Origin of the sequence: Coxiella endosymbiont of Amblyomma nuttalli, assembly GCF_018107685.1 — a bacterium.
Taxonomy (GTDB): Bacteria; Pseudomonadota; Gammaproteobacteria; order Coxiellales; family Coxiellaceae; genus Coxiella.
In genome coordinates this window covers 1-461,373 of record NZ_CP064834.1, presented here as the reverse complement: position 1 = coordinate 461,373, position 461,373 = coordinate 1, and the positions used below count along the sequence as shown (strand labels likewise).

The window sequence follows — 461,373 nt, the reverse complement described above, 5'->3', positions numbered from 1 at the left end:
GCAATTAATCCTGTAATTGCTGTTGCTTTAGGAAAGAGTTGGAATGTAAGGAGAGCAAAAAATAATTGAGAAACAGTAGCTTCTGGATAACATTCTGCATAGAGACAGAGATCGGCTAGCAAGCCAACAACCAGATAAATCAATACAAAAGTCGTGATAACCAGAACCGTCCGCCGTCGATTTTGGCTTAGTAACCGACGCCAATTAACCACTATTTTTTGACAATCGTGAATAGAACTCATGACCATAATAATTATAATTGCACCTTATAATTTTCTTGTTCCTGTATTTTCTCTGGTGGTAATTGCCAATAAGGAAAATTAAAATCTAATTTACCGGAAAACAAACTAACGATTATCAAAGGAAAAAGCATTCTCTTTTTAGCATTATAGCGTTCAATACTATCATTATAAGCCTGTTTCGCATAAGCCAATTTATTTTCTGTACTTAAAATAGCCTCTTGCAATTGTAGAGCGTTTTGATTAGCTTTAAGATTTGGATATTGCTCAAAAACAAGATGTAAGCCTGATAAAATTGTGGATATCCTATCCTCAGCCTTCATACGAGCATCATCATTCCCTGCCTGTTTGGCAATCTGCGCCTCACCGCGCAATACAACTACATCTCTCAAGGTAGAGCGTTCGTAATCCATATATTTCCTAACTACGTTAATCAGTGATTCAAAAATCTTGTGACGACGATCTAGCTGAATATCAATCTGCTTATTATTATTACGGATGGATTCTATCATAGTAATCAAACTATTATACACAAACGCCCCATAGACAGCGAACAGGAACATTATCGTTAAAATAATGGTAAAAAGAGTCATATTAACACTCTCCTCTTACTAATAAACACATTACAATTTATATCTACCTATAAATGAACTATGGTAATATAATCGCAACTTAATCAATACGCAACTGGTATAAGTATGTGCCGTTTCTTGTTATATCTGGGTGGGAAAGTTCCTTGTGCATAACAAGTGAACTACACTTTGAATAAGGAGACCTTTGTCTCTTTGTCTTATCCAGGAAAGCAAAAATATTCGAATTTTTCTCCCATTAAAAGTATTAGTTACAGGGTCATTGATCCAACTTTATTATTTTTACATAACTATTTTTACATACCAATTTTTTTACATACCAATTAATCATTCAAACATAAAAGAATTTATGAAACTTTTCAATTAGTTATGGTTTACTATTAATCAAGTTTTATACTAGTTGTACAATTTTGCACTGTATGACTGGATTATCCTGCTATATGACTTAATCATTTGCAATAAAGATTTTTCCTTTCTTTATTTTTGAGAACTTTCTTAGGAAGCTCTGAAATTCTATAAATAAAGTAAAGAGTTTCTTGTTTCTTTCAAGAAAAATCTTTTTTAATTAAAAATTAATCGATAAGATTCATAACTTCCTTAAAGTTTTATTGGTAACGATCAGATTTTAATCTTCTACATTTTATAAAATAAGTCGGAGGCCAAACATCCTACACTAAAGTCAAATATAGAAAAATATGAATATGAGTAAAAGTACTTATGCTAGGGTATTAATAGTTTATAGTTTAGTATTGACTCCCAAAAACTGATATTCTTTTTCCATAGCAAGTGAAATCATGTATTAGTCTTAATATTTCATTCCTCTGATTGATTTACGTAATAATTCTAAGTTCTAAAAAACGTTGGTATTTTCTTAACATTGTCTTTGATACTTCCTTATCTTGTCATGCCACAGGAATCCAAGTTTATATTTTGTCTTATCATTTATTTTTATTTTTGTTTAGACAGCACTTTCCAATGCATTCAACGAATGAGATTCTCTAGGTATCTCTATTGCATCTTCAATAAAAAAATCATTCCGTCTCTTTTTCTCTATATAGTACCACATAGATAATATTACCAATATAATTTAAATTGTTCATGCGTTTCTGAAATTTCTTTATATTAATTCTTCCATAAATAAATAATAACATTATAGATAAAACAATCATTATATAGATAAAACAATTTTTATATCTCTCAAAATAGAGATTGAATCAGAATTCAATATTCGTTTTCGAATACATCGAGAAAAGCCTCCTCATCAAGCATAGGAATACCCAATTCTTTCGCATCACTGTATTTACTACCAGGATTTTTACCAATCACTATATAATCGGTATTTTTTGAAACAATGCTGCTAACCTTTCCACCAAAACGTTCAAGTTTTTCTTTTGCATCATGTCGAGTTAAGGATTTTAAACTACCAGTTAAAACGAAAGTTTTTCCAAAAATACTAGATTGTGTAGTTATTCGCTCTTCTGGCCAGTAGATACCTAACTGCATTAACTTATTAATTAACTCAATATTATGTTTTTGACGAAAAAATACTTCAATATTTTTAGCTGTCGTGGGTCCGATGTCTCGAATAGCTTGTAAATCTTCTATAGAGGCTTGCATTAAAGATTCAAGTTTGTGAAAACGACGAACCAATATACGTGCGGTAGTTTCTCCCACATTGCGAATACCTAGAGCATATAAAAATCGAGAGAATGTTGTTTTTTTACTACGTTCAATTGCTTTTAGGAGATTAGCAGCTGATTTTTCACCCATGTACGGTAATGCAGCAATCGTCGACTGTTTCAATTGATAAACAGTAGTAATATCTTCAATTAATTTTTTCTGTAGAAATAATTCAACTAATTTATCACCTAATCCCTTAATATCCATTGCTCGACGTGAAGCGAAGTGTTTAATTGTTTCGTGTAATTGAGCACGACAATATAACCCCCCCATGCATCGTGCTATAGCTTCATTGTCAGGCTTAATAACTTCTGCATGACAGATTAAGCAATACGATGGTACTTCAACTATTTTAGCATTCTTAGGACGCTTAGATAAAATAGGCCCCACTACTTCGGGAATAACGTCACCTGCTCGACGAACAATAACAGTGTCACCGATTCGGACGTCTTTTTTTTTCAATTCGTCAAAATTATGCAAAGTACTATTACTTATCGTTACTCCCCCAATGAAAACTGGTTTTAAACGAGCCACTGGTGTAACAGCACCAGTACGCCCTACCTGAAACTCGATTGCTTTTAACAACGTCATTTTTTCTTGAGCAGGAAATTTATAAGCGATAGCCCATCGCGGTGCGCATGAAACAACACCTAATTTTTCTTGCAATGCTAAAGAGTTTACTTTTAAGACAATACCATCTATATCAAATCGTAGTTTCTCACGAATTTTTACCAAATATTCATAATAGCGAAGACAACCATTGATCCCCTCAACTACTTTTATTTCAGAGGCAATTGGAATACCCCATTCTTTACAGCACATCAACACATCACTATGCCTTCCAGGTAGCTTTCTATTATCTTTTAAAATACCTAAGTGATATCCAAAAAAAATCAGCGATCGTCTGGCAGTAATCCGAGGGTCTAATTGGCGTAAACTACCAGAAGCAGCATTTCGAGCGTTAACAAATGTTTTATCTCCGCGCTTTTTAGCTTCTTGATTAAATGTCGCGAAACCTTCCCGAGACATTAATACTTCACCACGTATCTCAACCTGATTTGGATAGTTGCTGCCACGCAATTGTAAAGGAATAGTGGAAATAGTTCTGGCATTTTGCGTCACATTCTCACCAATGAAACCATCGCCCCGAGTAGCGGCACGAATCAACGCACCATTTTCATAGAATAAACTTAACGCTACCCCATCTAGCTTAGGTTCACATATATATTCCAGGGAGCTTGCAGTTTTTAACCATTGTCGAATACGTTCATCGAACATGCGTAATTCTGCTGCATTAAATACATTATTTAATGACAGCATTGGAATTTTATGCTGGGACTGCTCAAAGATGGTGAGCGGTCTAGCTCCAACCCTCTGGGTTGGAGAAGTTGAAATAATAGATCCTGGATATTTTTCTTCTAGTTCTTGAAGTTCGCGAAAAAGCTGATCATAAATCATATCTGGAATAGTTGGACGCGACAAAACGTAATAGCGATAATCGTGCTCGTTAATTTCTTTTCGCAATCGGTTAATTTTTGCATAAATCTCTGGCGGAATCATCACTTTCATGTACTTTACGATCCAACTTTTATTTACATAATATTTTTATTTACATAATAAAGAAACCAAACGTCCATTCTGATCTTTAAAATGATACACTTGTGTCTGAATAAGCTATTTTATCCAAGTTTAGTACAGTAATTGTCATATTGTTAATATCTTACCATCCAAATTTTTACCTAACTTAATAATTCAATTGACGCACTACGTAAATGTAAAACGTTAAATGTAAAAATAATTGAATCTAAGACAGTCTAACGAAAGACAGAATAAGTCAAACTATTAATTTTAGAAAATCCAAAGATGTTTGATCTATTTGATGCTATTTTATTTGATACTATTTAAAGATGTTTGATCCATTTATTGAGACACTAAAACAAATAAATCAATATCTCAATTCGGTTTTATTCTAGGATTTTTTGTGAATTTCTTCAATACACCATAAAACACACTCGGCGACACCTCGGAATGATCCATGACCACGCATCTTGGAAGGTTTTCTGCTGGATATATCTACCATTCCGTTTCTCAGCGATCGTAACACGTTATCTACATTAATTTCAAGTTTATCGTTAGAATAATGTTCTGGATTTAAAAGGCTCCTTCCAGAATATCAATTTTCTTTATGCTGTTCCCACCATCTCTATTGCTTCTTGCACGTTAACTGATACAACGCAAGAGACGCCGGGTTCCTGCATAGTGATTCCCATTAAGTAGTCCGCCATTTCAATTGTTGCTTTGTTATAGCTAATTACTAGAAATTGAACTTCTTTCGACATTTCTCTAACAAGCTGACAAAAACGACCGACGTTAGCATCATCCAACGATACATCTACCTCATCTAATATACAGAAAGGCGCTGGATTTAAGCAAAACAAGGAAAAAATCAACGCAATCCCTGTTAGTGTCTTTTCTCCACCAGATAGCATACGTATTGTCACACCACGTTTGCCAGGCAGTTGTGCACGTACAATTATATCCGTCGTTAATAAATCAGCCTTTGTCATCTCCAACGTTGCTTTCCCGCCCCCAAAAATCTGTGGAAATAGTGCTTGTAAATGGTAATTAACTTTATCATAAGTTTCTTGAAATTTTGTTCGCGTTTCGCGATCAATTTTTTGAATTGCATTTTTCAACATCGTTAGTGCTTCCGTTAAATCAGTATGCTGCCTATCCAAATAACTCTTGCGTTCGTTTACCCTTTCGTATTCTTCAATTGCCACGAGATTAATTGGACCCATACGTTGTATACGTTGGATCAGTCGATTTGATTTCTCTTTCCAAACGTCAATTGCTGCGTTTGCTGGTAATGCAGCAATTACTTGCTCATAATCAAAATTATTTTCATTTAATTGCTCTTGGATGGTTATTTGTTGCACATTAAATAATTGGCGTTGCATACGGAATTCTTCTAATTGCGTTTGCACTTCATGCAATGAATTTTGAATAAGTAAACGTTTTTGTTCCAGTTCACATAAAATATGATTAGATTCTTCGAGTTTCTTTTCAACTCCTCGTAATTCTACTTCAATGGCCAGCTGTTTTTCCAATGTATGCTGGAGCTTCTGATTTAAAGCATTCAATAGTCGATCCCCCTCACATAAGTATTGCGACAATATCTCCCGGCGTTCAATGAGTTGTTTCGCTCGTTGTTGATTATGGATCACATTTCGTTTCAATAGATTTAATTGATTTTTACTACCCATTAAACGAATTTCTAATTTATCAGCTTCCTTACGTTTCTGATGAGCGTTTTCACGTCGCTCTATTAGTTGCCGATGATAATAATCATGTTGACGTAGGATATCTTCTCGTCTCTTTTCCAACGAGCCTATAGAACTACTCAATGATTGAGCTTTACTTTTAACAATTGCAAGTGCACATTCATCACGTTCAATGCGCTCTTTCCATGCCATAATGGATTCTCTTAAGCAATTTTGTCGTTGCTGCATTCCAACTAATCGCGTGCGTTTCTCACTTAAGGTTATTTGAACTCGAGTGATTTCAGCACTTATCTCTTGAGAGAACCGATAGGTGATATCACGATCAGTTTCTTGTTTTTCTACTTGAAGTTCACCTGCTTTTAATAACATTTCGAATTTATCGCAATTTTCTCGTTGTTCAATAATTTTATTTTTAAAATGTTGAACTTGTTGTTTTCTAAGTAAAAAACTATTTTGTACATCACATATCTTAGAAACTCGAACCCAATGAGCACCTAACCAAATCCCATCTTTGGTAATAATGGATTCATTTTCTTGAAGTGAAGTCTGTAACTGTTTTGCTTCTTCTATAGTTTCTACGATATAAATACCAGCTAACCAATGTTGAAGCGACCAGTCACTACTAACCTGACTAATTAAAGTAGGTGCTTTATTAAACGAATTGGTTTTTGAAGGCACACTTTTTTCTACTAACGTGATCTGTCCTTTTGATAAATCTGCTAAGGAGTGAAGAAAAGAAGTAACGTCATTCACACAAATAGCATCAAAATAATTACTTAATACCGTTTCCACAGCCACTTCCCAGTCAGTGTTTATTTTGAGTTTTTCCATAGTCGTAATTTTTTCTTTAATCTGTGACTGTGAATTCATTTACTTATCTGATTATCATCATTTTTTAGCGCCGCTTTTTGTAAGGTTTCCATGGAAGTAGCGCGTGCTTCCATTGTTTGCAAGTCGCGACGCAGAGCTTCTAATTCCGCGCGAGTTATCTGATTAGTTCTTCGTTGTTTAGTAATATCGTTAGTAAATGACTGTAATTTTGATTGCACTTCACTAAGTGTTCGATTTAATGACTCGGAACATACTGTCAATGACTTAATTTCAGTTCGCAACTGCTCTGACTGAAGCTGATTTAAATTTTTTTGTAATTGTTCTCTATGATTTTTTAAATCAACTAACTGATGTTCATAATGCTCGTGTTTGGTTCGGATAACTTCCGCTTGATTCATTAATGTGAAAGCTTCTGCTTGGAAAGCTTCCCATATTTCTTGCCAGCGAGCTACATTTACTTCACTTTGAACTAATGCATTTTCTGCTTCATCAGTTGCTGATTGAATATCAGATTTTCTTGATTTTAATCGTTGTATTTCTATTTCTAATTCAGTAAGTTGAGTGTCACAATCGAAAGTATTATTTTTTGATTCTTCCCATAAATTTTTATTTTCTTCTAATTCAATTTTCCATTGTTGCGTTTGTTCTTGTATGTCTTTTATGCGTTGCTCTAAACAGATAATATCAGCACCTAAACCATAATAACGCTTTTGGACGGCATTATGTTCTTTATTTACTTCAATCAATTGCTCGCGCGATTTTGCTATTTCAGCTTCGATATGAAATTGATCACTTTTTTTCTTCCAAGTAAATATTTTGTTGATTAATCACCCGATCATATTCAACTAATTTTTGCTCTAATTTTCTCCATCGTAAAGCTTTAATTTGAGCACTCAATAAGCATTCTTACTCTTTATAAATTTTGTAACTCTTAGCTGCATTGGCTTGTCGTTTTAAATGTTGTAATTGTTTCGCAAGTTCTTCGCAAATGTCGTTAATGCGATCCAAATTTACCTGTGTGTGATACATCCGATTTTCTGTTTCACGACGTTGCTTTTTATATTTTGCAATACCTGCAGTTTCTTCAATATAACTGCGTAATACTTCAGATTTTACTTCGATAAGATTGGAAATCGTACCTTGTTCAACAATCACATAACTGCGAGGACTAAGACCAGTGCTAAAAAAAAATATCTACAACGTCCTGACGATGAACACGTATCTTGTTAATAAAATAATAAGATTGTCCATCACGTCCCATTTCTCGACGAATAGTAATTTCAGTATATTTACCGTATTTGCCACCGACACGACCACTACTATTATCAAGATAGAGTTCTATGGAAGCCTTTTTGAGTGGTTTGCGCGACCTTGTTCCATTAAAAATAATATCACTCATTAAGCGTCCGCGTAGTTGTTTGGCAGATATTTCTCCAATGACCCAACGTACGGCATCCACAACGTTTGATTTGCCACAACCATTAGGCCCAACTATGAGATTGAGCGACCCATGAATAGGGATTAATGTAGGGTCGACAAATGACTTAAATCCTGCGAGTTTAATAACTTTTAAGTACATAAATGGCTCTCTTTTATCCTGTACAATTATTAGGTTATCAAAATCTCTTCTATATTCCTTTGCTGTGATAAACTACTATTTTCTTTGTTTTCTACCATCTATAAATGCTTAATTTTTCGTCAATTCCGTAATTGTTTTCTGAAACCTATACTAAGAAAGAATTAAAATTGATTTGAAAGGATAACATAGCACAATGAATCTGGTAGAGTGTTTTAGTATTTGATTGTCGAGTTAATTATTATTGAAGATGTCTTTTTTAAAAAAGCACCTATAAGACACTTCGGAAGCGCAATATTGATAATGCCATTATTCAACGACATAATTCTTCCAGATATTTCATTATGACTAAGCGATTACGATTTTTAAATAAAAAATAAAAGATTTACGCTTTCAGATATCTTTTCCCTTAAGTTTTACGTCAACCAATTGCACTAATGATTGGTAATTGATGGTTTATTTTCTAAGATCCTCAGCAGATTTGCTTATCATTTCCTACCAATTTTTTTAATGCCGGTGCCAACGTAAACATCACCAATGACATGGCGATGGTAATGATACCAATTTTCATGAATAAGTGGTTGTAGATCGATAATGAAAGATAAGGATCGATCGAAATATGTTGAGGAATGCTCGCAATACTTGCAACTCTGCCAGCAATGATGCTGGCAATTGAAGCGCATAGGAACCACAAACCCATGGTAAATCCCATAAATCGTTGCGGAACAAAACGAGCAACTAAAGACAAGCCAAGAGCGCTCACTAAAAGCTCACCCATGCTTTGCAGCCAATAAAATAAAACCAGCCATATTCCTGAAATAATACCATGATGATTAAACAAAATACCGATAGGCAATACCAGAAAAGCTAAACCCGATAGAAAAGTCCCTAACGAAAATTTTGCCGGTAACGACAAATCACAGTTACGACTATACATTCTTTGATAAATCAATGCCATCACAGGACTCATTGTCATTACCCAAAAAGGATTAAGCATTTGAAATTGTGCAGGTTGAATAGGAATACCTAGTATTGAGTGGTAAACATTTCGTAATGCAAATAAGGATAAGGAAGTTGGCATCTGAAAATACGATACGAAAAAGACAACACCTTGGGCGAATAAAATAATGAATAATAACATACCCTGCCGCTCCTCCGGAGCAGCTTTAGCGGTTAAAGTGCAATACACGAGGAGCAATATGACAGTTCCTATCGGAAGTAACCAAGACACCATTTGGTAATATTGTAATAAGAAATAAGTAGCACCAATAAGTGCGATAGTACCCATTAACACATAAGCAAAATAATCTAAACGCAAGGATCTCTGATCCGGTTTTGAGCCATAATTGATTACAGTTTTCCGCATCACGAAGTAGTTCAAAATAGCGATGACTAACCCAGCAAAACACACTGAGAAAGCAATGTGCCAACCAAAAAATCGGTTAAGAATAGGTGTCAAGTTCATCGAAATCACTGATCCGATATTAATTGCCATGTAATATAAAGTAAAACCACTATCCAAATTATATGGTGTTTCTCCGTAGACTTTAGAAAGCAAACTTGAAGGGTTAGCTTTGAATAAGCCAACACCAACAGCAATCCAAGCTAGAGGTAACGTCAGATAAGTTTTCGATACCACTGGTATAGATAACAACAAATAACCGATGGATAAAATAACCGCGCCAAGTAAGATGGTCCGTTTTGTGCCGAGCACTTTATCGCCCACATAACCGCCAAGACAGGGAAATAAAAAAACAAGCGCACTAAAGGCAGCGAAGAGAAAATCAGCGTGACTATCCTGGAAACCAAGTCGCTGAACCATATATAAAACTAACAGAGCTTGCACACCGTAATAACCAAAACGCTCCCAGATTTCAATGAAAAAAACTAGATAAAAAGGTTTAGGTTGATGAGTAAACGTTCTTACAGACATAAAATCCTAATCAAAATAATTTTCAAGAACCACTATATACGAATTTATTTAAAAACCCAACTGTGTGAGCAACTGGTATCCATTAGCACTGGTCCTATTATGTGATTTGTTTCTGGATTGCCTATTTTATTATCGAGAAGTAGGTAAAAAACCGAGAATATAATTTTAACGATGTGAAGATATAAGAAGTAGCTTTATGTGGAGTTCGATAATTACTACATGGGATGCCATTAACATTGATGTCTACCGTATTCAGTGTAAATTGGTAAACTTTGTCGTCAAAAGTTATAATGTAAAAGGAAAAATGGCAAAAAGATAATCCACTAAAGGACCGCGCGGCAATAACAATCAGCATTTTCATTAAGTAGTGGATTTTTATTAAAAGTACAGTGAGCACATCTTCTGCTGAAGTTTCTTCCTCACATTTCCTTAATATTTTAATATAGACACTCTCTATTTGCAGGGAAACTGCTTAATAAATAGTCATCACTTAATGATATATCTCCTAATTCCCTTTAGTTAGGGTTGGAAAATTTGGTAAATGAAGGAGATAGGCAAAACATAAACATGTTTTATGGCATCTATCGAGAGATTTAGCTAAAAAGTGAATATCACAGAGATTGCGACATAGATAGCACATGTATATTTAGTACCTACTTTAAAAGATTGTTATGCTGATTTAGGAACGTACGGTACATGCCGAATAAAAATTTATTCCTTAAAAGGTTAACGATTAATTGTAAATCTAAAAGAATAGTTACCGATAGATTCACATTATCGAGATTAGGCTAGATAAGTATAACTTTAAATCTGAACTTACAAAAATATAACATTAAGATAAGACAAAGCAGGATTATTGAGTAATAGTTGCCACAACATGAAAAGAAAAAAAATCGTCTTGGTTTCGTGAAAGATACACGGATCAAAGAAAAATCAATTGCATTTTCACAGAATGACGTTGAACTCTTGTGAATCACGTTTATATATTCACGCTATGTATCTGATATCTTGCAGAGTTGCCAATACTCCAACTATATGTTTCTTCCATCAAATCCATATCAAAATCGGTTGTCCCTATCATGAACTAATGTGAATGGCAAAACTATAACACCCACTATAGCACCTAATTTAATCAAGCAATATAAATATCAATGGTATAGCAATAAAAATTTAGAATTACTTAACAAAAAATATTACAAGTTACGTACCATTACTTAGAACATGTCGCTAATTCAATGCAAAGATATACTTTGTTAAGTACTACTTACTAGATCATGCTGACTCCATCGGTATAAAGCTAATATCTCAAGTAAGCCGAAAAATTTTTTCTGATTAATGGGCAAGAAACATGGTTAGAGAACCGAATGTAAATGTAAAGACAATTTGGTTATTTTATTGTTTTACGTATGAGGAAAATCTTCTTAGGATAAGTAAGCTCTATTTGATAAAACCATTCATCAATAATGACGACTAACATCTAAACGACACAAAACCTACTCTTACTAAGAATAAAGCAGGAGGACAGTAATTACGCTCAAAAACTGTTAAGAAATATACTATTTGACTGAAAGTTTAGTTTCTATCTATAGCACTATGAAAATACAATCCATGAGGTACCACACTAGATTTATCAATCATATTATTAACTATATCATTAACAAATGGTTAAGAATATTTACCCCTACGAGTAATCATAATACTGGATCTACTCCAAATTATTGATGGTTTACGCATTAACTCAACAGTATAGATATACAGCATCAACATTATTATCCAAAAGATAGATTGTCAGATATCAGAGATCATAAAGTAATTTAAACTCAAGCCAAATAATCCCAAGAGAAGTGATAAAGTACTTAAAAAAAAGTCGATAAAGCAGTATCTATTCCAACCGTATGCAACATATGATGACAATGATCACGACTCGCAGTTAGGACAGGTTTTCGTTGTCGCAGCCGTAGTACAATTACATTGATTAGATCGAAAATAGAAAATGCCATAATCCATAACACTATCATTGGATTAACTAAAGTAGCATTTCGCTGAGATAACTCAATAGAAAACCATGCTAATAAAAAAGCGATAAATGTGCTTCCCGAATCACCCATAAAAATAGCTGCATGTTTCCACCAAGGCAATCGCATATTAAATCCTAAAAAAACTATAAGAAGCACAATCAAAGTAAACAGCAACTGAAAATCTGATACAGCGTTTAATTTGTCGCTTAAAAATAATAGCATTAGCAATTGTCCTAACCCAACACTTCCTACAAGACCATCCTGACCATCGATCATATTCACTGCATTAATGTTGGCGAGGATAATCAATACGGTCACTGGAATTGCCCATAAACCGATTTTCAAATCACCTAAAAAAAAACAAATTACCTGAATAAGCAAGAATTATATTTCCCCAAATAATCATGAATAACACTGCGAACAATTGCCCACATAAGCGAAATTTTGAACTTAAATCACTAATCATCCACTACACCTATTAAAATCAAAACACTACCGCCCGCAAGCATACCTCGACAGGGCACCAAAGAAGTTGAAAGCATTAATAGCACAAAATAAAAAGAAAAAATAGCGCCATACCGCCAATTAAAGGAACCTCTTTTTTATGGTATTTTCGACTATTCGGTCGGTCAACAAATCCAATGTGTATCGCTAACGGTCGTAATAGACAAATACAAAATAAGGAAGTTAAAGATGCGACGATACCGCCCTTGAGTAGTTCCATAAAACTACCCTACTAAATGTGCATGGCGAATACTAACAAGTAGTGATAGGGTTATTCAAGAATTTTCCTCAAATCTTTATATTCTATCTTACTCTATATGCTATTTTAATTTCCCACTCGGGAGTATAACATGGCCAACTTAAGACCTAATTTAAGGTGATGTTTACAATATAAGCGAAACGACTAGCTTTACCAATACCGATAACAAACGCAATATATTTTCAATATATTTCTCCGTGAACTCTCCTCCTTCATAGATAATCTAACGCAGTAGTCAAAACGGCATTGGTATCCTATGACTGTAAATAGCTACTAAAACAGTTACTACGGCTGCGACGTGTTCGATGATTTCTAACGATAGTATTTTTATTGAACTAAAAATGTCACTTAAATTTTAAGAACACTGCTATTTAAATTTAAAATAAAAAAACAATATATATTCTCCTTGTTAAAACTGTTAAAAACTCCTTACTTTTTTTGCTGACCTCTCACGTTAGCAGATACAATTGCTGCTAGAGAATGGTTAATCATTTGCAATATTTGTAAAGGATTGTGGGATTGCGTAACAGATCTTCCGATAACTAAATAATCGCTGCCTGCCTTAAGCGCTACTTCTGGTGTCATCGTTCGCTTTTGATCGTGTTTTTTGTTGTTCTTTAGACGAATACCAGGCGTTACCAATAAAAAATCCTCACCGCACTGATGACGTAAAAAAGATGCTTCGTGAGCTGAGCAAACCACTCCATCTAATCCTGCCGTTTTAGCTAAAATTGCCATCCGAGAAACCATTGTAGAAACATTATCCCGAATGCCTAATGCTTTTAAATCATTATTATCTAGGCTCGTCAAGATAGTAACGCCTAGTATTAATGGTTTTTTGTTTGAATCCATTGATTTTAAAACATTTACCACGTTTTCCATCATTAAGCGTCCACCTGATACGTGAATGTTAATCATCCAAACTCCCAATTCTGCAGCAGCCAAACAAGCATCAGTTACTATCTGAGGAATATCATGAAATTTCAAATCCAAAAAAATACGATAACCCTTGTGTATTAATTTCTCGACAAAGGATGGTCCATAACGCGTAAATAAAATACTGCCAATTTTGAGGTGACATAGGTTAGGGTTTAACAGATGAATTTGTGCCCAAGCCTGACTAATTGTATCTGCGTCAATACTAACGATAATTTTAGGCTCTGATTTCTGCGTCATCTTAATTACCTTCTAAACCTTGAATTGGACGTACCGTATTCCAATGATGGCAACTTGGACATAACCAATATAACATTTTTCCGGAAAACCCACATTGTGAACAGCGATATACGGGTTTATTAACCAATAATTTTTTCATAAAATTTTGTAGAATTAATAATTTTGCTCGTGTATCACCCGTTGAATTTAACAGATACAACCCCACCAAATGCGTCAAGCCACGAAGCGATGGCTGTCGCTGTATTTGCTGTGCAATAAATTCAATTGCTACCTTTTTTCCATGTTGATGTTGTAAATAATCCGAAATGGTTAACACTAGCGAAATTCTTGGATATCGTATTAAACAATCTTTCAAATAAACAACTAATTTATCTTCCTCATTAATACGACGATAACATTCAGTCATTAGTAAAACTACTTCAGAAATATAATCGGGATTTTGCTCGACAACACGTTTATAACAACGAATAGCTTCTTTGTAATATCCTCTTTCTGTTTCCAAACGAGCTCGAATCAAACTGGCACGCACGCAATGATGATCAATCACCTGTGCTTGTTTTAAACAGTGCAATGCTTGTGGAGTACGTCCTGCATCAATCATTTGCTCGGCTAATTCGCAATGATACTGTGCAATAATGTCATGGACAGGTTCTCCTTGAGACAATAATTTTTGAGCTGTTTCAATAGCTTTATACCAATCTTTTTCTTGTTGATAAATATGTAACAAAAATCGTAGACTTCCTTGATTTTCCTCACTCATCTCAACCAACTCAAGAAATAATCGTTCAGCGCGATCTAATACCCCTGCCCGTAAATAATCCTGCCCTAACTCTAATAATGCATGAAACCGATGATTTTTCCCTAACTGAGGACGAGCAATTAAATTCTGGTGTACACGGATAGCTCGATCCACTTCTCCCCGCCGCCGAAACAAACTTCCCAATGCTAAATGAGTTTCAACAGTATCAGTATCCACTTCTAACAATTTAATAAAAACATCCACAGTCTTATCCGGCTGCTCATGAATTAAATAATTTAAGCCTTTGAAATAATCCTGTCGTAACGTAGGTGACAATTTATCCGTATTGCCAAGCAATGCACGCCGCCCTGCACACCACCCTCCGACGGCCGCAATAGGCAATAACAGAAACAGCGTTTGTATAATCACTAGGTATATATCCTCAACGGACATTGTCTGTAAATTCTGAAGTTCCTGTACAATGTATCTCACTTGTAACTTCAACTATTGAGAAGCGTGCTTATTTTTATAAGCAAAACAGTGTATCAGTATCAATCACACCAATGTCATCCAATAAATGATGTCAATCAAATCAATCAATACAAAAGATACAGAAAATATATCGCATGGTAGACATCTTAATTTATTCTCGACGACTGAAAATTTCTCATATCCCATACCATCGAAAAAATAATTCCGAATACCTTTATATGGCGAAGGTCAAAGGATAAGAACAGAGCACTCGCCATTTAGATCTCAAATTAAAAACCGGGATAAAGCACATGCTGAATGAAATATTAAATAGAATATTTAAAGCGCTACAATTTATCCTATTCTTCTTGCCTATTTTGTTTCTTACTTTGCATTTGCTCTTTCAGCAAATCTCCAAGAGTAGTCTTGGTAGATACATCTTCTACAGTGCGCCTATCTTCATTAGAACGATCTTCTACTGCCTTGTGAGATACATAAATGAGGCGATTCTTACGATCCACATCAATGATTTTAACAGCTACTTCATCGCCAACGTTAAGCTCTTGTGTGAGGTCTTTTACATAATTATAAGTATAATCCATCAATCGCATTACACCCAATACCTGATCAGCCAATTCTAGAGTGGCCTGCTTACTATTCACTTCTTTAATCTTCACTTGAATAACAGCATCTTTATTGTAGATATCTAGAAATTCCATCATAGGATCGCTTTCTAATTGCTTGATACCTAAAGAAATGCGCTCGCGTTCCGGATCGATTCCCAGGATAACTGCCTCAATTTCATCGCCTTTTTTATATTGACGAATCACCTCTTCCTCGTTTTGTCTCCAAGAAATATCAGAAAGATGAACTAGACCATCAATACCACCTTCTAATCCAATAAACATCCCAAAATCAGTGATAGAACGAATTTTTCCTTTAATTTTCTCGTCTTTTTGATGTTTTTCGGAAAATTCTTGCCAAGGATTGCGCTTGCACTGCTTAATCCCCAAAGAAATGCGACGACGTTCTTCATCAATATCAAGCACCATGACTTCAACTTCTTCATTGGGCTGCACAACTTTGCTAGGGTGAATATTTTTGTTAGTCCAATCCAACTCGGACATGTGTACCAAGCCTTCCACACCGTCCTCTAGCTGAACGAAGCAACCATATTCCGGGATATTAGTGACTTTACCATATACTCGCGAACCTACAGGATAGCGACGTCCGATATTTAACCACGGGTCATCTGCTAATTGCTTCATACCAAGAGAAACACGATTTTTATCGCGATCAAATCTAAGAATTTTAACGCGAACCTCCTCCCCTATATTTAGTAGTTCATTCGGATGTTTAATACGTTTCCATGCCATATCAGTGATATGTAGAAGACCATCGACACCACCCAAATCAACAAATGCTCCATAATCGGTAATATTTTTAACCACACCTGTCACTTTTTTACCTTCTTGCAGTTCTTCCAAGCGTGCTTGTCGTTCTGCACTAGTTTCTGCCTCCATTACTGCACGACGAGACACAACTACATTATTTCTACGCTGATCCATTTTAATAATCTTAAATTCAATTTCTTTACCTTCTAAATAACCATGGTCACGAACAGGTTTTATATCAATCAATGAACCTGGTAAAAAGGCACGAATTGAATTAATTTCTACAGAAAAACCACCTTTCACACGCTCAATAATTTCACCTTTAACCATTTCTCCAGTCCGATAGGATTTTTCAAGTTTAGTCCAGGCTCTCACATGACGGGCTTTTTCTCGTGATAAGCGAGTTTCACCAAATCCATTATCCGGTGTTTCAATAACAACATCTACTTCATCACCTACTTGTATGTCTTCATGGCGAAATTCTGAAGCTAAGACAATACCTTCAGATTTAAGTCCAGCATTCACAATGACTCGATCTTGTCGAATCTCAACGATTGTAGCCTTAATTAAGGCACCAGGACGTAGATCAGTTTCAGTCAAACTTTTTTCAAACAGTTCAGCAAAATTTTCACTCATGTATGTTAACTTAATGATTAATAGTCAATTAATAGTCAATCAATTAATAGTCAATTTTCTTACCCATAGGTTTAAAGTAAGGCCCCTTTATCCAAGAGTTGCTGCTTGACACATCTCATGACTAACGCAAAGACTTCATCGAGGCTCAGGTTAGTAACATCAATCACCACTGCATGATTTGCAGGTTTTGTTGGAGCAATGGATCGACTAATATCACGACGATCACGCTCTTCTAAATCCTCCTGGATGTCGCGCAGCCTAACATTAATCCCTTGATCTTGCAACTGCTTACAGCGTCGATAGGCCCTCACGGCAAGGTCTGCGTTAAAAAAAAATTTGAGAGATGCGTCTGGAAAAACGACTGTTCCCATATCACGCCCATCCGCCACCAGTCCGGGCTGACGTCGAAAATTACGCTGATACTGAAGCATGGCACTTCGCACCAGGGGAAGTGTTGAAGCCCTAGAAGCCATAATACCGCATTCTTTAGAACGAATGGCCTGAGTAATATCATGTCCATCACAACTGACTTTTAATCGAACTTTCGGCTGTTTATTTGGTTGATAACTTGCAATCATTACCTGCACTCGTTTTAAAAGAAAAGCCACAGCCTCTACGTTGGATAAAGAAACATTATAGTAAAGCAAAGCCCATGCAATCACCCGATAAATAATTCCACTATCCAACACATACCACCCTAATGCCTGAGCTACCATCCATGCGATTGTCCCTTTACCCGATCCAGAAAGTCCATCGACAGTAATAACAGGTGCCTGTTTCTCGCTGCTTTCCGCAAAGACCTCTTGTTTACCTGAGATGAAATTACTCCCTACGCTTAAATTTGTTAAATGTGTTGCTATTTCATGATAATATTTCTCTTTAGTAAATCCCCGCATCATCTAACGGAAAGCTGATCTTGACATATTCTGCACATTTTACAACCAATCACATAATTAATCAAAATAACTGTAAGCAATAATCAGTGATCTTTAATTATGTTCATTACTAATCGCATCCTGTAGCTGATCTAATCATCAGGAATTTTCCAAGAATTTTCACAGAAACGTCTACAATTTTGTACACTTTATGAATTTCACTTACTTCTTAAAGACAGGAAAGTAAGTTTTGCTAAAACATGAGAAACGATTTCACTTTTAACATCTTCTTTTTTTAGATTTTAAAAGAATGTTAATTTTTCAATAATATATTTTTTACTATATAGATATACTGATTATTGCGAACTGTGTTTATTTGCATTTAATAAACCTAACTATTACCTATAAAAGTATGAAATGAGCATTAATAAAAAACATTAATGAAAAATAGTAAACCTAAAGATTTCTTTTTCTGTCAGTAAATTATTGCTAAAAAATCGTACACCTTATTATGGGCATTATTATGGGCATTGTTTATTATGGGCATTGTTTTAAAATGTGCTTTAATTTAAATTACTAAATTTTTAACTTCACCAGTAATCGATAAGGTGTTGTTTTCAATGTATAATCCATTAATAAACAAAAAGAAATTGCGGCACAGAGCATTTGCCATATATCAAAGCATACTCTTGTTCTTTTTTGTTTTTTCTTTCTGAGCCTATTACAACCTGCGCTTATAACAGCCTCTTACTGAAACTCACTATTTTTTATTTTAGACATTCTTCATGCTTTGTAACGCATTTAGAAATACTGAATAAATATCTCATATTTGTATCTAGTAATCTTACTATAAGTATCTATTTTCAGAAAGTCTGTGCCCAATTTCTTTTTGAATAAATTCTCATGTTTAAGGCTAATCTCTTTGTAATCATCTAAAGAGGGCAAGCACTACTTTCTTTTTTACTCTTCTCCTGAACAACTCAGGCAAACCTGAATTAACAATTCCTAGGCCTATCGAAGTATCATTGAGATGGATTTAATCTCATCAGATACTGATTCCATACGCTACCTTTTGTGTAAGGTTTTAATCACATTTTGACAAAAAATACAGATTAAACTTGAGTGTTTAAAAGCTATGGCAGCTATTCTGTAACTATTGCCTTAATATTCATTCCAATATCATTTGCTAATTCAGTAAAATTAGGAAAAGAAGTTCCCACATTATCGCAATGTCGAATTTTTGTAGGATTTTTCGCTATTGCACCTGCAATTGCAAATGCCATTGCTATACGATGATCTTGATAGCTATCAATTTCACCACCCATTAAAGTTCCTCCTGTGAGAATCATACCATCTGGTAAGGGTTTTACCTGAATACCTATTCTTTGGAGTCCATCTGTCATGGCTGCAATACGATCTGTCTCTTTCATACGCAGCTCTTTAGCACCACGTAATACCGTTTGACCCTTGGCTGCAGCGGCTGCAATTAATAAAACAGGTAATTCGTCAATGGCAAGTGGAATTTGTTCTTGTGGAATTTCAATACCTCTTAACTTAGCGTAACGTACAGTGATATCTCCGATAGGTTCACCATTCTTTTCATTACGATTTATAATCTCAATATCCGCACCCATCATTTTTAATAAATTAATTACACCCAATCGGGTGAAATTAATTCCTACTTCCCGTAATAAAATGACTGAACCAGCTGTAATCGTTGCCGCAACAATAAAAAAAGCAGCCGAAGAGATGTCACCAGGGATAGAAACTACATTCGCTTTTAACGTACCACCTCCAGATATACAAACTGAATTATTTTCTATTCGAATAGGATAACGAAAATGCTTTAATAATCGCTCGGTATGGTCACGAGAAGAAGCTAACTCTTTAATACAGGTTTCTCCCTTCGCATATAAACCCGCTAATAATAAGGATGATTTAATCTGAGCGCTTGCGATAGAAAGCTGATAACGAATCCCCACTAAATTTTGATGTCCATAAACTCTCAAAGGCGGAAAATTTTCAGTAGAATCAATTTTTGCTCCCATCTGAATTAAGGGATCAAGAATCCGTCCCATAGGACGATGCTGTAATGACTGATCGCCGGTCAACATCGTATTAAAAGATTGCCCTGCTAATAAACCTGTCAATAATCGAATAGTTGTTCCTGAATTACCGCAATATAAGACATCAGGTGGTGCCCTTAAACCATTTATACCAACTCCATCAATCAACAAAATATTTTTATCACTAATAATTTCAATCAGAACGCCCATCTGTTGAAAAGCATTAATAGTGGCTAAATTGTCTACTCCCATTAAAAAACCATTTACTTGTGTTCGACCTTGCGCAATAGCGGCTAACATTACTGCCCGATGTGAAATAGATTTATCTCCAGGAATATGAATTTCCCCATTTAAGTTTTTTGACGGAGTAATTTGATAATCCATCTTATTTTTAACCGTATTGTTTTTCAAACTTTCGCATAAAAGCTGTTAATGCATCAATACCTTTTTCAGGCATGGCGTTATAAATACTTGCTCTCATTCCACCTAATAATCGATGTCCCTTTAGATTAACTAATCCATGCTTCGCTGCTTCTTTTAAGAAAAGTTCATTAAGATTTTCATCAACTAAAGTGAAAATGATATTCATTCGTGAGCGATATCGAGGATCAATCGTATTATGATAAAAGTCACTTTTATCGATCGCAGCATATAATTTGTCCGCCTTTCGTTTATTTTGTTTCTCTATTACTTCTATACCCCCTTGCTCTTTTAGCCATTTAAAAACAAGTCCCGACATGTACCAGGCAAATGTCGGTGGTGTGTTTAAAAGAGAGTAATTTTTTGCATGTAATGAATAACGCAAATAACTAGGCGTCAATGGTAACGGTTTTCGTCCTAATAAATCCTCACGAACAATAACAAGAGTTAACCCCGCTAGACCCAGATTTTTTTGTGCGCAGGCAAAAACTAAACCATAGCGCGATACATCGGAAGATCGTGAGAGCAAATTAGACGACATGTCACAAATCAAAGGTAAACTTGTGTCAGGAATACAATGAAATTCTATACCATTGACCGTTTCATTATCTACATAATAAAAATAGTCAGCGTTATCAGGGAGATCCCACTCAGCTTGATCAGGAATTCCTGTATAACAAAGATTTTTAGCATCCGCGGCTAAATATACATCACAATAAATTTTTGCTTCTTCAATAGCAAGTTCTGACCAGACTCCTGAAGCAATGTAAACCGCTTTTTTATGAGTTTCTAATAAATTCATGGGCACCATTGAAAATTGTAGCCGAGCACCCCCTTGTAAAAATAGAACTTGATAATTTTCAGGAATCGCTAATAAATTTCGAATATCATGTTGACTTTCTTCAACAACTTGCTTAAATTCTTCGCTTCGATGCGATACTTCCATAATCGATATGCCGGTGCTATGCCAACTCAATAGTTCATTACGTGCCACAAAAAGCACTTCTTCCGGCAACATGGCTGGTCCAGCTGAAAAGTTATAGATACGAGATACAGATTCCTTGATAGATCCCTTGTATTTGGAATGAATTAATTTATTAATTTCTTGTTTCTCCCCCCCCTATTAATTCAGGGGAAATTGTTTCCATACCCACTAACGATTCATCTTTCGTAAGCTGAATCAATCGCACACCTTGAGTATTGCGTCCCATTTGAGAAATTTCATTGGCACGAGTCCGAACTAATGTACCTTTATCACTAATAAGCAATACATCATCATTATTAAGCACCTGTGTTGCTGAAACGACTTTTCCATTACGATTATTAATACGAATCGCAATAACTCCCTGACCACCACGACTAGTCAACCGATAATCATCTAATATCGTGCGTTGTCCATAACCATGTATCGTCGCTGTCAAGATATTGCGGTTTGGTTTGACAATAATCAATGCAATAACATTTTGCTCTGGTTTTAATTTAATACCTCGCACACCACATGCTGAACGACCCATTTCACGCACCTCTTTTTCGTGAAAACGAATAGCTCTCCCAGCATCTGTCATGAGCATCACTTCTTGCTTACCATCGGTAATATCCGCACCCACCAAACGATTCCCTTTACTTAACACTAAAACAATTTTACCATGCATGCGTGGATGGGAAAATTCTGATAAAGAAACTTTTTTTACCGACCCTTGTGCTGTTGCCATAAAAACATAATGCGAACTATCGTAGTAGCGAATCGGTAAAATCGCTGAAATGTGTTCATCTTTCTCTAATGGGAGCAGATTAACGATAGGTCGACCACGGGCTGTCCGAGTACCTTGTGGAACTTGATACACTTTGAGCCAATATACCTTCCCTTGCGTCGAAAAACATAAAATCGTATCATGCGTATTCGCCACTAAGATATTTTTCACAAAATCTTGTTCTTTCACAGCCGCTGCTAACTTACCACGACCCCCTCGACGTTGTGCTTGATAACTACTTAAAGATTGTGATTTAATATAACCTTCATGAGAAAGTGTCACCACCATGTGCTCTTCGGGAATTAGATCTTCACTGGTTGGTTCGTATTGTGTGTCAATAATAGTCGTTCGTCGTTGATCACCGAATTGCTTTTTCACCTCCACTAATTCATCACGGATCACATGATGCAGTTGATCTGAATTAGAAATAATTAAAATTAATTTGCTAATATGATCCATAATATTAATGTATTCTTCTCGGACTTTTTCAGTTTCAAGTCCGGTCAAACGATGCAATCGTGAGTCTAAAATCGCTTCTCCCTGTGCTGGAGATAAACGATAACCTTCTTTTTTCAATCCATATTCAGATGCTAAATTATCAGAACAAGTATGATTACTACCTACCCTTTTCAACAATTTTTCAACAGCTCCTGGCTTCCAGATCTGTGTTAATAGATTTTCTTTTGCAAGAACAGGCGTTTTTGCCCGTTTAAGCAGTGTGATAACTTCATCAATATTAGAAAGTGCCACTCCTAGTCCTTCCAAAATATGCGCTCTTTCTCGTGCATTACGCAATTCAAAAAGAGTACGGCGTGTTACGACTTCACGTCTATGTTTTAAAAAAGCGTCAAACAATTGTTTTAAATTCAATATACGAGGTTGACCATTATCCAATGCTACCATGTTGATGCCAAAAACAGTTTGTAGCTGTGTTTGCGCATATAAATTATTAAGTACCACTTTGACATTATCACTACGACTAATCTCAATAACCATTCGCATACCACTTTTATCGGACTCATCGCGCAATCCCGCAATACCTTCAATTTTCTTTTCTCGCACCAATTCACCGATTTTTTCCAATAAACGTGCTTTATTTACCTGATAGGGTAATTCGTACACCACAATTGAAGAACGTCCATTTTTCGTAGTTTCAATTTCAACTTTCGCACGTATACAAATGCGACCGCGCCCTGTTTTATAAGCTTGAATAATACCACTACGACCATTAATTATTCCTGCTGTAGGAAAATCAGGGCCTGGAATATAACGCATCAATTCTTCAATAGTTAAATTCGAATTATCAATTAAAGCCAATGTCGCATTGATCATTTCACTTAAATTATGTGGCGGAATATTAGTAGCCATTCCTACCGCAATTCCTGAAGAACCATTAACTAATAAGTGAGGAATTCGGGTGGGTAGCACCAAAGGTGCCATCTCAGTTTCATCATAATTTGGGGAAAAATCAACAGTATCTTTGTCCAGATCCGCCATTAAAGCGTTGGCAAAACGAGACAAACGAATCTCAGTATAACGCATAGCTGCCGGCGCGTCACCATCTACCGAACCAAAGTTTCCTTGGCCATCCACGAGTAGGTAACGCAAGCTAAAAGGTTGCGCCATCCGCACAATCGTGTCGTATACCGCTATATCTCCGTGAGGATGATATTTACCGATCACATCACCTACAATACGTGCAGACTTTTTATAAGGTTTATTCCAATCGTTTCTCAATTCGCTCATCGCATATAGTACACGACGATGCACCGGTTTCAGGCCGTCCCGTATATCTGGTAGCGCACGACCAACAATGACGCTCATCGCATAATCAAGATAGGATCGCTTGAGCTCATCTTCAATCATGATTGGTACGATTTCTTGTGCAAAGTCCACTGCGAATGCTACCTATTTTTTCTTTGAAAACAAATGATTACTAATTTAACAAAATGAAAAGCATTGTATCACATCTAAACAGTCTTGATAAGTAAAGACATAGACTTAAAGTGCACTTAATTCACTAGACTGATTTTAAAACCCTAATCAACCTAAGGTTACTCTCTCTTCTTTTGATAACATAGAGAACAAAGGAGTAAAAAGATGCATTATTTTCCAAGAAGCAGTAGAGGAGGGATAAAACTTAAAATGTTGCGAAATATATTGGATCGAGTGGAATCGATCTTATAGAGAGCAATATAACGCAAACCACAAAAATATTTTGAAACATCCTTATGTTGAATTAGATGATTCGGCAAAGCTCAAAAAATCCCCGATACTACTTCTATCAAATGCCATAATTCAGGGATACAAAAGTTGGATAATGGAATGAGATGATAGGACTTCAATTTAGATGGTGCTCCTCACCATAAACTTAAAGAATTTAGTGATATGAGTAAGTAGGTAGATTATTTTAGGCATAAATATTTTTCTGTTGCCCAATGAATACTGATATTTCAAGATCATGGGTGTTAAAACATTAAACTAATTACTGAATATATCTTTGAGAAAACAAAATATTTTTTTTCAACCTAATTATTGAGGTATATCACTTAGAGATTGTTTGCCAAAAATTGAAGTTCGTGCTACAATTTTAGCGGTATGAACTTATTTGTAAAATAATCCCTATCAATTAGACTGATGTCTATCTTTTCCGTTAATATACCTTCTTTGTATCAAAAATAAGAAGTGTATCCTTAATGGAAAATATCGATTTACTAATTAGTGCACGTTGGATTTTACCTATCGCTCCGGAAAACAAAATTTTGGAAGCCCATACATTAGCGATACGCGGCGAATATATTGTAGCTCTTCTTCCTTTAGATGAAGCTAAAGAAAAATATCATGCTGAACAATATTTGAATCTGAAAAATCATGTTTTAATGCCTGGCCTAATTAATGCACATACACATACACCAATGAATCTCTTTCGTGGATTAGCAGATGATCTTCAACTTTTTCATTGGCTTCAAAAATATATTTGGCCCGCTGAAAGAACACTGATCAATAATAAATTTGTAAGAGACGGTACACAATTAGCTATTGCAGAAATGTTACGTGGAGGAACAACCTGCTTTAACGATCATTATTTCTTACACAATACGATTGCTGAGACGGCCCATAAATCTGGTATTCGCGCCTGTGTAGGTATTTTAATAATGAATGTTCCTACAAAATGGGCAAAAGATGAAAAAACCTATTTAACTTGTGCAGAAAAAACCTTATTGCAAAAAGAACATCGCTCCCTAATTACCTGGACATTAGCACCTCACGCACCTTACACAATTAGCGACACTGCACTCATGCAAATTGAAAAACTATCGGATCAATATGACCTGCCCATTCACATGCATCTCCATGAAACAAGAGATGAAATCGCACAAGGACTAAAAGAATACGGCAAAAGACCGCTCACACGTTTACACAAACTTGGTTTATTATCACACCGATTAATCGCTGTACACATGACGCAACTTACTTCAGAAGAAATTGAGCTCCTCTATCATAAACGGATAAACGTCGTCCACTGCCCTGAATCTAATTTAAAGCTTGCCAGCGGCATAGCTCCTGTTGTTCAATTATTAAAGGCCGGAATCAATGTAGCGATTGGGACCGATAGTGCTGCCAGTAATAACGATCTAGATTTATTTGGTGAAATGAGAACGGCGGCCTTTGTAGCAAAAATACTGAACACTGATCCTACTCAATTGCTTGCTGCAGAGGTTATAAAAATGGCAACGCTTAATGGGGCAAAAGCGTTAGGACTCGGTGATAAAGTCGGCTCATTGGAAGCTGGGAAATTTGCTGATATCATTGCGATGGACTTAAGTTCTTTTCTAACACAACCCGTCTTTAATCCCATGTCGCACTTGGTTTATGCGATGAGTCGACTACAAGTGAGTGACGTATGGGTAGCAGGTAAACAACTTTTACGAGAAGGTAAATTTACAAAATTAGATATCAAGCGCATACTTGAAGATAGTTCAAAATGGACTGAAAAAGTATTACCTTTCAAAGCAGTTGCAGAACTGGAAACTGTCAATTGTGTAATGTAAATATCACTACTTAAAGAATCATAATCGTTTTGAAATTAGCCTACAGGATGAGCTACAAAATAAGATCAAAATGTACTTACCCCGTTGAAAATTGAATCTATTAATCAGCTATCCAAACAAACTTAATCTATTATTGAAACAACTAATTTTATATCATTTGAAATGGGTGTTTCAACTAATTGATTATACGGAAGTTATGAACGCCATTAGTTGTTCAGCATTTGCTATTACGAGCTCCCACCTTTTTGATTTGATACCTAATGGACAAGGACTGGTGATGTCACCACATCACAAGCAAATCCTTGAAAAATTGCTGTCTTTGCATCGGCTTCAAAACATTTTCCGGAAAAATACAGATTATTTTATTAATAGAGAGTGTAAATCATATATTCCGCATCCTGTGTATATTATAGGTTGTCCTTTACGTTACAATAGGTAATCTCAGTTTCTGAGAATTAATTAACTTCGATTGCTACTGAATTTCATTCAGTGACGACAATATTAGTGTGGACACGTCATATAAAGCACAAAAATTAATCAAGGTGATTTCAAAAAAGATATCTTTAAAAGAAAAATTCGCCATCTATTTTGTATAATACTTATATCTCGTGTTAGCCTGTAAGGACTAACCTACCGACAGCTTTATCGTGTTTTTCTGTCCTAGTCAGTTACACTTATTCATTCTGGTTCTATCGGAAATGTTGTTATAGAAAATGTTGTTTGTTTATTTAATAGATTGAAAATTAAATGCGGTGCTAATCCACAAAAACTTTCAAAATTGGATGAATGATTTGCGATTATCTAAGTCAATTACCACGATCAAAATAGGTGCATAATTCATAATTGTATTATTGCTTAGTTTTGGAAATGCCTTTTAGATTCGTTGGATTGTATCACAAACCATTACTGCTTCTTTAAGTTCTAAATCTCTTAATGTAATACATGGCTTTTTCTAATTCTCATAGATGTTTCGTCAATTGTCTCATGATATGGTAAATACTCCTTGCTGTTTCTTTTTCTACTGCTTATACCTGATCAATAAGCCGACTTTTTATAAAAGGCGCACCTTCAATAATTGCACTTCAATAATTTCAGTAGTAGCTTTGGAATACTCTTTGGGGTAACATGTTGTTTTTATCGTAAACTACCTAAAGTGTTCATCCTATTTTCTTCTTCCATGGTCTTATTTATCGAATCAGTAACACATAACACAACCGTATGCAAGAGCTCTACCTATGCACATTTTCTAGACACACCTTATATGTTTGAATCAATGAACGCTTAGAATGCAAAAACCTTTTTCTTAGTATCTACGGTTACTACCAAAGAAACTTCTAAAAAAAACATCCAACATCTCACGCTAAATTAATTCCTATTAACGTGTTAAAGTGTCCAAGACGTAAATCCCCAATAATTTCTACGCATTCTACCGTCTCAATATTGTAGTACGCATAATAGGCACATATTGCATGATCGGAAGAATATTCTGTTAAATCTTTTCTGCCCATTCATTTAGTTAACATAGCTACTAAACATACTCGTTCTAAGAAGTGTGCTTTTTAATTTCTGATAATAAATCATCAATCCAACATGACAACTAGCCAAATTGCAATTTCGGAATTCGTTAGTTAGGCCAATCAGTATTATCAATAGTTCTGTATGCTTCAAAGATAATATAATAATAAATAAGCAGCTAAACTTTATGTTTGTTAAACTAATTTTGAAAGTTCCTTTTTTCATATTCATATATTCTAATTTTTATTGCTGTGATGACTTTTAAATATGTTTGAGTACTACCTAAATATAGCAATATGCAGGAAATAATTTTGCATCTCCACGAATATAGAATACAATAATTACTCATCGTTGGTATAATTGATATGCTGATGCTTGTTATTAATTACGCTATATCATAACAAGCAGTTAGAAACTTCTTTCTTTAGGAAACTACTTCCTTTTGGTGAAGGACAATGAGATAGTGAACTCACTATAAAAAGAAAATATATTAAATGCCATACTAACATGAGAATCCTTACCATTTTGAGATTTTCATCATTATAAAAACTCTAGATGAGCATTTGTCTATTTTCTCAATCAGCATTCTGTAGTTATTGCAAATATTGTTGAATAATTTTTATCATCTAGCATTGAAATTTTAAGATAATACTTTCATAAACAGCACACTCATAGTGCTTTGAATTGTTCTAAAAAACATCTATTACATCCCTCGATACCTGCAAATACGAAATATGAAGGAAGATAAACATTATTAATCTGATTAATACATTATTAATCAGATTAATACTTATAGACAATAGACTTTTAAAGTGTTTTAAAATAGATTGTAGATTATTTTCTTAAGTGGCAAGCACGGAACCCGTTATTCCTAAATCAATGTGATTCTTGATAAGTAGCTCGTACGTGGTTTGTACTAATTTGATGTATGTATGATATTCTTGACAAGTACAACAAGTTATATATCACTTCCTACGTATCACCTCCCACCTACTACGAACGACTTGGTAACGTTCTTTACAAAGAATAGTCGCAAAACACGCTGTTGAGGAAGCATCAAAACGCATTATTGTCAGTAAAGACTAAAATTCTAATTGATCCGGTGTTTCAGCAGGATACGCATACCAACTTTGCATTTGATTCAGTCGAAGTCTTCCACATCTGTAAGGTTTAAGTGAGATATAATCGAAAGCTTAATGTATCAAAATAGCAAGCGTTTTAATTTTCTTCCTAAGTATGGACTGGCTCCTCGGGAGGGACTCGAACCCCCGACAAAGTGATTAACAGTCACCTGCTCTACCAACTGAGCTACCGAGGACGTTGCAGAATAAAGTCGTATATTACTGACTAATGCATCGGGAATCAACTGAGCTATTGATCGAGTATCGTTGCCAATCTGTTCATTGCTTTAGTTAATTTTTTCTCGCTCACCGCACAAGAAAGACGAATATGATTTTTAGCACCGAAAGCGCTACCAGGCATCACTACTACATTAGTTTTATCTAATAAATAGGTAGATAATTCAATATCGGATTTTAATCCAAGTCGCTGTATCGTCAATGAGAGATCTGGAAAAAGATAAAACGCACCATCTGCTGGGATGCAACATATACCTTTCATTTGATCTAGTGTTGAAAGCAAAAAATCGTGGCGGGATTTATACGCTTCATACATATAGTTAAAATCTTGACGCTCATAGCCTAATGCACTAGTGGCAGCTGCTTGGGCAATTGAATTGGGAGAGGAAGTACTTTGTGATTGGATTTTTTTCATTGCTTGGACAATACGTTTAGCGGCAGCAGCATAACCAATTCGCCAGCCGGTCATTGCATAGGCTTTTGACATGCCATTAACAACGATCGTACGTTCACGTAGTTCAGGGCATATGTTAACTATATTAACAAAACGATTTTTCCCCCAGAAAATATATTCATAAATATCATCAGAGAGAATCAAAATCTGTGGATGCTGTAATAAAACATCTGCCAAGGCTTTTAATTCACCTTCTGAATAAGCAACACCAGAAGGATTGCTCGGGCTGTTCAGAATTAATAAACGTGTTTTTGGTGTAATGGCTTTCGATAGTTGTTCGGGAGTAATTTTAAAATTTTGTATAATTGTTGTTTGAACGATTACTGGCTTTGCTTCTGCTATTTCTACCATAGGCGGATAGCTTACCCAATAAGGAGCTGGAATAATAGCTTCATCGTTCGGATTAAGTATTGCCATAATAGCATTATAAATTGATTGCTTGGCTCCGCTACTCACAATAATTTCATTGGGTTCATAGTCTAAGTGATTATCGCGCTTTAATTTATGAGTGATAGCAGCTTTTAAGACTGGTGTGCCATCTACGTTAGTGTATTTTGTGAATCCTTGATGGATAGCATCGATAGCGAAGCTTTTGATAAAGTCTGGAGTATCGAAATCGGGTTCACCAGCACTAAGACTGATTATGTCACGCCCTTTGCTTTTTAATTCACGAGCTAAATCCGAAATAGCTAAAGTAGCTGAAGGTTCAATTTTCTGGGCTCTCACAGATAAGATGGCATTCACGTTTAGACTCCTTAAAGATTGCTTGGTAGAGTAGCGAAAAATAAACTTATAAACAATGAGGATACTAGAAAGGTGCAGTTTTGCAATTTTGATCGGCAATCTAAGTTTCGAGAAAAGTTCATCCAATATATTCTCAATCTTCAACGTTGAATAAAAGTCTTCAATGTTGAATAAAATAGAATAAACTTTAATAATATTTATTCCAATTATTTTATATTTGCACTACTTATTCACTAAGTGTTAAGTGTGTTAGAGAGTTAAGGAACATAATAATGGTTAAATAGAATAATGCAGCTTGTATTTGAGTAGCGATGGACTTTATAAAAAGAAAAGAAAAACTGAGTGATTAACGATGATAAGTAAGGCTTTGTTTCTTCCGTAAACTATCTAGGCATATTGACTATGCCTGACAAAGTAATACAATTGAGAACCAAGCCTTTCGCTCGTATCATTGTCTCTTTTTATGTATTAATTAAAAGTAATCGATGCAATGAGACAGAGTAGATTTTCTGTCTGTTTTTTTATCTCAATTAAATAAGAAAAATTTCTCTCACACGAAATGTGATAGGCCAGGGACATAAATAAATAAATAATATCGGTCACATATGTGCAACACACGTCTTAATTATAAGGATTTGTTAATTTGACATGAACATAATTAAAGGTGTATGCGTAGAAAATAGAAAACGATCATCTCGCCTATGAATATAAAAAGGTTTTTATCTTAAAAATAACAAAAGAGATTTTGATTTCGTTGCTACTAAATTAAATAATTAGTTAGTATCTAGTTAATGTTATTAGAAAGTAGGTTTAGATTTGACATCAAATACGCATGATATTCAGCTGAATTTATGTAAAAATCCGAAATCCGAAAATCAAAAAGTCATATTATCTTTTTTAAGAACATTTGCTCTAGACAATATACAACCATATGTCATATATAAAAATAAATAAGGGCATTAGATAGTTACAAATCTATATATCCTAAATACTTAATAGTATATAATAAGATAAAATAAACACATGATTGTGGGCATAAAAGTCGCAAATCCACGCATAACGAGTAACATGAGGAAACTCACAATAATCAAAAGACTGTTAAAGAACTTAGCATATGAGTATGCTGCTTTTTAAAAAGGAAAAATTCTGGGAAAAAATCACTCGATAAAAGATCGCCCCTATATTCTGATGGCTGCTGGAAAGATAAGCAGCAGCATTTTTCAACTCTGTGCAGTATCATATAGTCCTTCTCTAGCCATCACATCTTAATTAATTATTATTGTAGTTAGTTTCTAAATATATTTCGAAGAAAGAAAACTGAATCAATGACGCAAAAAAGTTTGAATAAAAATCTATTGGCTTTTATTATATTACTCATGGCCCCCTTGAGTGGGGTAGGTATTGATATTTATACGCCTTCATTGCCTGTTATTACCCACTATTTTGCTGTTAAGGCGTCTTTAATTAAATTAACGTTAAGTGTTTATTTATTGGGATTAGGATTTGGTCAATTTATTTTTGGTATCTTATCAGACAGCTTCGGTCGACGTCGATTATTACTATCAGGAATGATAATTTATATTCTTGTTTCTGCTAGTATTGCAATATCTTTTAATATCAGCATGCTGCTCACTTTGCGTTTTTTACAAGGATTAATTACCGGCGTGCCCGCGGTCATTTATCGCTCTATTATGATGGACTGTTTTAAAGGTTCTTCATTAAAACAAATAACAGGGAACGCTTCCATTATATGGGCGCTAGGCCCTATCATTGCACCTTTAATTGGGAGCTATCTACAGCATTATTTCAACTGGCAGGCTAATTTTTATTTTTTGTGTATCTATGGATTTATTTTGTTATTATTAGTTTACTTTTTCTTACCTGAAACGATTCTGGAATTTACTCCTTTTATTTTTAATATCCACGTAAAGAATGTGCTTCAAATTCTTAAACATCGTTTGTTCATGATGATAGCCATTACAATCTCGCTCGGCTCTTCAGTACCTGTTATTTTTAATGTTGTTGCTCCTTATATGATCCAAACTATTTTAGGACATACTGCTGTATTTTATGGTCATATCGCTTTATTTACGGGTTTAGCCTATTTTATAGGCTGCCTTTCCAATAATTGGATTATCAAAGAATATTCCCTCAAAAACGTAATATTAACAGGATTAATCACAGTCAATATAGGCGGTTTAATCAGTGTATTTTTAGCTATTTTTTATGGCATGCATTGGATTACGATTTTATTTCCTATGCTTCTCATTTATTTGGCCTACGGGTGGGTTCAACCAAATGGTTTTATTAGAGCTATTAGTGTATTCCCTAGAGCTTCAGGGACAGTGAGTTCTTTATGGGGGTCGTTGATATTGATCACCTCTTCTTTTATCTGTTCATTGGCTATTCTTTTAGAAATACATAATTTAATACAGTTTTCATTAGCTATTTTTGTATTGGGATTAATTTATTTAATCGTAAATCTTTTATTCATACATCCTTATTTTTCGGAAGAATATTAATTTTTTTAGAATCCATAATGTTCGTTATTGCTACTTGGCTTTAAGATGTAGGATTTTTTTAGAGGCTTTATTTTAATAAATTCAAAAAATCTTTGGAATTACTAATAGCCATATCGATTTTGGTGACGCTTCATTACGATCACTGCAATACCCAATACCACAGTACATGGTATTCACTGCATTACCTTAATCACATCCAAAATACATTCATTCTATAAAAATTTCTAATGTGGATAACGTGGATTTTTCATTAATAATTAACGATAAAACAAAAACAAAAAATCTTACCACTTATCCTATTGTTTGTTTTGTAAGATATCGTAAGGTCTTTTATCATGGTGTTTATAAGACTTCGACCGCAGCCATACATATATATATATTCGGATTAAAAGGCAATTTGTGTTAATAATTCCCGAACAATTTCAGTGTAGCTGATGAAAAATACAATATTACCAGGGTATCAAACATTCAAATGATAGTACAACAAGTATCCAATTATCGTTAAACTTTTAGTAGCTTAGAATTACTTAATTGGTAGCTCATAAGTCATCTAAAAATAAAACTTTTATATTGCTGTTTTCCCATTTCCTGAAACTATATAACACTGATATATCCTTTGAAGAGCAATATTGTTGTATAAAAGGAATGCTTATATTCTCTATACAATACGATACTATTATAAGAATCCTGATACCATCAATTTGATATGAACAAATTTCAGTTGTAATGAAAATTTCAATTGTAATGAATTAGTTGCCGATAGAAAAGAAAAATCCCATTTAATTATTTATCTATGTAAAGTGGTTACATGGGAGTCAATAGCGACAAAAGGCTGTTTAGATTTTGATTCTAAAAGAACGAGTTTGAACGTCGTTAAAAATTAAAAATAAAAGAAAATGAGAGGATTAATAATAAAATTTCCCGGTTGATTAATTTTATTTTTGTCAAAACAAAATTTTGCTCCATTTGCTTACAAATTTAGAAAAGCAATCATAAAAAGAGACTAATTTCTTTGACAAAGTCTATGACATATTGTTTGACTTTCAAAAGCCTTATCTTTCAATCATAAAACCCACACAGAAAATACAACATGACAAACAATCAATAAACCATAATTTTTCTTTTTCTATTTTGTAGCATAATAATCCTGTCGCGTAAGATTAAAGTATTTATTAATTCCCTTCTTAAATTATCGATTAACGATCATTTAAAATTATCAACTTTATTAGCTTCGAGATTGATCCTGGATATCACCTTACTGAGCCTGATTGGACAATTCTAAACGTAGGTGCAAATCTTGTTTATGAAAATTTTCAAAGATGGGTCTAATAGATGGTTAATGTTCATTATGATTCTAGATGTTATTACTAAGAAAGATTATCAAGTGCAAGTCATCATTGTAAACGACGATTAGCGATTACTGTTTATTCAGTAGCGTATTCATTTTATTTGTTATTTTTAGTATTGCTAAAAGATTGTCACTAGTTCATCTAGTATACCTTTTAATGTATTCTAGCCGTGTATCGTGTATTTCGAGTATCGATTGCATCGTATTGGGATTCGAAAATTAATATAAAACCAAACCCCACTTAAAATATCTACGTTATTTTTCTCTACGCTATTAGATTTTAATGCTGTAAATTTTCTTTTGCATTCAATCGTTGTAGCCATTTAATTATTTCATAGAGCACGCTCACTAAATGCTTCAGACAAAATTCAAAAGCATGAATATTAATCACATGATCAATACTCATGGAGTGAGAAAATTTATGAATTACTTTTTCGATGACATTGTTAACTTGTTCTTTTAAAGGTAACATCGTGCTTGCGGATTCTTTTGAACAAATAGCATTAATGAAATCAAATAAGCTTGATATTTGTCGATGCAGCTCAATCAAATCTTTTTTTTTATAAAAATCATGCAATTGTGTGGATTCAGTGAGAAGCGTTTGGCGTAACATATAGATATTTCTCAATAATTTACGTTCTAATAAAAAAATAGCTTGATAAATTGAACATTTTTTCTTCACCCGTGTATCTTCATTCAATGCTTCTTGTAACAATGTATTTTGCTTCGAAATATGAGTAATCATGTCATTTTCAATTTTTTCCTGTTCAGCAAGAGATTCTTGCGTAAGTTCTTTTGTAATAAATAATTCATAAAGCGCATGGAACTGTTTCAAAGTACTTGCAATGCTTAATCGGAGAAGCTTCTTTGCATGTGAGGGAAATACAAATCGAGTAATTAACACCGCGATTACGATACCAAGAAAGATTTCCAGAATTCGATCCCCAGCGGTTTTCAAAGTTGGTGTTCTTGAATCTAAAATCATGATCATTGTTGTCGCGCCCAAGAGGCCAAACTGGCTAATATCTGTTGAACTACTGGCTAAATAAGAAAAAATAGTAAGCAGTATCAATAATAAAACGTAAATGAGCGTGGGATGATTGCCCAATAACAAAAGAGCAGTTGCTGCTAAAAGTGCTCCAACTACTGTGCCTAATAAACGAAGATAAGACTTTTTTATTGTTCCCCCAATTCGGATATTAGTCGCCATCACAACTAGGATAGTAATCAGTACCCATTGTGGCATCGATAAATGCCACAGATCACCAATGAAAATACCGATTAAACAAGCTAAAGCTGTCTTCAAACTTGCAACAAGTCGTTCTCGTGATAGATAGTGAATTCCTACTTGCAAACATTTATAAATTGGAATCTTCATAACATTTAATGAAATAAGAAACGAACTCATCTTTTATAAAAACAAAATAGTATTGCAAAACAGAAAAGCTTTCTGCTTTTTTAGACAGAAAGCCTGTATAATATAATTCTGAAGCCACATTTGTAGAAATCTTATCATGCTATTTCTAAATAGCAATCAGAAATTTAATAATTCTTTGATACTATTGCCCTACTATTATTTCATGATTGACTTCTCTTGATAGAATTAGAGCTGTGATAACACAAAACTCATAACCACAAAACTCATAACTTAAATAGACCCGATTATTTATTTAAATTTATTATAAAGTAACTAAAATGACGCTAACTCCAAACCGATTCCAAACCAACTTCAGATCAAAAAATCAAAAATTAAAATAGCAATGTAACGTCGCACTACGGCTGCATATAAAAATACCGAATATGTAATGATATAAAAGGTACAAAAAGGAGCAAATACCATTGTCATATTCTTACACTCTGATACACGAGATGTTATCAAAATAAGTAAAAATTTGACTAAATTAATACCAAGGTAAGTATTCTAGTATCAACCTATTTGGAAAGAATTTACGGCATAATGAGTATTAAGAGATGTAAGAAAATGCACACTCCCAGGCGCACAAAATAATACCAATATCAAACGAGATAATATTGTCGTGTTATGAAACAAAACTAGTCTGACTGGTTTCTCGAAATTAAGTACAACTAAGAGTTTACAACTAAGAGTTATATTTAAGCTAAAATTAATAAAACTAACACTTATGCTATGATGACAGCATATTGTTCGTTTTATGTAAAATAATAGTAAACGACTGAGTGGGGAGAGAGAGTAAACTTTTCTAAAACTTTGCTAAAAGTTATTCGAAAAATAAAAAGCGAGCCATAGCGTCCGTACCACACCTATCATTGTACCATTACTGACTGGCTTATTTATTGTAGAGCACTTATATGGTATATGTAATGTGGTTTAGAACCTAATATTCAAATTCTACCTTGCCATCACCGAATAATTGGCTAAGATGATGCAGTAAGTTACCGCTAGGTTTAATTTTCCAGGTATCTCCTAAAGCGAGCTTAACAGCAGCAGTTTCGCCCTGATAAGCAATAGTAATAGAACATTGCCCACCGATATAAGATTCAATGGCAGATGGCAATTGAGAAAGTAGATAATCAGTCTCTGCACTACTTATTCGAATAAGTAACCGTTTAACCATCCGCTCATGTATTTGATTTAAAGTTATCAGTGTATTAGCCATCAATCTAAAACCGCCTCTATACGTATCTTTCCCTACTGAGCCTCGAACAACCAAAATAGCATTATGGTCTAAATTCATAGCAACTTTTTGATATAAATCACTAAATAAGATAATCTCAATTCGCCCTGTCCGATCCTCAAGAGCAAGCACGGCTATGCGTTTTCCACTGCGTGTTGCTATCATACGGATTCCCATCATTATGCCCACAACAACAGCATTTTCTGAGATATGCAACTGACTGATAGACGTGGCTCCAACGATTTTCATTTCCTTTTCATATGCATCTAAAGGATGACCAGTAACGTATAATCCTAGAGTTTCCCTTTCCCCTTTTAAACGTTTAGCAGTATCCCACTCAGACTTTATAATGTATAGCTCAACAACTGCTTTCTCATATGCATTCCTAAATAAATCATGTTGTCCAAATTCTTTATTTCTATTTTTTTGTTCTGCTGATTGAAGTGCCAAATTTAATGATTCACTCAAAGATGCACGAGAAACACCAAAATCATCCATTGATCCTGAGCGAATTAGAGGCTCCAATATACGTCGACTTACTTTACGCAAATCTATACGATGACAAAAATCAAAAAGTCCACTAAATTTACCTTTTGTTTCTCGACATGCCACAATATGTGAAATAGCTGCTTCTCCAACCCCCTTAATTGCTCCTAACCCATATTCAATTTGCCCTTTCATATTAACCGTAAAATAATAATGCCCTCGATTAATAGTCGGCGCTAGTATTTCTAAACCCATGTCATGACATTCATGAATAAGACTAACCACCTTATCGTTGTTATCCATATCCGACGATAAAACTGACGCCATAAACTCTGCGGGATAGTGTGCTTTCAACCACGCTGTTTGATAAGTAATTAATGCGTAAGAAGCAGAGTGCGATTTGTTAAAGCCATAGCCTGAAAATTTTTCTATTAAATCGAATAGTTGAGTTGATAAATTTTTATCAATCCCTCGCGCTTTAGTGCCTTTCATAAAGATGGTACGTTGCTTCGCCATTTCTTGAGGTTTCTTTTTTCCCATAGCATATCGCAAAACATCTGCAGCACCTAATGAATAACCCGCTAATACTTGCGCAATTTGCATTACTTGCTCTTGATAAAGAATCACACCGTAAGTAGAACGCAAAATCGATTCTAGATCCGAGTGAAGATAATGCACTGCTTGTTTACCATGTTTACAAGCAATAAATGTATCCACCATCCCAGATTGTAAAGGCCCTGGACGAAATAAAGCAACCAGTGCCATAATATCAGCAAAATTATCGGGTTGAAGCCGATGAATTAATTCTTTCATACCACGAGATTCTAATTGGAATACAGCAGTAGTCGCGCAACTCTTTAGAAGAGTATATGTACTTTCATCCTTCAATGAGATAGTGCTAATATCAAGCAATGATTTATTTTGTACTTTTCTTTTAGAATTAATATCTCGCACCGTCCAATTAATAATAGTTAGTGTACGTAAGCCTAAAAAATCAAATTTAACTAAACCAATTGCTTCAAGATCATCTTTATCAAATTGCGTCATCAAATGATTGCTATCCGGCTCAGAATACAGTGGAACGAAGTCAGTTAGTTGAGTTGGAGCAATAACTACGCCACCAGCATGCTTGCCTGCATTACGTGTGAGACCTTCTAATTTCATTGCAAGATTGATAAGACTTTTTATTTCATCATCCTCTGCATATCGCTTAGCCAGCATTGCTTCTTGTTCGAGTGCTTTTTCTAAAGTCATACCTAACTCAAAAGGTATTAGTTTCGCAATTTTGTCGACATAACCATAAGCTAAACCTAGCACACGACCCACATCTCGTAATACAGCACGTGCCGTCATCGTCCCATAAGTAATAATCTGAGCCACTGCTTCAGTCCCATAACGTTCTGCTACATAATCGATAACGCGATCTCGACCTTCCATACAAAAATCAATATCAAAATCTGGCATAGAAACACGTTCTAAATTCAAAAAGCGTTCAAATAGTAATTCATGTTCTAACGGATCTAACTCTGTTATGCCCAGTGAATAAGCTACCAATGATCCTGCACCAGAACCTCGACCAGGACCCACAGGGATATAATGTTGTTTTGCCCATGCAACAAAATCTGATACAATTAAGAAATAACTGGAAAATCCCATTTTAGTAATAACGGTGATTTCGGTTTCTAAACGATCATCGTAACTCTTTCTTGAAAATATTTTTTTCGTTTTTAATTTAGCTAAACGTTCTTCCAATCCTTTCTTAGCCTGCTGATGAAAATAATCTTCAATTGTCAAATGACCAGGTACAGGAAACTTAGGTAAAAATACTTCGCCGAACTTCATTTGGACATTACAGCGTTTAGCAATTTCAATAGTATTTTCCAATGCTTCAGGAATATCTGAAAAAAGTGTCCACATTTCTTCAGCATTTTTTAAATATTGCTGATCACTATAAACACGAGGTCGGTTAGTATCTTCCAGTAAATAACCTTGATTAATACATACTCGTGCTTCATGTGCTTCAAAATCTGTTTGATGCAAAAAACGGACATCATTAGTAGCCACGACAGGTACGTCATGGATTAGCGCCAATTTAACGGCGGCACAAATATAATCTTCTTCTTGCTCACGTTTGGTACGTTGTAACTCAAGGTAAAAACTATCAGGAAAATAGTCTAACCAACGCATTAAACGTTCCTCTGCCAGAGAACAACGATTTTGTAACAAGGCTTGGCCAACATCGCCGTGGCGTCCACCTGATAAAATGATTAACCCTCCTCTTGCTTCTACCAACCATTCCCAACGAATTAATACTTGATTACACGTGCGACCTTCGACATAAGCGCGAGATAATAACTGGATCAGATGATGCAAACCAATGGAATTTTGACACAGAACAGTCAGACGAAATATTTCATTACCTTCAATTAATAGCAATTGAGAGCCAATAATAGGTTTTATACCTCTATTAAATGCAGCACAATAAAATTTAACGAGGGCGAAAAGATTAACTTCGTCAGTTAATGCAACAGCCGACATTTTTAAATCAGCAACACGTTGCAATAACTGATTGACGCGTACAACGCTGTCAATAATTGAATATTCACTATGAACAGATAAATGAATAAATGAATTCATTGATTATTTTCCATATTCTCATATTATTTCATTATGTTACAATAATACATCATGCCAAGACCTGGTAAAGACAAATAAATTAAGAAACTGTTCTCTGCTGAATTGAGTCCCGAATTAAATCGTGGGAATGACTAGGATACACTTGGTAGTAACGTATTAATTTTTTTTGTTCACGGTGACGTTTTAAAGCTAATGCAATTAATTGATCCAATAAATCACGACAAGGTAATCCTGTCGCTTCCCACATTTTTGGATACATGCTAATATTTGTAAATCCAGGAATAGTATTGATCTCGTTAATCATCAATTTATTTTTATTCGATATAAAAAAATCTACCCGCGCCATTCCAGAACAATGCACCACTTTAAAAGCATCGATTGCCATCTGTTGAATGCGTTTGATTATTATCTTAGGTAAATCAATTGAAGTCAGTGTAGTTGCTCCATTAGAATCAATATACTTTGCTTCATAAGAATAATACTCATGATGAAGAATAATTTCCCCAGGCAAAGAGGCTTTCGGATGTCCATTACCCAATACAGCGCATTCAATTTCGCGTCCAAGAATGCGTGGCTCGATGATAAGACGATCATCATAAGTAAAAACCATTTCAATAGCTTTTTTAAATTCATGCTCTGTTTTTATTGATAATGTACCGATCGATGAACCAAGACTCACAGCTTTAACAAAAAGTTCTAGTGTATGCCATGCAGTAGCTAGTTTTTGATACAAACCTTTCCATCCATCTGATGAACGAAGTGCATACCAGTCAACTACTGGAATACCAGCTGCTCGCAACAAACTTTTAGTAATATCTTTTTGCATACAGATAGCAGAGCTTTGCATATCTGCCCCTACATAAGGCAGATTCAAAAGCTCAAAAAATCCCTGCAATGTACCATCTTCTCCTTGAGTACCATGTACCATTGGAAAAATACAATCTACTAGATGGCGTTTGTTGCTATTCAAAAACTGCCATGACTGTTTCAACTCTCCTAATGTTATCGTAATTGGTAATGCCAGTCCTACCTTAATCAAATCTTCTAAATTGCAATTCAAAAATTCTTTATATTTATCAATTAAATACCATTTACCTTGCTGATCAATAAACACTATAGAAATGATATATTTATTGAGATCTAATGCTGCAACAATATTTTTTGCCGACTGAATTGAAATTTCATGTTCGGTCGATTGACCTCCACAAATCACTGAAATATATAATTTTTTAGTCACCTCCGCTCCTGGTAATTTAGCGTGTAAAAATAATAGGCAATCACTCCTTAATTTGTAAAATATCTTTCTGAATTTAATATACTATCAATTAATAACAAATTTTAAACGATGAATGACAATTATAAACGCGCTTTCGTTCTATAAATCTTTGTAAGACACTGCAGTAAAATCATACTGAGAGGGTTTTGTCATGTTATAGTATTTCTCGATCCTGTATAATAAAGATCTAACACCTTGAATAATTACTTCCATACCATACAGCAAACCAAGTTAAGTTGAAAATCTTCCATTAACAATGGATCTCATCAAATTTTAACAGGTAACTAAGCAATCGGGGAAACCATAAAGGAATTATTGTTATACTTATCGTGTAGCGCATTTTATTCATAAAAACCGTTTATCTTTTCTTGATCAATCGCTGATAGTTATCAGCTTCTCACTTTCAAGATACAATCACCATAATCGTTATCAAAAGAATATAAAGAAGATTTTTAAATACGCATTTAACCATTACGCTCCTTCTTTCTTCAGCGGATGCTTTTGAAGTTTTTGTGGAGAATGCACATATTCTTCCATGTCATTCCCACTCAATTGTCGCTGGTGGCTTATCGGTAATATCATAAACCACCCGAGATATTTCTTTAATTTCATTGAGGATACGACGAACTACTTTAGATAAAAAATCACAGGGTAATTCTGCCAATTGCGCAGTCATAAAGTCTATAGTTTTTACTGCACGCAAGGCCACTATATAACCGTAATGTCGAGCATCACCTTTAATACCAACAGTTTTTACAGGTATAAATACCGCGAATGCCTGGTTAAGATTATGATAATAATCGTATTTTTTTAGTTCCTGAATAAAAATTGCATCAGCGCGTTGTAAAATATCGACATATTCTGGCGTCACTTCTCCCAAAATGCGAATCGCCAAACCCGGGCCTGGAAATGGATGTCGATAAATGACGTCTCGAGGTAATCCTAGTGCTAGACCTAATTCTCGAACTTCATCTTTAAATAATTCGCGCAACGGTTCGATTAGTTGTAAATCCGTTGTTAGCGGTAATTCAACTACATTATGATGCGTTTTAATAACATGACCTGTTCCGGTTTTCGTCTTTGCCGATTCGATAACATCAGGATAAATCGTTCCTTGCCCCAACCAATTAATACCTAGCTTTTTAGCTTCTGTTTCAAATACACTGATAAACTGTTTGCCTATAATGTTACGTTTTTTTTCAGGATCAACAATGCCTCTTAAGGCTTGCATAAATCGTGCTTTCGCATCAATATGAATAATTTTAATATCCATATATTTTTTGAAGATTCCTAAAATTTCTTCTGTGTCATGCAGACGTAATAGACCAGTATCTACTAAAACACAAACTAATCGATCACCAATTGCTCTATGAATAAGAACTGCAGTAACGGCAGAATCAATACCTCCTGATAATCCAACTATTACTCGTCCCTTACCTATTTTCTTCTGAATATCCCGAACATAATTTCCAATAATGTTTTTTTTCGCCCAATTGAATTCACAACGGCAAATATTACTGACAAAATGTTCTAAAATAAGGTGTCCTTGTGAAGTATGAGTTACCTCAGGATGAAATTGCAAGCCGAAAAATTTTCTCTCAAAATTGACTATCGCGGCAAAAGGTGAATTATCGGTGCTTGCAACAGTTTCGAAATCAGGAGGTAATACCGTGACAATATCACCATGACTCATCCAAACATCTAGTAAAGGAGTACCATCAGGAGAAATATGATTTTTAATACCTTCGAACAGTAAAATAGGATTCAATATGCGTAGTTCCGCATGTCCAAATTCAGCTTTTGTCGCGGTCTCTACTTTACCACCTAATTGGTAAGCCATGGTTTGCATACCATAACAAATACCAAGCACAGGACAACCAATTTCAAATACAATCATGGGGGCACGCATGGTGTGATTCATGGTGACAGTCTCTGACCCTCCTGATAAAATAATTCCATTGGGACTAAAATTGCGTATTGTTTTTGCATCAATATCACAGGGCATTAATTCACAATATACACCAATTTCACGCACCCGCCGCATAATGAGCTGAGTATACTGAGAACCAAAATCAAGAATCAGAATCCGGTGTTGGTAAATGTTATTGAACATAAACCTTTTATTCTTCAATTGAATAATTTGGTGATTCTTTTGTAATTGTTACATCATGCACATGACTTTCGCGTACACCTGCATGAGTCATTCGAACAAACTTTGTTTTTGTACGTAATTCATCAATATCTTTGCAACCAGTATACCCCATGCCTGCACGTAAACCACCGACTAATTGCTGGATCACTCCACGCAAAGGACCTTTATAAGGTACACGCCCTTCAATACCTTCTGGCACATACTCTTCCTCTTGTTTATTATAAGACTCTTGAAAATAGCGGTCGAAAGAACCATAAGTTTTAAGCATCGCTCCAGTAGAGCCCATACCCCGATAAGACTTATATGAACGACCCTGATATAAAACCTCCTCTCCAGGTGCTTCTTCGGTACCTGCCAATAGTCCTCCGATCATCACGACGTGCGCTCCAGCCGCTATGGCTTTACAGATATCACCGGAGAAACGAATACCTCCATCAGCAATAATAGGAATATCATCATTTTTTAATTCTGCAGCTATCGAGGCAATTGCCGTAATTTGCGGCACACCAATACCTGCCACAATCCGAGTAGTACAAATGGAGCCGGGCCCTATTCCCACTTTAACTCCATCGACACCCACATTTGCTAACGCCCTGGCGGCTTCAGCAGTGGCAATATTACCAGCAATGACCGGTATATCCGGATAATGTTTCTTGATCCATTTTACTTGTCCAATCACTCCTTTCGAATGTCCATGAGCCGTATCCACTACAATCACATCAACACCTTCTGTAATCAATGCCGCTACACGTTCCATAGTTTCTTTTCCCGTTCCAACTGCAGCACCCACACATAATTGTCCCGAAACTGTCTTACAAGCATTAGGATTCTGTTCTGATCGTAAAATATCTTTCACTGTAATCAAACCGCGTAATTCATAATTTTTATTGATGACAAGCAATTTTTCAATGCGATGTTGATGAAAAAGATTAATGATTTCATCACGCGAAGCCCCCTCTTTGATGGTAATCAACCGACTTTTCGGTGTCATTAAATTGGCTACTTTTTGTTGCATATCCAACTCGAAACGAATGTCGCGATTGGTAATAATACCTATAAGTTGTTGGCCTCTCACCACAGGTAGACCAGAAATATTATATTCATTAGTGATTTTCTTAAGTTCACCGATGGTACTGTCCGGTGAAACAGTAATAGGGTCAAAGACAACCCCACTTTCAAATTTCTTAACTTTGTGAACTTCGCTTGCTTGCTGCACCGGACTCATATTCTTATGGAGTATACCAAGTCCCCCTGTTTCAGCCAAGGCAATGGCCAAGCGTGCTTCTGTAACAGTATCCATAGCGGCTGATAATAGCGGAATCTTGAGAACAATATCGCCAGCAAGTCGTGTAGCTAAGAAGACGTCTTTTGGCAAAACTTCGGAATAACCAGGAAGTAATAAAACATCATCAAAAGTTAGCGCTTCCTCATAAGTTTGTTGCATAACACCTCACCCTAAGGTCAGAATCTTAGCTGTTTCTTAATAGGTTGTCGAGCTTAAGTAGATCACAATCCGGCTATAATCATTACTAAGCTCAATACTCCTAATTTGCACCTGATTGTGTGATTGATGCATTTAAACAAGTAATGCCTAGAATTAATCTACAATTATCAAGAATCCAATCTTTTCTTCCCAGAAAAGATACAAAAATAAGATGAAAAATTCCGAAAGAGAATATAATTATTGAAGTGATTCCCCCACCAATACTGCGAGCCTTGCTGCCGTTTGACGAACAATGATTTCATCATTACCTTCTACCATTACTCGGATTACCGGCTCTGTGCCTGATGGACGCAATAAAACACGGCCAGTGCTATTAAATTGCTTTTCTACTTTCGCCACGGCATTTTTGATAATAAGATAACGTTTAACATCTAGAACTTTATCAATTGGTACATTAACTAACGTTTGCGGCCGTTTTACCATTATTCTTTTTAACTCAGCAAGCGGCTTACCAGTCTGTTGCATAATTCGTAAGATTTGTAAGGCAGTGATAATACCGTCTCCTGTTGTCGTAAATTCTAAATCAACAATGTGACCAGATGATTCACCACCTAAAAGCCAGCCTCTTTGTTGCATCAGTTCGAGTACATAACGATCACCCACCGACGAACGCTCAAATACAATATTGTGCTGTTTCAATGTTTGTTCTAAACCTAAATTACTCATCACAGTGCCAACGACACCGAGTGGACGATCTTTTTTTAAATGAGCATAATTAATAGCTATGATACATAACAATTCATCTCCATCAACTTTAATACCTTGGTGATCTACCATAATCAGTCGATCGCCATCGCCATCAAAAGCAATACCAACATCGGCTTTGTGTTGTATAACACTTTTTTGAAGTTTCCGCGTATCTATTGCGCCACAACTTTGGTTAATATTAAATCCATTTGGTTCAATATTAATTGAGATCGAAGTCGCGCCAAGCTCATGGAAAATAGCAGGTGCAACGAAATAGGTTGCGCCATTAGCACAATCTACAACAAGCTTTAAACCTTTTAAAGAAAATTGAGAAGGAAATAATGTGTTTTTACAAAATTCAATATAACGACCATATGCTTCACTCATACGCGCAGCTTTCCCTAAACGCGCAGCTTGCACAGTACGCATCGGTTTGTCGATTTGTTTTTCAATAATCAACTCTAGTTCATCTGATAATTTAAATCCATCTCTATTAAAAAATTTAATTCCGTTATCAGGATAACTATTATGTGAAGCGCTAATAACAATACCAGCATCAGCACGTACTGAACGCGTTAAATAAGCAAGAGCTGGTGTTGGCATCGGACCCGTAAGCTTAATATTAACTCCAGCTGCCGACAAACCGGCTTGAAGCGCCGATTCAATCATATAACCTGAAATACGCGTATCTTTTCCAACTAAAACAGTGGCTGGTTGGCTGTTTGCCAATACTTTACCTACAGCCCAACCCAATTTAAGCATAAATTCTGCATTAATGAGTGAGTTTCCTACTTGTCCACGAATCCCATCCGTTCCAAAATACTTTTTTTCCATTTTCTTTTTCTCTATTTGTACTTAAAGTAAAGAATAAATAATTCTTGATACTTATCGCTTGTTATCGTTCCATTTCATCTCTGCTATCATTCATCTCTGTTAATTCTTTTTGCATAAACCGCTATTTTTACCGCTTCTCGGCTTGCTTTTACATCATGTGTGCGAATCACTGAGGCACCTTGATAAACAGCTAATGTATCCGCAGCAATGCTTCCAAAAAGCCGGCCCGTTGGTGGTTGATTAATAATATCTCCCACCATTGATTTCCGCGACCATCCTGCAAGGATAGGTAAATTTAGGGAAGTTAATTCAGATAATTTGTTTAGTAAATAAAAATTTATAGTTAAATTTTTCCCATAATTACCTTGACCAAAACCTGGATCAATAATAATACGATCCTGCGAAATACCTGCCATTGAACAACGCTCAATCGCATTTTTCAAGTCATGTTTAATATTCTTTAAAAAACTGGAGCAGGATAAGAAACCTGACTTTCGTATCGAATTAGGAAAATGCATGAGGCATACTGGTGTTTTTAATTCTGCCACTGTCACTAAGGCCTCTTTTGTTTGCAAGGCACGTTGATCATTAATCATATCAGCACCGGTTTTGACCGCTTCTAACATCACCTGAGGTCGGCTTGTATCAACAGAAATCAAAATATTGAAATGTTTTTTGATTGCATCGACAGCAGGTATAAGACGATCTAATTCTTTTTGCAGAGATGGTGAATCTTTGTCGAGATTCACAAACGGATTTGTTGCTTCTGCTCCAATATCTAAAATATCAGCGCCTTCTGCTATCATCTTTTCGGCAGTATGTAACACGGAATTTAAATCTGAATGAGGATTATAGAATGAATTAGGAGACACATTAATAATTCCCATAATCGCTGGTTCAGCAAAAAAGATACGGCGGCCATCACACAAACGTAAATGGAATTGCTTTTCTTTCAACATTCTCATTCTCGTAATTAAATTAAGAAATTAAATTTGAGTGTCTTTAGCTAGAGTTGAAGTTGGTTGCTCTACTGATATTTTATCTTCAGCTAAAGGCATTTCTTCTTTTCTATCCTCTTTAATATTCCCATTTTCTTCTTTCCAATCTTCTGGTAGAGACAATGCTTGTCCTGCCAAAATTTCTTTGATTTGCACTTCACTAATAGTTTCATATTTAATTAACGCATTCGCCATTAAATGCAGTTGATCTATATGTTCTTCTAAAGTTTTCTTAGCCGTACTATAAGCCCCATCAATAATTCGACGAACTTCACAATCGATTTCCTTGTTTGTTGCTTCCGAAATATTTCTACGTTGCGTAACAGAGCGCCCTAAAAAGACTTCACCCTCTTCCTCACCATATGTCAAAGGTCCCAACTTTGATGATAGGCCCCATTTGGTTACCATACTACGCGCGATTTCTGTGGCTTTTTCAATATCATTAGAAGCACCTGTCGTAATGCGATCTTCACCAAAAATAATTTCTTCAGCGATACGTCCACCAAATAATCCTGCTAATTGGCATTCCAGTCGACGTTTCGTCATGCTATAGCGGTCCTGTTCAGGTAAAAATAGTGTGACACCTAAGGCACGACCTCTAGGAATAATTGTAATTTTATAAACAGGATCATGCTCAGGCATGTGTAAACCGACAATCGCATGACCTGCTTCATGGTAAGCTGTCAATTTTTTTTCTTCATCATTCATTATCATCGAGCGACGTTCTATCCCCATGATGATTTTATCTTTTGCGCGTTCAAACTCGATCATACTAACCTCTTTTTTGTTTTCACGCGCGGCAAAAAGAGCAGCTTCATTGACTATATTGGCTAAATCCGCACCGGAAAATCCAGGTGTTCCTCGAGCAATCACAAAAGCTTCCACATCAGATGCTAACGGCAACTTATTCATGTGTACCTGGAGAATGCGTTCACGACCTTTAATATCCGGTAGTGGTACTACTACCTGTCGATCAAAACGACCAGGGCGCAATAAGGCAGGGTCAAGCACATCCGGTCGGTTAGTCGCCGCCATAACGATGATACCTTCTTTCCCTTCAAAACCGTCCATTTCTACTAAAAGCTGGTTCAAAGTTTGTTCTCTTTCATCATGTCCACCACCCAAACCGGCACCTCGATGACGACCAACAGCATCAATCTCATCTATAAAAATAATACATGGTGCTTGTTTCTTGGCTTGATCAAACATGTCTCGGACACGTGAAGCACCAACACCCACAAACATTTCCACAAAATCCGAACCCGAAATCGTAAAAAAAGGCACCTTCGCTTCGCCAGCGACAACTTTAGCTAACAACGTCTTGCCTGTTCCTGGTGGCCCTACTAAAAGGACACCGCAAGGCATTTTTCCACCTAAACGTTGAAATTTAGCTGGATCACGAAGAAAATCAACTAGTTCTTTAACTTCTTCTTTTGCTTCTTCAACTCCAGCGACATCGTTAAAAGTCACTTTAACCTGATCTTGATTAAGCAATCGTGCTTTGCTGCGTCCGAATGACATCGGGCCACCACCGCGTGCTCCCCCTTGCATCTGACGCATAAATAAAATCCATACGAAAATCAAAATTAAAAACGGCAACCAACTGATAAGAATATGCAAAAATATACTCTGTTGTTTTGGTGGTTCACCTTTGACACTGATACCTTTCGCTATCAATTGATTAAGAAGGACTTGATCTTCCATCGGTAAATAAGTTGTAAAATGTTGATCATCTTTGGTAATGCCCTTAATTTCACGACCCTGAATAACTACACTATCTACTTTATCATTGTTAACTGCCCTAACAAATGTAGAATAACTATAAGGTTGGACCTCGGGCTGGTGTGCACCAAAATTACTAAAGACAGTAATGAGAACTACTGCAATCACTAGCCACAGCAGTAAATTTTTAACAATATTATTCAAATGTTACCTCGTATTTGCTTTATAATGCAATGCCTATCGATTATAGCCTAGAAACTCGGTAGCGAGTATATAAACCTCACTCGACTTTGACCGCGAGGCGCTTGGTTTTTGGAGTTTGACCTGCTTGAAGTATTGACGCAAGTCAGTCAAAAGTGCATCAACGTTAGAATACTGAAAAATTTTGGCTAAAAATGTACCCCCTTTTACTAAAAATTTCTGGGCGCACTTCCAAGCCAACTCTACTAAATGGCATGATTTCAGTTGGTCAATACTTTTAATACCCGAAACATTCGGTGCCATATCGGAAATAACAAGGTCTACATACCCATGTAATGTTTTCTTTTTTACTATTTCCTGTAGGCGATTAAAAATTTCTACATCATTAAAATCACCCTGTATAAATTCAACGCCAGCGGGAACTATCATAGGTAAAAGATCAATCGCGATAACTATGCCATCAACCCCTACCAATTTTTTAGCCACTTGTGACCAACTTCCCGGTGCGGCGCCTAAATCAATAACGTACATTCCAGATTTAAAAAGCTTATGTTTCTGGCATATCTGCAATAATTTAAATGCAGCACGAGAAGAGTAACCCTTTTTCTTTGCTTGTTTCACATAAAAATCTTTCCCATGTTCTCGAAGCCAGCGTTTATTACTTTGTGTCATTTTAAAAAAGTCCTAACTGTAATTTAGCTGTATCTGACATCATGCTACGGTCCCATGGTGGATCAAATACAATTTCAACATGGATGTCACTAATTTCCTGAATAGCGAGAATTTTTGTTTTTACATCTTCAATTAGCACAGTTCCCATCCCACAACCTGGCGCTGTTAATGTCATTTCGATGAACACGCGATGCGTCTTATCTTTTACTTTCTCAATATCACACGTGTAAACTAATCCTAAATCGACGATATTTACTGGAATTTCTGGGTCAAATACTGTGCGCAATTGACCCCATATTTTATCTTTAATGCTAATGTCATTAGGCAATTCATCCAAAAAATTATTGACTTGTTTACCTAAAGCATCTGCATCTTTAGCATCAATACGTGCAAGACTACCGTAAATATCTACCGTAAATGTACCTCCCAAACTTTGGGTAATCGTTACTTCAGTTCCTTTAGGAACCACAATTGACCTGCCTGAAGGAATCAGCAGAGCTACAGTATCTCGATTTAAAATAATAAGTTCTTTCTCATTAGTTGACATTCTTTTCTTCTTTCAAATAAAAACTTTCACCACAACCACAAGTACTAACGACATTTGGATTGCTAAATTGTAATTGATATTGGCCTAAATCTTTTTTTACATAATCGATCAATGTCCCCCTCATCATGTAAACATAATGAGAGTCAATTAAAATAGTTAAGTCGGTAGTAGTTTTTACGAGCACATCACCTTCCTTCGGTGAATCAATAAGTTCCGATTGATACATATACCCTGAACAACCCGTTTTTTTGACTGATACACGAAAAAGTGGTTTACCAGATCGTTTTTTCACTAATGATTGAATATGATGATAGGCTGCGTGAGTTAATGCAATAATAGGGATTTCCATTATTCAGTCCTTACAGTCATCTTTGTTTTATAACGCAAAGCAGCCAATGTTGTATGCCAACATAAAGTCGCGCATTTTACACGCATCGGAAATTCAGCCACACCAGCTAAAACTGCTAATTTGCCTAGTCGATTAGTATCGGAATTTTTTCCTGTCACTAAGCCATGAAATTGGGAAAATAAATTTTCAGCTTCTTGTATTGACTTGCCTTTTAACATCTCCATCATGAGTGAAGCCGACGCCATTGAAATAGCACAACCACTACCTTCAAAACAGGCCTCCTTAATAACGCCATCTTTTTCATGAAAGTAAACTGTTAGTCGATCACCACATAAAGGATTATAGCCTTCATGAGTATGTGTAGGCGCAGATAACGGGGCAAAATTCCGCGGATTCCGACCATGGTCAATAATAATTTCTTGATATAAATCACGTAAGTCGTGCATATTTTCCTCTATCTTCTTATCATACTATAAATTTGTCTCCTTAATATTGTTCTCACAAACCAATTTCATACACACTACCCTGTCAACCAAGTTTGTCCCATATCTGATCCGAAATAGGAAGAAAAAATCAGTACAATTATTTTTTCCTTTGAGTTTTCGACTCTATAGCATGATGTGCTTTCCCAAATATTTTAATTACTTGATGCAAGCCTTCTATTAATTGATTCACATCATCAAAAGTATTATAAACCCCAAACGTAATACGTGTCGTAGCCGGTAAATTAAATCGCTCCATTAGGGGCATGGCACAATGATGCCCAGCTCGCACAGCAATCCCTTCACTATCTAGAATAGTCGCAATATCATGGGGGTGTGCCTGCTCCATTACAAAAGAAATAACACCTGTTTTATGCGATGCATCACCAATTATCTTCAGCCCTGAAATTTTCAATAACTGTTTCGTTGCATAATATAACAATGCTTCTTCATGTGCCTGAACTTTTTCAAGTCCGATAGCAGTTAAGTAATCAACAGCTGCAGCCATCCCAATAACACCTGCCACATTAGGTGTACCTGCTTCAAATTTATAAGGTAATACATTATATTCTGTTTTTTTAAAACTAACATGCTTGATCATTTGGCCACCATATTGATACGGTGGCATCATTTCTAACCATTTCGATTGACCATATAACACACCAACACCAGTGGGACCGTATAATTTATGGCTTGAAAATGCATAGAAATCACAACCTAAATCCTGAACGTCAACAATCATATGCGGTGCAGCTTGCGCACCATCTAGTAAGATTGGAATTTCTTTTTGATGAGCTAATTGAATTATTTTCTTGACTGGATTAATAGTACCCAACACGTTAGAAACATGAATGAGCCCTACAATTCTTGTTTGTTTTGTTAATAACCTTTGATACATATCAAGATCTAATGTGCCATCATCTTTAACAGGAATGATTTTTAATTTAGCACCGACACGCTCACATAAAATTTGCCATGGTACAATATTAGAATGATGTTCCATTGCCGAAATTAATATTTCATCACCACGTTTAATTTGTAACCATCCAAAACTTGCTGCGATTAAATTAATGGATTCTGTTGTGCTGCGAGTAAAAATAATTTCGTGGCTGTATTTGGCGTTGATAAAGTTTTTAACTTTTTTTCGAGCATTCTCATAAGCGACTGTGGCACGTTCACTTAAAGCATAAATACCGCGGTGGACATTAGCATTGTCACAAATATAATAGCGCAATATAGTGTCAAGAACCGATTGCGGCTTTTGCGCAGTAGCACCCGTATCTAAATAAATAAATGGTTTTCCTCGAACACGTTGTTTGAATAAAGGAAAATCGTTTCTGACAGCTAATAAATTACAATTGCGCATGACAATGTCCCTGACAGCAAGACGTTGCCAACTGCTGAGTGATGCCTTTTTTCATGTACTCTGCGATTAGGGGATGCGGGAGTACTTCAATAATCTCGTTAGCAAACGCGTAAGTAAGCATATACTCAGCTGTTACACGATCAATTCCGCGACTTTGTAAATAAAATAGAGCTGTATCATTCAATTGACCCACCGTAGCTCCGTGGGAGCACTTTACGTCATCATTATAAATTTCTAATTCAGGTTTAGTATCAATTTCCGCTTCTGTAGATAAAAGTAAGTTTTTATTTGTTTGATGTGCCTCTGTTTGCCCAGCATTAGGATGAACGACGATTTTTCCATTAAATACAGCGCGCGATCGACCTACTACAATACCCTTATAATTTTGCTGACTGATACAACGGGAAACACGGTGATCGATACGGCTATGATTGTCAACATGATGACTATCCTTTAGATGATAAAAACCAAACAGTTGGCATGAAGCTCCTGATTCATCGAGTGAATAATTCAAATCATCACGGCTAAGTGATCCTCCTATAACTACATGACAACTCATCACTTGACTATCTTGCGCTTGATGAATCGTTGTATTAGCGATGTGAAAAGCCTTATTACCTTCTTGTTGTAACTTATAGAGATGAAGATTCGCTGAAGGTTTTACACGCACTTGTGTTACCAAGTTATTAAAATAAGTGACATCATGAGTTCCTTGATAATTTTCAAAAATGATCGCTTTAGCCTTTTCTTCAATGATAATCAGATGACGTGTTTGTGACATCACTAAAGGCTGAGTCGGCTTTGTTAAATAAATTAAGTGAATGGGCTTTTTAAGCTGACAATTTTTGGGCACATATAAGAACAAACCATCTTGAAAGACACTATCATTTAATAATGAAAATGGCGTCATTTCGTAATTGATTCCACTTATTAAATTTTTTATCGTCTCACGCTGCGTTGTTTTTAATGAGCTCAACAATACTCCAAAAGGGAGTTGAGATAAATCCGATAAAGCGGATGAAAAATGTCCGTTAACGAACACCACACGATATACATCATTCAAAATAAAATTGGAGATATCACAGTCAACGGGTTTATCGAATGAAAAATCCTGTTTCTCAATCCCTGCCACGTTGGTATACTTCCAATTCTCCACTTTACGATTCGGAAATCCTTGTGATAAAAAGACATCTAATCGTTCAGCTTGCCACACATATAACTGATCGTTATGTAAGTTTTGTAATGACTTTAAATAAGTTTCATTCCAAGTCATAACCAACTATACCCTTTTTTTTCAAGTTCAAACGCTAATGATAGATCACCTGATAATACAATTTGTCCATGTAGTAATACGTGTACGAAATCCGGCTTAATATAGTCTAATAAGCGTTGATAATGCGTTATTAGCAGGATGGCACGATTATTACTTCGTAAGCTGTTAACACCTTTCGCCACAATTTGTAAGGCATCAATATCTAATCCAGAATCGGTCTCATCTAAAATAGTCAGTTTTGGATTTAATATGAGCATTTGTAAAATTTCATTACGTTTTTTCTCACCGCCAGAGAAACCTTCATTAATGGAACGCCTTAAAAATTTATCTTCCATCTCAACTAATGATAATTTTTCTTTAACTAATGCCATTAAATCCATCGCATCAAGCTCTGACTCACCACGCTTTTTACGAATACTATTAACGGCTGTTTTTAAGAAATAAAGATTATTGACACCTGGGATTTCGACAGGATATTGAAATGCCAAAAACAAGCCTTGTGCAGCTCGATCTTCAGGCGCTAACTCTAATAAATTATTATCAAGGTAACGAACTTCTCCTGCTGTAAAAGTGTAATCTTCACGACCTGCTAATATGGCAGCTAAAGTACTTTTACCCGAGCCATTTGGTCCCATAATAGCATGTACTTCACCCGCATTAATCGTTAAATTAATGCCTCGTAGAATTTCGTTATTATCTATGTTTGCATGTAAGTTTCTTATTATTAGCATAGCTCCCCTTCACTATCCGTTAAGCTCCCTATGACTATTATTTTCGTGCTCCTATCATTTCTCGTGGATTATCCAACAGTCCCTTCCAGACTTACTTCCATCAATTTCTGCGCTTCAACTGCAAATTCCATCGGTAATTTTTGAAAAACCTCTTTACAAAAACCATTCACCGCCATAGATACCGCATTTTCTTTTGAAATACCGCGTTGACGGCAATAGAACAATTGCTCTTCACCAATCTTTGAGGTTGTCGCTTCATGTTCAATGCATGCAGTCGGATTTTTTGCTTCAATATATGGAAAAGTATGCGCGCCACATTGATCGCCCAATAATAAAGAATCGCATTGGCTATAATTGCGTGCATTGCTAGCTCTTGGTGATACGCGTACAAGTCCACGATAACTATTCTGACCACGACCAGCAGAAATACCTTTGGAAATAATAGTGCTCTTTGTATTTTTTCCGAAATGAAGCATTTTGGTACCTGTATCCGCTTGTTGACAATTAGTGGTGAGTGCTACTGAATAAAATTCACCAACTGAATTATCCCCTTTTAGAATCACACTAGGATATTTCCACGTAATTGCCGATCCCGTTTCAATTTGTGTCCAGGAAATTTTAGCATTTATTCCACGACAAACTCCTCGCTTCGTTACGAAGTTATAAATACCACCCCTGCCTTCTTTATCTCCTGGATACCAATTCTGTACGGTGGAATATTTTATCTGTGCGTTATCCAGTGCAATTAATTCAACAACCGCTGCATGCAGCTGATTCTCATCGCGTTGAGGAGCTGTACAGCCCTCTAGATAACTCACATAACTTCCTTCGTCGGCAATAATTAGTGTTCGCTCGAATTGGCCTGTGTTAGCGCTATTAATTCGGAAATATGTGGATAATTCCATCGGACACCGCACACCTTTAGGAATATAAACGAAAGAACCGTCACTAAAAACAGCCGAATTTAAAGTCGCAAAAAAATTGTCACGGTAAGAAACTACACTACCAAGATATTTTTCTATTAATTTAGGATGATTTTGCACAGCTTCCGAAAATGAACAAAAAATTACGCCAACCGCAGCTAACTTTTCTTTAAACGTAGTTGCTACAGAAACACTATCAAAAACAGCATCTACAGCTACACCTGCCAAGCGTTTCTGCTCATGCAGCGGAATGCCCAATTTATTGTAAGTTTCTAGCAATTTTGGATCTATTGCATCTAAGTTTTTAGATTTACTCTTTATTTTTGGAGCTGCATAGTAACTAATTGCTTGATAATCTATAGGATCAAGACATAAATGCGCCCATAACGGCAGTTTCATAGTAGTCCAATGCCAATACGCCTTTAAACGCCATTGTAACATAAAATTAGGCTCATGTTTTTTTGCTGAAATAAGTCGAATAACATCCTCATTTAGACCTGGTGAAATAATATCAGTCTCTATGTCAGTAATGAAACCATGTTCATAGGTTTTACTGACTATCTTTTGAAGATAACTCTGATTCGACATTTTAGTCCTCAAACTTTGATAATGGCTTTCTCATATTCGCTAAACTCAAACTATCTAACACTTCAAACAGTTTCATATTAATGAATTGCCAATTGTCCCGTAAATTACAGATAGCACCGTGTTCACATCTGTTTTTGCTACGACTACATTCTGTCATCGCTAGTCTACCGTCAATAGCAGCAATAATCTCAGCAATGCTAATCAATTCTGGTGCTCGTGCCAATTGATAACCTCCATTAACACCACGTTCGGAATTCACTAACTTGCTTTCATGCAAAAGCTTCAAGACTTTGCTAGTGGTTGCCGTTGAAAGTGGTGTCAAACTGGCAATTTCTGTGGCACTGAAACGCTCCACTTGTCGTGAAGCAAGAATTGACATTACCATCATAGCATAGTCAGCAAGCCGACTTATCTTTAGCATAGAATAATCTTTTTAATAATTTTCCCCCTTATTTGTCCTCTTTGTGTACCATAGCGTCGTGCCACTATGGAAATGGAAATAAAACATTCTAGATCTTTAGATTGTATCACTAGTAGGTATATCATTAAGCTTAATCACAGGTCACTATAGTTACTTTACCGACATGTTAACAATATAGTACCATACTTGTCCTATTTCGCAATCTATAGCGGTTGAATCAGATATGTTGACTTCGAAAAGTAAGGGTCGACTTCATACGATTGTCATCGTCTCTTTAGTAAGTGGCACTATAAACATCTTGTTGGCTATTTTTAAAATTTGCGTGGGCATTATTGGAAATTCACAAGCATTAGTTGCCGATGGGGTTCATTCTTTTGCAGACCTTTTAACAGATGGTCTTATGGTTATCGCAGGACATATGGGCGCTCAGGCACCTGATAAAGAACATCCCTATGGACATCGGAGAATTGAAACTATTAGCTCTATTGTTATTTCAAGCTCACTTATTATTGTAAGTTTTAAAATTGCTTTTGATACATTCCAGCATCTCATGCATTATATCCATTCAGATATACCCACTTTTTCAGTAATAATCACTGCGATCATTTCAATCATCGCGAATGAAAGTCTTTTTCACTATACCTTGGCGAAAAGTAATGAAATCCATTCTAATCTTTTGCGTGCCAATGCATGGCACAATCGCAGTGACGCCTTGGTTTCCTTAATTGTCTTAATCGGTATTATCGGTGCTCGTTTTGGTGTTTCTTATTCTGATTCCATTGGTGCTTTGATTATTGTGCTTTTGATCTTGCGAATTAGTATCAAAATGATATGTAACAATATAAAAGAGTTAATTGATACTGCTGTTGATGATGAAACACTAAAATTGATTGCGCATACCATTTCTACCATTTCTGATGTGGTATCTATCCACCAATTGCGAACACGTTATCATAGCGGTAGTATTTTCGTAGATGTGCATATTCAAGTCGCTTCGGATATCAGTGTATCAGAGGGGCACCATATTAGTGAAAAAGTACATGTTGTTCTTTTAAAGAATATACCGTATATAGCCGATGTGACAGTACACATTGATCCTGAAGACGACGCTTCTTCCATGCCATCGGTTATATTACCTAGCCGAAAAGAGGTTTATCAATTAGTTAAAATTCATTGGGAAAATTTACCCGGCTTTAAAGATATACGCCGTACTATTTTGCATTATCTTAATGGTAAACTTTATGTAGATATTTATTTGCCACTAACAATCATAGACAAGGAAAAAGAAACATTAACGTTGCAATATCAAAATGCGATTCATCGAGAAAAAATTATAGAAAAAGTCACTGTTTATTTTGAATAATGATTGGAAGGTCAAAAAAACTCACTGATTTTTTAATTTTTAAAATTACAGATTATTCAATTTTCTGCCGTCTAATCAGATCAAATCTTGCAGGAACTAGAATATTACAATACTTAGGTTCGTTTTAAGTTTGAGTGATTCTTTCGCTATTGTTACGCACTACATTGGCATCGATTAGATCCTATTAGGAAAATCCGAAATCGACGAAAAACATTCTCACTAAATTAATGAATACATTTGTAGAGCCAGAGTTGGCTATAACGTTAACTGCAATATACTAGGTTTTAACGATACATTTCTATTTTTCTGATCAAAATCTATTTTTAGCATCTTATTACGTATCGGTTTAATGACTAGATAATCAATCGTAGTTGGATACACCTTTTTATCATCCCATCACTGCTTTGTATTATTTATTTAAGCAACCTTATTTAACTGACTGAATCCACTCAATTGAAAACTTAATTTACCAAAGTTAATCAATTAATATTAACGTATGCCTTTATTTTATTTATAGTACGAGAAAATAAACGGTTAGCAATCCATGCATAATGTTATGTTATTAGCTACAAATCGAATTTTGTATCTATCACAGATATCAATTCTTAGAATTATTTTATCAAGCGTTGGTATTAACTCGGAATAACATTGACATTGCAAAAATTAATGCTTGTGGCTTTGTTTTTCATTAGACCGTAAGATGTTTCATCAACAACACTGGATAATATTACGAAGATAATATTACGAAAATGATTTATGCATTCAAAAGTAAATAGATGAACAGCGCATCGTAGTTATCGATGCTGAGTGTTACTTAAAAGTCCTTTTGCTAGAACACCGTAATTTGCTAATAAAAAAACAATAGCCATAAAAACGTACTGATCTATTTTTTAAGAATGATTACCATCAAACGTTACTTATCCTAGAAGTATCTAAAAATCGACTGTGGACTACAGTATATGAAAATGTTTTCCAACTTTATCCGATATTTTAAATAAATAGCAAAGAAACACCCACCTCAGGATTCCAAAATACTATTTATCGAGCACAATCTCTGCATCTAAAAATAATCATATTACTACTTGAAGATAGCAGTATCATAAATTGGATTTCAGCAAAATCACTTGGGTAGTATCAGCGGCAGTATTTCCATAATCGCCAACAACCAATATAGGAAAAGCACCACACTTCGCTCTAGAACCTTGTATATTAATGATAAAATTATCTTCCTAATTTGCGAGTCACTACTTCTCGAATATACATAGGTTCGACTTTTTCAGGCGGGAAAATATCACCTCGGATGAATTTTTGATTTGCAATTAATGCTACGGAGGCCGCATTAGGGTAAATATCAAAATATGCTTCTTTAAAAAGTACCTTTGGGAAATCAGTATAAATTTTCCAGCCATTCCCTGCCGCTATCCAATCATCACCAGCAAATGTCATCATCGCCGTAGGCGTAGGTTTACTCAATTGGTCCCTAATTACCGCTTGCATAATACCCTGATCATCAGCCTGATAGCTACCCCAATAAATAGAATCCATATGAGCGTCCAAACCTGCTATAATGCGTTCCCTTTTTATTTTTTCATACGCTGATTGCGCCAATGCCTGTAAAGTAGAAACAGGAATAACCGGTCGATCGATGCCATATGCAACTCCTTGTGCAATACCCGTAGCAATACGTACTCCCATAAAACTTCCTGGACCACAACCGAAAGCAATCACATCAACTTCTTGCAGTTGGATATCGGCCTCAATTAGTAATTCATCGATAAAAGTTAAAATGATTTCAGAATGCCGTTGCGGAGTAATGTCAAACCGCCATTTAATATTACCGTCCAACCAAATTGCGGCTGAACAAGCGGCTGTAGCAGTTTCAAGTGCTAAGATAATTGACATTGTTTACAGCGTTAGTTAAGAAATGATTTGGATAATAGCGATAGTAGTAGTGCTGCTTAAATGAACATAAGCTGAATTGACAAAGATTGCTATAAGTCAATCCACGATTCCACCATGTACTGCGATTTAGTAATAACACAGTGTTACTCCTCTGGTGAAATCTTAGATAGGATCGAGTGTAAACGTCAAATCATCATAATGAACTAGAAAAGCTATCACATGAATCTTTGCCAAACTCGTCAAACGAATATGTTGATATTCAATAAGACGTATTTTAAATTCTACTAACTTGCAGGAATAGGCTTTTAAAAAAACTAACATTATTCGCGATGCTCGCATCTGTGGCCGCTTGATGTCATGACATGATAAATCCATTTTGGACAGTAGACATTAAGATCGTTGAATATTTAGAAGAGATGGAATATGAGAAGAGATATATGCATTTTTTCTAGCGCTCTGTCTTATTTTTTACTACTTTTCATTGCTCTTCTTGTTGCTCTTGCTTCATATTACCGAAAAAGCTGAAGACACGTACCACAACTCACAATATTTGATATTATAGACCAAACGGCATACTGTCTTGCAATAACACACAACTTGCAAAGCTAAAATATTTCGTCAAACACAATACCCACCTTACACCGAAAGCTTCAGCATAGACCTATTAATACAAAAAGGCAAGTACGTCTTTTATTTCCTGATATGCTATCATTAATATCATGCAAGTCAAATTCAGTGAATTACCTTATTTCAAAGATGGAGCAGAATGTTTTGCACATTTTGCATATTTGCCGTATGCAGTTTTCCTAGATGGATGCCAGCCATTCGATCTGCAAGAGCGCTATAGTATTATTGCGGCTAATCCGAGAATACTAATAACTTCAACCAATACAGATATTTTCTCTCAAATACGCACTCATCTATATCATTTAAGATCAACAATACAAATTCCTGCAGCATGTCAACATTTACCTTTTAGAGTAGGAGCTATTGGTTATTTTAGTTATGATCTCGCACGACGATATTTCCCACTAAAAACACAAACCATTCATGATATTATGCTTCCGGTGGTAGTTATTGGGATATACGATTGGAGTTTAGTCATCGATCATCATGAAAAAAAAACTTGGGTAATCACCTTAGATGATGAACAATTAAAGTATATCAACACTCAGCTCTCTACTCCGCTAGTAGACGTACCATTCAAAATTTTCGGTAATTTTCAATCGAATATGACATTCCGCGAATATACAATTGCTTTTCAAAAGATACAACACCACATACAACAAGGTGATTGTTATCAAGTTAATCTTAGCCAACGCTTTAGCGCTACTTATTTCGGATCACCTTGGACAGCATATCGATATTTACGTCGGATAAATCCGACGCCTTTTTCTATTTATTTCAATCTTAACAATAATCAAGCGATTTTAAGTTTTTCTCCAGAACGATTTTTACGAATAAAAAATCGTAATGTAGAAACTAAGCCTATTAAAGGTACAGCGCCTCGCTTTAAAAATCTAGTAGACGATGCACATTCAGCGAAAAAATTGTTACATAGCGTAAAAGATCATGCTGAAAACCTAATGATTGTTGATTTATTACGAAATGATTTAGGGAAATGCTGTAAGCCTGGGACTATTCACGTACCAAAATTAGCCGCGCTAGAAAGTTTTCCCAATATTCATCATTTAGTAAGTACGGTAACGGGTCAACTCCGTGATAATCAAGATGCACTAGATGTATTACGTCATTGTTTCCCTGGTGGTTCTATTACTGGTGCTCCTAAATTACGTGCTATGCAAATTATAGAAGTACTCGAACCGCACCATCGTTCGGTTTACTGTGGTACAATTGGTTACATTGATATCAATGGTAACTTAGATTGTAATATCGCCATTCGTACATTGATTTGCGATCGTAATCATATGTACTGCTATGCGGGTGGCGGTATTGTAGCTGATTCCATCTTAGAAAATGAATACGAAGAATCAAAGATAAAAGTTCAACGATTAATACATACTCTATCAAAAAAATTAAAATTGAAATAACGAAATTTTATAGCTAGAAACTATCAATCTTATTGTCGATTTAGTAAAAATAACACCAAATAATCTTGGTGATCTTCATAGATTTATTCATTGAATTATCGCTCAAACAGATGATAATTATAGTAAATACTAGAGTTACTTTATCAAACAATACAGAACGTCACAACAAATAATCCGTTACTATCTACCTAAAGAATCTACAAATAATCCTAATATAAAATCCTAATGTATTAGGCAATTCAAACTATTCTTAGTTCATTATCTTAAATATACATTTTGTAATAAAGCATAAGTATAATAACAATAATAAATAGCGAAACAATAACGAAACTTTTTCTAGTATGTATTTCTGTTGTTACATTATTAATGCACATTGATAAATTTTTTTCTTCTTAATAGCAAGAAGAAACTTAAATACATTAAGCTTTTAAAAATCTTTACTTTAAACAAACAAATCTATAACTTCTCATACAGAAATGTAATTACAAACTAGTTACAAAAAATATCTGGAATATTTTGTTTTATTTAAAACTTTATTTGAGACCAATAAAAAAATCAAGTAGTTAAATATCCTTTGAGCTCAATTCTGAATTAGAAACTGAGAGATACTCAAATCCGATTTTTCAAATTTAATATTTTAATAATGTTGGCCCATTTTAACAATATTCAAATAACATTTTAGAGACATTTATCAGTAACAAAGATAAGAACGCACAATAAGCAAAATTGACTGTATTGCATTTCCAGATCCGTTTGAAACAAAAATAACACAACTGACTGAAGAAGAAAAAAACCAGAACTAGCCAAGCATTAGCTACTATGTTATTTGAAGAATTACCTATATTTGAATAGGCTCTACAAGTTTGCGATTAATTTAAAAAAAATTTCTGTAATTATTCCAATCAGTATAATTATTTTCTCTAATTTATCTTTCTGAATGTTAATAGCGATATTACTTAGTCATCTATAATTAAAGACTGGCTTCATAATTATTTATACTTAATATTAGCAGTAATTTTAACTATCTGTAGCTTTTAGAAAATACTATACTTATCTGCAGTCAGTGATTAATGAGAAAGTGTGTTTGAAAATCTTGGTTAAATAATCTGATTCGCTTTTAAAGATAGAGTAGAACACAGATGTTGTATTTAGTTGCATTCACTAATAAATCTGTAGTATAGATGTCTATAATATCCCTTATTTAAGGCTTTTCTCGTAATACGCTTCAATTTTCTTTAGAAATATTAGTTAATACAGAGATCCTCTTAATTTTATTTCATTCTTCTATCTCGTCATGTATCACCACTACTATTTAGTAATTCAGATAACTGGAGAATTGAGAGATCATTTTATTTAGGGTAATACCACTTACTTCATGAGTAGATTTCACACTAAAGTCAGATGCTAACTAAATTAATTAATAACTTTAAATTTCTTTTAACACAGCTTATATGCTCTTACTTCACTATAATTAAATATTTAGTTAAATATTTTTACTCTTTAAAGCATATTTCATGTAATGCACCTTGTTTATGGAAAATTATGCCGTCTTTATTTCTATCATGAATAAAAGCTCTGTTAACGGTCTTCCTGCTTAATTTCTTCTTTAAATAAACTTAGGAACTAATTAATTAAAACTTAAATTTAGTAAAGTTTATATTCTGTTAAATACAATTTTTATCAGTCACTAATTTTGAGTTAAAGATAATAGAGAGAAAATTTAGAGAGAAATTTCATGTATTTTAAAAAAACTCTATTTCCAAATATTACCTCTAGTAAGCTGGCGTTCTCCTTGCCATACTTAAGTATAAATACATACATCTTCTTGATATGAAAACTATCATCAGTCCATTTAATATTGATACTGTTTATACAGTCTCTCAACTCACTGATAAAGCGCGAATCTTCCTTGAAGGGTGTTTTCGACACGTATGGATCACCGGAGAAATATCCAATTTATCCCGTCCAAGCTCGAAACATTTATATTTCTCCTTGAAAGATGAGCGTACTCAGGTGCGATGTGCCTTCTTTCATAATTACAATCGTCAGCTAAATTTCTTGCCAAAAAATGGTTGCCATGTTTTGCTACAAGCACAAGTAAGCCTATATGAAACACGAGGTGACTTCCAATTAATTGTGGTGCAAATGCAAGCTACTGGTAGTGGCGCTGTGCAAGTAGCTTTTGAAAAATTAAAGCAACAATTAGAAAAAGAAGGGTTGTTTGTTTGTAAAAATAAAAAATCAATCCCTGCTTTTCCTACCGCTATTGGTCTTATTACTTCGCCCTCAGGAGCTGCTATTAGCGATATTTTAAAAGTGTTAAAACGACGATTTCCTAGTATCTCCGTAATCGTTTATCCCACTATAGTACAAGGTGAAAAAGCCTCTTTGCAAATAGTGCATGCTATCCAAACAGCCAATCGACGCAAAGAATGTGATGTGCTTTTGCTTGCACGCGGAGGCGGATCGATTGAAGATTTATGGCCATTTAATGAAGAAAGTGTAGCTCGTGCCATTTTTGATTGTAAAATTCCCATTGTTACTGGAATTGGTCATGAAATTGACTTTACTATTGCAGATTTTGTGGCAGATCATCATGCAGCTACTCCTTCAGCCGCTGCAGAATGTGTGAGTCCAAATTGCAAGGAATATTTACAACATATTCACTCATTGCAACAGCGCTTATCTCATTTAATTTACACACAGCTACGTCAACATCATATACAATTGCATTATTTAATGACACGACTGCAAAGACCAGAAAAACGACTAGAAACCCAACAACACCAGCTTACAGCACTAAAACATCGCTTAATAATGGCGATGGATTATGACCTAAGTTGCCAACGACAACATCTAGCATTTAAAGTGCAGATATTACAAACGATGAACCCACTAACAACGCTAAAACGCGGTTATGCAATCATCACTTATCAAAAAGAAATTATTCACAAAGCAACATCACTCAAGGTAGGAGACTGTATTGTAGTGCGTTTAGAAAAGGGAAGTATAGCATGCCGTGTGGAAGAAGTTCATGCAAAAATAAATCTGTCAACTCGGCAAAAGAAAATCTAAGATTAGTAATTTTTTAATTACACTTCCTTTTGGATTTCCGTCTTATACAGGCAATGACGGACTAAATAGCGATTATGTAAGGGTATGGTTTAATAGTTTTAATAACAACTAATAAAAATATAATAAAAATAGAGCAAATGGGGCAAAGGAAATTGAGATGATAAAACTCATTATCTGACGAGAGGGCCTCTCGCACATGATTAGTTTAAATACCTTCTCTCGCGCCTTTACTACTATATCAATATCACACCGCGGTAATAAATGCTTGCGGTGAAAAGGAGTAATAAATTAGATTCGACATCGATTCTTATAAAATAAATTGCAATTTCTTAATCTGCTCACCTACTGTGCTTCATGTACTATAACAAGAGGATTAATCAATCAGCCTCCACTTAGCCCCGTCAGAATATTTTTTTATACGTTTTTATATTTTTTATACTTTTTTATAGCTGCTTACTTAATTATTACAGTTTCCATCATTATCACGCTTGCTCATGTGTTATATACCTCATTACCCACTCGTCTACTAGCCTACTACTACGTTGTAAAAATTAAGCACTGCTTCTATCTTTAACAATGCCAAGATGTTTAGCTTTAGCTGCATCAAGGATAGACTTCTTGCACAACACCAAAAACTTGGCTGTTACATTATGAGATAAATACCGTAAACCTGGATTTTACTTTAATCCAATTGGAGACGCTAGATAAAAGGACTGATTTTATACTGATTTTATAAATAAAATACATTGTCACCAGTTTTAACATTCTTTGTATTACTGTCAAGATAATGCTTTTTTAAGTTTCACATATTTCAGAAACCTAAAATTACACTTCTACGATACAAATTCCTCCGTTAAAAACCTTACTGCGATAGTAGTCGTGTGTGTGTCTTTTACCGTCAGAACAATAAAACGCTGCCAGTTTCTTTATCGAAAACTAGAAAAATAGCTTATCCTTCAACAAGTTTTTAGAATCAGTTATTTCAATCTTTATAAGGATTTTGGCCTGTTTTTAATTTAATATGAATAGGAACACCAATAAAATTAAACGTTTTTCGGAAGTAATTAGAAAGATAGCGAACATAAGACTGAGACAATGATTGAGTTTGTTTGCCGTGAATAACAATTGTTAGTGGATGACGACCACCTAGATGTGCATAGCGCAACCGGATACGGCGACCTTTGACTAAAGGTGGCTCGCATTCTAAAACAGCTTTTTCCAAAACTTTAGTTAATTGTGTAGTAGTTAATGCTTGTTGTGTCGAACGATAAGATTCCTGAACAGCCCGGTATAGGTTACTAATACCGGTTCCCTGTAATGCTGAGATAAAATAACAACGAGCAAAATTAGCAAAAGACATACGTCTATCAATATCGTGTTTTACTTGTTGGCGCTGATTGGCTGATAAATCATCCCATTTGTTTACTACAATCACTAATGACATACCGATTTTTATAATTAAATTTAATAATCGTAAGTCTTGTTCACTGACACCTTCTTTAGCGTTTAAAACAAAAATAATCACATCAGTTTCGTGTGCAACTCGTATAGATTTAATAATCGAAAATTTTTCAACAAAATTCCGAATTTTGGCATGACGTCGGATGCCTGCGGTATCAATCAAAATATAATTTTCTTTATCATGGCGGAATGGAATGTAAATACTGTCACGTGTTGTTCCAGGTTGATCGTAAACAATGACTCGTTCTTCATCTAATAACCCATTAACTAAAGTAGATTTTCCAACATTAGGCCGACCAATCACGGCAATTTTAGTATATGATTCTTTTTCAACTGTTTTTCCTTTTTGTGGTAAATAATCCAAGATTCGTGTCATTAATTCTTTAATTCCTCGGCTGCTTTTAGTTGAAATTGCTTGAGGCTCACCAAATCCTAATTGATAAAATTCTCCACGTACTGCAAGTATTTCGTCGTAATCCGCTTTATTGACTACTAAAATTACTTTTTTGTTTTTTTTACGCAATCGCCCAGCTATAATTTCATCGGCAGGAACTAATCCTGTTTTAGCATCCACTAAAAATAAAACGAAATTAGATACATTAATGGCTTGATCTACCTGATTTTTTATGAGTGCAGCTATTTTTACATTTTCAATATCAAGTAAACCACCCGTATCTACTAGTGCAATCTCTTGAGAATCAATTATGATCTTTCCATATTGTAGGTCGCGTGTAACACCTGCTACATCAGCAACTAATGCCGCACGACTCTTAGTTAAATAATTAAATAATGTCGATTTGCCAACGTTGGATCGTCCAACGATAACGATTATTGGAAGCATAATTAAAAATATTCTCCTGCTATCGTCATCTCACGCTCCAGATTTAGTATTATTTAGTAGTAAATCTGGAACGTGAGATCCAAGATTCGTTGTTAAACTTAGCTATAGTTGAATTCTGAAATCAAAGATGAGTGGTCAAATTTTCATCGCTAAATAAGGATCATCAATGCCAAGTGCTTTCATTCCATTTTGTGCAGCTGTATAGAATTGCTTAGCAGATGCTTGTTTACCCATAGCTAAATAAATATCACCTTTAACGCTATCAACTAATGGATGATAAATGGGATTATCAAGGACTTGCAATAATTTTAGCGCTTTTTCCAAATGATTTTGCACTAATAAAATCCTTGCTGCCCTCAAACGCGCAATCTGTTTTAAACTCCGTATTAAGCTATTTTCTATCACCCATTGTAAATGAATTAACGCCCTATCTAAGTGATTTTTTTTAACGTCATCTTTTGCAACCAACAAAGCTGCCATTGCAGCGTAGGGAGTTTTAGCATATCCTTTCATAAGTTCATTAGTTAATTTTTGCGATTCATCCTGCTGATTTCGCAACGTTGCTGCTTGTAGTTTTGTATAGATCTGTGAAGCGCGTTCTGTTTTTTCAATTTGAAATCGATGCCAATACAGCCATCCAAAGCTAGTTAAAAATCCTACTACAATAATCGTGACAATCGCGCGACTACAATCACGCCACCATTTTTTTTTAATAATTTCTATTTGCTCTTTATCGGAAAGATATTTAGTCATCATGTTATTCTCTCGCGTAAAAAAGCAATCAACTCATTTGCTCCTAACTGTTTTTGTGGTAATTCTTCGCGCAAGTGTTTTAACGTCACTGTCTTTGTTTCTATTTCTTCATCACCAATAACAATCACCCATTTAGCACCACTTTTATCTGCTCGTTTAAACTGACTTTTAAAACTACCGCCACTTAGGTGAGTTTTAATTGAACACATCGGCAACGCATCACGGAGACGCTCAGCTATTGTAAAACATTCATAAACCGCTCGTTCGCTGTTGGCAACCAAATAGATATCACAATTAGCTATATATTCATATTCATGAACTGCTCGCAATAACAATGCTAATCGTTCTAAACCTGCAGCAAAGCCTACCGCAGGTATCGGCTTACCACCCAGTTGCTTAACTAATGTATCATATCGTCCTCCGCCGCAAACCGCATTCTGAGCACCAAGTTGATGCACGAGTTTATTAGTAAACCATTCAAAAACCGTATGAGTATAATAATCGAATCCTCTCACCAGTGTAGGATTAACAATATACGCTATTTTAGTACTATCTAGAATCGCCAATAATTGGTCAAAGCGCTGACGCGATTCATCATCTAGATAATCTTGAAGTTTCGGTGCTTCTGCAATAACGGTATGCAGGTGTGGGTTCTTGCTATCCAAAATCCGCAGAGGATTTATTGTTAGACGTCGCTGATCATCTTTATTGAACTCAGTGATGCGTGACTGCAGATAGGTGGCCAATTTTTCTCGGTATCGTGCACGCGACTCACGGGTACCTAAGGTGTTTAATCCTAACACCATAAATTTATCCAAGCCCAGCGTTTTCCATAGACGAAAACACATCAGAATTAGTTCTGCATCAATGAGGGCACTTGACATCCCATAAGCCTCAACACCAAATTGATAAAATTGACGGTAACGACCTTTTTGAGGACGTTCATGACGAAACATGGGCCCTATGTACCACAATCGCTGGGTCTGGTTATTGTGAAATAAACTATGTTGGATACCTGCCCGTACACATCCCGCTGTTCCTTCTGGTCGCAAACTAAGACTATCACCATTACGATCAAGAAAGGTATACATTTCTTTTTGTACAATATCGCTTATTTCACCAATAGTGCGTTTAAATAGGGCTGTTTGTTCCACGATAGGAAATCTAATCTCCTGATAACCATAGGATTTAACAAGCGAGTGGCAACTAGCTTCAAGAAAAGACCAATAAGGCGTGACCTCAGGTAACAGGTCATTCATTCCTCGAACAGCTCGAATTATTGTTCTCAATGATGCGTTCCTGAAAAATCATTATTTGGTACAAACCTTTCTTCTGGTAAGGTAGATGATACAGTAGAATTTAACGGTAAACTCTCCTCAGGTTGTGAAACTACTACGTGCATTTGGCTGATAATATGTTTTTTACCTTTCCACCAAATACTTACAAATATTGCTAAGGATAATAAAATTGCCATAACAATCAAGCAAACAACTTTTGAACTAATGATTCGCGTTGATCGCGCGATAACAGGGATGGTTTGGTGCCTTACCGGTTTTTCTTCCTGAGCCTTTTTTACCCGTTCAAATTCTTCTTCCAATGCCGAAGCGTCAAACGCAGCTATGACTTCATTCGGTGAAATACCTACGCAGCGTGCATAAGCACGCAAATAACCTCGTACATAAATTAAAGCAGACATGTTAGAATAATTATCTTTTTCCAATTCTTTCACTCGCTGAAGACTTAAGTGTATTTGTTTTGCTATTTCAATTTGGCTCAACTTTTTTGCTTTCCGTGCATCTTGTAAAAGCACTCCTGGCGTTTTAATGCCGTTAGCAAGTCGAGAATCAATCTTCGTCTCCATATCAACAAAATTTGCTTCCGTCATAGGCGGTCTTCCTATTAGTGATTGTCACCTTCTTCATTATAACTAAATTATAACCAATTTGATGCTTCTCTAGAAGATATCCTTTCCTTTCCTCTTTTTTGATAAAAACATAAAATCATTCTTTGCTCATCATTTAGTCATGTTAATTAGCTGTGTACATACACCTATAGAATATAATGATGAATATTTGATCAATTTTTCTTGCTTCTCAAGCCATTTATCCGTAATATCCGTCCAATGCAGAAATGGATATTTAACACAGCCATTGCACTACTAGCTTTTTATCTTATTAGTGTTACCACCATCGCAATGTCCACTTCTCGAGGTGGAACGTGGAATACCGGCGATCTCTTGTCTCATCATCAACAGAATTTTTGGACAGCAATCAGCCAACAGTTTGTTCTTGCAGAGCAGTACACAAATAACTATTATGTACGTAAACAAATTCAGTGGTTCTGTCAGCAACAATATTATCTTTCTGAGCTAACTAAAAATGCAAGACCTTATATTTATTATGTTTTTCAACAAACAAAGAAACGGGGTATCCCGCCTGAGATTGCGCTTTTACCGATGATTGAAAGCAATTACAATCCTTTCCTTTATTCAAAACGGGGAGCTACTGGTCTTTGGCAATTGATGCCGGGAACAGCGACCGGATTTAGTCTTCTTATTAATTGGTGGTACGATGGGCGTCGTGATGTAGTTGCGTCAACTAATGCTGCACTGAATTATCTCGAGTATCTGCATGATTATTTTCACAGCTGGCTTTTGGCAATCGCTGCTTACGATGCGGGTGAAGGAACTGTAGCAGTCGCTATTCGTTATAATCGCCTTCATAGACGTCCTACAGATTTTTGGTCTCTACCTTTACCTTACGAGACTCGGGAATACGTACCTAAATTGCTAGCTTTAGCTGATGTAATTAAAAATCACCAGTATTATGGTTTACAACTAAATCCAGTTAAAAATGGTCCTTTTTTTACCATGATATCCTTAAAAACTCGAATGAATTTAAGACAGTTGGTTACATTATCGGATTCTACATTAAATCTCATTCGTAGATTAAACCCCGGTTTTCGCCGCTCAACCACTTTTCTTCATGATGCGTACAATTTCTTGGTACCACTAGATAAAGCAAATCATTTAGAGCAAAGCCTTGTAGAGTTAGAAGCCAGTCGTTATCACAAACGACTTTTGGAGAAATGGGCATATCATCGTGTACATTCTGGTGATTCATTAAGTATTTTAGCCAATCGTTATCACACTAGTATTGCAAAGATTCGTCGTATAAATAAATTGAAAAGTGATATGATTGGTATTGGGAAAAATTTATTAATTCCGGAGGCAGAGGCAACTCCTTACATACCTATTCGTAGCAGTAGTATTTCTAAAGATAATGTTCCCGAATTAAGGTTAAAGTGAGCGATGTACATTGTAACAAAACGCAAAATTACAAAAAGATTTGTTGTGAAAAAATGATTACTTAATCACTAAACCAATGATTACTTAATCACTAAACCATAGTCTTGTTGCACTATTCCGTTATCATATTATTCTGTTATCATATCGGATGGGGAAGGTATCTTTATCGACAAGTGCTATCTATTATTAACTATGAATTAACTATGAACATGATTTCTAGATCGTATTTTCTCAATTATATGTCAGGAAATATAATTTGAATTGGCCAATATTTCAATGATGTAAATGCACCTTAAGAGTAGAATACTGTGAAACTTACGTCACTAAAAGCAATCATATTATGACACCTAGAATTTTAAATGGGCACACTTGTGCAAACAAGGTTAAAGCACATGTTAAAGAAGCCATTCGTTTACGACAGGAAAAAGGATTATCATTACCTGGGCTTTCTGTTATCCTAGTGGGTAATAATCCTGCTTCAGAGGCGTATATTTTTCATAAAGAACATGCTTGCCGAACAGTTGGTATTCGTTCAACCGTGTATCGTATGCCGGAAACTGTTACAGAGTCAGATTTAGCTGTAAAAATCGATGAATGTAATGCAGATCTAAACACACATGGAATTTTATTACAATTACCTTTACCTGAACATATTAATCACACTAATTTGTCTGAACGTATTTGTCCTAAGAAAGATGTTGATGCTTTTCACCCTTATAATCTCGGCCGTCTAATACAGCGACGCCCAGCTTTACGTCCTTGCACTGCTCATGGCATTATGACTTTATTAAAAGAGACTAGAGAAACGATTGCTGGTAAGCACGCTGTTATAGTAGGTGCTTCTAATATTGTAGGCCGACCAATGGCAATGGAATTGCTGTTGGCTAAATGCACAGTGACTATCTGTCATCGCTTTACAGAAAATTTAGCACAGCATATCAATAACGCTGATCTTCTAATAGTTGCTATTGGTAAGCCAGGCATTATCCAAAGTAAATGGATTAAACCAGGAACTATTGTAGTTGATGTTGGTTTTAGTCGGCTGAGTCCAGATAAAATTGTTGGAGATATTCATTTCGAAACTGCTAAAGAAAAAGCATCGTGGATCACCCCAGTCCCTGGGGGAGTTGGTCCAATGACGGTAGCTACTTTATTAGAGAATACGCTTTGGGCTGCAAATGATTTAAGTAAAAAGCACTACTGTAATTGATTTCTAGAACATAATGTCTATAGATCCGCTAATTATCTATAGATTCGCTGATATAGATTAAAATTAAGTAAAAAGCGTATCACTAAAGATTCTCATTAAAAAGCACTGTTTTTACCGTTTCTTCTTTTTCAAGATCGCTTAAATCCACTGTATTCTATTTATGATCAAGTTCCAAAGTTTTTTACTACTAATTTGTTGAAATGTATGACGAGTAGATTAATCTATCCAAAATCTATCCAGTCATACAGCAGTCAGAGCTTCGATGCTTTTTACAGACTCCTTTGAATAAAGTACTATTTTTACGATTATACTTAAATATCGATAAAAACTTCTATGAAATATGTAATATGAAATTTTAAACATAAATTATTTAAGTAAATAATCCTTAAGACTTAAAGTGTCCTTATAGGTTATTAGCACAAAGAATATTAAAAGAAAAGAGGGCTTTTGCCCTCTTTTCTTGATTCAAGCGTCTTTTCTTGATTCAAGCAATCGATAATCGATATGATTATCGATTGATTACATTAAGAACTTATAACCCAGTCCAACCGTGAATAGATTTGTAGCCGGCACAGTAGAGAAGCGGTTAGAAGACGCACCTCGGTAGCCTGGTACAAAAGTATATTGTGCATTCACGGACCAATTCGACGTAAAATGGTATTGAACACCGGCCGAAAATAACGGATTCCAAAAGTTTGAGCGAGAAGCAACATTAAATGGAGCTTTCAATGTTGGTAAGGCTGCACTACTTCGATTGTAAGTATAAGCAACCCCTAATTTACCGAAAACGTAGGTATTGGCATAAATAGGAGCCATCCCTTTGAATGCACCATAAGCTATACCGCTTTTAACATCGTAAGTTCCTGCAACTAGCGGTGATATTTTAACATCAGTAGTAAACTTCAATTTGGGCAGATAATACCATCCGCTTTCAATAGCGAAATATTGATTAAATTGGTAACCCAAATCCCCACCGAAAGTGAAGCCACCGTTGCCTCGAGAAGCGTTTCCTAAAACGGCCGTTTGCTTCGCAAAACCAACAATGGTAGAAGCATCCTTCAACCACGGGCGATAAGTGTAACCCGAATTACCTTCAACATAAATACCAGCATAGCTGGGAGCAGGTACATAATCAGAACCACCGGCTAACGCAGCGGAAGTGACACCGACGCTAGCAATACCAGCAGTAGCAAGTGTTACTAATTTTTTTACCGACATTTAAATTCCCCTAAATGTTTAAAGTGTTACTAAGTTAAGAGCAGATAATTCTAATAGCAATCTTTCACTTAATGCAACCCTTAAATAAACTTATTTTAAGGAAGATTGCCAACTTCAACTCTTTAAGGATTCATATCTTATCTAACTTAGATTAAATAATCTAGCTAGTTTTTTAAATTAATTGTAAAAAAAAATTATACATCCCAATACGCTGCTGGTCTTTTTAGCCAACGATGCAGTAAACGGTCAATGACATGAGGATAATGCTGTACAATCACATGAGACATTTTTTGTACAGATGGAAGTAGATGAAAATCCCGTGCCATATTTGCAATCCGAAAATGAAATAAGCCCGCTTGGCGCGTACCCAATAATTCTCCGACGCCCCGTAACTCAAGATCCTTTTGTGCTATAACAAAACCATCCTGTGAATCTCGCAAAAAAGATAAGCGATTTCGTGCATTATTAGACAGAGGTCCTTGATACAGTAAAACACAATGACTTTTGTCTTCTCCACGTCCAACACGACCTCGTAGCTGATGTATTTGTACTAAACCTAAACGTTCAGAATTTTCTATTATCATTAAGGTTGCATTCGGCACATTAACACCTACTTCAACTACTGTGGTTGCTACAAGTAAATTAATTTTCCCTACTTTAAATGCTGCCATCACTGCTTCTTTCTCATTTTTGTTTAATCGTCCATGAATTAAACCAATTTTTAAATTTGTTAATGATTGTTGTAGATGTTTATAGGTTGCTTCGGTTGTTTCACATTGCACAGTTTCTGATTCTTTGATTAAAGTACATATCCAATAAGCTTGTTTGCCTTGCTCACAAATTTTTTTAATTCCCTCGATAACCTTTTCACGGCGTGTATTTGATATTATTACCGTCGAAATTGGTCTCCGACCTGGTGGTAATTCATCAATAACTGAAATATCTAAATCAGCGTACATCGTCATTGCCAAGGTTCGTGGAATAGGAGTTGCTGTCATAATTAATTGATGTGGATAACTATTTTTTTCTGTTAAACCCTTTTCTTTTAAGGCTAATCGTTGATGCACACCGAAACGGTGTTGTTCATCAATTACAACTAATGCTAAATTTCGAAAAATCACGGCTTCCTGAAATAGCGCATGTGTGCCAACTACAACTTGGTGTTCGCCACTAGTTATTCTGTGCAAGGTTTCTTTACGCACTGCCTTACTTAAATTTCCCACTAAGTAGCCCACATTAATTCCCAATGGCTTAAACCATCGTTGAAAAACTTGATAATGTTGTTCAGCTAATAATTCAGTAGGCGCCATAACGGCGCTTTGATAGTTATTTTCTAGCACTTTCATTACTGACATTGCTGCTATAATAGTTTTTCCAGATCCGACATCACCTTGTACTAAACGCAACATTGGACTTGGCATAGATAAATCTTTATTAATTTCCTTAATGACACGTTGTTGTGCAGTAGTTAATGGAAAGAACAGAGCCTCACGTAATTTTTCTTGCCAGCTATTTGATTCTAAAATAGGTGCACGGTGAATTTTTATTTGCAATCGCAATCGTTGTAAACCCACTTGCTGTGCTAACAATTCCTCGAATGCCAAGCGCTTCTGTGTAGGATGTATTCCTGCCTGTAATAAATCAACTGAGGCTTCTTGAGGAGGACGATGTACATAAATTAATGCTTCCATCAATGTAGGTAGTTGGAACAATTTCCGCAACGATTCAGGTAATAACTCTTCAATATTATTAGCTTTTAAGTATTCCAGTGCTTGCGCCATTAAATGACGCCATTGCGTTTGTCGCAGTCCTTTTGTTGTTGAATAAATAGGGGTTAAGCAGTCCTCTAATGGCACTTCCTTGTCCATGATTTGATATTCAGGATGTTCCATTTCTAAACGTCCTTGATAATTTTTCCGTACACTACCGAAACAACGCAATGTTAGACCAACTTTCGTTAATCGTTCTTGCTGTTTTAAGTTAAAATGATAAAAGCGCAAAAGAAGTGAGCCTGTGCTATCGCGTATACAACAAATCAAATTGCGTCGACGCGTATAAGCTAGATTGGCTAATTGTATTTTTCCCTCAACAACTACTTGATCTCCATGGCGAACAGCTGCAATGGGAGTTAAATATCTGCGATCTTGATAACGCAGGGGTAAATGAAATAATAAATCTTGAATAGTATAAATATTTAAGTTAGCCAATAATGCCTGAATGCCCAATCCAACCCGTTTAAGAACAGTAACAGAAATGAAATCAACTTTGTTGTCCTCGTTCATTCGTCTAATACCATTATGGCATCAATTGCAATCAAAGAATTTTTAGGAAGTTGCTTAACGGTCACTACTGATCTCGCTGGATAAGGTTCTTCGTAATATTTTTGCATGATTTCATCAACAAATACAAAATGTTCCATATTAGTCAGATAAATAGTAAGCTTTACGATCTGAGAAAGATTTCCACCAGCCGCTTTAGCTATTGCTGTCATATTGCTAAAGGCACGATGGATATGACCTTTGCAGTCACCACGTGTTATTTCCATGGTTTCTGGATCTAGCGAAATTTGCCCAGAAAAATAAACGGTATTACCGACCTTAACAGCTTGCGAGTATATACCGATAGCTCGTGGTGCTTTATTTGTACTAATAATTTGTTTCATAACCCCTCATTTTATAAAAACGACGCATAATTTTTACTATCTGTTTTACTTGACGTAAACGACGCAACACTATCGACAAATGTGCGCGATCTCGAACAGTGATACGAAACATGACAATATAATGTAATCCTTCACGTTCTTCTACCATAATATCTTGAATATTAGCATCTGCTTTTGCCATCGCTAATGTTAACATAGCTAGCGCACCACGTTCATTAACGACTTGCACGTGAACTGACGTGGGAAATTCACCCCTTGCTTGTTCGGACCATCGAAGCGGCATAAATCGATCAAGACAGTGGCGTAATTTTGCAATGAAAGGGCAACGATCGGTATGTATTAAAATTCCACGCCCCGCATCAATAACACCTACGATTGGATCACCGGGTATAGGATAACAACAAGTAGCAAAATTAACGACTATCCCTTCTGTACCCTTAATTATTAAAGGTATTTCATTCGGTAGTCGGATTTTCGTTTCTGCTTCAGTCTCTTTAGTCACTGCTGCGATGCGTTGCGCCACTAAAGCCGCCATGCGATTTCCTAAACCAATCTCTTCCAATAAATCATCAAAGGATTTCAAATGTATTTCTTTTAATGTGAAATCAATAACTCGCTGTGATAATTTTTTTAATGAAATAGAATAGTCGACTAATTCTTTTTTCAATAATTGTTTCCCTAACGCAATAGATTCCGAACGGCGTTGTGTTTTTAAAAATTGACGAATGCTGTTCTTCGCTTTGCTAGTTATGACAAAATCCATCCACGCTGGATTAGGACGACCCCCGGAGGAAGTAATAACCTCGATGGTTTGTCCATTACTCAATGGTGTTGACAAAGGAGCTAAATGCCGATCAATTTTAACGGCAACACAACCATTTCCCACGTCTGTATGAACCGAGTAAGCAAAATCAATAGCAGTAGCGCCAGCAGGTAACTCTGTAATATCACCTTTTGGTGTGAATACGTAGACTTCATTAGGAAATAAATCCACTTTAACGTTTTCAATAAATTCTAGCGGATTTACCACATCTTCCTGTAATTCTAATAAACTCTTCACTAACGCTTCAGCTCGCAATTGCGATTCAGTAAGTGACGTATTCGTCGCTTTATAGAGCCAATGAGCGGCAATACCTGTAGTTGCCGTGCGATCCATTTTTGTCGTACGAATTTGTACCTCAATAGGTAACCCATAAGGGCCAAATAAGGTAGTATGTAGGGATTGATAAGCATTAACTTTTGGAATGGCAATGTAGTCTTTAAAACGTCCAGGAACTGGTTTAAATAATCCGTGAATAACCCCTAATGCACGGTAACATGAATCCACATCATCAACAATAATTCGAAAAGCGTAGAGATCCATGATTTCATTGAAGGGAATATGTTTATTTCGCATTTTTCGATAAATACTAAATAAGTGTTTTTCACGTCCAGTAATATTGTATGAAGATAAATTACTTTGACTTAATCCACCGTGCAGATTTTTTTCAATCAACGCTAATATTTTTTTTCGATTACCACGTGCACGTCGAATGGCATCTCTTAAAACACGATAACGCAATGGATAAAGTACAGCAAAACCTAATTCTTCCAACTCAACAGATACATCACGCATACCCAAACGTTTCGCAATCGGTGCAAAGATACCTAGTGTTTCCCTGGCGATTCGACGTCGTTTTTGAGAATGCAACGAATCTAAAGTTCGCATATTATGCAGCCGATCTGCCAGTTTGACGATAATCACGCGTATATCGCGTGCCATAGCCAGTAGCATTTTTCGAAAATTCTCAGCCTGAGCTTCAGCTCGACTGACAAATTCAATTTGGGTTAATTTACTAACACCATCTACTAATTCCGCTATTTCATCGCCAAATTTTTCAGAGATCGCTTTTTTTTCAAGAGGCGTATCTTCAATGACATCATGTAACAAAGCCGCAACTATAATTTGATCATCCATCTTCATGTCAGCCAATATGCACGCAACAGCAACGGGATGGCTGATATACGCTTCACCAGTTACGCGTCGTTGATCACGATGGGCGTCTGCAGCCACTAGGAAAGCTCGGTGAATTCTGTTAATTCGCTCATTACTTAAGTAGTCAAGTTTACAACGCAATTTTTTGAAGAGGCGCAATTTATTTTATCCTCCTTACACAGTCATCGAACATCACGATTTGCTAACTATCGCCACCTGCGGACTTGATTTGGGAATCTAAAATTAATATTATTGAGTTCACCCATTCTTTCTATGCATTCACTGTAAAGGATCGAATAGACATCATCAGAGGTGACATCTATAGAGTAAGTCGAAATTAAGACGCAATACTTGGCCTAGCTAGATGCCGCAATTAGGTACCACACTATTAGGATGATCCCTCGCAAACCTACCAATTTTCTGAGAAGCAAAAATCAAATCTCATTCTATTGTTTATCCTGGATCTTAAGGTTAGATTGCGTAACTCGGGAAGACGAATAGCATGAATAACCTAAATGTTAATACCTTCCTCTGAATCAGTTGGTTGACTTTCTGGAAAAAAAACTATTTTATGTTTAGTGATCTCTTCCGATTCAGGTTCATTTACCTCTTCTTGCGTGACATCATAACCAGCAGCAATCTCACGAAGCGCTATAACCGTGGGTTTATCGTTATCTATAGGAACCATAGGTTCCACAGCGCCTAGTTCTAAAAAATGAGCGCGTCTCGCTGCTTTTAACACTAAATCAAAACGATTTTCAACATGTTCAAGACAATCTTCGACAGTTATACGTGCCATGTGACCCTCTTTAATATTAGCTAGTTCAATAATCAAATTAATCTCACCCACTCCTCGATTTTAAGTTATAATCTAGAATTAGAGTAGTAATTCTTTTACTAAAACTACGGTTACATTGTAGGTGATGGTTTTAGGAAGTAATATACCGTTTTTTCAGTAATTCTTCCAGAAGATTAGCCAGTTTCTCTTCCTGAATTTCTAACTGTAACCGTGCAGCACTGATGATATGAACTAAATTTTTTAGTGCCTGATTAAAATCATGATTTACGACGATATAATTGAATTCAGAATAGTGTGTCATTTCCTCACGCGCTAGCGCAATCCGTTGAGTAATGACAGCTTTCTCATCCTGATGACGTTTCATGAGTCTCTCCTTCAGTATACTTGCTGAGGGCGGCAAAATAAAAATCAAAAGTGCCGGTGGAAATAAGCAATGAATTTGTTGTGCCCCTTGCCAATCGATTTCCAACAATATATCTTTACCAGTTTTCAACTGTTTTATGACCCAGTCTTTTGCTGTACCATAGTGATAACCATACACAGCAGCATACTCAAGAAAAGCATCTGCCTTTACCATTGCTTCAAAGCGATTTTCATCAATAAAAAAATAATCAACGCCCTCCTTATCACCATATCGCATCGGACGAGTGGTGTAAGAAATGGATACTTTAATTTCTTTTAATTTATTAACAAGAGCACGCACCAGGCTGGTTTTACCAGCCCCAGAAGGAGCAGAGATAACAAATAGATTTGCTTTATAAGGAGATTTATTCAATGTTTTGTACCTGTTCTCTCATTTGCTCAATCTGCACTTTTAATTCAACTACAACTTCTGAAACACACACATCTAATGATTTGCTACCTAATGTATTCACTTCACGATTTAATTCCTGCATCAAAAAATCTAATCTCCGTCCCACTACACCTCCGTTGTTTAGAATGTGTTGTACTTCTGTAAGGTGTACGTTTAGTCGTTGTAACTCTTCAGCCACATCTACTTTTTGGATTAGCCATAGCATTTCCTGTTCTAAACGATCTTTATCCAGATTAAGCGAGCACTCATCAAAACGCGTCATTATTTTTTTACGCGTTAACTGCATTAATCTCGGCATTCGTTTTTGGATAAAAAAAAGCTGTTTTTTCATTACACGCAAACGATCTTCAACAAACACCTTAAGACCATTACCTTCGCGACACCGTATATTTACACAATTAGTTAACGTTTTTTTCAATAAAATCATAGCTGTTTCATTTATTGTATCTATCTGCATTTCTTTCATTTGCAAGATACCGGGATAGGATAATATATCCATTACATTAATCTTCGCCCTCGGAAAGAAATCGATAACTATTTTGCTTGCTTTTGCCAATCGTTCGACAAATGGTTGATTAACGATAATTTCGAAAGGTAAATCCTGCCCAGGCTGAAATCGCAAAATCGCTTCGACTTTTCCACGATTCAAATATTTTTGCATCATTTCCCGTGCAATCTGTTCCAAATCACGGAAAATATCTGGCAATCGAAGATTGATTTCAAGATAACGATGATTCACTGTCCGAATTTCCCATGTCAAAATCCCCCATTTTGCTTCCTGAGAGCTTCTAGCAAAGGCAGTCATACTTGTGATCATATAGTGTATCCCGTTGACAGATATCATAACACAAGGTAGTTAAGATCCAAGGTTATTAACTCTTTAACCATATGTATGTAAAACATATTTATAGATAGGGGTTTTGTTTATATTTAGCACAATCTTGTGATATAAGGACACTCTGTATATCAATAAATCTTAAGTAAGAGGTTAATATGCGTCCTAGTAAACGAGCAGCTAATGAATTACGATCCATTTCTTTTACCACTCAATTTATTCAATATGCCGAGGGCTCTGTTTTAGTAAATATGGGTCAAACTAAAGTAATTTGCACTGCGAGTATTACAGAAGGGGTTCCACGTTTTCTTAAAAATAGTGAGCAAGGATGGTTAACGGCAGAATATGGCATGTTACCGCGTTCCACTCATAACCGTATGGATCGAGAGGTGATTAGAGGTAAACAAGGCGGACGTACTGTTGAAATTCAACGATTAATCGGACGAGCGTTACGCGCAGCATTAGATCTTAAATTACTCAGCTCTTATACGATTACTATCGATTGTGATGTTATTCAAGCAGACGGCGGGACACGAACAGCCGCTATCAACGGTGGTTGTATTGCCATGGTCGATGCTCTGCGTTATTTACAAAGAAAAGGTATTTTAGAAACCGATCCTTTGAAACATTTAGTCGCTGCTGTTTCGGTAGGAATTTATAATGGAATACCTGTTTTAGATTTAGACTATGAAGAAGACTCAAAAGCGCACACAGACATGAATGTAGTGATGACAGATAAGGATTTATTTATTGAAATTCAAGGTACTGCTGAAGGCAACACCTTGCATGCTAAAGAGCTTGATGCGCTAATTGAGCTTGCCCGTGAAGGTATTAAAATCGTTCTCCAAAAGCAACAGGAAGCATTGAGGTACAGTTAGTGGAAAGGAAAATAAATACCACTCTTCCTATCGGCGTTTTCGATTCCGGCATTGGAGGGCTTACTATTTTACATGAACTGGTAAATCACTTACCTAATGAATCTTTTCTTTATTTAGGCGACATTGCGCGACTCCCTTACGGTACCAAAAGTCAGGAAACTGTCGTACGTTACGCTTCACAAATGACTTCTTTACTTGTTACACAAGGAATCAAACTATTGGTTTTAGCCTGTAATACTGTCTCCACAGCTGCGTTACCTTACCTACAAAAACGATTTCCTGACATCCCCATTATCGGTGTTGTAGAATCTGGCGCACAAGCTGCTGTAAATACAACAAAAAATAATAAAGTGGCTCTGCTTGCAACCGAAACAACTATCCAATCAGGGATTTATCAAAGTACGCTTCGATCGTTAAATCCCGCCATAGTAATTGTTACCCAAGCTTGTGGGCTGTTTGTGGCACTCGCTGAAGAAGGTTGCATCGATGACAATATTGCTCTACTCGTAACACAAAAATATCTTGAACCAGTGATTAGTCATCATCATTACTGTGATTCAGTGATTTTAGGTTGCACTCATTTTCCTGTATTTATACAATCATTCTCAGCGATTTTTGGAAGCAAGGTTAAGATAATTAATTCGGCAACGGCAACAGCTAAAGCAGTACAATTGATTGTAAAAAAAATGAATCTGGAAAATACGACTCTTCAACCAACAATTTCTTTCTTCGTGACCGATTCGCCTCAACGTTTCATTCGCGTTGGTAAAATTTTTTTCGGGCGATGCATTGATCCTGAAACAGTACAGCTAATTGATGGGGCAAGATGAAAGTAGTGATACTATTTGGTAGTATAAACATTAATATGATGACAATTAATAATGAAAATTGTCCCAGTCTTTTATGATTTCTAATTTACTCACATTAATTTTAGTGTGTGTACCGGATTCATCAGCTTGTTTAGATATCTCTGTATTAGCAGCAAGATTTATCAGCTTTTGACAAGCTTCGATGTGCTCTAGTTAGTAATTTAAGGTAACACAAATGGTCGAGGAGTGAAGACCAATCAAAATTGCATCTACTCGCAATATTTTACTCAGTAAAGTATCATAAGAAAATCGTATTTCTAACTGCAATTTGATATTCAGTTTAAGTTAAATGGATCGTTTTATTTTTTATTCAGGTTCGTTCCTTGAGTCAGTGAATAAGTACAGAACTGTTAAAACTGCCGCGCTGTGTCGTGAGCAATTTAAATCTCATCTCACACGTAAGATAATTTACAAGTTTTGGTATCAATTAATTTGACTTATTCATTTGATTAAATTCTAAAACTTAACGTACAACACAAAGATTTTTTCTTGTTAGCAATCGCCAAACAGGTAGTAATGGGTAAGGCAGATAATAATAGGTAAGATAGATAATGTCTGTTACTATAGTATAGATTCAGATGTTATATAGCAAACAAATTCAGAAGGGTTGGCTTATGGTGGACACGTAATGGTTGTACATTTCTAAGACGAGAATTTTAATGAAACTAATATAAGTTGTATTTGTTATTTTTCTCTTTTATTTAATTTTTGTCATTCTCTAGTCTATCCTTGATCTCACGATAAAGTATGAAAATGAGTACGGAAAACTATTGGAGAAATGATTGGTTAGCACTGATACGTTAATAAAATCTGAAGAGGAAATAGAGAAAATAGAAGCAATAAGATGAACTAGTTTATTCATAACCTATTATTGGAACAATAGTTGACCGAAGTTTTGCATAAATCGTAATCAACAATTCAACAGAGTACAAAATGTCTTTTATTTTTTGATTATACTTCTTCTCTCCTAGTTGTATCCGACAGAGGATCATATGGCCAATTTATTTTGGGATAAAATTGGCCATATGATCTGTTTTATTGCAACAATAAATTTCCATACTACTAAAAAAATTTCCATACTACTAAAATCACTCTTTTCTACGTCATGGCAATAGCAATTGATAACCAACGGATGGAACTTGATCAACACGTATAGTCCTAAAACAGGTCTTTGTTTCCTAAATGCAAATAATATCTGTATCCTATTTTCGATTAAAAAACTCTTTACGAACACTGCATTAATACTGATTTATATTCAAGGTGATAATATGCATAGATTATGTTAAAAATAACATTATGAACCAAGCCATAGAAATAGCAAGATTATTATTGAATATCAAGGCCGTTACTTTAAATCTGGAAGCACCATATCGATATACTTCAGGCTTACTATCTCCTATTTATTGTGATAATCGTCTAATTATTTCTTACCCTTATAAACGAAAAATTATTGTTGATTCTTTTCTACATCTTATTGAAAAAAATCAATTGCGATTTGATGTTGTTGCTGGTACGGCGACAGCGGGCATTCCGCATGCAGCCTGGATTGCTGATCGATTGAATTTACCGATGATTTATGTTCGTAACAAAGCTAAAACTTATGGCAAACAAAATCGGATTGAAGGTCGTTTAGAAAAGGGACAAAAGGTATTAATTGTTGAAGATTTAATTAGCATAGGAGAGAATTCTATTGCAGCAGGGGCAGCGCTTCGTGAATGTGAAGGTTGGGTTACTGATTGTGTGGCAATCTTCTCTTATCAATTACCACAAGCGATACAAAATTTTTCAAAGGCTTGTATTAATTGCTATACTCTTTCCAATTTTAGTACCCTAATCGAAGTAGCCGTTAAGGAAAATTACATTAACGAAAAAGAAAAGAGAAAAGCATTAATATGGAATAAAAATCCTGAGAAGTGGAAACCTTAGTCCTTCGTGTGTTTATCTCACTCACAATAAATACTCTTCTACCGTATCGCCCCATATTTTTGCCATTCTGTATTTTGATTGTAGAATGGCAAAGTGCGGAGAAAGCTGAGATTGAGAAACAGTTTTTAAAACGGCAACTTTAAGGTACTGTCAATATTCAGCAATTGCGTTCTAGACATTTCCTCGATACGTTTCAATTCATCTTTTGTATTTGCTTCAAAACGCAAAATCAAATAAGGTGAAGTATTAGATGGACGCACTAATCCCCATCCATTTTCAAACTCGACCCGTAGACCATCAATAGTAATTACTTCTGCATCCTCAAACACTGCCTTTTCTGCCAGTTTTTGTATAAAAAAGGTTTTTCCTCTTCCAGCATCGACAATTTTAATTCAGGTGTGTTGACGGTATTCGGTAACACACCAAAAATTTCGCTAATACGTTGTGAGTTATGTGAAACGATTCGTAATAAGCGCGCACCAACATATATACCATCATCAAAACCAAACCATTCGTCTTTAAAGAAAATATACCCACTTATTTCACCAGCTAATGGCGCGTTCATTTCAAATAACTTCGCTTTAATCGCCGAATGGCCAGTGCGCCACATTATTGGATTACCGCGATATTTTCTAATGATTTCTGGCAGATGATTGGAACATTTTACATCAAAAATAATATCAGAACCTGGTAAACGAGGTAAAAGGTCCATTGCAAACAACATCAACTGACGATCAGGCCAAATAATCTCACCTTTTTCCGTTACCACACCCAAACGATCCGCGTCACCATCAAAAGCAAATCCTAAATCAGCGTTTGTGTTTTTCACCATATTGATAAGAGTAACCAAATTATCAGGAACAGTGGGGTCAGGATGATGATTTGGGAAATTACCATCGACTTCACAAAACAGTTCCACCACCTCACATCCCATATGGCGATATAACTTAGGCGCAATTTTACCAGCAACTCCATTACCACAATCTATAACTATTTTAAAAGGACGTGCCAATTGAATGTGTTGGACGAGATAAGTTGTATAGTCCTGAATAATATCAATATCTATCTTGCGTCCCATTTTTTCTTCCCTGAAACTACCTTCTTGAATGCGCATTTTAATAGCCGCGATTCCTTCCATCATTAATGTTTTTCCATCCAATACAATTTTAAAACCGTTATGATTTCCAGGATTGTGACTCGCTGTTACTACTATGCCAGAATTAGCTTCCAAACGATTCGTCGCAAAATATACCAATGGCGTAGGTACGACCCCTACATTTAAGACTGTTAAGACTGTTGAACCTGTCTTGCAAAGACCATGTATTAAGGCAGTCGTTAAAATTGTGGCCCTGACAGACGACCATCACAGCCAACGACAACAACCTTTTGGCCTCGTTCATGAACTTCACTGCCAATAGCTAAAACTAACTAAACCAATCGCATAAGCTAAATCCACCATCAAGCTATCATCAGCGACAGGGCCTCGGATATCATAAGTTCGAAAAAGATTGTCAGGTATTGTTGTAGGACTTATGTTTCTCGAACTAATATCGACCGGAACTCCCGAAACCATCTATACCTCGTTCAGTTTGTTCAAACTCATCAACCAATTCAAATTGAGCTTTTAATATCAGTACAATTACCAATTGTGCAATCCGTTCACCTGGTTGGATGGTATAAGTTTCTTTACCACGATTCCAACAAGAAACCATCAAAGGACCACGATAATCTGAATCAATCAACCCAACCAAATTGCCTAACACAATGCCATGCGTATGCCCCAAACCCGAACGAGGTAAAATGATAACCGCCACATTAGCATTGTCTACATGAATAGCTATTCCCGTACTAATCAAATGTGTTTCTCCTGGACAAATCTTAAGCGGCTTGTTTAAACACGCTCGCAAATCAATTCCCGCAGAACCAGCCGTTGCATAATTAGGTAAAGGAAATTGACTTCCCAATCGTTGATCTAAAATTTTCAATTGTATAGGTTGCAACATAGTACCTCTGATTATGAGGTATCAAATGTAACGATTATTCTTATGACATACAAGTCTATTTTTATAACACATAAGTCGTAATTAAACCTAGTATTACAAAAGCAGGTAATTTAATTAAACTTAGTAGTTATGTCAACCAAAAAAGCTACCAACCATGACTGCAACATTGCTTTGTGGAAAAGTATAGCAAGAATTTTCCGACACTAAATTGATTTCTGTAGTGTTAACAAGGGTATGACTTACAATATCGTGAAGGAATTAAAAAATACTAAATTGTTATCTCAAGTGGCAGTAGTATATTGGAGAAAACTGATTGATCACCGACGGAAAGCGTTTTCTTTTTGCCTAACTCTATAGAATAAAAATTTTGATAATCTCCATCGAATCATTCAGAGTAAAAGACTGTTCTACGGTCACATTAATTGAGTTTCTATCTACTATGTATCCCTCAGAGAAATCATCAAACGTACTTTAACTGCCAAAATAGAGTTGACAACATAATAATTGATCGTTGCTTATAAATCGGAATATCTCTGAAACTCAATCAAGCTTCCGACTACATGACTACAGAGCATTCTAAAAACCCATTTCCTTATATCTTAAACACGCACGTTTGCTCAGCTATGAGTAATTATTGGCACAAGTACATATTGTTCTACAAGAGAAATATTCTTTCAACACAGCGTAAGAGTTTACTCGAGATTATGAGAGAGCTAATATGATAATGGAATAAGATAGTGCCCATTTTAAAAACACTTAATCTGCAAATTTTATCCTCTACAAGTTTTCCTGATAAATTAAGTGTAGAGTGTGTACAGTAAGGTCTCTCTACACAACAGCACTCCATACTCCTCATTTTCAAACAAAAAGTTTGCATTATTAATCTATTTCTGGTATAAGAGCGACGATTCAATCATTACCAGTGTGGAGTAGGTTCTCGTGCCGAGGTTATGCCAAGTAACCGGGAAACGCCCTCAAAATGGGCATAATGTTTCTCACGCTAACAATAAAACCAAACGACGCTTTTTTCCGAATTTGAAAAAGCATCGGTTTTGGTTTCCCGAAGAAAAACGTTTTATAACTTTAACTGTTTCTGTTCATGGCATGCGGATCATCGATAAATTGGGAATTCAGGTAGTTCTCGAAAAAATCCGTGGACGCGAAAGAATGAAAAATAGTAAAAAATAATTAAGGTTTAAATCATGGCTGTCAGTGCGCGCGAAAAAATCATGCTTAAATCTACTGGGAGAACCAAAGCTGGTAAACCAACGGGTACCTTTTATACTACTTATAAAAACAAACGTAATACGACTAAAAAAATAACTGCCAAAAAATTTGATTTTCGTGCATGGAACCCAAAAACAGGCAAAAATGGCATGCACGTGGATTTTAAAGAAAAGAAAATTCCGAGATAAAATGGTTATTCACCATGGTTATTTCACCATTTTCAAGTTCATCTGCTAAGCTAAAACTTCACTTTTTTCTTTGTTTTTTTCTTTGTAAAGATTGATATTTCTTCAGTAGTTCTTCTTTAGATTCGTAAAAGTCTAAGGGGATACAATCTACTGGACAAACTTGTCGGCATTGTGGCTCATCAAAATGTCCAACGCATTCCGTACAACGATAGGAATCAATTTCATAAACTAGTTTTCCTATTGAAATTGCATCATTCGGACATTCTGGCTCACATATATCACAGTTAATGCACTCTTCTGTAATCTTCAGCGCCATAAATACTCATTATTATTTTTCTTTCTTTTTTGTAAATGATGGGCAACCAGTGGCGGTACAAAAGATGATACATCCCCTCCGGATTCTAAAATCTCTCTCACTAGTGTTCCTGATATATAACTGTAATCGACTTTTGCTGGCAAAAAAACGACTTCCATTTTCGGTGACAAACTCTGATTCATGTATGCTAATTGACATTCATAATCAAAATCTGATACAGAGCGAAGTCCGCGTAAAATAATGTTAGCGTGATGTTGTCTAGCAAAATCCACTAATAACCCCTTGAGTGGTATAGCTTGTACGTTCTCAAAATTTTTACATACTGCTTCAATTAAATCTAGACGTTCATTCCAAGTCAAATAGGGGTTCTTGCGGCTTGTTGGCGCACAAGCCAAAATTACTTTATCAAATAACGACAAAGCTCGCCGAATAATATCTATATGACCATTACTCAGAGGATCAAACGTTCCTGGATACACAACTATTTTCATTACTTAGGCTCATCATATTTCGAATAGAACATTGTGCTTTTAATGTCAAAAGAGACTTACCTGCGGGTAAAATCAAATTTCTCGTTATTTCAGCAAGTGGATAAAGAACGAATTCCCGCCAAGCAAGTTGAGGATGAGGAATAATAAGATCATCGCCTTGCATTTGAATATCTCCATACAGTAAAATATCTAAATCGATCACTCGTGATCCCCACCGCTCATAATTCCGTTGTCGACCTTGTTGTGTTTCAAGTTGTTGCAATTTCCTCAAAAGTTCATAAGGTGATAATCTAGTCTCAAAGGCGGCAACTGCATTGATATAATCAGGTTGATTTTGTGGGCCTAACGGCTGACTTCGATAAAGACTAGAATGAATTAATAAATTCGTATCTGGAAGTTTTTCCAAATCGGCAATAGCCATTTGTACTCGTTTTTTTGGATTATTGAGGTTTGCACCAATACCGATATAGGTAATTGTCATTGTATTTTCTCATTTTCATTCATCAACCAACCATTGTTGGCTTTTTAATCCCTTCTAGGAAGTTTGTTGTTATCAGTAAACGTTTTCTATGATCGATTCTCTGTTCATGCTAACAGTTTAAAAAATCAAGAGCAAATCAAAAAAATATTGTTCCATAATTATGATAGCGAAGTTATTCTACAATGATACCGCAGCAACGGCGTAAAGCACATCTTTACAATTAAGTGTGGCAACGTAGTTTAGTGTCTCGATCTATTGATGTAAAGTAAAGACACTGTATTGATATAACGCCACATCAATACAGCGATACAATAAAGAAAATAATCATCTAATGTTTCCCAAAGTACATCAATTTTGAATGCTAGATCGTAAGCAAATAAAAATCCGAGATTTAAGATTTTATTTCTACTATAATTTTACTATAGAATAATTCAAATAAGTTCTTATAACTAAAGATAATGCAGTTTTCTCTTATAAATTATTTAGAAAATTTTCTAAGAATCACTGCTTAATAAGATAGCTATTTCAAAATATTTGCATATCTATTTAAAGATGTGCATTGATAACAGCACCTTGGATGCAAACCCAACATGCGTGTTGCGACGGAGTGCTATCCAATAAGGCACAATCTTCGCACTCTAGCTTAGTTTAGAGAGAGTACAATGTATTAAAAGCACTGCATTCAGACTGATCTTATCTCACACAACGGAGAACGCTTTTTTCGCAATGATGCGAGATCGGTCTTTCTTTTATCTATGAAATAGTTTCTCAAGCCATTATTAATTAGAACAAACTACATTCTCTGTATTAGGGCCTGCAATAAGCTGAGTCTGTTTTGGCACACCTAGTTTCTTCATCTAATAGTTTCAGAGGATATCGTTCTTTTATGGCGATAACATAGGTTCGAATTCTATGGAGAATACTGATTCATAGTTATGGGCTTTGTTAAGTAATTTTCAAGATAATCGCATGATTTACTAGATTTATATTTTAGAACTCAATGAAACAAATAGGGTTTAATCACTGCATTACGGTAAATATGAAATCACATTAAAAATACCAGAGAGGATCTACTATAAATTGATGTAGATCACGCATGAAAAATTCATTAACAGAATGCATAACAGGGAAAAGTAATATTATAATTTTATTTCGAAAATCCTTGCGAAAAACTTTAACTTTTTAGCTTTAAAGAAATGTGTGCTTTTTAATAAAGTAGAAAAAACTTGTGCTGTTTTCATTAGAAACCAAATACACCAAACTCTTTGTTTTAAGCCATTTTCACCATAAATAATATCAATTGGAGGGAACATTATTTAGACAATAATTTGAAAAATAAAAAACCGACAAGCCTATTTATTGTATTTTTCTTCAATATAACAAACAGAAATTGTAGATGATTGATAATATTTGTTTTATTTTGAGGTCTATAAATACCTGAAGGTCTATTTAAATAACTATATTTTGCTGATCCTAAGCGTTTTTCTATATACTTAGTTACGTTATTTATAATGCGTTATGTGAAGTGAAGCATTTGACGCTAGCGGTTTTCCGCTACCTTTTCTGTTACAGTCTATATTCAATTGGTCTATATTCAATTATGATAGAAAATGTCGAATTGTAATAGAAATTGGTAGGATTCCACTTGTTTATTTAAAAATCCGTTGTTTTCTAAGTAATTCAAGTAACGAATCGTTAATAAATCGTAGATTATAATTACATCATCTAGGATATAAAATTATTATTCAACATCCATGATCCATCTCTAAGTGCAAAAAATGGAGGCGTAAGAATGTCTGATGTTTGGAATTATTTAGATAACAAATGATTTAAAGTAAAGAATAATGCAAATATTGCGTAATACCAGATAAGAACATTTGTACCGCAATAGTCGTTAAAATCATTCCCATCAATCGTTCGATTGCCGTCAACCCCCGTTTTCCTAAAGCCTTCATCAGAAATGGTGCACACAACATAATGACAGTAAATACTATAGAAGCAATAAGTACACCTAAAAAGACGAGATATAGGTGATAAGGGTCACGTGTTACAAACAATAAAACCATTGCCATCGCGGAAGGTCCAGCTGTCAATGGTATTGCCAATGGCACAATTAACGGTTCTTCAAAATCTTCTTTTACTGTCTTTTGTTCGGATGGAAAAATCATACGCATAGCAATGATAAAAAGAATAATACCACCGGCAATGCCTAATGCTGATGTTCTGATATGCAAGCCATGCAGAATATAACGGCCAAAGAAAACGAATAAAGTAAGAATAATGAATGCAATGGTAGATTCACGCAAAATAATGCGGATTTGGTCACGAGTATTATACTTTTGAAGAATAGCGAGAAAAACGGGAATATTACCTAAAGGATCCATCACAAGGATTAGGGTGGTTGCAATAGTATAAAGTGTCATTTCATCCTCTTGACTCTATAATTTGATTATCATCTGACGATTTCATCGTAGCATCTCGATCTCTATGCGCACTCACTTTCCAACAATCAATAATTCTTGTCTTGGAATGAGGGAGGGGTCTGATGATTCAAGCGTCAGAATTGCTGTATTAGTAATAACACTTTCTATCTTACACGATACCTGACAGAGCAAAATCTTAATAATGTATCTTGTCGATATAAAGCAAGGAACTTTGTAAAACCTTTTTCCACCATGTTATCCATTCTTCTCTAATATTCAACAACAGTAGAGCAGCAAATATACAGTATGAGCAGTGCTTTAACAACAACTAGACGCTTTAACAATAACTAGACGAAGAGGAAATAGCGTACTTGGATTATTTTATCGCTTGCACAGTACTTCTATAATCGTACGCAGACTATAAAAACGATGCCTATATAATTGTGATGCAAGAAGATTGTACATACTGAGATCTGACTAAAAGGTTTTAATATAACAACAAAATAAAGATTCATTGCCTATTCAGGTTGGTATAGGGAATATCGAGGAAATTGTCTGGGAACATCACACAGTGTCAGGACTTAAATTTAAAGATAAGTTTTCCTCCAAACAAATCATTAATAATTACAGACCATAATATGATAGAGGGACGATTAATGAATGCTATTCATGAACACGAGCGTCAAAGCACCAAAATGAGAGATAAAAGCAGCCAAAAAATAAAATTCTAAATGCTATTTATGCTAATTATCAAATTCAAAACTGTGATTTATCTTTAAAATATCGTCAAATATTATCATTATCTCTGCATGGGGTCTTGACGCTTGTCTAAATGATAGTAATATTTTTCAAGCGGATTAGCGGTTATTAGTTACTGGTAGTAAAGGCTTACTGATTTCATGCATGTAAAAAAACAAACAGCAATAGTGTCATTAGCTGTCATTATGGCTTTTAGGATGCTGGGTTTGTTTATGCTTTTGCCTGTGTTTGCGCTTTATACACACAAAATTGCACTAGCCACACCAACACTCATTGGACTTGCCCTGGGAATTTATGGTCTTGCACAAGCATGTTTTCAAATAGCATTTGGTATACTCTCTGATTACATTGGACGCAAACCTGTTCTAGCAGGAGGCTTGATCCTATTGGGCTTAGGTAGCGTAGTTGCAGCGGTTGCGCATTCGATTTATGGGGTTATTATCGGTCGTGCAATTCAAGGAGCAGGAGCTATTGGCAGCACCGCACTGGCTACAATTGTTGATTTAACTCGCGATGAAGATCGCAGCAAAGCTATGGCATTAGTGGGCATGATCATTGGATTTTCCTTTGCTGCATCTCTTATCCTAGGACCTATCATCAATGCATGGTTTCAGCTTAGTGGTATTTTTTGGGTGACAGTGCTACTTGCTGGATTCAGTATTATTCTCCTTTATACTACCGTGCCGACTCCACCGAGAGTCTTTCTTCATCCTCAGATTAGATCGAAGCAGAACTATTTTAAAAGAGTTTTGTGTAATACCCAGCTTTTACGATTAGATCTAGGTATCTTTTCATTGCACTGTATCTTAACAGCATTTTTTATAGGTATTCCAGTCATGCTAAGTCAAATCATTTGTTTGACAGAACAGCAGCAAGTGCTGTTGTATTTAATAATCATGCTACTCACTTTTATAGTAATCATACCGCTTGTCATCATTATGGAGAAGCAACGCAAATTAAAATCCTTTTTTATTGGTTCTACTATAGTTCTGGTGATTTGTCCGATTTCATTATGCCTTTTACCGCACTCATTTAGTTCGATTAGCATTGTTTTATTTTTCTTTTTCATCGCTTTTACCTTACTTGAAGCTATCTTACCCTCGATAATTTCCAAAGTCGCGCCTATTCCTTATAAAGGAACTGCAATGGGTATTTATTCATCAGCTCAATTTTTTGGTATTTTTTTTGGCGGTAGCATTGGCGGTTGGATTTTTGACCATTTTCATATCTTGGGACTTTTTACTTTTTGCACGATAATTGGTTCAATATGGCTAGCAATTGTCATCCTCATGAAACAACCTCTTTATCTATCAACTATTACTGTAAGGTTAAATAAACCACTAATCATAGACTTAGCAGTTATACATCAAGATCTTTACTTAATTGAGGGTGTTTCAGAAGTTGTCGTATCGCATTATGAGAATCTCATTTACCTTAAATTCGATAAAAAAATAATTAGTGAAAACGAATTGCGAAAACGAATCAGACAGAGTACCCTAGATACGGACTGATTAGCGACCACTTGTCACACTGGCTTATCTACGAATTTATGACTTGCTAAGCGCTCAGGATTTCGTTTTCGTTAAAATGACGAGAAATAATTCAGGATTGAAAACTTAGGAGATTACAATGGCTAGAGGTGTTAACAAGGTAATTTTAATTGGAAATTTAGGTCAAGATCCCGAAGTGCGTTTTACACCGAATGGAAATGCCGTTGCTAACGTGACATTAGCCACAAGTGCAAGTTGGCGAGATAAACAAACTGGTGAATTTCAAGAGCGTACAGAATGGCATCGTGTCGCTTTTTTTAATCGATTAGCAGAAATTGTGGGTGAGTATTTACACAAAGGCTCTAAAGTTTATATAGAAGGTAGTCTGCGCACACGTAAATGGCAAGATAAGAATGGCGTCGATCGTTATACAACGGAGATTATCGCCAATGAAATGCATATGCTTGATAGCCGTAGTGGTAATGGCGGAAATCATAACAATCAGCTGAATGAAGCAAGTGGATCTCATAAGCAAAAAAGTGGGTTTTCGAATACTCAAGCTTCCACACAAGCCTCCGTATCTGGCGACGATGCGTCATTTCCTAATTTTGATGATGATATTCCCTTTTAATAAAATCACTACAATAATATAATAGCTTCGCAGGCATGTGTGGAACAAAGCGAGTTTTCGTCTGCGAATAGTAAAAATTCAGTCTTGTGCGATGTCACTTTTCCTAACTTAAAATTGCTATGAGCGCAGTCGCTAACTGCTTTACGTGTAGAACATTCACAGTTCCATAAGCATAAGCCTGAGCCTAAGCCTATTAATGTATTTTACCATGGGGATCCACCTCGATTCCACCCCTGATCAATTCAAACAACTAAGTAAGCTATTAAATTGATTATTATGCCTTATTAGTAGTGATTCAACAGAAAATGATGGCTAGTTGTATGAAGTAATAGTTGTATGAAATAATTATTAGTGCTGTCAATTGGCTTAATTTATCGAAATTTATCGAATTGAAGGGATAGCAATATTAATATCAACTTCTTTTTTATAATCAATACCACTCAAGTCAAAGCCAAATAAGTGATAAAATTCTCTACGATAATCGGCAATATCAGAAATGATTTCAATATTATCGTTCCCAATTAGATTCCATAATCGTTCAACTGCCTTTTGTACATCGTCTCTCATTTCCCAATCATCAATACGAATACGTCCTTCTGAATCAGTTGGAATTTCATAATTATGATACAAACGTTCACTAAACAATCGCCATATTTGTTCGATACAACCTTCATGAATATTTTTTCTCTTCATTATCTTATAAAGCAACGTAACATAGAGTGGCACTACCGGAATAGCTGCACTGGCCTGTGTAACTAATGCTTTGTTCACTGAAATTAATGCTCGTCCATCTAATTTTGATTTTAACTGTATATCTAATTTCTTCGCTGTTTTTTCTAAATGAAGTTTAGCTCTGCCGATTGTACCATTACGATAGATGGCATGCGTTAATTTTGGACCAATGTAAGTGAAAGCAACTGTTTTGACGCCTTTTGCCAGACAATTATTTTTTAGTAAAGCATCTATCCATAATACCCAATCTTCCCCACCCATCACGGTTTCAGTATCTTTAATTTCCTTTTCATTCGCCGACTCGATGAAAATCTCACTCACTTCACCTGTCATGACGTTAACGGTTTTATTACAATATGGTTGACCAATCGGCTTTAAAACAGCATTAAATATTCTGCCGTTTTTAGGATGAATACGGCGTGGAGAGGCAATACTATAAATCACAAGATCAACATCGCCTTGCCAATCATTTTTAATTAAATCAACTGCTTTTTGTTTAATTGCTTTGGAAAAGGCATCACCATTAATGCTTTTAGCATATAACCCTTCATCATAAGCTATCTTTTCAAATGCAGCTGTATTATACCAACCCGCAGAAGCAGTGCGTTTTCCACTTATAGGCTGTTTCTCAAAAAACACACCGATCGTTTGAGCGCCAGCACCTAAGGCGGATACAATCCGGCTGGCCAGACCAAAACCTGTCGAGGCTCCAATAACTAATACTTTTTTGGGACCTTCACTTAAATACGACTTCTTTTTAACATAATCAATCCATTGCATTACATATTTCGCGCAACCTTCCGGATGTGCTGTTGTGCAAATAAATCCCCGAATTTTCGGTCGAACAACCATAATATATTCTCTCTTCTTCTATCTTTTTTAGCTATCAATCCTTATTACGTTATCACAATTTTTTCCTATAGATATAGCGAACGGTCCTTGAATTTCTAAAATTATAACATCACCTACGGTCATCTCAATTCAGGGAACCTCTGACTTTATTGTATAACTACTTTCCTAGGCAGTTAAATAATAGATAGAACAAAACGTGAGGAAAATAATGAAATTAAACACTCGACTTCTTAAAGATAATACACTTAAAGATGATACATTAGAATGACACGTTCTTTCACTTGGTAATTTAAATAGTCAAATCAAGCAGAAGTCGTTTATATTGTTATGTAACAAAGCCTTTAGTATCGATTAGTCTGATGTCGCTTAGTATTAAGAAAATCCATGATATTTCGTTTATACTTATTCAGCTTCAGCTGCTTCTGATTCTTTATGGTCAATTAATTGGACGACAGCCATCGGTGCGCTGTCCCCAACACGAGAACCGCATTTGAGTACACGACAATAACCACCAGGCCGATCTTTGTAACGGGGTCCAATTTCTTTAAAAAGTTTTACCACAGCAATATTGTCACGCAAACGATTAAAAGCGAGACGGCGATTGGCAACACTATCTTTTTTGGCTAAAGTAATTAAAGGCTCAACCAGTCGACGTAGTTCTTTGGCTTTAGGTAAAGTTGTCTTAATCAGATCGTGTTTAATTAACGATACAGCCATATTTTGCAGCATTGCAAAACGATGCTCTCCTGTACGATTTAAATATCTACCACTTTTACGATGGTACATTATCTATTTTTCCTCTACTAATAAACAAGCCGGAGGCCATCCCTCAATATTCATACTCAAACTTAAGCCGTTTTGTGCAAGAACGCTCTTAATTTCCAACAATGATTTTCTACCTAAATTAGGGGTCTTTAATAAATCATTTTCTGAACGCTGAACTAAATCTCCGATATAATAAATACTTTCTGCTTTTAAGCAATTAGCTGCTCGCACCGTTAATTCTAGGTCATCAACAGAACGCAATAACAGTGGATCAATCTTATTCTCTTTTCTATTACTACCATGATATTCTTCATGTTTTAGATCTACAAAGGCGGCTAATTGGTGTTGTAGAATGGTCGCTGCATAACGAATAGCTTCTTCTGGATTCAAAGTACCATTTGTTTCAAGATCAATGATTAATTTATCCAAATCGGTTCGCTTTTCAACCCGAGCATTTTCTACTGAATAGGTTACACGACGAACTGGACTATAAGAGGCGTCCAATAATAGAACACCCACAGGACGAGTTTGCCCTCCTCCATCCATACGAGTGCTCGCAGGATCATAACCACGACCCATGGCGACTTTAAGAGTCATATCAACTGCACCTTCTTTAGTCAAATGAGCAATAACGTGATTAGGATTAACAATCTTAACACCATGATCAGCTTTAATATCGGCAGCAACGACAGTACCTGCACCTTTCATACTCAAAATTAATTTAGCCTCATCACGATTCTCTAGCTTAATCGCAATGCCTTTCAAATTCAATAAGATATCAACAACGTCTTCGCGAATACCTTCAATGGAACTATATTCATGCAAAACACCTTTAATTTCTACTTCGACAATCGCTGCTCCAGGCATTGAAGATAACAAAATTCGGCGCAATGCATTTCCCAATGTATATCCAAAGCCTCGTTCTAGTGGCTCTAGAATAATGCGAAAGTAATTAATCGAAACAGTTTGAACTTGAATGTTTTTCGGTGTTAAAAACGACTTATAAATAGCTTGTTGCTGCATATCTATGGCCTCTCATTTTGAATAGAGTTCAACAACGAGGTTGACTTTAAATTCGGTAGGCAACTCAGCCACATCTGGCTGGTTTCTAAAAATACCCACCATATTCTTTATATCAACTTCAATCCAAGAAATCGGAACGCGTTGCTGTGCTAATTCCAATGAGGCTTTGACACGAAGTTGGCTTTTAGCTTTATTGTGAACTTCAATAACGTCTCCCGGTTTTACTTGATATGAAGGAATATTAACGATTGCTCCATTCGCTAAAATAGCTTTATGACTTACTAACTGTCTTGCTTCCGCGCGAGTTGTTGCAAAGCTCATACGATAAACCACATTGTCAAGACGACACTCTAACAATCTTAATAAATTATTACCGGTAGAACCTTTTAATCGATCAGCGCGTTTATAATAATTGCGGAATTGTTTTTCAAATACATCATAATAGCGTTTAATCATTTGTTTCATTCGTAACTGAATGCCATAATCGGTAGACCGACCTCTTCGTTGCCAATGCATACCTGGAATACGTGCGATATTACATTTTGAGTCGATTGCACGAATGCCGCTTTTTAGTTGCAAATCGGTTTTTTCACGACGTGATAGTCGACATTTCGGACCTAGATACCTCGCCATCATTAACCTCCTACACTCGCCGTTTCTTGCGTGGCCGACAACCGTTATGAGGTAGGCGTGTGCAATCCTGCAAGTTAATCACTTCTAAACCTGCTGAACGCAATCCTCGAATAGCCGAATCACGACCTGCGCCAGGACCTCTAACACGTACTGCAACTCGACGCATATCAAAATTTTCGCGAGCTACTCGACCAACTTCTTCTGAAGCTAACTGTGCTCCGTAGGGAGTCCCTTTCCGAGATCCTTTAAAACCAGTACTGCCTGCAGAACGAAAGCATAAAACATTACCTTGCAGGTCAGATACACTAATCATGGTGTTATTGAATGTCGCTTTAATATGAGCAATTCCTTCAGTGACCTTGCGATAACGTTTTTTTATCATAAAATACAACCTTTTCTTCTTCAATGATCAAACATCAAGTTCTCATAGGTTTACGCTTGCCTTTACGGATGCGTGCATTGGTACGTGTTCTCTGACCACGCACAGGCAATCCGCGACGATGTCGAATACCCTGATATGTGCCTAAATCCACTTTTCTTTTAATATCCATCGAGCGTTCACGGCGCAAATCACCTTCAACAGTACACTTACTCACTTCAGCACGTAAAGCTTCCAATTCAGTGTCAGATAACTCATTAACTTTCCTTCCTGAATCAATTTTAGTAGCCTTGCAAATTTCCAAAGCTCTGGCATGACCAATACCATAGATGGCTTGTAATGCTATCCGCGTGTGTTTTCGTACCGGAATGTTAACGCCCGCAATGCGAGCCACCATTACTACCATCCTGTTTCTACTCCAACTTATTAATATTTATCGATAAAAGATTTTCAAGCGTACTCTTTATTGCCTGGTAAATCAAGTAACGAAATCTTATTTTCCACCCTTTTGCCGTTGTTTGTGTCGAGCGTTAGTGCAGATCACTCGTACAACACCATCTCGTCGAATCACTTCACAATTTCGACACATTCTTTTTACCGATACTCTAACTTTCATTCAACCAACCTCGCTATCGAATCAGTCCAAATTTTGAACCTTTTATACCAGATTTCTTCATTAAAGATTCATATTGATGACTCATTAAGTGTGCCTGCACTTGAGCCAAGAAGTCCATAATAACCACTACTACGATTAGTAAAGAAGTTCCTCCAAAATAGAACGGAAGATTCCATGCCAAGATAAAAAATTGTGGTAAAAGAGCAACTACGGTTAAATAGATAGACCCAGCTAAAGTTAGTCGGGTCATTACCTTATCAATATAATTTGCAGTTTGTTCGCCTGGACGGATACCTGGAATAAAAGCACCTGATTTTTTTAAATTCTCGGCAGTTTCTTTCGGATTAAATACTAAAGCCGTATAGAAAAAACTGAAAAAAATTACAGCAACAGCAAAAATTACGCTATACACCGGTTGGGCATTAGAAAGTACTAAGGAAACATCATTCAACCAGCCTAATCCTTTTACCGACGACATAAATTTAGCAACCGCACCAGGAAATAAAATAATACTTTGTGCAAAAATCACTGGAATGACTCCTGCCATATTAATTTTCAATGGTAAATGGCTGCTTTGTGCAGCATACAATCTTCTACCTTGTTGACGTTTTGCATAATTAATAGCAATACGTCGTTGCGCACGTTCAAAAAACACTACAATTAAGGTGATCATTACTACCGCCATTATCAAAAGTAGTAAGGTCAATACTGACATTTGACCTTGCTGAACTTGGGTAAATACTTGTCCTACTGCTGCCGGAAAACGTGATGCAATACTCGCAAAAATAATTAAAGAAATACCATTCCCTACACCTTGCTCTGTCATCTGTTCGCCAAGCCACATTAAAAACAAAGTACCAGTAACCAGTGTGACAACAGCGGTAAAATAAAAACTTAAACTCGGGTTAATCACTGTACCACTATTCACCAGCCAGTTAGTCATAAAAATGGACTGTAATAAAGATAAAGTAACAGTCCCATAGCGAGTATATTGATTAATCTTACGACGTCCAGCATTTCCCTCTTTTCGCATTATCTGCATGGCCGGAGAAATTTGACTGTACATTTGAATGATGATAGAAGAGGAAATGTAGGGCATTACCCCTAAAGCAAAAATCGTCATCCGACTTAAGGCACCACCGGAAAACATATTAAACATTCCTAAAAAACCCATTGCGTGTTGCTGAAAGATCTGTGTTAAGCGAGCAGGATTAAGGCCAGGCACTGGGATGTAGGAACCCAGTCGATACACAACAATACCGATTAAAACAAACAACAAGCGACGTTTTAACTCGCTCAGGCCGCCTTGCGACAAAGATGCACCGAGTTTTTTAGCCATTATCTCACCTAGACTTTGTTACTTCATTTATAGGAATGCATTTGTTATTCTACCTGACCACCTACTGCCTCAACGGCAGCTTTAGCACCTTTAGTGATGCGCAAACCACGAATAGTCACAGATCTTTCTAATTTACCCGAGGCAAATATTTTAACGTACTTAATTTGGTTATTGATAATACCAACAGCTTTTAATACTTCGATATTTACTATACCAGAACTAACTCTATTTAATTCACGTAAACGCACTTCGGTTGACACCAAACTCTTTCGCGAAACAAAACCAAATTTTGGTATCCGACGCTGCAGCGGCATCTGACCGCCTTCGAAACCAACTTTATGATAACCACCTGAACGTGAGCGCTGACCTTTATGACCACGACCACACGTCTTGCCTCTGCCACTACCAATACCTCGACCAACTCGTATTTTGTATTTACGGGAGCCTAGATCGGGTTTTAAACTATTTAGTTGCATCTCGAACTGCCTCAACTTGTAATAAATAAGCAACTTGCTTGATTAGGCCGCGATTAACATAGGTATCAGCGACTTCTACCGACTGCCGAATATGACGTAATCCTAAAGCCTCAACACACTCACGATGACCTCGCTTTCGACCGAATTTGCTTTTCATTAAGGTAACACGTAATTTTTGTTCTTCCATGACTACCTACTCCGTAATCTCTTGAATGACTTTCCCACGCTTTGCAGCTACGGATTCTGGTGTTTCCATTGTCTTTAATCCTTTAAATGTCGCGCGAACTACGTTAATCGGATTTGAAGAACCAATACATTTTGATAACACATTTTGTACACCCATCACTTCAAAAATGGCACGCATTGCATTACCAGCAATTACTCCTGTGCCTTCTGAGGCAGGTAACATCAATACGGTTGACGATACGTGCGAAGCTTTAATGGAATGATGTAAAGTGTTGCCTCGCAGATGTACAGAGATCATGTTACGACGTGCACTTTCTGTCGCTTTTTGAATTGCAACCGGCACTTCTCTAGCTTTACCTAAACCAAAACCGACTTTACCTTCACCATCACCAGCTACCACCAGTGCAGAGAAGCCAAAAACACGCCCCCCTTTAACAACTTTAGCTGTTCGTCGCACTTCAACCAATTTATCTTGTATTCCGTCCGTTATCGTATCAGTACCTGCTTCTTGCATAAATACACCCTACTTTTTAGTATTCTAACCCGCCTTTGCGTGCCGCTTCTGCGAGCGCACGTACACGACCATGATATTTATAACCACTACGATCAAAAGCCACTTTTGTAACACCTACTTTTTTTGCACGCTCTGCAATAAGTCTCCCTACCATGGTAGCTGCCTGAATATTACCACCATATTGCAATTGACTTTTTATTTTTTCTTCTACAGTCGATGCGGTAGTTAATACGTTAGCATCAGTGTCTACAATCAGTTGTGTATAGATATGATTAAGTGACCGATAAACGCATAAACGCACTATACCCAATTTTTTGATTTTTTCTCGCGTTCGACGCGCACGGCGCAATCGTTTTCGTCGTTTATCCATTATTTCTTTTTTACCTCTTTAAGAACCACACGTTCATCATCATATCGTATACCTTTACCTTTATAGGGTTCCGGCGGTCTTATCGCACGAATATTTGCGGCCATCTGGCAAACCGAAAATTTATCAGCGCCTTTGATGATTATTTCAGTCGCGCTCGGGGTTTCTACAGAAAGGCCGACTGTCATTTCTATCTTAATTGGATGGGATAGACCTACTGTCACGTGAAGTATCTTACCCTCTGCTTTAGCCCGATAGCCCACACCTACCATCACCAATTTACGTTGAAATCCTTTATGAACACCATGTATCATGTTCCTCAGTATCGCTCGAGTTGTTCCCGCCAGTGCATTAGATGTCGTTAAATCATATTTATCACATATCGGCATTAATTGAAGTTCGTATTCTCTCCTTATAACTTTGACAGCGCGGTGAATGTTTTGCTTAAGTTCACCTAACTTACCTTTCACAATCACCTGTTGCGCTTCTATCTTCACATCAACGCCAGCAGGAATTTCAATCGGACTTTTAGCAACACGACTCACCATACATGATTTCTCCTAACTGACGTAACAGAGGACTTCTCCGCCCTCGCCTTGACGATATGCTTGACGATTAGACATGACACCCTTTGAAGTCGAAATAATTGAGATTCCCAAACCATTTTTAACCGTTGGTAACTCATCTTTACCGCTATAAACGCGTAATGCAGGACGACTGACTCGCTCAATATACGCAATAACGGGCTTCCCTTCATGATATTTCAATTCAATAATCAACAGAGATTTTATTAAACCACCTTCTTTACGATAATCAACAATATATCCTTCTGCTTTAAGAACCTCTGCAATACTTAATTTTAATGTTGACAAAGGTATTGTGACTGCTTTTTTTGCTACTGCTTGTGCATTACGTATACGCGTTAGCATATCTGAAATAGGATCCTGCATCATAATCACCAGCTCGCTTTTTTTAAACCAGGGACATCACCTCGCATCGCTGCTTCACGCAGATGGATGCGACATAATGCAAATTTTCTCAATATACCACGAGAACGACCACAATTACGGCACCGGATTCTCACGCGCACAGCGCTTTCATTTCTCGAGCTTTTTTGCAGTTGCAACATTGCAATTTCTTGTTCTTCTGGCCATCCTTTTCGAACAGTTTCTTTAAGCTCCAGCCGTTTTTTACGCGCTGATTGTGATTTTTGGATACGTTTTTTGTTTCGTTCAATAACACTCAATTTCGCCATGCATGCTCCTTAGTCCTTTAATGGAAAACCAAAGGCTTTTAATAAAGCACTAGCTTCCGTATTTGTTTTTGCTGTTGTAGTAATGGTAACGTCCATTCCTCTAATAGTATCAATTTTATCATACTGAATTTCTGGAAAAGCAGTTTGCTCACGAATTCCCAGACTATAATTTCCGCGTCCATCGAATGATTTTGGATTAAGGCCACGAAAATCTCGAATACGTGGAATCGCAATTGAAATCAGTCGTTTTAAAAATTCATACATGCGTTCTCGACGTAAGGTGACTTTACAACCGATCGGCCATCCTGCACGGATTTTAAATCCTGCTTCTGATTTACGCGCATAGGTCACTACCGGTTTTTGTCCAGAAATTTTCATCATATCTACTACAGCATGCTCGACGTTTTTTTTATCCGCGACTGCTTCACCAAGTCCCATATTAAGCGTAATTTTCTGAATACGAGGAACAGCCATGTTAGATTCGAACCCGAACTCCTTTTGGAGAGCTGGTATAATAGTTTTATTATAAAATTCTCGTAGTTCGGTCATAATTATACTCTATACTAGTTCTTAGGATGACAAGTAAATCACACATCGATTGTTTCACCATTCGATCTAAAAGCACGTACTTTTGATCCATCTTCCAAAATTTTTATTTTTACTCGATCCGCTTTTTTAGTCGCTAGATTATATATAGCTACGTTAGAAACGTGAATACTTAATTCACGTCTAAGTATTCCACCTTGTTTATTTTTATTCGGGTTAGGTCGAACATGTTTTTTAGCCAGATTAACACCGTCAATTAAAATACGGTCACTAGAAAAAACCTCCAATACCCTACCTCGTCGTCCTTTATCTTTCCCTGTAATTACAATGACAGTATCATCTTTTTTAATTCTGCTCATCACTATTAGCTTCTACCTATAAAACTTCTAAAGCCAATGAAATAATTTTCATAAATTTCGACCTTAGTTCGCGAACCACCGGCCCAAAAATACGTGTCCCAATTGGTTGTAATTGATTATTTAGCAATACAACCGCATTCTTATCAAACCGAATCAAAGAACCATCACTACGACGAATACCTTTGTGTGTTCGCACCACCACGGCGTGCATCACTTCTCCCTTTTTTACTTTTGCTCGTGGAACTGCCTCCTTAACACTAACTTTAATTACATCACCAATACACGCGTATCGGCGTTTAGAACCACCTAATACTTTGATGCACATTACACGTCGTGCTCCACTATTATCTGCCACATCAATAACAGATTGTGCTTGAATCATCGTTGGTCTCTCACTGTACCTACCGTTTCCACTCTTTCTTTGATTTTGAGCAATGTCCAACTCTTAGTTTTTGCAATCGGTCTACATTCACGAATAGTAACTACGTCATGTTTTTGACATGCATTATCCGGATCATGTGCGTGTATTTTCGTGGAACGTCTAATAAATTTCCCATACTTGGGGTGTTGCACACGACGTTCAACTAATACGACAATGGTGTGCTGCATTTTATTACTTACCACCGTACCAGTCAGGGTACGTACCATTTTTTCACCTTTGTTCATGCTTCAATTCCTTTTCTTTCAAGAGGGTCTTAATACAAGCAATATTACGACGTATTTGTTTGTAAAGATGTGGCTGTGACATTTCTCTCATGCGTTTCTGCATACGAAAATTAAACTGCTCTTTTATTAAACTAAACAATTCTTCTCTTAGTTCATGCACTGATTGATTACGTAAGTTATTAATATTCATTTATATTACTCACATCTATATTACTCACATCACCGTCCGTTTCACAAATAAACATTTTACAGGTAATTTTGCTACTGCACGAGTGAATGCTGCACGTGCAAGTGCCTCATCAACTCCTTCAATTTCAAAAATCATCCGACCGGGTTGTACCAATGCAACCCAATATTCAACACTACCTTTACCTTTACCTTGTCGCACTTCTAAAGGCTTTTTTGTAATCGGTTTATCCGGAAAAATACGAATGATGATTTTCCCGCCTCGTTTAACATGGCGCGCCACCGCACGACGTGCTGCTTCCAATTGACGTGACGTAATGCGCGCACACGCTGTTGCTCTAAGACCAAATTCTCCAAAGCTGACTTGGTTACCCCGAGAGGCAACACCTCGATTTCGGCCTTTAAAATCTTTACGATATTTTCTGTCACTTGGTTGCAGCATTTAACTGTACCCTATTTACGCTTCTTCTTGCATTGCCTGTATGACAGTTGCTTCTTCAATGGATACTTTTGGTGTATGTGATTCGCCTTTAAAGATCCACACTTTTACTCCAATTATACCATAGGTAGTTTTTGCAATAGTCGTACTATAATCAATATTCGCTCGGAAAGTATGTAACGGGACTCGCCCCTCTCGATACCATTCTGTGCGTGCAATGTCAGCACCTCCTAAACGACCACTGACACTGATTTTAATACCAAGTGCTCCTTGACGCATAGTATTTTGCACAGCACGTTTCATGGCACGACGAAACATTATTCGACGTTCTAACTGCTGAGCAATATTTTCTGCTACCAATTTAGCGTCTAATTCCGGTTTTCTAATCTCTTCAATGGTAATATGTACAGGAACTTTCATCACCCTCGACATTTCAGCACGTAATTCTTCAATTTCTCCGCCTTTCTTACCGATAATAACACCAGGACGTGCTGAATAAATGGCGATTTTTGCATTACGCGCAGGTCTTTCGATTTGAATACGACTCACGGAAGCACCCTTCAAACGTCTTTCTAACAATTGTCTCACCTTCAAATCATCATTTAATTGATCTGCATAATCTTTTTTATCTGCATACCATTTGGATGTCCAACTTGTTGTGATACCCAATCGCATGCCTCTCGGGTTTACTTTTTGACCCATTAGTCATTCTCCGCTTTCGAATCTGCTACTTTAATAGTGATGTGACAGGTGCGCTTCATAATACGGTTTGCGCGACCACGAGCACGCGCATGAAATCGTTTTTGCATTGGACCTTCGTCAACCATTACTGTTGACACCTTTAGCTCATCAATATCTGCTCCTGCATTATGTTCCGCATTGGCGATCGCTGAATCTAACACTTTTTTCATGATAGCTGCTGCTTTTTTGTGGCTAAAACGCAATAAATCAATAGCTCGTTCAGCAGATAACCCGCGAACTTGATTAGCTACCAGACGTGCTTTCTGGGCCGAAATACGAATATATTTTGCTTTCGCGCTTACTTCCATTATCCCCCTTCCTTCTTCACCTTACGATCACTACCTGAGTGTGTGCGAAACATACGTGTAATCGCGAATTCACCTAATTTGTGACCCACCATATTTTCTGAGATATAAATTGGCACATGTTGACGACCGTTATGAATTGCGATCGTCAACCCGACCATTTCAGGAATTACCATTGAACGTCTAGACCAGGTTTTAATAGGGCGTCTACTGCCTTCCTTTTGTGCTTGTTCGATTTTCTTCATGAGATGATGGTCTACAAAAGGCCCTTTTTTAGTTGATCTTGGCACGTCTTATTCCCTCTTTATTTTTTACGTCGATCGCGAACAATCATATTGTTTGTACGTTTGTTTCGACGCGTTTTATAACCTTTGGTTGGCTTACCTGTTGGTGATACTGGATGACGGCCACCCGAAGTTTTGCCTTCACCACCACCATGCGGATGATCTACCGGATTCATCGCAACACCACGAACAGTAGGCCGTCGACCACACCATCGTTTAGCGCCTGCTTTACCAAATGAACGTAAACTATGTTCTGAATTTGATACTTCACCGATACAAGCCCGACAAGTTGCCAATATCTTACGCATCTCTCCCGAACGCATACGAACAATCGCATAAATATTTTCCTTAGCAATTAGTTGAGCCGAGGTTCCTGCACTACGAATTAACTGAGCCCCCTTTCCAGGCTTTAATTCCACGTTGTGGATTGTTGTTCCCAAAGGAATATTCTGCAATGGCAGACAATTACCTGGCTTAACTGGTGCTGCTTTTCCCGCCATAATCTTAGAGTTTTTATACACGCCTTTGGGTGCAATAATGTAACAACGTTCTCCATCAGGGTATAAAATCAATGCAATATGAGCACTACGATTCGGATCATACTCCAATCGTTCCACGATACCTTCGATGTTTTCTTTATCACGATTAAAATCAATAACGCGATAATGACGCTTGTGACCTCCTCCGCGTCGTCGTACTGTAATGCGACCTTGATTGTTACGACAATTAATTCGATTTTTACTTTCGACTAACGGTGCATACGGTGCGCCTTTATGTAGTTCTGGATTTACAATTTTAACAACAAATCGCCTTCCAGGTGATGTTGGTTTAACCTTTATTAATGCCATTATTTTTTATCCACTCTCATTCATGTGTTGCGATATTAATAATCTCACTTCCTGGCATTAGCGTGACGTAAGCTTTTTTCCAATTTTTACGCCGACCGCGTGTCTGTCGACATCGTGTGGTTTTTACTTTTAAATTACAAATGCGGACAGATCTCACAATAACACCAAATTGACCCTCGATAGCGCATTTAATTTCCGGTTTGATTGCACTACGTGTCACCTTAAACACATACTGCTCTTTTGTTGATGCACCTTTCTCTGAAATATGCGGAGCAAGAAGGATTTTTAATAATCTTTCTTTATTCATGCGAATCTCTCCTCGAGTTTTTTCATAGCATCAACAGTAATTAATACATTTTCTGCGGCTACCAAGCTTACTGGATCTACGTGAACTGTATCGCGAACAGAAACACCTACCATATTTCGTGAAGCCAAATTGATATTTCGATCATTATCATTGATAATAATCAATGCATTTTCAACACTAAGATTTTTCAGTGATTGCTTCAATTCACGTGTTTTAGGTTTACTCAATTTCAAAGAGTCCACCACTATTAACCGTTTTTGTCGAATTAACTCCGACAAAATAGATACCATGGCTGAGCGATACATTTTTCGATTCACTTTTTGAGAAAAGTCACGTGGTTTAGCAGCAAAAGCAACACCACCTGTTCGCCATAAAGGACTTCGAATACTACCTGCACGAGCGCGTCCAGTGCCCTTTTGTCGCCACGGTTTAACACCACCACCACTGACTTCACGACGTGTCTTTTGTGCTTTAGTACCTGCTCGTTTCATAGCTAAATAAGCAGTAATCACCTGATGCACCAAGCCTTCTTTGAATTTAGAATTAAAGGTATCATTACTAACGGTAATCTTGTTTACCTCTTTAATCTTGTTTACCTCTTTTTGATAAAACGCATGCACTGGCAGTTCCACTAATTACCTCTACACTTCTTCTTATTAGATTTCGTAATCATGACTTTCCCATTAGGGGCACCAGGTATAGCACCTTTAATTAGTAGTAAATGGCGTTTCAAATCGATTTTAACGATTTCCTGATTTTGTACAGTGCGATACACACTACCCATATGTCCAGGCATTCTCTTTCCTTTCCAAACGCGACCTGGTGATTGGCATTGGCCAATAGACCCTGGTGCTCGATGAGATAAAGAATTTCCATGAGTAGCATCTTGAGTTTGGAAATTATGGCGTTTTACCGTTCCTGCAAACCCTTTACCACGTGTTAATCCTCGCACGTCTACTTTTTGATTTTCTTTAAAAAGATCTACCTTTAATTCATCTCCAACTTTTACATCAGTAAGCTCGTCATCTTTAAGACGAATTTCATAAAGGCCATCACCTACCTCAATACCAGCTCTAGCATAATGACCCGCTATCGCCTTGTTAATAGTAAAGGTAGTTTTTATACCTCTTGTCATCTGAAGAGCTCGATAACCATCATTGCCCAGTATTTTAAGCTGGGCAATTCGATTAGGCATCACTTCAACCACTGTGATAGGTACAGAAACCCCCGTTTCCGTAAAAATACGTGTCATACCACACTTTCGACCAATTAATCCAATAGACACACTGTTTACTCCAGTTTATACCAATATAGTGCCCATCAAAATAGGACTATAGAGCGCAAAATAAGTTCTACTTTGCCAAAGTTACTTCAAAAATGTTGATCTTATTGTTCTACACTTATTTGTACATCAACTCCCGCTGCTAAATCCAGCTTCATGAGCGCATCCACCGTCTTATCCGTGGGTTGAAGAATATCCACTAATCGTTTATGTGTACGGATCTCATATTGATCACGCGCGTCTTTATCGACATGCGGTGACACTAATACAGTATAGTGCTCAATTTTAGTAGGCATTGGAATGGGTCCACGAATAATCGATCCCGTGCGACGCGCTGTCTCGACGATCTCTCGCGTAGAACGATCGATAAGACGATGATCAAACGCCTTCAATCGGATCCGTATACGTTGATTATTATTAACGACTGCCATATAACTTCCCGAATTTACTCAATAATTTTCGTTACGACCCCAGCTCCAACAGTTCGACCTCCTTCGCGTACCGCGAATCGTAATCCTTCATTCATAGCAACTGGCGCAATTAACTCTACCGTTACTTTTACATTATCGCCTGGCATTACCATCTCGACTGACGGCAATGTCAATTCACCAGTCACATCTGTTGTGCGAAAGTAAAACTGAGGTCTATATCCGGCTAAAAACGGTGTATGACGACCCCCTTCTTCTTTCGATAACACATATATCTCTGCTTCAAACTTTGCATGCGGGGTAATCGTTCCTGGTTTTGCTAATACTTGGCCTCGTTCCACTTCTTCTCGTTTTGTTCCCCTTAATAATATTCCTACATTATCTCCTGCTTCTCCTTGGTCTAATAACTTTCGGAACATCTCTACACCCGTACACGTCGTCCTTGTTGTTGTCTTAATACCTACAACTTCTATTTCATCACCTACCTTGATTATTCCTCGTTCAATACGACCGGTTACTACCGTTCCTCTCCCAGAAATTGAAAACACATCTTCTATGGGCATTAAAAACGGTTTCTCTATATCCCGTTTCGGCTCTATAAAGTATTCGTCCATCGCTTCTACTAACTTCAATACCGACAGCACCCCAAGCTCACTTTCATTACCCTCTAGTGCCTTTAGCGCTGAACCCACCACAATCGGAAGATCATCTCCCGCAAAATCATAACTGTTCAAAAGTTCTCGTACTTCCATCTCTACTAACTCTAACAATTCCTTGTCATCTACTATATCTGCTTTATTCAAAAACACCACCATCTTTGGAACACCTACTTGCTTTGCCAACACAATGTGCTCCCGTGTTTGTGGCATTGGACCATCTGCAGCACTTACCACCAATATTGCTCCATCCATTTGTGCCGCCCCAGTAATCATGTTTTTCACATAATCCGCGTGCCCCGGACAATCTACATGCGCATAATGACGTCTCGCACTTTGATATTCTACATGCGACGTCGCTATTGTTATCCCTCGCGCCCGTTCTTCTGGTGCGTTATCTATCTGATCAAAAGCTCTCGATTCTCCTCCAAACTTCTCCGCCAGCACCTTCGTTAACGCCGCTGTTAGTGTTGTTTTACCATGATCTACATGTCCTATCGTACCCACATTTAAATGTGGCTTTTCTCTTACAAATTTTTCCTTTGACATGTTTTTCTTGCACCTCTTGTTAACTTAATTAGCTTTATTATTTGATAAGCGCCTCAGCGATATTAGTTGGCACTTCAGCGTATTTTAAAAATTCCATCGTATAAGTTGCGCGCCCTTGACTTAATGAACGTAAATCAGTTGCATAACCAAACATTTCCGAAAGTGGCACTTCAACATCAACAATTTTACCAGCTGAACTCTCATGCATACCCTGAATAGTTCCTCGGCGACGATTAAGGTCACCAACTACATCACCCATATAATCTTCAGGGGTAATAACTTCTACCTTCATAACGGGCTCAAGCAAGATAGGATGAGCTTTAGCAGCACCTTCTTTAAAGCACATTAAGCCTGCGATTTTAAATGCCATTTCACTTGAGTCAACATCATGGTAAGAACCATCAAATATAGCTACCTTAACATCAACAACAGGATAACCAGCAACAATGCCATTTTCCATCTGATCTCGAACACCTTTTTCAACTGCTGGAATATATTCTTTTGGAACAGCACCACCTACAATTTCATTTGAAAACTCAAACCCTGATCCTGGTTCTTTTGGCTCAATCCGTAACCAAACATGACCATACTGTCCACGCCCACCGGTTTGTCGAACGTATTTACCCTCCTGTTCTACTATTTGACGAATGGTCTCACGATAAGCTACGCGAGGTTTACCTACATTAGCTTCCACACCAAATTCGCGCCTCATACGATCCACAACAATTTCGAGATGTAGCTCGCCCATTCCTGCGATAATGGTTTCTCCTGATTCCTCATCGGTACGCACCCGAAAAGAAGGATCCTCTTGCGCCAACTTGCTTAAAGCAATACCCATCTTTTCTTGATCTGCTTTTGTCTTAGGTTCGATGGCTACAGAAATAACAGGCTCTGGAAATTCCATTTTTTCCAACCTAATTGTACGTCGCTGATCACATAATGTATCACCTGTCGTCACATTTTTGAGTCCTACGGCTGCAGCAATATCACCCGCACGTACTTCTTTAATTTCTTCACGCGAATTAGCATGCATGCGCAACAACCGTCCAATACGTTCTTTCTTATTTTTAACAGAGTTATAAACAGAATCCCCCGATTTTAACACTCCAGAGTAAACGCGAAAAAAGGTCAGCGTACCAACAAACGGATCAGAGGCAATTTTAAAGGCCAACGATGCAAAGGGTGCATCATCTGATGCCACACAAAATCCTTCAGAACCATCACCTTCTTCACCTCGAATAGCAGGAACTTCTGTCGGAGCAGGTAAATATTCAATAACAGCATCGAGCAATGCTTGCACACCTTTATTCTTAAACGCGCTACCACATAACATAGGCACAATCTCATTAGCCAAGGTGCGCTGGCGCAAACCTTTTCGAATTTCATTAGAGGATAATGAACCGCCTCCTAAATATTTTTCCATTAATTCTTCAGAAGCTTCAGCAGCAGTTTCAACCATCTTATCATGCCATATTTTGGATTCGGCCTTAAGTTCTACAGGAATATCTTCTAGTGCATAGGTACGTCCTTTATCAGCCTCGCTCCAATAAATAGCTTTCATTCGAATCAAATCAACGACGCCCTTGAAATTTTCTTCAGCACAAATTGGAAATTGTACTGGTACCGGAACGGCTTTTAACCTGTTCTTAACCTGGTCAACAACTCTCATAAAATTGGCTCCTGGACGGTCCATTTTGTTGATAAAGCCTAAACGAGGCACGTGATAGCGATTAGCCTGTCGCCATACCGTTTCACTTTGAGGCTCTACACCACCGACAGAACAAAAAACAGCAACAGCGCCATCCAACACACGTAATGAACGTTCCACTTCAATGGTAAAATCAACATGTCCAGGCGTATCAATAAGGTTGATACGATACTTTGGATATTGTTGATCCATGCCCATCCAATAGCAAGTTGTTGCCGCAGAGGTGATGGTGATACCGCGTTCCTGTTCTTGCTCCATCCAATCCATCACGGCACTGCCCTCATGCACCTCGCCAATTTTATGAGACACACCTGTATAATATAGGATCCGTTCAGTTGTAGTTGTTTTACCCGCGTCAATATGTGCCATAATACCTATGTTACGCATACGATCTAATGGAATTTCTCGAACTGCCATCATTTTTTCTCTTACCATCGATAATGTGCAAATGCCTGGTTGGCTTTCGCCATACGATGTACTTCTTCTCGTTTCTTCACTGCACCCCCTCGATTTTCTACTGCATCGAGAATTTCACTTGCTAAACGTAAAGTCATTGTTTTTTCATTACGTTGATTCGCATACTCCGACAGCCATCGCATCGCTAATGTTTGACGTCGTACGGCGCGAATTTCTACTGGTACTTGATAAGTGGAACCGCCTACACGTCGTGATTTCACTTCGACACTTGGCATAACATTGCTCAAAGCCGTTCTAAATGTCTCTAGCGCTACTGCACGTGCTCCTCCATCCATGCGAATATTTCCAAAAAAGTGTTTTTTACCTTCTCCGCTTTCTCCGTTACCATCAGAGAACTTCCCTTGCACCAGCCTCGCAACTACACCAAGTGCTCCATAGACAATTTTTTCAGCAACTGATTTTTTGCCATTACGCATAACTGCATTAATAAATTTGGCTAAAAGCTCGCTACGAAAAAGCGGATCAGGAATAATTTCTCGTTTAGGTGCTGCCTTTCTTCGTGCCATTTAAAGCTTCTCCACACTTACTCTTTTGATTTCTTTTCTCCATACTTTGAGCGACCGCGACGTCGTCCTGAAACACCAGCAGTATCAAAACTACCACGTACTATATGATAGCGTACACCAGGTAAGTCCTTTACACGTCCGCCCCGAATCAATACGACAGAGTGTTCTTGTAAATTATGACCTTCACCACCAATATAGGCGGTCACTTCAGCACCGTTAGTAATACGCACACGAGCTACCTTCCGTAAGGCAGAGTTAGGTTTCTTAGGCGTCGTAGTATACACTCGTGTACATACTCCACGTTTTTGCGGAGAACCTTCTAGAGCCGGCACATCACTCTTTTTAAGTTTTGCACGACGCGGGTTCCTCACCAACTGATTAATTCTTGACATCAACACTCTCTCAAAAAAGACAATCCTATTACAAATTAACTACCAGTATTTCTAATGTATAAGAGCGGGGATTCTAAATAAAGGTAGTTCTTCATGTCAAGTTAAATCGCACAGAAACGGCAATCTTAATACCTCCATCCAGAAGCTTAATTACAGAACCTATATTTTGAAAATTCTTGCGTCCTTCTTTTCTTACTTGACTAAATTAGGTCTGATCCAACACTAAACATGTCCTAGTGGCTAAAAACTATTAGGGTACATTTCTCCTGCATTGTCCCCTGTTCTTACATGCATGAGAACATTTTTCAGATAAACGACTTCAGTTTCAATTTCCCTCAACACCATCCATTAGTTTGTTTTGTCCATATATTGCACAATCAAATCGAAAAGGATACACAAAACAAACTAATAGACCATTCCTTTACTCTGTCCTTACCTTATTATCTTTCAATTCTTTGTTTTATAAGAGCTATTCCCCACCTTTACAACGTTGTTGATGATAGCTAAAACCTGTTCCAGCCGGTATTAAACGCCCCACGATAACATTTTCTTTTAAGCCTCGTAAATCATCACGTTTTCCTCCTACCGAAGCTGCAGTCAACACACGAGTAGTCTCCTGGAAAGAAGCCGCTGAAATAAATGATTCAGTTGCCAAAGAGGCTTTGGTAATACCCAATAAGATGGGTTTAAACTCAGCTCTTTTTCCACCTTTCTTAAAAGTCTTCTCATTTTCTTCTCGTACCCGAGTTCGTTCAATCTGTTCATCTTGTAAAAATTCAGTATCACCAGCGTAAGTGATTTTCACTTTACGCAACATTTGACGAACAATAACCTCGATATGTTTGTCGTTAATTTTTACTCCTTGTAAACGATAGACCTCTTGTACTTCATTAACTATGTAATTTGATAACGCATTGACACCCAAAAGACGCAAAATATCATGTGGATCTCTCGGACCGTCTGCAATAACTTCCCCTTTTTCTACTATTTCTCCTTCAAAAACACTTACGTGACGCCATTTTGGAATTAATTCTTCATGTATTGTTCCATCAGGAGCTGTAATAACAAGGCGACCTTTATGTTTAGTATCTTTTCCAAAGCTTATTACCCCAGAAATTTCAGCTAAAATAGCTGCATCCTTTGGTCGGCGAGCTTCAAATAGATCGGCCACCCGAGGTAAACCACCCGTAATATCTCGTGTTTTCGACGTTTCTTGTGGAATACGTGCTAAAACATCACCGATGCCGACCATCTCACCATCTTCTTTTGTTAAAATTGTGCCTTCTGGCAGGAAGTAGTGAGCAGGTACTTTTTTACCACCTGGCAAAAAGAGGTCGTGATTATTTTCGTCAACCAATTTTACCATTGGACGCAGTTCTCTACCACTGACGCTCCGTTGTTTAGTTGAGGTTACCACAATACTACTCAAACCGGTCAATTCATCGGTTTGACGATTCATCGTAATGCCATCTGCTAGATCCACAAAATGCAAAATACCTGCTACTTCAGTGATAATCGGATGAGTATGCGGATCCCATTGAGCTACCATCTGACCAGCTTTTACAGAAACACCATCATGGATAGTAATCGTCGCACCATAAGGTACATTATAATGTTCTCGTTCACCTCCCTGAGCATCTTGCACCACAAGCTCGCCTGAACGTGAAATTGCAACTAAATTACCGTTAGCTTGTTCAACAGTCTTCAAGTTTCGCAGTTTTATCTTACCAACCGATTTAACTTCGATACTATTAGCCGTCGTCGCTCTTGATGCCGCACCACCAATATGGAAGGTACGCATTGTTAACTGCGTGCCAGGTTCACCGATGGATTGCGCAGCTACCACACCAATTGCTTCACCCACATTAACTATGTGACCGCGAGCCAGGTCACGACCATAACACATTGAACAAATACCATAAGGAGTATCGCAAGTAATGGCGGATCGTACCTTAACACGATCAATGCTGTGCTCTTCAAGGATATCGACAAGTTTTTCGTCCAGTAATGTATCTTTAGCAATAAGTTCTTTTTGTGATTTTGAACTAGTTACAGAGTCTGCTAGTACACGCCCCAGCACACGTTCGCGCAGCGGCTCCACAACATCGCCTCCTTCAATATGGGGCATCATTTCAATGCTGGCATTAGTACCGCAATCATACTCTGTCACCACTAAATCTTGCGCGACATCGACCAAACGTCGCGTCAAATAACCTGAATTAGCAGTTTTTAACGCCGTATCTGCCAAACCTTTTCTCGCACCGTGAGTAGAAATAAAGTACTGTAAAACATTTAATCCTTCTCGGAAGTTAGCGGTAATCGGTGTTTCAATAATGGTACCATCGGGTTTGGCCATCAAACCTCGCATACCTGCCAATTGACGTATTTGCGCTGCTGAACCCCTAGCGCCGGAATCGGACATCATGTATATGGAATTAAAAGAATTTTGAATAACCTCCTTACCATGAGTATTTTTGACTTTCTCGATCGCAATTTTTTCCATCATCGCTTTAGCCACTTGATCGTTAGTACGTGACCAAATATCAATAACTTTATTGCGACGTTCGCCGTAGGTTACTAAGCCAGAAGCATATTGCTTTTCAATTTCACGAACCTCCTCCTCCGCTTCTGAAATAATGGCGCCTTTTTGTTCCGGCAGGACGAGGTCGTTAACTCCAATAGATACTCCCGAGTATGTGGCGTAATGGAAACCCATATACATTAATTTGTCTGCAAAAATAACAGTTACCTTAAGACCCAGATTGCGGTAACAGATATCAAGTAACTTTGTTACCGCTTTTTTCGTCATGGGTTGATCAATTAATACAAATGGTAGTCCTGCGGGAACAATCTGCCACAATAAGACACGACCCACAGTGGTATTAGTTAATAGCTCACGTTTTCCTGTCTGACCTATTTCATCTAAAATACTTTCTTTAATACGAACAGCAATGCGCGCGTGTAAAGCTACTTTTCCATTTTCATAAGCGCGAACTACTTCATCTACATCTGCAAATTTCATATTTTCACCTTTCGCATTTACGCGATCACGAGTGATGTAGTAGAGTCCTAGCACCACATCATGAGTAGGTACAATAATAGGTTCACCATTAGCAGGATGTAAGACATTGTTGGTAGACATCATTAACGAACGCGCTTCCAATTGTGCCTCCAGTGTTAGTGGCACGTGCACTGCCATTTGGTCACCATCGAAGTCAGCGTTATAGGCTGTACAAACAAGTGGATGTAATTGAATAGCTTTTCCTTCAACTAAAACGGGTTCAAATGCTTGAATTCCTAAACGATGTAACGTTGGCGCGCGATTTAATAAGATAGGATGCTCACGAATCACTTCTTCTAAAATATCCCATACTTCGGGCGCTTCACTTTCAACCATCTTCTTGGCAGCTTTAATTGTAGTTGCTAAACCACGGCGCTGTAATTTACCAAAAATAAACGGTTTAAATAATTCCAGTGCCATTTTCTTTGGTAAACCTGCTTGATGTAATTTTAAGGTAGGGCCAACTACGATCACTGAACGACCAGAATAATCTACACGTTTACCTAATAAATTTTGACGGAAACGACCAGATTTACCTTTAATCATATCTGCAAGCGACTTGAGTGGTCGGCGATTAGAACCTAAAATCATTCGTCCCCGACGACCATTATCTAGCAATGCATCAACCGCCTCTTGTAGCATTCGCTTTTCATTACGCACGATAATATCTGGAGCTTTTAGATCCAACAAGCGCTTTAATCTATTATTCCGATTAATCACGCGACGATATAGATCGTTCAGATCTGAAGTGGCAAAACGTCCACCATCGAGTGGTACCAGCGGTCGAAGATCAGGTGGCAGAACGGGTAAGACGGTCAATATCATCCATTCTGGCTTATTATTTGATTCCAAAAAAGCAATCAAGACTTTAAGTCGCTTAGTGAGTTTCTTCATTTTGGTTTCTGAAGTTGTACCTGGTAATTCTGCACGCAACGCTTCTACTTCTGTTGCAACACTAATGTCACGTAACAACCGTTGAATTGCTTCTGCGCCCATCAGCGCGATAAATTCGTCACCATATTCTTCCAATGCATCGAGATAAGCTTCTTCGGAAAGTAATTGCTGCGGTTCTAAATCAGTCATGCCAGGATCTACGACCACATAAGTTTCAAAATAAAGAATGCGTTCAATATCACGTAAAGTCATGTCGAGTAATAATCCAATACGTGAAGGTAACGACTTAAGATACCATATGTGTGCTACGGGAGAAGCCAATTCGATGTGACCCATACGATCACGACGCACTTTAGATAATGTCACCTCCACACCGCATTTTTCGCAAATAACACCACGATGTTTTAAACGTTTGTATTTACCGCACAAGCATTCATAATCTTTAATGGGGCCGAAAATTTTTGCGCAAAATAAACCGTCCCGTTCAGGTTTAAATGTACGATAATTGATCGTCTCCGGTTTTTTCACTTCACCATATGACCACGAGCGCACTTCTTCAGGAGATGCGAGTTTAATGCACAGCGCATCAAATTCAGATGCGCGCTTGTCATGTTTTAGTTGTTTTAATAAGTCTCTCACAAGACATTCTCCAATTATTCATTCTCTAAACTAATATCGATCGCCAACGAACGAATTTCTTTAATCAAAACGTTAAATGATTCCGGCATACCCGCATCCATTCGGTGATCTCCATCTACAATATTTTTATACATACGCGTGCGACCTGTTACGTCATCTGATTTGACAGTTAACATTTCTTGTAATGTGTATGCGGCACCATAAGCTTCCAACGCCCATACTTCCATTTCACCGAATCGTTGTCCACCGAATTGCGCTTTGCCACCTAATGGTTGTTGTGTCACTAAACTATACGAACCTGTTGAACGCGCATGCATTTTGTCATCCACGAGATGGTTTAACTTCAGCATATACATATATCCCACTGTTACTGGTCGATCAAATTTTTTTCCAGTTCGACCATCACGCAATACAGCTTGACCAGATGTTGGAAGATCTGCCATTTCTAATAAACGTTTAATTTCTTCTTCCGTTGCGCCATCAAATACTGGAGATGAAATTGGTACTCCTTTGCGCAAATTTTTCGCTAAAGTAACAATTTCGTTATCGTTTAGTATATCTAAGTCAAATTTCTGCGTGGTTGCAAAATCGTAAATAAGTTTAAGGGATTTACGCAACTGTTTGATATCAAAATCATTTTCGAGAAGATTACCGATTTTATTACCCAAGCCTTTTGCTGCCCACCCTAAGTGAGTTTCTAATACTTGTCCAATATTCATCCGTGAAGGTACTCCCAATGGATTTAGAACAATATCTACCGGAGTTCCATCTTCTAAATATGGCATATCTTCTACCGGCACGATGGTGGAAATAACTCCTTTATTGCCATGACGGCCTGCCATTTTATCACCTGCCTGAATCCGGCGTTTTACCGCTAAATATACTTTGACGATCTTAATGACACCCGGCGATAAATCGCCGCCTTGTATTAATTTTTCGTGGAAATGCTTCAGTTTGGCCTCGCGTGTTTTATGCAGTTCTTCATAATGCTCATGTGCTGCTTTTAGACGTTTAATAATGTTATCGTCTGACAGGTGGATTTCAAACCATTTTTGGCGTGACAATCCTGATAAATAGTCCTTCGTAATGCTTGTACCGTTCGTTAATTTAAGTGGTCCACCCAAAGCAACACTTTTAACCAATAATTTTTCCAGATTTTCAAATAATGCATCTTCACGAACACGAAGTTCATCGTTAAGATCCTTCTGCACTTTTGCCAATGCAGCTTTTTCAATATCTAAATCACGCTGATCTTTCTTAATCCCCTCACGTGTAAAAATACGCACATCGATGACAGTACCATTAATACCTGGCGTCACGCGCAATGAAGTATCTTTTACATCGGATGCCTTTTCACTGAAAATAGCGCGTAATAATTTTTCTTCAGGAGTAAGTTGTGTTTCTCCTTTTGGTGTTACTTTACCAACTAAAATATCACCAGAATTTACTTGAGCTCCAATATGAACAATACCGGATTCATCTAGTTTTGCTAAGGCACTCTCACCAACGTTAGGAATATCAGCCGTGATTTCTTCTGATCCTAAGCGAGTATCACGTGCAATACAGGTAAATTCTTGGATATGAATCGTGGTAAAACGTTCTTCTTCTACTAATCTTTCAGAAATTAAAATCGAATCTTCGAAGTTATAGCCATTCCACGGCATAAAGGCGACCAATAAATTTTGTCCGAGTGCAAGTTCACCAATATCAGTAGATGGACCATCAGCTAACACATCTCCCCTTTTTATTTTATCGCCTACTTCTACAATGGGACGTTGGTTGATGCACGTGTTTTGATTAGAACGGGTAAATTTCGTTAAATTATAAATATCAACACCGCTATCATCGTTTTCCGTTTCTTTTAAGTCTACGTGAATGACAATACGTGAAGCATCAACAGAATCCACAATACCACTACGTTTAGCAATAACAGCCACACCTGAATCTACTGCTACCGTGCGTTCCATGCCAGTCCCTACCAACGGTGTTTCTGGGCGAATCGTTGGCACAGCTTGTCGTTGCATGTTTGATCCCATCAGTGCACGATTGGCATCGTCGTGCTCCAAAAATGGAATTAACGCAGCGGCTACTGATACAATTTGTCGTGGTGATACATCCATATAATTAACTCTATCTGGTGTTGTTAATGTAAATTCACCTCTGTATCGGCAAGAAATTAAATCATTCACCATACGACCTTTTCCATCGATATTCGTGTTAGCTTGTGCGATATAAAAATCACCTTCTTCAATAGCCGATAAATATTCTGTTTCATCCGTTACCACTCCATTAATGACCTTTCGATAAGGTGTTTCCAAGAATCCATATTCATTAGCTCGTGCAAAAACAGCTAACGAATTAATTAAGCCGATATTAGGGCCCTCCGGTGTTTCAATTGGGCAGACACGACCGTAATGCGTCGGATGTACATCACGTACCTCAAATCCGGCGCGTTCACGAGTTAACCCACCTGGTCCCAACGCTGACACACGACGTTTATGGGTAACTTCTGAAAGCGGATTATTTTGATCCATAAATTGAGACAGCTGACTTGATCCAAAAAATTCTTTAATAGCCGCTGAAACTGGTTTTGCATTGACTAAGTCTTGAGGCATTAAGTGCTCAATATCAGCGAGACTCAATCGATCCTTTACTGCACGTTCCACACGAACTAATCCGACGCGAAATTGATTTTCTGCCATTTCGCCGACACTTCGGATACGTCGATTACCTAAATGATCGATATCGTCGACATCGCCTTTTCCATCACGGATATCTACCAATACGCGTAAAACATCGACTATGTCTTTTTTGGACAAGATGCTTGGACCGGTCAATTCTTTTCGTCCAACGCGACGATTAAATTTCATGCGCCCCACGGAAGATAAGTCGTAACGTTCAATTGAGAAAAATAAGTTTTCAAATAAACTTTCAGCAGCTTCTTTAGTAGGTGGTTCACCAGGCCGCATAATGCGGTAAATTTCAACTAATGCTTCGAGCCGATTATTCGTTGTATCAAGACGTAGTGTTTCCGAAACATATGGACCGCATTCAATCTCATTAATATATAATGTCTGTAATAAACAAAGATTATTAGCCCGCAATTTTTTCAATAAGTCAGCGGTAATTTCATCATTAGCATGCGCAATAATCTCACCAGTTTCTTTATTAACTAATGTCTTTGCAATGACTTTACCATACAAATATTCATCAGATAATTCTAACTTATCTAATCCTGCTTCTTCGATAAGATTGATGTGCCGCGCTGAAACCCGACGATTGGCTTCAACAATTACTTTGCCCTTATCATCTCTAATTTCGATCGGCGCTAGTTCTCTACGTAATCGTTGGGGCACTAACTCCAGTATAACGCTTCCCCGTTTATTATTAATATGTAAAAGGTTTGTCTGATAAAACATATCAAGTATTTGCTCAGTATCATAACCAAGTGCTCGCAGCATTACTGTCGCGGGTAATTTACGACGCCGGTCAATACGGACAAATAAACAATCCTTCTGATCAAATTCAAAATCAAGCCATGAACCACGATAAGGAATTAGACGTGCGGAATATAGTAATTTTCCAGAAGAATGTGTTTTTCCTTTATCATGCTCAAAAAATACACCAGGAGAGCGATGTAGTTGAGAAACTACTACTCGCTCAGTACCATTAATAACTAAACTTCCTGTTTCTGTCATGAGTGGAATCTCACCCATATAAACTTCCTGCTCTTTTACGTATTTAATGGTTTTTTTTCCAGCAGGTGCATCTTTATCATAAATGACTAATCGCATGCTAACCTTTAATGGCGCTGCATAAGTAGAGCCCCGTAATTTACATTCTTCAACACCAAAAATCGATTTTTCATCCAAACTATAACCGACGTATTCCAAATAGGCATGACCAGAATAGCTCGTAATGGGAAAAACTGATTTAAATGCAGCCTCAAGACCAGTATCTTCACGTCTTTCAGACGCGATATCTTTCTGTAAAAATTTTCGATAAGACTCTATTTGTGTTTCCAATAAATAAGGCATTTTTAGTACCTCGATCTCGCGTTTTCCTAAATTGATACGCGCACGCTTTTTCTCAGAATAAGAAATTATGACCGGATTTCTGCTTCTAACACTTATTTGTGCCATGAACACACCTCATTTACGAATGAATAAATAATACACATTTCAATTTCAATTTTTTCGTTTCATAACGGTGGGGACAACGAGTTGGAGGTAGAGCTGCTCAACAGATATTCATTCAATGAGCATTCCATTTCCACTTACTCATTATTCAAGCTCGACTTTAGCACCTGTCTCTTCGAGCTCTTTTTTGATCTTTTCAGCATCTTCTTTATTAACACCTTCTTTAATCACATTCGGAACGGATTCTACTAAATCTTTAGCTTCCTTCAACCCGAGACCAGTGATAGTACGAATCACCTTGATAACTCCAATCTTATTTTTACCGAAATTAATCATTTTCACGTTAAACTCAGTTTTTTCTTCATCAGCCACAGTTTCACCGTCTGTTGTGACAGGATCCGTAACAGCAACACTCACTGCATCAGAAATACCGAACTTTTCTTTCATTGCTTTAATTAAGTCGACTACATCAATCACACTCATTTTGGCTATTGCTTCCAAAATGTCATCTTTTGTTATTTGGACCATAATCATTCACTCCAAAAGTTTAAAATTACGACAGACCGTTTTTTTGATCTCGTACTGCCACCATGATACGAACTATTTGCGCGATAGGTGCATTAAGCGTACTAACAAATTTAGTCACCGGTGCTAACATAACACTAGCTAATTGACTTAATGTCTCATGACGAGACCGAAGATGTGCAACAACTTTTAATTGATCTGTAGACAGCAATTTACCGTCTAACGACAATGCTTTTACTTCAAGATATTCATGGTCTTTGGTAAATTCTTCAATTAAACGAGCAGCGGCTCCTAATTCTTCTTGTGAAAAAAACAAAACAATAGGACCAGTTATTACTTTATCAAGACAAGCATAAGGTGTTCCCTTGAATGCCAGACGTACAAGTGTATTACGACACACACGCATCGTTACACATTGATCACGTGCTGTTTTTCGCAACTCAGACATTTCAGAAACAGTTAGGCCACAATAATTAGCGGCTATTACAGAAGCAGCCTGGTTTGCGATACCTGTTAATTTCTCAACAATTGCCTTTTTCTGTTCGAGATTTAAAGACATTGTCTCCTCTCCTATTGTTGTTTCGAAAATAGTTTCAGTACTTCTGATTGCAGGGACAACCACAACATCACAGACGGTCACCATTTCTATGAACCTCTCTTAATAGCAGAGAGCTTTTATATCAAGGCTTGCGACTTTACGATAATTAACAAAATCAATAACCCATAACTGATGACCTATCGAGAAATTTTTACCACTGTATTACTTTCTTATCTGTTTCTGTGCCTGCAGATAATGTTTACCCTATCCTGTCGTCCAATCTACAATAACACCAGGGCCCATTGTGCTCGATAAAGTTAATTTCTTTAGATAAGCTCCTTTGACAGCATTGGGTTTTGAATTTTTCACATCTATAAGTAAAGCTAACAGATTTTGTTCCAAAGCTCTTTCTTCAAAGCTTACCTTTCCGATCGTGCAATGAATAATACCGCTTTTGTCGGTACGATAATGAACTTTACCTTGTTTTATATCTTTGACGGCGGTTACAACATCGTTAGTGACTGTACCTACTTTAGGGTTTGGCATCAAACCACGCGGTCCTAATATTTGACCTAATTTACTCACTACTTGCATGGTTTCAGGTGTCGCTATTACCACATCAAAATTAATGTTACCATTCTGAATCTGTCCCGCCAAATCATCTAATCCAACTATATCGGCACCAGCTATTTTAGCTCTCTCTAGATTGTCACCTTGAGCAAAAACTGCTACTCTAACAGTACGGCCTGTACCGTAAGGAAGCAGAGTAGCGCCACGAATCAACTGCTCCGATTTACGAGAATCAACACCAAGATTGATAGCCACATCGACGCTTTCATTAAATTTCGCCGTTGCACAAAACTTTATAAGTTGAATAGCTTCCGTAAGAGAGTACACCTTATTTTGCTCTACTTTCTCTGCAGTTGCTTTTTGTTTTTTTGTCCTTTTTTTCATTACCTTAATCTTCTTCTTCAACATCCATGCCCATACTACGTGCTGTTCCTGCGATCGTACGCACAGCAGCGTCTAGATTCGCAGCCGTAAGATCAGGTGCTTTCATTTTGGCAATTATTTCTAACTGTCGACGAGTCACTTTATCCACTTTATCAGTATTGGGATATGCGCTACTGCTTTTACCTTGTAAAATCAATTTCTTAAGTAATACTGAAGCAGGCGGTGTTCTAGTTATAAACGAAAAACTACGATCTGCGTAAACTGTAATCACAACAGGAATAGGTAAACCTTTTTCAATATTTTGCGTTTGTGCGTTAAATGCCTTACAAAATTCCATAATATTAACACCTTTTTGTCCTAGCGCAGGACCAACGGGTGGGCTTGGATTAGCTTCACCTGCTTTAATCTGTAAACGAATATAGCTGTTAATCTTTTTTGCCACTGTTTTTCCTCTAGGTAATAACGCTTTTCAATTCCCTATGATCGCATTATCGTTTTAATTTTTCTCAACTTGACCAAATTCTAGCTCTACTGGTGTTGAACGGCCCAAAATAAGCACCAATACGCGTAAGCGACTTTTCTCATAATTCACATCTTCCACAACTCCATTGAAGTCAGTAAAGGGCCCTTCAATAATCCGAACCAGTTCTCCCGGCTCAAAAAGCACTTTCGGTTTTGGCCTATTTTCTCCTTCTTCTACTCGTTGTAAGATTTGAGCAACCTCTCTGTCGCTAATAGGAGTCGGTTTTTCCGATGTACCCCCAATAAAGCGCAATACTTGTGGTACACTTCGCACTAGATGTGAAGTCTCATTATTTAAAGTCATTTGAAGCAATACATAACCAGGAAAAAATTTTCTTTGACTTCTCCTCTTTTTTCCTGAACGTATTTCGACTACTTCTTCAGTGGGAATAATAATGTCACCGAAGTAACCTTCCAAGCCTTTTAACTGGATATGTTCCTTTAGTACTTTGACAACGTAATTTTCATCATTAGAGTAAGTCTGAATAACATACCATTGTTTTTCTTGCCCTCTCATCAATTATTACCCTCTACTGTCCAGTCATCCAAGCAATAACCCACATAAAAGAGCTGTCGATCGCCCATAAAATAAGGGCTGTAATCATAACCACAATGATCACACCTAATGTAGTTTGAACAGTTTCAAGACGCGTTGGCCAAGAAACTTTACGCAATTCCGTGCGTGCTCCTTTTATAAATTCCCAAACTCTTTGCCCATTTCTAGTTCGTAAAACAATAGCTAACGTCATTGTAATCATGACAATACTAATAGTTACTCGAATTGGCCAGACAACACGTCTATAAAAAAAATCTGGAACAACCGCCCCGGCAAGGAGAAGAACGACTAACAGGCATTTTAAACCCTCAAATCGCGTCTTTTTTTCTGACGTCCCACTTTGTTGAGCCATATTCGTCCATCCTTCTACACTATTTTCCTAATCTGCTGCGACAACAAACAGGCCAGGAGGGAATCGAACCCCCAACCTGCGGTTTTGGAGACCGCCGCTCTGCCAATTAAGCTACTGACCTTCGTAATTAACCATTTCCCTCCAAACGCCTTCAATCGGATCCGTATACGTTGATTATTATTAACGACTGCCATATAACTTCCCGAATTTACTCAATAATTTTCGTTACGACCCCAGCTCCAACAGTTCGACCTCCTTCGCGTACCGCGAATCGTAATCCTTCATTCATAGCAACTGGCGCAATTAACTCTACCGTTACTTTTACATTATCGCCTGGCATTACCATCTCGACTGACGGCAATGTCAATTCACCAGTCACATCTGTTGTGCGAAAGTAAAACTGAGGTCTATATCCGGCTAAAAACGGTGTATGACGACCCCCTTCTTCTTTCGATAACACATATATCTCTGCTTCAAACTTTGCATGCGGGGTAATCGTTCCTGGTTTTGCTAATACTTGGCCTCGTTCCACTTCTTCTCGTTTTGTTCCCCTTAATAATATTCCTACATTATCTCCTGCTTCTCCTTGGTCTAATAACTTTCGGAACATCTCTACACCCGTACACGTCGTCCTTGTTGTTGTCTTAATACCTACAACTTCTATTTCATCACCTACCTTGATTATTCCTCGTTCAATACGACCGGTTACTACCGTTCCTCTCCCAGAAATTGAAAACACATCTTCTATGGGCATTAAAAACGGTTTCTCTATATCCCGTTTCGGCTCTATAAAGTATTCGTCCATCGCTTCTACTAACTTCAATACCGACAGCACCCCAAGCTCACTTTCATTACCCTCTAGTGCCTTTAGCGCTGAACCCACCACAATCGGAAGATCATCTCCCGCAAAATCATAACTGTTCAAAAGTTCTCGTACTTCCATCTCTACTAACTCTAACAATTCCTTGTCATCTACTATATCTGCTTTATTCAAAAACACCACCATCTTTGGAACACCTACTTGCTTTGCCAACACAATGTGCTCCCGTGTTTGTGGCATTGGACCATCTGCAGCACTTACCACCAATATTGCTCCATCCATTTGTGCCGCCCCAGTAATCATGTTTTTCACATAATCCGCGTGCCCCGGACAATCTACATGCGCATAATGACGTCTCGCACTTTGATATTCTACATGCGACGTCGCTATTGTTATCCCTCGCGCCCGTTCTTCTGGTGCGTTATCTATCTGATCAAAAGCTCTCGATTCTCCTCCAAACTTCTCCGCCAGCACCTTCGTTAACGCCGCTGTTAGTGTTGTTTTACCATGATCTACATGTCCTATCGTACCCACATTTAAATGTGGCTTTTCTCTTACAAATTTTTCCTTTGACATGTTTTTCTTGCACCTCTTGTTGTTAGTTTTGCTAAACTACAACTCTAAGCTCCAGTTTCAGTCTTGAGCCCACAACCGGACTTGAACCGGTGACCTTTTCCTTACCAAGGAAATGCTCTACCGCTAAGCTATGTGGGCTAAGCGGGTGATGGGGATCGAACCCACGCTATCAGCTTGGAAGGCTGAAGTTCTACCATTGAACTACACCCGCTGTACTCTAGAAGATAGAAAGGATGGTAAGTCGATCACTAAATCCCTGTCCTCTCTATCTTTATGATATATTCATATTTATATCTATGTTCTCTGTCTGATATGGAGGGGGTAGGATTCGAACCTACGAAGGCACAGCCGTCAGATTTACAGTCTGATCCCTTTAACCACTCGGGAACCCCTCCCGTATCTAGCAATTAAGTATCGAAAACGAAAAAACTTCCCACCCCCACTCAGCTATCCAAGCTCTGGAACACAAATTACCTCAAAAATCAAGCGTGATATTGTGCGTAACAACTTAACAGATGTCAACCAGAACGGCAGAGAAATATTTAAAGCACTAATTCACGCACGAGATGTAACCCAATCAAAATAATGCACTATTTTAATAAGTTTTCCTACCGCTAAACCAGCCTTATAATCCTCTCCGACTGGAATAGAGCATAAGTTCCAGCTTTTACTTTTAGCTTGCTCACAACGCCTCTCTGAGCTAATTAACCCATCTGTCTTGATAAACCTGACGTTGGTTGTAAATTTATTGAGCAAAAAAGATAAGCCTCGACCGGTTACCTTAACATATGCTTCTTTCAATGTCCAAAGACGATAAAATTCCGCTAGTTGCTCCTCAGCAGGTAATTTTCGGAGATCAGTGCTTTCTTCCATGGAAAAAAATCGCTCGGCAATTTTATCGATATGAATATCTTTTCTCATATACTCGATATCAATCCCCACTTCTTGATCCCACGCTACAGCATAAAGAGCTATTGAATGTGAGTGAGAAAGATTAAATTGCAAAGCGGAATTATCTACTAAATAAGGTTTTCCATACTCATTGTAACGAAATCGCAGAGGTATCCACAGTTCTAGTACGTATTTTGTCAAGATAGCATGTAAGGTGGTGTGCGAAGTAATAAAACGCTTGCGATGCTTAGCTTGCAAAAAACGATCTGCTCGCGCTTTTTCTTCGGAAGATAACATATTTAATCCTCTTTCAATGTCATCTGCAGACCATGTTTCTAAAAAAACGCGCCAAATATGGACTTCATTTTTCTGTAAAGTTGGTACTTGATCAACCTTGTTCCAAATTTTCATCATAGTTTCACAATTGACTCAACCGAATCCTAACACATTAAATTAAAAGTAAGTAGTCATGTAAATTGCGAAGTGTGTTTGATTTCTGTATAATTCTTTGCTATCATTCAATAGAGGCAAGATGTTATGCGTAATTCTTTAAAAACTTATCAATTCAGACCTAGACAACATACTATCCAAAGTTTCACCATCATTCGCTTCATGAGTAGGGTTTATTTATGGATGATGTTTGGATTGGCTCTTTCAGCTAGTATGGCCTATTATCTGTTTTCACACAATGGTTTATTTTATAAGATAATTTATACACCCAGTTTATTTTTTGGGTTAATCATTGCTCAGCTTAGTGTAGTTATTGGCTTGACGTGGCTCAATCAGAGACTCTCTGCCAAAACAGCCACATTTATTTACATATTTTACACTTTACTAACTGGCACTACTCTCAGTGTCGTTTTGTTTATGTATACTAAACAAAACGTTTTTGATGCACTAGCAGTTACAAGTATTGCCTTTTTAGGTTTAAGTGCTTTTGGATATACAAGCAAACGTGATTTAGGACCCATCGGTACTTTTTGTGTTATGGGGTTATTCGGTATGCTTGGTATGATCCTGCTTTCTTTATTCATTTCTAAACTCCATTCCGATACGATGCAACTCACGATCGCGGCCATTGGCATTATTGTCTTCTCAGGTCTAACCGCCTACGACACGCAACGCATTAAATTTGCTTATTTTCATGCTGATGAACTCACGAAGAGTCAGCAACAGAAAGCCGCAATCAATGGTGCACTAATGCTATACTTGGATTTTATTAATCTATTCTTAAATCTTCTGCGTTTATTTTCACGCCGATAACAGTTGCTCTTCCAGAAAATACCTTTTATAATGTTAAGTTACAAATGGTGGCAAGGGTGAATGTTTATCAACTGTCCAAGGGAGATTTGTATAGAAAGATTTAAAGATTATGCTTTTATATCTGTATCTTTGTTTCAAGAAAAAAAGAAAATTTAAAATGTTATCCCGTAATACCCTTCTTTAAATAAGAAAAGTGTCGTCTCTTCAAATAAGAAAAATATCATTTCTTCCTGCTATCAAAAAAATTGTATCTGGGTATGTTGTATCGATAAAATTATTTAAATAGACAAAAACTAAAGCACAAAAATTATAAATGAAATAAACTATGTTCGGCTAGCATATGTGCATACTGCTGTAACACCTAAAACGCCCATGTACGAACAACCCTCTATATTCTCTATATAATATCACGTAATTTCTTTCTTGTTTTCATTCCTCTTTCCCAAAAGTATTACAACACTTTTTGAAAATTTTTCTAACACTTGCATCTAAAAATAACCATCTTTCACCTCTAGAGATTAAAACCTGCAACTCTTTTGACCTAATCAAAGGTATTTGTAGCATTGAAGCAATAAAAAACAATATTTTAATAGTATTTCATTTATATCCTTCGATTACATTCGTAAGTAAATCAATAGAGATCTCACTTTTCTCTTTATAGAGCGTTTCTTTTCATCATAATGCAGACAAATTTTTTTTCACTAAGCTGAAGCTATCACAGGTCATTGCATAAATAGCAATGAAAACTAGCATCATTTTATAAACATTATGTACCAACAATCACGGAAAATACTTTCAGAAATAGCACAAAATCAAATTGAATAACTGCGCCAAATATTAAAGACGCGTTAGTAGAAGTTGATGCGTTCTTAAAAGCATCCAGTAGATTTATTCTATATTTTATATCAGTTTTTGCCAGAAAAAATATAAATTAGTATCTCCTAAGCCACCGCGACATAGATTCCCTTTATTTTCTTTGAAAATCCATTGATCTAAACGTATTGTACAACATTTGATAAAATCGTTTACGATGAGCCGCGAATACATTATGAAATGAAAACAGCTGCCTATTGAATCCAATAATTTTGCATATCTTGTATGTTTGTCTTGTGTGTTTTCGAAAGAATACCACAGAAAATGATTTAAGTTCAGCATCCTGCTGTTACCGATAGAGACCGTACCGATTACATTTAGTGATTTTTATTTGTTACTGTACCTGTCTGTGTATTATAGTGTCGCACGTTAGGAGACTTTTTTAAGCTTAGCAACCCACACCTCCGCCTTAAGATTAGTGTTTTGTATTTTTCTATAATCGATATAGCTCTTAAAATAATACGCGCTTAAACTTCTTTGCGTAAAGAAGCTATCTCCTTGAACTTATTTCACCAGTTTCTCGTCCCATGTCTCAATATAATTTGCCATACATACTGGTACGAATCTTTAGTTTGAAAAAGCTGGTGATAGGAGTCGAACCTACGACCGGCTGATTACAAATCAGCTGCTCTACCTACTGAGCTACACCAGCCAATTATTTCGTCATTTCGATCCTTCAAAATTCATGTACTTGTGCTATACGCACAGCCCCTTTGATTCTCTTCATGTTAGATGATATTTATAAATACTATTTTCAATGGGTTTCCTTCAGTGTGCCAGGTATTTAATGTCTTCTCGGTAATATATTTCCTCTTTGAGTTGCCTATAAATACCTCCTTGAAATTAACTATTAAATCTTAAGTCTAAATCTTTGACGTGTCTTCATCCTTTCAGATTAAGCAAGATAACTCTACTACGATACCACATGATCCAAATGAAGCACGTAAATTTCCGTTTAGTATTGAATGTTCCTCAAATGCACATAGAATTGTATAATTGAATCTTGTTTCTCTAACACAGCTACAAATTGTGATACTAACCTTGATAAAAAATGTTGCAATAAGATTTTTCACCAGAAAAAGCAATAATCATATTCAATTCTGATATGGATGATAAGAACCGGATAATCTATCATTATCTAACATAATTGAGTGAACTTAACCGATAGCTAAAAAATAAGAAATACAAAAATAAGAAATACAATATGTATTATCCAAGATCAGATATACTAAGATATATTAAAGATATATCAAGATACTAGAAGCATGCGATAAATAAACATGATGGACTTGCATAATGATAAAATAAAGGTCTACATCTGGCTAAAAACGCAATCTCCACATTTTCTTTTTATCTTTAAAACATCCACTCTAAATTCTTAGTTCTAAAATATGCATATCTTCAATTACTTAATAAAATGGATGGCACGATCGAGACGGTCTAATACTGAATCGCGGCCAATTAAATATAAAGTAGCATCAATTGGTGGTGAAACAGTGTTACCCGTTATAGCTATCCGAATAGATTGAGTTAATTTGCTTAATTTTACCTGAGTGGTTTCCGCCGTTTTCAAAACTACCTGATAGATAAGCTTTTTTTCCCAATGCGATAAAGTAGCTAATCCATCACGTACTTTTTGCAACAGCGAAGTGATTTCTGGCTGTAACTGCTTTTGTGCTGTTGTTTCGCTATGATGAATAATGTTTTCAAAAAAATAGCGGCTGCATTCAGCCATTTCTTTTAAAGTTTTTGTTCGTTTAGCCTGCACAACAATCACTTCCTCTAAAGCAGGACCATGGAGATAATTAATTCCTGCCATTTTTAATTGTTCTGTAAATGCATCCACTATAAGAACAGGGTTTAGGGTTTTTAAATAATATTGATTTAACCACAGTAATTTTTTATGGTCGAAAGTAGCTGTAGAAGGGCTAACTGCCTGAATATCAAACCATTGAATCATTTCATCGCGCGAAAATATTTCCTGTTCGCCATGCGACCAGCCTAAACGAACTAAATAATTAATTAACGCCTCAGGTAAATAACCCTGTTCACGATATTGCAACACATTGACTGCCCCGTGCCGTTTCGACAAACGCTTCCCATCAGTCCCTAAAATCATAGGAACATGAGCATATTGCGGTAATTCTGCGCCTAAAGCGTGTAAAATATTTATTTGACGAGGTGTATTATTAATATGATCATCACCACGAATAACATGCGTAATTTCCATATCCCAATCATCCACAACTGCTGCTAGATTATACGTCGATGTTCCATCAGTGCGTAAAATAATTAAATCATCTAGTTCGCTATTTTCTACCGCAATAGTACCATGGATTAGGTCATTAAAAACTATTTTCCCTTCGATTGGATTTCGGAAGCGAATAACAAAAGGATCGTTTATTTTATTCGGTGCTGTATTTCGACAAAAACCATCATAGCGAGGCTTTTTCTTGGTTTGCAATTGCATATTTCGTAATTCAAGTAATCTCTCTTGTGAACAATAACAACGATAAGCATGTCCTTCATCTAGTAATTTTTGAATAGCTTGGTGATAACGGTCCATTCGTTGTGACTGATAGTAAGGACCTTCGTCCCAATCAATCTGTAACCACCCTAAGCCTCTCAGAATAGCTTCCACTGATTCTTGAGTGGAACGTTGTATGTCAGTGTCTTCAATACGTAAAATAAAAGTCCCATTCTGTTGTTTGGCAAACAGCCAACTAAATAATGCTGTACGTATCCCACCGATATGCAGAAAGCCTGTGGGGCTCGGCGCAAAACGCGTGCGTATGGGTCTATCTGAGTGTTTCATAGGTCCTAGATAGGGTACTCGATTCTGAAGTGAAAATATAGAGAGGACGTACTAGAATGAAACGTTTTACTGATTGATCAATTTAATTAAGAATAGTCAAGTACTCATAGTAAAGAAGGTTAGAGATTAATTAAAGAGTTTCTCTGCTTTCCGTATTCTATCTATGTTTATACCTCTAATAAATTTATCTGATTTCTTGCCTCTTTTAGTTATGACAAGAGCCATTTACACCGATAATTACTAAGATCATATTTTGGCGATAGATTATCTAACATTGAAACAACCTGTCATCATAAAGAAATTATTAAAATTTGAAATTTTTTGTCAATTCTACAATATGAAAATGAATCATGAAACTAAATTATTCGAAGTTCCAAGTAAACACCCAACACTAAATAATCCAGTCTGAAAATAATATTAATACGTTCTATTCACTTTGACTTATAAGCACAGGATTTTCTAAAATACAGCTGGTATATAATAAAAGTCAAGATTATAATACATCCCATTTAATAATTGTATGAAGAACACCATTGTTGTCACTTGATCATGTGATCTTATCGTAATAGCATATCCAGTACATACACCTAAATTTTTCGCAAATAAATTCTTTGCACTGAATGATCGAACCCTTTTTCTAAAATTAATTGGGCTCTATTTTTGTAGGGTAGGATATTCTCTTTTAAATTAACTTCATTAATCTCACGCCATACGTGTACAGCAAACTCCATAACCTCAGCCTTGCCTAATAAAGTTAAATAATGAAAATATGAATCTGGATGTAGGAATACGCTTTGCCAAAAGTTCAACACGCGATCAATATACCATTTTTTAATGGTATCCGTTTTAGCATTTACAAATAAAGAAAAATCAAAAAAGTCAGAAACGAACACTTGGGGCTGATGAATGTTTTTTTTCATATCAATCTGTAAGATATTTAACCCTTCTAAAATGACAATATCTGGCTGATCAATAACTTCTTTTTGGTTGGGTATAATATCATAATGATGATGAGAATAAATCGGAATAGATACATGGCGTTTACCTGATTTAATAGCATGAAGTACTCGTAATAAATGTGCTGTATCATAACTTTCAGGAAATCCTTTACGTTCCATCAACTTTCGGTGCTCTAATTCAGCATTAGGATATAAAAAACCATCGCTTGTAATAACCTTAACATTAGGATGATCTGGCCATCGCGACAATAGCGCTTGAAGCACCCGCGACGTTATACTTTTCCCTACCGCTACACTACCTGCAACTCCAATAATATAAGGTACTTTCTGTTCCAGTTTTCCAAGAAACTGCCCTGTGACCTGACATAATGCTTGACTTGCAATAACATACAAATTCAACAAACGCGACAGAGGCAAGTAAATTTCTTCGACTTCTTTTAAAGAAACGGTCTCTATCTGTCCATGGAGTTTTTTCAAATCTTTTTCTGTTAAAGTCAACGGCATATCTTGCCGAAAATTACACCATTCTTCACGAGTAAATTCTAAATAAGGTGTTAATTCAGAAGGTGTTAATTCAGATTGAGTTGAAATATTCATAGCTAATTTAACCTCCGCAGACCATACCTCATCAATTGAAGAATAATGCTAGAATATTATTCTCGTCTGTACTTTCTTGCTGCTACCTTCTTGTTCCATCAAATTTTTTAAAAATTCCTATATATTAATAAATACTGTTATTAGTAAATACTATAGTTCAATCTTGTTCATTTTCATGAAGCTATGAAGTTAATCAGCAAAATTGCTCATCTTAATTGAAGTCAACTGTAAAAAAAAATAAGGAAGTAAGTGGTATATAAATAAAAGCAATCTTACATCCACTAAGAACCCACGCTAAAAGCAGTTGATTCATCTAATCGTCATATTAGAATTTAAGTGAGCCATATAAGGATTTGCACTGAAATTAACTCGCTCACGTAACCAGTATAAGACAAACAACGCCGGGAAACCCACAAAAAAAGTAATTAAATAGAAAACAACCCACCCTATGTGTATAACTAAATATGCAGCGATTGGTCCAATAATCATTCGAGTGACTGCCATGAATGCTGATAAAATAGCGTATTGTGTAGCTGAATACTCCTTATGACAAAGTGTAATTAAAAATGCCACAAAAGCAACTGTTGATAATCCTCCACAAAAATAATCTAAAAAAATAGTACTGATCATAAGAGGAAAATTTTTACCCACTATAGCCAATATCATAAAAGACAAATTGGTAACTGTTTGTAAGAATCCAAAAATCATTAGGGAACGATAAAGTCCCAGTCGCGGCATTAAAAATCCTCCCACAAAACCACCTAAAAGCGCAGCAATGACGCTAACCAATTTATAGGTGTAACCCAATTCCAATAAAGTAAAACCCATTTCACGCATTAAAAACGCGGTATTTAGTGATAGTGTCAAAGTGTCACTAAATTTATATATCAAAACTAACAACAAAATCATCATGATATGTTCACGAGTAAATAATTCTTGAAGTGGAGCCAATAGTGCATCCTGAAATGGTACAGGTGAATGTACGGCTGTCTCAGGATTAGCAGCTAATAAAGTAATGATGATTTGAGTGAACATTAATAAAGCCATCAGAAGATAGGTAATTCGCCATCCGTAATCCGACGCTATAATTAAGGCAAGTCCTCCACCAATCAACATTGCTATACGTCCTCCTACGGTGGTTACTGCAGAACCCAATCCTCGTTCATTTTGATGTAACACATCTACACGATACCCATCAATTGCAATATCTTGCGATGCTGAGATAAAAGCAGTTATCACAGATACCCAAAATACTTCCCATGGCTGCTTGGCAGGATTCATAGAAGCAATAATTACAAACATCAGTGCAAGCCCAATTTGAGTAATTAAAACCCAAGCTCGTTGTCGTGCTAATACTATCGGTGCATAATGATCCATTAAAGGTGCCCAAAGAAATTTAACGATATAGGCGTATTGTAACAGACTCAAACTGCTAGTTACCGTCAAGCTCACACCGACATCGATATACCATGCCTGCAACGTTCCACTAAGTAACACCAAGGGTAAAGTGGAAGAAAAACTAAAAAATAAAACTGCCATGATACGGCGATTAAACAAAAGACGTACAAGAGACCTCACGTTAGATTGCTTCATTCAAGATTTGATATAAAAATCCTTCAAATCTGTCAAGGCATTTCCTTTCCTTATAAGCTATCTATTGCCCTTCTTGCTTTTTTAGACGCAAAGTATTCTTATGGTAATGAGTTACGGAATTGCTACTATATCATGATGACTGCACTTTAACTCTACTCTAATTTTTAGAACATGCTAAAATAATTTCAGATTTTCTTTTTATCTTAGTAATTATGTTTTAGTAATTATGATTAGTGTTTTTGAATTATTTTCTATTGGTATTGGACCTTCGAGTTCTCATACAGTTGGGCCCATGCGCGCTGCTAAAGAGTTTATTTGTGGATTTCGGGACGAACTCACTTCTATTCATCGATTGACTACTACCTTATACGGATCATTAGCTTTTACGGGAAAGGGTCATGGAACAGATAAAGCAATTATGATGGGATTAATTGGAGAAACTCCTGAAACTATTGATCCTGATTCAATCAGTAAACGTGTAAAAAAAATTGAAGAAAAAAGACAACTTATTCTACTTAATAAAAATTATATTGATTTTTCAACGAAAAATGACATAGTTTTCAATTATAAACAGGTTTTTGATTTCCACCCAAATGGTATTGAATTTGCAGCTTATAATGCACAAGACATACTCATTCGAAAATCTCTCTATTTTTCTATTGGTGGAGGATTTATTATTAAAGATGGAGAAAAAAATCTATCTACTTTGGATGATACAGAAAATATTCCTTTTCCATTTGACTCGGCCGCTGAACTTATCGCACATTGCCAAAAGCAATCATTTTCAATTGCCGACATCATGCTAGCGAATGAAAAAACACAGTATGATGAGAAAACCATCATACAAAAATTACAAGATATCGCACGTACAATGGAAAACTGTATTAAAAAAGGCTGTAAAACTGACGGATTTCTTGAAGGTCCATTGCATGTTCGACGCCGTGCACCATCACTTCATCGTAAATTATTAGCCCTTGGACCACCAAATTCAGCGCATCCCCAAACGATGAATTGGTTAAATGCTTATGCGATGGCAGTGAATGAAGAAAATGCGGCTGGTGGTCGTGTAGTCACAGCCCCGACGAATGGGGCTGCCGGCATTATTCCGGCAGTTGTAAGCTATTACAAATATTTTTGTAAAGAAGCAACAGAGAAAGGGATAATTGATTTTTTATTAACAGCAGGAGCGATCGGAATTTTATACAAAAAAAACGCATCTATTTCTGGCGCTGAAATGGGCTGTCAAGGAGAGGTAGGTGTGGCTTGTTCGATGGCCGCTGGTGCGCTGGTCGCTGTATTAGGAGGTACAATCTTACAAGTTGAAACTGCTGCAGAAATGGCGATGGAACATAATTTAGGCCTTACTTGTGACCCGGTTGGAGGTCTTGTACAAATTCCTTGTATTGAACGCAATGCGATGGGTGCTGTCAGAGCTATTAATGCAGCGCAATTAGCACTGGCCGAAGATGGAGAGCATAAAATTTCATTAGATATGGTGATCAAAACCATGCGAGAAATTGGTCAGAATATGAACACGATTTATAAAGAAACTTCGCAAGGTGGTTTAGCAGTTGCTGTAAATATCACAGAATGTTAATTAGAACAGAGTACTGTATAAGAGTATTGTACTAAAAAACATAAGACATAAGAGTATTATCAAGAGTATTATCATAAGAATATTATACTGAAAAACCCTTTTCGCATAAAACAAAATCCTGACGGCGCCCTACTTTCGCATGGAGGATCCACACTATCATTGGCGCAGAGCGTTTTCACTTCTGAGTTCGGAATGGAATCAGGTGGGACCCACTCGCTATGGCCGCCAGGAAACCGGTGAACAATTAAAGACCTTAAAAACCATTTAGGGTTGCATAGTCAAGTCGCACGATTAATTAGTACAGGTTAGCTTCACTCATTACTGAGCTTCCACACCCTGCCTATCAACGTTGTAGTCTTCAACGAATCTTTAGGGACCTTTAAAGGTCCGGGAGATCTCATCTTGAGGGGGGCTTCCCACTTAGATGCTTTCAGCGGTTATCCCGTCCGTACTTAGCTACCCGGCAATGCCACTGGCGTGACAACCGGAACACCAGAGGTACGTCCACTCCGGTCCTCTCGTACTAGGAGCAGCTCCTCTCAAATCTCCAACGCCCACGGCAGATAGGGACCGAACTGTCTCACGACGTTCTAAACCCAGCTCACGTACCACTTTAAATGGCGAACAGCCATACCCTTGGGACCGGCTACAGCCCCAGGATGTGATGAGCCGACATCGTATATGACTCCATACTTTCATATGGTATAGACTATATCTTCATCCTGTCATTGACTTTAGACCTTTGTGGGTCATAGCCTAACTTAAAGCAAACAGGAGTCGGCGTATTACCATTCAGTTATTCTAAATGGTCTTCCTTTTCAGGTCAGTCGTTACGAGGTCACAATGTCAATATACAAAACTCACCTAGCAGTGCTTTTCTGGTTTTGGCGAAGATAATGATAATACATAGCAACTGAGAACTTTGTTTCAATTGACGTAAGTCTTACTACTCACTTATTAGGTATCGTTATATCATTATCGTACCTAAGTACTTTTTCCACCAAAAGTGCGTTATTTAGACATCAGACTTCCCACGGTGTTGCCGTATAGTACAATTGTGATATCGTACCACTGACGGGTTCACCGTTATAAGCCGAATTTTTGGTGCAGAATTACTCCTGCAGCACCCCGATTAAGTCAAGGTGCCAAACACCACCGTCGATATGAACTCTTGGGTGGTATTAGCCTGTTATCCCCGGAGTACCTTTTATCCGTTGAGCGATGGCCTTTCCATAAAGGACCACCGGATCACTAAGACCTACTTTCGTACCTGCTCGACTTGTTTGTCTCGCAGTCAAGCACCCTTATGCCTTTGCACACATTGCACGATTTCCGACCGTGCTGAGGGTACCTTTGTGCTCCTCCGTTACTCTTTAGGAGGAGACCGCCCCAGTCAAACTACCCACCATACACTGTCTCCGACCCGGATAACGGATCAAGGTTAGAACCCAAAACACGTCAGGGTGGTATTTCAAGGTCGACTCCACTGAAGCTGGCGCTCCAGCTTCGAAGTCTCCCACCTATCCTACACAGACATATTCAAAGTTCAGTGTAAAGCTATAGTAAAGGTTCACGGGGTCTTTCCGTCTAGCCGCGGGTACGCTGCATCTTCACAGCGATTTCAATTTCACTGAGTCTTGGGTGGAGACAGTGTGGCCATCGTTACGCCATTCGTGCAGGTCGGAACTTACCCGACAAGGAATTTCGCTTGTAATCTTGACTTATATTCAATACAAATTGAACAAGCCGAAAAGTAAAAAGCATCTTACTTTTCCTGCATGTCGCCATGCAGACGGGACTATATCTTCACTAATGAAGCATTAGTGTCCGGCATGTAGTCTCTGAGGATTCTGAAGTTAATTTTCACATCAATTAATTTCAATCTTTCCTGCTGATTGTCCGCACCTGTCAGATTGTTACTACTTCGCATAAAACTACCCCGTAAAATTAACTCAATAAATTAACCCAATAACTTAATGTTTAAGGTATTTTTAATTATGTAAAGTGAGTACTGCAGGATACTCGGAGTTTCCAGCATATAGCCAAATTTTACTAAAGCAGCGATATTAAGACATCACATTTTCTACCTTAGGCAGTTTGTTACTTTCCCATACTTTGATTATCAAAATCAAAAATCGAAAAAGATCTGGTCATTTCCGCCAGATTCTCCATGTCGCCATAGAGGTCGGACTATATCTTCACTAATGAAGCATTAGTGTCCGGCATGTAGTCTCTGAGGATTCTGAAGTTAATTTTCACATCAATTAATTTCAATCTTTCCTGCTGATTGTCCGCACCTGTCAGATTGTTACTACTTCGCATAAAACTACCCCGTAAAATTAACTCAATAAATTAACCCAATAACTTAATGTTTAAGGTATTTTTAATTATGTAAAGTGAGTACTGCAGGATACTCGGAGTTTCCAGCATATAGCCAAATTTTATAACAGCCACTATAGAGGTAGAATAAATATATAAAATAAATATAATACATATAAACATATAGATAACCGTTATAGTTACGGCCGCCGTTCACCGGGGCTTCACTCTAGAGCTTCGTCTAAAGACTAACCCTATCATTTAACCTTCCGGCACCGGGCAGGCGTCACACCCTATACGTCCTCTTGCGAGTTTGCAGAGTGCTGTGTTTTTAGTAAACAGTCTCAGCCACCTAGTTATTGCAACCCTTTTCAGCTCCAGCTGTAAAACTTTCACCTACCAAGGGCACACCTTCTCCCGAAGTTACGGTGCTATTTTGCCTAGTTCCTTCACCCAAGTTCTCTCAAGCGCCTTGGTATTCTCTACCTGTCTACCTGTGTCGGTTTACAGTACGGTTCCACAATACCTGAAGCTTAGGGACTTTTCCTGGAAGCATGGCATTAATCACTTCGTACACACAAGTATGTACTTCGTCATCATGTCTCAAGATTGAGTTCCCGGATTTACCAAAGTACTCTCCCTACACACTTAAACCACCACGACCGATCGGGCGGCTGATCTAGCCTTCTCCGTCCTCCCATTGCAGTATTGCACAAGTACAGGAATATTAACCTGTTTTCCATCAGCTACGCATTTCTGCCTCACCTTAGGGGCCGACTCACCCTGCGCCGATTAACGTTGCGCAGGAAACCTTAGACTTTCGGCGTGTGGGTTTTTCACCCACATTATCGTTACTTATGTCAGCATTCACACTTCTGATACCTCCAGGAAACCTCTCGGTTTGCCTTCGCAGGCTTACAGAACGCTCCTCTACCGACTCTTAATAAAGAGTCCCGTAGCTTCGGTACACAGTTTGAGCCCCGTTGAATCTTCCGCGCAGGACGACTCGACCAGTGAGCTATTACGCTTTCTTTAAAGGATGGCTGCTTCTAAGCCAACCTCCTGGCTGTCTAAGCCTTCCCACATCGTTTACCACTTAACTGTGATTTTGGGACCTTAGCTGACGGTCTGGGCTGTTTCCCTTTCCACCACGGACCTTATCACCCGCAGTGTGTCTCCCGTGCTAAATTTCATTGGTATTCGGAGTTTGCTTCGGTTTGATAGACCTGGTGGTCCCCTAGCCGAAACAGTGCTCTACCCCCAAGAATTATACACGAGGCGCTACCTAAATAGCTTTCGAGGAGAACCAGCTATCTCCGAGCTTGATTAGCCTTTCACTCCTATCCACAACTCATCCCCTAATTTTTCAACATTAGTGGGTTCGGACCTCCAGTCAGTATTACCTAACTTTCATCCTGGCCATGGATAGATCGCTCGGTTTCGGGTCTACTCATTGCAACTAAACGCCCATTTCAGACTCGATTTCTCTACGCCTCCCCTAAACGGTTAAGCTCGCTACAACAAGTAAGTCGCTGACCCATTATACAAAAGGTACGCCGTCACATTTCAGAAAAATGCTCCGACTGCTTGTACGCATACGGTTTCAGGTTCTATTTCACTCCCCTCGCCGGGGTTCTTTTCACCTTTCCCTCACGGTACTAGTTCACTATCGGTCAGTAAGGAGTATTTAGCCTTGGAGGATGGTCCCCCCATCTTCAGTCAGGATTACACGTGTCCCGACCTACTCATTGTTATCCACACTATTCGCCTTTCGCATACGGGACTATCACCTACTATGGCTGAACTTTCCAGAACATTCTGCTAGAACAAATAGCGATTTGGTAACTGGGCTCTTCCGCATTCGCTCGCCGCTACTAACGGAATCTCGGTTGATTTCTTTTCCTCTGGATACTTAGATGTTTCAGTTCTCCAGGTTTGCTTCGTATACCTATGAATTTAGTACACGATAACCCCGAAGGGTTGGGTTTCCCCATTCGGAAATCTTCGGATCATTGCTTGTTTGCCAGCTCCCCGAAGCTTTATCGCAGGCTACTACGTCCTTCATCGCCTCTTACTGCCAAGGCATCCACCATATGCGCTTATTCACTTGACTACACAACCCTAAATGATCTAGATAAAACAGATCTAGATAAAATAATTTTACCAGGATTGTCATTCATTATTAGTTTATTAGGATACTAAAAATACGAACGTTAAATACGGATATTTAGAATACCTAAAAGATATTTAAGAATACCTAAAAATGGCGCCTTTACTTTTTCACCAAATTTTTGTTTTTACCAAATTGTTAAAGAGCAGCGTGTAAATTCCACGCATCAAAAAATGAGTGCCTTTTTTAAATTTTAAACCCATTTTTTAATGTCAGAAAGCGAATTTTCGGCAGCTGTGAATTAACAGTTGACACTCGAAGTCTGGTGGAGCCAGGCGGAGTCGAACCGCCGACCCTCTGCTTGCAAAGCAGATGCTCTCCCGACTAAGCTATGGCCCCGAGATGGTGGGTCTGGGAAGACTTGAACCTCCGACCTCACCCTTATCAGGGGTGTGCTCTAACCAACTGAGCTACAGACCCGAATGCATTTTATCCGATTCGGGATTGCTCCAGCTCCCAATTTTTCAAATTCTGAAAAATCTAGAAAGCAGTTTCTGTGGATACTAATGTAGTTATCGAATCACTGTCAAATAAGGAGGTGATCCAGCCGCAGGTTCCCCTACGGCTACCTTGTTACGACTTCACCCCAGTCATGAATCATACCGTGGTGAGCGGCTTCCCTTAAAGGGTTAGCCTACCCGCTTCTGGTACAGTTCACTTCCATGGTGTGACGGGCGGTGTGTACAAGGCCCGAGAACGTATTCACCGCGACATTCTGATTCGCGATTACTAGCGATTCCAACTTCATGAAGTCGAGTTGCAGACTTCAATCCGGACTACGAGCAATTTTCTGGGATTAGCTCCACCTCACGGTTTGGCAACCCTTTGTATTGCCCATTGTAGCACGTGTGTAGCCCTACCCGTAAGGGCCATGATGACTTGACATCATCCCCACCTTCCTCCAGTTTATCACCGGCAGTCTCCTTAGAGTTCCCGGCCGAACCGCTGGCAACTAAGGACGAGGGTTGCGCTCGTTACGGGACTTAACCCAACATCTCACGACACGAGCTGACGACAGCCATGCAGCACCTGTCACTCGGCTCCCAAAGGGCACCTTGTCATCTCTGACAAGTTCCGAGGATGTCAAGGGTAGGTAAGGTTTTTCGCGTTGCATCGAATTAAACCACATGCTCCACCGCTTGTGCGGGCCCCCGTCAATTTCTTTGAGTTTTAACCTTGCGGCCGTACTCCCCAGGCGGAGAACTTAACGCGTTAGCTTCGCTACTAGAAAGCAAACTTTCCAACAGCTAGTTCTCATCGTTGACGGCGTGGACTACCAGGGTCTCTAATCCTGTTTGCTCCCCACGCTTTCGCACCTCAGTGTCAGTATTGATCCAGGAAGTCGCCTTCGCCACTGGTGTTCTTCCCGATATCTACGCATTTCACCGCTACACCGGAAATTCCACTTCCCTCTACCATACTCTAGACACCCAGTATCGGATGCAATTCCCAGGTTAAGCCTAGGGGTCTTTCACATCCGACTTAAATATCCACCTACGCGCGCTTTACGCCCAGTAATTCCGATTAACGCTTGCACTCTCTGTATTACCGCGGCTGCTGGCACAGAGTTAGCCAGTGCTTCTTTTGCAGGTAACGTCAGCGCCCAAGGGTATTATCCCTGAGAATTTCTTTCCTGCTGAAAGTGCTTTACAACCCGAAGGCCTTCTTCACACACGCGGCATTGCTGGATCAAGGTTTCCCTCATTGTCCAAGATTCCCCACTGCTGCCTCCCGTAGGAGTCTGGGCCGTGTCTCAGTCCCAGTGTGGCTGACCGTCCTCTCAGACCAGCTACGGATCGCCGCCTTGGTAGGCCATTACCCTACCAACAAGCTAATCCGACATAGGCTCATCTCACAGCGCGAGGTCCAAAGATCCCCGCTTTGCTCCGTAGAGATCATGCGGTATTAGCCCGAGTTTCCCCGGGTTATCCCCCACTACAAGGTAGATTCCTACGCATTACTCACCCGTCCGCCACTCGCCGCCAGAAGGCTAAAAGCCTTCCGCGCTGCCGTTCGACTTGCATGTGTTAAGCATGCCGCTAGCGTTCAATCTGAGCCAGAATCAAACTCTTCAATTAAACAAACTACTGCCCCTCGCAAGAGGGGCATATTAAAGGCTCGACACAAAATACTGCAGTCAAGCAGGTTCTATGCGTCGAATTATTGGTAACCCGAATAACTGCACAGTACCCACACAAACTGTTTCCTTTCGCTGCTAACTTTTTAAAGAGCAATTCCATTAAGGAACCAAGTAAAGAGCACTCATTCTACACGCTTTATAAGAAAAGTCAAGAATAAAATGAACGCCCCTGCTATCCAACAGGGTTATAAAAATTTTTACAGTCCAATTTGAGTATTATACCATAAAGAAAGCATTATCGTTATTTAACATACTTTGAACATTCTAAACCAATATCTGCACAGGTAGATTACATCGTGAATTACAGTTAACATCAAGGCTTCTCACTTTAAAATGAGCTAATGCAAGGGTGATCTTATTTGATTAGGTGCATATATGCATATATGCATATATTTGACAAAGTCAGCTAGTCCAACCAAATTGCTCTATACCAGATTATTCTGTCTTAATTGGATAATCTCTCTCCTTTTGTACATACTGAGAAACAAGAGAAGTATGAAATATAACATCGAACGGGTTTGCTTTCCTCTTTCCTAATAACTCTAGCTAACTCCAGTCTTCCTCATAACCATATTTACGACAACCTTTAAATACACGTGTGTTTAGTGTTGTGGCATAAAGTAAGTACTATTATTGCATAGATGGTTTAATCATAAGAAATCTTAACTAAGGATCCAATGCAGTAGTAAGATATACCAGTTTCATAGAAATTATCCTATTTTCAATGTCCATCTGACTAAAATCCCTAATAAATTAAAAAGTTAAAATATGATTAAGTAAGTTTTTCGATGCCTTCATATAGTAGTATTTTTATATCAATGAAATATGAGAGATTCTACGACATCTTAATGAGATCAGGATAATATATTAAATTTGATATTAAATTTGCATAGATTTAATCAGTTTTTTTGGAAAGCTTCTAGTATCCTATCATGGACTTCTAGTATCCTATCATGGACTATAATATATTAAACCATAATGTATAAACTATAATATAGAATTCGGGATACGCTATACGAATTTTATAGGTATCGGCAAATTCCGCTTCAGAACGCACCTAAGCACTAAAAGCATGTAGTAAGGTTCAGGATAACAGAGACAAAACCCCTTGAATGCTTTGGTGTCAAGAAACGCTTTGTGCGAGAAAGTTAACTAGTATTTTCTATGATTTTTGAATCGAATAACAATGCAAATATTACCATTGAAATAGTGAAGTATTAGTTATCGTTTTGATAAAATAGTATAAAAACGTTAATCTCTCTTTATAAAATCGTGATTAGAACATTAATTTATTTCTTATTTATAGTATAGAATTTCATAGTATAGAATGTCGTGTACATAGGCATATCTAGATAGTCGAATACATTTTTTTTTAGAATCAATTTATGAACAAAAAGCACTTAGTTCGATTAGTAACTAGTTTTATGGTTTCTAAACTATTAAGTAAAAACCAATTGATCTAAATGCAACAGAATATCCTACTTGTACGATCAGGCTAATGATATCACGGACAGCAAAATTTTAAAAATCTTCCGGATGGCACTTCGTTTTTTAAAAACTGCAGAGAAGGAGCACAGTCATTTACTATTGTTATTCGTAGTGTTTCGATACAGTTCTAACGTGTTTTTATAAGTGCTAGAACAAGAAAATAAGCCACTAAGTCGCTAGATATAGTTTGAACTGTATTATTTTTATCTCTCTGACCACCATAGCCAATCTATTCATAAGTTACACATTTTGAAATTTTCTCCTATTTGTAAAAAAGGAAATTATGGGTTGACTACGTATTTCAGGATAAATAAATCGAAATCTTTCCTATAAATATTTTAGTTTCAAAGTAAACCCCTATACACTGATGTCAAGTAAAATGAAGTGATATTGATCGCTGATATCTAAAATGAAAAACTAATTATTAGGTGTAATTTTGAATTTTTAGAACCATACTCACCGAGTATACCAATTTACAATTCAATAACTCTCTTTTAGAAAGACATTGATAAAACATAAAGAAAAGTTAAAAATATCAACAAAAAATTTGCGACTTACTGTTTAAAGATTAACGATCGACATTTGATTGATGCACACTTTATCTTCCTTCTTACTGCTACCACTTTGTTAAATTTTTCTGCCGGATGATTGTTTATCAGCCAAAGAAAAAATGGATCTGCAAGATTCGTCAAGATAAGTATTCTAATCTAACTATTGTCTAACTGTTAGCATTTTCAAAAACAAAAAAAATAAAATCTAATGCGCTTTGGCCTTTTTGATGTATCTGTTAGTGTAGATTAACAATCTTTGTTGTAATTTATTCACAACATTGTGGTTTACTAATATCCATTGCAAACTTAGCAAGAAAATAATCCTCTTCACACATATTCATTTAGATAGCAACCACTTTCACCTTAGCAAACCGACGTTTTCCTACCTGATAAAGATGACTCTCTCCGATAGAGACAATTAAATGGATATGCTCAACACGCTCGCCATCGATGCGTACAGCACCCTGAGTAATCATACGACGGGCTTCAGAGGTGCTGTTTACTAAACCGGCACGTTGCAGAATGTGGCTAATGGACAGATAGTTATTTTCAGTTACTAATGCAATTTCATTCAAATCTGTTGGCAACACATGATGTTTAAACCGGTCAATAAAATGTTGATGTGCTATTTTTGCATCTTCTCTACTGTGAAAACGTGTGACAAGTTCTTTACTCAACAACACTTTTATGTCACGCGGATTTTTCCCGTCAAATACCTCTCTGCGCCATCGATTAATTTCCTGCGTTGGACGAAAACTCAATAACTCATAATAACGCCACATTAACTCATCAGATATCGACATAATCTTTCCAAACATTTCATCCGGCGGATCCATAATGCCAATGTAGTTATTTAATGATTTCGACATTTTTTGTATACCATCTAGTCCTTCTAACAAAGGCATTGTTAAAATGCATTGCGCTCGTTGACCAAAATGTTTTTGCAATTCACGGCCTACCAATAAATTAAATTTCTGGTCTGTGCCGCCTAATTCAACATCCGCACGCAAAGCGATGGAATCATAACCTTGCAATAACGGATATAAAAATTCATGGATAGCAACAGGTTGTCTCGCCATATAACGTTTCTTAAAATCGTCCCGTTCTAGCATACGGGCAACTGTATAAGTACTGGCTAAACGGATCAAGTCATCAACTTTTAGCTCATTCATCCAAACAGAATTAAAAGTGAGTCGTGTTTTTTCAGGGTCTAGAATGCGAAATACTTGTGTTTCGTATGTTTTAGTGTTTTCCATCACGACATTTTGCGTCAATGGTTTTCGTGTCACATTTTTTCCGGTTGGATCACCGATCATCGCTGTGTAGTCTCCGATAAGGAAAATAATTTCATGTCCCAACGTCTGAAATTGACGTAACTTATTGAGTACTACAGTATGACCCAAATGAATATCCGGCCCAGTTGGATCAAATCCAAGCTTCACTCGTAATAGCTTTTCTTCACCTAGTCGCACAACCAATTCTTTCTCAAGAATGATCTCAACCGTGCCTCTTTTAATTTCTTCTAATGCTTCTTTTACTGAAATCACTTAAACCCCATGAATTATTCCGCAATGTAATATTACGTGGTACAATCTAAAATTGGAATTATCAATGAGATATATAAGGAACAATTAACAAGGAATCCGAATGCAGGGCTGGAAATCAACGATTTCGATCATTGCCGCTATCTCCGTAGTCCTTATCACGTTAACGGAGTTATTCTATAAACATCTAGTATGCAACAATAAAAAAACGACTGCACTTAATCTTCCAGCATCCACTTTCTCTGTAAGAAAAATAGCCACCACTCCGCTAGAGTGGCAAAAAATAATCGTTCAAAAAAAAGAAGACTTGTCCGCAATCTTTGATCGATTAAAAATTAATCAGCATGATCTACTCCAGGTCATTAAACAACATAAATCACTAGCTACCTTACATCCTTATCAAATACTTTATTTCCAAATTGAACCGCCTCATCAATTGATTGCTCTTAAATGTCTCTTATCAACTGCCGAAACAGCAATAATCATTCGGGAAGGCAATCATTTTATAAAGAAAATTTCTCATAATCCTGTTTCAATAATTCTTGCCTACAAAGCCTTCACAATATTTCACTCCCTTAACCGAGATGCTAAAAAAGCTGGACTGACTACACGCATGCTCAGTGAATTACAAACCATTTTTGGAGAAGAGACCGATTTTTCTCATAATCTTCATCTGGGTAGTGGTTTTAATCTTCTTTATCAAGAAGAATACATTTATGGAAGAAAATATTGTGATGGAGATATTATTGCCGCTGAATTCATTCACCAAGGGAAAATTAGCCAAGCAGTTCGTTATACTCATGTTAAACGTACTGCCTATTATACCCCTGATGGTCTTGGCGTTGAAGCCTGTTTTTTACATAGTCCACTGCACTATAAACGCATCAGTAGTTATTTTAGTCATTATCGTTTTGATCCTGTCTTACATCGAATGCATCCTCACTTAGGCATTGATTTTGCAGCAAATATCGGAACACCTATCAAATCTATTGGCGAAGGAAGTGTAGTTTTTGTTGGTAAAGATGGAGGATATGGAAAGACAATTAAAGTTGGATATGGTCGTCATTATATAGCTCTTTATGGTCACATGTCACGATTTGCAAAAATTAAATTACACGAATGGGTGCATAAAGGCCAGATTATTGGTTATGTAGGCGCATCAGGCTGGGCAACAGGACCACATCTTCATTTCGGTTTCTATATGGATGGTAAGCCTCGTGATTGGTTAGCAATGAAACTACCAATAGCTCACATCCCTCGTAGTTACAAAAAACCTTTTCTTGCAACAGCAAAACAATTATTAGCAGAATTGCATTTATATCAAAATACACAATTAGCGGCGAATAATAAAAATCCCCTGGATTAGTGTTAATTACCCATCTATTGATATTAGTTAGACTATATGTAGTAATGTTAAAAATCTAAAGACTGTAACTGTAGATAATTAGATAATCTCATTATAAAGCGATTGGACGAAAACCCTTGGTTGATCTCCTTTAATGTATTCGCAATTTTAAAAATAAGGACACTCACTAAACCAAAAACTGCAATCACTACTCGCAAAAATCAACTGAATCCATGGATCTCGGTGATCATAATTTTGGAAAAGTACGAAGATAATCTACAATATGAATTTTGAGTCTGTATACCTTATAAATACAACTAAAGCAAGATAAATAAAATTAGAAACGTGTTGATTTGATATGATTTTTATATTAAAATCAGATCTATTAAAAGCTATTTAATCAGATTAATTTCTACAAGACTCTTCCAAAATAAAATATACAATCAAGTTAGACTAGTTATAAAAGCTAAAATATCTTTAGATTTTTGGAATTAGTTGAGCAACATAGCAAACGTGGTCTGCAAAAGACTGACGCGTTAATAAAGTGCAATCTCTTATAAAAACTCTAGTATGTTTACTTACTTCGTATTCTAATTAGAAATTGTTTTATCACTATTGTAATTTTTCATCTATAATTACAATAGTGATAATTTAATTCAACCGAAACTATGTGGGTGGCAATATATTTTATTTTACGAAAAATGACACATTTTTTATTTTAGGTAGAAAACAGACCATGCTACTATAAGTCGCATTTTTGATTCAATTAAAAATTGAAACAATAATTATTTCTCTGACTTATAATTATTTCTCTGACTTAATGTTTTAGTACAAAAAACCGCTTTTCCATAACACATCTAATGAAATAATTATAACAATATCCACAATGTAATTTTATAAGAAAATTATTATAACAAAATATCTTGCTTTCAACTGCTTCTGTGAGTAGTGCATATTTTAGTGTTCGAAGTTAAAAAAAATTATTTTTTATGAATTTTATGCACTCAAGTATTGTAATTTTTGTAATTTAGAGCAGTGTACGAATAAACTGATACAATTGGGGGAAAAATCCTTTTGATTTTACAATGCCGATGCGCAGATTCGAACTGCGGACCTACTGATTACGAATCAGTTGCTCTACCATCTAAGCTACATCGGCAAAATTTTACCACTTCCCTTCCTACTCTCCCACTTCATCATTTTTATATATATCTGTCTTTCCTTCATTTTCTTGTATTCAGATCAACGTGGTTAACATTGCCCTGCATATGGTTACGTAAACAGGTATTAAGGTTAAGTTTGCTGAGTTTGCTGAGCATTAAAAGCTCTCTTTTTTTCTTTCACAGTTAGTGAGTAAATTGTCCTAATGACAAAGGAGAAACTTGCCAAATTTATCTGCTGGAGAAATTGGATTGTGGTGGTTTATTACTATTAATTGTCTATGAATATAACTGAATTCTAGAGTCACTTTCTTTGAAAAAAAAAGTTTAATTATTGCCATATTTGAATCACTTTAGATAAGAAAAACAATACATAAAAACTTTCTTCATTCAGAGTATATTATTATGGTCCATCTAGTCACAATCACGACATTCTATCGTCTGTCAAAGCACTAACTCATTTAGACAAAGTAGCGGCAAACAAAAGCATGAGTATCAATTCTAAACTAACTACTAAAATTAGCTCTTCAAAATAAATTTTTTATCGATTTTCCGTATCATATCATACTGAGCAGGAAATATAGAATAGTACAATGTATTCAATAAAATTTATTTAAGCAAGTAACATTCCTAATATCAATATGGATGTCACCGTTTAATATCATACGGTTACTCATGGTTATATAATTTCTTTTTTATTATCTTTGCTCTTAATTATAAATAAAATATGTTTCATTCCACATTTTATACTTATCATGAATAGTTGCAATTGGCAATTTTGTACTGAGAACGTCATGTTAACACCCTCACAGAGCGAACAATACAACAGTTATACAACAACCTAATCATCAGGATCACAAAGTGAAAGCAAATATGACGAGTCTTAGTGCAATCTACCGAAGTACTCAAATAAAGAATATTTAGATTCCTGGACATTATGGAATAAAACGATATTCTTAATTTTCCATGTCAATTAAGCATGTTAATTAACGTAGATATCCTTACTGGTTAGTTAATTACTTTACTGATAGTTAATATTTTAGCTAATATCTTAAATTTTACGCTAAATTGAGAATAGAGAATATCAAAAACCTTTCTAATATTTTGTGACATTATTCGAAAATGATTCACAGTATTTTTACTTATTCATTATAAAATAGTTTTTGTGAAAAAATGTGTATTAGCGAACAAATGGAATTTATTAGATAAATTTATTTAATTTTTACAAGAAAAATACGATCATTAGTGTATTAGCGTGTCGCATATTAATATAAATGGTTTTTCAATCACTACCTCTATGATTTTAGACCACTTGTAGTTTATGATTCCTTAATTTTAATTACTTTTTTTAAATTCAAAACACAATACCTCAAAGCACAATACTATTCTTCAGCAAATTGATTATTAGTACCGACTATATTTAAAATCATGTTTTTTAAGTTTCTCCCACGAGTATTTCTATTAACAATTTTTATTTTTTTTAAAAAAGACATCACTAAAATTATCTCATTCTTCTAGATACTCACTTTTATTAATACTTCCTTTTATCTTTGAGATTTCGAAAAAAATCGAACATTATAAATATCATACAATAAATGGCAATCATACAATAAGTGACAAACACTCCATGCCATCATGCGAAAAAGTGATTTACGCTCTCAACAAGCTTTATAGCTCACCGATTTTGGTAAAATACAGATGACTTTTTAAGTGAAATACTAATCAAATTATAATATATTCATTCAGTACGAATATCAAAGCATTATCTCAATCTATCAATCCATTAATCTACCAATTTATTTATCGAATCGAAATCACTTTCGATTTATTCTTGCCTCATTCATATCGCCAATCTTGTACAAATCCTTTAAAAATTTATCACAAATATCCCATAAGTTAATTACTTAGTTTTGTACAGACTCTGTCTTAACCGTACTCAGAAAATATTTGTTCTTTAATTATATAACTGAATTGAATTGGTTGAATTGTAGAGTACTCATTTTGTGTCATCATCGGTTATTACTTAATTACTTTCATAGATACGTTATGATTAATGTTCGTCTACGACATTAAGCATGTCGCTTCGTGTTACTTTGGTCAATCTTATGAAGACTATTATTGCTTGACATAATCTTTGAACCACTTTATGATTTCGACTTTTTCTAGATCTTTTTATTTGTTTTATACATCTTCTCAGGGTGTACCTGGCACAAATGGTATGTTATGGTGTTTTTGTAAACACAATATTTCTACCAGTTTTTCATAACTAAGAAATGAAAAAAAGATTGTGGTGATTTCATGACTAATCGCTTATACTCTTATACTGATGATTTAACTGTCAATACAGTGTTGCGCACAGGGAGACTTTGGCGACCATGCCAAAAAATCCAGATAAAAATCTTATCGTTGCATTAGATATTGGTACTAGCAAAATTGCAGCGTTGGTTGGTGCAGTCAGTCAAGATAACCAAATCGAGGTTATTGGGTTTGGCACACATCCGTCGCGCGGGTTAAAACGGGGTGTTGTAATCAACATTGAGTCAACTGTGCGGTCAATTCAGCATGCGATTGAAGAGGCAGAGTTGATGGCTGGGTGTGATATCCGTTCCGCCTATACGGGTATTGCAGGTGGTCATATTCGAAGTCTAAATTCTCATGGTATTGTCGCAATTCGAAATTGCGAAGTAAATCAGTCCGATGTGGATCGAGTTATTGATGCAGCAAAAGCCGTGGCTATTCCCGCTGATCAAAAAATACTTCATGTTTTGCCACAAGAATTCATTATCGATAATCAGGAAGGTGTTCGTGAGCCTGTTGGTATGTCTGGTGTGCGATTAGAAGCCAAAGTACATATCATTACGGGGGCTGTCAGCGCTGCACAAAATATAACTAAATGTGTGCGTTGCTGTGGATTACAAGTTGGTGACGTTGTTTTAGAGCAGCTTGCTTCTAGTCATTCCGTTTTAACAGATGATGAAAAAGAGTTGGGTGTATGTATGGTGGATATTGGTGGTGGCACCACTGATATCGCTATTTTCACAGAAGGAGCGATTCGTCATACGTACGTTATTCCTATTGCAGGCGATCATGTAACTAATGATGTTGCAGTAGCACTTCGAACCCCTACTCAGTACGCGGAACAAATCAAGATTAAGTACGCGTCTGCTTTGCCGCAAAAAATCAGCGCGGAAGAAACCATCCAAGTGCCGAGTATTGCCAAACGTCCTCCAAAGCAGATACAAAAAAGGGGGCTGGCACAAGTAGTTGCAGAACGTTACGAAGAATTATTTGAACTTGTATTATCAGAATTGCATCATAGTGGTTTTAAAGATTTAATTACGGCGGGAGTTGTATTAACAGGTGGAGCTTCGCGTGTTCCAGGTTGTATCGAATTAGCCGAACACATCTTTCAAATGCCTGTACGATTGGGGTTACCGCAATATGTGAATGGTTTAGTAGATGTCCGTGAGAATCCAATTTACGCAACAGCGGTAGGATTGTTGATTCATTGGCACCAGAACCAAAGCAATAATCGTGGTCGACCTGTGTTTGATTTAGAATATGGAATGAGTTTGTGGCAGAGGATGAAAAGCTGGTTTCAAGGAACTTTTTAAGTTGGGGGAAATTATAATGTTTGAGCTTGGTGAAATGTCATCTCAAAACGCTAAAATAAAGGTGATTGGTATCGGTGGCGGTGGGGGTAATGCGATTGAACACATGATGACTGAAAGTATTGATGGTGTCGAATTTATTTGTGCTAACACAGATGCACAAGCTTTAAGTCGTTCAAGCGCGCGAACTATCTTACAGCTCGGAGATGAAATCACCAAAGGATTAGGAGCAGGTGCAGATCCTCATATCGGTCGTCAAGCGGCTGAAGAGGGTCGAGATCGTATTTGTGAAGTCCTTGAAGGGACAGATATGGTGTTTTTAACTGCAGGCATGGGTGGTGGTACTGGTACAGGAGCCGCTCCTATTTTTGCTGAAGTAGCGAAAGAAATGGATATTTTAACCGTAGCGATAGTGACTAAGCCCTTCATCTTTGAAGGTAAAAAGCGAATGGAAGTTGCTGAAGGAGGTATTAAAGCGTTAACAAGTTATGTTGATTCGCTGATTACTATTCCTAATAATAAATTGTTGAGTGTGCTTGGTAAAAACATTACATTATTGAATGCTTTTAAGGCAGCTAATAATGTATTGTTAGGTGCAGTTCAAGGGATTGCGGACTTAATTACTCGCCCTGGATTAATTAATGTTGATTTTGCTGACGTACGAACCGTCATGTCGGAAATGGGCATGGCCATGATGGGAACGGGTATAAGCAGTGGTGAGAACCGAGCTCGGGAAGCAGCGGAAGCAGCAATCGCGAGTCCTCTACTAGAAGATGTGGATTTCACAGGCGCTCGAGGTGTATTAGTTAACATTACTGCAGGCATAGATCTCTCTATCGGTGAGTTCGAGAAAGTAGGAGAGGCAGTGAAAGCGTTTTCTTCAGAGAATGCTACTGTGGTAGTGGGGACAGTAATCGATCCCGAAATGAGTGATGAATTACGCGTAACAGTGGTCGTCACTGGCCTTATAACTCATAGTAGTGCAGATGCTACCGTTATGATAAAACCTATAAAGAGCACAAAAAATGATGGAATAGTGGACTACTATCGATTTGATCGACCTACTTACATGCGAAATCAGGAGTCTGCTAGACCAAATGTAGATTTGGAAAAACAACGTGGTGATAAGGATTTTGAATATCTTGATATTCCGGCTTTTCTACGTCGTCAGGACGATTGAGATCATTTCAAAAAATGATTAATTATTATAAAAAGGATGTGCTGAAATGCGCCTCGTTTTTCGGTAATGGATTTGTTTAATGATTAGGCAGAGAACTTTGAAAAATGTGGTTAGAGCCACAGGTATTGGTGTTCATACCGGAGAGAAGGTTTATTTGACGTTACGCCCTGCCCCACCTAACACGGGGATTATTTTTTGTCGAACGGATTTAGATCCTGTCGTCGAAGTTCCTGCTCGTGTTAACTACATTGGAGATACCAGTTTATCGACTTGCTTAGCAAAAGATGATGTTCGTATCGCAACTGTAGAACATTTGTTATCGGCTCTAGGTGGTTCTGGTATTGATAATCTTTATGTAGACATCACTTCACCTGAGTTGCCGATTATGGATGGCAGTGCAGGTCCTTTCATATTCTTAATTCAGTCTGCAGGCATTGAAGAACAAAACGTACCGAAAGAATTTATTCGTATTAAACGAAAAATTAAGATAGAAGAAAATGATAAAAGCGTAATGATTGAGCCTTATGACGGATTTAAGGTTAGTTTTAACATTGAGTTCGATCATCCATTATTTAACGAACATAATCAAAATGCGACACTTGATTTTTCAAGTATTTCCTACATGAAAGAAGTTTCGCGCGCACGAACATTTGGTTTTCTATCGGATTATGAATTTATTCGCAAAAACAATTTAGCTTTAGGAGCTAGCTTGGACAATGCCATTGTACTAGATAAGTATAAAATTTTAAATCAGGACGGTTTACGTTACACAGATGAATTTGTCAAACATAAAATTCTTGATGTCATTGGAGATCTTTATTTATTAGGATACAGTTTAATTGGCTCATTTGACGGGGTGAAATCGGGACATACCTTAAATAGCAAATTGTTAAAACAGTTATTGGCAGAAAAAAATGCATGGGAAATTGTAACCTTTAAAGATTCTTCGGAATTACCTTTTTCTTTTGCGCCTGTGATTATGGCGATTTAATTAATTTAATTATAATCATAATTATAGTCATCAATCATCCTTAATCATCCTTCGAACACCATATGGTGGGATTTCAGGTTTTCAGGCTATGATAATGCAGGAATCTAAATTACACTAGAGCCACCAAGGCTTAACCCGACATTGAATTGAAGCGATAGGCATTTTTTGTTGAGAAAATGCTTCAATTAAATTAGGAACTAAATAGCGGACTCGTGTGGCCCAAACAGCGTTGTCCAATTGAAGAGTAAGTGTTTGGTGAGATATATTCATCACTTGACAATAAGGTATAACTTCTGATGGTAGGAAATTTACAAGCATCTTTTCTAGCGCGGTAATTTGATTTGCTCTTTGGACAATGAATCTAAGAGGATCAGTTTGAAAATAATAAGTGATAGATTTAGGATCGTTGGCTTGTATTGATTTCATTTTTTGAGGGAAATGTCTATTCATTGATAAATGATATACAATGCCACTTATGCTTGGCAACTTTATTAAAAAGATACTGAGAACTCGTAACGAGCGATTACTTAAGCATTATTCTAGAATTGTCTCAAAAATTAATGCACTAGAACCTGAAATTAAGGTTCTCTCCAATGAGAGACTACGCAGTAAAACTGACGAATTAAAAAGGCGACTTCATAAAGGAGAAAAACTCGATGCTTTATTACCTGAAGCGTTTGCTGTAGTCCGGGAAGCAAGTGCGCGTACGGTGGGAATGCATCATTTCGATGTGCAATTGATCGGCGGTCTTGCATTGCACAGTGGCAAAATTGCAGAAATGCGGACTGGAGAAGGGAAAACACTGAGTGCAACAATGCCAGCATATCTCAATGCCTTAACAGGAAAAGGTGTTCATATTGTCACGGTTAATGATTATTTAGCTAAACGCGATGCGGAATGGATGAAACCAATTTATGAATTTTTAGGCTTAACGGTAGGTGTAAATATTCCAGGGATGAAATCTTTAGAAAAACAAGTAGCTTATGCGGCAGATATTACGTATGGAACTAATAACGAATTTGGTTTTGATTATCTACGCGATAACATGGTGTTCAGCCTGGACCAACGGGTACAACGAGCATTGCATTATGCTATTATTGACGAAGTCGATTCAATCTTAATTGATGAAGCACGGACACCTTTAATTATTTCTGGTCAATCAGAAGAGTCTTCAGACCTCTATTTCAAAATTAATGAACTTATCCCATTACTGAAGTTGCAAAAGATAGAGGATGGTCAAAAGGAAGAAGAAATATCGCTTGACGATCATGGTGATTATAGTTTGGACGAAAAAAATCGACAAATTTATCTTACTGAGCAAGGCCATCGAACTGTTGAAAAATTAATGGTTAGGCAAGGATTGATGTATAAGGGGGAAAGTTTATACGATGTTTCGAATATTTCTTTAATGTATTACATGTGTGCGTCTTTGCGCGCACATGCACTTTTTCATCGAGATGTTCATTATATTGTAAAAAATAATGAAGTAATTATCGTCGATGAACACACGGGTCGCTTGATGCCAGGTCGTCGTTGGTCGGATGGATTGCATCAAGCTATAGAGGCAAAAGAAGGTGTACCGATTCAGTTAGAAAATCAAACATTAGCTACAATCACTTTTCAAAATTATTTTCGCCTTTATGAAAAATTATCAGGTATGACAGGTACGGCTGATACAGAAGCGTTTGAGTTACAAAAAATCTATGGATTGGAAGTCATCGTGATTCCAACCAATAAACCTATGATTCGTCAAGACGAACCCGATCAGGTTTATTTAACAGCTAAAATGAAGTTTGATGCGATCGTAAATGAGATTAAGAAACGACATGAAAAAATCCAGCCACTTTTGATTGGCATGGCATCAATTGAAGCTTCGGAGCTTATGTCAAGGCTTTTAAAGCGAGTTAATTTAAAACACGAAGTGCTGAACGCAAAAAACCACGAACACGAAGCAAAAATTATTGCAGAAGCTGGACGTCCGGGAGCTGTAACTATTGCAACTAACATGGCTGGTCGTGGAACTGATATCGTGTTAGGTGGTAATTTAGAAACAGAACTTGCTGAATTAGATGATCTTAATGAAGAGGAAGTCAAGAATCGAAAGACTAACTGGCAAAAAAGGCATGATATAGTAATTGCCGCCGGTGGTTTGCATGTATTGGGGACAGAGCGTCATGAATCAAGGCGCATTGATAACCAGCTTCGTGGTCGTTCTGGTCGACAAGGTGATCCGGGGTCGTCACAGTTTTATCTTTCCATGGAAGATAATCTATTGCGTATTTTTGCAGCTGAGCGAATGTCAAGCATAATGCGCCGATTGGGTGTAAAAGAAGACGATGTTATTGAACATAAATGGATTACTCACGCTATCGAAAGAGCACAACGTCGAGTTGAAGGCATGAATTTTGATATACGTAAGCAGTTGTTAGAATATGATAACGTTGCAAATGATCAACGGAAGGTCGTTTATCAACAACGTATTCAATTATTGGAATCTGAAGATATATCTTTGACTATCGAAGAGATTCGCAAAGAAGCTATTTCTAATATGGTTAGTTTGTTTATTCCACCACAAAGTTTAGAAGAGCAGTGGGATATATCTAGTATGGAACAACAAATTCAAGAGGATTTTGGCTTATCGTTACCTATTGCGGAATGGCTTAAGGAAGATGATACGTTGCAGGAAGAAAAGCTGCATAAACGTCTTATTGATGAAATTACTCGGGCTTACAAAGAAAAAGAAGCAAAAGTAGATCCAAAAGTAATGCGAGAAGTTGAAAAAACGGTGATGTTGCAATTGTTGGATCACCATTGGAAAGAACATTTAGCTGCTATGGATCATTTACGTCAAGGCATTCATTTACGTGGTTATGCTCAGAAAAATCCCGCTCAAGAATACAAACGAGAGTCTTTTGAATTGTTCACGCAGATGTTGCAACGGATTAAGTATGAAGTGGTTGCGGCGTTATCAAAATTAGAAATTACGACGGAAGAAAAGGTTGTACAACAACAGCGATTATATGAACCATTGACATCAGAATTACAATATCATCACGGAGAAGTCACTGCACTACAGTCCATCGACAAAATTGCGACTGTCGCTGCTGCAAGTGAAGTCGCTCAACCTGTTATACGTACTCAGCCTAAAATTGGGCGAAATAAATCATGTCCTTGTGGAAGTGGCAGGAAATATAAACAGTGCCATGGAAAGTTGATTTAAATCACATTCTTTAAAACATTAAGCAGATATGAGAATAGATAAGGTTTTATCGTTCCATAACAAGGGATGTTTATCAGTGGTGGTATTTTATTAATCCTAAAATCGATATTTTAATGCTTCTACGCTTATCTTATGTAGAGTAAGATGGCTTATAGGCATCCCCCCCCCTGAGGGGAAATAGAGACAAGAGGAGAAATAGAGACAAGTGAATAAAGTCATCAAACATAATTTATAGATTTGAAGAGGAAGTTGTGCAAATAGAAGAACAGTCGCTTTGTTGGATCTCTGTTTAAGAGATCACTGAATTAAATTTTCTCAAGCTAATTTATACTATCTTTAATTATTTTTTAAATTCCGCAATACTTTTATGAAAAGAAAAAGAAATGAATAGCAATACGGTGTTTACCTGCATAATTCTTAGAATAGGTCTTTTCCAATAAGTAAAATTAAGTGGATAAATTGACAAGATGAAATTTATGGTATTTTTTGATGAAAACTCCATCGTTAGTAGTGATCTTAGCTTCACTGGATTTGTTAAAATTATAAGAGCCTGCAGGTCTACAGGATTGTAGAATAAAATTAGTTAAAAATTTTGTAAGAGTTCCGAAATTTTTTGGAAGCGTAACGCATTTGATTGATGTGTTATTTCAGTCAATACAAGAGTTGATGTAATTTGTGACTGTATAATATGGTAAATTTATTGTAAGGGCATACAGAATTATTGCGTGACATTTGTAATGAGCTTAATGAGCTTGATTTTTTTAATCGAGTGCTTTGAAATAATATCGATGAGCAAGCGATCATCAATCAGCATTTCTGATATACCTTAAGTGTTGTAAATTTATAGATCACAAAATTATTGCCAAGATAATGTATTTTCACGAGCATTAGGTTTAGTGGAACGATGAAGACTGATATCGAGCTTCATCTATTGTGCATAATGCACTTGAATATCGAGTTTGTACCGTGTCTTCTCTCTTCTTCTCCCATAAAAATTGTCGATTAGAACTTGGTGATTATGTTGATTGTTATCTCTCAGGTCCATACTTTTTAGGAAGTTACGTAACAAAAGTGTTTTATTTTCGTTTAAAGTAATATTCATAACGATTAGTGGGTTAACGCTTTTCGCAATTTCCAATTTCGTAATTTCTGATAGAATGAAAGATATACTGCTGCTTACTTGTTAATTGGCATTAATTAGTTATAATTGGTATTAATTAGTTAAATAAATGCAGCAGCAAGTTTGAAGGGCATCTGTCAGGATAAAAATAACTTTATACATTTACGATTGTATGTCGGGAAGACTTTTGCCTCTAAGATTTAGAGAGGTACTGTGCTGTCCCGTAAAATACTGCAACAAAGTGAAACTAAGCGTCCCTCTGTAGCTAGTCTGTCGATTATATGACTGCTTCTCGTGGTCATGGTGCAAACTCCAACGAAATCTGTGCTCTAAATAAATAAAGAATTAATAATGTCAATATTATTATGAAATGTGCAAAAAGAGTTCGTTAATCTACAGTAACACACATAAAATATATGACGGATTTTTATTGAGCACATGAATTTTATTGAGCACTTTGAGTATATTGTTCCACAGCTAATTTTAAATACCTAACATTCAGCTTAAAAATCGACTCACGTAACACCATGAGATCCCGATCATTGGTAAGTATGTCGTCAGCTATCGCTAGTCGTTTTTTACGTCTACTTTGTGATTGCATGATTAATTGAATTTCTTTCTGAGAGAATTTATTTCTCGCTATTACTCGTTGAATTTGGAGTGATTCAGGAGCATCGATCACTAAAACGCGATCAAGAAAATTTATTGATTGCGAAAATTCTGCTAATAATGGGACCACTAATATAGAGTAAGGGATCTTTAAATTTTTTAGCGATTCTTGCATTTTCGCGATAATCATGGGATGTAACAAATTTTCAAGCCATAGACGTTCTTTTAAACTTCGAAAAACTAAAATTCGTAATTTTGAACGGTTTAATAATCCGTGGTTCGTTAAGATTTCTTTTCCAAAGTGCCCAACGATTTTTTTAAAAGCTTCTTGATCAGGTTGAGTAAGTTCACTTGCAAGTTTGTCGGCGTCGATAACAGACACTTTTAATGCTGCGAAATAATTGGCTACTGTACTTTTTCCACTACCAAGACCACCTGTTAAACCGATTCGTAACATAATTATTCCTTCATAAGAAAATAGGTCCTGAATAACATAGGTTCACAAATGCAACCATCATTAAGAATAAGGACCGATTACAATGGCCCTCGCCGTAATTGTCATCGAAAACACTAGCGTCTTTCTTGCTACAGAAATCCCAATATTATCCTGTTAAAGTCATACTTTTCGTACTTCAAATCTAAAAATGGCAGTTCGTCAGCAGTTTCGTTGACATATAAATATCCATAGAAATTTAGAAATTAACTTTATTCTGTCATTCCCAATTCACTGGAAACTGAAATAGTATAGGAGAAAAAAATTTTAATTTAAATTTTTTAATTTAAATTTTTAATTTTATATGATCGATACTGTTTTAAGATTTGTTTTGTCAAAATAGCCTGTTTCCCTGTTAATAGGGGATATTTATTGATTTTTGAGAACGATTGTACTTCCAAAAGACTATTAGTTTGAAAAATTTCTGTTGCAGAAAAAAGATCTTTGGGATATAGAGTTTTCTCTATTATTGAACCACCTTCTTCCTGAACAGCATTAAAAATAATTTGTCGCATAATACCGGGCAAAATACCATCTGTTCTCTTTGGTGTAAGCACTTTTCTATTAATAATCATAAATATGTTACCAATACTCGTTTCAGTAACAGCACCTTTCGTATTGAGCATGATCCCCTCATCATATCCATGTGAAACTGCCTGTTGTCTTGCAAGAATAGATTCTAAATAATTCAGCGTCTTAATTTGAGTGAGCATAGAATACTCGTTCCGTTTAATTGTTGTGATATATACAGTCGGTTGAGTAGCTGGTCGATGATAAGAAGTTGCTGTAATGATTAACTTTGGAAAAGCTTTTTTCGGAACACCAAGCCCTTTTCCTTGTTCTAGCTGACCTCTGGTTAGTATCACCTTTATCGCTATATCACCATCCAATTTATTAATCTCTATTATTTGATAACATTTTTTTTTAAGTGCCTCTAAGGGAACCTTAAAAGGAATAAATAATTTAATTGTTGATTCAAAAAATCTCTTATAATGAGCCTCGAAGAATAATAATCTTCCATTTTCCGATTTAATCGTCTCAAATAATCCGTCTGCCCATAATAACCCTCGATCATTCCAAGAAACCACAGGCAAATAATCAGAAACAATATTATCATCTACAATAATTTTCATAACTAAATTTCGTACATGCATTATGTTAACTGAATGTACTCTTCATTTCCATTTCTTTACTGAATCGCAAGTCCATTCGGATAACGAAGATCGATGTGGTCGATTTGATTTTCATGGGAGCTAATAACACTGGGATAAAGGTGGACCAGTTGTTTGAAGCGCTGATCGATGTTTTCTCGTCCAAGGTATACTTTGGTATGCGTATTTAACGTCAAAGACCAAGCATATCGGTTGCTGAGAGTTAAGGCAGTAATAACAACGACACTGAGCGGCATTAATTCTTGATTAAGGTGTCGGAAGCATTTTAAAACAAGAGAAACACTATCATCAGGGCCTTGTAAATGGGGCAAATTCTTAGGAATAGTATCAGAAGGTGGTGAAAATATTTTGCCCTCTGCAGTTATCAATGCATTATTATCCCAACATGCAATTGGTTGTTGCTCTTGAATTACAATTTCCAGTTTATTAGGCCAAACCCGTCGTAAGGAAACGTTATCAACCCATGGTATCGACAATAATGCTAATTGCAACGCTGAAACGTTTAGCGAAAAAAAACCACCATCTATATTTTGAGTAATAATATTTTTCAAAGTCATTGTTCTAATATGATTTCCATTCACTGATATTTTAATTTTTTTAAAGGGAAGTATGTTTGAGTTACATAAAGCGATGAGTGTTAATAAAAAAGCAATTAAGATACTCATTATTAATCCTATAGGAAATATCTTCCGTATGAAAACCGACCAGTTATATGGTTTTTTTATTTTATACCGTCTCATATACGCCCAATAATATGTACTTCCTTTATCAGTCGAACACCGTGAACTTCATATACACGATCTGCAACATAGTAAATTAAACGTTCAATGTCAGCCGCTTTTGCAGCACCTTTATTTAAAATAAAATTAGCATGTTTTGCACAAACTTCTGCATTGCCTATTCTAGTTTTCTTTAAACCTGACGATTCGATTAATTGTGCTGCATAATCGCCTGGCGGATTTCGAAATACAGAACCGCAATTATAAGTTCCGATAGGTTGTGAAGCATATCGTCTTCTAAGCAAAATTCTAATAGCCTCTTTTGCTTTAACAACATTTCCCTGATTAAAATGAAAATAACCCGCTACAAAAAATTGATTGTTTAATCCTTCTACTTGACGATATTGAATTTTAAACTCATTCGGAACTCTTTCATATACTGCACCACGTTGACTAATGGTTTCTACACATATAGCATAACGCCATGTTTCGCCTCCAAAAGCACCAGCATTCATCGCTAATGCACCTCCTACTGTCCCTGGGATTCCCGCAAAAAAGGCTCCACTTTCTAATCCATGATTCGCACAAAATCCCGCTAATTTAGCGCAAGTGACACCGGCTTCTACACGAATAATTATTTTCTTAGCCTCTCTGTTAAATAATTTCATTTCTTTCAATCGATTAAGTGTCAAAATAACCGTACCAGTTATGCCACCATCTCGGATTAAAACATTGCTTCCTAATCCTAACCACGTTAACGGTTCATGGCGCGGTAATTGATTAAGAAAATTTTGTAAATCAGCTAAATCGGCGGGTTGATATAGTCGATCCGCATCGCCTCCTACACGCCATGAGGTATAACGTGCCAGATTATGATCATAAAATAAATCTCCCCGTAAATAACTAAATTTTTTTCGAATCATTAGTTGCACTATTTACTATAGTTGTTACTATAGATCCTATATTTCCTGCGCCTTGGAGAATGACAATATCGTTAGGCTGCACGATGGTTTGTAATGTTGCAGGTAGATCTTGTAGGTATGGTACAAATACGGGTTTTTGCTGAACATTTTGTTCGATTACTTTTAATAAGCTTTTTCCATCTGCCTCTGGAATAAGTGATTCACCCGCGCTGTACACTTCTAATAAAATCAATAAATCAGGTTTCATCAACACAAAAGCAAATTCCGCCATTAGATCACGGGTACGAGTATATCGATGTGGTTGAAACACTAGTATAATTCGTCTATTAGGCCAGGCTGCTCGCGCAGCAGTGAGTGTTGCCCTAATTTCATTAGGGTGATGACCATAATCTTCAAGAATTAGAGCATTTCCGTTTGAAGTAATCATATTTCCACGAATAGCAAAACGGCGATCTACTCCTGGAAATGCTGCTAACGATTGAAGCAACGCATATTCATCCATTTCTACTAGATCGGCTACTGCTATTACTGCTAAAGCATTCAAGGCATTGTGGTGTCCCGGCATATTTAGCCTAACGGACAGATGGGCAGCATGGTTGGAACGGTAAGCTTCAAAATAACCTTGTATTCCTTTTTGACAAAAATTATCGGCACGATAATCAGCGCTGGAGGAAAAGCCATAAGTCACTACGCGTTGAGATAACGTGGGTATTAATCGCTGAATAATAGGATCATCAATACACAAAACAGCCACTCCTTTTTCTATAATTTGATGCAAAAATTGCACGTATGTTTGTTTTAGGTGATTAAAATCCCCATCATAGGTACTCAAATGATCGGCATCAATGTTCGTAACAATAGCAATATTTGGCTTCATAAATAAGAAAGAAGCATCACTCTCATCCGCTTCTGCAATAAAATAGCGACCTTTACCTACTCTTGCAGGAGTTTGTCCATCATTCAATGTACCCCCCACCATAAAAGTAGGATCTAAATTCGCTTTAACAAAAGCGTTAGCTAACATAGCACTAGTAGTTGTTTTCCCATGAGTACCAGCAACAGCAATGGAATAATAATCTGCCATCACATTTGCAAGCATTTGCCCTCGTTTTAAAAGAGGAACATTAGCGCGTTTAGCTGCCATTAATTCGGGATTAGTTGTTGCAATAGCACTAGAATAAATCGCACAATCGGCTTGAGTAACTATTGTACCTGCATGATTAAACGCGATCTCAGCACCTAAACGTTGCAGTCGCTCTGTATTTGTGCCACGTGAAATATCAGAGCCTGTTACTCGATATCCTTTTTTTAATAAGATTTCCGCAAGAGCGCTAACGCCGATACCACCAATACCTAGGCAGTGCATGTGTTTAATGCGCTTGTTATCGAACAACATAGTGTTTCTCACATTCAGCGATAATATGATGCACTGCATTAGGTTGTGCCAAATTTCGTGCGCGTTCCGCCATCGCTACCAAACGGTTTCTATGATGAGCAAATTGTTCAAAATAATGAATTAAGTTTACTTCCGTCAATGATTTTTCAAGAAGAATAATAGCAGCTCCTGCCTGTTCCAAGAAGCGGCCGTTATAAAATTGGTGGTTATCTACAGCATAAGGATAAGGGATAAAAATGCTGGCAACACCGACGGCTGCGATTTCACTTACTGTTAGGGCGCCTGATCGACAAACAATCAAATCAGCCCATGCATAAGCGCTTGCCATATCTTCAATAAAGTCATTGACTTGAGCTTTAATTAATATTTTTTGATAATCATCTCTAATGACTTGATAATCGGGTAGGCCAGTCTGGTGCCAAATCATAATTTCGTGGGATCGGGGATATTGATGTAATGCACGCATGATTTTTTGATTAATTGATCGTGCTCCCTGACTGCCACCTAATACTAAAATTCGTAACGGCCCCTGACGAACAGCAAAACGAGTCTGTGGTAACGGTATATTGAGTAATTCAACTCGAATTGGATTACCTGTAGTCATTACTTTTGGATTTTTAGGAAATGTATTAGGAAATGCCTGCATGACTGATTTTGATATGACAGCTAACATGCGATTTGTTAGCCCAACCACCGAATTTTGTTCATGGATGAGCAAAGGAATCCGTGTTAACCATGCCACTAACCCACCAGGTCCTGTAACATAACTACCCATGCCAAAAATCACACCAGGTCTTAATCGGTAAATAATCCGATAAGTTTGTAACAGTGCTTTTGCCAAACGAAAAGGCATCAGACATTTCCATAATAACCCTTCTCCACGGAAGGCTTTTATTTGAATACGATTTAAAGGAAATTCAGGTGCAACCACCTTTTCTTCAAGCTCCCCATCTGTACCAAGCCAATGTACTTCTACGCCTTGTCTTCGCAATGCCCGAGCAATTGCTAGTGCTGAAAAGATATGCCCCCCAGTACCTCCTGCCATGATGAGTATTCGCTTCATATGGAAGTATGGTAACACCACCAATAAGGGCGGTATATACACACAGAAAATGATAATGCCGTATTACTTAAAAATTTACACAGAAAGTGTGAAGAAAAATGAGTGTAAATATCTCTACTTAAAGTGTTTTAACACAATGATGGTATAATATATTTGTGGTCTCCCTGATTTCTATTTTATGAGGAATGGACAAGAAGCAATACAGGAGAAACTTAATAGTGCTGTTATTTAGCTGCAAGCAATTAAAAGATTGAATTTTTCCATGCTTATCCAATATGTACTAAGCTGCTAGTGGAAATTTTTGTGACGTTTACTCAAAAGAGTAAACGTCACAAAGGATAAACTGCATAACGTAACGATTATAAACTAATTAGCTGTTGCAAATTCTCGAATAATGAAATAAAATCCAGAGCAGGATCTTCCTATGCAATGTTGTTCAAATTAGTGTTGACAACAGACTACCGTATTATCTCTTTCGTGGTAATCTGATATTTCTAAATCCTAGTAGGCATAGATTTTTATCCTATGACTCATAATAACCGCTTTATCCACCTTACATTCAGCAGCTTAAGAAAGTCAAATATTACGTTGCTAAAGTTTATATAAGATTGGTATTTAACATCTTTCACACTTTAATAAAGAATAAAAATATAAAGCCTGTAGTTCAGACGGTCAATTTTATATTAAAGAATATACTCATTAAAGAAGTTTATACTCATTAAGGAAGTTTATATTTATAAAAGATAGACAACACATTACACGCGATAGGTAAATACAATATCGAAAAAAGAAACTCTTAAACTATATTTTTGTTTTATCTGTTCTAATCTCTTCTAATATTAATTTGACTCGTTATTTAATTTTTGAAAAACAATAGGATAAGATGAATAACCAATTGACGGGTTTTCTCCTTCATAATTTCGATACCTAGAAATTTTGCTTTTCTAGAATTTTTGAATTACACGTTATACAAGTTTCTTATTCTTTATAACTTGCTATGATTGTAACTTTACTTGGAAAGACTTCTACAGCTTGACGTATATCGTTTAGCACAAACTAAAAATATAGATTATAGAATTATACATTAAGATTTATCACATCATATTCACTGAAAGATAATGCATCGCAACATTAATTACACAAATAGAGATATAGTAGAAATCTAATTTTAATACCTATAAAAATCTTCCTAATATTAAAATTCTTAAAATATTCTTATGAAAAGTGTAATCAAGATGAAAAAACGCCACCATCATTAGTTGCTACAAAATATTTTTCCTTTGTAGAAAGGATAAAAGCAATATTTAACACTGAACACTGTTTTGATAATTTAAGCATCAGATCATTTTACACAAGATTACTTTTTGAGAAAAATAAAGTAACATAATTGACTGTTTAAATAAATAATTACAAAATTGATCTCAGTTTTATTTTAGCATTTTTATAAAAGAAATTTATGAAATAAAGTATTTTTAAGCATGTCCTACGTTTTTAAGTATGCCCTACCTCAGACTACTACTTTAAGATGTCTTGAGAATATATATTTTTAAATACGTATTATATAAATTACATGATTACATTAATATTATTTTAGCTTTTTTAATATTTATCGTTGTTGTTTAGTCGTTAAATCAGCTATATTTAACCAATGCATTCAAAATATATTTAGTATTTAAAATACTTAATTTAAATAAGATAGATTCCACTTTTAATTTTTTATTGCCATAACAATTGATATTTATACGATAGTATAAACACTGTCATAATATTTCCGACCCAATTTCATGCACAATGTGTACTCATTATGCCATTTTAGTGACACTATTATCAATGTCTGTCTTATTAACATTTAAAATTGATAATCTCTTTTACGGTTGGATCAACTATCTAGCTATTAATACTGGTCTAAAAAAAATGAATCATATGCCAAATTTTTAAGAAAATTTTTGTTTGTTTTATAAATTTTTGCAATTTTAAAAATTAATACAATCTCTTCAACAGCGAGAAATAAAAACATTTATATCTAAAGTTAATACGAAGTTGTATTAAAGTGAGCCTTTTCGTTGCTGGTAATACAGTAATTAGATCACAACTTGATAGTTTTAATCTGTTTTGTCGTTAGTATTAATAAGTTATTAATTTATTAATACTAAAACTAATATAAATCCGTTCAGCTTTTCTTATTAATAAGACAGATAGCTTCATTTCTACTAGAGAAATGTTTTTATATCAAAAGTTTCTCTCTCACTTAGACGATAATCTTACTAAATTAGTTAGGAAAAAGCGCTGCGGATAACTACATTTCTCTAATCTAATAACAAAGAAAAAGTTCTGATACTTGCCACTCGCAAGGTGTATGTATTTAATATCTTTTTACTATTCAAATTATATAAAGGTAAAGTAACAAGGCAAGTGATTGAATCGGTGAAACAAATTTTATTTTAAGCTGGTCCTGAAGTGCTCCTCTATCACGCCTCAATAATGAAATCAATACATTAAAATACACAGCTTCTAATCCAAATAATTCAATAAACTTCATGCTATAGATCATGTAACAAGAAAACTTTCACACGGCTTGGTTAAAACATTCTCATTGTACCTTATCAATAGCATCTTCTTACGATGATTTACTTTTTATGCAATTAACTTGCGCTGTTTTTGGAAGACCATCTACACTATAAAGAAAGACCACATATGAAGCCAGCAGATTACTAATTCGAGAAAAACTCACAAAAAGCGCGTTGTCACATCAAATCTTATGTAAATATTTTAAATATTTGTATGCAATACAGGTTCGTGTACAATTGACATTGTATATCAATATACTTCGACTAAGATGATAATTTTATGAAAGTAGATTTAATCAATGAAAATCTACATCAATACGTTATTAGCAACGATCGCCTAATGTTATTATTTTTTCCAATTTCAAAATCAATCCGCAGTATAATACCAATAGCCAAGCAGTTAAATAATATACTGCTTCCACCATAGCTCATGAAAGGGAGTGTTAACCCTTTAGTGGGTAACATACCAACACTAACACCTATGTTAACCAGGGCTTGTAAACTTAACCAAAGGGATACACCGTAGGCGGTGTAGGCGGGAAATAAATAGCCATTATTTTCGGCGCGGCGTCCAATAACAATAATGCGGCTAACTAATAATGCGAACAAAATAATTAATAAAAGCTCACCAACTAAACCTAATTCTTCAGCTAATACAGCAAATAAAAAATCCGTATGGGCTTCAGGCAAATAAAATAATTTTTGAATACTGTTACCTAACCCAACACCAAAAAGACCACCACGTCCAAAAGCAATCAATGATTGCGTTAATTGATAACCTGATCCGAATTGGTTGTGCCACGGATTTAAAAATGTAGTTAAGCGCCGTAGGCGATAATGAGATAAAAAAACTAATAAAGCTAATATTAAAGCAACCAAAATCAAGAGCGCACAAAATGGCCACAACCGTACACCTGCCAAAAATAACAATGCCATATAAGTCACAGTAATAACAACAGCAGCACCAAAATCAGGTTCTAATAATAATAAGCTTGATACAATAGCCACTAAAAACATAGGTTTTAAAAATCCTTTTAATTCTCTGCGAACTTCATTTTGGTAACGCTGTATATAACTGGCAAGATATAAGATAGCTACAAATTTTGTTGCCTCGGAGACTTGTAGTGAAATAAAGCCGAATGAAATCCACCGTCTACTGCCATTTGCCACTTTTCCTATTCCTGGTAACAAGACCATAATTAACAAAAGATAAGAACATAAAAATAATAAGCCACTGTATCTTTTCCACACTTTTATAGGAATAAGTGTCGCAATCCAGGCGATAATCAAGCTTAAACTTAAATACATCAATTGGTGAATAAAATAATGAAACGGATATCCAAACTGTCTGTCAGAAATGGCCATTGAAGCAGAAGCCACCATTAACAAACCTAATATTAACAATGATAATGTACAAACCACAAGCCAACGGTCGTAAGAAAAAAAAATTGATTTCTGTTGCATTATTGCTTTTTGTTACATTAAAGTGCTTCTACTATATTTATAAAAACATCTCCCCGATGTTCATAATTTTTAAACATATCATAACTAGCACAGGCAGGAGACAACAAAACGATATCACCTGCTCGCGCTGTTGTTACAGCTTGATTAACCGCATCATACATTGAGTCAGCATGTTTAATGATTGTATATCCTTGCAGAGCTTTTTCTAAAATTGATGCATCTTCGCCAATTAAAATAATTTTTTTTACATAACGTTTAACAGATTCTTGCAATAAGGAAAAATCAGCACCTTTTCCTTGTCCACCTGCAATTAAAATCAATTTTCCTGTTATTAATCGTCCCAAACTAATAATAGATGCTTGTGTAGCTCTAACATTGGTACCTTTTGAATCGTTAAAATAATCAACTTTGTATCGTGTTCGAATCCATTGGCAGCGATGTTGAATACCCGAAAAATCACGTAACACTTGTAACATAGTTGCCATAGGAATATTTATTGCTGTTCCTATAGCCAACGCAGCCATTGCATTTTGCAGATGGTGATATGCATTCAATTTCAATTCTTTAACGGGTATTAACTGCTTGCTTTGATAGGTAATATAAATTTTTTGTTTGTATTCCATTAAAGAAAAATCAGCTGAGGATTCTAAACCGAACGACAGAGGCTGTTCGGTAAACGAAAGATGCCTCCAGATTTCAGGTTCGTCGGCATTTACAACAGGAGTTTGGCAATGCAGATAAATTCGTTGTTTTGCATTCAAATAATCCTGCATAGCAGAATAACGATCCATATGATCTTCGCTAATATTTAACACTATTGCAGTCCTGGAATGTAAGGAAAAAGTAGTTTCTAACTGAAAACTCGATATCTCAATCACATAATAATCCGCTTTTGGTGTAATTTGCTGTAACACAGGTTCGCCGATATTGCCACATATTATTGCACTAAATCCAGCTGCTTTCATCATCAAGCCTATCAGCGTTGTGACGGTGGTTTTCCCGTTAGAACCAGTAATCGCAATAATGGGTTTTTTTATTTCGCGAGCGAATAGTTCGATATCAGAAACTATGGATTTACCTTTAGCAGCTTGCTCTGCGATCAGCGATTCTTGTAATGAAATACCTGGGCTTAAAATAATTTCTTCAGCTTCCTCTAATAAGTTTTCAGAAAATTGTCCAAGAAGAGGTTTAGCATTTGGATACGCTTGTGTGAACTCTTTTAATTGGGGAGGTTCTGTACGGCTATCCATAACAATGAAAGATTGATTTTTTTGTGTTAAGAAATGAGCACAAGATAGTCCCGTTTTACCCAACCCAACAATGACAGTAAACGGTTTATTTTTCATAATCCGAGCTACCATAATTTTAAAGTAGCTAATCCACAAAGAATTAAAACAAATGTAATAATCCAAAAACGAACGATGACTTTAGGCTCTGGCCAACCTTTTAATTCAAAATGGTGATGTAAAGGTGCCATTCGGAAAATACGTTTTCCACTTGATAATTTGAAATAACCAACCTGAATAATAACCGACATAGTTTCAATGACGAAAATACCTGCCATTAAAAAATAAATTAATTCCTGCCGAACAGTCACAGCGGTAATACTCAATGCTGCCCCTAAACCCAGCGATCCTACATCACCCATAAAAATCTGAGCCGGATATGTATTATACCAAAGAAATCCAAGCCCAGCCCCAACCAAAGCGCTACAAAAAACAGCAACTTCCTCTACTCCGGGAATAAAAGGAATTGTTAAATACTGCGTAAAAAAATGATTTCCCGTCATATAAGCAAAAATACCTAATGCACTGCCAATCATCACCGTTAGCATCAACGCTAAACCATCCAAACCATCCGTCAAATTTACGGCATTGCTACTGCCCATAATTACAAAGTAAGTCGATATGACATAAAACCATCCTAAATGTAGCGTGACATTTTTAAAAAAAGGGACAACTAATGCTGTTTCTACAGGTGTTATTGCTGTAATATACAAATAAATAGCAGCAAAGGCACCTACAATCGATTGTAATAAATATTTTGTACGTACTGATAGCCCTTTGCTGTTCTTTCCAATAATTTTTTGATAATCATCAACCCATCCAATAATACTAAACGCCACCGTCACTAATAAAATAATCCATACAAAACGATTAGTAAGATTACCCCATAACAGCATGCTGATTACAATGGCCAAGATAATCAATATACCCCCCATAGTTGGGGTACCGGATTTTTTGAAATGTGTCTGTGGTCCATCATACCTAATCATCTGACTAATCCGAAATGCTTGTAGTTTTTTAACTAGTCGAGGACTCAGGGAAAGAACGATAATTAATGCAGTTAAGGCACTCACCGTTAAGCGAAAAGTCAAACAATCGAAGATGTGAAAGCGATGAAAGTGATGACTTAAAAGAAAATTACTTAATGATAGTAACATTATTATTCTTCTATCAACAGCGCATTCACAATTTTACTCATACTCATAAAAAAGGACCCTTTTATTAATACTACACAATTTTCATTCAACTGGCCTTTTAAAGCAGACAGAAGCTGATTCTGATTATTAAAATGATGTGCATTTTTACCAAATGCTTCTACTGCAAATTTTGTAAAATCACCATAGCAAAATAATTGCTGAATACCCAATTGTAATGCATATTCCCCAATTTCACGATGAAATTGATGACAACCTTCCCCTAACTCCAACATATCACCAAAAACTAAAATAGAATTTCCTTTTCGTTTTGATAAAACATCAATCGCTACTGATACAGATAAAGGATTTGCATTATAACTATCGTCAATAATAACTGCGCCGTGATAACCTTTTTGCTCAGCCAAGCGACCTTTAACAGCAGAAGCTGTTTCTAAGCCAGATTTTATTGCCGTGAGTGGCAAATCTTCAGCATAAGCCGCGGCGGCTGCTGCTAATGCATTTGCGACATTGTGCACGCCGATTAATAGTAACTGAATATCAATTTCTCCTTTTGGTGTTATTAATTGAAACGTAGGTTGAGCAGCTGCATTTATTTTTATATTTTTTGCCATAATTTCAGCGGTATGATTCACACCAAAAGTAATAATGCGACGTTTATTCACTAAACTGCGCCAAAAATCAGCGAAGCAATCATTGATGTTAATGACAGCAACTCCGTTTTCCAATAATCCTTGAAAGATTTCTCCTTTTGCTTTCGCCACACCTTCAATATTGCTAAAACCCTCTAGATGGGCAGGAGCAGCATTACTAATAATAGCAATAGTAGGCTTAACTAATTGTGTTAAACAAGAGATTTCACCAGGATAACTAGCACCTAGCTCAACAACAGCATAGTTGTGTTCCGGGCGTAAACGTAGAAGGGTTAATGGTACACCAATGCTGTTATTAAAACTTCTTTCGCTTGCTAGTACATTACCGCACTGACGCAAAATGCTAGCCAATAATGCGCGTATCGTCGTTTTGCCACAACTACCAGTTATTGCAATCATGGGTAGTTGCACTTGTTTGCGTTGATAACTAGCCAACTGCGTCAAAGCGGCTATGGTATTACTAACGAAAATCAGTGGTAACTCGATTTCTATAATGCGCGTGACGAGTGCACCAACAGCACCTCGCTTACGAGCCTCTTCAACAAAGTTATTTCCATCAAATCGAGGACCTTGTAAGGCAATAAAGAAGGCACCTGGTTGAAGTGTGCGGGTATCGGTGCTAATAACCAATTCAAATTCTTTATCCTTTCCCCTAAAATCAGCACTCACAATTTCAGCCACTTGCGAGAGTTTCATGAATTAAGTGCCTTTTTTGCTTCTTCTACATCATTAAAGGGTAATACATCCGTGCCAATAACCTGCATGGTTTCGTGCCCCTTCCCAGCAATGAAAACAATATCATTAATTGTTGCTTTTTGCACGGCACATTTGATAGCTTTAGCACGATCAGTTTCAACAATAATAGAATGCCTATTTTTAAAGCCTACCTGAATATCTCGAATAATTGCAAGAGGATGTTGGTTACGCGGGTTATCATTAGTTAAAATAATCTGATTGGTCAATCGTTCCGCAACAGCTGCCATTTGAGGACGTTTTCCCTGATCTCGATCACCTCCACAACCAAAGACGCAAATTAATCGACCTTTACAATGCTCTCTTAAAGCAATTAGTGATTTTTCTAACGCATCGGGTGTATGCGCATAATCAACAATAACTCGAGGTCGGTTTTGAATATTAACTACTTGCATTCGACCAGGTACGATGTTTAATTTCGATAATTCCATCAGCGCCTTTTCAAAGGATACTTCACATAAACACAACACACTTAAAACAGATAATAAATTGCTGATATTAAATCGACCCAACAAGGAAATTGTAAATGTACCTTTTCCCCACGACGTTTGTACATCTACTGAAAAGCCGTGTGTTAATGTCTTTATATGTGTAGCTCTAACACAAGCAATACGAGTGTCTTCTATGCCATCGGCAGAATATCCTATCAATGTTAATTTGGAATAATTAGTTTCAATAATACGTCTTCCCAACACATCATCACAATTAATCACCCCATAACGTAAATCAGATTGTTGAAACAACAATGCTTTCGTACGAGCATAATTTTCCATGTTATGATGGTAATCGAGATGATCTCGAGATAATTGAGTGAAGACGGCGATAGTAAAATGAACGCCTTGCACACGATACTGATCTAGTGCATGAGATGATACTTCCATCGCGATAACCTTTGCGCCTTGTTTCCGCAGTTGGGCAAGTACTTGTTGCAATTGGATAGGATCAGGTGTTGTATAATCCGTCTTATTTAAATTACCTATAAAGCCATATCCTAATGTTCCCACAATCCCACACGGAATTTTTTGTGATTGCAAAGATTGCGCAATAAAATGTGTACAAGAAGTTTTTCCATTAGTGCCAGTCACGCCAATAACCTTAATTGTTTTTGATGGATCTCCATAAAAACGCGCAGCAATGTGTCCAATGTGATGTTGTAAGTTGGAAAAGGCAATTAAAGGAATTATATTTTTAATGGAAAGTTCATAATGATTACTTTCATAAAGTACTGCCACTGCTTGTTTTTCAATCGCTTCTCCTATATAGCGACGCCCATCGACTTGCTGTCCTGGATAAGCAATGAAAAGATCCCCAGGTCGAATTTTTCGACTATCCATTTGAAGTCCATGAATAAATACATCAGATTCCAGTTCATCACGAAATCCTTTTAGCAACTGATTAAGAGAAACACCGTTCATTCTGCAAATTATACAAGTAGCCTAGAGTAAGTGCCAACAAAACTATGTGACTTTAATTTAAGTTAATACGGGTTGTAAAACCTCTGGACTAATCGGAATTATAGCCTATAGGCTCAGATTGCGGAATAGTTTGACTATTTTTGCATTCAATCAGTCCATGTAACAAATGCTTTTTGTCTTCATTATTCGAAGATGCAAATGATATCTTTCCATTCAGGAGTATCTGCTCAGATGCTTACGAGTAAGTTAAACGTTATGATTGAAAACTGTTTGGACTTTCTAGAATTTTATAGCATTTTACTTTTCATATTTTCAAATTCAGTGTTTCTTTCTTTTTAGTAAGAGTGCGCTAGTAGCTGGTAAACAATAATATTCCATTAATAAATCTTTCTCAGTATGCATTTTTTCAGAATTTTATAGCATTTTAATCAGCTCATCATTTAACGTTATCATCCATATCTTCAAAAATAAATTGTCACAACAAGCTTCATTTTACTTTTAGAATTTAGTAGATTACAATCCAAGTTGTCAAGTTTTCTCTGTATTGGCATATGAAAATTTCAAAAAATATTTAGCTTTAAATATCTAGCTTTTACCAAGTGTTATACTTCTCAATTTCTTTTGACGACATATAATTTGACTTTATGAAATAAAAATTAGAAAAACTTATCCTTCAGAAAAATCAGATTTTCTTCTGCTATCAAGTTAGGATGATGTCTTACCTTATACATGAAAAATAGATCTATGATTCATTAGAAACGTCATTAGAAACGTATTGTTTGTGGAGAAATTGGGAGTTGAAGTTTCTCAAGATATGAAACCTTATCTTAGAATCTAGTTAGTTTTATTAATTGATGAATAGCATGGCAATCTGACGGCACAAAGTATGCTCACTAAAATTAGTTTATTGGAATATTAATATTAAGAATAGATTAACTGATAAGTGTAAAATTTTTAACAACTTAGCGACTATTCTATGGCAAACTTTAAATCTTCTGTATATTACCACTGCATATTACCACCGCTTTTAAATGAATATTGATTAAGCATTGCTAGTTAGGAATTATCTGGTGAAATATTCAATAATCGCAACGCACCGCTCATGATTTTGGAAAACAAAGGTGCGGCAACGACCCCGCCGAAGTGCTTTTCCCGTGGATCACGAATGACAACAGCTACAACCAATTGAGGATTATTTACAGAAGCCATACCGACAAAAGAAGACATGTAATGATGTTTATCATAACCATTAGGACCCGAGATATAAGCAGTTCCGGTTTTACCAGCTATACGATAGTGATAAACTCCTCCCAGAGCTCCTGTTCCACCCTTTTGGGTGACGGTCTCTAGCATTTTGACGACTGTAGTAGCGACTTTTTTGGGAAGTATACGAACACCGCCGCCACCTGCTGATGACGGCTGATCCACTTTTACAAAACTTACGGGTCGCTTGATTCCACCTGCTTCTAAAATCGCATACCCTTGAGCTAATTGTAGTGTCGTAACAGCGAGACCATAACCGAAAGATAAAGTGGCGACCACACTGGGAATCCACGTATTATAAGAAATTAATGTGCCCATTGATTCTCCCGGAAATCCACTGGTTGTACGTTCTCCAAATCCAAAAGCACGTAATAAAGCATAATAATGATCTGGCTTTAATGATAATAAAATCTTCGCCGCCGCAATGTTGCTGGAATATTGCAACAATTGAGTCAAGGTAATAATGCCATGATTTAAATCAGTATCACTAATTCGATAACCTCCAATTTTCATCCATCCCGGATTCGTATCGATTTTCGTGTCTTGCGTATATTCTCCTGATTCTAAGGCAAAAGCAATCGTAAATGGTTTAATGACTGAACCTGGCTCAAACATATCTGTCACCGCGCGATTACGATATCGTCCATCATGATTGTTTGGCCGACTATTCGGATTGTAGCTTGGTTGATTGACCATTGCTAAAATTTCACCGGTTTTTACGTCAAGTACAACAGCAGAACCAGATGCTGCATGATAATTAGAAACAGTTTCTTTTAAAGCACGATAGGCTAAATACTGAATGCGATGATCTATACTTAATATCAAATCATGCCCCTGAAGAGGTTGTTTTAGCAAAGCCACATTAGGAATGACATGACCCAATCGATCTTTAACCACTGCATCTTGACCAGGTGTTCCTGCCAACCATTGATTATAAGCCAACTCCAATCCTTCTTGTCCTTGATCATCAATATTTGTTAATCCAATTACGTGTGCTGTCACTTCACCTTCAGGATAATAACGTTTATATTCCCGTTTAAAAAAAACGCCTGGGATATGTAACGCCAGAACTGCTTTAGCAATAAAAGGGGGATTTCCCCGCTTGAGATAGACAAATTGCCGGTTCTCTCTTTTCTTTGCCTGTTTTCTTATGAAAGAAGGAGATAATCGCAAAAAATAGGCAAGCTTATTTAATTGTATTGGTGTAGGCTGAAATAATTGTGGATCAATCCAGAGTGAATCAACAGGTGTACTAATGGCCAACGGTACACCTAGTCGATCGGTAATCATGCCGCGATAAGCTGGAATACTGACGTTACGAAGGATCCTCGCTTTACTTTGTTTCAATAAAAAACATCGATCTAGAACATTTAAATCGATCAATCGCCATAATATCCCCATTACCGAAACACATAACAAAAACCATAAACTGTAAAATCGCCAAGCTTGCGGTACATATTTACTTGATAATGGCTGCATTATTTTCATTAATTAAAATAATCTCCTTTGCTCCTGGCACTTCCATTCCCAATTTTTGTTGCGCAATTTGCTGAATACGTGATTGTGTCGACCACGTACTTTGTTCTAACAATAATCTTCCCCACTCAATAAGTTCTTCCATTTTTTCATGTTGTAAAGTTTCGTATCGAATAAATAAGCGGCGATTAAGATCTTTAAAATAAATCACCCCGAAAGCAGAGCACAACAAATCCACCACTAACGAAATGATCAAAATTCTACATCGGGTAACATAAAAAATACGATTTCTTGTTTCTATATTTTGCTTGACAATCACTCGAGTTACTGCATTCATGTTACTTTCTCCACAATACGTAAACGAGCACTGCGTGCTCGTGGATTTTCTCTGATTTTCAGTTTGCTTGGTTGAATCAGGGCGCCTATTTTCTTCAGCCGATGTTTAATTTCACTGGATATAATAGGCACTTCTCTCGGTAACGGATCACGCAATTCACTCTCGATAAATCGTTTAACAATACGATCCTCCAACGAATGAAAACTTATGATACACAGTCGCCCTCCCTTACCTATAGCTTCTAAACTTTGTGGTAAACAATCCTGCAATTCCTCTAATTCATGATTAATAAAAATTCGAACTGCTTGAAAAGTGCGCGTTGCAGGATGTTTTTTACTTTTATTATAAGGAATTGCTTCCTTAATGACTTGACTCAATTGTAAAGTACGTAAAATGGGTTTTCTTTTACGTGCTCTCACAATGGCTGCCGCAATACGCTTGGCATAACGTTCTTCACCATAATGCCGAAGCACCCAGCGAATTTCATTTTCCTGTGCCTGATTAATCCAGGTTGCTGCGTTTCCTCCACGACCTGGTTTCGGATTCATTCGCATATCTAAAGGTCCATCTTTTTTGAAACTAAAACCTCGCGTTGCATCATCCAACTGGGGTGATGAAACACCTAAATCCAGCAAAATTCCATTCACTTTTCCATACCATCCACGATCCTTCAAAGCTTTCTCTAAATTCCTGAAAGTATCGTGAATGATAGAAAAGCGTGGATCACGAAATTGACTGTCATTTCCGACAGCGATTGCTTCAGGATCTTTATCTATCGCCATTAACCGACCAGAAGGGCCCAATCGCTGCAATAAACCGAAACTATGCCCCCCTCTTCCAAATGTTCCATCGACATAAATACCATCCGGTTGAATTGCAAGCCCTTCCATCACTTCATTAAATAAAACAGGTTGATGTATCATCTCAACTATTAAAGAAAACATTCTTAATTTTAACCACAGACCCCTATCTGTCAGCAGTGCTTTTGCCGACTATTTAGCATAAACCATTTTCCATTGTGCTTTGTCTCGCAATGCAAGTTTTTTTCTTAATTTCTTCCCATTAAAAATGGATATCAATCAATCAAAAGACGGCGCCCTTTCATTTATTAACAATATCGTTTAAATCGAGATATCGTGTTAGCACAGCAATTCGTCTCTTTACATCAACAGTAATAGGTAGGCACTTAAGCTATGAAATATAAAATACCCAAACGCTTTCCCAACATAGTCGTTAATCTATATATATACTACAGGAGGAGATTATACTACAGGAGGAGATTTTGTGTAGAAAGAGCAGCTATAGGAAGAACACTCCATATACCAGCCTCATAATACTAAGAAACATGCGTACACCTCCAACCTTTATGCATAATACAACCTTTATGACCAATCCAAAATTACCTTACCTGCCCTTCCTGATAGCATCACATTAAATGCTTCTTGAAAATCTTTTATAGGAAATTCATGCGTAATGATGGGAGAAATATCTAGTCCATTTTGTAACAGATTGGTCATCTTATACCACGTTTCAAACATACGCCGTCCATAAATACCTTTAATCGTCAGGCTTTTGAAGACAACTGCATTCCAATCGATAGCAAAAGACTCAGGAGCAATCCCTAAGAAAGAAATGTTTCCACCATGATTCATAACAATTAGCATACTACGCAAAGCTTCTGCGCTTCCAGACATCTCTAATCCAACATCAAAACCTTCTGTCATACCCAATGACTTCATTATTTTCGTCAATGGTGTTTGTATGGGATTTACCGTAACAGTCACCCCCATTTTCTTTGCTAAAGACAAACGATATTCATTGACATCAGTGATTACCACATAGCGTGCGCCGACACGACGTGCAATAGCACCAGCCATTAAACCTACAGGACCTGCACCTGTAATTAAAACATCTTCACCTATTAAATCAAATTCCAACGCAGAATGAACAGCATTACCGAAAGGGTCCAAGATAGCCGCTATATTGTCGCTAATTTTTTCTGGAATCTTGCAGACATTCTGTGCAGGGATTACTAAATATTCAGCAAATGCACCCGGACGATCGATACCCACACCCAATGTGTTACGACATAAATGACGTTGCCCAGCACGACAATTGCGACAATAACCACAATTAATATGTCCTTCACCAGAAACCCGATCACCAATAGAAAAACCTCTAACGCTCTCACCTATTTCCACTATTTCGCCGAAAAATTCATGACCGACATGCATAGGAACTAGGATAGTTCTTTGTGCCCATTCATCCCATTTATAAATGTGTAAATCAGTCCCACAAATCGCGGTTTTTTTAATTTTGATTAATACTTCATTGTGCGTAGGTCTCAAGATTTCTGTCTCTGATAACCAAATACCTACTTCTGCTTTTAATTTTGAAAGTACTTTCATATTTTACTCCGTTATCCTAATATAGTAGCCAAAGATATTACCAGATTCGAAGTCTGAATTTGTCCTTGCACGATAGAAAGCAAACCCATGCAGTAAATAATAAGAAATTAAATTACTCCTAAGTTTTTTCCTACATAGTCAAATGCTGCAATGGCTTGGTCTAACTGATTCTTAGTATGAATCGCCGATATCTGTACTCGAATACGTGCTTTATTCATAGGTATAACGGGATAAGAAAACCCAATGACATAAATACCTTCTTTTAATAATTGATTTGCCATGTTCATAGCCAATTGTGCACTTCCCAATATAACGGGAATAATCGGATGATTACCTGGTATTAAAGTAAAACCTAATCTTTCCATGCCCATACGAAAATAATGACTGTTTTCCTGTAGTTGTTGACGTAATTGTGGACCTTCGCTTTTTAACAGCTCAAACATTTTTAACGAAGTAGCAACAATGACTGGAGCTACAGAATTAGAAAACAAATATGGACGCGAACAATTTCGTAACCACTCAATAATTTCCTTGTGACCTGATGTATAACCTCCTGACGCACCACCCAGAGCTTTCCCTAATGTTCCAGTCAGAATATCGATACGATCCATGACACCACAATATTCCGGTGTACCTCGTCCGTTTTTACCCATAAATCCTACTGCATGTGAATCATCAACCATGACCAACGCATGATATTTATCCGCTAAATCACAAATGGATTTTAAATCAGCAACAGTTCCATCCATTGAAAAAACCCCATCTGTTACGATTAATCTATAACGCGCACCTTTCTTATTAGATTCCTTAAGTTTCATTTGCAAATCTTGCATGTCGTTATTTTTATAACGATACCGTTGCGCTCTGCACAATCGAATGCCATCAATAATACTGGCATGATTCAATTCATCACTGATAATTGCATCTTCAGAACCTAAAAGCGCTTCGAACAAACCACCATTTGCATTAAAACAGGAAGAATATAGAATCGTATCCTCAGTGCCTAAAAACTGACTGACTTTTTTTCCAATTCTCCATGAATATTCTGTGTACCACAAATAAAACGTACCGATGCCATCCCAAAACCATATTCCTTAAGTGCCTTTTGCCCTGCCTTAATTAATTCAGGATGACTCGATAGACCTAAATAATTGTTAGCACAAAAATTAAGAACGAGCTTCTGATCTACTGAAATTTCAGCATTCTGTAAAGAAGTAATGATCCGCTCAGTCTTATAAAGGCCTGTTTTTTTAAAATTCTCAATATTACTACGCAGTCGATCTAGTATTTCATTCATTGGTAAACACCTCTTAGCAGCTATTCATTGCAATAATCCTTAGTCTTTAAAATTACGGACCCTCCAAATTGTATGATATTTCAACTAATAAAGAAAATATAAACTCCTATGGTTTAAACAAAATCAACTCTCTGTTTTTCGTACGTTACCGCACTCTTGATTGTTTTTTTTAATTTCAAAACTACAAAATTTTGTTTACTAAGATCTAATTTCTTAAAAATGCTCTTTAACAGTTTATATGAACTGTTGTTAACGTTTTTTATAGAAATCGCTCTCTATTACTTATCACTTAATTTTAATGGATATTTAGTTGATTGTAGAACAATTCCTTAACAAGGGATATCTCTTGTGAAATTACATCACTACTGTTAAAAATGACTTTGAAGCTTATAAAACAGACTATGAATTTTAGCATTATACTGATTCTGGTTTTGGATAATAAGAAAATAATAGACTTATTTCATTCAATTTATACATAATTAATATTAGTAATACAAAAAAGCATGATAGCTTCTTTAACAGATATCGTTCTCAGGGAGGAACTGCGTTTCTTTTATCAAAAAATAACCCTAATCAAAAAGTTCTTTGAAATGCATTTCTAAAGAACTTCTCTTGATGCACAAAGAAAATTTACCAGACACCAATTAAAAAAATAAGCAACAGCCAGCCGATAAGCCGGGTTCTGTCATGGACAGTCATCTATCTAGGATGTATGTCACCACACACCTCAAGCAGCCTACCCAAATCTGAGTGCGGGCTACACATTCAAAGATTTTTATTTGGCCTTGCTCCAAGTGGGGTTTACCATCGCCGTTTGTGTTACCACGAACGCGGTGCTGCTCTTACCGCACCATTTCACCCTTACTGTCGAGACATTCGACAGCGGTATACTTTCTGTTGCACTTTCCGTAGACTTTCGCCTCCCAGGTGTTACCTGGCACTTTGCCCTATGGAGCCCGGACTTTCCTCCCAGTCAATAACTAGTATCATAACTGGGCGACTGTCTAGCTGGCTTAATCACACTATATCAGATTTAACCTACCCCTACATAGTACATATTTTTAATTGTATTATACACTTAATGCATTAATGCTCTTACTATTAAAGTCTACTATACAAGTAGGTTAATGATTCTAGATTGCAATAGCTCTCTATCATCGCCAAAGATGTTTTCTTCACTGTCTGCAACATCTTCTTTTCTGGCTTGAATATAAAAATGTTTATTAGATCGCTTATCTTAAGAGATGAAGGTTATTTTTTCGTGCAAGAGGCACCCAGACTTTTTATTAAGGCTTGTCGTGTAATCAAGACAATCTTCCTACAAACACAGGCGTAATTGGTACTAATCTCAACATACCGTCCAAAAAACCGGTTATTTTGGCTCTATCTTTAATTTATTGTTTCTTAGGATATAGAATAACCTAGTGTTTTATAGCAGCTAATTGTTGGACATACACGCTTCAAACGGATTAAACAATCCACAGTGCCTTTAATTCGCGCTTTCTTTTAAGCGATATTAAACAGATCAGTTATGCTAAAGCGTTATGCTAAAACATATTTGATGTCAAGATTACATTGGCGTTCTGCCAGTGCTGCTCATTTGGTAATACACACTGTTTTTATTCTTTTTGATAATAAATCACATTCAGCGACAGCCAAAGTCAACTATGTAAAGTACTTAGATTATTTGTTTAGGACCTATATATTAAAAAACCAGCCTATATTAAAATATATTAAAACATGAAAACTGCCTTGTAATCGTACTCCTGATACATTGTAACAATTGGACCAAAATAATTAAATCATTATGTAAATATCAAATCTCTAACATTTCGTGATATATTAACCCAAACTATCTAGTTTTCCGCTCGCCAACAGAGTATTTTCATTGTATTGCTAACAGCCAACAACAAAGTAGCGGTTAAAGTAATACCTTGAACCAATTTGGAAATGCCTCAGATAACCGTACCTCCTATAAATCTTTTATAAATTTTCAAAAGATTTTTCCATCGATTTACTACATTTAGTTACTAATTCCAACACGTTTTGTAACGCCGTTTCAGTGAGATACTGCAAAAAAGGGAATAGCTCATAAACTGAATGAAAAACACAAAAGCAATTATGGTTTCGATTCAATATTCTTAGACATAATTGCGTCAATGCAATGATTACTATCATTAAACATATAGATGGCTAAAGAAATAACAAAAAGTAGACACATCCTGTTTTTATAAACGCATGATGCTACGATTAATAATCTTAATTGCATTTCGCACAGACACTGTACGTTATATCAGTTGAATGATTGCGTGAAAATCCCAAATGCGCTTCCAGGATATTTGTTTATTGATCCGCCGTTGAAGCATCGAATAAATTTGACGATGACTGGAGCTTCGAAGCCTGCAGAACTTAACGAATACAGATATAATAAAGAATCAGTCAAGAATAAGTTTTATATAGAATTGATTTCACCAGTAATATTTGAAGCTCCAGTCATCGTCAAATTTATTCTTCGTTAAGTTCTAAAAGCTTCTATGAAATCTTCATTTAATTATCAAATAAGTAAATTTTGCGCAATTTCTGCTCTATGGAGGTTTGAATAAAACCAAACAAATTGCTTGCTTTACAATTTTAGTACTGTTGTTCGATATAGCTACACATAGATAATAGCTACATGTTTTGCAATAGTGTTTCAAAATATTCATTTTATGGGTATCCAATTTGATAAGTTTTATTCATCACGATTACTTTACAACATTACATTTAACTCAAATAATAAACATTCCTTTAGATATTAATTTAGTTAATTACAAAACAGAAATATGACTTTCTTAATTGCAGTTTTGCTTTTACCTAATAATAAGTTCCATGTTTAATAAATTCAAATGCCGAAAACCACACCCATGCAGTAGATTACTTGTATATAGACTTTATTAGTAAACAAAAGAAGCACATTGCTAGAAAGTACATTGTTACGTCAAAAATTATTGATCAGGACGTCTATATAAAGATCGATATAACGATCATGAACTTCCATCCGTCCTTCTTTATACTAAAAGCACCAAATATTCAGCTGGTAATCTACTCGAAACTTAAATATTCTACTGCGTTTTGTTATCTGTACTTAGTAGTGTGATTACTTACCAGCTAAGAAAAAGAGAATTAGGGAGGAATTCTGCAATCCTGCTTTAGTTGAACTTAATTATTGCGTCCATGAGTTATAGCTCAAGACTTCGGCATAAATTACACACATATTAGTTTCTGAATCTATCAATGATCTCTATCATTTAACTTTACTTTATTCCTGTTCTACCCTACAATGGATGATGTTTGGTCTTAGCTAATCTTCACATTTTCGACGCTTTCCTTTATCATTCTTAACAATTTAGAAATTAGGAAATCGTATGAATAATCAAATTTTTGAAAAAAACATCGAAAAAATTCATCAGGATATTTCTATCACTTGGGACAAAAGTATCATTCCTGCACTAATCAACTATATCAAGATCCCAAATAAATCGATTTTTTATGATTTGAATTGGAAAGCGCATGGTTATATGGACGAAGCTATGCAGTTGATCGTCGCCTGGTGTCAAAAACAGCCTATCAGAGATCTGCAATTGGAAGTGATCCAACTAAGCGAACGCACACCGCTTTTATTCATCGAAATGCCAGGACAGATTAATGAAACCGTTTTGCTCTACGGTCATATCGATAAACAACCAGAAATGAAAGGCTGGGAAAAAGACTTAGGACCATGGAAGCCCGTTTTAAGAGAAGGTAAACTGTATGGCCGTGGTGCCGCAGACGATGGTTATGCTGTATTTGCTGCATTAACAGCTATTGCGACATTACAGCGTCATCAAATCCCTCATGCTCGCTGTATCGCTATTATCGAGGCCTCTGAAGAAAGCGGTAGCATTGATTTGCCTCCTTATTTACGTTATTTAAAAAATCGTATTGGAAAACCAAATTTAATTATTTGCTTAGATAGTGGCTGTGGTAACTACGAACAGCTTTGGTGCACCACTTCCTTACGCGGCAATATCAACGGCGAATTAAAAATTGAAGTCTTAAAAAACGGTATCCATTCAGGCTTAGGAAGCGGTATTGTACCTTCTCCTTTTTTAATTTTGCGTCAACTACTTGATCGCATAGAAGATAATCATACTGGAGCTATCACTGTAGACGCATTGAAAGTAGCAATTTCAGAACAAAATCGAGAACAATCTAAAAGCATTGCTGAGTGGATGAGTCAGTTAATCTCTTTACATCTTCCTTTCTTACCCAATGTTAAACCAGTTGCTTCTGATCCTCTAGAATTATTACTTAATACTTTTTGGCGCCCACAATTAAGCGTGACTGGCCTTGATGGACTACCCCCTGTTACAAATGCGGGAAACGTAATAATCCCTTCTTTGAGTGTTGTATTGTCCTTGCGTACTCCCCCAGTCTTGGATACAGAAAAAGCAGCACAAGTACTGAAATCAATACTCGAAAAAGAACCCCCTTTTAATGCAAAAGTCTCTTTTCACTTTGAATCCATAGCAGCCGGCTGGATAGCACCGCGTTTAAGTACATGGCTCTCACGAGCTAATGCAATAGCTTCTCAGCAATTCTTTAAAAAACCGGTAACTTATTTCGGTGAAGGCGGTACAATTCCTTTTATGGGCATGTTGGGCCACATGTTTCCTAAAGCTCAATTTATGATCACAGGAGTTTTAGGTCCGCTCTCTAATGCGCATGGCCCTAATGAATTTTTACATATACCGATGGGAAAAAAAATAACTGGCTGCGTAGCTTCTGTAGTAGCCGCTCATTATACACATCATGGTTCAAAACATAGGTGATGGGATTTAAATAACTTTAGCAAAAATGTTAAAACCGCATTCATTCTAAAAATTCGTTTCTATAATGGCGTATAGATAATCCGAGTATAATTGTACACCAAACATCAAAATCAATGATAGTGTGTAGATATAGTGTATAGATGATAATAACTGTGGACATAATAAGATGGACATAAGTAAGAACAGCAGATGCATGATGCACTATTATCATAAAAATAGTATTATAAAATAGTGAAAGTAGCAAAGACTGTCCCCAGAATATAGCACGTATCCTTGATTCGCGGATATAGAAAATTAGATTCAGATCAAAAATTCAGTAATAATAATACTATACATAATAACACTTTGTTAAAACATTACATCCATAAGAAAATTTACCTCTAAAATTTAATGTGATAGACATGATTACACAATTTGAGTTTTTGATGATTTTAATCCTGCTATAATCACACCTTACAACACTTACAATTTTACAACACTTACAATATAGTATAAGCAGTAGTATAAACAGTATAACAAAACAAATAAACTCATGCCTATTTATGACGTCTTGATCATCGGCACTGGTGCTGCGGGTCTCGGGCTCACCTTGAGTCTGGCAAACGGAGCACATATTGCTATAGTCAGTAAAGATGGTCTTACTGCCGGCTCTTCTTCACATGCTCAAGGAGGCATTGCCGCTGTGATGAATGCCAATGAAGATAGTGTAGGTCTTCATATTCAAGATACTTTAAACGCGGGAGGAGGTTTATGTAATACTGAAGTGGTAAAAACCACAATAACTCAAGCCAAATTAGCTATTGAATGGCTGACACAACAAGGTGTGCAGTTTTCTACTGAGGGTGATCATTATCATCTTACACAAGAAGGAGGGCACAGTCGACGACGAGTCTTGCACGTTGCTGATAAGACAGGAGCAGCTATCATAACAAAGTTAGCTGAACAAGTAAAAAACCATCCGAACATTGATTGTTTTACTAACCATACAGTAATTGATTTACATATCAAACATAATCGTTGTATTGGAGCACTAGTATATAGCAATCAACATCAGCAAATGTTAGTGCTTAATGCAACACACACAGTACTTGCGACAGGAGGCTTTAGCTTTGTCTATTTACATACTAGCAATCCCTCTTGCACGAGCGGTGATGGTATTGCAATGGCTTGGCGCGCCGGATGTCGCGTAGCTAATTTGGAATTTAATCAATTTCATCCTACTTGTCTTTATCATCCTGGAGCTAATTATCATTTAATCACTGAAGTTGTTCGTGGTGAAGGAGGTTATTTATTATTACCTAACAACGGCAAACGTTTTATGCCACACTATGATAAGCGCGCTGAAATGGCGCCAAGAGATATTGTTGCTCAGGCTATTCATATGGAATTGAAAAATCATCAATTGGATTACGTTTACCTAGATATTAGTCATCGTACCGCTGCTTTTATTAAAAAAACTTTTCCTACTATTTATTCGATGTGTCTAAAATTTAATTTAGATATGACAAAAGAACCATTACCTGTTGTCCCAGCTGCACATTATACTTGTGGCGGTGTAATAACGGATTTAAATGGTCAAACAGACGTTCCAGGCTTATATGCTATAGGAGAAGTAGCTTGTACGGGATTACATGGAGCTAATCGAATGGCAAGTAACTCGTTATTGGAATGTCTGGTTTTTGCTGCCAATTGCGCACGTGTTATTAAAAAGCACTATCGAGAAAGAAAAAATCCAGTAAAAAGCATGCATTGCATTAAGTCCTGGATTCCTGTCGTTACAGAAATGGTGGAGAACATTTCCGCTGAAACCTTGATCCAACACGTACGTAAAATTATGTGGGATAACGTAGGGATCATTAGAAGTAATGCAAGTTTAAATAAGGCAAAAAAAGAATTGCAACCACTGCTTCAAGAAATTGAAACCATTTTTCTCAATCAACCACTCAACAAATCGCTTATTGAACTTCGTAATATAATTACAATAGCTACACTAGTTATAGAAAGCGCTCTCTACAGAAAAGAAAGTCGCGGCCTACATTATAACGTGGACTATCCACAAACCACTAGTAGCCAGGCAGTAAACACCGTTTTAACTCCCACCAAATCAGTACTCACTGCATCAGAAATTATATGGGAATAAACCTAGGAGAGACCATAAGACATTGATAACGCTCACTTTCAATAGTGTTTTGGTGGCGCTGAGTCATATAAGATAGCAGTAGTTATAATAATCGTTTCTTATCTATGCAAATAAAAATAATATGATAAAAACGAGACAATCAAATCTGAAACAAAACGGTTATTTCATTTGATGCGGTACTAAATCTGGACGCAATACCCAATTTAAAATCCAACGGTTTTCAAATTGTTCTAAACAGACCACGGTTGCAGGTGTAAAACGTAAAATATCAGGATAATCGTCACCCAATATCAATGTATTAACCAGTTGTGACATACAAGGCATGTGACCAACCAACAGGGTGTCATCATGCCACTCTTGAACGCGATCGATGAGTAATGCTATTTGATGATCTGATCCCAATAGCTCACAGACTTCTATCAGCTGATTTTTCGCTACAGCCTCAGCTAAAATAACAGCACTTTGTTGAGCACGCAATTTACCGCTGTGCATCACATGTATAGCATGTACATCTCGATAGGCTAAGTATGTTGCTATTCTGTTAATTTCTTCAATTCCTTTTTGAGTAAGTGGTCGTTCACCACTTTTATTGGGTAATTGTTCTGCATGGCCGTGACGAACACAATAAAGTTTCATTTAAACTCCGTAACTAGAGATGGGAATCCGATTCTATACTCCCATCATCGGAATATAAATCCCCTTGCCATAAACAACACAAAGAAAGGTAAAGTTAAACAATCAGACTATTGACAGGAATGCTTAACAATCCGTAGAATGCCGAATTCTTAATGGGGCTATAGCTCAGAGTTGGGAGAGCACTTGCATGGCATGCAAGAGGTCGGCGGTTCGATCCCGCTTAGCTCCATTCCATCCAGCTTGTGCTGAAAAAGCTACGTAGCACAACGGCTTTTGCTGTTGATAAGCGCTGATTTTCAATGATGGGACTAGAACAAATGGAGTTAAATCCATAAACATTAACAAGCAAGAAGGCCGAAAAGGTCATGAATTAAATAAAGTTAGTAAAAAGCAGAGAGGTCCCCATCGTCTAGAGGCCTAGGACATCGCCCTTTCACGGCGGTAACAGGGGTTCGAATCCCCTTGGGGACGAGACCCATCGTCAAATAGTGAAAATGTTTCTGTACAAAGCACAGAGATAAACGGAACTTCTAATATAGCATAGACTTTGTCGTCCGCAACAAAAGGAAACTTACCAATGGAGATCTTCTCATTCTGCTTCAGCACAACATATTCTGAGAAACATAGAATATCCGAATATTACCTGATTACCTAAGCACTATCTAATTATTTCAGATTTATATTCGTTCTTCAATTGTATTAGGGCACTTATCTGATTGTACAGTTTCACTTAGAGGTAAAAGGAAATTAACTATTAATATTTGTAGGAATATAATGAAGCTGACAATATTTAGATCTCAGAAAAACAAGAAGATTACTACTAAAAAATTTCCTTATTTATTTTAATTTCTCTGAGTTTATAAGTTATGTAGATCGATATAGACTTTCTTGTATTCTGATGATTAGACAAGACCACTTATTCGTATTTCCAAAAAAATATCCGATTGTGCTACTATGATATAGTGAAATATATATAGAAACAGGATTATAAAAATAGAAACTGCAATCTCCTTAAATAAAGCATCATTGAGAGCTGCTCTTTTAGTCGTTATTTTTGATCCATTGCCTATCTCGTTACTATATCTTGAACTACTTGAAATAATTGAGATCTTTTAGTGCAAAGAATCTTTTTAGTGTAAAAAAATCAACAAAAATAATCAAACTGATCAAATGAACAAATAAATAAAAGTAAAGTAACGAGAAAAATAATTAGATAAAAATCCGCATCGAAAGATCGATGGCACGAACATGCTTCGTCAAAGCTCCAACCGAGATGAAATTAACGCCCGTTTCCGCAATTGCACGAATATTTTCTAAATTTATATTTCCGGAAATTTCAAGTTCTGCTTGATTTTGGTTGATAACAACAGCTTGTTCTATCTCATTAATATCAAAATTATCTAGCAAAATAATATCGGCGTTCGCACTTAGTGCTTCATGTAATTCATTGATATTTTCTACTTCCACTTCTACTGGTTTATCCGGATGATGATTTCGTGCCTTCTGAATGGCTTTTGTAATTGAACCGCAACTAACGATATGATTTTCTTTGATGAGGTAAGCATCATATAATCCCATGCGATGATTCCTACCTCCTCCGCAAAGAACAGCATATTTCTGAGCGTAACGCAAGCCGGGAAGAGTTTTTCGAGTATCTAGCAACTTAGTGGTTGTGCCTTTTAATTGTTCAACATATCGCCTTACTTCTGTGGCAGTTCCAGATAAAGTTTGCAGCCAATTGAGTGCTGCTCGTTCAGCTGTGACAAGAGATCGAGCTTTTCCTACTAATTCCGCTAACGTCTGATCCGCACTAATGATTGTTCCATCTTTCACTCTCCAATGGATTTTTACAGCAGGATCAATGTATTGATATATGGCTTCCACCCAAGGAACGCCGCAGATAATAGCATCCTCACGTGCAACAATAGATGCTTTTGCCAAATAATCCTCTGGAATCAACTCAGCCGTAATATCGCCACTACCAACATCCTCGGCGAGACTCCATCGAATGGTATTTTGGATAAGTGTTAAGTCCATCAGTGAGAATGTTTTTCTGTTTTAGGTTTCTTTTTTTTCTGCCAGCTCTTATTACGTAAAGACCACAAAATTGCAATGGGGCCAGAAACAACATATGTGATACAAAGGAACAGCAGAGTATCCGGCGGATCAAAAGAAATAAGCACCAAAATTAAAACAACCGCCAAAACAGCTAAGAAGGAAATGCGATTGCGTAAACTGAAATTTTTAAAACTATAGTACCGAATTGTGCTGATTTTCAACAGGCCAAGCAATACCGCCGCTATTGACAAAGGTATAGCAATTGCTTCACCAGTAATGTAGTAGACACTACACACCAAAACTATACTCGCTACTAAAGCTGCTGCCGCTGGAGTAGGCAGTCCATGAAAATGAAGCTTATCGATTTTTTTAACTTGCACATTAAAGCGCGCTAACCGTAAGGCAGTACAAGTTCCGTAAATAAAAGCGGATAACCAGCCAAGTTTTCCCATCACGTTAAGCGACCAGGTATACATCACAAGAGCTGGCGTGACTCCGAAATTCATCATATCCGACAAACTATCGAGTTGAACTCCAAATTCACTTTGAGCATGAAGCATGCGTGCAATTCGACCATCTAGACCATCCATAATTAGTGCTATAAAAATGGCGATAGCTGCTATTTCATAGTGACACTTGATGGCGGCTACAATTGCGTAAAAACCCGCAAACATTGCACCAATGGTAAAAAGATTAGGGAGGAGATAAATACCGCACACCCTAAGCTGCTTTATATCCGTCATCGCTGCCCCTAGCAGAATTAATTAAAGTGCTATAGTATTTGTCCACTTACTATATCATAGATTTCATTGAGTAAAGAGTGACAAATAGGTCATTTCATGAAAAATAAGAAATCGAAAATAATTATTGAAAGAGTGATAAAATCTTGAGACACTTTCTCCATTCCAGCGATTGGATTAAGCGCATGAGCGGCACGTTATTTACTTTTCACAAACACCAAATTTATTATTCATCTCTGCTTTATCTTTTCATAAAAGAAGGACACAAATGCGTCGTTCTTAATCCCCACTTCGAACAATCAAATCCAGAATTGCATGAATCCATAATAATAAAATTCGTTATAACTAACAACTTACTGATTTATCAAGAATACATTGATTGATGTAAGGAGCAGGGTGCTATATGCAAGGTCGCTTACCCATAACCTATCAAGAAACAATATTTACCGATGGACAAAAACACTTTACTTCATTAATTGATGATATTGCTCATGCTAAATATTCAATTGATTTAGAAACCTATATGTTTCATAACGATTCCTTGGGTAAACGTGTAGCCCTTCAGCTTGCAGAAGCTGCCAAACGTGGCGTTAAAGTTCGAGTAATGGTGGACGGTGCTGGTAGCCCATTGTGGAGTGCTAATTTTGCGTATTTTTTGGAAGAATCTGGCGCAAAAACAAAAGTATTTCATCCTTTTCCGTGGCAGCTATGGAATTGGAGCCGTTCTGTCGTTAAATTACCCTTTTTATTAAAATGGATTTATTTAATCTTGAAAATTAATTTCCGCAATCACCGCAAAGTTTGCATCATCGACCGAAAAATTGTCTATATTGGTAGTCTTAATATTTGTAAACATCATTTATCAAAAGCCGAAAGCGGCGATGCGTGGAGAGATACTTCTGTACGAATATCAGGTATTTATTTACCAGAATTAAGCAAAGCCTTTGAATCGGCCTGGTATCATCGTACAGTCAAAGAGCGCCTTCGAGAAATTTTCCGACAGGTGAGAAAAGATCCATTAATTCGTTTAAATTACACGCGTCACCGACGACGTATCCTCTATAAGAATTTATTGCGCAAAATAGCACATTGCAAATCTCGTATTTGGATCACCAACGCTTATTTTATTCCAGATAATTTTTTACTAAAACGGCTAAAAGATGCCGCTTGCACTGGCATAGATGTTCGTATTTTACTACCACGTAAATCGGATGTGATGATGATGCCATGGGCATCGTCTACCTTCTATGACAGTCTACTCAAAGCGGGAGTGAGGATTTTCGAATATTTGCCAAGTATGCTCCATGCTAAATCATTAATACTCGATGACTGGATGCTTATTGGTTCCAGTAATCTAAATCATCGTAGTCTGATTCATGATTTAGAGGCCGATATTAACATTTCTTCTGTAAAATCAAAAAAAACCTTAGAACGACAATTTTTAGAAGATCTCAAAAATTCTCGGGAAATATCTTTAGATAGTTGGGAAACCTTGCGCCCACGTCGACAACGGATTATCGGCCGCTTATTGCTCTATATAAAATATTGGATTTAAATAACAACAGCCACCACTCTATTGTATAGGAACAGATACTTAGTCCAGCATTACAGTGTAATGCACTCGCGAGAATGATAAGATACAAAAAGTATTACTTACACGTATTACTTACGCTTTAATAAAAGCCAGTTGTTTGTCCTTTTTTTCAACCTTAATCGTCATACCTGGTAAGAATTTTCCTTCCAAGATTGCTTGTGATAATGAATTTTCTAAATGTTGTCGCAATACCCGCTTTAACGGCCGTGCTCCATAAATAGGATCGTAGCCCAATTTTGATAAATAATCGAGTGCATCGTCCATGATAGCGAGCCGATAATCTTTTTCTTTCAGACGAGTTTTAATGCAATCAATTTGAATAGCTGCAATATTGCGAATTTGTTGCTCTTTTAAGGTATGGAAAACCACTACTTCGTCAATACGATTAATAAATTCCGGCCGAAAATGTTGTGCAACTACCTCCATTACAGCCTTTTTCATATTATCGTAACTTTCCGTCACAACTTCTTGGATTAATGTCGACCCCAAGTTAGAAGTCATTACAGCAACTATATTGCGAAAATCAACTGTTCTTCCTTGTCCATCGCTTAATCGACCGTCATCCAATACTTGTAATAAAATGTTAAAAACATCACTGTGAGCTTTTTCAACTTCATCCAGTAAAATAACAGAATAAGGGCGACGCCGAACTGCTTCCGTTAAATAACCACCCTCTTCATAACCTACATAGCCAGGTGGTGCGCCGATTAATCGCGCAACGGAGTGCTTTTCCATAAACTCAGACATATCAATGCGTATCATCGCTTCTTCCGTATCAAACAAAAAAGCAGCTAATGCTTTACATAACTCAGTTTTACCAACTCCTGTTGGACCCAAAAATAAAAAGGAACCAATAGGCCGATTAGGATCAGATAACCCGGCACGTGAACGACGGATAGCATTCGACACTGCACTTATTGCCTCTTCCTGTCCAACTACACGTTTGTGTAGCTCTTGCTCCATATGTAATAATTTATCACGTTCACTTTCTAGCATTTTAGATACGGGAATACGTGTCCATTTAGATACAACCTCAGCAACTTCTTCTTCAGTCACCCTGTTTCGCAATAATTTATGCTCACGAAGCTCATCTTCTTTTGCAGCAGCCATCGCTAATCTTTTTTCCAAATCTGGGATAACGCCGTATTGTAATTCTGACATACGGCCTAAATCGCCTGCTCGGCCTGCCGTTTCTAATTCAATGCGTACTTGCTCTAGTTCTTCTTTAATTTGCTGAGTATCAGCAAGCGAAGCTTTTTCACTTTTCCATACCTCTTCAAGATCAAAATATTCTTTTTCAAGATGTTTAATTTCTTTTTCCAAATCCGTTAAACGTTTTTTTGATGCAGCATCAGCCTCTTTTTTTAATGCTTCACGCTCAATTTTTAATTGAATTAATCGCCGTTCCAACCGATCTAATTCAACCGGCTTTGAATCCATTTCCACACGAATCTGACTTGCCGCTTCATCAATTAAATCAATTGCCTTATCCGGTAAATTACGATCCGTAATATATCGATGTGATAATGTTGCCGCCGCAATAATAGCAGGATCTGTGATTTCAACACCGTGATGCACTTCATAGCGTTCTTTTAATCCACGTAAAATAGCAATTGTATCTTCTCCGGAAGGTTCGTCTACTAACACTTTTTGAAAACGTCGCTCCAAAGCAGCATCCTTTTCGATACATTTTCGATATTCATCTAACGTCGTTGCTCCCACACAATGAAGTTCGCCGCGAGCCAAAGCTGGTTTTAACATATTGCCAGCATCGATAGAACCTTCTGCCTTTCCTGCACCTACCATAGTATGCAATTCGTCGATAAATAAAATAATCCGTCCTTCATGTTTGGATAAATCTTTTAATACCGCTTTTAAGCGTTCTTCAAATTCACCTCGAAATTTGGCACCTGCAATTAAGGAACCCATATCTAATACTAACAATCGCTTGTTCTTTAGCCCCTCTGGTACTTCTCCGTTAACAATGCGCTGAGCAAGCCCCTCCACAATCGCGGTTTTACCAACACCAGGTTCTCCAATGAGCACTGGATTATTTTTTGTGCGTCGTTGTAAGACTTGAATGGTACGACGGATCTCTTCATCTCGCCCAACCACTGGGTCGAGCTTCCCCACTGCCGCTTTTGCAGTAAGATCAATCGTATATTTTTCTAACGCTTTTCGCTGAGATTCAACACTCTGATCAGTTACTCTTTCTCCACCGCGTAAGTTTCTAATATTTTTCTCGATTACTGCAGCATCCGCATTTGCTTTTATTAAAATTTCTCTCAATCGACCTTTTGCTTCTAAAGCTGCTGGGATAAATAATTCGGATGAAATATATCGATCTTTATTTTTTTGAGCTAATTTATCCATTAGCGTTAGTATTTTCCTCAATTCATGGGATAGATGAATTTCACCTTCGGTATCTTGGACTTGAGGGTAATTATCGATAGCTTTATCGATATCATCAGTAAGGGTCAGCAAATTAACGCCAGACTGCTGTAGCAAATGTCCTATGGTTCCATTTTTTTGTTCCAGAAGAACCTTCATAAGGTGGAGTGATTCTACATACTGATGATCGTGTCCAACAGCCAAAGATTGTGCATCTGCTAATGCCATCTGAAACATGGTAGTGAATTTATCTATTCGCATAGTCCTTTTTCTCGCTTGATTAAATAATATGCTTAACTATGAGCCAAAACTACTTCTTTGTTATTCCTTAAATCTGGGCAATATGCGATAATTTCAAGTACGTCTTCTTTTTGTATACAGTATCGATGGTGTTCTCTAGGGTGTTTTTACTTATACAACACTCTACTTGTTCAACGTGCACAATTGCTTCATTAATACATCATGTCGTCGATGGGGAATTTATTCTTGGTTGGTTAAAGGTGTTAACATGGTAATTCATTATTACGATCATAAGCTTGCCCTCGATGGAAAAATCGAAAGTACTTTATTTAATTTGTTGCAGAATTGAAGAAAAATTTCCGCAAATTAACCAAATTAACATCATCTAATAGTGATTGTGAGGTGTAAATCATTTATCAGATTAAGCTTAATGTTAATAGGTACTAATCATTTCGATTTTTCCTTTATTGATACTCTAAAAAGTAATTCAAAATACCACCATCAAAGACTAAAACTTTAGACGAATCAAATTACCATTTCTTTAAACTTAAATGATACGTTTAATATTTTTCGTATCCAGAGTTTCCAAAATTAAATTGAAATAAATCAATCAATTATTCCTGATGTAATTTCTCTCCTACTCGTATTATTTGTATTAAGATGTTTATATTTTATTGATTATCAGCATCCCATGCCTTACCTCCCAAGCCTCAATTTGAGAGTAGTAGCAATTTAAACTAGTATTAGTTATACTTCCTCTTAGATTACTATGTTGACGAGGTAATAAGTTTTAAATTTTTGTTCTTCATAGGTACAGGTGACATTACGCTTTAGGTAATGACTTAATTAAAACTAGTGCAATTTAACATACTCCAGTTGAACTATAGAGAAAATGGGCCCACCAGGACTTGAACCTGGGACCTGTCGATTATGAGTCGATTGCTCTGACCAACTGAGCTATGGGCCCGCAGATCCTCTACAATAGACATTATTTTAACATGTAAATAAATCAATGATGAACTATCTTCTATCAAATTTTGATTACCATTCTAATCTGTCCATTCTAAACGATGATAATAGTACACACTGTAAGCTGATTACTGAGGAAAAAATTAAAACGCCCACAATTCCTTAATAAATAAATTCATCGCTTATTTTCTGGAACGTTAAAAATAACAATTGCATGAATTTTCCAACTGTGTAACCACGGCCGATGTCTATACCAATAAATAAAGCAAAGGGGACATTAAGATTGAAGTCATAATAGCTCTGCTGGTAAGAGCAAATTAGAAATAATATTTCATCTCATCATATACTAGATTGACTAATCGTTATTAAACGTTGAATTAAATCCCTAATTATGAATATCCTGGTATTGTATATATTCAATAACTCGACGTTTTTCGCAGATACGTAATTGGAAATGAAATAACAAAGAACACTGCCCTACAAAATAGGCAACAGCGCAACAGAAATCCTTTGCGTGAGGATCCTATCAGCTTTCTTACTAGTTCGATGACTTTTACAATTCACAAAAACTCACATTTTATACTATACACGATCTTACTAAGTTTTGCTAGAATAAATGCTCTAGGTTTAAACAATTAGTTATTTTTATGCATGAAATCTCTTTGATCAAACCTGATGATTGGCATTGTCATTTACGTGATCAATCTTATCTGAAACGTACAGTACCCGACATCGCTGCTCAGTTTAGTCGAGCCGTTATCATGCCTAATTTATCGCCACCTATCACTACTATTGCTCAAGCACAAGCGTATTACTATCGAATTAAAGCGCATCTCCCTCACACTGCAACCTTTCAACCGTTAATGACTCTCTGTATTACAGAGACCTTGTCTCTTAAGGAAATTCAAGCAATAAAAGAATCACCAATCATTGTAGCATGTAAGCTTTATCCTGCAGATGTCACAACATATTCCCAAATAGGTATAAAAAATTTACAAGCTGTTTATCACCTATTTGAAACAATGCAAGCCACTGACTTACCACTTTTAATTCATGGGGAAGTAGTTGATCCCAACGTAGATATTTTTGATCGTGAAGCTGTGTTTATTGAACGTGAACTTTTCCCATTAGTAAAAAAATTTCCTGGGCTTCGTATTGTCTTCGAACACATTTCTACAAAAATGGCAGTGGATTTTGTCACTGAAATGCCCAAAACACTCGCTGCTACGATAACACCTCATCATCTATTATTTACGCGCAATGATCTTTTAATCCGCGGTCTTCATCCTCACTATTATTGCCTACCCATTTTAAAAACACATAAAGATCAGGCAGCCTTAATTCGAGCAGCTACAAGTGGTAATTCTAAATTCTTTTTAGGCACTGATAGTGCTCCTCATGCTAGGGTGAAAAAAGAAGCTACTTGTGGTAGTGCTGGTATTTACAGCGCAAAATCCGCCATCGAAATTTATACTGAAATTTTTGAACACGAAAACGCACTCCACCGATTAGAAGATTTTGCCAGCCGTTTCGGTGCGCAATTTTATAGATTACCACTTAATACCGTTAAAATCACGTTGATAAAACAACCATGGCAAATACCTTCATCTCTTTCCTTTAATGAGGATACTCTGGTACCACTTATGGCAGGTGAAACGCTGCAATGGCAAATAAAACGTTATGACTAAAAATCATAACTCTAAAATATCCTCTCTCAAAAAAAGATTCAGTGGTTATTTACCAATTGTAGTCGATCTTGAAACTGGAGGACTTGAACCTCTTAAAAGTCCTATTTTAGAAATCGCGGCTGTTTTAGTCGAATATGATAAAGACGGTCAGTTACACCCAGGTAAATTATTTGCTTGTCATGTATTGCCCTTTGAAGGTGCTTATTTAGATCCTGCTTCATTAGAAATCACGAGAATTGATCCTTACCATCCTTTCCGTTTTGCAGTTAAAGAAAAGAAGGCACTTAATGATTTATTTATTTTCGTTGAAAAAGCGATAGAAAAAAATGGATGCCGACGTGCTGTACTTGTAGGCCATAACGCGCATTTCGATTTAACATTTATTCAAACTACTATGAAACGGTGTAAAATTAAAAAATCACCTTTCCACGCTTTCACTTGTTTTGATACAGCGACACTAGCAGCCATGGTTTTTGGGAAAACGATACTCGCACAAGCTTTACAGAAAGCAAACATTCCATTTGATAAAATGGAAGCTCATTCAGCTATCTATGATGCTAAACAGACTGCTGAGCTATTTTGCTATATCCACAACCAGATTAGTCGACTTAATTAAACCTAATTAAAGCCCCGTACTACCCTCCATTCTTCCCCTTCAATTAGAAGGGAAGAGACATTCTTGTTATCGATTTTGTTTAAGTAGCTTTTTTATTTGGAAGAAACCCTTTAATCTTGTTATCTCCAAAATTTCTTTTTGCTCTTTTAAGTGTTGCATTCACCCTTATTTTTCAGTTCTGTTCTACCTCTTGTAATCACAGGAGTAGGCGAGCTATTTGCTATTTTTAGTACAGCGTGCCTCAAATCAATCAAAACAGTTTCTGCATACACATGAGCCTGCTTCACTAGATCATCAATTAATACGCTCTAAAGTTTGCAGTATAAATTTGCAGTATAAAAAACAGAACCACCACCCATTTTTAAACAGAATACCCGTCCAGGCTTAAGAGGGTAAAGAAGCTATTTTACAGGTTATGCGCGTTTTCCGCTAAGTATTTGGCAACACCATCAGGAGAAGCCCGCATACCGATATCTCCTTTTTTCCAATTAGCGGGACAAACTTCACCACTGTTCTGCTCAGTAAATTGTAACGCATCAACCAAGCGTAAAATTTCAGGAATACTGCGTCCAAGATGCAAATCGTTCATAATTTGTGATCGAACTATGCTCTCTTTGTCTACTAAAAAGGTACCGCGCAAGGCCACTCCCGCATCTACACATTCAACGCTATAACTTCGACAAATATTATGTGTTATATCTGCCACTAAAGCATAGCGAACAGGACCAATACCTCCTTTTCCAATAGGAGTATTACGCCATGCATTGTGTGTAAACTGCGAATCAATTGAAACACCAATAACCTCAACACCGCGTTCTTGAAATTCATGAATCGCATGATCCAAAGCAATCAACTCTGATGGACATACAAAGGTAAAATCAAGTGGATAAAAGAAGATCAATCCATACTTGTTCTGAATTGCTTGTGATAAATTAAAGTTCTCTACGATTCGTCCGTTAGCCAAAACCGCTGGCGCCGTAAAATCAGGGGCTTTAGAACCAACTAAAACTGTCATACACATAACCTCTACTACAATTTTAAAGCAGCTAATCTAGTTCCTTATCATCTGTTTGTCAACTAACTAGAAATTGAAACTGTAATAGTGTATCGTTCGAAAGTCAAAATGTTAGGTAAAGTCCAGTCGCGGTCAACGGGAAAGTGAATCCCAGCTACGACTTTTCCTGGTCTTTTTGAGAACAGATCGTAAAAATCAATGAGGAGAATATAGAATGTCTTTTAAGCTACCCGATTTGCCCTATGCCAAAGATGCTTTGGATCCCTACATTTCTAAGGAAACTTTAGAATATCATCATAATAAACACCATCGAGCTTATGTGGATAATCTCAATAAACTGATTAAGGGAACTCTTCTTGAAAAGCAATCTTTGGAAGAGATTATTCGAGGATCTGAAGGGAGCATCTTCAATAACGCTGCTCAAAGCTGGAATCACACATTTTATTGGCAATGTATGAGCTCAAATGCTAGTAGAAATCTTTCTAATAAGCTAGCTTCAGCTATTAGGGAAGATTTTAGCTCTATGGACAAATTTAAAGAACTGTTTACCGATATGGCCAATAAACATTTCGCTTCTGGTTGGATCTGGTTGGTCAAAAATAAAGCTGGTAAATTAGAAGTGTTGAGTACCGCTAATGCAGGCAATCCGATGACGGACGATAAAAAACCTCTGTTGACGTGTGATGTTTGGGAACATGCTTATTACATTGATACTCGTAATAATCGACAAAAATACGTCAATAATTTTTGGCAAGTAATTAACTGGCATTTCGTTGAAGAAAATTTTGAATCTTAAAATCAAAATAGGTTCTTAGTTTGTCAGATGTTGTTGCCTGTGAGTAACACAGCTAGTTAATCTGTCGGTTCTGTAATTATGCTTTTTTTCTGACCTAACAGGAAGGCGATGAAATCAAGACCGGGATCGATTATACTTTCTTCCGCTGGATCCTCTCTTCATATAGTAAAGAGGGAGGTTTGGGTTTTTCATGTTTCATATATGCTGACTTAATGATATGCTCTATCGAAGTAAAGATAGAGAGTGTAGTTGGACATGGTCTAAGTTATGGGTATTAGAGTTATTATTAATGGTATCAATGGAAAAATGGGCCGTGTGCTCGAAAAAAGCATAGCTACTCGATCAGATTTTACTTTAGTTGCAGGAATCGGTCGTGGGGATAATCTATCTAGAAGTATTCAATCTACCAATGCCGATGTAGTGGTTGATTTCACAACAGCACAAGCCGTATTTAAAAATACTGAAATTATCATTCAGTCTGGGGCGAGACCTGTGATAGGTACAACTGGATTGACTTTAAAACAAATTGCAACTTTAAATAAACAATCTCGTATTAAAAAATTAGGAGGGATCGTTGCACCTAATTTTTCTTTTGGCGCTGTATTAATGATGAAATACGCAAAAGACGCTGCTCGCTATTTTGCAGACGCAGAAATTATCGAAATGCATCATTCCCAAAAAATCGATGCTCCTTCGGGCACAGCCATCAAAACCGCTCAAATGATGCAACAATCACGCCTATCAAAAAGTAATAAAAAAGCACACGAAGATCATATGTGCAGCGACATTAAACATGATATTACTATTCACTCGGTTCGCCTTCCTGGCTTATTTTCTCATCAACTAGTTATTTTCGGTGGCGATGGTGAAACGCTTACTATCCGACACGATGGCACAGATCGCAGCTGCGTTATCCCAGGGGTATTCTTAGCTTGTCAAAAAGTTATGGAATTGCATCAGCTGATATATGGCCTTGAAAATATTTTGAATGTCTAATCTAATAGCTATTGTGAAATCGCACAAAATCATCGAAAAAATAGAAACCTGTTTATACCAATTAAGCAAATAGAAACCTGTTTATACCAATTAAGCAAAAAGAGACGATATCTGATAATTTAGGAAGTATTTTTCCAAACATATAGGAGTAGTGTCACTCTTGATTTATCAAATCTACAAAAACCTTGAAATCAATAGGAATATAGGAAACATAGAGTTAACATCCTGTGCTAACCGGATTGTACTACACACTAAACAATAACTTCTAGAGCCTAACGCTTGTTAAGCTAAGATAGTTTTTCAAAAGATTTCCATCGATTTCCATAATTTCAGCAACGGTGGGTTCATTACAATTTAAATAATAAAAGTAAAGAAAAATATCCTTTTTTTATGGATATCGTATATAAAATTTATTATATAAAATTGGAAACCTAATCATTATATACACTATAGGAAACTGATTTTATTTTTTCATTATAAAAAATACTACTGAAAAAATTTAAATCCTAAAGAAGCTTTAAAAGTATCTCTAAAAAAATTCCCCTGTCCTATAATCTTTTAGCAAATCTTCTCTCATATAACGCTATCTCTAAAACGCGTTAATTTATGGGTTAGATTACTAATTAAATTGAGTCAGCACATCGTTTGGAATTTACTAGAGCTAAATAAGCCTGTTATAATATCTCATTTCTAATATCGTGCCTAATTAAGAAAACTTTCAGTGTCTCTTGCGTGGGAAAAAAAGAAAATGAGATTTGTTGTAATCAATTCTTTCACACGTAATATATTAAACATTTTCTGACAAAATCTAGATTTGCTAAAATCTAAAAACTGTTTTCCTTGATGTAATTATCCATTTTATCCGCTTTTGAGTTGATGGAGTGCCATCGAAGGTCCAAATCGCGAGCAGTTTTGACTTCGTTAAGTCGACTAATGGATTGACGATGGGGAGCATTTCGTAGAAGATCTGGATGAATTTTAATTTCTACCAGTATTTTTTGCATGGCTTCAATAAAACAATCCAATGTTTGTTTGCTTTCAGTTTCTGTAGGTTCAATTAACAAACATTCGGGAACTAATGAAGGGAAATAAATCGTGGGAGCATGAAAACCATAATCCAGCAAACGTTTTGCGACATCATACGCACTTATACCATAAACACGTGTGAGCGGTTTTAAAGTGATAATAAATTCATGAGAAGCACGCCTACGAGGAAAAGCGAGCGTAAATCCCAATTGTTCTAACCGCTTCATTAAGTAATTAGCATTCAATGTCGCAAACTCAGCCACCCGTGCTAAACCTTCTTTACCTAATAAACGCATATAAATATAAGCGCGCAATAACACACCGGTATTTCCCATAAAGGCAGATAACTTGCCAATGGTTTGTGGACATTCTTTTTCTGTTAACCAGAAATAACCATCTTCACTTTTCTCTATCATAGGTATCGGCAAAAACGGAGCGAGTTTTTGATTAGCAGCTATAGGGCCAGCGCCAGGACCTCCACCACCATGAGGTGTGGCAAATGTTTTATGTAAATTTAAATGCATGACATCAAAGCCCATATCTCCCGGGCGATATTTTCCTAAAATTGCATTTAAATTTGCTCCGTCGTAATAGAGTAAACCACCGACATCATGAATAATTTTTGCAACCTCTAAAATTTCCCTTTCAAACACACCCAATGTAGAAGGATTAGTAAGCATGATACCGGCTGTTTTTAGACTAACCATTTTTCGTAATTTGTCGAGACAAATATCGCCTTCTTTTGTCGTTACGATTTCTTTAACAGTAAAACCGCACATCGCTGCTGAAGCAGGATTAGTACCGTGTGCGGCTTCAGGTACAAGCATTTCTATGCGATTATAATCATTACGACTTTCATGATACGCTTTTATCATAGCAACACCGGCAAATTCTCCTTGTGCGCCCGCCATTGAAGCTAATGAAATTCTTTCGATACCAATGATATCAGCTAGCATTATTTGTAATTCATAAAGACATTTCAGCAATGATTGGCTATATCTTGTGGGAGATAAGGGATGGCGATATAAATAACCAGGCAGCGAAGCTAAGCGATTAGCAGCACGTGGATTGTATTTCATTGTGCAGGAGCCCAATGGATAAAAATGCGTATCAATTGAAAAATTTCTAGTAGATAGCTGTGTAAAGTGCCGAACCACTTCTAATTCAGATAATTCGGGAAGATTAGGCAAAGTACGTCGTAATAAATTATCAGGAATATCGTTAGCATGAATTATATTAGCAATCGCATGTGCTATCGTTCGTCTTCCTTTCTGTGATTTTTCAAAAATTAACATTCTATATACCTGCATCGTTACTTCTAAACACCAGTAAAAATCATTTTAATCGTTGCATTTCCTCTTCCGTAGAAATGATGATATCTTTGAGCACTTGTTCATAATGAATTAAATCCTCATCAGTTTTCGTTTCTGTCACACAAATTAAAAGACAATCACTTAATTCAGCATAATCATTCCTTAAAGCATATCCTGCCTGAATACCTTGCTCTGCCATCTTTGTAATAATTGTTTCCACTGGTTTATCTAAGCGAACTCCAAATTCATGAAAAATCGGACTTGAAAAAACGGGTGTAATCCCTTTTAATGCGGACAAACGGCTCAATAAATAGCGTGCCTTAGTATGAGCAGATAAAGCCACCTCATGTAAACCCTTTGCACCTAATAAGCTTAAATAAATTGTCGACGCTGTCACCGCTAATCCTTGATTAGTACAAATATTTGAAGTTGCTTTTGATCGGCGAATATGTTGTTCGCGTGCTTGTAGAGTTAATGTAAATCCTTCCCGTCCTTTGGAATCAGTTGTCCTGCCAATTACTCTGCCAGGCAATTGACGCACATATTCTTTTCTACAACACATGAAACCAAAATAAGGACCACCTGAAGCTAAAGGAATACCCAGAGATTGTCCTTCTCCACATACGATATCTACCCCTTCCCCCCCCCATTGTCCTGGTGGTTTTATTAAAACCATTGCTGTTGGATTTACACTTGCAATTATTAAAATATTATGGGCATGTGCCCAATCAGTGAGCATATCCACTGCTTCCAGACAACCAAAGAAATTAGGTTGAGAAATAATAAGTGCTGCCACTCCTTTTGTTTCTATTCTTTCTAAAGTTTGTGGATCTACAATACCTCTCAATATATCAAAGGACACCGTATCAACTGAAATTTTCTGTTGTTTAACAATAGAGTTTAAGACTTGCCGATATGAAGGATTAACACTAGTAGGCACCAAAATTCGTCTTTCCTTCCCTCGCTTGAGACGAACTGCCATTAATGCTCCTTCCGCCAAGGCACTGGCACCATCGTATAAAGAAGCGTTTGAAACGTCCATCTCCATCAAATCACACATCATCGTTTGATATTCATAAATTAATTGCAAAGTACCTTGACTAGCTTCAGCTTGATATGGTGTATATGCGGTATAAAATTCTCCACGTGTTGCAATTTCCCAAACGGCAGCGGGGATATGGTGTTCATAGGCACCGGCGCCAATAAAAGATAGCCATTTTTTTGGTTCTCGTTGTTCCATCAATCGAGTAATCCCTGCTTCATTTAATCTCGGTGGAACCTGATTAATGATAGCCTTAGGTAATACTACCGGAATTTCATCAAATAACTGTTCAATACTATCTGCACCAATAGTGACTAACATTTTATGAATATCATCGGGCGTATGAGGAATATAAGCCATCATTCTTCTCTAATTTTAGCTTCGTAATCATTAGCACTCAGTAAATGATCTAATTCTGATTCATCCTCGATTTTTACACAATATAGCCAACCATCCCCATAAGGATCGTGATTAATTAAAGCGGGATCTTGTAATACTTTTTTGTTTACCTCAACAATCTCACCGGTTAAAGGCGAATAGACATCTGCTGCTGTTTTTACCGATTCCACCACCCCTACTTCGTCCCCACTACTAACATGCGTATATATCTCCGGCAATTCGACAAAAACCAAATCACCCAACTGTTCTTGCGCATGATCGGTTATACCTATTCTAAAAATATCCTCACGTTTTCTCTTTATCCACTCATGACGCCTGGTATAACGTAGTTCAACAGGAAACTTTGCCATTTTTTATCCTTATCTTAAATCAGCTTATTTAAGTCCATCTATTTTATGGATTAATTGATGATGAAGCTAGCTAGGTATGATATTAAATTAATTTTTTTACCTCTATCGAACAAAAGGCGGCTTAACTATTTTAATAGGAATATACTTACCTCGCCGCTCAATATAAGGAGTACTTTCAATTTTAATAGGCAGTCGAGCCAATGCAACGGCGTGACCTAACGTCGGCGAAAATCCTCCACTGGTAACCTTACCGTATTTGTTATTTGCTAACCAAACTTTTTGTTGATTGCGTAGCATACCTGGCTCCTCCATAATCAACCCCACCAATTGTTCTTTAATGCCCTCATTTAATTGCTTTTTTAATGCAGCACGACCGATAAAATGACGAACAGGATCATCTAGCGATACCGTCCACGCTAAATTTGAGATAAAAGGAGAAGTAGTTTCATCCATATCGATTCCATACAAATTAAAACCAGCCTCTAAGCGTAATGTATCCCGCGCCCCTAATCCACAGGGCTTAGCACCATGATAAATAAATTTCTGCCAAAGAGCCCGTCCTATTTCCTCATCTGACACGAAAATTTCGATTCCATTTTCTCCTGTATAACCCGTACGGGCAATTAATAGGTTATCCGACAAAATAAACTGAAAAGGTTTAAGTGCAACTAATGCAGCAACGGTTGTTTGGTTAAAGATAGCTCTAATTAAAGAAAAAATGGCTGGGCCTTGTACTGCTAAAATGCATATTTGAGAACATTCATTGACAATCACCTTGAAGGATCGGCTTTGTTTTTTTATCCAAGTAAAATCTTTATGGCACACTCCAGCATTAAGAACCAATCGATAATGATGAGGAGCAATATAGTAAACGATCAAATCATCGATAATACCACCATTATCATTTAGCATACATGTGTATAAAGCGCAAGCGTAGCCTTTCAATTTTGCGATATCGTTTGCTAACAAATAACGCAAAAACGTAAAAGCATCTTCACCTTCAATATCAATTACTCCCATATGGGAAACGTCAAAAATTCCAACGTACCGACGTACTTGGTGGTGTTCTGTAATCTGTGATCCGTAATGCAAAGGCATTTCCCAGTTGGCAAAATTGACAAACCGAGCCTTTGCTTTAATGTGTTCTTTATAAAGAGATGTACGTCGAAGCATCATATTGCATAAATTATATGTGATGGGTTATCTTATACCAACCCGGACAACTAAAACAGTATTCTAAAATTCAGTCTAACGTTGCTTCAAAAAGCAATAGTCAACATTAAAGCAACTAACACTATATGAACCGAAATGACTTAATTTTGAGCTTGAAAAAACTTCCAGTCCCATCTCTTCTCTCTGACTTACCTGTTTCAAATAAAATGTCCATGCAAACAGAAACCATAAGTATAATATTTTATCTTTGCCACAACAGTCTTTCTTTTTTTCTTGCTTCCTACGATCTTTTCACTGCTGTTTCATATACTTGAATAATCATCTGTACTGTACTAAAAGATTTTAAATATTCACAACATTTAAAAAACCCTGCTTTAGGCAGGGTTTTCGTTGGGAGACTTATCAAAATAAAACTAATTACATCATTCCGCCGCCCATACCTCCCATACCTCCCATGTCACTACCAGCAGGCATCGACTCTTCTTTCTTTTTAGGAGCTTCAGTTATCATACATTCGGTAGTAATCATAAGGCTAGCAATAGAAGCTGCGTTTTGCAACGCGGTGCGAGTCACTTTGGTTGGGTCAAGGATACCCATTTGAATCATGTCAGCATATTCACCAGTTGCTGCATTGTAACCATAATTGGTATCTTTATGACTTAACACGCGATCAACCACCACAGCAGCCTGTTCACCCGCGTTCTGCACAATTTGTGAAAGCGGAGAGGCCATCGCACGACGAGCAATATCAACACCGACCTTTTGATCTTCATTGTCCACGCTTAACTTCTCAAGCGCTTTCATCACCCGGATTAAGGCCACACCACCACCAGGCACTACACCCTCTTCGACAGCGGCACGCGTAGCATGCAATGCGTCTTCCACACGTGCTTTTTTCTCTTTCATTTCGATCTCAGTCGCTGCGCCGACTTTAATCACAGCTACTCCACCAGATAACTTAGCCAAACGTTCTTGCAATTTTTCTTTGTCATAGTCAGAGGTGGTTATCTCGATCTCTTTGCGAATTTGCCAAATACGATCCTTAATATCACTCGAATCACCAGCACCATCAATAATGATGGTAGTATCTTTTGTAACAACTACTCGTTTGGCAGAACCTAAATCTTCTAAAGTAGCCGACTCCAGCGACAAACCTACTTCTTCCGAAATTACTTTTCCACCTGTCAAGATAGCGATATCTTGTAACATCGCTTTACGACGATCCCCAAAACCAGGCGCCTTTACGGCAGCCACTTTGACAACACCACGAATGTTGTTAACTACTAATGTAGCCAACGCTTCGCCCTCAATGTCTTCGGCAATAACCAACAAAGGTTTACCTGATTTCGCAACAGATTCTAACAATGAAATTAACTCACGGATGTTAGAAACTTTTTTATCAACTAACAAGACAAAAGGATTATCGAGTTCAGTACTCATATTTTGCTGATTGTTCATAAAGTATGGTGACAAGTAACCACGATCGAATTGCATACCTTCAACCACTTCCAGTATATTCTCAAGTCCTGAACCATCTTCTACCGTAATAACGCCTTCTTTACCCACTTTCGCCATCGCTTCAGCAATAATACTACCAATAGATTCATCCGAGTTAGCTGAAATAGTTCCGACTTGCGCAATAGATTTATCATCTTGACAGGGTTCAGAAAGCTTTTTTAATTCAGCAACCGCCACGGCGACTGCTTTATCAATACCGCGTTTCAAATCCATAGGATTCATACCAGCAATAACCGCCTTGATGCCTTCGCGTAAGATCGCCTGTGCCAAGCAGGTCGCGGTGGTAGTGCCATCTCCAGCGTCATCCGACGTACGCGACGCTACCTCTTTCACCATTTGCGCACCCATGTTTTCGAATTTATCTTCTAGCTCAATTTCTTTAGCCACACTCACACCATCCTTAGTGATCGCTGGGGCACCAAATGACTTATCTAAAACAACGTTACGTCCTTTAGGACCTAAAGTTACTTTAACTGCATTAGCTAAAACATCCACACCATGGCTCATCGCATGCAATGCATCGTGAGAAAATTTCAAAACTTTTGAAGCCATTTTCAATACCTCTCTTTGCTTATGTCGATTATTCTTCTAAATCTCATGTCGGTTATTCTTCAATTAGACCCATGATGTCATCTTCTCTCATGACGACATATTCATTGTCACCCACCTTCACTTCGGTGCCAGCGTATTTACCAAAAAGTACTTGGTCGCCTACTTTGACTTCCAAAGAACGCAACTGGCCATTATCTAATTGCTTACCTGTCCCAACGGCAACTACTTTGCCTCGAGAAGGTTTCTCTTTCGCAGTGCTCGGGATAACAATGCCACCTTTTGAAGTGTCTTCTTCATCAAGACGATCGACGACAATCCGGTCGTGTAATGGACGTATTTTCATACTCTAACCCTCTCCATTAGAAATTAAGTTAAAAGCTCATCGATAAGTGAGCAACAATCACTAGACCATATAGGGGCGAGTAATAAAAATTCAAGGGAAAAAAGTAATAAAGTAAAAATTTCTTTTATCAAGTGTTGTATAGTCATAATCCGGTTTTAATGGTGATGCGAGGTTTAGGGATATTTATTTTTACAGATCTTTGAAAATTTAAGTTTAAATATATTTCGTCAAAGTCTATCTATTTTTTCCGTAGAAAATTTACTTCACATTACTTCCCCATATACAAAGATCAAGGGATCTCTTTTCAACACACGTCAGTGCCCCCACTTCCTTTCTTTGCAAAATCTTTTTTTTAATCAGAATGTGTGTCTATTTTTTTGAAGTAATCGCTTAATTATAGATTTTATAGTGGAGTCTAGTCTCTAAATACTTACAGCAAGTCGATTATCCCACGTAACACACTTCGGCAAAGATGTTTATCCTACATAATTTGATAGAGGAAAAAATAATTAACTTTGTCTTTAGCTTATAGGCTTTAGCCATATAAGAGCCATATAAGCAGAATTACCCAGCAGAACCACAAAGAAACCCTACTAAAAAATGAATACCGCTGCCTTTAATTAAGTGGGAAAGTCGGCAACCCTATTCAGGAGTGAATATAGCACTTAGCTTCTGGCGAAAATCAAAGAAGCATTTTTTATCGTCATAATTCCTCTAGCTTGGTATACTCACGGCATGGTTCATCTTAAAAATAGGTTTACTTAAGGCTAATTATTAGTACGCTATCATTGGTGCTATTGGCTTAGACAATATTCAAAAGAACAAACACTCCGATCATAGTAACGTTTTTCATTGTCTGGGTTGTTTAACTAATTATTTAAACTGTATACTGAGAAAATTTGGTTTTTTTAGGTGCATGATATCTGTAGAAGAGGTCCTCAGTGATTTACCGAATTGAGCGAGATACGGCAATATAGAATCAGATAGCTTGACTCTAAAGCAAAGAATTGCAGCACTTATATTTTCACGTTATGTGTTAGAATCAAGCAGCATACAATAATGATCAAGACAAATAGATCAAGAGCCTGCTGTGAAAAGGATGGTATTACATGGACGGACAAAATAATCTCAGATTTACTTAAGACTTACTTAGATTGCAAAAATGTGATCACGGTTGTACTGTTGCGATACTTACATAATCTAGATCTTCTCCCCACTTAAAATATCCCACCTTAAACGTTTCTCCATTCATGTATGATTAGCACTGCTGCACTTAATGAAGTTACTGCGATCTACATTTAGCTCAGTACAAATCTAATCAGCATGATAATTCACTAATGAATGATAATCAGATATCCATCCTCGCAAAGAGTTTCAACAAAAAAGATGAGAATACAAAATTTGTTGTGTCAAATGAGATTTTGAGATCTCTTGATATCGAATGAAGATACTGCTAGTTTTAAACGTATCAAGCAAATGTAGGTACATCCTAAAGATTACATCGACCAATTGTTATTAAAGCTTTACCTCAAAAATCAAATAGCTATAATAGCTATCTAATGTTAGAGCGCCATTAGTGATTAAGGTCGGCTCTTTACTTTGTTAACACGAATATATGGTCGAGACGCACCCTTAATGATACTACATCATTTAACGTACATGTGGGTGTTCGACTACGTATGAGATAATTGGTGATTAAATTGACTTAACATAATGATAAGATTAAGACTTAAATTCTATTTCATAGAGTTGATAAATCGCAAAATAGCTTTAAATCTATAGAAACGATTAATCAATGCATTGAAACTAATGCTATCGCATAAATTATGTTGTGATGACCATGAATTATACGCAATAATGAGAAAGATATAGTAAAGTCATCTCAGTATTTTAAGGGATGGATTTTCTGCACTGAATTGATCGTCGTTAAGAGACACCATTAAGAGACATATCTATTTTTGCTTTGACGATTCAAACTTTATTCAGCGGTGCAAGACAGAAAAGGCATAATGTGTTGTTGCACTATAGTTGATAACATGAAAATAACTATGCACAGAATTAGACTATAAGAGATTAGACTATAATATAGCACCGTGACTACGGTCATCCAACGTACTTTTAACTTATTACCGATACAATAAAATCAGTAAACGACTATCCCATGTTCAGAGTCTATTCACATTCTATGTTCAAAACAAATATCAGATTGAGATTACTTGCTACTACATAAATATGGTAACCTCAAGCCCAATATTGTCTACTACTGTCCTACTACTGTGAGGTTTGTTATGCTTGATTCGTTTAAAACATTGCGTGAATTAACGGTTAATGGTAAAACGTATCATTACCATAGTCTCAGAGCAGCAGAAGAAGCTGGGCTTTCTGGTATTCATTGTCTTCCTTACTCTATAAAGATTCTCCTAGAAAATCAATTACGCTATGAAGATGGAAAAACTGTCACAAATAAAGATATTGAAGCTTGTGCACATTTTCTGCGCAACAAACATTCTTCACATCATGAACTTGCCTATCGGCCTGCACGCGTGATAATGCAAGATTTTACAGCCGTTCCTGCGGTTGTAGATTTAGCCGCAATGAGAGATGCAATAGTGCGAATGAAAGGTGATCCTTCAAAAATTAACCCGCATTGTCCTGTAGACCTTATTATTGATCATTCTATTCAAGTAGATGTATTCGGAAGTGAAAAAGCTTTCCAAAAAAATGTTCATTTGGAGATGAATCGCAATCAGGAGCGGTACACCTTTTTAAAATGGGGACAGCAGTCATTTCGTCATTTTCAGTTAGTTCCACCTGGCACAGGTATCTGCCACCAAGTGAATTTGGAATACTTGGGGCGTGGCGTTTGGTCCGGTGAAGTAGAAGACAGCAAACAATTATTTGCCTATCCAGAGACCTTGATAGGTACCGACAGCCATACCACCATGATTAACGGTCTTGGTGTTCTCGGCTGGGGTGTGGGCGGCATTGAAGCAGAAGCCGCTATTTTAGGTCAACCTATTTCCATGCTTATTCCTGAAGTTATTGGCTTTCGCCTGGAAGGAAAACTACGAGAAGGAATTACAGCCACTGATCTTGTCTTAACAGTCACTCAAATATTACGTCTTAAAGATGTTGTTGGTAAATTTGTGGAATTTTACGGACCAGGACTTACTGAACTGCCACTGGCAGATCGCGCGACTATTGGCAATATGGCTCCCGAATATGGCGCTACTTGTGGTTTATTTCCCATCGATACTGAAACCATTAAATATTTAGAACTAACTGGTCGCAGTGTTGAAACTATTGAACTTGTCAAAGCGTACTCAAAAGCACAGGGCACCTGGCATGAAGAAAATACACCAGAGGCCACATTTAGTGACACGATCTTACTCGATTTATCGACCGTCGAATCTAGTTTGGCTGGGCCTAAACGCCCACAAGATCGAGTGAACTTACCAAATCTTAAACAGGTTGTTGAGAATTTTATCGTTACTACTAGGCATAATAAAGTATTAGATCAAGCTTGCAGAAGCCAAAAAGATTTTGATCTTCATCATGGTGATGTGGTAATCGCTGCCATTACCAGTTGCACTAATACCTCTAATCCAAATGTCATGCTAGCTGCAGGTTTATTAGCGAAAAAAGCGGTAGAAAAAGGATTACAAAAAAAACCATGGGTAAAGTCATCACTGGCTCCTGGTTCGAAAGTTGTTATAAATTATCTACGCAAAACTGATTTAATGCATTATCTTGAAAAAGTGGGATTTTATTTAGTTGGTTACGGTTGTACCACTTGTATTGGTAATTCCGGTCCACTCTCTGACACAATTACCAGAACTATCACCGAAAATGATCTTATCGTTTCTTCGGTGTTGTCGGGTAACCGTAATTTTGAGGGTCGAATTCATCCTATCGTAAAAGCTAACTGGCTAGCTTCTCCACCTCTCGTCGTTGCTTTTGCACTTGCAGGAACTACTCGAATCAATCTTTTAAAAGAACCTTTAGGTAAAAATGATCGTGGTCAGCCTATTTATCTCCGTGACATTTGGCCATCGAATGCAGAAATTGCTGAAATGAGCACGCAAGTGCGCAGGGAAATGTTTCGTAAGGAATACGCTGATGTTTTTAAAGGTGATGTGGAGTGGCAAAACATTAAGGTATCAGTAGGGAATACATTTGAATGGCAACCCAATTCCACTTACGTAAAAAATCCCCCGTTCTTTGAACATATGGGCATCAGTCCCGAACCTTTAAGAGATATTACTGATGCACGAATTTTAGCGCTTTTAGGAAATAGCGTTACTACAGATCATATTTCTCCTGCCGGCACTATCAAGCCTGATAGTCCAGCCGGTAAATATTTACTTCAAAAAGGTGTCGATATTAGAGACTTTAATTCTTATGGTTCTCGTCGTGGTAACCACGAGGTTTTAATGCGAGGAACATTTGCCAACATCTGCATTCGCAATGAAATTGTGCCATGTATTGAAGGTGGCTTCACAAAACATTTCCCAGACGGCGAACAATTATCCATTTACGATGCAGCGATGAGGTATTTAGATGAAAATGTGCCGTTGGTAATAATCGCAGGTAAAGAATATGGAACGGGTTCTTCACGCGATTGGGCAGCAAAAGGTTCCTATTTATTGGGTATTAAAGCAGTCATTGCAGAAAGTTTTGAGCGTATTCATCGTTGTAATTTAGTAGGTATGGGTGTTTTACCACTCGAATTTAAAAACAAAGTCGATCGCAAAATCTTAAAGTTAGAAGGCGATGAAGTCATCGACATCACGGGATTACAAAATGATTTACATCCTAGTAGCGATGTCATCATGACCATCAAACGAAAAAACAGCTTTATCGAAAAAACACCATTGCACTGCCGTATTGATACAGAAAAAGAGCTTACCTATTACAAACATGGTGGAATTTTACAGTTTGTTTTACGCAACATGTTGGTAACTTAATTTAGTTGATGTTTTCATTGATGTTTGCTGTAATAGGATTTATACATCTTCACATGAAATTCGACGTGGACAATAGATACAGCTACACTATATAATTAGCTGCCTAGCCATAAAGCAATAAGCTCTCGACAAGAAAATTTAAGGCAATCTTCGACAACAAACCGAGAGTCTATTTTAATACAAACACAGACTAATCGTTTGTCATAAATACTGCTCCTTCGTATATTTCATACAATCAAACAAGTTCTAACATGATAAAGGTACTAACTGACTTATTACATGATTGAGCACAAGAAACATATTATACCTATAAATATTCACAATATTAACTAATGACGGACACACGAGAATCGTTTGGTCAAATACTTCCAAATCTATAAAAATTCCAAAAAGTAAAATCCATAAAAATATAAAAACCACACAGCAACGAAAATCTTGTACGCTTTTGATTTGTACATTATCCAACTTCTTCTAATACTCAAAGATGGCAGTGATACCCTAACTAACCCCTAGAAAAGAAAAATGTTACTCGGCAAAAGCCAACTCCTTATGTTTATTCCCAAACATCAATGATATTTCAATATTCAACTCTCTGATCTAGGACTGAAAAATTAAAATCTATTTAAGTGGTTATGATACGCTCTACAAATTACAAATTATCACGGAAAGGTCCTATCTGCCAATAAGAAAAGAAAACTTAATGTAGGCACATTATAGTCGCAAACATTTTGAAAGCTTACTTACCATACGATGTGCCACCCATCAATACCTAAAATCGGTCAGCGCTATGAAACAAAACCTCATTCATCTTGCACTGACAGTAGCAAGATAACTATGGCAAAATACTTTTACCAAACCCATCTAATTAAAAAGTTAATGCTCTAAAAATGCAATTGTTTTTCTAATTTCCACTGTGATCTCATCACTGAAAAAATAACGGTAATACACTTGACGGATAAAAGCAAAATGGTGAATAGCCATCCAAATCTATAAAAATTTTTTATTACCTAGATATTATCCACCTAGAAACCCTTAAGAATAAGTCATAAGGTTGATTGATTTCCACAAATAAGCTTTCATGTAACCAGCAAATAACCGTAATGATAACTAAGTAGTGACGACTGAATAAATAAAAACCAACTACTTTTACACAATATTTTGCAGTAGCAGACTCCGTTTTTGACCAGTCAGTCTCCAGATTATTTTGTAATACACCCAATGCTATACTTAACATTCTATGCACACCATTTATCATTGCACTTTGTTTAAGCAAGATAACAGCTGATGATAATTGATCAGTAAAGTTATTTAAGCCGTGCGCATAATCTTTATCACAATCAAACTGCCATGAATCCATTAAGTTGTTTATGCTCTGTATTTAGTACCGGATGAAATGCTATACGGTAGTGATGTTGCTCTTAATTAAGTATAAAAACTAAACCATCATCATGCAGCCGGCCAATAAAAAGAAGCAATTACCCATTCACTCGCGTAATTTTATTCTAGTTAAGTGTTTTAAAATAAGTATATGTGCATTTCTTCCATAAAAAACGCCATTAAAACTTGGATCCCATCTAAATGAATTAAGAGTATTGCTCGATTTAATAAGCTCAAATGGAATTTGAGATACATCATAAAGCATGTATATCTTAATTCGCATAAGGGGTTGCTTTTAACCACGGACAAAAATACTTTAAACACATAAGTCAACTATCTTACCAAGCAAAAACAAATAAGGATGCATTCATTGTCACGAAAGTGGAAACCATGAATCAGAATTAATTATACTTTCCAATGAGATCTTCCTGTGACTTTGTACGGATAAAAAAAGTCTAAAATTAAACGATATTTTAAGTTTATAGATATATCTTGATATTCGAACTGTATTGGAATCCTGTCAAGTCAGATTCATCTTTTCACTAAAACAGATTTATATAACATTAACATTACAAAATGGGATAGTTTATTTTATTCAATAATCAATAGATATATAAAGAAGATATATAAAGATGAAAACTATATTTCAAAGACGAAAACTATGGATTTCTCCAAGTTAATGCATACAGACATGATCGATCAACAACGGTATCATGATAAAACCCTTAATGCAAGATATACTTTTATATAAGCCCATTTTGATTTCCCAGATCACCATACAATGCTTTTCTTCGATAGCGATAGAGAAAATATTGCCAAACTATTGGTAGATACCCGAGATTCTCTTGGGAAAGTATTGCTTGCGAGTATTTAAGCATGAGTAGAACAACATAAACTACACACAACTTTCGGAGACTATATTATCTCATCGTAGTTAGTATTACAATTAATTTGGCAATATCAACTACAATTTAGTTTAATAAAAAGTAAAAACCCCTAACAAATCTTTTGTATTATGCTTCTTTACTATTCTTTCATAAAGCCCTTACTTTTAAGTGGTATTTAATTTTAAAAATAAGCCCCGGATGGCTTACAAAGAGTAGGAAATTAGAATAATTAAGATAAATGTAGCTCTGTGAAACATTTTTTAAACAAGTCAATTGCTACAAAGTCCTAGATCTTGCCAGTAAATTCATCAAATAGGATGACAATTTCTGAATTGTAGACAAAATTTTTCTCATTAGGTATAATAGGGACGCAGCTAGGTAAAGTGGTGTTTTGATTAATGCTCGTTTGAGGAAATTCCTGTGGACATTCGTAAAATAAGAAAGCTCATTGAATTGATTAATGAAACTGATGTGGAAGAAATTGAAATAAAGTCAGGTGAAGAATCTGTTCGTATTAGTCGATATTCAACGCAAATGTCCCCATCCCTTCCATCTTCTGTTACCGAACAAACTTCTCCTAAAATATCCACAACGATCAACGAACCTTCACATGTCAAAAGGGAATCAATAAAAGAAGGTCACGCATTACGATCTCCAATGGTAGGGACAGTTTATCTGGCTCCAAGTCCTGAAGCAAAGCCATTTGTTGATGTAGGGCAACACGTATCAGTAGGTGACACATTATGCCTCATCGAAGCGATGAAAATGTTTAACAGAATCGAAGCTGATAAAAATGGTGTGATTAGTGCGTGCCTCATTGAAAATGAGCAACCGGTGGAATTTGATCAATTGCTTTTTATCATTGAACCGAAAGAGTAATATTTTCATGTTTAAAAAAGTACTAATCGCTAATCGTGGTGAAATTGCTTTACGTGTTCATCGTGCTTGCAAAGAAATGGGAATTAAAACAGTTGCTATCTATTCGAGTGCTGATAGTGATCTAATGCATGTTCGTCTAGCTGATGAGGCTGTCTGTATCGGCCCTGCTAGTAGCATAAACAGTTATCTCAGTATCCCTGCCGTCATATCAGCGGCAGAGATAACCCACGCCGACGCAATCCATCCTGGTTATGGCTTTTTAGCGGAAGACCCCAATTTTGCTGAACAAATTGAAAAAAGTCAATTTAAATTTATTGGTCCATCTCCCAAAGTAATTCACTTAATGGGCAATAAAGTTTCGGCGATTAAAACCATGAAAGCAGCAGGACTACCTTGTATTCCAGGTTCTAACGGAGCCCTAATACAAAATGATGAAGCTAATTTAACTATTGCCAGAAGAATCGGTTACCCTATCCTTATTAAAGCAGCAGGAGGTGGTGGCGGTCGTGGTATGCGAGTGGTATATAAAGCATCAGATCTTTTAAATGTCATCGCCATAACACGCACAGAAGCTGCAGCAGCTTTCGGTACCAATGAAGTTTATATGGAAAAATTCCTAAAAAATCCCCAACACATTGAAATCCAGATATTGAGTGATAGACAGAATCACGCTATTCATCTAGGGGAACGAGATTGTTCCATGCAGCGTCGTTATCAAAAACTCATCGAAGAAGCTCCCGCTCCTGGTATTACCGTTGAACAACGTGCAGCGATTGGAAATCGTTGCGTCCAAGCTTGCATTGCTATGCATTATAAAGGGGTGGGTACGTTTGAATTTCTCTATGAGGATGGAGAATTTTATTTCATCGAAATGAATACCCGTATTCAAGTGGAACACCCTGTAACTGAAATGATTACGGGTATTGACATTGTAAAAGAACAAATTCGTATCGCAGCAGGTTTACCCTTACGTTACAAGCAAGAAGATATCAACATTAAAGGTCATGCGATTGAGTGTCGTATTAATGCTGAAGATCCTGAAAATTTCATACCTTGTCCAGGTACTGTAACAGCCTATCATGCACCAGGAGGATTCGGCGTCCGAATGGATTCTCATCTTTATACAGGTTATCAGATACCCCCATACTATGACTCTTTAATTGGCAAATTAATTACTTACCATGAAAACCGCGAACAGGCCATCTCACGCATGAGAAATGCTTTGACTGAATTAGTTATTGAAGGCATTAAGACCAATATCCCACTACATCAAATGATGATGGAAGATGAAGCCTTTCAGAAAGGCGCACAGAACATTCGCTACTTGGAAAAAAAGTTAGAGCTTAAATATAAAAAGCTCAAATCAACGCAATAATCCAAATGCACGCTTAGGATCGATATCTTTAGGCATCAATTCAACATCTTTCCTAACATGAAAACCTTTTCTCAAAGCTATAAACTAATCACAAAGTGATGTAATCCTCCAGAGCAAATTATACAACACAGCATCAAAAAAATTAACTTTAAATCTTTCTGTCTAAGATTAGATCAAGTAAGCTGTTCGTCAGATCAATGTATCATTTGCTAGGATTTTAGAGTACATCTCAGTCGGCACTGAGTACAGACTATTGTCAGTGATGTCAATAATCGGTTGGTCTCCCAAATGATTTCGGTTGTCGTCTTGTAATAAAGGCTAGAGTGCCTGCTTGTCAAAACTACTTGTGCCACATATTAACTGTGGGATCTTCTTACAACATCTTTTTAGTGATATAACTATATGTTCAACGTAATTACTAAGCTTAGGTAAATTGTTTTGCATTGCCATTGTAGACACGTCGTTATGATACTCATGTTCACTCTACTCTCATCCACACCAGCACTTTATACTAGATGCTTGAGGCAAATACTTTTAAACCGATTGGTAATTAACCAGGTACGTTTACACAGATAATTATCATCAGCCCGCATGCAACAAGATCCACGAAAGAAGATTACCATTTTATTCGTTTACATTTCCTAAAAATTATACGTCTTCTAACTTCTGTTTATCTTCCGTATTTTATTTTTCTCTCCTATAATCTTTCGAGTATGATCAAACCTACCAAAAAAACTTTTTTTTACCAAGATGCTGGTGTTAATATCGACAAAGCAAATGCATTAGTGCAATCAATTAAACACGTCGCTGCACGCACCTACCGTGCAGGTACTTTAAATAGTATCGGTGGTTTTGGAGGCCTGTTTGAATTATCTATAGACTATTACCACCAGCCAGTACTCGTTTCGAGTGCTGACGGTGTAGGAACAAAATTAAAACTCGCCATCGAACTCAATCGCCACAATACCATTGGTATTGATCTTGTCGCCATGTGCGTGAATGATATCATCACTATGGGTGCAAAGCCTCTTTTTTTTCTTGATTATTATGCAACAGGTTGTTTAAACAATGAACAGGCTAACGAAATTCTTACTGGAATCGGGCAAGGCTGTAGAATAGCTGAAACCTCTCTGATCGGTGGGGAAACCGCTGAGATGCCCGGGCTTTATAAACAGGGCGATTACGACCTAGCTGGATTTTGTGTTGGTATCGTTGAAAAAGAAAAGATAATTGACGGAAGTCAAGTTAAGATAGGTGACGTTTTAATTGCGTTAGCTTCCTCTGGTCCACATGCTAACGGTTATGCATTGATTCGAAAAATCATTACTCACACAAAATCCTCCCTCACTCAGCCCTTCGAAAATACCACATTAGGCGATATACTCCTGACACCAACTCGAATCTACGTAAAAACCCTTAAACGACTTCTCACTGAAGTTGATGTCCACGCTATAGCTCATATTACTGGTGGAGGGTTAGTAGAAAACATTCCTCGTGTCCTTCCTTCATATACTCAAGCTGCTATCCAAACAAAAACCTGGAAATGGCCCTTCATTTTCCAATGGCTACAAAAGCAAGGTCGAATATCTACTGAAGAAATGTGGCGCACGTTTAATATAGGTGTTGGTTTGGTTTTATGCGTTCATAAAAATGAATGTGATAAAACACTGGCATTATTGACTACTTTTCGTGAAAAAGCTTGGTTTATGGGAGAAATTCAATTTTCCTCTTATAAGCATCCTCAAGTTGTAATGTTTCTATGAAAGCCCTTCTTCCGATCTTAATCCTCATTTCTGGAGATGGGAGTAATCTACAAGCAATTATCGAGGCTACTAGAACAGATTTAGCAGTGGCAATTCGTGCTGTCATTAGCAACCGCAGAGATGCTTATGGTATAGAACGTGCTAAGCAGGCAGGAATTCCCACTTATATTATCCCGCATGATAATTATCCTTCACGTATAAAGTTTGAAGCTGTTCTTCAAAAAATAATTGATTATTATCATCCTAAACTGATCGTTCTTGCTGGTTTCATGCGTAAACTGAGTGAAGATTTCGTTGCCTATTTTCCAGGACGAATGATAAACATACATCCATCTTTACTCCCAAAATACGCCGCCAATCTTAATACTCACGAATGCGTGTTGGCAACAGGCGATCGAGAACATGGTGTAAGCATTCATTACGTCACTAAAGATATTGATAAAGGTCCACTCATTTGCCAAGCCAGTCTTCTTGTCACAAAAAGAGACACTCCAAAAACCCTTAGTCAGCGTATCCATACTCTCGAACATATTCTCTATCCCCAAGTGTTATCCTGGTTCTCTGCAGGTCGACTTGCTTTACGTAACCAGCAAGTATGGTTAGACAACAAACTTCTCCCAAGGACAGGAAAAGAAATTTTTTATGTCTATTGATCAATCTTTAACTGAAGCATCGGTAATGGTAATTGCATAATTTAACTTATGAGATGAAGGAGGAGTAGCAACTCCAAAAAAACTATTATACAATGTTGGAACTCGCCGCTTGTAATCAAAGCGGCGATGGGGATCAAACAACTTAAAAATAAGATAAGGTGATAAATGTGGTAAAATCAGAACTCATCGATCAGATCGCAGCACAGCAAAAAACCTTATCACTACAAGATGTTGAATCAAGCGTTAATCATATATTGGAATGTATGAGTGTTATGCTCGCTCAAGGTGAGCGCATCGAAATCCGCGGTTTCGGTAGTTTTTCTCTTCATTATCGTCCCCCTCGAAAAGCACATAACCCAAAAACAGGAGAGCGCGTTTGTACAGAAGCAAAGTATACGCCACATTTTAAACCTGGTAAGGGTTTGCGCGAACGAGTTAACAAGAGTCGTTGTGTATATTCAATCCACGAAATTGCTAATGTAGTCGCTGGCGTGCTTGTTGAATAAACAACCCTAATGCATAAAGTTTTTTTCGAGGAAGATGAGTGATTTTTACTGCTAAAGAAACCGCTTGTTTCAATGACAATTCCTCAAGCAATACCATCAACAATTGCTGATTTTTCTCGTTCACTTCTGTAGTGTTTTCAGTAGCGCCTTCCACAACAATTACAAATTCTCCTTTTTGTCGCTTGGCATCCTCAATGATCCATTTTTTTAATTTTAATAACGGAGCAGTATAAATAGTTTCAAATGTTTTTGTTAATTCTCGCGCAATAGTCGCCCGTCGATAGAAACCAAATTGTTCATTTAATAAATTAATGAGATCAACAACACGATGAAACGATTCATAAAAGATCATCGTGCGTGATTCATTTTTTAATGCCGCTATTTTTTCCCATCGCACTTTTCCTTTCGAAGGAATAAATCCTTCGAATACAAATCGATCCGTTGGCAAACCCGATGACACCAACGCTGCAATAGCTGCACAAGCCCCAGGAACGGGTATGACTCTAATACTTGCCTCACGGACTCTCGTAATGAGTCGATAACCAGGATCACTAATCAGCGGGGTTCCTGCGTCTGAAATAAGTGCGATATTAAGCCCATGTTTTAATTTTTCACATAGAAGAATTGCGCGGGTCACTTCATTATGCTCATGCAGAGAAAGCAATGGTGTCTTGATTCTGTAATAATCCATTAACTTTTTGCTGTGACGCGTATCTTCTGCTGCAATAAAATCCACCATTCGAAGGACATCAATCGCACGCAAAGTCATGTCGTCACGATTACCGATAGGCGTTGAAAGAATATATAAATAACCTTCCATATTCTCCTTATTCTCCTTGACACTACATTATCCTAAATTAGACTTTTATCTGTATAGCAGAATCTTAAAATCACTCGCGCAACGATATTCTTAGTCGCCTGCACCAGTTGGTTTGCCAGATGTACTTTAATAGCCTCGAATAGTGTACCCACCAATACAACGTAACTTAATTACTTCACAGCACTGCTTTGCGAATAATAGGTTTTCCATTTTTCGGATCAGATTATCACTACCAATCGGATTACCACCACTAATAAACTTTCAGTTTCTTTATCTCAAATACGCGGATACACGTAACAATTACGCGTAATAATGACTTCGGTTGCACGCACATTATTAATACAATACCACGGCCTTAGTAAATAAACCATATTGCCACATTAATCTTTTGATTATTAATCTTTTGATTTCTTTTGCTTGCTTTCCTGTTCATGTACCTCGATAACTAGTATCTTTGTTATTGAACTTACGGTACGTTCAATTTCTATATAAAATAACAAGATTAAGTAAATGTTTAATACATTCAGTCTTATCTATGCGATATGCTACATTTATCAGAGGCCCTACTAAATCTGCTATTATAGCTTTTTCATAAATCAAAAGTGAATTGATCTGTCATTATTTTTCTCACATCATTTTTGAAAGCGATTGATACTGGCTTCGAATTCTTTTTCAGCTTCGCTTTTATCGAACCACCCTTTGAATTTTGCCCATCTATTGGGTTCAAGTTCTTTATAGTGTGCAAAGAAATGAGCAATGATATCTAACAACAACGGAGAAACATCTTGCAAAGACTGAATATGTTTATATTCGCAACAAGCCTTTGTCAAAGGCACTGCTAATACTTTGCTATCCTTTCCCGATTCATCTTCCATTTTCATCACACATACACCTCTTACTCGCACTAACGTACCTGATTGTACAGGTACTGGGGTTAATACTAATACATCCAGTGGATCACCATCTCTCGCTAGCGTATTCGGCACAAATCCATAATTACAAGGATAACGCATTGACGTCGGCATGAATCGATCCACAGTCAAAAGTTGAAAATCTTTATCGTATTCGTATTTAATTTGGCCGCCATTCGCGGATATTTCAATAATAGCATTAAAATCGTTAATATCTTTTCCAGCAGAAATAGTTGGCACCATAACCCCCTCCCTATGTCTATACCTATCTATAGTAGAATCAAAGATAGTATAACGCTAAAGGGCTAGATAAGCGAAAAGAAGCTACATGCGATAAAAAACTTGATATAACACGTTACTAAGCTAGAAAAACTAGAATGTAAAATGGTTATTACGATGATGGATAACAGTAACTAACTATGGTGCTTCAATTTCCTTGCGCACAGGCCCTTACCATGTCTATTGCATAGTTAGTAACAGTTGAAAAATCCTAAAATTAATTGAATCAATAATTGAGGATAATATGGTGATGTCAATGGTACTGTTCAAAAACTCTTGATAGACTGTTATCTCTCTGCTTTCCTTTACAATCTAATACTACCTCAAAATCCACCTTCATCTTCCGACCAAGTTTTGACCTTTGTTTCTAAGATCTCCAAACATAACCTGATGATTGCGGTAAACATAGATCTTGTCCAAGCCTGATAGGAAACATCCGGTAAAAAAATGTTCTGTCAATAGTGTTGTTCAAAAATAAAATTTACGATCTAGTTTTAAGGTTAAGTACAGTGAGTTGTCATCTCTCTTTATTTATTTCAAAATTCCACGAACCATCTGTAAAACTTTTATCATCGTTTCAAAGACGCCTGACTAGCAAAACTTCTGATTCAACAAATCTGTTTTTCTTTCTGCTTTTCTTTATAAGTATAGTTATCTTTTACTGAAATCCCAGTAAACAGTACGTTAATGAATCTTATTCACTGTATTTTGATGTTTCGAATTTCAACAACGATAAATGCAATATTTTCATCCTGTATGACATCAAAATATACCTAAAATAGGACTGAGAAACTTGATCATCAAAATTCGTTAATTCGATGATAACACCCACTACCACCCTTACCTAAGGGTAGCTCACTTACAATGAAGAAATCGTTATCACAAACTTCTTATTCTTAATTTCAATTTAAAATCCATTTTTAGCTACTTATGTTCAAAAATTCGTGCTTTATTTGGTATAATCTTCATAGTTAGAATAATCCTTGTCATTTCTGCAAATAGTTCTAATCGACGTTTCTTTGCCTAAAGAAAAGCCGTAATGATTTTACCTTTTGATCAATGTTCAAAAAAACGATAATCTTTTAAACATTTACGTTGTTCTACTAATTTTCTAATTTTTCTTTATATTTTTTTATCAGAACAGCAATTACAGTAACTTTGCTTTGGTAAGCAATCACAAGACTGTATGAATACATAAAAAATAAGTACTATAGATCATTTATTTCAAGGGGAAATCATTATTGCATCCTATTAGGGTTACCAGAAGATGAGAACTATTATTCACTTTCCTAAGCTTCTAGAAGAGACATTCAAAATTTTGGATACCTATTTTTGTACTCTTTTAGCAGTAACTGTTTCCTAATTTTTATTAGCTGCTCAGTTGTCCTTTAGTAAACATTACCGTATAGCTGATTAAGGATCATGAAAAGTCATACTACATTTCACACTGGTAACTTCTCGAAAGTCTTTAAAAAAGTTCTTATATCATTTTGTATCGATTTACGATTTTTTTGATATAAACTGGAAAAATTTAATGTTTCTTAATCACCTATTCTTATTATATTCATAGAATCTCTCAGGATATTTGTATGCTGTAAACAGAAAAACTAATACCATAGTGTTTAGTTTTACTCCCGTTAAAATTAGTTGCAAAAAAATTCTGAATCCATATGAGCAGATCCAAATCTATCTCCTTTCCTGGATAGATTGGCTTTAATAATTTTCTGATCATTATAGTCGTATATAGTTATTAACTAACTATTATGATATATGGATTTGGTATGTAATAGAAACATCTATTAATGTCTAATATTAATAACAATATCAAATAACCCACCTTAAAAACATTTTTTTGGTCTGGTATTTTTATAAATATTGTACCTGTAGACCTCTTGTAATCGTCTTTTGCATGCTAATTTTTTGAAAGTTCTGCAACAAAATGCCGAATTTCATTGCATAGAAATGACTTCATATTTTATAATTTATCACTGACCAACTTCTGATACGAATCCGTCAGAAATGACTTGAAACCGATTTTACATTCATACCTCTAAATCCTTTTTAAAATCTTAGTGTATCTCTCAAATTCCTAAACTATCCCCTTTAAAATGCAAAACCCATTAAATAAATACAGATGTAATCACACGCCCATCGGATTTTATCGTCGCATCCGAAAAAAATTTTTCAAGATCCATGCACATTCTTCTATCAAAATACCTCCACACCAGTCAATACGGTGATTAAGATAAGGATTTTTTAATAATTGGAAAACGCTAGTAACTGCTCCCATACGAAGATCATATGCACCAAAAAACAGACGTTTTACACGGGATTGAATCATGGCACCTAAGCACATAACACAGGGTTCTAAAGTGACGTAAAGTGTGGTATCAATCAAACGATAATTACCAATCCTTGCAGCAGCCCTTCGTAATGCAATTATTTCGGCATGAGCAGTGGGATCATTTAAAATAATCGGTTGGTTAAACCCTTCGCCAATGACCTCATTTTTTTTTACTAAAACTGCCCCAATTGGCACTTCGTTACTCCTGTCGGCCTCTTTAGCTAATAATAAAGCTCGTCGAATGAACGATACATCAGTTTCATTCATGTTAATTAATCTTTTCTATTATTAATCCGTAATTATAATAAATCTTCTTCACTAAAAACCTTAAGTTTTGAGCTGAAAAATCTAGAAATCACTAAAACCATACGCATTGATCATAGGCAATCAGAAACTATAATCTAAAGGCGTTATATATAATACACGGGGAGTGTGACCTCCAACTAATAAGAAAAAGCATAGATTAACACTCGCTGGAGAGTTAGCAAAGAAAAAGCGGAAAGGATAGTGTAGCATTCTATTCATCGTGTTAATATTCGAGGCATGTAGGAAGGTTATGGTGTTACGCCGTGAGATAACTTAACTCTTACCTACAAGAAACCTAATTAAAGCGAAACATGATGAACGTGTTGCATTTACTGAATCAGTTCATAAAACCACTGAGTATTAAATAATGATATTCGCTAAACTGATTGTGGCAAAAGGTTATGTTCGAAACAGTGTTCTTAGAGCAATCAGACGGATATTATCACGAAATTAATTGATATTACTGAAATTATCCATATCTGCGCCAGAAAAGAAAATTATCAGTTAACAAGAAAACCTTTATAAAGTATAAATTAGTGGATTTGATGCCCTGCCATAGTCATTTTCGTTAAAATATCGATTATGCACAATAGGTGGCTATCATGTTTTATAATATGGCAATTCTCTAATTTAGAGACATAAATCACTCCAATCACATTTAAATCAAAAGTAGGAGAAATGATTACACTAATTGACATCGAAAAATAGGTATTTTATTGAACAAGCATCAGATTGTTTATTTAACTGTCTAGAAAATAAGGCATAGCAAAATTCTTTTTTAGACGACTTTATAGGTAAAAAACTTACAGCATTTTTTTTAAATCATTCATCTCCCTGGCTGAGGCCATAGGAAGGGAGCCTTTATCCATTAATTAAAGTGATGATCCCTCGCCTTAATGTGGTCTACCGGAAAGACAAGGACGATCTCAAAAGAGCAGCTATAGGTCAGAATAGCCAAAGACACATTTTCCTGAAGCCATAGGAGGGGATAAAACCAGCGTAAGAAAATAGACTGACGTACCCCGTATCCTTAATCAGAGGATATCGTTAAACGATATTCTGTCTTAAAATATACCACAATTTCAAGCTGATAAATTGAAAATCGTCTCAGTATTATTATGAGTATTAATTCTTGGTCTAACGATCTTGATCGCCTTCATATTCAAATCCATATTCAAATCCATCAATCCGAAGAACTGTTGAAAAACATTATCAAGAGAGCATATTAATATTATAGAGATATTGAATAAGGCGGATTTAGATAAAGATTTTTTACAAGATAAAACACACCGAAATGTCTCCACGTATTTTCGCTCTATCCTAAATATTGATTAAGTTTACAAAAAATGCCACTATTACGCCTCATTTGATATCACAAAGCGTAGATAGAACAATGGAGAAAGTTAGAACAGCTGTGATCGGCGTAGGTTATTTAGGACAATACCATGCAGAAAAATATGCCATTTTACCACAGGCTGAACTTGTGGCAGTTTGTGATATCGATCATGAACATTGTTACCCAAAAGCCAAAGAACTCAATGTGAAGGCGGTCATCGATTATCAGTCATTATTAGGATCAGTAGATGCTGTAAGTGTTTCTGTTCCTACGCCTTTGCATCATCAAATCGCACTATTTTTTTTAGATAACGGTATTCACGTTCTTTTAGAAAAACCCATTGCTACTACGCTGAAAGAAGCGGATGATCTCATCATAGCAGCAAAAAAAAACCAGGTTATCCTTCAAATTGGTCATCTCGAACGTTTTAACAATGTGATTAAAGCAGTAAAACCCATAATTTCCAATCCGCGTTTTATTGAATCATTACGGTTAGCACCCTTTAAGTTACGTGGAAGTGACGTGAATGTCGTTCTAGATTTAATGATTCATGATATTGATATTATTCAATCAATCGTCAAAGCGGATATTCAAGATATTTCAGCCAGCGGCGCTTCTGTGCTATCAGCTTATATCGATATTGCAAATGCCCGTATTACATTTGTTAACGGCTGTGTCGCGAACATAACGGCCAGTCGTATTAGTCTGAAGAAAGTAAAGAGGAAATTACGCATCTTTCAACATGATAATTATATTGCCATTGATCTTAATCACAAGAAAATAGCTGTTCATCGCAAAGGCATACAAGAAATGTTTCCCGGTATTCCAGAGATCACCCGGAATGTAGAACGATTTAACAAAGGTGACGCATTGTTAGATCAAATCGCTGCGTTTTTACATTCCATTATTCATAAAAAGCCGCCATTGGTTTCCGGCGAAGCCGGAAAAACTGCCTTAGCAACCGCCTTAGAAATTTCATTAATTGTTCATCGAGCCAATGAACAATTTCCGATTTCACCGGTGATCATTTAAATGACTAAATTTTCCAAACAGATCCTCATTATCTCAGGTGAAGCTTCTGGAGACTTATTAGGTGCTCATCTCGCAAAATCGTTAAAAACTCTTGATCCAACTATCCTGCTGACAGGTGTTGGTGGAAAACAAATGCGGGATGCAGGCGTAAGTATTTTTATCGATTCTAATCGCCTTGGAGTTGTTGGTTTATTTGAGGCATTTAAGTATTTAAATATCATCCTTTCCATTAGACAAACATTAAAAAAACGTTTTAAAAAAACGCCACCAAATTTAGTCGTTTTTATTGATTATCCGGGTTTTAATTTACACATGGCGAAACATGCTAAAAAGGCCGGTATCCCAGTACTTTACTATGTTAGTCCCCAAACCTGGGCATGGCGTTATGGTCGTACTAAAAACATAAAAAAATATGTGGATCAAATGGCGGTTTTATTTGCTTTTGAAGAAAAGCTATACCAACGAGAGAATATACCGGTGAATCTTGTTGGTCATCCACTAATTGACATTGCCGTACCTTCGCTTTGCCGAAAAGAAGCTTATCAACGATTCAATCTATCTCCTGATAAACCGATCATTGGTTTATTTCCTGGTAGTCGCAATAATGAGATTACTCGTTTATTGCCAATTATTGTATCAGCCGCTCACTTGATCCAAAAACACATACCACAAGTTCAATTTGTATTACCATTAGCACCAAATTTATCGATGGATGACATTCGAAATTATCTATTTCCTGAGATTAAAGTGATTAAACATAATGTCTATAATATACTGCCCCTCTGTGACGCAGCTATTGCGACTTCAGGCACAGTAACTTTAGAAATTGCTTTGTATCAAGTTCCTTTCATCATTATCTACAAAGTCGCTCTTCTCACCTATTGGCTGGTGAAAAACTTGATTCGGGTTCCTTGCATTGGTTTATCTAATTTAGTTGCTGGAGCTCGCGTGACACCAGAACTCATTCAAAAAGCAGCCACACCAGAAGCCATTGCCAATGAAATTTGTCGTTTATTAGAAGACTCTTTCTATCGCCAGTACCGTTTAACTCAACTAAAGCCTATTAAAGAAAAATTAGGTGGTGGAGGAGCATCGATGAGAGTAGCTCGTTTAGCATTAGAGATGCTTTATTTATCAACAACAGCAGAACAGTCTCTATGTAAAAAAGCCAAGATGAGCTCATGAGCTTATTATTTCTATTTTTCTCTTTCCACTACTCAATCTAAAACAAGAACATCTCAGAAAAATCACCGAATTATAATGAATAAATAAGATAAAAACATCTTCATATTTTATTTCGAGGATATATCTACACTAATGAATATTATTATTCCAATCCCTATTGTAAAAAAATCGCAATTACAGTGATTAAAGCGAAGTGGTATCTATGACTGCAGGCGCAATGGTATCAAGTACAAAAATTCAATCAGATAATATGTCATCCGCTCTCTTTAATAATGAAGGACGGATATTTACTTAAAATCAATAAAATAATATTTATTTGTCAGATCAGTAGTTAGGATCTCGAAATCTCAAGAAATTCTTTTCTCTCTCAGAATGTTAACAAGTAGACTTATTTAACAGAACTAGTGGAACACATGGTAGTAATATGAGTTGTCAGTCGTTGAAACATACAAATGTTATACTGCTGTTGTTAGGTATCAAAATCACAATCCAGTTTGCTCCATACTAAGATATCACTGTAAGATGAAAGGGATGAAAGGACAAGAATGAAATTGAGTAGTAATAATTATATCATGCAACGAATGGTTATTGTCGGCACAGAAATAATTGCAGCATTATTGATATTTCTAACAAACTAATAACTCTTCGCATTCAAAAACGCCATCGGAATTCAAGCCCAATCCGTGCCACGATTGAACTCATTATTATGGCGTGCAAAGCCACGTGTTGAAGTATTAATCATAACCAGTAAATTATTCACTTCTGGAACATCAGTAGCCAATTTTTCGAGCTCTATACAAACTTCGTCTAATTTTAAGTTATCCCGATAAATTAACTGGAAAGCACGCTTCAACGAACGCATTATTTCAGTATTAAAGCCATGACGACGTAGGCCTACTGTATTTAATCCCGTTGGTACACCAGGATTACCGGTTACAAGCATATAAGGTAAAATATCTTGATAAATTTTAGTAGCACGACCCAAGAAACAATAAGAACCAATCCGGCAAAATTGATGAACGCCGGAAAAAGCACCTAAATTAGCGTAATCCCCTACCTCAACGTGCCCTGCAATAGAGGCTGTATTGGCAAATATCACATGACTTCCCACTTTACAATCATGAGCGATGTGCGAATAAGCCATTAAATAATTATTATTACCAATACGAGTGACCCGATAACCTTCTTTTGTACCACGATTGATCGTGACAAATTCTCGAATGACATTGTTGCTGCCTATTTCCACCCATGTCTCTTCTTCGGCTGTATAGGCAAGGTGTTGTGGATCAGAACCAATAGAAGCATGTGAATAAATTTTATTTTTTTGACCTAGTGTTGTGTTTCTACCGATTACAACATGAGTGCTGATTTCGGTACCATCCCCAATAGTAGTGTTTTCTCCAATAAAAGCCCAGGGTCCAATAATTACATCTTGGCCTATTTCTACAGTCGGATGAATAATAGCCCGCTCGTCAATCACTCTTTTGGCTCCTTAATTGTCATAAATTTAGCTTCACATGCTAATTTTCCCTCAACTGTTGCTTTACCAGTAAATTTCCACAAACGACCTGATTTTAATACCTGAATTTCTAGCTGCAATTGATCGCCCGGCTCCACTACGCGTTTGAATCGAGCTTTATCTATTCCTGCAAAAAAATAAATATCCTTATGATATTCGGATAAATTAATAGATTTAACGATTAAAAGACCCCCAGCTTGGGCTAATGCTTCAACAATTAATACACCAGGCATTACTGGTCGGATAGGAAAATGTCCTGAAAAAAAAGGCTCATTAGCAGTGACGTTTTTAATGGCTACCAATGACTTATGTTTTTCCATCGTCATCACTCGATCGACTAATAAAAAAGGATATCGATGGGGGATATACTTTTTAATCTCATTGATATCCACTATACTCATTGTAAAAATTTCTCCAATCGTTTTAAACGTTTTGCTAATTCATCCAACTGCCAAAATCGAACTACGCTTTTACGCCACTCTCGGTTAGTTTGCATACCAGTTCCTGAAGAATAAATGCCTGGCTTTGTGATAGATTTTTGGATCATGCCCATACCGGTAATAATCACATTATCACAAATTGTGATGTGACCATTAAGGCCAGCCGAAGCACCAATCATACAATGCCGACCAATAGTCGTGCTTCCCGCAATACCCGCGCAACCAGCAATGGCTGTATGATTACCAATCCGAACGTTGTGGCCTACCATCACCAAATTATCTATTTTAACACCATTGCCAATGATCGTATCATCCAACGCACCTCGATCAATAGTCGTATTAGCGCCGATCTCTACATCATCCCCTATAACCACTTTTCCTACTTGAGGGATGCCTATCCATTGACGACGCCCTTCATCCCGCATTAAACCAAATCCATCTGCTCCAATCACTGTGCCACTATGAATAATATTACGATCACCTAAAATTGTTTCGTGATACAAAGTGACTCGGCTATATAAACAACAGTCCGCTCCAACTTGGCTATCATGTCCAATGTTTGTGCCAGTAGCAATCACAGTTCGTTCACCTATAGCAACATTCGCTGCAATAACTACATAAGGACCAATGGAAACAGTGGGTTGAATTTGGCAATTTTTACCGATGATTGCGGTAGGGTGAATACCTACAGGAGGTAAAGATTTAGGTCGCAAGAGAGCCAATAATTTTATAAAACCTAATTTCGGATTTTGCATCACTAGCGCATTAACGGGACAAATAGCTGCTAATTTTTTGTTAAGTAAAATAGCAGACGCTTGCGTTCGCGTTAAATATTTCTGGTATTTTCGATCTGCCAAGAAACTAATTTCACCCGCTTTTGCATGTGAGATAGGGGCAATATTATGAATCTTACAACTGTCATCACCCTGCACTATAGCACCGATAGCAGCTGCTAATTCATTTAATGTATAAGTGGGCTTAACTCTAGTCACGATACTAAGTTTATTTTAAAGCAGAAACAACGTCAGAAGTAATATCTTTACCGTCTTTAGTATAGAGCACAGTATCTTTAAGTAAAATAAGATCGAGATTCTCTTTTTTAGCAATGTTCTCTACTACACCAGTAATCCTCGTCATAAAGCCAACCATTGCTTTATTTTGAGCAGTAAACAGAGCTTGCTGAAATTGCCTCTGATCTTCTTGTAGTTGATTTCTTTGTTTTTGAATAGTATCACGTAAGCTTACAATTTCTTTTTTACTCATCACAGATTCATTGCGTTGCAATTTATTAACATTATCTTGCAAGGATTTCCCTAATCTAATGACTTTCTCTCGTCGTGACAAAAATTGCCTTTCTAAACTGGCATTAATTTTTTTAATCTGCGGTAGGGCCTGAAAGACTTTTCTCATATCAACAAGCCCAACATTTTGGGCAACGGCAGTAATACTCCAAATCATCGCTACTGTTAAACTAATAATGGCCAGCAAGCGTTGTATCATTACGGTTCTCCTTAAAATAGCGAGTAGGACATTATAGTGCAGGTCCTAAATGAAACCAAGAAGTCTTATTGTGCTTACGACATCATAAAATCCATTTTATTTTTCTAGTTCTCTAGTATTTCGTCGTTGTATAACTTAAGCAGTAACTTCATATGGAAGATAGAAATTATTATAAACTCACACCAAAAGAAAATTGGAATGCTTGTAAGTTGTCGCCGGATTGATGGTTTAACGGAAATGCTAACGTGAAATCAATTGGTGCCAATGGCGTATACCACTCAACTGCAAGGCCTATTGAGGGACGAAGGTTTTTCAAAGAAAAAACATCATCTTGAATGATTTGAGGCCGCGAATTGGCTTCTGGATCTGAAGATCCACCACGAGCAGGAATAGCAATATCTCCCGGAAAACGAGACACTTGAAATACATTCCCCATGTCAAATACTAGTGCGATACGTACCTTATCGCTGATAAATTGAGGTAAAAGCAAGTGGGCGCCAAAAATGACCTTCAAGTTACCCCCTAAAGCGCCGAAGCTATTATAGCGATTTTTAGGGCCCAACGAACTTGGAGCAAAAGCAGGAACCGATCCAATACCGCCAACATAAAAGTTTTTAAAGAACGGTAAGCGATCATGACCAAACCCATCCCCATAACCTATAGTGGTTAATAAATTTAAAATAAACCCACGAGCAATGGGCTGGTAATATCTCCCAGTATACGTCACCAAATAATATCCTAAACTCGATTTAAAACCAGGAATACCTACATCCAGGTCAATACCTGTATACAGTCCTTGCGTCGGAAAAATAGCTCTATCAAGACCATTATAAGTCCATCCACCCGTTAATTTAATCTGATTGTAATCGCTCTTAGTATTTTGGACACCGTTAGTTGTTCCTAGAAACGATAATAAACTCGGCGCAGCAATAGTAACATCTACCTGACTAATAAAAATATGCTTAAGTCCATAGCCAAAACCAATAGAATTACGATCTGAAATGGGGTAAGTATAAGTTATATCTGCGCCATAACCATCTTCTAAATAAGAAGCCAAATTAAGCTTATTATTTGGCTTAATACGTGAATAATAGATAGAGAAATTTCGTTGTAAACCATAGGTTGTGTAGTATGGATTATTATAAGAAATAGAGTAATATTGTTGATATTGGCTATTTTGGAAACCAATAGAAACATGTTTTCCTGTGCCCATAAAATTAGCCTCAGAGATATTTACCCCATACAAAAACCCATAAATATCCGAGTATCCACCCTGAATGCTAGCACGACCAATAGCGACTTCTTTCACCTGAAAATTTAAATCCACTTGATTAGGTGAACCAGATATTGGTTGTAAGGTATACTTAACATCTGATAAATAACCTAATAATTCCAATCGACGCTTCGATTCTTCAATTTTCGATAATGAATAAATACTACTTTCATATTGACGCATTTCCCGTCGTAATACTTCTTGGTCAGTACGCTGATTCCCAGAGAAATTAATGCGTCGTACATAAATACGTCTACCAAGAATCACATTAAAATTCAAATAAACTACATTTTGTTGGTTATTAATAGTCGAAATAATAATCACTTTCGCAAAAGCATATCCACGATCCGAAAGAAAATTGCTAATAGCTGTGTTGATATCAATAATTCTCTGACGAGAAAATATATCACCTGATTTTAAGGTGATTAATTTATAAAGTCGATCTTTAAAGCCAAAAACTTTTCCACCAATAGAATATCCACTGATTCGGTAAATAGGTCCTTCATCAAGATGAAGGGTAATATTAACGCTTTTTTTGTTTAATAACCATTTCACTTGTTGAGAGACAATGTGAAAACGTAAGTAACCATGATTTAAATAAAAATTAGTTAAATGCTGCAAATCATTTTCTAACTTAAATTGAGAATAACGATCAGTGTGAGAAATCCAGGTAAAAAATCCAGACGTCGTTAATTGAAATTGATGGCGTAAAGTTCTACTACTAAAAGTATGCTTACCTATAAACTGAATTGAATGGACTGTGACGATGCTGCCTTCATTCACATTAATATGAAGCATCACGCGGTTATGTCTTTCTTTAATTAGTTTTGTGGAAACATTGGCCGCATAATAACCCATCGCACCGTATTGTTGCTGCAACCCTTGTTTAATTTCATTCAGGATACTAGGATTAAAAGGCTGCCCTTTCGAAACATTGAGTACATTTAATACAGATTGTATTTTTTTAGAGGCAATAGCTTTATTTCCATTAATACAAATCAAACTTATAATAGGACGTTCTTTCAACGCAATAATTAAAGCATCTCCTCTATGGCTTAGGCGAACATCAGTAAAGAAACCCATTTTATATAACATCCGAAGGATTTGTTGTCCTTTTTTTTGTGTATATTCTTGATTTTTATGAATAGGAAGGTAACTACAAACCATTTCTGATGAAATTCGTTTCAGTCCTTGAATCTGCATGGAGTGAATAATAAAACCATAGGCTGTCGTACTAAAAGAAAGAAAAAAAGTGAATAATCCAAATAATCCAACTATAACTGTAAAGAGAAAATATTTACGAAATGCCATGCAATGAGGTAACCTTTTTCGGGTATTTCTTATCCTTCCTTAGTCCTGTACTTGTTAATCCTTTCGTGCTGAAATAAAAATAGAAGGATTATAACATTCAATGTACGATTATCCATCCCTTTAAATATCTACTATGCTCACAAATCTCATATTTTTATAGCAAGAATTTTGCTTTATAATTATGCAACTTTACATAATCAACTTAGTTGGTATCTACATATGTCTCTATTACTTCTTAATTAATAAGAGGTTTTATTATTTAGAGACATAGAATCAAAATCCGGGCAGCTTGTTGCTATCGCATTTCCTGTGTTTATACAGATTCAAGATTGCACTCAAATCAACATGTTCTCTCAATAAACATTTCATCATCGCTCTTCATTTACTTCATATCCTTAAATATTAAATTACGAAACTGGTTCGTTTTATAAGCAATAAACTTGAAAATAATTTATTTATCCTCTGATGCACAATGAAATTATTTTACTCTGCTTGATTTCAGTCTTTTCTAAAAGACTTCTTTCCCAAATACATCCGCTAGAGAATAAAAATTTGAGTGGAGTTTCTTTTACATAGTTCCTAAGAACTGGAAATATCAATCACCATACTACAGTTTACACGTCATCCCTTTTAAATACTTACCAATAAAGCTTTTTAAGATAATTCTTTAGAATTGATTCAGATGCATCCTTTAAAACCTACGAGATTTAATCAAAATTTAATTTTTACATTTCTTGGTTTTAAACTGTGTAGTCCAAGAGCTTTCAATTACATCACCAGAAGATCGATATTAAAGCAGTCATGCTATAAAGAAGATAAAGAAGATTTAGAAATCTATCTTATTACGGTTGAGTAAGATAAACGAATATCTCCATCACCTGATTGGTAACAAATTGGATAGCTGCAAAATTTTCGCTATTTTGGAGATCAAAAACACGTACGCTTTATGAAAGTTTTTGTTTATGTAAAAAATGTACGGCCCATTATATTAATAATTTGGAGCTTCATTGTTTAGGCCTATAGTTGGAAAAATTAAGTAAAGATGCAAATAAACTAAATACTGAGAATACAATTAACCTTCTTGCGATTCTTCAGATCTATTTAAAATTCTATTACTCAATTTCATAACTACTTAGTATTTGCACAGATGCGAAATTGGATAACGGCATTGTGCTACACAAAGTGCTTTAGGTAGTATTGTTTTTCTTGTTTGTGTATCATGCGTGACATGAAAACCATACCTGTACCTGTAAAAAGTATTGGACCAATTAAAATTATCGGTCCTGAAGTAAAAACTGAAGTTACAGTTCCACTGGCCACATTTGAAACTCCTATATGGCCTTCGACCAATCGTGGTGCAAGCGTCACTAGACGTTGTAGGGGGCTCCATTGTCTTATTCTTGACGACCGAATGACCCGCTCCATTCTTCTCGAAGGATCAGATGCGAATATAGTAAAAACAGTTCTAGATGATCTTCTTAATGATGATAATAGGGCTATCACTGCAGTCGCCTCAAACACTAGCCGTTTTTGCCGGAATATAAACTGGCATACTCAAGTGGTCGGTAATCTTCTGTTCTTGCGACTTGAAGCCACCACTGGAGATGCTGCAGGACATAATATGCTCACTAAAGCAGCCGATGCCGTCATTGATTGGATGCTCAAAAAGTATCATCAATTGAAATATGTTTCTATTTCCGGAAATATTTGCGTCGATAAAAAAGTTTCTGCTATTAATGGAATACTCGGTCGCGGAAAATATGTTATTGCTGATATGATGATTCCTTTTAAAATTTGTCAAGAACGACTAAAAACAACTCCTGAAGCGATTGTTAATCTTCACATCAAAAAAAATCTCATAGGATCTATAATATCCGGAAGTTTACGCACTGCGAATGCTCACTTCGCTAATTTGCTGTATGCAGTTTATCTTGCAACAGGGCAAGATGTTGCTAATATTGTCGAAGGCTCTCAAGGATTTACTCACGCAGAGCTTCGTAACAACGGCGATCTTTATTTTTCTGTTACCCTACCCAACATTATCGTTGGTACCGTCGGTAATGGAAAGCACTATAATTTTGCGAAACAGTACCTAGAGTTATTAGGTTGTCTGGATAACCTAGAAATTGGTCAAAATGCACGAAGATTAGCAATTATTGTTGCTGCAACAGTATGGTGTGGCGAATTGTCATTACTAGCTGCCCAAACAAATCCTGGAGAGTTGATACACGCACATGAAAAATTTGAACGTACAGGAAATATGCTAAATAAGCATTTCGCATCATCCCATCCGCATCATCCCATGAATTGATGAATATTGTGTCAATGTAACAACTTGCCAACTAACAATGGGATAAAAATGGAAAAAAACTTTTTAAAAACAAGAACACCCGCTAAATTAATTATTTCCGGTGAACATGCAGTAGTGTATGGATATCCAGCATTAGCAGTCGCCATTAATCGTTATATGGAAGTCACCGTACGATGGACATTATTACCTTTACATTTTTCTTTTTATTTTATGGGGATCAATTTTCGTCGACAAATTACCTTGCAAACGCTTCGAAAATTAAAAAGAAAACTCAAAAACCAATATGATCAATACTGTTCTGGTCATCTGAATATTCGCGAAGTATTACAAAAACCGTTTGAATTATCGCTTTTCACTTTTATCAATGTGCTCGATCGCCTAAAAAACAAATTACCAACAGGGATTGATATCGTTACGAATTCTAACATCCCTGTGGGATATGGCATGGGATCTTCGGCGGCGAGCGTTGTTAGTTTAATTTATGCCCTCACCCAATTCCTTAATATTAATTTAAAGTTAGAAGATTATTTAATGCTAGGTATCGAATCGGAAAATTTACAACATGGTTATTCTAGTGGCCTCGACGTACATACTGTTTATCATGGTGGTTGTTTACGCTATGAAAAAGGCACCTTTGAAAAACGCACTTTTCCTGATTTTGCCGTACAATTAGTACGAACCGGTCAGCCAAAAAGCAGCAGCGGGGAATGTGTTTCACAAGTTGCTTCTTTTTTTAAGAGAAGCTCTATCGGCAACGATTTTTCCGCCGTTACGAATGCGCTTGATAAAGCTTTACAAAATGAGGATCGAGCAGAAATAAAAAACTGCATCCGCCAAAACCACCACTTATTACGAACCATTGGTGTCGTCCCTGATAAAATCAATGCTTTTATTGTAGATATAGAAAAAATTGGTGGCGCTGCAAAAATTTGTGGTGCCGGTAGTGTACGCGGTAATAATGGAGGGGCAGTACTGGTAATAACTGATAATCCTCTGATTGATTTGTCCCGACAATACGGTTACTCACTAATTTCCATTCAAACCGATAACCAGGGAACTCATGTTGTATAAAGCAAAGGCGCCCGGAAGTTTAATGTTGCTTAGTGAATATGCTGTGCTTAATAACAAAACAGCTATTGTCGCAGCTGTTGATAAATTTATTTCGGTATCTCTCATACCTCGCAACGACGACATTATTTATATCCATTCCTCTTTGGGAAAACTGACAACTAATCTCCGTCAACTACGACCTTTACCCCCTTTCGAATTTGTTTTAACAGCTTTAGCTTCAAAAAAACTATTGACAGGTTGCAACGTAATAATTAAATCGGATCTACCAAATGCTATTGGCCTAGGCAGTTCTGCTGCTGCTACCGTAACATTATTGGTTGCTCTAAATGCTTGGCTGAAAACACCACTGACAAAACAAAATTTATGGCAAGAGGCAATGAACGTTATTAGAGCTGTGCAAGGTCAAGGATCAGGTGCCGATTGTGCGGCCAGTATCTACGGCGGTGTGATTGCTTTTCGCAATCATCCATTGCACGTTATGCCACTTAAAAACAGGCCACCCATAGTGGCTATTTATTCTGGTAAAAAACTATCGACAAAGCAAGCTATCAATATTGTAAATATGCGACGTCGTCAGCAACCTACTTTTTATCAAGACATAGATGAAAAAATGAACAAACTAGCATTGAATGCGATTAGTATTATCAATACTAGTGATTGGCAAGCACTTGGGCATTTACTGAACGAAGGTCAAAAATTGATGACCACTTTAGGAGTGAATAATAAAATTTTAGATAGCTTGATTAAGCAATTGCGTGAAAAACCGTCTATTTTTGGTGCTAAAATATCTGGCTCAGGCTTGGGTGATTGTGCAATTGGCGTAGGCACGCTGTCATCAAATATATTTCCAAAAAATGCTAGTGATAAAAATATTGGTATAAAACAAATTTCATTGACTGTTACGCCGGAGGGAATCAGTACTAATGAGGCGTGAAGAAATTTTTCCACAATTACTTGATCACCAATCGAAAACTCCCGTTCAGCTTTTCGGATGCGCATTTGCACCTGCAAATATTGCTTTATGTAAATATTGGGGAAAACGGAACCTAGAATTAAACTTACCTATTACCTCAAGCTTATCCATTTCATTAAATAACAAGGGAACGTTAGCAAAAATTTCATTATCTTCAAATCAGCAACATAAATTAATTATTAATGACCAATCCCTGAACTTAGAAGCTATACCTGCCAAATATCTTTTGTCTTTTTTAGATGAATTTAGTTTCCTCACCAAAAAAGCTTACCAATTAGAATTAAATTTTAATATTCCACTTGCTGCTGGTTTCGCTTCTTCTGCTTCTACTTATGCAGCTATCGTGAAGGCTTTCGATGATTTTTTTGGCTGGCAATTAGATAAAAAATACCTTTCTATTTTAGCTCGCCTGGGTAGTGGGAGCGCTTGTCGTTCAATTTTTGATGGATTTGTAGAATGGCTATGCGGTAGAGATCCTGATGGCATGGATAGCTATGCACAACCTGTTAAAGAAACCTGGCCTGAATTTGGTATTGGTCTTTGTACTATCACAAATCAACAAAAATCTATTAGTTCCCGCGAAGGAATGAAACGCACAGTCATAAGCTCTGCTCTTTATTCATCGTGGCCTGAAAAAGTTACTCACGATCTCTTACTTTTAAAAAAATCGATTGCAGAAAAAGACTTTAATTTACTAGGAAAAATAGCTGAATCAAACGCTTTAGCTATGCACGCTACCATGCTTGCTGCATGGCCACCGCTTTTGTATTCTTCACCTAACACAATCAAATGTATGCAAAAAATATGGAAGCTCCGAGAAAATGGTTTAGTTCTTTACTTTACACAAGATGCAGGACCAAATATTAAGTTATTATTTTTAAAATCAGAAGAAGAGAAAGTAAAACAACATTTCCCCTATGTCGAGATTATTTACCCATTTGAAAATAAGCCATGATAAGTAAACAGCACGTGATGCTAGTCGATGAAAACGATCGTATTATTGGAACCGAAGAAAAAATGAAAACCCATCGTGAAGGAAAGTTGCATCGTGCTTTCTCCATTTTTATTTTTTCACGAAAAAATGATGAGCTGCAACTGTTACTGCAGCAACGTCATCCAGATAAATATCACAGTGGTGCTCTATGGAGCAATACTTGTTGTAGTCATCCTCAACCTGGAGAAGATATCGTTATCGCTAGTCAAAGACGATTGTATGAGGAAATAGGTTTAAAAATTCCTTTACAAAAAGTGGGAAAATTTCGATATACAGCACCAGTAGACCATTTAATCGAAAATGAGTACGACCATGTTTTAGTAGGGTTTAGAACGAATGAAACCATTATTCATTTTAATAAAAATGAAATCAGTGCTGTTCGTTGGATTAGCATTTATGACTTAGAAAGAGAACTTAAACAACATGCCGAAATTTTTACACCTTGGCTAGATCTTGCTTTAAAGATTGCTTTAAAAAACTTAAAGAATGTGTCATAAAAAATATAGAGGAGCAGACAAAACTTGTACAATGCCATATGTAATTATCACTTAATCATAAACAGATAAGAATTAAAGCCTATCACTCTATGGCGACTAAAATTTAGAAGAAAGAATAACCTAACAATAATCGGTTTCTTAGTTTCCTGCTTTTACAAGCATGATGTGAATAAACTAGAGACGTTTATTGGTGGATATAATCAATCAGCAAAGAACATAGAACAAAAACTGGCAATGCCGCAATAACACTATCGATACGATCAAGAATGCCGCCATGGCCAGGTAATAACTGTCCGGAATCTTTAACACCAGCTTGACGTTTAATCATACTTTCAAAAAGATCACCAATAACAGCAAAAACGATAGTAAATAGGGTGAGCAGATAGAAACGGAAGACGTGACTGAAGGGCAGATGGAAGATAACACATGCCACAGCAACTATGAGAAATGTAGAAATAATACCACCCAATAATCCCTCCCAGGTTTTTTTGGGACTGACGCGAGTAATTAAAGTATGCTTTCCCAACCACCGACCAGCAACATAAGCTCCTGTATCCATTGTCCAAACTACTGTAAAACCAAATAATAACCATCCAGGACCACCAACATTTTCATGCGAAACAGTAATGGCTAACCAACAAGGTACCAGTGTAAAAAACCCCACGACAATTTTAATCATTGAATACTGAAAGCCCAACGGAGCAAAACCAAGCGCATAACAAAAAATGGCGGCTGCGATCCATATCCAAATCACCAATGAAGCTGCTAGTATCCAAAAAACTGATAAATAATAGACAGCCCAAAGTGCCAAGGCGATCAAAAGAACGTATAATCCACGGCTATAATGATTTATTATGCCTATCAATCTAGTCCATTCCCACGCCGCCCATGCAATCACTACACCCACTAAAATCGCAAACCACGGCATTGGTAAAAACTCAATAGCTAACAGAATAATGGGAATTAATACCAATAGAGTTAAAAACCGATGTTCAAACATGTTGTTTTGCAACCTGTTCCGGTGTTAAACCAAAACGACGTTGTCGGGTGCGATAAAATGCTAGGGCTTCATCAAGTATTTTAGGATTAAAATCAGGCCAATGAATTGGACTAAAAAAAAATTCTGTGTAGGCAAATTGCCATAACATAAAATTACTCAACCGTTGTTCACCACTAGTGCGAATCAATAAATCAGGATCGGGTAAATCACTCAAGCATAATTGTTGATGAAACAAATCAGCTGTTACAGAGTCAGGGTGAATTTCTTGATTTTCTATTTTTTTTGCTATCCGACGTGCGGCTTCTACAATATCCCAACGACCACTGTAATTAAGAGCGATAATGAGTTTCAAACCTGAATTATTTTTCGTGAGTTCTTGGGAAGAATAAATTTGCGATATCAGCTTTTCGTTAAAATCCTGATGATCACCAATGATGCGCAGTTGTACGTTATTTCTATGAAGCGCTTCTGTATTACTTTCTAAGGAATCCAAAAATAAAGACATTAAAAATTTTACTTCTGACTGCGGACGTGCCAGATTTTCAAGACTGAAAGCAAAAAGGGTTAAGATATTTACACCTCTTTCTGCTACATGCTCCACCACACGACGAACCACTTTAGCGCCCGCCTGGTGGCCAGCCATACGTGGCAATCCACGACACTTAGCCCAACGTCCATTACCATCCATTACAATTGCTACATGTTGAGGCAACGAATGAGTTTCATTTTTATTTATCATATCGCATTAAATCTGCTTCTTTTTGAGAAGCCATTTTATCTACTGCCGCAACTTGTATATTCGTTAATTTCTGAATGCTATTTTGTGCATAACGTTCTTCATCTTCGCTAATTTCTTTTTCTTGCAATAATTTTTTTAATTCGTTATTTGCTTCGCGCCGAATATTTCGCACCGCCACACGCGCCTTTTCTGCTTCATGACGGACGATTCGACTGAGCTCCTTACGACGCTCTTCTGTAAGTGATGGAAGCGGAACACGGATCACTGTGCCAACGGTCACTGGATTTAATCCCAAATCAGATTTCTTAATCGACTTCTCAATTAATTCCACCATATTTTTTTCCCATGGATTTACTGCTAGTATATGAGAATTCTCAATCACGATTGTTGCGACTTGATTAAGCGACATATTGACGTTGTAATAGTTCACTTTGATGTGTTCAAGTAAACTGGGATGTGCACGACCCGTCCTTAATTTTGATAGTTCCGTTTTTAGCGCTATTACGCTTTTTTCCATGCGTAACCTTGAATTATTGATAATATGGTTAATCATATGGTATTCCTCTTCACAATACTTATTTTAACAAATCTAAAAATATCATCCTCGATCAACTAATGTACCTTCTTCTTTATTCAGGATAACGCGAAGCAACGTTCCTGCTTTATGAATATTAAAAATACGCAAAGACATATTGTGATCCCGACATTGACAAAAGGCTGCTAAGTCCATGATAGCCAGTTCTTTTTCTAAAGCCTCTTGATAAGTTAAATGTTTATATAATTTTGCTGCTGGATTTTTTGCGGGATCTTCAGAATAGACACCATCAACGTTTGTGGCTTTTAATACTACATCAGCACCTATCTCAATGCCTCGTAGACTCGCCGCAGAATCTGTAGTTACTAAAGGATTTCCGGTTCCCGCCGCAAAGATGACGACTCTCCCTTGTTGTAGATGGTGAATCGCCTTTCTACGATGAAAAGTATCAGCAACTCCTGTCATCGGAATCGCTGATAAAATTCGAACTGGCAAGTTGGAATACTCAAAAGCATCATGCAAAGCCAATGCGTTCATCAACGTCGCTAGCATACCCATATAATCACCCGTAATCCGATTGATACCGGCTTTTTGTAATGCCGCACCGCGAAAGAAATTACCTCCTCCAATCACAATTGCGATTTGAACACCTAATTGGTATACCTGAGCAACTTCTTTAGCTATACGACTTAAAATACAAGGGTCGATTGCGTGAGAGCCTTCCCATACAAGCGCTTCTCCACTTATCTTCAGAAGGAGACGTCGATAAAGCGGTTGAGATCCATCGCTCATTAACGATTCCTTTGCACTTGCGCCATCACTTCGCTGGCAAAATTCCGTGTTTTTTTTTCGATGCCTGCGCCAACTTCAAAGCGAATAAATTCACATACCTTCACCTTTTCCAACTTCAATAAATCACCAACAGAAATTTTGGAATCCATGATAAATGGTTGCTCTTCTAAGCTAACTTCCTTCAATAATTTATTTAACTGTCCAGTAACCATTTTTTCGATAATGTCTGCAGGTTTTTCACTTTTTTTGGCTTGAGCTAACAAATTTTTTTTTTCCTTTTTTAAAAATGCTGCAGGTACTTGATCGATACTAATCGCTTGTGGTTGAAAAGCTGCAATATGCATAGCAATGCTTTTTGGCAAAGTGGATTTACTACTGGAATCAAGTGTGACTAAAACACCAATACGACTGCCATGACGATAATGTCCCACTATACCATCCTTTGCAGATAAAAAAGCGACACGGCGGATTTGGATATTTTCACCAACCTTATTGATGAGTTCTATTCTTACATCATCAATAGTAGATAAGGTATGAGAATCTACTGGCAACGCTAATAATGAAGCCACATCTTCTATGTTCTTCTCTAATCCACGTTTTGCTATATTCTCAGTAAACAGAACAAAGCTAGCATCACGCGCAACGAAATCGGTTTCACTATTGACTTCTGCCATAAAGGCCTTTTTTTGATCAGAACTAATGGCAATGATGACCATACCTTCCGCAGCTGTTTTATTTGCCCATTTAACTGCCTTTGCTGCACCAATTCTACGCAAAATGTCAATCGCTTCCTCTAAATCACCATTAGATTCTTGTAAAGCTTTTTTACAAGCCATCATTGCAGCGTTCGTACGGTCACGTAATTCTTTTACCATAGCTGCTGTAATTGTTGTCATTAATCATACTCCATAATATTACACATCATCCAATTTCGTTTCATGATTAGCCAACAAAATCTAAGTTACTAAGCTCGATGTTTTCTGGGTTTCGCTGTTGTTGTCGGTCTCATAAAATAATTAAAGTGATAACATGTTTATTTAGATTCCTATCCTTGCTTCATTTGTACCTTCCTAGATTATTATTTCTTCTATTGCTAATTTTATAGCTTTTTTTTCTGAATCTCTGACAGTTGACTGTTCGGTTCCGTTAGTACTTTTTCTAATGTCCTTTCAGCGGTTTCCCCTTCTGTTACTTTGGCCTTTTTAGTGACGACTGTCTTAACGGTCATTTTCACTTTAGTGCTTTCCTTTTCTTTTAATCGTTCTTCCTTCTCCGATTTCAAAGCACTTTGAGCATCGATAATAGCATCTGCCACTACCTCACAATAAAGGCGAATGGCGCGAATAGCATCGTCATTACCTGGAATTACATAATCGATATTATCTGGATTGGCATTTGTATCGACGATTGCAACAACGGGAATTCCTAAACGATTAGCTTCTTTAATAGCAATTTTTTCATGGCCAGCGTCGACAACAAACAATATATCGGGTAAGCTGCCCATATTTTTAATACCAGATAAATTAGCTGAAAGTTTCTCTTTCTCACGCATAAGATTCAAAATTTCTTTCTTCGTCATACCCATCAGAATTTCTTCGTTTTCTATACATTCCTCAAGTGCTTTTAAGCGTTTAATTGATTGACGAATGGTTTTATAGTTGGTCAACATGCCCCCCAGCCAACGATGATCTACATAAGGCATACCACAACGCGTAGCTTCTTCCTTTATAATTTCACGTGCTGCAAATTTGGTACCTACAAATAATATTTTTCCCCGCTTCGAAGCAATATTTTTTATGAATTTCAGTGCATGATGAAAAAGTAGTAAGGTGTCTTCAAGATTAATAATGTGGATCTTTTGATGAGATCCATAAATATAAGGTTCCATTTTAGGATTCCAATTTTGAGTTTGGTGCCCAAAATGAACGCCAGCCTCTAGCATTTGACGCATGGTTATCATAGTCATCAATATCTCCGGATTAACATGCCTATACCTATCTTATAAAATGATCTGCCACAAGAGCAGACACCCGAAATTATGTGCTGATAGATGTGTGTACTTTGCCGCAGAGTTTATACCATAGACGAAGCATAGGAACAAGGCTATACTTCCCACATGCAGCTACTAATTAAGACACCAGAAGAACTGGAAAAGATGCGTATAGCAGGACGAATGGCAGCTGAAGTACTTGAAATGATTGAACCTTACGTTAAGCCTGGAATAACAACTGACGAGCTGAATACAATTTGTCATCATTATATCACTGAAATACAACAGGCAATTCCTGCACCCCTTAATTATCAGGGCTTTCCAAAATCCATTTGTACCTCCGTTAATCAAGTGGTTTGTCATGGCATTCCTAATGAAAAAAAATTAAGAGAAGGCGATATTATCAACATCGACGTAACAGTGCTCAAAGACAGTTATCATGGCGATACCAGCAAAATGTTTGCCGTTGGCAAAATTGCTTTGCATGCAGCACGCTTAGTTCGTGTGACACAGGAGTGTCTTTATATCGGAATTGCAATGATTAAACCTGGGGTACAGCTAGGAGATGTGGGCGCTGCTATTCAAAGACACGCTGAAAAAAATCATTATTCTGTTGTTCGTGAATATTGTGGCCATGGAATCGGCAGTGTTTTTCACGAACCAGAATTGCAAATTCTCCACTACGGAAAACCTGGTACAGGAATTATTTTGGAGCCCGGTATGACATTTACGATCGAACCGATGATTAATGCCGGAAAGCGACATGTAAAATTACTTAATAATCACTGGACGGTCGTCACGAAAGATCGTCGTTTATCTGCTCAATGGGAGCATACATTGGCAGTCACTAAAGATGGCTGTGAGATTTTTACTTTAAGAAAAGAAGAAATTAAGGGAATTCATACTAGCGGAAAAGGATAGGGAATTTTTATACCTAAAGCTGAATTAATACTACTTGATGCTACTGTACTTGATGCTACTGTGTATTAATATTTTTACTCTTCTTTATATATCTCTTTAAAAAAACATCAGATCCAGTTAAAAAACGACCCTAGTTAAAACACCAATCTGGCTAAAACACTAATAGCGTTATACATCAGTAACGACTTTACTAATCGAAAATGCATAATAGATTAGACAAATACGGATGGCTGTAAAAGTCATTACCCTAGTTGGTTTTTTATCGTCGCCTAAATTTTGGCCAACATCATCTGCAGTAGATCATGCTACTAAATCTCATTTTTAAAAATTTAAAAACTAATTAGCATATCGATTATTTTATAAACTATTAATCTTAAAAGTTGCTAGCTATCTTGACGACATGTACCTAAAATAAGCTTACTTAGAGATCAAAAAAATTTCTCTTGACTATAATATCCACTTTCATAATATGTCGCGCAACGGCATAATATGCTAATTCTGCCCTAATTTCTTCTCATGAAGGGAACGTATGAAGCAGAAAGCATAGCCTTATTACCATCTTATTACCATTAGGGATAAGATGTCCTATCTATTAGGAATCATTGTAATAAATGACAAACCATAATGGTCTTTACGAGCTCATATTTCTTTATGGTATAATCAATTAATGACATATTTAGTCGCGATAGGATTTCATGGTTTGAACACATTAGTGCAGCAATTAAAGCGTGTCGAATATAAGTAAAGGAAAGAAAATTATGATTTGTTATTTTAATCAATATAATGATCATAACCCATAAAGAATCACTTTATAAAGAATCGTTTTTTGAGACAGGCTAAAGCATTCCTAGCAATCTTAATCTCACCGTAATAATGATCCGCTACACATCCCATTACTCAATGCCTTGCTAAATTGAATCAAAAACGGATAAGAGAAATAGAAGGAAATCATTTCTTCCCTCCACAGAAAAAGCAACTTAATGAAAATGAGAATAATGGCTGAACACAATCTTTTAGATTATAATGGCAAATCGGATAAACGAAAGGTAAAAGGAATATATTAAGATTTGACCTAAGGTAAGAATACTAACACTTGCTTTCCAACCAACAATAGCCCTTTCTTTGTCAAAAGATCGACCAACCTGTAACCTCTGCAACCCTCTTACCAATTTCAGCAGGAGATTTTACTGTGAATACACCAGCGGATTCTAGGGCAGTGTATTTATTCGCAGCGGTTCCTTTTCCGCCAGTAATAATCGCTCCTGCATGACCCATACGTTTGCCTAAAGGGGCTGTCACACCAGCAACATAGGAGATAACAGGTTTTGTCACATTAGATTTGATAAATGCAGCCGCCTCTTCTTCCGCTATTCCACCAATTTCACCCACCATAATAATCGCCTCTGTTTGTGAATCTTTTTCAAAGAGCTCTAAAATATCAACGAAGTTGGTGCCAAGGATAACGTCACCACCGATACCCACACAAGTACTTTGACCAAAGCCCAATTGCGTAGTTTGATTCACGGCTTCATAAGTTAGTGTTCCAGAACGAGATACAATACCCACCTTACCACGTTGATTAATATATCCAGGCATAATACCAATTTTGCATTCATTTGGCGTAATGATACCTGGACAATTTGGACCAATAAGACGGACTTTGGGATGTTGTTGGAGATAAGCTTTGATTTCTAGCATATCAAGTACAGGTATACCTTCTGTAATACAAACAATTAACCGAACTCCAGCATCGATCGCTTCAAAAATAGAATCTTTGCAGAAAGGCGCAGGAACAAAAGTCACTGTAGCATCAGCACCTGTTTTTTCAACCGCTTCATGAACACTATTGAATACAGGTAAATCTAAATTCGATTGACTGCCCTTGCCAGGTGTGACTCCACCAACCATTTTTGTACCATATTTTATTGCTTCTCCTGAATGAAAAGTACCCTGTTTACCTGTGAACCCCTGACAAATAACTTTTGTTTCTTTGTTAATTAATATACTCATTATGTTGTCGCCTTTACTTGATTGACGATTCGTTCTGCTGCATCAACAAAATTTTTTGCAGCAATAATATTCATACTGCTACCTATGAGTTTTTTCGTACCTAATTGCGCATTGTTACCTTCTAGACGAACCACAACAGGTACATCAACGCCTACTTCTTTCATAGCACTAACAATACCATCGGCAATTAGGTCGCACCGAACAATGCCACCAAAAATATTGACTAAAATTCCTTTAATGTTTTTATCTGATACAATGATCTTAAAGGCTTCCGCTACGCGTTCTTTCGTAGCGTTTCCACCTACATCAAGAAAATTAGCTGGCTCACCACCCACTAATTTAATGAGATCCATCGTAGCCATGGCAAGGCCTGCACCGTTAACCATACAACCAATATTACCATCCAGTTTGATATAGCTTAATGCCCATTGCTGTGCCAGCGTTTCATATTTATTTTCCTGACTGGTATCGTACATTTCGTGCAATTCAGCCTGACGATAAAGTGCGTTATCATCAACATTTAATTTTGCATCCAAGCAAATCAATTTACCAGTATCTGTAATAATCAACGGATTAATTTCTAATAAATTCAAATCTCGTTCGATAAACAATCGGTATAAACTCATTAAAATAGTAGTGAAATCATGCATGTATTTAGGGTCTAAATGTAGACTAAAAAATAATTTACGGCATTGAAAAGGTTGTAATCCAATAGAAGGATCTATGATGATTTTCAATATTTTTTCTGGTGACTCTGTAGCTACTTGCTCAATTTCAATACCACCTTCGCTTGAAACCATAAAAATAATACGCTGGGATACACAATCTATAACAGCACCTAAATAAAATTCACTGACAATATTGGAAGTTTTTTCAATAAGCACTTGATTGACTGGCTGCCCATGTTTATCTGTTTGAGAAGTTACTAATCGTTTACCTAATAAAGCATTAACCGCTTCTTTTAATTCTTCTTTTCCTTTCACTAAGCGCACACCACCTGCTTTTCCCCGACCACCGGCATGTACCTGCGCTTTGACCACCCAACGGTCACCGCCAATCTTTCTAGCTACATCAATAGCAGCATCAAGATTAAAAACCACTTCACCCTTAGGCACAGGGATAGCATATTTTTTTAATAGGTGTTTTGACTGGTACTCATGTAAGTTCATTTTGCTCCTTTATTGTGAATATAAAGCCTTATAATTCATAGCCTCCTCGTATCTCTCTCCAAAATCAGAGATTTAGGACGAAGTCCCGTCTTCTGCAGGGTTATTTAATGAGATATTATGTACATCTTTTCATGTTACCTTCGCGGTCTTTTAGGGATAGTGAAGGGGACAACTTTTTTCATCACTCACCCTTTCGCCTAGACTGCGTAGATTACGATAAGCCGTAGGATGTTGTTTAAAACCCTAACAACATTCGTACAGGATCTTCCAAAATTTCTTTAATAGTAACTAAAAATAAGATGGCCTCACGACCGTCAATTACTCGGTGGTCATAAGATACGGCCACCATCATAATTGGTCGAACAACAATTTCACCATTTTCAGCTATAGGACGCTCGACGATTTTATGCGTGCCTAAAATAGCTGTTTGTGGCGGATTAATAATCGGCGTTGATAATAACGAACCGTAGGTGCCTCCATTAGTTATAGTAAATGTACCGCCAGTTAACTCATCAATAGTTAAGTGTCCTTCTTGGGCACGTGATGCAAATTCACAAATCTGTTTTTCAATCTCCGCCATGCTCATATTTTCAGCGTTTCTAAGGATAGGCACAACTAATCCTCGTTTTGTACCAATGGCAATGCCAATATCATAATAATTATGATAAATAATATCGCTACCATCAATGGAAGCATTTACCATCGGAAATTGTTTTAAAGCTTCAATGGCCGCTTTTGTAAAAAATGACATGAATCCCAACCGAACATTGAATTTCTTTTCAAACCTATTGCGATATTTTTCGCGCAAATCCATAACTGATTTCATGTTAATTTCGTTAAAGGTCGTCAGTAACGCTGCTTCATGTTGCACTTGTACTAGTCGTTTCGCGATACGTTGTCGAATGTGAGAAAGAGAAACGCGTCTTTCAGTTCTTGCGCCCCCTGTAGTAACTTCTTTCTTAATCGATTTTTCTTTTTGTGCCTCTGATTGTGTCTCTAAATAATCTTTTACATCCTTTTTGGTAAGACGACCATTTCTTCCACTGCCTTCAATTTTAGCAACATCAATTTCTTTTTCAGCCACCAATCGACGAACGGCTGGACTAAATTCTTCGTCAATTTTTCCTTTTACTTCTTTTAACAAAACCAACAATTGATTGGTTTTAACTATTTCGCCCTCTTTAACTTTAATTTCCTCAATAAGACCATTCTTTGGTGCAAGCACTTCAAGCATAACTTTATCTGTCTCTAAATCAACGAGATTGTCGTCACGAGCAACAAAATCACCCTTTTTTTTGTACCATTTGGCTATTGTAGCGTCACTGACCGATTCAGGAAGTGTAGGTACTTTAATTTCAATCATCATTTTGGATTTCCTCTTCAAGAGCTAACGCTTGATTAATTAATTGCTTTTGTAATTTTAAGAACATCGCTGTACAACCTACCGATGGTGCTGCCGAAGCGGGTCGCCCTACATATTCTAACATCTGATCTTCCCGTATACATTTCATCAATCGGTGGTACGTGTAAAACCAAGCTCCTTGATTTTTAGGTTCTTCCTGGCACCAGATAATCTGTTTCGCATTTAAATACTTTTTTAATTCTGCTTTTAGCTCATCATAGGGAAACGGATAGAGTTGTTCAATACGAATCAGGGCAATGTAATTTTGCCTATATTTACGATGTTGGATCAGTAAATCGTAGTACACTTTACCACTGCACAACACAATACGTTTAATTTTTTCTGCCTTGTGTTTATCATTTCCTGGAATTAGTAATCTTAATTGGCCATGTGCTAAATCATCTAATGATGATACAGCCAACTTATTGCGTAACAGACTTTTCGGTGTCATCACAATTAATGGCTTGCGACAGGGACGCAATACCTGACGTCTCAACAGATGAAAAATCTGTGCAGGTGTCGTAGGCGTACAAACTTGTATATTATTTTGCGCACATAATTGCAAATATCGCTCTAAACGAGCGGATGAATGTTCAGGCCCTTTACCCTCATAACCATGAGGCAAAAACATGACCAATCCTGATAAACGCTTCCATTTTTGGTATCCTGAACTAATGAATTGATCGATAATAACCTGAGCCACATTAGCAAAATCACCAAATTGCGCTTCCCAAATAATGAGCGCATTAGGAGCTGAGGTTGAGTAACCATACTCAAATCCTAAAGCACCATTTTCACATAGCAGTGAATCATAATTATAAAATCTTGTTTGTTTATTATTTAAGTATTTTAAAGGTACATATTCTTTTCCAGTGTGCTGATCAAACACAGTGGCATGACGATGAAAAAACGTACCTCGACGAGAATCCTGTCCCACCAGACGCACTAGATAACCTTCTTCCAATAAAGCTGAATAAGCCATCATTTCAGCAAATCCCCAATCTATTGGCGTTTCTCCTTTAACCATTTCAAGGCGCATATGATACAGTTCAGCAATTTTACGATGAGGATTTATGGTTTTCGGTAAAGTAAAAAACTTTTTTCCAATCGTTTTTAATTTTTCTAAAGAGACACTCGTATCAATTACTGTATCACATGTCTGCCCTAGAAAAGTCGCCCAGTTAGTAGCATAATGCGCTGACAATCCTTCAGAAAGGATTTCCGGCAGTTGAGATTCTTGATCGAGACGATCACGATAATTTGCGATCCATTGATCGACTTCCGTATCCGTACAGATTTTTTGATTAATCAGTAAGTTAGCATATAACACACGAGTGGTAGGATGTTCACGAATGCTTTTATACATCAATGGTTGTGTTGGGACAGGATCGTCCACTTCCTGATGACCACGACGGCGATAGCAAACAAGATCGATAAATACATCTTTGTGAAAAGTCATTCGATAATCAAGCGCCAATTGTATCACAACAATTACAGCTTCAGGATCATCTCCATTTACATGGAATATGGGTGAATCCAGCATTTTTGCGACGTCAGAACAATACATTGATGAACGTGCATCATTAGGATTGCTTGTTGTAAAGCCTATTTGATTATTTAAAATAATATGGATTGTACCGCCAACATTGTAGGCACGTGTCTGAGACATACCAAGCGTTTCCATTACAATGCCTTCACCAGAAAAGGAAGCATCACCATGAATCATAACTGCCATAGCATAATCGTGATTTTGTCTATTTTGTCTTTCTTGACGTGCACGCACGGAACCCATCACTACAGGACCAATAAATTCTAGATGAGAAGGATTAAACGCCAAGGATACATGAATAGGACCTTCGTTTGTTTTTATGTCTCGCGAATAACCTCGATGATATTTTACGTCGCCAGACGTTAGATCGTGGTCATGCTTACCTTCAACTCCTTGAAATAATTCAACAACCGATTGGCCCATAATATTTAACAATACATTGATACGTCCTCGATGTGCCATACAAATAATGATTTCTTCTAGTCCCTTATGTTTAGCGCGCTTAATTAGCTCATAAAGTAATGGAATTAAACTATCACTGCCTTCTAAAGAATAACGTACTTGTGCAACGTATTTAGTATCCAAATACTTCTCCAGCGTTTCTGCCGCGATCAGTTGTTGCAAAATATTTCGTTTAATTTCTTTATCAAATCCAAGTAATGGTAATCTATGTTCCACATAATCTTGCAGCCAATGGCATTCATGCTCATCCAAAATCGTACTGTATTGCATTCCAATAGAACCGCAATAAATTTCTCGCAAACACATATAAATTTCTTTTAAGGTAGCTTGTGGTTTATCCATTAAGCCATCAGTTGAGAAGATTTTATCGAAATCAGATTCTGATAAACCATGGTGACTAAGTTTTAAACGAGAATCAATCGGTCGATCATTGCCGAGGGGGTTTATTTTTGCATTCAAATGACCAAAACGGCGATAAGCTTCAATTAATAAACTAACACCTGCCTGTTGTTTTGCAGAGGGTGTGATTAATGGCAGTGTGGTGCGTTGAGTTAATTGTAAATATGGATCCTGAATAACCGCATACGCAATGTCATCTGTCGATATACCACTATTAAGTAGTGATTGAAAATAATGCCGCCATTCTTTATCAACGTTATTGGGGTCTTCGAGAAAATTCTCGTAAAGAGTTTCTATATAGTCAACATTGTTGTCCACTAGATACGAAGTTTGTTGAAACTGTTCCATTGGTGTTAATTTTTGCATAAATTTGATGGCTATTCTCTACTTGCTGATTTACGTAGCATCTCAGTCCGAATTTTACGAATTGCTTTTGCTGGATTGAGACCTTTTGGACAAACAGTCGCGCAACTCATAATAGTGCGACAACGGAAAACGCTGTAAGGATCTTTCATGGCATCTAATCGTGCTCTTGTGTTTGTATCACGACTATCGGTAATAAAACGATATGACCATAATAGACCAGCTGGTCCAATAAATTTGTCGGAATTCCACCAGTAGGATGGACATGAAGAAGAACAACACGCACATAAAATACACTCATATAACCCATTTAACTTTGCTCGATTGGCAGGTGATTGCAACCGTTCTTTTTGTGGCGATTTTTGATTATTTAAAAGATACGGTTTTACCTTTTTATATTGTGCATAAAATTGCTCCATATCCACAATTAAATCGCGAATAATCGGAAAACCAGGCAACGGTCGCACGACAACATAATCTGGCAAATTTTTTAATTGTGTTACACACGCCAAACCATTTTGACCATTAATATTCATGCCATCAGATCCACAAACACCTTCACCGCAAGAACGACGAAATCCGATATCAGGGTGTTTCTCACGAATGGCTTCTAACGCGTTTAGTAACATTTTTCCATGAATTGTAAAAACATCTAATTCAAAATCTTGCGTATAGGGTTTCCTATCCATTTCCGGATTAAAACGCACTATTGAAAAAGTCATGACTCGTTTCTTGATGCTCATGCCATCAATCTCTCGGTTTAGGCGGAAATGGTTTCATTCCTTTCGGCTTCATACTGACCGGGCGATAAGCAATACGTCCATCACGAAAATAGATAGTATGTTTTAACCAATTCACATCGTCGCGTTCTCTGTAATCATAACGAGCATGTGCACCGCGACTTTCGGTGCGTTGTCGTGCGGAAACAGCTGTTGCATAAGATACTTCCATCAAATTATCTAGCTCTAGCATTTCTATTCGAGCGTTGTTAAATGTACGACTAGTATCCACTAATTTTGCGCGCTGTAATTGTTCTTTTAACTTTTCCAGCCGTTTTAGTCCTTTTTCCATTTGTCTTGCATCTCGAAAGACACCAAAATCTTCAGACATAACCTTTGCCATCTCATATTTAATAGTCACCGGATTTTCATCGTTTTCTGGATTTTCCCACCGCTGTATACGCGCAACAGCAGCATCGATGTCATCGATATTTTCAATATGATAGGATAACTCCGATTTAAGTGCTTCTTGTAAAAACAATCCGACAGCACGACCAAAAACCAATAAATCCAGTAAGGAATTCGTACCAAGTCGATTAGCACCGTGCACAGAAACGCAAGCACATTCTCCTGCCGCAAACATGCCTTTCACAATTTGATCATCACCATTTTGGTCTACAGTTAATACTTGTCCATGAAGCGTAGTGGGAATGCCTCCCATCATATAATGACAAGTGGGTAATACAGGAATAGGCTCTTTGGTAACATCTACATTTGCAAATGTAGCCGATAACTCAACAATCCCCGGTAATCGCTCATGCAATATTTTTTCTCCTAAATGATCTAATTTTAATAAGACATGATCTTTTTTTTGGCCAACACCATTTCCAAGCATTACCTCTTCTAAAATAGAGCGTGCAACCACATCACGACAATCCAAGTCCTTTAGATGAGGGGAATAACGTTCCATGAAACGCTCGCCATCTTTATTAACAAGATAACCACCTTCACCTCGCGCACCTTCGGTTATTAAACAGCCCACACCATAAATCCCTGTCGGATGAAATTGCCAAAATTCCATATCTTGTACCGGTAATCCAGCACGTAAAATCATCCCGATACCGTCACCTGTGCTAGTATACGCATTACTTGTTGTCTGATAAATACGGCCAGCACCACCTGTTGCAAAAATTGTCGCGCGCGATTTAAAAAAGATAAGTCCACTGAGTTCCATACTCATCGCGACAATTCCAGCAATACCCCCTTGAGCACCTCTTACTAAATCGATACTATACCATTCATCATAAAAATGCGTACCCGCTTCGATATTTTTTTGATATAGGGTGTGCAAAACTGCATGTCCTGTCCGATCAGCACAAGCACAAGTCCGATATGCTATTTCTTTACCAAAATCCCGTGTATGACCCCCAAAAGCACGTTGATAAATACGTCCATTATTTAAACGTGAAAAAGGCAATCCATAGTGCTCTAATTCATAGACAGAAAGCGGCGCTTGTTCACACAAGTATTGGATGGCATCTTGGTCACCTAAGTAGTCTGATCCTCTTACCGTATCATACATATGCCATTCGGGTTTATCAGATACTACATTCCCTAAAGCTGCTGCTATACCACCTTGAGCGGAAACTGTATGCGATCGCGTTGGGAATACCTTAGAAATGACGGCAACTTTATATTGATGTAGCTGTGCCATCTCCAATGCAGCGCGCAAACCAGCGCCTCCTGCGCCGACAATCACCGCATCATATTTTTTAACTTTAATAGAAGTCATGACTAATTAATTCTCAACACGCTATCCAAAAAAATTCGATAGCCCAAATAAAATAAGCTATCAATAACAGACAAATGACTGTCTGAAAAACTAGTCGCATAAATTTATTTTTCACATAATCTGTAAAGATGGTCCACAACCCAATCCATGCATGCAACAATACATTAAAAATAACAATCAAGGTCATTATCTTTACTAACCAATGATCAAATAGAGCATGCCACTGAAGATAAGAGATTGGATGATACACCCACAAAAAAACAACGATGAAAACCCCATAAATACCGCTCAACAGTGCCGTCATTCGTTGAATGAACCAGCTCTGATAGCCTAGACGACTTATTCGATCTACCATATCCATATTCCTGTTAAAATGATCGAAATTAACAAAAGCACAAAAACTATATATGCACTAATCCGCCCCTCACGAACTGATTCCAAAAAACCTAAATCCATCATTAAATGTCGTATTCCTGCGAGCAAATGGAATATGATCGAAACCAACATAAGCCATACCGCTACTTTCAACCATTGATTATCGTTAATTAATTGTTGTACATGAAAAAAAGTGGCTTGTGACAGCATCACCTGGCGTAAAAGATAAAACATCAAAGGCAAAAATAAAAAAAGAAGAACTCCTGAAATGCGATGACAAATTGAGACAATCGCCGCGGGCGGAAAATGAACTTTAGTCAAATCAAGATTAACGGGCCTATCAGCAGGCATTATCTCTCACCCGATCTAAACGATTTTAAATTGAGAAGGCAATATACAACGCCCATACTACAATGTACACACTCCATTATATTATAGCGACATTGTCAGCAAAATACAAATAAAAACTTTCACTTACTAACTTGATTTCGGTACAAATCGAAAGATAAAAAGTAAACCTTTTAAAGGCTGTGTGTTCACTGATCTAATCAAAAACTTGAAGTAAAAGTCAAGTTAGAAATCTGATAAAGAGGAATTTTCGTAAGAAGAGCTGATTTTAAATTAGTGAAATTCTAGCAATCTAAACTTAATGCAACTTAATGAATTGAAGTTAATTAAAATTAGTCATTCTTTGAAAAACGGTATGAATATATGGAATATTAGGAGCGCGCAAATGAACATATATTAAAGTGAAAATTCTTTGACTACCAATCTACTGAATTTACTATCTACTCCACAACTGCACATGAATTGAACTTGCCTCATTAATTTATGGAAAGGCATCCTTTGTGGTTATCTTATTGACCAACTAGCCTATAAACGCAATTACATGAAAATCCATTATTTTCGTTATTTTTGACCTTATAGTAAAGCTTACTCATTAAGATTAAAAAATCTGCTAGAGAGAAATAAACAAAAATATACCAGTATTAATATCGCGTTGCCGAACAGTAGAGATTTTATCAGGTGCACATTTTTCATGATGCTACTCTTAATTAATAGGCCTGATCTGCGTTTATTGATGATACACTTATGTATTACTACTAAGCCGGAATACGAAGAATTAGATGACATAACTGAATAAGCCGAATGCCTTAAATCTCGTGGTGATGAGTTAGATGAGTTATAATTATTTAACTATAAATTATTCAATTAGTTAGCCTTGCATGCATCCACGTCAATATATGAATTAGAGCATACTTTATGTATAAAAATCGACCCTATTTTAGTCCAAACCATAAACCACCTCATCTATACAATGACACATTGATTATGAAGAAAATACAAGAATCACTCCCATCATATAGCCAGGATTATTTACCCACCATCCACAACACACCATAATTCACTAAATGCTTTCGTGTATTTCAGCGAGCGCAGAACGCGCGCTTATGGGTGAGGGGTCTATAAATAATGGTACAGCAGTTCATTTAAATATGCCGAAAATAATTGGTGATGAACAATACTGGCTAAGACATTACTAGAAGAGAATAAGGACAAAGATAATCTCCTTCATGTGATAGTCTTTAGTTATCATTTAAAATTGAGATTCAAGACTCTCAAGTAAAAGTGATGTAAAATCTCATTAAGAAATATTTGATGTCGTTGGAAAACGCAACGATATTTTAATTACCTACTGATGAAACTAGAAATACAGCTCTGGAAAATAATCCTTTTTAAGTTGTATACTACCTGTTCCGATTTGATAATCAACGCGCAGTATTTCGTTGAATGTGTTCACAATTACTCTATTGTATCTTAAATATCACAAACTACTATAGGTTGGGTTCTTTCCAAAAAGTGATACGATTCTACTTCATGAGCGCAAATAGCTTTTTGTTTTTTAATTCAGAGCAGCTCTTCTAATGGCTTTTCCGCTTCTTCCATCTTATAGATTACTCCTGCATGGGTAATTTCACAATCGGCTCATAGCCCATCATTATTTATAATCGATGACGGACACAAACCTCTAAGACTCGTTATGTTCAACTGCACTAGGTGATAATAACAAGTGCATGATATCTTTAATATAGAGTTTAATCTCAGAAAATCCTTGGTTAGAGATAGAAATTTATGTTGATTCTAGGTATTTATCTGAGGTAAGGGATCTTTCATTGATTGCAAATAATCACTCTTTCTCACTTTCAACATTAAATCCTTTAATCTAACTAATTGTAATAATTACTTTATCAAATGTCACTCGATCATTTGGAAAGACTTAAGCAAAATAAACTCTGATCATCAGAACAATCCATGTATATAAAGCGGCAATAACATCATCGATCATTACACCCAATCCTCCCTTAAGATTTTTTTCTAATAATTGTATCGGCCAAGGTTTCCAAATATCGAAGATACGAAATAAAAAAAATCCCGCTAAAATAAAATATCCTGTTTTGGGAATGGCAATCATTACAATCAAAAATCCCACAATTTCATCCCAAACTACTGCTGAATGGTCTGATGTGTTAAATCGTTGGTTGGTAATATCGGAAATAATAACGCCTAAAATAAAAAGAAAAAGCGTAACTACACAATAAATCAGTAAAGATAATCGACTTAACAATAAATAAAGGATGACACCTACCAATGTACCAAAAGTCCCGGGCACCCATGGTATTGCACCTATACCAAATCCACAAGCAATAAATTCCAAAGGGCTCCTCCATATACTTCGAGGGACATTATTTTTTTTACTAAAAATGTTAAAAATGTTCATAACCTTTTTTCCCTATTGCTAATCGATTGTTTTGCGAATCTATCACTGTCACACCTTTACCTATAGTAATTTCTCCAATACACCGCCATTCACAATCTAGTGACTTAAAAACTGTTTTTAATCGATCACGTCTTTCCGGCGGGACAGTGAAACAAAGTTCGTAGTCATCTCCTGAGGTAAGTGCATATTGACACGCAGTTTTTATTGTACATCGGTCTCTTAAGCTTTTTGATAAAGGTAATTGATCAACATATATTTCAGCACCAACTTGACTAGCTGTAGTCATTTTTTCAAGGTCTGCAATGAGGCCATCGGAAATATCAATTGCCGCACTGGCAATTTTTCGTAGTGCAAGACCTACCTCAATACGAGGTGTTGGCCGATTTAATCGGTTAAATAAAAATGAGTCTATTTTTTCGCCTTGATTCAATAAACTCAATGCCAGTCCCGCATCACCCAAGGTACCCGTAACATAAATTAGATCTCGCACTTTTGCGCCATTGCGACAGATAACATCATCTCTAGAAATTAGGCCATTTATAACAACGGAGATTGAAAGTGTTCCTGCTGTTATATCTCCACCGATTAAAACAATACCATATTTATCAGCCAACGAAAAAAAACCCTCAGCAAATTCATTTAGCCATGCTTCATCTACTTTTTTTAACGTGAGCGCTAATAAAGCCATGTCTGGCTGTGCCCCCATCGCTGCCAAATCACTTAAGTTCACCGCCAGAACTTTGTGACCGAGATCTTTTGGTAAGGTATTAACAAGAAAATGTACCCCCTCTACTAAGGTGTCCATTGATGTCGCTACTAATTTCTCTTCTGGTATTTCTATAACAGCAGTATCATCACCAATACCAACCAAAACGCGTGCTGATTGATCTTGATGTCGCTGAAAATATTTTTCGATAATTTCAAATTCACTAATTGACATGACGTGATACAATAATGAAATGATACAACACTAAGAATCGAGTCCTTCATTATCGCTAAAATAAAGTCGGAATCAAATTCTACGTTATTCGATGAAGTCGATTTTACAAACTCTCCTCCACACTTCTGATCACCAACATACATACATTACATTTCATGTGTCGTTAAGATATATATTACAAAAGATTGTAAGAGCTGTATTAACAAAAGAAATGAAATGGTATTTTCTTGGTTGTTTATGTCTCGTTCCTTACTTTTTTCATGGACATCATTAATAACGCCTTGAAAAAATGATTGACTTTTTTCTTTGATGGATGTTTAAATGCATCTTCACTGATAATTTTCATAAGTTGCCATTTTGACTGTCTTATCTTATTTCTTAAAAATTTAAAAATCCTTAATGTACAATGCTCAACATAATAGTGAAGTAATGGGAAATATTTCATAGATGACTCATATTAAACGACTTAGCCAATAAGACCTGATTGATAACGCTATTTTAAGAATTAACGGGCATTAACGGAATCTATGAATTGGTTATAACCACTTTATCTTTAAAATTATAGAATTAACTTTAAGTATGTTGACAAAACTATTTTTGTAGACGAAGTTTTCGCTTAGTTCAAGCTCGAAATCTAACTTGTTAGCACATAGTTAATAGCGAACATTAAGAAATTTACTTGCCGAACTGAGCAGTATCATGCAATAACCTATCAGTTATAAAAAACACGAAAAACTATCTCTCGTATTGTAAGTCAATGTCAGCTAGCCAATCGTGAAAACCGGTATAACATAGATATGCATGCCGATAAACATCCGTTGTATGGTTTGCTCACAAAAATGGGCAAGAGAGCGAGCCTATCCTTATTATCACACACTTGACGCAACCACTATACTATCATCAAAGCTAGAGATAAACTACATTTAAAATGCTACCGCACAATTTAAGCAGAGAAAGCGAAGCTAGTAATAATTATTTACGAAGCTAGTTGACCATTATTTAAATCGCTGCCATTTTATGTTTAAAAATATTAAAGAAACATGTCCAGCAGCATCAGTTTCTTAATAGTAAGAACAAAAATCATTAGTATTTCTTTTCATAATCTGAGAAAACTATTTTTTATTTCTCTTTCGGAATTTTTTTGGACCATGCGGCCCCTTACCTCTTGCCATATTAAATCATCTCCTTGTAAAATGCTTCAGCATAGATCAATGATATACTTACTTAATCTTTTCTGGTTATTACTTTTTCTTCCGTAATTCTGGAAGTAAAGCATCTAAAATTGCATTAACATATCGGTATCCATTTTCAGCGCCAAATTCTTTGACTAACTCTAATGCCTCATCAATCACGACCTTATAGGGAACATCTTTACGGTGTACTAACTCATAAATTGCTAATCTCAACACTGATAATTCAACTGGATTTAAGGCACTCACCTTGCGATCTAGATAAGAGGTCATAAGTTTATCGATTAGTGTAACATGTTGAATCGTTCCTATTATCAAATCTTTAAAATAAATTAAATCAACGTCCCTCAAATTATTTTCTTCCAAAAATTGATCAATTAATTGAACTGGTTTGATTTTACCAAAAGACCACTGATAAAGCGCTTGTAATGCGTGACGGCGTGCATTATGACGAGGATTCATCCTTTTATATGACTTCATTTGATTTTTTTTTTGATATTCTCAATAAACGATGAATTGCATCGTGAAACACATTAATACCCTGAAAACTGTGATACACTGGATTAGATCACACATGTAGCAATCTTATCCGTGACACATAATTACTTCTTATCATGACTGGCTCACCTATCGTATTGTGTACTGACTGCACGTGCATCTTGCCCTAACAATTTATATGTATGTGACTAGTCTTTCCTACTCAAACGTACTTTCTCACTCAAACGACGTACTTTGGCAGCTACCTTGCAACTATCTCGTTTAATAATGCGGCATGTGTGGCACATTTAATTCTGCCATTTTAAATTTGCTAAACCGTCTTGCGCGTGAGAAACATCTACGTTGGTGACTCACTTTTTGCACACATTCTCCCACTAATCGTGAGTTAGTGACTTGCGTATTTTCTACATTATAAAAAGGTAGAACATCAGCGCAATACAGTTCCTCGGCTATATACTGGAAATTGCCGAGATAACTTTTCGATTTTTCGTTTAGTATCCGTAATCACGTTCTCATTATTGGTATCATCTAGGATATCACAAATCCAATGAGCTAATTTTCTCGTTTCTGTTTCTTTGAGTCCGCGCGTGGTAATTGCTGGTGTACCAATTCGAAGACCACTGGTTACAAAAGGAGAACGTGCTTCATTAGGGACTATATTTTTATTAACAGTAATATTAGCACGACCTAAGGCCATCTCTGCATCTTTACCTGACATACTCTTATCTAAAAGGCTGATCAAGAACATATGATTCTGTGTTCCGCCCGAAACGACAGTATAATTGCGCTTTGTTATAACATCCACCATAATTTTGGCATTCTTTAAAATTTGCTGCGCATAAGTTTTAAATTCTGGTTGCATCGCCTCTTTAAAAGCAACAGCTTTTGCGGAAATAACATGCATTAAAGGACCACCTTGCGATCCGGGAAAGACTGCCGAATTTAATCGCTTTTCTAGTTCAAGATTGGCTTTTGCTAATATCAATCCTGAGCGTGGTCCCCGCAATGTTTTATGCGTTGTCGTTGACGTTACGTCCGCAATATTGACCGGTGAAGGATAAACTCCTGCCGCAACTAAACCTGCTACATGTGCAATATCCGCTACAAAATATGCATTGACTCTGTCAGAAATTTCACGAAATCGCTGCCAATCAACAATACCAGAAAATGCAGAAAAACCAGCCATAACCACCTTCGGTTTATACTTTTCTGCTAATAAAACGACTTTTTCATAGTCAATATTCCCCTCTGCATTCAAACCATAATGCACTACTTTATAAAACTTACCTGAAAAATTCACTGGCGCTCCATGCGTTAAATGACCACCATATGATAAATCCATTGCTAGTAAAGTGTCACCAGGATTCATGAGAGCCATATAGACTTCGGCATTGGCTTGCGAACCAGAATGTGGTTGGACGTTAGCATAAGCAGCGTTAAATAACGCTCTAGCTCGATCAATCGCTAACTGCTCTATAATATCAACGAATTCACATCCACCATAATAGCGCTTGTGAGGATACCCTTCTGCGTATTTGTTAGTTAATACTGATCCCTGAAGTTCCAACACCAGCGGACTTACATAATTTTCTGAGGCAATTAGCTCAATATGTTCTTCTTGACGTACTTGTTCCCAAAAAATTGCTTGTGCAAGTTCAGAGTCAAAATCTTCTACAGTGAGATTAGCATCATACATACATTCATAAGCTCCTGATGATTATTTATCCAAGTTATCCAAGAAATTTAGCCGAGTCACCAAAGAAAACGGAAGGTATTTAGGTGCCTTCTTCCCGCAAGGGTATCCAAATTAAGAGATAACTATCATATCCTACACTGTTTTAAAGCTTCCTGTAGCTTATCAGTCGCAACAATTGCTATTTCTTCGAGAAAAGTTTGCAGTACACTGGCTTTTAGGAACGATGACACGTCCAAAACCATATTTGATGGATTCTTTAAAGGTACTCCTGAACGCTTTGTACAGGACGAATCTCGCGTCAGCAAGAACCAACGTCACCGAAAACAATCAAATCAGAAGGTAAAGATTTATTCCATGAACTGGAGAGTGCAGCTAATAAAATACCGAGATCGGTGCTAGTTTCTGCGATACGAAAGCCATCAACAGCATTAAAAAAACCATCAACAGCATTAATGAAAACGTCGTAATTATAGTGACTAGCCTTTTTGTTTTGAAAATTATACTAGACGAGCGATACTTGCACGAACTTGACTCGCTCCCCCAGGCGTAAAAGAGATGCTATCGATACAGACACTTGTATAGAATAGATTACCATAACCTGTAGACGCAATTTTCAACCAATGTAACAATTTTTTCAACGTGTATTTCGGCTAACAATTTTAATTTACCCTGCGGTGATTGCAAACGCTGTGCACGCATAGTGATTTATTGTAACGATTCTTCTTCAGTCACGTATAAAGTAAAATCATCCTTATGACTAATATGATATAAAATTTGTAATAATGGGACTTTCCAATTCCTGAGCTATCACCAATTGAGATGACAGAATCAGAAACTAATCTGTCTACTAAACACGATCAAATGCAGAAAATCCTGTAGTTAAGTTAAACGTGGCTGTGATTGAACACTAAAATCGCTCAATAAAGTTGGTTTTGACTTCTGAGCTATAGGTTTTTCAACGATTGAACCATGCATTACAATCATGACAATGTCCTTGTCATTATCACGATAAATAATAACTAATTAATAAAATCTGTCTATCCTACCAATACTTAACTCCACTTCTAGAATCTCCGCACTGTCATTCATTAATCAGATTCATTTTATACGCTTTCCAATTTAAATTGTAATGTATCATTAGTAGCAACTTCATGAAAAATATCAAAATCCAGGTATATTTTATGTTTATTTCGAAATGATTATTTAATATTTAACATCTGAGAATGCTTGTAAATTCTAAACGATCAAGCAACCAGGGAAGACCAGTATGAACCACATCTTCTATCTGTCATACTACTATGCACACCAACACTTGTACCACCTGAATTAACGATTACGAAATTTGCACCGTCATTTATAAACAGGATTTTAACAATGTGCCTTACTTTAACACCGCAGAAAACTCATTGTATCTTTAAATAATCAGGAATTCTAAAAGAAAATAATAGTCGGTAACTTCGGTGTATTAATTTTTACTTCACCTAGCTAATACACTACCATTGATAACACCCAAGCATCGTATGAATGGGATTTGTAACAGCCTATCATCTATTAAATAAGGCAAACATTAATTCATTTGTATTACTAAAGATAAATATTGATGTAAATAACGAAGATACATTTCGTGAAATGTTTTAATTTTATCAAGACAATTACCTTTCCTGTTAAAAAAGACTAAAGATGTAACATAGCTATCTTTTCATTCCCTTAGTTTTGTTAGGTTAGTTGATCTATTTCCCGTTTTTAATCTAACCATAGCAAGTGTTTTCTATAAGCTTTTACTTTTAACTATTCAAGAATAAGAGCATAGTTTATGGACTGGAGAAACTCTATAGATTATATTGTAGATTATATTGTGATGTTGTCTATGAGCTTCTGGTTCACAGACATACACGTTTGCTATCTTAACTTCATCTATTCAAGGTTATCACATAAGTATAATATATTCGTAATAATCATTATAAACAGTCGATATATTAAGCTGAGTATAAGCTTATTAAACCAATCACTAAAACAACTCTGTAGCCCATTATTTATTCTATAGATTTTTCTTTTAATGAGTCTTGAGGTATTCGGATTATCAAGGCCGATGTGGACTAAAAGCTGTCTTTACTTACAAGTCTAATTAGTGATTCAGTATCTACATTAGATTTTTATACCTATCGCTTCATGAGTTTTCGGGTTGAGATCATAGATCAATCGATCGAAACGCAAGATAATCACGTTACGTTAAATCGCTCGATAAATAGTTTCGGTGTTTTTGATTACATCATACTAATAAAATTATATACTACATCAAGATTTCAGCTATCATCCAAATTATTATTACCTTAAATTGAAAAGTGTGTTGATTGTAATATATAATGTATATCGATTGGTTTATACTAATTTCTGGTATATACTATCACATCACCTTTTTTATTCGCCTTATTCGCCTTTACAAGTCATATGGGTTAAGAGACCGAAATGCACATTGGCTACGTGTCTAAAAATTCATTGCCATGTATTATTATTGAATCGATGTTTATTTGCATTAGGCTAGAGAAAGTATTTTAGTTCAGCAAAACCTCTCATAACCACAGATCTTCAAGCATCATTATCATCTTTATCCATATTTATTTATTAGAGATCACAATTGTGGGAAATTACAACTGTTTTATTAATCGACGAGGTGCGATTCGTGCATCGCTTAATATTTCACCGATACCTATAAACTGATCATTATAATTGCGTAATCGCACAAATCCACTCGATAGTGCGTGTGATATCATAACTATTCGACCTTGTTGTAAGTACAGGGTGGTTAACTGATTTAATTTAAGCGCTGGAAAATGCAAAATCATACTTTCAACAGGCAGTAAATAGAGATCTAAAGCGGTTAAGTTTGATGCATCATATTCTTGTTCAAGCTGCACTAATGGAATCATTTGGCTTTCACGGTAATGCATCACCATTAATCGACGCAAAGCAACGACATGAGCGCCACAATTAAGTGTTTCTCCTATGTCATCCATTAACGTTCTGATATACGTACCTTTACTACAATGCACATAGAACTCAATTTCTTCGTCATTCCAATTCAATACATTTAATGCATCAATCGTTACCCTACGTGCTTTGCGTTCCACTTTAATGCCTTGACGTGCCAATTTATAGAGAGGCTGGCCTTTATATTTTAAAGCAGAATACATTGATGGAGTTTGTTCAATAACTCCACGAAATAATGATAACGTTTTTTCAAGCAAATGTTTTGTTATCTTTGGAATTGGACGCTCTGCAATAATTTTACCTTCACTATCCCCACTTGCAGTGCGGATTCCCAATCGTACCTTTACATAATAAGTTTTATTAGAATCTAATAAGTATTGGGAAAATTTAGTTGCCTCACCTAAACAAATTGGCAACATACCTTCGGCTAAAGGATCTAAACTTCCTGTATGTCCTACCTTTTTTGCATGAAATAGTTTTTTGATTCTCTGCACAGCGTTGTTAGAAGTCATGCCGCTAAGCTTATTCAGTAACAAAATTCCACTAATTGCGCGTTTGTGGATTTTTTGACTATTCGTTACGTTGATCATTTTTAGTTACACGGTTTATTAACGATGAAATTCTCTCGGCTCGCTCTAGTGATTCATCGTAAGCAAATTGCAGTTGAGGTACGTATCGTAACGTAGTAGCCTGAGCTAATAAACATCTCAAATAGCCTATCGCCTTATTAAGCGCTTTTTGAATAGTTTTTCGTTCTTCGCTTTTCAATAGCGTATAGAAAATTTTCGCCTGTTTTAAGTCCGAAGATAGTAGAACCGCCGTCAAAGAAATTCTGGCCAATCTCGGATCTTGTACCTCTTTTTTGAGAAGTACCGCTAATTGATGATGGATAAGATCAGCCATACGCTGTTGGCGCTGTTTTATCACGTAATTTTCCGCTCGACCTGAGTTTTTTCATAAACTTCGATCTGATCACCAACTTTAACGTCGTTATAATTTTTTATACCAACTCCACATTCTATACCATAACGTACTTCGGCAACATCTTCTTTAAAACGACGCAAGGATTCAAGCTCGCCTTCATAAATTACAACATTATCTCTTAATACACGAATAGGCAAACGACGACGCACTATACCTTCAATCACCATGCAACCAGCAATAGCACCTAATTTTGATGAACGAAAAACTTCGCGTACTTCACACAACCCAACAATTTTTTCTTCTACTTCAGGTGACAATAAACCACTAAGTGCCTTTTTTACTTCGTCAATCAAATCATAAATAATACTGCAATAACGGAGATCAACTCCTTCCCGTTCGACCAATGCGCGGGCTGGCGCATTGGCACGTACGTTAAAACCAATCACGACCGCATCTGAAGCAATAGCTAAATGCACATCAGATTCGGTAATACCACCAACACCACTAGCTACAATATTAATTTTAACTTCATCCGTAGACACTTTATTAAGCGCTTCTGTCAAGGCTTCCAGAGATCCTTGCACATCTGCTTTTAAAACAATATGTAATATATTTTGTTTTCCCGTACTCATTCGATCAAACATATGTTCGAGATGTGCAGTTTGTTTTTTCGCCAAGTGCACTTCTCGATATTTACCTTGACGGAAACGAGCGATTTCTCGTGCTTTACGTTCGTCTGGCACTACTACAGCCTCATCACCAGCCACTGGTGTACCAGATAATCCCAATATTGCCACTGGCATAGAGGGGCCAGCACTCTTACGTGGTTTTCCATCGTCACCAATCATTGCGCGAATTCGACCATATTGACGACCGACAAGCAGGGTATCGCCAGGATATAATTCACCATCTGTCACTAACACTGTTGCTACAGGTCCACGACCTCTATCAAGACTGGATTCAATAACCATCCCCTTTGCAGGGCCAATCGATACGGCTTTCAATTCTAATACTTCTGCTTGTAACAGAATACATTCAAGCAGTGCATCCACACCATCACCGGTTTTTGTAGAAATTAGTTGGAACATGTTATCACCACCCCACTCTTCAGGAATGATGTTTTGTTTTGATAGCTCGGTTTTAATTCTATCAGGATCTGCCTCAGGTTTATCCATTTTATTGATAGCAACCACTATTGGTACTTTGGCAGCCCGAGCATGCTGAATGGCTTCAACCGTTTGCGGCATAACTCCATCATCTGCGGCAACGACAAGTATCACGATATCCGTGCACTTAGCACCCCTGGCACGCATCGCAGTAAATGCCTCATGACCTGGTGTATCTAAGAAAGTGATCATGCCTCGATCTGTTTCGACATGATAAGCACCAATATGCTGCGTAATACCTCCTGTTTCAGTGCTGGTAACTTTTGTACGCCGAATATAATCTAACAATGATGTTTTACCGTGATCTACATGCCCCATAATAGTAACGACAGGCGCTCGTGGAACAGCTTCTCCTATCGTCCCTGTAGCTACTAAATTTTCTTCTAAGGTGTCCTCCTTAACGAGTTTTGGCTTGTGGCCCATTTCTTCGACCACAATCGCAGCGGTTTCCTGATCAATGCGTTGATTGATTGTTACTATCACACCCATCTTCATCATGATTTTTATAACCTCCGCTGCTTTTACGGACATTTTTTGAGCTAGATCGGATACTGTAATAGATTCAGAGAGTGACACTTCTTTAATAATAGGAGTAGTAGGTTTGGCGAAACCATGTTCTAATCGAGATGAGATTTTATCTGATTCTACTATAGGTTTATATCGTCGTCGGCGTTCCTCAGCAAGTTTACTCATATGAAGTTCTTCTCGTTCCCATTGATCCTCTTTAGATCTACGAGAACGTGAACGCGATTCTTTGCGAATCCCCTTTTTCACTGTTTCTTTTTTTTTCGTTTCCTCAGAGGCTTTTTTAGTTGTTTTTTTTGCCTTAAATTCCAACGATTCTTCAGTAATCTCTATTGCTGCATCTTCTTTTTTAAGTTTAGTTGTCGACGTAACAGCCAAAGGGGATGACAATACATTTCGAAAAACTACCTCTTTTATTTCTATTTTTTCTTCAAGAGGTTTGCTGTATGTCCGCTTTGATCGGATTTCAACATTAACACGTCTTTTCCCAGACTTCACTACACTTAATTTTTTGCGTTTTAAAATAATTTTTGAACGCTTTACAGATTCCGGATTATGGGCTGTTTTTAGATGCAAAAGTAACTTTCGTTTTTGATTATCGGTAATCGTTTGATCAACATGAGTAATTGCAATACCTGCTTCTTTTAATTGTTCTAAAAGACGTTCCGGTCTTATTTGTACTAAATCGGCGAGTTGTCTTACACTCATATCAACCACAATTTTAGCTCTTATTTTGTTTCTTCTTCCACAAACCAATGGGCTCGCGCCGCCATAATTAATTTAGCAGCAAATTCGTCGTCAATTTCTATAATTTCTTTTAAGTCATCCACAGACATTTCCGCCAAATTGTTACGCGTGAGCACTTCGTGCGTTGCCAACTGAAGTGCTAATTCTTTTGTCATCCCTTGCACATCCAATAAATCTGCTGCAAGTTTAATTTTACTTATTTTTTCTTGATTAGCGATTTCCTGCGTTAAAAGTATATCGCTGGCACGTCGTTGTAACTCGGTGACAATAACCTCATCAAATCCCTCTACACTTTGTAACTCTTTTTTGGATACATAGGCCACATCTTCTAAACTCATGAAACCTTCTTCCACTAAGGCATTGGCCACTTCTTCATCCACATCTAGCTTTTCCATAAAATTAGACTTAATGCCTCCAACCTCTTTTTCATTTTTTTGAGTCATTTGCGCCTCGCTCATAACATTTAATGTCCAGCCAGTTAATTCACTAGCTAAGCGAACATTTTGACCGTTACGACCAATCGCTTGTGAAAGCTGCTCTTCGGGAACTGCAATATCCATTACATGCAATTCTTCATCAACAACAATAGAAGGGACCTCTGCTGGCGCCATTGCATTAATCACTAATTGAGCGGGATTATCGTCCCACAACACAATATCAATTCGCTCTCCGCCCAATTCATTAGAAACAGCCTGTACACGCGAGCCACGCATGCCGACACAAGCACCGATAGGATCGATACGTCCGTCATTAGTTTTGACCGCAATTTTGGCACGTGAACCAGGATCACGAGCAGCACCTTTGATTTCAATCACTTCTTCACCAATTTCAGGTACTTCAATCTTAAATAACTCAATCAAAAACTGAGCACGTGTGCGACTTACTAATAATTGTGGGCCACGTTTATCTTGACGAACATCATATAAATAAGCACGCAAACGATCATTTATTCGCACAGCTTCTCTTGGAATCATTTCCTCACGTAGTAACAATGCCTCAGCATTTTCTCCCATGTCTAAAATGATGTTGTCGCGTGTTACTCGTTTAACCACACCAACAACAAGCTCACCTAATCGTTTTGCATACTGTTCAGCAATCTTCGCCCGTTCGGCTTCTCTAACTTTTTGAATGATGACTTGCTTGGCTTGTTGTGCTGCAATTCGACCAAATTTCACTGATTCAATTGGCTCTTCAATGACATCACCAATTTCAAGCTCGGGATCAATTGCCTGAGCTTGTTGTAGCGTTATTTGCTGATCTGGCAATTCGAGTGGCTCATCCGTATTTGCAACGACTGTCCAGCAGCGAAATGTTTTATAATCACCTGCCTCTCGATCAATAACCACGCGAATTTTTACATTAGCATCTTTATAACGTTTTGCCGCCACTGTTGCTAACGCAGCTTCAATGGCTTCAAAAATAACCTCTTTCGACACACCGCGTTCGTTTGACATTGAATCAACAACTAACAAAATATTTTTATTCATTTTTTAGCCTTTGAAATCCCCTATCAGATTCGCTTTTTCAACTTCGCTTAACGCAATTGCCAATCTATCATTATCAATTTTCAATGTAACCATTGTATCCATAACAATGGAAATAATACCACGAAATTAATACTGACCTTCTTTCGCCGGTATCCGCACTGTATTTTAACAAATCCTCCTATCTATAAATTGATGATAATAATTAATCGTAATCAAAATCCAGTCCAGGGGACGAAACTTCCAAATTATAAGGACCATTAATAGGGTTTGCGACATCTAGCGCCGCACCTACTTGTCGACTAATTTTTGCACAATCATCTAAACTAATACCATCCGGACCATCAATTGTAATCCGTAATGTGCTCATGCCACCGCGGTGATGCAGTTCACAAGTCACCAGTTCAAAGCGCAACATTTTTATGATTGGAGCGACAATCCGCTTTAGCACTTGCGTTTGACCCATTTTCCATCCTAAAAATAAAAAAGGGCACAAACAAAGAAGGCCCTGAATTCATTGAAATCCCAACAGGAGCCTAAAAGCCAAAGTTGGTAGCGGGGATAGGATTTGAACCTACGACCTTCGGGTTATGAGCCCGACGAGCTACCAGACTGCTCCACCCCGCATCAATGCTTTTTCGTGTGCCCTTCATATTATAGATAAATTTATAGCATGACAAGCTTAAATTGTCATCAGGGCAAGCAATATTCATTTTGGTCAAGATGAAAAAGGGAAAATGCATCAAACCAATCAATGAGTAACTAAACTACTTAATTTGGAAGAATTAGCCATTTTGTAATATCCATTAATAACGCAAAAAGAAAATATCTTTTACTCATGGTATGGAGACAGAACTAGCAATATAATCAGCATGTTATAAATTACAGAGTATGTCGTTAGTTAGGCTGTGATTCTATTGTATGTCATCAATTAGGTTTTTAAAAAATTACAAGCGGCGGATACTTTTTCTAAGCTATCCAATTTTTCGTTGTTTCATTTTTCAGTTACTACGTAATAGGTAATCTCAGTGCTATTTTATTTTATTGAGATATTGTTGTTTTCTGAAACAAACAAGCTAACACACGAAGATTATTAGAATATCACCTTTTGTTCTTTGCTATTGTATAAGTGGTATCGCTTTTCTATTAGCGTTTTCTTTTAAAACACTCCTTGTCTTAACACTCCCTGTTTTAACAATTGACTGCTTATTTATAGAATGTGGCACAAGTATTCCATTCTCGAACACAGGTATGTTCATGGCTAGTTTTAAGATAATTTTTACGCAAAGGGAAGAAGGAAGAAGGAAGAAGGAAAAACAATTTTTGATGAAATCTTTTTATTTAACTTTTTTGTTAATAACCAGCTTCAATATGATCTCTAATTTGATTTTATTAATTTAATTCTATGATTTTGATTCTAAAACTATTTCTATTCAGTTCGATTAAGAACGTTACAATCTTATCTTTTGATCGATGTATTCCAATATTCTTTTCATTTTCAAGCATTTCACAAATTATCGTGAACCTATCAGTTTTGGATTTTTAGTATCTGCTGCTTCAAACTCTGTTCATTGACTTGCCCTGCTTATCGGCAGTAAAAACTAGCAGACTCCCGGATTCCTTTACAGCTTTGACAAATACTTTCTTCGGAACTAAGTATGCTTTGGTAACTGAGATGATTGGTTTTAAATTGATGCAACTACAGTTACAAATTATCACCTTATCCAATCGGCTTTTATAACCAAACTCACTCACAACATTTAAATACTTCGTGTTTTTATTTCTTATATGATTCTCGAACCTATACTGCAACCAAAGTTATTACACACTTTTTCAATGTCTGTACTACTTGTCTTATAGCCTTGCGGTTAGATTATAAAAGTTGTTATGTTGCCTACGCTTCCGAAAAGTAGCACTTACTTTGCTCTATCTATCTATTTTTTGTTGTTGCTGTTATTTATTGAATTTATTTAGATATTTTCTTCTTGTGAAGAAGCTTTAAAATATTTTATGCGACATGATCTGATGCCTCTTACACCACCTTCTGTATTCTACATTCATTTTTACCAGTTTATTATTGTTGTTACGATTTAGTTACATGCCCAATTAACTTCATTATCGATCTTCACTTTTATAATATGAGATAAATACTCACTGAGTAAAAATTCGTAAGTATAAAAATTCATTAATTGCCTTGATTAATCAAGTGTAAGCAATGTTTCGAAATCACTTTAATTGAAGCACTAATGAAAATTCTAAACAACAAGCAAAAAGAAAATAATTGAGATCGTTTATTTAAAAAACGCACCATCACTGAAGTCGATATTACCAACCGCAATTGGTATCTCAATACATAGAAACAAAGCAAAAATATTTGCCCAACGTATAAGTTATAAACGCTACAAATCCATAAATTTGATAAAGCTCTTCTTTACATTTTGAAAAGGCATGATACTGATTTAATTCAGCAATGTAGTAGTCGAATCGGTATTTAGAAAAATATATACAGACGATTACCACCATGTGCACTAAATAATAGTATATCCCTCGCCGCTCAATAATGAGGAACACTTAAGCGGAATGAAAAGCCCAATAAGAGAAAGTATATAACCAGCCTGGAAAAAGCCCAACAAAAAGAATAGCTAGCCCATTAAGAGAAATAGCAATTTTCATTTCTAGTGAAGATTGAATAGGCTTGAACTGAAAGGAAGTCTTTTCAAAATACATGACCTTAACCACACGAATATAATAATAGACACCAACAGCAGCTAATAAGACAGCAAGAACCGCCAACCATACTAAATGTACTTGAATTAACGAATCTAAGATATTCACCTTAGCGATAAATCCTACTAAAGGAGGAACTCCTGCTAAAGAAAATAAAATAAGCATCATCATAAAAGCTAACCATGGATTGCGATTGTTTAATCCTGCAAAATCCCTAATACTTTCAGCTTCGAAATTATCGTGACTCATTAAAGTGATCATACCAAAAGCACCAATACTCATCAGGCTATAAGTTATAATATAAAACATCCCAGCGGCATAACCTTCACGCGTACCACACAAGACACCTAATAACATGTAACCCATATGAGCAATCGATGAGTAAGCTAACATTCGTTTAATATTAGACTGCACAATAGCAGTAAAGTTACCGATAATCATCGATAAAATGGCGACAACAGTGAGCATTTCATGCCATTGCACCTGTAAAATAGGCATCGTGCCCATAAATAATCGAATTAACATAGCGTAAGTTGCTATTTTCGGTGCCGTTGAAATAAATAAGGTAACAGAACTCGGTGCACCTTCATATACATCTGGCACCCACATATGAAATGGAGCAGCACCCAATTTAAAAGCCACTCCTGCTGTTATAAAAACAAGCCCAACGATTAATACTAAATGCTGATTCAGTGATGTGCTAGAAATAACCCGCGTAACTTGGGTTAAATCTAAACTTTTAGTGGCACCAAAAATCATTGATATACCATAGAGTAACATTCCTGAAGCAACTGCACTGGTAATGAAGTATTTCATGCTCGCTTCCAGACAACGGGTTTTTTGACGATACATTGCCACCATAGCGTAGATTGGTAATGAAAATAATTCCAATCCCAAAAAGAGGGTTAGCAAATTACAGGAAGAAACCAGAATCATCATTCCTAGTAAAGACAACAAACCTAAGGAATAAAATTCCGTAACAGAAATTTTTCGTTCGTTGTTATATTCACGTGCGTAAATAAAAGAAAAAAACACGGATAAATAAATAAATAATTTCAAATAAACGGATAAACGATCCACAACAAATAATTTATCAAACGTACATGCTGTTGGAAAATTAAAATAGGCAAATACATGCCAAGTTATCCAGGTACTAATAATTAAAGTGACCTGCGCCAGATAATAGGAAATTTGAGGATATTGTTGTAAAAAAATGCCTACCATTAAGCTTACAAGCGCCATAAATAGTACAAACACCTCAGGAATTACTGGAATAAAATTAACTAATGTCAATAACATGTCGCTTACCTTTATAATCTAGGTTGCAATACTTCATATAGTAAATTATCAATCGATGCATGAAACACGTTTAATAATGCATTTGGATAAATACCAATCCACACGATAGCGGATGCCAATAAAATAAAAATAACAGTACCTGACAGATCAATATCTTTTAACTGCGCCACCGCAGGGTGCGTAATGGGACCAAAAAAGACTCGTTTATACATCCATAGGGTATAGGTAGCTCCAATTAATAAAGTAGATGCTGCCAAGAAAGTCACCCAAAAACTAGCCTTGAATGTACTAAGCAGAATCATAAATTCACCTACAAATCCGGAAGTTCCTGGCAATCCTATATCAGACATCGCAAAAACCATAAAAAAGGCAGCAAAACAAGGCATAGTTTTGGCAATGCCGCCAAAATCACGAATATGACGCGAGTGCAATTGTTGATACAGCATACTAAACCCTAAAAACATCGCACCAGCACTAAAAGAATGTGAAATGACTTGCATCATTGCACCTTCTAAACTTAAATATGCGTCTTTTCTACTTCCTGTGTGTGCTACAATCACAAACAGCATAAACGCACCTAATGTAACAAATCCCATGTGTGCTACTGATGAATACGCAACTAATTTTTTCATATCGGTTTGTGCAATCGCAATAAATCCAATATATATAATAGCAACAAGTGAGAGAACAATCATAAGCCAATCTAAATAATTGCTAGCATCAGGTATAATAGGCAAGCTAAATCGTAAGAATCCATAGCTACCCAATTTCAACATTAAAGTTGCCAGTACGACAGAACCACCTATCGGTGCCTCGGTGTGTGTATCAAGTAACCACGTATGAAATGGCCACATTGGTACTTTGATCGCAAATGAGATTAAAAAACCTAGGAAAACCAAAATCTGGATAGCTATACTCATATGTAGATGATAATAACTCAGGATATAAAAACTTCCTGAGTGGATGTGCAAATACAATAAAGAGATTAATAACAGTCCAGATCCTAAAAAATTATACAGGAAAAATTTAATCGCAGCATACGAGCGCTTTTCCATTCCCCAAATACCAATACTCAAGTACATTGGAATTAACATTGCTTCCCAAAAGAAATAAAATAACATCGCATCTAAGGATGAAAATGCCCCAATAATCGTTCCTTGCATTACCAGAAAAATAGCTAGATAGTACCCTACTTTCTTTTTAACCATCTTCCAAGAAGCTAAAATCACCAAGAAGGTCGTAAAACAAGTCAACAAAATAAGTGGCATGGAAATACCATCAACACCGATGTCGTAGTTTATTTTCAATATTGGAATCCAATTAAAATGTTCTGTGAATTGCATTGCTGCAGTAGTTGTATCGAAGGTGACATACAACGGGATACAGAACATGAGAGAAACTAACGCGATCAACAGAGCTAGCACACGTGCTCGATTAGCTCGCTCTGCTCTATTAAACATTGCTACAGGAATAGATCCAAAAATAGGCAACCAAATTAGTGTACTCAGCAGAGGTATATTATCAAATGCCATTATTTTACTTTATGACTAAACACTGACCAAATTAAAAATACTAATAGACTCAGTACCATTACGAATACATAATGATACAAATAGCCTGACTGCAAGCGACGCATGAAACGTGCTACGCGGGTAACGTTTCGTCCCGCGCCATCTATAATAAAATGATCTAGTAATTTCAAATCTCCTATAAGGAAAAAAAAATTAGCTAGTGTCCGACCACCACGAACAAAAATAATCCAATTAAAAATATCAAATGCATATCTAATAACTAAAATTCGATATAACCATGACATATGACGTTTTAGTAATGAGGGTATTTTCGGCACACTAATGACCGTAAACCAAGCAGATACAATGCCTAAAACAGATGACCAAAATGGCAGTGTGACAATTGAATGGAAAGCCATAAAAACAGCACCATGATATTCGTTAGCCATGGTTTTCAACACACCATCAGGAGATAATGTTTCGATGCTTGAGCCTAGTAAACCAGGATAACAATAAAGAATCCAATAAATTAGTTGTGCCCCCAGCAATAGTGAGGGAGCACCTAAAATCCATTGAGGTACACGCATATTCCACGGAGTTTCTTTTAACGTCGACCTCATTTTTGCAGTCATTCTGGCTTCCGTATGAAAAGTTATAAAAAACGCCCGAAAAATATAATAGCCTGTTACAAAAGCACCTGCTAATAAACATCCATATGCATATCCTGATCCTGGAATGGTGGAATACGAAACTGCCTCAATAATGGCGTCCTTAGAATAAAATCCTGCAAAAGGTGGAATAGCAGCCAATGATAAAGCACCTATTAAAAAAGTTATATAAGTTATTGGCAAATATCTTCGAAGATTACCCATTTTACGCATATCTTGTTCATGATGCATAGCAATAATAATAGAACCAACTGTTAAAAATAGTAATGCCTTAAAACAAGCATGCGTTAATAAATGAAAAATACCTACAGAATAAGCGGATGCGCCATCCGCCGCCATCATATAACCCAACTGTGACATTGTTGAAAATGCAATGACACGCTTGATATCAAATTCCACAAAAGCTAGTATACCTGTGAAAAGTGCCGTAGTTGCGCCAACAATAAGTACTGTACTGAGTGCTGCTTGTGATAATTCAAAGAGTGGCGACATACGAGCAACCAAAAATACACCTGCTGTCACCATTGTTGCTGCATGAATGAGAGCGGAAATTGGAATGGGACCCTCCATAGATTCTGGCAGCCATACGTGCAATGGCATTTGCGCTGACTTACCCATAGCGCCGATAAATAATAAGACACAAATCACTGTAATTATCGACCAATGAACATTAGGTAAAATACTCAGTGTATCATGTATATCTCCTGCTGCATTGAAGATAGTATGATAATCCAAGCTTCCAAAGTAATCCAAAATAGCAGCAATTCCCAAAATAAATCCAAAGTCACCAACTCGATTTACCAAAAAGGCTTTTAAACTCCCAGTCACAGCCGACTCCTTATCAAACCAAAAACCGATTAATAAATATGAAACTAAACCGACTCCTTCCCAGCCAAAAAATAATTGAAGAAAATTATTCGCCGTAACTAGCATGAGCATCGCAAAAGTAAACATCGACATGTAAGAGAAAAATCGTCGATAACTTGGATCATCAACCATATAGCCGGTACTATAAATATGTACTACCCAGGAAATAAAGGTTATAACTAACATCATCACTGATGTTAGTTGGTCTACCATAAGTCCCATATTGAAATGAAATCGACCACTAACACCCCAAGTGTAAATAGCCCCATAATAATGTTTCCCTTCGATTGTCACTAATTTAAAAAGCCAAATAGCACTTAAGAAGGAAATTGTCATCAAGCTAATGGTGATCCACTGTGTTCCACGCCGGCCCATGTATTTGGCACCTAATCCTGCAATTAGGCAACCTAATAAGGGTGCTAACACAATCAGTAATGTTAAATTCCGAACTACCATCTTTGTGTTCTTGCTATTTTTATTATCCTTAGTTCTCTACTATCCTTTCAAAACTTTCATATTATCCATACCAATACTGCTATGGTGACGATAACATAGTACTAAAATTGCTAAACCAATCGCTGACTCTGCGGCAGCAACTGTTAAAATAAAAAACACAAATATTTCTCCTACACCCATCTGAAAATATTGAGCAAAGGCAACAAAATTTGTATTAACAGCCAGTAACATGAGTTCAATACACATGAATAGCGTGATTAAATTATTTCGATTAATAATAATACCAGCAAATCCCAGGCCAAATAAAATAATACCGATTATCAAGAAATAACCTAGCGGTATCATGGTTTTTCTACCTTCATTTTTATGATACGCAAACGATTTTCCTTAGTTGTTCCCAATTGTTCTGAAATACGTTGTGACTTGGCATCCGATTTTCGCTTCTGCAATGCAAGCGTAATTGCTGCAATAATAGACACCAATAAAATAACAGCCCCGATTTCAAAAGGTAATAAATAATGAGTATAAAGCAAAATCCCAATTGCTTTTGCATTACTAAAATTAGCAGGTAGTACACGGGGTAACAGCGTAGAGGATGCTCCAAAATGTTGAGGCCTTACAGTAATTATCATCGTTACGGTGAATAACAAGATCGAAAATAATCCAAATAATAAAAATCGTACAAATCTTTTTTGTATCTTTACAGGTCTGACATTTAACATCATGACAATAAATAAAAATAATGTCATCACTGCGCCCACATAAACAAATATTAAAACTAAAGATAAAAATTCTGCTTGGATCATCATCCACAAAACAGCGCTCATAAAAGCAGTGAACACAAGAAAAAGTACAGCATGCACTGAATTACGCGATACGATGACCATCGTAGCAGCAGCAACCAAAACGATTGCAAAAATAAAAAACATCACTTCATACACAGGAAACATTAATCACTCTCAACTTGCTCCTCTTCCAAATCCCACAAAAATAAAAATCTAGACAATTAATTAAGGCTCAGTTATTCCTTCATTACTAAATACCACATATCTGTTATGAGAATAACAGATATGTTATCGGTACTTTTTATCATTTGCATGATTTTTGGCAATTTGCTCCTCATATATATCTCCGATCATGAGCAATTTTTCCTTAGTCAGTATATTCTCACCCCGATCTTTAATCGTATAGTGCATCTCTGGTGTCAAAACAATGGCATCAACAGGACATGCTTCTTCGCAAAATCCACAATTAATACATTTAAAAACATCAATATCATATAACGTTGCGCGTCGTGATCCATCTTTTTGACGTGGTCCAGCTTCAATCGTAATGGCACAAGCTGGACAAGCCGCTTCACATAATTTACACGCAATGCAACGTTCTTCCCCATTCGGATAACGTCGCAAAGCCAACATACCCCGAAATCGAAATGAGCTTGGGACTTCTTCATCTGGGTAATAGACAGTAACCTTTTTCTTGTAAAAATAGCGCAAAGTTAACAGAAGCCCTTTTAGCAGCTCCCAGAGCGTAAAACTTTTAACCACCTGTTTTAATCGTTTCACTTCTTAATCAAACCAAATACCTTAAATGAAATTCTACCGCCAAAGCTAAAACCATAATCCAGATTAACGTCACCGGAATTAATATTTTCCAGCAAAGACGCATGATTTGATCATAACGATAACGCGGAAATGTAGCTCGCATCCAAAAATAGATAAAAATAAAAAGTGATAATTTTAATAGAAACCAGGCTATTTCGGGCACCCAAGCAAACACCTTCTCTAATGCTGGAATGCCTTGAAAAGGTGACAACCATCCTCCCCAAAAAATTACTGTAGTAATAGCGGATACTAAAACCATGTTTGTATATTCGGCTAAAAAGAAAAGTGCAAACATAATGCCAGAGTATTCCACATGAAAACCAGCTACAATTTCAGATTCACCTTCGGCCACATCAAACGGCGCACGATTCGTTTCTGCAACTGCTGTAATCCAATACACCAAAAATAAAGGTAATAACGGCAACCATAACCAATGCCAAATTCCTCCTGTTTGTCGTAACACGATTTCTTGCAAATTCATCGTTCCTGTTGCAATCAATACTCCCACCAAAGTAAAACCCATCGGGATTTCATAGGAAACAACCTGAGCCGCCGAACGTAAAGCGCCAAAAAACGCGTACTTAGAATTAGAAGACCACCCTGCCACCAAAATGCCATATACACCCAATGAGGACATTGCAAATATAAAGAGCAAACCTGCATTCACATTGGCTAACACCCATCCTTTAGAAAAAGCAATCACTGACCACGCCAGCAAAGCCGGCACTAAAGATAAAATTGGCGCAATAAAATAAAGATAGCGGTTAGAAGCAGTAGGAACAATAATTTCTTTCAATAATAACTTAAGTATATCGGCAATTGGTTGCGCAAAACCCCGAAAGCCAACTTGATTAGGGCCTATACGTCCTTGAATATAACCAATAACTTTTCGTTCCGCAAAAGTTAAAAACGCAACTACGATTAGGATGGGAACTAAAATAATAACAATTTTGATGATAATTCGAATCATTATTATCATAATTTGATCCATCCCTAATCACTCCTTTCTAATCTAATCGTTGTATCTGCCTGACCAAAACCCGCGGTTGCTATTAATCCAGAAAACAATAAAACTGTATTATCAGCCAAGCGTTCGTCAATCATCAGTGGTAGTGTTACCCGGCTTTTCCCCTGAATTGCTGTCACAGAATCACCCACCATGAAGTTTAATCGAGAGGCGGTGTTTGCATTGAGGCGAATATTGTTCAATCGATCTGCCAAAGTTTCTTGCAAAGGTTGAGAACGGCGGACTATATTATCAACGCAAAACATTGGCCATGGAGCAAGACGCATCAGAAAGGATTCACCAATACCATCATTTTCACATGGATGGGAAGGTTGTGAAAACGATGATTGTTTAATGTTCTGTACTATTGGCGATCGTGCGAGCGTGAGATTGGAAATTGCTGGCATGAGTGAAGATTGGACTTTTTGTAGTGTCTCATAGTCAAATCCAGGCAAGCCAAAAAGGTTCCCTAAAGTGCGAAACACTTTCCACGCTGGTTGTGAATCATTTTCTGGTGTGCTTACCGGTATACACGATTGCCAACGCCCCTCTACATTAACAAACGTCCCACCCGATTCCGAAAATGGCGCAATAGGCAAAAGAATATCTGCATAAGATTCCATTTCTGAACTAAGAAACGTCGTCAAGCAAACTACAAATTCAGCATTTATTAATGTATTTTTAGCTTCTGCCGCATAGGCAGAATCTAACTCAGGTTCGACATTTAATAAAAAATAGGCTTTCAAAGGATCAGCTGTTAGCATCGTTTTTGCATCAAGGCCTGGTGAATCTAATAATTCGCCTGCTAGCCCACGATGGGGTATTGCACCAACCAACCAGGCGCCGGCGCTATTCCCTCCTTCTGTAAGCAAACCTACACTTGCTCCACATTTTTCTCCAATAAAATACGCCCATGTGCGAATCTCAGACGCTTCTGCATGATGAAGTGCGTGCTCTCCGAGAAAGATAGCAGCTTTTTCAGCTTTTGCTAGCGTTCCTATAATGGCATGTGATTTTTCACTGATTATCATATGCAGTACCTCAAGCAACCTCTGCGGAGAAACAATGATTTTTTCATTTATTTCAAAGGCAAATGGATAATCCACTGGATTAATAGCTAAAATTTTTGCACCTGCTGAATAAGCTTTATTAATGCGATGATTGATCAATGGTTGTTCAAATCGGACATTGGATCCAACTAATAAAATTACAGTCAAATTTTCAATATCGGCGATGGGCAAGCCTAAATTAGGAAAAATAGGAAATGCGTTTTGATCCCGAAAATCCTGCCAACGAATGCGATGATCAATATTATGGCTCCCCAAACCACGAAGCCATTTTTGTAATAAGTAATATTCTTCAACGGTAGCGCTTGATGATGTCAGTGCTCCAATTTGTGAGGCACCCTGTTTTTTAATTAACGTTCCTATTTTTGTTTTTATCGCTATCAGTGCTTTTTCCCAGGACACATCTAACCACTTTCCATTATTTTTTATTCGTGGTTGGTAAATTCGAGATTCATGATAAAAACCAAAATGACTAAAACGATCACGATCACTCATCCAAGTTTCATTTATTGCGTTATTTTCACGAGGTACTGCACGCATAACTGTCCGTTGTGGCGCATATTGTTGCCAGCGCGTATGAAAAAAAATATTACCTCCCACACAATCATGTGGCGCAATCGCAGCATTTTCATGATATTCCCATCCACGTCCTTGATAACGTGCTGGTTTATCCGTCAATGCCCCCACTGGGCAGAGATCAATAATATTTCCCGATAACTCTGATTGCATAAAATGCCTAATATAAGTGGAAATCACTTCTTTTTCTCCACGATTAATCACACCCAATTCAGGCAATCCTGCAATTTCTTCGCCAAAGCGCACGCATCGCGTACATTGAATACAACGCGTCATTTCAGTTTCTACCAATGGACCAATATTTTCACTAAATACTGCGCGCTTAGTTTTATCGTAGTTAGAACTTGAACGACCAAAACCCATCGCAAGATCCTGCAATTCACATTCGCCGCCTTGATCGCAAATAGGACAGTCTAAGGGATGATTAATCAATAAAAATTCCATGACAGCACGTTGAGCCTCAATGGTTTTTTGGGATCTAGTAAAAACTTTCATACCAGCAGTCACAGATGTAGCACAAGCAGGCATGGGTTTTCCAGATTTATTGACTTCCACTAAACACATACGGCAATTGGCAACAACAGATAATTTTTTGTGATAACAAAAACGCGGAATATAAATCCCCATTGCATCTGCTGCTTCAATAATTGAAGCAGTATCTTCTATCATCGTTTTTTTACCATCAATTTCAATTTCTACCATTGTTTCGTTTGCCTATATAATCCTATGGGTTATCTTAATAGATAGAATCTAGAACATGGTATTCGGTTACTTCTAACTTTCCTTTCTTTTCTCCGTCATAACCTCGTGATCAAGTCGAGGTATTGTGAAGTCTAGACCATACATTTCCCATAGGTAACATGATACTCAAATTCTTCATAAAAATGTTTTAGCATACCAGCTACTGGCCAGGCTATTGCCTCACCGAAAGCACAAATAGTGCGATTTTCAATGCTTTTGGCAACTCGACGTAACTGTTCCAAATCACGTTTTGTGCTCTCGGAATTTTCAATTTGATGCACTAAGCGATAAACCCAGCCTGTTCCTTCACGACAGGGAGTACATTGTCCGCACGATTCGTGCATGTAGAATTTAGAAATGCGCTCAAGCACTTTCACCATACAAGTCGATTGATCCATGATCACAACGCCACCAGATCCCAACATAGAGCCTGCTTCAATCAGTCCGTCAAAACTCATTACCGTCTTCATGATAATATCGGCTGGTAAAATAGGCATCGAACTGCCTCCTGGAATAACTGCTTTTAATATGCTCCCCTTGCGCATACCACCAGCTAGTGCCAATAATTCAGCGAATGGAATACCAAGTGGTACCTCATAATTGTTCGGCTTTATCACGTGACCACTGACAGAAAATATTTTTGTACCTCCATTGTTTGGAGGCCCTAAGTCGGCAAACCATTTACTACCCTTTTCTAAAATTACCGGTATGGAGGCATAAGTTTCCGCATTGTTAACATTGCTCGGGCAACCGTATAAACCAAAATTTGCAGGAAAGGGTGGCTTAAATCGTGGCCAACCACGCTTACCTTCTAATGCATTCATCAACGCGGTTTCTTCACCACAAATATAAGCTCCACCACTAAAATGATTATAGATGTCAATATCCACGCCTGAATTTAGTATGTTTTTCCCGAAGAGTCCTGTTTCGCATGCTTCTTGCAATGCTTGTTCACATCGATTAAAAGGCTCCCAAAATTCGCCGCGCAAAAAATGATATCCTACTTTGGCACCCAAAGTGTAACAAGCAATCGCGATTCCCTCTAATACCTGATGAGGATTAAATCGTAAAATATCTCGATCTTTAAATGTACCAGGTTCGCTTTCATCTGAATTGCAAATTACGTATTTTTCACCTGGCTTATCACGCGGCATAAAGCTCCATTTTAAGCCCGTCGGAAACCCAGCTCCACCACGACCCCGCAGAGCGGATGCCTTTATCTCATTAATGATATTTTCTGGTGGTGTTCTTTCTTTGAGAATCTTTCTCAATATTTTATAGCCACCAATGCTTTCATAAGACTTTAACGTCCACGGTTTTTGTAAATGCAAAGTACGATAACACACTGCATTAATCAGCATTAATCTTTGACTCTCGCTCTAATCCATCAATGATAGTTAGTATTTTTTCAGGTGTTAAATTTTCGTGATACTTTTGATCGTCAATTTGACACATGGGTGCGCCCCCGCAGGCAGCCATACATTCCACACTCTTTAGCGTAAACAGACCGTCGGCGGTTGTTTCATCAAAATCAATTAGTAAACGTTTTTTAACGCAATCGACGATCACATCACTTTCCATTAAAAAACATGATACACTCTGACAGATGCTGATTTTATGTTTACCGATTGGTTTGAGATTATATAAATCATAAAAGGTAGCTACTTCATAAATCCACACACGAGGTAATTTCAAATAATCCGCAACTGCATTCATTGCAGCTTTACTTAACCATCCCATATTTTGCTTCTGTACAAACATTAAAGCGGGTACGACTGCGGAGCGTTTTTGTGCTGGTGGATATTTAGTAACCCATCGATCAATTTCTTTGGCAACCAAGGCGTCGATTTTAAATTGTTTCTCTACGTTATACATTACCGATCAATCTCGCCAAATACGATATCAATACTAGAAATAATTGCTACTAAATCTGCGATCATATGCCCACGACACATCTCATTGATCGCCGCTAAATGCGGATAACTTGCTGCACGTACTTTAACGCGATAGGGTTTATTAGCACCATCAGAAATAATATACACACCAAATTCTCCTTTTGGCTGTTCCACTGCAGCATAAGCTTCACCTTCAGGAACCACATATCCTTCTGTAAATAATTTAAAATGATGAATTAAGGACTCCATATCGCGTTTCATTATTTCTCGACCCGGAGGCACAATTTTATGATTGTTAATCATGACTGGTCCTGGATTTTTGCGTAGCCATTCTACACATTGACGAATAATCCAAATGGATTGACGCATCTCCTCCATACGGACTAAATAGCGATCGTAACAATCGCCTTCCTGCCCGACTGGTATGTCAAAATCAACACGATCATAAGCTGCATAGGGCTGTTTTTTCCGAAGATCCCATTCCACTCCTGATGCACGTAAAAGAGGACCAGTAAAACCCAATTGCAATGCCCGTTCCGATGAAACAACACCAATACCTACTGTGCGTTGTTTCCAAATCCGATTATCAGTTAATAACATCTCGTATTCATCCACTAATTTGGGAAACCGTTCAGTAAAATTCCAAATAAAATCAAGTAGCGAACCTTCACGTGCTTCATTCATTTTTGCTACTTCTTTTCTATTATGCCAGCGCGAAGGTTTATATTTTGGCATGCTATCGGGTAAATCACGGTACACACCACCTGGGCGATAATAAGTAGCGTGCATGCGCGTGCCTGAAACTGCTTCATAGCAATCCATTAAATCTTCACGCTCACGAAAACAATAAAGAAAAACAGTCACCGCGCCTACATCTAATGCATGTGCTCCCAACCATAGTAAATGATTTAATATTCGTGTAATTTCATCGAACATTGTACGAATATACTTTGCACGAATAGGTGGATCGACTTTTAATAATTTCTCAATGGCTAAAACATAACCGTGTTCATTGGCCATCATGGAAACATAGTCTAAGCGATCCATATAACCGATTGATTGATTATACGGTTTACTTTCAGCCAGTTTTTCTGTCGCGCGGTGAAGAAAACCGATATGTGGATCTACTCGTTGAACCACTTCACCATCGACTTCGACGATTAAACGTAATACACCATGAGCCGCCGGATGTTGTGGTCCAAAATTAAATGTATAACTACGAACTTCAGCCATTTTTTTCTTCACATTTTTCATAACGATTATCGATACGGATTACTTTAGGAACAAGTACACGCGATTGAATATCAACGGGCTCATAAATACAACGTTGTTGCGCTGCATCATAACGAAGCTCAACCTCACCAACCAAGGGAAAATCTTTTCGGAAAGGATGACCTACAAAGCCATAATCAGTTAACAGCCTCCGTAAGTCTGGATGACCATCAAATATAATCCCAAATAAATCAAATGCTTCTCGCTCGTACCAATCCGCAGACTTCCATATTGTAATCATCGAAGGCACCACAGGTGGCTCACCATCAACATAAACTTTTAAACGGAGCCTATGATTATTAGTAATTGACAGCAAATGGTAAACCGCTGCAAATCTGGGTTTGCTCCACTGAATTGTTTGTTTTAATTGGCTCCCATTATAACCACGACTAAATCCTGTATTGGTCGTTTCCTCTGTACGCCAATGATTAACACCGTATTCTAAATAATCCACACCACAAATATCGAGTAACAATTCAAATTTAAATGAAGGCTCATCCCGTAACACTGTGCCAACCTCTAGAAGATAATTAGCCGATAATTCTATAGTCACGATATCAAGATCACCATTTACGTTTTCTATTCGTGAACCAAAATGATCTTTAACCAAACTTACAAGTATTTGCTTATTGTCAACCATTACATTTTCCTTAGACGTCTTCACGGTCAGCTGAGCCTTTTTTAGATAACTGCACTCGTGAAATAACTCTATGGTCTTGCTTAAAAGACTGCGAGTCAGCAGGAACCGCTACCCGACGATCAAAAATATTTCGATAACGAATTTTATTACGCAGTTGGATCACACCATAAAATAAAGCTTCTGCTGTGGGTGGGCATCCAGGCACATATATATCTACAGGTACAATACGATCACAACCACGAACTACTGAGTAAGCATAATGATAATACCCACCCCCATTTGCACATGAACCCATCGAAATTACCCAACGTGGTTCTGCCATTTGATCGTAAACTTTACGCAGTGCTGGTGCCATCTTATTACAAAGCGTACCTGCAACAATCATCACGTCGGATTGTCGAGGGCTAGGTCGAAATAATCCAGCACCGAAACGATCAAGATCATACCGAGATGAGGCGCACTGCATCATTTCAATAGCACAACAAGCTAATCCAAAAGTCATTGGCCACAATGAACCACTACGTGCCCACCGCATCAAATAATCCATGGAAGTCAACAAAAAACCATCTTTTGTTAACCAATACTTCATATTATTCCCATTCCAAAGCACCGCACTTCCATTCATAAACAAATCCAATGAGCAGGATAAAGAGAAAAATCACCATTGACCAAAAACCGCTCCAACCAATGTGTCGTAATACAACGGCCCAAGAAAATAAAAAAGCTGTTTCTAGATCAAAGATTATAAAAAGAATTGCTACTAAATAAAAACGAATGTTAAAGGGTAAACGAGCATCCTGAAATGCCTCAAAACCACATTCATAAGAGGATAATTTCGCTTTATATGGATGTTGGGGTCCAAAAAACCATCCTAACCCTAGAGAAAGGAAGCCAATAAATAGCCCAACACCCATAAATACTACAATAGAAAAATAATTCGCTAACAAAGGAGTAACTCTTTAATAATTAACTATGCACAGACAACCTCTAACAGCATACAGTATATCAAGTATATCAAATTTCCGTCAAAAACCGGTGTGCCGAAGGCCGGACTCGAACCGGCAAGAGGAACCTCCCCACTGTCCCCTCAAGACAGCGTGTTTACCAATTTCACCACTTCGGCCTTATTCTGGGAGGCCGACCTGCTCCTCATCTAATGAGCATGAGTACCACCAATCCCAAGCTGAAAATTTCTAAGTGGTATTGTTTTTAAAGGTAGCATTTTTCTTGAAACTTCGAATTGACGCGATGCCAAATAACTGAGTCCTATACTCGTCGTAAAAAAAATAGCCGCTAAAATGATCGTCATTTTCGTTAGGAACGGCGTAGCACCTGCGCTACCAAACATAGTGTTCGAAGCACCAATACCAAAGGTCGCCCCTACATCGGCACCTTTTCCGTGTTGCAACAACACGAGTGCAACAAGACAAATGGCGATCAGCACATGTATTAATAGAATTGCCGATTGCATTGTTGTCCTATTTGTAAAAATTGCTCCGCTTGCAAGGAAGCTTCTCCTACCAGTACCCCATCGACATCTGGCATCGCGAATAAAGCACCAGCATTATTTGGCTTTACGCTACCACCATATACAATCCGTGTAGTTGCTGCAAGCGTGATCTCACGTGCATGTAATTCGGTTCGAATCGCCGCATGCACTTCCTGGACCTGATCAGGTGTGGCATTTTTGCCGGTTCCAATAGCCCAAACAGGTTCATAGGCAATAACCATCCCATTAAGTGAATCCAGCAGGCCATTATCATTTATGCTCAGCACAACCGCAAGTTGTTTCTGTATTACCTTTAATGTTTGTCCCGTTTCACGCTCGTTTTCAGTTTCTCCGATGCAAATGATTGGTCGGATACCGTGCTTCAAAGCCACTTTTACTTTGGCAGCCACTTTCTCACCAGTTTCTCCATTAAACTGACGTCGCTCTGAATGCCCAACGATGACATAACAACAATGAAAATCACGTAACATTGCTGCGGAAATTTCCCCCGTATGAGCTCCAGTCTCATGCTCTGAGACATCCTGAGCTCCCCAGGAAATTTGGGTATACATCAAAGCGGCCTCACAATGAGCAATAAAAATAAAAGAAGGAAAAACAGCAAATTCCACTATTTTCAGGCACTTACAACCATGCTTTAGTGCTTCTAATAACACCGTTATGCTTTCGCGTGTACCATGCATCTTCCAATTGCCAGCAACTAACGGACGACGCTTCACTAAGAACCTCTATTTCTCTATGTAATTGCGCATTTTAACAGATTCTAACAGAATAAACACTATAACAAAGACCATATCAGTATCAGCAGTTCTTTTTAATATAGTCTTCAATTTATAGTCCCGAGCTAGATGGCGCTTAGCAAAGCTTCCTTACCGCTGTCTGTCGTGTGGAGAAAGAGGATTGTTCCTGTTCCTCTTCCCAGAACTACACAATTTTATAATTTACCTTATCATGTTTAGAACCACTATGAGACTTGCCTTATCTGCTGAACTTCTAGAAAGTATTAATAAATCCCCTTTATTTGTTCAGCACATTAAATATTTATGTTTCTTATCGAGATTCCCGTCAAGAGGTTTCAGTATACTTCTATTTTTAGAATAGATAAAACAACTAAAAGTCTTTTTGAAGACTTTAAAGAACTTTAATTTTTGCGTGCTTGAGAGCATCCTGAATGTAAAATTGATAATCAAGATTACCATAATATACTAATAAAATTTTCATCAGCGTATCAAGTTGTTTTTGTGAAACTGCATTAAATTTGGCCAGTTTAATTGCAATTACTTGAATAAGAGCCGAATCACCATTACTTAAAATCGTTGTGATCACTGAATGTTCTTTCGTAAGTGGAATAGAAAATGCACCCTTTATAATAGGCATCGGGATTGTTTTATTTATTCGTTCTACATTCTTTTCAATTTTCCATACTAACTGATCAGTATTTTTAATCATCGTTAATGATTGTCTTTGATTAATCGCATCTTGAATTTTTCTAGCCAACTGATTTGATTGTACTTCTGCTAATTGTTTTCTAATTTTCTGCTCAATGTACAAAGTAACTGTGTTTAACGGAGAAATATAGGAAGGTTGGTATTGTTTTATTCTTAAAACAGCTAAACTTCCATCTTTCAATTTTATCAAATTACTATTATTGTGTTGTAGTAATATATCATTGCTAAATGCCATTGCTATGATTTTAGGATTTGAAGCAATACCTTTTCGAGCACCATTACGTGTAAATAATCCCGTTGTCCGAATTTTTAAATTTAATTTTCGCGCAGCAGATTGAAGGGTTGTCGGGTCAGTATAAGTAATTGTCGATAATTGATTGCCTTTTTTGGTCAAAATTTCATTAACTTTTTCTTGAATTAAGTCGCATTTAATCCGAGCTTGCAGTTTACTCAGAGACTGTATTTTTTTTATATTTTTATTTTTTATATTTTTATAATATTGCTTTATTTCACGATTGCTCACTAAAATTTGCTGACGAATGATGCTAGGCGACAATAATAGATAAGCAATACTAATTTTTTCTGGCATCCGAAACACCTGACAGTGTTTCTGATAATAATCGGCAATCATTTTTTTGTGGATTTTAACTTTATTTAAAAAACGAGCGCTTGGAATAATCACATAACGAAAATTACGTGTTTGACGAAGTAATTCGTAATGAGTTTTTATTTCAGCAGGCAACACAAACGCACTGCTACGAATGCCATCTGCAAATTGTTGGATGATAAGTGCATCACCTATTTTCATAAAAAATTCGTTACCTGTTAATGAATTTTCACGCAGAAATGCTTGATAGCGCTCTTTAGAAAATTGTCCGTTCCTTTGAAAAACCGGCAATTCAGCAATAAACTGACTAATCTGATTAAAACTCATACGAAACCCAGCTTTTTTTGCAGAATGCAAAAGCACATTATTCATAATTAAATTTTGCAAAGTATATTGCTTTAGCGCTTCACTTTGTCTACTAACAAGTTGGCGTCCCAGTTTTAAGACATAAGTACGTTTCATCTGTTGAAAAACAGTAGCGAGTTCCTTTGCGGTAATTTTTTTGCCATCAACCTTAGCAACAATTTCTCTGTTTCCTGTTTCAGATTGTAAATAATACTGCATACTCCAAAGGATAAAAGAAAATGACATCGCTGCAAAAATAACCCAAGCAACCCAACCTTTAACATGTTTATAGAAATTCTGTAGCATGTAGCTAATTTCTGTTATATTTAGATAATTGGTTGTTAGTTATATGTTTTTAACATGGTACACTATACACGGTGTGCTATACCTTGGCAAGTGGCCTATACTGAGTCAAACTAAAGTGAAATATTTGTATGATGAGAATAGTTGATACTTCGTTTATTGTATTGAATAATGTCTGTTATGATGGCACTGTGTGTTATTTATAACAACAGATAAATACTCTGTGTATGCTATCATGCTCATGATAGCAAGAATGATAGTAAGTAGTGAAAATTTTTATTTCCGCCTTTCGACTGCTCATCTATTTTTCATAACAATAACTATATTTCAATATTCTATTTTATTTACTAATTAATATTGTTTTCTAAAAATTTTTCTATAGAATTTTCTTTTCTATAGATTTTGTCACTTCCACATTACAATTAATTGTATAATCTTTGATAATGTCTATCAAGAAGTATTCTTTATACATAGGATTAAGAAACTTAGAGTATCGTATGTTTTCTTAATGAGTAGAATTATATTTTTAAAGTTCATTTTTATTACTGGAAATGAATATTATAGTTTAGGAATGTACACTTACTAGTTAATGCTGACATTATTAAAATAATTATTAAAGAATAAAGGAATTCCATTTATTATAGTTATTTTCCCTGAGCCTATAACGATCACGTTTTTTGCTTTTTATGACAGGGCAAATAGTCTAATTTATCTGTTTAATCTAAGTTTTCTATACCGTCCTTCATTATGATACTGCTTTTCTGGTTTTGAAAGTATGTGCATTAACTATATGTGTTAAATAAATATTTCTCCTTTGCCTTGAGCGCTAGTATGATCGATTATAATTGTAACGTCTTTTATAGAGTTTACTGTTATTTCTATTTGATTTCTTTAAAAGGAAACTACAACCGATTTATTTGTTCCGATTGGTCTATATAATTTTTCAAATATCACATTTTATATTACTAATAATAATATTAACTGAGTTTTACAGTTAATATTTAAGATCCATTTTTATAATTATGCTTATTTCTATGTGGGATGGTTTATAAAAATTTTCAGTTTCTCAATTTTATTTAATTGCTGATATTTTAAAATTGATATACGAAATTTAAAAGTCTTGAAATTATAAATAGATATTAGAATAGATATTATCATGTTGAAAAATTTGGAATAAATCGATAAAATATGAATAAAATACGGTTGTCAATAACAATGAATAGCGATACCCTAATAAAGGAGAAGGAGTGATTGTTTCTATCGCTCCTTTTTACTCCTTTAAAAAGGACGGTGCTCAATTGAAAAATACAAGTGATATAAAAGTTGGTTTATATAAAGCGAGTGGAATTTTTGCAAGTTTTCTTTTTATCGATGGCTCCTATCATAACAGTTCTATCTCCTGCAGTAATGTTCATGTAACTAATTTGCTATTTTTAAGATATCTGGATCATTATAGTCCAATAGTATATTGCAGAGATCTTGATCTTGTAGATAGCGTTAAAGACTAAGCCTAAAGATTTAAGATGTATATTTTTAAAAACTGTTTAGTAGAATTATAGCAAACTTTATCAGAGAAAATATTCAAGTAATGGAGTTATTAATAAAAAAATTTTTAAAAATCTTCAGTACACTTCAGTACACATTTAAAAACTTTAATTAAAAGCTAATCGTATCTATGCTACAAATATAACATCCTTTGAAATTAGAACGACTATTCTGTTGAAAAATAAAAACTATAACTAAAAATGCATCAATATTGAATAAAAACTTTGGTCTTGAATATTATAATAATTATAAAAATATAATAGCCCAATATAATTTCGCTAAACAGTATTTATGTAAACACTTCTTAAAAACATAGTATGGTGAATATTCATTAAGTATAACTGATTCTCTCCAAGAGATATGTATTCATTTATCATTGTGAAACTTTAGAAAAAGTCTATCTATAAATAGCACTAAATTAAATTTTAGAATACAAGTACAAAAACTCTGTTTATCATAATATACCAAAACATGGGTACATTATTATGTTCTATTTTTAGAATAATTTTATAGACGTTTAAAATCAATTTTATATTATATTTTCCTATTTCCTTTTTTAAAGAAACACGAAGAGTTGTCAACCACCACTACATAGAAACTTTTGCGGTAATTTAGACAAGTATAAAACAGTGTGTGAAGAACAGTAAAAAGACAAGAACAGTGAAATTTCCAGAAACATTATAATATACTCAAAGTCATTGTTAGTTAATACGTTTCCATATATTTTGCTAGTAAATCCAGTAATTACTTCAATTATTCAACCAAAAATTGATAAAAGAAAAAATACTGCTTACTAGTTTTAAACTAGTTTTGAAAATGATTAGTATTTTCCTAATGCAAGTAATAAAATAATAAAAAGTGAAATCATTAGGCATATTCTTAGAAATGAGCCGATTAATTCTATTAATTATAGACTCATCTATAAAATTTAAGAACAGAAACTAGTACTTCATTAAAAGGATGACCTCTCATAATAAAAAAAGCACTATCCCATTTCATGAATATCGTTTCGCACGTACTTTACCTTTACAAGAATCATTTTACACAATAGTCAAATCTGTGGTTTTGCTAATTAACCGAATGCATAGAATTTTTAACGAACTTATTTACAAGTATCTTGACAATCAAGTTCATGCCAATTTAGTCGGCATCAAGGTACAGTCAAAGTAAAGACGAACAAATTCACAAAACTCATTTAAATTACTTGAAATCTACGAGCGATGCTAAAAATTCTCGAACGAAGACGGTACACAAATAGACAAAGGTTAACAACGAATTTTAGCATCAATAGCACGTTATTACGGATCATGACTATAATCAAAATATAACTACGTATTATACGCTACCCCTAGCATATGGATATATGCGAGCCATCTAATGTAAAAAAATCTAACATTCTTTAAAGTATTGCTATTATAACGGAGCGGACGGGACTCGAACCCGCGACCCCCGGCGTGACAGGCCGGTATTCTAACCAACTGAACTACCACTCCGCTTTGGAGCCTCTCAAGTCGACTCACTTCACTTCAAAGTTTTCTTTAATATTATCTAACCAATAATTATGATGGGTACTGTGGGACTCGAACCCACGACATTCGCCTTGTAAGGGCGACGCTCTACCAACTGAGCTAAGTACCCACGACAAAAATTTATTTAAAGAGGCATCAAGTTCCCGGGCAATGAAGATAACGAATGTATCTAGATTAATCAAGTTTCTTTTTGCTCTTTAATGATTAAATCTTTCTCTAGCTTCTTACCCACAGAGAATCAAATAAACCATAGTGCTGAAATTTGCACCGGTCCACTCGTCGTAGCTTATACTCGATTCTTACTACATGTTGACTAATTTTAAAGATATTAAACTTCGTAAGCACTATTATTTAATTGCTTCTTATTACTGATGTTACGATCGAATCGATAAACGCATCTAAAACGCAAGTAGCCACATTTCAATATCAACAACTCTTGCCATAATTGCAGTGAGCTCAATTTCAATGGGTTTACTTTTAGTTATAAATAAGTCTTTTCGACAAGCTTCATGATCAATGAATTAATTACACGATATGCACGCAATACACAGTATCTATAGTCCATAACTCTTGTTATCTGAACAAGAGATCAATTCTACTCTATCAAAAATCTTCGTTGTTATTTAAGTAAAGGTTTAGAGCCTTCCATATAGCAACCGCTCGAGCCACTCAGTTGTCCTATATTAATAGGAATATGGTTTTATATCGATTTCCACCAGTTTGTATAAAATCAAAATGCTGTACCGGGTTATTGTTACCAACCAAACGGTACCTTTCTTGCTCGTGTCATTTTTCCATTTTTTGTGCATAATTAAAGCTATTTTAGTAGCTAGTATTGTTTTTTTAAGTTACTGTTCCTTTGTTAATAGCATCTAGGAGTCTCATTACCTAGAAGGTCTCACCAGCCAGACGCTCTCCTGCTATCAATCACTATGTTGTTATGCATTATGAAGAAAGCAACGCTCTTCCCCTGCTTTTATGCGCTAGTCAACTAAAATCTTAAAACAAGCATGTACTTATCTAAAATATCCTCCTTGCTTTTAAATATTACAATGCTATCCATATAATGGATGCTATTCATTCTTATCATATACCCATTCAACATATGGGGTAGTTTAGTAAAACACCTTAGTTAGTAAACACCTTACCTTAAATCATGGCGCTTACTTGCTTTCTCAGTGGCCATTTTTTCTATCATATAAACATAAACACGACCATTTGTCGAAAACTGTAAATCCGCGATTACTAATACTATTGTGTATCTATTGATACTATCCCTCTATTTAGGAGGTGGTCGTATTAGTCATGCCTTACTTTATGTGAGAATTTTTCGCACAGCCATAAGTATAATGGTCGATATGTTTCATAAACTAAACTGATTTTTACTATTATCAATGAATAAATTAGATTTTCTGAGTCAGAATATGGTTAAGTAGTCAGAATATGGCTAAATAAAAGATTAATATCATTAATGCATTGATAATTGTTTGAATATTACGGTGCATTAATGCAATACAATAATCAACTGATTAGAGGGCGTCATAGATATCAGATTCATCTATAATAATAAGACTATAAAATTGATGATAAGCTAGACTTCCTGGAGTTAAGAATATAAAGCTATAAATAGGAGCCATTCTGTGATAACAGAAGATATGTAAATGAAATAAATAAAAGTTCAGTTTGAGCCATAGTGGCAGTAAGGCGGTAATATAATTAGTAACTCATTTTAGTAGCTTATTCCAAAGAACCTGTAATGTGATAATTTACTTGTGCTGCTTTGCTAACCTGAGGAGATAATACTTGATTAGCAATCCATGCAATAATACCAGCAAAAGGTCCTCCTGCAATACCAATGATTAAAGGTAAAGAAGAAGTGATATTTGGCATAATTGTTAAATGCAAATCGTAGTTTTTCTTCGTAAAACCAATAAGCCCTTCTACCCGCACCCAAGCAGCATCACCTATCAATGATACATTTTTTGTTCTCGCGATTCCCCCCATTAGAGAAAAATCTCCCTGAAATGCATTAAAAGCAAACCCTTTTTTAGTTAAATTCGCAAGAGTGAGCGGTAATTTTGGTAGTGATTGAAGACTTAATAAATTGAGCAGACGACTAAAACCGAGCTCAAATTCGGCACTTTCCCCAAATTCTGTCATGCGCCCATTTCGAAAAGAAGCCTTCACATGACCATATAAATGCGCTACCTCAAATTGATTAGGCGATCCCAGCCATCGCAAGGAAAAATTAGCATTTCCTTCGCCTCCTTCCAAAATGCGAGTTAAGCCCCATTGCTTAAGAAACGCACCTAAATCACAGCTAATAAATTGCCCAGACAGAGTGGTTTTTGATTTACCTACTTTATAATTCCATAATCCTAATGCATGCATATAAAACAAAGGCGTTGCTATATTGAGCTTATTAACTTTTAATCCAATTTTAGTTTTGGTTGTTTGCAACTCTATTTTTCCTATTAATCTTTTACCGTAACGAAAATCATCAATGGAAATGTTAAGAGATGGCCATCCTTGAAGATCGAGTTTTTGCTTTTTTTCTTGTGTTATTGGCAAATAAACTCGCGAAAAATGCCCTTGCCATTGTTGTTGTTGACGGTGATTATTCGGAATAAAAAGAGCACCAATGATTAATGGACTGTGAATATCAATCAACCATCCCTTCTCGGTGAGAAATAAGTCGAGAGCAGTATTCGCATCAACAAAATGACCACTGTAACGCATTTTAATTCTAGCGAATTTCTCATTAGAAAAAGTGACCGTAGAACTCAAAATAGCAGATTCTTGTGCTGATTTATTGTAGGGCGAAGGCAATATAGATTTAACACCGATTAAATCTGTGATGATATTCAAACTATCTACTGATTTTTTTTGGTTATTATGCAACCTTAGTAAAGCATGATAAGCAGTGGAACCACTTAAATTATTCAATATCGATGAATGGCATTGATTTCGCAATGCTTTTATTGTTACTCGGCCATGCACTTCCAATTGTAACGTCGATAAAGAATCAAAAGGATGAATTGTTACGATTTTAATAGTTATCGGGAGCCCTAACCATGCAGCATGAATTTGATCTGCTGAAAAATTCCAGTTAGCAAAATGAAAATTACCTTGAATGTTATCAAGCTTTATCCCCCAATTTTTTAAATTTAATTGGCTTTTTTTAATTGTTAAGTTTCCATCAGCTACAATGTCTCGCCTAGCCTCTTTTAACAGAGGGATCGTTAATTTTAAATTAAAATTCATTGGACCGCGAAAAACCATATTTTTCATTTTATCAGCAAGTAAAAGTGGTGTTGCCTGTAAAAATTTAAATCCGTCACTCAGATCAGAGGATATATGTCCTATCACCGTTAAAATTGGTTTTTCTAAGTTAGGTATAGTTGCTTTCAAATTATTAATGGTGTTTCCCAATATCTCTCCATGATCAGCAATAATGCACACCTTATTATTGTGAAAAGAAATTTTCGCATGGACATTTTGAATATCTGGCCATCCAGAATGATAGTGCAGATTAACGTGATCCACATTTGCAATCACATCGAAACAACCCCTACCATTATTTCCCCCATGCATGAAAGAAAATTTATTTAGTGGGTCCTTAAGATCGAGTGTACCGGATACTGCAGAGTTTGCTAAAAATGCTTGGTACAACCATATCAACAAGTTAGAGTTAATATGTCGATAAGGTAGGTAAATATTGTTCGACGTCACATTGTCTGTGATAAATTCTCCTTGCAAATTAATATAGGGATAGTATTTTGTAGGTATCCAAAGTAATCCTTGTTCTTGCCAGTGGAAATGATTATCCCCGATGCCACATTTCTTCAAATAAAAATCCCATCCTGTAGCATTACGTCTCCAATTAGCTGTTAATTGCAATTGATTTAATATGAAAGGTCGTCTAAAAATTAGAATTTGTGGGATAGCTATCATGCTTTGAGTTGATTGTAAGACGGGTTTATTCCTAGAAGAGCTTATATCAACAGAGCTGGCAACACGTGCAATACTAGATAAGTTGTTCCATGTATGAACACCAAGATCATTATTATCACTGATTATGTGATAATAAGAAGTTTGAGGCGCGTAAAGCACCGTCAAATTTTTTAACTGCCCTCGCAAATGTAAGTTTTGATAAAAGGTTCGCATTTTCTGTGGCCAGAATCCAATACTCTCAGCTAAAACATCTATACCTTCTAAATCAAAGTGATTACTTTTTAAAAAAAGAGTAGTGAGTGATCCCCTATGAATAATATGTACGCAGAAACTATGTTCCGGCCATTCTTTTCCTCCCGTACGTAAAAATATATGATTGCTCGTTAACCTCCATCCATCAGGATACTGCTGCCAGTACAAATTAGCAAAAACCTGATCAATTGCTACTGTTTTATGGGATTGAGCTATTGCAAACCTGAGGCTATGAGCACTTACTAAACCTTGCACAGATTGTAGTTGCCACTTATGCAATCGCATCCGTAACTGGACATAACCTTTTCCATGTTTAATCGAAAAATCTTTAGTATATGTCCGCATCCAACGGTTATCAACCAATTGCTTAAAAACAATATTTTTCACATTTACACGGAACCAAAGATTATCGCAATCTAATTTCAGTGAAAACCGAAATCGAGTATGTGTAGTCTGTCTAAGCCTACCTGCACCAGTTATTTGATGATGAAAAATATCATTCTTTACTACGATTTGTAAGTTATCAACAGAAATTAATTTCCCCTGTGATGTGAAATAATTGATAGTAATATTTTTTAAAGTGATATTAGATTGCCTTGAGAGTAATAAAATCGTATTTCTTATTTTATCTAAATTGGCAGTATTTTCTTTTCGCAGCACCATGCCTTTAATACGCCATTTACCTTCTTGTGTTTCAGCTACATTAATTTCTGTGCCTGATAATATTAAACGGCCAGGCAATAAACGCCAATGTAGTAAACTATGAAAAACATCTAAACTGATCGACAGTTGAGCAATCTGAAATAAGGGTTTGTGATGTTCGGAATCAATAATAATAACGTTGTGGAAATTAAACGCGGGACCAAGCCCATACCAACTCGTTGTAATACAACTGATACGAACCGATTGGTGTAGCATGTGGTTAGCCCATCGCTCAAAAAAATCTCGCTGATAATCCTGATAATTAAGTAACGGAATCGTTAAACGCGCAATGCCAATCAATGCGACAAAAAACACAACAACACTTACCGTCGTTATTAATAAACATTTCAAATAACGCTGCATTATACCTTCAAATCAATCTAATCTAAATCGATGATGATAATTCCGTAGTAAAAATCGCACCCAAGGCCATAAAAGCATTGTGCTTAAAATGGGTAGCCAATATTTCGCCGTTATTGGAGAAACATTAGCCATCACCATAATCCAATATTGTATCGCTAAATAAACAACCACTGAGATTGATACAAGAATGGTTTGTTGCCATGATGGCAAGCTGTGAATAATTGCCTGAAAACGAATGAAAAAATAAGAAATAATAGTGAATAAAAGAGCATGCTGCCCTACCATTGTACCTGTCAATAAATCAAGTAAAAGACCACTAATGAAAGCCGTTCCAATATTTACTCGATGAGGCATAGTCATCATCCAAAACAGCAAGACCATGAACACCCACGCTGGTCGTAACCACACAGCCCATGCTGGTAAAGGTAGGATAGTAAGCATCATTGCAATTAGTAACGTAATGCTAATAAAAATAAAGTCTTTTGAAAAACTATTTTCCATGTTCCTTACTTACAGGCGTCAAATTTGATTCTAATTCTTCTTGTACCGCTTTAGCTAATGAAGCTCTTTTGCTCGGCCAAGCCATCAGCACCTGCTGTAACTGCTCTAAATGCGCAGATCGTTGCAATATAATTGTTGCAAAGCGCTTAGAAGAACTATGCCCTATCTCAGATACGATACCAACCGGATAGCCTATAGGATAATGCAGCCCGAGACCCGATGATACAAATAGGTCCCCCTTCTGAATATCACTGGTATCAGGTATATTAATTAATACTAGTTTTTCAGAATTACCCATTCCAACAGCAATAGCGCGAATTCCGTTGCGATAATCTTGCACTGGAACGGCACTTTTTGGATCAGAGATCAACATGATTTTACTTGCTAATGGTCCGACATGAACCACTTGCCCAACTATACCATAAGCATCCAACACGGGTTGTCCAATATAAATGTGATAGCGCATCCCTTTATCAACGATAATTTGTTGTAAATTTGGATCTAAATTTACGGCAAGTAATTGAGCGATGGTTATTCTAGTATTATTGACATAAGAAGTTGACTTTAATAATTCCCGTAATTGTGAATTCTCGCGTTCTAGTGCGAGTAATTTTTGTAATTTGGATTCTAATAATAACTCATGAGCACGCAACCGTGTGTTATCATCGATTAATTGCTCTTGGGTAGTGATACTCGTAGCAATCCAATGGAGAGTCTTAATCGGTGCGTTAACTAGATATTGCATGGGGAGTACTATAAAGGCCAGGTAGGCCCGTGTTTTTTGAAAAAATGCAGCCTTCTGATCAAGAACAAGCAACGTGATGGCAAGCCCAACATATATAAGGGTTCGGAGTCCTGGCATTGAAGAGCGCGCAAAAATTAACTTGATACCTACCTCCTCTTTTAAAATAAAATATTATCAGTCACGTGAGAGAAATTCACTACCCATCGAACGCATTAGTTCTAATGCTCGTCCTCCACCACGAGCTACACAGGTTAAAGGATCCTCAGCTATCACAACAGGTAGTCCCGTTTCTTCCATTAAAAGTCTGTCGATATCTTTCAACAAGGCACCACCACCCGTTAATACCATCCCCCGTTCAGCGATATCGGCTGCTAATTCTGGAGGCGCTTGCTCCAGCGTACTCAAAACTGCGCTCACAATTCCGGAAAGGGGTTCTTGTAATGCTTCAATGATCTCATTATTCGTTAGAGTAAAGCTACGCGGTACACCTTCCGCCAAATTGCGTCCGCGAACCTCCATTTCTTTAATGTCATTACTGGAAAACGCTACAGCAATTTGATGCTTAATGCGCTCAGCTGTTGTTTCACCTATTAAAACACCATAATTACGACGAACATAACTGATGATAGCTTCATCAAATCGGTCACCGCCAATACGGACAGATTCAGCATAAACAATACCGCTTAACGAAATAATAGCAACCTCAGTGGTTCCACCACCAATATCAACTACCATTGAACCGCTAGCTTCTTCTACCGGCAAGCCAGCACCCATCGCAGCCGCCATTGGTTCTTCAATTAAATACACTTCGCGTGCACCAGCACCCAAAGCGGATTCTCTAATAGCACGTCGTTCTACTTGAGTTGATCCACAAGGAACACATACTAATACACGTGGACTTGGGCGCAGAAATCGCGTTTTATGTACTTTATGAATAAAGTACTGCAACATTTTTTCAGTTACATGAAAATCTGCAATAACACCATCTTTCAATGGTCTTGTGGCAACGATGTTACCTGGTGTACGTCCCAGCATGCGTTTGGCCTCAACACCCACAGCAGCTACCCTTTCCTGACCACCACGAGCACCTCGTCGAATTGCTACTACCGAAGGTTCATTTAGCACAATACCACCCTGCTCTATCATATAAATTAAAGTATTAGCAGTTCCTAGGTCGATGGATATATCGTTCGAAAGCAACCCACGTATTTTTTTAAGCACGGACAATCTCTTCCTACTGAGGTATTCAAAAATGTACTTTAACTGAAAATTATAGTCGAGGGAAGTAGCTAAATAGAACCTAATCTCATATTTCCCCTTTCTTAAGATACATATGGTCTGTACTAACCCTTTTTTAAATCTAAATCATATTTAGGAGACTATTTAGCGTTAAGACCAGAATAGTTTTTATTAGTCACATTACATAAATGCAAACTTAGAAAACATTGGTTAAAAGAGATCGGTTGCATGGAATTATCAAGGGAGGTTCTCTCAACGACTTTTAATGATCAGAAATCCTAGGATAAATATTTTATTATGTAGGTAATTCTTGTTACGGTTATTATTTTTATTTTCTTATACTTTAACATCTATACTAGTTCGATTTAAAAGCAAATATAGTACTAAGCTAGTACTAAACGCCATCTCGTCGCGTTTGAGAACAAGAAGAAATTGCTAATATTTAATCGCTACAGTGATTTTTCTAAGCTTTTTCTTTAGCTTTTTTTGACAGCAAAGAATCGTTTTATAGACTCTGTATGAAAGTCGTCTGGACATTAGATTGCATCAGAACTTAGTTTAATTTATATAGAGTTGTGTACGTTAGTGAGCGACATTCATTTTATTGCTGTTTATTACTATAGGTTAGTGTTATAGATTACCTGTATCTTCAAGGAATAGATGGAACTGGAAACATCATGTTAAGCAATTGAATACACCGCTTTACCATAAGTTGATATCGCGATTTAAATCGGTGTGCTAGATCAGGTTGAGATGGTATATGATCATATCACTTGTTAATAAGTTGCATTCTGTAAGCATGGATTGGTCATTTGCAAAGTAAATCAAATATCTTTTTTATAATTATACAGATCGCGCATGATAATGGAGTACAACTGAAAAATTCAGTGATCGGTGTTTTTTGAAAGCATGTGTCGCCTTTTTTCAAACAAAAAGGCGGAATAAAAATTAATTTCTCAAATACTGCGATGATAAAATTCATGGCTGACCGAAAGTCATGTCCTCTAATAGTGTGTCTTTCAACAACGAGTTGACCACAGAGGACTCCATAGTGAAACGAAAAGATTTTCTTTTGAAAATAGAGTGTCGAACAATGCAAGAAATTGATTTAACTTAAAGGAAGAGAATGAAAAAAGATCAATTTAAGAGCATTGTACAGAATCATTTAACACAATTAAATCCATCATCTAGTTATAGATAGTTACATAGAGAACAAGACCTTATAACACCAATGTTTAGCCAACTTATTGATTAGCTAGATCAGCCCGATGAATCATTCTAAACCCATTCTACAAAAGATTTCTAGAAACAAGTCCATGAGAAAAGCAAATAAATGTACTATCCAAGTAGATGTTTAATCACACTTACTTTCGCAACATCAAAAATGAATTTTATATACGTGCTTTGTCATTACTTTGTAGTACTTTAACTTGAATGTGATGTGTAAAATCTGCTTGCATGACGTTGGATACTGGTGTGTATCCATTTGGATTTAAGAAAGTACGATATAAGGAAGAAAATATGAATATAAGACTATTTCACAAGAAAAGCACCCTAAAGTAATATCAATCTAGCCATTGGAACCCTATTAACAGTCATTTATCATCCTTAAGATTTATCATCTTAAGGATGATAAGATTACTTAAGATTAATAAATAATTAGAGATACATGGGGAGGAGTAGCAGACCAGAAAAGTATCGGTTAAAATAATTTAATATGGTTAAAATAATTTGATATTAATATAGATACTTTTCTAAGAAAAAAACCAGCACAGCGTCGTTCTGGTCGTGTTCAACTTTTCGACATGGGCTTAATAAAGAGTATATCTCGACTATAGTAATACATCTATATCAAAATGATTCCTAATAAAGGGCAGATCACACAATTTCAAGACAACTAAACTTCTCAAATTCAGTCTACCTTAATTTAGCATTATTTAATTTAGCATTATCGAAAAATATTAGATATAATTGTTCTCTCAATGGGAGATAGTCATGTCTATACTAGACGCTAGTGAGATTGATAAAATTGCACATTTAGCTAAACTAATTATCCCTGAAAATAAAAAGAAATCGATACAGAAAGAACTCAACAAAATTCTCGATTTAGTGGCTAAAATGAAAAAAATAGATACAAAGACGGTTGAACCGCTTTTGCATCCTTACGACATGCCACAACCATTTCGTGAAGACATCGTTACCGAACCTGATCAGCACACTTTACTCCAAAAGGTGGCACCGCAAATTGAAACTGGACTCTATATAGTCCCAACCGTAATTAAAGATGAAGAATAAAAAGGAAAAAAGCATGCACCGAAACACTATTGCTGAATTAAGTCGAGCACTTCAACACAGAAACATATCCAGCGTGGAACTTACACAACATTTCATCAATCGCATTAAAAATCTCGATACCACGCTTAACAGTTTCATTACTGTAACAGAAGAACACGCCTTAAAACAAGCAAAAGCGGCTGATGTACGGATAGCAAAAGATGAAGCAACACCACTAACCGGTATTCCTATTGCGCAAAAAGATGTTTTTTGCACTAAAGGTATCAAAACTAGTTGCGGATCAAAAATGCTCGATAATTTTATTGCTCCTTACGATGCCACTGTCGTTAAACAACTGGATCATGCGGGTGCTGTACTAATAGGTAAAACGAATATGGATGAATTTGCTATGGGTTCCTCCAATGAAACCAGCTATTATGGACCAGTTAAAAATCCATGGGATATCGAGCGCATCCCGGGAGGATCATCCGGCGGTTCAGCAGCTGCAGTTGCCGCCCGAATAGTGCCTGCTGCAACCGGTACTGATACGGGGGGTTCCATTCGTCAACCAGCTGCTTTGTGCGGTATTACTGGCTTGAAACCCACTTATGGTCGTGTATCTCGTTTCGGGATGATCGCTTTTGCTTCTAGCTTGGATCAAGGCGGACTGTTAACTCAAACTGCACAAGATGCAGCGCTGTTGCTCAGTATTATTGCTATACATGACCGGAGGGATTCAACTAGTATCAATAAAAGTGTACCTGATTACACCACCACTCTAGATCATTCCTTAGAGGGTTTAAAAATTGGTTTGCCGAAAGACTATTTGAATCAAGATATAAATGCAAATATTACAACTTCTATTGCAGCTGTAAAAACAATATTTGAAAAATTAGGAGCTACTGTCATAGATATTTACTTGCCTCACACGGATTTTGCCGCCTCAGCCTATTATGTGTTATCAACTACTGAATGTTCTTCTAATCTTGCACGCTACGATGGTGTTCGATATGGATATCGATGCAATAATCCCATAGATTTGGATGATCTTTACAAACGATCCCGCTCGGAAGGTTTTGGCACTGAAGTGAAACGTCGCATTATGATTGGTAGCTATGTGCTTTCTACCGGTTACTACGAAGCCTATTATTTAAAGGCTCAAAAAATTCGTCGATTAATACGTAATGACTTTAGCGATGCATTTAAAACCGTGGATATTATTTTATCGCCCTCAACACCCACACCTGCATTTAAAATAGGAGAAAAAATATCAGATCCAATAGAAATGTATCTATCTGATATTTATACCATATCTGCCAATTTAGCTGGCTTACCTGCCATTTCCTTCCCTGCTGGTTTTATTAATCACTTACCAATTGGAGCTCAGCTAATTGGAAATTATTTTGATGAAGCACATCTATTAAATATAGTTCATCGTTATCAGCAAGAGACAGATTACCATAGGCAATTGCCATCTGCATCGAGGTATTAAGATGGAGTGTGAACCAATTATTGGTTTAGAAGTACACGTGCAGTTACGCACAAAAACAAAAATTTTTTCTGGTGCCTCTACGACTTATGGTGCAGAGCCTAATACACAAGCCTGTGCGATCGATCTCGGTTTTCCAGGTGTTTTACCAGTTTTAAATAAAGAAGCTATAAAATTAGCCGTTCGTTTTGGTTTGAGTATTCAAGCCACCATTGCGACTCATTGTATTTTTTCAAGAAAAAATTATTTCTACCCAGATTTACCAAAAGGCTATCAAATTAGTCAACATGAATTTCCGATTATTAAATCGGGTTATCTCGATATTGAGAGTGAAGATGAAGTTACTAAACGCATTGGTATTAGGCGGGCACATTTGGAAGAAGACGCAGGAAAATCTATTCATGAAAAAAGGCGAGGCCACTCCGGAATCGATTTCAATCGCGCGGGTACACCCCTACTAGAAATTGTTTCCTACCCTGATATTCGTTCTGCCGCAGAAGCTGTTACTTATTTAAAAACCCTGCATGCGCTTGTGCGCTATATTAATATCAGTGATGCTAATATGCAAGAAGGTGCCTTTCGTTGTGATGTGAATATTTCATTACGCCCCCAGGGTAAAAAAAAATTTGGAACGCGTACTGAAATTAAAAACGTTAACTCTTTTCGTTTTGTAGAACGTGCTATTTCATTCGAAATTAAACGACAAAGAAAAATTTTAGAGAGTGGTGGCAAGATTGTGCAAGAAACGCGATTATATGATGCTGTACGGGATGAAACACGATCTATGCGCACAAAAGAAAAAACACATGATTATCGTTATTTTCCTGATCCCGATCTGTTACGAGTAGAAATCACACCAGAATTTATTAAATCTGTAAAAAGACAGTTACCTGAATTACCGTGGGAAAAACGAAAACGCTTTAAAAAGAGTTATCACTTAAGCAGCTATGATGTTAAATTACTGACGACTAATATCGATACAGCTAATTATTTTGAAGCCGTAGTAAAATTAGATAAAACTCTATCTCCTAAGCTTGCAGCCAACTGGATCAATAGTGATCTGGTTGCCGCGTTAAATAAAAACAATCTTTCCATCGCAGAAAATCCTATCAATGCTAAGCAATTAGTAACTCTTCTCAATCGAATTACTGATAATACTTTATCCAGTAGTATGGGCAAGCAAGTATTTGAAGCTATGTGGGAAGGAAAAGGTGATGCAGATACGATCATCAAACAGCAAGGGCTTAAACAAATCACTAACATTGATACTCTTGAAAAAATTATTAATGAAGTGATTGCCAATAATCCCGTACAAGTCAAACAATATCGCGCAGGTAAAAATAAACTTATAGCTTTTTTCGTCGGTCAAGTCATGAAAGCTTCAAAAGGCAGAGCCAATCCTCAATGCGTTAATAACTTATTAAAGAAAAAGTTAATAACTTATTAAAGAAAAAAATATAAAATTCATCCCATGCCTTTTCTCTTAGCTTAATAACCTTATCTATTAAATTTACCAAGTGGCAGGCAGAACAGGAGGGGGGGTTAACGAATAACATCAATACCATAATCTTAAAATATCAAAGTAAGAAATTAAAGAGTTAACTCTTGTTTGCATTATATCTGTTGCTTTTCGGATTTCCAATTTAGGTTGTTGGGTTATTATTTATTTGATTTCTTTAACTTCATGATTAATCTGAAGTATGTCTTTCATAGTGCTCCTCTTAATAGTCAGCACGTCATAAATAGTAATGGACATACGCGAGAGAAAAGGTACAGGATCATGGAATGGTTCAACAAAACTGTCATGTGTGCTGGTACGCAACGTTAGTTAGTAAAAGCTGAATAACAGAGTCACTCCTACTAGCACGTAGGAGGCCTTACAGGAGGCGTCAAATGATGTACCATGTTTAGGAAAACCTGTCGCTGCTTCAAATCTCGCTGGTTTTGCTTGCGTAGTCATCACTAAACATACCCAGATACTTGCTCGTAAACAATAACCTTCTCTTCTTCCAATAAAATAATGTTTCTCTTTCAGATTAGTTATTAGCATTTTTTCTTTAATTACTTAATACCTTATAATATCTGATATGTAGATAGATGATTATGATAGAGATTTATGTATACTTTTCTGTCAAACTATATAAAAGTATTCATGATACAGCTTATAATCGACTAAATCTTATACAGAAATTGGCGACGTTGAATAATCGCATCCAGTTTATTATACCTTAATGTATGAACGATGTTTCCCGTTTGATTTTCATAAATAATTAACGACATACATTTAACACTAGCAATGAGCAGTAATGTTATACTAACCATAAGATCAATGTAAGATTTGAAGATGACGTTTTATCTTATTTTATAGTTATGCTTGTGATAGCATTTTCGCCAACAACCTTTCGTAAATTATACATCGTCTCCAATCTTATCTCCCATACCCCTTTGTTGGAGGATCAAAGCTAATCTAAAGTGCGAGTTTTACTCACATAAAAAGAGACTCAGTCTTTTATCGAGATTTAATTGAGGAGTGAGACCCTATAACAACTATAATAAAAAGAGTTACTAATTAGTTTCTGAATTCTGCTTGCACAGGAAAATAACAGTTACAATTCAATTGATTTTTAATTGATCGGTTCTTATCTTAATTTCTAGATAATGCTTATTGTTTAGATAAATAGTTAATAAAGTCAAAATTGATAGTGGGTTAAAATCTATGATACAGAATACTAAAGATGGAAAGATAAGAATTAAGATGATCAAAGATAAGAATGGTGTATTTAAGGGGAAAATATGCTAAATACGACAAAAATTTCGCACTTGTCAAAAAGATGCATTGTTAGTAAAAGCATTGATAATGCTTTTAATGAAAGTATCGATTATGTTTTCTAACTTTTTTCCTACCGGATTTGCTGAATTTAAGCAGTTTGAGGATGAATTGATAGGCTACGACGCTACGGATGTATATGTATAAATACCGGACGGCAAGCACAGTTCAGAATTGTATAATATTTTTAACATTGGTAACAAAAACTTATTATGTTAAATAGATTTAGAGAGTTGCTTTCAGGTGAAAAACATACCCTTGCTCAGTAAGCTAAAGGAAAGAAGAAGAATTATGCTCAAGAATATTTAAAGATCAGCATTGAAATGCATAAAAGATTTAAAATTCAATCTCTTGTACGAACCAAATAAATCTAAAGCGAACAAGTTTTTCTCACAACAAATCATATTGTTTAATTGTTGTTTTATACAATATGATTTCAATTAAATACATTATCCTCTTAAATAACTATGCACAATATTCATTATCGCCTCCTGTTGTTGCTAGGTGGTGAGTGTAAAACTTATTTCAGCCAATTTTCAAAAAGTTATCGACAATCTATGTGTCATAGAATCTCGCACCCTATGTGCTGCTCTAGCCTAAACTAACATTTTGCCTATTAACAGCTTAAAGCTTATATAGACATCCATGCCAACAACATCGATTAAATTAGACTTCAAGTAACAAGTTATCCAATATGGGATTAGTGCAAGTCTCCATACTTATGCTTATAGATAACAATATATTTTTCCATTAATGTACTACTCTGTCCGGTAATTTATCTTTATGCTACTAACAAGAAACAATGATATCTATGTACTAATCTTATAAAGATTACATTGTTTTCCACGAAATATAGCAAGAATAGTTTTGATTATCATTTGGTATTCAGTAAATATTCAGTAGATTCAACAGCAAATATTCTATCGAAGTTGTTCTTACTCGTTTTATTTCGAATAAGTATCAAGTAAGTAAAATTTTAGTATATTTACTATTAACAGCGTGACAAGAAAACAGAATGAAAATAAAATATGCTAGGCTGATTGATGTTATTTTTTACTAATTATTTATTTTCTTTATAATCAAGGAGATATATGTGAAAAATTTTTCTGCTAAAAGCAGCAGCTAAAAATAGCTTGTAACAACAAGCATGATACAAAAGAAGGTACCTTGCTTTAAAAATCCGGTCCAATACTGCTCAATTTTTATCATACAGATATTCTTTAATAATTCAGTAATAGATTAAAATTAATATTTAATAAATCTCATTACAAGCAAGTTAAGATTGCTATGACAAACAGCTGACATCTATGTCATAGACTTAAAAAAATAATTCTATAATCGCCATGAGCATATCAAGCAACATAACTAATTGATTTCAAGTTCATCTTTTTTATCAATCAAATCAATTGGTTAATCAAATCAAAAAGAATTATTACATCCATTTTTATTTTCGTCGCCAGTAAGTACCTTCCGAGGAATCCTCGATAGTCACACTAAAATCACTCAATTGATTGCGGATTTGATCGGCTGTTTTCCAGTCTTTTTTTACTCTTGCGTCATTGCGTTGGGTAATAAACGTTTCAATTTCTAGGATATCCATTTCTTTTTTACCACCATTACCTTGTAAAAATCGCTCAGGAACTTGATTCAACAGACCAAAAACATGACCAAGATGTTTTAATTCAGAACCTAAAATTGCTGCTTTTTCTATTTGATTCTCATTGCGAAGTCGATTAATTTCCCGAGTTATTTCAAATAGAACAACGAATGCCATAGGGGTATTGAAATCATTGTCCATAGCTTCTTTAAAGCGATCTGTATACAAGGAAGATGGTTTCAGCTTCTCCCCTATGCATGGTAAACCACGTAAGGAAAGATACAATCGTTCTAAAGCAGCACGACCATTATTTAAATTTACTTTGGAATAATTAAGAGGACTACGATAATGTCCTGACAATAAAAAATATCGTAAGACCTCAACATCATGTTCTTTAAGTACTTCTTGAACAGGAATAATATTACCAAGTGACTTTGACATTTTTTCTTTTTCAATTTCAAGAAGACCTGTATGCATCCATAGCATTACAAAAGGTTTTTTTTCAGCTGCTTCGGATTGTGCAATTTCATTTTCATGGTGAGGAAATTTTAAATCTAGTCCACCTCCATGAATATCAAACGGTTGTCCTAAAAGATTGTTCGACATTGTAGAACACTCGATATGCCAGCCAGGTCGCCCTTCCCCCCACGGAGAATTCCATTTGGGTTCTCCTGGTTTTGTTTGTTTCCATAATACAAAATCCAGAGGATCATGTTTATATTTGCCAATTTCTGTGTATGTATTTGCTCGAAGCTGATCTAAATTACGATGAGATAGTTTTCCATAATCCTTAAAACAACGTACATTGAAATAAACATCCCCATTCTGTCCAATATAAGCACTTTCATTTTTCATTAGTCTCTCTATTAACTGAATAATTTGTGGTATATATTGCGTTGCTCGAGGTTCTTTATCGGCCGACAAAACATGAAGCGCATTTTCATCTTCATGTAAAATTCGAATAAATCGTTCTGCTAGCGCTGTAGGATTTTCATTCTGCTCTTTGGCGCGGTCGATAATCTTATCATCAATATCAGTAATATTACGAATAAAATTTACTTCATAACTCCGCATTCGTAAATAACGCACAATCATATCAAAGATTATCCACGAACGCGCATGACCAATGTGCATACGATCATATACTGTCATGCCACATACATAAAGCTTAACTTTACCTTCCTCAATTGGTTTGAATTCTTCTTTCCGTTTCGTTAAACTGTTAAAAATTTTCACCGCCTCGCTTCTTGTAATCGTTTTTGGATAGTTTTGGCATCCATCAATAAAATCAGTTTCGCTAGTTCAGGACCATGTTCAACACCGGTTAAGGCTATTCGTAAGGGTTGATATAATGCCCTCCCTGCAAGATTTAATGTTCCCTTTAAATAATTCATTATCAACTTTAAATCCTTATCAAATTTCCTAAAGGCTTCAGCTGCTTTTTCAAAGTAGACCTTATCCGTTTTTTGTAGGTATGTTCGCTGCATTAGTGAAAATGATAGGGCGCTATTAAAGCAGACATCAATCCAATAATTAACATCCTGCAGAAAATACACATTAGGTTTGATCGTTGTCAGAAATAAAGCAGTTTTGTCTACAGGGATTTTTGATTTTAATTCCTTTCCCATCCACTTCCAAAAATAATCACAGGATAATTTTTCGATAGCTCGTTTTTGCCAATAATCCAGTTGTTGCACGTTAAATTTAACAGGAGATTTTCCTAACAATTTGACATGAAACCCATCTGCCAATTCAGCAAGTGAAAGAAAAGTATCACTTTTATAATAATGTCCCAAACGCGCTAAATAATTTATCACGGCTTCTGGCAAATAACCTATTTCACGCAATTCTTTAATACTTCGACTGCCCCGTCGTTTGGATAAGGGACTACCATCTGAACCAACAATTAGAGCTATATGACCATAAGTAGGTACAGCTAAGCCAAGCGCTTGTAAGATCAAGAGCTGTCGTGGCGTATTAGTCAAATGATCCTCACCCCTTAACACATGAGTTACCCCCATGAGAGCGTCATCAACGGCGTTACAAAACATAAAAGGTGATGTGCCATTGGTACGACGAATAATAAAATCCCCAATATCATTGGTTCGAACGTGTTGTTCACCTCGTACTAAATCAGTAAAGGTCACTACTTTATTCTTCGGAACACAAAAACGCAAACTAGTCTGTAAGTACTTGGCGAGTTTCCCTCTCACCTCTGCGGAAGATAAAGAACGACATGTACCTGCGTAGCGTGGTGGTTTTCCAATAGAACGTTGAGTCTTTACCGACAACTTTAGTTGTTCTTCGCTGCAAAAACAAGGATATGCCTGCTTAGTTGCTTCTAAACGCTGATAATAATACTCATAAATAGTTTGACGTTGCGATTGATGATAAGGTCCCTTTTCCTTCCCCTCCTTATTCGGACCTTCCTGCCAATCTAGGCCCATCCAATGTAGATCTGCTCGAAGTCTAAAGTCAAATTTTTTTTTAGAACGCTCAGCATCTGTATCTTCAATTCGAAGCAAGAAGACGCCTTTATTTTTTTGCGCAAAAAGGTAGTTAAATAATGCTGTTCGAGCACTCCCCAAGTGTATGAGGCCAGTCGGACTTGGACAGAAACGACTTTTTATCATTAGACTCATTCCCAAAAACGCACTATTATGACAATTTTTGGCTTGCCTTCCAAGATATTTTATAATGATGAAATCCCACACCTTATTTATTTCCGATCTCCATTTAGAAGAAGAAAAACCTTCGATCACAGCTCGCTTTTTCGATTTTATGGAGTATCAAGCTCCTAAATCCGATGCTATTTACATTTTAGGTGATTTTTTTGAAGCATGGATTGGGGATGATAATCAGTCAATTTTTAATCGAAAAATTATCGAAGTACTTCGAAAACTCACTGAAAAAGGACCTGAAATTTACTTCATGCGAGGTAATCGAGATTTTTTAATTGGTAAAAAATTCGCAATAGCCGCTAATATTATCTTATTGAAAGATCCTACGGTGATTTCACTCTATAATAAATCTATTTTATTAATGCATGGCGATAGTCTCTGTATGTTAGATCATAAACATCAAATTTATCGTCGAAATGTTGCAAAACCGTGGGTAGAAAAATTAATGTTATCTCTCCCTTTAGTGCTACGACGCAAATTAGCTAAGGAGCTTCGCAAAAAAAGCCGCAATCACAATCGGTATTTATCCTTTGAAATTCAAGATGTCACTCATGATGCAGTAAAACGAGTCATGCAACGACACAACGTAGAATTACTCATTCACGGTCATACCCATCATCCTGCTATCCATGATTTAATTGTTGACAAAAAACCTGTTCAACGGATCGTCTTAGGTGCCTGGTACGAGAACGGAAGCGTTTTACGTTATTTTAGCGATGGACGATTTGAATTGCATACTTTTACTTAGCTATTGTATTGTATTGCTTCTTCTTACTCATAGATTGGAATGATGAAAATTGGCTACATTTATAATTTATATTCAGTGCTTTCAAGGGCATTATTAAGAAAAACGCTGATCGAATTAGTTCTCTTTCTGAAGAAACTACTTTGAATTTTAAAAACATATCCTGAAAACAGTCATACCTAGAAAAATTGATTACGTACTAAGGTGTACTTAGCTGGTAAATTTAGCTTCTTGTGAACATCAACTATCTCAAACAGGTATGCAATCTGTTATTCTCCGTACTGTTTTCTATTTTTCGCGTTTCGCGTATTTTTTAGAAGCTAATTTAGATCGGAGACACCAACAATTAATTCATAGTTGCAAAGAATGAGGAGTGTTACTTTTTCATTTCCGTTCCTTTAAAAGCAGTAGTTGTCATAGGTGATAGTGGATGTTTACATATCTATCCGTTCTACTATATTCTTCGCAGAAGAAAAGTTGAGTTTTTGAGGATCAACATAATATTATAGAAAGAAAGACGCCTCTTATCTGGCGCCCAACAACAACATCTTCATTTCTTTTACTGCGTTAGCGAGCCCAATTAAAACGGCACGAGAAATAATGCTATGGCCAATATTTAATTCATTGATAACAGAAATGGCTGCAATGGGCTGGACGTTGTGAATGGTTAGGCCGTGCCCGGCGTTAACAATAAAACCTAGGCTATTTGCGTAAATGGCTGCTTCGGTAATTCGCTTAAGTGCTAAATTATATTCGTCATCAGTTTTTGTGTTAGCGTAATGACCAGTGTGAATTTCAATGATAGGAACTCCACAGATTTTGGCAGCATCGATCTGTTTTTTATGGGGATCAATGAACAAAGATACTTTGATGCCTGCTTTGGCCAGGCGAATGCAAATCTTCTGCATTGATATCTGTTGTCTCGCTACATCTAATCCCCCTTCTGTGGTTAATTCTTCACGTTTTTCAGCTACCAAACAACAATGATCTGGTTTAATTTCTTCTGCAAACTGTATAATGGCTTCAGATGCAGCCATTTCTAAATTCATGGGAATGGTCAATTGTTGTTTTAAACTGCGTACGTCATTATCCTGGATATGTCGACGATCTTCACGTAAATGAAGAGTAATTCCATCAGCACCTGCGTTAACAGCAATAACTGCAGCTTCAACTGGATTGGGATAAGTAGTGCCGCGCGCTTGTCGCAATGTGGCAATGTGATCAATGTTAACTCCTAAGCGAACCATTTAACTTCTCCTATTTGTGCTTTGCACTCAAGTGCTTCTACCAAGAAAAAGAAGGAAATTAAAATATCATCGTTCCAATTTTACTATAAAATCCACTAATTTTTTCTTAAACAATAAGCTGCATCCTTCAATTATTTAGTTATACTAAGCCATATACTAATGCAATAATTCACGACTTTTAAGAGGTTTTTTCCCAAGCAATCGGCCTAATGTTACTCGCATGAGACGTTTGATATCTTTTAGCGATTTATAATCAAAAAATTTTCCCTCTCGTAAAGCAAGTAAACTTTTCCCACAAAAAACATTTTTTCTATTGCCTACTTCACAAGGTAAAAACCCTTGATCAGGATCATATTGATAAAATTGATCAGCTTCAATGGGTATATTGTTTTTTATCTCATATTGTAGTGGTAAACCATAACCTAATTCATCCAACAATCGTTTTTCAAAAAAACGCAAATTTTTTTCTAAATTACCATTAACTAATTGACCCAATGCTTCCTGATAAGCATAGAACAAACGATCATAAGGATCACCATGATACAATAGACGCATCAATAATTCGTTTAAATAAAAACCACATAATAATGGCTCACCTTCCAAGGGATATGGCATTCCGCTTAATTCTACATCACCTAAATATTTTAAATCGCTTCGACTTACCCACGATACTACAAGTGGAAAGAATAATTCTAACTTACCTTTATAACGTGATTTTAACCCTCGTGCACTCCGAGCTAATGCAGATACACGACCATAATTTAGAGTTAACAATTCAATAATCAAACTAGTATTACTATAGGGACGTCGATGTAAAATAAAGGCGGGTTCCAAAGAAACGCGCTCTGCCATTCTTTTAAACTCCAATTTTAGTATTGCTTGTTATCTGAATAGTCGACTTCACCTTCGTTTACAACTGTAACACATTTTTTTACCAGACAGTTCTTCTATGTCTATTCATGCTATTGTACTTGTTGTTTTAAGGTGTTCTACTTTTTCTAGACAATTATAATCCTTTTTCGTCCTTTTTTCTCAACTCGAATCGCTACTAAAATGCTAATAATTTTTCTGTTTCTACTTTAATACTTTTTTTAATTGAAAAACAATAAGATAATAGTAATATCCGATAGATTGAGTAACAGTTTATGCTAAACCACCTACCTGATCACCGTTTTTGTACAGTAAAATAATCTCATAAAAAGGAGATATCAATAGTGAGACATTGGCACCGCTTCTGGTTCTGTGCCAAGATCTTTGAATTACCTCAATAACTATTCATATCATATTTTCGGTACAACTTTTCCCGGTGTGGGATAATAAGTTTGGTTCAATAAAAAAACAACTATATCTATCTCTTCCTGCAAAGAACTTTAATCTACCGGATTCATATAGCAATTTATTGCTCAATGCGCTTCTATGTATGAAGCGAGGAGCATACCCACATAAATGACATGAGCATTTATTTAAGATTTTTATGCCAAAATACGAAATTGCGTGATTTGTGGCTTTCGGACACGGAAAGTAATACCAATTTTCTGATCTAGAAGCTGATTAGTCAAAATTAATTTACTTACGCTGAGCTATCCAATAGTAATCTGTAGCCACAATAGGTAATTTTACTCATTTAATAATTCTAAAAAATGTTCAGCAGCTATCTGTTCTGCTTGTCGGCGCGTCGTACTAACACCATTAGTCTTATGGGGAAGCCCTGTAACAGAACACATTACGATAAATATCTGTGCGTGAGCCTTACCAGTTGCTTTTATATTGTATATAGGCAATGGAAATTTTCGAGCCTGTAACCATTCTTGTAAGCGAGACTTTGCATCTTTTTTCGGTATTAGCTTTGATAAATCATACACTCGTTCCCCATACCAATTTAACAAACAACGCTGACAAATTTCCAATCCTGCATCAATATAAATGGCACCAATCACTGCTTCTAATGCACCAGCTAAAATAGAACGACGTGATTTCCCGCCACTTTTTCGCTCACCAACACCTAGTCGTAAATTCTCATTAATTTTCAAATCCATTGACAATTGTGCTAACATGTCTCCGTTTACTATCAAAGCGCGCATCCGGCTTAGTTCGCCTTCTCGTGCATTGGGGTGTCGTTGGTATAATTCAGAAGCAACAATAAGCCCTAGAACAGAATCCCCTAAAAATTCCAATCGTTCGTTATTATCAGATCCTGCACTGCGATGACTAAGCGCACTTTCCAATAATTTCACATTGCTAAATCTGTAACCTAAACGGTTCATTAATTCATTCAAATCGACCATGTAAATTCCTTTTCTAACATTAGCATAACGGAAACGCACTGATGCAGTAATATGCTAGATGTTGACTTGCCATACCTGATTATCTAAAACTATTAATCTATCTAAATTCTGAGTGTTTAACATAATTAAATCTTTTTCAAATATAAATTTCTATTGACAATTATCGTCACCATCATCTTAATTGCCTCCTATCATGAATAATGCTCTATAGGTATCACTAAATCATAATTTCCTCTCTCACTTTTACCGACTGTACATAATTTTTATGCTTGAATATCATTTAACTTGCTTGCTTTAAGTCAATCGAGTATTAATATCCTCCGTACATAAAAACTTCTATTTTTATGCCTATTATTGATACAGAAATATTTATTTTTATTAAGATGATATGATAATTCGATAATATTTATCTGTTTGAAAACAATTCTTAGGTCTTTTATAGCTAATGAATTAAAACAACTTTCGCTCATTCTATCTCATTCTAGAAAAAGCATTTTTACTAAAAATAGCTGATAAAACGAAGTCTATAATTAAATTATCCTAATAATGATTCAATAGTGACGAAATTACTAAGTATCACTGTCGGCTCTAGGAAATTGATTAGTACACGGTAAAGTTGGACTATATCGTAAACCGGATTATCTAAATTAATCGAATAAAATAGAAAAATCTTACATATTCAACGAGACAAGTAATTTTGTTTTTAAGCAAGGCAAAAAGAACCGTCTTACCACACTCACGTTGACAATACCATGAAAATTAATATTAAATCGAAAATCATTTTTCAGGTTTCACTCTCAAGAACGCTAAAAATGCTCCCTGCGGAATAGCAACTTTCCCTATATGTTTCATGCGCTTTTTACCTATCCTTTGTTTTTCCAATAACTTTCGTTTACGTGTAATGTCGCCGCCATAACATTTCGCTGTTACATTCTTTCGCAGCGCCTTTACCGACATACGTGCAATAACTTTGGTACCAATTGCTGCTTGTATTATCACCTCAAACATTTGGCGTGGAATCAAATCTTTTAATTGTTCAGTCAACCTTTTCGCGCACGCAAGTACCCGGTCACGATGAACGATGACCGCTAAAGTATCCACTTTTTGCCCTCCAATAAGGATATCCAGTTTTACCAAATTTGCAGACTGAAAGCGATAAAAATTATAATCTAATGAAGCATATCCTCGACTAGCTGATTTTAACCGATTAAAGAAATCCAAAACGACCTCACTTAGGGGAATCTCATAGCTTATTGATACTCTTTTGCTCAAATACGATAATTTTTTTTGTACACCCCGCTTTTCAACACACACAGCAATCACAGCACCTAAAAATTCAGGTGGTACTAAGATATTCACTATCACAATAGGTTCTCGAATTTCAGTGATCTTAGTGGCTTCTGGCAAACAACTCGGATTATTGATATAAAAAATTTCATTTTGCTTGGTCAAAACTTCATAATTTACTGTCGGTGCGGTGGCAATCAGTTCCAGATTGTATTCACGCTCTAATCGTTCCTGGACAATTTCCATGTGTAGCGTTCCTAAAAATCCACAACGAAAACCAAATCCTAAAGTTTGAGAAGATTCCGGTTCGTAAAATATAGCAGCGTCATTTAAGCGTAATTTTGCAAGAGCTTCGCAAAATGTCTCATAATCTTCGGAATTAATCGGGAATAAGCCAGCAAATACTTGTGGTTTAAGTTGCTGAAATCCAGGTAATGGGGTTTTTACTCCATCTTTAGCATGCGTTAGCGTATCACCAACAGGAATACCGAAAACATCTTTAATTCCAGTAATCACAAAACCTACTGCTCCAGTGCTTAGCGCTTCAAGTAAATGACGTTTTGGTGTAAAATGGCCGACGTGCTTAACGTGATAAGTCTCACCAGTTGACATTACGCGAATTCTATCGCCTTTACGTAATATGCCAGTTTTAACTCGCACTAACGATACCACACCCAAATAACTATCGAACCAAGAATCAATGACTAAAGCCTGCAATGGAGATTTTATATTACCCACTGGCGGTGGAATTACTTTCACCAGTTTCTCTAACAACTCTTTAATTCCAACGCCTTCTTTAGCGCTCACCCAAATGGCATTACGTGCGTCAATGCCGATAACATCTTTAATTTCCTGAATAGTACGCTCAGGGTTTGCTTGTGGTGAATCAATTTTATTTAAAACAGGAAGAATAACAAGCCCTTGTTCAATCGCCATATGGTAAGTGGTCACTGTTTGCGCTTCTACTCCCTGTGTTGTATCCACTATCAACAAGGCGCCCTCACAAGTGGCAAGCGATCGTGACACCTCATAAGCAAAATCTACGTGCCCTGGTGTATCGATAATACTAAGTTGATAAATATGACCATCCTGGGCTTGATAATTAAGCGTAACACTTTGCGCCTTAATAGTAATTCCGCGTTCACGTTCAATATCCATTGAATCAAGCACTTGAGATTTCATCTCTCGATCACTTAATCCACCACAAAACTGAATAAACCGATCCGCTAATGTCGATTTTCCGTGATCAATGTGCGCAATAATAGAGAAATTCCGAATAAATCTTTGTGGAATTGCTGTCATAACTATCGTTTGTTTTTCTTGAACGTATAGTAGCACAGGATAAAGATATCGCGAAGAATATTGCTGTTTCTCGACTTTTTATTTTTAATATTTTTATTAAAATGGTTGTTAGGATGGTTATAGCGATAAACAGGTTAATGCGATATCTTTAATACGCATTGGTCCAACTTCTGAAAATATGATAAATCAAACTTCATAATCACTACAAGCGCTTCAGTCATTTATTGAAAGGAAACAACAAAAAATTTCTTTTGTTTGAGGAAGAACTTACTTTCGATAACTTCAAATTTTATTAAAAGCACTACTACTTAGCAGCTATCGACCTTGCAAATAACCACATAAACCATGGTACGATACCAAATGATTTCTAATCCGGTGTGTTCTAGAGAAGCACCGCTAATTCTTAACATCAGAACAACGACGATGGACGTAGCCTTACTAGGATTAGCGATCTCTGAAGAGAAGATACAAGTTGTTTTAGATAACAAAATTCAGACAAAACTGTCCCTCCGATTCCGCATTGTTTCTAATGCAACTAAGTGAATCAAAATAGACTGAGATAGCCCATCATAAAGAGATCGTACATCAACTTGATTCCCCACATAAACAGGCATACACTTTGACATCTTTGGAAAACTATTTTATATTCCACCATTGACTAAATGTTAATTTCTAACATTCATCATGACCAATATCATCCAAATTTAAGAAACCTAGGTATTTCTAAAAGTAGCGATTTTACATTAATTACATAGTCATATAGATCTATTGTCTCTTTTGCTTTATTGTTGAAATAATGAAGAAAAGCAAAGATTCATGATTTATAATTCTCTAATTGTCCAATTGATAAGTCCGAACTTCATGCCCATACGAAGATAGATCCACTCATTAAAGAATCTTCGTTAGATAATTTCATAAATAACCATGCACCATCATGTATTTCATAGCACATCAAGAGCGGATAGTAAAGCTAAATGCCTTATTTTTTAATGCAACTTAATTTTAACTATTTAATTTTTATAGAATTTAAGTAAAGCAGTTTTCATGTGAAAAGTCGGCGTTCTTTATATTAAACACATTTTGAGCGAGCTAGCGAGCTAATTGTTTATATTTCTTTATTACCCACCCAAACTCATTATTTTTCGCTGCAAATCCTCCACAAATACAATAATCTACAACAGTAATTAATTTACCATCGTAATAAATTAATGGAATACGATTGCGTTGCCATGAAGGGATTTTCCATTCCTGCATCAATTTCTTAAGTGAATGTGTTTCTTTTCGCCCTGCCGGTTGACAGCGTTCCCCACCTCGACGGAATCGGACAGTAATTTGTTGGATATCAATAGCCGTAGATATTCCCTTACCTTTTTTTTTTACAGCTCGTAATACTCCCAGAGTACCAGGCAAATATAATGGGTCATGTAAATTCCATGTGATAATCACACTCGTATCAAGAAGTGAGGAGGAGGAGACCGTTGATATATGTAGTGCATTGCCGAATCGCCGAATTTCAACGTCATCATAAACAAAAACGGGAACCGCATCCGCCGATGCTGCTAGAACATCACTTCGCATTTGCTCCAATTGTTTTGTCTGTGGCATACTGAATCCCCGACGATAAATCCAACGGCGTAAAGTATTCCGTTGTTGTTCAGGTGTCAGTTGTAATAAAGGTCTAATAGCTAATGCTCCGTTCATTTGCATAGTTTGCAAATTTATATCTGCTGATTGATCCAACAAATGAGCCGCTTCTGCACAGTGGTTGGTGGATCGCGAAATAACTGAAAATACTTTAGGCCAACGACGACGTAAAATCGGAAATACTTCATGTCGCAAATAATTTCGGTTAAATCGCAATTCAAAATTCATATCGTCTTCAATCCAATGCAGATGATTTTTTTTAGCATATGTTTTTAAATCCTCGCGATTCATGCTCAATAAAGGTCGCAATAAATAACCTCTCCCCAATTTTTTTTTCAAAGGCATTCCAGACAAACCTCTTACACCTGCACCACGCAATAATTGAAGCAAAAAAGTTTCGGCCTGATCATTCTGTGTATGTGCGGTAAGTATATTTTCTTTGTCATGAACGTGATTTTGCAAAACATCGTAACGCATCTTTCGTGCCACTGCTTCAATACTATCACCATTATTCAACATGAGCCTCAACGATTCCACGTGAAAAGGAATGCCTAACTGTTGAGCAACTTTCTTGCAATGGTCTTCCCATTGATTAGAATTGGAATTTAGATGATGATTAATGTGTAAAGCACGAACTTGAATAGAAGAATTTTGTTTCTGGCATTCTGCCATCGCATATAATAAAACGTGAGAATCCATTCCTCCGCTATAAGCAATACAAAAATAAGGATCATCAGTTAATTCGCCCAATACTGTAACAAGCTTCTTCACTGTTAACACAGCCTAATCCTTTCCGTAACTTGACCAACGACGATAACGCTCTTCCAATAATAATTCGATGGATTTTGATCGTAAATCAATCAAATGTGCCTGTAATTTTTTCTGAAGCGTAGTAGCCATCGCGTCAACATCTCGATGTGCAGCCCCGAGAGGTTCTTTAATTATTTCATCAATTAAACCAAGCTTGTGCAAGCGATTAGCGGTAAGTCCTAAAGCATGAGCAGCCTCACCTGCTTTTTCTGCGCTTTTCCATAAGATAGAGGCACAACCCTCAGGAGAAATGACAGAGTAATAAGCATATTGTAACATCAAAGTTCGATCACCAACGCCAATGGCTAAAGCACCACCGGAACAACCTTCACCTAGTACAATACAAATAATTGGAGTTTTTAATTTCGACATTTCAAACAGATTTCGCGCAATGGCCTCACTCTGATTGCGTGCTTCAGCATCCACACCAGGGTAAGCGCCTGGTGTGTCAATGAATGTGGTTACGGGAATTGAGAATCGCTCAGCTAGCTTCATTAACCGAAGCGCTTTGCGAAAATCTTCCGGTTTTGACATTCCAAAATTATGATAAATTTTTTCTTTAGTTGTACGTCCTTTTTGTTGGCCAATAACCACGATGGGTTCTCCACACAATCGTGCAAGACCCCCAATGATCGCAGTACCTTGTGAGTAATGACGATCACCTTGTAACTCATGAAAATCGGTAAAAACACGATTGAGATAATCCTTTGTGTATGGGCGCAATGGATGACGTGCCAATTGCACAATTTGTTTCGCTGTTAAACGAGAAAAAATTTGATGCGCTAACTGCTTACTTTTTTCTTCCAGCTTAGCAACTTCCTTACTAAGACTAATATCTTGACTGGTGCCAACGCGACGAAGCTCTTCAATTTTTTCCTGAAGTTCTGCAATGGGTTGTTCAAAATCTAAATAATCCAGATTCATGGTACCTATTCATTGATATTTTATAGAGTTTAATTTAGCAGTTTTGATTATCTCCTGCCAAGAGGAAAAGTGATATGCTACTTTGGTTTATAAATGATCAATCTTCGCTATCATGATTCTCGTCACACTAGTGGCCTCGAGTTTGTGTATCACATTTATTCAGTGTTATCGGTATTTTTGACCTCGGTATTTTGACCATTGATGAGTTTATTGATAATATCTTAGGGGTAATGCTTATGATCTTTTCTTTAGTGCTTGTCAAGAAATGCAGATTATACTCGCGATCTTGATTATACAGTTATTGGCTTTTTATCTTATTCGTCTTCGAGAAATAGATAGTCCGTCGTGAAGAAAAGTGTCAAGCAGTCTCAAATAACTATATATCTCCGGGAAACTTGATGTTATATCTGTCTACAATTGTGACTGGCATCTTTCTGGGCTGGCATCTTTCTGAGAATGTCGGGCGCGATCAAGAATACCTCTGTATTGTTGATCGCAACTCTATCGCATAAAGGCTTTGCAAGTTTTGAAGTAATAGCTATTTTAGTCGGCCGTTATAGCAATTCGCTTATCAAAGACAAAACATTTTCCTTTAAAATAATTACTCCCACATTTTTCATAGTAATGCAGAATCCCACCATCAAGTTGATAAACTTTTTTAAATCCTTTTTTTATCATTAGAGCAGATGCTTTTTCACAGCGAATGCCACCAGTACAGAAAGTCAAGATGCATTCATTTTTAAAAGATTCTGGCAATTGATCAATAGCTTTGGGGAAATCGCTGAATGATCGGAGATGAAGATTAATTGCATTTTCAAACGTCCCCATAGTAACTTCGAAATCATTACGTGTATCTAAAATTACCATATTTTGTTTTTGTTGATAATAACGTCTGAACATTTCAGGTGAAATATGTGGTGCCGTTTCTTTCTCAGGATGAATATCAGCACAACGCATCGTGACAATTTCTCTTTTAATCTGAACCACGAGTTTTGCAAATGGGTAAGATGCTGATAGAGTTTCTTTGTAAACTAAATCACCTAAGGTTTGTATACAGGATAAAAATTGCTTATATCTATCAACATTTTTTCGTTCGCCAGCTATCATTAGATTAATCCCTTCAGTACTCAATAAAATTGTACCTTTTAAATGGGATACAAGGGCCCCTTCTCGCAGCTGACTTTGTAATACAGTTAGAAGTTCGTTTTTAAGCGTTAGAAATTTATAAGCAGCTATGTTGATTATTTCCATTCTACCCTTACTTAACCCGCATGTATCACGATTTTTATGCTATTCACGAATACACCACATACATACGATGGTTAGGTCGTACAAACACTGCCTTGGTAATATTCTCAATTACTCTAGGTGTAAGTTAACTGATCACGGCATAAAAATCAAAGTCGATATTATAAAATATTAATCATATATCCAGCTACTACAAACCCCAGTAGGATTTGCGATATACAACGCATTGTGCATAATACTATCTCCATACTAACATCAATCGTTGCATTAGTCATATTGCATCGTCAACTTCTATTTCAACTTCCATGCCCGCATTTTTAAAAGTTTTATAAGAAATAAGTCCTTATTTATCAAAAGAAATTGACAGCACGTCATATCTTCAATAATTCATGTAGCTATTTTTCAGAACCACAGGAGAATATTTATTGTATATTAAGAAAAAATAAATAAACATCTGAAGCTTAGAAACATTTCTTTGAATTAATAACGCCAAGCCGATTATTTTTCTCATCACCTGCACGATAAAGCTATATCCCTAATCGAATAAACTGCTGCACGAACCCATTGACCATTTAGATGTTTAATAAGAGGATGAATTTTACCGCCTATCAAACAAAAAAGTTATTAAAAATACAATCAGTTTACTAGTCATTTGTTAAAATTTATTATGTTATCTTCAGTTATAACTTGTTGTTTCTAGTATTTTTGCGAATCCAAAAATACTAACAGTAATATCAAATGATATTCTACAACGTGCATTGTAAGTGAAGGCCTATACTGATGCGGCGCTTTATCATTAGTAATGATAAAGTAAGTGATACTTCCTTCGGCGATTTATTCGATGTGTACCCAAGCGAAACCTCATACAAATATTAATAGGGATCCGAGATCAGTGTTTGTTCTAATTAGACAGAGTTGTATCCTACACCACACAGCGTAAATGTATATACAACTCAAACGAGTTAAAACACAATGTTCTATCTGTTTTGTACATAAGAAAATCACCATACTGGTAATGTATAGTTCGTTTCAATCCAATCGATGATTGTCAAATCCGGGGTATCAGTTTTACAAATACATTTTCTTGCATTAATTAACGCACGTCTTCTTGAAACCTAACGACGGTGAAATTTCCATAAGTACCTTTTATTTTAAGGTAGTCTAAATTTTGTGATACATATTAATAAAGATATTTTCATACAACAATACGCACTCAACTTACCTTAATGTTCCGTTTTTTGGGGACGTTCTAGAAGCTCGCGCGCTGCCTGACGTGGATCTAAATTTTCGTGCAGTATTCGATAGACTTGATGAGAAATCGGCATTTCAACAGCGTGCTTTTTAGCCAATTTATACACTTGATCAGTATTGTATAAACCTTCAATTGCTCCTTCAATAGCCTGTTCTGCTATCTTTAAATCAACACCTTTGCCTAAGGCTAATCCAAATCGACGATTGCGTGATTGATTATCTGTACAGGTAAGGACTAAATCACCTAATCCTGCCAAACCAGTCAGCGTTTCCTGCTTACCGCCCATAACGTAGATCAATCTTCCCATTTCAGCTAATCCGCGTGTAATTAACGCAGCCCGTGCATTAGCACCTAATGCCAGTCCATCACTAATACCAGTTGCGATGGCCAATATATTTTTCACACTTCCACATAATTCCATACCAATCATGTCATCATTTTGATAAACACGAAAATATGCGCTATGCAGTCGCTTAGTTAAGTCTTTTGAAAACTCAGCGCTATTGCTTGCTACTGCAATTGCTGTAGGTAAATTAGCAACCACCTCTGTGGCCAGGCTAGGCCCGGATACTACCGCCATAGGTAAATATCCTAATTCCATTTCCACCACTTGATGCAATAAATAACCTGTTACAGCTAAGCCTTTCGTTCCCCAGGCGATACGAGTATTTGAATCGAGGTAAGGTTTAATTCGAATCACTACTTCTTGAAATGCAAAACTTGGCACTACGATTAAAATGTCCATGACGTTATCCAAACTACTCTTTAAGTTGCTGGAAAAATGCAGCTTTTTAGGAAAGGGGTAATGTGGTAAATAACGATTACTGGTACGTTGCTCTCGTCTTTCATCAACGTGATCTTTTTTCCAAGACCAAAGCCGAACCTCTTGACCATTTCGTGCTAACACAAGCGCTAATGCGGTGCCCCATGAGCCTGCGCCTAATACCGTAATGGGATGTTGATGATCTCTAACCATCAACGTTTCTAATGTACATGCTCGCCGTCTTGCGAGCGATCATGTTGTTCTAGGAGAGCATCAACATTGACCGAAACTAAATCAAGTTGAGAACAACCATCACGTATCAACACATCAGTAATCACTTTTTGTCTTTTTTGTTTAATAAGAGTATTTAGACAAAAACTTCTAAATACGGTACGCATATGTTCTTTAGTAAAACTGGTTAGTAGTATTGGTGCGCTTCCATTAAAAATACCGTCTCATGTTTCACTATTACACTAACAGCTACCGTCAAACGGTTATTCTCGCCTAAATCGTTTGGCCTCAGTGACTAGATCCACACTTATCCTAAGCTACCTTTTCTAGGAAAACTAGCGAGACACGAGATGCTTCAAAAAAATGATAACATATGAATGCTGAACAGCAAATTCAAGCTTACTATCTTGCATCTCAACTTACGCTCGTTAACTTTCCTACCATTCTGAAATCCCCTCAACATTCAACACGTAAACAGCGCGTCTAATTGTTTCTTTTGTTCCAATTTCCATAATGCATCGAAACCTCCAATTCCATAATCATTAATGAATATCTGAGGCACCGTGCGCAGCCCATTACTTCGTTTTAACATCTCGCGGAATTTTTCTTCTTCCTGATCGACGTGAATTTCTGTATATTTCACACCTTTCTGGTCTAATAACGCCTTGGCTTTGATACAATAGGGGCAACGCGCTGTAGTATAGATTTCAATCTTCAAACTCATTTTTAGTCACCGGCATGTTGGCATTGTTCCAAGCATTCATACCACCTGTTAAAATATAAATTTTTTTATATCCATGCTCGCGTAGCATATTGATAATACGTCCTAATTTTTGACCCATCGCACACACGATAATCAATGGTCGACGCTTATATTGCTCCAAGTGCTCCATACTTTCATCTAGCCCTTTTAGGGATATATGAATAGCATTAGCGATATGACCTTTATTGTATGCATTCGCATCGCGAATATCAATAACTATAGCTTCTTCACTATTAATCAAGCGAGTCGCTTGAAAAGGAGTAAGGCGATTTCTACCACTAAGACCCTTACTACGCGACTCTATTATGAATAGTACAACTGAAGCGCTAACGAAAGCCATTACTAAAGCCCAATGATTAACAATAAACTGAGAGATCTGTTCCATCATCTTTACACACTGCAAAATTTAAACTCCCCCCAGTATACTTTATTTCAAATACAGTGGAAATGCCATACAACCAATACATTGCCTCCTATTTTAGTATTAAAGAAAAAGAGCTTGGATGCAAATATAATTTCTTTCATACACCTGTATTTGACCGTTGTCTTTTTATCAGCATATTATCTCGAGTCCTTTCGAGATTGCTTAATTAGCAATAGAATTTCAAGACATAGATAATATTAATGAGTGAATTATAAAAACAAAAACCTGGGATTATTTTATGCACCGACTAAAACACAAAGAGTGCAGAAAATGAGGGCGATATTACAAATAAATCGTATCTGTTCTCGCATCCAAATAAAGAAAAATACCAATGAAAATGAATATAAAAAATTTTGGTAATCGAACGTGAAGTTGCTTATTCGGGTAACATCTATTTTATGATCGTAAATATTATTCCTAATAAGCCTTAGTCTAGTCAATTAAGTAAATAGATTATCTTGCTCGATGTTGTAAAAGTATCCTTTCACTTCATAATAAAGAATACCAATACGGAAATTACAAGGAAATACCGATAAACAAGATTATTTACTTAAAAACAGTAACCCCATCAGCCGAATTAGAAATTTTAATATTCTCTATTATAGGAATTACTTGGAATAGAAAAAGTAAGCACTCGAATGAACAAGTATTAAGGAACATTAAGGACGTAACTGGTTCTGAATTAACGTAGCTAGTTCCAAATTAAATATTTTTCGATATTTTTCGATGCAGAAAGACAATTTTTCGGAAGATCATCCGGTAAAAAAATGGCAACAAAACCCACGATGATACACCGCAACTTTTGGCTGCACATCAAAATTATACCAAAACACTACTTTTACATGCCCAGGCCTGAACACCGCTTCGATAGATATTTTTTAAAAACCAAAAACCGATCCATCTCTCTCAGTGAATCAATCTGGCTTCAACCATCAGACCAGCATAATAGCTTAACCCGATATGCGGGCTCTCATACGGGAGTTTCCATCGATTATACCGTCTTTATTGGTTGTGATCAATATCACAAAGCACGTTCTAAAACAGACGTTATACAAGAATTGATAATACTTGTTTTATTTTTTCTTTCTTAAGAGTTGATAAATTAGCGATGTTTAACGTCATCAATCCCAATTTTTTATAAAGCTCAGAGAGACCTATCTTTGACAGCACGCGCAAATGTTTGCCAATTGTATTAGAATCACCTCTCTTAATCGGACCGGTTAAAGACCGTTCTGCTGATCGGGTGATATCAATGTTATCCAAGGTATTTTTCATGAGATTGATCATCATTCTTGTTGCAGTAACATCCTCTATATCCGCTTCTTTTAAGCAAACTAACGCGCTTTCATATAATGTAACTAAATAATTAGAAGCAAAAATGCTAGCGGCATGGTAGATGATTTTTTTACTTTGGTCAATGGGATACACTAAGTAACCTATTGTACTAAAAAGCTGAGATAATTGTTCGACGGCGTTTTGGTCGCCTTCGATAGTACAATAAGCACCTTCTAATTGAATGGTATTTTCTCCAATAAAACTTCGTAAAGGATGTACACTCGCTATAGAACAGTTCTTCTTTTTAACTGATATGAGTTGATTTGATGTCAATGCCCCACTACAATGCGCTACAATGCTTTCTTTTTTGAGATTATTACTCCTCGCCAATTTTTCACAGCAAGTGCAAATATCATCGTCCGGAGTTGTAATAAAAGTCAAATCAGCTGGTGGCAATGTATTGATATTTTTATAAATCTTTCCTTGTCCAATGAAATTGACGGCATTAATACCACTTTGTCGATTACAGATTCCCTGAATTTCTGCAGCATTATTAATGACTATTTGCCTAGCAATATTTTTCCCAAGCTTACCTGCACCGATAAAATTAATTTTCATCATACTCAATCTGTGGTTTCTGATTAAAATTTTCTATTTTAATTGGTGATAAGATATCTGCTGGTTTAAAATGAAAAAATTGGCCGAAAAAATATAGCTCCGATTCAAGTGCTGTTTGAATCGTTTCTGTACAACGAAAACCATGCTGTTCATGCTTAAATGTTATATAAGAATAAGGCAACCCTCTTTTATTCATCTCTGCAATCATAATCTCCACTTGCCAAGGTGGAACCACCTTATCTTCCAAACCCTGTAAAAAAATAATTGGACAAGTTAATCGATCTACGTGATTAATCGGTGATCGTATTCTATACAGTGTTTTTTTCTCCGGGTATTTACCCACCAAAGTTTCTAGATAACATGATTCAAATTTATGAGTATCGTTTACAAAACCTTCTAAATCTACGATACCAAAATAACTAGATCCAATAGAGAACACATTATAAAAAGTTAAGGCACATAAAGCAGTATAACCACCTGCACTGCTGCCACGTATAATTAATCGTTTTAGATCTGCTTTTCCTTTTCTTACTAAAAACTTCGCTCCATTGACACAATCAGCAACATCGACTATGCCCCACCGTTTTTTTAAACGTTTACGATAAGCTTTACCATAACCCGTACTCCCACCATAATTCACATCTAAAACAGCAAATCCACGACTAGTCCAGAATTGATTTTTTAAATTAAGTGTTGCTGAAGTAGCATCTGTGGGACCTCCATGGCTCATAACAATCAAAGGGGGCTTTTCATTTGCTGGCGTCATATAGTCATCATTGTGTGGTGCATAATAAAAGCCATACGCCGTTTGTTTATTATTGGTTAAAAATTCAATCGCCTTCGGAATAGAAAAGTATTTTTTATCTATTTTTAATGAAGTGCTTTCATACAGGATAGCAGATTGTTTATTTTTCAAGTCATAGTATGCCAAAGTAGGAAATCGATCGTAACTAGCACCAATGAAAACGACTGTATTATTTCGAATCGCTAACGTGGGTACAAAATTAGTGAAAGGTAAATTAAACGCGGAATAATGTCTATCTTCGATTAAACCTAATGTTTGCTTTCCATTTTTCATCACAATAACGACGATTTGATCCTTATTAAGGAAGTCATATGTTTTAATTTTAAAAACCCATTGAGGGTAACCGCAATCAGCATACATCGGGCAAACTAATTTAAATCTTCCATCATTATAGTAATAAATATTTTCGAATCCACTTCTATCAGAAATAAAATAAAGTTTTCCATCACAACTAAAGGAAGGTTGGGAAATATATTCATTGAGACCACCCGCAATCTTACGAGCGTTGGTTAATTGTAAAGTCGTTGTTAAATCAGCTAACCAAAGATCAGTTCCATCCCAAGGCATTTGAGGACGATTCCAGCAAATCCAAGCAATCTGATTTCCTATTTGATTTAATCGGGGTGCCGCATAAAAATCATATCCTCGCATTAATGTTTTGATTCGTTGCGTTCCGTCAGTAGCAATGGCTACGAGTTCATTCACAACGGATTTTTCGTGCGATTCTCGGACCACTATCAACCATTGTCCCCCTGGAATCACTACACCATCCGCATAACGTAGCCCTCTTGGCTTCTTCGGCATCGGAGTAATCAGTTTTGGATCTTCACCTATCTTTTGACGATACCAGCATTGGTCTGTATCTCTAGAAAAATAAATAGTATCTTGATGAATCACATAATCTCCACCCCCATATTCATGCACCCGCGTTCGCACGCTAAAATCGGAAGGCGTAACTACTTGGATATTTTCCACTGAAGACAAATGCATAACCACTTGACGTCCCGTCTCTTCAGGACGACGCTCCAACCAATAAATGTCATCACCACTTACTTCAACTTCAACCAAAACTCGGGATGAGTTTGCCGCTAAACCAGCATTAATTGGGGATTGCCATGCACCATAAGGTGCTCTTTTTTTCAATATCCTCATTTTTAAACCCTTATTACAAGTTGTGGAAATTTTCTTTGATCAAGGTAGTCTTCTGGAATATTGGCTTTTCCGTCTGACAATATTCAGATCCCACTTAGATACTCTATATAAGCCTTCTCATTTCTATATGGATTACTTAATTTAGCATATTTCCTTTCATGAGTTGCGTGTAATATTTGTAGTATCCTTGATGAATTGTCTTATACTTACCAGATTAATTTTTAGAGGATTTGTTACTTTCTTAGCAGATTAATTTGTACCACTGTCGACTGCCAGATTTGTTACCTTTAAAGTTGCCATGAATAATATATCTATATAGAATAGTAGATAGAGGTAGACAAAAGATGATTGTGGAAAAATCTCTTAAACAATAGCAATCTTTTTTTGGTGAAAATGATACAGTGATAAATTGATTGCTTCTCATTTCATAAATTTAAAGAGCCTGCTTGACTAACGATTTTCACTTCTAATTCTGTTTTAATGTTTCTAATGCTTCGACTTATTAATATCGTCAACTTGTAGTGGCTTTACATAATGCCAGAAATAATCTAGCAAGCTTCCATAGGTATTTTATTAAAAGTCGCTTCATGAAGATTTCTCATAAACCTACCGAAACGGACAATAAATATTATGTTGATGATCAAACGATAGCGATAAAACAATAATTCTTCTTATTACTTCGTATAAATCCTATTTATTTTTATTGTTACTTTAAGCCCAATTGTTCAGTACTGCTATCACAAAGGAACATTTTTCTAATACCTAGTTCTTTATTAGTTTACTCGAAAAATTTGAGTAAGAAGATGAGATACTTGTTATTTCAATTACTGATTATTTCAATTCTTAATCTCAAGACAAGCGAAAAACATTTCTTCGACGATGGATATTTTCCAAGTGAAATCCTCATATCCCCAAATGCTTTTTCTAAATCTTCCATTGCTGTGATTTTATATAGCAAAGATACCTTGTTTTAATTACTTTTTAGAATTTAAAATACCCCACTCTATTATTTAATCATATTTAATCACATTTATAGAATGATAGAATCAAAATGAAGGATTTTACAATCCTAAAACCTATAAAGAGAATTCATGTTTCTCGTTCTAAGAGACTGTTCATATAATTCTGTCAGCAATGATCTAGTCTTTCTAAAATTCACTCAGCAACGTCCTCATATGGAATTTTCTACATGTTTCATAATAAAACATTTTTTCTGATCTAAACTATTATTTCTAAGACAAAAAAGAAATAAATTTTCAGTATTTTTTAAATAAAAACAACCGTTAATCCTCAATCTAATCTTTAACTGTAAAAATGAACACTTGTTTAGTGAATGATGTTTAAGTTCCACTCTTAAGAACGGTAAATTGATAATCATAAATAATAAAATCGACCGGCAATCCAGTCTGCATTAAGAGCAAATCGCTTAGTATCCAGATGAAGATTCCGTGGGAAAAGCCGCGTGGAAGAAACCACATTTAGAAAAAGATTGGTGCAATTTAAGAATTTTGATAATTTTTATGCTTTTTTATTACTACTTTATTTATATAGTTTAGTAAAATAAGGAACTAGTTTTTCCAAAATGCACGTTTCAAGTTGAAAATCTAGATCCCTTAATACTTGTTAATAAACATTACGAATTATGATAGTTAGGATAAAATAAGGCATTTTTGATTCCTTTCCTTTAAATAGAAAGTTTCATTGTCTTGAGGAATATCGAGCGATAACTTTGACAATTCAACCATTCCACTAACTGGTAACAACAGTAACCGTAATCTCCTTGTCCATATAAGAAAATTCTTAAAAATTTTCCATTACACTTGCTATTGACTTTATACAAGATTGACACAGAAAAAATAATATCTTTCCATAAAAATCTTTCTTTTGATTGCCTTTCAAAAATTCCCTAGGACTAGATATAACTTTTTTCATTCTACCAGATCAAATTCTGGATATTACAATAAGATCTAATCTTTATGAGTAACGACTTTTTACCTAAAAAATCGTCCGAAAATCGTACACATGATATAAATATGTATATTTCATAACATATTTTCATCCACTGTACATTAAGAACTAATTTAAATAGTTTTTTTCTTTAAAAATCAATATACAAAGCAATATTGAGCAATTAAGACTCTTATTAAAATTAAAATAAACTAAATATGATAAATTAAAAATATAAAATTGAACAAAAGAATAGTAAAATTAGCTTCTTACTGTTCACTAAAGTGAAACTGCATCCAAGTACAACGATGCTTTCATATGCAGAAAATTTTAATTAAGACATTTACATAATGGCTAAAACTAACCAAAACATCCATGCTAAACCAATGGTACTTATCATTCTTGACGGATTTGGGGAGAGTGAAGAAAAATTACACAACGCTATTAAATTAGCTGATACACCAACATGGGATAATTTAATAGCCCATTATCCTCATATTTTACTCGGAGCTTCCGGTAAGATAGTAGGCCTTCCTGACGGACAAATGGGTAATTCCGAAGTGGGACACCTTCATATTGGTTCAGGACGTAAAGTTCCCCAAGATTTAACGCGTATTGATACGGCTATTACAAACGGAGATTTTTATAAAAATCCTATTTTTATTGATGCTATTAAAAAAGCTAAAGAAAATAATAAAACCGTACACATTATCGGATTATTATCACCAGGTGGTGTACATAGCCATGACAACCAAATTGCCGCAATAATTGATTTAGTTCATCAGCATGGGATTAAAAAAAATTATTTACACGCTATTTTAGATGGGAGAGATACACCACAAAAATCCGCTTTAAAATCGATTGAAAAAGTTCAGCATCAATATACTAAATATGGGCACGGTAAAATAGTATCTCTAATTGGCCGCTATTATGCTATGGACCGCGATAAACGTTGGAATCGAACAAAAACAGCTTATAATTTATTAACACAGGGAATTGCTAAGCATCATGCCAAAACGGCGAAAGAAGCGTTAGCGCTGGCTTATGAACGTGATGAAACGGATGAGTTTGTAACACCAACCAGTATTCACTGTGAGGGTAAAATACCAACTAAAATTGAAGACGGGGATGTGATCATTTTTATGAACTTCCGAGCAGATCGTGCCCGCCAGTTAACACGTGCTTTGACAGATCAAAACTTCATTGCCTTTAAGAGAAAAATTATACCCACCTTAGCCTGTTCAGTAACACTTACGGCGTATGCGAAGGACATCAACACCACCGTTGCTTTTCCGTCACTACACCTAAACAACACACTTGGCGAATATTTATCAACACTTGGTTATCGACAACTACGTGTTGCTGAAACAGAAAAATATGCCCACGTTACTTATTTTTTAAATGGCGGACGAGAAGCGCCTTTTCCTGGCGAAGACCGTCTATTAATTCCTTCCCCTAAAGTCACCACCTATGATCTTAAGCCGGAAATGAGCGCCGTTGAAGTGACTAATAGATTAGTCAAAATTATTAAAAATGAAGATTACGATCTAATTATCTGCAATTTTGCTAATCCAGATATGGTTGGTCATACAGGTAATGAATCAGCTACAAAAATCGCTATTCAGACTATTGATCATAGTCTAAAACGAATTATCGCAGCGCTTCAGTCCGTTGGCGGTGAAGTGCTGATTACAGCTGATCATGGAAATGCAGAAAAAATGTTTGATGAAAAAACTAATCAACCTCATACAGCACATACCAGCAATTTGGTACCATTGATTTACATAGGCAGACAGGCACAATTTCAACAAAGTGTAGGTGCACTGGATGATGTAGCACCAATTTTGTTATATCTCATGGGATTGGACAAGCCTGTTGAAATGACAGGGCGCAATTTAATCACTTTAAAATAATACAACGATCTACCATCGATTACCGCTTTAATACAGAAGGTCATGTCTCTATTGACTTGACAACTTGCGGTAACTGCACTTCGGATATTGAAACAGATTAAATGTAAACTCGAATACATAAATATTACACAGATATTACATGTATTATTTTATGTAGTAACAAAGAATAGTAACATTGTGAACTATCGAAATAAAAAAGAACCAGCATATTACAAAAAACTACAACATAATACTAATACATAAGAGTAAGGAGAATATCGAAGACCAGAAAAACTCCAAGTACGAGCTGAATAAATGCTTTCAAATCTTAACCAAAAAGTGCAAATTAAAAAAATACCTTGCCAAAATTTATCGATGAAAAACACTGTACTCAAATAAATCAACTTACCTAGACGCAGATGTCAAAGTAGCTCTCTCAGGGTCATCCAATGGGTTCATGTACTCTGGTTATCATTGATTCGGTCATAGAGACGGTTATTATGGTACTTTACAGACATAACTCATAATTTATAATTTAAGAAGACAATCGGGTGAGTAAGAGTAGCAAGACATGATTGATTACCATGGCAGGAAGTGGTAGCCATAAGAATCAGCGCTTGACTTTGCAATTCGTTACAACTTGAAACCGATAAATCCGTCGAAGTAATGTGTGAAGAGAGGATAGATGAATTCAAAAAACATGACGAAAAAGATAGTAACAATGATCATAGCTATTACTGCGAATCTAAGTGTCACAACCATACTGCCGCTTTCTCATTCTGTCATGCTGAACGCGTTAACGCCTGCACAAATTAATACACAGGATGATGAATTGCCTACAAAAGATGTACAGAGATTTGTGACGACTATTGCATTGATTCACCACTATTATATCAAGAATGTCAGTAATAAAAAATTGTTCAGCGATGCTATCAGTGATATGATTGCCAGCCTTGACCCGCATTCCAGCTATCTCAACGCTAATGATTTGAAAGAATTAAAAACCACAGTTTCTGGTGAGTTTGTCGGTGTAGGTATCGAGCTTACTGTATCCAAAGACGGGTTTTTAAAAGTCATCAGCCCATTGGATAATTCTCCTGCCGCTCACACAGGCATTAAGCCCAATGATTACATAATTAAAATCAATCATCAATTGGTTCAAAATATGAGTCTTCTTGAAGCCGTAAATCGAATCAAAGGTAAAAAGGATACGATAGTTAAATTAACCGTATTAAGAAAGGGAATCGGTAAACCACTAATTTTTAATATTAAACGCGAACCACTTCACCTAATCAGCGTAAAAAGTAAAATGCTTGAACCGGGGTATGGATATGTTCGCATCACCTTCTTCCAAGGACCGGTGGAAAAACAACTCCGCACTGCTATTGATCAACTAAAAAAAGAAGCAGATGGTCATTTAAATGGATTAGTACTAGATTTACGTAACAATCCAGGTGGCTTACTAGATGCAAGTGCCAAAGTAGTTGACAATTTTCTGGATGCCGATAAGACACATAAATATCACAATGACATCGTGTATACTAAAGGTCGAGTACCTAGTGCTGATGTACATATTAAGGCTAGCGGTAACGACATGATTCCTAAGACCCCGATAGTAGTCCTAATTAATGGTGGTTCCGCTTCTGCGTCGGAAATTGTGGCGGGTGCTTTACAAGATTACAAACGGGCGATCATTATGGGCACCCCTAGTTTTGGAAAAGGATCGGTACAAACAGTGTTACCAATCAGCAATGATGAAGCTATTAAACTAACCACAGCCTTATATTACACGCCTGCGGGTCGTGAAATCCAGGCAAAAGGTATTATTCCGAACGTCACTGTACCAGAGCTTAAAGTTAAGCCGGCTGAACTCAGTTCAACCTTTGATGAAGCAAATTTCCAAAATCACTTACTAAACGATATGCTGCCCAAAAACAACGAAACAAAGTCTGCGGAAGAAAAATACTTGTTACATACGCAACTGCAATTAGCAAAAACAGATTATCAATTGTATGAAGCTTTATTAATGCTTCAAGGATTGAATGCCCACGTAAAAACTAGCTAATCTCATACACGCACCCATAGAGAATAGAACCCTGTATCTCTCCATCAATATGGTCTCTATTTCTGCTAAAGATGATAACTGATACCGTCTTTATGCATCTGAAGACAACCGATACATATCCCATTTTCTATTCACAAGTTTTATATACAAACTGTGCTTATTTTCAGAAACAAAACTCATTATTTATTAACTCATTGTTGCAATTTCTCGAAATTTTCTAGCGCCTCCATTTCAGACATGAATATTACTCTTTGCTAATATCAGACCTTCTGCAAAAGCAGGTACCATAAACAGATCATAACTGCAAGTAACTCTGCGTAGTCTCAACGAAACGTCCTTTTGCACCAAAATGATGAAGTCAAGTGCCATCTTCAATCAAGATTGTGATATCAAGCCCGCAGCACAGTACCCCATTATCACAGTACCCCATTATCAATATTTATATCCCATTTTCCTTACTACCATGCAATCTCCAAGAAATATGCTTGATCGCTCCTAACATTGTAATTATAAAATCATGGTTATTCCTTTCATATACGCTTTCTTAAGTTTAAAAATAAAATTCATGATATAAACATTCAAAGCTAACCGATACATTTAGCTTGTGAGATTCATTTTTTATAAATAAGATTTGTTCCAATATTTAAAGATATCAAAACATAGAGACTTAGTTCTGAATTCAAATTAAACTGCGACGGGGGCTTTAATCGCCGGATGAGGGTGATAACCAGTTATCTCAAAATCTGAAAAATCATAATCGAATAATGACGCTGGTTTTCGCTTAATGATTAATTGAGACAATTGACGCGGTTGTCTGGATAATTGTTCTTTAACTTGAGTTTGGTGGTTATTATAAATATGACAATCCCCACCAGACCAAATAAATTCACCTACACTTAAATCACACAGTTTAGCAATCATATGTGTTAATAAAGAATAAGAAGCAATATTAAAAGGTACTCCTAGAAATGCGTCGGCTGAACGCTGAGTTAATTTACAGGAAAGAGAACCGTTTACAATGTAAAATTGAAAAAGCAGATGACAAGGCAACAATGCCATTTGATCCAGTTCCCCAACATTCCATGCACTAACAATTAATCTCCGAGAACATGGATCCGTTCTTATACTCCGAATTAATTGCTGTATTTGATCAATAAGTCGCCCATCAGCACACCGCCAGTGACGCCACTGTTTTCCATAGATGGGGCCTAAGTTACCTTTTTCATCAGCCCACTCATCCCAAATGGTTATACCATGGTCATGCAAATAACGAACATTCATATCACCATTCAAAAACCAGAGCAATTCATAAATTATGCTTTTCAGATGAATTTTTTTAGTGGTTATCAACGGAAATCCGCTATGCAAGTTGAATCGCATTTCATAACCAAACACACTACACGTCCCCGTACCTGTTCGATCGGATTTATCGACTCCATGTTTAAGAATAAAATCTAGAAATTCGAGATATTGTTTCATCTACTAACTACCGCTAATTCGGTAGACATCTGTTTAACAGCAGCATATGTATTTTTGCGCCGCCATTGTTGTTAATAAAATTGACCAAACCACCCAGATTACTACCATAATATGGGGCATAACCATTCGTTTAATGATCCAAAAAATAGCGGCGACCAGGATTCCTGTAATCACAGGAATAATTAATAATGAAATCACATCTTGCATAACCCGCCCTACATTGTCATTGAAGAAAATCAGATGCAATACTCTGGCGATATAATTATGGAGATAAACTAACCCATCTAAAAGACGGGTGGTTTCCTGTCTAAAAAGGATACTTACAAACGATAATAAAATAATAAGAACAAACTGTTTAAACATTTCAACTCAACGTTGTTTCCCGCGTCGTTCCCTGCGTTGATATACCCACCATAATATTAAAGCGCCACTAATAATCATCGGCAATGACAACTCTTGTCCTCGAGTGAGCCAACCCCACGCTACAAATCCCAGCTGTCGATCGGGTTGTCGAAAAAATTCAACCGTGAAACGGAAAATCCCATAACATAATGAAAATAAACTCATTACTGCAAACCGTGGTCGAATTTTAGAAGAAAACCACCAGATAATAATAAACAATAATATGCCTTCCAAAAAAAATTCATAAAGCTGAGAAGGATGACGTGGTAAAAGACCACCTTCTGAAAACACTATCCCCCAAGGCATTGTTGTTACCCGCCCCCATAGTTCCCCATTGATAAAATTCCCAATACGTCCAGCTGCTAGGCCTAGTGGAACTAATGGAACTATAAAATCAGTCACATCCGCCCAATATTTTCCCACACGCTGGCTAAAAATCCAAGCAGCAATAGCTACCCCAATTAACCCACCATGAAACGACATTCCTCCACACCACACTTGAAAAACCGTCACTGGGTTCTCTAAAAAATCAGAGAAATCATAAAAAAGCATATATCCCAAACGCCCACCAATAATAATCCCTAGCGCACAATAAAAAATTAGATCTCCCACTTGCTGCGAAGTCCATCCTTGATTTATCTGTCGCGTCCGATATAAAGCAAGAAACCATCCTATCGCAAATCCAACTAAGTACATAAGCGCATACCAGTGCACTTTAATGAGTCCTAATCGAAAAGCGATCGGATCAATTTGTAGATCATTAATCACGAGCAGAGTATACAGAAGACGCATAAGAGAAGATAGAAGATCAACTTCATGGTGTCTAAATCAGCTAATATAAGTTTCGTAACATGACTAGACAGATTTTATTCAACGACTTTGTTCAGTATAATACACTAATTATTGGTATTTTATATCTCTATATTTATCTTTAAATTTACAGAAAATATCATAATACATAAGTCGAAAAATCTTGATTGCTTTAAAAATATAATAACATGATTGAAAGATTCATGATTAATACTATTTAAAGTAGTCAAAATAGGTACATAACGTTTAGGGAACGATAACACGATCTATAGTAGAGCATGGCCCCCATTTATAAGTTAGATGAATATTCCTCAAAATTTCTCAAGCAAGTATAAGAAATATTTTTCGTCTGAAACCCACCATGAATAGGACGACGTATTCTTAACGCACGGTGTGAAAAAAATCACAAATATAAACAATCATAGATTGATTAATTAAAGAATAAAACTGTAATTACATAAACCGCTGATAGCAAAATAAGTCACTTTAAGAAAAAGTGTATTTGCTACAATTATATCACATAATTAACGCTTAAAATATTATTGTAAGGCCTTAGGATGCAACGAGTACTTAGTTATCCGAAATTTAATAGGCGTTGTTAATTAATTAATGAGGTAGATTTCGATGATAATTAATAATGATAAATATGTTCTTGATTATTATGCAACATAATGTTGATGTGCAGAAATTTTTCATTATTTATAAACTGATAGAGCATGCATTTGGTAGGAAATTTATTTTGGACAATCTTTCCTACTAGATCAGTAAGATTATAAAATTCGTTGCTGTAAGCAGGGACATGAAAAAAGGCTCTTTTCTTATTTTGAAATAAAGAAATATTGAAGTGATCTTTAAATTGAGAGGCTATTTCTTTACTCATGCAAGAAAAAAGGACTAGTAACACTTATCGTGACAATAAAAAGTAAATTAATTAAAAAGGAAATTAACTTTAAAAACATATTTGCTTATCGTGAGGTTTGTTCATCATTATAGGCTGTATTTATGAACCGCAAGGAAGCAGTGTGACCAATAAAAAGACAGTTTTTTGATCCACTATTATGCTTATCATCATCTATATTAAAATTTAGAATACAAAGATAAGGCAGCTATAAAACTTTCAGAAGAAAATAAGATTGAGTAAAATTATACGTTAAATAAAAGCAATCGCAAAGGATAACAGTAACTCATGAAAACTGCGGTTTAATGTAAATTCAACATCAGTTTACTAGGTCACATTGTAAAATAATATATTTCAAATTCTTGTAAACAATCGATAAATATATCAAACTCAAATAAACTAACCTTTGCAAGTTTAGTAAAGATAAAGGGGCTATTTTAGTATTTTTGGCTATAGGCGATGCATCAATTATCGTCGTGCCGACAACGGACCTCGATTGCATATTATGATATTAATGAGTTAATATGCGGCCACCGTGAGGAGAGGTGTGTTTTCGCAATTATCTTGCAATTCTTGCGATACAAGCCGTTTTATTTTAGTTTTATTTTAGTCTTATTTTACATGAGCATTGTGACCAAGTGACGATACTGATCTCTCTTGTAGGTTCTCCACGTGACATTTGTTTGGCGGAAGACCCTTAGACCACCCCATTTTAGCAAGTACAGTGGTAGAATGAAAGTTTTAGTTATTACATGAAGAGAGATTCTACGCAACTACGCATATCAAAGTACGCATGTCAAAGCAATAAAAGCCATATCAAAAAGAAAAAATTATACCATCTGTGCAAAAGGCGGCAACTGAAGGATGGTCTTTAGTAGAGCTATGGACTCCAACGTGAAACGTAGTCGATACGATTTTAATTACGTCCAGCACGAATTAATCCACCTAATCCAGCTTCTTCAAGCGCATTTTCTAGATGTAAACGAATATCTTTAGGATCATCCATTTTCAACATTTCTTTCAATAATTCTTTTGCTTTTTTCATCGAAAAATTACGAATCACCCATTTAATGCGTGGTAAAATTCGCGCACTCATGCTCAATGTATCAAACCCCATTGCTAATAGTAAAACCACTGCTAACGGATCTCCAGCCATTTCTCCACAAAGGCTGACCGGCTTTCCCGCCCGATGTCCTGCTTTTACCACTGCCTTTAAAGCCTGTAAGACAGCCGGATGTAATCCATCATAGAGATTAGCTACCCTCGGGTTATTTCGATCAACCGCTAACAAGTATTGGATCAGATCATTGCTTCCTACAGATAAAAAATCCACTCGCCTCGCTAATTCATAAGCCTGATAAACCGTTGCAGGTACTTCAATCATCAATCCAAGCAAAGGTAATCCAACATTTACCCCCTCTTCGATCAATTCATTGTATGCCTGATTAATCAGGCGAATAGCCGTCTCGACTTCGTGGACCGACGTGATCATCGGCAATAATAAAGATAAATTATTCAGTTCCTCACTCGCATGTAACATCGCACGAACTTGCTGCAAGAAAATTTCAGGATGATCCAAAGTGACCCGAATGCCTCGCCATCCTAAAAAAGGATTGTCCTCTTCAACCGAAAAATAGGGTAACACTTTATCGCCCCCGATATCTAATGTCCGCATAATCACGGGGCGCGGTGCGAAAATGTTGAGCAACTGACGATACATAATACGTTGTTCTTCTTCGCTAGGGAAGCGATCGCGAATTATAAATGGCATTTCCGTGCGATATAAACCAACGCCTTCAGCCCCGACACTCAGTGATAATCCTCCTTCAGCAGCAAGACCGGTATTTATATATAATGCTAATGTATGTCCATCCGTTGTTTCTGCTGGTAAATTACGTAATGTTTGCAATTCTTCGTCAAGTTGATGTTCTTCTTCAGCTAGTGCTTTGAACTCTTTTTTAATTACCAAGGAAGGCGATAAATAAATTTGACCATTGTAACCATCAACAATTAATTCTTGATTTGATAATCTAAAAAGTGATGTTCCCCGAACTCCCATCACTGCTGGTAAACCCAATGCACGCGCTAAAATAGCTACGTGTGAATTACTCGACCCTGTACCTGATACCACTCCATACAAGCGTTCTGGTGGAACTTCAAGCAAGGATGTTGCTGTTACTTCTTCGCTCACTAAAATCATATTTTTAGGGTATTCTAGTTCTTCTTGTTCACTAGATTGTAAATGGGCTAAAATACGTCGACCTAAATCACGAAAATCAGTTGCTCGTTCACGCAAATAAGGGTCTTCTAAAGATTCAAAATGTAATACCTGTTTTTTTATAACGTGTTTTAACGCACCTTGTGCCCATTGACCTTGTTTGATTTCGGTAATGACTTCGTTAATAAACGTTCGACTATCTAAAAGACGAAGGTAAGCATCAAATAATTCATTTTCCGCTATGCTTAAAGAATTTTTTGCACGTGCTTGCAACATATGCATTTCATCACGTGCGGCAGCAAGAGCCGCCTCGAAATCCGAAATTTCAACATCAATATTAGTACATTTATGCTCAGGAACTGCATCTAAATCAGCTGGTGGATAAACAATCATAGCTATACCAATCGCAATCCCTGAAGAACCAGGTACACCCGATAAAACTGCCTCCGTTTTTTTCCATCGTCGTTCTTGCCCACTAAGTTTTTCTAGAGCTCCTTTAGCACGTGCATGAGCAATTTCTGCAGCTAAATGAATGGCTAAAGTCACACAAAATGCTTCCTCTTCCTCGGCTAAATTACGGATCTCACGTTGCTGCACCATCAATATTCCCAACAATTCTCCTTGTTCAATGATAGGGATTCCTAAAAATCCGTGAAACCCTTCTTCTCCTAATTCAATACGACGTTTATAATTAGGATGTAACGGCGCATCTGCTAAATTAATTGGTTCCTCACGTTCCCCCACAAGCCCAATTAATCCTTCCCCAAATTTCAATCTTGTCTTTCCCACTTGTTTAGTATTCAGTCCCTGTGTTGCAATTAATACGTATTCTCCGTGCACATCATCACAAATAAAAATACTACAAGCATCAGCAGGTAATTTTTCGCACAGTCGTTTAACAACAAGCGATAGAGCTTCCTCCAAGTTTGGAGTTACATTAACTTCTTGAGTAATTTGACGAAGAATTTTTAACATTATTTAGATTAAATCTCGCAAACTTTTAACATTCTTTGCAAACATCGCTTTAATACTACGTGTCTAACGGATATCAATTAATTACCTATCATCAGCGCTAATAAGGTTTCACCTCGCCTCATCTACATGATTTGAAGAAATATGATTATCAACCACTACCAGTAGTTATGAAAAAATCGTTTCTGCCGATGCCAAATATCAACAATATAGTGACCTATAAATTTAATATAACGCCTAAACTTTTTGGAATACGATAACTCAATTAATAACGAAACCTCTTCAGCTAATTTCCGGGTGGTGATTGCTCGCAGAGTTTCTTAGGTAACATCTATTGCGAGGAAAGTGTCACGCATCAGAATTTCCTACTCACATCCCTAAAACAATTTCTTCTTTAATTCACAATAACCGTGTTAACATTCAATCAGATACGTTGAATGACTAATTGCGCTCTTTACTATTTTAACTCATTGTTTCAACATTAAATAGCGCGTTCCACCGTTATTACGGATATGACCCGGGGTCGGAAGAAACCAAACTTGCGGGAAACGATCAATACATAAGAATGACGGATAACACGATAAGGATCTTAACTTTATCACTATTTTTTAGTTAAACCATCACAACCGTTGAATGCAACAAGCCTACCTAAAAATAGGTGTTTTGATCCACAGCCTTTCCTTATATTGCTCTACTTGCAATTCACACTAAAACACATTATGTTGTCTCTAACAAGAAAAAATACCCATACTTATGATATTGGTTTTAAGGAACTCGGTCTATTGGTGGGAAACCTTAGCAGGCTAGCCTGGCCTTTCAGACAGGTGCCGGCTGTTTTGCCCTGATTAGATAACGTATAAATACCTTACCATAGCTCGTTTTATTTGTCAGGAGGAGCGCATGGAGACAAAAAACGCACAACAACAAACAGCTGTAGTTCCGTCCAATATAGACATGCACGATACCGACGTACTCGCGACACAACCAAGCCAATTACGCGTGATTAAACGAGATGGTCGTGTAGTAAAATACGCCAATACTCATATTGTTATCGCAATGAAAAAAGCCTTTTTGGCAGTAGAAGGAGAAACAGCACAAAATTCCAGTCGAGTGCAAGAAATTGCCTCATACCTTGCACGTCAGATCACCGATTTATTTTGTAGTCGCTGGCCATCGGGCGGGAACATACATATCGAATCTATCCAGGATGAAGTGGAACTCGCTCTTATGTATGCCGGATTACATAAAGTCGCGCGAGCCTATGTATTATATCGAGAAGAGCGTCGCAAACAGCGCGAAGAACAACAAAAAACGAATAATTCACATGTCACTGGTGTGTATGTCACGCTAGATACTGGTGCCAAAATACCACTAGAAAAAACCAGGATAGCGCATATTATTCAAGCCGCTTGTAGCAATTTAGATGACGTCGATGCTTCTAAGATTCTTCATGGAACCACTCATAATTTATTCGACGGCGTTACATTGAAAGATGTTTACAAAGCTCTTGTCATGGCTGCACGGACACTAGTGGAAAACGAACCCAATTACACGTACGTGACAGCACGCTTATTACTACACGCTTTATACAACGAAGTACTGAATGGTCTCCATCTCTCACGTAATTTAATGCATGAAAATATTGAACGATATTATCCTGCTGCATTTAAAGCTTTCATTCGTCAAGGCATCAAAATCGAACGCTTACATCTTAATTTAAGAACCTTTGATCTAGATCGTTTAGCGACAGCGTTAAAATTTAAACGTGATAAACAATTTACTTATCTTGGTTTACAAACGCTCTATGATCGATACTTAATTCATCAAGAACAAGTTCGCATTGAACTACCACAGGTTTTTTTCATGCGCGTGGCCATGGGATTAGCACAAAACGAAGGAAAAGCACGTAATGAACGCGCCATTGAATTCTATGATGTGCTTTCCTCTTTTAATTTTATGAGCTCAACACCAACGTTATTTAATTCAGGTACCACATTTCCTCAACTTTCAAGCTGTTTTTTAACGACAGTACCAGACAGCCTAGACGGTATTTATAGCGCTATCAAGGATAATGCTTTACTTTCGAAATATGCAGGGGGCTTGGGAAATGATTGGACACCAGTTAGAGCAATGGGCGCCTATATTAAAGGGACAAATGGAAAATCACTAGGTGTTGTGCCTTTCCTTAATGTCGCTGATGCAACGGCTATCGCTGTTAACCAAGGAGGCAAACGAAAAGGTGCCGTTTGTGCGTATCTGGAGACATGGCACATGGATATCGAGGAATTTCTCGATTTACGCAAAAATACTGGTGATGATCGTCGACGCACACACGATATGAACACCGCCAACTGGATTCCCGACTTATTTATGAAGCGTGTATTTGAAAACGGTGAATGGACTCTGTTTTCCCCTGATGAAGTGCCTGAATTGCATGACAGCTTCGGTGAAGCATTTGAAAAAGCATACGTAATCTATGAAGAAAAAGCACGTTGTGGTAAAGTTCGTTCAAAAACCATTCCAGCATGTTCACTCTGGCGAAAAATGCTAAGCATGTTATTTGAAACAGGCCACCCATGGGTCACTTTTAAAGATACTTGCAATTTACGATCGCCGCAACAACATGTTGGTGTTATTCACAGTTCGAACTTGTGCACGGAAATCACTTTAAACACATCTCGAGATGAAATTGCGGTTTGTAATTTAGGCAGTATCAATCTCGTCAGTCATATGAGAGAAGGAAAATTAGACGTAGAAAAATTAGCGCGCACGATAAAAACGGCTATTCGCATGTTGGACAATGTCATCAACATTAATTATTACAGTGTCCCTCAAGCGTATAATTCCAACCTTAAACATCGCCCAATTGGGCTTGGTTTAATGGGTTTTCAAGATGCGCTGTATCTGCAAAAAATTTCGTATGCTTCGGAAGCAGCTGTACAGTTCGCTGACCATAGTATGGAGACCATTAGCTATTATGCTATTCAAGCTTCGATGGAATTGGCTAAAGAGCGCGGAAAATATCAAAGCTTTGAAGGTTCTTTTTGGAGCCAAGGTATCTTGCCGATTGATTCAATTCAATTATTAAAACAAAGTCGCGGAAAATATCTAGACCAAAACAGTGATCAAACGTTAGATTGGGATATATTACGACAACAAGTAATAACCCATGGAATGCGTAATTCCAACGTCATGGCTATTGCACCAACAGCAACGATTTCGAATATTTGTGGCGTTTCTCAGTCGATCGAACCGACTTATCAGAATTTATTTGTGAAATCGAACTTGTCGGGTGAATTCACGATTATTAATCCCTATTTGGTCAAAGAACTTAAAAGTCGTCAATTGTGGGATAATGTTATGGTGCATGACCTCAAATACTACAATGGTAGTGTGCAAAAAATTGATCGCGTTCCAACGGAACTAAAACAATTATATACAACCGCCTTTGAAGTGGAGCCCTATTGGTTAATCGAAGCAGCATCTCGTCGACAAAAATGGATCGATCAGGCACAATCGCTTAATTTATATATGTCGGAACCATCTGGGAAAAAATTAGATGTGCTTTGCCGCACAGCATGGTTGCGTGGATTAAAAACTACTTATTATTTACGCAGTATGGGTGCCACAAGCACCGAAAAGGCAACAATTCATGATTCCACTTTAAATGCGATCGTTAAACAAGGCGCCCCGAAAGTATGTGTGATTGATGATTCTGATTGCGAGGTATGCCAATGAGCAGAATCCCACTCACTTTAATAGGCACTTGCCGACCTTTTAGGGCATGCACGCAAGAAAAGCGTGTTTTTTAGGAACGACACGTGTTTTCCCTAGAATGTATATTCGAGAGGGAGGGATGGGGCTTCCCGATTTTTATTTAATAAATTGTTTTTATTTAATAAATTGAACAATAAGGAGAATCATATGTTGACTCACCAAAAAATTAGCAGTTTATTGGAGTGGGACGATTACTGCAATCATGAAACAATCGATGTAACTTCAGAAAAAATAGTTGAAACTGCTTTTTCTGCATCTCACAAAGAAAAAAAAGCTGTCAAAAATAAAATAAATGATGTTCGTGAGACAGATAGTAGTATAGCTCAAAGCAGCATGACTGGTTTAGATCAACTCGAAATGGGGGCTGCTCGTATTCAAGTCGATGATAAAAAGATCATCAACTGCCGTGCAGATCTCAATCAATTAGTTCCGTTCAAATACACATGGGCCTGGCAAAAATATTTATCTGCTTGCGCTAATCATTGGATGCCAAATGAAATTAACATGGCGGCCGATATTGCTCTATGGAAGGACCCACATGGACTAACTGCAGATGAACGAACCATTATCAAACGTAGCCTCGGCTTTTTTTCTACGGCTGATTCATTGGTAGCTAATAATTTAGTTCTTGCTATTTATCGGCATATTACAAATCCTGAATGTCGTCAATATTTGTTACGTCAAGCTTTCGAAGAAGCCTTGCACACTCATGCTTATCAGCACATTATCGAAAGTTTAGGCTTAGAAGAAGCTGAAGTATTTAATATGTATCGAGAATTACCGGCTGTTGCTAATAAAGCTATATGGGCATTACCTTTTACAAACAGTTTATCTAATCCTAATTTTAAAACTGGAATTCCAGAAAGTGACCGTCGTTTACTACGCGATTTAATCGCTTTTTATGTGGTTTTCGAAGGGCTTTTCTTTTATGTCGGGTTTACTCAAATTCTCGCGATGGGGCGTCGTGGAAAGATGATGGGAACATCCGAACAATTTCAATATATTTTACGTGATGAATCTATGCACATAAACTTCGGCATTGACGTAGTTAATCAGATCAAAATTGAGAATCCGCATTTATGGACTAAAGATTTTCAAGACGAGGTTATCAAAATGATTCTTGAAGGAGTTGAGCTTGAATATCAATACGCGAAGGACACTATGCCAAGAGGCATTTTAGGATTAAATACAAAAATGTTTAAACACTATTTACAATACATTGCTAACCGACGTTTTATTCAAATCGGATTGCCTGAACAATGTCCAGAAGCGAAAAATACTTTTCCATGGATGAGTGAAATGATGGATCTTAAGAAGGAAAAAAATTTCTTCGAAACTCGCGTAATTGAATACCAAGCGGGTGGAACACTTAAATGGGATGAATGACAAACCACACACATACTCACCTCATGTTAATTAAATTAAGTGATACAACGCCTAACATGGTATTTCCTTGTGTTTCCTTAAGTTACTCTCTAGTATGATGGTGTTTAAAATCTTTCTGCATTTGTGTAAAAAGATACGAAGAAAAACTAGAAAATAATAATTAAAGAAAAAACCATGCTCAATTTAAGTGTAACATTACAGTTATAGGCTACTGATAATTCATCATCTTTAATATTACCTTTTGCTTTACATAATTTTGTTGTAAAACTACCTTTTTAGGGTAATTATTGCACAGTTGTGCCTGAAAATTCAACAGAGAGCTCATCAATACAAGAGGTAATGCACACAAAAGGAAATAATATCAGTTTCTCCAGTTTGCCCAAAGTCAACTTTGATAGCTGTTATAGCAGCTTTGATTTTATTCAAAAAGATACTCTAATATTTTAAGCTTATTTTTATCCATTTTTGTATCTCATAAAATATTCATAGAAAATTTTTACTGGCGATTTTGGTGTCCTTTCAAACTTGCCGTCCAAACTCATAAAATTATGGTAGTCATAAAAAAGTTCTTCAAATTTATCACAATGAAGACAATATTTTATTGTAAAAGGGAAATCACAATATATCTAAAAAATCATTAAGTTCCAGAAAAATAAATAACTAAACTAGATTAGTTGGATTTAATAAAAGAAAAGGAAAGTATTAAATTGATTTTACTTTTATATTTTTAGATAAAATCCCAAAACTAATTTTTTTTTCAAAATCTTACAAAGCATTTAATAGCTCTGCCTTTTCTTTCTTTATATTTTACTCAGTCTAATCCCATCTTAAGCTTGTTTTGTTTCAGATAATACTTGATCAATTGATGCTAAAGTCATACTCCTTAAAAACGGTGATAGAAGCAACTATGTATTTGATCCAAATCTTTTATCATTTTCAGTGGAAACATTTGTCACGAAAATTCACATCATCCGATTTGTACTATTAATTTTAACACCACTAGTATAGTATTGTCGGATGGCACATAAATTATATGGGGATATTTTGCGGCAAACAGTCCTGTTAATAATAACCTTTGAATTTTTGAATTTTAATAGACCTCCTGGTTATAAAATTAGTACGTTATTGAACGGATCCGCTTTTAAAATGCCGACTTCTATAATTACCAAACTCACTTTCAACTAAAAAAATCACACTTTATATCAAAATTGCATCGATAAGAAAATCTCAAAAAATTAATTTTCTTAACAACTCATCCTTTATTTGAGCTTATTAAGCCCTACTAAGGTATAATAGAATAGGTAATCATACTTTAGTATGTATTGTAACTTTCTTTATAATTAGAAGAATTGAGAGGTTTCTTCAGTTAAAGAAAGGCACGTTTCTTTTTATTGATAGCTTATAGTACCTGTTGCTGTCTATGGCAATACAGAAAGAAATTGGAAAAACCACCTGACTTTTTACCTTCCTGATCTGATTATCATCTGAAAAAAGGAGCCATTCAATTCTAGCACTATCAGTCAGTGTAGTTTTTGCATGATAATTTCCTTCGGAGTGTGGTAGACTTTTAAGCGCTGTGAAAGTCACTCAGTTTTTTTTGGTTACGATTAAAGACATACCTACTGATACTAAGTTAGTAAGCCATCAGTTAATGGTTCGTGCAGGTATGTTACGTAAGTTAGCAAGTGGTTTATATACATGGTTACCACTTGGATTTCGCGTACTAAGAAAAGTGGAAAATATTGTGCGTGAAGAAATGAATCGCAGTGGGGCTCTGGAGTTATTAATGCCGATTGTGCAACCAGCAAGTTTATGGCAAGAGTCAGATCGATGGGAAGCTTATGGTGCGGAATTGTTGAGGATCATGGATCGTCATGGAAATGATTTTTGTTTTAGTCCTACACATGAGGAAGTGATCACCGATATTGCTCGTCAGGAATTACACAGTTACAAGCAGCTTCCTATTAATCTTTATCAAATTCAGACTAAATTCCGTGATGAAATTCGTCCTCGTTTTGGAGTGATTCGATCGAGAGAATTTCTAATGAAAGATGCTTATTCTTTTGATCTCGATAAAAAAGGGATGCAGCTAGCTTACAATAATATGTATGAAGCTTATGTGCGAATATTTACACGTCTCGGATTAAATTTTCGTGCAGTTTTAGCAGATACTGGCACCATCGGTGGTGATTATTCGCATGAATTTCAAATACTAGCAGATGCAGGGGAAGATATTGTCGTTTATAGTGATGGAAGTGATTATGCAGCTAATATTGAAAAGGCAACGGCACAAGCTCCTGAAGGAAAACGTCCTATGTCTGTCACTAAGATGAAAAAAATGGCGACCCCTGCACCATGTACAATTGATCAACTTGCAAATTCATTTAATATATTACCTGAAAGAAGCGTAAAAACATTCATTGTTAAGGGAGAACAATCACCTTTTGTCGCACTTGTTTTACGTGGTGATCATGAATTAAATCCGGTAAAGGCTCAGCACTTACCCGGTGTTGCTTCGCCTTTAGTGTTTGCGAGCGAGACAGAAATTAAAAAAATCATCGGTACTGGTCCAGACTCTCTAGGACCTGTGAATATCACGATCCCTTGCATTGTCGATCGAGACGCCGCTCATCTATCTGATTTTTGTTGTGGTGCGAATGAAGATAATTTTCATTTTATAAATGTCAATTGGGATCGTGATGTGGCTCTAGAGGTAGTTGCTGATATTCGTAATGTGATTGAGGGCGATCTAAGTCCCGATGGGAAAGGGCATCTGCACTTTGCACACGGTATTGAAGTGGGACAAGTTTTTCAACTCAGTGATAAATATAGTCGAAAAATGAATGCTACCATGACTGATGGAGTTGGAAAAAATCGCTATTTGCAAATGGGATGCTATGGTATTGGCGTATCACGGATAGTAGCTGCAGCTATCGAACAGAATCACGATGAACGAGGTATCCTTTGGCCAGAAGCTATGGCACCTTTTTCAATTGCATTGGTTCCGATGAATATGCACAAATCGGGCCGCGTACGTGAAGCCTGTGAAAAATTATATAACAAGTTAGTGCAAGCAGATTATGATATACTTTGGGATGATCGAAAAGTACGACTTGGTGTCATGTTTGCTGATATGGATTTAATTGGTATACCCCATCGATTGGTGGTAAGTGAGCGAGGTCTAGATCAGGGAATCATTGAATATAAAAAACGCTGGAGTGATCGAACCGAAAATTTACCGTTTCATGACGTTTTGATTGAACTTAAAAAGAAAGTACGACAATAAAAAATTCCGGATTTTATCCGGAATTTTTTATTGTGAGTTTTGTTGGAAATCTATAATAAGTAAGAGTTTTAAATCTCCCTACCTTACTTAGGCGGTCAGAAGATTTCTTCTCCGTAAAAAAATCAAAGACCAGTAGCTCTTAATGATTACTTATTTTCGTCTTTCTCTGGTCTTTCTTTTGCATTTGATTAAAAGAAGCACCAGGATATTTTTGATGATGAGCGTTAGACATAACGCTATTTTCCTTTTCAATCTTATTGCTTTGTTGACAAGCAGTTAGACCGACGATAAAACACGACATTATAGCGACTGTTAAAATTTTTTTCATAATCTCTCCTATAACAACTCCTATGATTATTTTTTCCTCTTCCTGAGAGAGGACACTATCAAAACTTAACATAAATCTATGTGAGAAAATAGTCATTATTGTCCAATGTTTCCCCAAAATTTATATTCTTGGCTATAATATGTTTAAACCAAACCAAAATGAAATAGATACTATGATATGTTTTGTTAGGCAGGATGTTTTTTGCTAATATTTTTTCTATTCTTCGTCTAGCTTAATTGTATCTTTGTTGTTTAGAACGAATAGCTTTATCGATTAAGTCTTCCCATTGTACTTTTTAGTTTTGTACTTATGATGACACTATAATCCATAATTATTATGTTAAAGTCTGTAACCGGCTATTAAACAATCTAATTGGTTTGCATCCTATTATTATTTACTTGTAAGCTGATTTTGTTATAATAAGGCTTGTTTTATAGTGAATTACTAAAGAATTACTAAAGGTCCAGTATGTCTCAATGGTTAGCCAGTTCCCGGCGTGTTTTATGTCGTTGGATGGGGTGGTTTTTTCTCATTAATGTTTTTTTAGCTTTTGTGATAGGTATTGGGTATCTTCGACTATTGCCAGATTTCCATGCGATAAACGGCATCACAAATAGTGAGATAGCTTTGGCATGGCTGTTCTTAATTGTCTCCTTTTTTACTCAATTGGCGGTTGTGTTTTTCTTTTGTTGCTTATTACTTATTGGAATAGTGGTATTGTTTCCTCGTCGATGGCTGTCTTTTCCCCTGGCGATCATTGTTGCGTCCGCTCTTATTTTTATGTTAGTTGTCGATATTGTGACATTTGGTTTATATCATATGCATTATTTTAGCGAAGGATTACGAATTTTTGAGGCCGGTGCTGTATCACAAGTAATCGCGTTGTCGTCACTAGAAAGACTTTTTCTGATTGTATTCATTATTGTTTTATTTGCAGTTGAATATGTTATTGCATCATTTGTGTGGCGTCAGGTAATTAAGGAGAATAAGGGGTGTCGTGGATATATTTTTGCCAGCGTATTAGTACTGGCCTTTTTGCTTTCTTACGGTAGCATGTTTATAACACAGACAGTGAATTATCGGTATAGGTTTAATCCTATTGATCGTCATGTTGTTTTAGAAGATGCACGTATTCTACCTTATTATGATGAAGTTTATAGTCTATTTATGCCAAGTGATCCGAATATACGATGCATTCTTACATCAGAAGGAAAGGTTTACTTTCAAACACACCAACTCAATCATCTACTTAAGTATCCAATCCATCCTCTCCGATGTGAGGCTCCGAAAAATTTATTAAATATACTTATCATTGGAATTGATACATGGCGTTACGATGCCATGAATAGTACCGTATCACCTAATATTGATCATTTTAAGAAACAGACATTGCAGTTTCAGAACCATTGGAGTGGTGGTAATTGCACTCAACCGGGACTTGTTTCATTATTCTATGGAATACCACCTAATTACTGGCGCGCGTTTTTAAATCAGCATTGCGGACCTGTGTTAATCCATCAATTTTTGAAAAATCACTATCAAACAGGAATATTTATCAGTGCGCCCCTTAATTATCCACCGTTTGATAAAACTATTTTCAATGAAGTTAGGCACCTCATTATACGAACTACTGGAGATAGCTCTATTGTGCGCGATCGTGCTATCACGAAAGAGTTTAATCATTTCATTGAAAAAATGGATAGAAAGCGGCCTTTTTTCAGTTTTCTCTTTTATGATGCTGTTCATAATTATTGTGAACAAGCGACTCCTAATTATCAACCTTTCCAACCCGCTGTTAGGCAATGTAATCGCTTTGCGTTAACATCGTATTCAGATCCTATACCATATGTTAATAGATATTATAATGCAGTTTATTTTGTTGATCACGAAGTGCAAAAAGTACTACATTTGTTAAAGATACATGGTTTGTTGAGAAATACTATTGTTATTATCACAACGGATCACGGTGAACAGCTCAATGATGAACGTATGGGATATTGGGTCCATGCAAGCGCATATACTCCTTATCAATTACATATTCCACTATTGATGTACTGGCCAGGGAAAAAACCAGAAATTTATTCATATTTTACAAATCATTACGACATTGTACCCACTTTAATGACACAAGTATTAGGTTGTCAAAATTCACTCTCTGATTATACAATCGGCCAGTCATTGTTTTTCAAAGGAGGTCGTCGTACTTTCTTAGTCGCGGGTAGTTATAGCGACTATGCTGTCATTACAAAAAAGCAAGTGACGCGTATTTATCCAGATGGAGATTATGTTATCAATTTTCTTAATGGCCGCCCAAAATATGATGCTTCTCTAAATAAAGATTTATTGCAACAGACATTGGAAGATTTGGAAAAATATTTCCGCTACTGATGTATCATAGTAGTAAAAAAACGTGTACTAAAGATACTGCCTTCCTATTATTTACCTATAGGAATTTCGGTTTTTGTACATGTCATGTTATTAAATGTACTAAGTATTTACTAAGTATTAATGTATCTATGCAGAGTGGGTATAAATTTAATGATCAAAGCAGATCAATACCGGTCGTTAATGCTGTTGTTGTGTGTCGGCACTTGGTTGATAATCAAATTAAAAAAATAAATCAGATTGAGAAACGAAAACGCACCGTTACAAAAAACTCATAAAGAAAAATTACAACAGCACGTACTTACTTGTAAAAAGCAACAAATTACTAAACAAGAACAGTTAATATCTACACGAACTAAGCAATTGCAATTGAAGCAGCAGCGGAAACTTGGAATGACTTCTAAGAAGAAAGCACTAGTCATGAAAAAAGCAGAGTACCTTAGCCAAAAAACAATAACAGTTATACAAAGAAATTACTTTAGCAAGAAATTACTCAAGAGGAGATATAAATAGTTAAAAACCAACAAACCGCGTAAATGCAAGATATTTTAATCAATATAAAGCACAAATTATCCCAAGCTATAGCACAGCAGTGGATAGTGCCTCCTATAGACGTCAATACAAATCTGTCGTCGTGTATTCTGCTCATTCATTTGACGCCAGAAACGGTGAGAAGATTCATGTGATGTAAAGCTAGTCGCTTGCTAAAAACGGAGTGGTGCTGCCCTTCTCCATATAAGTATTTTAGCTATTAACCAATGTATGACGAGTTCAATATAATAAAACTTATCAATGTTATCGTCCGATTCTAACGAATGTTCTCGATTTGTTTTGCTATTTCAATTTGACTCAACTGTTCACTTTCCACACATCTTGTAAGATATAATTTTCTCAGAATCATCGGAAGAATTGTGCTTCATTCCAGATCCTTTCCTTTACTTAGGACAAGAGGTTAAAGATTAATTCGGATTGTGTAGAGGTCCACGTGGGTTTTATTCTTCAGATTCAATAAAGCTACGTAGCTTCTCAGCTCGACTAGGATGACGCAATTTACGTAGGGATTTTGCTTCGATTTGACGAATCCGTTCCCGTGTGACATCAAATTGTTTACCTACTTCTTCGAGTGTATGATCAGTATTCATATCGATGCCGAAGCGCATACGTAGTACTTTAGCTTCCCGAGGAGTAAGTGTGGCTAAAATTTCTCGAGTGGCTTCCTGAAGACCGGAAGAAGTTGCATAATCTATTGGAGATTCTGTGTTTATATCTTCGATAAAGTCTCCTAAGTTAGAATCTTCATCTTCACCAATTGGTGTTTCCATTGAAATAGGTTCTTTCGCAATTTTTAACACTTTTCTTACTTTCTCTTCAGACATCTCCATACGTCGACCTAATTCTTCTGGAGTTGCCTCTTGACCGGTTTCTTGTAAAATTTGTCGATTAATGCGATTAAGTTTATTGATAGTTTCAATCATATGCACGGGAATACGGATAGTGCGTGCCTGGTCAGCAATTGAGCGCGTAATAGCTTGCCGAATCCACCACGTTGCATATGTCGAAAATTTATAACCGCGACGATATTCAAATTTATCGACCGCTTTCATTAAGCCAATATTACCTTCTTGAATAAGATCGAGAAATTGCAAGCCGCGATTGGTGTATTTTTTTGCGATTGAAATTACTAGTCGTAAGTTGGCTTCAATCATCTCTTTTTTTGCACGACGCGATTTTGCTTCACCAATTGCTACACGACGATTGATTTCCTTTATTTCCTGAATACTTAAATTACTTTTTTCCTCTAACTGCGTCAGATTTCGTTGGGCACGATAAATTTCTTTGCTGTATTTTTCTAATCGTTTTGCTTGTTCCTTATTTTCTTTTTTGTACTGTTCCAACCATTCTATATTTGTCTCATTGTGTGGAAACGAAGTAATAAACTTTTTACGAAGAGTTTTTGCTTTTGTCACACAATAATTCATAATCAATCGTTCTTGTGTGCGTGCTTCCTGTAGTAAAGAACGTAATCGACCCGTGAGTCGATTAAACTGCTTAATAGAAAGCTTAAAGATAGAAAAGCATTCTGCAAGATTCTTTTGATGTTTTAGAGTTTCTAAATTCTTTTTGCTGTAACGTTTAATTGAATTTAAATAACGACCATAGAGCCTTTTAAGCTCGTGCATATGCTTTTGAGTAACAAGAGGATCCGGGGCACTCTCATCAAAATCATCCGTATCCTCATCTTCATCCCCTTCGGATAAGTCCGATTCTTTAGTGCGCTCTTCAAGCTGTAATGCTTCTTCGGATTCTTCGTCAAAAAAACCGATAAGTAAATCATTTAAACGCCCTTCTCTCATTAGAAGAGTGTCGTATTCTCTAATAAACGATTCGATGAGTTCAGGATATTCAACTATCGCACTCATCACTTGTCGAATGCCTTTTTCGATGCGTTTGGCGATAATAATCTCACCTTCTCGTGTTAATAATTCGACGCTACCCATTTCGCGCATATACATACGAATAGGATCGGTAGTACGGGTTTCTGTTGCTAATACTTCAGCGACATCTTCATTAATTTCATCATCTGATTGAGTATCCTCGCCCAAAAGCAATGAGTCAGCATCAGGAGGAACTTCAAAAACTTTAATGCCCATTTCTGTAAGACGGCCGATAATACCTTCTATTTGTGAAGGATCAGCATAATCATTAGGAAGAAGATTAATTAAATCTTCATGGATCAGATAACCTTTATGCTTCGCTTCTTCTAATAAAGCACCAAAACCTAATCGCTGAGTTTCTGTGATGTTTTCTTCAGCTGTTATGAGTAATTGGACTTGAAGCGAAGAAGCAAGAGCTGGTTTTTTCTCAATAGAGGGCACGAACGAAGATCTTTCTGGTTCTATAACTACCATAGCTTTTTTAGCTTTAGTAGTCTGCTTCGTATTGATCGTTAGTGTAGGTTTGACATTTGTCAATGTACGTCTAACTGCTGTTAGTTTAATCTTTACCGACCGTTTAGCGTTGGGTTTTTGAATTTGGTCTCTTTCAGTAATAGTTTTTTGCTTCTCTTTAATAACTTTGATTTTAGATTTCTTTTTGTGGGTTGACATAAATATTGCTGTACCTCAATGGTTCAAAAGACTCTATTCTACAACTAACTGATAAGTATAGCACCTCCGATATTTGATACGACAGCTAAATCCGCGCTACGTAAGGTTTACTACTATCAATGTGTGTGCTAATGAGGGATAGTTGTGATTATATGAGGTCAATAGTGGATTTCATCAGAAGTTTTTGGAGTCTTTTCTTCTCTTCTGGAGTAAGTACGTGAGTTTTTAGTTTGTTAATGAGAGCTGTTGCAAGATCTTGAGATTTTTGTTCTTGAAGCCGTGATAGAGCACCTTTTAATTCAGCGAGCAGTCCTTCTTTAGTTGCAATAGGCAATTGGTGAGCAGCTAGTTGAGCGATATACTGGCGCTCAGCTTCATCATCCCATTGCTCTAAAAGGATGCCTATTGATATAGTGGGGAAGTTTTTTAAGGTAGTGATTAATTTAAGTAGCAATTCAACACCTGGTGCCTGTACACCATCAAAATCAGGTAAGGGGTTAATTTCTATAATCAATTCAGGTTGTTTTAGAAGAACGGCAATAGCTCGGTAAGCAGTTGATAAAACGCATTTTTTAGCAGAAAAATAGGGTAATGAAGGTGAGATAGAAAGTAACAATGAGCTAATTTGATCAGCATTAGTGCCTAATCGCTTGGCTACTTGATTCAATAAAAATTGACGGAAAATGCCTTGAGGCATAATATCAAGATATTCGCAGGCCCGTTTGGCAAAATGTGCTTTGTCATCCAGTGAGCGAATAGGAATTTCTTCTTCTAGTGATTGAAAGAGCATCTCTTCGAGAGGTAGAGCTTGCTTTATTTTTATTTCAAAAGCTTTTTGTCCAATTTTTTGGACGATACTATCGGGATCTTCACCCACTGGTAAAAACAAAAAACGAATATGAATACCATCTCGCATTAATGGTAAACTTTTTGTTAATGCGCGAAACGCTGCACGGCGGCCAGCCTCGTCTCCATCAAAACAGTAGATGATTTTATTGGTATACCGTAATAATTTTTGCAAATGATATACACTTGTGGCTGTACCAAGCGTTGCGACAGCATAGGTAATCTGATGTTGATGCAGTGAAATGACGTCCATGTAACCTTCAACGACTAATATGTGCTGCAATTCACGATTGACTTTACGTGCTTCATATAATCCGTATAATTCATTACCTTTGCGAAAAATGGGAGTTTCAGGCGAATTCATGTATTTAGGCTGATCATCTCCTAGTGCTCGTCCTCCGAAAGCAATAACACGACCTCGAACATCTCGGATGGGAAACATAACGCGATGTCGAAAGCGATCAAAACAATGGTTTTCTTTTTTAATCATGAGCCCGTTGGCAATCAACTGCGATTGTATTTTTGGAGTTTTTATTAAAAATCGAAAATTTTCCCATCCCGGTGGGGCATAACCGATAGCAAACCGTCTGGCAATTTCTCCGGTTAAGCCACGAGATTTTAAATAATCGATAACTACACTTGCATGTCTTAATTCGTGTTGATAGTATCGTGAGATATTAGCTAATAAAGTATAATAATCATCAGATTCAGCTGGTTTTGAGCGTCGGAAAATTTCGATCGGGATTTCTAGTCCTTGTTGGTTAGCCAAATCAGTAATTACTTCGATAAATTCCATGCGGTCAAAGGCCATCAAAAAATTAATTGCGTTACCGTGAGCACCACAGCCAAAACAATAATAAAATTGTTTATTAGCACTCACTGTAAATGAGGGTGTTTTTTCATTGTGGAAAGGGCACAAGCATAAATAATTATCGCCACGCTTTTTTAAGTTGACACGTGTCCGAACAAGCGAAACAATATCTGTACGAGATAGAAGATCTTGGATGAACGTTTGTGCAATGTGGCCCATGAACTCATTCCATCATAACTTCTGTAAGTGACTATACGTAGGACTAGATGACATGAAGTAGCTGGATTAGGCTAAACGTTCTTTTACTTTGGCGCTCACGAGACTCATGTCGGCGTGTTGACTGCCCAGTTTCTCTTTTAGAGCTACCATAACTTTACCCATGTCCTTCATTAATGTTACATTAGTTTGTTTGATCGCTTGACTGATAATTTTCTCAATCTCAGTTTCACTGAGCGCCTTTGGAAGATATTCTTGTAGGAAGTCGATTTCTTGTTGCTCTTTATTAGCAAGGTCAAAACGATTGCCATTCTTATATTGAGTAATTGAATCGCATCGTTGTTTAATCATTTTTTTAATAACCTTTGCAACCCCTGTATCATCAAGTGTAACTTGATTATCAATCTCATATTGTTTGATTGCCGCAATTAGAGAACGAATAATACTTAGAAGTTCTCTTTTCCGGGCACGCATCGCTGCCTTCATGTCCTCCCAAATTCGAATTTTGAGTGTGTCATTCATTGACTTTCCTTCATTTAGTGTCGTGTGCGTTCGCGCTCCAACGCTTCTCTTTCTTTTTGAATCTTTTTAATATGACGTTTGATTGCTGCAGCGCGTTTGCGCTTACGTTTACTGGTTGGCTTTTCGTAGTATTCAATTTGACGTAGTTTAGTCATAATACCGGCTTTTTCACACGCTCGTTTAAAGCGACGCATAGCAACGTCAAAAGCATTACTATCGTGTACTTCTATTATTGGCATACTCTGATTAACCTCCAGAGCTCGCAATGATACTGAGTTTACATGGGAAAAGCAATGTACTTAAAGTATATGAGGGGTAGTACACTTGGATTGATTTTCAGTATCTAAATGCCCTCGATATTTTAGTGCGTAAAATGTTTATCATATTTACTATATATAGTGGTTAGTGATGATTAAATTTCAATATATTTAAATTAGGTAAAGGAAGATTACTATTATGACGAATCATTAAAAAATGCAACTGATTATACTTTGCTGCGTTTGGATTCGCTTACTCATATATTGTCTTGGCATTAAAGCTGCTCATTATCGGATAGATTATATAATTTAATAAGTTGAAAGCAGTTTGAGTTTGCACTGATCTGTGGTTTTTGCCACTGACCCTGTTTATACTGACTGTTTATACAGCATTACACACTACCCAGCATTTTTTGGAACTATCTTCGATTTTAGTGTGACTGAGAAGGATATTAAAACGGGTTTAATTATTTGATTTATTAATAAATATGATTATTCCTGACGTTTTATAATGTTTGTAAAAAATACGAGCATATGGATAGGTGTAGAAATTGTTAAAATATTTTATCCCTAACAATCAAAGGAAGTGGTAGTAAAAATCTCGTAATTCGTCATTCAAAGGACTGAGTTACACACCTCCTTAATCAAGGAAATCAATTTGCGATTCAGAATACTACGTAAATTTATTCAATTGGAATCAAGCAGCGGTATTATTCTGTTTGTCGCCGCCATTCTAGCGCTTGTTTTAGATAATACATCTGCCCAAATTTATTATGAATCGTTGCTTAGTTTGCATCTAGGCTTTCGCCTGGGTTCCTTACACTTATCTAAACCGTTTTTGTTATGGATTAACGATGGATTGATGATAGTGTTCTTTTTATTGGTAGGACTAGAAGTTAAACGCGAAATACTGGAAGGTGAACTTAATAGTTTTGCGAAGGTAGCATTACCTGCGATCGCAGGCTTAGGCGGAATGGCCGTTCCTGCTTTGATTTATGTGTTTTTTAATTGGGGGAACGACATTACACTTCGAGGATGGGCCATTCCCGGAGCAACCGATATTGCTTTTTCGATGGGTATTTTAGCTTTTTTGAGGAAAAGATTGCCAGTTGCTTTGAAAATATTTTTAACTACTTTGGCGATGTTTGATGATATTGGCGCAATTATTATCATCACATTTTTTTATACGCATTATGCGCATTATATTTTCTTACATTCATTACTTATTGAGGGTGTACTAATTTTTATATTGATTTTATTAAATTGCTTACGAGTGACGATGATTACAGCCTACGTTCTTGTAGGTATTGCTTTATGGTTTTCTGTATTCAAGCTCGGCGTTCATGCCACTTTGGCTGGTATTATATTAGCTTTTGCTATTCCGCTTCATAACTCTAAAAAACTGGGAACTTCACCACTGCGTGAATTAGAACGTAAGCTACATCCATGGGTAGCTTTTGGTGTACTGCCAGTATTTGCGTTTGCAAATGCAGGTGTTTCTTTGGCAGGAGTTGGTTTAAAAAATTTACTGAGTCCTGTAACTGTAGGAGTCGCTCTAGGTTTATTTCTTGGTAAGCAGCTGGGTATATGGTCCGTTTGCTGGCTTGCTATTAAAGGTGGTTTAGTGTATATGCCGAGTGGCGGAAATTGGAGAGGAATTTACGGAATCAGTTTAACAGCCGGTGTTGGTTTTACGATGAGTTTGTTCATTGGGACGTTAGCATTTGAACCTATTGGGGGGCATTATTCAGAAATGGCGCGATTGGGTGTTATTATTGGTTCGTTTTTGTCTGGTGTTTTAGGATATGTAATTTTACGTTTAACCTATCCTTCCAATTAATTTTTAAGATCTTAAGATATAGTTTATCGATTGCATTTTAAATGAGTGCAGTTATACGTATGTAGATTTAAAGCAAAGCATAACCCACCCTCAAGATATAGTAATTTGATATCCTATCAATAATAAGTTGTATTTCTGTACCATGGGAAATATTCCTTATAATTTAAGAATAAAGCAAGTAATTTAAAGACAATTATGAGCATCGTGATGTTCCGTAAAGATATAGACATTCAAACTGGACTACATCTGCTACTCTCTTGTGAACGGGAATTTATCGACCAAATAATTTTACTAGCAGTACTAGCGGACGGTTGATGTTATAAAAGTTATAATAAGACAAAATTAAACGATACCACGTTGTTTAACGATAATTTAATTTAATGACTGAAATCAAGTATCATGTTGCAAACTATCTTTATGTAAAGATCATGAGGTGGTATTCTTTTAAAAAAATACCTAATAAACTTTTTAGAAAAAGCATCCGCTTCATTTTTAACGTGAAAATTCATCTAAATAAATAAGTTCTACTGTTTGCGCAAATTTATCAGTAATGATAGTGATAGGATTTGTGTAATCTCACAAAATATAACTCACGATGAAAATTCATTATAAATGCGTTGTATTAAGTTGATGAGTATGCAATAGCATTTTTAAATTAGAAAGATAATGATAGAAGTATCGATGAAAAAGCTTTTACTAAAACATAAATACTATCGAATAGATAAAGTTCTTTAGTTGGTTTAGGAAGGGTTAATAAACAAAGTAGGTGTTTGAAGAAAAAATGACTTAACACTTGTACTTAACACTTGTTTAGAAAGCGGTTTAGAAAAGCTGTTTTGTATAGATCTATTGCAGTTAATCAATAGTCTCTTTTTTCGATGGTTTTTTGAATAACATTGGTTCCCAATTGATATTGATAATTATGTAGAGAGTTGTACGTTAATTTTAATGAAATTTAATCCAAGTACTTCTTGCCAGCACTTAACAGGAATTTTCTTCTTTACTTAGAGGCCGATTATTTTTAGATCTAGCTATATATATTTTAGATCTGGCTATACATATGGATATATAGCACAAGACGTAGATCAAAACTATACGGTGTGCCATTTGTGTGTGTGGTGTACAAATTTAGTGTTTTCCGCTATGGAAGGTCTGCGATTATCCTACTCTGCAGTAGATCATCGCATGGCATCATCGTAGATAAATAGGTTTTTGTCTATCATGTATATTGATTGTAGATATAAAAACCGCGAGTTCTCAGGATTAATGATCCTGATTGAATTGACATGAAAACACTTATTGTATCGAAGAAATATTTAGCGGACAGAAATATTGCTAAAGCATGTAGAATTTTCCATACTGAATTCTATACATTCTTTCAAATTTTCATAAATGTGTTGTGATAAAAAGAAAATGTGAGAGCGCATTGATACACGCTCCATATATACTTACTTATTAACCCCACCCGTAAGCGACTTAACCGTTTTTGCAGTGACTGCGGTCCTACCTCACGAGGTATCCCATCGATTGGTAAGAAAGTAAATAGCATTGATGACTTATCAGGTTGCTTGTTAGTCTTAATTATGATCGTATAGTAATTATTCGGCTTTGATGTAATAAAACGCTCGTGTGTCGATTTGTTGATTTTGCCATATCTAAAGTAGAAGTAGATTTGATGGGTCAGTCTATTATCACATAAAAGTTGTGAACTAGTAGTCTATATCCCTGCGAGATGTTCAGATTTCAATACTAAATATTTTTCAGATGAAGTTATTTCAATTATGTGAATTGAGTTTTTTGGATGAGTAGGATAGCAAAGGAAGATTAAAAGATAGAACATTGATAAAAATTACTGTATTTTGTAGTTGAACAGTTTCTATGTTTAAGAGAGCATTGTTGTTATCCCATCTGACTGATATGGACCAGGGGCTAGTAGCCCGTATAATGTTGGAGCTAGATGTTGCATCATAATGTACAAATGCTATATGTGCAAAACGCTAAAACTAACGCAATGAATAGAATTAAAGCAGTTTATTTTAGTATCCTGCTGATTTTAACCTATTTTATGTGGGGCTATTTTAGGTAAGTAAATTGATACTACCTGTGCCTATCTTTTGTAAGAGTATCATGATTTGTACCATTTTTCCATAATCTGACCTATTATCACCTCTAATGTGGACTACCTTTGGTAGTGGTTTTATTTAGAAGGTTATAAAGCGACAGTAACTTTTCATTTTAAGTACAATAATGGTACGTAAGGACTTCTAATATAAGCATCATACCTGCTGCTCCAAGGGGTATGTTGTTTGTTACAATTCAATCCCTGTATTGCTGTTATCCACACAATTTACAGATCTAATTTTTCGTGTAAGACAGTTGCATAGATGCCTTTATCATAAGTAATACCATTGAATCCACTATTCTCACTCCAGGAAGCAAGCTCAAAAAGCTATTTCTATTAATTATGTATTTCTATTGCACTTCTTTCATTTACAGGGACAACAAGACAAGATTTAGATTTTTTATTTTTCATTAATGATAGGGGAGAATAGAGTATGGACTGGCAAGCCGAAGTGCTGATAAGTTTGCTGCGTGACAATTCGTCCACGAGGTGTACGAAGAATAAGGCCTTCCTGAATTAGATAAGGTTCGATAACATCCTCAATGGTACCACGCTCTTCACTGATAGCTGCAGCTAAGCTTTCAATACCAACAGGACCACCTTGAAATTTTTCAATGATCGTATGGAGTAATTTTCGATCCATTAAATCTAAACCGCGAATATCAATGCTTAATAAATTCAATGCTTCTTTTGCGATAGATTCGGTAATGACACCATTCGTACGTACTTGCGCGAAATCACGAACCCGGCGAAGCAATCGATTAGCAATGCGCGGTGTACCACGAGATCGTTGTGCAATTTCGATTGCGCCATTTTCCTCAATATCGACACCAAAAATATGAGCGGCGCGTTTGATAATATGAATAAGTTCATTAACACGATAAAATTCTAATCGTTCAACGATGCCAAAGCGATCACGAAATGGTGATGTTAATAATCCGGCGCGCATTGTGGCGCCGACTAATGTAAAGGGTGGCAAATCTAGTTTAATCGATCGCGCAGCTGGCCCTTCTCCGATAATGATATCCAGTTGGAAATCTTCCAAGGCTGGATATAAGATTTCTTCAACAGCGGGATTTAATCGGTGAATTTCGTCGATAAACAAAACATCGTGAGGCTCAAGATTAGTGAGCAATGCTGCAAGATCTCCTGCTTTTTCAATCAGAGGCCCTGATGTTTGCTTCAGGCCTGCACGCATTTCGTAGGCGATTATATGTGCTAATGTGGTCTTACCTAAACCTGGTGGTCCAAAAATTAAAACATGATCTAGCGATTCGCTTCGCTTAACAGCTGCACGAATAAAAATTTCCATGTGCTCACGAACGCTCCTTTGACCGATATAATCTTGAAGTCGTCGAGGTCGGATAGAGTGTTCAATGGCAGGGTTACTAGATTGCATAACGGTATCATTAGCAAGATTTGTTTGAGTTTCTGTTGTATTCATTAATATGCTCTTGTTATTTTATCTGCTTTAGTGCCAAACGAATTAATCCTTCACTAGTAAGTGAAGGTTGCTGAACTGCATTAATGACACGTTTGGCTTCTTTAGGTTTATATCCTAACGCAATTAATGCGCTGATAGCATCCTGCATCGATTGATTAGTGGAAGGGATATTTTCTTTTGAAATGAATTCATTTGTTTGCCAGCGCATTAGTACGTCTCTAGTTTCTATCATTAAGCGTTCTGCTGTTTTTCGTCCAATGCCAGGGGTGCTAACAAGTTGATCAATATTCTGATTGAGAATGCATTGCACAAATTCATCAGGGTCTATGGTTGATAAGATCGTTAAAGCGGATTTGGGACCAACACCGTTCACTTTGATTAAAGCGCGAAATAACCGCCGATCATGTTCATTATGAAATCCATAAAGTATGTGAGCGTCTTTATAAATAACTAGATGGGTATAAAGAATAACTTCTTCAGAGATATTGGGTAAATGATGAAAAGTAGATAAGGGCGCTGAAATTTCGTAACCAACCCTAGCTGCTTCTAACAATAAATATGGCGGTTGTTTTGCAAGTATAATACCACGAAGACGTCCGATCATACTTGAGTTCCTTTTTTTTCAATCTGCATTAATCTTTCTGACAAGCGTTGAATCCTTGCATGACACAATGCGATTGCTAACGCATCTGCCGCATCGGCTGGTGGTGATTTAACTAATTGTAACAACATTCGAACCATATGCTGTACTTGTATTTTAGTTGCAGCCCCATATCCTACGATAGCTTGTTTGATTTGACGTGCGCTGTATTCGGTTACGGGTAATGCCCGACTAGCGGTGGCAACGAGAGCCGCACCGCGAGCTTGTCCGAGTTTTAAAGCTGATTGAGGATTATGAAAAATAAATACTTGTTCGATAGCAGCTTCCTGTGGCTGGTAAATAGCCATTATATGACGTAATCCCTCATCAATCTCCTGTAAGCGGAGATTGAGTGATTTGAAATTTGTTTTGATTTGTCCAAATGTAATACAGCCTTGTTTTGATTCTTGTGACCAGATTACCCCATAGCCTGTAATACGCGACCCTGGATCGATTCCGATGATAATTCGTTTTGATGCCGTAGTACATTGGTTGTTTATTCTAGTCAATAGGGGTTCCACACACAGATACTCGTTGATAGAGCGTTATTATTTATAGTATTTCATCTAGGGATAATCGGCGTTGGAATAGACATTTTTTACGTCATCTAAAGCTTCCAACATTTCCGTCAGACGGAACATTTGTTCAGCATTTTTTTTATTTAATTTCATTTTAGTTAAAGCCAACATAGTTATTTCTGCACGAGAAGGCTTGAGGTTAGCGCCTTTCATGGTATGGTACACCCTTTCAAATTGCTCAGGAACCGTAATAATATCGATGCTTCCATCATCATTCATTATGACATCATCTGTATCCATTTCTAGGGCTATTTCGATAATTTTTTCTTCGTCACTATTAATAGGGAAAGTAAGTAAACCGCGTTGTATGAAAAGATAAGCGACCGAACCATCTGTACCCAAATTGCCCCCACACTTGCTGAAAGCATGTCGAACTTCAGTCACAGTGCGATTTTTATTATCGGTCAAACAATCCACCATGACAGCAACGCTATTAGGACCATACCCTTCATAGCAGATTTCCGTCAGATTATATCTACTAGCTTCATTACCAGCGCTTCGCTTAATAGCGCGATGAATCGTATTTTTTGTCATATTAGCAGTATAAGCTTTATCTATCACCGCGCGTAGTCTGGGATTAAAATCAATATCTTGACTACCTAATCGTGCTGCTATACTGATTTCGCGGATTAATTTTGTAAAGACCTTGCTGCGTTTTGCATCTTGCCGTGCTTTGGTATGCCTAATATTTGTCCATTTGCTATGTCCAGCCATGATAAATACCCGATAAAGGAAGTTATTCTCTTCTGTGTTTGTTTATTCGTAATCCCAAAGTGTCTAACTGTTGAATTTCAATCGACGTAGGAGCGTTCGTTAATAGACAATGAGTAGTTTGTGTTTTTGGGAACGCAATGACATCACGGATAGAGGTGGTATCTGTCATGATGGCAACTAAACGATCTAACCCAAATGCCATACCTCCTAATGGAGGACAACCAAACTGCAATGCTGTCAGTAGATGACCAAATTGTGCTTCGGCTATTTCCCTAGAAATTCCCAAAATTTTTAATACTGTGTACTGCATTTCAATGTTATTAATGCGAATTGAACCGCCACCAATTTCGTTGCCGTTTAAAACCATGTCATAAGCATGGGAAAGTGCAGCACCTGGATCAGCAAGAAGTGTTTCGGTATCTGTTTCTTGAGGAGCGGTAAATGGATGATGTAATACTTTCCAGGAGGTTTCTGTATCTTCGCGTCTAAACATCGGAAAATCTGTAACCCATAATGGTTTCCATTTTTCTTGATACAGATTGCGATCTGCGCATAAACGATCACGCAACGCACTTAAAGACTCATTTACTATTTGCGCTTTATCTGCTCCAAAAAATAGAATGTCTCCGCTTTGTGCTTGCGTACGCTTGAGAATTTCAATGATAATATTGTCAGGTAAAAATTTCAGAATTGGTGAATATAATCCTTCAAAACTTTTTTCGATATTCTCAATTTTGATATAGGACAGCCCTTTAGCGCCATAAATTTCGACGAGTTGCGTATAATCATCAATAGCTTTACGCGTTAGCTCTAAGCCACCAGGTAATCGCAAAGCAACTACACGACCCTTGGGATCATTAGCTGGTTCTTTAAATACTTTGAATGCAACCGATTTCATAAGATCAGTTATATCTATAAAAATAAGAGGGTTGCGAAGGTCAGGCCGATCCGTGCCATAGTTTTTTATTGCGTCGGCATAGGTCATGCGTGGAAAAGGATTCGGCAGTTGTACACTTAAAAACGTGGAAAATAAATACCGAATTAGGATTTCCACTAAATCTTGAATATCTTTTTCTTCAATAAATGACATTTCTAAATCAAGCTGGGTAAATTCAGGTTGGCGATCAGCTCGTAAATCTTCATCACGAAAACATCGCACTATTTGATAATAGCGATCAAAACCAGCTACCATCAAAATTTCTTTAAAGATTTGCGGCGATTGCGGCAACGCAAAAAAATGACCATATTCGACGCGGCTCGGAACTAAATAATCACGAGCACCTTCTGGCGTTGATTTTGTTAGCATCGGCGTCTCAATATCGAGAAAATTTCGCTTATTTAAAAAGCGGCGAATTTCTCGAGTAATATGCGAACGCATTTTAATCCGATGAGCCATCTCCGGTCGCCTTAAATCTAAGTAACGATACTTCAAGCGAATTTCTTCTCCGACTTCCTGATATTGATTAATATTGAAAGGTAGTGGTTTAGATTTATTTAATAATTCAAGGCGAATTGCAACGATTTCCATTTCTCCGGACGAAATACTGGGATTAATAGTTCCTTCAGGACGCTTATTAACAGTACCTGTAATTTTAACCACATACTCGTTTCGCAAATTTTCAGCTGTTTTGAAAATTTGCGCTTGTACCGGACTGAAAATCACCTGAACCAATCCTTCTCGATCGCGTAGATCGATGAAAATTAATCCTCCATGATCTCGACGCCTATGCACCCATCCACAGAGTGTTACTGTTTGACCAGTCAATGATGCATTGATCTCATCAGTGTAATGCGTGCGCATATTATTCTCGCATAATGAAGTGAATTTGACATAGTAACGAGAGTTATGGGGAGGATCAAGTTGCTTTCCCTATCTATAGGGATTTTTGGTTTTATGATACAAATCTTATAAATCAGCAATATGTTGTATCGATTTGATCGCTATGAGAGAAAAAAGATTCCGCTCAGTTTATTGATCAATTTACCTAATAGCAATTGAAATGAAGTGCGAAGAAAAGAGGTAATGCTAACTTAGTTGCAATTCTATAGTTCTAACTTAGTATATTTTGACATTCGAAAATAATCATTTGAAAAGCCTATTCAATACTGATTTTAAAATCGTAGCATATCTTTATCTATGAGCCAGACATAGAAAATCTGAAATGAAATTAGGCATGATGGTTAGTTGTACGTAGAAAGCAGTGTATGATGATCGTTTTAAGAGATAATATATTGGAGAGACATTCAAGTTAGTGAAATTTATGAATCTTAGTACTACATCCAGTCCTTGTGAGGGTATTTGATAAGCGCTACTTTCTAGGAAGATTGACTTTGAGGTTCCTGAATAGATGCATACATGTGTTGCTTGTTTTACAGGTGAGTGATACCGTTAATTTGTGAAATAACGAGCTGCGAAATTGGTGTCTAACCAATTAGATCTGTGGAAAAGAGAATTGTAAAAAGTGAATTATCCTAAAATAATTATCCTAGAATAAGGATATTGTGTTCAAATGGCTGTTCGCAGGAGAAACAGAATAACAAGTACCGTCCAGAAAAGCAGAGAGATGGTGAATAATAAAAGTTACGTAAATGGAATAGCCGATTAATGCCCCGCAAGAAAATATCGACGAATCAAATGGTCTTGTTTTATTTTTTATTTTCTGTTTGTTCTTTATTGACCTCTTTTATCACTTATTTTTTCGGCCATTGTTTTTTGATGAGAGCTTTTAACTGTTGTCCCTTCTTATTAGACTTTGTTAAGAAAATTAGCAAAGCGCTATCCACGCCTTTTTAAAGGAGCGTCAACCTATAATAGTCTGGTCTGCATTACACTTCAAAAAGCTGTAGAAAAGTATAGTTTTCTCATCATCCAACTAAAATGTTCGTAGCTGTATACGTATTATTCAAGCTACCCTATCTCGTTTCAAAGTATTAGAATCAATTGTTATCTGGTAATCAAGTCCGAATTATTGAGAGAAACAAATGAGATTGACCCAATCGCTTTTTCTTTAAATACATACAATTACGAACAGCATGACGTCACTTTCTCGATTCAGTGAGAAAGAATCCTGTTTGCCTTAAAAAACCTCCTATGCTTTTAACAATCCTACGCTTTTAACAGCTTTAACATGTTGCATAACAAGACCAATATAGTATTTAAATACTAGCGTTTCATTAGCTTTGGTAAATTACCAATCTTTCCCATAGCAATTTTCATACAACAATTTTTGAAGAAATTCAAACGATCAACTATTGTTAAACCCACATTACGTGCTTGCACTATGAAGGGAAACTGAGTGCAAAAGCATTCTTTAAGTAAAGCAATAGCAACTAACATCATTACATTGTCGCTTTTACGCCAACGCTCATAGCGGCGCAAAACTCGCAAACTGCCTACATCTCGCTGTTCTTGTTGTGCATCAATAATACATTGGGCTAAACAAGCTGCATCCATAAATCCTAAATTTACACCTTGGCCCGCCAATGGATGAATCGTATGCGCCGCATCGCCCATAAGTACCATGCGTGGTCGGACATATTTTTTTGCATGACGCATAATTAACGGGAACGATCTAGGAGAATTTAGGCAAAAAATTCCTCCCAATCGCGATCCGAAGGCATTATTTAATGCTACGTTAAATGTTCTTTCTTTCATCATCATTAATTTATCCACTTCTTCAGTCGAGAGAGACCATACCATAGCACAATGATGTGGATCATTCAGCGGTAATAACGCTAATACTGCCTCTGGCAAGAAAACCTGCCAACCTGTTTGCTGATGATCATTTACGGTTTTAACAACCGTAACTACAGCACTTTGCTTATAAGCATGTTCACTTAACTCAATTCTCATCTTTTCCCGTAGCCAGGAATCTGAACCATCAGCACCTACCAGACAAAACGTTTGTATTTTTTGTTTATTATTCAATTCAAGTTCAATAAAATCTTTTGATAATAATAAATTGAGAGGTTTTGCAGGACAAATCAGTGTGACGTAAGGATCGTTTTGTAATCGTCTCCATAAAACACGAATTATTTCTCGGTTTTCAACAATAGCGCCTAATGATGGCGTACCAACATCTGCACTATCGAACATAACCTCAGCTCCTCCCAAACCATCCCACACTTTTAGTTTTATTAAGGGAGAATAGGCCCGTGAACTAATTTCTTTCCAAATGTCAATTGTTTTTAATAAGCATTGTGATGCAACATTGATCGCACTCACACGTGAATCCAAATTATCCTTATCCCACCGTAATAGTGGTTTTTCCGCTTCAACAACCACAACATTTATTTTCCCGTCAGCTAATAATGCAGCCAATAATAATCCTACCATACCACCACCAATAATCGTTAGTGGCTTTAATTCAGATGGCTTTTTCATGATCATCAAGTCTCAATCCTCGTACTAATTTTGGCAAACGACCGGATAAACCCATTATACTTTTAGCCAGATGCTTTTTAAGTGGAAATAATAGTTCTGTTGTTAATAAAGCTAATCCACGCAAGCGATTTATTAACGGCAATTGCAAACCAAACCATTCTGAAATGCCACGCGCTAATCCGGCTATCCAGTTCTGATCAGTTTTACGCCATCGTTCATAGCTCTGTAAAAGATAGGCATCACCTAATGATTTTTTTTCGCGACGTGCGGTCGTTAACATTTCACTCAAGACTGCTACATCCCGTAAGCCTAAATTAAATCCCTGAGCTACAAAGGGATATAATGTATGTGCCGCATTTCCAATTAACACACAATGAGGTCGAGTTTGTTGTTTAGTTAGCAATAGTTGTAATGGATATCGCTTCTTACCTCGTATCGCCGATTTAATATGTCCGAGAAAATGGCCAAAAATCGTTTGAATTACTCCTCGAAATTTTTCATCTGTCCACTGTGTTATTTCATCTCCTTTTATTTTCGACATCGTCCAAACCAAACGACAGTAATAGTGATCTAAGAGGGGTAAAATAGCTAATGTACCTTGCGATGTAAAACGCTCATAAGCTGTGAAACGATGTGATCTTTCTAATTTCAGCAACGCAACCAATGCGATTTCGTTTTTATTTTCTTCTTTGACAGGAATATTTAAGGATTGACGTACTGTGGACTTCGTACCATCAGCGCCTACCAATAAATTAGCTTGTAATTCTTGCTCTCCATGAACGGTTAAATAACGAACAACGACATTTTCATTACTGCATTGAATATGTTGTATCTGATTAATTGAAATAATCTCAACATCTTTTTGAGAGACGATTCGTTGATAAAGGATTTTTTGTAATCTAAAGAAAGGAACGACATAACCTAAGGTAGGTACTCTTAATTCATCAGCTCGAAAATGTACCGCACCCAATACACCTTGCTCTGATACATGTACGATGCTAATCGGACAAGCCTCATCGGCTAAATCATCCCATACATCCAGAGTCTGTAAAATTTGATGACTACCTAAGGATAAAGTGATCGGTCGCGTATCTTTTTGAGTGAGGAGCGTGGCCTGCGGCAAATGATGTTCTAAAACAGCTATACGTATCCCTTGATTTTGTAAGGCCACCGTCAAACTCATGCCTACTAATCCAGCTCCTATGATGACTATATCTGGTTTTTGCATGTAGACCATTCTATCACGCCAAGCGCTCTCAAAAAAATACCCATCTGCTCCATACTCTAGAAATAACATTAACTAATGCTTTTTACTCTATTTATTTTTCTCTATCACTATGTCATTATCCATCACTTTAAGGGCTATAAAACTAAAGCCTGTCTATTTTTATGACAACGAAGGAACTTCCACAAAAGACAAAGTATGACTAATAATATCCAAAAGACACTCTAGGATGTTATCGGTTATATGTGATGATATATCTCAAAATAACAAAATTTCCCTCGGAATTAGTTGGGATGGAAGCTCAAATTCAAATTCAATGTGATAACGTTTTTAGAAAACAGAGGTGAACATGACCCTTATCGCCACTCGTTTATCTGAGTTACGGAACCTCATCCGTAAAATAGGTGCAGACTATTACTATGTACCCGCAACAGATCCACATGGAAACGAGTACGTGCCTCCTTGCTGGCAACGTCGTGCTTGGATCAGCAATTTTACTGGTTCTGCGGGAGATCTTGTTATCGGAATACATGAAGCTTTTCTCTGGACAGACTCACGATATTTCTTACAAGCGGAACAGCAACTCGATAATTCTTTATATCGGTTAATAAAAATGGAGCAAGGAGAAATACCAACCATTGACCAATGGTTGGTCCAACAAAACTGTCCTCTTATTTTTGCTACTGACTCCCAATTAATTAGTATTCAGCAAGCTAAAAGAATTAAACATGCGCTTAAAAAAAACGGAGGTAATCTAATAGTTGTCGAAGACAACCTCATCGATCGAATCTGGAAAAATCGCCCATCCCTTCCAAAAACCACTATCCGTTTACAACCTCAATTCTATGCGGGAAAAAGTACGGAAAAAAAATTAGCTCAATTACGAACAGCTCTCCAGTCTGTAAATGCTGATGTTATCGTACTTAGTACTCTCGACGCCATTGCTTGGCTCTTTAATATTCGGGGTAACGATATTACCTATAATCCGCTTGTCATTAGCTACGCGATTATAACTAAAAAAGAAGCTACACTCTTTGTTGATCTCGATAAAATTACAAAAGAAGTTAAATCGAAATTTGAAGATATTTCTCTTCAAATAAAACCTTATGAGGCGTTTTCTAATGCGCTCCAACAACTGTCAGGCATCCCATGGTTGGATCCCACAATTACAAGCTGGTGGGTCAAGAAACAGTTAAAAAACATTACTACTTGGATTGCTCAGCCTTCACCCATTACGCTGGCAAAGGCTATAAAAAACCCAACGGAACAAGAAGGAGCGCGTAAAGCACACATCATCGATGCCATAAGCATGGTCAAATTTTTACACTGGATTGAAACTCATTGGCAAGAAGACGTCACTGAAATAACAGCTAGTAACAAACTGGAAGCATTTCGTCGAGAGGACCCTCGCTGTGTGAATTTAAGTTTTGCGACTATCAGCGGATTTGGGCCACATAGTGCCATTATTCACTACTCTGCAACTCCTGAAACTGATAGTCGCATCGATGATTCCTCACTTTACCTTATTGACTCTGGTGGCCAGTATCTAGCAGGAACAACTGATGTCACCCGTACTATCCATTTAGGAACGCCAACGGAAGAACAAAAAGAACTCTATACGTTGGTACTTAAAGGACATTTAGCGATCCGGCATATAGTTTTTCCAAAATATACTTGTGGAGAACGTATTGATGCGCTAGCGCATCAATTTCTTTGGCGTAAAGCACTCGATTATAGACATGGCACAGGACATGGTGTGGGTAGTTACTTATGTGTGCATGAGGGCCCACAAGCAATTACTGCTCGAAATACACATATTCCTCTGCAACCAGGTATGATTTTGAGTAACGAACCTGGAGTGTATTTAGCCAATAAATATGGGATCCGGATTGAAAATCTTTGTTTAATAATTGAAAAATTTACTACCGATGATAGCCGAACTCAACATGGTCCTTTTTATATGTTTGAAGATCTTACACTAGTCCCCTATTGTCGAAAGCTAATCCAAGTCCAGATACTTACCAGTGAAGAAATCCAACAAATTAACGATTATCATCACCAAATTTATCAAACACTAAAGGATTTATTACCCACTACGGCATTAGTCGATTGGCTTAAAGCAGTAACTATTCCATTATAAAACTTCTCTTCCTAAAGAAGAATACTAATAAGATTGACCTTAATAAAGATAGGATATTGATATTATTTTTTACTGTGCTTATTGTGTTAGATCATAAAACGCAGATTACTCCTTGAAAATATAATAAGGATCACAAGGATGAAAGTAACATACATCATTGAGCGTAATAATTGGAACACCGGGTTAATATCATTTGCTTCGTGCATGCGCATGCTTACAGGTAAAAAAGCATGCTTACAGGTAAAAAATAATACGCTATGATAAAAATATCCAATCAGATACATGAGCAATTACTGTTAATTAGAAAAATTACAGACATCTAAAAAATAGAAAAATTAATTACATGACTGAAGAAAGAATATTATTTCTATAAAACCTGGATCGCAGTTACAAAATTAAATGCCCACTCGATCAGAAACAAGATCTCCAGGAAGCTGCTGACTATGTCAGCACGTACAAACCATGAAAAATTCGACAAACTCGTATTAGTATCAACAATACCGAACGTATTACGATTATTATCGCACTAAATACTTACCATGAATTCATGCAACTGAAAAACCGCGTTGGCGTAATAAACCAAGCGCATTCAAGATTTATAGCATTGTATTGAAAATGCTCTAGAGATGCAAAGAAGTTATGTTGTAACATAAAAGTTCTTTAGTAGCTCACACATCTGCAAGAACGCATATTTGAATCAGCACAACTTACATTAGTATAAATTGTAGTATTATAGAGAACTGGCTGTGTATTCATGCTATTCAGTAGATTTATAAGCTACCTTGAGATAATAGTTATTTGGAGTCCGGTGATTACCTACACCCCATCTGTCTCCTATAAATGTAATAACGTTATAGTAATAATGTCATGTGGATTTTGAATGAATGTTTCAACTGAAAAAAAACGACTTCGAAATCTCATGCGTCAAAAGAGAAATAGTTTTTCTCCTCAACAAAGAAATAATCTCTCTCATCTTATCTGTGAAAAAGTAATGACACTTTCTTTATTCCAGGATAGCCAACAGGTAGCATTTTATCTTACACATGATGGCGAAGTAGATATTAAAAATCTCCTGACTGAGGCTTTAAGAGGCAGAAAGGTATGCTGTTTACCTGCCTTGCAAGTTAACCAAGATCATCATTTAGGTTTTTATTCTTATCAGTCAGGAGATTTGTTGATAAAAAATTATTTTGGCATCAAAGAACCTGACTTTTCTCAAAAAAAATCCATTTCTATAATGACATTAGATTTAATATTTCTACCTTTAGTTGCTTTTGACGAAAGGGGTAATCGTTTAGGTCGTGGTGCTGGCTATTATGATAGGACGCTAGCTTTTTTACAGCACTTAGAAAAAAAACCACTCTTGATAGGTATTGCTTATGAATTTCAGAAAGTAGATACACTGTTCACTGAAGTATGGGATATCCCTCTAAACCTCGTTGTCACGGAAGAAGAAGTTTATTATTTTTAGCCTAACGCAATTGTATTATATTCAAAACAAAAAGTTGACTAATAAATAAAGTCAGCAAAAGAATCTTTGAAGCAAGAAGGCACTCTGTAACGGGGAGTAGAATTAACAGTCAATGATATTCACTCACAGAACTATGTAGCACTATTACTAATGCAGATAGTCTAGAAATTAGGGTACTAATTGGGATTCTATTCCTCTCTAATGACTATAAAATTAATTTTAGAATTTCTTTTAATGATTCCATCAAGATAATTCAAAAAATCAATAAACATAATATGTTCCGATCAAATTTTCCGACTATCTATGCAAAAAGAACGTTTGACAATAACATTACCTGCTAATGAAGCGTTTACCAAAACACTTATGAAGAAGCAACGCTCGGCTAAATAATGCATATGCCTTGTTTTAAGAACTATCCTGGAACATACTATTATGCTTTAAAAGATTAAAAGAGAGTACTCCAGAGGTAAGATGATTCGATTCCTATAAGCTAACGAATACCATACTAATGCTTTCGGGTAGTAGTTATACTAAATTAAGTAATGACAAATAACCAAACTATAATTATCTTGCATCATCATTTAATAATGATAGATATAATTCAAAATTCTGCCAATTAATTTTTACATGCTATCAGTCAAAAGCGTGAGATAAAAACCACCATCATAATACAAGATCATTGTTTAATGTGTTGTAGTATTAAGAATAACTACTCAATGTCTCGTGTCAACAACACCATTTCCTTAACTGGATGGTAGTATTAGGCGAATGTCTATTATCCCATTCACTTCCTTTAGGAACATCGAAAATTTGTATCATCGTCTATCATTTTTTACGGCACATACCCGCTATTTAAATCAGACAGTAAACTACTGTAAATTATGTATAGCCAAGTTCAAGCATATGTTTCATGAGCACTAACTGCAATTTCAGCAAGATTGCTTTTTATCAATCAGTTACGAAAGTCAGAGACTCGCTGTTAAATAAAAGCATATCTAAAAATATTCTGTATTTAATCTCTGTATTTAATTTTTAGATATCTACTGTTTTGCACCAAATGATGCATCTCCGAATTTCATTGTTGGCTCACGTATTAGTCTAGATTCATTCCATTTTATCCTTTAATATGTTAATTAATCGTTATTTTTAATGTTTCTACTTTAAGACAAGTTTAAAAAAACCGCCTTACCCACGTTCATATGACAAAGCCAGGCATAACAACATAGACATGACTTTCACTGCTTCTATTACTACATTATTCAAAATTATTCAAATATTGCGCAGACAAGCGTGCAACAATAGCGATATGGATATAGATCCTTCTATAACAAAGTTCTTCTAAGTTAGTGTGGAGTCAAGATTAATACTAATCATTGTGATATCGTGCACATCTTGTGAGGCTAGCTCTTGTCCTATATCAACTGTACAGATATTTAATTGACATTTGTACATGAAATGGTATGATAGCCTAGAACTTTGTCACATGGTTGCTTTGCAGACTTGACAGTTCGGTTGCATCCAATCTAAAACAACTCGCGTTACATCACATCAGATAATATATAGTTCACTAATTCGCCAGGCAACACGAAACCACTACCGTAATCTTTTTACGTTTCATTTTTTCAATTTCTAATCGTTTTTATACACTTTAAATACACTGGTGACAATGAGCTCTATCCAAAACCTTACTAATTCTGTAATATCATGATCGAGTTACAAAAATAACAGCATCTTTATCTTAATTAGCTACGCCAGCAACAAGCATGGCGCACTTTCGTGTGAACTTGTGAACTTAATTGTTCAAAGATATTCTCTCCAGCCAAATTTTAAATTGTAATAACATTATAGAGATCACGATCACAAAATGCTCCATAACTTTAGTCTTATGCGTACGTGTAAGCCATTGACATGGATTCCTTTTTATAGCGTAGAATCCATAGTGGCTCGTCTACAACCGAGAAAATCTATCAGAACAAATAAGTTACGATTTTTTTGCATAATACTATTTTATATGCTATCCAGAATTCTTATCTATAAAATAGATATCCAAGATAGCGAATCCGAGATATAAAACCTAGAGTATAAAACGACCTCTGCTCACACAGTGTATCTTAATACGGGAATTTCAAATTACATAGAACAGTCGGTGTCTCATTACTATTAAAGAACCAACTGTGCGCAATTTTGAAGTTTTTCTCCATTCAAAAATCCATTTGATTAATGTTCCTTTTTTACCATTTATATCTTACAATCGGAAAATTTGGTGCCAGTAGGAAAACGAATTAGAACTAAAATTAGAACTAATAGTTATCAAAAATTGATTCAACACCGATAAAACTTTATGTTCTGGATATGCATCTATATGGCATATCGCAACTATCATCAATCATCTTATTGAGTCATTTGGAAAAGTCGTGATTTCCACACGCTCTCATGAGCTAGACGGTTGGAGTAAGTAGTAAGGTATTTTTCTGAACTAAATCACTTAGCATTGCCATGACTCTAGTGATGTATTCTTAATTACTTAATTATTTTTCTACTAACATCGTTATCAAAACATTGCTATTAGATTCAATTCGCGTTATTGTGCGTCATTTCAGTAAAAGCTTAATACAATATGATATGGGATTGTACACCAAGCTTATGCGTTATTTGTATACCTTATTACTTTATGTTGCCATGCCTTTCGTATTATTTCGCTTATTATGGCGATCAGTGCGACTAGAAGGGTATCGTCAGAGACTTTTTGAACGCTTTGGATATATCGATGCTATTGATCCAAATGACCATTCTATTTGGATTCATGCGGTTTCCGTAGGAGAAACTGTTGCTGCTATTCCTTTGATTAAAGCGCTACAGAAACATTATCCTCATTATACACTGATGATAACCACTACAACGCCAACGGGTTCTTTACAGGTCCAGAAAAATTTCGATACTAAACGGGTCCGCCATGTTTATTTACCTTATGACTTGCCGGCTCCTATTAAACGATTTTTAACACGCGTTCATCCACAATTTGCTATCATTATGGAAACGGAACTTTGGCCTAATTTATTACATTATACTCATCAACAAAATATTCCTGTGTGTTTAGCCAATGCCCGTCTTTCGGAACGTTCTATGCAGAATTATCAACGCATCGATAGTATTACAAAAAAAATGCTTTCAAAGATTACTTGTGTGGCCGCTCAAAGCGATGTCGATGGAAGACGATTTATTCGTCTTGGTTTATTACCTGAACAATTAGTGATCACTGGTAATATGAAATTTGATCTCCACATACCAATATCGCTTATTCAGCAAGGTAAATCTCTTCGAGAAACTTGGGGAACACGTCCAACGTTAATTGCAGCGAGTACCCACGAAGGTGAAGAAATCGTTTTACTCGAAGCATTTCATCAACTTCGTATTCATTTTCCACAAGCTTTTTTAATTTTAGTACCACGACATCCGGATCGTTTTGCTAAAGTGGCTCGACTATGTGAAACAACCGGTTTTTCAATTGTCAAACGAAGTCTGCAACAAATTCCGAACTCAAAAACGGATATTTTACTTGGTGATACCATGGGTGAACTCTGTTTACTTTATGCAGCTAGTGATGTTGCCTTTGTAGGGGGTAGCCTCGTTCCTGTTGGCGGACACAACCTTATCGAGCCCGCCGCTCTTCATCTTCCGCTCATCAGCGGACATTATTTACATAATTTTGTAGCTGCAAGCAAGTTATTAAAAGGAGCAAACGCTTTAATTATTGTAAATGATAGTCAAAGCATTTCTAATGCAACTGCGCAACTGTTTCATAATCCTCAGGAAAAAAACGCCCTTGCTGAACGCGCTTATCAGGTCAGTGCTGCCAATACTGGTGCGGTTATTAAACATATGAATCTGATCAAACAACTTATGTTCCTAAACTCGTGTTCCTGAATTATACTAAATCTTCTGAATTATACTAAATCTTAAGGATATTCTTAAATTATGAATGTTATCTTTGATGATTCTAGTGAATGATATAGCTAAAATAGAAAGAAGGTAAGGAAAGAGTATGTTTGATCCAAAATACATTAATGATATCGTAAATCGTCTTTTAGAACTGATACCGCCTGGTGTTAAGAATTTACCGAAGGATTTAGAAAAAAATTTTAAAAGCATTTTGCAGCAGTCTATTAGTAAGATGGATTTAGTGACGCGGGAAGAATTTGATATTCAAGTGAAAATGTTGGCACGTACACGAACAAAGCTAGAAATGCTGGAAGAAAAACTAAACGAGCTTGAAAGACGGGAATAATTAATGCAGTTGACCATTATCACATGGTTACGGTATATAATGCCTCTGTATTAACGATTCAATTTGTTCATCTAATTAAAATGTCTGTCCTTTCTATCACGGAGGCTCCAAAGGATCTGCTTGGAGGAAGTAAAAATAAGCCGATGTCTGGTTTTTGGACTGATGTGAATCGATAGTCAACTAAAATCTTTTGACATATTAATGTTCTATTTCGTTTTCTATTAACAGTTGGTTTATCTAATCGATTAAAAGTGAATATGAATTTTCCAGTTGTTACATCCAAAAATTGCAATCTATCTGTAGCACGATTCCTTTTGTGATAACAATCACTAAGCAAGTGAAGTTTATTAAAATCGGACAATGTTTGACAGAATATTCAAGCAAAAATGAGGAAATGTGTATGGTTTACCAAATTCATGTAGACATCTGTATACGCATTTGTGCTATAAAGCTTCATTGCCTTTCTATCGGAAAGCAGTGTATATAGTGCAAGATGGATAATTCGGATCTTTTAAAGATATCATGGGTAATCTTACAAAAAATAAGTTTTAGCAATTGCTACAGCGTATAATCGTGTAGTTATAATCTTTTTTAAAATTTTCTGTGATGTAAGTTGAAGAATCGATCGAAGTAGCTATTATTTATTTTCCAAGTTAGCAGCAAGCTCTGACTACATGAGAGCATAGCACAAGTAACCGAGTTTTCGTATGCCACACCACGGTCATCATATTATGCACTTCTAGTTGTGATGTCAGTGGACAGTAATCTAATCCGACAAACCGGATAGGATTAACTGGCTCATCACGATATTAACTCATCACGAAATTTCATTTCGACACACTGCCAACATTTTCAAAACCAATTATCAAATTTGATTTTCCATTAGTTTCTGAAAATATCTACTATGATTCCTTATTTTAAGGACTTTTGTTGTACCAGTAGTAAATAGTGTCTATCGATATCTGAATTACTATCATGAGATCGTAATATGGCAATTCCACTTCCTAAATTTATTTAATTAAATGCGAGCCACTGAGTTGAGGTACTTACTATAACCTTCTTAATATTCGAACATATATCACAATCAAGCGCGACGTGTGCTTTGCAGATGGAGTGATACAATATATAAACGGCTCACTTTAAAAACACATATAGTGATGCGATTTAAAAATACTAAGAACATAGAAACAAACCCATTAATCGCTCTCCTTGCGTCGTTTGGGTTAGAACTTTAATAGATTCTTTCTTTTGAAATCATGATTCATCTGTGAGAGATATAAGAAAAACAGTACTTGCAATTTACCTACCAAGAAAATTGCGAATAGATTATCTATTCGATTATCTATTCTTTAATTTTATATAAATTTATATTTTTATATAAATTTATATAAAATAATGGCTACTGTCACGTTTTTTATCCACACTATCCTTCCTTATTACTGCCAAGCTTGCAACATACTAGCTTAAAGCAGGCGGCGTTTTTTATGGGTATTAGCAGATTTTTGTCTTCAGATGAGTCTTCCAGAAATTTTCACTATTTAGTTATTATGTAATTTCAACGTCTTAAAGCTACACTAACTTATCTTAATCAACGATTGTGCATTTATGGCATGACCATACCAATCGAGTCTAGTTAAAAATATCATCAGTGTGATAGCAAAAAACTATTATTCTTAACTTATAGAGAACTATTATTTTTTATTGTAAGTTAATTATTTTGTTAAGTGTTATTTATACCGTTAATATGTACCTTTTTGCTGTCGAAATCAAATTACGTTTCAAAATAGGAAAACGTGTATGCTTTAAATAAAGCAAATGGCTTCACTCCGTGCAGTTATCACCATCCAAGAATAATCAAAAAAATTCCCAGTCCACATGCTATCCATTGCCAGTGCGTTATCGACATGGATCTGATAAAAAAACTGGCAATCGTACTAACTAAAAAAGCAACACCAATACCGAAAATAAAAGCACACTTATCTTTTTTCAAGGGTGGTGTTAACGGATTTTGGTATCCTACGCGTTGACGCAAATTAGTTTCCTGCAGAACGTCGTGAAATAGCCGAGGTATTTTTAAAGCCGCCTTGATGGTAACAGATAGTTCCTTTTTGGTTATCTCAAAAAAATGACGAGGACCGCGTTGTTTACGCATCCAATCTTCGATGAAAGGTTTCGCTGTTTGCCAAAGATTTAAATCGGGATAAAGGTGACGACCCAAACCCTCAACGCTGATTAATGTTTTTTGCAGCAGTAACAATTGGGGTTGTATCTCCATGTTAAATTGATCAGCGGTTTGGAATAACCGCATTAATAATCGTCCAAACGAAATATCTTTTAGAGGCTTTTCAAAAATGGGCTCGCAGACAGTGCGGATAGCTGCTTCAAATTGGTCAACGCGAGAATTGGGAGCAATCCAACCAGATTCCACATGTAAGATAGCTATTTGCCGATAGTCCCGTCTGAAAAAAGCCTCTAAATTTTCCGCAATATAATGCTGGTCTTGTGGGCTTAATGAGCCCATAATTCCAAAATCGACGCCGAGATACTTAGGATTTTCAGGATCGCTAACATCAACAAACAAATTACCAGGATGCATATCCGCGTGGAAAAAACTATCACGCAACACTTGCGTAAAAAAGATTTCAACACCAGATTCAGCTAATCTTTTGAAATTAGTGTTGGCAGCTTTTAATTCAGCGATGTTGGAAATACGGATTCCGTGAATACGCTCCATTACCATCACATTACTACGAGCATAATTCCAATAAATTTTTGGTACATACATTTTTTTAGAATCAGTAAAATTACGTCGCAATTGAGCAGCATTCGCAGCTTCACGCATTAAATCAAGCTCGTAATAAATAGTTTGTTCAAATTCTGCAACTACTTCTACAGGTTTTAGCCGCTTACCATATTTCCAAAATTTACGAGCTAATTTTGCACCTAGATACATTAATGCGATATCACGCTGAATTGTTTTAAAAATATGTGGGCGCAATACTTTGATGATAACTTCATTTCCGTTGTGTAAAGTACCTGTATGTACTTGTGCAATGGAGGCAGAAGCTAAAGGTGTTTCATCAAAACTAGCGAAACATGTTAAGATAGATTTTCCATAAGCTTTCTCAATCATTGCTTTCGCGATTTTTCCTGGGAACGGTGGAACTTGATCTTGCAATTTTTCTAATTCTTCTGCTATATCATCTGGTAGGAGATCACGTCGAGTAGAAAGTAGTTGCCCAAATTTAACAAAAATAGGTCCCAATTTTTCAAGTACGGTACGCAAAGATCCTCCTCGAGTTTTACCTTTTTGACCAAAACTCCATGGATTTAAATAACTTAACATCCGTAGCCATGGCGAAAATTCGTTGGCTACAGGACGATTAAAACTATGGCGGAGAATAATTAAATTAATTTGAACTAATCGGATTAGCTGCAAGGGGCGTATCATATAGATATTTTCCTTTTCGCTAGTAGACGATTAATTCTCGCTTCTGTGCGTTTTACGTTGTATTGAAGATGGTTAAATGATTGCATAAAAAAGTCTACTTCTTCAGCAGTCGGAGTAAATCGAGCTTCTATTTGTAGATAATCTTTTATATTTTTATAAAATGTTTCAGTAACAAATTTACTGATGTCTTTCGCTCGATGAATTACTACGCTGATTTTGTGGGCAATAATATCACCTGTAATTTTTGATAAACATTCTTCCCAATCGATATCAATATTCAATAAGATATCTCGTATTTCTTCACCTATGTTCGTATTACCACTAATTTCAACAGCATGCTCAGATAAAGCAGAACCTTTATATTTTGCGTATCCTATCTTGAATAAACCAAAAAATGTGCCTGTGATAATTGTGTCAGGTTTATTGTTGCAAACAGTCAACAAACGAATCTTGGATTGGGAAGGCAAAATAAAAAAAGAAAGCTTCCAGTCGGTAAATTCTATTTTAATAATTTTATTTTCCACGCTAGACAAACGCTTAGTGCTTGCGGGATCAAGTTGCAGACAAGTATTAAGCACCTTTTCTAATCCAGATAAGACTAATGTGAGCATTAAAATTTATAACCTTTATGGACAGAAACGATACCGCCACTTAAATTATGATAATCACAGTTTTCAAATCCAGCTTTGGTCATATAGACAAGTAGTGTTTTTTGATCCGGATAAACGCGAATGGATTCTACTAAGTAGCGATAACTCGCTTGGTCATTAGCGACCATCTTGCCAAGCCAGGGTAATACTTTAAAGGAATAAACGTCATAGAGAGTTTTCAATAACGTTGATGCTGGTTTGGAAAATTCTAAAATAGTTATAAATCCGCCTGGTTTTAAGGCACGATAGATGGACCGAAGCGCTTTCATCTTATCTGTTATATTTCGAAGCCCGAAGCCGATAATAATGCGATCGAAAAAATTATCGGAAAAAGGAAGGTCTTCTGCATTAGCTTGAATTAGTTTAACATTCTTAAAAATTCCTTGATCTAATAATCGGTTCTGTCCTATTGATAACATGGCCGCATTAATATCTACTAATATAATCTCTCCATTGTCACCAATAAGAGGACTTATTTGTCGGGTGAGATCTCCTGTACCACCAGCCAAATCCAAGATGCGTTGCCCCTGACGCAAGTGACAAAGCATTACAGCAAAATTTTTCCAGCAGCGGTGAGTGCCAAAGGACATTAGATCATTCATTAAATCATATTTTTTGGCTACGGATTTGAATACCTGTTCCACTTTAGCAGTTTTTTCATGCCGAAGAATGGACTGATAACCGAAATAAGTGATTTCTTCCATCTTATTCATGCACTAATCATAACCCGCCCGCAAGATCAGCACAACTGATGCCATATGTCTCCTTCTAATATCTCTTCCTGGTTGATTATACTAATTGGCAATTTGTATCCGTAACAGATAGATTAAAATGCAGATTAAAAACTACATTGTCTTCTCTTAGAAGACGATTCGTTCGGTAGCTTTTGATGAATTAATTAAATAATGAATTAATTAAATAATTCTATTTCATCTGCTAATCTGACATATACCATTATGAGGCGCAAGGACTACTCGCTAAATAAAGTTAAGATACAGAGCAACTAAATAACGAATATCAGTCAAGGCTATCAATTAGGATGACGATATACTTCACGGAAGTATAATAAAAATTATAAAAATTGAAAATTCTCGGTAAAGGCATCTGAATGTTTGAGATGGATTATTGTATCCATTTCCGTTAAGCATGCTAAATTTAAACATTACAATACAATATTAGTTTGTCAGTATATTGATTTATTAGTATTTCTAGATGCATTTGCTCTGTTCTCTTAAGATTGTGCCAGGAGAAACATAATCGTATAGTTTCCGGATGGTCGTTTATTATAGTAACGTACTGTCCAGTGATTGCTGAAACTTTTAACCGATCAGTTCTTTGTTATAAATACAGATCTCCACATTAATAGACTTATTATTGGCCGACGGGAAACGTACGTGTTACAAAAGAGCACCTATATTATTACAGCCAGTACTTTTCTGTGGTGTTCTTCCACACAGAAAAGCTGATCTCTTAATCACTCTTAAGGCCTTTCAATTAAGTTTATGGCACAGTCTACATATAGCGTACTTGTACTTGTATTAACTGGACTTATCAACTCACCATTTTTTGCTTTATATTCATTCGTACCGTTTATAAACGACTAGTCAAAACTGGCCAAAATAAAACATTTTCCTTATGTTTAGTTCATTATCTAATAATTTTATACACCCTAGTATATTTAGACACCTTGATATTTAGAGAATATACCGACTTAAATCTTCGTCCTCAGCCAGTTTTTGCAATTGTTCATTAACATAAATAGAGTTGATGGTAATCGATTCGCCTTGTCTATCAGTAGCCTCAAAGGAGACTTCTTCTAGTAATCGCTCCATAATCGTGTGCAAGCGACGAGCGCCGATATTTTCTGAACGGTTATTAACTTGATAAGCAATTTCCGCTAGACGTTTAATACCGTCTTTAGTGAAGTTCAAACCAAAGTCCTCTGTCTTTAGCAGTTCAGTATATTGTTCCGTTAAAGAAGCTTTGGGTTCAGTTAATATTCGCACGAAATCATCCGCCGTGAGTGCCTTTAGTTCCACGCGAATTGGAAAACGACCTTGCAATTCAGGAACTAAATCTGACGGCTTTGCGATATGAAAGGCGCCAGAAGCAATAAACAAAATATGATCGGTTTTAACCATTCCATATTTAGTAAAAACGGTACTGCCTTCAACAAGTGGCAAAAGATCCCGTTGTACACCTTCACGTGAAACATCAGTGCCAACAGCCCCCTCCCGTTTAACGATTTTATCGATCTCATCAATAAATACAATACCATTTTGTTCAACACTCATGAGTACTTGAGATTTTATTTCATCCTCATTGACCAGTTTTGCGGCTTCTTCTTCCTCTAAAATACGTCGAGCGTCTTTGACCTTTAAGCGACGAGACTTTGTACGTCGATTAGCCATACTTGACATGATGCCTTGCAATTGACTTACCATTTCCTCCATGCCGGGGGGGCCCATAATTTCGAAAGACGGTGTTGCGCTAACTTCTACTTCAATTTCTTTATCGTTTAGTTCCCCATTACGTAGTTTTCTACGAAATAATTTTCTCGTAGCAGACTCTTTTATCTCTCCGAGAGAAGATTCTTCTTTATTACTAGATTCTCCTGTAAAAGCACCACGAGCTGGTGGAATTAAAGCATCTAATACACGCTCTTCCGCGGCTTCTTCCGCTATGCTTTTTACTTGACGTATAGCTTTTTCGCGTGTCATTTTAACGGCAACATCAATTAAATCGCGAATAATAGATTCTACATCACGACCTACATAACCTACCTCTGTGAATTTAGTTGCTTCCACTTTAAGAAAAGGTGCATTTGCTAAGTTGGATAAACGACGAGCGATTTCCGTTTTACCTACACCGGTAGGGCCGATCATTAAAATATTCTTTGGAAATATTTCCCGTCGTAATTCTTCTGATAATTGCATACGACGCCAACGATTACGAAGAGCAATAGCTACTGCCCGTTTCGCTTCATCTTGCCCGATAATAAATTTGTCGAGTTCAGCCACAATCTCGCGTGGTGTCATTGTCATCGAGACTTCAGAAGCATGTACTGTAGATAAAGAATTCTTTATGTCTACCATAAAATGCCTGGTTTATTATGTTTTGCTCTCTAGTTCTTCAATTGTAAATTGGTGGTTTGTATAAATGCAGATTTCAGCAGCAACGGTGAGCCCCTTTTCCACAATTTCTCGTGCGCTGAGAGTAGTATTTTCCAATAAAGTTTTTGCGGCTGCTTGAGCGTATGGACCTCCCGAACCAACAGCCATTAAGCTTTGTTCCGGTTCGATAACATCTCCAATACCCGTAATAATTAAAGATGTTTTAGCGTCAGCAACAGTTAGCAAAGCTTCAAGGCGACGCAGCATACGATCGGTTCTCCAATCTTTTGCTAATTCCACCGCTGCCCGAGTTAAATTACCTAAATGCTGTTCCAACTTACTTTCAAATCGTTCAAAAAGGGTGAATGCATCTGCCGTACCGCCTGCGAACCCCGCAATGACATTATCCTTATAAAGTCGGCGGACCTTCCGGGCATTTGCTTTCATAATGGTACTATTCATTGATACTTGCCCATCTCCTCCGATGACGACTTTACCATGTCGTCTTACTGAAAGAATCGTAGTACCGCATAATTGTTTCACACCATCTCCCAGGTTAGCCTTCCTATAGATTGGGTTAAGAAGTACGATTTTCAAGTTGGTTCACTTAGACTGTTTTTCATTTTTCTGATTTTGGTATAGGTACTTGCATTTTAGGCAAGATAGTATAGAAAGAGAATTGAAGTTTTGAGGCTGCTGGAGCGTAGAACGCCGATTTAGGTATCGTTGCTGAATACACCGTTTTATTTTTCGAATGAATACGATTGGATTTTTGATGATAGAAGATTAGAGCTAATATGAAAGCAACGATACAAACGCCAAAAATTAAGAAAGTACCCCTTCGAATTCCAGGGCGTGTCTGATAACTTGAGTGTTTTGCATAGTCCTTGACCATACATCATTTCTTCAGTGCATTTATCTATGAATTTTTAGAAATAGCAGGTGAACCATTAATTAAAACTATTAATTAAAACTTAACTCTATCATAAATTGTTTTTAATTGTATATCCTAGCTTTCTTAAAAATTTTCAATTAATTTTCAATTTTTAGATTAGATTTTATCGATTAAAACAATGTTCAATTTATTAACGGGAGATTATTTCCAAATTTGTGTTATTAAAAATAGTTTCTGCTGATTATCGGTGCAATCAATCTTGTTGGTATAGAGATTGTAAGCGACATTATTGCGATATAGTAATGTGCAAGAATGAAAAGTAAATTTTATGTGAGTGATTTATTAGCGCTTCTGAAAAGGCATTTTCCCGCTGATATATCTTGAAAACACATAGCAATCATATTAAAAATACATTGTGCAATAACATATTGTACAATAGCAAATCTCTGACAAATATTTTTCATTGGATTGAGATAATTAATGACTTGAAAGGCTAAGACTGAGGAGATTTTTCCGCAACCAAATCTAGGTGGTTTCAGATTGGCAGAATATGCATGAGGTAAATATGCATGAGGTAAACAAGCGGAAATCACCCAATAGCCTATTCTAAGCTAAAATTTCTCAAAATGGAATACAGGAAGAAGGATGTTCTCACGACAAGAGAAGCAAAGCAATAATACATATTAAAAGTTTTGCATCTTTCTAGAGTGATTCACATTCTTTTAGGAGCGGAAATTCCTAACAGTGTTAAGCCATTAATGAGAACTTGTTTCACTGCAGCAATTAGATTCAATCGAGCATTACGCAGTTTATCATTTTCGGGCAAGAAACGCTCCGTATTATAGTAAGTATGAAAGTGATTAGCAAGAGTTTGCAGATAGTGAGCAAGTAAATGTGGAGCGTACTGCACCGCTGCACTTCTTATTAGCTCAGGATATCGTACTAACGTACTTAATAATTTTTTTTCATACCTTGTGGATAGTAAGGATAGATTTTTCATACCTGACGATTCATCCCATGATTTTTGAGTAGATTTTAATTGATGAAATATACTACAAATGCGCGCATGAGCATATTGAATGTAATACACAGGATTTGCGCTCGATTTTGATTTTGCCAATTCAAGATTAAAGTTAAGATGTTGATTAGGTTTTCGCATAATATAGAAAAATCTAGCTGAGTCGTTGCCCACTGTATTACGTAATGCGCGTAAAGTGATAAAAGCCCCTTCTCGAGTGGACATTGAGATCTTTTCTTTTCCTTGATGCAGGATGGCAAATTGTACTATCAAAATATGTAACTTTTCTGGGGATTTTCCGAGGCCTTTTAAAAAAGCGCGAATTCTAGAAATATAACCATGATGATCCGCGCCAAATATATCAATGAGCAAGTCATAGCCTTGATTGTACTTATAAAGGTGGTAAGCCAAATCAGAAGCAAAGTAAGTAGGCACACCATTTTTACGCATTAGTACACGATCTTTTTCATCACCAAATGCTGTAGCACGAAACCATTTAGCCCTATTCTTTTCGTAAACATAACCACCCTTAGCTAATTGATCGATACTAGCCTGAATAGAGTCTTCATTAATTAATTGCGTTTCAGCAAACCATGCTTCATAAAATACTCCAAATTCTTCAAGATCATTTCTAATATCATTTAAGATACTATCAAGTGCTGCATGAAAAATAAGATTAAAATCAGTACGTCCCAATATTTTTTTTTGAATTTTTATCCACGTATCCAAATAAGTTTCAGAATCCATATGAATATCAACTTCGAAACGGAAATTCTCATTAATGAATTTTCGCGTACGATAAAATTGATCACCATATTTTTTTTTCAAATTTTGGGCAATATCAATAATGTATTGACCTTGATAGGCATTTTTAGGAAGATCAAAGGCTTCTTCATAACTTTGTAAATAGCGAATCCAGACACTTAATGCTACAATATCTGTTTGCCGACCGGCATCATTAATGTAATACTCTCGATGAACATCGTAACCCACCGCTTTCAGCAAATTAGCAACACAAGCCCCATACGCGGCTCCTCGACCATGCCCTACGTGCAACGGACCGGTGGGGTTTGCAGAAACATATTCAATATGTACGCGTTTTCCTTTGCCAAGTTCGCTTTCGCCATAGCGTTGACCCGCTTTGAGTATAGAAGGAATCACAAAATGGTAGTTGCCTTCTTCAAGAAAGAAGTTAATAAAACCTGGGCCAGCGATCTCAATTTTGGTAATTTTCTCTGAAGCAGGTAGAGCATTAACAATTTTTTCTGCTAAAGCACATGGGCTCATTCCGATAGATTTACTAAGAACAAGCGCCACATTAGACGAAAAATTACCATATTGTAGATCATCGTTGGAAACCACCTTAATTACAGGCGATACATCAATTGTGAAGATTCCATCCGCTCGCAGGGTCTTCATAGCTTGATTTAATAGAGATTCTATATCTTGCTTCATAGCTTCTAAGTCTATCACGTAGTTATATGAATGAAATCTTGGCAATGCAGTTCTAACACTTTCGCGTCAGTAAGCAGTATGCCAGAATGTTATAAAAATAACTCAGTGAAATATTAGAGTATTATTTGAAGGTATGAGATCATTCTAAAGATACGTTGAAAGAAATTTTATATAAATATCAAATAGTTAAAACAAATAATAGAAACCTGACTATCATTACCAGTGAGCTAATTAAGGTTTTTCTAGTTCTAATGTTAGGGAAGCTTACGACTCCTTTCTCAAGGATCATGTTGTCAATTTCATGAACGCTTTGTATGTGCATTTGATATCATCAGCGAAACATGATGCTGACTTGGACATAGATGAAGCAGCTATGCTGACCTATTACCGGAACCGTAAGTAATTTAAAAATTGGACTTATATTATTTAGTAAAGGCGTGGAAGAAATGTAAATTAAAACATTCGCCATAATGTTAAAAATCTCATCATTGGCTTAGATAATCTGAGAATGCAACTGATCATTTCAAGTGTTTAGAAAAATCTGGCTTCGTTGTTTAAAATAGGTGTTCTAGAATTTGAGGTCATCCACATTTTGGTTTTTTATCATTTTTATAAATATACTCCCTAGTGTTTATAAAAATTCATTCCCATATTTGCTATTGATCTTGAAATTGTTAGGCTTGAATTGAAAAAATGACTATGAAGACATTCTACCAATCTAATTTAGCAGTGTAAATCGTTTTTCCATTGTGATTATTTAAAATTTTTATTATGATACGTTTTTATTATCTGTGACGATAACGATTGTTCTTGGTCTTTTAGGTGTAGATGAATTTTGCGTTATGATGGTGTTGTTATAATTGTGAAACCTTCTGGTGAAGAATTGCTCATTTAGTTATTCTTGATACTTTGTTTGTCTAGCTAGGGGAGTCGTTCTTTGCAGGACAGAACACATGCTAATTCCATACCCTGTTCCTAATGCTGATAGTGATTAACGAAAATATAGATCGCATTTTTTGTTTGAAATGAGGTGTTTTTATAGTGAACCATTCAATCTACGTAATTTACTGATGTGGGTAAGAATCATTCGTCTAAAATGAAACATCGTAGCATAACATCCCCACAGTATGAAATTTTGAGCGCTGTGATATATCAAGTTTGTCGGATCAGTTGGTTCAGTCAAGTGTTATTTGATGTTATCAGATAATATGATATCACCTTAAGAAATTCAAGAGGATGCAATATTCTGCATATATTTATTCAACGGTCATAATCATATTGTAATACCTTGATTAGATTTATAAAATCTCTGCTGTCTTTTAATCGTATATTGATAGCACATCAATACTTAATAGTTGTTTTCCATAAAATGTATGTATGCAATGTATGAGAATCAATGCTGTAGTTTACAAAACCATTTATAGCGAGAGGCTACGTGTTGATAACGTAAGTTCATATGGCAAGAAGCAGAAGCCATCGTATTTTGATAAATTTGGTGGGTAATACTTCAGTTACAATTATATTAAAGCTCAAGTTCTGCTATCCATAAATCATTATCTCCTATTTATCAGTGTGTCATTTACATTAGTAATTTGATAATGCATGAATGATTGGAAATTAATTGTATAAAATTAAATGAACATTAATATAATTCAATATATTAAAGACTAATCTGGTTGAGCAGCATGCTAAAGAGGCTATTTTAACAATGCATAATCTTTTTCTATTTCGATTTTATCCAAATTTACGGAGAAATTCGAGACATTTCATGCTGACATTTCATATTAGCAAACTAACACTTATTTATGTAAACTCGTCAAATTTACAATTTCAATTTAATTTATAATTTATAGCTTGAATACTATCAACTTGACAAAAACCAATGCTTGAATATGTCATGCCATGACATATTTGTTTTCTTTTAGATGTATTTGAATTGATCACCTACTAACCTTATATTGATTACCTTATATTGATTATAGTTGATCGATTCATTGACTTGAATGAGTAAGATTGTATAAGCAGCAAAGCACTTAAGTACATTTAAGATTTAAATTCCCAATTGATACTGATTGATATTTTTTCGTTGCACAGGTAATAAAAGCAATAAACCGGACATAAATGGTAAATTCAGGATTTAATTTGTAACCACATGCAAATGTTAGCAACAATTTCACGCGATGTGTGAATGCTCTGAATTTATATCCACGAAATTACGTATATAATTTACTCAAGCTTTAAACATAAAAAGCATCAACTGGAAATTTAAGTAAAGTACAAAGAAATAATTAATAAAATACTAGTACTTGCGCAAAATGATTTTTATGATAAGGCTAAAATCATGACGATAATGACACTAACGAAATCATGTGTTATACGGGATACAAAATCTCAAATCTCATATAGTCATCTCATTGTAGTCGCACAGTAGTGTAAGCAATAACACTTAAGACAAATATTACAAATTTCTCAATAACAATGTATGGTTATGCTGGATGTAAGCGTCCGTATTATTTAGCAATACGTTTGCATTTTTAATAATGGTCTAGTTTTGTAGAATAAAAGATGTAGCAAGTGTTTGAGCTCCTTTATATTATGATAAATATTTCCATTCCAAAATACCGGTTGCGTTGGTTTTTTAGGTTTAGCATCTCACCTACGCAATCATTGCAGCGTACGGTGGAAGAATTTTTAATCGAAGTATTAGAGATAGTGACGGTGGAATTACTATTGTATATTAGTTAGACTCATACCTCATGAAATCTACATATGTTCGTTCTATAGGTATTCTTCGGTTAGGTGCACTAGGAGATATATGTCTTACCGTACCATTAGTCCGTCTTTTACAGAAACATCTTCCTCACGCGGAAATTTACTGGATCATCAATCGACTGCTGTATAATCTTGTAGAAGGACTATCTGGGGTTAAATTTATCGTTATAGATAAACCAAAATCCATTAAGGATTATTGGTGTTGTTATCAACAGTTAAAATCTTATGCTTTTGATGTGTTATTGGTGCCACAAGCCACATTACGATCGAATTTTTTATGTATATTAACAAAGGCTAAAATTAAATACGGTTGTGGGAAATTACATAGTCGAAACCTACAAAATTTTTTTGTAGACCGTACAGTAATATCTAAGCGAGAACATTTGTTAGAAAGTTTTTTACGGTTCGCTGAACCTTTTGGCATTACAGATAAAACCATTGAATGGCAACTGCCTATTAACGCAGATGATCATGCTTGGGTAAAACAGCAGATAGGCTGGTATGCGGGAAAATGGTTAGCGATTTGTCCTGCTACAAGCAAAGAAGAGCGTAATTGGTTTAGTGAGCGTTACGCCAAAGTTGTTAATGAATTAAAAAAACATTGGAGTTTTAATGTTGTGTTAATAGGAGGAGGGCTGAGCGCTTTAGAAAAGGCGATGGCCTGCGAGATTAGCAATCAGTTAGAAGAACCTCCTCTCAATCTTGTCGGAAAAAGTTCATTGAAACAGTTAACCGCATTATTAAGCAAAATTGATGTTTTATTATCTCCTGACACAGGTCCTTTACATATTGCTCAAGCAATGGGAACGCCAGTGGTTGGGCTCTATGGGGTATCATCTCCAAGAAAGACTGGACCTTATTTTTCTCAACAATGGGTCGTTAATAAATTCCCTGAAGCAGTAAAAACCATCTTAGGGAAAGATCTTATAAAAATAAGTTGGCGTGAACGAGTGCATTCCAGAGACGCTATGGCACTGATTACTGTCGATGAAGTCAAGCATAAACTCGAAAAGATATTTTTAGGATTGGAAAAGAGACCCCCTATCGCTCATGACAAGAAATGTTTCGAATAAATAATGTGTCATGCTTGTATAAAAAAATCTAAACCTAGTATAAGTTTTATTTTTCTTAGATCCCCATTTATACGAGGATAACGACGGTAGGAATGGATTTACTTGTTCTTAGGATTAAACTTAAAAAATTCCATGTGTATTTAGTAACATGCGTCCTTTTTTATTGTCCAGTTCTGATATATTGTTAAGCTGATTAGCATGATCTGTAGAACTATAACTTCTGGAGGTCGCATGAATAGTGAATAGCTTAAGTACGCTTCATGATAAAATGCTTCTTTACAACCATGAATGTTATTACTATTGTTTAATAATCGATTAGCGACCTGATTCTAGTTCTACGAGAGATAAAAATTTTTAGCTATTCTTGCATAATAAAAATAATTTTGAATATACTTTTCAAAAAAAAAGAGAATGCTTCATAAAAGCACAATCTGTCTGGACATCCAAGTTTAGATTACTAAAGTAGTGCCAAGTAGTGTGCGTATATGTTTATTAAGTGTCGCCAGACATATAGATGCACATTTATTATCATTGTCTTATTAGTGTGATAAAAATCAATTTAACAGGGATCATGTAAAAGGGATTATTATAGATGATACGAGTTTTGGAAATGCATTTAGTAAAAAAGGAATGTAATGAAAAACAAGTTATTGAAGGGATCTTTGATTATAAAAAAGATTGAATTATCAGTAAGAAACACTGCATTTTCTGCTGTTAAAAATAGTTATATAAAATAGTAATGGCTATACTATATATGTAAGGCTGGTGGAGAGTACTTAGATCCTAAGTTGATATCCCTACTAAATTAACTCACTAAATTTATCGAATAGATATGATGTTTATTATTTTTATGGGACAATACAGATGATTATCTCTCTTGAAGAGTGATCTCACAGAAGATGATAAAAACGGCTATACTAACTTCAATTAATTGAGGAATTGGAAAAATAGTGACAGAATTAAATCTATAGAAAGTAAAAATCTATCGACACAATCATCAGACTTAGTAATGGTAGATACTCATCTCCTAATACGCATGAACTGATAAAATTAAAATAAAAAATTGATAGAAAATTTGAGGCGATATTAAAATTAAATTTCTTTGAAGAAGAAAAATTTCCCCTAGGACCATTAAATTAGGATACGTAGAGGAAACTAAATATAGATGTCTTATCAAGATCTTTAAAAACAAAGATGAGATGAGAAGACCGACACAGAGAAATGATGTGGGGGAGTACTTGTAAAAAGCAATACTGGGAGCCTGTCTCAAAATTATCCAGCTCGTAACACTTCGCCTGTAATGGCATCGCGGATTTCTGTAGGACGACGAGAAGGCCCAATAGGGCCTTCAAGAATCCTATCTATTTGGTTACCAAAAATCATACATAACATCCGAACATTCCGGATAGGATGTTCTCCTTCCTGGTTTGCACTGGTTGAAACGATAGGTCTACCGAACTGATGACATAATAGTTTTGCTATGGGGTGATCAGTAACACGAATGGCAATAGTATGATGGTGTTTGCGTTGAATCCATGAAGGTGCTTTAAAACTCGCTGGAAAAACCCATGTAAAAGGACCAGGCCAACTATGAAATACGCGAGTAAGTGCTTTATAGCTAATAGGTTGTGTCAGTGGAACTAATTGTTGCCATGTGGAAGCAATTAAAATAAAGCCTTTTTCAAAAGAGCGCTTCTTTAGCGCTAATAATTGAGTAACAGCATTATAATTGAAAGGATCACAGCCTAATCCATAAACAGCCTCCGTTGGATAAGCAATAACACCCCCTCGCCGGAGTACAGTGACTGCGTCGTTAATCGATTGGGTAACATCATGCATTAAGGTTATACGTTTTTTGAAATTTCTTATCTGCCTTTTGTAAAGCATCTTGTTTCAGTGCTCGTTTCTTTCGTAGCTTCTTTGCAATTTTTTCATCTTTAAGAGCGATAATTTGTGCTGCTAAAATCGCTGCATTTTTAGCGCCCGCTTTTCCGATAGCTGTACAGGCAACAGGGACACCACTAGGCATTTGTACAGTAGATAACAGAGCATCTAATCCACCGAGACTGCCGCTTGCCATAGGAACACCAATGACTGGTTTAATGGTATATGACGCCACAGTACCGGCTAAATGTGCTGCCAGACCTGCCGCTGCAATAAAAACTGCACAACCACGCCTATCCGCATCTTCAACAAATTTAATAGTTTTTATAGGAGTACGATGCGCCGACAATATATGTGCCTCAAAAGTAATGTCCAACGATTCTAATTCAATAAAAACCACTTCCATAGTGGTGATATCACTATCGGATCCCAGTAAAATAGCAACAAAAGGTTTACTCGTCAATTTTCACTTTCCCTTCAGCATTGATTCTGTAAAATTACAACCTTTTTGTGGACACACCTTTTCTACACCACGACTTTTAGTAATTTTTACTGATAAAATTGACCAATGGCATTTTGGGCACTCTTCTGCAACTGGCTTATTCCAAATTGCATAGCTGCAATTTGGATAATGCATACAAGAATAAAAGATTTTTTTCAAACGAGTTTTGCGTTGTAAAATAGTGCCTTTATTACACTTCGGACAAGTTACACCAGTATCTTTTAGTTTCTCTAGTGATTCTATATGCCTGCAACTAGGATAACCGCTACAACCGATAAATTTCCCGTAGAGTCCTGTCTTAATAATTAAATTTGATTTACACTCTGGACATTTTCGCCTTTTTATTACTCGTTGAGATTCGCTGGCAGTTTGAGTTAGACTACGAGTATAATCACAGTTTGGATAGTCAGTGCAGCCAATAAATCGTCCTCGTTTTCCTAGTCGAATAGACAATTGAGCGCTACATTTAGGGCATTTTTCATCGATTTGTTCTTGTGTCACATCACTGCGTCTCACTGTTTTGTCAGTAACATCGATCAAATGCTTAAATGACAACCAAAATGCTTCTAAAATAGGAAGCCACGCCTTTTCACCACGAGCGATATTATCTAGTTCATCTTCTAGTTTCGCTGTAAAATCATAGTCCACATATTGCGTGAAATAGTGTGTCAAAAATTGATTTACTACACGACCAATGTCGGTAGCCACGAAATGCTTATTATCCACATCGACATATTTTCGATTCTTAAGAGTTGCGATAATGTTTGCGTAAGTGGAGGGTCGACCGATATCGTATTCTTCTAGTGTTTTTACCAAGCTCGCTTCAGTATAGCGTGTAGGTGGTTCGGTAAAATGTTGTTCACCTCTAATTTTTTTCACATCAATGAGTTGTCTTTCTTTTAGCAACGAAAGCATTTTGCTATTGTTTTCATCATCTTCTTGTTTTGTGTCACTTGTTTCCTGATAAATAGTGGTAAAGCCGGGATTTAGAATAGTAGAACCATTAGCACGAAAAAGTGCATTAGTAGCACTCAAATCAACTGCTATTGTGTGCAAAGTAGCTTCAATCATTTGACAGGCAATGGTACGTTTCCAAATCAAGGTATAAAGCTTTAACTGATCACTATTTAAATATTTTTTTAATTTTTCTGGGATGCGAAAAGCAGATGTCGGCCGTATGGATTCATGGGCTTCCTGTGCATTTTTGGATTTAGTTTTATAAATACGTGTTTCGATAGGTATATTTTCCAAACCATATTTTTCTTCAATTAATTCACGAATTTCTTGTAAAGCTTCTGGTGCTAGTGTAACAGAGTCAGTTCGCATATAAGTAATAAGACCCATCGCACCTTCTTCACCGATATTTATTCCCTCATATAATTGCTGCGCAATTTGCATTGTTTTATAAGTAGAAAAACCTAACCTACGTGCTGCTTCTTGTTGCATGGTTGAGGTAATAAAAGGAGGAGCAGGATTTCGTTTACGTTCAAATTTAGCGACTTTAATAACAGTAAGCTTACCACTTGCTACTTTTATAATCGCTTGGCAGATTTTATCTGCAACTTTTTTATTTATTATGGAAAATTGTTCAATTTTCTTATTTCGAAACTTGATTAAGTGCGCGTCGAAATTTTGTTTTTGTGAGTTGCAATCTGCGTGAATCGTCCAATATTCCTGATTTTTGAAATTTTCAATTTCAATGTCTCTTTCAACAATCAATCGTAATGCAGGGCTTTGAACGCGACCCGCCGATAAACCGGGGCGGATTTTTCGCCATAATAGCGGTGATAAATGAAAACCGACCAGATAATCCAATGTACGACGTGCTTGTTGTGCATTCACTAAATCCATTGAAATGTCACGAGGATGTATAATAGCATTTTGAACAGCTTTTTTAGTAATCTGATGGAAAGTAATGCGAGTAAAAGTTTTATCTTTCAGCGTGTTTTTCTCTTTTAGTATCTGTTTTATATGCCAAGCAATAGCTTCACCTTCGCGATCAGGATCAGTGGCAAGATATAGGGTGTCACAAGTTTTTAATGTTTTTGCAATAGCGTCTATGTGTCGCACGTTGCTCTCGATTGTCTGATAATGCATTTTAAAATGATCATTCGGATCAACGGCACCTGCTTTAGGAATTAGATCGCGTACGTGACCATAAGAAGCCATTACTTTAAAACCTTTCCCTAAATACTTCTCAATCGTTTTCGCCTTCGCAGGCGATTCAACCACTATTATTGATTTAACCATAGTTAATCGTACACCATCTAACGCATTATTGAGAACCAATAATTCCATACTTTCAAGAGTCTGCTTTCATCAAGCCAATTGACAAGAACAATAAGAACAATCCATTTAAGGAGACTGACATTTAAGATTTATCTCTGAAAACTCAATTGTCTGGTCGACAACAGCAAGTTCAGGTCCGTAGGTCTGAAAATTCAGAATGCTTTGTTTTTCTGAAGTAAGAAGGAAAAGATGGCATTCTACATCCAATAATTTATGTTCGCAATTGTTACATACACGAAATGCACTTTGCTTTTGAAAAGCCGTATTGGTTCTCAAACGCTGTAAGTAAGGTTCTTTGACCATGCTACATCAAAACTTAAGCAATGACCAATTCGACAAAATTGAATTCTTCCAATTGACCCAGAAGCTTCTTATTTTAAGCTTCAAAGTGCAATTTTCTCGCGTGTAATATATTAATTAAAGATACATAATACATTTTCGTCTCTCATTCTCTATCACCATATGGATAACAACGAAGCAGCTGCTTTTTAAAGTTTGAAAACCACCTCACCATTTCTTACCACTACTTGATCTACAGAAGCAATTCTAAAATAATATCTATAAATGCAGTAAGTGCTATTTATGCATTAAAATATCGCTTTATGAGTGTTGTCACTGTTAATCATACTTTCCAAGAGTCTGTAATAATATCTTTATATAGATTCAACTAGTTTTTCTCATTCTTTAACCAGCACATAATAACGGTGGTTAAGAAGACATAGGTAGAGCCTGAAGTAATGCACACTTCTACAGTTTTATTTGGTAGAGATTGGGCGGATAGTAATTAACAAGTCATTATTTTGATGATGCATGCATATACTGAAGTCAAATTTGTTAGTGATAGCATTTTATCGCAGCGAATATCAGAAAAGACAATCTAGAAATAATAAACAGTACGGGATGAGATGTGTTTAGATGGGAATTAAGGTAAGAAATTTAACCCATTATTAAAATACCAAACCAGTGGTAGGTTCTCTCCTATTTGCTTACAAAGCAAATTGATGGCTAGCGCCGTTGTGTTAAACGTTAAAATCATTATTAATAACGAAAATTCAGCTTGAGAAATTTTCCTTATCACTTCGAAAGTGTTTCGCAAACCAGTAGGTATTGTTAGATTTCAGTGATTAACAATGGAAAATTGAGATTGATTTAAAAAGAGATTATCTATGGCATAAAATAGTTTGTTAACTCAACAATTTTTTCTAAACAAGAACAATGAGGTGTCTTACCACTAGAAAACGCAATAACTAGACTCAACTTCTGATTTAATTCTTTGAGTATCCTTGAATATCTGTTCTGTATAATCGATTGAGTTGGTAATACAACTCGTCGGTTTGCTCAATGAGCATTTAGAGGATAGTGATTAATTGCATGTAATTGGCAATACGATAATATATTGTATATGTCATTGACAATTATTTTTGCCGGGACACCTGCATTTTCGGTTCCAATCTTGGAGACTTTGCTTCGATCTTCGCATCAAGTAGTTGCCGTTTATACACAACCTGATCGCCCTACAGGGCGTGGACGAAAGGTGAGTCAAAGTCCTGTTAAGATTATCGCGAAGAAACATGGAATTCTTGTTAGACAACCTGCTTCGTTGCAAGAGTCAACAGCGCAACAAGAATTAATGGCAATGAAGTCAGATGTAATGGTGGTGGTAGCTTACGGATTGCTGCTCCCTAAAATTATATTGACAAATCCCAAATTGGGTTGTTTGAATGTGCATGCATCACTATTACCACGATGGCGCGGAGCTGCACCAATTCAGCAAGCTATTTTAACAGGTGATTGTAAAACTGGTGTTAGTATTATACAAATGAATGAAGAACTAGATACAGGCGATGTGTTAGCAAAACGATCTTGTATGATTCAAGCAAAGGACACTAGTGCTAATTTATACAATCGGCTTTCGCAATTGGGTGCAGACTTATTAACAGAAATTTTGGATAAACTAGAGGAAGCATCTGTCACAGCAGAAAAACAGGACAGTAATAGAGCTATTTATGCACCAAAAATTCGGAAGAAACAAGCTGAATTAGATTGGCGTAAATCAGCCGATGAATTGGCACGATATGTGCGTGCGTTTAATCCAACGCCTGTAGCTTTTACGTATTTTAATGGACAACCTATTCGAATTTGGGAAGCAGAAGCATTAGATGTATTTGATGAAAAAACAGTGCTAGAACCAGGAACACTAGCTCATGCTGATAAAAATGGACTGGATATTGTGACAGGAAAAGGTATTTTACGAGTGTATAAGCTTCAATTACCCGGTAAACGAATACATTCAGCCAATGATTTTATTAATGCACATCAGGGCGAGTTAATTTCAGGAAAGGCAATTTTTAAGGCTTTTTATCCTACAATTTGAATGAGAGATGGTGCAGAAAGAAAGGGGTACAATTTTGCAAAAGAGAAAGAAATTAATTATTTTAGATCGCGACGGTGTTATTAATTACAAGTCCGAAAATTATATTAAAAATCCCTGCGAATGGATTCCCATTCCAGGCAGTTTGGAGGCAATTGCGTGTCTGAATAAAGCAGATTACCAAGTAGTCGTGGCAACTAATCAATCGGGAGTTGGCCGTGGTTATTATTCATTGGATACCTTAGAAACAATTCATGAAAAAATGCAGCGTGAACTATCAAAAGTTGGTGGTTATGTCGATCGCATTTATTTTTGTCCTCACGTACCGGAAGTAAAATGTAATTGTCGAAAACCTAAACCTGGTCTTTTGCATTTAATTGCAAATGACTTTCCTGAGGCGTTTCCTAGCTCTACATTTATCGGTGATAGTTTACAGGATATTCAGGCAGGACAAATAGTGGGTTGTCAAGTTGTACTAGTGAAAACAGGCAATGGAGAAGAAACCATTATTGTAGGAAAAGGATTAGAAGCTGTTTCGATTTATGAGGACTTACAGGATTTTGTGAATCACCTAGTGCTAAAATCAGAATGATCTTCCCACAATGCTCCTCCCATATGGACGACATTTAGCATGGACATTTAAAATGAATGTTTGGAGCTGCTGTGGGGGCATCGTAGTTGTATTTTCATTTCCCACAAGCTACACAACCCAAGATCTCTCTATACAAGAGATTGTTAATTTATCCAGTTAATTTATGCATATTAATTCATGCATACGCAATTTATACGTTTTTATCTGTACCATCCAAAAACGCTATACATTCCATTCAGATATGATGTGACATAGATACAAATTTTATTGTTGTTTTTACGTATCGTCTATTCCTTCTTTGACGAATTAAATATGTACGTGTATATATGCATAAAATTTACATTGCTAATTGTAAACCAGCATACACGATATTGATAGAATATTGAATATGCACAGACCATCATTAAATACGTTAGTGCACAAAATTATTGATTAGGTGGTCAAAAAGTGAGTGACCCTATAAATATTGAACATTACAACACAAACAGTTTTTGACTAAATCAGAAGAAGAAAAACCGAAAAAACGTTTTGACATAGTCATCTAATCCCCATTATTTAAATTGGCATTGTCATTTTTTACTACTAAAGACAATGTGCTCGCTGTTATCATGGATATGCTTGTCATGTAAAAGGAGAATGAATAATATGCAATACATTGATTATTAATTATTTTTATGTATGATTAGGAAACATTGGTTATTGTAGGAAGTGTAAGGAAATGTTCTTTTCCTTCGTTTTGCGTTTCCTGCTAAATTCACTGATCGACTGAATTCTAATCAGAAGGGCTTGTAAACGAAGAAATATCGTTATGTTTTGCAGATATGCTATCCCTTGCAGATATAACCATAAACGATCCTCATGCTTTGTTACTATTTTACTGGATTTGCTCGCAGACTGCAGGCTACCATGTGTATTTTGATACTACGCAAATTTATTTACATGAATTAGCTCTTATTTTTAGAGAATTAACAGTAGTGCATCAAGTACACAATAAATTTGTACATTCCTGAACATAATGGTGTATAGGTAAGCCTATGAAAACAAGGTATGCAGGCTAGTATTTTCGGTGTAGATTCTGAAGTATACCAATAGATCTTGTCTGGCGTATAGTTAAGCATAGTGAATAGAATCGATTTTGATGATTAGTAAATTACGATTATTAGGATTCTAGGATTCTCGTTGTTGATTTTCAAAATTAAAATTTATCATAAAGAAGTATGCTATTTCACAAATTATTCTTCTGTCTTTCCTCTTACTAACCGACCTTCTTAACAAGACAAATAAGACTTTGTAACCAATAAGCTTTCTTTAGTTTAATATACTTTCTCTTATCTGATGTATTTTACCTGATCTATTATGGGTACTAGTCTTAGTTACGGAAATACGCATTGGAACCAATTGTTATTATATTGTTAAATATATACGCTCTTCCAATAATGCCACAGTCATATTTAGCTCTGTTTATATAATTCCTATTGTCTATGTGGTCTTTTACTTATACCTTAATAGTTTCATAGAAAAATTGATGATCTAAATAGTCCAAACTAGTTTTTACAGTTGCACTAGTATTAGTGTACCTAGTGTACCATTGGCTCATCGAACCCATTGTTTCATATCGAAACTAGAAGCTATTGTTTCATGCAAGAAGTACATATTCATATTTATTCTAATATATATTTAGTTCATCAAATGCATTATCCTTAAAAGGAGGTTTTCAACACTATGTGAGCTCGGCTAGATAATAAAAGTGGAATAGTAAATTTAGATCGCTTACTTACGTTACCATATGCGGTAATAACAAAGTTCATATACCAATTATAATGAGCTGATCTCATGCATTATCAGCTTATCGAGAACGTGTTACCTAAAGCAATGTGCATGATTGCTGATCTGAACAGCGGTGGAGTAATATGCAGTTTTTGGTTGGATGTTTTTTAATGTTTTTTACTGCTGTTAATTATATTGATTTTCTCCCTTTCAGTGACTAAAGTGGAAGGGGAAAAAGTCGGTGTGGTGTACACGTATTTTTACGTATGGATAAGTTTAATCATGGCAAATACGATGTTTTTTGCACATCTGGCGATTCCTGAGTTGAAAAGACATTTGCAAATAAAGGTTTTATTTGAATTCTCCGGATGGTAGACTAGTTTAGGCATTGATTATTCACGATAAAATTTTTAATCTTAAAGACGATATCACAAAAAAGTGATTGTTGTCGGAGAAGATGAATTAGCTTTCGGTGCTTATCTTATTTCTACTGCCACTAATAGGATTTACACTAACAACGATACATTGATTGGACTTATTGGTGTTATATAGCTGGTGATCATAAAAACCGACTTGATCCTTGCGAAACTTTAAATTGCAGTGATATTACTAAAATTAAACAAATTCTGGAAAAGTGCATCAGAATTTTATTGCTCTTATGATTGCAGGACGTGGCGATAGATTGCGCGGTGATCATCAAAAACTATTTTCAGGGATTTTTGGATAGATAAAGAGGCGATTAATCTTGGTATCGTAGACGACACGGCTAATTTGGAGACAGTACTTCGACAAGAATTTGTCGTAAATAATTATCAAGATTACACTACAAGAATACCTATATTTCAATCATTATTTCGTAATATTATCACTGATCTTTATTTTTGTTTAACTAATGAGATTGCACCTATTCGTGAGCAAGTTTATTAATGAGTACTTATATCATCGGTGATGTACAAGGTTGCTATCAGGAGTTACAAGCATTACTGGCACTCATTCAATTTGATCCATTAAAAGATCAACTGGGTTTTGTGGGTGATCTCGTAAATCGGGGTCCTAATTCGTTAGAGGTATTACGTTTTATCAAATCCTTACCTTCGACGAAGATAGTGCTAGGTAACCATGATTTATACCTATTAATCATTGGCTATGATCTCGTGTCGCCTGATACTTATGAGCATACACTACATGCTGTTTTACGAGCACCTGATAAAATTGAATTATTGGAATGGATGCGAAAACATCCTTTAATTTATTACGAAGAAAACGAAAACGCACTTTTAGTTCACGCCGGCATACCCCCGCAATGGTCTATTAGAGAAAGTATTCAACGTGCTAATGAAGTTTCTTCTACCTTATGTAGTCCTCATTATAAAAATCATTTAACGTATTTATTGGGTAATCAATCTACTCAATGGAGAGATAATACACTGAACAATCAAGATCGATTGTGCTATATTAATAATGCTTTTACGCGTATGCGTTTTTGCGATGTCCAAGGAACTCTTGAGTTTGCAAGGACCAACACAACCGATGCCAACAAGTTTAAACCGTGGTTTAAATGGCGTGATTTTCAAAAAGACAACACCGATATTTTCTTTGGACATTGGGCTGCTTTAAATGGAAAGTGTGATACTCCGCGCTGTTACGCATTAGATACTGGTTGCGCTTGGGGACGTCAATTAACTGCGATTAATCTTAAAACCAAAGAACGTTTTTCTGTCGCTTGCGATTCATCGTTACGAATATGATACACCTAGGCGATATTAAGCCTTTCTAATTTTAGAAACCAAAAAGCATAAAGATTTTTTTCATCCGATGGATTAATCTTTTTGGAAATTATTTTCCATTCTTCAGCGTTCCATTTAGGAAAATAAGTGTCGCCATTAAAAGTATAGTCGATAATTGTAAGAATCATTTTAGTAGCTTTTGACAGTGCTTCTCTAAAAATGCATGCACCGCCTATGATCATAATTTCACGTTCTTGAGCCAATACATCCAAAGCGTCACCCAATGAATGAAAAATATCACAGCCTTCAAAAGTTGAATTATCTTGTTGTGTAATCACAATATTACGCCGATATGGTAATGGTTTTCCAAGACTTTCAAAAGTGCGTCGACCCATTATAATGGGCTTGCCTAAAGTAACTGCTTTAAAATGCGCTAAATCAGCCGGCAAATACCAAGGTAAAGCATTATTTCGACCAATCAAATAATTTTTATCCATAGCAGCAATAAGAGTAATAATCATTTTAAATTTAGTCCTTTCCGTAAAATGTCGTCATACCAATTATTTTACGACTACTAGCGATTTGAAAAGAGAACACACACAGTCACGATTTTGTTGGTACAAATTTCCCTTCTTTACAATTTTAATCATGCACCGCAATCGATTATCTGCATTGTCAACTGAATATCAGATGGTTATCGCTAATTAAGTTTCACAATTACTATCTTTTTATCCTTAGGAAAAAACACCTAATGCGTTAGAAATGACTGTAAATCCATGCTTAATGCTACATAAAACGCCCTCAAACTGCATATCAGCAGAACCGTACAACAAATAACGCTGCCTTAGCTCATACTTATATCCATAATTTCGCAATATTAATTTTAATCACAATCTATAATACTTAATTTTTTACCAAAACCACGTTTGCCCTTTTTCAGATAAAATACTTTTAGGATGAATGTTAGGCATTATTATTAAAGAAAGTTGTAAAATCAATCCCGAGTTAACTAATTATTCAAAGTGCTGTTTGCACGTGGAACATAAAAGAAATATAGAAATATCTTTGTATGCATTATTCTGTATTTTTTTTATTTTTTACTAACTTTAGTGCTAAAAAACCAAAGAACAAAACCAAAGAACAATGAGTTAGAGATAAATTTGTTTATAACAACAATGATATTAATCAACCTCAGTATGAGCGATAATTAATCGATCAAAAGAATCATGAGTCTATATTTAATATGACACATGTTCAATATGACACATATTCAATGACCTCCTACAAAATAGGTTTAGCAAAAACAATATTTAACTGAGTATTCAACTCTATTATAGGTTTTATTGACTTCCACTTTAGGCCTCCTATTTTTAAAAGACGCTGTAATGCCCATAAAAACCATCGCATATATCCAGATTCTCTGCTGTATGAAGAAGAATTTCTCGGATCTTAACGTAAAAAGTAATTTAAAACCCTCGAATAAATCAAAAGTATTATTATGAATATAGTATTATTACGAATATTAAGATCCGTTACTACAAAACCTATGTGGTTATATTACTTATTTTAATAAAATCTTCTACTGTTAATTCTTGGGGTCGTAATTGACCATTAATATCTATAGTTTTCCATTGGTTAATATTAATGATTTTTTTTAATGCGTTACTAATCGTTTTTCTTCGATAAGAAAATGCTTCTTTGATGATGGCACTAAAATGTTCTAAATTTTTTACCGTCAAAGCTGGATTTCTCCTCGGTATTAATCGTACTACCGCAGATTCCACACGTGGAATTGGAATAAATGCATCGGGAGGAACTGTAAATAACAATGTGTTATCACAAAAATACTGCGCCATCACGCTAAGCCGCCCGTAATTAGTACTACCTACTAAAGCAGTAAGTCGTAATACTACTTCTTTTTGTAGCATAAAATGCATATCCTTAATGCAGGTTATCTGGGAAAATAAATGAAAAAGCAATGGTATTGAGATATTGTAAGGTAAATTTCCTACCATACGAAGCAATTGGTCATCCGTTTTTAACACCAAAAAATCAAATTGTAGAGCATTCCTTTGATAGAGAATAACATTCTCTTGTTGCTTGTATTTGGTTTCTAACAGTGCTAAGAGATCGTGATCGATTTCAACTAGAACTAACCTACCACATTTAGCTAATAAATGGTTAGTCAGCGCACCACGACCAGGACCAATTTCTACGAGAGTATCAGTGTTTTTAGGATAAATAGCTGCAGCGATTCTCTCTAAAACATAAGGATCATTAAGAAAATATTGACCAAATCGTTTTTTCAAAAGATTTTTCCTCGTTTTAGTCTTTTGTTCCAGACAAAGCAATTTTTGATGCTAATTTGACTGCTGCTAATAAACTTTTTTCATCAGCTAAATTTGTGCCAGCAAGATCGAACGCAGTACCATGATCAACCGATGTGCGAATAAAGGGTAGTCCAAACGTGATATTGACTGCGTGCCCAAAGCTAGAGGCTTTGACAAAAGGTAACCCCTGATCATGATAAAGCGCTAAAATAGCATCGAAAGATTTAATATTAATGGGGGTAAACACAGTGTCTGCAGGAAGTGGACCATTTAATTGGAGACCTTCTGCTTTAAGAGCGTCGATGACGGGACCAATAGTAGTGATTTCTTCTTTCCCTAGATAACCTTGCTCTCCAGCATGTGGGTTTAGTCCACATACAATAATGTTTGGATTTTTGATGGAAAAATATTTTTGTAAACCATGATGCAAAATTTGAATACAATTTTTTAGTGTGGATGCATGTATTGAGGAAGAAACTTGAGATAAAGGAATGTGCGTTGTATACAGGGCCACTTTTAAAGCGTCAGCTACAAAAAGCATTACTGTTTGTTTAGTACCGGTGATTGCTGCTAGCCATTCTGTATGTCCAGTGAATGGAATACCGGCTTTGTTTATGAGAAATTTACTCACAGGGCCTGTTACCATCGCTTCAAAATCCCCACTTTGACAACCTTTCACTGCGATTTTCAATGTTTCCAATACATACACTGCATTAGCTGGATCCGGGATTCCGGCTATACAAGATTTCCTTAGCGGAACATGCTGGATTGAAAGATTTCGAGGAATCGAGAGTCCGAGCATATCGGCTCTGTTTTTCAATAAATCTCGATCAATAATCACGCACAAAGATACAGGGAGTTCGTATTGCACAAGCTTAATTAAAATATCAGGCCCAATTCCTGCTGGTTCTCCTGGTGTAATGGCAATCAGTGTCATACAAGATCAAAACTAATAACAAATTATCATTTCATCACTGCTATATTACTCTAATACTACTCTTTACAGAAGTGAACACCTTATTAACGCATTCCTCACTCTGAATTCTTTTTTCTGTTGTTACAACAAGATAATGTGTTACTAATAAATACGTATGTAAGCTGTACGGCGCAATTGTAGTAACCATTTTTGTAGTGCCTGTCCAACTTTTTGTTGATAAATGATCTGTTGAGCTTGCTGATCAGTGACGCTACCCTTTACTTTTTTTTTGCCGATTAATTTGATGATATGAAAACCATTGGGTGCTCTAATGGGTCCCACAATTTCATTTAATTTCATTTTAGTGATTATGCTAGCGAAGATTTGTGGTAAATTATTAGTGGTCCTCCAACCTAAATCAACACTGCCTCGATACATTTTCATACTTTTTTCAAAACTGGATCCGCTATGAAGCTGTTTCAAAACTAGTATCGATTTTTCTCTAGTATAGTTAATTTGATCTTGAATAGCAGAATCAGGTAGAGCAACTAATATGGTTGCAACATGATATTCTATAGAGGTACATTGCTTTTGATACTGTTTTTGGAACGCTACGATGTCGGACTTATTAACAGTAATATCACTATTTACGGTTTGATGTTGTAATTTCGCAATGATTAATTGCTTCTTCAATTGATCACAGAATTGTTCGTACGTCATTCCTTCTCGCGCTATTTTTTGTTTGAGGATTGTTCTAGAAAAATGATTCTGTACAATAATGCGAGCAATAACCGTATTCACCTCTTTGTTGGTGACGTTGATATTATTTCGTTTTGCTAATTGTAGTTGCAATTTTTGATAAATCAGCTGATCAAGCACTTGCCGTTTAAATATTTTTTCATTTGGTAAAGGCAAATGCTCTTGCTCAAACTGTTGTTTTATGACACGCATCGCGTCAATAAGTTCACTATGTGTAATAATTTCATTATTCACAACTGCTACAATTTGATCTAATAATTGTTCATCAGGAGTAATAGTAGATGCAACAAGTAGGGTAGACTGTATAAAGATGCAGGCCGTGATAAATGCAATAAGGATAAAACTTAGCTTTTCTTGCAATATAAATCACCTCATATGCGTATTCGTTATTAATTACACTTGATGTGTTAGCGGTAAGATGTTATGAGGTGCGCCAAAACCACCTAGTCCCTTTAGTTGCAATTGAATAAAATAGGTAGTATCGCAAACATTTTGAAGATTGCTGTTAGCACTCAATACAAACTCCCTACTGCTACAAGAACGCCGCGTGAAAAAACTTAATGTCCAGCAACACGTATCGTATTCTATACCAATTGAATAGTTATTAGTATAGTTTTGACTAACATTATAGTTCCAATGGCCAGTGGCACTCCATTTTCTAAAAATGGGCCATGTTGCGGAAAGTGTAAGTTGGCCAATGTTTTCGATGTGTTGCTTGAAGAGATTACTTGGAGAAGTGACAGGGCTTAGCGCGATAGGATTACTGTTTTGTCGAAGAAAAATGTAACTTACGCCCATGTATTTTCTCCCATTTTTATAAGTTAGAGTAATGGAAGTATTACTCGCTTTTCCTGAATAAGAATCCCACACTAAACTTCCGGATAGTGAGTAGTGAAAAATTGGGTGCACCATGAGTTCGCCTACGATAGGAGACAAATGACACGTTGGTAATGTATGTCCTTCAGTAAGACTGACGCGTTGGTTTTCGATATAATAAATAAAGCCGATATTAGCACTTAGGAGCGCATCGCTACTGTTCGCATCTAACAAATTTGAGGTCAGAGCAAAAGTGATTTGATTGGCATTTTGAATTCGATCATCGCCAGTATATCGATTGACGGCAAATAGTTGTTCGAAAGAAAATGGTAATAATACTGTATCAAAATTGGGCAGTCTATCTTGGTTTTGGTAAGGAATATATAAATAGAAAAAACGTGGTTCTACAGTTTGAATTAACGAACGACTTCCAATTTGTAGATAATGATCAAAATATAGCAGCGAATCGACATCGAAAATAGGTGATGTTCGACTAGCTGTATAAGGTTGTTCAGACTTAGGATGAGCGAGATGATAAGTAATAGTGTCTTCCCAGATTTGCGGAATAAAACAGCCTGAAGCAAAATAAACAGGGAAGCTTACACCAGAGCGTATGTGCAGACGTTGACCCATAGGCTGCTTTGGAGTGAAATTACTTTTAAAGTTAAAATTAGTGGCTTCGGCATTAAAATTGAAATCCATTCTATTAGCGATATTGGGGTAATAACTTTCTACATTAAAGTCAGGTAATCGTGAGTATTGATCGAATTGTGAATTTTGAAATTGCGTAATTAAATGAAGTGTTTGATAAGTTTGTAAAAGTGCGCTGAATTGTGAGTGTAGTCCGCTATACTGTAAATCAACTTGATTTAAAAGTTGATTGGCTGTATTGCTGATAGCTAGTTGTTCACCTAAATCTTGAAAATAATAAGGATCGGTTACGTAATTTAAAATAACATGGGATGACCATTCAGAATTAAATAAAATAGTATCATCTATTGATAAAAAACCGCGTTGGTTTTTTAGCATTTGTAGTTGGTTAACGTAAGGAACGAGGAAAGGATTATTTGATAAAATAGGAAGATACTTATTAATGGTATTTTCACGAAATTTTTGGAATGCGATGTCATTCAGTAAGTAGTTTAGATAAACGTTTCCTTCACTGTATTCACTTAAGAAACGGAATAGCGCATGTATATTTAGTCCACGTCGAGTCATAATTTCAGGGGTTAACGTTAAGTCGTAATTAGACGCCATATTCCAGTAAAAAGGTAACGAAAAGATTTTCCCCAAATGAGTACTGTAGCCCACGCTAGGTATTAAAAAACCGGTTTTTTTGTGATGGTCAATAGGGAAGCTGTAGTAAGGAAAATAAAAGATTGGCACTCCTTGAAACAGAATCGATGCATTATAAGCTTTGCCTCGATGTGTTTGTTTGTTTAGAATGATGCTCGATGCGCTTATCCACCAGGTAGGATGAGTAGGGTCGCAGGTACTATAAGTCGCATATTGCAGGGTGATCACTCCGGCTTTATCTCGAATAGCTTGCTTCGCAGTACCCCAACTATTGAACGCATAGTGACACGTATGGATAAACATATCGTTATAAACGCGATAGGCTGCGTTTATTAGAATTATTGTTTTAGGAAAAGGTATGAGTATTCCCTGATCTGAAACAATTAATTTTCCTGCTTCATACAAGTAAACATGACCTACAAGAATAATTTTAGTAATGTGGCCAGTTTTAGCGTGACGATAAATATAAGCCGTATCTGATTGGATGATGCGCCCCGGCTGAGTGATAACAACTCCTTGTCGTAAAATTGAGACACCGTCAGTTGTTACAATAGAAGGACCTTTAGCAGTAATCATTGTCGATTCTTTTTTGATAGGCGCCAGATGGGAAAATTGGCTAACGATTAAGGGCTCTTTGAAATAACCTGAGCAAAAGAAATATAGATGATCGGTGGGTACCCAACCAAGAATGTCTGCAATATGCTGCTGATGATGCCGACGAGGATAATTTTCGAGTAATATTCTTTTCGTAAGAGCGTTTTTTTTTTCATAGTTTCGGCAGTTTTAGCACGATATTCTGTCATAGCAACACTAACCTGCTGAAAAAAGAGGAACATCAGAATGAAATAACAGAAAAAAAACAATTTTCTCAGCTTCACTGCCGGCATTTCTTTTAAAATAATTTTTACTAAGTTATGAATAATATTGTCTTAATATAGTAACCTCAATAAAGCAAAGTGTGCAAGGCAAACATTTTAGGTATTATAAGGATGATTATAAAGTAATAAATAATGCAGTTAGTAATTGCTAATTGAAAGATTTTCTTATCTCATAGGTGGTGTGAGTGTTCATTATTTTTTGTTCGTATATTGTAGTAGTCACATACCTAGCCTAGTTATAGATTTCTACCTAACAGAGTATCTTGTGATTTATTTGTCGCTACTTCTAGGAAACATTTATTATAGACTTGGTTTACGTGTTGCTTCGTTTATCTTTTAGGATTTTATTATTGACGGATTTTGCGGTAAAGCGTACGTTGATAGATTAAACTTTTTAAATACTGTTGTGATATACGCGTTTTATTACTTATTTGAACTTCTGACAGTCCCTTGAAAATTGAAGGCCATTAAAATTATACCTCAATTTATACTGGAGCTTTGCTATTGAGAGATATTTTTATTGTACGATTAGTATTTGGAAGGGTATTGAAATTCCATTATCAACAGCTGCATCGGTAGTACTCGAAAATTTTTTCCAGTTACTAATTGAGATGGTTAACATAACTTAATCGCAAACTTATATAATATCGCGACTATTATCCATGTAATAGCAATTAACAGTTGTTTTTATTTTGTTTGTTAGATTTTCAGATACCGTGTTCAGAATACATAATTTCTTAATAATCTTCTTTCATTGTTACTAGGATCGTTAGTATTAATTAACTTATTATTGATTAACTACTAAAGAAATGATTAGTTATCAGCAAGGATCAAGCATGGACCTTTTATTATAATAATAAGTGCATGAAATAAGTACATTAAAAAAGAAAAGTAAAATATTATTATTGATTTGATTCGATTTGGTTGGAACAACATTTAAAATGTCTGCTAGATCTGAAAATGTAATTGCATATAAAAAAATATTTAGGAATCTTGATATATGAGAGAGAGATGTTAATACTTTTCCTGTTACGTAAAAATTATGGTAGTTTATGGATCATTTAAGGTAACGCAAAGTGTTCTTAAATTGATATCGATGCTTTTGTGAAAAAAAAAGATAATTGCTTGAAAAAGTTGGGGTGTATTGTCAAGCATTTCACCATTAGGTGGTCAATTCTTAGTAAACGTTTTAAATGTTTTACGTGCATTTTTTAGAAAAATATTTTTTGAACCGAGTAACAATGAGTACTTATCTTTTAAAAACCACATTATTATTCTGGTAGTGATTAGCCTGAAGGCAAGGTTAGTATGCAGGCAAGTTACAGAGGATCATTGATTTAATTTAGGTATTACTGCAGAACTAAAATATTTAAGAAAAACGACTCGTCAACCACTTCCCAATGGTTCTAATTTCTTCAATGGAAATCTGATGTCCCATAGGATATGAATGCCATTCTATCAAATAATTTAGTTGTTTTAACCGTTGAAAAGCTTGGTAACCGAATATAAAAGGTAAAACTGGATCGGCATCACCATGTGCCATGAAAATAGGAGTATGGTGACTAGCCTGGCTGGCTTCTTCAGTAAGTTTATCAGCGAGAGGAAGGTAAGTAGATAAAGCGAAAATTCCTCCTAGTGGTTTTAAATAACGCAATCCCACATACAAAGCTACTGCACCACCCTGAGAAAATCCCGCTAAAACAATGTGTTCAGATGGTATGCCCTGTGCAATTTCTTCTTCAAGCAGTTTGTTAATAGATTGCTGTGTGTGAACAATACCAATTTCATCTTCTCGACGACTTAAATCTTCTAGATTATAAATGTCGTACCAGGCCCGCATCCGCACTTGGGCGTTGATGGTAATTGGCCTTAGAGGTGCGTGTGGGAATATGAAACGTAAGTAAAGATTTCGAGGTAAATTTAGTTGTGGGATGATACTAGTAAAATCATGGCCATCGGCACCCAATCCATGTAACCAAATAACACTGCCAATGGCTGTTTTAATTGGTGGAATAATGATTTTTTTTAGAGATTTGTTCATAACTATCCGCTAATATATCATCTCTAAAATATTTCTTGGATTTTTTTCGATCATTGATTATTGGTGGGATGGTAAAATTTATGAAGTTTTGCAGTAGTATGCAGCTATGAAAATATTCTTTTTTTTACCATGGATCATTATTGTAGGATTTTTCTTCGTCCTGCGTCGACTTAGCTGCTGCATTGACAAAAAAGAAAGTTTTGGTTTGGATAGAGTAGTTAGCTTACTGAGGAACAAAAGAAGTAAACAAAGTAACGGTGAAAAATGGAAAATCATATTGCTGATAATGATGGAAATAAGCTTTACTTTTATCCTGATTGGTTGTGGAGTTAGAGGTCCCTTATGTTTGTCAAAAAATATTCATACAAGTCAACAATCGATACAGAATGAAAATTAAATTCACAAAAATGCATACTTTAGGTAATGACTTTGTGGTGATTGATGCTACGAAACAATCAGTTACATTAACAACCTCGCAAATCCAAAAAATTGCAAATCGACGATTGGGTGTAGGATGCGATCAATTGTTAGTGATTGAATGCCCTAAAAAGAATGTGGTTCATTTTCATTTTCGTATTTTTAATGCTGACGGAAGTGAAGTAGGGCAATGTGGTAATGGAGCTTGTTGCATTGCACGATTCATTCGTGCACAAAAACTCAGTGATTATGATGAGCTTCTTATTTCTACGATTAATGATACATTAGAACTAAGAATTCGACCTGATGATAAGATATCTGTGAAAATGGGAATTCCACAATTTGATCCGCGAGATATCCCTTTTATTACAGCACAAATATCAAATACTTATGAAATTAAGGCGGAAGATCAAATTGTAAAGTTAGGTGTGGTCAATATCGGAAATCCGCATGCAATAATCCCTGTAGAGCATATTGATGCCGAACAAGTATCAATTCTTGGACTCTGTTTAAGTACGCATGAACTCTTTCCTGAAGGAATAAACGTTGGCTTCATGCGAGTTATTAATTCACAAACTATTCAGCTACGTGTCTATGAACGAGGGACAGGTGAAACTTTGGCTTGTGGTAGCGGGGCGTGCGCTGCTGTTGCCATAGGACGCCGTCTAGGCTTATTACAACAGAAACAAATTATGGTAAGCCAATCTGGTGGAAATTTAATCATCGATTGGCAAGGACCTCAAACTCCCATCATAATGACAGGTCCTGCGAAAAAGGTTTTTGAAGGCGAATGGTTGAATTAGGATCGTCTATTCTTAAAACTATAAGCCTTTAATTTTACTAAATTAAGCTAGTGTATTTTTTAAGCATTTTTCCCTTGCAGGTTTTACAATTTAATATAGAATGTGTGAACTTTTGACTGGACACGTTTAGACTTTTAGGAGACGAAAATGGCAGCATCGAAGATATTAAAAACAGAAACAGTGGCACTTGGAGTTTCACCTTATAAACTCGAAAATGGTGAAAAATATATGAATGACAAGCAATTGCAACATTTTCAGAAAATCTTGTTTGAGTGGAAAAGGCAATTAATGGAAGAAGTGGATTCTGTAGTAGTTCATTTAAAAGAGGAAGCTAATTCTTATGCAGATCCACTGGACCGCGCGGGTCAAGAACAGGGTTTTAATTTAGAATTACGTACAGTAGATCGTGAGCGAAAACTGATTAAGAAAATTGAACAAGCGCTAGATGCCATTGATGACAAAGAATATGGTTATTGTAAGGATTGTGGCGCTGAAATTGGTATTCGTCGATTAGAGGCTCGTCCTACAGCAACTAAATGTATTGACTGCAAGACGTTTGAAGAAATCCGGGAGAAACAGTCTGGTGGATAAACTTTTCATCCGCAATCTTAGGGTACTCGCGTGGGTGGGCATTTTCCCCTATGAAAAAATAGCAGCACAGACGGTTTTGCTTGATATTGTTTTTAGTGTTGATACTAAGTACGCCGCTAGTTCTGATGATCTGAAACATACCATCGATTATGCTAGTATTCGTGAAAGTATCATTGAATTCTTAAATCAGAATCGATTTAATTTGGTTGAGACCTTAGCTGATCGATGTGCAAATTTTTTATTGAATCGGTTTAGTATCCAGTGGTTGCAATTGAGTGTCACGAAGCTTTTTGTTTTTGATGATGCACAAGGAGGGGCCGGAGTCATTATTGAGCGAATGCGGGCATAGGACATCTTGCTCCCACATCCAAATCGTTCACGATTTTAACTAAAATGAACACTAACTCTGCAGTTTCCATTTTTAGTAGGAATAATGATTACCTTTAAAATGTCAGTAGTTTTGGTCGGCTATCCGCATGACTGCATTTAGTGGATGTGAAAAGAATCCCACATTTTTACGACAATCATAATTATGCAGATAATCCGTCATATGCATAATCGAGCTATTACAATATTGGGTGATTAAGAATAATTTGTACTATCTATCGTAGGAAAGTGGCAAAGTAGTAGGATATTTATTTTAGTGTTTAGTGTTTAATGAAATTCAATTCAATTATTTCCAAAGATTGGTAAATTTGAAGATAGTACTACACCTAAAGACAAGAAAAACCAATAGTGGAGCTTCATACTATCCGTCATATATATCAATTATATGTACTAAAAGTATAGTCATATCATCTCTTAGTTTCGTGAATGATTGGAGGAATCATTGGTTAGAGAATGAGAACTGAAAATTAGAATCTGGAAAGATTAGAATCTGGAATTAGAAAAAGCTTACGGCAGATGATAAACTCAAATCAAATATTAAATCAAACCAAGTAAGATTGTGACAGTCTGTTTATATAAAGAAAGTGTGTGACTATTATTGTCTACTAAAAGTAGATCTGTATGATTAAGAATTCTTTAATTGTAAAATTAAATATATTATCTCATCGGTATACAGAGATAAATGATTTATTGAGTGATCCCGATATTATGAGCGATCAGAGTCGTTATTGTAAATTGGGTAAAGAATATGCACAACTGGAGCCTATCGTAGGATGTTTCCAGAAATTTCAGCAAAACGCAAAAGCGCTCGAAGCTACGAGAAAAATGATTTCAGAAAAAGATTCTGAACTAAAAAAATTAGCAGAAGAAGAATTGGATAGATTAATCATGACAAAAAATGATCTAGAAGACCAATTAAAATTATTGTTGATACCCAAGGATCCCAATGATGAGCGCAATGTTTTTCTTGAAATTCGTGCAGGTGCTGGAGGAAATGAGGCAGCTATTTTTGCTGGTGATTTATTTCGAATGTATGGACGATATGTAGAAAAAAATGGGTGGGATATGGCAGTGGTATCCTACAATGAAAGCGAGCGCGGTGGTTTTAAAGAGATTATTGCACGAGTGGCTGGTGATGGGGTTTATTCGCAATTAAAATTTGAATCTGGTGCGCATCGAGTACAACGTGTACCCGTAACCGAATCACAGGGACGCATTCATACATCGGCATGTACCGTGGCTGTAATGCCTGAAGTAGAAGAAATTGATCAAATTGAAATTAATCCGACAGAATTGCGTATTGATACTTATCGTGCCTCTGGCGCAGGGGGGCAGCATGTCAACCGAACCGATTCGGCTGTGCGTATTACACATCTTCCGACAGGTATAGTGGTAGGGTGTCAGGATGAGCGTTCACAGCACAAAAATAAAGCGCGGGCGATGTCTTTATTACAATCCAAACTTTTAAATACTGAACGCGCGAAGCAAGAATGGGAACAAGCAGTGCAACGAAAATTATTGGTAGGCAGCGGTGACCGATCCGAACGAATTCGCACTTATAATTTCCCGAGAGGACGAATCACTGATCATCGTATTAATTTGACGCTTTATCGGTTAAATGAAGTGATGGAAGGAGATTTAAACTTTGTAATTGAACCGTTACTTCGCGAATTACAAGCAGAACAACTAGCGGCATTAAGCGAGATAAGTAAAGAATGAAAGTGTAGCTTTCAAATAAAGCAGAGATGATGAAAATCAAAAGCGTAATAACGGTATGACTATCGTTAAGAAAGTAATTAGAAATATTTCTTGTCAATTGGATATATGTTCAGAAACACCATATTTAGATGCGGCAGTATTAGTAAGTCATGTTCTTGAAAAGTCCCGCGTTGAATTATTTACTCATCCGGACATGCAAATCATGTCCATACAAAGAAAACAATTAACGAATTATGTAAATCGACGAATTTCAGGTGAACCGATGGCCTATATTTTAGGAGCAAAAGAGTTCTGGTCGCTTAACTTAACAGTAACACCGGATGTACTAATTCCTCGTCCTGAAACGGAAATGTTAGTAGAGTGGATCTTAAAAAATTTACCAAAAGACGCAACACTGCGAGTTGCTGATTTAGGTACGGGATCCGGCAATATTGCGATCGCTATTGCTTCAGAGCGACCTCATTGGGAGATCACTGCTGTTGATAATTCTAAAAAAGCCTTAAAAGTAGCAAAAATCAATGCTAAGAAACACCATATCCGAAATATTAATTTTTATTTTAGTGAATGGTGTCAAGCCTTAACGCGGTTAAATTATCATGTCATCATTGGAAATCCACCTTACATTCCTAATTATGATAAACATTTGCAGCAATTAAAATATGAACCTCTCAACGCTTTGGCTAGTGGTCCAGACGGATTATCCTCAATTAAAATAATTATTGAAGAAGCGAAATCGTATTTAACTAATGATGGTTGGTTATTACTCGAACATGGGTTTGATCAATCACAAAAGATTGTTGACTTGATGCAAAAAGCCCATTACCACGAAATTCAGGATCACGTCGATCTCGCTAGTTTACCGCGGATGATTGTTGCTAGGGGATAAGACTAATAAGACTTCTTAATTATATTACTCATCATATTTTAATTTTTGAAACTATTTACCAAGACACGCTTAATTAGCTAATTTTTCAGATTAAATACGTTACTTGTAAATACATTTCTCTACCGTCTGATCCAAAATCAATGGTTCCACACCAAAAAATTGCCGAGCAAAAGATTACCTTTGAATTTTATACAGGGTTTTAGAGATCAATAAGAAAAATATGGGAGATGATTTCTTGTAACTCTAAGGACGTACTGCAAGAATTACAGCCAATAACACCAACCAATACCAATAATTATAATGTTTCTGTTATGTTACAAATTTTTTTGTCAATAACAGAATCGGTCTTAAAAGAAGATTAAGCGAAAAATTTTTTTGATAAATTACTCCGTCGATTATGTTTATTAAGTAGATCAAATCATAAATCATATCTAGTTGCCGTAATTCGTAAAAATATTTCTTCTCAATCTGATTTTTATTTATTCATGTCAGTTCTTCTAAGTTTTCTAGTTTTCTGCATCTGAAACAGTTACAAGTCATAATTTATTGCTTTATTGACAAAATAAGTACCCCTCAGTTCTGATGAGCGAATGAAAATTTGTTATCAGCCCAATGTGTTTACAACATTATTTATTATCTATGAATTAAATATGAGTCAAATCTGACAAGTCAGTATTATAACATTGTTTGCTGATTGTGACTTAAAAATGAGGAACGTGGATTAAGCCTTATATCGGTAAGTATTGAGTCAATTGTCATACGGGGAAGAAAAATTATCCATCATTTGTCTTTTATCATTGTAGACCGCTTGAATATTAGAGGAAACTAGTATTTGATCAAGTATTGTATATTATAGGTAGTACTTGAAGGCAACATAATTGTATTCAATGCCTTAATTTGCATTTCCGATAATACATGCTGTTGCGCAATGATTAAGTAATCTACATAATCGTCAATGCCTGATGTTGAAAATGATTTTAGCGAGTCAAAATCTAAATAAATTAGAGAAAATACAAGACTCATTGAGCAAATACAAGATTTATTATGCGTATTTACAAATAAAATGTATCACAAAAGCGAATTAATATCCTTGGGGTACGGAGAATAAGAACTATGTTTGTTAAGAATTCGATCATTAAAGTGTGTCATGTAGCGGAACGCACGGGGGATTTCTAGTATTATAGCCTTGATATGCACAGACAAGCTTGTGGGCACACAGTCTCTCGTCGTGTCTTTCAATTGGGGCTACCAGAAGTATATTTCATCGCGTTATGCGGGTAAAAACGCTAGTAATTCTCTTCTGATATATCATCAAAAGGTGTTAAAAGAACTTATGTGGTTAGTGTTGAAAATAGAAGTGTCTACTTTTATTGTACAATGGCTTCTATGGAAATGGAAAATGGAAATAATTCCGCGTCCCTTATCACTTTCTGTGATTTTCGGTTTACTATTTGCACATGATGAACGCCTTGGATAATTTATATCTTAAGTGCGTTAATTAGTATCGATAATACTCCGATTTGAAAGGACCTTCTGGACTAATGCCAATATAATCAGCTTGTTGGGTTGTTAATTTTGTTAGCTTAGCGCCCACATGCCTCAAATGAAGACGGGCTACTTCTTCATCTAAATGTTTAGGTAAAAGGTAAACGCCAATAGGATATTTTTCCGGATGTTGCCAAAGTTCTATTTGTGCGAGTATTTGATTGGTGAACGAGTTAGACATTACTAAGCTAGGATGGCCCGTTGCACAACCCAAATTAACTAAGCGACCTTTGGCAAGAATTATTAAGCGTTTTCCATCTGGAAAAATCACTTGATCCACTTGAGGCTTGATGTTAACCCAAGGATGTTTTGCAAGAGAAGCGATATCAATTTCTTTATCAAAATGACCGATATTACATACAATCGCCTGATCCTTCATCTTTGACATGTGATCGTAGGTAATAACAGTAGTATTTCCAGTCGCTGTTACGAAAATGTCTGCTTGAGTGGCGATTTCATCCATTGTTATGACTCGATAACCTTCCATCGCTGCTTGTAAAGCACAAATAGGATCAATTTCTGTGATGTAAATAGTAGCACCATAAGCACGTAAGGATTGCGCACATCCTTTACCAACATCGCCGTAACCACAAATGACAACTTGTTTACCAGCGATCATAACATCTGTTGCTCGTTTGAGGGAATCGACGAGTGATTCACGACAACCGTAAAGATTATCGAATTTTGATTTCGTAACAGAATCATTCACATTAATGGCGGCAAATTTTAGCGTATTTTCCTTCATCATTTTATAAAGACGATGTACTCCAGTTGTAGTTTCCTCTGACACTCCTCGAATGTTTTTACATAATTCTGGATGTTTTTGGAGCACATAGGCTGTTAAATCACCTCCATCATCTAACAAGAGATTAGGCGTCCAGCTATTAGATCCTTTAAGGGTTGCAGAGATACATTTCCAATATTCTTCTTCCGTTTCTCCTTTCCAGGCAAAAACCGGGATACCTTCTTTAGCAATAGCCGCAGCTGCGTGGTTTTGAGTGGAGAAAATATTGCAAGATGACCAGCGAACTTCTGCACCTAAGATAAGTAAGGTTTCGATTAAAACCGCAGTCTGAATAGTCATGTGAATACAGCCAGCAATACGTGCACCCTTTAGAGGTTGGCTTGTTTTGTATTGTTCTCGGACGGCTATTAATCCCGGCATTTCCGTTTCAGCAATTTCAATTTCCTTTCGACCCCATTCAGCTAGGCCAATGTCCGCAATTCGATAATCTTTTACTATGCTTATTGCCACCATAATACACTTCTTTCTTTTCTTTTTCTCCATTTACCTCCATTATTTCTTGATCCTCATCTGAGGAAACTGGAGATCATTTTAATTAGGTCATAGATTAATTCGCGCGATTAAGCTATTATGTGCGAATGGAAAAACGTCATTGTTCTTCCTCAATAAGCGTCGTTATATGTTCAGTCATACTAGATAATCCAGCCGCTTCGCGAAGTGCTTCTGCTTTATCTACTCGTTCCCACTCAAATTCCGTCTCTTCTCTACCAAAATGTCCATAAGCAGCAGTAGCTTTATAAATAGGACGTAATAAGTTTAACGCTCGAATGATACCAGCAGGTCGAAGATCAAAATATTCTGTAATCAATCGCCGCATATGAGCTTCATCAATTTTTCCTGTTCTAAAGGTTTCAACACTAATGGAAGTAGGCTCAGTAATGCCAATGGCATAGGAAATCTGCACTTCGCATCGCTCAGCTAATCCAGCAGCTACAATATTTTTCGCGATATAACGGGCGGCATAAGCACCAGAACGATCGACCTTCGAGGGATCTTTACCTGAGAAACATCCTCCACCATGCCGAACCATTCCGCCATAAGTATCTACGATAATTTTTCGACCAGTCAATCCGCAATCGCCTACAGGTCCACCGATAACAAAACGCCCTGCAGGGTTAATCAGAAAACGAGTGCGTTTATTAATCCATTTTTTTGGCATGACAGGCTTTATAATTTCTTCGATGACCGCTTCTCTTAATTCTTTTTGTTGAATATCTGGATTATGTTGAGTGGAAAAAACGATACAAGTGGCAGCCACTGGGATACCATTTTCATAACGCAGCGTTACTTGTGATTTCGCGTCCGGACGAAGCCAGGTAAGAGCACTCTCCTTGCGTAATTGTGCTTGTCGTCGCATTAAGCGGTGAGCGTAAGTAATTGGAGCAGGCATAAAGACGTTTGTCTCTCGTGAAGCATATCCAAACATCAAACCCTGGTCACCGGCTCCCAGTTCTTTATCTGCTTGTTTGGCTATCCCCATGGATATATCGGGTGACTGTTTACCAATCGCAGAAATTACAGCGCAGGTTTCACCATCAAACCCAATATGCGGATCGTTATAACCAATTTGTAAAACTGTATTACGTGTGATTTGTTCAATATCAGCCCAAGCACTTGTAGTGATTTCACCTGCCACAAAAACCATTCCAGATTTAACTACAGCCTCACAAGCTACACGGCTGTGAGGATCTTGTGCGATAAGCACATCTAAAATAGCATCTGAAATTTGATCTGCTACTTTATCAGGATGACCTTCAGAAACAGATTCCGAGGTAAATAAAGTGGTGTGCACCATAATGCATGCCATTAAAAATGAAATAAGTGATTTTAGCAATAAAATTTTCAATAAATTGCTTTATTTTCTTTCGTAAAAATGCAGTTTACGATATTTTAAGTAATGAACCTTAAATACGGTTGGACAATGACCTATCTTCTACTTTTTAGTTGTCTCATAAAATTAATTATCTCATAACGTCAGAAGAAAGCTATAAGAAAGATTGAATTATAAAAGCAACCTAAAAATCGGAGCATACTACACATTGGTTTATGCAGCACAAATCGATTATTGGTTAATATGCCAATACTTAAAAAAATGAATGAAAATAAAACACTTATTATGTTGTAGAATGATAATATGGAATGAGTCAACAATGATCTATATCATAACTATGGAGACCCTAATTATCTCTGTTTTATGTTTAAACTGTAATCCAGATTGCCTGTCTATAGATCTCATAACTAGGTTCATTTCCTATCCTATATCAAGTAATTCAGTGTGCACCTAATAGAATTATAGATCATCTTCCTTAGTAAGGAAGCACTGCATGTATCTATCATAGATTCGTATACTCCTCTTGCAAATGAATCTTAAAAAGTATCATATGTAAGTAAGGAAAATACCTAAAAAGATCACCAATCCTACGTAATTGTTACTACGAAAAGCCGCAAAACAATTTTCAGGTTTTCGATAACGGATCAATACTTGCTGATAAATCATGAACCCCAAGGCAATTAAAAGCCCCAGATAAAACCAATAATTCAAGCTCAAAAACATCCCTAACATGCCAAATAATAGCAACATTCCTCCCTGCAATAATCCGATTATTAAACGATCATAGTGTCCAAATAAGATAGCCATTGACTTTACGCCAATTTTAAAATCATCTTCTCGATCCATTATCGCGTATTGCGTATCATACGTTATCGGCCATAATACCGCTGTTACAAATAAAAACCAGGCTATTTTAGGAACAACTCCCTGCTCTGCTGCGAATGCTATCGGGACACCCCATGAGAAAGTCAGTCCTAACCAAAATTGAGTCAAATAAGTCACTCTTTTTAAAAATGGATAAATAACTATCAATATAATCCCTACTATCGCTAACTCTATCACCAAACGGTTTAATAACCCTGCAAGAACTAAAGCAAATAAACATAAAATTCCAAACAACATTATTGCTTCAATAATTCCCACTGTACCTACAGCAAGTGGACGTAATTGAGTGCGTTGTACATACTTATCAATATTTCGGTCAATAAGATCATTCATAACACATCCTGCCGCCCGCATAATGACAACACCCAAAATAAAAATGACCAGTATTTTAAGAGATGGTATTCCACCTGCTGCCAACCACAAAGCCCATAAGGTTGGCCACAACAACAGAAAAATACCGATTGGTTTATCAAATCGCATCAATTGAAAATAGTGACGTATGTTAATCATAGACTAGGCTTTATTTTTGGTAGAGTAGGAAAACACACATTCACTAGCAAAATAGCTTTTTGTTTCTTTAGTAAAGACGAGAGTGATTTAGGATGATGTTTCATGTAGTCTTTTCAAATTTAAATTCGCTACAGCTTAAATAAGGATCTACAAACGAGAAGCCATACTTAAAGCTACTAAGCCCTCCTTTGTGTGGGGATTATAGGATTATATATGTGCCATTGATTATATATGCCATTATTATATATATTATGTTCATACAATAATAAATTTATCTTTATCTTTCGTGCCGTTCTAAATCAAAATTGTTGCATTCAGTTTATTTAAATGAATCATTCTGCAATTGCCTAATGTTTGGATCTAGGGTTTAGGGTTGTCGCATCACTCGACACGATCATTTTCGCTATTTCACTGTACCGAACCTTACTAAATGTCAATAGGGAACGCACGTGACTCATGTCTAATTGTTCTTCTTCCACTCAGATACGACGAGAATACCTGATTTAACTTTAATAAAAAACATAACCGATTGGTCATACTAGCGTGAACTCTATGATATATGATAACTGTACCTCTAGTATAGTTGGTGAGCTCTTCATTAGTAGACAATAAATCCATATCTAATCCAATTGGAACGTAGTATCTTGTCTCACGTATCGTTAATCGACTTTGCATTTCCTTACGGACACAAGCTGATTAACAAAATTTTGTTGTTTTAAATAAAATAAATTCACTAAATTAATGGTGGTTTTACCTACTCTACCTTCTAGTTAACGATTGCAATTATACTTGTTTTCAATTTCAACAAGATGACGCTCTGCATTTAAACCTGGCACTGTTAAACGATGTACGAAAAAAGGCTGTGCAATGATTTGTAACTCCTCTTTTGGATAACTGCCTTTCATTATAAACCATCTCCCCAGTGGACAGAGTAAATATTGGGTTTGATCCACAATAAGTCTTAGACTACCAAAAGCACGACATGTAATTGCGTCAAAACTCAATGCTGCTCGGTAGCCTGGGACACGTGCTTGCACAACAGCAACATTGGATATTTTAAATCGATGAATGGCTTGAAGCAAAAAAGCGGATCTCTTGTTTTTGCTATCGAGTAAAGTAAATTGTTTATTTGGATAGGCTAACGCCAGTGGGATTCCCGGAAAACCTGCTCCACTACCCACATCTAAAATCGTTTTTCCCTTAAAATAAGGGATGATAGATAAACTATCTAGAAGATGGTAGGTTATCATATTTCCTACGTCAGTAATTGCAGTGAGATTATAAGCTTGATTCCATTTTTGTAGGAAAATAAGAAAGTCAAGCAATGTTTGCTGAGTAGTTTCTGGAATTGCTAGTTTTAATTCAGCAATTCCTTTTTTAAGTTTTTCTTTCATTCTTACTTTTTTCGCTAAACCCTTGCTACTAAAAAAACCGGTCATTTCTAGGATAACTAACGGTTAGGTTTAATAGCAAGCAAGGTAACCACTGAATAATATAGATAATTCAGCACAAACCATTACTTTAATTCTCGTTTTTTCTTCAGATAAACAAGCAATAGAGAAATCGCAGCTGGAGTAATACCAGGAATTCGTGTAGCTTGCCCAAGAGTAGTTGGTTTAATTTGATTGAGCTTTTGTCGTACCTCATTAGATAATCCAGTGACTTCATTGTAATTAATACATGCTGGAATATGCGCAGATTCGTATTTTTTCTGACGAGCGATCTCAGCTAATTGATGAGTTAAATAACCCTCATATTTTGCTTGTATATCGATCTGCTCTGCGATAGCAGCATCATCTACAGCAGGGCCCAAATCTTCTATCTGCATTAGTTCAAAATAAGTAATCTCAGGACGACGCAAAAGATCCATTACAGAGTATTCTCGTTCTACATGTTGTTGAAAGCGTTCACGAATTTTTTCGGCAATGACCGACTTAGGTTGAACCCATTGTTGTCTCAAACGTTGTTGTTCTTTTTCAAGGAATTCTCGTTTACGAGAAAAAAAATCCCAACGTTCATCATCAATACAACCTAACTCACGTCCCTTTTCTGTTAAACGCAAGTCAGCGTTATCTTGCCTTAATATCAGTCTGTATTCTGCACGACTTGTGAACATGCGATAAGGCTCATTTGTTCCACGGGTTGTTAAATCATCTATTAGTACACCAATGTAAGCTTCATCTCTTGTAGGCACCCATGGTTCCCTTTCCTGAATCTGTAAAGCGGCGTTGATCCCCGCTATTAAACCTTGTGCGGCAGCTTCTTCATATCCAGTGGTACCGTTAATTTGTCCAGCAAAATAAAGCCCTGAAATACATTTGGTTTCTAGAGACGGTTTTAAATCACGGGGATCAAAGAAATCATATTCAATAGCATAACCCGGACGGGTAATATGACAACTTTCCAACCCTTTTATGCTGTGAATAAATTTTGACTGTACTTCAAAGGATAGGCTAGTTGAGATCCCGCTGGGATAAATTTCGTGTGTATTCAGTCCTTCTGGTTCTAAAAATAACTGATGTGATTGCCGATCCGAGAATCGAACCACCTTATCTTCAATGGATGGGCAATAACGCGGTCCAACGCCTTCGATAGTACCCAAAAAAAGTGGTGACGTTTTTAATCCAGAGCGAATAATATTATGTGTTTTTTCATTAGTATGAGTGATAAAACAAGAAAGTTGTTTTGGGTGTTCTTGTACCCTTCCCAAATAAGACATCATCGGCACGGGTTGATCACCTGGCTGTTCTTCTAATTGAGAATAATTGATTGTGCGTCCGTCAATACGCGGTGGAGTGCCTGTTTTTAATCGCTTAACGAAAAAAGGCATAGCGCGTAATCTCTTAGCTAGTGTAATAGAAGAAGGATCACCCATTCGACCCCCACTTCTATTTTCCATACCGATATGAATTTTCCCTCCTAAAAAAGTCCCCACTGTCAAAACCACAGCAGGTGCATAAAATAGAAGGCCCATTTGAGTATCAATACCTACTACTCTACTGTTTTTTATGATTAAATCATCAACTGCTTGTTGAAGCAACCATAAATCAGGTTGATTCTCCAATGCATTTCGAACAGCAGATTTGTATAAGACCCGATCCGTCTGCGCCCGAGTAGCTCTAACGGCAGGGCCTTTTCTTACATTCAGTGTGCGAAAATGAATGCCGGCCTGATCGGCCGCATAGGCCATGATTCCCCCTAATGCATCAATCTCCTTTACTAAGTGTGTCTTACCAATCCCACCAATGGAAGGATTACAAGACATCTGACCTAATGTTTCGATATTGTGCGTAACCAATAAAGTTTTGGCGCCCATGCGCGCTGAACCCAATGCAGCTTCAGTACCTGCGTGTCCACCGCCAACAATAATTACATCAAATTGTCTAATGATGCTTTTCATATACAGGATCTTATCACAAGCAAATCTTATTTATTTTACGCATCATATAAAGAAGAGCATTATTTCCCAATGCAAAATTCGGAGAATATTTGCCCAAGTAGATCATCTGCTGCAAATCTACCAGTGATTTCCGAAAGGGCATGTTGTGCTTGACGTAGATCTTCAGCAACAAGTTCACCAGCCTTTTGCTTTAAAAGTTGTTCTTCTGCTTTTTTCAGAAAAAACTTAGTTCTCGCAATGGCATCACAATGGCGCCGTCGTGCAATGAAATCATTTGCATCAATAGTTTTAAATTCAACAATCTCTTTCAAATGATATTTAAGTAAATTAATACCAGCACCAGTTTTAACAGAGATTTTAATCCGCATCCGATAATCAGTATTCTCTGTTACCGTTAATGGTTTTTCTCCAGTCAAATCAATCTTATTTTCTATAATAAAAATGGGTATTTTTTTTTCACTATTTGGGATTAATTGTTTTATCATTCTCTTACAATCTTCTTTTTTTAAAGCAAGAGAAGAGTCCAGCATGAGCAAAATAAGGTCCGCCTGTCCAGCAGCTGTTTTAGTGCGACGCACACCTTCTTGTTCAATAACATCCTCGGTAGCTCGCAAGCCCGCTGTGTCTAAAATTCGGATGGGCATACCATCGATGTTGATGGATTCACGAAGTATATCACGGGTGGTACCTGGAATATCAGTAGTAATTGCTATTTCTTGTCCACTAAGTAGATTGAATAAACTGGATTTGCCTACATTCGGTTCACCTGCTATCACGACATTAATTCCGTCACGTAACAACACACCTTGATTTGTTATTTTTTCAATCACCTGTACTTGCTGCAGTAGATTTTTTAATTTTATTTTTATCGATTCATCTGTCAAATAATCAATTTCTTCTTCTGAAAAATCAATTGCTGCTTCTATGTATGTCCGTAATTCAATAAAAGCAGTCATAAGTTCATGAATATATTTAGAAAACTCACCTTGCAATGAACGAATAGCAGATCGTGCAGCTTGTTCAGAACTAGCATTAATTAAATCCGCAATAGCTTCTGCTTGTGCTAAATCAATTTTATTATTTAAAAAAGCTCTTTCAGAAAATTCCCCCGGTCTTGCTAACCGCACTCCCTCTTTTAAGATGCTTTTAAGCAAGCAGTCTATGACAACAGGGCTACCATGACCATGGAGTTCTAAAATATCTTCACCAGTAAATGAATGAGGCTTTGGGAAATAAATAGCAATACCTTCATCGATAACGGACTGTTGATGTTTAAATGTGGCAAAAGTAGCATACCGAGGTTTCGGTAAATGCCCTAACATCTTTTTTGCAATAGCTTTAGTTTGTGGTCCCGACACACGAACAACTCCGACCCCGCCCCGACCAGCGGGCGTCACTCGCGCTACAATAGTTTCCTCAGGATAATTAGACATACGCATATATTAGATCTTCATTATCTTATCACTTAACGCGTCTAGCTTTTAATCTTGCTGTATAGCTTACGTAGCTTTTATTAACGTACCATTGTTGTAATATCTGAACGACATTATTTATTAACCAATATAAGACCAATCCTGCCGGGAAATTAATAAAAAATATAGTGAACACTACAGGTAAAATCCACATCATTTTCTGCTGTGTAGGGTCTGGAGACGTAGAGGAAAATCTTTGTTGGGCTAACATGCTCAATCCCATTAAAATGGGAAGAACATAATACGGATCTTTAGCAGATAGATCATGAATCCATAAAATAAACGGTGCCTGACGTAACTCAACGCTTTCAATAATAACATAATAAAATGCGATAAAAACGGGAATTTGAATTAGCATGGGTAAACAGCCACCCAGAGGATTAATTTTTTCTTTGCGATATAATTCCATGGTAGCACGGCTTAATGCCTGTCGATCATCATCGTAGCGTTCTTTTAATGCTTGTATGCGGGGTTGCATCTCACGCATGCGCGTCATGGAACGAAAGCTTTTCTCGGAAAACCAGTAAAAAACAATTTTAATTAAAATCGTTGTAACAACAATAGACCAACCCCAGTTCCTTACAATTTTGTGGATAGTATTCATAATCCAAAATAAAAGCATGGAAATAGGCCATAACCATCCATAATCAACTGTCCGCTCCAAGCCAGACGCTAATGTTTTTAATCTCTGAGCTATTTCTGGACCGATATAAATTGTTGCACAACTAGATGCGGTTTCCCCAGGCACAATATTTATTGTTGGACCTATAAATCCCATGATATAAATATTTTGCTTTCCATTTTGCGAGGGAATGACATGACTATAGTAATGATAAGTTAGTTTGGCACTTCCCGGAATCCATGCGCTCAAAAAATAATGCTGTTGCATGGCGATCCATCCAGCTTTTGACGTTCGATTAATATTTGTGTCATTGAGAGATTCATAAGTTACCTTCTTATAGGGTATTTGTGGGCTAGAGATTGCAAAACCATTATAACTCCGGATATAAAAATAGTGACGTTTAGCAAGCGGTTGTCGGCGTATCAATTGAGTATAGAGATTTCCTTGCCACGGTTTAGAAGTTACATTTTTTATTTTATAATTAAGCTGAATAATATAATCATTACGATGAAAAGTATAAGTTTTGACAATTCTCAATCCGTTAAATATTCGACCAGTCAATTGAACTACAAACTCAGTCTCTCCACTTTTAAAATATTTTTTTTTTGTGAATGTAAATTTAATTGATGGAGGTTCTTGATTGGTATTCGTGTTTGTAAGACCGCTTTGTGCAACATATAACTCATCAGAGTTAGCATTCAAAATTTGAACAGGTGTGTCTCTTTTCTCGAGTGAAACAGGATATTTCAGAAGCTTTGCCGAAATAATATTGCCATCCTGAGTATCAATTTCTACTTCGAGCACATTAGTTTTTACAGTGATCAATCTTCTCAGCAAAGTCTTGTTTCCCGCTGCAAGTTCTCCTCCTATTGCTCTTATTTTTGAAGTTGTGCCCAGTACAAGTGCTGGAGGTATATAGGTTGTTTCCTTCCCATTCACTTTTCCATCCACAAGTCTAGAGGAGCTAGAAACCATCTGATAATCTCGCATCCATGCGTTAAAAAGCAAAACTGCTAAAAGCGCTACAATAATGTACAAAATTATTTTCTTAGTATCCATATGATATCCATAATATTACATGGTTTTCTTATTATGTTTTATAGGAATTAAATCAATACCACCTAAATGAAAAGGCTGACAACGCAATAATCGAAAAATTGACAAGTACATACCTTGTATCACACCTAATTGTTTTATTGCCTTTTCTGCATAAGAAGAACAACTTGGATAGAAGCGGCAACTACTAAAAAACCAGGGACTTACTATACACTGATAGATTTTAATTAAACTAATGAAAATAAATTGGATTATTTGACTAATTGTTCGAGTAAGCGATTTATACATTTATATAACTCTCTGTTACTTGCTTGACTAGCGACCACTTTTGCGATAAAAACCAGATCAAGCGACACTAATTGATTCTTCTTTCTACGAAAGGCCTCCTTTACAATTCGTCTGATTCGATTTCGGATGACAGCTTTCCTAACATTGCGCTTACTTACTATCACACCTAATCGAGTATGTCCGATATTATTATCAAGATAATAAAGCGAATAATACCGACCCGACAACCGCTGATGTTTCGAATAAACATGCTGAAATTCTGTTGTCGTCCTAATTCGGTAATTTGACGATAATCGGCATTCCCTCGTCAGCTTATTAAATGCTTTCTCCCCTTGACACGACGACGGTTCAATACTTGACGACCATTTTTTGTAGTCATTCGTGCACGGAACCCATGTACTCGATTTCGCCTCAATCTACTGGGTTGATATGTTCGTTTCATAAACCAGCTCTTTAGACTAGCTCTTTAGACCTATTCAAAACCGCAATCATAAATCAGCATCACAGTACTGTCAAATAAAGTAAATCAAACGCTACTACCATTCTATATCACTTTGATTTATTGCATTTGTTAACTACATAAATTTAATCAATTAAACTCATAGAGATCATGGTAGTTATAGAGCCTGTTAATAAAAAAACAAGTTAGATTATTACTTATGGAACAGTTGGTTATAATGTTTTCATCTGTTAATGCATGAAAGAATATAAAAATGAATAATCTATATAAACTTGTGGATAAGTTATTAAGTTATTTCTAGAAAATGAAGTTTTAAAAACATAATAATCTATCTACAAGTTTATAGGCTAATGGAAACCTTTATCGTTTCTCACTGTTCACAAATAGAGCAGAAGCTCATAAAAGATGAACAATGTACATTATCTTATTTTAAGATATCTTAAAAATAGACAAGTGTATACTCAGTTGAAAAAATATTAAAAATGTTCATGGTTTTCTGCTAATTAACGCAAGTTATTTTGTTTTTATTTTGGTTTTTCAATTCCGTTTCTGGTGCTGTATTAATATTTATTTCATCCCTTTTTAGGACAAAAATCTCAGAACTAAAACTATATTTTTTAAAAGCAGTAACAGTAGAATTAGAATCAATCTTTAATGCAACCACTCATAGAGCCTATTTATCCACTGCTACCTACTTTTTATGAGTTCAAACGCATCTAAACTCATCTAACAAGACTTTTGTCGTGTTCTTATGGAATTTCGTTACCGTTTATATTCATTTAAAATACTTTAGGATTAAGCTAATTGACTTTTATTTTTCCCTTAACTACTCATAAAAATAATCTTTTAAGGGAAAGATGCTTAAAGTAGATTAAAACAGGCATTTTAGATCCACTGATCTATCTCTATTGTTTTTTGTGAGACGTAAAAATTTAAAACAAAACCATATAGCTCTTTATGAAAGCTGTAGCAAAACACTATCGCTTCTGTTGAAAAAGCAAGAAAAATCACGATTCTTCTCTTTTCAGGTGATATTGTTTCTCAAATTTTACTTAGGTTTGATCGACAATAACGACAATCATGTACCACTTCTCACTATTTTACCGTAGAAATTTATCAGATATACACCCAATGCTAAATTTCTACTGTAATAGTTTCAGAAAAGGTTATATATAAGGTTATGATCTTCTTATTATAGCATGAATAGTGTAACCATATGATTAAAGAGAAATATGTATATGCCTATAAGTGAGTGATATACACCATTGCATAAAACTATAAAAAAGGTAAATGGTATCAGAACAATTAAGAATTCCTATCGTTGCATTATCAACTAAAGATAAGAAGAAATTAACAGGGTCAACATCATAAATATCTTCTCGAACTTCACTTTTCTACTATTTTCTACTAAATAAAATATCCATATTTTACATGTAATTACCGGGAAAATGTACCTCATACTAGTACTAAAGTCTAAGAATAAATATATTCATAGTTCCTATGTCCAATCTTGATCACCCTAATAACTGCTTTTGCTTCAGCCATCTCACTGTTTTTTAATTGCTCCTTAAAATTAGAAAAGATGTAGATTAAAAAACATATTGAAGGTAAAAGTATTGGATGGTACTGTTACTAAAGTTAGCAGATGGATTGATCATTTTTAAGTAAAACTTAATATTACTTGTAAGATAAGGATGATATCTTACTGATGTGCCTCAAATAAAATATAGTTTTCTTAATATCTATTTTCATTTGAGGCATTTGAGGGACATATCATCAGAAGACCTTTCCATCTTTGACTTATCCTAACTCAAATCGAGGACGTTTCCATCATTGATAGTCATAGTGTTTTCGAACTTTTTATTGAAAATTTTGTTTAATTTTGATGTTTAATTTTAATTGAGTTAATTTTAATCAAAGTCAACTGCTTTACTAAAAGTACAACGATGAATTAGACCTATTCTAAAAGTAGAATAACATTCTATTTTACAGTTTAAAGTTTAAAACCTCATGAATATCAGCAAGATATATATATACATATATATAGTATACACATGGTTGAAACTTTTTTATGCATTAAATGTTCAGAGTTTCTAAACTCTGAACAAAATAACTTAATAAAATAAGCCTGTAAAACGCTCAACCTCCTATATAGTTTCTATAAAATCTAATTGTGATAATGATAATAACTAGTCAATCTATTTTGTACATAAAACCAAATAACAACACTCACATCTATTGAAATTAATTCAAGCTTGTTAAACAACAATGTATAAATAATATATACTTTCGATCAACAATAATTTTTTCTAAATTTTGGCATTACTCTTTTGTAAATTGATATGAATTTATAGTTAGCAATTTTGGCCGCTTAAAAAACTTCTATGAATAGTTTCTAATGTTCTAAAATAACTATCGTACATATAGGGATATTGTACAACCATTATATAACTACTAGAAAAACCAGCATGAACTGATCTCAATGTTATTTAAAACAACTACTCTATTTACATAGAGATTTTTCAGAAACTAAAATACAAACTATCGACTAATGAATTGTAATCGTAAGTTATTTATAGATAAGGATCTAAAAATTTGTTATTTTTTTATTCTGCTTTATGGTGTAATGAGGACAAATATTTCTTTTTCTCATTCACTTATGCAAATTAATTCCAATAGCTGCTTAGTCAGCAGCCAATGATGATCATGGATTGTGTATATTGGGATGGATTAAGCTCTTCTGATATTAATTTGGTTACACTTTACAACGCGTTCTTTATTTATAAAAAAACAGTAATATTCAAATAAGGAAATATCTTAATTATTTTTCATCTAAAGCTAGATTTAAAGATAATCTAAACCCTCTGACATTCTTTGTTTATTATTATAGAGAACCATAATTTGTTTATTAGAGCCGTAATGGACGCCATTGCTACTTATGAAAGTGGAAAAGTGGCTTTCCGTTCTTACCATTATTAGACTCCACAGCAGATGCTATTTTATATGTAGAAAATATGATGATTAGTAGTTCGACTTCTTAAGTAGCAGCGTTTTTCTTAAGTCGAACAACACAAAAATCTATATCTGTTTTTCTTTAGTAAAATTAAATTTAAGAGAATAGCACCGTTAATTTAGAAAGATTCAATAATCTTTTTATTGAAACGAAACAATAGCAAGTGAGTTAAGACATAATTGTTGTTTATGTTGCCTAAGATAGAACATTCGTTTGTGTAATATTAATTAATGCACTCATTTTAGGTATACCAGCGCTGATTAATGAATTGAGCGCATCTAGCAGAAGGATACCAGTCTTATTTACTATTTTGACTACTGGTTGATTTTGTTACCTCAGCAGCGGTAAACTGCAGCAATTTTGATGGTAACTTAGATTTAATTGTTTAAACCTTTACATGCCTTTTTGGACTTTTGATAGCTGTAATAGTTTTTAAGCGGCAATGTGAATTGATTATGAGTTAACGGAGTATGTATTTCATTAATAAAAACCAACTAAAAGTCAGTGAAATAAGTTATAGTATTTATATTTTATAAGATTTATAAAGTTATAATGGGAAGTAAACTAATTTCTTAGTGGTGGACTTTGATTAAAGGGACATCGCATGTAGTTCTTTATACGAGAGAATTCCCTTGTTCTCATTTAATTTGCTCATATTTTCGAATAATCTATGAATAACCTATAAAGTAATAATTTTGACATGATATTCATGATAATAAAGAAATATCTGCAATCTGAGTGAAAAGTTTTCGCAGCAATAAAAGTAATGCGAAACGATTGTTGCGCTTTTTCTCGTCATTCGTCATAACTATAACTTCATTAAAAAAAGCATCGATTGGCTCTCTAAGAGACGCTAATTCATTCAATGCTTTTGAGTAGTTTGCTTGTCTATATAAATTATTAACGGACTTAGCGCGTACTTTTAATGCTTTAGCAAGCATGCGTTCAGCATCGGAATCGAATAGAGAATCATCGATCAATTTTAATTTTTCCTCACTAGGTTGTTTTTTTAGAATATTACTGACACGTTTATTAGCAGCTGAAAGCGCATCTGCTTCAGGTAGAGTTTGAAAATGTTGCACTGCCTTAATACGCCGGTCAAAATCTAAAGGCTGTGTAGGTTGTGCAGACAGGACTGCTATAAATACAGGTAACGGCACATTTTTTTCGAGATACCAGGTACGTAGTCGCTCGATAATAAATTCAAAAGATTGATCAACCACCTTTTTGTTAGGTAATTCAATAGCGACATTTTTTTTTGCTTCTTCAAGTAATTTTAATAAATCTAAAGGAAGCCGTTTTTCAATTAAAATACGCAAAACACCAATAGCCGCTCGGCGCAAAGCAAAAGGATCTTTATCTCCCTTAGGAAGTTTGTAGATGCCGATAATTCCGATGATAGTATCTAACCGATCTGCAAGAGCGATACAAGCGCCTGGCAAACTTTGTGGTAAAGCATCACCAGAAAAGCGGGGTTGATAATGCTCTCTGATAGCATTAGCCAGACTCTCCGATTCTCTATCGTGAAGTGAATAATGATAGCCCATAATACCCTGTAAACTCGGAAATTCGTACACCATCTTACTAACTAAATCACATTTAGAGAGAAGACTACCGCGCTGGACAACTAGTTCATCAATATGAATTTGTTTGGCTATAAAAGTCGCGAGCCTGGAAATGCGTTTTGTTTTATCAGCAAGTGTACCGAGTTGGTGCTCAAAAACAATACCAGCTAATTTAGGCAGTCGACTTTCTAAGGTAACATCAAGATCGTTGTTATAAAAAAACAAAGCATCCGAAAGACGAGCGTTGATAACGCGTTCATTTCCTTCGATTATACATTTAGGATTTTTGCTTTCAATATTACTAACTAAGATAAAATATGGAAGTAGGTTACATGTTTTATCTTTTATTGGAAAACAACGCTGATGCATTTTTATTATAGCGATTAATACCTCCGGTGGGAGTCCCAAAAATTTTTCTTTAAAATGCCCCAACAAGGCAACAGGCCATTCGACCATACCGGTGACTTCCGTTAATAAATCTTTATCAATGATGGCTTGTCCTTTAATAGCGGCTACCTTTTGAATTAAAATCCGAGTTTTTTCAAATCGTTTTTCAAAGTCAGCAATTACCATACCATGTGTTAATAATATTTGCTGATAATCATTGGGTTTACTGATTATTATGCGTTCAGGACAATGAAAATGGTGACCTCGTGTTTTATCAGAAGTTATCTGACCAAATATAATGGCTGGAATAACACTGTTCCCAAAAATCATTACAGCCCAACGAACAGGGCGAACAAAAGGTTCTGTATGAACTCCCCAGCGCATACCTTTTAAAATGGGTAATTGCTTAATAGCCGTTTGAATGATCTCAGGCAATAATTTTTTAGTTGATTGACCTGATTGTGTAATATAGCAATATACAAAACTACCTTTTTTTGTTTCTTTTATGTGAAGCTGATCAGTCGAAATTCCACAAGATCGTGCAAAACCCAAACACGCCAATGTGGGAGTACCATCTTTTTTAAAAGCAGCTTTTACGTTAGGACCTTGTCGTTGAATGACACGTGGAGACTGCTCTGTTGCGAGACCATTTATTAATACTGCTAAACGACAAGGTGTTGCGAAGGAAAATAAAGTCTCAAACGATAATGCTGCTTTTTCAAGCTGTGTTTGAATATTATGAGATAATGAGTTTGATAATTTATTCAGTATACACGACGGTAATTCTTCACAACCAATTTCAAATAAAAAATCTTGTGTGACCATTAAGTAATTCCCCTCTTTTTTAATAGTGGAAATCCTAGTTTCTTTCGCGTGGAATAATATGTGTTTGCGACACTATGTGCTAATTTTCTCACGCGTAACATAAAACGTTGACGTTCCATCACTGAAATGGCTTGGCGGGCATCTAATAAGTTAAATATGTGAGAAGTTTTCAATACCATTTCATAAGCAACTAAGGGTAATCTGACTTCAATTAAACGTAGCGCTTCTTTTTCGTAGAAATCAAAATGTTTAAACAGAGTATCCACGTCGGCGTATTCAAAATTATAGGCCGACATTTCAATTTCATTTTGGTAAAAGACATCCCCATAGGTAATGTTACCATCTTGGTTTTCGGTCCAAATGAGATCGAACATATTATCTATTTGTTGCAGAAACATAGCCAACCGTTCTAAGCCATAGGTAATTTCACCGCTCACTGGATGACATGCTAAACCACCAACTTGTTGAAAATAGGTAAATTGAGTAATTTCCATCCCATTTTGCCATACTTCCCAACCAACTCCCCAAGAGCCCAACGTTGGTGCTTCCCAATTATCTTCAACAAAACGAATATCGTGAACGAGAGGGTCAATTCCTAAAGCCTTTAAGGAGCCGAGATAAACTTCCTGAATGTTATCTGGGGACGGTTTTAGCATAACTTGGTATTGGTAGTAATATTGTGTGCGATTGGGATTATTTCCATATCGACCATCGGTAGGGCGACGTGAAGGCTGAACATAAGCGGTACACCAGGGTTCAGGACCAATCGCTCGTAAAAAAGTGGCTGGATGAAAAGTACCAGCGCCTATTTCCATATCAAAGGGCTGAAGTAAAAGACACCCTTGGTTAGACCAATATTGACATAGAGTAAGGATCATTGTTTGGAAGTTTAATGGGTACAGGTTCATGTAAAATCCGAGATAATAATGAATTACGACCGTCCGCTCAATCTGTCTTGCCAAATTCTTACTTCAAAAATGACTAACGACCTGAACTGTTTCACTATCTGACTAATTACACTAAGATTTCATTTAGCATGAAGTGAAAATTAGTTAGTGAAAATCAACTGACACTTTATCACCACATGACGACGCTGATGTGTTAACTAGTGTCATGGTTGTGCTAATCGACAATTATCGCGAAATTGTTTTTGGATAGTAGGATCGTTCATATCATAATTAATTCCACTGTTTGATTAACTGTAAACCTGACTTTGAAGACTGCACCATTTATCAATAGAATTCTTGGTATTACATAGTGATGACTCATAGAAAACATAATATTTTCTTGCCTTATGACTACCGATGACGCTCTAACAGCTAATCGTGATTGTCTGTTAAAAATAGGCAGTACTCTAAAGAAGATACAAAAATATTTTCTTTGCTTCAAAAGATTTTGGATAGTTTGATTCATGGTTTTTGTAATGTTTTTGTTGATAATCAAAATTAGCTAGGTAGTATTACATTTAATCTTGTTTCCTATGATAAATAAAAGTTTTGGGTCACACATTGCACAACTTGTGCACATTACTCTTGCTGGTGTTCATATTTGGCTTTTGTAAGGCTTGAACAGCGTCTAATATTTTAGGCTCTAATATTTTAGGCATTTTAATAAAGTAATCATGAATATTGTACAAATTTCTCTCAGTCGTTGGATCGAAGCGCTGGACAGCACCGGACGGCTTGTTAACAGAACCATAAACACCCGTCAAAGATAGTGGGGTAATAACAGTAAAGCGCTGTCTCATGGTCACATCCTGTTTGTCAGTTATGTTGCCATTGTCTCTCGAATTTTTTGCATAGCATTCTTTTCGAGTTGACGAATGCGCTCAGCAGAAATGTCGTATTTTTCCGCCAATTCATGAAGTGTTAATTTTTTTTCATTTAACCAGCGTTGATATAGAATGTCTTGACTCCGTTCATCTAGTGTTTGAATAGCACTGTGTAAGAGTTGTTCTTGATCGTATGACCAATCGCTTTGTTCTAGTTGCAGAGCAGGATTATGATGTTTATCTTGGAGATAATGAGCTGGTGCTGCCACCACACCGCTGCTAGTATGGCCTTCATCGTTATCATCATCGCTTCCATCGAAAGCCTCGTCATGACTGTTTAATCTTTCTTCCATTTGGCGTACATCTTTAGTATTCACATGCAACGTTTCGGCAAGTGCTTGGGCTTCCTGTTCACTAAACCAACCACGCTTTTTAGCATGCTTCCGCAAATTGAAAAAAAGCTTACGTTGCGCTTTCGTAGTAGCGACTTTGACGATTCGCCAATTGCGAAGAATAAATTCATGAATTTCTGCTCGAATCCAATGTACGGCGAAAGACACCAAGCGAACACCCACTTTTGGATCGAAGCGCTTTACTGCTTTCATAAGACCAATGTTACCCTCTTGAATGAGATCAGCTTGAGGTAGTCCATAACCCGAATAACCGCGGGCAATCCGAACTACAAATCGTAGATGAGAGAGTACCAGTTTTCTGGCTGATTCTAGTTCATTATTTTTTTTAAATTTAATGGCTAACTCTCGTTCTTCCTTCGCGCTTAGCAATGGGATGCGGTTAACCCAGCTAATATAACTACCCAGACTTCCAACAGACAGCGATCTGTCCTCAACACATGTCAGAAACTGATTCATATGAGTCTTTATGCTACACTCCTTAATTCATCAAAGCTACTTGCCAATGACGACAATCCTAACATCTTTTCTTGCTAAACACCAGCAGAGCTAGATTAAATCTCAAATCTAGCCTAGTAACTTATTCGTCAGACTTTACCAAAGATAAAATAGACTCCGTTGAAGTTTTTGGTTATATACTAAAGAGAATTTCTTTGACAGTACAATAACCAATCCTGCTGTTAACAGGATCACAAGTTACTGATTAATTAATCATCTAAAGTGTTTATGTCAACATAATATCGACGCGTTGTCTTTCCTTGTCGTTTGTTCAATGTTCGTGATCATAATAATCCTATTTTTTGAAGATTAGGTTTATACTTATACACTACAAAGAATATCTTAGAGCAATAATTGAGAGCAATAAAATAATTAAGTTAACACAGTGTTGTATAGCACTATTGTTGGTTAATTAAGGTGTTTACTTAGAGATAAGTTTTGAAAAAAATGATTTCTATTTACTGTTGTACTTTCTTGTACAGCACTTCTCGGTGAGCTTACCGAAAAGATTATTAAAGATCAGTCCGTTGATGCTTTTTCAGTTGATTTAATTTTTGTATTAAAATTAATATTAAGGATAACAATAATTTTTCTACGGAAATTTTTCAAGAATGTTTTAATTAGTTAATCTTAATGATAGTATACTAAGAAACTAGATTAGAAAGTCACTCCGTCTGATTAAGTTTGTAAATGTAGTGTAATTTAAAATGACTACCTTTCTGTAAAGATAATCTTAGGTAAGATAAATAAAAATTGTTTTTGTGCTATTAACGAATTATGCTTTCTTTACAAACGATTATTTCGTAATCTATAAACTTTTAGGGATCGTTCAAGTTCTGATAAAGTATTAACCACACACATAAAGATAAAACTTAAGAATCAAAAAAGATAATACTCACCCGGAAAAGATAATATTCATGCCAATCTGGGTGCTCTATACAGCTATATAATTAGAGATCACTGATGAGTTCATGACCTGTACAAAAGATGAGCAGCAGTATAAGCAGCGCTAAAGATCATTAAACTGATGAGAAGTTATGCTAAAACATCTATACAACAAATTAATCCGTAAGAATTGTAAAATCTTTGATTGACATATTCAAAGAGAATGACGGATAAAAATTTGTGTTACACCTATTGACTTGAGAATCAAAATTTTCTTGTATTGGGATCAATTGTTCCAATTCTGAATTAAATAGCGATTACATATTTGAGTGATACATTTTCTTTTAAAGTTTTCCAAATCTGCAACAACCAATAACAACTCTTTTTCTGTCAATACACCAACATGCAAACCAGCAATTTGATACAAGGCGCGTTGCAACTCTGGCACGGTGATTGTTGCAGTCCCGAGCTTGCGAACTACCAATCCTGCTGCTATATTAGCCAACGTCACTGCTTGCACCCAATCACAGCCTGCCGCTAGTGAGGCTGCTATGACTGAGATCACGGTATCACCTGCTCCAGTCACATCGTACACTTCTCGGGTATATGCCGTTAAATTAACGGCTGCTTTGTCTTTCTGGATTAAAAGCATTCCATGCGTGCCACGTGTAATGAGGATAGCTTCAAAATGGTGTCGTTGAATAAGGACACGCGCTTTAGACTCAATTTCTTGTTCTGTTTTACAACAACCTGTCACTGCTTCAAATTCTTTTAAATTAGGCGTTAAAAGAGTAGCTCCCTCATAGCGAGTGAAATCAGTAGCTTTTGGATCAACCAATACAGGTAATCCTTTGTTACGAGCTTCTTTAATAAGAGTTGAAGCATTATTAAGTGTGCCTTTATTGTAATAGGGCGGTGATAAATTCCTCTGCATCAAAAGCCTTGAAATCATCAATCTGTTCACCGATACCAATAAATCGAATGGGTAATTGCATTTTTTTTGCGATAGCGAAAATAATTCCGCCTTTAGCGGTTCCGTCTAATTTTGTAAGAGCAATACCGCTCAAACCAATATGTTCATTAAATTGCTCTGCTTGGTTAATTGCATTTTGCCCCGTTCCTGCATCGATTATCAATAAAGTTTCATGTGGTGCTGCAAAATTTATTTTCTTTATGACGTACTTTATTTTTTTTAATTCTTGCATCAGATGAGATTGAGTATGCAGGCGACCTGCTGTATCAGCAATTAAAATATCATAATTTCTTGCCGTTGCCGCTTCCATTGCATCGTAAATTACAGAAGCACTGTCTGCACCGGGGTGCTGTGCGATAACCGGTATTTGACTACGTCCACCAAAAGCTTGCAATTGCTCAATAGCAGCTGCGCGAAAAGTATCCCCAGCAGCTAGAACGACACGTCTGTTTTGTAATTGATAAAAATGAGCTAATTTTGCAACAGTGGTTGTTTTACCAACACCGTTAACTCCTACTACTAAAATGACAAACGGTGATTGATTAATATTGAGCGGATTTTGGTAGGGTTTCAAGATAGTTAGTAATTCTGTTTTTAAACTGCTTATTAAAGCAGTTGGACTGGAAAAAGATTTACGAGCAACTTGCTGCGATAATTTTTTAAGAATAGATTGGCTTGCTTCCATACCCATATCGGCAGTTAAAAGAATTGTTTCTAATTTATCTAGTAAATCAACATCAATGTTCTTTTTTCCAAGCATCAGGTGACTGAGACTGTCAGTGAGCCGTCTGCGAGTTCGCCTTAGGCTCTCATTGAGACGAGAAAACCACTTTTTTTTTGGCTGTGAAGACCTGACATCGTTTTCTATAGACCGACGCTTGGATTTTGAAAAATCGAACATAGTCAACGCCTGTTAAAAATCATTTTATTTTAACATCGTCTGGTGGATTTGAGTAGTATTTACAATTATACTACATACTTGAAATTATTTAGTAAGTTATTTTTCCCATTAGGGCCAGTACGTGTTCATGAGTCGCAACTGACTAATAGTCTTAATTCATTGTTAAAGAGGTTGTCGAACACGGTTGTAATGAGTTTATAATGAGCATGATAGAATCACGGATATTTCGCGTGCTTTATAGAAAAAATTGATTAAAAAATTTTATAATACAAAGAGTTAAGTTTTATATAGGGAGACGGTGCACATATTTTGCCAATAGCCTATATGTTAGAACTTATGGACACTGTGGAACAGTGTTTATCAATACCTTCTTAGATCATCAATACGACAGATCTTGAATGTATAGGTGGTACGCAAGATATACAGGGTTAATATCCATGCTGGTTGTAATTTCAATTGTAGTGATAATGAGGGATGTCGAAACTAAAATTAAAACTATGCGTTTGTAAAAATTTTTGACCAATTAAATTGAGGTTACTTCCTTGGATAACATCTTATTAAGATATAGAAATGTATAGAAATTTCTCCCGCTAGAAATAAGCTAGAAATAATATAGACATTAGTTAGTTCCAAGATCTTATGATGAGACATTAAACACTTTTTCGCTCGCGCAATAACTAAGGTAGATCACTATATACATCATGTATATACCTCGTTGAAATACAGTGCAGAGCTCACGGTTTTGTTGGCATTTAATTTTCGTAGAAAAAGCAGCAAGCGACTATAGTACCTGGTTATATGCTTAATCAATTGCACAGTAGTTAGGTTGTTTGATTAGATCCCCGCGCGTAAACCAAACGTGTAGAAAACAAATCTATTATGGGGCATTTACATAGGATTCACCTGTTAATTAAACCGTGCATTTAAATGTTCTGAATCTATTAGTTGATTATGGATTGCATAAGAAAAACTAAATGGTAAAAAAACTATTAAAAACTGAACTTTTTCAAAGAAACAATTAGTTAATCTATTCTTCGGCTATTATTGATACATTAATAAGTGCTAGCTTATTTTAGATCGCCAATCGTTGTCACTAAAATGAATTACTGTCATGGATTTATCCGTTCCCTTTTCTATTCATGATAACGATACAGTAGTGTGCTAGTTATAAAATTTTATAACATTTATGTGATTAAGTCTGATTAATGAAGCAAATATTTAATTTTCGTTCATGTCACTGTATTCCCGATCAAGTTCCGGTGGTTGATATCTTGAGTAGTATGCTTTACCTGCTCTTCGATAATTAAAATAAATGGGGATTAACATCATGAGTGAATTCTTTGTTAGTTGAAGATACGATATAAGTAACGACAATTACTTGTGACCGAGTATAATCAGATAAACTCTCAATGTGGTATCAATAAGTCCGAGATATATGACAGCAGTAGGTTTGCGTCTTTAAGTAACAGTGATTAAATTACTAGAACCTGCTTTAGACAGATTTGTGGAAGTTTAACTATCATTGGAATGTCGACGATCTCATTTGATAAAGCGACAAACCTCATTTTAATTATAACAAGCAATTATCTAAAATCGTTTTAGCGACAGATGAAATAAAGATATTTTGTCAATGATGGCATTTATAGGTTATGATGATTTATTTTAGCTCGCGATAAAGAGAAAGCTGTCAACAAAACCATCGCATTATTGTCTGCCTGGCAAGATAAAATTGTGGTTTTTATTATTTAGTATCAGAAAGTTTTGTATCAATACACACTATTTTCGGCCTAGTAAGTACTAAGTAGAATACCATTCTGTAATTTATGATTGTTAGAATAATTAACATCACTCCGATTTTTTCTTGTTCTCGGAAATCGAATAGTTAGGTGGATTATCCTTAAAGAATTTTCTCTATTGTTGAGTCAGATAAGTAGTATTCATCATGATGATGGTTTATAAATTTAATTACTTAAGAACTTATGTAGATTCAACTATCGGAAGGGAAACAATCTTATCGGAGATGGAACATGTTCTCTAAAATTGTTTATAAATACAGATAACGTATTAGTTAAGATAATATCGCTTTAAATTAAGAAACCGACTGGAAACTATCTGAGCTACCATGATAAAATGAAAGTCATTGATCGCAACAGATAATGACCATCTTTAGACAAAAGATTTAAAAACATAGCTGTTATTAGTAGGACTTGTAGTTTGTGTATTACGTAATGTGAAGCCAGAATATTAGTGTTTATGTCTAAACGATTACAAGGAAAAGTTCGTATTATCGGTGGAAAATGGCGTGGCCGAGGTCTGGTTTTTCCTGAGGTTTCTAATTTACGCCCAACTGGTAATCGTGTTCGTGAAACTGTATTTAACTGGTTGATGCCTTATATTGTTGGTGCAAATTGTTTGGACTTATTTGCAGGCAGTGGTGCTTTTGGATTTGAAGCATTGTCACGAGGTGCAACTCATGTAACTTTTATTGATCATTCTGATCAAATTATCAACGCATTGAGAAAAAATGCAGCTATTTTAAAAGCCATTAATGTTGAATTTATCCGTAATGCATGTTTATTTGATTTCCCACTATTAAAAAAGAATATTTCTTTCGATATTATTTTTCTTGATCCTCCTTTTCGTCAAGGTTTTATTCGAAAGGCAGGAGAATGGTTGGAAAAAATACAAATAATGTCAGATCATGCTTTCATTTATGTAGAAGTTGAAAAGGATTTGAAACCTTTACCGGTACCTGAAAATTGGACAATTTATCGAAGAAGAGCAACGGGCGCTTTGTCATATAATCTATTTTTACGTCGTTCGCTATAGATCTTTATACTGGATAAAAATAAAATTTAGAAACTTTTACTGATTTTTCCTAATAGCAATCTGTGACTTCTGAATAACTCCGATTTAACTTTAACAGTGATTATCCTGAAATAATTTTCAGAGCAGATGCTGTTTATTGTTTATAAAATACAATATAGAAAAATGTTTTTAACCATACACACCATCCGATGATGATAAATTATTATGCAGCTCATAGAGAAGAGCGACCTTACTATATTTAAGGAGAACAACTAAAGCATTGTGTACAATAATCATAAGAAATACCCCATCCAAGCAAGAATTTTTGCTAATCGAAACTATATTTCCTTGTATTGCGTGATTGCAAGATTGAAGTATTTGTAAGATACAACGTAGATTTTCATGCTGATGTTTGCTGATACCAATCTATATGGGAGGTATATCCATAAATTATGCATACTATGAAAGACCAAAGGTCGTCTATTGTAAGCAAACGGTAGCCGTACCTTCTTACTATTTTTATTATGTATAACCATTTTAAGAAGATGTTTTCTCTCTATATCTTTTCGTATTATCTATTCAAATAGGTTAAATAAGCCTGCAATTAGATAAAATAACTAAATTATCAGCGCACATCATAGTAAGTTTGGTGCATTTGTGAATTTTATCACACGATGTTAAGAATAATACTTAAAACGCATACCCAGCCTGAAAATATTTTCAAGATATTTTGTCAGTGGATGTGATCAATTAAAGTGAAATAATGATTAAAAATTATTTAGATCAGCGCGAGGCTTAGTGTGTAAGCTGTGTAGGATTGCTTATCTTTAATCTGGGAACATATAATGCTTTCAGCAACTGATAAATTGTACCCCGTTACCATTAATCATGGAAATTGGTATGGTATGTATACTACGATGCGCATATATATTGTACCTTATGTATATTTTCAGTTCTTGTCGAACGACAGAAAGTGTTAAGTAGTGAACATATAAGTTAGTTTCTCTTTTTCATAAAATACTACATTCCATAAAGTGCGTTACCTAATGGTACTAATGCCATTAAATTCTAAACTCCTAAACTGATTATTGGTCCTAAAACAGATAGTCAAAAGATGAAAAATTCAAACAATTAAATTAATTATAGCTATATCTAAAAGTCTAGATTTTCGGCGGCTAACGCGTTTTGTTCAATAAAAATGCGACGAGGCTCAACTTGATCACCCATCAAAGTAGTAAAAATTTCATCGGCGATAACAGTATCTTCAATGCTTACGGATAGAAGTCGACGACTTTTTGGATTCATAGTAGTATCCCATAGTTGTTCTGGGTTCATTTCACCTAAGCCTTTATAACGTTGAATAGTCAATCCTTTTTTACCTTCTATGACTAACCAGTCTAAGGCTTCTCCAAAATTATTAATAATACGACGTTTGCCGTTACGCGTTATGTATGCACCTTCTTCAATCAAACCGGAAATCTTTTTATACAATTCAATAAGATGACGATAATCGGTGCAACTAAAGAAGTCTTGACGAAAAGTGTAACTATGCTTAACTCCGTGGCTGATGATAGTTGCAACGGGAAAATACCACTCACATTCTTCGTCTTTTTGAATGTTAATACGGTAATGTCTGTTATTTTCGGCATTTGATTGAATTAATCGCTTTTCAAGATGTTTCGCCCATTCACCTACTTTTTTTTCATTATTTAAATCTTCTACAGTCAATGTGGGGATATGTAACAGTTGTGCAAGCACTTCATTAGGATGTTGTTTACTTAATCTGTTGATACCTCGCATAGCCAAACGGTAATGAGAAGCTAAATCTTCTAAAGTAGATTTTTTGATTGCTGGTGCTTCTGGATTGGGATACAACTTCACATCTTCAAGTATGATTTTCAGCAACCAAGCGTCTAAAGAAGAATCATCTTTTACGTATTGTTCTTGTTTATTCTTTTTGACCCTATATAAAGGGGGCTGTGCAATATAAATATGACCGCGTTCAATTAATTCTGGCATTTGACGGTAAAAAAAGGTGAGTAAAAGAGTGCGAATGTGTGAGCCGTCAACATCTGCATCAGTCATGATAATAATACGATAGTAACGAAGTTTATCTGGATTGTATTCTTCTCGACCAATTCCACAGCCGAGAGCTGTGATTAAGGTGCGCACCTCATTGGAAGATAACATTTTTTCGAATCGAGCTTTTTCAACGTTTAAAATTTTACCTTTCAGCGGTAAAATCGCTTGATAGCGACGAGAGCGCGCTTGTTTTGCGGAACCGCCAGCAGAGTCACCCTCAACCAGGAATAATTCACAAAGTGCAGGGTCTTTTTCTTGACAATCAGTAAGCTTTCCAGGTAGTCTTCCTAGATCAAACATGTGCTTTTGACGCGTCATGTCGCGTGCTTTGCGCGCTGCTATTCTTGCGCGAGCAGCATCGATGATTTTCACTGCAATGAGTTTTGCTTGCTTTGGATTTTCTAATAAATAATCACGTAATTTTTCGGCAACTACGGTTTCTATAACAGGTCTCACTTCGGAAGAGACTAGTTTGCTTTTTGTTTGTGACGAAAATTTAGGATCAGGTACTTTGATAGAGAGTACCGTCGTTAAACCCTCGCGCGTATCATCACCGCTTATAATCACTTTATTTTTTTTAACTAATCCTTCCTGTTCAATATAATTATTAAGTGTACGTGTTAGCGCAGTACGAAATCCCGCTAAGTGAGTACCGCCATCGCTTTGAGGAATGTTATTAGTAAAACAAAAGACCGTTTCCTGAAAACCGTCGTTCCATTGCATCGCTACTTCAACAACAATGTCTTTGCTTTCGATAGAAAAATGAAAAACATCTTGGTTGATAGGAGTTTTTTTCTTATTTAAGTACTGAACAAACGCTTTAATACCACCCTTATATTCAAAAACGTCACTTTTTCCTGAACGTTCGTCCAACAATTCAATTCGAACTCCTGAGTTTAAAAAGGCAAGCTCTCTTAAGCGCTTAGCTAAGATGTCATAATGGAACTCAGTATCATTGAAAATCTCAACGCTTGGTTTAAACCGAATTTCTGTCCCGATTTTATCCGATTTACCTATAATCGCTAATGGCGCTTGAGGACATCCCATCTTATAGGATTGTGAATACATGTTGCCATTTTGATGGATAGTCATATGAAGCTCTTCCGATAAGGCATTGACAACTGAGACTCCCACACCATGTAAACCACCTGATACTTTGTAGGCATTTTTGTCGAACTTCCCACCAGCATGAAGAACTGTCATAATAACCTCTGCGGCAGAGCGATATTCTTCTGGATGGATGTCTGTGGGAATCCCTCGTCCGTTATCTCGTATAGTTACGAAGCCATTGGTATGGATGATAACCCAAATACGTGTACAAAACCCCGCGAGTGCCTCGTCGATCGAATTATCAACGACCTCAAATACCATGTGATGTAAACCAGAACCATCGCTTGTATCGCCGATATACATACCGGGACGTTTACGAACCGCATCAAGACCTTTAAGAACTTTAATAGTTGAGGAGTCATATTTTTGTGATGTACTCATGAATTATTACTCCGTGCTAGTAATTCTTAATATCTTGTAAGTTCGGTTCTTGGAATGTGTCTCATTGTATCACAGTTGAATACATCTGCTAGAATATTCACCAAGCTGTTCACCGAATATATATTTCACTAAGTTGAATACACGTTAAACATTTAATAGTTTTTTTAGATTCGTCAACTATTATAGGCGGCATATTTATTCAAGTTATGGAGATCGACCCACGTTTTACGTGGAACATTGATGTGTTAGGGGGTATATCCAGGTCAAAATGGTTAATTCCAGTAACGAACACTTGTGATTGTAATTTGGCCAATAAACTAACGACACATTCGCGTTTATCAACGTCTAGTTCTGCAATTAAGTCATCGATTAAATAAATAGGACTAAGTGATGTCCTTTCTTTAAGCAGGAGACCTTGTGTGATATGAAGGGCGTAAGTAACCAATTTTTGCTGTCCTTGAGATAAGATATCTTGAACCGGTAGAGAACGGATAGAAAAGCAAAAATCAGCACGCTGTGGACCTATTTGTGTATAACCCCGCTGTAGGTCCAGCTTTAAATGAGTAGTAAGGAGTTTAGTAAGAGTGTTTCCTTCGCTCCAACCGCGATAATAATGCAGAATGAGAGTATGTTCAGGTAAGAAATGTTGGAGAATTTCCTGAAAAAGATGATTGAATTCTGACGTGATCTTTTTCCGAAGTTTATCGATGTACTCGGCATTTTGAGTCAGTACTTCATCCAAGTAGGTAATTTCTTCTAACGATAATTGTGCTTTAAGTGCCGCATTACGTTGTTTCAAAATTCTTTGAATACGTTTCCAGGTAGGAAAAAAGGTAGGTTCCGCATGGAACAATATCCAATCAAGAAATTGACGTCGTACTTTCGGTCCATCTGATAAAAATTGATGGCTCATAGTACTTAAAATACATAGTGGTAATCGTTTTGCCAAAATTGACCAATCGGAGATCACCTCACCATTTATTTTTAGACGTCTACCTCCCTGTTTGTGACGTTCTACTCCAAGGGGAGTAGACTGCTTACCTTCATTAATCTCAATAAAGACAGAAAAGCTATCCGTAGAGTCTTGGATTAAACACTGAGGTAAATGGGTACGAAAGGAGCGCCCCACACCTAGATAATAAATTGCCTCCAATAAACTGGTTTTTCCAGCCCCATTGTGACCGAAGAAAAAATTAAAGCGTGAGGCGATAGTAATATCAACCGCAGACAAGTTTCGAAATTGATGGATTTTTATCGAAGTAATATATGGCATTCCATTATAATCGCATAGGCATAACAACAAAAGCGCTGTCAGTTTGATTTTCTGATTCTTGAATTAAAACGCTACTATCTGGGTTGGAAAAGGTCAGTGTTATATTGCCTGAAGAAGAAATAGTATTTAAAACATCTAAGAGATAGTTTACATTAAATCCTATATTCAAATCCTCCTTAGCATAATCAATTTTTACTTTTTCTTCTGCTGTTTCCTGCTGGTGGTTAGTCGCCAGAATACGTAATAAGTTTTGTCGAAATTCAAAGCGAATTCCTTTAAATTTTTCATTACAAAGAACAGCTGTGCGAATAAGTGCTTGTTTTAAGATATTTCTATCAATGACGACTTGCTTGTTACCACCTTTTGGAATGACTCGCTCACAATCGGGAAATCGGCCCTCAATGAGTTTTGAGGTAAAAGTAAAATCCTTGGTAGAAACACAAATATGATTATCCCCAATTTTAAGCATTGCTGGATCATCATTATCTGCTAGTAAGCGCAATAACTCAATCACACCCTTACGGGGAATAATAATTTGTAGGCGATGTTCAATGTTAGTTTCGATGTTTAATACATTAGCTGAAAGGCGATGTCCATCGGTGGCAATAGCACGTAATTGGGTTGGATAAGTTTCAAATAATAAGCCATTTAAATAATAACGAACATCCTGCTGTGCCATAGCAAAAGCTGTTCGTTGTAACAAGCGATGAAATTGATGCTGAGAAATCATTAATTTTAGATATGTCTCACGTCTTTCTACACTCGGAAAATCTTCTGCTGGCAAAGTAGACAACGTAAATCGACTGAACCCTGAACGAAGAATGATTTTTCCTTTATCACGATACAATTCAATTAGTGCATTTTTAGGAAGTGCTCGACAAACATCCATTAATTTTCGGCCAGGAATGGTTAATTTGAGTTGATCTACTTCATCATCTTTTTCTAGCTGTATTTGCCCAATCAGTTCTACTTCAAGATCAGTGCCTGTGATTGAAAGTGTATTTTTTTCTGTGGAAAGTAAAACATTTGAAAGAATTGGTATAGTTTGTTTACGTTCCACAACACCGATGACTAATTGCAAAGGCCTTAATAATGTTTCACGGATCAGATTGAGTTTCATAGGCGTACCTTCTTAATTACCAAATTTCAGTTAGGCAGACAAGATACGTACCAAGTTCTTGTAATCTTCCAAAATATCAAGCGATGTAGCAAGCACCTTGACTTTACGACAAGCATGTAAAACAGTGGTATGATCTCGGCCACCAAAGGCATCACCGATATTTCAGAAATACTACGATTAGTAAGAAGTTCTTTAGCTAGTTCCATAGCAATCTGACGAGGTTGTGTGATTGAACGACTGTGTCGTTTGGCTAATAAGTCAGATCCTTTGATTTTATAATATTCAGCTACTGTTTTTTGAATATTTTCAATAGTAACCGATCGCGCTTGAAGTGTAAGTAAGTCTTTCAATGCATTTTTTGTAAATGCAATGGTTATCAGCTGTCCTATAAAGTGAGTATTAGCAATTACTTGCTTTAAAGCACCTTCGAGTTCTCGGACGTTATTGGACTGAATGTGTTTAGCAACAAAGCAAGCAATCTCGTGAGGAATATGCACGTTTAATTGATCTGCTTTTGCCATCAAAATAGTAACACGTGTTTCTAGATCAGGTGGCTTCATGGTCACCATCAATCTCCAGCCAAATCGAGACTGTAGACGCTCCTCTAATCTATTAATTTCTTTTGGATAACGATTATAAGTTAAAATAATTTGCTGTTGATTATCCAATAAGGCATTAAAAGTATGAAAAAATTCTTCCTGAGGGCGACTCTTCTCTGCAAAGAATTGAATATCATCGATGAGTAATATATTGATGAATCGATAAAAGCGTTTGCATTCATCCATCATATTATGTTGCAACGCTTTGATCATATCAGCTACGAAACGTTCGGAATGTAAATATAGGATTTTCATGCTAGGATTTTTCTGTAAAACAGTATTACCTACTGCATGCATTAAGTGAGTTTTTCCTAATTCTACCCCACCATAAACAAATAACGAATTGTAGGCTTGTCCTGGATTTTCAACAACTTGAATAGCTGCGGCGCGTGCTAATTGATTAGATTTCCCTTCCACAAAGGTATTGAAAATGAAGCCACTATTGATGTTAGTTTGAGGATATGCTACTACAGTCGTAGTAGTCATTTTTCTAGTGATCTCTCCGGGTATATATTCAATTTCAACGGTTGATTTACTACCGATCTGTAATTCTATTTTCGTTAGGGTATCCGATAATTCATCCAACAGTTCTTTGATTCGGATTAAAAACCGTTCATTAATCCAATCTAGAACAAATCGATTAGGTGTGAGTGATAATAATCTATTTTTTTTGGATTCAATAGCATGCAAGAGAAGAATCCACGTATTGTATTGTTGCGATGGAATTTCGTCGCGTAAATAACCAAGACATTTGTCCCACAATAATACTGATACCGACAT

The 461,373-nt window shown here is 36.3% G+C and carries 314 protein-coding genes, 16 tRNA genes, 3 rRNA genes, 1 other RNA gene and 8 pseudogenes (1 of these 342 only partly in view); 73 read left to right on the top strand and 269 right to left on the bottom strand.

The annotated features are described in order from the left end of the window. The 17 genes from htpX to gyrA all read right to left on the bottom strand — a co-directional run. Nucleotides 1–242 carry the 5' end (the start) of a zinc metalloprotease HtpX gene (gene htpX, locus CEAn_RS01685; protein ID WP_211924149.1) on the bottom strand. The gene continues 805 nt to the left of window position 1, outside the view, so only the first 242 of its 1,047 coding nucleotides appear in the window; its start codon is at nucleotides 240–242; its stop codon lies off the left edge, out of view. An 11-nt stretch (nucleotides 243–253) separates the two neighbouring features. Further along, nucleotides 254–832, bottom strand: coding sequence for a LemA family protein (locus tag CEAn_RS01680; RefSeq protein WP_211924084.1), 579 nt, complete (start codon nucleotides 830–832; stop codon nucleotides 254–256). A 1,218-nt stretch (nucleotides 833–2,050) separates the two neighbouring features. Then, complete coding sequence (gene ligA / locus CEAn_RS01675) at nucleotides 2,051–4,069, bottom strand: NAD-dependent DNA ligase LigA (protein WP_211924148.1); 2,019 nt, start codon at nucleotides 4,067–4,069, stop codon at nucleotides 2,051–2,053. Nucleotides 4,070–4,692: 623 nt separating this feature from the next. After that, entirely contained in the window at nucleotides 4,693–6,663 is a 1,971-nt protein-coding gene (locus tag CEAn_RS03650) for an SMC hinge domain-related protein (RefSeq protein WP_244670106.1), read from the bottom strand. Then, entirely contained in the window at nucleotides 6,660–7,370 is a 711-nt protein-coding gene (locus CEAn_RS03645; RefSeq protein ID WP_244670105.1) for a coiled-coil domain-containing protein, read from the bottom strand. The genes CEAn_RS03650 and CEAn_RS03645 overlap by 4 nt, the downstream gene beginning before the upstream one ends. A gap of 160 nt (nucleotides 7,371–7,530) precedes the next feature. Further along, nucleotides 7,531–7,779, bottom strand: a complete 249-nt coding sequence (locus tag CEAn_RS03640; protein ID WP_244670104.1) for a hypothetical protein — start codon at nucleotides 7,777–7,779, stop codon at nucleotides 7,531–7,533. A gap of 25 nt (nucleotides 7,780–7,804) precedes the next feature. Then, nucleotides 7,805–8,203, bottom strand: a complete 399-nt coding sequence (locus CEAn_RS03635) for an AAA family ATPase (RefSeq protein ID WP_244670103.1) — start codon at nucleotides 8,201–8,203, stop codon at nucleotides 7,805–7,807. 469 nt (nucleotides 8,204–8,672) lie between these two features. Beyond that, nucleotides 8,673–10,133: an oligopeptide:H+ symporter gene (locus tag CEAn_RS01665; RefSeq protein WP_211924083.1), complete on the bottom strand. Its 1,461-nt coding sequence runs from the start codon at nucleotides 10,131–10,133 to the stop codon at nucleotides 8,673–8,675. Nucleotides 10,134–11,989: 1,856 nt separating this feature from the next. Continuing rightward, complete coding sequence (locus tag CEAn_RS03630) at nucleotides 11,990–12,532, bottom strand: MraY family glycosyltransferase (RefSeq protein WP_244670102.1); 543 nt, start codon at nucleotides 12,530–12,532, stop codon at nucleotides 11,990–11,992. A gap of 160 nt (nucleotides 12,533–12,692) precedes the next feature. Then, entirely contained in the window at nucleotides 12,693–12,875 is a 183-nt protein-coding gene (locus CEAn_RS03625) for a hypothetical protein (RefSeq protein ID WP_244670101.1), read from the bottom strand. 468 nt (nucleotides 12,876–13,343) lie between these two features. Next, a complete protein-coding gene (pyrF, locus tag CEAn_RS01655) occupies nucleotides 13,344–14,090 on the bottom strand; it encodes an orotidine-5'-phosphate decarboxylase (RefSeq protein WP_211924082.1) in 747 nt (248 codons plus the stop codon). A 1-nt stretch (nucleotide 14,091) separates the two neighbouring features. Continuing rightward, entirely contained in the window at nucleotides 14,092–15,282 is a 1,191-nt protein-coding gene (gene lapB / locus CEAn_RS01650; RefSeq protein ID WP_211924147.1) for a lipopolysaccharide assembly protein LapB, read from the bottom strand. Nucleotides 15,283–15,659: 377 nt separating this feature from the next. After that, on the bottom strand, nucleotides 15,660–17,330 hold the full coding sequence (gene rpsA / locus CEAn_RS01645; RefSeq protein WP_211924081.1) for a 30S ribosomal protein S1: 1,671 nt from the start codon (nucleotides 17,328–17,330) through the stop codon (nucleotides 15,660–15,662). 71 nt (nucleotides 17,331–17,401) lie between these two features. Then, complete coding sequence (cmk, locus tag CEAn_RS01640; RefSeq protein WP_244670100.1) at nucleotides 17,402–18,229, bottom strand: (d)CMP kinase; 828 nt, start codon at nucleotides 18,227–18,229, stop codon at nucleotides 17,402–17,404. Nucleotides 18,230–19,347: 1,118 nt separating this feature from the next. Beyond that, a complete protein-coding gene (aroA, locus tag CEAn_RS01635) occupies nucleotides 19,348–20,655 on the bottom strand; it encodes a 3-phosphoshikimate 1-carboxyvinyltransferase (RefSeq protein WP_211924145.1) in 1,308 nt (435 codons plus the stop codon). A 7-nt stretch (nucleotides 20,656–20,662) separates the two neighbouring features. Then, nucleotides 20,663–21,709, bottom strand: coding sequence for a 3-phosphoserine/phosphohydroxythreonine transaminase (gene serC / locus CEAn_RS01630; protein WP_211924080.1), 1,047 nt, complete (start codon nucleotides 21,707–21,709; stop codon nucleotides 20,663–20,665). A 79-nt stretch (nucleotides 21,710–21,788) separates the two neighbouring features. Continuing rightward, complete coding sequence (gene gyrA, locus CEAn_RS01625; protein WP_211924144.1) at nucleotides 21,789–24,308, bottom strand: DNA gyrase subunit A; 2,520 nt, start codon at nucleotides 24,306–24,308, stop codon at nucleotides 21,789–21,791. An 830-nt stretch (nucleotides 24,309–25,138) separates the two neighbouring features. On the opposite strand from gyrA, the gene CEAn_RS01620 reads away from it, so the two are divergent. Beyond that, nucleotides 25,139–26,494, top strand: a complete 1,356-nt coding sequence (locus CEAn_RS01620; protein WP_211924079.1) for a TRZ/ATZ family hydrolase — start codon at nucleotides 25,139–25,141, stop codon at nucleotides 26,492–26,494. 1,355 nt (nucleotides 26,495–27,849) lie between these two features. Here the strand turns inward: CEAn_RS01620 and CEAn_RS01615 are convergent. From CEAn_RS01615 to CEAn_RS01605, 3 genes are all read right to left on the bottom strand, one after another. After that, on the bottom strand, nucleotides 27,850–28,002 hold the full coding sequence (locus CEAn_RS01615) for a hypothetical protein (RefSeq protein ID WP_211924078.1): 153 nt from the start codon (nucleotides 28,000–28,002) through the stop codon (nucleotides 27,850–27,852). A 1,249-nt stretch (nucleotides 28,003–29,251) separates the two neighbouring features. Then, nucleotides 29,252–29,327: transfer RNA gene (locus CEAn_RS01610), tRNA-Asn, on the bottom strand. 53 nt (nucleotides 29,328–29,380) lie between these two features. Then, entirely contained in the window at nucleotides 29,381–30,565 is a 1,185-nt protein-coding gene (locus tag CEAn_RS01605) for a pyridoxal phosphate-dependent aminotransferase (RefSeq protein ID WP_211924077.1), read from the bottom strand. 1,325 nt (nucleotides 30,566–31,890) lie between these two features. On the opposite strand from CEAn_RS01605, the gene CEAn_RS01600 reads away from it, so the two are divergent. Next, nucleotides 31,891–33,087 (top strand): multidrug effflux MFS transporter, encoded by a 1,197-nt coding sequence (locus CEAn_RS01600; protein WP_211924076.1) that lies wholly within the window; start codon nucleotides 31,891–31,893, stop codon nucleotides 33,085–33,087. Nucleotides 33,088–34,715: 1,628 nt separating this feature from the next. On the opposite strand, the gene CEAn_RS01595 is transcribed toward CEAn_RS01600, so the two are convergent. The 17 genes from CEAn_RS01595 to CEAn_RS01515 form a co-directional block, all read right to left on the bottom strand. Then, nucleotides 34,716–35,813 (bottom strand): FUSC family protein, encoded by a 1,098-nt coding sequence (locus tag CEAn_RS01595; protein ID WP_211924075.1) that lies wholly within the window; start codon nucleotides 35,811–35,813, stop codon nucleotides 34,716–34,718. A gap of 976 nt (nucleotides 35,814–36,789) precedes the next feature. Continuing rightward, complete coding sequence (dnaE, locus tag CEAn_RS01590; protein ID WP_211924074.1) at nucleotides 36,790–40,212, bottom strand: DNA polymerase III subunit alpha; 3,423 nt, start codon at nucleotides 40,210–40,212, stop codon at nucleotides 36,790–36,792. 79 nt (nucleotides 40,213–40,291) lie between these two features. Next, nucleotides 40,292–41,449, bottom strand: a complete 1,158-nt coding sequence (locus CEAn_RS01585; protein WP_211924073.1) for a D-alanine--D-alanine ligase family protein — start codon at nucleotides 41,447–41,449, stop codon at nucleotides 40,292–40,294. 577 nt (nucleotides 41,450–42,026) lie between these two features. Continuing rightward, a complete protein-coding gene (gene guaA, locus CEAn_RS01580; RefSeq protein WP_211924072.1) occupies nucleotides 42,027–43,601 on the bottom strand; it encodes a glutamine-hydrolyzing GMP synthase in 1,575 nt (524 codons plus the stop codon). A 7-nt stretch (nucleotides 43,602–43,608) separates the two neighbouring features. Further along, the gene (gene guaB, locus CEAn_RS01575; protein WP_211924071.1) at nucleotides 43,609–45,084 is read right to left on the bottom strand and encodes an IMP dehydrogenase; all 1,476 of its coding nucleotides are present in this window, start codon (nucleotides 45,082–45,084) and stop codon (nucleotides 43,609–43,611) included. 237 nt (nucleotides 45,085–45,321) lie between these two features. Then, nucleotides 45,322–46,665: a phosphoglucosamine mutase gene (gene glmM / locus CEAn_RS01570; RefSeq protein WP_211924070.1), complete on the bottom strand. Its 1,344-nt coding sequence runs from the start codon at nucleotides 46,663–46,665 to the stop codon at nucleotides 45,322–45,324. Nucleotides 46,666–46,751: 86 nt separating this feature from the next. Next, complete coding sequence (folP, locus tag CEAn_RS01565) at nucleotides 46,752–47,624, bottom strand: dihydropteroate synthase (RefSeq protein WP_244670099.1); 873 nt, start codon at nucleotides 47,622–47,624, stop codon at nucleotides 46,752–46,754. Between the two features lie 27 nt (nucleotides 47,625–47,651). Then, complete coding sequence (gene ftsH, locus CEAn_RS01560) at nucleotides 47,652–49,589, bottom strand: ATP-dependent zinc metalloprotease FtsH (protein WP_211924068.1); 1,938 nt, start codon at nucleotides 49,587–49,589, stop codon at nucleotides 47,652–47,654. A 33-nt stretch (nucleotides 49,590–49,622) separates the two neighbouring features. Further along, nucleotides 49,623–50,258 (bottom strand): RlmE family RNA methyltransferase, encoded by a 636-nt coding sequence (locus tag CEAn_RS01555; protein ID WP_211924067.1) that lies wholly within the window; start codon nucleotides 50,256–50,258, stop codon nucleotides 49,623–49,625. Between the two features lies 1 nt (nucleotide 50,259). Further along, complete coding sequence (gene sufT, locus CEAn_RS01550; RefSeq protein WP_211924066.1) at nucleotides 50,260–50,805, bottom strand: putative Fe-S cluster assembly protein SufT; 546 nt, start codon at nucleotides 50,803–50,805, stop codon at nucleotides 50,260–50,262. After that, nucleotides 50,795–51,154, bottom strand: a complete 360-nt coding sequence (locus CEAn_RS01545) for an iron-sulfur cluster assembly accessory protein (RefSeq protein ID WP_211924065.1) — start codon at nucleotides 51,152–51,154, stop codon at nucleotides 50,795–50,797. Before CEAn_RS01545 ends, sufT begins: the two co-directional genes overlap by 11 nt. Then, complete coding sequence (sufU, locus tag CEAn_RS01540) at nucleotides 51,154–51,600, bottom strand: Fe-S cluster assembly sulfur transfer protein SufU (RefSeq protein WP_211924064.1); 447 nt, start codon at nucleotides 51,598–51,600, stop codon at nucleotides 51,154–51,156. The genes CEAn_RS01545 and sufU overlap by 1 nt, the downstream gene beginning before the upstream one ends. A 136-nt stretch (nucleotides 51,601–51,736) precedes the next feature. Next, on the bottom strand, nucleotides 51,737–53,002 hold the full coding sequence (locus tag CEAn_RS01535; RefSeq protein ID WP_211924063.1) for a cysteine desulfurase: 1,266 nt from the start codon (nucleotides 53,000–53,002) through the stop codon (nucleotides 51,737–51,739). After that, nucleotides 52,989–54,275, bottom strand: coding sequence for a Fe-S cluster assembly protein SufD (sufD, locus tag CEAn_RS01530; RefSeq protein ID WP_211924062.1), 1,287 nt, complete (start codon nucleotides 54,273–54,275; stop codon nucleotides 52,989–52,991). The genes CEAn_RS01535 and sufD overlap by 14 nt, the downstream gene beginning before the upstream one ends. Next, nucleotides 54,272–55,006, bottom strand: a complete 735-nt coding sequence (gene sufC / locus CEAn_RS01525) for a Fe-S cluster assembly ATPase SufC (RefSeq protein WP_211924061.1) — start codon at nucleotides 55,004–55,006, stop codon at nucleotides 54,272–54,274. Before sufC ends, sufD begins: the two co-directional genes overlap by 4 nt. 68 nt (nucleotides 55,007–55,074) lie before the next feature. Continuing rightward, nucleotides 55,075–56,517, bottom strand: coding sequence for a Fe-S cluster assembly protein SufB (sufB, locus tag CEAn_RS01520; RefSeq protein ID WP_211924060.1), 1,443 nt, complete (start codon nucleotides 56,515–56,517; stop codon nucleotides 55,075–55,077). A gap of 1 nt (nucleotide 56,518) precedes the next feature. Further along, nucleotides 56,519–56,938: an SUF system Fe-S cluster assembly regulator gene (locus CEAn_RS01515; RefSeq protein WP_211924059.1), complete on the bottom strand. Its 420-nt coding sequence runs from the start codon at nucleotides 56,936–56,938 to the stop codon at nucleotides 56,519–56,521. A gap of 223 nt (nucleotides 56,939–57,161) precedes the next feature. Between CEAn_RS01515 and CEAn_RS01510 the strand changes: the two genes are divergently transcribed. Then, a complete protein-coding gene (locus CEAn_RS01510; protein WP_211924058.1) occupies nucleotides 57,162–58,301 on the top strand; it encodes a cation diffusion facilitator family transporter in 1,140 nt (379 codons plus the stop codon). A gap of 1,221 nt (nucleotides 58,302–59,522) precedes the next feature. Here CEAn_RS01510 and tsaB read toward each other — a convergent pair. Continuing rightward, the gene (gene tsaB, locus CEAn_RS01505; RefSeq protein ID WP_211924057.1) at nucleotides 59,523–60,203 is read right to left on the bottom strand and encodes a tRNA (adenosine(37)-N6)-threonylcarbamoyltransferase complex dimerization subunit type 1 TsaB; all 681 of its coding nucleotides are present in this window, start codon (nucleotides 60,201–60,203) and stop codon (nucleotides 59,523–59,525) included. 162 nt (nucleotides 60,204–60,365) lie between these two features. After that, complete coding sequence (locus CEAn_RS01500) at nucleotides 60,366–60,542, bottom strand: hypothetical protein (protein ID WP_211924056.1); 177 nt, start codon at nucleotides 60,540–60,542, stop codon at nucleotides 60,366–60,368. Nucleotides 60,543–60,922: 380 nt separating this feature from the next. Here CEAn_RS01500 and pabB point away from each other — a divergent pair, with 380 nt between their 5' ends. Next, a complete protein-coding gene (gene pabB / locus CEAn_RS01495) occupies nucleotides 60,923–62,254 on the top strand; it encodes an aminodeoxychorismate synthase component I (protein ID WP_211924055.1) in 1,332 nt (443 codons plus the stop codon). Nucleotides 62,255–64,084: 1,830 nt separating this feature from the next. Next, nucleotides 64,085–65,329, top strand: a complete 1,245-nt coding sequence (gene xseA, locus CEAn_RS01490) for an exodeoxyribonuclease VII large subunit (protein ID WP_211924054.1) — start codon at nucleotides 64,085–64,087, stop codon at nucleotides 65,327–65,329. A 982-nt stretch (nucleotides 65,330–66,311) separates the two neighbouring features. Here the strand turns inward: xseA and der are convergent. From der to CEAn_RS01470, 4 genes are all read right to left on the bottom strand, one after another. Further along, nucleotides 66,312–67,631: a ribosome biogenesis GTPase Der gene (der, locus tag CEAn_RS01485; protein WP_211924053.1), complete on the bottom strand. Its 1,320-nt coding sequence runs from the start codon at nucleotides 67,629–67,631 to the stop codon at nucleotides 66,312–66,314. A gap of 135 nt (nucleotides 67,632–67,766) precedes the next feature. Then, a complete protein-coding gene (locus CEAn_RS01480; RefSeq protein ID WP_244670098.1) occupies nucleotides 67,767–68,387 on the bottom strand; it encodes a YfgM family protein in 621 nt (206 codons plus the stop codon). Beyond that, entirely contained in the window at nucleotides 68,384–69,643 is a 1,260-nt protein-coding gene (gene hisS, locus CEAn_RS01475) for a histidine--tRNA ligase (RefSeq protein WP_369804525.1), read from the bottom strand. The genes CEAn_RS01480 and hisS overlap by 4 nt, the downstream gene beginning before the upstream one ends. 26 nt (nucleotides 69,644–69,669) lie before the next feature. Next, nucleotides 69,670–70,269, bottom strand: coding sequence for a helix-turn-helix domain-containing protein (locus CEAn_RS01470; protein WP_211924051.1), 600 nt, complete (start codon nucleotides 70,267–70,269; stop codon nucleotides 69,670–69,672). A 237-nt stretch (nucleotides 70,270–70,506) separates the two neighbouring features. On the opposite strand from CEAn_RS01470, the gene CEAn_RS01465 reads away from it, so the two are divergent. Together CEAn_RS01465 and folD are read left to right on the top strand one after the other, a co-directional pair. After that, nucleotides 70,507–71,691, top strand: coding sequence for a transglycosylase SLT domain-containing protein (locus CEAn_RS01465; RefSeq protein ID WP_211923651.1), 1,185 nt, complete (start codon nucleotides 70,507–70,509; stop codon nucleotides 71,689–71,691). A gap of 340 nt (nucleotides 71,692–72,031) precedes the next feature. Then, nucleotides 72,032–72,901, top strand: a complete 870-nt coding sequence (gene folD, locus CEAn_RS01460) for a bifunctional methylenetetrahydrofolate dehydrogenase/methenyltetrahydrofolate cyclohydrolase FolD (protein WP_211924050.1) — start codon at nucleotides 72,032–72,034, stop codon at nucleotides 72,899–72,901. 519 nt (nucleotides 72,902–73,420) lie between these two features. Here folD and CEAn_RS01455 read toward each other — a convergent pair. The 7 genes and pseudogenes from CEAn_RS01455 to CEAn_RS01425 all read right to left on the bottom strand — a co-directional run bounded on the left by CEAn_RS01455 (nucleotide 73,421) and on the right by CEAn_RS01425 (nucleotide 81,174). Continuing rightward, nucleotides 73,421–74,119: an outer membrane protein gene (locus CEAn_RS01455; RefSeq protein ID WP_211924049.1), complete on the bottom strand. Its 699-nt coding sequence runs from the start codon at nucleotides 74,117–74,119 to the stop codon at nucleotides 73,421–73,423. A 194-nt stretch (nucleotides 74,120–74,313) separates the two neighbouring features. Next, nucleotides 74,314–76,401, bottom strand: a complete 2,088-nt coding sequence (gene recG / locus CEAn_RS01450; protein ID WP_211924048.1) for an ATP-dependent DNA helicase RecG — start codon at nucleotides 76,399–76,401, stop codon at nucleotides 74,314–74,316. After that, nucleotides 76,398–76,781, bottom strand: a complete 384-nt coding sequence (locus tag CEAn_RS01445; protein WP_211924047.1) for a Rid family detoxifying hydrolase — start codon at nucleotides 76,779–76,781, stop codon at nucleotides 76,398–76,400. The genes recG and CEAn_RS01445 overlap by 4 nt, the downstream gene beginning before the upstream one ends. Next, entirely contained in the window at nucleotides 76,765–78,915 is a 2,151-nt protein-coding gene (locus CEAn_RS01440; RefSeq protein WP_211924046.1) for a RelA/SpoT family protein, read from the bottom strand. The genes CEAn_RS01445 and CEAn_RS01440 overlap by 17 nt, the downstream gene beginning before the upstream one ends. A 421-nt stretch (nucleotides 78,916–79,336) precedes the next feature. Further along, nucleotides 79,337–79,555 (bottom strand): annotated as a pseudogene (rpoZ, locus tag CEAn_RS01435) (DNA-directed RNA polymerase subunit omega); the annotation flags it as partial. A 130-nt stretch (nucleotides 79,556–79,685) separates the two neighbouring features. Continuing rightward, complete coding sequence (gene gmk, locus CEAn_RS01430; protein ID WP_211924045.1) at nucleotides 79,686–80,330, bottom strand: guanylate kinase; 645 nt, start codon at nucleotides 80,328–80,330, stop codon at nucleotides 79,686–79,688. Next, complete coding sequence (locus tag CEAn_RS01425) at nucleotides 80,323–81,174, bottom strand: YicC/YloC family endoribonuclease (protein WP_244670097.1); 852 nt, start codon at nucleotides 81,172–81,174, stop codon at nucleotides 80,323–80,325. The genes gmk and CEAn_RS01425 overlap by 8 nt, the downstream gene beginning before the upstream one ends. A 188-nt stretch (nucleotides 81,175–81,362) precedes the next feature. On the opposite strand from CEAn_RS01425, the gene rph reads away from it, so the two are divergent. The 3 genes from rph to pyrE all read left to right on the top strand — a co-directional run bounded on the left by rph (nucleotide 81,363) and on the right by pyrE (nucleotide 84,877). After that, complete coding sequence (gene rph, locus CEAn_RS01420; RefSeq protein ID WP_211924043.1) at nucleotides 81,363–82,082, top strand: ribonuclease PH; 720 nt, start codon at nucleotides 81,363–81,365, stop codon at nucleotides 82,080–82,082. A gap of 11 nt (nucleotides 82,083–82,093) precedes the next feature. After that, the gene (gene murI, locus CEAn_RS01415) at nucleotides 82,094–82,912 is read left to right on the top strand and encodes a glutamate racemase (RefSeq protein ID WP_211924141.1); all 819 of its coding nucleotides are present in this window, start codon (nucleotides 82,094–82,096) and stop codon (nucleotides 82,910–82,912) included. A gap of 1,335 nt (nucleotides 82,913–84,247) precedes the next feature. Beyond that, nucleotides 84,248–84,877, top strand: a complete 630-nt coding sequence (gene pyrE / locus CEAn_RS01410) for an orotate phosphoribosyltransferase (RefSeq protein WP_211924042.1) — start codon at nucleotides 84,248–84,250, stop codon at nucleotides 84,875–84,877. A 125-nt stretch (nucleotides 84,878–85,002) separates the two neighbouring features. Here the strand turns inward: pyrE and CEAn_RS03620 are convergent, their stop codons facing one another. The 3 genes from CEAn_RS03620 to dut all read right to left on the bottom strand — a co-directional run bounded on the left by CEAn_RS03620 (nucleotide 85,003) and on the right by dut (nucleotide 86,880). Beyond that, nucleotides 85,003–85,206 carry a hypothetical protein gene (locus CEAn_RS03620; protein WP_244670095.1) on the bottom strand — a complete coding sequence of 68 codons (204 nt, stop codon included), beginning with the start codon at nucleotides 85,204–85,206 and terminating at the stop codon, nucleotides 85,003–85,005. Beyond that, nucleotides 85,185–86,201, bottom strand: coding sequence for a phosphomannomutase/phosphoglucomutase (locus CEAn_RS01405; protein WP_244670114.1), 1,017 nt, complete (start codon nucleotides 86,199–86,201; stop codon nucleotides 85,185–85,187). The genes CEAn_RS03620 and CEAn_RS01405 overlap by 22 nt, the downstream gene beginning before the upstream one ends. A gap of 220 nt (nucleotides 86,202–86,421) precedes the next feature. Beyond that, on the bottom strand, nucleotides 86,422–86,880 hold the full coding sequence (dut, locus tag CEAn_RS01400; RefSeq protein WP_211924041.1) for a dUTP diphosphatase: 459 nt from the start codon (nucleotides 86,878–86,880) through the stop codon (nucleotides 86,422–86,424). A 939-nt stretch (nucleotides 86,881–87,819) separates the two neighbouring features. Between dut and rpmB the strand changes: the two genes are divergently transcribed. Both rpmB and rpmG read left to right on the top strand, forming a co-directional pair. After that, nucleotides 87,820–88,068: a 50S ribosomal protein L28 gene (rpmB, locus tag CEAn_RS01395; RefSeq protein ID WP_211924040.1), complete on the top strand. Its 249-nt coding sequence runs from the start codon at nucleotides 87,820–87,822 to the stop codon at nucleotides 88,066–88,068. Between the two features lie 14 nt (nucleotides 88,069–88,082). Beyond that, nucleotides 88,083–88,295, top strand: coding sequence for a 50S ribosomal protein L33 (gene rpmG / locus CEAn_RS01390; protein WP_211924039.1), 213 nt, complete (start codon nucleotides 88,083–88,085; stop codon nucleotides 88,293–88,295). A 58-nt stretch (nucleotides 88,296–88,353) separates the two neighbouring features. Here the strand turns inward: rpmG and CEAn_RS01385 are convergent, their stop codons facing one another. The 4 genes from CEAn_RS01385 to CEAn_RS01370 form a co-directional block, all read right to left on the bottom strand. Further along, on the bottom strand, nucleotides 88,354–88,611 hold the full coding sequence (locus CEAn_RS01385; protein ID WP_211924038.1) for a YfhL family 4Fe-4S dicluster ferredoxin: 258 nt from the start codon (nucleotides 88,609–88,611) through the stop codon (nucleotides 88,354–88,356). Next, a complete protein-coding gene (coaD, locus tag CEAn_RS01380) occupies nucleotides 88,602–89,102 on the bottom strand; it encodes a pantetheine-phosphate adenylyltransferase (protein ID WP_211924037.1) in 501 nt (166 codons plus the stop codon). Before coaD ends, CEAn_RS01385 begins: the two co-directional genes overlap by 10 nt. Further along, complete coding sequence (gene folK / locus CEAn_RS01375) at nucleotides 89,071–89,583, bottom strand: 2-amino-4-hydroxy-6-hydroxymethyldihydropteridine diphosphokinase (RefSeq protein ID WP_211924036.1); 513 nt, start codon at nucleotides 89,581–89,583, stop codon at nucleotides 89,071–89,073. Before folK ends, coaD begins: the two co-directional genes overlap by 32 nt. Before the next feature lie 1,829 nt (nucleotides 89,584–91,412). After that, nucleotides 91,413–92,006 carry a MarC family protein gene (locus CEAn_RS01370; protein WP_211924035.1) on the bottom strand — a complete coding sequence of 198 codons (594 nt, stop codon included), beginning with the start codon at nucleotides 92,004–92,006 and terminating at the stop codon, nucleotides 91,413–91,415. Nucleotides 92,007–92,905: 899 nt separating this feature from the next. On the opposite strand from CEAn_RS01370, the gene CEAn_RS01365 reads away from it, so the two are divergent. Together CEAn_RS01365 and ssb are read left to right on the top strand one after the other, a co-directional pair. Continuing rightward, nucleotides 92,906–94,276 carry an MFS transporter gene (locus CEAn_RS01365; protein WP_211924034.1) on the top strand — a complete coding sequence of 457 codons (1,371 nt, stop codon included), beginning with the start codon at nucleotides 92,906–92,908 and terminating at the stop codon, nucleotides 94,274–94,276. A 118-nt stretch (nucleotides 94,277–94,394) separates the two neighbouring features. Then, a complete protein-coding gene (gene ssb / locus CEAn_RS01360; protein WP_211924033.1) occupies nucleotides 94,395–94,886 on the top strand; it encodes a single-stranded DNA-binding protein in 492 nt (163 codons plus the stop codon). Nucleotides 94,887–95,267: 381 nt separating this feature from the next. On the opposite strand, the gene fabV is transcribed toward ssb, so the two are convergent. From fabV to CEAn_RS01125, 47 genes and pseudogenes are all read right to left on the bottom strand, one after another. Next, nucleotides 95,268–96,470 (bottom strand): enoyl-ACP reductase FabV, encoded by a 1,203-nt coding sequence (fabV, locus tag CEAn_RS01355; RefSeq protein ID WP_211924032.1) that lies wholly within the window; start codon nucleotides 96,468–96,470, stop codon nucleotides 95,268–95,270. A gap of 402 nt (nucleotides 96,471–96,872) precedes the next feature. Further along, on the bottom strand, nucleotides 96,873–97,256 hold the full coding sequence (gene rplQ / locus CEAn_RS01350; protein WP_211924031.1) for a 50S ribosomal protein L17: 384 nt from the start codon (nucleotides 97,254–97,256) through the stop codon (nucleotides 96,873–96,875). Between the two features lie 3 nt (nucleotides 97,257–97,259). Then, nucleotides 97,260–98,258, bottom strand: a complete 999-nt coding sequence (locus CEAn_RS01345; RefSeq protein WP_211924030.1) for a DNA-directed RNA polymerase subunit alpha — start codon at nucleotides 98,256–98,258, stop codon at nucleotides 97,260–97,262. Nucleotides 98,259–98,270: 12 nt separating this feature from the next. Continuing rightward, nucleotides 98,271–98,891, bottom strand: coding sequence for a 30S ribosomal protein S4 (gene rpsD / locus CEAn_RS01340; RefSeq protein ID WP_211924029.1), 621 nt, complete (start codon nucleotides 98,889–98,891; stop codon nucleotides 98,271–98,273). A 10-nt stretch (nucleotides 98,892–98,901) separates the two neighbouring features. Beyond that, nucleotides 98,902–99,273: a 30S ribosomal protein S11 gene (gene rpsK / locus CEAn_RS01335; RefSeq protein ID WP_211924028.1), complete on the bottom strand. Its 372-nt coding sequence runs from the start codon at nucleotides 99,271–99,273 to the stop codon at nucleotides 98,902–98,904. A gap of 34 nt (nucleotides 99,274–99,307) precedes the next feature. Then, on the bottom strand, nucleotides 99,308–99,667 hold the full coding sequence (rpsM, locus tag CEAn_RS01330; RefSeq protein ID WP_211924140.1) for a 30S ribosomal protein S13: 360 nt from the start codon (nucleotides 99,665–99,667) through the stop codon (nucleotides 99,308–99,310). 96 nt (nucleotides 99,668–99,763) lie between these two features. Beyond that, entirely contained in the window at nucleotides 99,764–99,886 is a 123-nt protein-coding gene (gene rpmJ / locus CEAn_RS01325; protein ID WP_211924027.1) for a 50S ribosomal protein L36, read from the bottom strand. A 13-nt stretch (nucleotides 99,887–99,899) separates the two neighbouring features. Further along, nucleotides 99,900–101,225, bottom strand: coding sequence for a preprotein translocase subunit SecY (gene secY / locus CEAn_RS01320; protein WP_211924026.1), 1,326 nt, complete (start codon nucleotides 101,223–101,225; stop codon nucleotides 99,900–99,902). A gap of 44 nt (nucleotides 101,226–101,269) precedes the next feature. Beyond that, nucleotides 101,270–101,701, bottom strand: a complete 432-nt coding sequence (rplO, locus tag CEAn_RS01315) for a 50S ribosomal protein L15 (protein ID WP_211924025.1) — start codon at nucleotides 101,699–101,701, stop codon at nucleotides 101,270–101,272. Then, the gene (gene rpmD, locus CEAn_RS01310; protein WP_211924024.1) at nucleotides 101,688–101,888 is read right to left on the bottom strand and encodes a 50S ribosomal protein L30; all 201 of its coding nucleotides are present in this window, start codon (nucleotides 101,886–101,888) and stop codon (nucleotides 101,688–101,690) included. The genes rplO and rpmD overlap by 14 nt, the downstream gene beginning before the upstream one ends. A 6-nt stretch (nucleotides 101,889–101,894) precedes the next feature. Beyond that, on the bottom strand, nucleotides 101,895–102,401 hold the full coding sequence (rpsE, locus tag CEAn_RS01305) for a 30S ribosomal protein S5 (RefSeq protein ID WP_211924023.1): 507 nt from the start codon (nucleotides 102,399–102,401) through the stop codon (nucleotides 101,895–101,897). Nucleotides 102,402–102,417: 16 nt separating this feature from the next. Next, complete coding sequence (gene rplR / locus CEAn_RS01300) at nucleotides 102,418–102,771, bottom strand: 50S ribosomal protein L18 (protein ID WP_211924022.1); 354 nt, start codon at nucleotides 102,769–102,771, stop codon at nucleotides 102,418–102,420. Then, complete coding sequence (gene rplF / locus CEAn_RS01295) at nucleotides 102,771–103,316, bottom strand: 50S ribosomal protein L6 (protein ID WP_440131439.1); 546 nt, start codon at nucleotides 103,314–103,316, stop codon at nucleotides 102,771–102,773. Before rplF ends, rplR begins: the two co-directional genes overlap by 1 nt. A gap of 12 nt (nucleotides 103,317–103,328) precedes the next feature. Continuing rightward, nucleotides 103,329–103,718, bottom strand: coding sequence for a 30S ribosomal protein S8 (gene rpsH, locus CEAn_RS01290; protein ID WP_211924138.1), 390 nt, complete (start codon nucleotides 103,716–103,718; stop codon nucleotides 103,329–103,331). Between the two features lie 5 nt (nucleotides 103,719–103,723). Next, nucleotides 103,724–104,023: a 30S ribosomal protein S14 gene (gene rpsN / locus CEAn_RS01285; protein WP_211924021.1), complete on the bottom strand. Its 300-nt coding sequence runs from the start codon at nucleotides 104,021–104,023 to the stop codon at nucleotides 103,724–103,726. A 9-nt stretch (nucleotides 104,024–104,032) separates the two neighbouring features. Beyond that, nucleotides 104,033–104,572 carry a 50S ribosomal protein L5 gene (rplE, locus tag CEAn_RS01280; RefSeq protein WP_211924020.1) on the bottom strand — a complete coding sequence of 180 codons (540 nt, stop codon included), beginning with the start codon at nucleotides 104,570–104,572 and terminating at the stop codon, nucleotides 104,033–104,035. A gap of 38 nt (nucleotides 104,573–104,610) precedes the next feature. Beyond that, complete coding sequence (gene rplX, locus CEAn_RS01275) at nucleotides 104,611–104,928, bottom strand: 50S ribosomal protein L24 (protein ID WP_211924019.1); 318 nt, start codon at nucleotides 104,926–104,928, stop codon at nucleotides 104,611–104,613. A gap of 16 nt (nucleotides 104,929–104,944) precedes the next feature. Further along, the gene (gene rplN / locus CEAn_RS01270) at nucleotides 104,945–105,310 is read right to left on the bottom strand and encodes a 50S ribosomal protein L14 (protein WP_211924018.1); all 366 of its coding nucleotides are present in this window, start codon (nucleotides 105,308–105,310) and stop codon (nucleotides 104,945–104,947) included. Next, complete coding sequence (gene rpsQ / locus CEAn_RS01265; RefSeq protein WP_211924137.1) at nucleotides 105,307–105,576, bottom strand: 30S ribosomal protein S17; 270 nt, start codon at nucleotides 105,574–105,576, stop codon at nucleotides 105,307–105,309. Before rpsQ ends, rplN begins: the two co-directional genes overlap by 4 nt. Nucleotides 105,577–105,580: 4 nt before the next feature. Next, nucleotides 105,581–105,784, bottom strand: a complete 204-nt coding sequence (rpmC, locus tag CEAn_RS01260; protein ID WP_211924017.1) for a 50S ribosomal protein L29 — start codon at nucleotides 105,782–105,784, stop codon at nucleotides 105,581–105,583. A 24-nt stretch (nucleotides 105,785–105,808) separates the two neighbouring features. After that, nucleotides 105,809–106,222 carry a 50S ribosomal protein L16 gene (gene rplP / locus CEAn_RS01255; protein WP_211924016.1) on the bottom strand — a complete coding sequence of 138 codons (414 nt, stop codon included), beginning with the start codon at nucleotides 106,220–106,222 and terminating at the stop codon, nucleotides 105,809–105,811. A 15-nt stretch (nucleotides 106,223–106,237) separates the two neighbouring features. Continuing rightward, nucleotides 106,238–106,921, bottom strand: a complete 684-nt coding sequence (gene rpsC / locus CEAn_RS01250; protein WP_211924015.1) for a 30S ribosomal protein S3 — start codon at nucleotides 106,919–106,921, stop codon at nucleotides 106,238–106,240. Next, nucleotides 106,921–107,268 (bottom strand): 50S ribosomal protein L22, encoded by a 348-nt coding sequence (rplV, locus tag CEAn_RS01245; protein WP_211924014.1) that lies wholly within the window; start codon nucleotides 107,266–107,268, stop codon nucleotides 106,921–106,923. Before rplV ends, rpsC begins: the two co-directional genes overlap by 1 nt. Further along, nucleotides 107,268–107,555 carry a 30S ribosomal protein S19 gene (gene rpsS, locus CEAn_RS01240; protein WP_211924013.1) on the bottom strand — a complete coding sequence of 96 codons (288 nt, stop codon included), beginning with the start codon at nucleotides 107,553–107,555 and terminating at the stop codon, nucleotides 107,268–107,270. The genes rplV and rpsS overlap by 1 nt, the downstream gene beginning before the upstream one ends. Nucleotides 107,556–107,569: 14 nt before the next feature. After that, entirely contained in the window at nucleotides 107,570–108,397 is an 828-nt protein-coding gene (gene rplB, locus CEAn_RS01235; RefSeq protein WP_211924012.1) for a 50S ribosomal protein L2, read from the bottom strand. Nucleotides 108,398–108,413: 16 nt separating this feature from the next. Continuing rightward, nucleotides 108,414–108,704, bottom strand: a complete 291-nt coding sequence (gene rplW / locus CEAn_RS01230) for a 50S ribosomal protein L23 (protein WP_211924011.1) — start codon at nucleotides 108,702–108,704, stop codon at nucleotides 108,414–108,416. Then, nucleotides 108,701–109,336 carry a 50S ribosomal protein L4 gene (gene rplD, locus CEAn_RS01225; RefSeq protein WP_211924010.1) on the bottom strand — a complete coding sequence of 212 codons (636 nt, stop codon included), beginning with the start codon at nucleotides 109,334–109,336 and terminating at the stop codon, nucleotides 108,701–108,703. The genes rplW and rplD overlap by 4 nt, the downstream gene beginning before the upstream one ends. Then, the gene (gene rplC / locus CEAn_RS01220; protein ID WP_211924009.1) at nucleotides 109,336–109,989 is read right to left on the bottom strand and encodes a 50S ribosomal protein L3; all 654 of its coding nucleotides are present in this window, start codon (nucleotides 109,987–109,989) and stop codon (nucleotides 109,336–109,338) included. Before rplC ends, rplD begins: the two co-directional genes overlap by 1 nt. Nucleotides 109,990–110,090: 101 nt before the next feature. After that, on the bottom strand, nucleotides 110,091–110,417 hold the full coding sequence (rpsJ, locus tag CEAn_RS01215; RefSeq protein ID WP_211924008.1) for a 30S ribosomal protein S10: 327 nt from the start codon (nucleotides 110,415–110,417) through the stop codon (nucleotides 110,091–110,093). A 14-nt stretch (nucleotides 110,418–110,431) separates the two neighbouring features. Next, entirely contained in the window at nucleotides 110,432–111,619 is a 1,188-nt protein-coding gene (tuf, locus tag CEAn_RS01210) for an elongation factor Tu (RefSeq protein ID WP_211923999.1), read from the bottom strand. Nucleotides 111,620–111,656: 37 nt separating this feature from the next. Next, nucleotides 111,657–113,747, bottom strand: a complete 2,091-nt coding sequence (fusA, locus tag CEAn_RS01205; protein ID WP_211924136.1) for an elongation factor G — start codon at nucleotides 113,745–113,747, stop codon at nucleotides 111,657–111,659. Between the two features lie 8 nt (nucleotides 113,748–113,755). Then, entirely contained in the window at nucleotides 113,756–114,310 is a 555-nt protein-coding gene (gene rpsG, locus CEAn_RS01200) for a 30S ribosomal protein S7 (protein WP_211924007.1), read from the bottom strand. A gap of 17 nt (nucleotides 114,311–114,327) precedes the next feature. Then, nucleotides 114,328–114,702 (bottom strand): 30S ribosomal protein S12, encoded by a 375-nt coding sequence (rpsL, locus tag CEAn_RS01195; RefSeq protein ID WP_211924006.1) that lies wholly within the window; start codon nucleotides 114,700–114,702, stop codon nucleotides 114,328–114,330. A gap of 487 nt (nucleotides 114,703–115,189) precedes the next feature. Continuing rightward, nucleotides 115,190–119,296: pseudogene (rpoC, locus tag CEAn_RS01190) on the bottom strand (DNA-directed RNA polymerase subunit beta'); the annotation flags it as partial. A 14-nt stretch (nucleotides 119,297–119,310) separates the two neighbouring features. Then, complete coding sequence (rpoB, locus tag CEAn_RS01185; RefSeq protein ID WP_211924004.1) at nucleotides 119,311–123,444, bottom strand: DNA-directed RNA polymerase subunit beta; 4,134 nt, start codon at nucleotides 123,442–123,444, stop codon at nucleotides 119,311–119,313. 135 nt (nucleotides 123,445–123,579) lie between these two features. Continuing rightward, on the bottom strand, nucleotides 123,580–123,963 hold the full coding sequence (rplL, locus tag CEAn_RS01180) for a 50S ribosomal protein L7/L12 (protein WP_211924003.1): 384 nt from the start codon (nucleotides 123,961–123,963) through the stop codon (nucleotides 123,580–123,582). 25 nt (nucleotides 123,964–123,988) lie between these two features. After that, the gene (rplJ, locus tag CEAn_RS01175) at nucleotides 123,989–124,519 is read right to left on the bottom strand and encodes a 50S ribosomal protein L10 (RefSeq protein WP_211924135.1); all 531 of its coding nucleotides are present in this window, start codon (nucleotides 124,517–124,519) and stop codon (nucleotides 123,989–123,991) included. 243 nt (nucleotides 124,520–124,762) lie between these two features. Next, nucleotides 124,763–125,452, bottom strand: a complete 690-nt coding sequence (gene rplA / locus CEAn_RS01170; protein ID WP_211924134.1) for a 50S ribosomal protein L1 — start codon at nucleotides 125,450–125,452, stop codon at nucleotides 124,763–124,765. 4 nt (nucleotides 125,453–125,456) lie between these two features. Beyond that, the gene (gene rplK / locus CEAn_RS01165; RefSeq protein ID WP_211924002.1) at nucleotides 125,457–125,894 is read right to left on the bottom strand and encodes a 50S ribosomal protein L11; all 438 of its coding nucleotides are present in this window, start codon (nucleotides 125,892–125,894) and stop codon (nucleotides 125,457–125,459) included. Nucleotides 125,895–125,948: 54 nt separating this feature from the next. Next, a complete protein-coding gene (nusG, locus tag CEAn_RS01160) occupies nucleotides 125,949–126,491 on the bottom strand; it encodes a transcription termination/antitermination protein NusG (RefSeq protein WP_211924001.1) in 543 nt (180 codons plus the stop codon). Between the two features lie 13 nt (nucleotides 126,492–126,504). Then, the gene (gene secE, locus CEAn_RS01155; RefSeq protein WP_211924000.1) at nucleotides 126,505–126,882 is read right to left on the bottom strand and encodes a preprotein translocase subunit SecE; all 378 of its coding nucleotides are present in this window, start codon (nucleotides 126,880–126,882) and stop codon (nucleotides 126,505–126,507) included. Nucleotides 126,883–126,930: 48 nt separating this feature from the next. Beyond that, a tRNA-Trp gene (locus CEAn_RS01150) sits at nucleotides 126,931–127,003 on the bottom strand. Nucleotides 127,004–127,090: 87 nt separating this feature from the next. Next, nucleotides 127,091–128,278 carry an elongation factor Tu gene (gene tuf, locus CEAn_RS01145; protein WP_211923999.1) on the bottom strand — a complete coding sequence of 396 codons (1,188 nt, stop codon included), beginning with the start codon at nucleotides 128,276–128,278 and terminating at the stop codon, nucleotides 127,091–127,093. 66 nt (nucleotides 128,279–128,344) lie between these two features. After that, nucleotides 128,345–128,416: transfer RNA gene (locus CEAn_RS01140), tRNA-Thr, on the bottom strand. A 2-nt stretch (nucleotides 128,417–128,418) separates the two neighbouring features. After that, nucleotides 128,419–128,489 (bottom strand) — tRNA-Gly (locus CEAn_RS01135). 102 nt (nucleotides 128,490–128,591) lie between these two features. Next, a tRNA-Tyr gene (locus CEAn_RS01130) sits at nucleotides 128,592–128,673 on the bottom strand. 160 nt (nucleotides 128,674–128,833) lie between these two features. Beyond that, nucleotides 128,834–129,580, bottom strand: a complete 747-nt coding sequence (locus CEAn_RS01125) for a 4'-phosphopantetheinyl transferase family protein (protein ID WP_244670093.1) — start codon at nucleotides 129,578–129,580, stop codon at nucleotides 128,834–128,836. 201 nt (nucleotides 129,581–129,781) lie between these two features. Here CEAn_RS01125 and CEAn_RS01120 point away from each other — a divergent pair, with 201 nt between their 5' ends. Then, on the top strand, nucleotides 129,782–130,432 hold the full coding sequence (locus tag CEAn_RS01120) for a Bax inhibitor-1/YccA family protein (RefSeq protein ID WP_244670092.1): 651 nt from the start codon (nucleotides 129,782–129,784) through the stop codon (nucleotides 130,430–130,432). Between the two features lie 1,452 nt (nucleotides 130,433–131,884). Here CEAn_RS01120 and CEAn_RS01115 read toward each other — a convergent pair. The 4 genes from CEAn_RS01115 to CEAn_RS01100 form a co-directional block, all read right to left on the bottom strand. Then, nucleotides 131,885–131,957, bottom strand: a tRNA-Thr gene (locus tag CEAn_RS01115). A gap of 753 nt (nucleotides 131,958–132,710) precedes the next feature. Then, nucleotides 132,711–134,120 carry a glutamate--tRNA ligase gene (gene gltX / locus CEAn_RS01110; RefSeq protein ID WP_211923996.1) on the bottom strand — a complete coding sequence of 470 codons (1,410 nt, stop codon included), beginning with the start codon at nucleotides 134,118–134,120 and terminating at the stop codon, nucleotides 132,711–132,713. A 587-nt stretch (nucleotides 134,121–134,707) separates the two neighbouring features. Further along, complete coding sequence (gene coaA / locus CEAn_RS01105) at nucleotides 134,708–135,676, bottom strand: type I pantothenate kinase (protein WP_369804521.1); 969 nt, start codon at nucleotides 135,674–135,676, stop codon at nucleotides 134,708–134,710. 309 nt (nucleotides 135,677–135,985) lie between these two features. Then, nucleotides 135,986–137,269, bottom strand: coding sequence for an AmpG family muropeptide MFS transporter (locus CEAn_RS01100; RefSeq protein WP_211923995.1), 1,284 nt, complete (start codon nucleotides 137,267–137,269; stop codon nucleotides 135,986–135,988). Between the two features lie 226 nt (nucleotides 137,270–137,495). On the opposite strand from CEAn_RS01100, the gene CEAn_RS01095 reads away from it, so the two are divergent. Further along, nucleotides 137,496–138,866 (top strand): L-serine ammonia-lyase, encoded by a 1,371-nt coding sequence (locus CEAn_RS01095; protein WP_211923994.1) that lies wholly within the window; start codon nucleotides 137,496–137,498, stop codon nucleotides 138,864–138,866. 116 nt (nucleotides 138,867–138,982) lie between these two features. Here CEAn_RS01095 and rrf read toward each other — a convergent pair. The 6 genes from rrf to tyrS form a co-directional block, all read right to left on the bottom strand. Further along, nucleotides 138,983–139,096, bottom strand: a 5S ribosomal RNA gene (gene rrf, locus CEAn_RS01090). 44 nt (nucleotides 139,097–139,140) lie between these two features. Continuing rightward, nucleotides 139,141–143,298: ribosomal RNA gene (locus CEAn_RS01085) — 23S ribosomal RNA — on the bottom strand. Between the two features lie 320 nt (nucleotides 143,299–143,618). Further along, nucleotides 143,619–143,694 (bottom strand) — tRNA-Ala (locus CEAn_RS01080). Between the two features lie 4 nt (nucleotides 143,695–143,698). Further along, nucleotides 143,699–143,775: transfer RNA gene (locus CEAn_RS01075), tRNA-Ile, on the bottom strand. A gap of 111 nt (nucleotides 143,776–143,886) precedes the next feature. Then, nucleotides 143,887–145,433: ribosomal RNA gene (locus CEAn_RS01070) — 16S ribosomal RNA — on the bottom strand. The 16S, 23S and 5S rRNA genes sit together here with 2 tRNA genes alongside, the layout of an rRNA operon. Nucleotides 145,434–147,875: 2,442 nt before the next feature. Next, nucleotides 147,876–149,081, bottom strand: coding sequence for a tyrosine--tRNA ligase (gene tyrS / locus CEAn_RS01065; protein ID WP_211923993.1), 1,206 nt, complete (start codon nucleotides 149,079–149,081; stop codon nucleotides 147,876–147,878). A gap of 100 nt (nucleotides 149,082–149,181) precedes the next feature. Here tyrS and CEAn_RS01060 point away from each other — a divergent pair, with 100 nt between their 5' ends. After that, nucleotides 149,182–150,444: a M23 family metallopeptidase gene (locus CEAn_RS01060; protein WP_211923992.1), complete on the top strand. Its 1,263-nt coding sequence runs from the start codon at nucleotides 149,182–149,184 to the stop codon at nucleotides 150,442–150,444. Nucleotides 150,445–151,509: 1,065 nt separating this feature from the next. Here CEAn_RS01060 and CEAn_RS01055 read toward each other — a convergent pair. Continuing rightward, nucleotides 151,510–151,582 (bottom strand) — tRNA-Thr (locus tag CEAn_RS01055). A gap of 2,367 nt (nucleotides 151,583–153,949) precedes the next feature. Here CEAn_RS01055 and ftsA point away from each other — a divergent pair. The 3 genes from ftsA (at nucleotide 153,950) to lpxC (ending at nucleotide 157,365) form a co-directional block, all read left to right on the top strand. Continuing rightward, a complete protein-coding gene (ftsA, locus tag CEAn_RS01050) occupies nucleotides 153,950–155,197 on the top strand; it encodes a cell division protein FtsA (RefSeq protein WP_211923991.1) in 1,248 nt (415 codons plus the stop codon). Between the two features lie 16 nt (nucleotides 155,198–155,213). Beyond that, complete coding sequence (ftsZ, locus tag CEAn_RS01045) at nucleotides 155,214–156,374, top strand: cell division protein FtsZ (RefSeq protein ID WP_211923990.1); 1,161 nt, start codon at nucleotides 155,214–155,216, stop codon at nucleotides 156,372–156,374. Nucleotides 156,375–156,453: 79 nt separating this feature from the next. Beyond that, complete coding sequence (gene lpxC, locus CEAn_RS01040; RefSeq protein ID WP_211923989.1) at nucleotides 156,454–157,365, top strand: UDP-3-O-acyl-N-acetylglucosamine deacetylase; 912 nt, start codon at nucleotides 156,454–156,456, stop codon at nucleotides 157,363–157,365. Nucleotides 157,366–157,479: 114 nt separating this feature from the next. On the opposite strand, the gene CEAn_RS01035 is transcribed toward lpxC, so the two are convergent. Next, on the bottom strand, nucleotides 157,480–157,815 hold the full coding sequence (locus CEAn_RS01035) for a DciA family protein (RefSeq protein ID WP_211923988.1): 336 nt from the start codon (nucleotides 157,813–157,815) through the stop codon (nucleotides 157,480–157,482). Between the two features lie 25 nt (nucleotides 157,816–157,840). Here CEAn_RS01035 and secA point away from each other — a divergent pair, with 25 nt between their 5' ends. Next, nucleotides 157,841–160,585 carry a preprotein translocase subunit SecA gene (secA, locus tag CEAn_RS01030; RefSeq protein WP_211924132.1) on the top strand — a complete coding sequence of 915 codons (2,745 nt, stop codon included), beginning with the start codon at nucleotides 157,841–157,843 and terminating at the stop codon, nucleotides 160,583–160,585. Between the two features lie 1,565 nt (nucleotides 160,586–162,150). Here the strand turns inward: secA and coaE are convergent. From coaE to rnpB, 17 genes and pseudogenes are all read right to left on the bottom strand, one after another. Further along, nucleotides 162,151–162,771: a dephospho-CoA kinase gene (gene coaE, locus CEAn_RS01025; RefSeq protein WP_211923987.1), complete on the bottom strand. Its 621-nt coding sequence runs from the start codon at nucleotides 162,769–162,771 to the stop codon at nucleotides 162,151–162,153. Nucleotides 162,772–163,088: 317 nt separating this feature from the next. After that, entirely contained in the window at nucleotides 163,089–163,940 is an 852-nt protein-coding gene (locus CEAn_RS01020) for an aminotransferase class IV (protein ID WP_211923986.1), read from the bottom strand. A gap of 56 nt (nucleotides 163,941–163,996) precedes the next feature. Further along, entirely contained in the window at nucleotides 163,997–164,644 is a 648-nt protein-coding gene (locus CEAn_RS01015) for a cell division protein FtsQ/DivIB (protein WP_244670091.1), read from the bottom strand. 71 nt (nucleotides 164,645–164,715) lie between these two features. Next, complete coding sequence (gene murB / locus CEAn_RS01010) at nucleotides 164,716–165,621, bottom strand: UDP-N-acetylmuramate dehydrogenase (RefSeq protein WP_211923984.1); 906 nt, start codon at nucleotides 165,619–165,621, stop codon at nucleotides 164,716–164,718. Beyond that, complete coding sequence (murC, locus tag CEAn_RS01005) at nucleotides 165,602–167,017, bottom strand: UDP-N-acetylmuramate--L-alanine ligase (RefSeq protein ID WP_211923983.1); 1,416 nt, start codon at nucleotides 167,015–167,017, stop codon at nucleotides 165,602–165,604. Before murC ends, murB begins: the two co-directional genes overlap by 20 nt. Continuing rightward, nucleotides 167,004–168,080, bottom strand: a complete 1,077-nt coding sequence (gene murG, locus CEAn_RS01000) for an undecaprenyldiphospho-muramoylpentapeptide beta-N-acetylglucosaminyltransferase (RefSeq protein WP_211923982.1) — start codon at nucleotides 168,078–168,080, stop codon at nucleotides 167,004–167,006. Before murG ends, murC begins: the two co-directional genes overlap by 14 nt. A gap of 2,879 nt (nucleotides 168,081–170,959) precedes the next feature. After that, nucleotides 170,960–172,111 (bottom strand): putative lipid II flippase FtsW, encoded by a 1,152-nt coding sequence (gene ftsW, locus CEAn_RS00995; RefSeq protein ID WP_211923981.1) that lies wholly within the window; start codon nucleotides 172,109–172,111, stop codon nucleotides 170,960–170,962. A 17-nt stretch (nucleotides 172,112–172,128) separates the two neighbouring features. Continuing rightward, the gene (gene murD, locus CEAn_RS00990) at nucleotides 172,129–173,457 is read right to left on the bottom strand and encodes a UDP-N-acetylmuramoyl-L-alanine--D-glutamate ligase (protein WP_211924131.1); all 1,329 of its coding nucleotides are present in this window, start codon (nucleotides 173,455–173,457) and stop codon (nucleotides 172,129–172,131) included. Between the two features lie 8 nt (nucleotides 173,458–173,465). After that, nucleotides 173,466–174,554 carry a phospho-N-acetylmuramoyl-pentapeptide-transferase gene (mraY, locus tag CEAn_RS00985; protein ID WP_211923980.1) on the bottom strand — a complete coding sequence of 363 codons (1,089 nt, stop codon included), beginning with the start codon at nucleotides 174,552–174,554 and terminating at the stop codon, nucleotides 173,466–173,468. 2 nt (nucleotides 174,555–174,556) lie between these two features. Further along, nucleotides 174,557–175,900 (bottom strand): UDP-N-acetylmuramoyl-tripeptide--D-alanyl-D-alanine ligase, encoded by a 1,344-nt coding sequence (locus tag CEAn_RS00980; protein WP_211923979.1) that lies wholly within the window; start codon nucleotides 175,898–175,900, stop codon nucleotides 174,557–174,559. Continuing rightward, nucleotides 175,897–177,372, bottom strand: coding sequence for a UDP-N-acetylmuramoyl-L-alanyl-D-glutamate--2,6-diaminopimelate ligase (locus tag CEAn_RS00975; RefSeq protein WP_211923978.1), 1,476 nt, complete (start codon nucleotides 177,370–177,372; stop codon nucleotides 175,897–175,899). Before CEAn_RS00975 ends, CEAn_RS00980 begins: the two co-directional genes overlap by 4 nt. 1,056 nt (nucleotides 177,373–178,428) lie before the next feature. Further along, nucleotides 178,429–180,114, bottom strand: a complete 1,686-nt coding sequence (locus tag CEAn_RS00970; protein WP_211924130.1) for a peptidoglycan D,D-transpeptidase FtsI family protein — start codon at nucleotides 180,112–180,114, stop codon at nucleotides 178,429–178,431. After that, nucleotides 180,095–180,448, bottom strand: coding sequence for a cell division protein FtsL (gene ftsL / locus CEAn_RS00965; protein WP_211923977.1), 354 nt, complete (start codon nucleotides 180,446–180,448; stop codon nucleotides 180,095–180,097). Before ftsL ends, CEAn_RS00970 begins: the two co-directional genes overlap by 20 nt. Next, entirely contained in the window at nucleotides 180,445–181,371 is a 927-nt protein-coding gene (gene rsmH / locus CEAn_RS00960) for a 16S rRNA (cytosine(1402)-N(4))-methyltransferase RsmH (protein WP_211923976.1), read from the bottom strand. Before rsmH ends, ftsL begins: the two co-directional genes overlap by 4 nt. A gap of 459 nt (nucleotides 181,372–181,830) precedes the next feature. Continuing rightward, the gene (tdh, locus tag CEAn_RS00955) at nucleotides 181,831–182,856 is read right to left on the bottom strand and encodes an L-threonine 3-dehydrogenase (protein ID WP_211923975.1); all 1,026 of its coding nucleotides are present in this window, start codon (nucleotides 182,854–182,856) and stop codon (nucleotides 181,831–181,833) included. Between the two features lie 107 nt (nucleotides 182,857–182,963). Beyond that, nucleotides 182,964–184,153: pseudogene (locus CEAn_RS00950) on the bottom strand (glycine C-acetyltransferase). A gap of 655 nt (nucleotides 184,154–184,808) precedes the next feature. Further along, nucleotides 184,809–185,169: RNase P RNA component class A (rnpB, locus tag CEAn_RS00945), an RNA gene on the bottom strand. 2,388 nt (nucleotides 185,170–187,557) lie between these two features. On the opposite strand from rnpB, the gene CEAn_RS00940 reads away from it, so the two are divergent. Next, nucleotides 187,558–189,003 carry a M20/M25/M40 family metallo-hydrolase gene (locus CEAn_RS00940; RefSeq protein WP_211923974.1) on the top strand — a complete coding sequence of 482 codons (1,446 nt, stop codon included), beginning with the start codon at nucleotides 187,558–187,560 and terminating at the stop codon, nucleotides 189,001–189,003. 532 nt (nucleotides 189,004–189,535) lie between these two features. Then, nucleotides 189,536–191,143: an L-aspartate oxidase gene (gene nadB / locus CEAn_RS00935; RefSeq protein WP_211923973.1), complete on the top strand. Its 1,608-nt coding sequence runs from the start codon at nucleotides 189,536–189,538 to the stop codon at nucleotides 191,141–191,143. 159 nt (nucleotides 191,144–191,302) lie between these two features. Here nadB and sixA read toward each other — a convergent pair whose 3' ends face one another. Further along, nucleotides 191,303–191,779 (bottom strand): phosphohistidine phosphatase SixA, encoded by a 477-nt coding sequence (sixA, locus tag CEAn_RS00930; protein WP_211923972.1) that lies wholly within the window; start codon nucleotides 191,777–191,779, stop codon nucleotides 191,303–191,305. Between the two features lie 154 nt (nucleotides 191,780–191,933). Between sixA and CEAn_RS00925 the strand changes: the two genes are divergently transcribed. Both CEAn_RS00925 and CEAn_RS00920 read left to right on the top strand, forming a co-directional pair. Beyond that, nucleotides 191,934–192,008: transfer RNA gene (locus tag CEAn_RS00925), tRNA-Ala, on the top strand. A gap of 169 nt (nucleotides 192,009–192,177) precedes the next feature. Continuing rightward, a tRNA-Glu gene (locus tag CEAn_RS00920) sits at nucleotides 192,178–192,250 on the top strand. A 738-nt stretch (nucleotides 192,251–192,988) separates the two neighbouring features. Here the strand turns inward: CEAn_RS00920 and nadC are convergent. Next, a complete protein-coding gene (nadC, locus tag CEAn_RS00915; protein ID WP_211923971.1) occupies nucleotides 192,989–193,816 on the bottom strand; it encodes a carboxylating nicotinate-nucleotide diphosphorylase in 828 nt (275 codons plus the stop codon). After that, nucleotides 193,816–194,580 (bottom strand): CDP-diacylglycerol--serine O-phosphatidyltransferase, encoded by a 765-nt coding sequence (gene pssA, locus CEAn_RS00910; protein ID WP_211923970.1) that lies wholly within the window; start codon nucleotides 194,578–194,580, stop codon nucleotides 193,816–193,818. Before pssA ends, nadC begins: the two co-directional genes overlap by 1 nt. Nucleotides 194,581–194,762: 182 nt before the next feature. Between pssA and CEAn_RS00905 the strand changes: the two genes are divergently transcribed. Beyond that, the gene (locus tag CEAn_RS00905) at nucleotides 194,763–194,960 is read left to right on the top strand and encodes a DUF3579 domain-containing protein (RefSeq protein WP_244670125.1); all 198 of its coding nucleotides are present in this window, start codon (nucleotides 194,763–194,765) and stop codon (nucleotides 194,958–194,960) included. A 20-nt stretch (nucleotides 194,961–194,980) separates the two neighbouring features. Next, nucleotides 194,981–196,132, top strand: a complete 1,152-nt coding sequence (locus CEAn_RS00900) for a phospholipase D-like domain-containing protein (RefSeq protein WP_211923969.1) — start codon at nucleotides 194,981–194,983, stop codon at nucleotides 196,130–196,132. A gap of 111 nt (nucleotides 196,133–196,243) precedes the next feature. On the opposite strand, the gene clpB is transcribed toward CEAn_RS00900, so the two are convergent. Continuing rightward, complete coding sequence (clpB, locus tag CEAn_RS00895) at nucleotides 196,244–198,823, bottom strand: ATP-dependent chaperone ClpB (RefSeq protein WP_211923968.1); 2,580 nt, start codon at nucleotides 198,821–198,823, stop codon at nucleotides 196,244–196,246. Between the two features lie 872 nt (nucleotides 198,824–199,695). Then, nucleotides 199,696–199,769, bottom strand: a tRNA-Ile gene (locus CEAn_RS00890). 649 nt (nucleotides 199,770–200,418) lie between these two features. On the opposite strand from CEAn_RS00890, the gene pyrC reads away from it, so the two are divergent. Both pyrC and rnt read left to right on the top strand, forming a co-directional pair. Further along, nucleotides 200,419–201,459, top strand: coding sequence for a dihydroorotase (gene pyrC / locus CEAn_RS00885; protein ID WP_211923967.1), 1,041 nt, complete (start codon nucleotides 200,419–200,421; stop codon nucleotides 201,457–201,459). Further along, nucleotides 201,452–202,075: a ribonuclease T gene (gene rnt, locus CEAn_RS00880; RefSeq protein WP_211923966.1), complete on the top strand. Its 624-nt coding sequence runs from the start codon at nucleotides 201,452–201,454 to the stop codon at nucleotides 202,073–202,075. The genes pyrC and rnt overlap by 8 nt, the downstream gene beginning before the upstream one ends. Nucleotides 202,076–202,481: 406 nt before the next feature. Here the strand turns inward: rnt and CEAn_RS00875 are convergent, their stop codons facing one another. Then, entirely contained in the window at nucleotides 202,482–203,090 is a 609-nt protein-coding gene (locus tag CEAn_RS00875; RefSeq protein WP_211923965.1) for a peroxiredoxin, read from the bottom strand. 214 nt (nucleotides 203,091–203,304) lie between these two features. On the opposite strand from CEAn_RS00875, the gene CEAn_RS00870 reads away from it, so the two are divergent. Next, on the top strand, nucleotides 203,305–203,886 hold the full coding sequence (locus tag CEAn_RS00870; RefSeq protein WP_211923964.1) for a superoxide dismutase: 582 nt from the start codon (nucleotides 203,305–203,307) through the stop codon (nucleotides 203,884–203,886). Between the two features lie 267 nt (nucleotides 203,887–204,153). Beyond that, on the top strand, nucleotides 204,154–204,882 hold the full coding sequence (gene dapB / locus CEAn_RS00865; RefSeq protein WP_211923963.1) for a 4-hydroxy-tetrahydrodipicolinate reductase: 729 nt from the start codon (nucleotides 204,154–204,156) through the stop codon (nucleotides 204,880–204,882). Between the two features lie 824 nt (nucleotides 204,883–205,706). Here dapB and gcvPB read toward each other — a convergent pair. The 6 genes from gcvPB to groES form a co-directional block, all read right to left on the bottom strand. Further along, complete coding sequence (gene gcvPB, locus CEAn_RS00860) at nucleotides 205,707–207,203, bottom strand: aminomethyl-transferring glycine dehydrogenase subunit GcvPB (protein ID WP_211923962.1); 1,497 nt, start codon at nucleotides 207,201–207,203, stop codon at nucleotides 205,707–205,709. A 40-nt stretch (nucleotides 207,204–207,243) separates the two neighbouring features. Continuing rightward, on the bottom strand, nucleotides 207,244–208,623 hold the full coding sequence (gene gcvPA, locus CEAn_RS00855; RefSeq protein WP_211923961.1) for an aminomethyl-transferring glycine dehydrogenase subunit GcvPA: 1,380 nt from the start codon (nucleotides 208,621–208,623) through the stop codon (nucleotides 207,244–207,246). Next, nucleotides 208,623–209,012 (bottom strand): glycine cleavage system protein GcvH, encoded by a 390-nt coding sequence (gene gcvH / locus CEAn_RS00850; RefSeq protein WP_211923960.1) that lies wholly within the window; start codon nucleotides 209,010–209,012, stop codon nucleotides 208,623–208,625. The genes gcvPA and gcvH overlap by 1 nt, the downstream gene beginning before the upstream one ends. A gap of 102 nt (nucleotides 209,013–209,114) precedes the next feature. Further along, complete coding sequence (gcvT, locus tag CEAn_RS00845; RefSeq protein WP_244670090.1) at nucleotides 209,115–210,188, bottom strand: glycine cleavage system aminomethyltransferase GcvT; 1,074 nt, start codon at nucleotides 210,186–210,188, stop codon at nucleotides 209,115–209,117. A gap of 414 nt (nucleotides 210,189–210,602) precedes the next feature. Next, complete coding sequence (gene groL / locus CEAn_RS00840) at nucleotides 210,603–212,255, bottom strand: chaperonin GroEL (RefSeq protein ID WP_211923959.1); 1,653 nt, start codon at nucleotides 212,253–212,255, stop codon at nucleotides 210,603–210,605. A 52-nt stretch (nucleotides 212,256–212,307) separates the two neighbouring features. Next, nucleotides 212,308–212,598, bottom strand: a complete 291-nt coding sequence (gene groES / locus CEAn_RS00835) for a co-chaperone GroES (RefSeq protein WP_211923958.1) — start codon at nucleotides 212,596–212,598, stop codon at nucleotides 212,308–212,310. Between the two features lie 2,288 nt (nucleotides 212,599–214,886). On the opposite strand from groES, the gene acnA reads away from it, so the two are divergent. Next, nucleotides 214,887–217,565, top strand: a complete 2,679-nt coding sequence (gene acnA, locus CEAn_RS00830) for an aconitate hydratase AcnA (RefSeq protein WP_211923957.1) — start codon at nucleotides 214,887–214,889, stop codon at nucleotides 217,563–217,565. 1,003 nt (nucleotides 217,566–218,568) lie between these two features. Here acnA and CEAn_RS00825 read toward each other — a convergent pair. After that, the gene (locus CEAn_RS00825; RefSeq protein ID WP_211923956.1) at nucleotides 218,569–218,922 is read right to left on the bottom strand and encodes a hypothetical protein; all 354 of its coding nucleotides are present in this window, start codon (nucleotides 218,920–218,922) and stop codon (nucleotides 218,569–218,571) included. Nucleotides 218,923–220,249: 1,327 nt separating this feature from the next. On the opposite strand from CEAn_RS00825, the gene accB reads away from it, so the two are divergent. From accB to CEAn_RS00800, 5 genes are all read left to right on the top strand, one after another. Continuing rightward, nucleotides 220,250–220,708 (top strand): acetyl-CoA carboxylase biotin carboxyl carrier protein, encoded by a 459-nt coding sequence (accB, locus tag CEAn_RS00820; protein WP_211923955.1) that lies wholly within the window; start codon nucleotides 220,250–220,252, stop codon nucleotides 220,706–220,708. A 7-nt stretch (nucleotides 220,709–220,715) separates the two neighbouring features. Next, nucleotides 220,716–222,083 (top strand): acetyl-CoA carboxylase biotin carboxylase subunit, encoded by a 1,368-nt coding sequence (accC, locus tag CEAn_RS00815; protein ID WP_211923954.1) that lies wholly within the window; start codon nucleotides 220,716–220,718, stop codon nucleotides 222,081–222,083. A 713-nt stretch (nucleotides 222,084–222,796) separates the two neighbouring features. Further along, nucleotides 222,797–223,846 (top strand): phosphoribosylformylglycinamidine cyclo-ligase, encoded by a 1,050-nt coding sequence (gene purM, locus CEAn_RS00810; protein ID WP_211923953.1) that lies wholly within the window; start codon nucleotides 222,797–222,799, stop codon nucleotides 223,844–223,846. Continuing rightward, a complete protein-coding gene (gene purN / locus CEAn_RS00805) occupies nucleotides 223,843–224,499 on the top strand; it encodes a phosphoribosylglycinamide formyltransferase (RefSeq protein WP_211923952.1) in 657 nt (218 codons plus the stop codon). The genes purM and purN overlap by 4 nt, the downstream gene beginning before the upstream one ends. A gap of 167 nt (nucleotides 224,500–224,666) precedes the next feature. Beyond that, complete coding sequence (locus CEAn_RS00800) at nucleotides 224,667–225,005, top strand: integration host factor subunit beta (RefSeq protein WP_211923951.1); 339 nt, start codon at nucleotides 224,667–224,669, stop codon at nucleotides 225,003–225,005. Here CEAn_RS00800 and rsmI read toward each other — a convergent pair. The 3 genes from rsmI to tadA form a co-directional block, all read right to left on the bottom strand. Then, a complete protein-coding gene (gene rsmI, locus CEAn_RS00795) occupies nucleotides 224,974–225,825 on the bottom strand; it encodes a 16S rRNA (cytidine(1402)-2'-O)-methyltransferase (RefSeq protein WP_211923950.1) in 852 nt (283 codons plus the stop codon). The two genes, CEAn_RS00800 and rsmI, sit on opposite strands and share 32 nt — an antisense overlap. Before the next feature lie 632 nt (nucleotides 225,826–226,457). Then, a complete protein-coding gene (ppa, locus tag CEAn_RS00790; protein ID WP_211923949.1) occupies nucleotides 226,458–226,979 on the bottom strand; it encodes an inorganic diphosphatase in 522 nt (173 codons plus the stop codon). Between the two features lie 2,194 nt (nucleotides 226,980–229,173). Then, entirely contained in the window at nucleotides 229,174–229,626 is a 453-nt protein-coding gene (gene tadA / locus CEAn_RS00785; RefSeq protein WP_211923948.1) for a tRNA adenosine(34) deaminase TadA, read from the bottom strand. Between the two features lie 1,432 nt (nucleotides 229,627–231,058). On the opposite strand from tadA, the gene CEAn_RS00780 reads away from it, so the two are divergent. Together CEAn_RS00780 and lpxB are read left to right on the top strand one after the other, a co-directional pair. Then, nucleotides 231,059–232,033 (top strand): Gfo/Idh/MocA family protein, encoded by a 975-nt coding sequence (locus tag CEAn_RS00780; protein WP_211923947.1) that lies wholly within the window; start codon nucleotides 231,059–231,061, stop codon nucleotides 232,031–232,033. Beyond that, nucleotides 232,034–233,218 carry a lipid-A-disaccharide synthase gene (gene lpxB / locus CEAn_RS00775; RefSeq protein ID WP_211923946.1) on the top strand — a complete coding sequence of 395 codons (1,185 nt, stop codon included), beginning with the start codon at nucleotides 232,034–232,036 and terminating at the stop codon, nucleotides 233,216–233,218. 670 nt (nucleotides 233,219–233,888) lie between these two features. Here the strand turns inward: lpxB and lpxA are convergent. From lpxA to bamA, 5 genes are all read right to left on the bottom strand, one after another. After that, complete coding sequence (gene lpxA, locus CEAn_RS00770; protein ID WP_211923945.1) at nucleotides 233,889–234,698, bottom strand: acyl-ACP--UDP-N-acetylglucosamine O-acyltransferase; 810 nt, start codon at nucleotides 234,696–234,698, stop codon at nucleotides 233,889–233,891. After that, nucleotides 234,695–235,138, bottom strand: coding sequence for a 3-hydroxyacyl-ACP dehydratase FabZ (gene fabZ / locus CEAn_RS00765; RefSeq protein ID WP_211923944.1), 444 nt, complete (start codon nucleotides 235,136–235,138; stop codon nucleotides 234,695–234,697). The genes lpxA and fabZ overlap by 4 nt, the downstream gene beginning before the upstream one ends. Then, the gene (gene lpxD / locus CEAn_RS00760; RefSeq protein ID WP_211923943.1) at nucleotides 235,135–236,169 is read right to left on the bottom strand and encodes a UDP-3-O-(3-hydroxymyristoyl)glucosamine N-acyltransferase; all 1,035 of its coding nucleotides are present in this window, start codon (nucleotides 236,167–236,169) and stop codon (nucleotides 235,135–235,137) included. Before lpxD ends, fabZ begins: the two co-directional genes overlap by 4 nt. Before the next feature lie 10 nt (nucleotides 236,170–236,179). Next, on the bottom strand, nucleotides 236,180–236,677 hold the full coding sequence (locus CEAn_RS00755) for an OmpH/Skp family outer membrane protein (protein ID WP_211923942.1): 498 nt from the start codon (nucleotides 236,675–236,677) through the stop codon (nucleotides 236,180–236,182). A gap of 169 nt (nucleotides 236,678–236,846) precedes the next feature. Beyond that, on the bottom strand, nucleotides 236,847–239,261 hold the full coding sequence (gene bamA / locus CEAn_RS00750; protein ID WP_211923941.1) for an outer membrane protein assembly factor BamA: 2,415 nt from the start codon (nucleotides 239,259–239,261) through the stop codon (nucleotides 236,847–236,849). Between the two features lie 1,197 nt (nucleotides 239,262–240,458). Between bamA and CEAn_RS00745 the strand changes: the two are divergent. The 5 genes and pseudogenes from CEAn_RS00745 to idi all read left to right on the top strand — a co-directional run bounded on the left by CEAn_RS00745 (nucleotide 240,459) and on the right by idi (nucleotide 245,107). Beyond that, nucleotides 240,459–241,572, top strand: a pseudogene (locus CEAn_RS00745) (hydroxymethylglutaryl-coenzyme A reductase family protein). Nucleotides 241,573–241,620: 48 nt separating this feature from the next. Continuing rightward, nucleotides 241,621–242,643 carry a mevalonate kinase gene (gene mvk / locus CEAn_RS00740; protein WP_211923940.1) on the top strand — a complete coding sequence of 341 codons (1,023 nt, stop codon included), beginning with the start codon at nucleotides 241,621–241,623 and terminating at the stop codon, nucleotides 242,641–242,643. Then, complete coding sequence (locus tag CEAn_RS00735) at nucleotides 242,633–243,577, top strand: mevalonate kinase family protein (protein ID WP_211923939.1); 945 nt, start codon at nucleotides 242,633–242,635, stop codon at nucleotides 243,575–243,577. Before mvk ends, CEAn_RS00735 begins: the two co-directional genes overlap by 11 nt. Continuing rightward, on the top strand, nucleotides 243,567–244,571 hold the full coding sequence (mvaD, locus tag CEAn_RS00730; protein ID WP_244670089.1) for a diphosphomevalonate decarboxylase: 1,005 nt from the start codon (nucleotides 243,567–243,569) through the stop codon (nucleotides 244,569–244,571). The genes CEAn_RS00735 and mvaD overlap by 11 nt, the downstream gene beginning before the upstream one ends. A gap of 17 nt (nucleotides 244,572–244,588) precedes the next feature. Then, a complete protein-coding gene (gene idi / locus CEAn_RS03615; protein ID WP_244670088.1) occupies nucleotides 244,589–245,107 on the top strand; it encodes an isopentenyl-diphosphate Delta-isomerase in 519 nt (172 codons plus the stop codon). A 184-nt stretch (nucleotides 245,108–245,291) separates the two neighbouring features. Here the strand turns inward: idi and CEAn_RS00725 are convergent, their stop codons facing one another. From CEAn_RS00725 to rpsB, 6 genes are all read right to left on the bottom strand, one after another. After that, the gene (locus CEAn_RS00725; protein WP_244670087.1) at nucleotides 245,292–246,107 is read right to left on the bottom strand and encodes a phosphatidate cytidylyltransferase; all 816 of its coding nucleotides are present in this window, start codon (nucleotides 246,105–246,107) and stop codon (nucleotides 245,292–245,294) included. After that, nucleotides 246,100–246,846 carry an undecaprenyl pyrophosphate synthase gene (uppS, locus tag CEAn_RS00720; RefSeq protein WP_211923937.1) on the bottom strand — a complete coding sequence of 249 codons (747 nt, stop codon included), beginning with the start codon at nucleotides 246,844–246,846 and terminating at the stop codon, nucleotides 246,100–246,102. Before uppS ends, CEAn_RS00725 begins: the two co-directional genes overlap by 8 nt. Then, entirely contained in the window at nucleotides 246,836–247,399 is a 564-nt protein-coding gene (gene frr / locus CEAn_RS00715) for a ribosome recycling factor (RefSeq protein ID WP_211923936.1), read from the bottom strand. The genes uppS and frr overlap by 11 nt, the downstream gene beginning before the upstream one ends. Before the next feature lie 45 nt (nucleotides 247,400–247,444). Further along, on the bottom strand, nucleotides 247,445–248,173 hold the full coding sequence (pyrH, locus tag CEAn_RS00710) for a UMP kinase (RefSeq protein WP_211923935.1): 729 nt from the start codon (nucleotides 248,171–248,173) through the stop codon (nucleotides 247,445–247,447). Next, the gene (gene tsf / locus CEAn_RS00705; RefSeq protein ID WP_211923934.1) at nucleotides 248,173–249,069 is read right to left on the bottom strand and encodes a translation elongation factor Ts; all 897 of its coding nucleotides are present in this window, start codon (nucleotides 249,067–249,069) and stop codon (nucleotides 248,173–248,175) included. The genes pyrH and tsf overlap by 1 nt, the downstream gene beginning before the upstream one ends. Nucleotides 249,070–249,272: 203 nt before the next feature. Then, complete coding sequence (rpsB, locus tag CEAn_RS00700; RefSeq protein ID WP_211923933.1) at nucleotides 249,273–250,139, bottom strand: 30S ribosomal protein S2; 867 nt, start codon at nucleotides 250,137–250,139, stop codon at nucleotides 249,273–249,275. A 150-nt stretch (nucleotides 250,140–250,289) separates the two neighbouring features. Here rpsB and map point away from each other — a divergent pair, with 150 nt between their 5' ends. Further along, nucleotides 250,290–251,084: a type I methionyl aminopeptidase gene (map, locus tag CEAn_RS00695; RefSeq protein WP_211923932.1), complete on the top strand. Its 795-nt coding sequence runs from the start codon at nucleotides 250,290–250,292 to the stop codon at nucleotides 251,082–251,084. A 1,125-nt stretch (nucleotides 251,085–252,209) separates the two neighbouring features. Here the strand turns inward: map and sucD are convergent. The 36 genes and pseudogenes from sucD to CEAn_RS00515 form a co-directional block, all read right to left on the bottom strand. Further along, a complete protein-coding gene (gene sucD, locus CEAn_RS00690) occupies nucleotides 252,210–253,094 on the bottom strand; it encodes a succinate--CoA ligase subunit alpha (protein WP_211923931.1) in 885 nt (294 codons plus the stop codon). Next, on the bottom strand, nucleotides 253,094–254,263 hold the full coding sequence (sucC, locus tag CEAn_RS00685) for an ADP-forming succinate--CoA ligase subunit beta (RefSeq protein ID WP_211923930.1): 1,170 nt from the start codon (nucleotides 254,261–254,263) through the stop codon (nucleotides 253,094–253,096). The genes sucD and sucC overlap by 1 nt, the downstream gene beginning before the upstream one ends. Nucleotides 254,264–254,498: 235 nt before the next feature. Further along, a complete protein-coding gene (odhB, locus tag CEAn_RS00680; RefSeq protein WP_211923929.1) occupies nucleotides 254,499–255,629 on the bottom strand; it encodes a 2-oxoglutarate dehydrogenase complex dihydrolipoyllysine-residue succinyltransferase in 1,131 nt (376 codons plus the stop codon). Continuing rightward, the gene (locus CEAn_RS00675) at nucleotides 255,619–258,441 is read right to left on the bottom strand and encodes a 2-oxoglutarate dehydrogenase E1 component (protein ID WP_211923928.1); all 2,823 of its coding nucleotides are present in this window, start codon (nucleotides 258,439–258,441) and stop codon (nucleotides 255,619–255,621) included. Before CEAn_RS00675 ends, odhB begins: the two co-directional genes overlap by 11 nt. Before the next feature lie 11 nt (nucleotides 258,442–258,452). After that, a complete protein-coding gene (locus CEAn_RS00670) occupies nucleotides 258,453–259,181 on the bottom strand; it encodes a succinate dehydrogenase iron-sulfur subunit (protein ID WP_211923927.1) in 729 nt (242 codons plus the stop codon). Between the two features lie 4 nt (nucleotides 259,182–259,185). Then, on the bottom strand, nucleotides 259,186–260,949 hold the full coding sequence (gene sdhA, locus CEAn_RS00665) for a succinate dehydrogenase flavoprotein subunit (protein ID WP_211923926.1): 1,764 nt from the start codon (nucleotides 260,947–260,949) through the stop codon (nucleotides 259,186–259,188). A gap of 13 nt (nucleotides 260,950–260,962) precedes the next feature. Beyond that, on the bottom strand, nucleotides 260,963–261,304 hold the full coding sequence (gene sdhD / locus CEAn_RS00660; protein ID WP_244670086.1) for a succinate dehydrogenase, hydrophobic membrane anchor protein: 342 nt from the start codon (nucleotides 261,302–261,304) through the stop codon (nucleotides 260,963–260,965). Further along, a complete protein-coding gene (sdhC, locus tag CEAn_RS00655; protein ID WP_211923924.1) occupies nucleotides 261,298–261,675 on the bottom strand; it encodes a succinate dehydrogenase, cytochrome b556 subunit in 378 nt (125 codons plus the stop codon). Before sdhC ends, sdhD begins: the two co-directional genes overlap by 7 nt. A gap of 1,927 nt (nucleotides 261,676–263,602) precedes the next feature. Further along, nucleotides 263,603–264,103, bottom strand: a complete 501-nt coding sequence (locus CEAn_RS00650) for a phosphatidylglycerophosphatase A family protein (RefSeq protein WP_211923923.1) — start codon at nucleotides 264,101–264,103, stop codon at nucleotides 263,603–263,605. Continuing rightward, nucleotides 264,090–265,043 carry a thiamine-phosphate kinase gene (thiL, locus tag CEAn_RS00645; protein WP_211923922.1) on the bottom strand — a complete coding sequence of 318 codons (954 nt, stop codon included), beginning with the start codon at nucleotides 265,041–265,043 and terminating at the stop codon, nucleotides 264,090–264,092. Before thiL ends, CEAn_RS00650 begins: the two co-directional genes overlap by 14 nt. Before the next feature lie 1,241 nt (nucleotides 265,044–266,284). After that, nucleotides 266,285–266,695: a transcription antitermination factor NusB gene (gene nusB, locus CEAn_RS00640; RefSeq protein ID WP_211923921.1), complete on the bottom strand. Its 411-nt coding sequence runs from the start codon at nucleotides 266,693–266,695 to the stop codon at nucleotides 266,285–266,287. 463 nt (nucleotides 266,696–267,158) lie between these two features. Continuing rightward, nucleotides 267,159–268,427 carry a serine hydroxymethyltransferase gene (glyA, locus tag CEAn_RS00635; protein ID WP_211923920.1) on the bottom strand — a complete coding sequence of 423 codons (1,269 nt, stop codon included), beginning with the start codon at nucleotides 268,425–268,427 and terminating at the stop codon, nucleotides 267,159–267,161. A gap of 2,645 nt (nucleotides 268,428–271,072) precedes the next feature. After that, entirely contained in the window at nucleotides 271,073–272,002 is a 930-nt protein-coding gene (truB, locus tag CEAn_RS00630; protein WP_211924127.1) for a tRNA pseudouridine(55) synthase TruB, read from the bottom strand. Next, the gene (gene rbfA, locus CEAn_RS00625) at nucleotides 271,986–272,339 is read right to left on the bottom strand and encodes a 30S ribosome-binding factor RbfA (protein WP_211924126.1); all 354 of its coding nucleotides are present in this window, start codon (nucleotides 272,337–272,339) and stop codon (nucleotides 271,986–271,988) included. The genes truB and rbfA overlap by 17 nt, the downstream gene beginning before the upstream one ends. After that, nucleotides 272,339–274,747: a translation initiation factor IF-2 gene (infB, locus tag CEAn_RS00620; protein WP_211923919.1), complete on the bottom strand. Its 2,409-nt coding sequence runs from the start codon at nucleotides 274,745–274,747 to the stop codon at nucleotides 272,339–272,341. The genes rbfA and infB overlap by 1 nt, the downstream gene beginning before the upstream one ends. Nucleotides 274,748–274,758: 11 nt before the next feature. Continuing rightward, nucleotides 274,759–276,264, bottom strand: a complete 1,506-nt coding sequence (nusA, locus tag CEAn_RS00615; RefSeq protein WP_211923918.1) for a transcription termination factor NusA — start codon at nucleotides 276,262–276,264, stop codon at nucleotides 274,759–274,761. A gap of 202 nt (nucleotides 276,265–276,466) precedes the next feature. Next, nucleotides 276,467–276,727 (bottom strand): ribosome maturation factor RimP, encoded by a 261-nt coding sequence (gene rimP / locus CEAn_RS03610; protein WP_244670085.1) that lies wholly within the window; start codon nucleotides 276,725–276,727, stop codon nucleotides 276,467–276,469. An 84-nt stretch (nucleotides 276,728–276,811) separates the two neighbouring features. Next, nucleotides 276,812–276,888 (bottom strand) — tRNA-Met (locus CEAn_RS00605). Nucleotides 276,889–278,832: 1,944 nt separating this feature from the next. Then, nucleotides 278,833–280,287, bottom strand: coding sequence for an NADH-quinone oxidoreductase subunit NuoN (nuoN, locus tag CEAn_RS00600; protein ID WP_211923917.1), 1,455 nt, complete (start codon nucleotides 280,285–280,287; stop codon nucleotides 278,833–278,835). An 11-nt stretch (nucleotides 280,288–280,298) separates the two neighbouring features. Further along, nucleotides 280,299–281,819, bottom strand: coding sequence for a complex I subunit 4 family protein (locus tag CEAn_RS00595; RefSeq protein ID WP_211923916.1), 1,521 nt, complete (start codon nucleotides 281,817–281,819; stop codon nucleotides 280,299–280,301). Next, a complete protein-coding gene (gene nuoL, locus CEAn_RS00590; protein ID WP_211923915.1) occupies nucleotides 281,819–283,789 on the bottom strand; it encodes an NADH-quinone oxidoreductase subunit L in 1,971 nt (656 codons plus the stop codon). The genes CEAn_RS00595 and nuoL overlap by 1 nt, the downstream gene beginning before the upstream one ends. 39 nt (nucleotides 283,790–283,828) lie before the next feature. Further along, on the bottom strand, nucleotides 283,829–284,134 hold the full coding sequence (nuoK, locus tag CEAn_RS00585) for an NADH-quinone oxidoreductase subunit NuoK (protein ID WP_211923914.1): 306 nt from the start codon (nucleotides 284,132–284,134) through the stop codon (nucleotides 283,829–283,831). Continuing rightward, complete coding sequence (locus tag CEAn_RS00580) at nucleotides 284,131–284,739, bottom strand: NADH-quinone oxidoreductase subunit J (RefSeq protein ID WP_211923913.1); 609 nt, start codon at nucleotides 284,737–284,739, stop codon at nucleotides 284,131–284,133. The genes nuoK and CEAn_RS00580 overlap by 4 nt, the downstream gene beginning before the upstream one ends. A gap of 123 nt (nucleotides 284,740–284,862) precedes the next feature. After that, the gene (gene nuoI / locus CEAn_RS00575; RefSeq protein WP_211923912.1) at nucleotides 284,863–285,354 is read right to left on the bottom strand and encodes an NADH-quinone oxidoreductase subunit NuoI; all 492 of its coding nucleotides are present in this window, start codon (nucleotides 285,352–285,354) and stop codon (nucleotides 284,863–284,865) included. 7 nt (nucleotides 285,355–285,361) lie between these two features. Continuing rightward, nucleotides 285,362–286,384, bottom strand: coding sequence for an NADH-quinone oxidoreductase subunit NuoH (nuoH, locus tag CEAn_RS00570; RefSeq protein WP_211923911.1), 1,023 nt, complete (start codon nucleotides 286,382–286,384; stop codon nucleotides 285,362–285,364). A gap of 2 nt (nucleotides 286,385–286,386) precedes the next feature. Then, nucleotides 286,387–288,744, bottom strand: coding sequence for an NADH-quinone oxidoreductase subunit NuoG (gene nuoG, locus CEAn_RS00565; RefSeq protein WP_211923910.1), 2,358 nt, complete (start codon nucleotides 288,742–288,744; stop codon nucleotides 286,387–286,389). A gap of 131 nt (nucleotides 288,745–288,875) precedes the next feature. After that, the gene (gene nuoF, locus CEAn_RS00560; protein ID WP_211923909.1) at nucleotides 288,876–290,144 is read right to left on the bottom strand and encodes an NADH-quinone oxidoreductase subunit NuoF; all 1,269 of its coding nucleotides are present in this window, start codon (nucleotides 290,142–290,144) and stop codon (nucleotides 288,876–288,878) included. Then, nucleotides 290,134–290,658: an NADH-quinone oxidoreductase subunit NuoE gene (gene nuoE / locus CEAn_RS00555; RefSeq protein ID WP_211923908.1), complete on the bottom strand. Its 525-nt coding sequence runs from the start codon at nucleotides 290,656–290,658 to the stop codon at nucleotides 290,134–290,136. Before nuoE ends, nuoF begins: the two co-directional genes overlap by 11 nt. Further along, on the bottom strand, nucleotides 290,658–291,932 hold the full coding sequence (locus CEAn_RS00550) for an NADH-quinone oxidoreductase subunit D (protein WP_211923907.1): 1,275 nt from the start codon (nucleotides 291,930–291,932) through the stop codon (nucleotides 290,658–290,660). The genes nuoE and CEAn_RS00550 overlap by 1 nt, the downstream gene beginning before the upstream one ends. Then, on the bottom strand, nucleotides 291,904–292,590 hold the full coding sequence (locus tag CEAn_RS00545; RefSeq protein ID WP_211923906.1) for an NADH-quinone oxidoreductase subunit C: 687 nt from the start codon (nucleotides 292,588–292,590) through the stop codon (nucleotides 291,904–291,906). The genes CEAn_RS00550 and CEAn_RS00545 overlap by 29 nt, the downstream gene beginning before the upstream one ends. A 106-nt stretch (nucleotides 292,591–292,696) precedes the next feature. Further along, a pseudogene (locus CEAn_RS00540) lies at nucleotides 292,697–293,179 on the bottom strand (NuoB/complex I 20 kDa subunit family protein); the annotation flags it as partial. 1 nt (nucleotide 293,180) lies between these two features. Further along, nucleotides 293,181–293,504, bottom strand: a complete 324-nt coding sequence (gene ndhC, locus CEAn_RS00535) for an NADH-quinone oxidoreductase subunit A (protein WP_211924125.1) — start codon at nucleotides 293,502–293,504, stop codon at nucleotides 293,181–293,183. Between the two features lie 124 nt (nucleotides 293,505–293,628). Continuing rightward, nucleotides 293,629–293,713: transfer RNA gene (locus CEAn_RS00530), tRNA-Leu, on the bottom strand. A gap of 30 nt (nucleotides 293,714–293,743) precedes the next feature. Continuing rightward, complete coding sequence (secG, locus tag CEAn_RS00525; protein ID WP_211923905.1) at nucleotides 293,744–294,061, bottom strand: preprotein translocase subunit SecG; 318 nt, start codon at nucleotides 294,059–294,061, stop codon at nucleotides 293,744–293,746. Then, the gene (gene tpiA, locus CEAn_RS00520; RefSeq protein WP_211923904.1) at nucleotides 294,040–294,816 is read right to left on the bottom strand and encodes a triose-phosphate isomerase; all 777 of its coding nucleotides are present in this window, start codon (nucleotides 294,814–294,816) and stop codon (nucleotides 294,040–294,042) included. Before tpiA ends, secG begins: the two co-directional genes overlap by 22 nt. A 412-nt stretch (nucleotides 294,817–295,228) precedes the next feature. Then, complete coding sequence (locus CEAn_RS00515; RefSeq protein WP_211923903.1) at nucleotides 295,229–296,803, bottom strand: peptidylprolyl isomerase; 1,575 nt, start codon at nucleotides 296,801–296,803, stop codon at nucleotides 295,229–295,231. Between the two features lie 1,244 nt (nucleotides 296,804–298,047). Between CEAn_RS00515 and CEAn_RS00510 the strand changes: the two genes are divergently transcribed. Next, nucleotides 298,048–298,308 (top strand): hypothetical protein, encoded by a 261-nt coding sequence (locus CEAn_RS00510; RefSeq protein ID WP_211923902.1) that lies wholly within the window; start codon nucleotides 298,048–298,050, stop codon nucleotides 298,306–298,308. A gap of 1,456 nt (nucleotides 298,309–299,764) precedes the next feature. Here the strand turns inward: CEAn_RS00510 and CEAn_RS00505 are convergent. From CEAn_RS00505 to CEAn_RS00480, 6 genes are all read right to left on the bottom strand, one after another. After that, nucleotides 299,765–299,838: transfer RNA gene (locus tag CEAn_RS00505), tRNA-Asp, on the bottom strand. 72 nt (nucleotides 299,839–299,910) lie between these two features. Then, nucleotides 299,911–299,983 (bottom strand) — tRNA-Val (locus CEAn_RS00500). A 1,628-nt stretch (nucleotides 299,984–301,611) separates the two neighbouring features. Further along, the gene (locus CEAn_RS00495) at nucleotides 301,612–305,145 is read right to left on the bottom strand and encodes a YhdP family phospholipid transporter (protein WP_211923901.1); all 3,534 of its coding nucleotides are present in this window, start codon (nucleotides 305,143–305,145) and stop codon (nucleotides 301,612–301,614) included. Between the two features lie 12 nt (nucleotides 305,146–305,157). Further along, nucleotides 305,158–305,646, bottom strand: coding sequence for a rod shape-determining protein MreD (gene mreD / locus CEAn_RS00490; protein WP_211923900.1), 489 nt, complete (start codon nucleotides 305,644–305,646; stop codon nucleotides 305,158–305,160). Next, nucleotides 305,636–306,508, bottom strand: a complete 873-nt coding sequence (gene mreC, locus CEAn_RS00485; RefSeq protein ID WP_211923899.1) for a rod shape-determining protein MreC — start codon at nucleotides 306,506–306,508, stop codon at nucleotides 305,636–305,638. Before mreC ends, mreD begins: the two co-directional genes overlap by 11 nt. A gap of 57 nt (nucleotides 306,509–306,565) precedes the next feature. Next, on the bottom strand, nucleotides 306,566–307,612 hold the full coding sequence (locus CEAn_RS00480; protein ID WP_211923898.1) for a rod shape-determining protein: 1,047 nt from the start codon (nucleotides 307,610–307,612) through the stop codon (nucleotides 306,566–306,568). 2,013 nt (nucleotides 307,613–309,625) lie between these two features. Between CEAn_RS00480 and gatC the strand changes: the two genes are divergently transcribed. Genes gatC through gatB form a run of 3 tightly spaced genes read left to right on the top strand, consistent with a single transcriptional unit; the run spans nucleotide 309,626 to nucleotide 312,840 of the window. Continuing rightward, on the top strand, nucleotides 309,626–309,925 hold the full coding sequence (gene gatC / locus CEAn_RS00475; RefSeq protein ID WP_211923897.1) for an Asp-tRNA(Asn)/Glu-tRNA(Gln) amidotransferase subunit GatC: 300 nt from the start codon (nucleotides 309,626–309,628) through the stop codon (nucleotides 309,923–309,925). A gap of 13 nt (nucleotides 309,926–309,938) precedes the next feature. After that, nucleotides 309,939–311,396: an Asp-tRNA(Asn)/Glu-tRNA(Gln) amidotransferase subunit GatA gene (gatA, locus tag CEAn_RS00470; RefSeq protein ID WP_211923896.1), complete on the top strand. Its 1,458-nt coding sequence runs from the start codon at nucleotides 309,939–309,941 to the stop codon at nucleotides 311,394–311,396. A 1-nt stretch (nucleotide 311,397) separates the two neighbouring features. After that, on the top strand, nucleotides 311,398–312,840 hold the full coding sequence (gene gatB, locus CEAn_RS00465; RefSeq protein ID WP_211923895.1) for an Asp-tRNA(Asn)/Glu-tRNA(Gln) amidotransferase subunit GatB: 1,443 nt from the start codon (nucleotides 311,398–311,400) through the stop codon (nucleotides 312,838–312,840). Nucleotides 312,841–313,221: 381 nt separating this feature from the next. On the opposite strand, the gene CEAn_RS00460 is transcribed toward gatB, so the two are convergent. The 3 genes from CEAn_RS00460 to gltX (CEAn_RS00450) all read right to left on the bottom strand — a co-directional run bounded on the left by CEAn_RS00460 (nucleotide 313,222) and on the right by gltX (CEAn_RS00450) (nucleotide 318,450). After that, nucleotides 313,222–313,443, bottom strand: coding sequence for a hypothetical protein (locus CEAn_RS00460; RefSeq protein ID WP_211923894.1), 222 nt, complete (start codon nucleotides 313,441–313,443; stop codon nucleotides 313,222–313,224). Nucleotides 313,444–315,664: 2,221 nt separating this feature from the next. Further along, nucleotides 315,665–317,053, bottom strand: coding sequence for a cysteine--tRNA ligase (gene cysS / locus CEAn_RS00455; protein ID WP_211923893.1), 1,389 nt, complete (start codon nucleotides 317,051–317,053; stop codon nucleotides 315,665–315,667). Continuing rightward, complete coding sequence (gene gltX / locus CEAn_RS00450; RefSeq protein WP_211923892.1) at nucleotides 317,050–318,450, bottom strand: glutamate--tRNA ligase; 1,401 nt, start codon at nucleotides 318,448–318,450, stop codon at nucleotides 317,050–317,052. Before gltX (CEAn_RS00450) ends, cysS begins: the two co-directional genes overlap by 4 nt. Nucleotides 318,451–318,517: 67 nt before the next feature. Here gltX (CEAn_RS00450) and CEAn_RS00445 point away from each other — a divergent pair, with 67 nt between their 5' ends. Beyond that, the gene (locus CEAn_RS00445) at nucleotides 318,518–319,246 is read left to right on the top strand and encodes a UDP-2,3-diacylglucosamine diphosphatase (RefSeq protein ID WP_244670124.1); all 729 of its coding nucleotides are present in this window, start codon (nucleotides 318,518–318,520) and stop codon (nucleotides 319,244–319,246) included. A 521-nt stretch (nucleotides 319,247–319,767) separates the two neighbouring features. Here the strand turns inward: CEAn_RS00445 and pdxJ are convergent. From pdxJ to CEAn_RS00385, 12 genes are all read right to left on the bottom strand, one after another. After that, on the bottom strand, nucleotides 319,768–320,490 hold the full coding sequence (gene pdxJ, locus CEAn_RS00440; RefSeq protein ID WP_211923890.1) for a pyridoxine 5'-phosphate synthase: 723 nt from the start codon (nucleotides 320,488–320,490) through the stop codon (nucleotides 319,768–319,770). A gap of 156 nt (nucleotides 320,491–320,646) precedes the next feature. Further along, nucleotides 320,647–321,342: a DNA repair protein RecO gene (recO, locus tag CEAn_RS00435; protein ID WP_211923889.1), complete on the bottom strand. Its 696-nt coding sequence runs from the start codon at nucleotides 321,340–321,342 to the stop codon at nucleotides 320,647–320,649. A 764-nt stretch (nucleotides 321,343–322,106) separates the two neighbouring features. Beyond that, nucleotides 322,107–322,775: a ribonuclease III gene (rnc, locus tag CEAn_RS00430; protein ID WP_211923888.1), complete on the bottom strand. Its 669-nt coding sequence runs from the start codon at nucleotides 322,773–322,775 to the stop codon at nucleotides 322,107–322,109. Nucleotides 322,776–323,552: 777 nt separating this feature from the next. Next, nucleotides 323,553–325,400 (bottom strand): translation elongation factor 4, encoded by a 1,848-nt coding sequence (gene lepA / locus CEAn_RS00425; RefSeq protein WP_211923887.1) that lies wholly within the window; start codon nucleotides 325,398–325,400, stop codon nucleotides 323,553–323,555. Between the two features lie 1,053 nt (nucleotides 325,401–326,453). After that, entirely contained in the window at nucleotides 326,454–327,788 is a 1,335-nt protein-coding gene (tilS, locus tag CEAn_RS00420; protein ID WP_244670084.1) for a tRNA lysidine(34) synthetase TilS, read from the bottom strand. 3 nt (nucleotides 327,789–327,791) lie between these two features. After that, nucleotides 327,792–328,742, bottom strand: a complete 951-nt coding sequence (locus CEAn_RS00415; RefSeq protein WP_211923886.1) for an acetyl-CoA carboxylase carboxyltransferase subunit alpha — start codon at nucleotides 328,740–328,742, stop codon at nucleotides 327,792–327,794. A gap of 543 nt (nucleotides 328,743–329,285) precedes the next feature. Then, complete coding sequence (gene trhO, locus CEAn_RS00410; protein WP_211923885.1) at nucleotides 329,286–329,993, bottom strand: oxygen-dependent tRNA uridine(34) hydroxylase TrhO; 708 nt, start codon at nucleotides 329,991–329,993, stop codon at nucleotides 329,286–329,288. A 1,220-nt stretch (nucleotides 329,994–331,213) separates the two neighbouring features. Next, the gene (locus CEAn_RS00405; RefSeq protein WP_211923884.1) at nucleotides 331,214–332,218 is read right to left on the bottom strand and encodes an NAD(P)H-dependent glycerol-3-phosphate dehydrogenase; all 1,005 of its coding nucleotides are present in this window, start codon (nucleotides 332,216–332,218) and stop codon (nucleotides 331,214–331,216) included. A 481-nt stretch (nucleotides 332,219–332,699) separates the two neighbouring features. Further along, nucleotides 332,700–332,960 (bottom strand): glutaredoxin 3, encoded by a 261-nt coding sequence (gene grxC / locus CEAn_RS00400; RefSeq protein WP_211923883.1) that lies wholly within the window; start codon nucleotides 332,958–332,960, stop codon nucleotides 332,700–332,702. Beyond that, on the bottom strand, nucleotides 332,944–333,387 hold the full coding sequence (locus CEAn_RS00395; protein WP_244670083.1) for a rhodanese-like domain-containing protein: 444 nt from the start codon (nucleotides 333,385–333,387) through the stop codon (nucleotides 332,944–332,946). Before CEAn_RS00395 ends, grxC begins: the two co-directional genes overlap by 17 nt. 1,083 nt (nucleotides 333,388–334,470) lie before the next feature. Next, nucleotides 334,471–335,319 carry a Rossmann-like and DUF2520 domain-containing protein gene (locus CEAn_RS00390; protein WP_211923882.1) on the bottom strand — a complete coding sequence of 283 codons (849 nt, stop codon included), beginning with the start codon at nucleotides 335,317–335,319 and terminating at the stop codon, nucleotides 334,471–334,473. Then, nucleotides 335,306–337,273 (bottom strand): S9 family peptidase, encoded by a 1,968-nt coding sequence (locus tag CEAn_RS00385; protein WP_244670082.1) that lies wholly within the window; start codon nucleotides 337,271–337,273, stop codon nucleotides 335,306–335,308. The genes CEAn_RS00390 and CEAn_RS00385 overlap by 14 nt, the downstream gene beginning before the upstream one ends. A gap of 2,297 nt (nucleotides 337,274–339,570) precedes the next feature. On the opposite strand from CEAn_RS00385, the gene gpmI reads away from it, so the two are divergent. Both gpmI and CEAn_RS00375 read left to right on the top strand, forming a co-directional pair. Then, nucleotides 339,571–341,133 (top strand): 2,3-bisphosphoglycerate-independent phosphoglycerate mutase, encoded by a 1,563-nt coding sequence (gpmI, locus tag CEAn_RS00380; protein ID WP_211923881.1) that lies wholly within the window; start codon nucleotides 339,571–339,573, stop codon nucleotides 341,131–341,133. A 679-nt stretch (nucleotides 341,134–341,812) separates the two neighbouring features. Beyond that, nucleotides 341,813–343,177 (top strand): S41 family peptidase, encoded by a 1,365-nt coding sequence (locus tag CEAn_RS00375; protein ID WP_211923880.1) that lies wholly within the window; start codon nucleotides 341,813–341,815, stop codon nucleotides 343,175–343,177. A gap of 684 nt (nucleotides 343,178–343,861) precedes the next feature. Here CEAn_RS00375 and thyA read toward each other — a convergent pair. From thyA to ptsP, 4 genes are all read right to left on the bottom strand, one after another. Continuing rightward, nucleotides 343,862–344,656 carry a thymidylate synthase gene (gene thyA, locus CEAn_RS00370; RefSeq protein WP_211923879.1) on the bottom strand — a complete coding sequence of 265 codons (795 nt, stop codon included), beginning with the start codon at nucleotides 344,654–344,656 and terminating at the stop codon, nucleotides 343,862–343,864. A 33-nt stretch (nucleotides 344,657–344,689) separates the two neighbouring features. Further along, nucleotides 344,690–345,019 carry a hypothetical protein gene (locus CEAn_RS00365; protein WP_244670081.1) on the bottom strand — a complete coding sequence of 110 codons (330 nt, stop codon included), beginning with the start codon at nucleotides 345,017–345,019 and terminating at the stop codon, nucleotides 344,690–344,692. A 6-nt stretch (nucleotides 345,020–345,025) separates the two neighbouring features. Further along, a complete protein-coding gene (gene lgt, locus CEAn_RS00360) occupies nucleotides 345,026–345,826 on the bottom strand; it encodes a prolipoprotein diacylglyceryl transferase (protein WP_244670080.1) in 801 nt (266 codons plus the stop codon). Between the two features lie 1,856 nt (nucleotides 345,827–347,682). Beyond that, complete coding sequence (ptsP, locus tag CEAn_RS00355; RefSeq protein WP_211923877.1) at nucleotides 347,683–349,959, bottom strand: phosphoenolpyruvate--protein phosphotransferase; 2,277 nt, start codon at nucleotides 349,957–349,959, stop codon at nucleotides 347,683–347,685. Between the two features lie 951 nt (nucleotides 349,960–350,910). On the opposite strand from ptsP, the gene CEAn_RS00350 reads away from it, so the two are divergent. From CEAn_RS00350 to CEAn_RS00340, 3 genes are all read left to right on the top strand, one after another. Then, on the top strand, nucleotides 350,911–353,694 hold the full coding sequence (locus tag CEAn_RS00350; RefSeq protein WP_369804531.1) for a ribonucleoside-diphosphate reductase subunit alpha: 2,784 nt from the start codon (nucleotides 350,911–350,913) through the stop codon (nucleotides 353,692–353,694). A 186-nt stretch (nucleotides 353,695–353,880) separates the two neighbouring features. Beyond that, a complete protein-coding gene (locus tag CEAn_RS00345) occupies nucleotides 353,881–355,119 on the top strand; it encodes a ribonucleotide-diphosphate reductase subunit beta (RefSeq protein WP_211923875.1) in 1,239 nt (412 codons plus the stop codon). A gap of 1,576 nt (nucleotides 355,120–356,695) precedes the next feature. Beyond that, the gene (locus tag CEAn_RS00340; protein ID WP_211923874.1) at nucleotides 356,696–358,405 is read left to right on the top strand and encodes a proline--tRNA ligase; all 1,710 of its coding nucleotides are present in this window, start codon (nucleotides 356,696–356,698) and stop codon (nucleotides 358,403–358,405) included. Between the two features lie 139 nt (nucleotides 358,406–358,544). On the opposite strand, the gene CEAn_RS00335 is transcribed toward CEAn_RS00340, so the two are convergent. Next, a complete protein-coding gene (locus CEAn_RS00335) occupies nucleotides 358,545–358,733 on the bottom strand; it encodes a hypothetical protein (RefSeq protein WP_369804516.1) in 189 nt (62 codons plus the stop codon). 468 nt (nucleotides 358,734–359,201) lie between these two features. On the opposite strand from CEAn_RS00335, the gene CEAn_RS00330 reads away from it, so the two are divergent. Continuing rightward, complete coding sequence (locus CEAn_RS00330) at nucleotides 359,202–361,121, top strand: DUF3413 domain-containing protein (protein ID WP_211923872.1); 1,920 nt, start codon at nucleotides 359,202–359,204, stop codon at nucleotides 361,119–361,121. A 989-nt stretch (nucleotides 361,122–362,110) separates the two neighbouring features. On the opposite strand, the gene rpoD is transcribed toward CEAn_RS00330, so the two are convergent. From rpoD to rpsU, 4 genes are all read right to left on the bottom strand, one after another. Further along, nucleotides 362,111–364,225 (bottom strand): RNA polymerase sigma factor RpoD, encoded by a 2,115-nt coding sequence (gene rpoD / locus CEAn_RS00325; RefSeq protein WP_211923871.1) that lies wholly within the window; start codon nucleotides 364,223–364,225, stop codon nucleotides 362,111–362,113. Nucleotides 364,226–364,373: 148 nt separating this feature from the next. After that, on the bottom strand, nucleotides 364,374–366,101 hold the full coding sequence (dnaG, locus tag CEAn_RS00320; RefSeq protein WP_211923870.1) for a DNA primase: 1,728 nt from the start codon (nucleotides 366,099–366,101) through the stop codon (nucleotides 364,374–364,376). Nucleotides 366,102–366,167: 66 nt separating this feature from the next. Continuing rightward, the gene (locus CEAn_RS00315; protein WP_211923869.1) at nucleotides 366,168–366,620 is read right to left on the bottom strand and encodes a GatB/YqeY domain-containing protein; all 453 of its coding nucleotides are present in this window, start codon (nucleotides 366,618–366,620) and stop codon (nucleotides 366,168–366,170) included. 14 nt (nucleotides 366,621–366,634) lie between these two features. Continuing rightward, on the bottom strand, nucleotides 366,635–366,859 hold the full coding sequence (gene rpsU, locus CEAn_RS00310; RefSeq protein ID WP_211923868.1) for a 30S ribosomal protein S21: 225 nt from the start codon (nucleotides 366,857–366,859) through the stop codon (nucleotides 366,635–366,637). Nucleotides 366,860–367,535: 676 nt separating this feature from the next. Between rpsU and nhaA the strand changes: the two genes are divergently transcribed. Further along, entirely contained in the window at nucleotides 367,536–368,717 is a 1,182-nt protein-coding gene (nhaA, locus tag CEAn_RS00305) for a Na+/H+ antiporter NhaA (RefSeq protein ID WP_211923867.1), read from the top strand. Nucleotides 368,718–371,239: 2,522 nt separating this feature from the next. Here the strand turns inward: nhaA and ruvB are convergent. The 7 genes and pseudogenes from ruvB to ubiH form a co-directional block, all read right to left on the bottom strand. Continuing rightward, nucleotides 371,240–372,283: a Holliday junction branch migration DNA helicase RuvB gene (gene ruvB / locus CEAn_RS00300; protein ID WP_211923866.1), complete on the bottom strand. Its 1,044-nt coding sequence runs from the start codon at nucleotides 372,281–372,283 to the stop codon at nucleotides 371,240–371,242. A 13-nt stretch (nucleotides 372,284–372,296) separates the two neighbouring features. Continuing rightward, nucleotides 372,297–372,887, bottom strand: a complete 591-nt coding sequence (gene ruvA / locus CEAn_RS00295) for a Holliday junction branch migration protein RuvA (RefSeq protein WP_211923865.1) — start codon at nucleotides 372,885–372,887, stop codon at nucleotides 372,297–372,299. Next, a complete protein-coding gene (gene ruvC / locus CEAn_RS00290) occupies nucleotides 372,884–373,423 on the bottom strand; it encodes a crossover junction endodeoxyribonuclease RuvC (protein ID WP_211924122.1) in 540 nt (179 codons plus the stop codon). The genes ruvA and ruvC overlap by 4 nt, the downstream gene beginning before the upstream one ends. A 66-nt stretch (nucleotides 373,424–373,489) precedes the next feature. Next, the gene (locus tag CEAn_RS00285) at nucleotides 373,490–374,215 is read right to left on the bottom strand and encodes a YebC/PmpR family DNA-binding transcriptional regulator (protein ID WP_211923864.1); all 726 of its coding nucleotides are present in this window, start codon (nucleotides 374,213–374,215) and stop codon (nucleotides 373,490–373,492) included. A gap of 22 nt (nucleotides 374,216–374,237) precedes the next feature. After that, a pseudogene (gene aspS / locus CEAn_RS00280) lies at nucleotides 374,238–376,075 on the bottom strand (aspartate--tRNA ligase). A gap of 1,303 nt (nucleotides 376,076–377,378) precedes the next feature. Further along, entirely contained in the window at nucleotides 377,379–378,602 is a 1,224-nt protein-coding gene (locus CEAn_RS00275) for a UbiH/UbiF/VisC/COQ6 family ubiquinone biosynthesis hydroxylase (RefSeq protein WP_211924121.1), read from the bottom strand. Beyond that, on the bottom strand, nucleotides 378,583–379,896 hold the full coding sequence (gene ubiH, locus CEAn_RS00270) for a 2-octaprenyl-6-methoxyphenyl hydroxylase (RefSeq protein ID WP_244670079.1): 1,314 nt from the start codon (nucleotides 379,894–379,896) through the stop codon (nucleotides 378,583–378,585). The genes CEAn_RS00275 and ubiH overlap by 20 nt, the downstream gene beginning before the upstream one ends. Before the next feature lie 277 nt (nucleotides 379,897–380,173). Between ubiH and CEAn_RS00265 the strand changes: the two genes are divergently transcribed. The 4 genes from CEAn_RS00265 (at nucleotide 380,174) to CEAn_RS00245 (ending at nucleotide 387,720) form a co-directional block, all read left to right on the top strand. Further along, nucleotides 380,174–381,964, top strand: a complete 1,791-nt coding sequence (locus CEAn_RS00265; RefSeq protein ID WP_211923862.1) for an aminopeptidase P family protein — start codon at nucleotides 380,174–380,176, stop codon at nucleotides 381,962–381,964. A gap of 880 nt (nucleotides 381,965–382,844) precedes the next feature. Then, nucleotides 382,845–383,435, top strand: a complete 591-nt coding sequence (locus CEAn_RS00255) for a 5-formyltetrahydrofolate cyclo-ligase (RefSeq protein WP_211923861.1) — start codon at nucleotides 382,845–382,847, stop codon at nucleotides 383,433–383,435. Nucleotides 383,436–386,063: 2,628 nt separating this feature from the next. Further along, nucleotides 386,064–387,359, top strand: coding sequence for a lipid IV(A) 3-deoxy-D-manno-octulosonic acid transferase (gene waaA, locus CEAn_RS00250; protein ID WP_244670078.1), 1,296 nt, complete (start codon nucleotides 386,064–386,066; stop codon nucleotides 387,357–387,359). Nucleotides 387,360–387,477: 118 nt separating this feature from the next. Then, a complete protein-coding gene (locus tag CEAn_RS00245; protein WP_211923860.1) occupies nucleotides 387,478–387,720 on the top strand; it encodes an accessory factor UbiK family protein in 243 nt (80 codons plus the stop codon). A 1,837-nt stretch (nucleotides 387,721–389,557) separates the two neighbouring features. Here CEAn_RS00245 and ubiB read toward each other — a convergent pair. From ubiB to argS, 7 genes are all read right to left on the bottom strand, one after another. Then, nucleotides 389,558–391,171, bottom strand: coding sequence for a ubiquinone biosynthesis regulatory protein kinase UbiB (ubiB, locus tag CEAn_RS00240; protein ID WP_211923859.1), 1,614 nt, complete (start codon nucleotides 391,169–391,171; stop codon nucleotides 389,558–389,560). Continuing rightward, nucleotides 391,168–391,782 (bottom strand): ubiquinone biosynthesis accessory factor UbiJ, encoded by a 615-nt coding sequence (locus tag CEAn_RS00235; RefSeq protein ID WP_211923858.1) that lies wholly within the window; start codon nucleotides 391,780–391,782, stop codon nucleotides 391,168–391,170. Before CEAn_RS00235 ends, ubiB begins: the two co-directional genes overlap by 4 nt. Further along, a complete protein-coding gene (gene ubiE / locus CEAn_RS00230) occupies nucleotides 391,782–392,534 on the bottom strand; it encodes a bifunctional demethylmenaquinone methyltransferase/2-methoxy-6-polyprenyl-1,4-benzoquinol methylase UbiE (protein WP_211923857.1) in 753 nt (250 codons plus the stop codon). The genes CEAn_RS00235 and ubiE overlap by 1 nt, the downstream gene beginning before the upstream one ends. 981 nt (nucleotides 392,535–393,515) lie before the next feature. Beyond that, the gene (gene hslU / locus CEAn_RS00225) at nucleotides 393,516–394,865 is read right to left on the bottom strand and encodes an ATP-dependent protease ATPase subunit HslU (protein ID WP_211924118.1); all 1,350 of its coding nucleotides are present in this window, start codon (nucleotides 394,863–394,865) and stop codon (nucleotides 393,516–393,518) included. A 66-nt stretch (nucleotides 394,866–394,931) separates the two neighbouring features. Then, nucleotides 394,932–395,477, bottom strand: coding sequence for an ATP-dependent protease subunit HslV (hslV, locus tag CEAn_RS00220; RefSeq protein WP_211923856.1), 546 nt, complete (start codon nucleotides 395,475–395,477; stop codon nucleotides 394,932–394,934). Nucleotides 395,478–395,553: 76 nt separating this feature from the next. Continuing rightward, entirely contained in the window at nucleotides 395,554–395,829 is a 276-nt protein-coding gene (locus tag CEAn_RS00215; RefSeq protein WP_211923855.1) for a hypothetical protein, read from the bottom strand. A gap of 712 nt (nucleotides 395,830–396,541) precedes the next feature. Beyond that, entirely contained in the window at nucleotides 396,542–398,320 is a 1,779-nt protein-coding gene (gene argS, locus CEAn_RS00210) for an arginine--tRNA ligase (protein ID WP_244670077.1), read from the bottom strand. Nucleotides 398,321–401,058: 2,738 nt separating this feature from the next. Here argS and CEAn_RS00205 point away from each other — a divergent pair. Continuing rightward, a complete protein-coding gene (locus tag CEAn_RS00205; protein ID WP_211923854.1) occupies nucleotides 401,059–402,147 on the top strand; it encodes a glycosyltransferase family 9 protein in 1,089 nt (362 codons plus the stop codon). A 1,272-nt stretch (nucleotides 402,148–403,419) separates the two neighbouring features. Here the strand turns inward: CEAn_RS00205 and tsaC are convergent. Genes tsaC through topA form a run of 3 tightly spaced genes read right to left on the bottom strand, consistent with a single transcriptional unit; the run spans nucleotide 403,420 to nucleotide 406,783 of the window. Continuing rightward, nucleotides 403,420–403,986: an L-threonylcarbamoyladenylate synthase type 1 TsaC gene (gene tsaC, locus CEAn_RS00200; RefSeq protein ID WP_211923853.1), complete on the bottom strand. Its 567-nt coding sequence runs from the start codon at nucleotides 403,984–403,986 to the stop codon at nucleotides 403,420–403,422. Next, nucleotides 403,979–404,437 (bottom strand): 5-(carboxyamino)imidazole ribonucleotide mutase, encoded by a 459-nt coding sequence (gene purE, locus CEAn_RS00195; RefSeq protein ID WP_211924116.1) that lies wholly within the window; start codon nucleotides 404,435–404,437, stop codon nucleotides 403,979–403,981. The genes tsaC and purE overlap by 8 nt, the downstream gene beginning before the upstream one ends. Nucleotides 404,438–404,497: 60 nt before the next feature. Then, nucleotides 404,498–406,783, bottom strand: a complete 2,286-nt coding sequence (topA, locus tag CEAn_RS00190; RefSeq protein ID WP_211924115.1) for a type I DNA topoisomerase — start codon at nucleotides 406,781–406,783, stop codon at nucleotides 404,498–404,500. A gap of 1,441 nt (nucleotides 406,784–408,224) precedes the next feature. On the opposite strand from topA, the gene fmt reads away from it, so the two are divergent. The 4 genes from fmt (at nucleotide 408,225) to CEAn_RS00170 (ending at nucleotide 413,300) form a co-directional block, all read left to right on the top strand. Continuing rightward, nucleotides 408,225–409,196 carry a methionyl-tRNA formyltransferase gene (fmt, locus tag CEAn_RS00185; protein ID WP_211923852.1) on the top strand — a complete coding sequence of 324 codons (972 nt, stop codon included), beginning with the start codon at nucleotides 408,225–408,227 and terminating at the stop codon, nucleotides 409,194–409,196. Between the two features lie 7 nt (nucleotides 409,197–409,203). Next, complete coding sequence (gmhB, locus tag CEAn_RS00180) at nucleotides 409,204–409,785, top strand: D-glycero-beta-D-manno-heptose 1,7-bisphosphate 7-phosphatase (protein ID WP_244670076.1); 582 nt, start codon at nucleotides 409,204–409,206, stop codon at nucleotides 409,783–409,785. Between the two features lie 2,205 nt (nucleotides 409,786–411,990). Then, complete coding sequence (locus CEAn_RS03715; RefSeq protein ID WP_244670075.1) at nucleotides 411,991–412,104, top strand: S49 family peptidase; 114 nt, start codon at nucleotides 411,991–411,993, stop codon at nucleotides 412,102–412,104. Between the two features lie 374 nt (nucleotides 412,105–412,478). Next, nucleotides 412,479–413,300, top strand: coding sequence for a symmetrical bis(5'-nucleosyl)-tetraphosphatase (locus CEAn_RS00170; RefSeq protein ID WP_211923851.1), 822 nt, complete (start codon nucleotides 412,479–412,481; stop codon nucleotides 413,298–413,300). 5 nt (nucleotides 413,301–413,305) lie between these two features. Here CEAn_RS00170 and CEAn_RS00165 read toward each other — a convergent pair whose 3' ends face one another. From CEAn_RS00165 to CEAn_RS00140, 6 genes are all read right to left on the bottom strand, one after another. Further along, the gene (locus CEAn_RS00165; RefSeq protein WP_211923850.1) at nucleotides 413,306–413,800 is read right to left on the bottom strand and encodes a dihydrofolate reductase; all 495 of its coding nucleotides are present in this window, start codon (nucleotides 413,798–413,800) and stop codon (nucleotides 413,306–413,308) included. Nucleotides 413,801–414,823: 1,023 nt separating this feature from the next. Then, a complete protein-coding gene (gene rsmA, locus CEAn_RS00160) occupies nucleotides 414,824–415,621 on the bottom strand; it encodes a 16S rRNA (adenine(1518)-N(6)/adenine(1519)-N(6))-dimethyltransferase RsmA (RefSeq protein WP_369804530.1) in 798 nt (265 codons plus the stop codon). Continuing rightward, nucleotides 415,605–416,546 carry a 4-hydroxythreonine-4-phosphate dehydrogenase PdxA gene (gene pdxA, locus CEAn_RS00155; RefSeq protein WP_211923848.1) on the bottom strand — a complete coding sequence of 314 codons (942 nt, stop codon included), beginning with the start codon at nucleotides 416,544–416,546 and terminating at the stop codon, nucleotides 415,605–415,607. Before pdxA ends, rsmA begins: the two co-directional genes overlap by 17 nt. A gap of 141 nt (nucleotides 416,547–416,687) precedes the next feature. Then, the gene (locus CEAn_RS00150; protein WP_211923847.1) at nucleotides 416,688–417,644 is read right to left on the bottom strand and encodes a SurA N-terminal domain-containing protein; all 957 of its coding nucleotides are present in this window, start codon (nucleotides 417,642–417,644) and stop codon (nucleotides 416,688–416,690) included. A gap of 33 nt (nucleotides 417,645–417,677) precedes the next feature. Beyond that, entirely contained in the window at nucleotides 417,678–419,972 is a 2,295-nt protein-coding gene (locus CEAn_RS00145; protein ID WP_211923846.1) for an LPS-assembly protein LptD, read from the bottom strand. A gap of 1,671 nt (nucleotides 419,973–421,643) precedes the next feature. Continuing rightward, a complete protein-coding gene (locus tag CEAn_RS00140) occupies nucleotides 421,644–422,315 on the bottom strand; it encodes an alpha/beta hydrolase (protein WP_211923845.1) in 672 nt (223 codons plus the stop codon). A 386-nt stretch (nucleotides 422,316–422,701) separates the two neighbouring features. Between CEAn_RS00140 and dapF the strand changes: the two genes are divergently transcribed. From dapF to CEAn_RS00110, 6 genes are all read left to right on the top strand, one after another. Next, a complete protein-coding gene (gene dapF, locus CEAn_RS00135; protein ID WP_211923844.1) occupies nucleotides 422,702–423,535 on the top strand; it encodes a diaminopimelate epimerase in 834 nt (277 codons plus the stop codon). Nucleotides 423,536–423,682: 147 nt separating this feature from the next. Then, entirely contained in the window at nucleotides 423,683–424,126 is a 444-nt protein-coding gene (dksA, locus tag CEAn_RS00130) for an RNA polymerase-binding protein DksA (protein WP_211923843.1), read from the top strand. Next, complete coding sequence (gene folB / locus CEAn_RS00125) at nucleotides 424,119–424,475, top strand: dihydroneopterin aldolase (RefSeq protein WP_211923842.1); 357 nt, start codon at nucleotides 424,119–424,121, stop codon at nucleotides 424,473–424,475. Before dksA ends, folB begins: the two co-directional genes overlap by 8 nt. 662 nt (nucleotides 424,476–425,137) lie before the next feature. After that, nucleotides 425,138–426,232: a peptide chain release factor 1 gene (prfA, locus tag CEAn_RS00120; RefSeq protein ID WP_211924113.1), complete on the top strand. Its 1,095-nt coding sequence runs from the start codon at nucleotides 425,138–425,140 to the stop codon at nucleotides 426,230–426,232. 55 nt (nucleotides 426,233–426,287) lie between these two features. Next, entirely contained in the window at nucleotides 426,288–427,118 is an 831-nt protein-coding gene (prmC, locus tag CEAn_RS00115) for a peptide chain release factor N(5)-glutamine methyltransferase (protein ID WP_211923841.1), read from the top strand. A 1,207-nt stretch (nucleotides 427,119–428,325) separates the two neighbouring features. After that, nucleotides 428,326–428,595 (top strand): hypothetical protein, encoded by a 270-nt coding sequence (locus tag CEAn_RS00110; protein WP_211923840.1) that lies wholly within the window; start codon nucleotides 428,326–428,328, stop codon nucleotides 428,593–428,595. A 21-nt stretch (nucleotides 428,596–428,616) separates the two neighbouring features. On the opposite strand, the gene ahcY is transcribed toward CEAn_RS00110, so the two are convergent. From ahcY to ftsY, 16 genes and pseudogenes are all read right to left on the bottom strand, one after another. Further along, the gene (gene ahcY / locus CEAn_RS00105) at nucleotides 428,617–429,921 is read right to left on the bottom strand and encodes an adenosylhomocysteinase (protein WP_211924112.1); all 1,305 of its coding nucleotides are present in this window, start codon (nucleotides 429,919–429,921) and stop codon (nucleotides 428,617–428,619) included. Between the two features lie 136 nt (nucleotides 429,922–430,057). After that, nucleotides 430,058–431,263, bottom strand: a complete 1,206-nt coding sequence (gene metK, locus CEAn_RS00100; protein WP_211923839.1) for a methionine adenosyltransferase — start codon at nucleotides 431,261–431,263, stop codon at nucleotides 430,058–430,060. Nucleotides 431,264–431,845: 582 nt separating this feature from the next. Next, nucleotides 431,846–432,694 carry a 4-hydroxybenzoate octaprenyltransferase gene (gene ubiA, locus CEAn_RS00095; RefSeq protein ID WP_211923838.1) on the bottom strand — a complete coding sequence of 283 codons (849 nt, stop codon included), beginning with the start codon at nucleotides 432,692–432,694 and terminating at the stop codon, nucleotides 431,846–431,848. Nucleotides 432,695–433,464: 770 nt separating this feature from the next. Further along, the gene (rsmG, locus tag CEAn_RS00090; RefSeq protein WP_211923837.1) at nucleotides 433,465–434,088 is read right to left on the bottom strand and encodes a 16S rRNA (guanine(527)-N(7))-methyltransferase RsmG; all 624 of its coding nucleotides are present in this window, start codon (nucleotides 434,086–434,088) and stop codon (nucleotides 433,465–433,467) included. Nucleotides 434,089–434,210: 122 nt separating this feature from the next. After that, complete coding sequence (mnmG, locus tag CEAn_RS00085; protein WP_211923836.1) at nucleotides 434,211–436,094, bottom strand: tRNA uridine-5-carboxymethylaminomethyl(34) synthesis enzyme MnmG; 1,884 nt, start codon at nucleotides 436,092–436,094, stop codon at nucleotides 434,211–434,213. A gap of 59 nt (nucleotides 436,095–436,153) precedes the next feature. After that, complete coding sequence (gene mnmE, locus CEAn_RS00080) at nucleotides 436,154–437,527, bottom strand: tRNA uridine-5-carboxymethylaminomethyl(34) synthesis GTPase MnmE (RefSeq protein ID WP_211923835.1); 1,374 nt, start codon at nucleotides 437,525–437,527, stop codon at nucleotides 436,154–436,156. 28 nt (nucleotides 437,528–437,555) lie between these two features. Next, nucleotides 437,556–439,247: a membrane protein insertase YidC gene (gene yidC / locus CEAn_RS00075; protein WP_211923834.1), complete on the bottom strand. Its 1,692-nt coding sequence runs from the start codon at nucleotides 439,245–439,247 to the stop codon at nucleotides 437,556–437,558. Between the two features lie 15 nt (nucleotides 439,248–439,262). Beyond that, nucleotides 439,263–439,532 (bottom strand): membrane protein insertion efficiency factor YidD, encoded by a 270-nt coding sequence (gene yidD / locus CEAn_RS00070; protein WP_211923833.1) that lies wholly within the window; start codon nucleotides 439,530–439,532, stop codon nucleotides 439,263–439,265. Continuing rightward, nucleotides 439,496–439,807: a ribonuclease P protein component gene (gene rnpA, locus CEAn_RS00065; RefSeq protein ID WP_244670121.1), complete on the bottom strand. Its 312-nt coding sequence runs from the start codon at nucleotides 439,805–439,807 to the stop codon at nucleotides 439,496–439,498. Before rnpA ends, yidD begins: the two co-directional genes overlap by 37 nt. 32 nt (nucleotides 439,808–439,839) lie before the next feature. After that, nucleotides 439,840–439,974: a 50S ribosomal protein L34 gene (gene rpmH, locus CEAn_RS00060; protein ID WP_211923832.1), complete on the bottom strand. Its 135-nt coding sequence runs from the start codon at nucleotides 439,972–439,974 to the stop codon at nucleotides 439,840–439,842. 3,738 nt (nucleotides 439,975–443,712) lie between these two features. Then, complete coding sequence (gene glyS / locus CEAn_RS00055) at nucleotides 443,713–445,782, bottom strand: glycine--tRNA ligase subunit beta (protein WP_211923831.1); 2,070 nt, start codon at nucleotides 445,780–445,782, stop codon at nucleotides 443,713–443,715. Further along, nucleotides 445,782–446,690: a glycine--tRNA ligase subunit alpha gene (glyQ, locus tag CEAn_RS00050; RefSeq protein ID WP_211923830.1), complete on the bottom strand. Its 909-nt coding sequence runs from the start codon at nucleotides 446,688–446,690 to the stop codon at nucleotides 445,782–445,784. The genes glyS and glyQ overlap by 1 nt, the downstream gene beginning before the upstream one ends. A 593-nt stretch (nucleotides 446,691–447,283) precedes the next feature. After that, the gene (locus tag CEAn_RS00045) at nucleotides 447,284–447,529 is read right to left on the bottom strand and encodes a hypothetical protein (protein WP_211923829.1); all 246 of its coding nucleotides are present in this window, start codon (nucleotides 447,527–447,529) and stop codon (nucleotides 447,284–447,286) included. Nucleotides 447,530–447,549: 20 nt separating this feature from the next. Next, nucleotides 447,550–448,422 carry an RNA polymerase sigma factor RpoH gene (gene rpoH, locus CEAn_RS00040; RefSeq protein ID WP_211923828.1) on the bottom strand — a complete coding sequence of 291 codons (873 nt, stop codon included), beginning with the start codon at nucleotides 448,420–448,422 and terminating at the stop codon, nucleotides 447,550–447,552. Nucleotides 448,423–449,704: 1,282 nt separating this feature from the next. Continuing rightward, nucleotides 449,705–450,253: pseudogene (locus tag CEAn_RS00035) on the bottom strand (PfkB family carbohydrate kinase); the annotation flags it as partial. After that, on the bottom strand, nucleotides 450,246–451,220 hold the full coding sequence (gene ftsY / locus CEAn_RS00030) for a signal recognition particle-docking protein FtsY (RefSeq protein WP_211923826.1): 975 nt from the start codon (nucleotides 451,218–451,220) through the stop codon (nucleotides 450,246–450,248). The pseudogene CEAn_RS00035 and the gene ftsY, both read right to left, overlap by 8 nt. A 2,253-nt stretch (nucleotides 451,221–453,473) precedes the next feature. Between ftsY and rsmD the strand changes: the two genes are divergently transcribed. Beyond that, a complete protein-coding gene (gene rsmD / locus CEAn_RS00025) occupies nucleotides 453,474–454,049 on the top strand; it encodes a 16S rRNA (guanine(966)-N(2))-methyltransferase RsmD (RefSeq protein ID WP_211923825.1) in 576 nt (191 codons plus the stop codon). A 1,131-nt stretch (nucleotides 454,050–455,180) separates the two neighbouring features. Here rsmD and gyrB read toward each other — a convergent pair. The 4 genes and pseudogenes from gyrB to dnaA form a co-directional block, all read right to left on the bottom strand. After that, nucleotides 455,181–457,601 (bottom strand): DNA topoisomerase (ATP-hydrolyzing) subunit B, encoded by a 2,421-nt coding sequence (gene gyrB, locus CEAn_RS00020; protein WP_211923824.1) that lies wholly within the window; start codon nucleotides 457,599–457,601, stop codon nucleotides 455,181–455,183. A 199-nt stretch (nucleotides 457,602–457,800) separates the two neighbouring features. Beyond that, complete coding sequence (recF, locus tag CEAn_RS00015) at nucleotides 457,801–458,874, bottom strand: DNA replication/repair protein RecF (protein ID WP_211923823.1); 1,074 nt, start codon at nucleotides 458,872–458,874, stop codon at nucleotides 457,801–457,803. A 4-nt stretch (nucleotides 458,875–458,878) separates the two neighbouring features. Then, nucleotides 458,879–459,994, bottom strand: a complete 1,116-nt coding sequence (gene dnaN, locus CEAn_RS00010) for a DNA polymerase III subunit beta (RefSeq protein ID WP_211923822.1) — start codon at nucleotides 459,992–459,994, stop codon at nucleotides 458,879–458,881. Between the two features lie 30 nt (nucleotides 459,995–460,024). Beyond that, nucleotides 460,025–461,373, bottom strand: a pseudogene (dnaA, locus tag CEAn_RS00005) (chromosomal replication initiator protein DnaA).

Bases quoted from the DNA above. Each gene is read 5' to 3' on its own strand.
- prmC (WP_211923841.1), top strand. From the start codon at position 426,288: ATGACTATCGTTAAGAAAGTAATTAGAAATATTTCTTGTCAATTGGAT.
- CEAn_RS00365 (WP_244670081.1), bottom strand. From the start codon at position 345,019: ATGTTTAAACAGTTTGTTCTTATTATTTTATTATCGTTTGTAAGTATC.
- CEAn_RS00735 (WP_211923939.1), top strand. From the start codon at position 242,633: ATGTTGTATAAAGCAAAGGCGCCCGGAAGTTTAATGTTGCTTAGTGAA.
- gatA (WP_211923896.1), top strand. From the start codon at position 309,939: ATGCACCGAAACACTATTGCTGAATTAAGTCGAGCACTTCAACACAGA.
- rplB (WP_211924012.1), bottom strand. From the start codon at position 108,397: ATGGCATTAATAAAGGTTAAACCAACATCACCTGGAAGGCGATTTGTT.
- sucD (WP_211923931.1), bottom strand. From the start codon at position 253,094: ATGAGTATATTAATTAACAAAGAAACAAAAGTTATTTGTCAGGGGTTC.
- ubiE (WP_211923857.1), bottom strand. From the start codon at position 392,534: ATGAATAAGATGGAAGAAATCACTTATTTCGGTTATCAGTCCATTCTT.
- CEAn_RS00330 (WP_211923872.1), top strand. From the start codon at position 359,202: ATGTCTCAATGGTTAGCCAGTTCCCGGCGTGTTTTATGTCGTTGGATG.
- gcvPA (WP_211923961.1), bottom strand. From the start codon at position 208,623: ATGGCTTATATTCCTCATACGCCCGATGATATTCATAAAATGTTAGTC.
- tdh (WP_211923975.1), bottom strand. From the start codon at position 182,856: ATGAAAGTACTTTCAAAATTAAAAGCAGAAGTAGGTATTTGGTTATCA.
- CEAn_RS00825 (WP_211923956.1), bottom strand. From the start codon at position 218,922: ATGGATTCATGGCAGTTTGATTGTGATAAAGATTATGCGCACGGCTTA.
- CEAn_RS00255 (WP_211923861.1), top strand. From the start codon at position 382,845: ATGAATGTTTCAACTGAAAAAAAACGACTTCGAAATCTCATGCGTCAA.
- ptsP (WP_211923877.1), bottom strand. From the start codon at position 349,959: ATGTTAAAAATTCTTCGTCAAATTACTCAAGAAGTTAATGTAACTCCA.
- ubiH (WP_244670079.1), bottom strand. From the start codon at position 379,896: ATGTTATTTCTAGAGTATGGAGCAGATGGGTATTTTTTTGAGAGCGCT.
- nuoK (WP_211923914.1), bottom strand. From the start codon at position 284,134: ATGATACCGCTAGGTTATTTCTTGATAATCGGTATTATTTTATTTGGC.
- secE (WP_211924000.1), bottom strand. From the start codon at position 126,882: ATGGCTCAACAAAGTGGGACGTCAGAAAAAAAGACGCGATTTGAGGGT.
- hslU (WP_211924118.1), bottom strand. From the start codon at position 394,865: ATGACAATGACACCACGCGAGATTGTGGCTGAACTCGACAAATTTATT.
- murD (WP_211924131.1), bottom strand. From the start codon at position 173,457: ATGAAAAATAAACCGTTTACTGTCATTGTTGGGTTGGGTAAAACGGGA.
- CEAn_RS01665 (WP_211924083.1), bottom strand. From the start codon at position 10,133: ATGTCTGTAAGAACGTTTACTCATCAACCTAAACCTTTTTATCTAGTT.
- CEAn_RS00390 (WP_211923882.1), bottom strand. From the start codon at position 335,319: ATGATGAAAATTAATTTTATCGGTGCAGGTAAGCTTGGGAAAAATATT.
- ftsZ (WP_211923990.1), top strand. From the start codon at position 155,214: ATGTTTGAGCTTGGTGAAATGTCATCTCAAAACGCTAAAATAAAGGTG.
- CEAn_RS01465 (WP_211923651.1), top strand. From the start codon at position 70,507: ATGCAGAAATGGATATTTAACACAGCCATTGCACTACTAGCTTTTTAT.
- sucC (WP_211923930.1), bottom strand. From the start codon at position 254,263: ATGAACTTACATGAGTACCAGTCAAAACACCTATTAAAAAAATATGCT.
- CEAn_RS00315 (WP_211923869.1), bottom strand. From the start codon at position 366,620: ATGAATGACACACTCAAAATTCGAATTTGGGAGGACATGAAGGCAGCG.
- ndhC (WP_211924125.1), bottom strand. From the start codon at position 293,504: ATGGGTGTTGGGCTATTTATTGGCTTCCTTTCTCTAGGGTTAGGATGG.
- rpoH (WP_211923828.1), bottom strand. From the start codon at position 448,422: ATGAATCAGTTTCTGACATGTGTTGAGGACAGATCGCTGTCTGTTGGA.
- rplQ (WP_211924031.1), bottom strand. From the start codon at position 97,256: ATGTACCATCGTAAAAGTGGTAGATATTTAAATCGTACAGGAGAGCAT.
- CEAn_RS00755 (WP_211923942.1), bottom strand. From the start codon at position 236,677: ATGATACAACGCTTGCTGGCCATTATTAGTTTAACAGTAGCGATGATT.
- nusG (WP_211924001.1), bottom strand. From the start codon at position 126,491: ATGAGAGGGCAAGAAAAACAATGGTATGTTATTCAGACTTACTCTAAT.
- idi (WP_244670088.1), top strand. From the start codon at position 244,589: ATGCTAGTCGATGAAAACGATCGTATTATTGGAACCGAAGAAAAAATG.
- CEAn_RS01035 (WP_211923988.1), bottom strand. From the start codon at position 157,815: ATGAATAGACATTTCCCTCAAAAAATGAAATCAATACAAGCCAACGAT.
- dnaG (WP_211923870.1), bottom strand. From the start codon at position 366,101: ATGGGCCACATTGCACAAACGTTCATCCAAGATCTTCTATCTCGTACA.
- rpsN (WP_211924021.1), bottom strand. From the start codon at position 104,023: ATGGCGAAATTGAGTGTTATTGAACGAAACAAAAAACGTATCCAAAAA.
- CEAn_RS00875 (WP_211923965.1), bottom strand. From the start codon at position 203,090: ATGACAGTTTTAGTTGGTTCTAAAGCCCCTGATTTTACGGCGCCAGCG.
- CEAn_RS01445 (WP_211924047.1), bottom strand. From the start codon at position 76,781: ATGAAACAAATTATTAGTACAAATAAAGCACCACGAGCTATCGGTATA.
- yidD (WP_211923833.1), bottom strand. From the start codon at position 439,532: ATGTATAAATCGCTTACTCGAACAATTAGTCAAATAATCCAATTTATT.
- CEAn_RS00975 (WP_211923978.1), bottom strand. From the start codon at position 177,372: ATGAACGGTGTTTCTCTTAATCAGTTGCTAAAAGGATTTCGTGATGAA.
- coaE (WP_211923987.1), bottom strand. From the start codon at position 162,771: ATGTTACGAATCGGTTTAACAGGTGGTCTTGGTAGTGGAAAAAGTACA.
- CEAn_RS01620 (WP_211924079.1), top strand. From the start codon at position 25,139: ATGGAAAATATCGATTTACTAATTAGTGCACGTTGGATTTTACCTATC.
- CEAn_RS01095 (WP_211923994.1), top strand. From the start codon at position 137,496: ATGATTAGTGTTTTTGAATTATTTTCTATTGGTATTGGACCTTCGAGT.
- gmhB (WP_244670076.1), top strand. From the start codon at position 409,204: ATGGTGCAGAAAGAAAGGGGTACAATTTTGCAAAAGAGAAAGAAATTA.
- sdhD (WP_244670086.1), bottom strand. From the start codon at position 261,304: ATGGTAGATCGAATAAGTCGTCTAGGCTATCAGAGCTGGTTCATTCAA.
- rsmG (WP_211923837.1), bottom strand. From the start codon at position 434,088: ATGAAAGAAAAACTTAAAAAAGGAATTGCTGAATTAAAACTAGCAATT.
- topA (WP_211924115.1), bottom strand. From the start codon at position 406,783: ATGGTTAAATCAATAATAGTGGTTGAATCGCCTGCGAAGGCGAAAACG.
- CEAn_RS01480 (WP_244670098.1), bottom strand. From the start codon at position 68,387: ATGATGACTAAATATCTTTCCGATAAAGAGCAAATAGAAATTATTAAA.
- sixA (WP_211923972.1), bottom strand. From the start codon at position 191,779: ATGAAACTTTATTGTGTTCGTCACGGCCATGCAGAACAATTACCCAAT.
- CEAn_RS00445 (WP_244670124.1), top strand. From the start codon at position 318,518: ATGAAATCCCACACCTTATTTATTTCCGATCTCCATTTAGAAGAAGAA.
- nuoN (WP_211923917.1), bottom strand. From the start codon at position 280,287: ATGTTATTGACATTAGTTAATTTTATTCCAGTAATTCCTGAGGTGTTT.
- rplX (WP_211924019.1), bottom strand. From the start codon at position 104,928: ATGAGCAGAATTAAAAAAGATGATACTGTCATTGTAATTACAGGGAAA.
- CEAn_RS01500 (WP_211924056.1), bottom strand. From the start codon at position 60,542: ATGCGAGCATCGCGAATAATGTTAGTTTTTTTAAAAGCCTATTCCTGC.
- CEAn_RS00215 (WP_211923855.1), bottom strand. From the start codon at position 395,829: ATGGTCAAGGACTATGCAAAACACTCAAGTTATCAGACACGCCCTGGA.
- secG (WP_211923905.1), bottom strand. From the start codon at position 294,061: ATGCAATCGGCAATTCTATTAATACATGTGCTGATCGCCATTTGTCTT.
- rpmG (WP_211924039.1), top strand. From the start codon at position 88,083: ATGGCTGTCAGTGCGCGCGAAAAAATCATGCTTAAATCTACTGGGAGA.
- dapB (WP_211923963.1), top strand. From the start codon at position 204,154: ATGGGTATTAGAGTTATTATTAATGGTATCAATGGAAAAATGGGCCGT.
- CEAn_RS00205 (WP_211923854.1), top strand. From the start codon at position 401,059: ATGAAATCTACATATGTTCGTTCTATAGGTATTCTTCGGTTAGGTGCA.
- purM (WP_211923953.1), top strand. From the start codon at position 222,797: ATGATCAAACCTACCAAAAAAACTTTTTTTTACCAAGATGCTGGTGTT.
- CEAn_RS00375 (WP_211923880.1), top strand. From the start codon at position 341,813: ATGACGAAAAAGATAGTAACAATGATCATAGCTATTACTGCGAATCTA.
- rpsE (WP_211924023.1), bottom strand. From the start codon at position 102,401: ATGCAAGAAGCAGGTACTGATACGATAACGGACGGAATACAAGATAAA.
- secA (WP_211924132.1), top strand. From the start codon at position 157,841: ATGCTTGGCAACTTTATTAAAAAGATACTGAGAACTCGTAACGAGCGA.
- CEAn_RS01535 (WP_211924063.1), bottom strand. From the start codon at position 53,002: ATGCGCAATTGTAATTTATTAGCTGTCAGAAACGATTTTCCTTTATTC.
- mreC (WP_211923899.1), bottom strand. From the start codon at position 306,508: ATGCCAGGACTCCGAACCCTTATATATGTTGGGCTTGCCATCACGTTG.
- CEAn_RS00675 (WP_211923928.1), bottom strand. From the start codon at position 258,441: ATGCAAAAATTAACACCAATGGAACAGTTTCAACAAACTTCGTATCTA.
- CEAn_RS01545 (WP_211924065.1), bottom strand. From the start codon at position 51,154: ATGGAAATCCCTATTATTGCATTAACTCACGCAGCCTATCATCATATT.
- sufB (WP_211924060.1), bottom strand. From the start codon at position 56,517: ATGTCGAATCAGAGTTATCTTCAAAAGATAGTCAGTAAAACCTATGAA.
- rpmC (WP_211924017.1), bottom strand. From the start codon at position 105,784: ATGAATATTAATAACTTACGTAATCAATCAGTGCATGAACTAAGAGAA.
- ftsL (WP_211923977.1), bottom strand. From the start codon at position 180,448: ATGAATGCAGTAACTCGAGTGATTGTCAAGCAAAATATAGAAACAAGA.
- mvk (WP_211923940.1), top strand. From the start codon at position 241,621: ATGGAAAAAAACTTTTTAAAAACAAGAACACCCGCTAAATTAATTATT.
- gyrB (WP_211923824.1), bottom strand. From the start codon at position 457,601: ATGAGTACATCACAAAAATATGACTCCTCAACTATTAAAGTTCTTAAA.
- guaB (WP_211924071.1), bottom strand. From the start codon at position 45,084: ATGCAACAAACTTATGAGGAAGCGCTAACTTTTGATGATGTTTTATTA.
- ppa (WP_211923949.1), bottom strand. From the start codon at position 226,979: ATGGTGCCAACTATTTCTGCTGGAAAAGATATTAACGATTTTAATGCT.
- rplN (WP_211924018.1), bottom strand. From the start codon at position 105,310: ATGATTCAAGCACAATCTGTTATTGATGTGGCAGATAATAGTGGAGCA.
- groL (WP_211923959.1), bottom strand. From the start codon at position 212,255: ATGGCTTCAAAAGTTTTGAAATTTTCTCACGATGCATTGCATGCGATG.
- CEAn_RS01470 (WP_211924051.1), bottom strand. From the start codon at position 70,269: ATGACGGAAGCAAATTTTGTTGATATGGAGACGAAGATTGATTCTCGA.
- rpsQ (WP_211924137.1), bottom strand. From the start codon at position 105,576: ATGGTACGTACCCTGACTGGTACGGTGGTAAGTAATAAAATGCAGCAC.
- grxC (WP_211923883.1), bottom strand. From the start codon at position 332,960: ATGAGTTTGAAGATTGAAATCTATACTACAGCGCGTTGCCCCTATTGT.
- rplO (WP_211924025.1), bottom strand. From the start codon at position 101,701: ATGCAACTAAATAGTTTAAAACCCGATCTAGGCTCCCGTAAATACAAA.
- rimP (WP_244670085.1), bottom strand. From the start codon at position 276,727: ATGGGTCAAACGCAAGTGCTAAAGCGGATTGTCGCTCCAATCATAAAA.
- tsaC (WP_211923853.1), bottom strand. From the start codon at position 403,986: ATGCATGATGTTACCCAATCGATTAACGACGCAGTCACTGTACTCCGG.
- nuoF (WP_211923909.1), bottom strand. From the start codon at position 290,144: ATGCTGATTAATGCAGTGTGTTATCGTACTTTGCATTTACAAAAACCG.
- CEAn_RS01125 (WP_244670093.1), bottom strand. From the start codon at position 129,580: ATGAAAATTTGGAACAAGGTTGATCAAGTACCAACTTTACAGAAAAAT.
- CEAn_RS03650 (WP_244670106.1), bottom strand. From the start codon at position 6,663: ATGAATTCACAGTCACAGATTAAAGAAAAAATTACGACTATGGAAAAA.
- tsaB (WP_211924057.1), bottom strand. From the start codon at position 60,203: ATGTCAATTATCTTAGCACTTGAAACTGCTACAGCCGCTTGTTCAGCC.
- CEAn_RS00495 (WP_211923901.1), bottom strand. From the start codon at position 305,145: ATGCAGCGTTATTTGAAATGTTTATTAATAACGACGGTAAGTGTTGTT.
- CEAn_RS00580 (WP_211923913.1), bottom strand. From the start codon at position 284,739: ATGTTTCCTGTGTATGAAGTGATGTTTTTTATTTTTGCAATCGTTTTG.
- trhO (WP_211923885.1), bottom strand. From the start codon at position 329,993: ATGGAAATAATCAACATAGCTGCTTATAAATTTCTAACGCTTAAAAAC.
- accC (WP_211923954.1), top strand. From the start codon at position 220,716: ATGTTTAAAAAAGTACTAATCGCTAATCGTGGTGAAATTGCTTTACGT.
- CEAn_RS00595 (WP_211923916.1), bottom strand. From the start codon at position 281,819: ATGGCATTTGATAATATACCTCTGCTGAGTACACTAATTTGGTTGCCT.
- CEAn_RS01455 (WP_211924049.1), bottom strand. From the start codon at position 74,119: ATGTCGGTAAAAAAATTAGTAACACTTGCTACTGCTGGTATTGCTAGC.
- dapF (WP_211923844.1), top strand. From the start codon at position 422,702: ATGAAAATTAAATTCACAAAAATGCATACTTTAGGTAATGACTTTGTG.
- gltX (WP_211923892.1), bottom strand. From the start codon at position 318,450: ATGATAAAAAGTCGTTTCTGTCCAAGTCCGACTGGCCTCATACACTTG.
- folD (WP_211924050.1), top strand. From the start codon at position 72,032: ATGACACCTAGAATTTTAAATGGGCACACTTGTGCAAACAAGGTTAAA.
- nusA (WP_211923918.1), bottom strand. From the start codon at position 276,264: ATGAATAAAAATATTTTGTTAGTTGTTGATTCAATGTCAAACGAACGC.
- pdxJ (WP_211923890.1), bottom strand. From the start codon at position 320,490: ATGGTTCGCTTAGGAGTTAACATTGATCACATTGCCACATTGCGACAA.
- gyrA (WP_211924144.1), bottom strand. From the start codon at position 24,308: ATGATTGAAGATGAGCTCAAGCGATCCTATCTTGATTATGCGATGAGC.
- guaA (WP_211924072.1), bottom strand. From the start codon at position 43,601: ATGTTCAATAACATTTACCAACACCGGATTCTGATTCTTGATTTTGGT.
- CEAn_RS03625 (WP_244670101.1), bottom strand. From the start codon at position 12,875: ATGGAACTACTCAAGGGCGGTATCGTCGCATCTTTAACTTCCTTATTT.
- rpmH (WP_211923832.1), bottom strand. From the start codon at position 439,974: ATGAAACGAACATATCAACCCAGTAGATTGAGGCGAAATCGAGTACAT.
- CEAn_RS00350 (WP_369804531.1), top strand. From the start codon at position 350,911: ATGCACGATACCGACGTACTCGCGACACAACCAAGCCAATTACGCGTG.
- ftsY (WP_211923826.1), bottom strand. From the start codon at position 451,220: ATGTTCGATTTTTCAAAATCCAAGCGTCGGTCTATAGAAAACGATGTC.
- glyS (WP_211923831.1), bottom strand. From the start codon at position 445,782: ATGGTCACACAAGATTTTTTATTTGAAATTGGTTGTGAAGAATTACCG.
- nuoH (WP_211923911.1), bottom strand. From the start codon at position 286,384: ATGGATCAAATTATGATAATAATGATTCGAATTATCATCAAAATTGTT.
- aroA (WP_211924145.1), bottom strand. From the start codon at position 20,655: ATGGATTATCAAATTACTCCGTCAAAAAACTTAAATGGGGAAATTCAT.
- CEAn_RS01385 (WP_211924038.1), bottom strand. From the start codon at position 88,611: ATGGCGCTGAAGATTACAGAAGAGTGCATTAACTGTGATATATGTGAG.
- nadB (WP_211923973.1), top strand. From the start codon at position 189,536: ATGCCTATTTATGACGTCTTGATCATCGGCACTGGTGCTGCGGGTCTC.
- rpmJ (WP_211924027.1), bottom strand. From the start codon at position 99,886: ATGAAAGTTAGAGTATCGGTAAAAAGAATGTGTCGAAATTGTGAAGTG.
- CEAn_RS00265 (WP_211923862.1), top strand. From the start codon at position 380,174: ATGACCCTTATCGCCACTCGTTTATCTGAGTTACGGAACCTCATCCGT.
- yidC (WP_211923834.1), bottom strand. From the start codon at position 439,247: ATGGATACTAAGAAAATAATTTTGTACATTATTGTAGCGCTTTTAGCA.
- nuoE (WP_211923908.1), bottom strand. From the start codon at position 290,658: ATGTATAACGTAGAGAAACAATTTAAAATCGACGCCTTGGTTGCCAAA.
- CEAn_RS00550 (WP_211923907.1), bottom strand. From the start codon at position 291,932: ATGAAAAATGTGAAGAAAAAAATGGCTGAAGTTCGTAGTTATACATTT.
- rplR (WP_211924022.1), bottom strand. From the start codon at position 102,771: ATGGATAAACGACGAAAACGATTGCGCCGTGCGCGTCGAACGCGAGAA.
- CEAn_RS00980 (WP_211923979.1), bottom strand. From the start codon at position 175,900: ATGAAACTCTCGCAAGTGGCTGAAATTGTGAGTGCTGATTTTAGGGGA.
- pyrE (WP_211924042.1), top strand. From the start codon at position 84,248: ATGAACCAAGCCATAGAAATAGCAAGATTATTATTGAATATCAAGGCC.
- CEAn_RS00170 (WP_211923851.1), top strand. From the start codon at position 412,479: ATGAGTACTTATATCATCGGTGATGTACAAGGTTGCTATCAGGAGTTA.
- gatC (WP_211923897.1), top strand. From the start codon at position 309,626: ATGTCTATACTAGACGCTAGTGAGATTGATAAAATTGCACATTTAGCT.
- nadC (WP_211923971.1), bottom strand. From the start codon at position 193,816: ATGGACTTAACACTTATCCAAAATACCATTCGATGGAGTCTCGCCGAG.
- rpsH (WP_211924138.1), bottom strand. From the start codon at position 103,718: ATGCAGGATCCTATTTCAGATATGCTAACGCGTATACGTAATGCACAA.
- rpsG (WP_211924007.1), bottom strand. From the start codon at position 114,310: ATGGCACGAAGAAAGGCAGCACCTAAACGAGAAATTATTCCTGATCCG.
- gpmI (WP_211923881.1), top strand. From the start codon at position 339,571: ATGGCTAAAACTAACCAAAACATCCATGCTAAACCAATGGTACTTATC.
- pssA (WP_211923970.1), bottom strand. From the start codon at position 194,580: ATGACGGATATAAAGCAGCTTAGGGTGTGCGGTATTTATCTCCTCCCT.
- CEAn_RS01365 (WP_211924034.1), top strand. From the start codon at position 92,906: ATGCATGTAAAAAAACAAACAGCAATAGTGTCATTAGCTGTCATTATG.
- pabB (WP_211924055.1), top strand. From the start codon at position 60,923: ATGCAAGTCAAATTCAGTGAATTACCTTATTTCAAAGATGGAGCAGAA.
- pyrH (WP_211923935.1), bottom strand. From the start codon at position 248,173: ATGAGCGATGGATCTCAACCGCTTTATCGACGTCTCCTTCTGAAGATA.
- CEAn_RS00940 (WP_211923974.1), top strand. From the start codon at position 187,558: ATGAATAATCAAATTTTTGAAAAAAACATCGAAAAAATTCATCAGGAT.
- CEAn_RS01370 (WP_211924035.1), bottom strand. From the start codon at position 92,006: ATGACACTTTATACTATTGCAACCACCCTAATCCTTGTGATGGATCCT.
- CEAn_RS00285 (WP_211923864.1), bottom strand. From the start codon at position 374,215: ATGGCTGGACATAGCAAATGGACAAATATTAGGCATACCAAAGCACGG.
- CEAn_RS00870 (WP_211923964.1), top strand. From the start codon at position 203,305: ATGTCTTTTAAGCTACCCGATTTGCCCTATGCCAAAGATGCTTTGGAT.
- CEAn_RS01100 (WP_211923995.1), bottom strand. From the start codon at position 137,269: ATGAAGCAATCTAACGTGAGGTCTCTTGTACGTCTTTTGTTTAATCGC.
- fusA (WP_211924136.1), bottom strand. From the start codon at position 113,747: ATGATGGCAGTTCGAGAAATTCCATTAGATCGTATGCGTAACATAGGT.
- dksA (WP_211923843.1), top strand. From the start codon at position 423,683: ATGGCAGCATCGAAGATATTAAAAACAGAAACAGTGGCACTTGGAGTT.
- CEAn_RS01600 (WP_211924076.1), top strand. From the start codon at position 31,891: ATGACGCAAAAAAGTTTGAATAAAAATCTATTGGCTTTTATTATATTA.
- thyA (WP_211923879.1), bottom strand. From the start codon at position 344,656: ATGAAACAATATCTCGAATTTCTAGATTTTATTCTTAAACATGGAGTC.
- acnA (WP_211923957.1), top strand. From the start codon at position 214,887: ATGCTTGATTCGTTTAAAACATTGCGTGAATTAACGGTTAATGGTAAA.
- rph (WP_211924043.1), top strand. From the start codon at position 81,363: ATGCGTCCTAGTAAACGAGCAGCTAATGAATTACGATCCATTTCTTTT.
- odhB (WP_211923929.1), bottom strand. From the start codon at position 255,629: ATGATGATTGAAATTAAAGTACCTACACTTCCTGAATCGGTCAGTGAC.
- dnaN (WP_211923822.1), bottom strand. From the start codon at position 459,994: ATGAAACTCAATCTGATCCGTGAAACATTATTAAGGCCTTTGCAATTA.
- gcvH (WP_211923960.1), bottom strand. From the start codon at position 209,012: ATGGCAAAGTTTCCTGTTGAACTACGTTATACCAGGCGTCATGAGTGG.
- bamA (WP_211923941.1), bottom strand. From the start codon at position 239,261: ATGGCATTTCGTAAATATTTTCTCTTTACAGTTATAGTTGGATTATTT.
- pdxA (WP_211923848.1), bottom strand. From the start codon at position 416,546: ATGACACTGATTGCCATTACACCAGGAGAACCAGCAGGAATTGGGCCT.
- mvaD (WP_244670089.1), top strand. From the start codon at position 243,567: ATGAGGCGTGAAGAAATTTTTCCACAATTACTTGATCACCAATCGAAA.
- CEAn_RS00545 (WP_211923906.1), bottom strand. From the start codon at position 292,590: ATGGTTGACAATAAGCAAATACTTGTAAGTTTGGTTAAAGATCATTTT.
- nuoL (WP_211923915.1), bottom strand. From the start codon at position 283,789: ATGGTAGTTCGGAATTTAACATTACTGATTGTGTTAGCACCCTTATTA.
- murG (WP_211923982.1), bottom strand. From the start codon at position 168,080: ATGAAGCGAATACTCATCATGGCAGGAGGTACTGGGGGGCATATCTTT.
- rpsU (WP_211923868.1), bottom strand. From the start codon at position 366,859: ATGCCAATAATAGAAGTACACGATAGTAATGCTTTTGACGTTGCTATG.
- CEAn_RS00905 (WP_244670125.1), top strand. From the start codon at position 194,763: ATGAGCGGCACGTTATTTACTTTTCACAAACACCAAATTTATTATTCA.
- sufU (WP_211924064.1), bottom strand. From the start codon at position 51,600: ATGCACGACTTACGTGATTTATATCAAGAAATTATTATTGACCATGGT.
- ubiB (WP_211923859.1), bottom strand. From the start codon at position 391,171: ATGATACGCCCCTTGCAGCTAATCCGATTAGTTCAAATTAATTTAATT.
- rpmD (WP_211924024.1), bottom strand. From the start codon at position 101,888: ATGGAAGAACAAAAATTACGTGTTACCTTAATGAAAAGCAAATTCGGT.
- ligA (WP_211924148.1), bottom strand. From the start codon at position 4,069: ATGATTCCGCCAGAGATTTATGCAAAAATTAACCGATTGCGAAAAGAA.
- rnc (WP_211923888.1), bottom strand. From the start codon at position 322,775: ATGGTCGATTTGAATGAATTAATGAACCGTTTAGGTTACAGATTTAGC.
- folK (WP_211924036.1), bottom strand. From the start codon at position 89,583: ATGACAATTACCTATATCGGTATTGGTGCAAACCTCAATAATCCAAAA.
- CEAn_RS00405 (WP_211923884.1), bottom strand. From the start codon at position 332,218: ATGGTTAGAGATCATCAACATCCCATTACGGTATTAGGCGCAGGCTCA.
- der (WP_211924053.1), bottom strand. From the start codon at position 67,631: ATGCTTCCAATAATCGTTATCGTTGGACGATCCAACGTTGGCAAATCG.
- rsmH (WP_211923976.1), bottom strand. From the start codon at position 181,371: ATGATACATCAACCTGTTTTATTTAATGAAGTGATGGAAGGGCTTGCA.
- glmM (WP_211924070.1), bottom strand. From the start codon at position 46,665: ATGGAAAAAAAGTATTTTGGAACGGATGGGATTCGTGGACAAGTAGGA.
- CEAn_RS00245 (WP_211923860.1), top strand. From the start codon at position 387,478: ATGTTTGATCCAAAATACATTAATGATATCGTAAATCGTCTTTTAGAA.
- CEAn_RS00970 (WP_211924130.1), bottom strand. From the start codon at position 180,114: ATGCAGCCATTATCAAGTAAATATGTACCGCAAGCTTGGCGATTTTAC.
- CEAn_RS00385 (WP_244670082.1), bottom strand. From the start codon at position 337,273: ATGAGGATATTGAAAAAAAGAGCACCTTATGGTGCATGGCAATCCCCA.
- CEAn_RS01015 (WP_244670091.1), bottom strand. From the start codon at position 164,644: ATGAGTATCTTAATTGCTTTTTTATTAACACTCATCGCTTTATGTAAC.
- mnmE (WP_211923835.1), bottom strand. From the start codon at position 437,527: ATGTCTAATTATCCTGAGGAAACTATTGTAGCGCGAGTGACGCCCGCT.
- CEAn_RS00395 (WP_244670083.1), bottom strand. From the start codon at position 333,387: ATGATGGAACAGATCTCTCAGTTTATTGTTAATCATTGGGCTTTAGTA.
- coaA (WP_369804521.1), bottom strand. From the start codon at position 135,676: ATGAATATTTCAACTCAATCTGAATTAACACCTTCTGAATTAACACCT.
- gcvPB (WP_211923962.1), bottom strand. From the start codon at position 207,203: ATGTTAATTTTTGAAAAATCACAGAAAGGAAGACGAACGATAGCACAT.
- CEAn_RS01555 (WP_211924067.1), bottom strand. From the start codon at position 50,258: ATGACACAAAGTAATAAACGCTGGCTTCGAGAACATGGGAAAGATTTT.
- recG (WP_211924048.1), bottom strand. From the start codon at position 76,401: ATGAACGAGGACAACAAAGTTGATTTCATTTCTGTTACTGTTCTTAAA.
- CEAn_RS00045 (WP_211923829.1), bottom strand. From the start codon at position 447,529: ATGAGACAGCGCTTTACTGTTATTACCCCACTATCTTTGACGGGTGTT.
- dut (WP_211924041.1), bottom strand. From the start codon at position 86,880: ATGTTGCAACCTATACAATTGAAAATTTTAGATCAACGATTGGGAAGT.
- pyrC (WP_211923967.1), top strand. From the start codon at position 200,419: ATGCATGAAATCTCTTTGATCAAACCTGATGATTGGCATTGTCATTTA.
- CEAn_RS00900 (WP_211923969.1), top strand. From the start codon at position 194,981: ATGCAAGGTCGCTTACCCATAACCTATCAAGAAACAATATTTACCGAT.
- mreD (WP_211923900.1), bottom strand. From the start codon at position 305,646: ATGGAAAATAGTTTTTCAAAAGACTTTATTTTTATTAGCATTACGTTA.
- gcvT (WP_244670090.1), bottom strand. From the start codon at position 210,188: ATGATGCTTCGACGTACATCTCTTTATAAAGAACACATTAAAGCAAAG.
- gltX (WP_211923996.1), bottom strand. From the start codon at position 134,120: ATGAAACACTCAGATAGACCCATACGCACGCGTTTTGCGCCGAGCCCC.
- CEAn_RS00235 (WP_211923858.1), bottom strand. From the start codon at position 391,782: ATGCTCACATTAGTCTTATCTGGATTAGAAAAGGTGCTTAATACTTGT.
- serC (WP_211924080.1), bottom strand. From the start codon at position 21,709: ATGTTGCCGGAAGAAGTGCTTTTTGTGGCACGTAATGAACTATTGAGT.
- metK (WP_211923839.1), bottom strand. From the start codon at position 431,263: ATGGTGCACACCACTTTATTTACCTCGGAATCTGTTTCTGAAGGTCAT.
- CEAn_RS01615 (WP_211924078.1), bottom strand. From the start codon at position 28,002: ATGGGCAGAAAAGATTTAACAGAATATTCTTCCGATCATGCAATATGT.
- CEAn_RS00145 (WP_211923846.1), bottom strand. From the start codon at position 419,972: ATGATTACTGCTAAAGGTCCTTCTATTGTAACAACTGACGGTGTCTCA.
- CEAn_RS01120 (WP_244670092.1), top strand. From the start codon at position 129,782: ATGAGTAGGGTTTATTTATGGATGATGTTTGGATTGGCTCTTTCAGCT.
- CEAn_RS01515 (WP_211924059.1), bottom strand. From the start codon at position 56,938: ATGCTAAAGATAAGTCGGCTTGCTGACTATGCTATGATGGTAATGTCA.
- sdhA (WP_211923926.1), bottom strand. From the start codon at position 260,949: ATGACTTCTATTAAAGTTAAAAAATATGATGCGGTGATTGTCGGCGCA.
- CEAn_RS00780 (WP_211923947.1), top strand. From the start codon at position 231,059: ATGGAGAAAGTTAGAACAGCTGTGATCGGCGTAGGTTATTTAGGACAA.
- recO (WP_211923889.1), bottom strand. From the start codon at position 321,342: ATGGCAGAGCGCGTTTCTTTGGAACCCGCCTTTATTTTACATCGACGT.
- rpsL (WP_211924006.1), bottom strand. From the start codon at position 114,702: ATGTCAAGAATTAATCAGTTGGTGAGGAACCCGCGTCGTGCAAAACTT.
- CEAn_RS00460 (WP_211923894.1), bottom strand. From the start codon at position 313,443: ATGCTAATAACTAATCTGAAAGAGAAACATTATTTTATTGGAAGAAGA.
- CEAn_RS00345 (WP_211923875.1), top strand. From the start codon at position 353,881: ATGTTGACTCACCAAAAAATTAGCAGTTTATTGGAGTGGGACGATTAC.
- groES (WP_211923958.1), bottom strand. From the start codon at position 212,598: ATGAAAATACGTCCATTACACGACCGGATTGTCGTCGATCGTCTTGAT.
- murC (WP_211923983.1), bottom strand. From the start codon at position 167,017: ATGTTGTTCGATAACAAGCGCATTAAACACATGCACTGCCTAGGTATT.
- lpxC (WP_211923989.1), top strand. From the start codon at position 156,454: ATGATTAGGCAGAGAACTTTGAAAAATGTGGTTAGAGCCACAGGTATT.
- frr (WP_211923936.1), bottom strand. From the start codon at position 247,399: ATGATTAACCATATTATCAATAATTCAAGGTTACGCATGGAAAAAAGC.
- tuf (WP_211923999.1), bottom strand. From the start codon at position 128,278: ATGTCAAAGGAAAAATTTGTAAGAGAAAAGCCACATTTAAATGTGGGT.
- sufD (WP_211924062.1), bottom strand. From the start codon at position 54,275: ATGACTTGGAATGAAACTTATTTAAAGTCATTACAAAACTTACATAAC.
- CEAn_RS01060 (WP_211923992.1), top strand. From the start codon at position 149,182: ATGCAGGGCTGGAAATCAACGATTTCGATCATTGCCGCTATCTCCGTA.
- CEAn_RS00725 (WP_244670087.1), bottom strand. From the start codon at position 246,107: ATGTTTGAACATCGGTTTTTAACTCTATTGGTATTAATTCCCATTATT.
- rplJ (WP_211924135.1), bottom strand. From the start codon at position 124,519: ATGTCTTTAAATCTCGAACAGAAAAAGGCAATTGTTGAGAAATTAACA.
- CEAn_RS01510 (WP_211924058.1), top strand. From the start codon at position 57,162: ATGTTGACTTCGAAAAGTAAGGGTCGACTTCATACGATTGTCATCGTC.
- murB (WP_211923984.1), bottom strand. From the start codon at position 165,621: ATGATTCGAAAAAAATTTAGTTATTTACGGGGAGATTTATTTTATGAT.
- rplP (WP_211924016.1), bottom strand. From the start codon at position 106,222: ATGCTGCAACCAAGTGACAGAAAATATCGTAAAGATTTTAAAGGCCGA.
- clpB (WP_211923968.1), bottom strand. From the start codon at position 198,823: ATGCGAATAGATAAATTCACTACCATGTTTCAGATGGCATTAGCAGAT.
- CEAn_RS00165 (WP_211923850.1), bottom strand. From the start codon at position 413,800: ATGATTATTACTCTTATTGCTGCTATGGATAAAAATTATTTGATTGGT.
- CEAn_RS00515 (WP_211923903.1), bottom strand. From the start codon at position 296,803: ATGCTACAGAATTTCTATAAACATGTTAAAGGTTGGGTTGCTTGGGTT.
- lpxB (WP_211923946.1), top strand. From the start codon at position 232,034: ATGACTAAATTTTCCAAACAGATCCTCATTATCTCAGGTGAAGCTTCT.
- uppS (WP_211923937.1), bottom strand. From the start codon at position 246,846: ATGATAAATAAAAATGAAACTCATTCGTTGCCTCAACATGTAGCAATT.
- rpsJ (WP_211924008.1), bottom strand. From the start codon at position 110,417: ATGGCAGTCGTTAATAATAATCAACGTATACGGATCCGATTGAAGGCG.
- tadA (WP_211923948.1), bottom strand. From the start codon at position 229,626: ATGAATGAAACTGATGTATCGTTCATTCGACGAGCTTTATTATTAGCT.
- rpsB (WP_211923933.1), bottom strand. From the start codon at position 250,139: ATGACTATGATAACCATGCGTCAAATGCTAGAGGCTGGCGTTCATTTT.
- ahcY (WP_211924112.1), bottom strand. From the start codon at position 429,921: ATGGTGGCAATAAGCATAGTAAAAGATTATCGAATTGCGGACATTGGC.
- tuf (WP_211923999.1), bottom strand. From the start codon at position 111,619: ATGTCAAAGGAAAAATTTGTAAGAGAAAAGCCACATTTAAATGTGGGT.
- glyA (WP_211923920.1), bottom strand. From the start codon at position 268,427: ATGTATGATGCTAATCTCACTGTAGAAGATTTTGACTCTGAACTTGCA.
- CEAn_RS01425 (WP_244670097.1), bottom strand. From the start codon at position 81,174: ATGACTGCCTTTGCTAGAAGCTCTCAGGAAGCAAAATGGGGGATTTTG.
- purN (WP_211923952.1), top strand. From the start codon at position 223,843: ATGAAAGCCCTTCTTCCGATCTTAATCCTCATTTCTGGAGATGGGAGT.
- rplV (WP_211924014.1), bottom strand. From the start codon at position 107,268: ATGGAAGTAAGCGCGAAAGCAAAATATATTCGTATTTCGGCCCAGAAA.
- gatB (WP_211923895.1), top strand. From the start codon at position 311,398: ATGGAGTGTGAACCAATTATTGGTTTAGAAGTACACGTGCAGTTACGC.
- pyrF (WP_211924082.1), bottom strand. From the start codon at position 14,090: ATGACGCAGAAATCAGAGCCTAAAATTATCGTTAGTATTGACGCAGAT.
- coaD (WP_211924037.1), bottom strand. From the start codon at position 89,102: ATGAAAATAGTTGTGTATCCAGGAACGTTTGATCCTCTGAGTAATGGT.
- nuoG (WP_211923910.1), bottom strand. From the start codon at position 288,744: ATGGTAGAAATTGAAATTGATGGTAAAAAAACGATGATAGAAGATACT.
- CEAn_RS01345 (WP_211924030.1), bottom strand. From the start codon at position 98,258: ATGCAGCAACAAGCTATTTATAAGTCGTTTTTAACACCGAAAAACATT.
- CEAn_RS03635 (WP_244670103.1), bottom strand. From the start codon at position 8,203: ATGTACTTAAAAGTTATTAAACTCGCAGGATTTAAGTCATTTGTCGAC.
- cmk (WP_244670100.1), bottom strand. From the start codon at position 18,229: ATGATGCGGGGATTTACTAAAGAGAAATATTATCATGAAATAGCAACA.
- xseA (WP_211924054.1), top strand. From the start codon at position 64,085: ATGAAAACTATCATCAGTCCATTTAATATTGATACTGTTTATACAGTC.
- lapB (WP_211924147.1), bottom strand. From the start codon at position 15,282: ATGTCCGTTGAGGATATATACCTAGTGATTATACAAACGCTGTTTCTG.
- CEAn_RS00415 (WP_211923886.1), bottom strand. From the start codon at position 328,742: ATGAATCTGGATTATTTAGATTTTGAACAACCCATTGCAGAACTTCAG.
- thiL (WP_211923922.1), bottom strand. From the start codon at position 265,043: ATGTCAATTAGTGAATTTGAAATTATCGAAAAATATTTTCAGCGACAT.
- rnt (WP_211923966.1), top strand. From the start codon at position 201,452: ATGACTAAAAATCATAACTCTAAAATATCCTCTCTCAAAAAAAGATTC.
- rplW (WP_211924011.1), bottom strand. From the start codon at position 108,704: ATGAATAAAGAAAGATTATTAAAAATCCTTCTTGCTCCGCATATTTCA.
- secY (WP_211924026.1), bottom strand. From the start codon at position 101,225: ATGGCTAAAAAACTCGGTGCATCTTTGTCGCAAGGCGGCCTGAGCGAG.
- rsmD (WP_211923825.1), top strand. From the start codon at position 453,474: ATGTCTAAACGATTACAAGGAAAAGTTCGTATTATCGGTGGAAAATGG.
- tsf (WP_211923934.1), bottom strand. From the start codon at position 249,069: ATGACAACAATTACAGCAGCTATGGTAAAAGAATTACGTGACCGTACG.
- sufC (WP_211924061.1), bottom strand. From the start codon at position 55,006: ATGCTAATAATAAGAAACTTACATGCAAACATAGATAATAACGAAATT.
- rplF (WP_440131439.1), bottom strand. From the start codon at position 103,316: ATGGTGAGTCGTGTTGCTAAAAGTCCGATTGAAATTCCTGCTGGCGTT.
- rpsD (WP_211924029.1), bottom strand. From the start codon at position 98,891: ATGGCGAGGTATCTAGGTCCGAAATGTCGACTATCACGTCGTGAAAAA.
- CEAn_RS00670 (WP_211923927.1), bottom strand. From the start codon at position 259,181: ATGAGCATCAAGAAACGAGTCATGACTTTTTCAATAGTGCGTTTTAAT.
- hisS (WP_369804525.1), bottom strand. From the start codon at position 69,643: ATGAATGACCTGTTACCTGAGGTCACGCCTTATTGGTCTTTTCTTGAA.
- rpoD (WP_211923871.1), bottom strand. From the start codon at position 364,225: ATGTCAACCCACAAAAAGAAATCTAAAATCAAAGTTATTAAAGAGAAG.
- CEAn_RS00140 (WP_211923845.1), bottom strand. From the start codon at position 422,315: ATGAACAAATCTCTAAAAAAAATCATTATTCCACCAATTAAAACAGCC.
- ruvA (WP_211923865.1), bottom strand. From the start codon at position 372,887: ATGATCGGACGTCTTCGTGGTATTATACTTGCAAAACAACCGCCATAT.
- glyQ (WP_211923830.1), bottom strand. From the start codon at position 446,690: ATGAACCTGTACCCATTAAACTTCCAAACAATGATCCTTACTCTATGT.
- CEAn_RS01680 (WP_211924084.1), bottom strand. From the start codon at position 832: ATGACTCTTTTTACCATTATTTTAACGATAATGTTCCTGTTCGCTGTC.
- ssb (WP_211924033.1), top strand. From the start codon at position 94,395: ATGGCTAGAGGTGTTAACAAGGTAATTTTAATTGGAAATTTAGGTCAA.
- sdhC (WP_211923924.1), bottom strand. From the start codon at position 261,675: ATGCCTGCTGATAGGCCCGTTAATCTTGATTTGACTAAAGTTCATTTT.
- folP (WP_244670099.1), bottom strand. From the start codon at position 47,624: ATGTTGAAAGAAAAGCAATTCCATTTACGTTTGTGTGATGGCCGCCGT.
- fmt (WP_211923852.1), top strand. From the start codon at position 408,225: ATGTCATTGACAATTATTTTTGCCGGGACACCTGCATTTTCGGTTCCA.
- fabV (WP_211924032.1), bottom strand. From the start codon at position 96,470: ATGGTTGTTCGACCGAAAATTCGGGGATTTATTTGCACAACAGCACAT.
- rpsC (WP_211924015.1), bottom strand. From the start codon at position 106,921: ATGGGTCAAAAAGTAAACCCGAGAGGCATGCGATTGGGTATCACAACA.
- dnaE (WP_211924074.1), bottom strand. From the start codon at position 40,212: ATGAATTCATTTATTCATTTATCTGTTCATAGTGAATATTCAATTATT.
- recF (WP_211923823.1), bottom strand. From the start codon at position 458,874: ATGCCATATATTACTTCGATAAAAATCCATCAATTTCGAAACTTGTCT.
- ftsW (WP_211923981.1), bottom strand. From the start codon at position 172,111: ATGCAACAGAAATCAATTTTTTTTTCTTACGACCGTTGGCTTGTGGTT.
- CEAn_RS00650 (WP_211923923.1), bottom strand. From the start codon at position 264,103: ATGAACATTTTTAACATTTTTAGTAAAAAAAATAATGTCCCTCGAAGT.
- rpsM (WP_211924140.1), bottom strand. From the start codon at position 99,667: ATGGTGGCTCGCATTGCGGGCGTTAACATTCCGGTACGAAAACACACG.
- sufT (WP_211924066.1), bottom strand. From the start codon at position 50,805: ATGTCAACTAATGAGAAAGAACTTATTATTTTAAATCGAGATACTGTA.
- rplA (WP_211924134.1), bottom strand. From the start codon at position 125,452: ATGAAAAAAAGGACAAAAAAACAAAAAGCAACTGCAGAGAAAGTAGAG.
- rplL (WP_211924003.1), bottom strand. From the start codon at position 123,963: ATGGTCCAAATAACAAAAGATGACATTTTGGAAGCAATAGCCAAAATG.
- CEAn_RS01020 (WP_211923986.1), bottom strand. From the start codon at position 163,940: ATGAAAATTATTGTAGATGATAATATTGTTTCTGATTATTTGCCTGTG.
- nusB (WP_211923921.1), bottom strand. From the start codon at position 266,695: ATGAATCCTCGTCATAATGCACGCCGTCACGCATTACAAGCGCTTTAT.
- mnmG (WP_211923836.1), bottom strand. From the start codon at position 436,094: ATGAAAAGCATCATTAGACAATTTGATGTAATTATTGTTGGCGGTGGA.
- rpsK (WP_211924028.1), bottom strand. From the start codon at position 99,273: ATGATAAAAAAACGTTATCGCAAGGTCACTGAAGGAATTGCTCATATT.
- CEAn_RS01595 (WP_211924075.1), bottom strand. From the start codon at position 35,813: ATGAAGATTCCAATTTATAAATGTTTGCAAGTAGGAATTCACTATCTA.
- ruvB (WP_211923866.1), bottom strand. From the start codon at position 372,283: ATGAATACAACAGAAACTCAAACAAATCTTGCTAATGATACCGTTATG.
- mraY (WP_211923980.1), bottom strand. From the start codon at position 174,554: ATGTTACTATCATTAAGTAATTTTCTTTTAAGTCATCACTTTCATCGC.
- map (WP_211923932.1), top strand. From the start codon at position 250,290: ATGCAGCTACTAATTAAGACACCAGAAGAACTGGAAAAGATGCGTATA.
- rsmI (WP_211923950.1), bottom strand. From the start codon at position 225,825: ATGGAAGGTTATTTATATATTCTTTCAACGCCTATCGGTAATCGTGAC.
- purE (WP_211924116.1), bottom strand. From the start codon at position 404,437: ATGGAAGTGGTTTTTATTGAATTAGAATCGTTGGACATTACTTTTGAG.
- rplE (WP_211924020.1), bottom strand. From the start codon at position 104,572: ATGACCGAACTACGAGAATTTTATAATAAAACTATTATACCAGCTCTC.
- fabZ (WP_211923944.1), bottom strand. From the start codon at position 235,138: ATGAGTATAGTGGATATCAATGAGATTAAAAAGTATATCCCCCATCGA.
- ubiA (WP_211923838.1), bottom strand. From the start codon at position 432,694: ATGATTAACATACGTCACTATTTTCAATTGATGCGATTTGATAAACCA.
- CEAn_RS00335 (WP_369804516.1), bottom strand. From the start codon at position 358,733: ATGAAAAAAATTTTAACAGTCGCTATAATGTCGTGTTTTATCGTCGGT.
- rpsA (WP_211924081.1), bottom strand. From the start codon at position 17,330: ATGAGTGAAAATTTTGCTGAACTGTTTGAAAAAAGTTTGACTGAAACT.